The sequence below is a fragment of the Paeniglutamicibacter cryotolerans genome, from assembly GCF_014190875.1.
Lineage (GTDB): Bacteria > Actinomycetota > Actinomycetes > Actinomycetales > Micrococcaceae > Paeniglutamicibacter > Paeniglutamicibacter cryotolerans.
In genome coordinates this window covers 228551-689923 of sequence record NZ_JACHVS010000002.1, presented here as the reverse complement: position 1 = coordinate 689923, position 461373 = coordinate 228551, and the positions used below count along the sequence as shown (strand labels likewise).

Here is a 461373-nt window from a genome sequence, read left to right as displayed (position 1 = left end):
CGTCACGGTACATGGTGACGTCGAGCTGGCCTGTCATGGCGACCGGATCGATGCCCGGTTCGGCGGCAGCGATGCGCTCGGCCAGGCGTTGTGCCAGCGGAAAGCCGCGGCTGGGGATGCCCATCAGGACCAGGTCCGTGGTTCCCTTGTTCGCCTCGATGATCTCGTGGGCGATCCGGGTCAAAACCCGGTCTATATCCGCGCCGGACAGGACGGTTCGGACGTCCTTCGGTGCAGAGTCGCCGGCTACAGTGGCTTCGATGCCCATGCGCCGCCTCCCTTCCCCGCCTCACTGGACGGAATTTAAAGGTTGATTGCTCTCTTCAAAATTAGCACAGGCCACACAGGGCCTACGCTTTAGCGCATGAGCTTTACCTCACAGCCACCGCCGCCGCCGTCCACGCACGGCCCCGTTTCGCCCTGGGCTCCCCCGCCGCATCCCGACGGCCCCTCCGGTCATCTCCCCGCGTACCCGGCACATCCTCGGTGGGCAGCGCTGAGCGAGGGCGCCGGAGGGCTCGTGGCGATCCTCTGTGCGGGTTCCCTCGCCCTAGCGCTGGTGGCGTTGTTCCTGATCTGGAACCTGGGGCCCGGCACCGTGCTGCTGGTCAGCGTGCTGGCGCTGGTGCCGCTGGGCTTGTGCGTGGCCGGCCTGCTCTGGGTGGACCGCTGGGACCCGGAACCGCGGCTGATGCTGGTGGCGGCGCTGTTTTGGGGTGCCGGTGCCTCGGTAGCGGGAACGCTGCTCTTCGGCGACGCGTTCTCCGCGGCCTTCTTCAATCCTTCCGGCCTGCTGGACGCCGAACTGTTCGGCACCGTGGTGCAGGCCCCGATCGTGGAGGAACTGGCCAAGGGCCTCGGGGTGTTGCTGATTTTCCTGGTGGGCAGGTCGCAGTTCGACGAGCCGGTGGACGGCATCGTCTACGGGGGAATGGTCGGTGCCGAATTCGCCTTCACCGAGAACATCCTCTACTTCGGCACCAGTTATCTCGAGGCGGGCAACTCCCCCGGCGCACTGGCCGGCATCTTCGTGCTGCGCGGCCTGTTTTCCCCGTTCGCGCATGTCATGTTCACCGCCTGGACCGGCTACGCGCTGGGAAAGGCCGCACAACGCGGCGCCCGATCACGCTGGCCGCTGTATTTCACCGCGGGACTGCTTCCTGCGATGCTCGGACACTTCCTGTGGAACGGCGGCACGATGCTGTTCTTCGACACGTTCTTCGGCTTCTACTTCCTGCTCCAGGTCCCGCTGTTCATCGCCTCGGTGGCGGCGGTGTTCATGCTGCGCCGCGGCGAACGGATGCTGGCCGCCAGGAACCTTGGTGCCTACCAGCGGGACGGCTGGTTCACCGAGGCCGAGGTGGCGATGTTCTCCACCCGTGCCGGGCGCAGGGCGGCGAGGGCGTGGGCACAGCAACGCGGGCGTGCCGCTCAGATGCAGGACTTCACCCGGGCCGCCATGCGCCTCGCGGCGGTGCGCCAGCGCATTGCAGCGGGCCACGCCGATCCTCGTGACCTGCAGATCGAGGCAGCACTGCTGGCATCCTCGGCGCGGCAGCGACAGCTGATGCTCGCCGGAGGCTGCGCCGGTTAGCCTGCCGATCCCCGGGGCGGCAGTGCAGCGTCATCACGGCATGGGTCGAGCCGCCTCCGGCCCGTCTCGATTCGGGCTCCGGACGGACGGCCTGCGCCACAGAGGCCATGGCTGGCGGCTTCGAATGCACGACACGAACGGGCATCCCGCAAACGCGTCAGTTCTACCCGGCCCGCAGCACCGATGACCTTGCGGGCTCGATGGCACGCGCCCGCGAGGAGGCGTGGAGGGACATGACCCCCTTGTCTGGCTTTACCGCTCGAGAAGGTGACGTGGCGAACTCGGCGGGCTGGCCCTCCGCTGCGTCTCACGTGCCGGATAACCCTCATGGAAGTGCCTGAGCGTTTCCATGATCAGCAGGTCCAGGCTCAACTCAAGCGGTTCCGGCAGGTTCATGAGCCTGGTCCTCATCAGCAGGCAACCACAACGATCCATCCGCTCGGATTCTCCGTGGCTTGCCCCCTGCGGGTTCCCCACCGGGAGGTTGGTAGTGGACCGCCCGGTGCGCATGCTCATCGGGAGGCCACCTGAGCACCCCGCCGCGGACCCCGGCTCATGCCGCTTTCGCGGTCGGCATGTCAGAATGGCCGCATGAGTGATTCGGGCGAGATCTCACATCGCATCGTCGGGGCACTGCAGGACCGCTATCTGGTGGATCTCCGGCTCCAAGGACCCCGGGAGGTCTGCCTCTGCGGCTATGTGCTCGGGGCCGGGAACAAGTGGGTGTTGTTGGCCCAAACCCCCACAGGGGGCGTGCCCGATGGCTTCGTGGCCATCCGGCGTCGGGAGATTGCCATCCTGCGCCGCAGCGAGAGGGCCGATGCAGCCACGATGGAAAGCACCGGGCACCTGCTTCCCTCGTATGGCACTGCACTGCCTGATCTCGATGGGACCGCTGCGTTGATGCGGGCGCTGGCATCGCGCTTCCCCCTCGTTGGCATCGGAAGGGACGTGCTGCGGCCCAAGGGTTATGCCGTTGGCGCTTTCCTGGCCAACGATGGCGGCCGGTTCTGGTATCTGCCGGTCAGCGCCAACGCCGTCTGGGGAAGGAAGATGCGCGGAATCAGGCCACGGGAGATCTCCCGCATCGTGGTCGGCGACACCTACCTTACCGAACTCGCGCTGGCTGCCGGGCCTGTGCCGCCAGCCAGCCGCCATCACCCGTGGACCGAGCCCGGTGGCATCCAGTAACGACAAGGGGGCCGCATCCCGGTCATGATCCGACCGGATGCGCCCCCCTTGGGATGGCTACTAGTTGGTGCTACTGGAAAAGCTGTCCCACCCTTGAGAGGGTGGTGATGATGCCGTAGACCAACGGCGCGCCGACCAACAGCCAGCCGAAGGCCAGCCGGAGCGGCGCCCTGTCAACCGGGACATCGTAGGGATCGCTAGTGCCACCGGACGCGGCGGGCTCGAATGCCTCTTGTTCCTGCGTTGACATGCTAGGCCCCCTTCATTGCCGTGGCGGCCGGTTCCAATTCCGGCTCGTGGAATTTCGCGTCGACCGGTTTCACCAGCGTGGAGGCAACGAAACCGATGACCAGCAGTGCGACCATGGTCAGCAGCACCGGCGTGTAGTTCGCGGCGGACATCGTGCCCGGCTTGCCCTGCGCGTCCAGCAGTCCGTTGACGATCAACGGGCCGGCGATTCCCGCGGCGGACCAGGCGGTGAGCAACCGGCCATGGATCGCTCCGACCTGGAACGTGCCGAAGAGGTCCTTCAGGTAGGCGGGTGCCGTGGCGAAGCCGCCACCGTAGAAGCTGATGATCAGTACGGCCATCGCGACGAAGAGCAGCATCGAGCCGCCGCCGAAGAAGGCGAGCACCACATAGAACACCGCGCCGGCGCCCAGGTAGAGCATGTAGATGCGCTTGCGCCCGATGACGTCCGAGGCGCTGGACCAGGCGAAGCGCCCGGCCATGTTGCCGATGGAGAGCAGGCCCACGAAACCGGCAGCGACGGCGGCACTGACCGTGGAGACGCCGTTCTCGGCGCGGAAGAAGTCCTGGATCATCGGCGAGGCCTGCTCCAGGATGCCGATGCCTGCGGTCACGTTCAAGAACAGCACGGTCCAAAGCAGCCAGAACTGGCGGGTCTTGATCGCGTTTGCCGCAGACACGTGGCTGCGGGTGACCATGGCCGTGGACCTGATGCGGGTGTCGTCCCAGCCGCGGGGCTTCCATCCCGGGGCCGGGACACGGATGTTAGCAACGCCGTAGAGCATGACGAGGAAGTAGATGATGCCCAGCGTGAGGAACAGCTTGCCCACCGCGTCACCGGAGGCGATCCAATTGGCTCCGTCCACGGCCGGGTCGAAGCCGTCGAAGGTCTTAAGCAGTGCCGTGGACAGCGGGGAGGCTATGAGTGCACCGCCGCCAAAGCCCATGATCGCCATGCCGGTGGCCATGCCCGGACGGTCAGGGAACCATTTCATCAGCGTGGAAACCGGTGAAATGTAACCGATGCCCAGCCCGATGCCGCCGATGAAGCCGTAGCCCAGGTAAACCAGCCACAGCTGGCCGGTGAAGATGCCAGCGGCACCGACCAGGAACCCGGAGCCCCAGAAGCAGGCGGCGACGAACATCGACTTGCGCGGGCCGCTGCGTTCGACCCAGGTGCCCATGAAGGCGGCCGAGAGGCCGAGCATCACGATGGCAATGGAGAAAATGACACCGATCGCCGTCTGCGAGACATCGAAGTGTCCGATGAGCGCCGATTTGTACACGCTGGTTGCGTAGGCCTGGCCGATGCACAGGTGTACGGCGAGGGCAGCTGGCGGGATCAGCCAGCGGTTGAATCCCGGGGGTGCCAGGGAACGGGAACGGTCAAGCCAATTCATAGGCTTCTCCTCTTTGATCTGCGACATTGCGGTTCATGCCGGGCCAAGGGCGCGGCAGTGGAGCGGTTTTCCGGTCCATCGAGCCAGTGTGCCACGCCATGCTTCGGCACGGGGCCGCGACGCGCTTACTACATGGCAAAGTTTGAAATAGACGCTTCATGCAGTGGCGGGGCAACCCCCCGGTTAAACGCCACCGGCCGGCAGGAGCCCGGGATGCGGGGTCCCGCCGGCCGGCGGTGGTGAAGCGGGGGCGTGCACGCTAGGCGAGCAGCGTCTTCTTCAGCGTCTGGATGCGTCCAAGCAGCCCGTTGACGAATTCCGGGGAATCATCGGTGGACAGCTCGCGAACCAAGGCAACGGCCTCGGATACGGCGACGCCATCGGGCACATCGTCGTTGTACAACACTTCCCAGGCGCCGATGCGCAGGGCGGTGCGGTCAACGGTCGGCATGCGCTCCAGGGTCCAGCCCTTGGAATACTGCTCCAGGATCTCGTCGATCCGCTCCAGCTGCGACATGACGCCCTCGATCAACGTGACGGTGTACTCGTTGATGGTGATGTCGGTGGCCTCGCGGCGCAACCGCATGGCCTCCAACGGCGAAACATCGCGTTGTTCGGCTTCAAAAAGGATGTCAAGCGCCCTGCGACGGGCCTTGGCGCGTGCGCTCACTAGGAGACACGTCCGAGGTACTCGCCGGTGCGGGTGTCGACCTTCACCTTGGTGTTCTGGTTGACGAACAGCGGAACCTGGATTTCCTTGCCGGTCTCCAGCGTGGCCGGCTTGGTGCCGGCCGATGAGCGGTCGCCCTGCAGGCCCGGCTCGGTGTAAGTGATTTCCAGGGTCACGGACGAGGGCAGCTCCACGTACAGCGGCGAGCCTTCGTGCATGGCGATGGTGACGTTCTGGTTCTCCAGCATGTAGCCGGCAGTGTCGGCAACGATGGTTTCCGAAACGTGGATCTGGTCGTAGTCGCTCAGGTCCATGAAGACGTAGTCGGTACCGTCCTGGTACAGGTACTGGTAGTCGCGGCGGTCAACGGTGGCGGTCTCGATCTTCGCGCCGGCGTTGTAGGTGCGGTCCAAGACGCGGCCGGTCATGACGTTGCGCATCTTGGTGCGGACAAAGGCGCCGCCCTTGCCCGGCTTCACATGCTGGAAGTCAACGATGGTCCACAGCTGGCCCTCGATCTTGAGGACCTGTCCGTTTTTAATGTCGGTGGTTGATGCCACGATCTACTCTTCCTGTATTTGCCCGGGGTCGGCATCCCCGCGGACGGGAATGCTGGTGCCGTGAGCGGCCAGGAGGCCTCGGGCATGATTGTCAAAAAAACCAAGCTCAAGCTTATCGCACTAATCGGGCCGTGCCTCCACAGTGTGGCCAAAAACGCATGCCCGCGGCACGGGGCATCGCAGGGCATGCGCATCGACGCCGGTCACCGGGCCACCAGCGCCCGGCTGGTGGCCCGGTGGGCTCAGGCCCCGGGCAGGCGCGCGTCGGCGGCCGCGAGCGAGCTCCGGCTGGAGGCGATCAGGAATTCCGGCGCTCCCGCCGCCTCGCGCAGCTCGAGCGCCAGGGTGAAACGGGTGTGGGCCGCATGGAAGTCTCCGGTGCCGAAGTAGGCCAGGCCCAGGTGATGCTGGAGCACCGCCTCCTCGGGGGTGCCAGCGTATTCGGTCAGCAGCGTGCGCAACCGGTTGATCGCGCGCTGTGGATCGCCGGCGGCGCGGGTGACGTCGGCATCGAGCACCCGCATGCGGAAATTGCGTGGTTCGTGCAGCCGGGTCTCGGCAACCAGCTCGCTTGCCGCCAGCACGTCGCCGCGCGCCAGCAACACCACTGTGCGGTCCCCCGCGCTGCCGGTGGCCAGTGTCCGCGCGGCAAGCTGCTCGTCGACGATGACCGGCAGCAGGCTCCGCCCGTCGATGCGCACCCCTGGGATGCCGGTGTCGATGCCCCGGACCCCGCTCATTACTCGGCGATTTCCTGGTAGGCAGCGAACAGCAACGAGGTGTCCGGCACCTCGAGCATGCCCGGGCGCCCGATGCCATCGAGCACGACGAAACGCAGCAGGTCGCCCCGGGACTTCTTATCCCTGCGCATGCCGTCCAGCAGCGCGCTCCAGCGGTCGGCGCGGTAGCTGGTGGGCAGTCCGAGCGAGGTCAGGATGCTCAGGTGGCGGTCGAAGTCGGCATCCGAGAGCCGGCCGACGGAGCGCGAAAGCTCGGCGGCGAACATCATCCCGATGGAGACCGCCGCTCCGTGGCGCATGTTGTAGCGCTCGGCCAGTTCGATCGAGTGGCCCAGCGTGTGGCCGTAGTTCAGGAACTCCCGGCGGCCCGATTCCTTCAGGTCCTCCGAGACGACCTCGGCCTTGACCCTGATGGTGCGTTCGATGATCTCACGCAACCGGGCAGTGCCGGCGGTGGTCGCCTCTTCGGGGTTTTCCTCAATCAGGTCCAGGATCACCGGGTCGGCGATGAAGCCGCACTTGACGGCCTCTGCCAGGCCCGTCACCAGTTCGTTCTTCGGCAGCGTGGCCAGCGTGTCGAGGTCCACCAGAACGCCCGCGGGCGGATGGAAGACCCCGACCAGGTTCTTGCCCTCGGCCGTGTTGATCCCGGTTTTGCCGCCCACGGCCGCATCGACCATGGCCAGCAGGCTGGTCGGGATGTGAATGACCTTGACCCCGCGCAGCCAGGTCGCCGCAACGAAGCCGGCCAGGTCGGTCACGGCACCGCCACCGACCGACACGATGGCATCGGAGCGGGTGAAGTCGTTCTTCCCAAGCACCTCCCAGCAGAAGGAAGCCACGCGAATGTGCTTGCCCTCTTCGGCGTCGGGGATCTCGGCGGTCAGCGTGGTGTAGCCGGAGGTCTCCAGGTCCGCCTTGACGGTGTCGCCGGTGGTGCGCAAGGCGCGCGGGTGGATGATCAGCACCTTGCGCACGCGTTCGCCGAGCAATTCGGGCAGTCGGCGCAGCAGCCGGTTGCCGACCACCACGTCATAGTTTTCCGAGGGCGCCGATCCGGTGACGGAAATCGTTGTGGCCTGGGGATTCATCTGCGGGTCCTCCGTGAACTTGCGTTTGCTTGGGTCATGCTCTGGTGGTGCGTGCTGAGGCTGCGGTGCGTGGTGTCAGGCTAGGGGTTTCCGGGGACCGGAAGCTCGCCGGTGGGCTTCGGCAATTTCGGCTGCCACGCGCTTGGGACGCCCGGAACGGGCATCGACGCACAGGGTGGCAGCTTCCACGTAGAAGTCCTGGCGCGCGGCGAAGATGGTGGCCCAGCGGTCAAGCGGGTCCCCGTCCAGCAGTGGGCGGTGACGGGCATTTTCGATGCGCGGGCGCACGGTGGCCAGATCGGTTTCCAGGTACACGGTGTATTCGCCGCGCAGGATTTCCCGATTCGCTTCGCAGAGCACGATGCCGCCCCCGGTGGCGACGACGGTGGTCCGATCCCGGGCCGCCTCGACGGCCCGGGCCAGCGCCCGCGATTCGTAGTCACGGAACAGGGACTCCCCGCCGGCTTCGAAAATGGCCGGGATCGATCCGTGCTCGGCCACGATGGCGTGGTCCGTGTCGATCAGGCCCGCTCCAAGCAGTGCCGCAAGTTCGCGCGCCACCACCGATTTGCCGCTGGCCATCGGGCCGATCAGGAAGATCCCCCAGGAGCTCATTACGGCTGGACCGAACCCAGGTTTTCCGGGATGGAGGCCAGGTAGGAGGCGATGTTGCGGCGGACCTCGGTGACCGAGTCCCCGCCGAACTTCTCGAGCATGGCCTGGGCCAGCACGAGGGCGACCATCGCCTCGGCGACGACGCCGGCAGCCGGGACGGCACAGACATCCGAACGCTGGTGGTGCGCGGTGGCTTCCTCGCCGGTGGCCGTGTCAATGGTGCGCAAGGCACGCGGGACGGTGGCGATCGGCTTCATCGCCGCGCGTACGCGCAGCACGTCGCCGATGCTCATCCCGCCCTCGATGCCGCCGGCGCGGTTGCCGGAGCGCTCGATCAGGCCGTCCTGCCCGCGCACGATCTCATCGTGGGCGGCCGAACCTCGGCGTGAAGCGGTGAGGAAGCCGTCTCCGACCTCCACGCCCTTGATCGCCTGGATGCCCATCAACGCAGCGGCCAGGCGCGCGTCAAGGCGGCGGTCCCAATGCACATAGGAGCCCAGGCCCGGGGGCAGGTTGTAGGCCAGGACCTCGACGATGCCGCCGAGGGTCTCGCCCTCCTTGTGGGCGGCGTCGACCTCCACGATCATGGCATCGGAGGTGGTCTTGTCAAAGCAGCGCAGCGGGTCGTTATCCAGCGCCAGGACATCGGCCGGGGCGGGCAGCGGTGCGCCCTCCGGGCTGGAAACGGTGCCGACCGAGACGGTGTGCGAGACCAGTTGCACGCCGAGGTCAGCCAGGAAGCGCGACGCGACGGCGCCCAGTGCGACGCGGGCTGCGGTTTCCCGGGCGCTGGCGCGCTCCAGAACCGGACGGGCATCGCCGAAACCGTATTTCTGCATGCCGGTGAAGTCGGCATGCCCGGGGCGAGGACGGGTCAGCGGGGCGTTGCGGGCCATCGAGGCAAGGGCCTCGGGGTCCACCTCGTCGGCGCTCATGACCTTTTCCCACTTGGGCCACTCGGTGTTCCCGACCTCGATGGCCACCGGGCCGCCCTGGGTGAGTCCGTGTCGGACGCCGCCGGTGAAGGTCACCTGGTCCTTTTCGAACTTCATGCGCGCACCGCGCCCGTAGCCGAGACGGCGTCGGGCCAGTGCATCACGCACGTCCTGGGAGGAGACGGCGATACCCGCCGGGAGCCCCTCGATGATTCCTACCAATGCGGGGCCGTGTGATTCGCCCGCCGTCAACCAACGCAACATGTCCACTATCCTGCCACGTGTGGGTGGGTGGGAGTGGTCCGAGGCAGGCCCACTGCGTCGCACATCACATCGGCGACATGGCCCCAGTCGGCCTCGGTGATGCCGGTGAAGAGCTTCACCTGCTCGATGGCCTGGTGCAAAAGCATCGATAATCCGTTGGCCACGGATCCTCCGGCGTCCTGCCAGGCCCGCGCAATGGCGCTGGGCCAAGGATCGTAGGCCACATCGAGCAGCGCGGCTCCGGGCACGATGGCGCCGGGAGCCATGCCCAAGGCATCGACGAGGCCATCTGCGGCGTGCGGGGGAAGCGTCGAAATAATGGCGTCATATTCGCGCAGCCGCGTGGCGCCGGCGGCGGCATCGATGGCCTCGGCCTCCAATCCGAGCACTGCGGCAAGGGCCAGCGTATCGGCGGCACGGCCCGCCGAGCGCACGATGTAGTCCACCCGGGTGGCGCCCATCAACAGGAGTGCCTCGGTGGCCGCCGTTGCCGTGTTGCCGGCTCCGAGCACGGCGACGCGGTCCGCCCGGGCCAGCCCGGCGTCGGCAAGCGCACGTATTATGCCCTCCACGTCGGTATTTTCACCGCGCAGCACGGCAGGGGTTCCGGGCCCGCCTGGATGCGACACCACGATGGTGTTCAACGCGCCCAGTCGAGCCACTCGCTCGGAGACCGAGTCCACGTGCGCCACCAGGGCATCCTTCAGCGGCATCGTCACCGAGGCCCCGCGCCAGGCCTCGCCGGTGCGCAGCATGGCAGCCAGGGCCCGGGCGTCGGCCGCACCGCCCTCGATCGCCGAATACTCCAACGGGACACCGAGCGCCGCATAGGCGGCCCGGTGCAGCTGCGGGGAACGGGAATGGGCTATGGGCTGGCCGAAGACCGCCGCGCGGCCCTGCGCAGTCCCCCGACTCACTTGCACACGTCCGTGTTGGCTGCGCACCAGGTACGGAATTGGTTCTGGTAGACCTGGTGCTCGGCGTAGGTCTTGGCGAACTTCGTCTCTCCGGTGTTGGTGTTCACGGTGACCCAGTAGTAGAAGCCGTTCGGCTTCGGGTTTACCGCGGCGGCGATCGCCGAGTTGCCCGGCGAGCCGATCGGCGTCGGGGGCAGTCCCTTGTGCACGTAGCTGTTGAACGGGTTGGAGGCGTCGGCCTTCTCCTTCGCCGTCATCTGCAACGTGTAGCGGCCCAGCCCGTAGATCACCGTCGAGTCGACCTGCAGCAGGCCGTTCGTTTCGACGTTGTTGGGGTGCAGGCGGTTCTCCAACGCACCGGCGACGATAGCGTACTCGTCCGGGCGGGCCTCGGCCTGCAGGATCGAGGCGATCTTCAGCACCCGGTACTGCTCATCAGGGTCGGTGATGCCCTCGGACTTGAGTTCCTTCTTCGTTGCGTCGACCATCAACGCCAACACGGTCTTGGCATCGGCCTCCAGCGGGAAGCGGTATTCCCCCGGGTGCAGGAAGCCCTCGAGGTTCGTCAAATTGGCGGGCAGGCCGAAAGCTGCCGGGTCGGTGGAGAGCTTCTCCAGTTCCGGAAGCGTGATGCCGGTCGCCGAATTTATCTCCTTCAGGACACTTCCGATGCGGGTGTTCTGCTTGATGGCAACGTATCCGACCTTCTCGTTGCCCTGCGTCACCAGGATCGTCGCGGCAGCGACGGCGGGCATTTCCTCACGCAGTTCGTACTTGCCCGGGTGGATGGTCTTGGAGTCGGCATCCACCAGGTTCAGCGCTTCCACGAAGAGCTTCTTGGACGCGACAATGTGCTGGTCCTGCAGCGAGGCGCCGATTTGCAGCGGGCCCCAGCCCTGTTTGACCTCGAAGGCGATGGGCGCGCCACCGGGGCCCTCGAAGTCCTGTGGGTTGAGCCGGTCGATGACCGACTGCAGGAACAGCACCGCTACCAGCACCAAGACGATGAAGCCGCCCAGCACACCGAGCATGATGACGTTGCGGCGGGTCCGGCGCTTCTTGCGCGCGACGGCGGCCGTCCCCGGATCGCCGGGCAGGAAGACGTTTTCGCGTTCCCCCTCCACGAAGTCCAGCGCCGGGTGGCTGGCGTAGTCATCCGCTTCCCAATCCTGCGTGTCGTAGTGCTCGTGCTGCGGCTCGATATCCTCATCCGCGAGGTCGCCGTCGACTGCCTGCGTCCACGGCCCGCCGATTTCGGCATCGGCGGTCTCCGTCTCCGGCGGCTCAAGCTGGCGGGGCTCCTCGAGCCAGGGGTCCGCCTCGTCGTGCTCTTCGTGCTCCGGAACGGGGGGCACGACGGACGGCGTGGCAACGGGGGGTGCAGGGGTAGGAGTCTGCTCGGGGGCATCGAACGGCTGCCGGGAGTCCGCAGGTTCGGTGTTAAGTGGATCGGACGGGCTGTGCGCGTAGGCGTACTGGCGCTGACGCTGTGCGGCCAGGGTCCGGCGGATGCGTTCCGTCGCTTCGCTTTGCGCCGATGCCGCCTCATCGCGGGCGCGTTGCGCCGCGGCTGCTGCAATGGACTTCTTTTCGGCTGCCTGGCGGGCACGCAGGGCCTCGTATTCGCGGCGACCACGTTCTTCCGCCTCGGCGCGCCTTGTCTCGGCTTCGGCACGGTTTCGCGCCCGCTCCTCGCGTGCCTGCATCGCCTCGTATTCGCGACGGCCCTTTTCCTCGGCCTCGGCAGCCGCCTTGCGCCGGGTCTCGGCGACGGCTGACGACCTCGCCTTGGCTTGTTCGGCCGCCGCGGCCTTGGCCTGCATCGCCTCGTATTCCCGGCGGCCCTTTTCCTCTGCGGCCAGGCGGCGGGCGGCGGCTTGCTCGATGGCGACCTTGGCTTCGGCCTGTTTGCGCACTCCCTCAGCGGCGCGTTCGGTCGCCGCCGTCAGGAGTGCCGCTTCAGCGGCTCGCAGGGTGGATGTCGCGGGAATCGCGTCTTCATCGGATGCCGGCTGGTTCCCCGGGATGTGAGTCCCCCAGCCATCGGACTCGGCGCGGGCCCGCGCCGCGCGCGCTGCACGCCTCGGCGAGTAGGACTGCTCCGCCTCCGGCGAGTTGTTCGTCGGATCGTTGCTCATGTGGGAGTCTCCCCTACCCTCGGGCGGCACGGCGACAGCGGCGAGATCTGGGGCTCGCCGCTCCGCCGGCTGGATGGCAGTGCCGCAAACGGACGTGGCGATACGAGGGGCGCGCGCTTATCCGGCGCGTCCATCCGGCTCTGGTCCTTAGCTGGCACTGGTGAATGTCCTTTTGTCGTGATCCGTGGCTGTGCGGACCGGCGCTAGGCCGGGTCCCCCACGTTCCTCTGTAGCGATTTCTGCATGTCAAGGGCTTGTTGAAGAATATCCGCTGCAGCAACCTGGTCAACCACCTGACGGTGTTTTCTTCCGGCGAGTCCTGCTTCATGCAACGATCGGTGGGCCGAAACCGTGGTCAGGCGTTCGTCGATCAGCCGCACGTCAACCGGGTTTCCGGCCGCTCCCAAGGCAGCAACCAATAATTCAGTGTACTCGCGTGCCATCGAAGTGGATGCGGTGTCTCGTCCGGACAGGGCCCGGGGCAGGCCCAGGAAAATCTGGACTGCACCGAGCTCTGATGCCAGTTTGACCAGCACGTTTATGTCGCTGTTCTTTTTTTCATCGCGCTTGAGCGTGCGTAATGGCGTCGCCAGGATGCCTTCCGGATCACACATCGCGACGCCGACGCGGGCCAGCCCCACGTCGACGCCGAGCTTGACGCCGTACGGGACGGCGTCGGCCGATGCTATGACAGCTCCGAGATGGTGCGGATGATGCCGGCCAACGCGTCGGGGATCTTCGCCGCATCGGTGCCGCCACCCTGGGCGAGGTCGTCTTTGCCACCGCCACCGCCACCGAGGATGCCGGCCGCGGTGCGCACCAGGGCGCCGGCCTTCACCCCCGCGGCGCGGGCAGCTTCGTTGGTCGCCACCAGGACCAGCGGTCGGTCGTTGACGACCCCGGCCAGTGCCACTGCCACCGGATCGGAACCCAGGCGCGAGCGTAGGTCCATGGCCAGGGCGCGCAGATCGTCCGCCGAACCCAGGGTTCCCGCCTCGTGGGCGAGTACGCGGATGCCGGAGATCTCGACGGCCTTGGCCGTGAGCGTCGCGGCCTCCGCTGCGAGCTGTTCGCGGCGCATGCGCTCGATTTCCTTCTCCGCGGCCTTCAGCCGGGCGACGGTATCGCTGATGCGCTCGGTGAGCAGGTTCGACGGGACGCGGAACATCGAGGAGAGCTCGTTGACCAGCGCGCGCTCGGCGGCTCCGTGGCGGAAGGCCTCCATGCCGACCAGCGCCTCGACACGGCGGTTGCCCGAGCCGACAGACGCCTCGCCCAGCAGGGTGAGCTGTCCGATCTGTGCCGTGGAGCTGACATGGGTTCCGCCACAGAGTTCACGGGACCAGGACCCGTCGATTTCCACCACGCGCACCGTGTTGCCGTACTTCTCACCGAACAGGCTCATGGCACCGAGGGTCTTCGCCTCGGCTAGCGGCATGACCGTGGTGTCGACGGTGAAGTTGTTACGGATGGCGATGTTGACGGCCTCCTCGACCTCCGCACGGGCGGCCGCGGAAAGAGCCTCGGTCCAGCTGAAGTCAAAGCGCAGGTAACCGGCCTTGTTGAAGGAACCGGACTGCAGCGCCTCCGGGCCGAGGATCTCGTGCAGGGCCGCGTGGACCAGGTGGGTGGCGGAGTGCGCCTGTTCGCCGGAAGCGCGGCGCACGCGGTCGACCTCGGCAAGTACGGAGGCATCCGCGGGCAGTTCCCCCTCGCGCACGATGGCCTTGTGCACGCTCAGGCCCTTGATCGGGGACTGCACATCGAGCACCTCGACGACGAAGCCGTCACCGGTGATGAGTCCGACGTCGGCCGCCTGGCCGCCAGCCTCGGCGTAGAACGGTGTGGCATCTAGCACGAGCTCGATTTCCTGGCCCTGCTCGGCGAACGGCACCAACACGCCGTTGGACACGATGCCGCGGACCGAGGACTCGGTGCTCAGCTCGTCGTAGCCGGTGAAGACCACGTCGCCGGTGGAGTGCAGCCCGGAGAACACGCTCAGGTCGGCGTGGCCGGCCTTCTTGGACTTGGCGTCCTTCTGGGCACGTTCGCGCTGTTCGGTCATGAGCGTGCGGAACTTCTTCTCGTCCACCGCCAGACCGGCCTCGCCAGCCATTTCCAGGGTCAGGTCGATCGGGAAGCCGTAGGTATCGTGCAAGGCGAAGGCCTCTTCACCGGACAGCGGGGTACCAGCGGACTTGGAGGCGGTGACAGCCTCGTCCAGGCGGGCGGTGCCGGAGGCGATGGTGCGAAGGAAGGCGCGTTCCTCGGCGTAGGCGATACGCGAGATGCGGGCGAAGTCGGACTCCACCACCGGGTAGACGCCCTTCATCGCGTCGCGCGAGGCCGGCAGCAGATCTGGCAGCACGGCCGTTTCCACGCCGAGCAGGCGCATGGCGCGCACCGCACGGCGGATCAGCCGGCGCAGCACGTAGCCGCGGCCCTCGTTGGACGGCGAGACGCCATCGGAGATCAGCATGAGCGAGGAGCGGATGTGGTCAGCGACGACGCGCATGCGCACATCGTTGGTGTGGTTCGGATCGGCCGGATCCTCGGTGGAGGTGTAGGTCTTGCCGGAAATCTCGGCGGCCTTGTCCAGCACGGGACGGACCTGGTCCGTCTCGTACATGTTCTCGACGCCCTGCAGGATCATGGCCAGGCGTTCCAGGCCCAGGCCCGTATCGATGTTCTTCTTGGGCAGTTCACCCAGGATCTCGAAGTTGTCCTTGCCGGTGCCCTCGCCACGCTGGTACTGCATGAAGACCAGGTTCCAGATCTCGATGTAGCGGGTGTCGTCGGCTGCCGGGCCGCCCTCGATGCCGTACTCGGGGCCGCGGTCGTAGAAGATCTCGGAGCAGGGTCCGGCGGGGCCCGGCTGGCCGGTGGACCAGTAATTGTCCGCCTTGCCCATCTTCTGGATGCGATCGGCGGGAATGCCGACCTTGTCGCGCCAGATCTCCAGTGCCTCGGTGTCTTCGTGGTAGACCGTGATCCACAGCTTTTCGGCGGGCAGGCCAAAGCCGCCGTCTGCGACCGGAGTGGTCAGCAGCTCCCACGCGTAGGAGATGGCGCCTTCCTTGAAGTAATCGCCGAAGGAGAAGTTGCCGCACATCTGGAAGAAGGTGCCGTGGCGAACCGTCTTGCCGACCTCATCGATGTCGCCGGTGCGGATGCACTTCTGTACCGAGGTCGCCCGGGCGTAGGGAGCTTTCTCGAGGGCGGTGAAGTACGGGATGAACGGGACCATTCCGGCCACGGTGAACAGCAGGGACGGGTCGCTGGAGACCAGCGAAGCGCTGGGCACGGCGGTGTGGCCCTTGGCCTCGAAGTATTCAACCCAGCGGCTGGCAATTTCCTGCGATTTCATCGTGATTCCTTCGTGCAATGCGGGTGTGGCTTGGGGCAGGGGAAATCCGGCGCGCTTCGGCACCGGCCCCGGGGTGTGGCTAGTGGCGGGGCGCGTGTGCCCCGGGGGCGTCGGCAACGCCCAGTGCGGTCTTGAGCTCGGTCTCCCGCTCGTTCATTCCCGCACGGAACGCATCAGCGACATCGTGCAGGGAATCGGCGAAACGCCCGACGGCACGGTTAAGCCCGTCGGGGCCCACCATGTCCTTGGCGGCGGCCAGGCGGCGGGCGGCAAGGACTCCGATGCCGATGCCGATGCTGACCCAAAAGATCTTTTTCATGCGTGTGTTTCCTTCGCGTTAGCGGCTGCGGCGGCCCTTGCCCGATGAGGTGGCGGCAAGCGCGGCGCGGACGCCATGGCTGAATGCGGCTGCCTTGATCAGCGGGCGTCCGATGGTGGCTGCCACCAAGGAGGAAAGCGCGGTGATGTTGGCCGAGGCGTCCGAGACGTTGGTGGTGATGGTGTCGACCTTGAGTAGTTGCCCGTTCGTGGTGGCCACCGTCGTGGTCACTTCTTCGAGCAGCGGCGTGGTTCCCTCGGAGACTTCACGCACCGCGTGGCGCAATTCGTCGAACACCCGGCCGAGTTTCCAGATGGGGATGGCCAACAGGGCCACCAGCACGGCGAAGACCCCGGCCGCAATCAGTCCCGCGATATCGGACCCTGTCATGTGTTCTGCTCCTTGAGTGCGCTGTCATGTCCGCAACAACCTTATCGAATCATTCCGGATAACACTGAGCCCGCGGCCGGGGCCGCGGGCTCAGTGTTTACGCAATGCGTATTCTGTGGGTCAGGAACCCGCGGAATTTAGCGTGCGTAGTATTCGACGACGAGGTTCTCTTCGCAGGTTACGGGAACCTCGGAGCGCTTCGGGCGGCGAACCAGCTTGGCCTGGAGGGCTTCAAGCTTGACGTCCAGGTAGGCCGGAACCGTCGGGAGCACGTCGCGGTGGGCGCCGGCTGCAGCGATCTGGAACGGGCCCATCTTTTCGCTACGCTCGTGAACGTGGATCAGCTGACCCTCGGACACGCGGAACGAGGGCCGGTCCACGCGCTGGCCGTTGACCAGGATGTGGCGGTGCACAACCAGCTGGCGAGCCTGGGCGATGGTGCGGGCGAAGCCTGCACGCAGAACCAGGGCGTCCAGACGCATTTCCAGGAGCTCGACCAGGTTTTCACCGGTCTGGCCCTTGGTGCGCTTGGCTTCTTCGAAGGCACGGGTCATCTGTGCTTCACGGATGCCGTACTGGGCGCGCAGACGCTGCTTTTCGCGCAGACGCACTGCGTAGTCGCTGTCCTGCTTCTTGCGGGCACGGCCGTGCTGGCCCGGGCCGTACGGACGACGCTCCATGTACTTTTCAGCCTTAGGAGTCAGAGCAATGCCGAGGGCTCGCGAGAGACGAACCTTGCGGCGGGCACGAGTGTTGTTAGCCACGAGTGTCCTTATCTGTTTAGAGCGGCTGTAGTCGCACTGGCCTCCATGATGGAGAGTTGAGGGAAGCCGCTTCCCGTTTCACTTCAACCGTTCCAACCCATGTCCACACACCCGCAAGCGGGTGACGTGCATGGAGGACGGCTTGCCAGCCAAGGTTCAATCCTAGCACCGCGCCGTGTCGCGTGGAGGCGAACCCCCGGTGACGGATCCCACAGCAGGGTCCTGCCCCTACTCCGGGAGGGGAAGATGCGCGCTGGTCAGTGGCGGTGCGGCAGCGGAACAAGCCGGGTTCCACCGGGTTCGCCGACGCTTGCCGGAGCGTCAGCGGCCACGGATGATGCCGCGGATCCGCTCGATCCGCTCGGAAATTGAACGTTCGACGCCGTTTGCCGTCGGGCGGTAGTAGTCCTTGCCGAGCAGGTCGTCCGGTGCGTACTGCTGCTTGGCAATTGAATGCGGGGCATCGTGGGAGTAGATGTAGCCCTTCCCGTGGCCCAGTGCGCCGGCGCCGGGGTAGTGGGCATCGCGTAGATGGTCCGGCACGCTGGATCCGTGGCCCGCCCTGACATCGGCCAACGCCTGATTAATGGCATTGTAGGCGGCATTTGACTTCGGTGCCGTCGCCAGATGGACCACCGCGTGGCCCAGGATGATCCGGGCCTCGGGCATGCCGATGAGAGCGACGGCTTGGGCGGCGGCAACGGCGACAGGAAGCGCGGAGGGGTCCGCCATGCCGATGTCCTCGGAAGCGCTGATCATAATGCGGCGGGCGATGAAGCGCGGGTCCTCCCCCGCTTCAAGCATCCGGGCGAGGTAGTGCAGGGCTGCATCCACGTCCGAACCGCGCACCGACTTGATGAACGCGCTGATGATGTCGTAGTGCTGGTCCCCGGCGCGGTCATAGCGCTGCACAGCGGCGTCCATGGCGCGTTCGGCGTGGTCGGCTGTCAGGCGCAGGACCACGGGAGTCGGGCCGGCTGGACCCAGGCCGTCAGCATCGGCTTCCCCGTCAGCGCCGCCGGTTGCATCGGCACCGACATCGGCGCCTGTGCCCGCAGGCTCACCGGCAAGGTCCTCGCATTCAGCGAAGGCCACCCCGGCAGCGGCCTCAAGCGTGGTCAGCGCCCGGCGCGCGTCTCCCCCGGCCAGCCGGACCAGATGCTCCATGGCATCGTCATCGATCTGCAGTTCGCCACCGAATCCGCGGGCGTCGACCAAGGCACGTTCAAGCAGCATCTTGATGTCGTCATCCGCCAGCGGGCGCAGGGTCAGCATGATGGAGCGCGAAAGCAACGGGGAAACCACGGAGAACGAGGGGTTTTCGGTCGTTGCCGCAATGAGCACGACCCACCGGTTTTCGACACCGTTGAGCAGTGCGTCTTGCTGCGCCTTGTTGAAACGATGGATCTCGTCGAGGAAGAGGACGGTGGTGATACCGTTCAGGTCCCTGTCGGTCAGCGCCTGATCCATGACCCGGCGGACATCCTTCACGCCGGCAGTCAGGGCGCTGAGCTCAACGAAGTGATGCCCGGGTACTCGGGCAATCACGTGCGCGATGGTGGTCTTACCGGTGCCCGGAGGCCCCCAGAGGACGATGCTCGAGGGTCCAGACGGTCCGGAACCGCCCTGGTTGGCCAGCTGGCGCAGCGGCGAACCGGGTTTCAGCAGGTGTTGCTGGCCGACCAGTTCATCGATGCTGCGGGGCCGCATGCGCACGGCAAGCGGCGGACGCGGACGGATGGTTTCTTCGTCGCGATCATCGTCATCCAGCGCGCTGAGCAGGTCGTTCACCCACCCAGCCTAGACCAGTTACCGGCGTGCACCGGGACTCGACGGCACGGGCGCGCGCGGCTCATCAGCCCAGGCCCGCCGGCGGGGATCCTGAAGACCGGACCGTATTGGACGCATGGAGGTCCGGAGCGCGTCGGGCTACTTCATCCTCCGGATGCCAATAAATGTGGTTCTCCTGACGTGAATGTGGGTCCCGTTATCTCTGGTACGGGAGCCTGACTTCCACCGGTCCGCAGGCGAGCATGATCAACGCCAACGCGGCCTCGGGACTGTGGAATCCGTAGGAGCGGCGGGTCATGGTGCGGATCTTATTGTTCAGGCCCTCGTGCTTCCCATTGGACAGCCCGCGGGTCACCGCGGCATGGACCCCGTCGATGTGCCCGCGCAGGGTTGCCCCGGCCTTCATGAACGGCCCCAACCCGCTGGTGGTGGCCGCATCGCACCAGGACTGGATCATCGCCATCACCACCTCAGGTTCCAGGTCCCCGGCAAAGACCTCGCGCAGGGACTCCTTGAGCAGATATCCCTCCCAGAGTGTCCCGCCGTCCTCACGCAGCTGTTCCAAGGTTTCTTGTTGCGTGGGGGTGAGAGTTCCGGGGTTTTTCAGCAGGGCGTAGCGGTTGCCCTGATACTTCTTCGCAAACGCCTGATCCGGCAGGGACCGGGCACGCTGCCAGTGGGCCCGGCGTACGGTTTCCAGGGCCTTGGTGCCAAGCTGGACCACATGGAACGGGTCGATGCAGATGGCAGCGTTCGGTGCGTTGGCCTTCACCGACTTGATGAACGCGGCCCCCATGTCCATGCTCACCGCCTGAATGTTCGCGGTATTTTCGGGGCCGATCTCGGAGAAGAACTGATCCAACGTCGCGGCGTTCTTCCCGGCTGATCCCCAGAGGATGGTGGAGGTTTCATGGTCCGAAACCAGGGTGAGGTAGTTGTGGTGCTTACGCCAGGAGATTTCATCCACGCCCAGGTTCACCAGGTTCCCGAAGCGGGAGGCATCGAGCTGGTCCGCGACCACGCGTTCGCAGATCGCCCCCACGGTGCGCCAGGCAATCCGGGTGAAAGCGGAGACGCTGGACTTGTCCATACGGGTCACCAGCCAAGCGACCAGGTCCTCGAAGTCACGGGTGAACCGGGAGCCATGGCGAGCGAAGGGCACGGCCTGAACCACGACTCCGTGGGCGGGGCAGCGTAGGCGCCGGCGCAGCATCTTCAGGATCATTGGTGTTCCGGCGGTGTCCAGGTGCCGCCAAGAGGATGCGTTCCAGCGGGTGTCATAGCTGGCGGTGGTGCTGAAGGGGCAGTGCGGACAGGAAAGTTTCGTGCGGGCGGTGAGTTTGACGGTGGCGGTGACCGGTCCGTGGCCGGGGTAATCCACGGCGGTGACCGTGGCGCCGGTGAATGTGAAGACGCGGTTCAGTAGAGTGGAAGCTCGCATGGGTGACTCCGTGTAGGTCTGTTGGTGTGAGAACTTCCAAACCTACCGGGGTTGCCCATGCTTTTTCGTACCATGCTTTCCCCGACCCACATCTCAGTCAGGAGAACCATAAATGTTGGGTCGGAGCATCGCGGGCGGGTCCGCGGAGGCCAGCTGCGGCACCCCATTGCTCACAGCGGCCACTAGTGCACCGGTGTGCAGCAGGTGGTGGTCATGGTCGCAGACGGCCAGCGCGTTGGCCACGCTGGTCTCCCCTCCCCGTGACCAGGGTTTGACGTGGTGCAGTTGCAAGGTGTGCGCCGGCATGGTGCATCCTGGCCGGAAACAGCCACCACCCTCACGGGCCAATACCGCGTCCCGCTGGGCACGGGTGAAGTAGCGTGATTGACGCCCGATGTTCAGCACCTCGTTGTCGCCCCCGAACACGATGGGCAGGATTTTCGCGTGGCAGGCCAGTTGGCGGATACTTTCGGCATCAATGCTGACCCCGTGGTTGGTGGTGCCGCTGCGGTTGAGCTGGCCCAGCAGGGTTTGGAAGTCGATATGGACTACGATCTGGGCGTTCAGCGCAGCCCCGGTGGTTCCTGCGCGATGAAACGTGTTGGCGCATCCGGTGGCGAGGTACTGAAGGCGGCGCTGGGCACGGGTCAGTCCGAGTGCTTCATCATTCTGCGTGGTCACCGTCTCGTTGGTCGGGAAATCCCCCAGCGGACGCTGGTCCTCGGGCAGATCGGGATCGCAGGCCCACGCCGGGGCCCGGTCCGCACCGGGTTGCAACGGTACAGCGGCATCGTACGCAGGCTCGGTGTTCGTTCCGTTTCCCGCATCGTCCGGGGGAAAAAGTCGGGGCTGTTCCGCCGCTCCCCCATCACTGGATCGGAAAGCAGCGGCCTTGGTCGAACATTGATTATCTGCCGCATCGAAGAAGGTCTCCATCGCCTCGAATTGCAAGGGCGTGCACCGCAGCATCAATTCATGCAGGCCGCGGCGTACACCCAGATAGAAGATGCCTTGCCTAGAACGCAGTTCGGCGTCCGATGGCGGCGTGTCCCCGGCATCCAAATATTCTTCCCAGGCCCTGATGATCTTCTTTCCACCTTTTGCTTCCTGAGTCCGGGCGGCTTCGGCAAGAGAGGAATCCACGGCGTCAGTGAGGGCGGCGGCGGCGTGGCGTCCATAGATGGCCGGCTGCAGGGCCTCCAGCCGTTTGGCGTATTCTACGAGCTGGCCGACGTCGGCAGAACCGTCGCGCGCGGCCTCTGCCATCCGAGGATAACGGGCCGTAGCGGGTGTATCGGACGCCGGAGCAGGGCGCGGAGTCAGCAGCCGGGCCCCGGTCAGCCGACGCGCGGTCTCTGCCCCGCCAATGTGCAGGCGTTCGCGGTAGTAGTCGGCCGTGTCTCGAAAAAGCGGCTTGCCCGGGATCTTTCCCGTCGCCAAGTCCGGCAGATCGACTGTACCGGCGAAAAAGGAGCGTGGTTCCGCAGTGATGGCCTCAACCGCCTTCACGGTCTCGGCGTCAAGCACCTTTACCCGGCTCGCGTCGGCTGTGGAGGCCGCCACCAGCTGTCCTCGAGCCACGAGCCGGGCGGCACGTTCCGTCAGCAGGACCGCCAGGGCCGCGCGTGGCGCATCAAGGTCCATCCCGGTGAGGGAATCGTAGACCCGTTCAAGGTCTATGCAGATCCCGGCCAAGGCGCGCAACAACGTGTCGACAGCGACCGGACGGCCGATGTCGTTTTTGGTGGGGACCGGGGTTTGGGGCATGGTTCAAGTCTGTGCTGCAGGGCGAAACACGCTATTCGAAACGCGTCGCGGTGTGGACAACTTAAGGATGAGCGGGGCGGGAGGCGCGGGAAAGTCGGCCGGTATTGTGATGGGGAGCAATTTTCAAATCGAGGCAAAGGGTTAGGTGCATGAAAGCGGTAGTACAGCGGGTCAGCCGGGCATCGGTGGAGGTAGAAGGGACTGTTGTCGGGAAGATTGAGGGCCCTGGCCTCATGGTGCTGCTCGGGGTGACCACCACCGATACGTCGGCAGAGGCATCGAAGTTGGCCGAGAAGATCTGGCGGCTGCGCATGATGGATGAGGAGAAGTCATGTGCCGACCTGAGCGCGCCGCTGCTGGTGATCAGCCAGTTCACGCTCTACGGCGATGTGCGCAAGGGTCGGCGGCCGGGCTGGACCGCAGCGGCTCCGCGCGAGGTCAGCGAACCGCTGTACCAGGAGTTCATGGAGCAGCTGAGGGTGCGCGGGGCACACGTGGAGTCTGGCGTTTTCGGGGCGACGATGGAGGTTTCGCTGGTGAATTCCGGACCGTTCACACTGGTTATCGACACCGACCAGTTGCCGGGAGCCTAGGGGTCGGGGCCGCCTTCAGGATCAGCTGCAGGCAGCCGCTCAACCAGGACCGCCTTCAAGGATCTTCGGGCTCACGGTCGTTCCGCCGTAGCAGAGCAGAACCGCCACCAGCCGAGGTGGCGAAGCCGGCCTCCACGGCAACGGTCGTGGCGCGCGTAACAGCGCCGGGCGTTGTCGAGCAGTGGTGCCTCGGGATTCAGTCACGCAGTACGGCGCCCTGGAAGAAGAACCATAATTCGCGTTGGGCCGCGAGATGTCCGCGACCGGTACCGGTCAGCGTGTAGACCTTGCGTCCCGGGGCCCCGCGCCCCTCCTCCCAGGTACTGTCAAGCAGGTTTGCCGCCTCGAGCTTGACCAGTGCCGGGTAGAGCGTGGCGCCCTTGATGGGCGTGAAGCCCCGCGATTCCAGAATCTGCGCCAGCGCGTACCCGTGGTTCGGGCCGGCTTCCAGCGCATCGAGAAGGCTCAGGGGAAGCAGGGCGCGCTGCCAAGAGCCCGGGAAATGCTTGTCGCTGCTCAGCATGCCCGCTCGCTCACGGGCTTCGGAGTAGGCCGGTGGGCCGGCATGGCCGTGCCGGAGTGTAAAACTGCCACCGGGTGCCGGAATTCGGAGGACATGTCGTGGCCTTTCCGTGGGGGTGAGTATGTTTGCCGGACGGACGCCGCCAAAATTCTGCACTAACTCAAAATTTTACCTAGGTAATAAATAATATCAGAGTTATCCACATTTTAGTCGCTGTCCACCGGAGGCATTCCACCCGGACGCCTTTGCGGCGCAGCAATGGGTCCGAATTCGCTCCGCCTGAGGGCATTCGGAATACCTCACCTCATGTAATTGTCGGCAACGCGGTGGGTGCAGGCCCGACCTCGCGCCGCTGCCGGATCAAGCCGCCACGCTCCACCCCCCGCTCCCCCGTCGGCGCAGACAGCTCGCGTCGGGGCATATGACAAAGGGGGCGCCCACCGCATGGTGGACGCCCCCCAGGTCTCCGGCGCTGCACGCCGGAGTGGACTACTTGGCTTCGGCCTCTGCCGATTCCTTCTTGTCCTTGTCGGACTTCTTGGCCTCGGGGCGGGCATCAACGCCTGCCTCCTTGCGCTGCTGCGCGGTGATCGGCGCCGGCGCGGCCGTCAGCGGGTCGAATCCACCGCCGGTCTTCGGGAACGCGATGACGTCGCGGATCGAATCGGATCCGGTCAGCAACTGCAGCACGCGGTCCCAGCCCAACGCGATGCCGCCATGCGGCGGGGCACCGAACTTGAAGCCCTCAAGCAGGAAGCCAAACTTCTCCTGCGCCGCTTCCTCGTCGATGCCCATCATCTTGAACACGCGCTGCTGCAGGTCCGCCTGGTGGATGCGGATCGAGCCGCCACCGATTTCGTTGCCGTTGCACACGATGTCGTAGGCGTAGGCAAGCGCCGATTCCGGGTCGGTGTCGAAGGTATCGACGAATTCGGGCTTCGGCGAGGTGAACGCATGGTGGACAGCGGTCCAGGCGCCGGTGCCCACGGCCACGTCGCCCGAGGCAACGGCAGCGGCAGCAGGCTCGAACATCGGTGCGTCAACGACCCACACGAAGGCCCAGTCGCCGTCCTTGATCAGGCCGGTGCGGTGGCCGATCTCGACGCGTGCGGCACCGAGCAGCGCGCGGGCTTCCGACTTAGAACCCGCGGCGAAGAAGATGCAGTCGCCGGGCTTCGCACCGGTTGCCTCGGCCAGGCCTGCGCGCTCGAGCTCGGTGAGGTTCTTGGCCACCGGGCCGGCGAGCTCGCCGTCCTCCTTGTACAGGACATAGGCCAGGCCCTTAGCCCCGCGCTGCTTGGCGAATTCCTGCCAGCCGTCAAGGGTGCGGCGGGGCTGGGTGGCGCCACCGGGCATGACTACGGCACCAACGTGCGCGGCCTTGAAGACCCCGAACCCGGTGTCCTTGAAGAACTCGGTCATGTCGGTCAGCTCGAGGCCGAAGCGCAGGTCCGGCTTGTCCGAACCGTACTTGGCCATGGCCTCGTGGTAGGTGATGCGGGCGATCGGGGTCGGGATCTCGACGTCGATCAGCTTCCACAGCTCCTTGACCAGTGCCTCGCCGAGCTCGATGATGTCATCCTGTTCGACGAACGACGCCTCGATGTCCAGCTGGGTGAATTCCGGCTGGCGGTCCGCACGGAAGTCCTCGTCGCGGTAGCAGCGGGCGATCTGGTAGTACTTTTCGAAGCCGCCGACCTGCAGCAACTGCTTGAACAGCTGCGGGGACTGCGGAAGCGCATACCAGGAACCCGGGGCCAGGCGGGCCGGCACCAGGAAGTCGCGGGCGCCCTCGGGTGTGGAGCGGGTCAGCGTCGGGGTTTCAATCTCGCAGTAGCCCTGCTCGTGCAGCAGGTTCCGGGCGATGCGGTTGGCCTCGGAGCGCAGCCGGATGTTGCGGTTCGGAGTCGGGCGGCGCAGGTCCAGGTAGCGGTGGCGCAGGCGCGCCTCCTCGCCGACCTCGACATGCTCGTCGATCTGGAACGGCAGCGGTGCGGCGGTGTTCAGCACAGTGACGATGTCGGCGATGACCTCGATCTCGCCGGTGCCCAGCGCCGGGTTCTCGTTGCCCTCGGGGCGTCGTTCGACCTTGCCGGTGATCTGCAGCACGAACTCGTTGCGCAGCGGGTGGAAGTCGGCCTCGTCGCGCACGACGACTTGGGCGAACCCGGAGGCATCGCGCAGGTCAAGGAAGGCGACACCGCCGTGGTCGCGGCGGCGTGCCACCCAACCGGTCAGGGTGACGGTTTCTCCGATGTGCTCGGCGCGGAGCGTGCCCAGCTGATGAGTGCGTAGCACTGCTGTCCTTTCGACAGGATGGCCTCGTCCGGGGCCGGAGGGCGCCGTGGGGCGCCGAATCCGCACCCCGGTGGGGCACTGAAGGATGGGTGAATGATCTGTTGTGAGTTTACCGCCCATACCCGGCGGGCCAGAAGCCGCCACCGCGCCTGTGTCCAGCGACACAGGCGCGGTGGCGGAAACCGACGGCGTGGTGCCTAGGCGGAAACGATGCCCACGTGCAGGTCCTGCGCCGGCGGCATCCAGCTGGCCGGGTCGGCGCTGGACTGCTCGCCGGAGCGGATGTCCTTGACCTCGTGGGAGCCGTCCTCGCCGATGAACCAGACGAATGGGATGCCGCGGCGGTCGGCGAACTTGATCTGCTTACCGAATTTCTCCGCCGCGGCCGCCACCTCCACGCAGATTCCGCGTGAGCGCAGGGCCGCTGCCACGTCCTGGGCATCGTGCCAGCCCTCGTCGTTGGCCAGTGCCACCAGAACCGCGGAGGGCACTGAGCGCGAGGCGGTGACCGAGGCCTCGGCAAGCATGCGCGAGACCAGCCGGGTCACACCGATGGAGAGCCCCACGCCCGGGTAGTTCTTGTTGCCCTTTGAGGCCAGGGATTCGTAGCGGCCACCAGAGCAGATCGAGCCCAGGGACTCGTGGCCCACCAACACAGTTTCGTAGACGGTGCCGGTGTAGTAATCCAGGCCGCGGGCGATGGAAAGGTCGGCGATGACCTTGCCCGGTGCGCGGCGCACTGCGGTGCGCACCACCTCGGCGAGCTCTTCCAGCCCCTCCTCGAGCAGCGGGTGCGACACGCCTAGCGCGCGCACTTGCCCGACGAACGAGTCGTCCAGGGTGCGGATCGATGCCAGCGCGAGCGCGGCCTCGGCCTGGGCGTCCGTGGCACCGAGCTCGGTACGCAGCAGTTCGGCGACCTTCTCCGCCCCAATCTTCTCCAACTTGTCGATCGAGCGCAGCACGCCCGCGGGGTCCTCCAGGCCCAGTCCCAAGTAGAAGCCCTCGGCGAGCTTGCGGTTGTTCACCCGCAGCATGAAATCGCCGATCGGCAGCGCCGAGAGGGCCTCGACGATCACCAGCGCCAGTTCCACGTCGTAGCGGAAGGGCAGCGTTCCCTCCCCGACCACGTCGATGTCTGCCTGCATGAACTCGCGGAAACGGCCGTCCTGCGGGCGCTCGCCCCGCCATACCTTCTGCATCTGGTAGCGGCGGAACGGGAAGGCCAGGTGCCCGGCGTTCTCCACCACGTAGCGGGCGAACGGGACAGTCAGGTCGAAGTGCAGGGCCAGCGCATTCGGGTCCGACTTAGCCGTTTCCTCGGCCGCCAGCCGGGAGAGTCCGTAGACCTCCTTGTCAATCTCGCCCTTGCGCAGCAGGTGCCCGACGGTTTCGACCGCTCGGGTTTCGATGTTTCCGAACCCATGGAGTTCGAAGGTCTTGCGCAGCGTATCCAACACGTGCTGCTCGATGGCACGCTCCTGGGGAAGCCATTCGGGGAAGCCGGACAGGGAGGCCTTGCGTGCCATGGGTGGGGTACTCCTCGTAGGTATTGAAAAATCGTTCGGACGGGGCCGGATACCCGGCAACAGCGGGTGCTACACGGGCCCGTCTCACCGCACAAGTCTAGTGCGCGGTGCGCGAAACCATGCGAATGAGTGCGGCTCGGGGTCCGAAACTACCGGCCGGGGCCCCGGACTGGGTAAAGTGGCCCTGATACCTGTTCCGGCGATACGCCCGGAACCGTTCCGAGTGAAAGAGTTTCAGCGGTGACCACCAGTCAGCAATCCGACGACAACGTCCAGCCGAGCACCGAAGCGGAAGGCCAGCCCGTAATGGAGCAGGCCGCCGCGGCGGAGGCACCCACCCCGGCAGCCCCGGCCCCGAAGCCGGCTGCGGTTCCCTCCCCGGCAGCCATGCCGCGCCCCGCGGCAGCCACCGCGGCAGCCACCGGCGTTGTCGCTCCTCCTGCCTTCAGCACTCCGCTGGAAGAAGCAGCGAAGCACAGCCGCGTGTCCGAGGATGGACACGTCTTCGTCATCATCGACGGCACCGAGCACCCCGTGGGCCAGTACCCGGATGCCGGCCCGGAGGAGGCCCTGGCCTACTTCGTGCGCAAGCACGACGATGTCGTTTCCCAGCTGATGCTGCTCGAGCAGCGCGTCGAAGCCAAGGCACCGAGCTCGGACATGGCCAAGACCCTTGACCACCTCGCCGCCACCGTTGCCGAGCGCACCATGGTCGGTGACCTGCCGGCACTGGAGGCCCGCATCGAAGCGGCCCGCGCCGCCGTATCGGCCCTGTCCGCCGCCGAGCGCCAGGCCCTGGAGGCGCTGCGCGCCACCGAGCTGGCGGCTCGCGAGGCCATCGTCGTGGAGGCGGAGGCACTTGCCGCACAGGACACCTCGGTGATCCAGTGGAAGCAGGGCTCGGCCCGCATGAACGAGCTGTTCGAAGCCTGGAAGGCCGCGCAGAAGCACGGCGTCCGCCTGGGCCGTTCCAACGAGGACAACCTCTGGAAGCGCTTCCGCGGTGCCCGCACCACGTTCGACCGCCACCGCCGCGCGTACTTCTCGCAGCTCGATGCCGCCAACGCCGAGGCAAAGTCCTCCAAGGAAGCGCTCATCGCGCGGGCCGAGGAACTTTCGCATTCCACCGACTGGGGAGCAACGGCCGGTGAATACCGCCGCCTGATGGAGGAGTGGAAGCTGTCCAAGCGCGCGTCACGCAAGGATGACGACGCCCTGTGGGCACGCTTCCGCGCCGCCCAGGATGTCTTCTTCGCTGCCCGCACCGCCGAGAACGACGCCATCGACGAGGAGTTCGGCGCGAACCTGATCGTCAAGGACGCCCTGCTGCTCGAGGCTAAGGCCCTGCTGCCGATCACCAACCTGGCCGCCGCCAAGAAGGCCCTGGATTCGATCCGCGACCGCTGGGAGTCCGCTGGCAAGGTACCGCGTGGCGACATGCAGCGCGTCGAGGCCGGCCTGCGCCAGGTCGAAGAGGCAGTGCGTTCGGCGGAGGACGAGGCCTGGCAGCGCTCCAACCCGGAGACCAAAGCCCGCACGAACTCGATGCTCACCCAGCTCGAGGACGCCATCGCCGAGCTTGAAGCCGACCTGGACAAGGCCCGCGCCAAGGGCGTGGAGTCCAAGATCCGCTCCGCAGAAGAGGCGCTGGAGGCGCGCCGCGCCTGGCTCGAGACGTTGCGCAAGTCCGCGGCGGACTTCCAGTAGCAGCAATACCGGGTCGCTGACCCGGCGGACAGGGGGCGGGTGCGCTCCCGACGGCCGACATGGCCGTGCGGCGGCGCACCTGCCCTTTTGCCTGCCCGACGCCCTGCCCTGGCTCCCGGCTGGTTATCCACAATGGCGCCCGGGTACTGTGCCGCGGCATCGACGCCTGCCACCGTGGAGGGATGAACACTACGCTTCCCGAGCTCCGCTCGATGATCATGCTCGCCGGGCACCCGTTTTCCCATGGTGAACTCCGGGCGATGGAACATCAGGGGATCATCCGCGAGGTGCTCCCGGGAACCTTCGTCGGCGCCGCGCAACCCGACACCGCTGCCATCCGCGCCGGCGCTGCCGCGGTCATTGCCGGGCCGAGGATGGGTCCGCACGGCATCATCGGGCGGCGCAGCGCCGCCTGGGTCTACGGCTGTTGGCCGATGCCCACGGAACTGGAAGTGCTCGTGGCCCGCTACCACCGGCCCAACGCCCAGGTACCGCTGCTGAAGATCAAACTATCGGAGTCAGCCGTCGATGACACGGAATTGTGCATGCTGGGCGGCGTCGCCGTGACATCGCCCCTGCGCACCGCAACCGATGTCGCCTTCAATTCACCGCCCGACGCGGCCCGATCCATCCTGGCCGCCATGGACGGCATCCCGCGTCTGGGCTGTCGGCTGGAAACTGTTCGCGATGCCGTGGCACTCTTCCACCGCCGGCCCGGCAGGATCCGCGCGCTGGCCCTGGTGGACAAGCTCATCGACGCCACGCCGGAACGCACCGCAGCGTAGGCGCCACGACCAACCCCGGCGACACCATGCGTGTTTGGCCCAGCGGCCGCTGCGCTGGCATCCCCCGCAATCATCGGTCGAAGCACGCGGTGTCCCGGCGACCCGGGAGTGCCCCAGGGAACCGGTACTGAACAACAGCCGCGGGCCATCGGGGAGATGCATGCCCCAGCTGCGGCCCGTCCGGCTTTTCCGCCCCCGTGGACGGATGGCCGCGGTGCGGACCTGGCTCAGGCGGGCTCGCCGGGCGATCCGTCCGCCGTGGTGTCCGGACAGGTCGGCGCCCGGCTCACCGAATACGAGCAGGCCCATGACCGAAGCGGTGCCCACACAGCCCAGCTGAGTAGTTGGCACACGTAGACCGGGCACGGAGCAGTCATCAACAAATCGGACTACCGGCCGTGGCCGCGGCCAGGGTGTCGACTGCGTACCAAAATGCCGGCCGGGACCTCGCCGACGGCGCCGGACGCGAATCGACCGGACCGGGTGGATTTCACCCGGTCCGGTCGATAGCCCGCTCGAACATTCAGCGCGCCATCGCTCCGGATGCCACCGGGCATCGGCTCAGGAGCGGCGGTTGCCCGCCGTGGTCCGGTAGACGTCATAGACCCCATCGATCCGACGCACCGCGTTGAGCACGTGGTTCAGGTATTTCGGGTCGCCCATCTCGAAGGAGAAGCGCGAGATGGCCACCCGGTCCCGCGAGGTATTCACGGAGGCCGAGAGGATGTTCACATGGTTGTCCGAGAGCACCTTGGTGACATCGGAGAGCAGCGACTTGCGGTCCAGTGCCTCGACCTGGATTTCTACCAGGAACACGCTGGACTTCGTCGGGGCCCATTCGACCTCCACCAGGCGATCCGGTTCGCTGCGCAGCTGCTCGAGGTTCACGCAATCGTTTCGGTGCACCGAGACGCCGGAACCGCGGGTGACGAAGCCCGTGATCTGGTCCGGGGGCACCGGAGTGCAGCAACGGGCCAACTTGATCAGGACCTCGCCGACGCCCTTGATGATGACACCCGAATCGGAGTTCTGCTGGCGCTGCGACGCGGCGAAGATCGGGGTGTCGTCGAGCCGCGCCTCCTCCACATCCGGCGCGCCGACCAGGGCGGTGAGGTGTTCGATCACGTTCTGCGCGGAGGTGTGCCCGTCGCCGACGGCCGCGTAGAGCGCGGAGATGTCATGGTGGCGCAGCTCCTGGGCCACGGCGGAAAGCGTGTCGTGGGTCATCAGCTTCTGCAGCGGCAGGTTGTTCTTCCTCAGCGCCTTGGTCAGCTGCTCCTTGCCCTTTTCGATCGCCTCTTCCCGGCGCTCCTTGGTGAACCACTGCCTGATCTTGTTCCGGGCCCGCGCGCTCTTGACGAAGCCCTGCCAGTCCTGGCTGGGACCGGCACCCTCGGCCTTGGAGGTGAAGACCTCGACCAAATCGCCGTGGTTCAGCTCGGAGTTCAGCGGCACCAGCTTGCCATTGACCCGGGCACCGATGGTGCGGTGCCCGACATCGGTGTGCACGGCGTAGGCGAAGTCCACCGGGGTGGATCCCGCCGGCAGCGCAAGCACCTCGCCCTTGGGCGTGAACACGAAAACCTCCGCCGCGTTGATCTCGAAGCGCAACGAATCGAGGAACTCGTCCGGATCCCTGGTTTCCTTCTGCCAGTCCAGCAGCGAGCGCAGCCAGTCCATGTCCTGCTCGGCACCGGCATCCTCGGACTTCGGGGAGCCGTGCTTGTACTTGAAATGTGCGGCGACGCCGTACTCGGCGCGCTGGTGCATCTCGTGGGTGCGGATCTGGATCTCTACCGGGCGGCCGCCGGGGCCGATCACGGTGGTGTGCAGCGACTGGTAGAGGTTGAACTTGGGCATCGCGATGTAGTCCTTGAACCGCCCCGGAAGCGGCGTCCACCGCGCGTGCAGCGTTCCGAGCGTCGCATAGCAGTCGCGCAGGGTATCGACCAGCACGCGCACGCCCATCAGGTCGTGGATGTCATCGAAGTCCTTGCCGCGCACGATCATCTTCTGGTAGATCGAGTAGTAGTGCTTGGGCCGGCCGGTGATGGTGGCCTTGATCCGGGCGTCGCGCAGATCGGACTCGATGGTGCCGCGCACCAGGCTCAGGTATTTCTCCCGTTCGGGGGTCCGCTCCCCCACCATCCGCACGATCTCCTCGTACACCTTGGGGTGCAACGCAGCGAAGGAGAGGTCCTCCAGCTCCCATTTGACCGTGTTCATACCCAGGCGATGCGCCAGCGGGGCAAAGATCTCCAGGGTCTCGCGGGCCTTCTTGGCACTGGATTCCGGGGAGACATAACGCCAGGTGCGGGCATTGTGCAGGCGGTCGGCCAGTTTGATCAGCAGCACGCGGATGTCGCGCGACATCGCGATGACCATCTTACGCACGGTTTCGGCCTGCGCCGCCTCCCCGAACTGGACCTTGTCGAGCTTGGTGACGCCGTCCACCAGCATCGCCACTTCGGGACCGAACTCGGCGGTGAGGTCCTCCAACGAGTAGTCGGTATCCTCGACCGTATCGTGCAGCAGGGCTGCGGCGAGGATCGTACCGGACATGCCCATTTCGGCGAGGATCGTGGCGACGGCGACGGGGTGGGTGATGTAGGGGTCGCCGCTCTTGCGTTTCTGGCCCTCGTGGTGGCGTTCGGCCACCGCGTAGGCGCGCACCAACAAGTCCAGGTCGGCCTTGGGGCTGTTCGCGCGGACGGTGCGCAGCAGCGGCTCGAGCGTGGGCGGCTGGGCCGTCGCGCTGCGTCCTGCCAAGCGCACGAGGCGCGAAATGGTGCCTTCCCTGCGTCCGCCGTTGTTCGGGGCGGGAACCGGTGCACCTGGAACCGTGGCCCGGGGATTCTCTGCCATGGTTGATCCTCTCTCAAAGGCGCCGATGCGACCCACCGGGTCCGCGCCCGGCGTCGCAGCGGGCCCCTTTCCCCCGCCGACGGATTCCGGCGGAAACAGGCCCTCATGCAAGGTTATAGCACGCTGGCATGAAGAACGGCGGGGCGCGGGTCCGAAGACCCGCGCCCCGCCGTCGGGGGTGTTCCTGACAGTGCGGGGCAGGGGTTAGGCCGAGACTTCGCGCTGCTCGAGCACCTGTGCGTCGTGCTTGCGGATCGCCGGTTCGTTCATGCGCATCGCCGCGTACAGCGGGGCCTGAACGAACACGGTGCACAGGGTGCCGACGATGATGCCGACGAATAGTGCCAGCGAGAGGTCCTGCAACGTGCCGGCGCCAAGCATGAAGGTGCCGATGAACAGGATCGAGCCCACGGGCAGCACGGCGACGACCGACGTGTTGATCGAGCGGACAAGGGTCTGGTTGATGGCCAGATTCACCAGTTCGGCAAAGGTGCGCTTCTTCTGCTCGAACACGTGGTGCGTGTTCTCGCGAATCTTATCGAACACCACGACCGTGTCGTACAGCGAGTAGCTCAGGATCGTCAGGAAGCCGATGATCGTCGAGGGGGTGACCTCGAAGTTCGACAGCGAGTAGATCCCGATGGTGATCACGACCACCGCGAACAGGCCGATGATCGCTGCAATGGACATTTTCCAGGTGCGGAAGTATGCCGCCATCAGCAGCGTCACCAGCACCACGAACACGACCAGGCCCCAAAGCGCCTGCCGTGACACGTCTGCACCCCAGGACGGGCCGATGAACGTGGAGGTGACTTCGGACTTGTTCACGCCGTAGGCGTCGGCAAGGGCCTGCGCAACCTGGACCGTCTGCTCATCGGAGAGCTTGTCGGTCTGGATGCGCATGGTGTTGGCGGCGATGTTCGTCACGCTCGGGTGGCTGTCCGGGGCGATCTGTGACACGGCCTGCTCGCCGGGCGCGATGTCCTGGTGGGCGACGCCGGAGATGGTGAACTCCGAACCGCCGCGGAACTCGATGCCCAGGTTGAAACCGCCCTTGGCGATGGGCAGGATGATCGACGCGAGGACCAGGATGCCAGCGATTAGGAACCAGATCTTGCGTTTGCCGATGAACGGGTAGGAGCGCTTTCCGGTGTAGAGCTCATTGCCCCAAGTTGCGAGATTAGCCACGGTCGGATTCCTTCGTGTCGGCGTTTCCGGTCGAACCGGTCTTGGCGGCGGCCTGCCGGCGCTCGGCAATGGTCTGTCGGCGTTCGGCCTCGGCCGCGGCAGCTGTATTCTTCTTGCCGCGTGCCTCCGGGGCCTCTTGGTTGAAGCGGCGGATCTGGCCGGCCCCGCGGTACAGCGGAACGGCACCGAGCAGCGAAGGATCCAGGCCCGAAAGCCGGTGTCCCTGGCCGAAGAACTTCGTCTGTGCCAGAATCTGCAGCATCGGGTGAGTGAACAGGAAGACCACGACGAGGTCGGCGATGGCCGTCAGTCCCAGCGTGAACGCAAAGCCCTTCACATTGCCCACTGCCACCATGTACAGCACGAAGGCCGCGAGCAGGTTGACCGCCTTGGAGGCGATGATGGTGCGCTTGGCACGCTTCCAGCCGGTTTCGACCGCCGAGATCAGCGCACGGCCCTCACGCAGCTCATCACGCACGCGTTCGAAGTACACGATGAACGAGTCGGCGGTGAGGCCGATGGCGACGATGATGCCGGCGATGCCAGCCAGCGACAGCCGGTAGTTCTGCGCCCAGCCCAGCAGGATGATCGCCTGATAGGTCAGGACGCCGGCCACGATCAGCGAGGCCATCGTGACCAAGCCGAGCAGACGGTATTGGAAGAAGGAATAGATGGCAACCAGAACCAGGCCGATGATGCCGGAAATCAGGCCCATGCGCAGTTGATCGGTGCCCAGCGTGGCGGAGATCTGCTGCTCGCTCTGAATGGTGAAGCTGATCGGCAGTGCGCCGTACTTCAGCTGTTCGGCCAAATCCTTCGCGGAGGCCTCGGTAAAGCCGCCGGTGATGGAGGCCCGTCCGTCGGCGATGATTGCCTGCGAACGCGGTGCTGAGATGACCGTGCCGTCCAGCAGGATCGCGAATTGGTTACGCGGCGGAGCAAGCGGAGTGATGCGCTCGGTGACGGTGCGGAACGCGGCCTGGCCCGGACCGGTGAACTCGAGGTTCACGGACCAGCCACCGGTGGGAGCACCCTGGCTGTTGCGCTCGGGGCCTGAGCTGGCATCCTTGATGTCAGTGCCGGGAACCTCGACGGGACCCAGGATGTAGGTCGTCGCCGTCGACGGTTCACAGGCGACCATCGGCTTGGTCGGATCGTGTACGACCGATGCGCCCTTGCCGATCTCGGCGACGCAGTCAAAGGCCTCGAATTCCTTCTGCAGCTTGGCGTCGACCCAGTTCGGATCCGAACCGTTTTCCGGCTTGGCCGTCGGCTTGGGGAGGTCCTTCGCAGGGGTCCGCTGGTCCTCGGGGACGGCGGTGACCCGCTGATCGGCCTCGATGACGGCACGGAATTCCATGTTCGCCGAGGCTTTGATCAGCTCCCGGGTCTTCGCATCGGGCACGCCCGGCATGGAAACCACGACGTTCTTCCCGGACTGGGTGGTGATCTCGGCTTCGGAGACACCGGAACCGTCAACGCGATCACGGATAATCTGCACTGCCTGGTCAAGCTGTTCCTGCGTGGCCGGGGCCCCGCCGGATACCTGGGGCGCGAGGATCATCTGGGTTCCGCCCTCGAGGTCGAGCGCGAGTTTCGGTGCAAACGAGGCGTTATTGGTCATGATCCCAACACCCATCAGGATGCTGAGCATGATGAAGATTACGCCGAGCCACAGCAGCGCCTTGCGCGCGTGCCTGATCGGGCCTGTTTTAGACATCGAGAGACTTTCTTCTTGTCACGCCGCATGCATGGCGCTGATTCGGCTGAGCCCGGGAGGCTCCCGTCAGGGTGCCTCCCGGGCCGCTGTCTTTCCACTGCAACAGCGCCCGGCGATGTGGCGGGGCGCTATGGCAGTGGTATGAAATTCGTGGGTTAGGCCTTGGGGCCGTTGTCACCGTCGAGGCGGCGAAGCGTCTCTTCCGGCGTTTCGCCGGCGGTCAGATCGCGGGTTTCGGATGCCTTGTCCATGGTCAGCGAGGAAACGTCGTCGGGGGCCGTGATGCTCGGTTCCTGGACGGTGACCTTGGCGACTGCCTGTGAGTGGACCGTCACCGTGTTGCCCGGGGAGACCTCAAGGACGACCTTGTTGTTCTCGGTGTCGATCTCACGGACCGTGCCGAAGAGCCCGAACTGCGTCATGACCTCAGTGCCGACGGCCAGGGAAGAGCGCAGTGTCTCCTGGGCCTTTGCTGCCTTTTTGCGACCACGGAACATGGTGAAGATCAGGAAGCCGAATGCAAGCAGCATGATCAGAAGCATCGGATCAAACGGCTTGGCTGCGGCGGGGGTGGCTGTGGCTAGGATGTTGATAAGCACGGGTTGACTACCTGTTCTTGTATCTATTGGGACGGCCGGGCGCAGTACGGATTGGCCGGTCGGGCGACTTCCATTGTAGCCGCCGCAGCTGAACGGCGATGTGACCTCCGCCATCGTGTTCACTCTGGGCGCGAATGCAATTGCACACAGCACCCCGGGTCCCGGCCCCGCTATTCCGCTTCGGCGGGGCTTTCAATGTCCTCGGGCAGCTGCCCGGCAAACACTGCATCGGCGGGCATCCGCAGTCCGAGGTGGTCCCAGGCGGCCGCCGTGGCGATCCGGCCGCGAGGGGTGCGTCCGAGCAGGCCCTCGCGGACCAGGAACGGTTCGGCGACGCTTTCCACCGTCTCGGTTTCCTCCCCCACGGCAATCGCCAGGGTGGACAGCCCCACCGGTCCCCCGCCGAACTTCGTGCACAGAGCGTGCAGCACCGAACGGTCCAGCCGGTCCAGGCCACGGGCATCGACCTCATACATGTCCAATGCGGCCGAGGCGGCCCGGGCATCGATCTGCTCCAGCCCGTTGACCAGGGCCCAGTCGCGCACGCGTCGCAGCAGCCGGTTGGCAATGCGGGGGGTTCCGCGCGATCGTCCGGCAATTTCGGAGAAACCGGCCGAATTCACTGCGAGATCCATCAGCATGGCCGAGCGGCGCAGCACCAGCTCGAGCTCCTGCGTGGAGTAGAACTCCAGGTGCCCGGTGAAGCCGAATCGGTCGCGCAGCGGACCCGGCAACAACCCGGCTCGGGTGGTGGCCCCGACCAGGGTGAAGGGCGGCAGCTCAAGTGGTATCGCGGTGGCGCCGGCGCCCTTGCCCACGATGATGTCGACGCGGAAGTCCTCCATCGCCATGTAGAGCATTTCCTCCGCGGGACGGCTCATCCGGTGGATTTCGTCCAGGAAAAGCACCTCGCCCTCGGAGAGCGAGGAAAGGATGGCGGCCAGGTCCCCGGCGTGCTGGATGGCGGGGCCGGAGCTGATCCGCAGCGGAGCGTTCATTTCCGCCGCGACGATCATCGCCAGCGTCGTCTTGCCCAGCCCGGGAGGACCCGACAACAGCACGTGGTCGGCCGTGCGTTCGCGGATGCGCGAGGCCTGCAGGACCAGGTCCAGCTGTTGGCGCACGCGTACCTGTCCGACGAAGTCATCGAGGTTCTTGGGGCGCAGCGCGGACTCCATGGCCCGCTCCTCGGGTCCGGAACCCGTCGTGGTCAGCGATTCGTCGTTGCTCATGGTTTCCCGGGGTTCCTAACGGGTGCGGCCAAGGGAGCGCAGCACGGTGCGCAGGATCTCCGGGACGTTGCCGGTGGCAACTGCATCCGGATCGGACTTCTCCAGCGCGTCAAGCGCCTTGCCGGCATCCTTTTCGGTCCAGCCGAGCCCGGTGAGCGCCTCGAGCACCTGGCCCCGCCAGGCGTCTGCGACCGGCGTGCCGGGCGCCGTGGCGCCGCTTCCGGTGGGGGCGAGCTTGCCCGCGAGTTCCAGCACGATGCGCTGGGCTCCCTTGGGGCCGATGCCCGAAACCTTGGTGAAGGCCTTGGTGTCCTTGGTGTGGGTGGCGACGCGCACGTCCTCGGGCGTATGGACGGCCAGGATGGCCAACGCCGTGCGGGGGCCGACGCCGGCTACGCCGAGTAGCACCTCGAAGACGTCGCGCTCCTCGGTGTCGGCGAAACCGAACAGGGTCATCGATTCCTCGCGCACCACCATCGAGGTGTGGACCATGGCGTCGCGTCCGACGTGCAGGTTCGAAAGCGTCTGCGGGGTGGCGTTGACCAGCATTCCGAATCCACCGACGTTGATGACTGCGGTATTCAGGCCGACGTGCTGAACCGCACCGTTGAGAGAACTGATCATGCCTTGGGGTCGCCTCCGGCGTCGAATCCCGGGCAGCGCGCCCGGGGATGCGAATACATTTACGAATAGCCTACAGCTTTGTACCTCAGGCTGCGAACAGCGGCACTGGCTTATTTCCTCTCGGACTCAGCGTGAGCGGACCGTCCGCGCCTTGGCCGACGCCTCGGCAGCGGCCCAGGCCAGCTGGGCGGGGGTCAGCCCCGAGCTTCGGGCCGCCACTGCAGCGACGGTGGGCGCCGATGCGGTGGCGTGGGAGCCGGGTGCGGCGCCTCGCCAACCGTGCGTGATGGCCAGCGCTGCGGCATCGGCGGCATCGGCCGGCTTCGGTGGTTCATCGAGGCGCAGGATCTTGGCCACCATCTTGCCCACTGCCGCCTTGTTCGAGCTGCCACTGCCGGTAACCGCGGCCTTCACCTCGGTGGGCGTATGCAGCGCCACGGGGATGCCGCGGCGGGCGGCGGCGACGATCACCACGCCCGTGACCTGGGCGACGCCCATCACCGTGGAGACGTTCATCTGGCTGAACACGCGTTCGAGCGCGACCACGTCGGGCCGGTGCTTGTCCAGCCAGGCGTCGATGCCGTCGGCGATCACCAGCAGCCGCGCGTCAAGCGCCACCCCCGGGTCGGTGCCGATGACCGTGACATCAACAAGCGTGGCCCTGCGGTTGGGTTCGACGTCGACCACGGCCAACCCGCAACGGGTCAGTCCGGGGTCGACGCCTACCACCCGCAAGGCCATCTGGGTGCTACTCCGCGTCCAGCTGGGCGTGGATCTCGGCCGAGATTTCGGCATTCGAGTACACGTTCTGCACGTCGTCAAGTTCCTCGAGCGCGTCGAAGAGCTTGATGAACTTCGCCGCGCCATCGACGTCCAGTTCGACCTGCATCGAGGGGACGAACTCGACCTCGTCGGTCTCGTACTCGATGCCGGCCTCCTCGAGGGCTGCGACAATGGCGCGCAGGTCTCCGGGCTCGGCATGGATTTCGAAATTGTCGCCCGATTCCTTGACCTCGTCGGCTCCGGCATCGAGCACGACCATCAGCAGGTCATCCTCGGTCAGGTCCTTCTTCGGCAGCGTAATGACGGCCTTGCGGGCGAAGAGGTAGGCAACGGATCCCGGGTCGGCGACGGTGCCGCCGTTGCGGGTGATGCCCAGGCGCACCTCGGAAGCCGCGCGGTTCTTGTTGTCGGTGAGGCACTCGATCAGCAGCGCCGAGCCCTGCGGGCCGCGTGCTTCATAGATGATCTCGGTGTAGTCGATGACCTCGCCGGTCAGGCCGGCGCCGCGCTTGATGGCGCGGTCGATGTTGTCATTGGGGACCGAAGTCTTCTTTGCCTTGGCAACGGCAACTTCGAGGCCGGGGTTGCCGGCCATGTCAGCGCCGCCCGCGCGGGCAGCGACCTCGATGTTCTTGATCAGCTTGGCGAACGCCTTGGCGCGCCTGCTGTCGAGGATTGCCTTCTTGTGTTTCGTGGTTGCCCATTTGGAGTGGCCGGACATGCTTACGCGTCTCCTCTGATCATCTTAATGAATAATTCGTGAATTCGACTTTCCCCATTCACCTCGGGGTGAAAGGAGGTCGCCAAGAGATTTCCCGAACGAACTGCGACAATTCTACCGACCGAGTCCACACCGGGCCGCATTTGCCCTTCCGGGTCCGGGACCCGCGCCAATACCCGGACGCCGGCGCCGGCGGTTTCAACCCAGGGAGCACGGATGAAGACGGCTCGCACCGGGTCGGTGAAACCCTCGAAATCGATGTCGGATTCAAATGAATCGACCTGCCGGCCAAACGCGTTGCGGCGAACCACCATATCGATGCCGCCGAAACTCTGCTGCGGATTTCCCGCACTATCGGTGCTCGCATCGGCGATGGTATCCGCCAACAGGATCATCCCGGCGCAGGATCCGTAGACCGGCAGGCCCTCGGCAATCCGCTGCTTCAGCACCGGTGCCACGCCGTAGGTCCTGGCCAGCTTGTCGATGACCGTCGACTCCCCTCCGGGGAGCACCAGGCCCTCCAGTCCGTCCAGTTCCTCGGGGCGGCGCACGGGGACCGGGTCGGCTCCCAACCTGCGTAGCATCTGAACATGTTCCCTGACATCACCCTGCAGGGCGAGCACACCTATACGGTTCACGCTTGATCGCTTCCTCCCGGGCACATGCCCGGAAACGGTTTGTGTGCCCGACAGCGGCCGGGCGCACTAAAGCGTACTCCGGCCACGCCCCTCCGGCGCCCGTCATGACGCGCCGCATCCGGCCAACCGCGCCCGGGAACCAAGTTGGCTACCTACCGGCCGGAATCCATGGCGTGGCACCGTCCTTGGCGGCACCCATCGCGTTGACCGTCCCGGCGGTGCGTTTCAGCGAGGCTGCATCCACCGCGGCATTGGTACAGGGCTTTCGCGCCGGGGCGGGCAGCGCACACCAGCGCGAGGGGTTTTCGGCCATGATGTGCCCGGCCCATTGCGGGGCGGCGGGCTTCCAGCTCTTGCCGCTGCGTTCGAAGCGCATCTTCACGCTCAGTCCCTCGCGGTTCAGCGGGTTGTTCGTCGCGTGCTTGGCCACCGAATTGCCCAGACCGTATACGATCCAGGTCCCCGCGTGCTTTTCAAGCGGCAGCACCGAGTGCGTGTGGTGGGAGTAGATGAAGTCAAAGGCCCCGGATTCAGCCAGGGCCCGATTCAGGGCGATCTGGTCGGCGGAGGCCCGGTCCGTGTATTCCACCCCGGCATGCAGCCCGGCGACGACCAGGTCGGCACCCGCGGCCCGCGCTGCCTTGGCCCGGGCAATGAGCCCGGCCTTCCCGATGCCGTCCACGCGCCAGGGCATGTCGGCCACCTGCCCGTTCAGCCCATAGGCGCCCGCAATGAGGGCGATCTCCGCCCCGCGGGATTCAATCAGCAGCGGTTTGAGGGATTCGGCACGGGTCCGGTAGGAGCCGGTATGGACCAAACCGGCATCATCGAGCGCGTCGAGGGTCCGCACCACGCCGGCGGTTCCCGCGTCGATGGTGTGGTTGCTGGCTGTGGTGCAACCGTCGTAGCCGACCTGCTTCAGCGCGGGCAGGATCTGCGGGGGGACGTTGAAGCCCGGGTAACCGGAATAGGGTCCCGGCGATGCGGCGACGGGGGTTTCGAGGTTGCAGATCGCCACCTCCGCCTCGTCCAGCAGGGGTTTGATTCCGGAGACCAGCGGGAAGTAGTCGGGCGCGGCTGTGGATCCATCGGCGATGGCCTGTTCCCAGAGCGCGGGGTGCAGCAGCACATCGCCGGTGACCACCAGGTCCAGGCAGTCATCGGCCCCGCAGTCATCGAGCGATCCCAGCGGCGGCGCGGCGGTGGTCGTAGCCTTGGGGGCCTTGGCTGCGGTCGGCTTGCCCGGAGCGGTGCTTGCGTCCGGTGCGGCCGGCGCCCCACCGGCACTGGCCGGGGTCTCGGAAACCCGCATGCCCGACGGCGTTGCCGTCGGTTCGCTCCCTTGCCCCGAGCAGGCGCCAAGGGCCAACGTGGACGCCAGCAAGAAGGCGGCCGGGAGCGCGCGGCGGGAAGCGGAGTTCGGTGCTGGCATGCCCCCGAGCCTATCGCGCATGGCGAAACAACGGCGCGGGAACGTGCCTGCGCGGGGCCGGTATGACAGGCTTGGGCCATGCCTAATCCGTTGCTCGAACGTAGCCCCCTGCCGTACGAACTTCCCGATTTTCCGCTCATCGGCCCGGCCGATTACCTTCAGGCCGCGACGCTTGGAGCGCGGGAACAGCTGACCGAGCTGGCCCTGCTCGCCACCGACGCCTCCCCCGCCACCTTCGAGACGACGTTCGTCGCGCTGGAACGCAGCGGCCAGTTGCTGCGCCGCACGCTGATGGCCTATTCGAACGTGCTTCCCTCGCACGGGACTGCCGAACTGCTGGACATCGACGCCCGCATGCAGGCGCTGTCCAACGCACACCACGACGCCATCCATCTGGACGGGGACCTGTATGCGCGCCTGCTGCAGGTTGACGCCTCCGCCCTGCGCGGGGAGGATGCCCGACTGGTCGAACAGACGCTGCGCGACTTCCGCCAGGCCGGGGCCGAACTCCAACCCGCCGCCAAGGAAGCCCTGCGCTCACTGAACGCCAGCATCACCGAGCTTTCCTCCACCTACTCGCGCCGCCTGCTGGCCGGACTCAACGACGCCGCCGTGCACTTCGACTCGGCCGCCGATCTCGCCGGACTCGACGCCGCCGCGTTGGAGAACGCGGCAGCAGCAGCGCTGGCCGCGGGCTATGAGGGCGGCTACCTGATCACAATGATCCTGCCCACGGCACAGCCGGTGCTCGAACAGCTCGAACTGTCCGCCACGCGGCGTCGGATCTTCGAGGCCTCGCTGAACCGCGGCACCGCCGGGGAGCACAAGACCATCGATATCGGCGCCCGAATGGCCGAACTGCGTGCCGACCGCGCGGCGCTGCTGGGCTACGCCACCCACGCCGACTACGCCTTGGCCGCCCAGACGGCCCCGTCGCTGGCGGCGGTCCGCGAACGCCTCGCCGCCCTGGTCCCCGCGGCCCTGGCCAATGCCCGCACTGAGGCGGACATCCTCTCCGCTGCCACCGGCTCACCCATCCGCCCCTGGGACTGGGCATTCCGCTCGGCCGCCGTGGCCCGGGATCGCTATGCTGTGGATCGTGCCGCCCTGCGCCCCTGGTTCGAGCTGGACAAGGTCATCACGGACGGCGTGTTCGCCGCTGCCACGGGCCTGTACGGGATCACGTTCACCGAGCGCCCCGACCTGCCGGTCATGCACCCGGACGTGCGCACCTGGGAGGTCGCCAACGTCGACGGTTCGGCCCTCGGCCTGTTCACCGGCGACTACTTCGCCCGGCCCACCAAGGCCGGAGGCGCGTGGATGAACTCGATCCGCGACGGCGCCTCGCTGCTGGGTGAGCTGCCGGTGGTCACCAACAACCTGAACATCCCCGCGCCTGCACCCGGTGCCCCCGCCCTGCTGAGCCTGGACGAGTTGACCACTGTTTTCCACGAGTTCGGGCATGCGCTGCATGGGCTCTTTTCCGCTGCCACCTACCCCTCGCTCGCGGGTACCAACGTGCCGCGGGACTTCGTTGAGTATCCCTCCCAGGTCAACGAGATGTGGGCGACTTGGCCCGAGCTGGCTCACCGTTACGCGGTGCACCATGAGACCGGCGAAGCACTGCCCGAGGGCATCCTGGAGAAACTCGACGCCGCGTCACTATGGGGCGAGGGCTTCGCCACCACCGAATACCTCGGCGCCGCCGTGCTCGATCTGGCCTGGCATTCGCTCACCACCGGACAGCGGGTGGAAGACCCGCTGTCCTTTGAACGCGATGCGTTGCTGGAAGCCGGACTGGATCCCGAACTTGTCCCGCCGCGTTACCGGACCGGGTATTTCAAGCATGTCTTCGACGGCGGCTACGCTGCAGGGTACTACTCTTACATCTGGTCCGAAGTGCTAGATGCCGACACCGTTGAATGGTTCAAGGAAAACGGCGGCCTTTCCCGCTCCGCCGGTGAGGTGTTCCGCAACGAACTGCTCGCCCGCGGCAACACGCGCGATCCGTTGGAGTCCTACCGGGCCTTCAGGGGCCGTGACGCACGCATCGAACCGCTGCTCGAACGACGTGGATTGAAGGGGTAACAAAGCACATGCCGACCATTGGTTCCGCCCAGAAGTCGCTGTCCGCATGGCATCAGGCCATGGCTGTGGCCACCGGCGGCAAGGTGTTCACCACCCATGAATGTTCCTGGGCCTGGCAGCCCGCCCGCCGCCGACTGGTTCTGCTCTTCCCCGAGAACGCCAACGAAGCCGGGCTGCGCCCCGGTCTGGCCGAAGGAACCCGCCTCGGTGCCCGCCGGATCGAGGCCTGGATCAATTCCGGCGCCGGGGGCACCGGACTGCATCAGGCCGGCTTCCGCGACGCCTCCCAGATCAGCTGGCATGCCGGTAATCCCTCACCGCAGTGGGAGCGCTGGAATGGACGAGTACGTCTGGGCATCGACGTGCCCGAGGCCCAGGGTGCAGATGCCCTGGAACTCAAGGTCGCCAACCTGTGGCGCGACCCGAAGGCCGCCGGGCTGACAGCCGGCCACGCCGCCCTGCGCCGGGTGGAGCATGCCAGCGCCCGGACACTTGACGGGGATCTGGTCGGGCGGGCATTCGCCCAGCAGAGCATTGGCGGGGAGGTGGCACTCTACGGTCTTGCCGTCGCCAGTGACCACCGCCGTCAGGGTGCCGGTACCGCACTGCTCCACGCCCTGGCCCACGGCATGACGAATCCGCTGGCTTTGGCTGAGGGAGCAGCTCCGGAACTCATCGCCGCCGGATCCCCCGGTTCCGCCGAGTTCTTCGAGGCCTCCGGGATGCGTCTGCTGGGCCGCGGCCGGCATATGGTGCTGCGCTAAATCCCGGAACGACGAACACCACGGGCGTTTCGGGTGTGTAAACACTGAGCGGTTACCCATGGGCACCCTGCGCGTCCGAATGAAGCTCAGCTCAGTCGCAGCAGTGCCAACAGCTGTTCCAGCATCAGGTCCGGACGGGTGATGAACGGATGGTGTCCGGTCGGTAGTTCGATGGACCGCGTCGCCCTGGACGCGTGGAATCGTTGCAGCTTCAGCGAGGTGCTGCGGTCCCGGCTGCAGACGATGTACGTCGAATCCACGCCCTGCCACCCGGCAGTACTTGTCGGTGTGGTAAATGCGCCAGGGCCTGTGGCGTCACCCGATCCCACGCCTGCTTCCGGGTCAAGCCATCGGCATCTTGAAGGAATCGATCTCCAAACGAGGTCGCGTCGTAGCCCACCACGCCCACTGTTCCGTCCCCGTTCTCTCCAATGGAAACCGGGTCCTCATCACCGCTCATGATCACCGCCTGGGACTGGCCGACCTCCGGCAGGTACGAAGACACGAAGAGCAGGTGTTCAACCGCACGGTGTCCTCCGGCTTCGGCGATCACCGTACCCCCATACGAGTGGCCAACGACGATCGCGGAATCCGTCTCGTCGAGTTCAGCCCGAAGGGCTTCAGCGTCTGCCACCAGAGCACCGCAGGGCTGCTCCGGCGCAGCTTCCCCGCAGGAAGGCAAGGCAACGGCTCGGCTACTGATGCCAGTTGCTTCGCTCAGCAACTCGGCCGTCCGCTGCCACCACCAGCGCCCGTCACGAACCAAGGCTCCGTGTACGAAGATCAGCTCCATGGTCGGCTCCTCCACGATTGATTCAGTGCCCGGCATTCGAAGGCGATAACGCGCGCAAGGCCCGCACGCCGGGCTATCCACGCCTCGGGCCAAGACTTCTCCAGCAAAGACCCTAGTCGGGAAGACTGGAAGAGACGTTGGAGAATCCGATGGCGGGTTGCGGGCAGGTCGAGACCGGAGGGACGCAAACGTGCTCCCGGCTTCAATGCTGAAGCCGGGAGCACGTTTGCGTTCATTGCGAGGAGGCGCTGTTTACCAGCCGCGCTCGGAGAGGCGGTGCGGTGCCGGCAGGTCGGCCACGTTGATGCCGACCATGGCCTCGCCCAGCCCGCGTGATACCTGCGCGATGACCGAGGGATCGTCGTAGAAGGTGGTGGCCTTCACGACGGCGGCGGCACGCTGCGCCGGATTGCCGGACTTGAAGATGCCCGAGCCGACGAAGACGCCGTCTGCGCCCAGCTGCATCATCATCGCGGCGTCGGCCGGGGTGGCGATGCCGCCGGCGGTGAAGAGCACTACCGGGAGCTTGCCGGTGGAGGCAATCTCCTTGACCAGTTCGTACGGTGCCTGCAGTTCCTTGGCGGCCACGTAGAGCTCGTCCTCGGGCAATGCCGCCAGCTGGGCGATCTGGGCGCGGATCTTGCGCATGTGCCCGGTGGCGTTTGACACGTCGCCGGTGCCGGCCTCGCCCTTGGAGCGGATCATCGCTGCGCCCTCGTTGATGCGGCGCAGCGCCTCACCCAGGTTGGTGGCCCCGCAAACGAACGGCACCTTGAAGTTCCACTTGTCGATGTGGTGCTCATAATCGGCCGGGGAGAGGACCTCTGACTCATCGACGTAATCGACACCGAGGGATTCCAGGACCTGGGCCTCGACGAAGTGGCCGATGCGTGCCTTGGCCATCACCGGGATGGACACGGCGGCAATGATGGCGTCGATCATGTCCGGGTCGCTGGCGCGGGACACGCCGCCCTGGGCGCGGATGTCGGCCGGGACGCGCTCCAAGGCCATCACGGCGACGGCTCCGGCGTCTTCGGCGATCTTGGCCTGCTCGACATTGATGACGTCCATGATGACGCCTCCCTTGAGCATGTCGGCCATGCCGCGCTTCACCCGGTCACTGCCTTTGAGGGCGGGGGCGGATGAAGTGTTTTCTGTGCTGGACAAGTCGATGTCCTTTCAAAGGTTGGGGAAGTACGCTTCATCGTAGGACCGTGGTTCGGGCCGAAGCGGGGTTTGTGACGTCACAATCGGGGGCTTCCGGCCCGGATCTTTGACCGGGATCCCTTCGGGGGCGTACAGGACGCCCTGAAATGATGCACCCGTAGCGGATCCGGTTCTCGAGATTCCCCCGGTCCTCACCCCTTCCCGCCGGTTCAGGCTGCCCCACGGGTCCGAACGACTCCCCTGGCTCACGGCATGCACCTGCGCGGAGGCGGATCCCCGACGGCGGGCGACGCTGCTGGGTTGAGCGCCATCGCTGGTTTCGGCGGAGCGCCCGTGCCCTGCTCCACTGCCCTGCCGTAGCGACAGCTAGACTCATCCTCAGCTAAGAGGCCAGGAGGACCCATGAGCGCACTTGACGTTTCGGACCCCCCGAAAACCGCTCGACTGAACAGGCTCGCTGTTGCAGCCCTGGCCTTGGCCCTCGTCGCGGTTTCGGGACTCTGGATGCTGGGCATGCCGGTGCTTGCCGTTTTCGCCGTCGGCGCCGGGCACGTTTCGTTGAACCAGATCGCAGTCGCCGGCGAAAGGGGCCGTTGGCTGGCGCTTTGTGCACTGGGTCTCGGCTATGGCATCGGCGCCTTTGCGGTGGTCGCCTCGCTGGCTTCGCTACCGGCCGTGTTCCACCAACTCTCGAGCTAGCCGCCCGAAGCCAGGGCTGCGGAGGACGGCATTCACCATCTGCCCTTTCGCGGCGGCCAGTGCCCGAGGATGCAGCACTGTGGAACTGCCCGCAGGACAAATCCCCGTCCCGGCGGTCGGAACCCTCCCCTTTCACCGGGGCCCCGATCACGTGCCCGCCCCCGGATCGGGGGACACGGCGGGGCGATGGCCAATATGGGCCACCTTGGCGTTGGTCATGGGGCAGCTGAACCGCATGCAGTCATACCGTGGGCACGACTCCAGCCCGTGCAGGGCCAGGATCGCGCGAAGGGGGCAGCCAGCCACCGGAATGGAACGCATCACCGGCGACGGTGTCCCGGCGAACGGGGAAGGATCAGCGACTCTTAAGCAGCGGTTAAGTGCCGCGGAGGAGAGTTCATGTTGTCAGAACACGAACAGTCCACAAGGAGTCATCATGAAAACGATGAAGGATTCGAAGACCGGGTCCGCCGCCAGCGGCAATGACCTGGGAGACCGCCCCCTGAGGGCTAGGCGCGTGGTGGGGATCAAGCGCACGTTGACCATTTGGCTCCTCGCCATGGGGCTCGTCTTTGCCGGCGGTTTCGCGATCGCACCTCCTGCGTCCGCTGCCACTGGCTATACAAGCGCTCGCATCTGTTTCCAACATGTCGAGGGCGGTCCGTACACCTACGAATTCAAGACACAAGTTTATTCGTCAGACGGACGGTGGTACAACGTCATCCAAACCCTTGGCACAAGGAATGGCTGTCATACGGTGGCCCTGCTCCCCGGATACTACTGGCGCTTTATCGTTTCCAAGCGCGTGGGTAACGCACTTTTCACGGGCTACTCGCAATATGTATACGCACAACCCAACCGTGCATACAACTTCGGCACCGTTTGGGTGAGGCAGGACCGCTGGTGATCCGTAGTTCAACTGCCGGGCGCCCTCAAGGGAGGGTGCCCGGCATACTTTTGTGCTGGGTAGGATGCGGACTCAACCGACCAAATACTTCCAGAAACTACAGAAAATACCACCTTTTGCGGGTCACTCCGTCCTCCAATTCCAAGGGTAGAGATCAAGGCATTTCCCAATCGCTGGGAGAGTGCGTCATACTCCCGAGAGCAGTGGCCAGCCATACGCGATTCCAAATCCAATCCGCAATCTGCCAAGAATGACCGGGCAGCTTCAAAGAGTCGCGCTGCGATCAGATCCCGCATTTCACGAGCCGCACCAGCAGCCAAAATATACAGTGCGTCTGCTGTTCCCAAGGGATCCGGGTGCGAATCAATCGAGATCCGCAATACTTCGGTCAGGTACCCGCGCGCCTCGTGAATCTGTCCGTCGGCAGTAAGTGCATCTGCACGCAGGAGTAAAACTGTTGAGACCAACGGACCAGATTCAAAGGAAGATGCATGCTCGAGGGCTTCCCGCGACAAGGCAAGTGCCTCTGGGATCCTGTCCAGCCTCACTAGGTTGTCCACCGCAGCAGTAAGCAGATTAAGCATGTCGTAGGCGTCACCACTCTGGCGCGCTGCATCGATGCCTTCCAAGGCCAGCGCCAACGCCCGATCATGGTCACCGCGATAGGCGGCCACATGACCAGCAAGGTCGCGGGCTAGTGCGATTAACGACGGATCTTCACTGGCTTCGGCCAATATTGCAGCCTTGTTTGCATGGAGGTCGGCATTGGCCTGAAGGTTTTGGTGGGCTTCCATGGCGGCCAGAGCGCACCACCCGTTTACAATGATCCGGTCAATAACCACTCCCATCGTTGATGCTTGTTCAAGTAGTTCATTCAGTTGCACTTCGCAGCCAACCTCATTGATGTAACTACCAAAAGTTGCCCCCAGAATCGAGAGCCTAATGCGATCCGAATCTGATGCAAGGGACAGCGAACCAACACGCTCGATCCATTGCCTGCCCTCCTTCAATTGCCCTGCCAAGAGCCAGTACCTGCCCAAGGAAAAAGCCAGGGCCACCGCTGATTCGTGCTGGCCATCCCGTATGGCGGCTGCAAGCGCACCAATAATCGGTTCATGATCCAGCGAAAGCCGTTGCAGGGCAGCAGCAGCCTTCGGTCCGAAAAGCCCCGGGACGATGGCTGCAACATGCGCCAAGATAATTTCAGTTATAAATGGATCAGGACGGTTTTCTTGCCTAGCAGCCAGAACATATTCCCTAGCCACCCTGCGAAGCCGGTATGTGTCATATGGGCCAGCTTCAAGCAGACCCGAATCACAGAGTTCTTCCAACCCGTCAATCAGTACCGAGCTATTGGGACCGAATGCAGAATCTAAGAGGCCATATGTCGTCCACCCCATGATGTCTGCACAGCGCTCTAGGACGGACAGGCTTCCCGATTCCAATGCCGCTACAGTGGCCCCAACTATAGCGTCCAGTGAACCGAACGGCTCCGTGTTGCTCCTGGCCTTGGATCCAAAGACTGAAGCAAATCCCGATGCTCCAACGGATGACGCCAACCGGTCAAGCGACATGAAGCGGGTCCTCCGGGCAGCAAATAGCAAAGCAAGGGGAAGCCCCTCAAGCGACATACAAATCGCCTCCACCGCATGGATTTCAGGATCGATGCCCGGGGCAAGCCCCTCCATGAAAAGTGTCGCAGCCGGGGACGGCCCCGTAGGCATCGGCCCGTAGGGCAGCGGATCAATCCGAATAACACGTTCGTCCTTCCAACCTAGCGGCCGACGACGGGTCACGAGTAGGAGCAGATGGCGGAATTGGGTCAGTACCTTAAGTCTGGTCTCCAATGCCCCATCGATTCCATCGGCATTGTCCAAGACGCATACGGGGACCGCCGACAGTATCTCCTCCGATAATCGAACCGCCTTCGGCGCTTCAACGATCGATTCCAGCTGCGCGAGTGCACTCGACATTCCATGCGCCGTCGATAGGTCAAGGTAGGTGACCGGCCGCCCGTTGACTTGCAAGCCGGTCGCTGCAGTTGCTGCGATTGCCGTCTTCCCGACTCCACCAAGGCCCGTAAGCGTGATGACTCCCGGGTTTTGGAGCATGGGTTCAAGGCGCAAGAGCAATTCGTCTCTACCTACCAAAGTCACCGATGGTACCGGGAACGCACTCAAAGGTGGATCTAAGACGACGGCAATGGGCTGTTCCTGTATGGGAGGGACCGAATGGGACAGGATCTGGCCTTCCAATTCCTGAAGTTCAGGGCCTGGGTCAAGTCCAAGTTCGCTGGCGAGTAGCCGTTTGGCCCGTTGGATAGTTGCCAGTGATTCAGACTGGCGACCGGCGCGATAACGTCCAAGTGCCAGCAGCCCCCATGCATGTTCGTCGTAGGGTGAAAAACGGCTGGCCTCCTCAGCGACCTCAATACTTCGTTCGAAATGTCCCTCGTTCATGAGACATCTAGCCCATTCGCAAAGAGCAGACGCTTTGGCGGCGACCAGATCCATACTGAATTGCAGGTGAAAGGGAAGATGCTCCAGTCCTTGACAAGGCATGCCCCGCCACAGATTCATGGCCTGACTAAATAGTCCGGATGCATGTGCCAGGCTCCCGGTCATTGTGGCAGCATGCGCCTCAGCCACTGATCTTCGGAATTCCATGGCATCCACGTACAACGCCGGGGTAGCCAACCGGTACCCCGCGGTCGTCCAGTCAACGGACACGCCGTTCGGGACCATGAGTTTCCGAAGACCGGATACATGAAGCTGCAGGGAATTCTTCGCACTGGTGGGTGGAAAAGCTCCCCACAGTGCATCGGTTAGCGATTCAGGGGTCACCCAGCGGGGAGCCTCCATCGCCAACATGGCCACGATAGCCTTCCCCATGGACCCCAACGGCTCCAATGGGACATCGTCAAGGGTAATTCCGAGCGGCCCGAGAACCCTCACTTCCAACATGGATCCTATTGTGACCCGGCCCTTGTACTAAGTCACGGTCGCGACCAGGTTCATGGCCTCGGCATCACTTCATTACTCGGCATCCAGTACGTGAAAGCCGCTCCCCCAGCCAGTCCCAATCTGTCCCGAAGACTAACTGGGCGTCTCGTGACGGAGAATCTTCAGGTCCTGATCCTGCGTTCCCCTACGCGTCAGGATGGAGCGGTACCACGGTGACAGAGCAAGTCAGCTCGATCGCGTAGGGGTTGTCGAACAGCACACCGCAGAAAACCTGGGATACCGCCTGCGGAGTGTATGTCAGCGACCCGAGTGCGGAGGCGTAGCCGGGTGCGTAACCCGGGAGCGCGTGTGGCCACCCGGTTTCCACCGGGCGGCCACACGTTTCATTCTTTTATCTGTTCAGGACCCCTGGTCCTGCCCCCAAGCCTCGGCCACGTCCCTGCGGATCGCGTCGAGCGTTGCCGGAATCGCCTTGGTTTCGGCGATGATCGGGAAGAAGTTCCCGTCACCTGCCCAGCGCGGCACCACATGCTGGTGCAGGTGCGCGGCGATGCCCGCTCCCCCGGTGACACCCTGGTTCATGCCCAGGTTGAAACCGGTGGGCCGGGAAACCTCGCGCAACACCCGCATCGCCTTCTGCGACAGCGCCGCCATCTCCGCTGTTTCCTCCTCGGTGATGTCGGTGTAGTCCGGCACATGGCGGTACGGGCAGATCAGCACGTGGCCAGGGTTGTACGGGAAGAGGTTGAGCACCACGAACGCGGTCTTGCCGCGGTGGACGATCAAGGCCTCCTCGTCACTGCGCTTGGGCCCCTCGCAGAACGGGCAGTCGTCCTTGCCCTTGACCTGGTTCTGCCCGCCCTTGATGTATGCCATGCGGTACGGGGTCCAGAGCCGTTGGAAGGAGTCGGGGACGCCGGCAAGTTCGAAGTCGTCGGTCACCGCCTGGTCGCCGGCCGCATCCGGGGTCGCCCCCGAGGCGGCCGCACTCATCATCTGGTCCATGTCCCTCTCTTCGTTGCTGGTTCCCCGCATGCGTCCTACGCCTCGCGGTTCTTCACGGCTGCGACGATGCGGGCCACCGCGTCGTCCACCGGCACGCCGTTATCCGTGCTGCCGTCGCGGAAGCGGAAGGAGACAGCGCCCGCCTCGGCATCCTCGCCGCCGGCGATGAGCACGTAGGGGACCTTGTCCTTGGACGCCGTGCGGATCTTCTTCGGGAAGCGGTCCGAAGAGATGTCCGCCTCGGCACGAATGCCCGCGGCCTTGAGCTTGTCGATGACATCGAACATGTACTCGTTGAAGGCCTCGGCGACGGGGATGCCCACGACCTGGACCGGGGCGAGCCAGGCCGGGAAGGCACCGGCGTAGTGCTCGGTCAGCACGCCCATGAAGCGCTCGACGGAGCCGAACAGGGCGCGGTGGATCATCACCGGGCGCTGGCGGGTGCCGTCGGCTGCCTGGTATTCGAGCTCGAACCGCTCGGGCAGGTTGAAGTCAAGCTGAATAGTGGACATCTGCCAGGTGCGGCCCAGCGCGTCTTTGGCCTGGACCGAGATTTTCGGGCCGTAGAACGCGGCTCCACCCGGATCCGGGACCAGCGCGAGGCCGGAGGCCTCGGCGACCTCGGCCAGGGTGCGGGTGGCTTCCTCCCAGATGGCATCGTCACCGACGGACTTCTCCGGGTTCTTGGTGGAAAGCTCCAGGTAGAAGTCATCGAGCCCGTAGTCCTTGAGCAGCCCGAGCACGAAGTTCAGGGTGGTGGTCAGCTCGTCCTTCATCTGCTCCTTGGTGCAGTAGATGTGGGCGTCGTCCTGGGTCATGCCGCGCACGCGCGTCAGGCCGTGGACCACACCGGACTTCTCGTAGCGGTAGACCGAACCGAATTCGAACAGGCGCAGCGGCAGTTCGCGGTAGGAGCGTCCACGCGAGCGGAAGATCAAGTTGTGCATCGGGCAGTTCATCGGCTTCAGGTAGTAATCCTGGCCGGGCTTGCGCACGGTGCCGTCCTCGTTGAGCTCGGCATCGACGTGCATCGGCGGGAACATGCCATCGCGGTACCAGTCCAGGTGACCGGAGACCTCGTAGAGGTGGCCCTTGGTGATGTGCGGGGTGTAGACGAACTCGTACCCGGCTTCGACGTGGCGGGCACGCGAGTAGTCTTCCATTTCCTTGCGGATGATGCCGCCGCGCGGGTGGAACACCGGCAGGCCCGAGCCCAGTTCGTCCGGGAAGGAGAACAGGTCCAGCTCGACGCCGAGCTTGCGGTGGTCGCGGCGTTCAGCCTCGGCGATGCGCTCCTGGTAGGCCTTGAGCGCGTCCTTGGTCGGCCAGGCTGTGCCGTAGATGCGCTGCAGCTGCTGGTTGCCCTGGTTGCCCAGCCAGTAGGCCGCCGAGGTGCGGGTCAGCGCAAAGGCGTTGGAGATCAGCTTCGTGTTGGGCAGGTGCGGGCCGCGGCAAAGGTCGCACCAGATGGTGTCGCCGGACTTGCGGTCGACGTTGTCATAGATCGTGATCTCACCGGCACCGACCTCGATGTTCACGCCCTCGCCGGAGGAATCGGCCTCGTTTGCCTTGTTCAGCAGTTCAAGCTTGTACGGCTCGTTGGCCATGGCCACGCGGGCCTCGTCCTCGGTGACGACGCGGCGGGCGAACTTCTGGTTCTGGTTGACGATCTTGAGCATCATCTTCTCGAGGGACTTCAGGTCCTCGGGAGTGAACGGCTCGGCCACGTCGAAGTCGAAGTAGAAGCCGTCGGTGATGTACGGGCCGATGCCGAGCTTGGCATCGGGGCGCAGCTGCTGCACGGCCTGGGCCATCACGTGGGCGGTGGAGTGGCGCAGGACCTCGAGTCCGGCCGGGGAGTCGATGCTGACGCGTTCGACGGTGGTTCCGGCCTCGAGCGGGCGGGCCAGGTCTCGCAGCACGCCATCGACGTGCATGACGACGACTTCACGGTCGTCGAAGTACAGCTCGGCCCCGGTAGTGCCGGCATTCACCTCGCGTGGTTCGCCATCGACGGTCAGTGTGATTTGCTCAAGCACTTCGGTTCCTCGTTTCGTTATGGGGCTTCAGGGCTTGCGGCATACGATGGCCACAGCCAGCCGGTACCCAGCTTAACCGAGAGACCGCAGGCCCAGGCAATCGGCGCGCACATCGCCTCGCCTCGCCGTGCCATCAACCCGGCGACATCCGGGCGCTGCGGGTCTACCATCGGGAGAATGGACAAGCGTGTGAACCTCAGCAAGCAGACTCCCGATGCCTACCAGGGCCTGCTGGCCATGAGCAAGGCTGCCGGCGATGCGGCTGCGGAGGCCGGGCTCGATGCCCGGCTCTGCGAATTGGTGAAGATCAGGGCGTCCCAGATCAACGGGTGCGCTTTCTGCCTGCGCCTGCACGTGCGCGACGCACTGCGGCACGGGGAAACCGGCGACCGGCTCGCCGTGCTTCCGGCCTGGCGCGAGACCGGCTACTTCACCGACCAGGAATGCGCGGCCCTGGAACTGGCCGAGGCGATCACTCTGGTGTCCGACGGGCCTCTCAGCGACGAAGTGTACGGTCGGGTCTCGGCCGTGCTGGACGCGGCGCAGCTGTCGGCCGTGGGATGGATGACCGCATCGATCAACGCCTTCAACCGGATCGCCGTGGCTAGCCGATACGACGTCAAGGGTTAACCTGCTTCCAGTTCGTATCATCGCGACCACCGCTCCCGTGGGGCTCCCCACTGCGGTGACCCATCAAACGGAAGAGCATCATGCCTGATCGACGCGGCCGCAACCATCACCAGCCGATTGGCCGCCGCCGTGGACCTTTGCAAAATCCCTCAGGATAGCGGTCAGAATACTGGTACGTTCGGAATTTCACGCTAAGGAAATCTCACGGCTTTGGGCGTCCCGGTTAGCGCCACCGCCCCGAGTCCTCATCGAAGAGCGCCTGCGGGTAGTGGATCGTTTCCCACCCATCATCCTCAATCGTGGCGATCGCCTTCTTGATGGAGGGGGGTCCATGCCCACCGTCACCGAGATGTCCGCGCCCCTCGCTTGGGCCGCAGCGACCACCGAGCGGCTGTAGTAGGCCGAGTCAGCACGCACCAAAAGCTTGATTCCCTTGGTCTGGAGCTTTGAGCTGCTGACCAGGGACCGGGCCACGAAAGACGCGGCCCCGCGGGCCGAAGAGGTGGAGCCCTTGCGCAGGCGTTGGGCCACAACCACTGGAGCGCAGTCGGGGACCGATACAAGGCCGATCAGCACATTCAGTCCATGCACGCCCGAGTAGCCGAATCTGGCCCCCTGCTTCTTCTACCCGTGGACCTCGATGATCGTGTATTCAAGGTCCACGGACACTTACTGGTCTTCGGCTGGGGCGCCCAGGAACGGGACGAGGGCGCTTCCAGCTGTTTGGCATGGCCGAAGGTGAAGGAACGCAGGAACGCAGGAACGCAGGAACGATCCCAGGGTGGAGGGCGCGCAGATGGCCTTGAAAACCTTGTTCATGGCTCCGTGCCGCAGCAAGGCCATATCGTCAATGCTGTCGGCGCCGGCGATCATTCCGGCGACCAGGGAGGAGATTTTTATGCCCGCGTTTGCTCCCTTGTCGGTAGGGATTTTCACCCACTGGTCCACGGGGTCTTGCAGTCCGGTGTCCCGGGCCAGGGTCATGACCGGCAGTAGTCCGGCTGAGGCGACCAAGGTTCGTCTCGTCGAAGGAAACTGACACCGAGGAAAGGCTGTGAGAAACCTGCCTCTGCGAAGCACCCGTTAGTTCTGAGAAAAATTGCTCTGTGGTAAGTTCAATTTTCCCTGGAACTTGAGTTCTAGTGATCGTTGCAACACCCCCGAATCCCTCGGGAGATGCAACAACGATGAACACCGCACCCTCACCATCAAATAATGCTTCCTTAAGGGGAAAAACAGCCTCCACACCCCCGGCCCCGGCTAAGCGCTCCAACCGGCGCCACACACCCCAAGATAAGACCGCGTTCTTCGAGGCGCTGGACCGTCTGGGCACCATCGCGGCCGCAGCCCGGGAACTGGGCTTCAACCGTGCCACTTGCACCATGTGGTCCCGCACCACTGCCCAGCCCCCGGGACAGGAATACACCCCCGCGCAGCGCGAGGAGTTCTTCGTCCTGCACGACCGCCTGAACAACGTCGCCGATGCTGCACGGCAGCTGGGGATCAACGTCCAAACTGCATTCAACTGGGCCTATTCCATCAAGGCGGTCACCCGCAGGCCCCAGCGCGCCCTGAGCGCCAGAGAACAGGAACTCAAACCCTTGCGCGAGGGGTTCCTCACCGCACTGGCGCGCGTGGGAAGCGTCACCGTCGCCGCCCGGGAGGTGGGCGTGGAACCCAGCCAAGGCGCCAGTTGGGCCAGGGCCGCCGGGATCCGCAACATCCCCCGGCTCTCGGGTCAACGCGATCAATACTTGGCACTACGCCGTGAGGGCATGCCCCAGAAGACAGCCGTAGCCGCCACGGGCGCAAAGCGGAAGAATGCAGCCCGCTGGGAACAGGCACTGATGCCGGTCATAGATCGTCTTGATACCCCAAACCTTTCATCAGACGCGTATAAACAGGAGGTGACCACACTCGTCTGCGAAACACCTGCGCTCGAAACCTGCTTGCCCGTTTTAGGGGTTCGGGTGCCCGATTCACCGGCCAGCCTCGACCCCGGGAACCTGGAACCTGCGCTGATCCCCGAGATTCCATTGGAGGTCCTCGAAGCCACGAACAGCACCCGCTACCTGTCGCTGCCCGAGCGCGAAACGATTCGGGACATGCTCCAAGCCGGTGCCTCGCAGCGGGCCATCGCCCGGGAGCTGGGGCGTAGCCCCAGCTCGATTGGCCGGGAGATCAAGCGCAACTCCCACCCTGTGTTGGGATACCGCCCCTACACCGCCCAGCGAACCTCCACCGCCCAGCGCCAGCGGCCCAAGCCCAGTAAGCTGGCAGCGCCGGGAGAACTGCGTGATTACGTGCTTGCCAAGCTACGTAAGCACTGGTCCCCGGAGCAGATTTCGAACTTGTTGATCAAGGAGTTCCCCGATGACCCCTCTATGCGCGTGAGCCACGAAACGATCTATCAGGCCCTCTATCTTCAGGCCCGTGGTGGGCTAAGCCTGGAGGTGAAATCGGCCCTGCGTACCGGGCGCACCCGACGCAAAAAGCACAAGAATCCCCGGGAGCGTACGGAGCGTTTCCGGGATCCAATGGTCAATATTTCTGAGCGCCCGGCAGAGGTTGAGGACCGTGCCGTGCCCGGGCATTGGGAAGGGGACCTGATCATCGGGGCGCACAGTGGCTCGGCGATCGGGACCCTGGTGGAACGCACCACCCGCTACGTGATGCTGATACATCTACCGGTGGATCACACGGCCGCATCGGTGCGTGACGGGCTCATCGAAGCAATGCTCACCCTGCCCGAACACTTGCGTGGTTCGCTGACGTGGGATCAGGGGTCGGAGATGGCCAAACACCTGGCTTTCAGCGACGCGACCGACATGGATGTCTACTTCTGCGATCCACATAGCCCCTGGCAGCGCGGGTCCAATGAGAACACCAACGGGCTGCTGCGTCAGTACTTCCCCAAGAGCACCGATTTAGGTGTTTATGGGCTGGAGGATCTGGAGCATGTCGCCCAGGAGCTCAACAGCCGGCCACGTAAAACGTTGGATTGGGACACCCCGGCCGAGCGTCTACGTGATTTACTGGTCACGACATAACCACGGGTGTTGCATCGACCCCTAGAATTCGCCGAAATGGGGCATTTCTTGGTTAAAACGCCGGTCGCTCACGGGCTTTCGTCAATGGATCGAGGCAAAGACGCGCACCCCCGCTGAGCCTCATTTACTCGGGCGGCCGGTCTTGGTTCGATGTAGGCCGAGCACCAAAAGGATGATGCCGACGCTCGTGACGATCAGCCCGATGGAGAGCCACATTCGGTTACCGGTCATGAAACTTCCCGGGATCAGGTTCATTCCCTGCCCGGCGAATACTCCACCGATGATCACAGCGATCAAACCGATGGCGATGAGGGCGATGCGCCCGACATTGCGGTTCACGTTACCTAGTTTACATTTGACCACTTTGCACTCATCGGAGACTGCCATCAAATCAGGGGCGCAGCAGAGCGCCTGTTGCAACCAAGACGCTTCACCCGACGGGATCATCTGTGCATCTCCCGGAACATCGACACCGGCAGCGAGCAACAGGGTTAGCTAGTCGTCGAAACTGGTTTTTTGTCGCTTACTTCAAGACGGTGAGCCGGTGACCTTCCGGTAGCAATTCGGCGAAAGTGTTGGCACGCACCACCGCGGGCTTCCATCCTCGACGCGGACAGTGGGATCGAAAAGGACACCGGGGTTCCCACCGCGCAAACTCTCCGCCGCATACGAGTAGGGCACACCCCTCGACTGTCCGCGACAGTCGAGGGGTCAACATGCCGACCTTATACATGTCGGCTTCGCCGATGGGCTTCAATCCCGGCAAGTTTAAGTTCATCTGGTCACCCTCAACTTCAGACCAAGGATATTGGCACCGGCCGCCACAGACTCGAGGGAGAAAATTCCCGGATCCGTTTCGATATCTCGGATCGTCCGCTCCGAAGTTTCGGCCAAGAGCGCCACATCTCCTTGGGTGAGTCCGGCCTTTCCGGGCAGAACAAATGCCGGAGGCCAACTGCGAAATGTCATCCACTACACACCCCTCAACGGCAAGACGGGAGGAGGCGTGAAGCACCCGCCAGCTCTGGCGGAGCGGGGATTGATCGATGGATTCACGTTCAGGCGACAGCCGAAGCTGGTCGGCTACGGGCCGACGTTGTTACCGGGCTATCCATGCGTGTAGCTGAGACTGGTGGGCAGCCCGTCGTTCGGGTGCGGGTCCGCTGCGATAGGAGCCCAAAGGATGGCGCTTGTGGGTACCCGGTATGGAAGGAATTCACGTTTCTCGTGCGCATCCACCTAGATACCGGTCACCGCTTGAATCCGCCCCGAGGTGACGGCAGAGACAAAGGCTTCGTAGTCACGCTCATTTTGCTCGGCGTAGGCAGAGGAGAACGTGGCGATCGCCTCATCGAAGCGACTGCCCTTGCCCAGGTAGGCTGCAATCGCCATCCGGTCACCGGCACGGGCATGGGCTCGGGCCAGCGCCTGGCCGCACATCGATGCGTAGAATTTCGCACCTCGGGGGCGGATGTCGTCAACGTCCACGGAACCCTTCCAATCATGGAGTTGTCGTATGTAAAAGTCCCGGGCGACCCCGTCGATTCCCTCCACGGACTGCCACCCGAGGAAGATGTCCCCTGATGCCTGGAGCAGACGCTGGCCCTCCACCACCCGTTGCCCATGGCTGGGGTACAGGCTTGGGCCAAGATACCGCTCAAGCACTGATTCCTGGGCCTCCTTGGCCTGAAGGACCAGCGGGTCGCCGTCATCCCTTCCCCTCAGGAGCAGAATCCAGGCCCGGGTCCCGACGCTTCCAACACCCACCACCTTGCGGGCCATGTGCACAAAGGAGAACTCCTTGACCGGATGGTTCTCGAAAGCCAGAGTGGTCGCATACTCCTGAAGGAGCATCCGCATCGAATCCTCGAGCCGGCTGCGTGCTGCGACATCGCCAATCAGGTCCTCAAGGGGTTCAACGAGTGGGGGATCTGCCTGAATCCGCAGCTCACCGTCGACCTCCCGCACGAGTTTCGCAAAAACGGCCACACTGTCCTTCGTGCGAGCCTTGGCCATGATGGCTTGGGCCTTTTTTACCTGGCGCTTACCAGCCCGCTTGGCTTCTGTCTCTGCCCGGACCCAAGAAAGAATGCGATCCGCGTCCAGCCGGTCGTACCACGCATCGAGCACGCGCGCCTTGGCAGCCCCGCGCATTTGCTTGCGATAGCCTTCCGCCACTGCCAGTGTTGTCTCATGCCGCTGTTGTGCTGTGAACCCGGCATTCCGTGTGCCGACTTCAAAGCTTGCCGCCAGACGTTTAACGTCCCACTCCCATGGGCCCGGCAGGGTTTCGTCGAAATCGTTGATATCAAACACCAGCTTGCGCTCCGCGGTTCCGAAAACGCCGAAATTCGACAGGTGTGCGTCGCCACAGAGTTGTGTCATGATCCCGGAGTTTGGGGTGGTCGACAAATCCGAAGCCATGAGAAGCGCCGCCCCCCGAAAAAAGGTAAACGGCGAGGCCATCATCCGCCCGTAACGAATGGGTACTAGTTCGGGGACGCGCAGGACCGCTTGTCCTTCAAGAAGCATGACGGGATCCGGCCGGTCAGGTGCCGGAACCCACTGTGCATGGCTTGCCCGGGGGCAGCCTTTTCTCGCCATGCGACCGTGTCTACGCCGTTCCTCAGAGGTCGCTTGAGGCATGACATTGCTCCAAATCCTCGCAGGTGATACCTCTGCCTGCCTAGGCAAGTAGGGGAACTTGATGCTTGATCTGGCGTGCGGGATGCGAGCCCACTTGCCTTCGCATTCAGTATGCCAGCAGCTCGAGGCGGGAGCTAGTGTTGGTTGCTGAGAAACGATTGGCGCCCATAAACGGCTCGTGTGGGATTTGGCGTGCCGGAGGCCATGTCTTCGGCGCCCTCCCGATGACTCCCCGGAGATGGGCCGCTGTGGATGCGACGATGTCTGAACCGCGGCCGGGGGGGGGGCGTCGGCTGCATGGATTGAACAGCTTGCCGGGGATGTTTTGTATGCGGACATTACAGGGCAAGGGTGGTGGCATGGCTAAGCTTCGCGTTGACTCATAAAAAACCTCCGCGTAGCCAGATACGTTGCCTCAGAAGGAAACCTCCGTTTCCCGCATTCTTTATTTTCCGACTGCTCCGGGTTTCCGTCTTCACCATGGGACTGACGATGAGTGCACGCAAGGCAGTGACCAAACAGATCGCCCTGCGTTACCAGCGCGCCGGGCGCAAGACCAAGACCGCCCTGCTCACCGAGCTGGTGAACCTGACCGGCTGGCACCGCGACTACGCGAGGACGGCCCTGCGCCGGGCCCTGGACCCCCCGTCGCCCCGCAAGGCTCCCGTCGGCCGGAAGCCGACCTATCCGGCGGATCTGCAGCCCGGGCTGGTGCTGTGCTGGGCGGTGTTGCGGGCCCCGGCCTCCAAGCTGCTGGCCGCCTCCATGGGCTACCTGGTGCCCATGCTCCGCGCCGAGAAGGCCCTGGACGTCACCGAGGCCCCGGCCGCACTGCTGATGCGCATGAGCGCCTCGACGATCGACCGCCGACTGGCCGGTGAACGGGCCAGGATGCGCCTGCGTGGCCGCTCGCCTACGAAGCCCGGCTCCCTGCTCAAGTCCCAGATCCCGGTGCGGACCTAGGCCGCATGGGACGATGCGGTCCCCGGATTCGTCGAGATCGACCTGGTCGGGCACGAGGGCGGGAACAGCAGCGGGGAGTTCTGCTTCACCCTCACCGTCACCGACATCGCCACCGGCTGGACGGTGAACCAGGCGGTGAAGAACAAGGCCCAGAAATGGGTGTTCGAGGCCCTGATGCACGTCACCAGCGTCTTCCCGTTTCCCATCATCGGGATCGACTCGGACAACGGCAGCGAGTTCATCAACCACGAGCTCAAACGCTACTGCGAGGAGCAGCAGATCACGTTCACCCGGTCCCGGTCCGGGAACAAGAACGACGGAGCCCCTGTGGAGTGCGAAGAACTGGTCCCGGGTCCGCGAGCTGGTCGGATACCTGCGCTACGACACCCCCGCCGAACTGGAACTGCTCAACGAGATCCGGGAACTGGACCGCGTCTTCACCAACTACCTGCTGCCCCAGCAGAAGCTGGTGAAAAAGACCGGGGTGGGTGCCAAGGCCACCAAGGTCCACGACAAGCCGGCCACCCCGCACCAGCGGGCCATCGCCCACCCGGCCATGAGGAAGATGCCGGTCATCCGCATGAATTCCGCGTTCAAGAAAATCAGGGTCATGGCGCTCTCACGGCAGATCATGGCCCTGACCGGCCGCCTCGAGACCCTCGCCAAGGCCAAGGGCGGCACCGCCACCGATCACCTCAAGAAGTCCGAGTCATGAGCCAGCCATTTCCCGGAGGTTTCCGGATGACGCAACGTAGTGGCCTTCCCGGAGGTATTGACTTGACGCAACGGGAGCTTGACTCTCGGCCTTACGATTCCGGTGAGTTGGAGGGCCCGGATTTTCATCCGTAACGGGCTGCCGGAATAGCTGGGCCACCGTGGCCTTGTGGCTATCTCCAACTTTCGTCCCGTCACCGTTGGAGCCTGGATCGCGGATCTGCCGGTAGCAGCGGTCTGGCCCTTCTGGTATTCGTTTAGGTAGGTACAGGCGGCGGCTTTGTTCTCGGCTAGGAGCAGGTTGATCTGAACCTTCGCATGCAGCGAATCGAGCCTGTTCCACGAGCATCTCACCGAAATCGTAAGGCCATTGACTTTCCGTGGGAAAATACACCGTTCGGCAAGGACATCCCGGGTCTTGATGACCATGAACCCGTCCAGCAACCCGACCGAATAGTGCTCGAACACCGAATACCCGCTCAGCATCGCTGGCAGACAACATCAAACCGGTGATGCCCGCTCCAACCACCAATCACTTCTGCATGACAATAGATCTTTCCTATTCCTGGCAGTGGATTCCGCCAGGGCAAGCTACCGCCCTAGACGATATGAGGTGAAGGAGACGTCGGGACCCGCGTGCATCAATGTTTCACGGGTTGCCAGCACCAAGACCCCTTCCCGGCCGCCCGGGCACGGGTATTGACTGGTAGAGCCATATTTGAGACTTGGGAGGTCCCGACATGTTCGAGCGTACCCACATTGGGCTCGATGTCCATGCCCAAAGCATCGTTGCCTGCGCCCTGAACCCCGCCACCGGGGAGATTGCTCGCGCCAAGATGAATGCCGATCCGGTAGCAGTGCTGGACTGGATCCAAAAACAGGAAACAGGGTCCAAGGTTGTCTACGAAGCCGGCCCCACCGGGTTCGGCCTGGCCCGGTTCCTGCGCGAACACGACATCGACTGCGTGATCGCTGCACCCTCAAAACTGCTGAAGGCACCCGGAGAGCACGTCAAGACCGACAAGCGGGACGCACTCACCCTGGCCAGAATCCTCTCCCTGGGACAGATCACCGAGGTGCGGGTCCCGACCCCGGAACAGGAAGCCCTGCGCGACTTGTCCCGGGCCCGGCAGCAGGCGTCCAAGGAACTGGCCCACTCCCGGCAACGGATCAATGCCTTCACCCTGCGCCACGGGCTCTACTACCCCGAGAAGTCCCGCTGGACCCAGGACCACCTCGACTGGCTACGCAAGCAGCACTTCGAGGAGGCCGCGGCCCGCCAGGCCCTGGAAGCGGACCTCGAACTCGAAGTGACGCTGCTGGCACACCTCAAACGCCTCGAAGCCCTCATCGCAGAGCACGCCCAGGATTGTGAATACGCGGGCGTGATCGATGCGCTGAAGTGCTTCCGCGGGATCGACACCACGACCGCCTACGGCCTGGCCGTGGAGATCGGGGACTGGACCCGCTTCAGCGGGTCCAGCATCGGTTCCTATTTGGGGTTGGTGCCCTCCGAGCATTCCTCCGGGACCACCCGGTCCCAGGGCTCGATCACCCGGGCCGGGAACACCTACGCGAGACGCCTGCTGGTGGAGGCGGCCTGGCAACACGACCGCCCCTATACCCGGCCCGGGGCTCGGTTGATGAAGCAATTTGAGCTGGTCGACTCGGCTACCCGGTTGCGGGCGATGGAAGGGAACCACCGGTTGCACCGCGTCTGGGAGAACTTCACCCAGCGGGGCAAGAAACGCACCAAGGCCAACACTGCCGTGGCCCGTGAGCTGGCCGGCTGGTGCTGGTCCGTCGCTGCACCGCTGCAGGAACAAGCCGCCCGGACACCGATCTTCTCGGGGGCAGCCATCGACGCGGCCTGACCCCCACGGTCGTACCCTGTGGTGTCTGCGGAGGTGATGAGGCAGCACGAGGAACGAACCCGGGAAAGCGCTATGGGTAGCCGACACGCAAGTGAAGGCCACGCCCGCTTCCAGACCCCGGTATGTTCCAGCCGAATAATCGTCTTGTGGTATCCAATCCACGTATATCAGCCTTGACCTTGTCGTCGACATGACGCGCCTGCGCCCCCGCCGCCGCAGCGGTACACGAAGAACGACCCCGAGCTATTGCTGTGCTCGGAGTCGTTCTTCTCTGCCGCTTGACGCGGCTACATATCAGCGCTGGGGCGTCTTGGATGCTGCGCTTACCAAGCGCGCCCGAAGAATCCCCGTTCCGGGGCCCCGGAGCTCCTCCAGATAGGGAACGCGCCCGGCCATCGCCATCACCAAGGCCAGCGTCGATCCGGTCACCAGTGCTCCCGTTCCGGCGGCGAAGGGCCCATCGTCTGCCTGAAGCCGGAGGCCTTCGGAATGCGTACGGCTGGCAACGGTGAAGTTGCGGCTCGCATAGAACTCCGCGATGACTGTCAACGCATCAACGCTCGGACTGTGGACAAGCCCCAGCGTGTGGCGGATATCCTGGGCGTGCACGAATACCTCACCCACGTAGGCCGGGGCATGGGAGGACGGTGCGATGCTGCTGTTGATGACTGAACGGAACCGGTCAAGGGTTTCGGCCGGGGTGCTACCCAGCTGTTCCCGCAGCCGGCGCTGGTTGTGCACATCAGGCCGGAAGCGTGCGCCGATCATGCTGCGCATCCATCTCCATTGGTTCAGGCTCGCTGCGGCAGTGAGGTGCGCTAGGACCTGCTCAACGTCCCACTGAACGCAAAGTGTCTCGTGCTGCCATTGCGCCGGGCTGATCCCCGCCAGGTCATTGGCAAGTGCGGCGCGCTCGGCATGTGCGAGGGCCCAAAGATTAGCTTCCGACGTTTTATTCATAGGTTTGATCCTAGGGGTTGGCACCCCTTCTGGGCGCTGACGCACGCTCACTCCGTCCTTGGCTGGAGGACAACGGACGTATCGTCACTATATGGGCACAGTCAGCGAATATCTCGGCACGATTGACGGACCCGATCGTGCGGCCTTGGAACTCGTTTATTCAATAGCACGCGAAACGGTCCCCGAGGCCGAAGAAGGTACAAGCTACGCGATGGCAGCGCTCATCTACCGCGGCAAGGGACTTTTGGCGGCGGTTCAGGGTAAGAAGTTCCTATCGATCTATCCTTACAGCGGCTCCGTGGTGGCATCCAACCTCAACCTGCTGGATGAGTTTGTAACGACGAGCGGGAGCATCCACTTTTCGGCAGCGAACCAGCTACCGGAGGCCACGGTGCGTCGCATCGTTCAGGCACGGCGGGTCGAAATCGACGCAAAGGCCGGTTAGGTTGTCGTAGCCGCAGGGTTCCGCCGCGAGACCGGGCCCGCCACCAAGCTGGAAATCCGCCGGGGCATCAGGCCCCGAAAGGCCCGGCATATCGGAAGCTCCCTGCAGGAAGTGGTCTCCCGCCCAGCGCCAGCGCCATGAAGCTCTCTCCCCAGGAACGATCCGAGGCAATGATGCCGACCGGGATTGCCGGCACGTAGCCGAACCGGGGGTAGAAGCCGGCATGGCCCAGCAGGACTATCGCGCGCTCACCGGCTGCCGTGGCGCGGTCACGGATCCCATCGAGCAGCGCGCCACCGACACCCTGCACCTGGCATGCCGGAGAAACGCAGATGGGCCCGAGACCCAGTAGCGGAATGTCGCCGTCGATGCACCCCTAGCGGCTATGGCATGGCCGACGATTTCGCCGTCCTGTTCCGCGACGACGCAGAACTCCTGCAGGTACTCATCACAGGCGTACAGCTTGTCCCACAGCGCCGCTTCGCCAGATTCCGGGGTGGCCCCTCAGATCGGCAAAAGCCGAAACCACTAGGACGCGGATGGCCGGGCGGTCGGCCACTGATTCGGTGCTGACCAGCATGCTTCCACACTACCCATGCCTAGTTTGGGGCCCAAGGCTTGGCACCCACGACATCGGTCGCCGCAACCCGTGGGTTTCGGCGGCCGATGGTGTGCGTCGATTAGACGGATCCCACCGGGTGGTGCTCCCGGTAGCTCTTCATCGCCGGCTGGATTGCCATGGCCGATGCCACAAGGGCGACCACGCCTGGGATCCAGGTATTCCATGCCACACCGTGCATGCCGGAGGCGAAGCTGCCCATCCATGGCGAGGCGACAACCAGCGCTGCCACTGCCACCTGAATCCACTCGGCTACCGGCATTCCCGGTGCCGCGAGGTTAACCGCACCAATCACGATCAACGCGATGCCGCCGGTCATCATGTAACCGTTCGAGTATCCCAGCGCGTTGGTCCACGTCATGGCCAGCAGCGTATATGCGCCAGCAGCCACTACTACCCAGTTCTGCCATCCAGTCCACCGCTTCATGGTCCAGATCTCCTTTGCCTTCCCTTGGTCCCGTGATCCATGGGATTCTCCCGAATCACCGGGAATGCACCTAATTATTCGCCGAACGCCGCATCAGAAGCTGGCCCGAGGCCCCGCACTGGTGTTTCCATCGGCTGTGACTTCATCCTGCTCCCGTCACGTCGGCACGGGTAGGGCCGAAAGTCACTGTCTACGCGAGGGGCGGTGATCAAGACCGGCGTGCTTGGCCGGGCGTTTGCCCGGGATGAAGGACCTTGCCTACTTAAGGACGGGATGGTGGGATGGAATCCATGAGCGAAGCAGCCAAGGGACCCCGATCGTATTTTCCCTCCATCGAGGCCACCTATGGCCAACCCATTGACCATTGGATGAACCTGTTGGATCAGGTTGCCGGCCAGAAGCACCTCGAACAGGTCAAGTGGTTGAAGGCCCAGCACGGTATCGGGCATGGACACGCCAACGCGCTGGTCCGTGTTTACCGGGAGGAACACGGGGAGTAGCACGCTGGCAGATTCCATCCGGGGCGATCGGTGCCTGGCACCTACCCGTTGGGCCGGCCCGGAATGTATTGCACCGCCCACTTGTTACCGTCCGGATCGGCGAAGTTGACGAAGCTTCCCCAGTCTTGGACGTCGACCTCGCTGACCTGCACACCATTGGCCTTGAGCTGGTCATGCGCGGCCTGGATGTCGGAGACGACCATCTGCATGCTCGGCGCCGATCCCGGAGGTGCATCGGTCAGTCCATCGCCGATGCAGATCGAGCAGGCAGATCCCGGCGGGGTCAGCTGGACGAAGCGGATGCCCTCGCTGGGCCGCTCATCGAAGTCGGCGTTGAAGCCGGCCTTGTTGACGTAGAAGTCCTTCACGCGGTCGACGTCTGAGACGGGCACAAAACAAGCTCGAGTTTCCAATCCATGCGGCTCACGATAGCGCTGGCGCCCGTGCCGCGATAGTGCTTTGCCCGCCGGGCATGGATGCATCCACCCCGGCGCCGGACGCATCCTTCCGCCGTCCGCCATTTGCTGTCAGTTTGCATTGACACAACGGACGTGTCAGTTCAAACTGACGTTATGGAACGCGAAGAACCGGCCCCCTTGTTCACCGCCACCGACCCGGCCACGGGGCTCCGCTCGGTGGGGGCGTTGCACCGGCTGGCGGAACAAGTCGAGGCAACCCACGTGCAGCTGGCCAGGGAACAGGGCTGGTCCTGGGAGCAGATCGGGGACGCGCTGGGCGTCTCACGCCAATCAATCCATGCCAAGTACGGAAAGCCAGGCATTTCCCATGTTTGAACGACTCACCGACGCCGCACGCGATGCGGTTTCAGCCAGCGCCGCCGAGGCAAACCTGCGCGGTGACCGGCGCGTCGGCACCGACGCACTGCTGCTGGGCCTGCTGCACGATCCGGCGGTCGCCAGCGCCCTGGGGCTCAACCTGGCCACCGCCCGCGCCGAGTCGGCCGCCCTGGATACCCGGGCACTGGCCGCCATCGGCGTGGATACCGGGGGCTTTGCCCCCACCGCTCCCCCGGCCGGGAGTTGGCGCACCCCCTTCACCTCCGGCGCCCGCGCCGTCATCTCACGCGCACTGGCCCTGGCCGGGCAGCAGAAAGCACGCGCCATCGGGTCCAAGCACCTGCTGTTGGCGTTGCTGGAGGCCGAACCGCCCGATCCCGCAGCGGCACTGCTGACCGGCGCCGGGATTCAGCGCGAGAGTGCACGTTCGGCGGCCAACGCGCTCTAACGCCCCGACCTCCCCCTGTCGGCTGCACGAGGACGGGCCCGGCTCAGGCCCCGAGGTGGCCGCGGGTATCCAGCCCCTCGGCGGCCATCTGCTTCGCCAGAGAGTCCCGGCGTAGCAGCGCGGCCGACTTCCCGGGTGCTTCCGCCGGCTTCCAACTCGCCGCTGCCCGGTCCGGATCGAACAGGTAGCCGGGACCGGGAAGCGACCGCTGTTCGGACAGGTCCCAGGCCGCCAGTGCCTGCAGGCTGATCCCCCGCGGCCCGGTACGTCGGGTCAACCCGTGGACTAGCAGCAACCGGGTGGAGAAGAGTAGCGGACCGGAATTCTGCTGGGCCTCGTGGAAGAAGGTGCAGTCCACGCAGCCGGTCCCGTCGTCCAGTGAAATGAACACCACCCGGCGTCCACCGCGCATCGGCGGGGTCTGGGTGGCCACGCGGACCCCGGCGACCAGCACCTCGGTTCCGTTGCGCAGCCGCATCAGGTCGGCCGAGCGGGTGACGCCGAGCCGATCCAACAACGGGGCATGGGAGTCCATCAGGTGCCCGGTGACATCGAGCGCCAGCAGGTCAAGCTCGGTGCGTACCACCTCATCGGGCGTTGGTGCCCGATGTCCGACGGCGAGCGCCGCGAGTTCCACGTCGCCGATGGGTAGCGGGAGTTGGCCGGGGATGGGCCGGTGGCGTTGCGGGATGGGTTTCGCCGGGGGTTTGTTGAGGTGGGCGATGAGGTCTGCACGGTTTCCGCGTCCGGCGTTGGTTTGGAGCGTGTCGAAGGCGCCGAGTGCGGCGAGGTTGCGCAGCGAGGTGCGGGTGAGTCCGGAGCGGTCGCGGACGTCGGTGAGCGAGTCGTAGGGTTGGCCGGCGATGGTGCGTTTGGTTTCGGTGGCGGAGAGTCCGTGGATGCCGGTGAGCGGGAGGCGGATGCCGAGGCGTCCGGGCTTGCCGGTCGAGGGGGCGCGGTAGACGGCGGGCAGTGTCGCCGGGGGCAGGAGGCCCGGCACCGGCTCTACCGTGTAGCCCCTCCCCGAGCGGTTGATGTCCAGGGGGAGGATGGGGATGCCCATGCGGCGTGCCTCGGCGACGAGGAGTCGTTTGGGGTACATGCCGGGGTCGTGTTCCCAGATGCCGGCGAGGAAGGCTTCGGGGTGGTGGGCCTTGAGCCAGGCCGAGTGGTAGGTGGGGACGGCGAAGGCCGCTCCGTGGGCCTTGCAGAAGCCGAAGGAGCCGAAGGCGCTCAGGATCCTCCAGACCTCGTCGATGGTGTCCAGGGTGTAGCTGCGGTTCAGGGCGTTGGTTCGGAAGGCGGTTTCGACGCGTTGTTCTGCGTGGGGGTTTCCGAGCAGGCGCCGGTAGACGTCCGCTTGGGCGAGGGTGCATCCGGTCATGGTGTGCATGATCCGCAGTATCTGTTCGTGGAAGACGGTGACCCCGTGCGTTTCGGCGAGCGCCTCCCTCAGGTCGGGGTGCGGGTAGTGTGCCGGGGCGAAGCCGTGGCGGTTCTCCAGGTAGGGGGCGACCATGTTGGATTTCATGGGTCCGGGGCGGAAGAGGGAGATGTCGATGATGAGGTCGTTGAAGTCGCGGGGGGCGAGCTTGCCGATGAGTTCGCGTTGTCCGGGTGATTCGATCTGGAAGCAGCCCAGGGTGTCTGTGCTGCGGATGAGTTCGAAGGTGGGTGCGTCGTCCAGGGGGACGCGGGAGAGGTCGATGGTTCCGTTGTCCGCTATATAGGGCGGGAGGCCACCTGCGGGGTCGGTGGAGTGTCCCCCTGCTGCGGCTACGTTGTGTCCGCTTCCGTGGATGCGGGCGATTTCGCCCAGTGTGTAGGCGATGGATGATTGCATGCGTACCCCCAGGACGTCGAGCTTGAGCATGCCCATGGGGTCCATGTCGTGTTTGTCGTATTGGCTCATGGGCAGTCCCATGCCGCTGGGTTCCACGGGGGTGCGGTCGCGCAGGGTGCTGTCGGAGAGGATGACGCCGCAGGGGTGCATGGAGATGTGTCGGGGCAGGCGGTCGAGGCGTTCGGTGATGTCCACGAGCAGGTCCAGTTGGCGTTCGGCGCCCAGGCGTGCGGCGAAGGGTCCGAGTTCGGGTTTTTCGGCGAGCGCCTCGCGGAAGCCGGAGGCGGAGAAGCGCCAGAGTTGTTTGGCGATGGTGTCGATGTCGCTCTCCTCCATGCCCAGTGCTGCGCCGGCGTCGCGGACGGCTCCGCGGGCGCGGTAGCCGTTTTGCATGCTCATGAGGCTGACGCGGGTGGGGCCGAAGCGTTTGAAGATGTTGTGGTAGATCTCGTGGCGGGCTGCGGATTCGACGTCGATGTCGATGTCGGGCAGGGTGGTGCGGTCTCGGGAGAGGAAGCGTTCAAAGAGCAGGTCGTGGGCCAAGGGGTTTACCTGGCTGATGCCGGTGAGGTAGTTGACCAGGGATGAGGCGCCGGAGCCGCGGGCGGCGTGGCGTACCCCCATGCGGGTGATCATGTCGCTGACCTCGGCGACGGTGAGGAAGTAGGGGGCGAACCCGAGGGCGGCGATGGTGTCCAGCTCGGTGTTCAGGCGGTGTCGCAGTGCCCGGTCGCGTGCCTGGCCGGGCAGCAGTGCGGTGATGCCGGCCTCGCAGCGGGTGGCCAGTCCGCGGTTGGGGTCCCCGGTGATGCCGATGACGTGGGCCTCGGGGACGGTGGGCTTTCCCCAGCCGATGTCGGTGGCCGGGTCCAGGCGACAGCTATCGGCGAGCGTCTCGGTGTTGGACAGGAGTTTGCTGGCGATGCCTCCGTCCCCTGCCTGGCGGGCTATCTCGCGGGCGAGGGAGTGCATGGCCGCCGGGGGTTTGAGCCAGCCTTGGCCGTTGGGCTGCGGGTCGGTGAGGGTTTCGAGGGAGGTCAGGGCGCGGGCGGAGTCCAAGACGTCGGCGGTGGCGGCGCCGTCGGGTTCGGCGTAGCGTACTGCGTTGGTGAGGATGGGTTCGATTCCCGTTTCGGTGGCGCAGCGCAGCATGCGTACTGCGTGGGCGGTGCTGAGGCGTTCCCCAGGCCGGTTCAGGTGGGTGGTGATCTCGACCCGCAGGGCTTGGCTTCCCAGTATGGTGCGCCAAATGCGCAGCAGGGTGCGGGCGCCGGTGTAGTCGCGGCGGGCGGCGGCGGTCCCGACGTCGGAGCAGGCTCCGATCAGGACGGTGAGGATGGGGTCCCCGTTGTCGTCGTAGGCGTGGGCTGCCAGCTCCGCGTGGGTGACTCCCACCGGCTTGGCCCGGGTTCCCGCCGCACGGCCCGCCCCGGTGCCCTGGTGCGCCGCCGTGACCAGGTGGCAGAGTGCACGGTAGCCGGCGCCGGCGCGGTGTCCACGGGCGAGCACCACGACGCGCCCTTCGGTGCGCATGGGTCCGGGGACGGTGCGCCGGGTGTCCGCCGGGTGGGGGCCCAGGATGGCGAGGTCGACTCCGAGGATCGGGTCGATGCCGGCGTTACGGCAAGCTGCCAGGTGTTTGATGGCTCCGTAGAGTCCGTCCCGGTCGGTGGCAGCCAGGGCGTCGGATCCGTCGGCGAGCGCCTTGGCCGCGAGGGTCTTGGGCCAGGAGACGCCGTAGTGTGCGCTGTAGGCGGTGGCTACGTGGAGGTGGGTAAATATCATGCACCCTCCCGCAGTGCTTCATGGGCCATGATGATGCGCCAGCGCCCGGTGTCGACTTGGCGGGAGATGTCCAGCGTGCGTAGTGGTCCCCTGCCGGCGAGGCGGACCTGGAGCCGCCAGATCTCATGGTCGACCAGTCCGGGGCCGCGTCCGGCTTCGGCGCGCAGTTCCTCTGCCCACCAGCGTCGTCGTTCGAACCAGCGGATGGGTTCGGCGGCGACCTTGTAGTCGCGCCCGCCCCAGCGCAGGCGCAGGGGTGTCCCCGCAGTGGTGCATTCGACCTCGACCGACTGAGTGAACATGCCCATGTATGCCTTCCCATGCCCGCGGCTTCCATCCGTTGCCCGGGCGCGTGCTGTCCGGGGGCGCCGCACCAGACGGTGACCATGGAACCCCTTCATTCTATTCGAACCTGTGTTCTATACAAGACAAAACTAGAACATCAGTACGACAGAATGCCACTCGGGTCTCTCATTCGCACTCCGCTCAGGGATGAAACTGCTTCATGAATTCGAACACGTATCCGAGTATCACCGTCATTCCCCTGGGTTTCAGGGATATGGAGGCACCCCGGGCCTTCTACGTCGAGGGACTCGGTTTCCCGCTGTTGTGGAGCTCAGCGGGGCAGATCGCCTTCGTGCGGGCAGGGCCGGGGCAGATGCCTTCCCTCTGGGGCACTTCCTCGATGCCCGAGGAGTACGGGGATGTGGGACACGGGGGCGCAGGCTCCCCCGGTCTCGCTCGGACACAACACCACATCGGATCGCGAGGTCCGGCGGCTCTTTGAGCGTGCCGTGGCTGCAGGTGCCACGGTGATCGGAGAACCGACGCAACGCCACTGGGGCGGGACAAGTGCCTGCGTGGCGGATCCCGACGGGTTCCGCTGGGACTTCGTCCACAACCCCGGCTTCGGAGTCAACGGGGACGGTACCATCACCATGGAATGACACCGGTCGGTGATCCGCGAATTAGCCGGTGGCGTTCTTCCGCAGGACGAATCTGGCACCGCCGCCGATGGAGATCGTCACATCGCCCTCGTTTCCCACCGGGGTAAAACGAAAGAGGATCCCGCTGATCGACTGACCCCTGTCATATAGCTTGCGGAGTCGGACGTGGTCCTCCTCGGAGAGCGTGAATTCATGGCCGTCGTATTGGAGCAGGTACGTATCGGGGTGCATGCGTGCACGATAGCATTCGGGTAAACCCCCCCGGCCAGAACGCGGGTGCCGTGGGGCATCGACGTTATTGCTGGTCGCACCGGCCGACGTCCACTTCATGGAAGCACACGCGGCTAGCCGGCCTGGAACCTCCCGCTCTGCAGGTACTCCCTGGGCATGCGGAGCACCTCCAGAGTGGGTCCACATGTTGACTGCGGAAGGCGCTCGCTATCGAAGAACACGATCCCGGTGACTGCCGCCTCCTCGGGAGTCGCCACCCCCCTCCCAGCACTGCAAGAACAAACGCCTGGCAAACGTGACTCATGCCTGATTACACCACGCCGGCATCCTCGCCTCGAACGGGCATCGACAGGGCGCTACGGGCATCAGCTGCTGGATCTTTTCGAGCTGCCAGTTCCTCGCGGAGCCCAACGACTTCCAGCCGCAGTGCTTCGATATGGTCCACGGTCGCTACTTGCTGCGCTTGATCTTGCTCGGAAACCTTCTCCACCAGCCAGCTGGCTAGTGTCGCTGTGACGATACCCAGAAGAGTGATCCCACCGATCATCAAGCCAACAGCAATGATCCGCCCGGTGGCCGTGACCGGGGAGAGATCTCCATACCCCACCGTCGTGATGGTCGTGAATGCCCACCAGATAGCGTCCCCGAAGGAAAGGATCGTGGCTCCTACGGCGCTGCGCTCCGCGTCGTACATGGCCAGGGCCGCCATATAGATCAACAGAGCCGACGCTGACACGACATACGTCACAACACGGCCACGAAGGGCGTTGCCCGCGACCTTTTGGAGCACCGCCAAGAGCGTGACCAAGCGTAGAAGCCGCAGCGGCCGGAGCGCCGGCAAGGCAACTATGGCGAGGTCTGGAAGGTGCCGGACAAACCAAGAGACTCGCTTGGGTGCCATCGCCAACGAAACCAAGTAGTCAACGGCGAAGATCGCCCACGTGATGATAACGATCGCCTGCGAGATGGCGCTGACCTCCGGACCCGCGGCCAAGACCTGCAAGGAATAGGAAAAGAGGAAAAGGATCGAAGCTATCATCAGCGGCCATTCGGACACTTTTTCCCAGCGCTCAAGAGTCATCAGGCCATGGTATCCGTGTCCCCAAAGATGGCCGCCGCCTCGCACCTTACGGGGGTTTGAGACGCGCGCCGCCTTTTGTTAATAGGGTCGACTCAGAGCTTGGCGAACGCCGCCAGGTAGCCCTCGGTGTAGCTCGGGAACTGCGGCACCGAGTCGCGCAGCACCTCCAGCGGAATCCGGGCCCGGATCGCCAATGCGGCGAAGTGGATCCATTCACCAGCCAGCGGGGACACGGCCCAGGCGCCGATCAGCACCTGGTTCTCCTCGTCCAGAAGCAGTCCCATTTCCCCGCGCGGGTTCCGCTCGTAGGTCCAGGGCCGGGCAATGGCGGCCGCCAGATCCACCACCACCTCCGATACCAGCAGCCCGGCGGCTTCCGCCTGGGCCCGGGTGAGCCCGACGGCGGCGATTTCCGGGTCGGCGAACACCACTCGCGGGATCCCCTCGTAGTTGGCCGCATGCTCCCGGCCCAGGATCGCATCGGCGGCAATCCGCCCCTGATACTTGGCCACGTGGGTAAAGGACAGGGTCCCGGTGACATCCCCGATGGCATACAGCCCCTGGGCGGCTCGGCACTGCCCGTCCACGACGATGTTCCCGCGGCCATCGAGCCGGGCACCGGCTTCTTCCAGGCCCAGGCCCCGGGTGCGTGCAGTGCGGCCCGTGGCGAAGATGACCACGGCGGCCCGCGCCTGGGTCCCGTCATCCAGTTCCAGCACGCTCTCGCCGCCCTCTTTCCGGGCCCGCACAGCCGATGCGCTAAACCGCAGGTCCACTCCCGCGGCGCGCAGGTGCTCCCCGGCCAGCTCACCCACCCTCGGTTCCTCGCGGCCCAGCAGCGTCGGCCCACGATGGAGCAGAGTGACCGGGATGCCGAAGCCGGCCAGAAATACAGCGGTCTCGACGCCGACGGCGCTGCCCCCGACGATGATCGCCGATGCCGGAAGAACCGGCGTGGTATAGGTTTCCCGGTTGGTCCAGGCGGTGATGTCGCCGATTCCCTCCAGCGCCGGGAGCAGTGCTTCGGTCCCGGTGGCAATGATGACCTGACCGGCCCCATAGCGAGACCCGCCAGCCTCGATCACCCCCGGACCCAGCAGCCGGGCGGACTCCTTAACGACAATCGCACCGCGCCCGGCATAGCCGGCCACCTGGTTTCCGTCATCCAGGTGCCGGGCCATGAAGTCACGATGGTCACGGGCCTGCTCCCAATCCAGGCCGGTGTCCCCGGGGCCCGCGGCGCGGTTCGCCTCCCCACGCACCTCCGGCCCGCGCAGCACGGTCTTGGAAGGGATGCACGCCCAATAGGCGCACTCGCCACCGATCAGTCCGGATTCGAACAGAACCACCCGCAGCCCGGCGTTGATCAACCGGTCGGCAGCCACCTCGCCACCGGGGCCCATGCCTATCACTGCCACATCGAATGCCCCGCCCATGATTACCGCCTCGTCAAGGAGTGCCGCCGACCCGGATCGGGCCGTCCCGGACCCTGGGGTCCGACTCCAGAATGGCACCGGAGGCCCCCGAAATCATCGGCAGGAACCCCCCGAACCTCCCCGAACCTCTGCCCCACGTGCCGAAACAACCGAATTCTTATGCACGAAAGCGTGTACACACACACGCGAATAAGGATATGTTGGACGGGAACGGTGACGGATGCTGCCCCGCACAAGCTGGGAAAGCGCCCGTCCCGTTTCCTTGTGCAACCGCCCGCCGAACAATGGAGTCCTCGCATCGTGCAGCGTAAAAAACTCGGGAGCAGCCTAGCCCTCATCGTCGCCCTGGCCCTGGGAACCGGGCTAGGAAGCACCCCAGCCACGGCACACCAGCTCCCGGCCACCGTGTCGATCCCGATGGCCACCGTCAAGCTCGCTAAGGTCACCACGGTGAACTTGAACCTGCGCAAGTCCACGACGACGGCATCAAAACTGTTGGTGACGATCCCAAAGAACACATCGCTCACGATCACCCGGACCAGCGGCTCATGGTCCTACACCACGTACAAGGGCATGAGCGGCTGGGCTCACGGCAGCTACCTCAAGAACGCCCCAACCAAGGCGAAGGCCACATACCTCTACGCCACCGCCACCGCCACGCTTAGGTCCACGGCCTCGGACAAGGGCAAGTCCCTCGGAACCGTCGCGCGCCGCACCAAGGTCGCACGGTTGGGAACCAGCGGCGCCTGGACGAAGGTGAAGTCAGGGTCCAGCACCGGGTATATCAAGACCACCGGGCTCTCCACGAAGCTGCCCGCCAAGGCCTACCGCTGGGCCACGGCCGACACGACTGTTCGCTCGAGCCCGAATGCCTCTGCCAAGAAACTCTACGTACTCAAGCGGGGCCAGCAGGTCGAATGGCTACAGAACACCGGCAGCTGGCAGCTGATCACCACGACACAGGGAAGGGCCTGGGCACCGGGTTCGACCCTGGCCACGAAGAAACCTGACCCCCTGCCCCCGGTGGTAACCAAGCCCAAGCCGCCAGTCACTGCCAAGCCCCCGGTGGCAACCCCATCCAAGCCGCCAGTCACTGCCAAGCCCCCGGTGGCAACCCCATCCAAGCCGCCAGTCACTGCCAAGCCAAATCACCGCTGGACCACGGCAAACGTGAACCTGCGTCCCACCAGCTCCACCAAGGGCGCCCCGCTGGGCCTGGTTCCGCGCGGGGAAAAAGTCACCGTCGTGAAATCCACCGACGGCTGGTCAAACGCCAAGACCTCCCAGGGCACCGGGTGGATGAGTTCCGACTACCTTGCCACGGCGGCCGTGCCCGCCGATCCAAAGCCAGAGGACCCGCAGGAGGCGAAGGAAACCTACCGGTGGACGACATCGGACGTGAACCTGCGCTCCGATGGTTCCACCGACAATCCGTCGCTCGGCGTCGTACCAGAGGGCGAGAAGGTCGGCTTCCTAGGCTCCGAGAACGGCTGGGCCAACGTGAAGACCTCCGAGGCCACCGGCTGGATCAGCGAGGCCTACCTCTCGGCCAAGGAGATCGTACCTAAACCGGCGACCCCGCCACCGGCTTCCGATGCCCAGTACCGTTGGGCGACTGCCGACGTGAACCTGCGCCCCGACGGCTCTACCGGGAAACCCCCGCTCGGCGTCGTGCAGACCGGAGAGAAGGTCACGTTCATCATGTCGGTCAACGGCTGGGTGAATGTGAAGACCTCCGCGGGCACCGGCTGGATCAGCGAGGCCTACCTCTCCAAAACCCTCTTCACCGCTTCCCCGGGGCTCAAGCCGAACGCGGTGAAGGTCAAGAACCTGATCGTGCAGCTCTACCCCTACGAGGTCTACAGCATCGGCGGTGTGCGCCAGGGATCGGTCGGCCACTCGGCCGGTGTCGCCCTTGACCTGATGATCCGCGACTACAAGAAACCCTCCGGGATCAAGGCCGGCGACGCGATCGCCGCATACCTGCTCGAAAACCGCACCGAACTGGGCATCGACTACCTGATCTGGCGTGATCAGATCTGGCTCTCGCGCAAGGGCTGGGTCCCCTACTCCAAAGGCGGCTACGGCCAGCACCTGGGTACCTGGAACGACACCACGTTGCATTACGACCACATCCACGTCGAAACACTGGGGCGGTAGGCCCGGCTGCCCAACCGAAACCACAGACGCCCTCCGGCCCCGTATGGGCCGGAGGGCGTCTGCCATGGTGGAATCGGGGGAAATCAGGCCCTTGCCTGGGAAATGCGGACGGTGTTGCCCGACGGGTCGCGGAATGCGCAGTCGCGCGGACCCCACGGCTGCTCGATCGGTTCCTGCAAGACCTCGGCCCCGGCCGCGCGCACCTTTTCGAAGAGCCCGTCCAGGTCATCGGTGGCCAGGTTGATCAGCGGCAGCACTCCCTTGGTCAGCAGCACCTGCAGGGCGTCCCCGTCAGACTGCGAGCGCCCGGCATACGGTTCGGAAAGCACGATTTCCAGGCCGGGCTGGACATCGGATCCCAGGGTGACCCAGCGCTGCCCGCCGGATCCCACGTCGTTGTGCACGTCGAAGCCCAGGGCATCGCGGTAGAAGGCCAGGGAGGCATCGGTGTCGTTGACCGTGATGTGTGAGTACTGCACTGAAATGTTCATGTAGCAAACGCTAGTCGCGGCGTACCCAGCGAGCTTCTCCAATTCTGCTCGATCCGCCCACTGCCACGGAAGGTCGCACCCACGAAGCGGATGGCCCGGCCCCGGGTTCCGGAGGAGGAGGGGCATGGAGAACAACCAACCGGACCGGAAAACGCTGCGTACCCTCTCCGTAATGGACCTGCATGGGGCCGCCTACTGAAAATGGAAAAAATCGTACGATAAGGATGCGTACAGCCAGGTAGCCGCTGCCCTGCAGCTTGGCGGTTGGATCTCGTCAAAGCCTGTCCGTACGCCGAACCCTGAGTGGGGACGATCAGCTGGGCAGGTCCGCTACCACCGGTTCCGTCGCGTTCGTTCGCTTGAGACGCCATCAGAACGGATCTTGATTTTGGTAGAGCAGGCCCGGTACGAGAGGTTCGTCCAACGTCGTACGCCATGAAGGCGGAACGACCTTCCCAAGCCGTGGTCCCGGTGGGCCTGTAACATCGCTAATTACCGCTGTCATGCAGCGTGGCTACACCCCCGCCAACCAGGAAAGCCAGTCATGGCGACAGCAACGGAGTCATAGCCGGGCACGATCCTGCGCGGTATCGCTTCAGGCCTCTTCCCCATGGCTGGGTTCACGCCCATTTACGCAATTTGGGCAATCTTTGCATGGCCGTTGCCCGGTTCCGTTTTCTTCGCGGCGGCACTCGCCTGGTTGATCTACCTCCTTGCCACAGCCATGCGGCTCATCTCCGTAAGCACTGCGATGCCTCGAGTCAAAGCTGCATTCGATGCGCGCATTGACAAAGGGATGAGCATTCTCAGCAGCGTCCAAGGTGGACTGATCGTCACCGCAATCGTCTTGCCATCGGTCTTTGGCCTAGCACAATGGATTTTGCCGATCGTCGCCCGCATCGTCGCCCTGCACTTCTCCTTCATGCCGTGGCTCTTCGGGCGCACCATCGATTATTATCTCGGATCAGTCATGCTCGCGATCGCAGTAGCCAGCCTTCTTTTGACTTCAGCACAAACAGAATGGACCACAATCTGGGGCGTTGTCGGCGTCGGCAGCGCCTGCATCACCAGCGCATTCGGGTACTACATGGTCACAGCAGCGCGACTCACTCTCACCGACGCCAGAGGCGAATAGGCACGCTCAAAACGTCGCATCGGCACCCGCAAACCCGTCTGCCACCGAACAAATCAGCTATTGACCAGCTGTTTTGCAAATACTAGGCCATGAAGTGTACATAGAGGATGTTCGGTGAGTTATCCGGCGATGGGGCACCCATGTTACACAGTACTCGAGACCGATTTCGACTGGTGGATATGTAGCCATCTGGGGTGGATCAAATACCTCACTCCATTCCGAATGTCTTGCCGTAAGATGCATTCCGCTTTCAGAAGCGGCCCCTGCTTGAGCTTCAGCGGATCTGCGCCGCTGTCTGCACCGAGGCGGGCACCGAACTGAACTGACTGCAAGGGGCTGACTGAGCCCGACCGGCCCCCGCACGCCCTACCTGCTGCGGATCGGCCGCGTGGTGATCCGCGCGATGCAGGCGGGCATGGCCTCCACGGCACTGTGCTTGCGCGTACGGTATGAACTCGGCGTTTCACCGACGATCTCGGTGAAACTGCTACTGAAGGACCCCAGCGAGGTACAGCCTACCGCCATGCACGCGTCGGTGACGCTTAGCCCGGTGCGCAGCAGTGCCATGGCGCGTTCGATCCGCCGGGTCATGAGGTACGCGTAGGGCGACTCGCCGTAGGCTGCCCGGAAGCTGCGTGAGAAATGCGCCGGAGACATCAGCGCCTGCGTCGCCATCGCGGGTACATCCAGCGGGCTGGCGTACTCCCGGTCAATCAGGTCCCTGGCCCGGCGCAGCTGCACCAGGGCTTGGAGTTCATGCGCTTGCATGGATTCGAGGTTAGCACCGGGACGATGGCGTTGCGGAGCGCCGTCCCGGTGCTAGCCGCTGCACCGGGTCATGCCACTTAGCCCCAGGTAACCGGGAGGCTGGTGATGCCGCGGAAGATCCAACCGTCCCAGCTTTCGACCCGGCGGGTATCGACGCGCAACCCCGGAAGGCGGTCGTATGCCTTGGGCACCGCGATCTGGCCGATGGCCGACTTCGCCGCCCAGTGTCCGGCACACAGGTGCACGCCGCTGCCGAAAGCCAGGTGAGGGCGCTTGGGTCGGTTAATGTCGAAGTCGGCGGCGGTGTCGCCGAACTGCGCCGCGTCGTGGTTGGCGGCTGCCACCATGACGCCGATACCGGAACCCGCCGGGATCCGGACTCCGTCCAACACCGTGTCGACCGTCGTTTCGCGGGGGTACATGCCGATCGGCGAGCGCCAACGCACCGCCTCATCAAAGACAGCTGGCCACCACGAGGGATCTGCCAGGACCTGAGCACGCTGTTCCGGGTGGTTGGATAACGCCCAGACCATGTTGGTGACCATGTGCTGCGGCTCGTTCATGCCGCCAGAGATGGTGAGCTTGACGTTCGCCGCGACATTGGAGGCCGGCAGGCCACTGTTCGCCCAGGCGGAAATCATGGAAGAGTCCGGATGCTCGCGGTAGAACGGGATCAGCTCGGCCAACACCGCATCGGCCTCGCCCTGCGATGAGTCGCAGCGGGCCCAGATCGCTGGGTCATCGAGTACGTTGCCGGTGCCGGCGATGAAATCGTGGGACCATCGGCGGATCGCCTCCACCGGCACGTCCCGCAGTCCGAGCAGGTCACGAAGATTCTTTGAGGCCAGCGGGGCGGCGTAGTCGCTGTTCAGGTCGGCGGCATCCGGGCCCTTGTCCTCCAACACGTCCAGGAACATCTCGGCGTTCGCAGCGAAAGCCGGAGCCCATGACTCCTTGATGGACTTGGGCCGCAGCACCGGATTCACCGGGAGCCGGTCCGGCGCGTGCTCGGGATCGTCCTTACGCAGCATCGGCTGGGCGCCGAGGGCACGGGTCATCGTGGCGCCGGAGACGTTGGCGCTGAAGGTCTCCTGGTCCTGTTCGACCTGGTGGCAGCCGGAGTAGCTGGTGACCAGGTATCGCTTCAAGTTTGGGACCCAGGCGATGGGAGCCTCGGTGCGCAGCCGGGCGTATACAGCGTAGGGATCGGCGATGAGCTCAGCGGGATCCACCCAGTCGATGGCCGGGGCTTGAGCACCGACAGGGAGAACTCCCGGTGCGGCGGGCACGGACGGGACAGCCGCCTCCGATTCCTCGGTTGTATGGGGGAAGGGGCACCCGGGGGCGTACATGCTCATCAAAGTCTCCAATTTCACTTGTTCTGGTAATCAGTGTCACACTCAAGCAACTATCAGTAAACTGCAGATATTTGCCAAACATCTTCGAAAATATAGGACATACGCCATGAGCAGGTTCACCCTCCGCCAGCTGGAACTCTTCTGCGTACTGCCCGATCATCCGACGCTCAGCTCGGCGGCCAAGGCACTGCACGTATCGGAATCTGCACTTTCCCATGCCATCTCCGGACTGGAGGCGGCCGTGGGCGAACAACTGTGCATTAGGCGCAAGGCCCGAGGCATGCACCTCACCACAGCCGGCCGGCACTTCGCCGAGCGGGCCCGCGGGATCCTCAGGGACCTTGAAGTCCTAGCCAACGAACTGGCCGAGGTCAGCGGGGAACTGCGCGGCCCGGTGGCACTGGGTTGCTACACGGGCCTAGCCAGCAACGTGCTTCCCGCTGTCTTGGAGGGCATCGGGCGGCTGCATCCCGGGGTGGACATCAGCATCACCGTCGGCGACCACGCCGATCTACTCCCCGCTCTCGAGAACGGGACCCTGGACACCGCCATCGTGTACGACATCGGGATGCCCCCGGAGCTGGAACGAACCACCATCTATGAAACGGAGGTGATGGCTGTGCTCGCCGAATCCGATCCGCTGGCCGCCCAGCCGGATGTCGATTTGGCGGATCTCGTTCCAGAGCCCCTGATCCTGCTCGATACGGCACCGAGCACCGGCTACACCCAGCTGATGTTCGATCAGCGCGGACTGGTCCCGCGCCTCGGCGCCAAGGTCCCACAGATCGATCTGGCCCGGGCCATGGTCGGCCGCGGCCTGGGCTATAGCCTGATCATGTCCCGGCCCAACCAGATCCCCGTTTCCAGTGAGGGACTGCCGCTGGCCAGCCGACGCCTGCGCCCGCGCAGCGGCCAGACCAACGTGGTGGCAATCTGGCCCGCGGACACCCGGCCCACGGCACGGGCCCGCGCCGTCATCGACTACGCTATTCAGACGCTGGAGGCGGTGGATCCGGGCTAAGCCCCCGGCTTCGGGTGCGCACCACTACGGCTACGGGGTAACGATGTTGAAAGCCCTGTCACCCGCGTCCAGCACACCCATCAGGGCGTCGAGCACCGTGGAGTCACCTGCCACCTCGATCCCCGGGCTCGAATCATCTCCCCCCAGCAGCCGCAGCAGCCGGCCCCGACTCAGCCGGACACTGGCTGCCGCGTCGCTCGTGGCAGGCCGCTTGGCATAGACCAGTACCCCGTTGCGCAGTGTCACCCGGTAGTTGGTATCCAGGTCGGTGAATGTCACGTCCAGGACCAGCTCCAGCTCCCAGGCCCGCGGCCCGTTCACGGAGATGGACAATACATCGAGCAACTGCTCGGCGCTCAGTTGCGCGAGGATGGCCGGGGCATCGGGTATCGTCGGTGTGCCGAAGTTGCCGTCGCGCAATTCGCTAGCACCGCTGAGGAAGAAGTTGCGCCAGGTGCCGTTCTCGGCACCGTAACCGAGCTGCTCGAGCTTGTCGGCCTGCAGTTCACGGGCCCCCGCGTGGCTGTCCTCGGCGAACACGGCATGATCCAGCAGCGTGGCCGCCCAGCGGAAGTCACCTGAATCGAACGCGCCCTGGGCCAGTTCGACGACGTTCTCGATGCCACCCATGGCCCGCACGTAGCGCATCGCCGCCTCGGTCGGAGTGTGCTGCCACAGCCGGGCCGGGTTGCCGTCGAACCAACCCATGTAGCGCTGGTAGATGGCCTTGACGTTGTGGCTGACCGAACCGTAGTAGCCGCGGGCATTCCACGCTTCCTCCAGGGCCGAGGGCAACTGGATCATCTCGGCGATCTCCGCGCCGCTGAACCCCTGGTTCAGCAGCCGCAGGGTCTGGCCATGCAGGTAGCTGTAGAGATCGCGCTGGGTGGCCAAGAACCCGGCGATGCGCTCGATACCCCAGGCCGGCCAATGGTGGGAGGCGAAGGCCACGTCGGCCCGCTGCCCAAAGGCCTCGATCGCCTCGGTCAGGTAACCCGACCAGATCCGGGGATCCCGCACCAATGCACCTCGCAGGGTGAGCAAGTTGTGCTGAGTGTGTGTCGCGTTTTCCGCCATGCATAGCGCCCTGAACCCGGGAAAGTAGAAGTGCATCTCGGCCGGGGCCTCCGAGCCGGGCGCCATCTGGAACTCGATCTCAACTCCGTCGATGATGTGCACCTCGCCCATGGTGCTGATGTCCAGCGTGGGGACGATCAGCCCCACCTCGCCGGTCGACGTCGCCTGTCCCAGGCCTGCACCAACAGTTCCCTGCGGACCACGTTCGAGCGCGGCTCCGTACATATAGCCGGCGCGCCTGCCCATCGCTGTGCCCGCGTATACGTTTTCTGCCACGGCATGCTCGACGAATCCCTCCGGGGCGATGACCTGGATGCGTCCGGAATCGACGTCCGCATGCGAGGCGACGCCAAATACCCCTCCAAAATGGTCGACGTGGCTATGGGTATAGATGACGGCCACTACAGGCCGGTTGCCGCGGTGACTGCGGTAGAGGCCTAGTGCCGCTGCTGCCGTCTCGGTGGAGATCAGCGGGTCAATCACGATGACCCCCTCCTGCCCCTCGATGAAGGAGATGTTCGACAGGTCCATACCCCGCACCTGGTAGATACCCTCGACCACCTCATAGAGCCCCTGCCGGGCAACCAGGCTAGACTGCCGCCACAAGCTGGGATTCACGGTCGCTGGTGCCTCGCCGGAAATGAACCCATAGGTGCCGCTATCCCACACTACGGATCCATCGGCGGAGTGGACGATCCCGGGATCAAGGGCACCTAGGAAACCGCGATCCGCGTCCCGAAAATCGTCGGCGTCGGAGAATGGCAGCGTTTCCCGCAATGCCGCATTCGCCTTGATCACCGATTCACTGGCCGGCTTCTTAGCGCCCATGACTGATCCCCTTGCCCGTCGCCACAAATATGGTACTGGGCTACAACAGGTTTCGGGGCCGCACAAGGTGGTTTCCGGGCCGTCAGGGATCTCCGTGCCCGATTCCGGAATCTTCATGTCACGCTGGAATGCAGCACCTGGCCTCGATGGACACATACCCGCGGCATGACGAATATGGACAAGCACACGGGATCGCGAACGCTCGGCATGCGTCCGAGAACATCCCGAGCACGCAGGGGTGCACAAAATGTAGCGAGATGGGCTATAGGATCGTCGGCGTAGACCCCCGGACATCAAGGAGTCCCTGCACACTTATCCCGACTTCATTCAGCTTTTCACCCTCGACCGATCTCCCCTCCGGCCGGATACACCTGCTTGGCTGCCCCGAATCAACGAAACGGGAACTGGGGACACCGCAGCCGGCATCAGCCTGGCCAACCACCTAGCGAATCAAGACGGTCGCGGGAAACCATTCGCTCACTTGATCGCTCGCCGCATCAAGCATGGCCACCGCCTCAGTAGGGTTAAGACGAGCCATCAGCAACGCACCCATGGTCAACCCGGCGATGGTTCGAGCCCGGCCAAGCACCAGCGTCTCAGTTTGCCCAGGGTCGCTCGCACGCAGGGCACCGGCGACACCGTCCCGTAGTTCGTTCTGGTACCCCTCAATCAGGATCCTCATTGCCTCATCCCGTCCGGCCATGCCCGCGGTGGTGTTCAGCAACAGGCACCCTCGATTCGAGCCCGCGTCCGAGGCCTTCTGCAAAGCGGCGGACAACGAATCCAAGTAGGTCGAAATCCCGCTTGAAGGTACCCCGGGGTTGCGCAACAGCTCCAGACGAGGCCGCAGAACAGTGTCCATGTAATCCTGGATCACCGCGTCAAAAAGTCCACGCTTGGAACCAAAGCCATGGTAAATGCTTGAACGCCCCAATCCCGTGGCCGTCTCCAGGTCCGCTATCGAGGTGGCATCAAATCCCTTGTCCCAAAAGACGTTACGCGCATCGCTGAGCGCCTTGCCGGTGTCAAACTCTTGCGTTCTGGCCATGCTTTCCCCTATTTTGTGTAACGTCCGTTCCAGTATATATTGGAACGGACGTTACACAATCGCTTTCGACCACTTGGGAATATCGGATGCTGCTGACAAGCATTTTTTTCGCCAGCCTAGCCGCGGCAATCCACGTGAATACTTTCGCGTTCGATTTCCCTTGCAGGGAGCCCCCTTCCAACCGTGCGGCATTCGGAACCAGCGCGGATGCCAAGGCCAAGCCAAACACTCCGGCGGTCTAGAACGGGGGCTTCCACGCCCCGCTCCTCGCCGTCATCACTGGTGCGGGCATGATGATATTCAACGTCATCCCCACGACCACCGGAGCGACATTGATCATTGCCGGCACCGGCTCGAGGCTAGCCTCCGGGCTGGCAGGCGTTCCTTTTCCTCGCCCCCAGCTTGAGCGCGCCGGGCTCCTTCGGCCAAGCGACCTGCCCTGTCCGCTACTTTCGACCTCATTGCGATTGCCCGATAACTCCCCACAGATTCCAACCGAAACGGAGCATGAAAACATGTCCACTTCCACAAGCACCCAGATCCACTTGGTCAGCCGCCCCACGGGCTGGCCGGAGCACTCGAATTTCTCCACCGTTGCTGTGGAACTGGCAGATCTTGCCGATGGCGAAATCCGCGTCGCCAACGAGTTCACCTCCGTTGACCCCTACATGCGTGGACGCATGAATGAGGCCAAGTCCTATGCTGCCCCCTATGCCCTGAACGAAGTCATGACCGCGGGCGCAGTGGGACGCGTGATCGAATCTCGCGCCGAGGGCTTCAATGTTGGCGACCCGGTGCTTCATCAGCTCGGCTGGCGCGATATTGCCCAGGCCCCAGCAAGCAACTTCCGCGTGGTCCGTGAAATTGAAGGCCTGCCATTGTCGGTCCACCTGGGCATACTGGGCATGACCGGCTTCACCGCTTACGTGGGATTGCTCGAAATCGCTGGACTCAAGAGCGGAGAAACTGTCTTCATTTCCGGCGCAGCCGGTGCGGTGGGAAGCGCCGCCGGACAGATTGCGCGACTCAAGGGAGCCAAACGCGTCATCGGTTCCGCGGGCAGCGCGGAAAAGGTCGACCGGCTGACCCAAAAGTACGGCTACGACGCCGCGTTCAACTACAAGGATGGGCCAGTCCGCGGGCAACTGCACGACGCGGCGCCGAGTGGCATTGACGTGTACTTCGACAACGTCGGCGGCGAACATCTTGAAGCAGCCCTCGATGCCTTCAACCCCGGCGGCCGTGGCGCATTGTGTGGGGCGATCTCGGTCTACAACTTGACTGAGGCTGCGCTCGGACCGCGCAACATGAGCAACATGGTCACCCGGGGGCTGAACTTGAAGGGGTTCACCGTCGGGAACTACGCCGAACACTACCCGGCATTCATAGCCGACATGACCGCATGGGTCGCCCAGGGGAAGATCGTCTTCGACGAAACCGTTGTCGAAGGCCTGAAGAACTCTGTTCAGGCGCTCCTTGACCTGATGCGCGGAGCAAACACCGGAAAGATGGTCGTCAAACTGTAGGCAGCTGCTTCATCCAAAAAGTGGGAGGCCTCCTCCATACCCGTCTGCACTCAGTCGAGTGTGGAAACGGCCTCCCGCTTTTCTTAGCCCCTGCTATGCAGTTCCGTTTCTCACGAGACCGGGAAGCCCAGCGACCGGGTACTCATGAATGCCAGGGAACCGTCGTCGCCATCTCCGTGTCGGGCCGCCGGAACACCAGCAATGCCGGCGCCGCTTCCTGGGCAAGGAGGCATCAAGCATGAGTGGGGCCAAGATCCTTCCACCTCAGTTCCTTGCAACCTGCGACAGGGTTTTCGACGGCGGTTCTCCGAATCGCTTGCAGTAGGCCTGTGCAAACCTGCCGAGATCCGAGAACCCGTAACTGAAGGCAACGTGGGCCACTGACCGCCGGATTGTCGAGAGTTCTTGATAGGTGCCATCGAGAAGTATTTTTGAAAGGAATACTGCAGTCTGAGAGCACCGACTCCCGCTACTTCGGCGAACGAGCCCAATGTGTACGCATCCATCGGCCTAGAGTCGACCCTGGAAGCGACTTCGTCGAAGGCAGAAGAAGACGTTGCATGTATCTTTGATTCACGAAACCCCTCGGAATACGTGTACAGGTGACATAGGAGAAGCCCTGAGCTCAGGCCGAATTGCAGATGCTCGAAGTCCCTACGGACTTGGGCAGAGGCAGCACCTGGATTTGAACCACCTGCCGCGTAGAGTTTTGATGGGGATCAATCCAGATAACCCTCACATCATTTGCCATCAGTTGGGAGCACCATGACAGGCCCATCATCCCTTCCCCGCGAGGGCCGTGAGCACAGCCGCGATTCGTCCGTCACCCGCATCGACGTGGTTTTCTTCTGGGCAACTCGCATCGTGTCTTCACTGGGTGTTCTTGCCTGCGCCTGGGCGGCCATTGCCACGGGAAGCATGCTCCTACATGGGCATCCTGCCTATGCGATTCTGCTCGGTTCCGTTTTCGTCATCTGCGCCGTGATTGGGCTTCGTTCCTGGCTCCACCCCACTGCCGTCCACCGTAAATTCAAAATTCTCAGGGGCATCGGCGTGGTGGCCTCGACCGTCGTATTTGCCGCAGTCGTGTGGCTTATACCCTACGGTGCTGTTGAGCCGGCCTTGGCTGCCATGAACTCGGATGGCTCCGTCAGCGTCACGGAGACTGCGGATCAAATCGTCATGACACCACTGGGCACGCAAAGCGAGGTTGGACTATTCTTCCAGCCCGGCGCCCTCGTCGACGCGCGGGCCTACGCCGCGGTACTGAGGCCACTGGCCGAAAATGGACATACGGTCATCATTCCGAAGCAGCCCTTCGGCATTGCCTTTCTGGCCACCGGCGCATTTGCCTCGGCACGCGCCGGACATCCACCGGTGGATAGCTGGGTGGTCGGCGGCCATTCCCTCGGTGGCGTGGTTTCCGCCATAGATGCTCAAACTTTCTCAACGGCATCAAGTGATGCCGCAGTCGGTATCCTGTTCTTTGCTTCCTATCCCGCATCCAACATGAGTGAGCTGACCATCCCGGCACTCTCGATCTCCGGTTCAAATGATCTCTTGGCAACACCGGAGAAAATCAACGCTTCAAGACCCAATCTGCCACCGAGCGCCATCTTCACGGTGATTGATGGCGCATCGCACGCAAACTTCGGCGATTACGGCCCTCAGGCTGGTGACGGCACACCGACAATCAGTCCCGATGCCGCCCGAACCGCGATCTCGCGAGCAAGCCTTGCCTTTGTGGACTCGATCGGCAAATAGGGACGTGCCCCGGGCAGTGCGGCCATCAGGACAGCCGCCCGCCGACTTCCATCAAACGAGTCGACCATTCCCGATGCGAAGATGCGGGAACCAGTCCAATCTGACTGATTCCCGCATCGGGGTTACCTGTCTATTCGACGAGCTTTCCCACGGTTGAAACTTCCTGGATGAGTTTCTGGATTTCCGCTGGAACGGCAGGGATCAGCTCGCGAACGATTCCTGTTACCGGCGACCACACGAGGTTGACCTGCAGGGCCGGATCCAGCTCCGGATAGTCGCTGCGGTTGTGGCAACCACGGGTTTCTCGGCGTTCAATGGCTGCTTCCAGCGTGGCCCGAGCGGCCAAAGCGGAACCCATCAAATCGAAAGCGTGGGCCAGGTCCTGGTACCCGGCGATATCCGGGTGGATACCGATGGATGCCATGCGCTCTTCGATATCATGCAGCTTGGCCAGGCCCATTTTCAGCCCTGCCTCATCGCGCACCACTCCGGCGTGTTCGGTCATCATGTCGCGGATCGCCCGTTGCAGTGCGCGCACGTTCTCTTGACCATCGGCAGCCAGCAACCCATCGATTTCAGAACGGGCCTGCGCAATGGCCTCGACCGAGCGTGGCTGGGCACACAAGGAAGCCGAGTAGTCAGCGGCTGCCCGGCCAACGATACGCCCAAAGACCAGGAGCTCGATCAAAGAGTTTCCACCCAAGCGGTTGGCTCCGTGCAGGCCGCTGGATGCCTCGCCGATTGCATAGAGGCCGTCCACATCGGTGCTGTGATCCTCTGGTTTCACCCAAACTCCACCCATCGAATAGTGGGCAGTTGGAGCGATCTCGATTGGGTCGCGGGTGATGTCCAGCATCTGCACTTCCAACATGGTCTGGTAGACCCTCGGAAGACGATCCATGATCGTTTCACGCGGCAGGTGTGAGACGTCCAGCCACACCCCACCATTGGTGGTGCCGCGGCCTTCTTTGATTTCGGTGTAGGCGGCCAAGGCCACCCTGTCACGGGTGGATAGCTCCTTACGGATCGGGTCGTAGCGTTCCATGAAGCGTTCCCCCAACGCGTTGCGCAGCACTCCGCCTTCCCCGCGGGCAGCCTCCGAAATCAGGGTACCCGCAGCGCTTTCCGGCTCGATGATGCCTGATGGGTGGAATTGCACGAGTTCAGGATCGCGCAGGCGGGCTCCGGCATCAACGGCCAGCCGGAACGAATCGCCGGTATTTTCGTCTCGGCGCGAAGAGGTCCGGCGCCAGATGCGATTGTGGCCGCCCGCCGCAAGGATCACGGCGTCGGCGTGAATGAGGTAACGGGTGCCGGTATTGATGTCGAAGCCATAGGCGCCGAAAACCTGATTGTCCCTGACCAGCAGGCGAGTGATGTACACGGAATCCATGATGGGGATATCAAGCTGTTCGCTGCGGCGGACCAGAGTTCGCTGGATTTCCAGGCCTGTGTAATCACCGGCGAACGCTGTGCGGCGGAATTTGTGGGCGCCGAAGAAGCGTTGGGAAATCCGTCCGTCTTCTTCGCGGGCGAAACCCATGCCATAGCGTTCCAGGTCTTCGATGCCACGGGCGGCGCCACGGGCCACGATTTCCACGGTGTTCGGGTTGGCGAGGTAGTAGCTTTCCTTGATGGTGTCCGCCGCGTGTTGTTGCCAGCTGTCTTCCTCATCCATAGTGCCGAGAGCGGCATTAATGCCGCCGGCGGCCAGGGAGGTGTGGGCATCGTTACGCGGACGCTTGCCCACTGCCAAAACGTCGACACCCTGCTCAGCGAGTTCGATAGCTGCACGCAACCCAGAACCGCCGGTTCCGATCACGAGGACCGAGGTGGAGATTTTCTGTTCTTTGACCATGTTCGTTGCCATACTTTCCACGCTAGAAAGATGTGCATGATTAGTCCAATGAATAATATGCGTCACTTCAATACGGATACGCTATGACGTATGAATCTCGAACAGCTGCGGAGTTTCGTAGAAGTAGCCCGGATTGGCCATTTCACGCGCGCCGCCTCACATCTCCACTTGGCACAGCCCTCATTGAGTCGTCAAATATCCACGCTGGAACACGACCTCGGCGCCGAGCTCTTCCACCGCGCCCGGGGCAACATCACACTCACCGCAGCAGGAGAATCACTGCTTCCGCTGGCCAAGAGAATGCTGGCGGACGCTGAAACCGTGAGGCACGAGATGCAGGAACTGGCCGGACTGGGCAAAGGACGAGTTCGGCTTGGCGCGCCGCCAACACTTTGCATCAGCATGGTTCCAGAAGTCCTTGGCAGCTTTCACCAAAAGCATCCGGGAATCGACCTTCATCTGAGCGAGTCGGGGTCTCGAGATCTCTTGGACCAGCTGGCAGGCGGCGACCTGGATCTGGCACTCGTGGTGACATCCGATCACGACACTGCCAAAATGAGCAGCTTGGAGACCACACCGCTGCTGCTCGAGGACCTGGTGGTGATTGGAGCCGCTTCCGATCTGGTCTTGGCTAAAAAACAGACCCTCACGCTCACGGAACTAGCTCAAATACCACAAATAGTTTTCGATAAAAGCTATGACTTGCGTTCCACGACCATGAATGCATACCGAGCACTGGGGCTCACGCCGCAAGTGGTGCTTGAAGGCGCAGAAATGGATGCCGTGCTGCGGCTGGTCGAACGGGGGTTGGGCGTTGCAGTTGTTCCAGCCATGGTGCTTTTTGACAGGCCCGGGCTCCGCTCGATTCCATTGTCCGACCCGCACCTGACCCGTACACTCGGTCTGGCTCACCGCAAGGACGTCCGCCTGACCAAAGCGGCGACCGCCATGCAGGAACTCATTGTCAGCACGTCGACGGTCTTTGCCTCGCACGGGCTGGGCATCGCATCCCTCGGGTAACCGGGTAACCGATGTCCAAACTTCCTCGCCTCGCCGCAACCAATCCTTCCGATCGCGGGCAGAATCACCATATCGTGGGCTGGGGTCACTCCTAGTAATTACTGCCTCCAGCCGCCTCCCAGTCGCTTCCGCACCTAGCCCGTCACCGATGGTGACTGGAGTTCGCTGCCACATGCGCACACCGATTCCATTCCATCAGGGCTAACGAACCGGGCAACAGCCCTCCTTCCCGTCTTGGCCTATTCTTTCTTACCGATGACTATCGACCACCTTGGGCATTGCCGCATCAGACTCGTCTCCAAACACCCGCCAGCAAGTCGACCGTGTTGGGGGGATGGATAAACACGAGCACACGACCGAAGCCGAAATCGGGAAGTGACACCGGGGCGTTGGAGCGCTCAGGGACCTTGGCACGTAGAGATAGCGCAGCCACGGTTCGATCCCCTTGGCCCCTTGGCCCCTTGACGCCAATTCTCTGGCAAGAAAGTTGGTCTGTGTGCGGTCGGTGCCGCGGCTCCTTCGGAATATTCCGCCGAGAGCTCCGGGCTCAAGTAGCTCGATGTCCTTGGCCGCGGCGAGCATGGCCCGCCCCACGCTGCAATCTCTCAAGCCAAGCAAAGACCGTTACAGACTTCATTCAGACCGCTGGCTAGGCGTATTACCCACGGAAGTTGGAAAGCGGAATTCGAATCCCTGCGCATCAAGGGCTCATACAACGTACCCATGCCGTTGCTGACCGAACACACCGAGGAACTCGCCTCGAAACCCGAAACCAAAGTGGCGCTGGCTTACCAATCCGATGTCCGCGCCGCCGTCCCAACCTGAACCGCGTTGGCTTCTCCCGTTCACTGGCGCTCACCGGAGACGTCCCGGCATATCAGCAGGTTGGCGGCCAAACAGTTGAGGTTTCCAAGCGCTCGGCCCTGGAACGCCAGATGCGCATGGCGGCCGGTTCCCTGGTCCTTGCGGGCCTGGCCGTAGGCAGGTTGTTTTTACCGCAGGTCCGCATCGTCACCGGTGTGCTCAACGCGGCGCTGCCCTTCTCGGCGACCACCAACATCCGTGCCACGGGCAAGGCCCAGTCGGTAATGCCCTGAAACAAGATCGGCAACGAACCGACCCACGTATTGGTCATCTCCCGGCTTTCGTCCAAGAAGTTCTAGCGCCCAAACGTTTTCCCTCCCGGGTTCCCGGCCCTGACGCCTGTATCGGGGCCGGGAACCCTCCTCCACGAATACACATACTAATGAATACCCGTTCCAGAAATTACCATCACCGATGCCACTCAATGCCGCACCCATGAGCAGTTCCCCATTGCCCCGAAGACTTCGAAGACGCCGAGGGCCTGATCACCCACTCCATCCATATCCCCACTGGCGATCTGGACGCCCGCATCGACGAGACGGATCGCGCCCGCAATGCCCGCGTTAGGGACGCACTCACCGCTTCTGGCCTCGCCGCAGACACCATGGCAAGCTGCATATGCCCTGGCAGCGCACCGCATTGGCACTCACATAGCGAAAACGCCGCCAGCGGCCCGATTCGCCCGCCGACCGCCTTTCTGGCACGACAAGGACCTCACCGCCATGGCCCCCCCGACGGAGACGTGCAACTTGTCAAAGTCCTTATCCAAGGTCTCATAGTCGGTCTCGTGAAGGGTCTAGCCGACGCCGGCTTCCTCCGCGCTCCGCACTTATCTTGCTCGCCCGACTGTCCATGTCCCTCGCTGGTCATCATCGCCATGAAATCCTTCCCCAGGCATGGCTGCTACCTCAGCGCAGTAACCCTCGACTGGGTGCTGGGCGTCGCGGTTGCCGTCGTCGCCATCCTTTATTCCTCGATCGGTTCCCACCTCGCCGGACGTATTCCAGGAGCGGCCTTGCGCAAGGGCTGCGGCCGCTTGGTGCTCGCCTTGGTCGTCTTCGTGCTTTTCCAGGAACTCCACCCCCTGCGAGCCTCATTTTCTATCCTCAGGCTTTCGGCCACGGTCTTCGCCGCGGCCGTCGTACTGCGCTGGTTCGTTGTCCCCTGATGCGCAGTGCGGCGCAAATCCCCTGTTTTCCCCTACTGCCATCATTCAACCCGACGTCCGCTAGAGGTCCAGGATCATGCGCAGGCCCTTGCACCGGGACACGCAGATCATCATGGTCTCCCCCGCCTCGCGCTCCTCCTCCGAGAGCAGCGAATCACGGTGGTCGATCTCCCCGGAGACCACCGTGGTCTCACAGGTACCGCAGATGCCCTCGCGGCAGGAGTTCAGCACCGGCACCCCGGCACCGGCCAGCGCGTCCAGGATGCTGGTGCCCACCGGCACCTGGACCTCGATGCCCTCGGTGGTCTCGACGGTGAACTCATGGTCCCCGGCAGCCGGTGCCGTGGCGGCGGGATCGGCGACGAAACGCTCGAAGTGGAAACGCTTCTGGTCGTCCCACGCACTGGTCAGCGCGGAAATGAAGTCCAGCAGCGGGAATTGCCCCGCCACCTCATGGGGGGCTTCCACTCAAAGGCTGCCAGAAGATGACCTGATGACCAGGTGTGAGCTCATTGAAAGGGGCTGGCAGGCGCATCGACACTCGCCTAGGGTGGGTTTTGGACGAAAGGAGCATTTCATGAAGAAAATCCTCATGGTACTAACCAGCGTTTCAACGATCGGTGACACCGAAGAAAAGACAGGCTACAACGTGGCCGAGGCAGCACATCCTTGGAAGGTCTTCAAGGATTCTGGTCATTTCGTCGACTTCGCATCCATTAAAGGCGGTCAGCCTCCAAGTGACGGGACCGACCCGGACGATCCCATTCAGGTTGCATTTACCCATGATGAGACAACGCGCGCCGGACTCTATAACACGGCCCGGGTCGACGTGGTTGATCCCGGTCAGTACGACGCGGTCTTCCTTGTGGGGGGTCACGGAACCATGTGGGATTTCCCCGATAGCGAAGGGCTTCAGAACCTAGTCTCGAGCGTATATGACGCCGGAGGTGTAGTCGGCGCGGTCTGCCATGGACCGGCGGGCCTGGTGAACGTGGAATTGGCAAATGGGTTCCGACTCGTCGAAGGCCGGAGGGTGGCTGCCTTCACCAACGACGAGGAGGTTGCAGCGGGAAAGGAAAAGGCCATCCCGTTCTTCCTGGCGGATCGGCTCGAGAAACAGGGCGCAACACATGTGGCGGCCGCCGTCTTCGAGGAGAACGTCGTTGTCGACGACCGTCTGGTGACGGGTCAAAACCCGGCGTCAGCGGCCGGTGTAGCCAAGGAAATGGAAAAGCTCTTGGCTGAGATCATCCACCACGAAAAGGCTGAAGAACAACACGATGCCGAAGTCCTGCGTGCGGAAAAGGACGCAGAGAAAGTGGCCAAGAAGGCGGCTGCCGCAGACGCGGGGCACTGACACCCAACAGAGGGAAAGCGATGGCCACTCCGACTCCGGGGCGGCCATCGCCAGGGATCAGGCCGGAGGGACTTCGCGAGCATACTTTTCCAGAATTTCCTCCGGCGGTTCGCCGTACGACCTAAGAGATGCTGGTGGGGTCGTAGACCAGTCGGGATCGGGCGATCGCATAAAGGGCCCAGATCCAAGGTCCGTAGCAGCGAGGTAAACATCAACCGGTCGGCAGTGTCTTGCCGCACCATGGCGTTCCTGGCGTTGGGCAGGATTCGCAGGGCCTTCCTGGCCTCCGCGTATCGTGCTTGCTGCCGCCAAGGCGTCAATGTCGGATCTTCCGCTGGCGGCACGCGGGGCCCGGCTCGGGGGCCCGCCTCGGGGGCCCGCCTCGCATAGGTCCAGTTCGGTGGCACGCAGGACACGGCTGAGCCCGGAGCCTAGGAATTGGTGCCTTCGATGGCCACCAGGGTCTTGCCGGTTTCGCTGCGCCGGTCGATCTAGGCGATGGACCGTTGGAGACCCGGCGGGCTGGTGGGAAACCTTGCGGTATCCGCGATCTGGCCGCTGGCCGCCACCGCCGATGGCGTAGGTGCTGGCGCGGGCGGGGGTGTCCACCCCGGCGATGCTCGTAAGGTACTCCCGGACTTCGGTCATGGCCGCAGTTTTCCTTCCTTTCCAAAATAGGGTTCTGGTTGGCCAGCCAGAGGGCGAGCCGAGGCATATCTCTGATATGTAGTCACATCCGCAGGAATCCTCCAGATGGACAACCTTTCATCAGGCCGCCGTGCGAGCCAGCGCTGGCCCCACTAGGCCGGGTGGACAAGTCCGCGGCAAGACAGGACTGTCCCGCCTTCACGACCAACTTCATATGAAGGGCGCGAAAAGGAAGGACGAGGACCATGGCGATCATCCATGAACGCGCCACAAGGATGGACGTTTCCGGTCACGACATGAAGGTGGCAGTCAGGCACCCCGGGAAACGCAAAGGATCCTTCACCACGGACGTGAGAACGTTCTGGACGACCATCAGTCAAATCCTTAAATTGATCGACTACCTGAAAGCGGAGCGGGTGACCAAGGTGGTCCTGGAAGCGGGCCGTAACTACTCGCAGCCCGTCTACTACCTGATGAAATACCTTCCAGGCGTCGCATGGACCATTCCGAGGCAATCGCGTTCTTCAGGGTCGTCCCGTCGATATCCTGGGTGCGAGCGAAGATCACCAAATCCACGAGGTCGCGGGTGGATCTGCCGCCCATGGATCCGCATCGTGCCTGGGTGACGCGCAGCGTATCGGCTACATGGTCGACCTTGATTTGGTGGACCTTCTTCGAACCGCAATACGCGTCGAAGAGCACCCTCTTTCCCTCGACGGTCGGTCGATCCGTTCCCAGCCCGGCGGAAACCCTTTTCACGGGCTCCAAACTGACACGATCCGATAGGTCGGCCCTCGAGAGGCGAACGAGTTCGTTGTAGGCGACGTAATCCCACCCCGGCAGGTGCAGGGTGGGATAACGGTGAGAACAAAGTGCTACTGCTCCTGAAGCTACACTTTGTTGTGCACTCGTCGCATGACGCCCATGACGGCGCCCACAACCAAGAGGATGATGCCGATCCACAGGAGGAACACCGCAGCCTTCACTGCAATGCCGAGCACGAGAAGTACGATTCCGACCACGATAAGTGCTATGACGATTCCCATTGTTTTAATCTACTGGCCGGTACCGTTGAGAGCAAGAAGTGCCTGGAATCGGCGCCATGGACCCCCCAAAAACGGCTCTGACCTTGTGTGCACCCCTAGGCATACAGTGCTGCGATAAGGACGAATCCACGTCCGGGGCCGCTGTGCGTACCGCATGGATCATGTGCGGCACGGCGGCAATGACGTTGAAGTGCCGACCTTCATGCCCGCGTGTTTTCCCTTCGTCCCGGCCAAGAAATGAGAGCCACCCAAGAAACCGATGGCACGCTAGGCTCGGCTGGGTCCGCCGCGTGGAAGATGGGGGCGGGGCGGCAAACTGCGCAGGGGACGGACAGCTCCGACTTTCCCGCTGAAGCGAAAGCCGTCCGTCGTTGGCGCGAGATGCCCCCTCGGAAGAGGCCCCTCGGCGGAGGGGCTGGTCTTGTTGGCTCTGGTCGTAGGGGCGGCCAAGGGGAGGCTCTGGCGCTGGTTTGTGCGGGTATTCCTCTCGGGCACAGTAGCGCGAGGCGGGCGCGGGTGAAACTGTATAGCCTGTAGGCGATGAGGCCGATCCCGTCTACGATCAGGACTGCCACGCCCGGACCATCGCTACCAGTACATGAGCCCGGACTTGCCAGATGCCCCGGCCCAGTAAAGCCTCACGCGCACGAGGTACTTCCTTCCCTCGAGCAGTTTGTAATCCAGCATCGCGTTGCGGGTATCCCCGCTGTCGTCGTCCCCGGCCAGATAGCGCAGCTCTCCAGCAACGTCCTCGAAAAGCACCATGACCGTGTCGGTGGCGCCGAAGGTGGAGATGCGGTATTGCCGCGAGGCCGCAGGCTCGATGCGGAAGTCGGCTTGCTCCCCCGGTGCCAGCTTGAGTTTGGCCGAGGCGAATTCTCCCAGCAACGGGACCTTGGGTCCGGTCGGGGCGTCGCCCGGATAGAACTGTTTCATGTACTGCTTGTCCAGGTCCGAGAGTCCTCCGGCGGGCCTGAGCCCGGCGGCGTACTGCGCCGGCTGCACAATCAGCCCCGGCCCGAACCAGTACTCCATGACCGAGTTCGGGTCCCACGTCGAACCGACGACCTCGCTCGGGCTGATCTTCTTGAGCACGTTATTGAAGACTTGGTCCCGGCTCCAGTTGTTCGGCGGTGCGCCCAGGGACGCGTAGACGGCCTCCTCGTTCCAGAGAATGCCGGCGAACGGGTTCTGGTGTTCGTGCGGCATGCCCAGCGTGTGGCCGATCTCGTGCAGGGCCGTGGTGCGACCATAGTCATCGGTCAGGTCCCAGCCGAAGTTCATGGTCATTTCGGTGGTGGGGATGCCCAGTACGTCACGGCCCACGTAGGACCAGGATCCGTCGGCCTGGTCGAAGGCGATCCGGACCTCGGCCGCCGCGGCCGAGGAGACCTCGGTGAAGACCAGGCCGATCGGCAGCGCCTTCCATTCGGCGAAGGCGTCGCGCACTGCCTGCTTCTGTGCTGCCGGACCGCTCGCGAACCAGTAGTGCAGTTCGGTCCCGTTGACCCATTTGGTTCGCAACAGCTGGATGAGGCGTTGACGGGTATCAGGCAGTCCCGGCGGCAGTGGCTCGATGATGCGCGGCTTGACGTCGCAATACCGTGGGGTGTCGTTGGCTGCCATGATTTTCCTCCCGGGCTGTTTGTGACCAATCTTTACCTCAGTAGAACAGCAGAGCCGTTACCCGGGCATTATCAGCAGCGCGCCACCAGCCGGGTGCCGGGCAAGTTCCACGTCATGACTTACTGAAAGAACTCATACTCAGGAGTACTTTCGATACCTCCGTGGAACCCATGGCCAGCACCGGCTCCCCGGACATGTGCACTGGCCCACCCTCTGCATCCCTCTGCTCGAGGCCGGATAAAAACATCAGTGCCAGCTGAACCACTCTCGGACATGCGATCGGTCACATTGACCTTGCTCAGTCGGGGACCTCTTCCGGCGGGAGGGTCCGGATGCAGGAGCGGGGCCATGCCCTTCTCTCACGGTGCATTTTCGGCCGTCGCACTGCTTCCAGCATCGATTCCACAGTAGAAGGCCGCACCTGGCTTGGACCACTGCTCCGGTCAAAAAGGCGAGCCATGTCAGGAAATAAAACCGTTACCTATGACACCGGGCGTTTATGCTGATCAAGCATAAAAAATGCGAACCGGCACAGTGCGATAGGAGCAGACGTGACATCACGCGCTTCCCGCATTGCCCGGGGCTGGACCGGGGCGGCCTTTGCCACGATCGTTGCAGCACTTTCGCATGCGCTTGGCGGCGGCCACCTCCCGAACCCGATGATCATGATGCTGTCTCTGACGGTATCCGGTGCGGTCTGCTGCCTGCTGGCTGGTCGGGTCCTTGCCCTTGGGCGGATGGTTATGGGGGTTCTCGCAAGCCAAGCCTGCTTCCATATGGCTTTTGGGCTCTCATCGGACTCAACACCGTCGCTGACTTCACCGGCCATGCATGGCATGCACCATGCTTCTGCCGTCATCACTGCTCTACCACTGGCTTCGGGTCCGGTAACGGCCGGCCACGGAGGACAGATGTGGCTTAGCCATGCCGTAGCCGCCGCACTCACGATTCTGTACCTTCGGCATGGCGAAGCAAGTGCCGTGCGCCTGCTAGAGGTCATGGGGCTCAGGATTATCACTGTCCCGAAGATGTCCGCCGTGATTCCCCCTGCACCGTGCCGACTCCGCACCGGGGAGACAACCATTCTTCTTCCACTCGCCGAGCTCGGTCTTCCCCTTCCGGTGATGCGCCATCGGGGGCCCCCGATCGGCACCGGGACGCGCTAGGGATCCATTGTTGCCCCTACGCGGGCAGCGTCGCCGAGGCCCAGTGAGCCCGCCGGTTGCGGTTCAGCCCGGTAAATCGATGGTGCGAAGACGCAATGCCAGGTCCACGCATGAATACCTGGCAAGATCTCGAGGGTTTTAGGCCACTGGTTTTCCCGCGCTGAACGCCAAGTCATACCATCGCGGGTCATAACCTCGACAACACATCGACTCATCTCGTGCGGACACATCACCTACATCAACAGTGCTCCGATGCGATGTGGCGCTTCGAATACCGTATCCGGGACCGCCCTAGTTGGATGCCCCCACAGAAGTTTCCTCGCGCGGCCGGGCAAATCCGCACCAAATGAACGAGCCTGGACCCTCTGCCGGGCCTCCGCAGTCGGCATGACTGGGCGGCAACCACGGTCCCGGACCACCGGCCCTTCCCGGGTTCACTGTGTCATGCCAGTTAAACGACCCACCGTCTTCTCACTCCTTTTGGGGATTCGGCCACTACGGACGAACCCACTAATGAACGGAAAAACCATGAAAAAGGTCTCCCGACGCACTCTGAAGTCCATCTCCACCGGAACCCTCGCCCTCGCTATGCTCGCGCTGGGCGCCGCCTCCGCGTCCGCCCACGTCCATGTCGATTCGGACAACACGACTGCCAGCGGCTACACGCACCTGACCTTCAACGTGCCCAACGAGTCCCCCACGGCAAAGACCAACAAACTCGTGGTCAGCCTCCCCACGGATACGCCCTTCACCTATGTTGGGGTGAAGCCGGTCGAAGGATGGACGGCCGAAGTACTCACCACCAAGCTTCCCAAGCCAGTTCTCGTGTCGGGAAGTACAGTCACCAAGGCCGCTACGTCAGTGGTCTGGACGGCAGATGCCACCCACGCAATCGGTCAAAACGAGTACCAGTCCTTCTCCTTGTCCGTTGGCATGCTTCCCGAGGCCGGAACCACCGTCACCCTGCCGGCGACACAGACATACACCGACGGCAGCATCGTCAAGTGGGATCAGCCGAGCACGGACGGCCAGGTGGAACCGGAGCACCCAGCCCCGGCTTTCGTCACTACCTCTGAAGACAGCAGTACACCAGGCCATGCCATGTCCTCACCGGAACCCACTGCGGCAGCTGAATCCCCCGCCACCGGCAATGCTGCCTCCATCCTGGCCCTCGTGTTGGGTGCGGCCGGACTGGTTCTGGGTGGCACGGCACTGGGTCTGATCCTGACCGGGCGGCGACGCACCAGCGCCAGCTAAGCGAACACCCCCCCCGTGAAATGCGCCGGGCATGGTCCTTCCCACGGGGTCGCCCATGCCCGGCAGCTAGGTTTACAGCAAGAAATCAATCCAGAAGGGATGCCTTCAATGGCTCCACCAGCTTTGGCCCACCGTCCACTTCGCTTCGTGCTCCGGACACTTCTGGCAGTGACTGTGCTGGCTGCCGTGTTCGTGCCCGCATCCGCGGCGCAAGCCCATGATGTACTCGAAGGCACCAGCCCGGCCTACGGTTCAACAGTCGCAACGGTCCCCGCTGCCATCGGCCTGACGTTCAGCCATACGCCCATGGCCATCGGTGCCGTGATTCTGGTCAATGACGCCACGGGAACCAACTGGGCAGCAGGTCCGGTCGCTATCGTCGATAACCAGGCCTCACAACGCCTTAACCCGGGAGCCCCCGCTGGTACTTACACGGTCAAATGGCGAGTCGTGTCCTCGGACTCGCACCCCATCCAGGGAACGTTCACCTTCACTGCCCTAAGCCCGTCCAAGGCATCAGGGCAAGCATCCAATGCCCCGTTACCGTCACCGGAAGCAAATGCACCACTGGCCACCACACAGGTGGCCCCCATTCCGTGGGTTTTCATCGGCGCCGGGGTCGGCCTCCTGACGCTGGTCGTTGTCGTCGGCATCGGCACCAAACGCATGCAGGGCCGATCCGACAACGTCGAGCGCACGGATGAGTCACAAGAGCCAAAAAATAGGTGAATTCAAGGGCCCGAAGCCACCTTCACACTGTGGGCCGGGAGGACCCACCTCGATGTGGCCTACCTCCCGGTTTCGCCACACCAAGGCCCAAGCCGAGTTGCCGGACAGCTGCTTGCTGGCTGGTGCGGTAACGGGTCCCGACAACGCAGCGGGAAAGCCATTCAGGATGCGTTTCCTCTGAACGGTCCAAGCAACGTTGCCCCGCACCAACGACCGAGGCTCTCTCGAACGCGCCCGGGACCACGCTCGGACTGTATAGTCCAGCCCATGGACATGCCTCCACAGCAAAGCGGCTCAGCCGATGCCGACCCCCCGCTGATTCTGCATTTGGGGCGCGAAGAACTGGTGATCCGCCAGCGCTATGAGACCATCAGCATCATCAATGACCTGCTGATCGGGTCCTGGTTCCTCATCGGGAGCTTCATGTTCTTCTCGCCGACGCTGTCCTACGCGGGTACCTGGCTCTTCGTCATCGGCAGCATCGAGATGCTGATCCGCCCAGCCATACGCTTCATCCGACGGGTGCATCTGCGCCGCTATCACCCTGGCATGCCGGGAGTCGGCGACGGTGGGCACGACTTCTAGCCGCCCGTGCCTGAAGTCCTGATGCACATGCGGCCGCCAGCATCCAGCGTGTTCGGCGACGCTTGGGGGTTCCTGGACGTGCCGAAGGAACAGTCCACGAAGTGGGGTGCCGGACCACCGGATCAACGTAGGGCTTCATCCTGGTACTGGCCGGTGGTCCATCTGCTCGCTCGCATCATAGGGACCTCTAACTTGCCGAACCGCACCCGGTTCTCTTTCGGCAGGCTCCGTTCCCTTTGGGCGGCAGCGGGGACCGGCCGCCCAATGGTCCCTCCCGTTCGGTGGCCTACCGGCCAGTCAGGCCGAGAGCACGCCGATCAGGCCCGGCTCGTTTGCGTCGTTGGCGAAGACCACACGGCGGGTGGCGATCTTGTCAGTGAAGAAGCGGTCGTGGCTGACCACTATGACGGCGCCCGGGAAGTGCACTAGGGCGCGCTCCATCACCTGGGTGCTGGAGAGGTCAAGGTGGTTGGTGGGCTCATCGAGCAGCAGCACCGAGGCGCCCGAGAGCAAGCACTGGGCCATCGCTACACGGGCGCGCTGGCCGCCGGAGAGGTTGCCGATCTTCTGCTTCAGGTCCGCCTCGGAGAACTGGAACATGGCCAGGAAGCGATTTACCGATTTCTTCGTGGCGGAGAATGCAAGCGAGTCCGGCATCGAGTTCACCGAGTGGCTGACCGTGTCCTGCGGGTCCAGCTCCTCAAGCACTTGGTTATAGGAGACCGTTGCCGTGCCCTTGGCCCAGGTCACCGATCCGGCATCGGGCTGTTCCTCGCCGGTGAGCACGCGCAGCAGCGTGGACTTGCCGCTGCCGTTGGAGCCCAGCACCACGATCCTGTTGCCGCGGCGGACCTCGAGCGACAGGTCGGAGAAGAGCCGCTTGTCCCCGTATGCCTTGCCGATGCCCTCGACGCGGCAAAGCACGTCCTTCACGTGCAGGCCCGCGTAGATCTCGGTGATGATCTGGTCCACCGGGCGCGGGGCACGGGACTTCTTGATCTTCGAGAGCTTGTTGCCCAGCCCCTTGCCTTCGGCCTTGGCCGCCTCGCGCCGATCCGAGATGCCCTCGGCCTCGAAGGCCAGTAGCTCGGACTCGTGCACGAACTGCGATACCAGGCTTTTGAGCCGAAACTGCTTCTCCACGACGTACTGGGCGAAGTTGCCCGGGTACTCGTGCAGGTGGAAGTTCTCCAGCTCGATGATGCGGGTAACCACGGCATCCAGGAAGCTGCGGTCGTGCGATACCACGATGGCGGCGCCCTTGAAGTCGCGGAACCATCCCTCGAGCCACTCCACGCCGGCCACGTCCAGGAAGTTGGTCGGCTCGTCGAGCAGCAGCACGTCCGGGGCCTGGAGCAGGATCTTGGCCAGCGCGGCGCGGTTGCGCCAACCTCCGGAGAGGTCATCGATCGGGCAGATGCGGTGTGCCGCGTCGAAGCCCAGCGTGGTCAGCACGGTGTCGATGCGGCGAGGATAGTCCCAGCCGTCGAGCCGGTCCATGTCCTCGAACAGGGCCGCCTGGCGGTGGATCAGCACATCGAGCTCATCGGGGGTGGCGCTATCGGCACCGATAGTCGAATCGATCTGCGCCAGCTCGGCCTCGATCGCCTTGATCTCGCCGAACATGGCATCGAGCACCTCGGTGATGGTCGCCGAACCGTCCAGTTCGGAGAACTGGGAGAAGTAGCCGATCTTCGTTCCCAGCTCCACGGCCACTGTGCCCGAATCCGGTTCGATCTGCTCCAGGATCAACTTGAGCAGCGTGGACTTGCCCGAGCCGTTCTTGCCGATCAGACCCACCCGGTCCCCGGCTTCCAGCTTGAAGAACGCCTCGCGCAGGATCTGGGTGTTCTCGAAGCGGACGTTGACATCGTTCAGCCGGATCAGGCTCATGCGGGTGGGGTCCTATCAGTGGTAATCGGGGCGGGCGGCAGCTGCTCCCCCGATGGCGCATCGCCCAGGGACGGGAATCCATGCAAGGAACTGGTACTGCCGTACCCTCTCCATGGTACCGGCGCACACCGGGCCTCCCGGCACGCGGCCTCCCTGCCATACCGCCACCAATCCCGGGCAGCACCGTGGGCTGCGGGTAGCATTTTGCCCAGCGGCGCCATATGGCCACTGCATCGGATCACATCAGGAGCAAGACGTGTTTTCACCTTCAATCACCGCGTTCTGGCAAACCCCGTTCGACAATGGCGAGATCATCCAGGGTGCCGACGGCCTGTCCATCACCATCAACCCCGAGCTTGCGCATGACCGCCGGGTGACGGTGCTCGATGACCTGGACGGCAGAGTCAGGGTGGCGCTGACCCCGGCGCTCGCCGAACGCATTGGGCTCCGCGCGGAAACGACCTGGAGCGCCGAATCGTTCAGGGAGGCACTGGCCGGTGCAGGAATCACCCTGCACGATGCCGACTTCATCTTCTACTTCGACCGGGACGCGAAAGACCGACTGCTGGGCGAGGCCGATGCCGACGGCGTCCGGATGCTCGGCGAACGGGACGCCGACGCCTTCGCCGCGTTTGAAGCCGCAAACACGGAGCAGGACCTCGACGATGCCTACGTGGAGCTCGACCACTGGGCCGTCATCGGCGCGCATCAGGACGGCAAGCTGGTCAGCGCCACCAGCGCCTACCCCTGGGGCGAATCATTGCTGGCGGACCTGGGCGTGCTGACCCTGCCGGCAGCCCGTGGAAAGGGTCACGCCCGCAACGTGGTGCGGGCGATCGCCCGGCACGTGTACTCCCGAGGATACGAGCCGCAATACCGCTGCCAGCTGGACAACGAAACTTCGAGGGCGCTCGCCGATAAGGCCGGACTGAGCCTGTTCGGGACGTGGGAAGTGGTATCAGCCGAAACCGAGGACTAAATACTCGGAGTCGGCGCGGGCTGGCCAGTCGGCCTGGTCGTGGTGCGCACCTTCCTGGTTTCAGGGCTCAGCTGACTCGCATCAGCGGCGCACCACCGGACCGCAATCATGCTTAGAAAATGCGCCAATAGGCGTGCCCCACAACCCCGCCAAAACGCACGCCAGCGTCATTAAGCTGCCAACCGACGTCATTAAGAAGCAAGGCAGGCACGACTCCTGTTAAAACTGTTTTCGACCAAGAAAACGTTTAACCAGGAGAATCGTGCCTGCCCTTCCATCATTCCTCATCGAACCCCTCTGGACCCAATTCCAGGCCCTGATCCCACCCGTTGAAGACCACCACCCCCTGGGCTGCCATCGCCCCCGCATCCCGGACAGGCTCGTCTTCGACAAGCTCATCCAGGTCCTCGTCCTCGGGGCCTCCTACGAGAAAATCTCCGACACCACCTGCTCCGCCACCACCATCCGACGGCGCCGGGACCTCTGGATCGATGCCGGAATCTTCACCGCCCTCGAGCAGATCTGCCTCGAATCCTACGACCGCATCCTCGGGCTGGAACTGGAGAACCTCACCGTGGACGGCTGCATCGTCAAGGCCCCATGCGGCGGGGAAATGGCCGGAAAATCGCCGGTAGACCGCGGCAAACTCGGCACCAAACGCTCGGTCCTCACCGACGGCAAGGGCATCCCCCTGGGATGCGTGGCCGCACCAGCGAACCGGCACGACTCCCCGCTGCTGCGCCCCACCCTGGAGAAACTCTCCCGCTTCGGATTCCACCTGCCACCAAAGATCACCGTGCACCTGGACGCCGGCTACGACAGCTCCAAGACCCGCACCCTGCTCACCGAACTCGGCTGCGAATCGGTGATCAGCACCAACGGCGAGCCGCTACAAGCAGGTGCGCGCTGGGTCGTTGAGCGAACCAACGCCTGGCATACCCGCGGCTTCAAGAAACTATTGATCTGCACCGAACGCCGCACCCTGGTCATCGACGCGATGATCAGCCTCGCCAACAGCATCATCGTCCTGCGGCGCCTGATCCGAGAGGCCTGGCACACCCACCGCTGGGACGCAAGACCCCAACGAAAGCCCTAACGATCAGGGCCTATTGGCGCATTTTCTTATCTTGCTATTTAACCTTGTAGTGGGCCAACCCCATTGGCTGGATCACTGGTTTGACCCGATTCAGGCTGCCCTTGGGGCGCCCAGGACCAGCAGTGGAGCCTATCGGCGGTTTTGCCGGATGCACCGCATTCTGGCAGACCCGCCGATAGGTCCTCCGCACCCTGCCTGGCGTGAGACGTGACAGCGGCATTGACTGCTGCCAGGGCAACCGGCACTCAACGACTAATGGTCGCACCAGACGCAGCAACGTATGCGCGACCAACACGATCCAGGTCCACCGATCAGCAGCGGCTGGTTCCCGCAGGTGGGGCCGGGCCCAGCCCAGGTTCTGTTTCAGGAAGCGGAACGTGTGCTCGATATCGAAGCGACGCAGGTACATGGACCACCAGTGATCCACCTCCCGGACATCGCCGGGGACGGGTTTGGACGCCCACAGCCACATCGGCTTTGGTGGCTGCCCACCGGGCAGGTGTTCGACGTTCAGTCCGATCACCGTGCCTTCGATGAGGGGTGGGGAACCGTGGGAATCCTTGCACCCAGCCCTGGTGTCGATCTTTTGGTGCATCCGCTCGAACGCGACCGTGCTCACGGCTCCGTACCGCTCCAGTTCCTGGACCGAACGGTGCACAGGGTCCGGGTGTGTGGCCGGATCGCGCAGAGCCAGCTTGGCTCCGTGGCGCGGCGGCCGGCCCTTGGTCGGTCCGCGGCGTGCCCCGGCCGGGGCGTAGAACACCCGGTCCGAACGCAACCGGGCCACCAGCACCACCGGCAGGTCTTGGAGCAGCCAAGCCAGACGGGTCACGTCGTAGCCGGCATCCATGACCACCAAGACCTCGGGATCTGTGCTCTGTTGCTGCCCGGTGGCGCTCAACCGGTCAACGACGCCGCGGAGCTGATCTGCGGTGATCGCGGTCGCGTCATCGCCAGGGCGCAGCCGCACCACGTCCAGAAGCGCGGTCCAGGAGGTGGCACCGGATTCCAGTGCGGCCACGAAAGAATAAGGCCACCCCGGAACCATTTGCGCTTGCCCGTTGCGGGCGTAGGTGTGGCAGAACGCGCGCCCGGGGCTGCATCCGGCGTCCGGGCGCAGCCAGTTCGACACGTCCACCGCCAGCACGATTCCTTCCCGGCCATCGGGGCCCGGGATCTTGGGCACGGGCAGCGCCCCGAGTTGGGATTTGAGTGCGTCGAGGTCGATCCGTCCGTGGTTGACCGCGTCATACAGGGCACCGTAACCGCGGTGGTGCTCGGGTTCCAGGGACAGGTGGGCCAGGTCGGTGACTTTCCCCTGGGTACACAGCAATGCATCAGTGAGTTCGAAGAGCGCATCGGCCCTACGGGTGAGGCAGCGGTAGTAGCTTTGCCGGAACGCATCGAATTGCTGCTCGGGGCAGGAGGCTTGCGATTCACCGGAACATTCATGCATACTCATCGCCACGGCCCTCGGTCCTTTTGCTGTCTTGTTGGTACCAAACAGCATGAGAAACGAGGGCCGCTTATCGTGTCATGACACGCCGATTGAGGCGCGGAAAGTCAACAGACTTTCCGCCAGAGGTTAAATAGCAAGCTTATGCCTGTTGTCATTTCCCGAGCCACGGAATCATCTAGAAGCAAAGTGGCATCCGCCCCGGCTCATCGCCCGGGTGGCCCCGCAGATGAAACCAAGAGCCGATGCTAAACTGCTTCGGCCCTAAGGCTCCAACTCACCGCCGATTTGACACATGATCCTGTGAATCTCGGACTCCTTGGGCTCATCACTTACTCTCACCCTTGAACAGGATATATCTGTGACTTCCGCATCCGTTCCGCCGGTTCCACCCTTAACGCCCGCCGAGATTCCTCAACCATTCATTGACATGATGCTCCAGAGGAAGGCTCCCGGGAAGTCGGTCAAGGAAACCTCGCCAAAGGTGTTCAATGCCGATATCTACCGCGCAGTGGTTTGGATGTTGGTGGTGTCATCAGCCCTGGTGGTCTGGTTCAGCGCACCCTCCGACGGCAGCGCGGCCGAATGGAAGACCCAGATGACGGTCGCCGAAGCCATCAAAACAAGCAACGATTCCCGGACCGAAGGCGCCCCACAACAGCAGGTGACCAACGGCTGGTTCACCGCCGATGCCCTGCCGATTATCTCCAAACAGCTCTCCGGTCTGCACACGGCCCAAACCACGGGACGAGTTCCACTGCTCCTGCTGGTATTCGGGCTGGGATATGGCCTCGACGTTGTCGGCCGTTCTTTGGGATCCATCTACAATAGCCGCGCAGCCAAGCCGGCTACCAATGCTCCGAAGTCGATGGCCGCTGAAGCCTCCTGATGAATTCGGGCTGGACGCCAGTCATCGATTGAGGCTCGGCGCCGGGACATATGGTGTCCAGGCGCCGGCCTTTTGGGCTTTTCTGACGTATCCGTGGGTCCATGCATCGAGCCTGAACGACCACATGCCGCTGTCTGTCTAGGATTTTTGACTGGTCATCTGCATCAAAGCTCATATGGTGTCTAAATTACTTCTGTCCTTGTGGCCGTGTGAGGAACCGGATTCCTAATTCTGGTTCTCCTGACTGAGATGTGGGCCAGGAAAAGCATGATACGAAAACGTATGGGCAACCCCGGTAGGTTTGGAAGTTCTCACACCAACAAGCCACACTGGAGTTACCCATGCGAGCTACCACTCTACTGAACCGCGTCTTCAAATTCACCGGCGCCACGGTCACCGCCGTCCACCACGTCGGACACGGCCCCATCACCGCCACGGTGAAACTCACTGCCCGGCGGAAACTCTCCTGCCCGCACTGCCCCTTCACCACCACCGCCGGCTACGACACCCGCTGGACCGAATCCTCCTGGCGGCACCTGGACGCCGCCGGAACGCCTGTCATCCTCAAGATGCTGCGCCGCCGGCTACGCTGCCCCGCCCACGGCGTCCTGGTCCAGGCCGTGCCCTTCGCCCGGCCTGCCTCGCGCTTCACCCGAGACTTCGAGGACATGGTCGCCTGGCTGGTGACCCGCACCGACAAGACCAGTGTCTCCACATTCATCCGCATCGCCTGGCGCACCGTCGGGGCGATCTGCGCCCGCGTCGTGGGAGACCAGCTCGATGAAACCCGCTTTGAGGGACTGGTGAACCTGGGCGTGGATGGGATCTCCTGGCGCAAACACCACAACTACCTCACCCTGGTCTCGGACCACGAGACCTCCACCATCCTGTGGGGCGGGGCAGGGAAGAACGCCGCCACCCTGGATCGCTTCTTCATCGAAATCGGTCCCGAAAACACGGCCTCGATCGAGGCCGTGAGCATGGACATGGGAGCAGCGTTCAGCAAATCGGTGCGGACCAACGCACCGGACGCGGTGATCTGCATCGACCCGTTCCACGTCGTCCAGCTCGGTACCAACGCGCTCGAAGTGGTGCGCCGGGACCAGTGGCAACGGGCCAGGGCACTGCCGGACCAGTCCTTCGCCAAGAAATACAAGGGCCACCGGTACGCCCTGTTGAAAAACCCCGGAACCCTCACCGAAAAACAGTCAGCCACCCTGGATCACCTGCGCGAGGACGGCGGGACACTTTGGCAGGGGTACCTGCTCAAGGAATCCCTGCGTGAGATCTTTGCCGGGGACCTGAGCTCCGCTGAGGTCATGGCGATGATCCAGGACTGGTGCGACGCGGCCACCACCAGCGGGCTGGGTCCGTTCATGAAGGCCGGGGCAACCCTGCGCGGGCACATCAACGGGATCCATGCCGCGGTGAGCCGGGGACTATCCAATGGCAAGCACGAGGGGCTGAACAACAAGATCCGCACCATGACCCGCCGCTCCTATGGATTCCATAGCCCGGAGGCGGCACTGGCCTTGATCATGCTCGCCTGCGGGCCGGTGGAGGTCAGGATCCCGTATCAGAAATAGCGGGACCCACATTCACGTCAGGAGAACCTTAATTCTATTGAGGATAGATCCATGTTCCCGTGGCCGACGGCCCCGGCAAGAACCGGGTTAAGGATCCGAGGTGACTGCCAGCTGATAGGTGGTTCGAACAGCTGCACCACGCCTGGTGTCGAATTCTTCGGGGGCTGATCGCCTCGATGGCACCAACGATCCGGGACAGCACGGCCTCGGGATCCTCGGCACCGGCATCCGTTACCGCGCCGTTCCTCAGAGGGGATGCCCGGCCCGCAATCCGCTGATATCGGATGGCCGCAGCGGGTCGGCATCCGCGGGACCATGGATCTCGACGGGCGCCAGAACGAATCCGACGTGGTCCCCGAAATCGACCCGGTCCAGCACCTCGGCGATCCGCTCTGAAGCTGTCCCGGCGGCATCCCGGCCAAGCAACGCCGGCAGCACCTGTCAACTACCGGTCTTCGTGCTTTGACCCTACGACTCCCCCGACACGGCAGTCCATCCATGCGAGCAGCAAACCTTCGGACATGACCGGCAGCAACAGGCCACCACGATCAATCTCGCCGTCGTCCAACCGATTTGCTGCCGCTTCCACGGGTCCCGACAGGAAAACCACGTCACCCCCACCACCAACCGCTTGCCCAGGTTGGACCTACACTCACTTCATGGGATCCCCGACCGTTCCACGGCAGCAGGCCGAACACCGGTGGCCCGCCGTCATTGGACTGCTGGTTGCCCTGGCACTTTATGCAAGCCTGCCCAGCACCTTCTTGACGACGCTTCGCTATTCGGTCGTCGGCATTGGCCTGTTGATGCTGATACCTCTGGTGGTGCTCAATCCCCGGCGCCTGCGTCGCGAGACCCGGTGGTCGAAGTACGTGGCAACGGGGCAGGGCCTGCTCTTGGTCGCGGCGAACGAAGTCGCCTTGGTGCAGTTGGTCATCCTGCTGACCACCTCCGGCGACAGCGACGGGCGGACCCTGCTTTTGGCTGCGCTGCAGGTCTGGGTCACCAACGTCATCGCCTTTGCCCTGGTCTTTTGGGAGCTCGATCGCGGCGGTCCGGTTTCTCGGCGCAATTCGCCCCGCAAGGACCTGCCGAAGGCCGACTTCCGCTTTCCGCAGGACGAAGACCATGATGCCGTCGAGGAGGTCGCGGCACGCTCCTCCGTCAAAACGGGCTGGGTTGCATCGTTCTTTGACTACGTCTACTTCTCCCTGTCGAACTCCATGGCCTTCAGCCCCACCGACACCATGCCGTTGTCACTGCGGGCCAAGGCCCTGATGGCTTTGGAATCCACCGGTGGATTCATCCTGCTGGCATTGGTCATCGCCCGCGCCGTCTCACTACTCAATTGAGAATCAGCCGGCGCCCCAAAGGACGAACGGCCCCGGCAGCCTTACCCGATGGCCCTCCACGGTGACAAGATGTGAGTGTTATCCGGCGCGTGCCTGCGCTGGCGCGATCAGCAAAGGACGTGACCACCATCATGGGCTCAACAGGTGCCGCAGCCGCGGCCGAAGAAGCATCAAATTCGCGCCCCTTTATCGTGGCGGCCAGGACGGGCTTTGCCGTCAGCGGCGTCCTTCATATCCTGATCGGAGTCATCGCCGTCGGGCTGGCGTTCGGGAAGAATCAGGAGGCCGACCAGGGCGGCGCCATGGCCCAGCTCGCCACCCAACCAGCAGGTTTCATCCTGTTGTGGTTCGGGGCCGCGGCGTGCGCGGCATTGGCCCTATGGCAATTGAGCGAAGTGGTCTTCGGCTACCGGCATGCCGCCAAGAAAACCAAGGCGATGAAGAAGCTCTCCGCTGCCGGCCAGGGAATCGTGTTCTTGGCGTTGGCCCTTGCCTTCGCCTCGTTTGCTGTCGGCAACGGCAGGGATAGCGGAAAATCAACGAGCAATACGACAGCCGAAATCTACAAGGTGCCTTTCGGACCGGGATTGCTCGTCGTCATCGGCCTCGTCATCGGGATCGTCGGTGTCGTCTTCGTGGTCAGGGGAGCCATGGCGTCATTCAAGAGACAGCTGAACCTGCCCGCGTCCGCGGCCCTTCGGAAAATCTCCATGGTCCTGGGCGTCGTGGGTTACGTGGCCAAGGGCGTTGCCCTTTTTCTCGTGGGGCTGTTGTTCGTCATTTCAACGCTTGAGTCGCGGCCGCGGGAGTCCACGGGCCTGGACGGAGCTCTCAAGGCGGTTCGCGATCAGCCATACGGGCCCTACCTGCTCACCCTCATCGGAGTGGGGCTCGCCTGCTACGGCCTCTACCTGATGCTGAAGGCCAGGTTCGTCAGGATGTGATTGACGGTGGACATACCTCGGTCACGCACCACCCGCGGCGGAAACGGCCCGCTTTCAATCTCTGCCACCCGGCTATTTGGCTGCGGAGCGGCGCCTAAGCCACGGAAGGCCGGAGCCGTTTCGGCTTTGTCGTCAGTCAGGAGCGGGCCGGATCCGGTCTAGAAAAGCCCGCTGATCGGCTCGATGAGCTCGGGACCGTTGTTGCGCACGTTGCCGACGGCAGAGCCCACCTCGCGCAACTGCCAGCCCGTTGCCACAGCGTAGGCCTCGGACCGGACAAGATCCACCAGCGTCGGCGCGTCCTTGTTTTCCGGGTCGAGCCACTCGGCCATCGAATCGCTCGACAGCGGAATCGGCAGCCGGTCATGCAGCCGGTGCAGTTCGTCCAGCACCCCCACCCCGGAGCCCTCCGACGGGGCATCGGTGGTCAGGATCGTGGTGCTCAACAGCCACCGGTCCGGATCATCCTCGGCCTTCTCCGGGTCCTTCCACCACTCGTACAGCCCGGCGAAGAAGATCACCGAGTCGTCCTTCGGGTGCACGTAGAAGGGCCGTTTGGTCCCCTTGGCGGTGCCGGCCGATAACCATTCGTAGTATCCCTCCGCCGGAACGGCGCAGCGCTTGGACTTCACCGCCGAACGGAACGTGGGTTTCTCCAGCACGGTTTCACTGCGCGCATTGAAGGCCCGCACTCCCACGGCCGGATCCTTGGCCCAGCCGGGCACCAGCCCCCATTTGGCGATGTGGGCCTGGCGCACCGCGCGCCCGTCGACGATCCGCTCCAGGATGATCGGCACCTCGGTGGTCGGGGCAATGTTCCAGGATTGGCGCAGCTCGAGGTTCGCATCGGCCTCGGCTTCCGCCTCGGCCACCAGGTCACCTATGGCTCGTGCCATCACATATCTTCCGCACATGCCTCAACAATCCCACAAGGAGGACCCCGATTCGATAACCGCACGGCCTCCGGAATAAGAATCATGGCAGCCCGGTTATGCATTTCATGACAGAAAACGCGCTCCTTGCCCCGTATATCCCCGCCGAAGGCGGCATCACCATGTTCACCACCTCGTGGTGCGGGTACTGCCGTAACCTCAAGCGCATGCTCGATGCCGACGGCATCACCTACACCGAGGTGAACATCGAGGAGGTTGCTGGCACCGCCGAGATCGTGGAGGCCTTCAACGATGGCAACCAGACGGTTCCCACGGTCGTCTTCCCCGACGGCACTGCCGCAACAAACCCGCGGATTGAGATGGTCCGTGAGCGCCTGAACTAACTATGTGCTTTGATGAAAGGTGTCGCACGCCGCATGGCGCGTCCGGCACCTTTCACCGTTAAGCAAAACCGCCCAGGCGGTACACAGTTTTGAGGAGTCTCATGTCTCACAAGGTCAAGGCCGTTGTCGTCATGGCAAAGGATGCGCCGGTCGAATTGGTGACCATCGTGGTCCCCGACCCCGGACCGGGCGAGGCCCTGGTTGACATCCTGACCTGCGGCGTCTGCCACACGGACCTGCACTACAAGCACGGCGGCATCGGGGACGAGTTCCCGTACCTGCTGGGCCACGAGGCCACCGGCGTGGTCTCTGCCATCGGCGATGGCGTCTCCGAGGTTGCCGTCGGCGACCGCGTCATCCTGAACTGGCGCGCCGTCTGCGGACAGTGCCGCGCCTGTGCCAAGGGGCAGCCGCAGTACTGCTTCAACACCGCTAACGCCACCCAGAAGATGACGTTGGAGGACGGCACCGAGCTGTCCCCCGCGCTGGGTATCGGTGCGTTCGCCGAAAAGACGCTGGTTGCAGCGGGCCAGTGCACGAAGGTCGACGACGACGTCGATCCGGCTGCCGTGGGCCTGCTCGGCTGCGGCGTCATGGCCGGCATCGGTGCCGCCATGAACACCGGTGAGATCAAGCGCGGCGAGTCCGTTGCCGTCATCGGCTGCGGCGGCGTCGGCATTGCCGCCATCGCCGGCGCCAAGCTGGCCGGTGCCACCACCATCGTCGCCGTCGACATCGACGACGAGAAGCTGGAAATGGCCAAGAAGATCGGTGCCACCCACACGGTGAACTCCCGCAAGGAAGACGCAGTCGCGGGCATCCAGTCGCACACCAAGGGCTTCGGCGCCGATGTGGTCATCGAGGCCGTTGGCCGCCCGGAGACCTACAAGCAGGCGTTCTACGGCCGCGACCTGGCCGGCCGTGTCGTCCTGGTCGGCGTTCCGTCCCCGGAGATGCAGCTGGAACTCCCGCTGCTCGACGTGTTCGGCCGCGGCGGCTCGCTGAAGTCCTCCTGGTACGGCGACTGCCTTCCCTCACGCGACTTCCCGATGCTGGTCGAGCAGTACAAGCTCGGCCGCCTGGACCTGGATGCGTTCGTTACCGAGCGCATCGGCCTGGGCGACATCGAGGCTGCATTCACCAAGATGGGCGAGGGCAAGGTCCTGCGTTCGGTGGTCGAGCTCTAATGCCGGCTCAGATCCAGAACCTGGTCACCTCGGGCACCTTCAGCCTGGACGGCGGCACCTGGGACGTCGATAACAACGTGTGGATCATCGGCGACGACGCCGAGGTCTACGTGATCGACCCCGCCCACAACCCGGCGGCCATCGCCGAGGCGGTGGGAGAGCGCACCGTCAAGGCGGTGCTGCTGACCCACGGCCACGATGACCACATCCGCTACGCCCGCGAGTTCGCCGACCTGGTCAAGGCACCGGTCTTCATGAACCCCGCGGACCAGATGCTCTGGGAAGACGTCTTCCCGGGCACCACGCCGGATGCCGAAATCGCCGATGGCGACGTGTTCGAGGTTGCCGGGACGCAGCTGCGTGCCCTGCATACCCCCGGCCACTCCCCCGGTTCCACGTGCTTCTACGTGCAGGACCTGGGCACCGTATTCTCCGGTGACACGCTTTTCAACGGCGGCCCCGGCGCCACCGGGCGCAGCTACTCGAGCTTCGAGACGATCATCGAGTCGATATCCGAGCGCCTGTTCTCGCTTCCGCAGGAGACAGTGGTGAATACCGGCCACGGTGATTCCACCAGCATCGGTGCCGAGTCGCCGCAGCTGCAGGAATGGATTGACCGCGGGAACTAGCACCCCACGGTAGGACATGACAACAGGCTGGGACGGATTCCATGGAATCCGTCCCAGCCTGCGTTAACCTTCGATAGCTTCAAGGCGGCGGCGGAGCAGCAGCTCGAGCCCGGGGCGCTGGAGGTCTCCGATGCAGGCATTCCGGCCGGTCATGGTCATCACGAGGGCGAGGGCCGCTCCTTCAACCAGGGCCCGGTGCCGGCGGCGAACGGCCCGTCGGTGGCACTCAAGCGCAGACCCTTGGCCCGGGTGCGGCCGGGAACGGCGAAGTCCCTGCCAGCGAAGAATTCGGCCACGGGAGTCAATGCCTCGACGCCGGGCGTCCGGGGTAGGCCCAGTGGCCTGCGGATGTCCTGGGCATGGACCAGGGCCTCGCCCAGGTAGGCCGGGGTATGCGAAGAGGGCGCCGTGGTGCTGTTGATGATGGCGCGGAACCGCGCCAGGGTCTCGGCGGGAGTGTCGCCCCGATGCTCGGTGAGCCTGCGCAGGTTATGCACATCGGATCGGAAACCGGCGCCAAGCATGCTTCGCATTCACTGCCACTGGTTCAGGCTGGCCGCCGCCGTCAGGTGGGCCACGACGTCTTGGACACTCCAGCGCCCACACAGGGTGCCGTGGTTCCATTGACCGGCCGTGAGGCCGGAAAGATCCCGGGCCAAGGCCTCGCGCTCGGCGTGCGCGAGTGCCCACAAACGTTCTTGTCCTGAAAATGCCATCGAGTACTCCTCACCGATCGGTCCGACTCACCAGCATAAGAGATCCGGGGCCCAGGCCGGATGCCCGGCCCGACCCGAACTCGGGATGGGCCGGGGCCAGGCTCTTCACATTCGAGGGCCTGCGGGTGTGACCTGCAAGGATGGGACCATGACCAATGACTTTTCGAACGCCGGGGCTTCGCCACGGCGCACCCGACCCCTGGCTGCCCCGGTCGGGTGCGGCATTGCCGCGATCCTGGTGGTGGCAGGGGTGATCACGTTGGCCTTGGTGCAACCCGCAGAGGACTTTGGCTGGTTCGGGTATGCTCCCCTCGGCGAATCCGGGCTGGACCAGCTGGTGGGATCCACGTTTGTCACCGGCCCACAGATCACGGGCTATCTGATCATCGGCGCCGGGCTGCTCGCCTTGGCGTTCACCCTCGGACTCGTACTCGGCCGCCGCGCCCGCCGCTGACCGGGGAAGTTCGGTCCCGCTGGCCTACCCGTTCCGCCAAGCGGGGTCCGCCGGAACACCAGCAAGGCGTCGGCCACCAGATCGTGGGGGTAACGGTCCCACACGATCTCGGTGAGCCCCACGGGGGTGAGGTATTGGGCGAGCACGCGCGTGCAATCGCGGATCAAGTGGGTGGTGCTGCCCATGTGGTGGATATCTGCCAGGTTCCACACCACGAAGCCGCCGGGCACGATCGCCCGGGCGCACTGGGCGGCAACAAGTCCGAGCTCCTCCAGATAGCGGGCGTAGTCTCCGTTGTCTTCCTCGTAGGCGGTGAGGGGGTCGGCCTCGTGATGCTCGGCGGTCATGTAGGGCGGAGAGGTCAGGATGAGGTCGATGCTGGCATCGGGTTGGGGCGGTTCGATATTGCGGATGATCCTGAGCAGCTCCCTGGCATCGCCCTCGATCACGCGTGCGCCGGGCACCCGCTTGCTCAGGTAGTCCACGCGTTCGGGCAGCAGTTCAATGCAGAGCGCTTCGCGCCCCAGGGCCAGGGCCCGCACGACGGTGGTGCCAAAACCTGCGAAGGGATCGAATACCAGGTCCCCCCGGTTGCTGCATCGTTCAATGACGTGGTCGACAATGTCCGGGAGCATGTGCACGTCCTCATCGGCGTCCAGCGGGCGCCCGGCCACAAACGCGTCGTGCGATGCGCTCAGCTGCGATTCCAGTGGGGAGGTCCTCGTTGTGATCCCGATCAATTCTTTTCCAAATCCTTCATCATGCGAAGTTTACCCGCCGGGCCGGATCCAGGATGCGCAGCGCGTCAGCTCACGCAATGCCGTGGCCTGTTGTAGCGCCCACTGCCCCCTGTTCGATGCGGGGTGCAGCAAGCCAGGAAACAGGGACCGGATTCATATCCCGGGACCGCATCCTCCACGCGGTCGGCGACCTTAAGGTCCCAGGGCGTCATGGCATGGCCAATTGATTTCCGGGTCTGCAGGGAGCCAAGGATTCCAAAATACGGAACAACGCCACGGAATACTTGGCTTCGGAACACAACGCTTGCGGTGCCCGCCGGGTTTTTCATCCGGCGGACCCCGGCGCCGAAACCCTGCTTCCCCCTGGGATGGATCTACCGGCCGGTTTTGCCGGAATGCGCCGAGGTTTGCGACACGCACCTGGCCCCGGTCCCCTGACCGATGGTTTCCACCCCGGCGCGGTTCAGCTCCGGGCCATTTCCAGCTGCAGGTCGCCTTCGGGTTCCGGGCTCAAGCCCCGTCAAAACAATGCTTCAAAAACCTCTGGTTTCCGGGGTTTTTCGGCCACCTACGGGCGGCAAGGCGACGGGAGCCAGGCCTGTGCAGATGCGAGCGCAGGGCGCGTCATCGGGCATCGGCTGCGTGGATCACATTAGCTCACATAATCGCAACTCATTTCTGAGTCACGATAAAAATGCTTGCCAAAATCGCAAACATGCCCGTAGCGTGGCCTCATGCTGCAAAGTGATGCGGGACACAATGAATTGGCGGGGCGGGTCCGCGAGGCAATCCGCACCTCGGGCCTGGCCCAGCGCGAGATCTCGCGCCGGATCGGCGTCGAGGAAACGAAGCTGTCCAAATCGCTGACCGGAACCCGGAAGATCACCGCCGAGGAAATCGTCCTGCTGGCGACGGTGACCGGGGTGACTGCCAACTGGCTCATCACCGGTTCCGATTCGGCGCCGGGCCCCTCGAGCATTCCGCCGCAGGGCATCCTCCCGCAACACCACAGCGAGGATGACAAGCATGCCCAGCGCCGCAGAAGCATCACCGAACATGCCTGGTGGCTCTTCTCCGAGCGCGGCTTCACCGCGGTCAGGATGGCCGACATCGCCGCATCGATCGGCATCAGTACGCCCACCGTCCATTACTACTTCCCGAACAAGCAGGCGCTCTTCACAGAGACGCTGCGTTACTCGGTGAAACTTGCCTACGACCGCCAGATCGCCGAACTACAGCCGATCACCGACCCTGCGGCCAAGCTCAAGCGGCTCATTGAACTACAGCTGCCCACAGGCTCCGAGGGTCGCGCCGAATGGTCGATCTGGCTGCAGACCTGGACCAAGCTCGCCGTGAACGAGACCGGCCTGGATACCCACTCCCCCGGATACGGGCGCTGGACCTCCACCGTCCACGACGTCATCGAGGCCGGGCAGGCCAGTGGCCACTTCGTGGCGGTGGATGCAGCCACACTCACCGCAGAACTCACTGCCATGGTCGATGGCATGGGCATCAAGGTGCTCACCGGAATCCTGACTTCAACTCAAATGTTCGCAAACATTAGTGCCTTCATCGACAGAACGATCATCACTCACAAAGGAGCAACAGCATGAGTCGTAAGGTCATTGTCACCTGCGCCCTGACCGGCGCCGGGGACACCACCGGCAAGAGCGGCAACGTCCCGGTCACCCCCGACCAGATTGCAGCCGATGCCATCGCCGCGGCCCGCGCCGGCGCATCGGTGGTCCACATCCACGTCCGCGACGTGGCCACCGGGCAGGGCTCCCGCGACGTTGCGCTGTACCGCGAGGTGGTTCGCCAGATCAAGGCATCCGACGTGGATCCGGTCATCAACCTGACCGCCGGGATGGGCGGTGACCTGTTCATCGACCCTTCGAACCCCACAGTCCAGCTGCCCGGCACGGACCTTGTCTCCGGGCTGGAGCGCCTGGCCCACGTGGAGGAACTGCGCCCGGAAATCTGCACCATCGACTGCGGCTCGCTGAACTTCGGCGAGGGCTCGCAGCTCTACGTCAGCACCCCCGACATGCTGCGCGAGGGCGCCGCCCGGATCCGGGAACTGGGCGTGAAACCCGAAATGGAAGTCTTCGACACCGGTAACCTCTGGTTCGCCAACGTCATGGTCGCCGAGGGCCTGCTGGCACCCCCGCCGCTCTACCAGATCTGCATGGGCATCCCCTACGGCGCACCGGCAAATCCGGGCCTCCTCCAGGCCATGGTGAACATGCTGCCCGATGGCGCGCAGTGGACCTCGTTCGCCATCGGACGCAACCAGATGCCGTGGGTAGCCCAGTCGGTGGCGCTCGGCGGGCACGTGCGCGTCGGGCTCGAGGACAACCTCTACTTGTCAAAGGGTGTCTTGGCCACCAACGTCCAGCTGACCGAACGCGCCATCACGATCGTCGAGTCGATGGGCTCATCAGTTGCAACACCGGACGAAGCCCGCGAAATCCTGAACCTCGGACAGGGGAACTGAACCATGGGGAACTTCCCTGAATACCAGGACATCACCACCGTCGCCTGCATCGGCGCCGGCACCATCGGTGGCGGCTGGGCCGCCTACTTCCTCTCCCGTGGCCTGAGTGTCCGGGTCTGGGACCCGTCCCCGGACGCCGGTCAGAAGCTGCGCCGGCTCATCGACGCGGCATGGCCGGCGCTGACCGAACTGGGACTGTCCGACGGCGCCTCACCTGATGACTTCACCGTCCACACCGACCTGGCCGAAGCGCTCAGGGGTGCCGGGTTCATCCAGGAAAGCGCGCCAGAAGTCCTCGAACTGAAGCAGGACCTGCTCGCCCGGCTCGCCGGCGCCACCGGCCCCGATGTGGTCATCGGCTCCTCGACCTCAGGCTATGCGATGAGCGACATGGCGACCACCGCCGTCGACGCCTCCCGACTGGTCGTCGGGCACCCCTTCAACCCGCCGTACCTGATCCCGCTGGTGGAGGTCGTGGGCGGCGAAGCCACCGAACCGGACGCCACGGCATGGGCCGCCGGCTGGTATGAATACATCGGCAAGTCGGTCATCTCCATGGACCGCGAGATCCCCGGATTCATCGCCAACCGGCTGCAGGAGGCACTGTGGCGCGAGGCGCTGCACATGGTGGACAACGGCGAGGCGACAGTCGAGCAGATCGACCTCGCCATTACCGAAGGTCCGGGTCTGCGCTGGCCGGTCCAAGGCCCGATGCTGACCTTCCACTTGGCCGGCGGCGAGGGCGGCATGGCCCACATGCTCGATCATTTCGGCCCCTCGCTCAAATCCCCCTGGACCCGCCTCACCGCACCGGAGCTGACCCCCGAACTGCGCCAGCGGGTCATCGACGGCTGCGACGACGAGGCCGACGGCCGGTTGTTCAGCGAGCTGATCGCCGAACGCGACGCCGGCATCATCGCCATCCGCCGGGCCCTGGCACCGAGCATGTCCCCCGTCGCGGTACCCGGGACATGAGCCTTCCCGCCTACACCGCCCGGGTGCTGCCCGAGTGGATCGATTACAACGGGCACATGTCGGAGGCCTTCTACGTGCTCGCCTTCGGCTTCGCCACCACCTCGGCCATGGACCACCTCGGCATGGACGAGGCATACCGGGACAACCAGGCCGCTTCGCTCTACACGGTCGAGGCCCATGTGCGCTACCTGCTCGAGGCCGGGCTGGACGACGACCTGGAAATCACCACCACCATCGCGTCCTCCGGGGCCAAGAAGCTGCATCTGGCACACGAAATGCGTACCGGTGGGACATTGATCGCCACCGAGGAGATCCTGGGCCTGCACGTGGATACGGCATCGGGGTCCACCTCGCCCTTCCCCGAACCCGTGTTGGCTGCCATCGCGGCCATCGGGCAGCAGATCCCCGAATGGAGCGGCCGATCCATCACGGCGTGAGACCCATCTGACGGACATCCGGTTCCACCGACGAAACGAGCAGACCTTGACCTCCGATCGATCACCATGGCACTTCCCGCCGGGCGCAGGCCCAGCACCGTCCCGCCGCGCCATCCTGGGCGGCTCCCTGGCCCTGGGCATGGGCCTGTTGCTCAGCGCCTGCGGTTCCACCGCAGCAGCGGTGCTGGCCGCACCCACCGGAACACCGGCACGCGGCGGGACGCTGCGGGTCGGGCTGGCCGGCGGCGGGTCCGCCGACTCGCTTGACCCGCACAGCCCGGTCAGCACCACCGACATCGCCCGGGTGGTGAACCTCTACGAGTCCCTGCTCTACCGCAACGAGGACTTCGTGCTCACCCCGCTGCTGGCCCTGAGTGCCACACCGGATGCGAAGGCCTTGAACTGGAAGGTCGAGCTGCGGCCGGGGGTGAAGTTCCACGACGGGCGACCGGTCACGGCCCAGGACGTGGTTGCCACGTTCGCCCGGGTCACCAATCCGGATGACCCCAAGAGCGGTGCCGCGGCGCTGAGCATCCTCGAGGAAGTGGCGATCATCAGCGACTCGGTGGTGGAGTTCCGCCTGAATACGCCGACCGCCACGTTCGACGACTCGCTGGGCCAGTACGCGCTGGGGATCGTGCCGGCCGACTTCGATGTCAGCAAGCCCATCGGCACCGGTCCGTTCAAGGCCTCCGGCTTCGACCCCGGGCGCCAGTCGGTGTTCACCCGCAACGAGGAGTACTGGCGCGAGAACGAACCGCACCTGGATGAGCTGGTGATCCTGAACTTCTCCGATGACGACGCGTTGATCAACGCGCTGCTTTCCACCCAGGTCGATGCCATCGGGCAGATCCCGCTGGCGCTGCTCGAGGTGATTTCAGCCGACCCGCGCATCGACATCCTCAACTCGGAAACCGGTGCCTGGCTGCCGTTCACCATGCGGCTGGACCAGAAGCCGTTCGACGACGTGCGGGTCCGCCAGGCGTTCCGGCTGGCGGTTGACCGGGAACAGATGATCGAACAGGTGCTCAGCGGCAACGGCACCATCGGCAACGACCTCTATGCCCCGTTCGATCCCGGCTTTGCCAGGAACCTGCCCCAGCGCACCCAGGACATCGCCCAGGCCAAGGCGCTGCTTGCCGAGGCCGGCTACCCGAAGGGGCTGGACATCGAACTGGTCACCGCACCGATCCAGGCCGGTGCGGTGGAAGCCGCCCAGGTCTTCGCCCAGCAGGCGGCGGCGGCCGGGATCCGGGTCAAGATCCGCCGGGTCGACACCACCACGTTCTTCGGCGACGACTACCTGTCTTGGACCTTTGCCCAGGACTTCTGGTACACCCGCAACTTCCTCCCCCAGGTCAACAGCTCCTCGCTGCCGACCTCCCCGTTCAACGAGACGCACTGGGACGACCCCGAGTTCACCGCGCTGGTCAAGGAGGCCGCCACCACGGTGGACGAGGCCAAGCGCAATGCACTGATCACCAGGGCCCAGGAAATCGAATACGAACGCGGTGGCTACATCATCTGGGGCCATCCCAACCAGGCGGACGCCTACCAGCGCTATGTCGCGGGGCTGATCCCAAACAAGACCGGGCTTGCACTTTCCGGCTTCGAGTTCCGCCGCGCATGGATCGGAGTTTCATCATGATTCTCAAGCTGCTGGTCCGACGGCTGCTGGTCAGCCTCGTGATCCTCTTCGCCGTCTCGCTACTGGTGTTCGTTGCCACGCTGCTGCTTCCCGGGGACCCGGCCCAGGCCATCCTGGGCCAGCAGGCCACCCCCGAGCGGCTGGCCGCGCTGCGCGAACAGATGAACCTCAACGACCCGGTCTGGCAGCGCTACCTGAGCTGGCTCGGGGGCCTGCTCACCGGGAACCTCGGCTTCTCGGCGGCATCCGGCGGCCCGGTGTCCGAGCTGCTCGGCGATCGCATCCAGGCCTCGCTGGTGCTCATGGGCCTGGCGGCACTGATCACCATCCCGGCGGGAATCCTCATCGGCACGTTCTCGGCGCTCAAGCGCGGAAAGGCCTTCGACCACGCCGCCACCGGATTCTCGCTGGTGCTCGCCTCGCTGCCGGAGTTCGTGATCGGCCTGGGACTGATCACGCTGCTTTCCACCTCGGTCTTCAAGATCCTGCCGTCGGTGACCATGGCCCCTCCCGGAGAGGCCGTTTGGAACTACCCGATCCAGCTGATCCTGCCAACACTCACCCTGGCCCTGGTGGTCACCCCGTACATCGCCCGGATGATGCGCGCCACGATGATCGAGGTGCTCGATTCCGGGTTCGTTGAAATGGCCCGGCTCAAGGGCGTTCCCGAACGCGACGTGATCATGCGGCATGCCGTGCCGCACGCGCTGGCCCCCGTCGCCCAGGTGATCGCGATGCAGCTGGCCTGGATGGCCGGCGGCGTCGTGGTCATCGAGTTCCTCTTCCGCTACCCGGGCGTGGGGCAGGCACTGGTCGACGCGGTGACCAACCGCGACGTGCAGGTGGTCCAGGCGCTGTCGATCCTTATTGCCGCGGCCTACATCGTGGTGAACCTGCTCGCCGACCTGGTGGGCATCATGACCAATCCGAAACTACGCACGGAGGCAGTGAGATGAGCGTCCTTCAAGCAGATCGTGAAACCACCGGTCAGCTCAAGCGCCCGCCGAGGCTCTTCGCCCGGATGATGCGCCAGCGCCAGGCCAAGATCGGCATGGTGCTCACGCTGATCGTGCTGGCCATCGCGCTGCTCGGCCCACTGACCCTGCCCTGGCTCACCGGGCACAGCAGTACCGAGTTCACCGGCCGCCCGTTCAAGCCGGTAGGCCTGTTCGGCACCGACAACCTGGGCCGCGACGTGCTCTCCCGCTTCCTGGACGGCGGGCTGCGGCTGATCGCCTACTCCGCCCTGGCAACGCTGCTGGGCATGACCGTGGGAGTCGCCGTGGGAATGGTCGCCGCCTATTCAAAAGGCCGGGCCGACGCACTGATCATGCGTGGCAACGACGTGCTGCTGGCGCTGCCACAGCTGGTCTTCGCACTGCTGGCCATCACCGTGCTTGGCCCGCAGGGCTGGGTGCTGGTCGTGGTCATCGGCATCACCCACGCACCGCGCATCGCCCGGGTGACCCGCTCGGCCACGGCCGCGGTGATCACCGAGGACTACATCAGGGCCAGCGAGATGTATGCGGTACCCAAGTGGAGGGTACTGCTCACCGAGGTGCTGCCGAACATCACCGGCCCGCTCATGGTCGAGCTCGGCCTGCGCATGACCTACTCCATCGGCTTCGTCGCCTCGCTGTCCTTCCTGGGACTGGGCATGCAACCGCCCACTGCCGACTGGGGCCTGATGATCAACGAGAACCGGATCGCCTTGTCCATCCAGCCTTGGGGCGTGCTCCTGCCGGTGCTTGCCATTGCGGTGCTGACCGTGGGAACCAACCTGTTGACCGACTCGCTCGCGCGGGCCTCGGCGAACCTGAATGCGGGGAACTGATGATGAACACCGATGTCCTGGACAAGGAACTGGTCGCCAGCACGCTGGCCACCGCCGACCTGAGGGTCGAGACGACGGCCGGGGTCGAGATCCTGCACGGGATCGGATTCACGTTGCGCCCGGGCCGGATCCTGGCCTTGGTCGGCGAGTCCGGTTCGGGCAAGACCACCGCCGGTCTTGCCTGCCTGGGCCATTTCAGGCAGGGCCTGCGCCTGGCCTCGGGGTCCGTCACGCTAAACGGCGGCGGGGGCGCGAACATCCTGGCGCTGCCCGAGCACAAGCTGCGGCTGCTGCGCGGCGGAGACATCGCCTACGTCCCGCAGGACCCCTCGCTCTCGCTGAACCCGGCCATGCGGATCGGTGAGCAGATCGCCGAGACACTGCGCGTCCACCACTTCGGCTCCTCCGAGGCCGAACGCCTCCAACGCGTCGCCGAGGTCATGGCGGAGGTGGGCCTGGCCAATGACGCCGCCTACCTGCGCCGCTACCCGCACCACCTCTCCGGAGGGCAGCAGCAGCGCGTGGGAATCGCGATGGCCTTCGCCTGCCGCCCCGCCGTCATCGTGCTCGACGAGCCGACCACCGGACTCGATGTCACCACCCAGGCACTGGTGTTGAAGACCATCAACGAGCTGGCCGAACGCCACCAGACGGCCGGGCTCTACATCACCCACGACCTGGCGGTCGTCGCTGTCGTCGCGGACGAGGTGGCGGTGATGCTCGAGGGCGACATCGTGGAACAGGGACCCACCAAACAGGTACTTTACTCCCCCCGCCACGAGTACACGCGCAAGCTGTTGCGTGCCGTCCCCGACCTGGCCGGCAAGCGCCGGGTCGGCGAGGTGGAGGCGATCACCGGGGAACATCCGTTGATCATCCCGGGCCCGCACGGAAACCCCGACACCACCTCCACCACGGTCCGGATTGATGACGCGAAGTTGCTTGAGCCAACTCCGCCACACACAGGCGAACCAGCCGGCACCGCCGTGCCGCTGCTGCGGTTGGAGGATCTGGCCCTGGCCTACGGCCGGCACCGGGTGCTTGACGGGATCGGCTTCGAACTGCTCGAGGGCGAATCGATGATGCTGCTGGGCGAATCGGGATCGGGCAAGACCACGCTCTCGCGCTGCGTCGCCGGGCTCAACGACGCCTACACCGGGTCGGTCAGGCTCTTCGGCGAGGAACTGGCACCTGGCACCCGGGAGCGCTCATCCGAGGACCGGCGCCGGGTACAGTACATCTTCCAGTCCCCCTTCTCCTCGCTGAATCCGCGCCGGAGCATCGCCGACTCGGTGGGGGTTCCGCTACAGATGTCGGGCATCCACGACAAACGCAAGCGCCGCGCGCTGGTCGTTGAGGCACTTGACCAGGTCCGGCTCGGCGAACGCTACATGGACCGCCGCCCCGGCGACCTCTCCGGCGGCGAACGCCAACGCGCCGCCATCGCCCGGGCCTTGGTCAATGCGCCATCGCTGCTGGTCTGCGACGAGATCACCAGCGCGCTTGACGTCTCGGTGCAGGCATCGATCCTCGACCTGCTGCGTACGCTGCAGGTCGAGCACGGCATGTCGATGTTGTTCGTCACCCACAACATCGCCCTGGCCCGGCATATCTCCCAGCGCTTGGCAGTGCTGCAAAAGGGCAAGATCGTCGACATCGGCGCCACCGACGAGGTACTGAACAACCCGCGGCACAGCTACACCCAGGAACTCCTGGCCAACGTCCCGACCTTCTAAGGAGCCAGCAATGACAGCATCACGTGAATCACTTGCCACAGCCCACAACGACGGACTACCGCAGGCCGGCTTCGATGCCCTGGCCGAGGTGTTTTCCCGGCACCTCGCGGCTATCGAGGGAGGAATGTCCTTCTGTGTCTACCGCGAGGGCAGGCCGCTGGCCCGCTTCCACGGCGGCAGCACCGTCCGGCCCGGAGGTTCCCCGGCCGAGGGAGCGGCCGAACCCGGACCCTGGACCCAGGAGACGATGGCGGTGCTGTTCTCCGGCACCAAAGGCGTTGTCGCAACGGTTGCCGCGATCCTGATCGACCGCGGGTTGCTTGATCCGGCGGCGAGCGTCGCCTCCTACTGGCCGGAATTCGCCGCGGCGGGCAAGGAACGGGTCACCGTCGCCCAGGTACTCAGCCATACCGTGGGCCTGGCCTATGTGGATCAGGCGCCCGAAGACCGCTATGACAACCATGCGCAGGCCGCGGCCCTTGCTGCCCAGGAAACCCTGTGGGAACCCGGCACGAAGGTCGCCTACCATGCGTTGACCTACGGTTACCTGACCGCCGAGCTCTTCTTCCGGGTCACCGGCAAGGGTCCCGGGCAGCTATTCCGGGAGCTGGTCGCCGAACCGCTCTCGCTGGAGCTGCATCTGGGCCTGCCCGCGGCCCTTGACGGGCGCCTGGCCACGGTCTTCCGCTCCTCCGACTATGCCATCAGCACCTTCCTGCAAGACCCGGAACGCCGCAAGATCGTTGAACGGATGTACGGGAACTCGCTGACCGGGCCAGGCGATCCGGTCAATTCGGTCGACATGCGCCGCGCCGAGCTGGCGGCCGGCGGGTGCATTGCCACCGCCGATGCCATGGCGGCCCTGTATTCGCATCTTGCCTCGCCCACCCCTGCCCTGGTCTCGCCCGCGACGCTGCGGACCTCGACGGCGACCTGGTCCGAGGGTGTGGACGCCATCAACGACCGGCCGCTGCGCTTCGGACTCGGCTATGAGCTCGCCGACCCGCTGGGCAGCTACGGCCCGGTCACCCCGGCGTTCGGGCACTCGGGGGCCGGCGGCGGGCTCCATGGCGCCTGGCCGGGAAAGAACGTGGGCTTCTCGTTCCTGACCAACGAGATGCAGCCCGAGGACCGGGACCGCCGGGCCAAGGACCTGCTCGCGGCGCTGGCCCGGACCGTCTGATCCATCAGCCCTCGCTTCGCCGGTCCGATGCCGTCGCCGGGCATCGGCCCGTCGAGGGTGATCAGGTCAGTTCCGTTTCCCGGCCGTAGGCGGCCAGCAGCGCATCGCGTACCTGGCCGACATCGACACCGGGCACCAGGTCATCCACTGCACCGGCGGTCGACGGATCCATGGCCAGGCCCAGGTCCTGGTAGACGCCGTCGAGCACCGAGCGGATCGGTGCCGAGTCGTTGACCACGAACACGCTGGAAAAAAGCCAGGCCCCGGCCACTACCCGCTGGGCGGTGCCCACCAGCTTCACCGGCGAACCAAGCCCGGACCCCGGTCCGGGGTTCCCATGCACGCTGAACTCACCGGGGCAGTATTCACCGGCCAGTTCGCCCACGGCGGCGTCCACGCCGAGCGAACGCAGCGCCGAGGCGTAGAGCCCGCCAAGCACCCGGAAACGTTCCTGGTGCCCGAGCATCGCCTCGGAGTGCGGTTCAACATGGTCCACGATCAGCGTCCCGCGGTGGTACGCCGCCGCCCGGCCCCCGGCCTTGCGCACCAGCGGAGCGAAGCCCAGGCGGCCGGCCGTTTCCACGGCGGCGGCGTAGCCGGTAAGGCGCACGTCGCGTTGCCCGAAGGCCAGTGTCGGGTCGGGCCGGTAGAAGCGCAGTGTCGCCCCACGGACACCGGAACGCACCTCGCCCAGCAGCTCGACCCCGGTGTGCAGGTCCGCCGCAGGATCGCCGGAGGCTTCCGCCTCGATGATCCGCAGGGCCAGGCCGGGTTCGGAATTCCACGCACTCATGGCTACGATTCTAGGTCTGCGCGCCCGACACGGAATAATGGGCGGGTGCCTGATACCCAAATGCCCGTCATCCTGCTCGGTGGAGCCTCCGGATCCGGCAAGTCCTACCTCGCCGGAAGCCACGGGCGACCCCACGTGGAACTCGATAACTTCTACCGCGAAATCCACGAGGACACTTCTTCGACGCCGTTGCCCAGGACGCAGTACGCGGAGATCGACTGGGACCATCCGGGAACCTGGAACTGCGCGGCGGCCGTGGATGCGCTGATGGAGCTGTTGCAGGAGGGAACCACCCAGGTCCCCAACTATTCGATTACCACCTCCAGCTACGATGGATTCAGCCGGGTGGACCTCGATGGCGGGCCGGTCATCGCCGAGGGCATCTTCGCCGAGCTCACGCTGGCCCCGCTGCGCGTTCATGGCGTGGAGGTCCGGGCCCTGTACATCGATGTTTCCCCCGTCGCCACGGCGCTGCGGCGCTTCGTGCGCGATGTGCGCGAACGCCGCAAGCCCATCGGGTTCCTGATCAAACGCGGCATCTCGCTGTTCCATGCCGAGAAGTCGCTTCGAGAGCGTTACCTTGCAGCGGGCTTCGAGCCGATGCCCAAGCGCAGGATCAGGGAGTACCTCGAGTCGATGGCCGCCGCTGCGGGACGCTGAAGGCCGGCCGGCCGGGGGTTGACACACGATGGTCTCTGGTCAACGCTTCAACTCATCGACGGGGTCGCTGTCACCAAGACCTTTTTCGTGTTGGAGGCCCACAAGCAGGCCTAAGGCTGGGGCATTGGTTCGATGCCCGGCATCGGTCGGACAGTCAGGATCTGTTCGCTGCGTCCGAAGGGCCCCTCGATATCGTGCAGGACGGCCGATGTCAGGCCAATTCCGTCGTCCCCGTAACTCTGCTGCGCCTCGATGCCCAGCCATTGGCCGACGGGCCCCCGGTACATGTGAATCTGCAGGTCGACGTTTGGGAACATCCACGCCCCCAGCCCGGGCTCCACACGCGGCGCCACACCGTTGGCCGTGTCCACCATGCCCAGCAGCCTGACCATGGCACTGGTTTCAGTTCCCCCGATCATCTCGAAGGGGTTACGCATCCAGACGACACCCTTCCCGAGGCGGTGCGCGTCGGCAACGCGGAGGTCCAGCCCCGCAATATAGCCGCCGGGCCACATCGACTTGCCGGCCCAGGACGGCTGGCCTTCTGGTCGCGCAACGGGTGCATCTTCCAACGCCGCCACGGCCCCGCTGTCCAAGGTCTTGAGCCGCCACGCCCGCGCCAGGATGCAGGTACGTCCCTGTGAGACCATTTCGGCCTCGATCAGTTCAATGGTGCGTCCGGGACGGATCATTCGGGTGACGACCTCGAACTCGCCTCCGTGAATGGTCCCGTGGATATCCAGGCTCACCCGCGCCATGCGCATGTCCGGACGCGGCTGGAACTTCTCCAGTACGGCAACCAGGAGTCCAGTGGCCGGAGCCATGTGCTGTTCATGGGGATTCCAGGCCCCCTGGGCATGCACGGTGGATCGGTATCGACCCTTGCCGAGGTCTTGATAGTAGAAGTTTCCGACAGCCAATTCAGGCAGGTCGTCCTCGGTCATGGTTTTGCTCATCGTGTTGTCCTTTCACACCCGGCGCCCATACCGCACGGCGCTTAGCCGGCCCCGCGTAGACTTTCACTGCCCTCCGCTAGGCTACCCGAAGGTAACCGAGCTCATATTCACTCGCCGAGGGGCCAGGACCATCCGCCGTTTTCCTCCGGGTCGAATACGACCCTCCCGTCGTCGAACGGGACATCGAGCACCACCTTGCCACGGAGCTTCTCCCCCGGGCTGATCAGCGGTGGGGCAAGTTCCTTCTCCGTCAGGCAGCCGAAAGCAGCGGCCGAGGCTACCTCGCGCTGGATCTTCCCGGTCGGTGAGAGCACCGAAAACGCTTCGGCAATCACCGGCATGAAGATGTCGACTGACGATCCTCCCACTTGCTGGGAGATGCTGGCAGCCATGCTCGCTTTCACATCGACGACCAGGAAGTAGCCGTTCTCCGGCTTGAGCATTCCGACGCCGACCCGTGGCGTGCAGCTCGACACCGTCTTGGCCGACAGTACCTCGAACGTGAAGTACGTCTTCCCGTCGTGCTCATCGACAAGCCCGGCCGTCTCACCCCGCTTCTTCGCCACATTGTCGTGCTTGTCGGTCACGACCTTCTTTCCACTGATCGGATCCTGAACAGCAGTATCAGACCCGGCCTGTAATTCAGCCGGAAGCTGGAACATGGTTCCCTTGGCAGCCGGAATGCCGAATCCAAGCCCCACTGCCACGACGCACACCACTGAGAGCAGGGTGATGCGGGCCTTTTCGTGCATGGACCTAGAACCTCTTCAGGTAGTCGCCGGTTGGAACCTTGATACCACTGGTGCGCAGATACTTGCTCATCTTTGCTCCGCCGACGTACGCCCAGACGGTGTTGCCCTCGGTGTCGGTTACCCGTTTGCGCACATAGAGCTGGTTATCAGGCAATTTCGAGGGATCATAGCGTTCATAGGCGTCCAGCCTGGCCACCGTGGAGTTATAACTTCCCCTTTTCAGGGTCATCCGGTAGGAGACGACACCCGTGGCTTGGGATGCTTCGGGAAGAATGTAGGAAAGTCCGTTCTTGTTGTCGATATAGAGGTTGTGATCGACGATCCTGGTCCGTTCTTCACCTGTTGTTTTGCCATGGAGCATGGCGCGGTAGGGACCCTGGCCCGGCCGGAGCGTCCCGTAGACGGCCACCGGAAGCGGCCCGCTCTTGGATAGCCCGGTATTTGCGACCCAGCCATGGCCCTTGGATGTAGTGACTTCCGACCAGGCCCCGGATATGCGATGGTGGATGACCTTTTCCCATGACGGAAGCGTGCCGAGGCTGGCCTTCGCGACGGAGGGTCCCTTGCGCAGGTTCACGGATCCGGTGGTCCATCTATATGATTTGGCGGCCGGGTCCGTGTCGCTCAACTGGGCGGCCAGTACCCAGCCTGTTCCCGCATCGGTCTTGACCTGTCGCCACGAGCCCTTCTTCTTGAGGTACTCGACCCGGGTCTTCGCATTGATCAAATCCAGCAGCTTCGCGTCCGCATCAGGCTCGGTGCGGACGGAGGCCTTTGCCGTCGTCCAGTTGTAGATTTTCGGTTTTGACTTGGGTGCGGATTCACCGAGATCATTGGAATCCATCCAACCGAAACGCGATCCAATCCCCACCCGGGACCAGCTGCCGACCGTTTTCAACAGCTCGACCCTCGAACCCTTGGACACCTTGAACAGCACGTCGGAGCTGGCCTCGGCCTTGGCGAGAACGCTGCCTGCCACCTGGGCGTAACGGTAGAGCTTCGGCGCCAGGTTCGCCACGGTCTTCAGGTAGTCGGCGGAGACCCATCCGGTCTTCAACTGGTAGCTGACCTTGATCCATGTGCCGGTGGACGCCAGCACGGTCAGCTTGGTGCCCTTGGGAATCAACACCATGGCCTTCGCTGAGACATCGGCTTTGGCCCGTAAATTGACGTTGGCAGTGGCCTGCTTAGTGGTCTTCGGCCTAGGGCGTGTCTCCTAATCTCCGGTAGCCGGTTTTGAGAGGATGAACGGGTGAAATCCCGATACGCCGTTTTCTCCGATGACCAGTGGGAACTGATTGCCCCGATGATGCCCAGCTCCACGGGCAAGGCCGGACGACCGTTCAAGGACCACCGGTTGATCACCGAGGGCATCATCTACCGCTACCGGGCAGGCATCCCTTGGCGTGACCTGCCCGAACATTTCGGCTCGTGGAAAACTGTCTGGAAGCGCCACCGCCGCTACAGCAACGACGGCACCTGGGACACCGTCCTGGGTGCCCTGCTCAGCCGTGCCGACACGCAGGGCCTGATCAATTGGGAGGTGTCGGTGGATTCCACGGTGAACCGTGCCCACCAGCACGGCACCAACCTCACCCGTGACACAGGGGGAACTATCGAATTACAAGAATCTTCTCGTTGAGCCGGCCGATCATGCGATTGGCCGGTCCCGCGGCGGACTGACCACCAAGATCCACGCCCTGGTCGACGGAAACCGTAGGCCACTGGTGCTGATACTCGGCCCTGGGCAGGGCGGGGATTCGCCGATGTTCGCAAACCTCATGGACGCGCTGAAGGTCGAGAAGACCGGGCCCGGCGCGGCCAGACGGCGACCGGAGCGGGCCATGGCCGACAAGGCGTACTCCTCACGGGCCATCCGTAAATACCTGCGGGAACACGGAATCCAATGCGTGATCCCTGAAAAGGAAGACCAAAAGGAGAACCGCAAGCGCAGGGGTTCGGCCGGCGGGAGGCCGGTGACCTACGACAAGGAAGCGTACAAACGCCGCAATGTCGTGGAATGCAGCTTCAACACGCTGAAGCAGTGGAGGTCACTAGCCACCCGCTATGACAAACTCGCACTGACCTACCGCTCGGCGGTGATGTTGCAGGCGGTGGTCATCTGGAGCGCGGCCATTACGACATTAGGAGACACGCCCTAGGGGCAGGCACGGTCTTCATGAAATCCCCCGAGGCCCATCCGGTCTTTGATTTGTAGGTGACTTTGATCCACTTGCCAGAAGTCCCCAATACCTTCAGTTTGGTCCCCCGGGGAATAGTCAACAGGACCTTTGAGCCGGCGCTGGCCTTCGCCCTCAGGTTCAGGTTGACGTTGGCCTGCTTGGTGATCGGCGACGCCGCCGCAGGCAGAGCCAGCTGAAGCCGGCCGGCGGACGCCGGGAGGACGACCGGGGCCGCGGTTGCCGGGTCGCCGGACGCCGCCGCAACGAGAAGGAATGACAATGCCATGACGGATGCCGCCACCTGGTTGAAACGGGCAAACGGAGAGGCTTTCCTCCTCAACGTGCACTGATTTCGTGGTACTTCGTTCATGCGTGGCACTTCTCCCCTTGGTCCCGATGGACCGCTTTCAATTGACATAGCGATGGTCCAAAAAGCCTCAAACAAAAAAGTACCGAATCCGCGGAGACGGGAAATCCTCCTCTGTATCCTTACCATGTCGGCGGTTCATTTCAACTTGCCACGCTGGACACACCAAGGGCAGCTACCGTCGCGCTTGGATTTCCAGGGGGATCGCCGGTGCCGTGAGTGCTGACGGGCACCATCTCGCAGATGGCGTTGGCCGCTGCGCATTCCGGGAAGGCCCGTGGGACGAATTTCCGGCTCATCGCCTTCGGCTAGGCGGCCAAAGAGTGGACCGAATGCAGCATCGTATCAGGGCAGGAACCAGTGAATCAGGCGCCTGCACCCCGCGTGACGGGCACCAAGAAGCCCATTCGCCGTGGAACACTTCCCACAGCAGCAACACCTTGCTGCCCGGAACGACTACCGCTTCAACTTACACGGGGCCCGGAGTAGCAACCGTGTCCCCGAGGACATCGACCGCTGCGTACCCGTCGATGGGGAAGTGGCATGCCGTCAGGTGCGGAACCGTTCCCCTGGCTGCAGCAAGGTCCGTGGCATCGGCCACTGCCTGGGCGGAGATGGGCTCTGATCCCCCTCCGGGCTGCAGCAGGGGCACCACCCTCGCGCAAATGTCCTGTGCCATCGGGCAACGTGTGCGGAACCGGCAACCGCTAGGCGGGTTTATGGCCGAGGGCAGTTCTCCGCGCACGCCCAATTTGGCCTTCTGCCGTTCCACGATGGGATCCGGGATGGGGATCGTGTCGATGAGCCCGCGCGTGTAGTGGTGCTGCGGCCGGGAGTAGACCTCTGCCGCGGGTCCCACTTCAACCATCCGGCCCAGGTACATGACGGCGATGACATCGGAGAGGTACCGCACCACGGACAGGTCGTGGCTGATGAATAGATAGGTCAACTCGCGGTCCCGCTGCAGATCCTTCATCAGGTTCAACACCTGTGCCTGGATGGACACATCCAGCGCGGACACCGGTTCGTCCGCCACGATCAGGCCCGGCTGCAATGCCAGGGCCCGAGCCAGTCCGATCCGCTGACGTTGACCGCCTGAGAATTCATGCGGGTACCTTTCGGCTGCACGCGCAGGCAGTCCGACGGCGGCCAGCAGCTCGTCAACCCTTTCGTTGCGGTCGGATGGAGTGCCGACATGCTGAATATCCAGGGGTTCACGCAGGATCTGCCGCACGCGCATCCGCGGATCCAGCGACGCATAGGAATCTTGGAACATGAACTGGACGTTCCGTCGGCCCTCCTTGGCCTCCTTGCCGCGCAGCTTGCTGATCTTCCGACCACGGAACAGGATATGGCCGTCGGTGGGTTCCTCGAGCCCGACCACCAGGCGCCCGAGGGTCGTTTTGCCGCATCCAGACTCCCCCACCAGCCCCAGCGTGCTGCCGCGCGGTATAGCCAGCGTCACGTCGGCCACGGCGCTGACATCGCCCACATGCCGGCGCAGGATGGCCCCTGCCGTCACCGGGAAGTCCTTCACGACCGACTGGATCTGCAGCAACGGCGTCCCGTCGGCCGGAATGAATGTCCGCGGTGCGACCCAGGATCCCAGATCGGCCTCGGCTGCCCCCTGCGCCGCAGGTTGCTGGCCCTTATCAGGTCCGGTGCCTTGTACGGCGTCGGAGAGATCCGTTCCGGCCTCAAGCTCGGCGGCCTCCACCCGGGCCAGCTCCGGAACGACAGTGCGCAGGTCCACCTGCTCGGGTACGGCCAACGGCGTGGTGCGCGGCACGAAGCAGGCATACTCCTGCGGGCCTGCTGCTGTCTGGAAGGTGGTCACCGGTGGCACCATGGTGCGGCAGAGGTCTACGGCAAAGCGGCAGCGAGGTGCGAAGCGGCACGCTGGCGGTGGTTCGGTCAGATCCGGCGGCAGGCCCGGAATCGAATACAGCCGCTCCCCGGTCCCGGCGGCACGCTCTGGCAGCGCCTCGAAGAGGGCGTCCGTATAGCGGTGCTTCGGAGCCAGGAACAGCGTATGAACGTCGGCCATCTCAGCTATCTTGCCGGCGTACATGACCACAACCCGGTCGGCATTTCCCGCGATGACGCCGAGATCGTGCGTCACCAGGATCATGGCCATGTTCAGTTCGACGCGAAGCCTGGAAACGAGCTCCAGGATCTGCTTCTGCACGGTGACGTCCAGGGCTGTCGTGGGCTCGTCGGCGATGAGCAGCTTGGGCTGGCAAATCAGCGCCATCGCTATCATGACGCGTTGACGCTGACCACCGGAGAGCTGGTGTGGGAACTGCTTGATCCGCTCGGCCGGGCTGGGGATGCCGACCAGCCCGAACATCTCCACCACTTCCTTCAGGGCGGCCGCCTTGCCCATGTTGCGGTGCAGCATCAACGGCTCGGCGACCTGTTCCCCGATCGTCTGCACGGGGTTCAGGGAGGTCATCGGGTCTTGGAAGATCATGCCGATGTCACCGCCGCGGATCTCGCGCAGCCTCGGCTCCCCCAGCTGGACCAGGTCCTCGCCGTCAAAGATGATTTGGCCGTTAGTGATTTGTCCGCCCGGTGGCAGCAGCCGTTCGATGGACATGGCGGTCATGGTTTTGCCGCTGCCAGACTCCCCCACCAGGCCTAGGCATTCCCCGGAATCGACGTGCATGGTCACATGGTCCAGCGCATGCACCACCGATTTGCTGAGCCGGATATCAGTGCTGAGATCGCGAATCTCCAAGAGCGGCATGTGTGGCCCTCCAACCAGGGATGGTGTGTTTGACGACGCCGATCAGCGCCGCTGTAGCCGAACTTCGACGGAGTCCCTGAGCCCGTCGCCGACCAGGTTGACCGCCACCACCACGATGATGATGGCGAACCCCGGCGGGTAGATCAGCCACCAGTAGTTGGTGAAGACGAATGCCGTACCGTTGCTCAGCATCCCGCCCCAGTCGGTGGCCGGCGGCGAGATGCCCAGCCCAAGGTATCCGAGGTAGGCGATCAGGAGAATTGCGTCGGCCACTTGGAAGGTGGCGTTGACGATGACGGTGCCGATGACATTGGGCATGATGTGCCGCAACACCGAATGCCAGGACGAGCCGCCCATGACCCTGACCGCTTGGACGTATTCCCGCACCCGCAGCGTCAGTGATTCACCGCGTACCAGGCGGGCCGGAACCAGCCAGGCAGTCAGCCCGAGCACGAAGATCATGACGGGAATACTTGGCCTGACGATGGTGACCAGGAAGAGCAGCAGGAACAGGATGGGGATGGACAACAGAGCATCGACGAGGCGCATCATGATCGAATCCACCCAGCCGCCGAAGAATCCGGCAATGGCCCCCCAGACGGTGCCGACCACGGTGGCGATGACGGCCGCGGAAAACCCGATCGTCAGCGATGCTTGACCTCCGGCCATGAGCCGGCCCAGCTGGTCGTAGCCCGTTTCATCGGTGCCCAACGGGTGCCCGGGTCCGGGTGGCAGGTTCACGTTGAGCAGGTTTACCGTGACCTGGTCGGTTGGGTAGATCACCGGGCCCAGGAAGCAGAACAGAATGGCAAGCACGAGCACGACGAGCCCAACAATGGCCAGTTTGTTCTGGATGAAAACCTCGAAACCGAGGCTGAACATGCTCTTGGCCTTACCGACGGGCAGTCCCGTGGCAGCTAGCGGCACAACGGCCCCGTGCCTGTCTTCAAGATTTGCCGGAACCGATTCTTCGGCTCCGGGACGGATTCTTGTCATAGTTTCACCCTCGGATCAAGCACTGCAAGGGAAATGTCGGCCAGGAGATTTCCAGTCACTGTGGCGAAGGCTGTGATCATGACGACACCGAGTTCCACCGGATAGTCGGAGGCCTGAGCTGCCTGCCAGAATAGCAAGCCCATCCCCGGAAAGTTGAAGATCGATTCGGTAATGAGTGCCCCGGCAAAGACCGCCGGAATGGAAAGTCCCAGAAGCGTGATGATCGGGATCAGCGCGTTGCGCAATACATGATGATAGAGCACCCGGGTAGGCCCGGCTCCTTTGGCTTTCGCGGTGCGCACGTAGTCCTGATCCACGTTGTCAAGGACAGAGGAGCGCATGTAGCGGGAGAACCCGGCAATGCTCAGCAGGGCCAAGGTAACGATAGGCAGAACCATGGCATCGAATTGGGCAAAGATTGGCACCACGCCATTGGCTTGCGGCGCCTCAGGCGGAAACCAACCCAGCTGCTGGGAGAAGATTTCGATCATGATCAGACCAATGAAAAACGTTGGTGCAGCGTAGAAAACGAAGGCCAAGCCGGTGGCGATATAGTCGAAAGGCTTGTTCCGGCGCACCGCTTGAAGGATGCCCAGCGGCACCGCCACAACCACTGTCAGGACCAGCGAGAGCAGGCCTAAAATAATCGTCTTTGGCATGCGCTGGACCAGCAGCGAACTCACCGACTGGTTCAGCTTGATCGAGAAGCCGAAGTTGCCTGTCAGCCACTGTCCCAGTTGATGGAAATACTGCACGATCAGTGGCTTGTCATATCCGTTCTGAAGGTTGAACTCGGTAATCTGCAGATCGGTTGCGCGCGGTCCTAGAATCGCCCGGGCCGCCCCACCTGGAAGCTGGTGCAGCAAAATGAATACGATGACAGTCACCACCAGGACGACCACGATGGCCTGCAGAAGGCGGCGGAGAATATAGCCGATCATGTGACCCGCCCCACGGACGGGGTGTCGTGCGACTTCATACTTTCCGCCACCTTCACTAGCATTTCACTGCGGCCGGAGCCTCAGTAGTGCCATTCCTCGGGGGAAATTGAGCCGTACGGGTTCTGCGGCGTGGCGCCCTTCAGGGCATTAGCGATCAATGTCAGGCTGTAGGTGTAGTTCGGTTGCCACACCACGGGGACGTCCTTGGCAAGTGCGTCCTCATACGCCTGCATCACTGCGGTACCACTTTTCGTGGTTGTTGCCGCGATCAGCTTGTCGACCGCGTGGTTCGAGTATCCGCCACTGTTCGAGCCGGCGCCCGTCTGGAAAAGCGTTTCACCGGTCGGGTAGAAGTCGGGTGCGTATACCCAGCCGCCACCCCAGTTGCCCATTTCCCAGGTGCAGGTCGCCCCGCTGCAGGGAACGGCCGTGCCGGTGACAGTATTGAACGGTGCCGAGGTGATATTCAAGATGATGCCGGCCTGGGCTGCATTGGACTTCATGGATTCCATGGCAGTGGTGATTGTTTGTTGGCCGCTGGCATAAAGCAGGTTGAACTCCAGCGCCTGTCCTGAGGCGATTCCAGCACCGCATTCACCCGCCGCCGTTCCCGGTTTCGTACACGTGGCTGCAGAGCCTGCTGTGACACTCCAGCCGTTATCGGTCAGGTACTTTGTTGCGGTAGCGATGTCGAACGGATACGGATTATTCTTCTCAATCGCGGAGATCAACGGGCTGTCGGGGAACAGTGGCACTGGCCCCGTCGTCTCGAAGCCGTAGTTCTTCGCCGCAGTAGTGAGAATGCCCTGCTGATCCACTACCGATTGCATGGCCTGACGGAAGTACAACTGCTTGAAAATCGGACCAACTTTGGGGTTATTGTAGTTGATCGGGAAGTAGTTGATCCCGTAGAGATTCCACGGCGCCAAGGTGTAGTTTTCACTCAACGGGTTGGGCCCGGCCTGGTCTGGCGTGGTGTTCGTCGGCCTTGGATCGGTCAAGTCTTGGGTAGGAATGTACCCGACATCAATAGTCGACGCTCCGCGCAGTACATTGAACTCCGCTGAATCCGTGGTGAACGGCACCTCGATGAATTCCTTCAGCGACGGCTTGATCGGTCCGGAGTACTTCTCGTTCGGTACGAAGGTGATGTTTCCATCGGAACTGAAGCTCTTGAGCATCCAGGGGCCGCTGACCGTCTGCCACAGCGGGTTAGTTGCATAAGTGGGCAAGTCCTCGGATTGGCTCACCATGTACTTGTACACGGCCGCACAACCGGACTCGTTCGTCGCACAATCGCCCTTGGTGTCTGTGGCCGTCATGTCCCAGGCCGGGGGCATCGGCGTAATTTGTGAAATCTGGTTGTACAGGAACCACTGCTCGCTGTAGGCCTTGTCAGTGTTGAAGACAATAGTCTTGGCATCGGGAGCGGTGGCCGAGACGATGTTGTCGGGGAACTGTCCCGGCACGTAAGCAGCAAAGTTAGTCTTTTCGGCCTTCGCCATGTTGTACCAGAACATCACGTCGGTGGATGTGATGGGATTGCCGTCGGACCAGTTGTAGTCCTTGAGTTTGATAGTGACCGTCTTACCACCGTTGCTATAGACGGGCTGATCAGCCAAGCTCAGGGAGTCGTTGACCTCGGCCTTCCCCTCGTTGCCGAACCAATACAGCGGACGGAACATCAGCTGCTGGAGATTCGAGATGTTCGTCAACGAGAAATCGGCAATGGGCGTAAAGGGCCAAATCCAGTTGGGAACCGTATTGGGTGGCAGCGCAAAGGTGGCGGTATTCGCTGCTTTGCCCGGCGCGGTGTCCGATGTTCCGTTCGACGTATTATTTCCCGAGGTGCACCCCGTCAATGCCAAAAATGCTATCGCTATAATTCCAATCAACCGGGGCTTGGGCTTCCAAGCCCCTCCATGAGTTCGCAGATCCTTCATCACGTGCCTCCTGCCAGAGCCCACGGCGGAGATCAATCTGGTCGGCGCGGGACTCCTAGGCAGAAGTGTAGGCCGAATTCTGTCAATTCACACGATGGTTCCTGCCCTTGTTTTCAGCTGACCGATCCGGTTTTCCGGTACGCACCATGCACCATCGTCGATCCGGGCCCTTCGTCCTATCCGGTCAGGCACTGCCGAGAACAGTCCCGCGTAGAGCTCGCCACTGACTGCTGACCTGCCTCACCTGCTGATTCGGCCGAGTTTGGCTCCAGAACCCCAGCGGAATACGGGATGAGACAGACGCCCCGGATGTCCACCGAGAACTTGCGGAAACGTTGCTTTTCGACGGCTCGATTACCTACCGGATAACGATGACCCACGCCAGATCGGGCACCACCAGCAGCCACGCCACCGCCCCAGTGACGGCCATAATGGCAGTGAAACCCGCACCGAGCCCTCGGCAGTGGCCTGCCCCGGATGCCGTGATCCGGGACTTGAGTAAGGTTCCGCAGGCGTGGAAGACCCTGGCAAGCGTGATCAGAATAATGGCTGGTACAAACATTGTTGATCCCACCCACGTGACTCCGGCGCCGCATCTCCCACAGCACGGATGCGCGACCGGCCCGCCGCTTGCCCCGCAGTTCGTCAGCAGGAAAAGGACTCGGGCCCGGAAAGCCAAATGGCCGCAGGTCCGCCACGAGGGCGGGCCGACGGCCAACTGGTTTGTTGCTGACGAAGCGTGGGAGGAGCTTAGAATTCCCAGTCTTCGTCTTCAGTGTTCACGGCTTTGCCGATCACGTAAGAGGAGCCTGAGCCGGAGAAGAAGTCGTGGTTCTCGTCGGCATTCGGGCTGAGCGCCGAGAGGATCGCCGGATTCACATCAGTGACGGAGGCCGGGAACATGGCCTCGTATCCGAGGTTCATCAGCGCCTTGTTGGCGTTGTAGTGGAGGAACTTCTTGACGTCCTCGGCCAGGCCGACGGAGTCGTAAAGATCGTGGGTGTACTGTACTTCATTCTCGTACAGCTCGAAGAGCAGCTCGAAGGTGTAGTCCTTCAGTTCCTGCTTGCGTTCCTCGGAGAGGCCTTCCAGACCCTTCTGGAACTTGTAGCCGATGTAGTAGCCGTGGACTGCCTCATCGCGGATGATCAGGCGGATCAGGTCTGCCGTGTTTGTCAGCTTCGCCCGCGAGGACCAGTACATCGGAAGGTAGAAGCCCGAGTAGAACAGGAAGGACTCGAGCAGCGTCGAGGCGATCTTGCGCTTGAGCGGGTCGTCACCGTAGTAGAAATCGGTGATGATCTTCGCTTTTTTCTGCAGGTTCTGGTTCTCGACGGACCAGCGGAAGGCCTCGTCGATTTCCTTTGTAGAGCAGAGCGTGGAGAAGATCGAGGAGTACGACTTCGCATGGACGGATTCCATGAACGCGATGTTCGTGTAGACGGCTTCCTCGTGCGGGGTGATCGCATCCGGGATAAGCGACACGGCGCCGACCGTGCCCTGGATGGTATCCAGCAAGGTCAGGCCGGTGAACACGCGCATGGTCAGCGTCTGCTCGTCGGGGGTCAGCGTCGCCCAGGACTGGATGTCGTTGGACAGCGGGATCTTCTCCGGCAGCCAGAAGTTATTGACCAGGCGGTTCCAGACTTCAACGTCCTTGTCGTCCTGGATGCGGTTCCAGTTGATGGCCTCGACGTGGCTGACAAGCTTGAGCTTCTCCGTCATTCCGTCTCCTTCATGTGAATCTCATTGAGTGTGTGGGTGCGGGGCACGCCGGTGGATTTCAGTCCCATCGGCGCCCCCGGGGTTGGCGGGCATCGCTGCCCGCCAACAGATACTGCAGGGTGATTCTGCTTACAGCATGCAGCTGACGCAGCCGTCGACCTCGGTACCTTCAAGGGCCAGCTGGCGCAGACGGATGTAGTACAGGGTCTTGATGCCCTTCTTCCACGCGTAGATCTGCGCCTTGTTGATGTCACGCGTGGTGGCGGTGTCCTTGAAGAACAAGGTCAGCGACAGGCCCTGATCGACGTGCTGGGTGGCAACGGCGTAGGTGTCGATGATCTTCTCGTAGCCGATTTCGTAGGCATCCGCGTAGTACTCGAGGTTGTCGTTGGTCAGGTACGGGGCCGGGTAGTAAACCCGTCCGATCTTGCCTTCCTTGCGGATCTCGATCTTTGCCGCCACCGGGTGGATGGAAGAGGTCGAGTTGTTGATGTAGGAGATCGAACCGGTCGGCGGGACCGCCTGCAGGTTCTGGTTGTAGATGCCGTGCTCCATGACCGAGGCCTTCAGCGCGCGCCAGTCGTCCTGGGTCGGGATCTGAATCTTGGCGAACAGCTCGGCGACGCGTTCGGTCGCCGGAAGCCATTCCTGCTCGGTGTACTTGTCGAAGAACTCGCCCGAGGCGTACTTCGAATCTTCGAAACCGCCGAACGTTTCCTTCTTTTCGATGGCGAGCAGGTTCGAGGCCCGGATCGCGTGGAAAAGCACCGAGTAGAAGTAGATGTTCGTGAAGTCCAGGCCCACCTCGGAACCGTAGTGGACGCGTTCACGAGCCAGGTAGCCGTGCAGGTTCATCTGGCCCAGGCCGATGGCGTGCGACTGCAGGTTGCCTTGGGCGATGGACGGCACCGAGTTGATGTAGGACATGTCCGAGACGGCGGACAGCGCACGGATCGAGGTCTCGATGGAGCCCCCGAAGTCCGGTCCGTCCATGGTCTTGGCGATGTTCATCGAGCCCAGGTTGCAAGAGATGTCCTTGCCGATGGTCTCGTAGCCCAGGTCCTCGGTGTATTCCGAGGCGGTGGAAACCTGCAGGATCTCGGAGCAGAGGTTGCTCATGGAGATCTTGCCCTTGATCGGGTTGGCGCGGTTTACCGTGTCCTCGAACATGATGTACGGGTAGCCGGACTCGAACTGGATCTCGGCCAGGGTCTGGAAGAACTCACGGGCGTTGATCTTGGTCTTCTTGATGCGGGCATCATCGACCATCTCGTAGTACTTCTCCGACACGGAGATGTCCGAGAACGGCACGCCGTAGACGCGCTGCACGTCGTACGGGGAGAAGAGGTACATGTCCTCGTTCTTGCGGGCCAGCTCAAAGGTGATGTCCGGGACCACGACGCCCAGTGACAGGGTCTTGATGCGGATCTTCTCGTCGGCGTTCTCGCGCTTGGTGTCCAGGAAGCGGTTGATGTCCGGGTGGTGGGCATGCAAGTACACCGCACCGGCACCCTGGCGGGCACCGAGCTGGTTGGCGTAGGAGAAGCTGTCTTCGAGGAGCTTCATCACCGGGATGACGCCAGAGGACTGGTTCTCGATCTGCTTGATCGGTGCACCGTGCTCGCGGATGTTGGTCAGCGAGAGGGCTACGCCGCCGCCGCGCTTGGAGAGCTGCAGCGAGGAGTTGATGCCGCGGGAGATCGACTCCATGTTGTCTTCAACGCGGAGCAGGAAGCAGGAGACGAGCTCGCCGCGCTGGGCCTTGCCGGCATTCAGGAACGTCGGGGTGGCTGGCTGGAAGCGGCCGCCGATGATCTCGTCGACCAGGTTCATCGCCATGGCCTCGTCGCCGCGGGCCAGGTGCAGGGCAACCATGCACACGCGGTCCTCGTAGCGTTCCAGGTAGCGCTTGCCGTCGAAGGTCTTCAGCGTGTACGAGGTATAGAACTTGAAGGCGCCAAGGAAAGTCTCGAAGCGGAACTTCTTGGAGTATGCGCTGCGGTACAGGTCGCGGATGAAGTTCATCGTGTACTGGTCGAGGGTTTCCCGCTCGTAGTACTCGTGCTTCACCAGGTATTCGAGCTTCTCGTCCAGGTCGTGGAAGAAGACGGTGTTGTTGTTGACGTGCTCCAAGAAGTACTGGCGCGCGGCAGCACGGTCGGCATCGAACTGGATCTCGCCGTTGGGCCCATAAAGGTTCAACATGGCGTTCAGCTCGTGGTAACCCAGGCCCTGGAATGCGGCTGGCATTTCCTTCGAATCCTGTTTCACAGTTGATTCTGCGACTTTCGTGTCCAAAAGACTTCCAATCCTTCGCTTACGCGGGCAACATCCTCGGGCGTGCCCATGAGTTCAAATCTATATAGCAGCGGAACCTCACACTTGGCGGCGATCTTAATGGCCGCCAAGCAGTACGTTGTTCCAAAATTTGTGTTTCCGGCGCCAATGACACCGCGCAGGAGCCGCCGGTTCCGCTCCTCGTTGAGGAAACGGACGACCTGCGGGGGAATCGATCGTTCCCCTGCCTCCCCACCATACGTGGGGAGGACCAAGACGAACGGTTCGGTGGCCACCAGCGGCGGTTCGCTTGCGTACAAGGGGATCCGCGAGCAGTCCTGCCCAAGCTTTTCCATGAACCGCTTGGTATAGCCGGACACCGAGGAGAAATAGATCAACCGGTCGCTCGTCGTCGCCTCCGGTGTCGATTCGGCCTCCCGCCGCGGCGGAGCCAACGAAGGACTAGACATCGCGACCGCCTCGATTTCCTTTGGCTGGTTGGTGCTGGGGTGGCTTGGTTAGGCCACGGAGGAGGTAACGGCCAAGGCCAGTTCCTCGATCTTATCCGGGCGGAAGCCGGACCAGTGATCGGCGTCGGTGATGACTACCGGGGCCTGCATGTAGCCCAGAGCGCGAACGCGCTCCAGGGCATCGGGATCCTGGGAGATATCGACGCTCTGGTACGTGATCCCCTTCTTATCCAGTGCTCTGTACGTTGCGTTGCACTGAACGCATGCTGGTTTGGTGTAAACCGTGACGGTCATGACCCTGATCCCCTCGTGCAAAAAGTTTAAGTATTTAGGTGTTGCCGGCCGCCTACTTCCACCTGCTCAGAACAGTGTGGGCTTGGGGCACCGCTTCTAGACGAACTATCTATGTCCGCGCATGGTTGGGATTCCTGCGAATCCCATCATTTTCATGGTTTCCACGTATGGCCTCGCCAGCGGTTTCAATACTACATCTAGTGCATGACTCCATCTTGAACCCCAAGATGATGTATTACAAGAGGGTGATTCCCCCGCAAGGGGATCCACATGGACTGTGGATAATTCGTCCGGTTTAAACCGCGAGAACACGGCCTTTTCAACTCGCCATCCACAGGCTGTGGAGCAAGTCCGCCCGACTTTAAGTTCTTTCGTGTCGCGTTTTTGCTGGCGTGTCGGAAGGTGTCGGCACTCACCACCCGGCCGGCCACAGGCTTGACCCCCCACCGCCCATGCCCCTGCACTGCCCGGGCGCAACATAAGCCACAGCACATCCCGGCGGCGAAGGAGAACCGCCATGACCACGATTGCGCATCACCTGACCTCCATGCTCAAGGCCAACAACGTCAAACGGGTCTACGGCGTTGCCGGGGACTTCCTGAACGGGCAGACCGACGCCATACGCATCGACGGTTCAATGCGTTGGGCGCCGCTACTGCACGGGGAAGGGGACGCTTTCACCGCCTGCGCCGAAGCCGAGCTGACCGGGAAGCCCGCCGTCTGAGCCGGAAGCTGCGGATCGGGAAATCTGCACCTGGCCAAGGGGATCCATGAGGCGCAGCGCAGCCAGGTTCCGGCCCCGCGCTGCATGCCCGGGCCGTGCTGGAGATTCCCGGTGATCGGGGCTTGGCCGTGGCTGCTTCCATCCGCACCTTGGTGGTAAAGGCGCCCCGACCTGTCATCGTTGCCCACCCCGGCGAGCTGGCCCGGGCCGCCGATCTGCTGAACGAAGCCAAGAAGGTCACAATCTTGGCCCGCACCATCGGCAGGACCACTAGCGCGGGTGACGCGTTCCTGCCCGATGTCAGCTCGCCCGCAGTCTGGTCAGCAGGGTTATTTGACCATGAACGGGCGGCACTGGCCGACAGGTTCCTTATCCCGCGGGAGCGTGGCCAATTCCATCCCGCAAGCCATCGGCGTCCAGTCCGCGGCGGTGGGCCGGAAGGCCACCAAGCGATCAGGCGACCGCGGCCGGGCCCCAACACCTGGGCCTGAATCGTCCGCTTCTCCCCATTCGTGGAACCGCTGCAGGGTCAGTCCAGTTCAGGGTGTGCCGTGGCGCTGGACAGGGCCGCTACCACCGCCGCGCCGGATGCCTCGACGGCTGCCATCAGCCCGAGCGGTTCCAAGTCGTCAAACAGCCCGCAGAGCAGGTGCCCGACGAATAGGTCGCCCGCGCCCTTGGCAGTGGATGGCTCGAATTCTGTGCCCCGGACCTCGGTGGCCTCATCGGTCAGGACCACGTTGAGCACTATGCCGTTGTCTTCGCGGGGATCTTGGGCGCTGGTCACCACAACCCATTCGGTGGTGGCGGAGAGCAGCTTCTCCGCCTGGGAGCAGACCTCGTCCAGGTCCTCCGGCACCTTGCCCGCAATCACGCCCAGCTCGAAGCGGTTGGGCGTGATTGCATTGGCCAGCGGCAGCAAGTGTTCTGCGAAGGACGCGGCGACTTCCGGTGCGACATAGAGGCCCACGTCATCGTCTCCCATGATCGGGTCCACTAGGATCAGCGCGTTTTCATTCACCTCCCGGAACCGCACGAGCCACCTTGCGATGATCGCGGCCTGGCCCGGGGACGAGAGATAGCCGATGGCGATCACCCGTACCGGGTCCAGGACCTCGAGCCTGAGCAGGTCATCGAGGATGCCGCTGAGCCATTCGTCGGGGATCGAGCCACCGCTGACGCCCTCATAGTGGGGCAGGTTGCTCAATAGCGTGGTGGGCACCATGACACAGCGGTGCCCGGCCTCGGATAGCAGCCGGCCGATCGCATTGTTCCCCACCGATCCGTAGGCCAGCTGAGAGCCGATCACCACGGCCTCCACCGGACGGCGGTCCATTTCATGGGGCAGGCGAGTCATGGGGTGCGACCCATCGTCTCGACGGCAGAGGGCTTGGGCCAGGTCTCGCACGCTACGCCCGACGAATTCACCCGGACGGGCACCTCCGGCCAGCAGTTCTCGAGTTCGCAAGGACGGCTCGCAACATCCAGGAAGCGCTGGTTACCCGGCACGGGCAAGTCCCTGGCGAAACGAGCTGCGTCTTTGACTGCGGCAGTTTTCAGGTGTCCAAAATCGGCCCTTTCCGGACCCACGCTGTCCCACCGTTTCCCGGATGTGCGCGCGGCTTTGCGAACGTTGTGCTGACCCGGAAAACCTACCGGGTCCGCATCGAACGTCGCGGCGAAATACCCGCCCGGATGAGCTTCGGAATGCCGGTTCCGGTCCGGGCCCCGTCCGTTGTTCGCTGCCACCGTGACCCACCGTTTCTTCCATACCCGTAAAAATACTGACGGGCAGACGGACCGAGATCCGCAGCCTTAGGGCAAACGTAGCACGTAGTGGATCGGCAGCGACATCATCATCCCGGTGGCTTTCGCACCCCGTTTGGCCCTCGCCTCAACGACGCCGGGATACCACCCTTGCATCCATGGCAAAATCCCCCATAGCCGAGGAACCCCCTGGGAACTCGAGCCAGGCATGCGGCGAAAGTGCCGCCGGCCAAGCGGACCCCGGCGATCCGTTTCAGTATCCTGATCGTCCCGGCCGCACATCCATCCACAGCCACCAAGGCCACGATGTGCCGGTGCAGCGGGAGTGCTGCACCGTGGAAGGACTCCTGCCTCTGCACACCCGGGAGCAACCCATGCCTTCCTCCGGGGAATAGGCACCGCCGCCACGCTGTTGGCTGCTGGTGTGAAGAACATCGGATTCCTGTCATTCGGCCATTGGACCGACCATCCCCAGTCCGCCACGCGTAGCGCGGCGGACTCGCTGCTGCAGGCGATCGACCTCGCTGTCGCGGCCGAGGAGCTCGGAGCGGACGGCGCGTATTTCCGCGTCCACCACTTCGCTCAACAACATGCCTCACCGTTTCCGCTGCTCGCCGCGATCGGCGCCCGCACCAACCGCATCGAGATCGGTACCGGAGTGATCGACATGCGCTACGAGAACCCCCTCTACATGGCAGAGGATGCCGGTGCAACCGACCTGATCTCCGGCGGACGGCTGCAACTGGGCATTAGCCGTGGTTCACCCGAGCAGGTCATCGACGGGTGGCGCCACTTCGGATTCTCCCCCACCGCCAGCGAGTCAGACGCCGACATGGGCCGCAGGCACACCGAGCGCCTGCTGGAGGTACTCACCGGCAAAGGCTTCGCGGAGCCGAACCCGCGCCCGATGTTCCCGAATCCCCCGGGGTTGCTGCGCGTGGAGCCATATTCGGCCGGCCTGCGCGAGCGCATCTGGTGGGGATCCGGATCCAACGCCACCGCAGTCTGGGCGGCGAAACTCGGCATGAACCTCCAGAGTTCCACCCTCAAGGACGACGAGAGCGGCAAACCCTTCCACGTGCAGCAAGCCGAGCAGATCGAACTCTACCGACAGGCCTGGAAGGAGGCCGGGCATCAGCACGAGCCTCGTGTCTCGGTCAGCCGCAGCATCTTCGCACTGACGGACGAGCGCGATTGGCAATACTTCGGCCGCGACCGAAACAGCTCCGACCAGATCGGCAACCTCGATGAGAAGACCCGTGCGGTCTTCGGAAAGTCCTATGCCGGAGCCCCGGACGAGCTGGCCGCGAAGCTGGCCGAGGACGAGGCCATCGCCGCGGCCGACACACTGCTGCTCACCGTCCCGAACCAGCTCGGGGTCGATTACAACAGCCATGTCATTGAGTCGATCCTGAAGCACGTGGCGCCGCTGCTCGGCTGGCGCTGATCCCTGGTGCCCTTCCGGTCGCGTTCCCCCGCGAGGCAGGCCGCCCCGCTGCCGCGGGGGAACGATTTGCGGCGCCGTGCCCCTCGAAACCATGCCGCGGGGCTGCTAGGGCATCAACGACACCTTGTTCAATACCCGGCCTGGTCGCCCAAACGCCCGTATCCCACCCCATGATGTCATTGTTGGCATGACGCACTACGGAACCGGCCACGCATGCCGCAGGTGGCTGGGCAGGCGGGCGGCATCGCGCCCAGCACCCTCTATCAACCCCGGGATCAGACGGTATTGGAACCGCAGTTCGAGGAACCCCCCACCCGGAACCTGCGTGCCGCTCCTCCGCCGGTGCCCGGACAGGCCGTGGCCGTTCACCTGCAATCCCCGGATCCAGTACTAGTCGCAGTGGCACCCGCAGACCCATGGATTCCTGACTGGGGAACGCAGCGGGGACGCCGACCACTACCGGGCTGCTGGCCGTCTTCGCCTGAGCGCCGGTCAGCGCGCGGGCCGGTTCACAGCGCGGTAGCGGACCACGTCCGCTTCGAGTTCCTGGTTGGTTAAATCCATGTTGATCGCGGCTCCCACCAGCAGTCCGCGGGCAGCCGAGGCCATGACCTGGGCCGAGATCTCGGCGATGTTACCGGCCACCCGGACCCCGGGGACGGCTGTCGCGCCCATCTGATCCGAGTCGATCCAGGTGCCGAAGCCGCTGGGATGCTCGGTGGGGATCAGGCCCAGGGATTCCACGGCCCGTGCACGGGCGGTTCCCCGCGGCATCAGCACCAGGGCTTCGACCCGGTGGGCGCTGCCATCCTCCAGCACGACGCCGGTGATCCCGTCCTGGTCGGATTCGACCTGCGCCACGGCGGAATCGACCACCGTGATGCCGCGGACCGCCAGGTGCTCGGCCTCCTCGCCCGTCAGTTCGTGGGCCGGGGCGCGGAACAAGGTGATCTCGGCGCTCCATTGGCGGAACATCAGCGCCTGGTGGACGACGAAGGGGCCATCGATGATGCCCAGGGCCCGGCTGTGGAGTTCCTGAGCCTGTTTGGTCCACAAGGCGAACGAATGCACGTCCGGGCCCGGCCAGCGAAGAAATAAGCAACAAGCGCCCTCCGTCGACCACGGAACGGCGCGTGTGCTTGAACTGGGCCGCGCAGGTCACTGCGCCAAGACCCGCACGCTGGACGCCGCCGCACATATCCGGTCAGAGACAGATGATGCCGATGTTGTCGTGGCAACATCGGCATCATCTGTGCTGTGGGCGGGTGCGGTTTACCGGGACAGGAGGGGCAATTCGGTCTGGCCACCATCTCCCGCCTCCACCACCTCATCCGCCGGATCCTGCACCTGGGCACCGAGGCGGCCGCGGGTGAGCTTATTCACGATCATCGCGATGGCGCCATCGCCGGTCACGTTGGTTGCCGTGCCGAAGCTGTCAAGTGCGATGTACGCGGCGAACATGAGACCCACTTCCACCTCGCCGAAACCGAGCATCTGGGCCAACAGGCCGGCGGCCGCGGCAATTGCACCGCCGGGAACTCCCGGGGCCGCAATCATCATGACGCCGAGCATCAGGATGAATGGCAGGTATGCGCCGAAGGAGACGTCGCCGCCGGTGAGCAGCAGTACCGCGATCGAGAAGCAGGTGATCTTCACCATCGAACCGGAGAGGTGAATGGTGGCGCACAGCGGCACCACGAATCCGGCCACCGAGTCGGAAACGTCGTTCTTCTTGGTGGAGGCCAGCGTGACGGGAATGGTAGCTGCCGAGGATGATGTGCCCAGTGCCGTGAAGTAGGCGTCGCGCATGTTCCACAATGCCTTGAACGGGTTTCGCCCGGTCATGGCGCCCGCAGCCGAGTACTGCGCCAACAGCACGACGAAGGTCAGGGCAAGGGAGACAACCGCCACGAGCAGGAACTTCGTGACCACTGTCATCGCCGCGCCGCTGGCGGAGAGGTCCATGAAGATGCCGAAGATGAACAGCGGCAGTGCCGGCACGATGATGCGGCGGATCACTGATTCGATGATCGTACGGAACTCGACGGCACCGCGGAAGATCACCTTGCTGTGGAAGGCCGTCAGACCCACACCGATCACGAAGGCGAGCACCAGTGCGCTCATCACGCCGATGACCGGCGGCAACACGATCTCGGTTGCCGAGTCCCCCGCGCTGGCCACCACCGTCAGGTACGGGGTGAAGCCCGAACCGGATTCGTCACCCAACGCGTCAAGCCCGCCGCCGGAAAGGTGCGAGGTGAAAAGCCACCGGCTCACGAAGTAGGCGAGCAGCCCGGCCAGGATCGTGGAGCCGTACGCGATCACAGCCGTGACCCCGAGCCACTTTCCGGCACCCTTGCCCAGTTCTGCGATGGCGGGTGCCACGAGGCCCAGGATGATGAGCGGCACAATGAATCCGAGGAACCCCGAGAAGATCGAGTTGTAGGTCAGGAACACCCCGCCGAGCCAAGCGGGCATCGCCGGTCCGGTCAGGATGCCAAGGACGATGGCCAGGATGATCCACCCCAGCAGGGGGATCGATTTAAATAGCTTCATGGGGTGGGGGGTCCTCAAGTCGACGGGATCGGGGCGATCGGGGGGGGGTACGGACTGTAGTGTGGCGCAGCCCACGCCTCAGCCATAGTAGGGCCGAGCATGGCATTCCCCGAAATCCGGTGGCTGCGCCACGACCCTTGGCGAAGGGAACGAACCACGCGCCCCATGCCCCTACCCTCAGCTCCAAGGACGACTGCCGCCGGCACGCACCGGGCTGCCCCGGGCTGGAGAAGTTAGGCCATCACCGCCAGTATCCCGGCCACGGCGGCCCAAAAAAGGGCGTCCTCCGTCAGCCGGGAGGCTAAGGGAGGACGCCGGGGACTGCGGGCAGGTGGCTAGACCTTCTTCACCAGGCTCGACTTCAGGTGCATGGGGCCAAAGCCATCGACCTTGCATGAGATATCGTGCCCGTCGAGCGGGTCCACCAGGCGGATGTTGCGCACCTTGGTGCCGACCTTGATCGACAGGGCCTGGCCCTTGACCTTCAGGTCCTTGACGATGGTGACAGTGTCGCCGTCGGCGAGTACGTTGCCCACGGAGTCCTTGACGACGCGTTCGGTCGGCTCCTCGGCCTCCTCGGCCGCCGGCGACCACTCGTGGGCGCACTCGGGGCACACCAGCAGCTCACCCATCTCGTAGGTGTACTCGCTGGAACAGTGGGGGCACGGAGGCAGGGTCTCATTCACAGGCCAATGCTAGCCCAGTTCCCCCGGCTCCGGGATTCACGCGGCCCTGCCTCAGCGTCCGGGACGTGGCGGCCGGGGGCCCGCAGGGGCGTCCGGTACGGCGGGATCGAGCCCGGCACCAGCAGGAGTACCCCGGCCAGGATGGCAACCAGGCCCACCGTCAGGATCCCCAGCATGTCCTGAATGAAATCGTCGGCATTCCCTCCCCCGCCCAGAACGAACAGGCCGAGGGGAAGCGTCTGGATCAGGATGCAGATCAGGCAAAGGAGCAGTCCCACCCGGGTACCGTGCCACGCCAGCGTCTTTTCCCCGGCCGGGCCCATACCCACGGGATATCCCGCCGCACCCAACCGGGATTCGGGCTTGAACCGGGAACCGGGAGGCCCGGGGCGGTGCACCTGCCCCGGCCAACCGGGGTGTTGGACCCCGGTCGCGACCGGCGGCGCGGGCGGATATGGCAGCATGCGCGGAGGCGGCGGCGCAGGGAAAGATCCGGGGTCTTCGTCACTCATGCCTGCGACTCTCCGTGCGCACCGGAATGCGGATCATCGATTCGGGACCGCTTTCGCGTTTTGGGGCGATCTCCCCCATCCCCGCGGCACCGCTTTCGACGAGACCGACCGTCACGGGGGGCTCCTTCCCGGTTCAGGGTGCCGTTGTGGGGATGAGTTTTCCGGGATTCATGATCCCGCACGGGTCCAGGGCCTCCTTGATGCCGCGCAGGACCTTCACGCCGAGATCGCCGATTTCCATACCCAGGTACGGTGAATGCTCGCTGCCCACGCCATGGTGGTGGGTGATGGTCGCGCCCGCAGCGACGATCGCCGCACACGCCGCGTCCTTGATCCGGGAATTCTGGGCCAGTCCGTCAGCCTCCAGCCCGCCTAGATGATTGATTCCAAGGGTTCATGGTCATAGGCGGTCAGCGACCGCAGTGGATGGGAACCGGTGTTCAGGTTGTGCCAGATGGCCACGGTCAGCGCGAGGATGCGTTGCAGGACCCGCACGGTGACCCCGGCGATGGTCCTCCCGCCATGGGCCTCCAGGTCCAGCTGGCCCTTGAGGGTGTCGTTGATTGACTCGATGACCTGACGCAGTGGCTTGAGCAGACTCTTTCCGGGACGGGGTTTCTCACCTTGACGGGTCGGACGGACCAGGGTGATCCCGGCCTCGGAGAGGTCCTGCTCGAAGGCCTTCCCGTAGTAGTTCTTGTCCGCGATGATGATCTGTCCCGGCTCCACCGGGGTGGGCAGGTTTTCCAGGATGCCCAGCAGGGTCTCACGCTCATCGGCCTTCGCCCCGGTCAGCGCGTAGCCGACCGGCAGTCCGGTCGGGGTGCACAGCAGGTGCAGGCGCAGCCCCCAGAACCACCGTGAATGCGAGGCGCAGTACCCGTATTCGGCCCAGCCGGCCAGTTCGGAGCGGTGGGCCGTGGTGTGGGAGCGCCCGCATTCCACAGGGGTGGAATCGGCGAGCCACAGCTCATCGGACCAGAGCCCGGTGGTGTGGGCCAGGTGTTCGTTGAGAGCCTGCAGGGTCCCGCCCAGCTTCCGCAGCCGTTTGTTGTATCCGGGTTGTTGGGGCAGGTCCGGGAACCATCGGCGCAGGTCGTTATGGGATTGGCGGAGCCAGCGGCGTTCGGAGGTGAAGCCGAGCAGGGCCTGGAGGACCGCGATGGTGACCAGTTCGGCGTCGCTGATCCGGGGCCCGAAGCCGATGGCCGGACGCCACGGGAGCAGGTGCGGATTGGCCTTCAGAAAGTCGTCCGCGCAGGCGTACAGTGCTGTTGCAAGGGTGTCCAGATCGGGAGCCATCGGAACTCTCCAGGTTCGAATGTTGGGTATTACATCTCGATTCTGGACACCCTTGCCCGCGCTGTCACCCCTTGGAATCAATCATCTAGGCACGTGTAGTAGAGCGAGGCGCCATCCGGGTAGACGTGCGAGATGTGCGCTTGGACGTATCCGGCCTTGCCATGGGCCTCCAGTGCCCCGAGGATCGCGCCGCGGACGCGGGCGTAGGTTGCTGCCAGCTCGGTCCAGGTCGCCGCGGTTTCGAGCGTTTCGACGTAGACGCCCCGAGTGAGCAGCTCATCGCGCATATACGGTCCGTTGAAGCGCCCGTGTTCCCACGCGGTGGCCGGCAGGGGGCCCAATGCCACCCCTCCGGCACGGCGCATGATGCGTGCGCTGCGGCGCTTCCGGGCCTTGGCCTCACGCTCCCCACCCTCCCAGACGAAGAGGGCAAGGGCCTGGGTCCTTTGGCCGCGCAGCACCAGGTAGCGGGCCAGCGCCCCGGCCTTCCAGCCGCCGAGCTTGAAAGTGGCAGCGGTTTCATCGGTATCGCTGAGCCGGCACACGTGCGGCATATCGCCGCGGACCCCCTCATGCCGGAGCCGGCGCAAGGCGTCGGCTCCGGCCTCGAACGACGGGAAGGACCAGGCCCCGTAGGACTTGTGCTTCGGCAGCGGAGAAATCATCAGCGTCGCTGAGGTGATCACGCCCAGAGTGCCCTCACTACCAACGATGGCGTCGAGCAGCTTCGGTCCGGCTGCCGTGCCCGGGGCCGAAGAGCCGACATCGAAGGGCCCCGACGGGGTTTCCAGGTGGACCGCCTTGACCAGGTTTTCCATCCGGCCGTAGCCGGTGGAAGCCTGACCTGCAGAGCGCGTTGCCACGTAGCCGCCGAGTGTCGCTTCCTGGTGGCTTTGCGGGAAGTGGCCCAGGGTGAACCCGTGGGCCTGCAGTGCCGCCTCGATCGCCGGACCCCGCATGCCAGCCTCGAGCGTCGCGGTGCGGGAGACCGGGTCGATGTGCAGGAGCCGGTCCAGGCGGCGCATGTCCAGGGTGATGACCCCGGAGAAGTTTGCGCGGACCGGGTCGACTCCGCCGACCACTGAGGTGCCTCCGCCGAAGGCGACGACAGCCAGCCCCCTTTCCACGCATACCGCCAGGATCGCCCGAACCTCCTCGGCGCTGCCGGGGAACACCACGGCATCCGGCGCTTCCGGGACCTCTCCGGCGCGCATCCGCATCAGGTCGGGCGTGCTCTTGCCGCCCGCGTGCAAGATGCGTTCGGAGTCCCGCGTGGAGACGTGCCGATCCCCGGTGACGGCGCGCAAGGCAGCCAAGGCTTGGGCATCGATGCCGCTGGGGGCCACGGTGATGGAGGAGAAATCCACCGGCGGGCATGTCGCCTCCACACTGTCCAGCCGCAGTGTCGAGAGCAGGTATTGGAGGGCGCCGGCGCGCAATGGCCGTGCCCGCTCCGGGTCACCCCAGCCATACCAAACCGAGCGGGGAATCTCTTCCGTAACATGCGTCACCATGGGTTACAGTGTGACACATGTCACCACAACGTATCGTCACGCCGAATGATACGAAGGTGCTCACAGCCACCAGGGACTCGGTGATCCTGCACGGCGTCCGCCGCACTACGGCCAACGACATTGCCGAGCGCGCCGGCATTTCCCGCATGACGTTCTACCGCCGCATGGGTTCGGTGGAGAACGCCGTGCTGCAGACCCTCACCCGGGAATTCCGCTCCTACGCCACGGCGGTGCGCACCGGAATTCCAGCCGGAAACGGGCGGGAAAACCTGGTGCACTTCGCCGTGGAAAGCGTGCGGGTCTTCGTCACCTCGCCACTGCTAGCCTCCATCGGCGAGCGCGATCCCGAATTCCTGATTCCCTACGTCACCGACAGGTTCGGTTCCAGCCAGCAGCTCCTGCTCAAGGAGATCACCTCGCTGATCGGGCTGGGTCTGGAGGACGGCAGCAGCGAGGCCTCCGACGCCACGGCAACCACCCTGCTGCTGGCCGTCCAGGGCGTTGCCCTTTCCTCGAAGGTCCTGCTGAAACTGGACTCCTTCGAATCATCCCTGGCAGAACTGCGAAAGATGCTCGAACGCTACCTCACTCCCGGGAGCCGGCCATGAACAAGACCTGGCTCAACGATGCCACCCGACGGCGGTCCCTGGACCACGTCGCCGAAAACCCGGTCGACGTGGCAGTGGTGGGAGGGGGAATCACCGGGGCCGGCGTCGCGCTCGATGCCGTGAGCCGCGGGTTCAGCGTTGCCCTGATCGAGAGCGCCGACTTCGGCTCCGGAACCAGTGGGTACAGCTCCAAGCTCGTCCATGGCGGGCTCCGCTACCTGGCCAAGGCCGACTTTTCCGTTGCCTGGGAATCGGCCAGGGAGCGTCGCTGGCTGATGCAGGACATTGCCCCGCATCTTGTCCACCCGTTGGGTTTCATCATCCCCGACTTGCGCAAGGCCCCACGTCATGAAGCGGCCCTCTCCGGCCTGGGCCTTGTGGTCTACGACCTGCTGCGCCGGGCATCGGGGATGCGCAGCGCCACGCTCCCGCGCCCTCAGATCCTGTCGGGGCAGGCCGTCTCCGCCATGGTGCCGGCGCTTGATGCCGGATCGCTGCGCCGCGGCCTGCTCTACTGGGACGGTCAGGTCTTCGACGACGCCCGGCTGGTGCTCGGGGTCCTGCGCACGGCCGCGGGGTTCGGGGCCCACGTGATGCGCGACGTCGAGGCAACGGCCCTCACGGACACCTCGGTGACGGCACACGACACGCGCACCGGGGCCCCGGTGCGGATCACTGCCCGGGCCGTCGTGAACGCTACCGGGGTATGGGCCGCCGGCTTCGAGGACCGGCTCTCCTTGTCCCCCAGCCGCGGAACCCATCTGGTGGTGCGATCCGAACGGCTGGGCAATCCGCATGCAGCTCACACCGTCCAGGTTCCGGGGCACTTCGGCAGATACGTATTCGTCCTTCCACAGCCTACGGGGGTGTCCTACATCGGACTCACCGATGAGGAGGACCGGGATGCCGACGGCCACCGTCCCGCCGTTCCGGAGCGCGACATCGACTTCCTGCTCGAGGTCATCAACACAGCATTCTCCGTGCCGCTGACGCGTGCCGACATCGTTGGCTCCTTTGCCGGGCTGCGCCCCCTAGTGCGGGCCAACCATCTGGGAAAGAAGGAAGGCACCGCCGATGTTTCGCGCAGGCACCTGGTCACCGACACCCCCGGGCACCCGGTCACCGTGGTGGGTGGAAAGCTGACCACCTACCGCGCGATGGCGCAGGATGCAGTCGATGCCGTGGCCGCACGGCTCGGCTCCCCCGCCGCGTGCGTCACCAGAAGACTGCCGCTGGTGGGAGCCGGCCGCCGCGGGGTCCTCGATACCGTCAACGCACCGGCCCGGCTCATCCAGAAGTATGGGACCGAGGCCTCCACCGTGCAGGCGTTCTCCCGCGAGGACCCGCTCCTGGCTCGGCCGCTGTTCGACGGTACGGAGATCACCGGCGCCGAACTCCTTTTCGCCGTGCGCGCCGAGGGCGCCACGAGCATCGACGACCTGTTGGACCGGCGCACCAGGCTCGCGCTGGTTCCCGGGGACGCGGTCCGGGCGCGCGAGCCTGCCGGGCTCGTCCTGGACCTGGCCCGGAACGGTTCGCGCAACACCGTCCCCGGCGCATTCCCCGACGGGACATCCGGGTGAACGTCTTTTCCGGCGGGCCCTCCCTGCTCCTCGTCAATCCGACGGCCGGCCGCGGCCGGGGAGTGCGCTTGCTGCCCCGCGTCCTAGGCGCCCTGGAGGCGGAGGGAATCACCCCCATCGTTTCGATCACCGAGAGTCTCGGACAGGCGACCTCGCAGGCCCGCACGGCAGCCCCGGGGTCGCTGGTTGCCGTGCTCGGCGGGGACGGGTTTCTCGGGGCCGCAGCCGGCGGAGCAGCAGAGTCCGGCGCCATCTTGCTCCCGCTGGCCGGCGGCCGCGGCAACGACACGGTCCGGCGACTGGGCCTGGGCCTTGACCCGGTCAAGTCCATCCGGAGCATCGAGGAGCTTCGGGTGCATCACCTCGACCTCGGCGTGGTGAATGGGCGTCCGTACTTGGGCGTGGCCAACGTTGGTTTTGACGGGCTCGCCAACGAGAACGGCAACCGCGCCGCCATGAACCTCGGCCCGTTCACCTACCTCTATGGGGGACTCAAGGCCCTGGCCCATTGGAAGAACGTGACCTTCACACTCACTGTGGACGGGAAACCGTGCACCTTCCCGGGCTGGTTCATCGCCGTGGGCAATGTCGGCCAATATGGTGGCGGGTTGCGGATCGCTCCGGACGCCCTGGTCGACGACGGGCTGCTTGATGTCGTCTCGCTGGGTCGGGCTGGCATCCTAGGCGTGGCGGCGACGTTCCTGCGCTCCTACCGGGGCCACCACACCGGCCAGTCAAACATCTCCCTGGTGCGTGGGCACACTGTGGAGATCAGCGCCAGCATGCCGCTGAACATCTATGCCGACGGCGAGCTGGTTGCCGCACTTTCGGCGTCCATCGGCATCCACCCCCGGGCGCTGAGCATGCTGGCACCGGCCGGTTCCCCGGCGTTCTCCGACATCGGGGGAACCGGCGATGCCCGTCCCCGGCGCTAGCCAACGGTCACGGGTGGCCGTCGATCCACGGCTCCCCGCCAGCTCCTAGCGGGTCTTTCGCACCCCGAAGATGATCCCGACGATGCCAAACCCCAGCAGCCCGAACCCGATGACGACGGTCGTGGTGCCCAGCGCGATGAACCCGGCGGCTAACTCGTTGAACGGGGAGGCGTGTGATCCGCCATCCAGCAGGAAGAGGGCCATGGGCATCAGTAGGATCATCAACCCCACGGCTCCCAGGAGAAGCCCCATGAAGACTCCGGCGATTCCCCACCAGAGAATCGGCTTGGACCTGGCGTAGACCCGCTGATGCGCATACCCCTGATTGAACGGGGGCCCAGTGCTAGAGTCCCGGGCCTGGGAAGGCGGAGGCTGTGGAGGAACACGATCGGATGCGCTCATAGGCGAACCGTACACCCGCGGCACGGCACCGGAGGCCGTCGCATCATGGTTCGACGGTGGCGTACCGCCCTCCCCCGCTCCGGCGCCCCGTGTCCATGTGCACGGTCATGGATACACCTAGCGGACAATCGACATCGAGACGCAGCTGGCGAAATAGCCGGCGGAAACCAGCAGCACCATACAGGAATCCTTCGCACCCTTCAGCGCGGAGACCAGGATGAGCACGAGCCCCACGGCAAGGGCTAGGGCTAGACCGCGTTGTAGGACCAGCGGTTCCGTCATCTGCCCAACGCGTTCGCCCTCCAGCCTGCAACGCGCCGCGGTTCGACGGCAGGGACTTTTGTCACCGACGTGGGTGCCGTTCGGCGGTTCCCCCGGATACGTCAGCCACTACACTGGATGTCGGTCACGATAGAGGAGAACAAGATGGCTGAAAAGATTCGCATTGGCATCGTCGGATACGGAAATCTGGGACGCGGAGTGGAAATCTCCGTTTCCAAAAACCCGGACATGGAGCTGGTGGGCATCTTCACCCGCCGCGCCCCCGAGGCCTTGTCGGCGTACTTCGACGACACAGCCGTCTTTGCCATGAACGACTTAGACCAGTTCCGGCACGAGGTGGACGTGCTGATCCTGTGTGGCGGCTCCAAGTCCGATCTACCCGAGCAGGGTCCGGAATTGGCGGCCCGCTTCAACACGGTGGACAGCTTCGATACCCATGCCCGCATCCCCAAGTACTTCGAGACGGTCGACATCCCGGCCCGTGCAGGGAAGAAGACCGCATTGATCTCCGCCGGCTGGGACCCGGGCATGTTCTCCATCAACCGTCTCTACGGCGAGGCGCTGCTTCCCGATGGCGAAACCTACACCTTCTGGGGCCGCGGCCTGAGCCAGGGCCACTCCGATGCCATCCGCCGCATCCCCGGCGTCGCCGGCGGAGTGCAGTACACGCTGCCCTCGGAGACCGCCATCGCGCAGGTGCGCAGCGGTTCCCGCCCGGAGCTGTCCACCCGCGAAAAGCACGTGCGCGAGTGCTTCGTGGTGCTGGCCGACGGCGCCGACGCCGAGAAGATCCGCCGGACCATCGTGTCCATGCCGCACTACTTCGACGAGTACGACACTACGGTCAACTTCATCTCTGCCGAGGAACTGGCGCACGACCACCAGGCCATGCCGCACGGTGGCTTCGTGATCCGCAGCGGCAACACCAGCGACGAGAATGCCCAGGTTATCGAGTACCGTCTGGCACTGGAAAGCAACCCGGAGTTCACCGCCAGCGTGCTGGTGGCCTATGCGCGTGCCACGCATCGGATCAACCAGGCCGGGCAGTACGGCGCCGTCACGGTGCTGGACGTTGCCCCGGGCCTACTCTCGATCAAGACCCCGGAGCAGCTGCGCGCCGAACTGCTCTAAGCCGGGCAGCACGCCGCGGGCACCGCATCGGGACCGCTAACGAATATTCGCTACCATTTCTCCCCGCAGATATCTGATGCCCGGCGCCCACCACTGGCCACCGGGTTGTCGGGGGACCGAGTTCCTGCGCTGGAGCTGGCTCAAAGAGAAACTCGCCGGGTCCACGCGCACGCGGGGGCTGCCGACCCCCTGCAGCAAGGAACTGCGGACCCGATGCATTGCCGTTCCACTGGACTGGCAGGAATTCATCGCGCCACCGGTGCCCAACCGGGTACTGTCGCCCAGCTGGCCGAGCCGCTATCCGAGAAGACGGTGATCGCGCCAGGCCAGCGTTGCATCCAGGTTGTCGTTTGCCGAAGTCGCCTTCACTGCGATTACGTGTCCTTAAGCGGACCCTTGAGTGGGACACGATCCATCAAGCGAATCATCCCGCCCAGCGCTGAAGATCCAGGGCTAATGCATAGTCGCTGAGAAGCCCCTAAAGCCAATGGTTTTCAGCGACTATGCATTAGCCCTGGCACTGCCCCACCCACGGTGTGGTGGTCCAGGCCGTGCCCTTCGCCCACCACGGCTCCCGGTTTACCGGAGACTTCGAAGACCTGGTCGTCTGGCTGGTCACCCGCACCGACAAGACCAGCGTCTGCGCCTTCATCCGAATCACCTGGTGAACCTGGGCGTGGATAAGATCTCCTGGCGCAAGCACCATGACTATCTCACCCTGGTCTCGGACCATGAAACCTCCACCATCCTCTGGGGTGCGCCCGGGAAGAACGCCACCACTCTGGATAAGTTCTTCACCGAAATCGGCCCCAAAAACTGTCGAAGCCGCGCTGGCATTGATCATGCTGGCTTGCGGGCCGGTGGAGACCAGTCCTCCCTATCAGAAATAGTGGCACCCACACTCACATCAGGTGAGCCAGCGAAGCTACCCAACCATCCCGACTCCTTGACACAGCTCAACCCTCGGCGCCCTGCAACTAGCGCCGCCTGCGCACCTGAGCCTGGCTGGAAAAGGAAGCGACAGCCGCAGGTTCCTCAGGGAGATGGAACCGTCGACCAGTTGCCGGTGCGCCTTGAGGATTTCCATGCCCACCGGACCAACGCGCCCGCACTGCGCCCATTCTTCAACACCAGCTATCTCGTTGGACCGAGCAGGCTATCGGAAGACGGTAGTTCGGCGATGCCCAAGAAGGCCGTAGACCTCGCCAAGGAAACCTGTCCATCGATCCCCATCAAACTGCATGCCGTGCACTCTTCCTGCGATGGGCCCCGGTGTATATGCTGGGCACAAAATGTGGGAGGGGAGTCGCTTGACCCAAAGACTTTTCGGGTTGGTGATTCCCCCGCCCCTTATTGGCGGAGGTGAGAGTGAAAATGCATTTACTCGAAACTTTTTGGTCAATTGGTTCGTTTTTTTACTCTTGTCCTATTTGATACTGGTGACAGGATCATCCAGATTGTGGCCGAAAGACGCAAATACGGACTGTACCTGCTGCTCCCAACGCATCGGCGGTCAGATCTACTCCCGAGCTTCCTTGCGCAGTGCGGCGACCTCGCACTGCTGAAAATGAGCCCGGCACAGGACTTTGCGGAGCTGGGTGCCATTTTCAGCTTCACGCCTCCCTCAATGCTCGAGCGCTCCCCAAAGTTCAGGCAGGGCGATGCGCGGTTCGCCGGAGGGTTCGCCTCCGTCACTTTGTTTGTCCGACTCTGCCGACGAATCACACATGAGATGGCTCCGATGTGGCGGTGCCTCTTCGGTCGGTCGTCGCTGATGAATCCCCCGGCAAGGTGGATCCGCGCCTCACATCCTGCCCCTGGCCTGGTTGCTAGGTGCTCTAGATGATTGATTCCAAGGGGTGACAGCGCGGGCAAGGGTGTCCAGAATCGAGATGTAATACCCAACATTCGAACCTGGAGAGTTCCGATGGCTCCCGATCTGGACACCCTTGCAACAGCACTGTACGCCTGCGCGGACGACTTTCTGAAGGCCAATCCGCACCTGCTCCCGTGGCGTCCGGCCATCGGCTTCGGGCCCCGGATCAGCGACGCCGAACTGGTCACCATCGCGGTCCTCCAGGCCCTGCTCGGCTTCACCTCCGAACGCCGCTGGCTCCGCCAATCCCATAACGACCTGCGCCGATGGTTCCCGGACCTGCCCCAACAACCCGGATACAACAAACGGCTGCGGAAGCTGGGCGGGACCCTGCAGGCTCTCAACGAACACCTGGCCCACACCACCGGGCTCTGGTCCGATGAGCTGTGGCTCGCCGATTCCACCCCTGTGGAATGCGGGCGCTCCCACACCACGGCCCACCGCTCCGAACTGGCCGGCTGGGCCGAATACGGGTACTGCGCCTCGCATTCACGGTGGTTCTGGGGGCTGCGCCTGCACCTGCTGTGCACCCCGACCGGACTGCCGGTCGGCTACGCGCTGACCGGGGCGAAGGCCGATGAGCGTGAGACCCTGCTGGGCATCCTGGAAAACCTGCCCACCCCGGTGGAGCCGGGACAGATCATCATCGCGGACAAGAACTACTACGGGAAGGCCTTCGAGCAGGACCTCTCCGAGGCCGGGATCACCCTGGTCCGTCCGACCCGTCAAGGTGAGAAACCCCGTCCCGGAAAGAGTCTGCTCAAGCCACTGCGTCAGGTCATCGAGTCAATCAACGACACCCTCAAGGGCCAGCTGGACCTGGAGGCCCATGGCGGGAGGACCATCGCCGGGGTCACCGTGCGGGTCCTGCAACGCATCCTCGCGCTGACCGTGGCCATCTGGCACAACCTGAACACCGGTTCCCATCCACTGCGGTCGCTGACCGCCTATGACCATGAACCCTTGGAATCAATCATCTAGGCAGTCCTTTCTGACGGCATCCCGGAAAGCCCCCGGGCGCCCAGGAGGGCGGCCTGCCGCAAAGTGCGCGACAAGGCACGCCTCCACGCCATTAATCGCCAAGCGACGAAGCCCCGGACCCCACAAAACCTCCGGTGTACCCGGGATGCCATCCGCCTCCATGGATGTCTCTCCACGGGACCGGAATTGGAACAGTCAGCCGCCGACAGCGCCGGCGAAGACAGCAGATGGCCAAGTACGAAAGGACGATAAAATGCAATCAGCCAAGAAAGTACCATCCGAGGGCGGGAATGAACCTGGGGGGCCGGCCGTGATGCGCAGCGGTCCGATGCTAGCCAGCTATGTGATGGCGTTGGGTGCCCTCGGTGGGATCGCAACAGGGTTGGCGCTATACGGGATGCGCGGGATCATCTACTCGGTCTTCCTCGCCTTGTTCGCGGCTGTCGGCTTCGATCCGCTGGTGCGCTGGTTTCAACGCCACCGAATGTCGCGTCCACTTGCTATTCTCACCGTTATCCTGATCATCGTCGCCATCCTTGTCACCATCTTGTGGGTGGTGCTTCCGTTGGTCTTCCGGCAGATCCAGACGCTTGCCACCGCCATTCCGGGTGAGATCGAACACCTGAAGGCGCAAGGGTGGTTTGACCCGGCGAATGCCACGAGCAATGGGGCTCTGGGCGGTCTGGCCAACTGGGTGGCGACTGAGATTAAGGACCCGGCCGTATGGGCGTCGTTGGGCTCCGGGATTGCCGGTTTTGGCGTTTCAGTGGTCAACGGGGTTGCGAGCGGCTTTTTCATGGCGATTCTCACGATCTATTTCATCGCCACCTACGATGCAACCAAGCAGGCAGCCTACAACCTAATTTCAGCATCCCACCGGCCTGCCTTCATCGGATACTCCGAGCGCATCTTAAAGAATTTCGGCAGATACCTCAGCGGCATGGTGATCCTCGCGTTCTTCAACGCTGTATTTTCTGTGGTCCTGCTGGTGCTGACCGGCGTGCCGGGGGCGTTCCTGATTGGGGTCCTGGCATTTTTCATCACCTTGATACCGCTGATCGGAACAATTCTGACCACGGTGGCCATGACCATCCTCGCCTTCTTCCACGCACCCGTCTCGGGGCTGGTGGTCTTGATTTTCATGCTCATCTACATGCAGGTCGAAGCCTATGTCCTCACGCCCAAGGTGATGGGCAAGGCCGTTCAGGTGCCCGGTTCAGTGGTATTGATCTCAGCGCTTGCAGGATCCACGTTATTCGGCCTTCCGGGCGCTTTGGTGGCTATCCCGATCTCTGCTGGCATCATTTTGATCATCAAGGAGGTGGTGATGCCGCGCAAGCAGCTGACCTGAATCATCCAGCTATAGCCGGGTCATGCCGTATCCGATGATGAATATTCCGATCATGATGGCGATGAGGAGCGAGATGACCTTATTATTCTTTTCCATCCAGTTCCGCACGGCTAACAGTTTCTTCTCCATCTCGTTGGGCGCGATCAGTGTTGCAATGATCGGGGCACCCACGGTACTGGCGGCGACCACGGAGTAAATGACGAGGACCGCTACGGAGGATGCGCGGCTGAGTGACGGGTTAGCCAAGAAGATTCCGCCTGCGGCACCAAGCAGGATGGATTTCGGGCGAAGGTTCAGCCCAAGGGCGAGCGCCAAAGATGACCATGGGCCGAGGCGGCCCACGGCTTGGAGCCACTTTGGGCCTGTGCCGATGGGTTTGCCGGCTGAGCGGCGCCAATTGACAATCCCTAGGATGACAAGACCCGCGCCGACGATGATGAGTGCGATCCCGGCCAGGTACTCCGGCTTTTTTGTTGTAGGTGCGGGGAGTGCATAGGCCGCCACGGCAAAGAAAGTGATGACGATGGCTATGCCGGCCAACCATCCGAGTAGGAAGGGTAGGGCCGATCGGTTTCTATTCGGGGACAACAAGATGAGGACCGTGGCCATGATCGGGACGGAACTGATCGCAACCGCCACCGCGATGGGCAGGAGATGGCCCAATGTCTCTAACATGCCAACCGCCTCGCTAACTGATGAACAACGGGAACATCGATCCGGGACGGTCCCCGTCGCCCAGGAGGGGCATCCCCGGATATCGCCGCAACTCCGTGGCAATATTGCTCGCTCCCGACCAACGATTCCTTACTTACGTCAAGGAAGTGCGGCCGACTTCTCGCACCAACTTAACGCACAGAATGCCTTGTGCGCTACCAACGCTGGTGGCTGCTTGCGAGGAGAAAAACGGAAACCCAGGGCCTACCCGAAAATTACCGGTGTCACGTGACACCATCAGGCCACCTTTGACCACTTGATGATTGCTGTCCGACGGAGCACCTAGCGCAGGCGTGGATCGGTCGGGAGATGGTTGCCCCAGATGATGTATCGACGGATCCTGCTCGACTACTCACCATGGCTCGGATGCCCCGTTGCGTTAAGTGCGAAGTAGCGCAGAGCGGTGAACCTGGCTTCGCTCCGGTGCAGATGCGAGCCGTAGAAGGGCACCTAGGCGAGCTCGACATGGTTCGCCGCCGCCCAGTCACCAACCCGCGCAGCCACCTCCATGGCTCGGTGCTGGTCGTCGTGGTCCAGGAGGATCGCGATGCGTTCAGTGAGCGGATGCAGCGAATTCAGGTAACGGACGAAGGCCAGGACAATGAACAAAACCTCATCACGCAACGCGATGCGTTGGAGTTTATGGAAATCCATGCGAAACCCATCTCTTTTGACCATGGACTCACCCAAACCAACAAGAACCGCCCTAGCTAAAGCAAATTCATGACTGAATGTCGGGAGGGCGATACTTTCGAGGTGACAAAATTCGATCGACTGGAACGCTACTTGCGGGAAGCACACTCCGCTACCGACGGCTTGGCCAGCCGCGGGGTCAACCGCATCATCGACGGGTCGGTGTATGACCCGAACGATTCCATGGAGAAACTGCTGTTGACCGTGCTGTCCATGATTGCTGAGTTTGGGGATGACCCGATTCAGACTCGCCCCCATGAAGGGATGAAAGCTGGCAAGGCCAACTGTAGGTTGCCAGGGAGAAGTCCAACCTATCCAAAATCCAGGAAGCTCACCTCGTGAAGCTTCACGGTGAGGGTGAACACATACTGATTGAACTGACGGAGCTTTTCTCAGTCGGACGCTCAACCGTAGATCATTCCCCGGAACGGGTAGAAGGACTCACCGGGAAAGCGTAAGCGGGTCGGGCCCAAAATCGGGTTGTGATTTTTAGCGTTGAAAACCCCACACACAAAAAAGCATTGGCACCGAACACGGGGTGGACCAAATTGCACGATGGCGCAGATGAATCCTGACAATTCAGGTATTCACACACGGCTGCATGAGCACGAAAATCCGGGAATCCCAATGCAAGCGACTTTGGAAAACGACGCAGGTCTTGCGCCGCCGGTTTGCCGTTCTGCTCGGGACGGACTTGCATTTCGATGCGCGAATTCATTTCCGGCGCCGAGGAAGCATCAAGTTGGCCGACGCCCCGGCCCCCTGGCCCGGAACCGGGTCGGAGGAGACCTTGGCCAACAGTTCGAATACAACCAGTTCATGCACCAATGGCACGAGGACAATCCAACGGGAAAGAAATCTGCACTCTTGGCCGGCTGAGCAGTCTGCCGCTGCAGGCCTGTCGACGAGCGCGGACTGGCCCAACCGGACTGATCTCGGGCCCGGATAGGCTGGCATCATGCCTGCCACCGAGACGAAGCCCCCCTCCCCGAAGCGACGGCTTATCCTGACCGGGGTCGGCGTCCTGGTCGTCCCACTGGGCCTGGCCTCGCGTTTGATCCCCGGAGGCATCCTCGGCGACATGGCAGGAGGCGTACTTTATGCGGTGCTGATCTATCTGCTGGTTGCCTTCTTCGCCCCGAGATGGCCCCCATTGAGGGCAGCGGCACTCGCACTGGGGGTCTGCGTGGCCATTGAACTCTTCCAGCTCACCCCGGTACCGGGAGAGCTGGGCGCCGCCTTCGCGCCGCTGCGCCTAGTGCTGGGTTCGACTTTTGTCGCCACCGACCTGGTCGCCTACGCCATCGGGGCGGCACTGGCGGCACTGGGTGATGGGATCACCGGGCGACTGCAGGGAAGGCGGGGCGGTCCACCCGGTTGAGCTGCGCATCACCGCCTCCCCGTCTCGCATCAACGCGAGAGAAAAGATTCCCTGTGGCGCAGGACCGGCAGGAGCTTGTCCGGCACCGGGACCAGTCCCTGCAGGGCCTGGTCCAATAGCACCATAATTTCCCGCCCGCTGGTTGCCACCTCGACGGCGAGCGTGGCGATGCCGGGGCTCACCTGGCCGGCGAGTTCCACGTCCTCGCAGCAGATCAGCATCAGGTCCCGTGGAATCGACAGCCCCCCGTCCCCCGCGGCGCGCAGGGCCCCCAAAGCCATCGGGGTGTTGGCCACGACCAGCGCATCGAGCGGGGTTCCAGCATCCAATAACCCAGCGACTGCGGCACGGGCCCGCTCGAACGAGTAGCCGCCGGTGAGCACCAGCTCGCGGTCCGCCGCAGCGAGGCCTACCTCGGCCAGGGCGGCCCGGTAGCCGGCACCGAGCTGCCGCGAGTAGGAATCATCGGGGTTGCCGAGCAACAGCCCGATGGACCGCGCGCCGGCCCGTGACAGCGCCACGGTGGCGGCATGGGACGAATCAGCATGGTCCAGGCCCAGGGTGAGCATGCCCGGTACGGCCGCACCGCCCAGGGAATTGATGGCGGGGATGCCCTGGGCGGTCAGGATGGCCATGGCCTCGGTTGACCGGTCCGAATCCAGCGCATCGGCCGTGCAGATCACCACCGCATCGATGCCCTGCGTCGCGAGTTTGTCCAACACCGCCACCAGCCGCTCCTCGCGGTGGGCCAGGTCGTGGAAGACGACGCTCATGTTCCTGCGGTCGGCCTCCCCCGCCACGGCCTGAGCCAGTGCGCCGTGGAAGGGCTGGGAGATGTCGCCGACGACCAGGGCAATAGTGCCGGTGCGTCCGCTGCGCAGGGTGCGCGCTGCGGCGCTGGGGTGGTAATTCAGGGATGCGGCGGCGGCCCGGACCCGTTCCAGGGTCCGGACCGTGACGCGCTCGGGTTCATTCATGACCCGGGACACGGTGGTGCGCGATACGCCGGCGAGCGCCGCGACATCCAGGATCGTGGCAGTTACCTGCTGGTCCCGGCGGGTGTCGAGCCTCAAGGCCGCCGTGCCCAGTCCTGCGCATTGGGGCGCAGGCACGCATCGGAGGCCGCAGCAACAGCATCGGCGAGCAACTGCCGTCGATCGGTTCCGGCGGCAATCCCGGCGGCCAGCGTGCCGGTGAACGCGTCGCCGGCCCCCGTGGTGTCCACCGGGGTGATCCGCGGGGCCGGGACCCCGACGGCGCCCCAGCGGGCCCCGCCTGCTCCCAAAGTCAGGCACACGCCCTCCCCGTCGAGGACCAGCTGCTCGGCCTCGAGCTCGTTGACGACCACCAGGTCGGCGAGCGCTATGAGTTCAGGCCGGTCCTGCCACGGGGAGGGATTCAGGATCGAGTAGGCCCCGGCGGCCCGGGCGGCCACCAGTGCGGCCTCCACGATGGGGGCCTGCAGCTCGTATTGGGTGGAGAGCACGTCGCCGGCCCGCAGCAGCGGAGCCATGGCGGCGATGTCGGCCAGCGTGACGCTTCCGTTCGCGCCCTCGAGCACGATGATCGAGTTCTCCCCCGCGTCGTCGACCATGACAGTGGCCTGGCCGGTGGCCGTCTCGGCCACCTGAACCAGCGAGCAGTCCACGCCGAGCGCGCTCAGGTGCTCCACGTAGGTGCCGCCCGGGACATCGGAGCCGACGCGGCCGACCATCAAGGTGCTCGCACCAGCGCGGGCCGCGGCCGCGGCCTGGTTCCCGCCCTTGCCCCCGGGCGCGGTGACCTGACCGCTGGCATGGACCGTTTCACCCGGGCGCGGATGGGTCTTGACCCGGATGACCGTATCGACGTTGATGGAGCCGACGACGAAAACCCGTCCTCCGGTCGGCGCCGCTGCGTCCATGCTCATTCCCCCGGGCTCGTGGCCGGGGCGGCACTGGACACGGCATCGATCGCCTCCAGGAAGAGCCGGGCGTAGCGCGGCCCGTCGACGTCCAGCACCACCTTGATGTGGCTCTCCTGTTCGTGAGTTTCGGCGCCACCGGCACCCAGTCCGGTGCGCAGGTCGACCACCGTCTGCCCGCGGGTCGGCCCTGGGGCCAGGGACACCTCGACCGGTGCGGTTCTCAGGACCAGCCCGTCGGGATCGATGACGGCGCACACGGTGCCGGCGTCCCCGATCGCTGCCCAGCCCGCTCCCACGATCCGCGACTCGTCGACACTGATCGAGGCCAGGTGGGACAGCAGCCCGCCCAGCACGGCCTGCACCGGCTGGGTGGAGGACGCCAGCTCGCCGATGGTTTCGGCATCGATGGTGACCTGGTAAAAGGCCTCGAGCCCGTACATCGTGGTCGGGACCCCGGAGCGAAGCACCATTTCGGCCGCTTCGGGGTCGTGCCAGATATTGAACTCGGCGCTTGCCGTGGCATTTCCGGCACCCACGGCGCCGCCCATGAACACGATGCGTTCGATCTTCGCGTGGACCTCGGGGTACAACCGCAGCAGCAGTGCGATGTTTCCCAGCGGAGCCAGCGCAATGATGGTGATGGGCTCGGTCGACTCAGCCAGGGTGCGGCGCAGCAGCTCCACGGCATGGACGTCCTCGACGGAGCGGGTCGGGGTGGGCAGTTCGATGTCCGCCACCCCGTTGGAGCCGTGGACATAGCTGGCATCCTGTGCCGGTTCGATCAGCGGCTCGGCCAACCCGGCGGCGACCGGAATGTGCCCGGCGCCCATGAGCTCGAGGATGCCAAGGGTGTTGGCTACCACCTGCTCCAGCGACACGTTGCCGCCTACGCAGGTCACGGCCCGCACGTCCAGGGCCGGGTGGGCCACGGCCAACATCAGCGCCATGGCATCGTCGGTACCTGTATCGACGTCAAGAATAACGGATTTCATCTGGGCCTCTCCCTACTCGCTTGCCAGGATCGCGTCGGCGTATTCCCGGTTGTCGTCGGCCGCCGGATGGACATCTATGACGATCTTCTCCAGCAGGCCAGCCTCTAGATTACCCAGTTCGGCGGCACTGAACGTGCTCACCGGGACGTGCGCCACATCCAGGCCCCAGAACGAGAGGTGCGCCGAGGTGCGGGCCAGCCGCGCCGAGGCCACCACCAAGACGCCGTCGACGAGCTCCACCTCCCCGCTACCATCCGGGTGCGCGCGCAGCCGGAACCCGGCACGGCGTGCCGTGGCCTCCAGCGGGGAGGGCGCCACGAGCACCAGGTGATCCCGGAGCATCGAGTGCTCGAAGACCAGGTGCCCGGCCTCCAGCCGCAGCAGATAGCCGCCCTGCGCGTTGCCCGAGTGCAACAGCACGCCGGTGACCCGGGAGGAATCCGCGCCCAGGTGGGCCGTGAGGTCGATGTCGCGGTTCGAGCCGGTCACGGAGCTGGAGAGCGGTACGTGCCCCTGACCCGGGCGCAGCACTATTTGCCTGTCGGCATAGAGCCCGACCGGGCCACGGACGCCGATGGCCTCGTGCAGCGGACGGTCATCGAGTGGGAAGATAGCGTTTTCCCGCGCCGCTTCCCACCACAGGTCCCGCATCGCCGCGAGGCGTTCGGGGTGTTCGGCCGACAGGTCGGTTGCCTCGGCGAAGTCAGCAGCCGTGTCGTAGAGGCGCCATTCGTCCGATGCGTAGGGTTCCCCGGGCAGGTGGCGGGTGACGGCGCGCCAGCCCTCGTGCCACAGGGCCCGATGCCCCATCATTTCCCAGTACTGCGTGGGCCGCCCGGTGCCCTCGGCATGCAGCGTCCCGGCGGCGCTTGCCCCGTCCATGGGCTCCGGTGCCGTGATTCCGGCCAGCTCCAGCAGCGTGGGGGCGACGTCGATGGCGTGGATGAAGTCCCGGCTCACCGAACCGGCCGCCACGTTGCCGGCCGGCCAGGACACGACCAGCGGCGAGCGCACCCCGCCCAGGTCCACGAACTGCTTGTAACGGCGGAACGGCGTGTTCCCGGCCATGGCCCAGCCGGTCGGGTAGTGCGCACCGCCGGTGAGGGTTCCCAAGTCTCCCAGCAGCGGGATCAGCTCGGCAGCCGTGCGCCGCACCCCCGAGTAGGGGGCGTTGGTGTCGACGTCGCCGCCGGGACCGCCCTCGGGGCTCGCCCCGTTGTCGGACATCACCATGACGATGGTGTTCTCGTATGCGCCCAGCTCGCGCAGGGTCCCCAGCAGGCGGCCCAACTGCGTGTCGGTGTGCTCCAGGAAGCCGGCAAAGGCGGCCTGCAGCGCGCTGAAGACGGTCCGCTGGTCATCGTCCAGCTCATCCCAGGCGGCAACGCCCTCCACCCGTTCGGTCAGCACGGTGCCTACCGGCGAGACGCCGAGTTCGATCTGGCGCTCAAGGCGCTCGCGCCGCGTGGCATCCCAGCCCTTGGTGAAGGTGTCGAGGTATTTGTCAATGAACTCCCTCGGGGCCTGGAACGGCGCGTGCGTGGCACCCATGGCCAGCTGCAGGTAGAACGGATCGCCGGAACGGAAGGCCACATGGTCGCGCAGGTAGGCGCCGGCCTTGTCCACCAGGTCCTCGCTGAGGTGGTAGCCGGGGGTATCCGGGATCGGGACCTGGTGGTTGTCCTCGTAGAGTTCGGGTTCGTACTGGTCGGTACAGCCGTCCATGAAGCCGTAGTAGCGGTCGAACCCGCGGGCCAGCGGCCAGTTCCGGAACGGGCCCGCCGGGGTGACCTCGTGGAGCGGGGCCAAGTGCCATTTGCCGACCAGGTAGGTTCCATAACCCTCCGAGCGCAGGATCCCGGGCAGCATCGGCACGTCGGCGCGGATGGCTCCGCGGGAGTTCGGGAAACCGGTATCCGTATCGGCTAGGAAGCGCATGCCCACCGAGTGGTGGTTGCGTCCGGTCAGCAAAGAGGCCCGGGTCGGAGAGCACAGGGGCGTGACGTGGAAGTTGGAATAGCGCACGCCCTCAGCGGCCAGCGAGTCGATTACGGGGGTGGAGATCTCGGATCCGAAGCAGCCGAAATCGGACCATCCGGTGTCATCGAGGATCACCATGACCACGTTCGGCCGCGGGCAGCCGGCGGCGGGAGGCGTCTCCCACCAGGGGGTGGATTCTGCGGCGGTGGTGCCGATGACGCCGGGAAAGGAGGTATGGGGGTTATTCATGGTGTGTCCTTGTGCTCTAATCAGCGGGTTCGGGCCGGTACCGGGACGGAGAGGCCGTGCGCATGGGATCCGAAACGCGGTTTGACCAGAAGCGTGGCGACCAGGGCGAGCATCGCAACGAAGAGGATGTAGGTGGAGACCGACCAGGTGGCGCCCCCGGTGGCCGTGGTCAGCCCCTGGGCAATCAGCGGGCCGAAGCCGCCGCCGATCACGGTGCCGACTTGGAACCCCATGGACATCCCCGAGTAGCGCACCGAAGGGTGGAACATGTCGGCGAACAGCGTGGCCTGCTGGCTGAACAGCAGGCCGACAAGCATGCCGCAGACGCCCGTGGCGGTGAACAGGCCCCAGACGGTGGCCGTGCCGATCAGCCAGAACATCGGGAAGGCCCAGAGTCCCATGAGCACCAGGCCCACGGTGAGGATGCGCTTTTGGCCCAGGCGGTCGCCCAGGTGCCCGGCGATGGGAGTGATGATGAGGTTGCAGACGGAGGAGAACATGTTCGCCAGCAATACCAGGGTCGGGTCCATGCCCAGCACGCCGGAGGCGTACCCGAGCACGAAAACACCCTGGACCAGTCCCAGCGTGGTGTCGGACATGTGGATGAAGATGGCCGAGACGATTTCCTTCGGGTAGCGCCGCAGCGCCTCGATGACGGGGAGCTTGGCCTCCTGCTTCTTGTCCTTGACGGCATTGAATTCGGGGGTCTCATCGACCTTGAAGCGCAGGAAGAGGCCCACGATGAGCAGGACGGCGGAGCCGAGGAAGGGGATGCGCCAGCCCCCGGCGATGATGGCATCCAACCCGATGGTCGCGGTCAGCAGTGCGACGACGCCGGAGGCAAGCAGTACGCCCACGGGGGCGCCCGCCTGGACGATCGACCCATAGAGTCCACGCCGGTTGGCCGGCGCGTGTTCGACGGCCAGCAATGCGGCACCGCCCCATTCGCCACCGATGCCCACGCCCTGCAGGACGCGCAGCAGCACGAGCAAGGCGGGAGCCGCCATGCCGACCTGGGCGTACGTCGGCAGGAAGCCGATCAGAACCGTGACGATCCCGGTAAGCATGAAGGTGAACAGCAGGACGCGTTTGCGCCCGATCTTGTCGCCGAAGTGTCCGAGGATGATCCCGCCCAGCGGGCGCGCAACGAAGCCCACGGCGAACGTCGCCATAGCCAGCATGGCGCCCACTCCTGGGCTCCCCTGGGGGAAGAACACATGGCTGAAGACCAGCGCCGAGAGCGTGCCAAAGACGAAGAAGTCGTAGTACTCAAGCACCGAACCGATGGTGCTGGCCGACACCGCCCGGATGGACGATCGGTGCTGCTCCCGCAATGACACCCCGGGTGTCTGTTGGTGGTTGCTGGGGATGTCCATGGCTCTCCTCATTGAGTGTGTCTGAACGCATTGTCCTGGCTTCAGTGCCGGCATGCAGGGTGTTTCACATAATGGGATCGATTCTGGAATCGATCCCATTTCGCTGGTGAACATTACCTCATCGCGTCCCGCGGCTACAAAATACCCCCGGACGCGCCCTCCGCTTCCCCGCGTCCGGCGGCACTATGGCGCGTCCGCACATGCCGTGATCGCCGAGCTCCAGATGACTGCAGCTTGCAACACCACCGCCGAGCCGCAGGTCAGGGCAAGCAAAGGTGCACCGAGTGGCCAGCGTCCGCTACTGTTGCAAGGTGTTGAAGCTGCATTTCACGAGATTACGGGGCGTGAACGCTTCCCTGTCATAGGTCACCGGCCGCCCACCGACGGACCCTTGCGCTTGCGCTCGCGGTGAGCCCTCTGGTCTTCCTTCGCGGGAATCACGCACTGGGTGATATGGTCCCGCAGGTATTACCGGATGACCCGTGCGGAATACGCCTTGTCCACCATCGCCCGGTCCGCTCACCCTCTGTCCACACCGGGTCCAGTTTGCTCGACCTTCAGCGCCTGCCTGAGGGTCTCAAATTCGATGAATCCCCGCCCCGCCAGGGACCGGGCATGAGCGCCAGCGGCCTGCGGTATCCGTCAACCACGGCGTGGATCTTGGTGGTCAGCCCGCCGCGGGAACGCGCCATCGGATGGCCAGCTGGCTCTTCGAGCAGGTTCGTGTCAGCCGATAGTATCCACTGTGTCGCAGGGTGGGGGGGTTGGTGCCGTGCTGGTTGGCACGGTTCACCGTGGAATCGGGCATCATCGGGGCAATCAGTTTCCACTGATCATCAGAGAAAACCGTACAACGGGATTTCACCCGTCAATCATCCCAAAAACCGGCTACCGGCGATGAGGAGACGCACACGCAGCCGACATTGTCTGACCCCATCCGATCGCCTACTATCAGCCCATGAGTGGAAACCCATGATTTCACGCCATGACCGGGTAGCCCCGCCCCTGAAGCGGGATGCTCCATGAGCGCTCAGCGGGACATTCGCACCGACGGGATCCGGCTGCACTGCACCATCAACGCCGGACCAGGACCCGAAATCCTGTTCTTGAATGGTGCGTTCACCACCGGACGCGATTGGAAGAAGGTGGTCCGGCAGCTGCCCCCCGATGCCCACACGGTGAGATTCGACGCGCGCGGCAGGGGCCGCTCGGCCGATTCCGCCGACTATTCGTTTTCCGGGGCGCTCCAGGACGTCGAACGGGTCATAGAGGCTACCGGGCTGCGCAACCCGGTCCTGGTCGGCTGGTCCCACGGTGCAACTCTGGCCGTCCGCCATGCAGCCACCCACCCGGGCCGGGTCGCCGGGCTGGTGCTGATCGACGGCGCCTTGCCCGTAAGGATCTTCCGGGGGAAGGCGCCGGGTCGGATCCACCGGCAATACAGGATGCTGGGGCTACCCCTGCGGGTACTGGGCATCATGCGCCTGGCGAGCCGGATGAACCACCGTCAGGCTGCCGAGGTGGTATTGGAACTGGATCGGGTCGATGCCGGACTGTTGCCCGACTACAGGGCGCTTGACTGCCCGACGCTGCTCGTTCTCGGATCCGGTCCGCACTTCGGATCCCCGGCCAGTGAAATGAGCGCCATGCGCGCCGCCGCCGACCCGGCGGTGGCGCAGAACCCGCGCGTGCACCTCTACACGACGGTCCCCTCGAACCACTTGTGGATGCTCCGTCGGGACGCCGCGACGATCGCCGATGCCATCAGGGCGGTGACCGGATAGCTTCGAGGCTCGCTTCCTGCCGTGCCGTCCTATGCCGGGGCCCTGACGTGAGGCGGTAGCGCCAACGACCAGGGGCCGGGTCCATCGCGCTGGAAGGCTGCGCCAGGCCTGTTACCGTCGGTCACCGCATCACGCGGCCACCACAGGTTCTACTTGATCCGCACCGCATGGGCCGTTGGCGTCGTTCCACTGCCCATGACGGCGGCGCTCTTGTACTGGATCTTGTCCGCAACGAGCATGCAGGTGAACTTCTGCCCCTTCTTCACGGTGGCGGTGCCCTTCAGGTCGCTGAACGAATTCCGCCCACCCAGATCCAGGTACCGGATGAAGGCCCCGATGAAGCCCCTGGATTCGTCCAATCGGCTTTTCGCGTGCAGCAGCCCCTCGACGATGGTCTTGCCGTCGAGGTTCCCGGTGCAGTCCCCGGCGATATACCGGGCCTCACCCCGCAACGTGCCCGGGCCGTCACTGAGCTGAAGCAACTTGCCGAGATCGGTCACGACGCAGGATGCGTTCATGACCGGATCCCTGTACCCGTAGGCCACTTCCTTATTGGTGTATGTGAAGCCGTCCTTTGCCTTGGTGGCCACCGTGTAGGTTCCCTTGGCCAACAAAACACCGGGCGTGACCATCCCGAGCTTCGCCCCTGGGGCCTTGAGCACCACAGCCGTACGCACGGTGAGCTTCGGCATATCCTTGATGACTCCGGCGCACCCCTCCCAGCTGATTTTGACCTGATGCATCATGGTCAACGTGTACGAGCGGGCCTTCACCGGGACTTTGGCGGAGTTTGCCTTGCCGATCACCTTCGTACCGCCCTTCACCGTCACCGCCGAGGCAATCCACCGGCCCGAGCCAATCGGAATGACGGACTTCACCGGCTTGATGGCGAAGGAGCCGCCGGTCTTGACGATGGGGCTGGAGATGGTGCCGACGACCCCGTTCAGATCGGCCACCGTGAGGGCGCCCGGGCCTTGGCCAGCACCCGGGCAACACCGTGTTGCAACCCAACGGCCGGATCGTGCTGCTGAACTTCGGCTCAGTGGGCCGACTCGATCCCGAACTTCGCCAGCTGATCTCCGAGGTCCTACTCGTGTTCTATCGAGGCGATTCCCGGGCCATAGCCGACGCCCTGCTGGAGATGGCCCCGCTGCCCGGGGACTTCGAAGAGACTCGGCTGCGACGGGAACTGAGCCGCTTCATGTCATTGCACATTGGCCACGGTCAAGGCCGAGGTCTTCACGCAGATACTCGCCCTCCTCTCCCGACACAGGATTGCGCTACCCTCCGAACTGGCAGGGGCCCCTTCGGGGCGGTTGCCGTCCTGCAGGGGACCCTGCGGCTGTTGGATCCCGACCTCGACCTGCTCACCGAGGCGCGCCTACGGAGAGGAGGCCTACATGCGCCATGCCTTCCATCCCTCCTCGGTCACCGAAGCGCTCAACGCGAAGATGATGGCCGCGCTCCCGATACTCAGGCGACTGCCGCGGCGTCTGGATGCGATCACCGGGGATCTGGAGGCCGGCCTGCTGGGGGTTGAAGATGCGGCTGCTGGCCCATCCGGAAGACCAGGGCATGATCCGTTCCCTGGTGCACGAGGCGGTGCTGAGATTCATGGCCGGGGTCACCGGCATCATGGCCACGATGCTGCTGGTCAGCACGGGCGGCCCGGCAGTCGCCTCGTCGTTGCCTCCGGCTCCGTCGCCGCACGAGGCTCCGGCTCACCGGCCTCGCCGGTGGCAGTTTCGGGAACGGCAATGCGCCCACCCGCGACGCAATCGCGTTCAGTGACGCGCCGGCCGGCCGGGTCACGATTCCGGGTGTCAATGCGGCGACCTGGCTGTTTTGCTGGACTGGTCAAGATATCCCCGCACCTGGGGACCTGAATCCCCCATGCACGCTGAAGGGGGCGCACTAGCGGTTGGTTTGCCCACCTCGTGTACCGGAAGGGTCACCATGTCTGAAACACCAGCGTTTAGCGTCGGTGGCCTCCGTTCGCGCATCAGCGGAAACGTCCTGCTACCGGGTCAGAAGGTATTCGATGAAGCACGCCGCGGACTCAATCTCGCCCGGGAACACAACCCCGAACTGATCGTTGCGGCCCACACCGCGCAAGACGTTGCCGCCGCGGAGTCCCATGCCGCGTCCCACGGATTACCCCTCCAGGTGCACTCCACCGGACACGGCATCGGCACCCCGCCAGCAACGGCGTGTTCGTGAGCACCTCGGTCCTGGATTCGGTCTCCATCGACCCGCAGCACCGCACCGCCACCGTGGGCGTCATCGGCTATACCCTCGGCGGAGGCATGGGCTCGATGGGCGAACGTTCGACTTCGCTGCCGACCGCGTCCGCAGCGCCCAAATGGTCACCCCCACCGGCGAGCTGCTCGAGGTCGACGCCATCTCCGATCCGGAACCCTTCTGGTCCCTGTGCGGCGGCAAGAGCTCGGTCGACATCGTCACCCAGCTTGAATTCGACCTCATGGAGGTGGCCGATGTCCACGGTGGCGGCATATCCTTCCCGGGCGATGGCCCCGCGGCCCTGTTGCATGCCTTCCGCATATGGGTCCCGACGCGGCCCGGCGCGTCCACCACCTCGGTCTCCAGCTTCCGGCTCCCGGCTCCCGGCTCCCGGAGGATGGAATGCGTTCCCCGCCACTGCGCAGCCAGATGATCATCCACCTGCGGTTCGTGCACATCGGCAGCGTACAAGGCGCGCCCAATGCCGTGGGAGGCCGGGATGCAGCGTTCTCCTTCTACATCGTCGGCCCCTGCATGCCGCCGATCCAGGCCAACGTGGAAGCGTCGGGGTCCGGATCATGGCCGCCATGGTCACGTGGGACGCCGGTACCACCCCCGGCGAATTCCACCGGCGGGCATTCCGTGGAGACGCACAACGGCCGCTTCTGGCCGAAACCGATCCGGGACCGGTTGCTGGCCCTGAGGCGGGACCGGGATCCGGCTGGCCGGTTCAGCTTCGGTGTCGGCCCCACCTGAGCCACCCCGCAGGGGCGGGCAGCCTCCCTGCAGGCCCCGGTGCTAAGACGACCACCGGCAGCCGGGGACCTGCCTAAAACGCGGGTCTTAAATGAGTGAAGAACCGGTCGTGGCGGCACAAGGAGGTTAATTCTCCGCCGCAACCGGTTCTTCTGATCACTCGCACCTTGAGGAAGGTAGCATCAGCCTATTTCGAAAAGCTGGGAACAACCTGAGCACAAGCCGACAAATACCACGGAACTGAAAGCGGGGCGATGATTCCCGCACTATCGGGCGGGCGCCCGCGAGCGTATCCTGTTTCCCGTCACGGGGTTGACCGTTCGCAGACCAGGAGGCGTCATGTCATCGGGGATCTTCCGCACGAAATCGATCGAGCAGACGCTGCGCGACACCGAGGAGCCCGAACACCGGCTCAAGAAGAACCTCGGCGCGATGGACCTCATCGTCTTCGGCGTCGGGGTCTGCATCGGCGCCGGCATCTTCGTCCTCACCGGTCACGCCGCGGCAACAAACGCCGGACCAGCCATCGCGCTCTCCTTCCTCATCGCCGGCATCGGCTGCGGGCTGGCGGCGCTCTGCTACGCCGAAATGGCCTCGACCGTCCCTGCCGCGGGCAGCGCCTACACCTACACCTACGCGACCATGGGCGAGCTGCTCGCGTGGATCATCGGGTGGGATCTGATCCTCGAATTCACCGTCGGTGCGGCGGCCCTGGCCACCTCCTTCAGCCAGTACCTGGGCATCGTCCTGTCGGGAACGCCCTTCGCGATCCCCCCGGCCATCGCCACCGCCGAGGGAGGCTACATCAACCTGCCGGCGGGCCTGTTGGTCATCGGGCTGGGCATCGTCCTCGTTTCGGGCGTGAAACTCTCCAGCCGCATCAACCAGGCCGTCACCGGCCTCAAGGTCCTGGTGGTGCTCACGGTCATCATCGTCGGGGCCTTCTTCATCAACCTCGCCAACTGGAACCCGTTCATCCCCCCGGCCCAGGCCGCTCCCGCCTCCAGCGGCGGAGCACTGCACCTGCCATTGATCCAGGTGCTCTCCGGGGTGGAACCAAGCGTGTTCGGCATCGGCGGCGTCTTTGCCGCCGCCGCCACGGTGTTCTTCGCCTTCCTCGGATTCGATGTGGTGGCCACCACCGCCGAGGAGACCCGCAACCCACAGCGCAACCTGCCGATCGGCATCTTCGGCTCGCTGGCCGTCGTCACGGCGCTCTATATCGCCGTCTCGTTGGTAATCACCGGCATGGAGAACTACAAGGGCATCGACCCCAACGACGGGGCGCCGCTGGCCACGGCATTCGTTAAGGTGGGACTGCCGATCATGGCCAACCTGATCGCCATCGGAGCGTGCATCGGTCTGGTCGTGGTGTGCATGATCCTCTACCTCGGCCAGACCCGCGTGGGGTTTGCGATGGCCCGGGACCACCTGCTCCCCGCGTCCCTGGCCAAGACCCACCCGCGCTTCGGCACCCCCTACCGGTTCACGGTCCTTTCAGGAATCCCCATCGCCCTCCTGGCGGCGTTCATCCCGCTCTCGACGCTGGCGGAACTGGTCAACATTGGCACGCTCGCGGCGTTCATCCTGGTCTCCATCGGCGTGGTGATCCTACGCCGGAGCCGGCCCGACCTGAAGCGCTCCTTCAGGGTTCCCTGGGTGCCGGTCGTCCCGTTTGCTTCTGTCCTCGTCTGCTTCTATCTGATGCTGAACCTGTCGGTCGAGACGTGGATCCGGTTCGTCATCTGGCTGGTCTTGGGCGTCATCATCTATTTCGCCTACTCGCGCAAACACAGCCGGCTCAACACCGTGGAGCAGCCGAAGTAGGGGCGTCCGATGCCCTCAGAGTTAACGCAAGAGGTCCCGGACGCAATGTCCAGGACCTCTTGTTTTCGTGGAGGTAAGGGGATTCGAACCCCTGACCTTCTGCATGCCATGCAGACGCGCTACCAACTGCGCCATACCCCCGAATGGATGTCATCGCCAGCGGTAATCCGCTGGACAACTCATCGATCATAGACCATTTGAAAACCATGTTGCAAATCGGATCCCCTGCCGGCCATGCGCCCGATACCATCATGCCCTCGACACCACCAAGTGCCGGCCACCCACGGGGGGCCGGCCCCGGACGGGGCACACGCTTTAGTGCGCCGTGGTGTGAGACTTGCCCGAACGGCCCCTGAGCGCCCCGTAGATTCCCGCAACCACCAGTCCTCCGACAATGGCCAGGATCCAGGTGCGCAGGTTGAAGAACCCGCCCAGGCCGGTATTGAAGACGATGGTTCCGATCCATCCGCCCACGACGGCCCCGACGACGCCGAGGATCAGGGAGGTGGCCCACCCGCCTTCGACCTTGCCGGGCATGAAGTTCTTGATGAGCGCGCCCACGATGAGCCCGAGGATGATCCAACTGAAGATGCCCATGTCCACTCCTTGAACGTGGTTCCGGCCGCCGCCGAAACGGCGGGTCGCGGGGGTTTTCCCTCGGCCGAACCAACGTACGCCCATTGCCCGTCGAAGACAATGGTCCGGGAATACCCGGGACGGTTAACGCAGAAACCCCGCCATCGGACGGGGTCTCTGCAGGTACTGACGCTTCGGAAGCCCCGGTATCGGGACGACCGAGGTGGCCGGAATTACTCTGGAAGGCCGGAACCGAAGTCGGCAGGCATTTCGGTGGCCGGTTCGCCGGTCGTCGGCAGATCGATGACCGGGCTGTCGCCGTAGAGGCGCTCGATTGCGTAGAACACGCGGTCTTCGTTGTGCTGGACGTGGATGACGACGTCCGAGTAGTCGAGCAGGACCCAGCGTCCGGCGCCGCGGCCTTCGCGGCGGACCGGGCGGATGCCGAATTCCTCGTCAAGTGCATCTTCGATGCCGTCGACGATCGAGTTGACCTGGCGCTCGTTGGAGGCCGAGGCGATCAGGAAGGCGTCGGTCACGCCGAGGCGTTCGCTGACGTCCAGTGCGACGAGGTTCTCTGCCAGCTTGTCGGCTGCCGCTACGGCGGCCGACCTGACCATGTTGATTGAATGTTCGTGGGCGGTCATGGTGCTCCTTGGTAATCTGTTCCGACGCCAGAGGTCTCTAGCGTGAAGTAGTAATCATGATGATGCCGGTGATCAACGCGGCGCCACCGATGGCCAGCGCCGCAATCACCATCAGATACATGTTGTTGGCCCGGCGCATGCCCGCGGTGAGGGCATCGAGGGGATCCAGGCCTTGGGCATCATCGGCGCGTACCGGGACGATGTCCTCGGCGCTTTCGACCGCTTCGGCACCCGAACGGGTTCGGGCCCGCTTCACCGGGGCGATGGGACGCCCCGACTTGGGCTTTGACTGACCGGGTTCAAACCCGGCAGTTGGTTTAACGGCCTGCTTCGCAACCGGTTCCGGCTTGGGCTTGGCAACCGCTTGTGGAGTGGCGGAAGCCGGCTCCACGAGCTGGGGCTTGACCGGGGCCTGGACCCCGGGCTTCGCCTTCCTATCGGAGGGTTTCCCCGCCGCGGGCGCGGCCGTTGCTGACTCCGTCGCCTCGGCGGGTGTCTTCACCGAGGGCACCTGGCCCGTGAGGTCGAGCCGGATACCACGGGTTTCCGGCCCGGAGACACCGGTGTTGGCCAACTGCTTTTCGGCCTCCGGATCGCGCAGGTGGTGCAGGGCACCGGTGAACGGATCCGAGCGCTTCTGCTCCAAGCGCGCGGAGTTCTCGTTCTCCAGGCGCTGTCGTTCGGCGGCCCGACGGCTGATGATCGCCGCACGTGCCGCCAGTTCGCGCTGCTGGGCCAGCACTTCCAGGTCGATGGTGGAGAAGTCTTCCAATGGCTGCAGGAGCACCGGGGCGACCTCCTGCTTGCCGACCAAGCGACGCCGGGCAGCAAGTGCCGCCTCGACGCTCATGGCCGCAGCAATGGCAGCCTGCTCCCCCGTATCGGGCGACCCCGCACTCCGCCCGGACTCGTCCGCGGCCGCAGCCTCCGGCACGATGGCGACATTCTTGTCCACCGAGTCCATGGCGACTCCGGGGGCGGCCGACTTCGCCGCATTCAGTGCCTGCAGGCGCAGTTGCCTGCGGGTCAGTGGGGAAGGGTCGTCTCCCGGCGAAACACTGGGGATGTTGGTGGTCTCGGTGGAGACGGCGGCGCCTTCCAGGCGCCGGCGCTCGCGCAGGTTCTCACGGTCGCGGGCGCGCTGCAACGAGGAACGCTCCGTTCGCGGCGCGGCAGGGGTATCTACCGGCCCGGGAGCCGAGCGCCTGTTACGGGCGGCCGCTGCCGGGGCTTCCGGGGTGGGATCCTGAGTGGCTGCCGGGCCCTGCGGAGCCGGGGGCTTGGACACCGGGGCCACGGCCTTGAGTGCTACCGGCACCGGCTTCCCGACGTCGGGAGCCTCGGTACCAGGCGCCTTGGCCACCGGGTTGACGGGCGCCGCCTTCTTGGCTTCGGGCTGCGCGGGGGCCGCCTTCTTGGCTTCGGGCTGCGCGGGGGCCGCCTTCTTGGCTTCGGGCTGCGCGGGGGCGGCGGGCTTCTTGGCTGCGGGCTTGGGCTGCTTGCGGGCAGGGGCTATCGCCGATGGTTCCGGCACGGTCTCCGCTTCATTGCCATTGCCCTGGGCGACGGCTGCCGCCGGATTTTGGGCAAGTTGCGCTTCGGCCTCGGCCCGCCGCAGTTCACGCAGGGCGCGCCTGCTGAGGGCGGGCCCCTGGTCGTCGCTCATCTGATCCATCCCCGGCTAGTTCTCGTTGCCGTCGTCGTTGTAAAGCTCGTATTTCGCGATGTATTGGACCACGCCGTCGGGCACCAGGTACCAGACCGGCTGGTGGCTCTTCACCCTGTCGCGGCAGGCCGTGGAGGAAATCGCCATGGCGGGTACCTCCAACAGGCTCACATCACTGCGGCCCAGGTCCGGAAGCACGTGTCCGGGCCGGGTCACGCCCACGAAGTGGGCGAGCGACCACAGCTCGTCGATGTCCTTCCAAGACATGATCTGCTCCATGGCGTCGGCGCCGGTGATGAAGAACAGTTCGGCATCCGGACGCATCCGGCGCAGGTCCCTCAGCGTGTCAATCGTATAGGTCGGACCCGGGCGGTCGATGTCAACCCTGCTGACGGTGAACCTCGGGTTTGACGCCGTGGCAACCACCGTCATCAGGTAGCGGTGCTCACTGTCGGTGACTTCCCTGTCGGATTTCTGCCAGGGCCGCCCGGTAGGCACAAAAACCACCTCGTCCAGCTCGAAGACGGCAGCTACCTCGCTGGCCGCCACGAGGTGCCCGTGGTGGATGGGGTCGAACGTGCCGCCCATGACGCCGAGGCGTATAGGGCGGCCCGATCGTTCGGCCTCTGCTCGGCTAGTGATGGCCGTGCTTGTTGGTGTGCTGGCGGTGCGAGTCAGAAACCTCTTCCTCGGCCGTGTGGCGCAGTCCAACGTTGGAGAAGGAGACGGTGACCAGCAGCATGAGCATGAACAGCAGGAAGACGCCGCCGCCGATGATCAGGGCCCAGGTGCCCGTTTCCAGGCCTCCGGTGGTTTCGGAAGTGGCAGTCGCCGCACTCATGAGCGTGTTAAGCATGATTCTCCTGAAGTTCTATCCCTCGGCCGGCCCGCGTTTCCACGAGTGGCCGCTCTAACGTGTGGTGTCGTTACCCTCTATCGTACCCACCCAAGGGCCGGGGCTACGAACGAACATGCCCATCGCCCTGGACGATCCACTTGGTGGTGGTCAGTTCGCGCAACCCCATCGGCCCGCGGGCATGCATTTTCTGCGTCGAAATTCCGATCTCCGCGCCCAGGCCCAGCTGACCTCCGTCGGTGAATCGGGTGGAGGCATTAACGATGACGGCCGCCGAATCCACCTCGGCGATGAACCGTTCGGAGTGGGCCAGGTCATTGGTGAGGATCGCCTCAGTGTGCCCGGTGGTATAGCGGCGGATGTGCTTGATGGCAGCATCCAGGTCATCCACGACAGCGACGGCGAGATCCAGATCCATGTATTCGGTCTCCCAGTCCGCCTCCGTGGCGGGGATCGTGGGAGTGGTTCCGGCCAGCGCCGTGGCCCGGGAATCCGCGTGCAGACGCACGCCAGCCTTGTGCAGCGCGGCAAGCACCGCCGGGGCGGCGACGGCATCGGGATGGACCAGCAGCGTCTCGACCGCGTTGCAGACCGAGGGGCGCTGGGTCTTCGCATTGAGCAGGATCGGCACGGCCATCTCGATGCTGGCCGAGGCATCGAGGTAGATGTGCACGTTGCCCTCGCCGGTTTCGATGACCGGGACGCTGGCGCTGGTGACCACTGCCTGGATCAGCGAACGGCCCCCGCGCGGGATCAGCACATCGACCTTGCCGCGGGCCTGCATCAGCGCTGTGGCACCCTCGCGGCCATAGGCGTCGATGCTCTGCACCGCGTCCTCGGGCAGGCCAACTGATCCAAGTGCGTCACGAATCACACTGAGCAGGGCCTTGTTCGACTCCGCGGCAGCAGATCCACCGCGTAGCAGCACGGCGTTTCCGCTCTTCAAGGCCAGGCCAGCAATGTCGACGGTGACGTTGGGGCGGGCCTCGTAGATGGCACCGACAACGCCCATGGGGACGTGGATCTGGCGCAGGCGCAGGCCGTTGGGCAGGGTTTGCCCGCGCAGCACCGTTCCCACCGGGTCGGGAAGGCCGCCCAGTTCGCGCAGCGCGGCGATCAGGCCGTCGATGCGGGCATCGTCGAGGCGCAGCCGGTCCAGCAGCGGTGCGGCGGTGCCGGCCTCGCGTTCGCGGCGCAGATCCTTGGCGTTGGCTGAGATGATGAACTTGCGCCCGGCATCAAGGCCGCGGACGATGGCGTCCAGCCCGCGGTCCTTCCAATTGCGGTCGGCACGGGCCAGCACGCGGGATGCCGCGCGGGCGCGGTCAGCCATCCGGTGCACGGCCGTCTCGGCATCAAGCGGCATCGGGATGATGGCAGCTGCGTCGGAGGTGGACTCGGGTTCGGTAACGGCGTTCTGGCTCATGCCGTCAGTTTACGTGGCCTGTCCACAAGCCGCCCAATGCATGAAGTCGGGGATCACACCGCTCGCCGTTCAGACAACCACGAGGTCATCGACGTGAACCACTGCGCGCTCAAAATGCTCGCCCAGATCCTGGGCCAGCTCCCGGGTGCCGCGACCAAGCATCTGCGGCAGCTCCTCGGAGGAGTAGTTGACCAGGCCGCGGGCAATCACCGTGCCTTGTGCATCGGTAATCTCCACGGCGTCGCCGGCCTCGAAGCTGCCATAGATGCCCGTGATGCCGGCGGGCAGCAGTGAACGCAGCCCGGAGGCCACGGCGCTGACGGCACCGTCATCAAGCCGTAGGCGGCCCTGCGTGGTGGCCAGGTGCGCGAGCCAGAGCATGCGCGTGGAGCGCCGTCCTCCGCGCGCCTTGAACCAGGTGCCGACGTCGGCACCGGACAGGGCCAGCTCGGCGTTGTCGGTACAGGTGACGAGCGTCGGGATGCCCGACTCGGCGCTCATGGTCGCAGCCTCCACCTTGGTGACCATGCCGCCGGTACCCAACCCCGCCTTGCCGACCGAACCGATGCGGACTCCCCGGAGGTCCGCAGCGGATTCCACAAGCGGGATGCGCGAGGCACCCTCCGACGGTGGCCCGTCGTAGAGCGCGTCGACGTCGGAGAGCAGCACCAGCGCGTCGGCCTTGACCAGGTGCGCCACCAGCGCGGCCAGCCTGTCGTTGTCGCCGAAGCGGATCTCGTGGGTGGCCACCGTGTCGTTTTCATTCACGATCGGCACCACCCCCAGCGCCAGCAGCCGATTCAGCGCGCGGAAGGCGTTGGCGTATTGCTGGCGGCGGATCAGGTCATCCGCCGTGAGCAGCACCTGTCCGGTGGCTACCCCATGGGCGGCAAATGCCTGCGTGTAGCGGGCCATGAGCAGGCCCTGGCCCACACTGGCAGCTGCCTGCTGGGTGGCCAAGTCGCGCGGACGGCGACTCAGGCCCAGCGGCGCCAAGCCAGCGGCGATGGCGCCGGAGGAGACCAGGATCAACTCGGTTCCCGCATTGCGGACAGCGGAAAGACGCTGCACCAGCGTGGACAGTGCGGACTCGGAGATCCCTCCCCCGACGGTGGTCAGGGACGAGGAACCAACCTTGACCACGATGCGGCTGGCCTGGGGCAGCTGGGACCGCTCCACAATGGCCGAGGGTTGGCTGTTTGCGCGCAAGTGGCTACTCGCCTGTCTTCGGCAGGTGGTGCTTGTAGTTCACCGACTCGGTCCAGATGCCGGCTTTGCGCTCGGCTTCCAGCTCGTCCCGCGATGCGGCGCGCGCCTGCTTGCGGGCAAGCTGGTCGGCTTTCTTCTCTTCACGGGTCGGGCGCATGATTTCGTCGAGGCGGTCGTCTTGGCCACGGCGCGAGCCGAGCAGTTCGGCACCGGCAGCCATGGTCGGCTCCCAGTCGAAGATCACGCTGTTCGCATCGTCGCCGATGACCACGGCATCGCCGGGCTTGGCACCGATCTTAAACAGTTTGGTTTCGACGCCGAGCTTTGCCAGGCGGTCGGCCAGGTAGCCTACGGCCTCGTCATTGGTGAAGTCGGTCTGCTTGACCCAGCGCACCGGCTTTTCGCCGAGCACGCGGTAAAGCGGCTCAAGGTTGCGCTCTTCCCTGCGGATCTCGAACCCGGCCCTGTTGACCGTGCGCGGGCGCAGCACGGGGACTTGGATGACCTCGGGGGCCGCCTCGATCTTTGCGCGGGCCTCGACGACCAGTTCGGACATGGCGAAGGACAGCTCGCGCAGGCCTTCCTTGGTCATCGCGGAGACCTCGAAGACGCGGTATCCGCGCCTCTCCAGTTCCGGACGCATCATTTCGGCCATGTCCTTGGCGTCGGGCATGTCGACCTTGTTCAGGGCGATCAGGCGCGGGCGCTCGTTCAGCGGGATGATCTGGCCATCGGCACCGGCGAAAGAGGAATCAACCTCGTAAGCGTCGAGTTCGGCCTGGATGGTGTCCAGATCAGAGATCGGATCGCGATCGGTTTCCAGGGCACCGCAGTCGAGGACGTGTACCAGCGCGGCACAGCGTTCGACGTGGCGCAGGAATTCCAAGCCCAGGCCCTTGCCCTGGCTGGCTCCGGGGATCAGTCCGGGAACGTCGGCCACGGTGTAGCGGACATCGCCGGCCTGGACGACGCCCAGGTTCGGGACAAGCGTGGTGAACGGGTAGTCGGCGATCTTCGGGCGGGCCGCCGACAGCGCGGCAATCAGCGAGGACTTGCCGGCCGACGGGTAGCCGACCAGGGCGACGTCGGCGACTGTCTTGAGCTCGAGGACGATCTCTCTCTCGTCGCCGGCGATGCCCAGCAGGGCAAATCCCGGGGCCTTGCGGCGCTGCGAGGAGAGCCCGGCGTTGCCCAGGCCACCCATTCCGCCCTTGGCGGCGATGTATTCGGATCCCTCGCCGACCAGGTCGGCGAGGATGTTTCCTGCGCGGTCCTTGACGATGGTGCCCTCGGGCACGGGCAGGACGAGGGTTTCGCCGTGCTTGCCCGGGCGCAGGTCACCCTTGCCGCCTTCGCCGTTGCCGGCGTGGCGGTGGGGAAGGTGATGGTAGTCAAGCAGGGTGGTCGCCTGCTGCTCGACGCGCAGGATAACGTCGCCGCCGTTGCCTCCGGTGGCGCCGTCGGGTCCACCGAGTGGCTTGAACTTCTCCCGCTTGATGGAGACGCAACCATGGCCGCCGGTGCCACCCGAGACGTGAAGGACGACTCGGTCAATAAACGCTGCCATGGTGTGGGACTCCTCTAGGAAAGTGCGCACCACCCGGAACGGGGGCCACGCGGGTCATGCTTGAAAATCTGCTGTTGCCGTAAAAGCAACAAGAGGGCGGGCCTGACGGCCCACCCTCCAGTGTAATGAATGCGGTTAAGCCGTAATTATGCGGCTGTAACGATGTTCACGACGCGACGGCCGCGACGGGTACCGAATTCAACGGCCCCTGCTTCCAAAGCGAACAGGGTGTCATCCTTGCCGCGTCCAACGCCCGCACCCGGGTGGAAGTGGGTTCCACGCTGGCGAACGATGATTTCGCCGGCGGAAACTACCTGACCACCAAAGCGCTTAACGCCAAGGTACTGCGCGTTTGAATCGCGACCGTTGCGAGAGGAGCTCGCGCCCTTCTTATGTGCCATTGAATATGCCTACCTTCAGGTAATGAGAATTCTTTGACTCCAAGCCTTATTAGGCGATGGAGGTGACCTTGACCTTGGTCAGTGAGGCACGGAAACCCATGCGCTTCTTGTAACCGGTCTTGTTCTTGTACTTCTGGATGACAATCTTCGGGCCACGAAGATTCTCGACGACCTCGGCGGTCACCTTAACCTTGGCCAGTTCATCGGCTGCGGAGGTTACCGTCTCGCCATCAACCAGGAGCAGGGCCGGAAGCTCAATGGTGCTTCCTGCTGCGACCTGAATGCGGTCTAGGGTAACGAGGTCTCCAACAGAAACCTTTTCCTGGCGGCCGCCAGCACGGACAATCGCGTACACCACGTGGGTACTCACTTCTCTCGACGTTCATTTTGTCTTGCTGCGCATCACTACCCGGACCGGAGTCCAGGATTGCACTGTGCTGTCACGCCGAGCGGAAGATTTCCGTAAGCTGGCGTTCGCACCGAGGATCAAGACTACGCTAATGCGCCCCGCAGGAGCAAATACAACTTGCTCCCGCGTGCCGCCAAGATCCCTTACTGCTTTTTACTACAACTCGGATGCGGGCACGCCCACACCGAGAATCATTGGCTCTTCCGCACCGTTACGGGCCTGTGGGGCCCTCACGACGCTTGGGAGGGTTGCCGCGTGGGCCGAACCACCGGAGGAATTCGTCGATTCAGTGACGAACACCTCACTGGTGGAGGGGCCCTGCGGGCTTGATGCCGCACGGCGGCGACGCGGCTTGCGGGCCGCTTCAACCGGTGCACTGGCGCGCACCGAAACCTTGGCGCCGGCCGGTTCGGCCTGCGTTTCCTTGGAGGCCTGCCCAGCCACGCCACTCACCTGTGGCGTCTCCACGGCGGCGACGTCCGGTGCTTGGAGCGCAGCCGAGGCATGCTGCTGGCGCTTAGCCCTGCGCGAGGTGCGCACGACCGGCTCCAGATGCGGTACCTGTTCGGCTTCCACCGAGTGGTCAGGCAGCGCCGCCGCCAGACCCTCCAGCGTCAGCTCCGGGGACTGCGCCGGGGAACCGGCACGCCGACGACGCCGCGAACGCGGAGGCAACGCCACCGGTTCACCGCCGACAGTCAGGGATTCGGAGTCGGATTCCGGCTGTGCGGCTTCCTGGTCGTGTTCGTGGGCCGCATGGGCAGCAGCTGCAATAGTAGCAAACGCGGCGCGGGTTGCGGTCGCCTTGGCTTCGAGCTCGGCACCACCGACCGGACCTGCCGACTCCGGCACCTCCACCGGGGCATGGGTGCTGGCCGCATCGGCAGCTATTTCCTCCTGCGTCCGGTTACGGCGGCGGCGTTCGCTACGTGAGGACTTCTCCACCGCGGTACGCGGTGCCGCGGTGGAGATCTGCTCACCATGCGAGTTGAACGCACGGCGGTGCTCGACCGGCTCGTCGTGGGTGATCACGCCGCGGCCATTACAGGCCTCGCAGTTTTCGCCGAAGACCTCGAGCAAGCCGGTACCCATGCGCTTGCGTGTCATCTGCACCAGGCCCAGGCTGGTCACCTCGGCCACCTGGTGCTTGGTCCGGTCACGGCCCAAGCACTCGACCATGCGGCGGAGCACCAAATCGCGGTTCGATTCAAGGACCATGTCGATGAAGTCGATGACAATGATGCCGCCGATGTCGCGCAGGCGCAGCTGGCGCACCACCTCTTCGGCCGCTTCCAGGTTGTTCTTGGTGACGGTTTCCTCGAGGTTGCCACCGGATCCGGTGAACTTGCCCGTGTTGACGTCAACCACCGTCATCGCCTCGGTGCGGTCGATGACCAGCGAACCGCCAGAGGGCAGGAAGACCTTACGCTCCAGCGCCTTGTGGATCTGCTCGTCGATGCGGTGCACGGTGAAGATGTCTTCGGCCGATTCCCACTTCTCGAGCCGGCCCACCAGATCGGGGGCCACATAGGTCACGTAGGCCTCGATGGTGTCCCACGCCTCCTCGCCGGAGACGATGAGCTTGGAGAAGTCCTCGTTGAAGACATCGCGGACGACCTTGATGGTCAGGTCCGGTTCGCCGTACAGCAGCTCCGGGGGAAGCGTCTTGGTAGACGTCGAGGCCGCCTCGATGCCTTCCCACTGGGCGCGCAGGCGGTTGATGTCGTTCATCAATTCCTCCTCGGAGGCCCCCTCGGCCGCGGTGCGCACGATGACGCCCGCGTTCTCCGGGAGGTGGTCCTTGAGGATCTTCTTCAGGCGGTTGCGTTCCACATCGGGAAGCTTGCGCGAGATGCCGGTCATGGAGCCGCCGGGCACGTAGACCAGGTAGCGTCCGGGCAGCGAAATCTGGCTGGTCAGGCGGGCGCCCTTATGGCCGACCGGATCCTTGGTGACCTGCACCAGGACCGAGTCGCCCGACTTCAGGGCGTGCTCGATGCGGCGCGGCTGGCCGTCGAGGCCCGCCACGTCCCAGTTGACCTCACCGGCGTAGAGCACTGCATTGCGTCCGCGCCCGATGTCGACGAAGGCCGCCTCCATCGAGGGCAGCACGTTCTGCACCTTGCCGACGTAGACGTTGCCGATCAGCGAATCCTGCTGGGTCTTGGACACGAAGTGCTCGGCGAGCACGCCGTCCTCGAGGACACCGATCTGGATCCTGTCCTCGCGCTGGCGCACGATCATCTGCCGATCGACCGACTCGCGGCGGGCCAGGAACTCCGCCTCGGTGATCACCTGGCGGCGGCGGCCGGACTCGCGGGATTCGCGGCGGCGCTGGCGCTTGGCTTCCAGACGGGTGGATCCCTTGACGCCGGTCACGCGGTTCGAGGGAACCACCTCGACGGCTGTGGTGCCGGCGGTGCGCGGTGCGCGCACGCGGGTGACCGTGTTGGGCGGATCGTCGTCCTGTCCCCCGGTCAGTTCCAGATCCTGATCACCACGGCGGCGACGGCGACGGCGACGCGAAACGACGCCGTCCTCTTCGGCCGACAGCTCTTCGGTACCGGCTGCCGCATCGTCGCTGACCTCGGCATCCGTCGAACGGCCGCGCGAGCGGGTTCGGCGGCTGCGGCGTGAGCCGGAAGCAGCCTCGGCCGAATCCTCGTCGTCCTCCTCGAGCTCGGCGCCATCGGCCGAGCGGGCCGGGATGGTCGTCAAATCCGGTGCATGGAACAGCATGGACAGCGATGATTCGGGGATGGCGAACGGGTTGGTGATACCCGTCGACGGGTCCTCGTCCGCGGCATCGGCGGTGGACTCGGCCTCAACGTCCACAGCGGCCTCGACCACGGGAGCAACCTCGGCTGCTGGAGCCTCGGCCTCCTCGGTCGCCGGTTCCTGCACGGCGGCCTTCGCCGAACGCGAACGGCCGCCACGGCCGCGGGCCGGGCGCTTGGCCGGGACCTCCTCGGCTGCGGGCATTTCTTCCACCACTACGTCTTCTACTGCCACGGCGTCCTCGGCAACAGGCGCGGCTTCCGGTGCCGCCTCAACGACGGGAGCTTCCACGCGGATCTTGGCGGTGGCCGTGCCGGGTGCCTGTGCGGGCGCCGAGGCGCGGCGGCTACGGGTGGCTCGCTTGACCGGGGCCTTGACGGTTTCCGGTTCCGCAGGGACCTCGGGAGCAGCTATCACGGGGGCCTCTACGACGACGGGAGCCTCGACGGCTACAGGCGCCTCCTCGAGCACCGCGACGGGCTCGACTGCTGGCTTGCGGGTGGCGCGCTTGACCGGGGCCTTGCGGGTGGAGGGCTTCTTCTCCGCCGGCGCTACGAGGACGGCTTCGGCCACGGGCTCTGCCGCGGGTGCCTCAACCGGGGTCTCGGTGGTCTGCGCCGCCGTGGCAACGCGACGACTACGGGTGGCGCGCTTGACCGGGGCCTTGACGGCTTCCTCGGCGACGGACGCGGCTTCAACCGTCTTTGTTGCGGCTGCCTTGGTTGCGGTACTGCGGCTGCGGGTAGAGCGAGTACGGGTCGGCGCCGTTGTCTCGGCCACCTGCTCCTCGTTATTACGTTCCATAGTGGAAATTTTCTCCTCACCCCGGGTACCCCCCACAGCGGGGCCCTTGGGCGGTTAGCCGAAATGACCGGGCCTGTTGGCCGCGCATCCTCCGGAAGCACATTGGATTGTCCCCCGGGGTGCGCCATCATCTTGGGGCGCGGACCTCCCGGAAAACCAACGGCGCTCTGTCCTGACATGCCGCGTTCTGTTGCGGCGGCCGTCGGCGGTATTCGCACGGAAGCCTCAATGGCTGATTCCGTCAGATGCATCGCCCGCGGGTCTGGAAGCGTGTCGTTGGGCCGTTCAAGGACTGTGGATCCAAGTTCAACCACGCCAATTGTCTCATACGGATGACACAGATGACGGTTTTTCGACACGCCTGCCAGCTGTGGTCCGTCCCACTAGGGCCTTCGCACCCCCTCCGGAGCTGTGCCGCGTAGCCTATCCCGGGTAAACGATCCACGACGGTCTAGAATTCTAGAACAGGCAACCGGGCGCATCGGGCCCGGGCCGAAGGAGGAATTCAAACGTGAGCACCCCCAGCAAGGAATCATCACGTGGCCCGCACGCGGGACTGCCGCAACCCACGGGGCTCGCCCGCGACACGGCCTTCGGCCTGTTCCTCGTGGTACTGGGCGCCGTCGCCTGGATCGCCTCCGGGATCCTCGTGCTCGAGCGGCTGGCGCTCTACAAGGACGCCAACCACACCACCAGCTGCGATTTCAACCCGTGGGTTTCCTGCGGCACCGTCATGAAGTCGGGACAAGCCGCCCTGCTCGGCTTCCCCAACCCGTTCCTGGGCATCGTGGGCTTCGGCGTCGTGATCACCATTGGCATGGCGCTCCTGGCCGGGGCCAAGTTCAAGCGCTGGTACTGGCTCGGCTTCCAAGGCGGTGTCACGCTGGCCTTCATCTTCATCGTCTGGCTCTGGTCCCAGGCGCTGTACGAGATCAACGCCCTATGCCTTTACTGCATGGTCGTCTGGGCGATGATGATCCCGCTCTTCATCCACACCACGAGCCGCAATATCGTGACCGGCGTGATTCCCGCCGGCGCCGGGTTGAGGAAATTCGCTGCCGAGTGGGCCTGGGTCATCACCGTGCTCCTGCTGGTTCTCACCGCCGCGAGCGTCTTCGTGCGCTTCCCGCAGGCATTTATCGGTGCGGGGAACTGATTCGGCAACTCCGCCGACCCGCTTGACCCGAACCGCCCTGCGTCGCACCGGGCGGTTCGCTCGCATCCGGGGTGTTCAGGCGGGCGCCCGGGCCGGGAGGCCGAGGTCCTGTTTCGCCGGGCCATCGGGCACCGGGGCAGTATCCCGGCCCGCGGGGTTCGTCCGCGGAGAGCACCGTCACGGGCGCCGTCCAGCTATAGGTCCCGCCGGGCTCCCGGTAGTCGCCGGAGCCCAGCTCCGCCATGGCAGCAGCGGTCAGCTTCGACCCGCCCACGTGGATGTGCGCCCCGCCCGCGCGCATCGGGTCGCGTTCTGGCTCCGAGCAGGCCATCGATGAGGCAGCCCTCGACATTTTCCGGGAAGTACCTCCGGGTCCTGACCTTACCGGCAACGCGGGGTGCCGCTCCCAGGCTTGCGGCCGGGCCCGGGATGCGCTTTCCAAACCGCCGGCGGAGGGCCCTACGCTCCTGAAATGGAATTCAGCCAGGAGATCACCGTCACCGTTCCCCGTGACCACTTCATCGAGCTCTTCGACGCCCCGGAGAACCTGCCGCTCTGGCAAAAGGGCCTGCTCTCCTTCGACGCCGTCTCGGGCACCCCCGGAGAGCCGGGTTCCACCTCTCGGCTGACCTTCAAGCGCGGCAACGGAACCCTGGAAATGATCGAGACCATCATCCGGCGCAACCTGCCCGATTCCTTCGACGGCAGCTACGAGGCCAAGGACCTGCGCATCGTCTATGGGAACGACTTCCAAGACATCGACGGCACCTCCACGCGCTGGGTCGCCCGCAATTCCCATGAGTTCACCGGGTTCATGAAGGTCCGCGCGCTACTCTTTGGCAAGTCCTTCCCGAAACAGGGCCTGAAGATGATGGAAGCCTTCAAGGAGTTTGCGGAGGCGCACCGGTAGCCCTGCCGGACAACGACAAAGGCTTCCCGCGGCAAGCCTCTTGGATTCCAGGGGCGTGCGGCGGAAAGCCTTTGTCGTACCGGGTGGGGCGGGCCGGTTAGGAGAACCAGATCCCGATCTCGCGGGCTGCCGATTCGGTGGAGTCCGAGCCGTGGACCAGGTTCTGCTGGACCTTCAGGCCCCAGTCGCGGCCCAAGTCTCCACGGATGGTGCCCGGGGCGGCAGTCGTCGGATCGGTGGTGCCGGCCAGTGAGCGGAAGCCCTCGATGACGCGGTGGCCCTCGGCGATGATCGCCACGACCGGGCCGGAGAGCATGAACTCGACCAATGGCTCGTAAAACGGCTTGCCCACGTGCTCCTCGTAGTGCTCCTCGAGCAGTTCGCGGGTAGCGGAGACCTGCTTGAGTTCTGCCAGGCGATAGCCCTTGGCCTCGATGCGGGACAAGATGGTTCCGGTGAGCTGGCGTTCGACGCCGTCCGGCTTGATCAGGATGAGGGTGCGTTCGATGGACACTGATGTGCTCCTTCGTTGAAGTGGTGTTCTGGAGATAATTCTAGGGTGCGGAGCGGCCCGCCGGCGTACCGGAGGCTATCCGGCCGCCTGCTCGGGGCCCTGCGGGTGCTCGCGCTCCCAGGCTTCCTGCGCCTCGGCCCGGGCCTTGGTTTCCCTGTCCATGGACCCTCCCTTGACCACGGCGTACCACCAGGTCAGGGCAAAGAGCAGGCCGATGATGAACATCGAGGGTTCCAGGAAGCCCAGCAGGATCATCACCAGCTGGATGCCCCAGCCGATCCAATAGCCCAGCGGTTCGCGCAGCAGCGCACAGGTGAGGATGCAGAGGACGGCAAGCCCGATGCCGCCGCCCAGGATCATCACCGGGTTCAGGTCGTCGCGGCGCAACCCGAAGACCGTCAGCGCGAAGAAGAGCATCACGAACGCCTCGAGGCTCAGCACCGTGGAGGCGAAGAGGGTCCGCGCTGAGCGGGCCTTCTTCTTCTGCCCCGGGCGCCATTCGCGTTGTGCCTTGGTCATGCGTGCCATGGAAACTACTTTCCTCCCAGCAGGGTGCGGGCCTCGCCCACGAGGGTAATCGAACCGGTCACCAGGACCCCGCCACCGAAGTCGTCGGTGGCCTCGGCGCGGCCGATGGCCCATTCCAGGGCGTCGTCGAGCTTCTCGGTCATGAACAGGTCCTCTTCCCGGAAGCCCGCATCGATGGCCATGTCGGCCAGTTCACCGGCGGGGATGGCCCGTGGCGAGTTGGACTGGGTCAGGGCGATGTCCTCGACCAGGTCCCCGTACTGCTCGCGCAGCTGGTAGAGCATCGCCGCTGCATCCTTTTCGCGCAGAATGCCCACGACAAGCACCAGCTTGCTGAAGCCGAATGACTCCTTGATCGCCTCGGCACTGACCCTGATGCCATCGGGGTTGTGTCCCGCGTCGAGCAGTACCGTCGGGGCCGTCCTGATCGCCTCCAGCCGGCCCGGGGAGGTGGCGTTGGCAAAGCCGTCGCGGACGAGTTCGACCGACAGCGGGCGTTCTCCCCCGCCCAGGAACGCCTCGAGCGCGGCCAGTGCGAGTGCCGCATTCTGCGCCTGGTGGGCGCCGTGCAGCGGCAGGAAGATGTCCGTGTAGCGGTCGGCCAGCCCCTGCAGGGTCAGCTGCTGGCCGCCAACGGCGACGGTCCGTGATTCAACACCGAATTCGACTCCTTCGAAGCGGAAGGGGACGTCAAGTTCCCGGGCCTTCTCCAGCAGCACCTGAGCCGCATCGGCTGGCTGCATCGCGGAAATCAGGAAGCCTCCGGGCTTGATGATCCCCGCTTTCTCCTGGGCGATCAGCTCGGTGGTGTCACCCAGCAGGTCGGTGTGGTCAAGCGAGATCGGGGTGATCACGGAGACCGCCCCGTCGCCCACGTTCGTGGCGTCGGTGATCCCACCGAGTCCCACCTCGATGATGGCGACGTCCACCGGGGCATCGGCGAACACGGCGAAGGCCAGGATCGTCACCGCCTCGAAGTAGGTGAGCCGGTTTTCGCCGTTGGCGCTCAGCTCGTCGTCAACGATCTGCAGGTACGGGCGGATCTCGTCCCAGATCCGCACGAACGTCGCGTCGTCGACCGGTTCCCCGTCGATGGCGATGCGTTCGGTGACCTTGGACAGGTGCGGGCTGGAGTAGCGGCCGGTGCGCAGGTCGTGCACGCCGAGCAGCGACTCGATCATGCGCGCCGTGGAGGTCTTGCCGTTGGTTCCGGTCACATGGATGATCGGGTAGGCCTTGTTCGGCTCGCCCAGGATGTCCATGGCCCGGCGCATGGGCTCCATGCGCGGTTCGATCTTGTTTTCCGGGGCGCGGCCCAGGAGTTCGGCGTAGACGCTCTCGACGGAGAAGGCGTCGTCTGTGGGATTGCTCAAGAGGTGGGCTCCGATTCGATGGTGGCGCCTTCGGCCTGGGCGAGCGTTTCGACGAAGACCCGCGGGGCCTTGCCTTCTTCTCCCGCTTCCAGGACCAGTCCGGTGGTCAGGGTTTCGTTCTTGATCAGCGCAGCGTTGGCGTGCAGTGCCTCGAGCGTTGCCGCGTCGGCCTGGATGACGGTGCGGATTCGGTCGCCGACGGCCAGGTCGGCGTCCTTGCGGGCCTGCTGGATGGTGCGGACCATGTCGCGCGCCGTGCCTTCGGCCGCCAGCTCCGCTGTAACCTCGGTGTCGAGCACCAGGAATCCACCGCCGGGCAGGACGGCGGCGGCGATGACAGCCTCCCCCTCACCGGCCTCGACGACCGTTTCGAGCGTGTATTCGTGTTCTTCCAGGGACAGGCCGCCGGCGGTGACGACACCCGTCTCGTCGATGGACCAGTCACCGGACTTGGAACCCTTGATGGCCAGCTGCATGTTCTTACCCAGGCGCGGTCCGGCAGCACGGGCGTTCACGACCAGCTTCTGGCTGATGCCGAACTCACCGGCGTCGGCCTGCGAGGCGTCGAGCAGCGTGACCGAACGCAGGTTCAGTTCCTCGGCGATGATCGAGGCGAAGGTGCCCTCCAGCGCGGCCGCGCCCTCGACGACGACTGTCATGCCCTTCAGCGGCAGGCGCACGCGCAGGTTGGCGCCCTTGCGCAGCGAGGAGCCGACCGAGCAGATGCGGCGGGTGGCTTCCATGGACTCGACCAGTTCGACGTTCGTGCCGAACAGTTCGGCTTCGGGCCAGTCGGCCAAGTGCACCGAGCGCCCGCCGGTGAGTCCGCGCCAGATTTCCTCGCTGGCCAGCGGCAGCAGCGAGGCCGAGACGCGGGTCAGGGTTTCCAGGCAGGTGTAGAGCGTGTCGAACGCCTGGGTGTCCTCGTCGAAGAAGCGCTGGCGGGAACGGCGCACGTACCAGTTGGTGAGCGTGTCCATGTACTGGCGGATGGTTTCCGCCGTGTCGGAGATGTCGTAGCCATCGAGCTTGGCCGTCGCCTCGCGGACCAGCTCGCCGGTGGCGGCGAGCATGTACGCATCCAGTGGGTCGGTGGAGCTGTAGGAGAGCTTCGCCTCGTAGCCGGCGCCGTTGTTGGCGGCGTTCGTGTAGAGCGAGAAGAAGTGCCAGACGTTCCACATCGGCAGCAGGACCTGGCGGACCCCTTCGCGGATGCCCTGTTCGGTGACGACCAGGTTGCCGCCGCGCAGGATCGGGGAGGCCATCAGGAACCAGCGCATGGCATCCGAGCCGTCGCGGTCCAGGACCTCGTTGACATCCGGGTAGTTGCGCAGCGATTTGGACATCTTCTGTCCGTCGGAGCCCAGCACGATGCCGTGGCTGATCACGTTCTTGAACGCCGGGCGGTCGAAGAGCGCAGTGGAGAGGATGTGCAGCATGTAGAACCAACCGCGGGTCTGGCCGATGTACTCCACGATGAAGTCGGCCGGGTTGTGCGTGTTGAACCAGTCCTCGTTCTCGAACGGGTAATGCACCTGGGCGTACGGCATCGATCCGGAGTCGAACCAGACGTCAAGCACGTCCTCTACGCGGCGCATGGTCGACTTGCCGGTGGGGTCATCCGGGTTGGGCCGGGTGAGCTCGTCGATGAACGGGCGGTGCAGGTCGACCTGGCCCGTGTTGTCCACCGGCAGGCGTCCGAAGTCGGCCTTCATCTCGGCCAGCGAACCGTACACGTCGGTGCGCGGGTAGTCCGGGTCGTCCGACTGCCACACCGGGATGGGCGAACCCCAGTACCGGTTGCGGCTGATGGACCAGTCGCGGGCATTGGCCAGCCACTTGCCGAACTGGCCGTCCTTGACGTTGCCCGGGATCCAGTTGATGTCCTGGTTCAGCTCGGTCATGCGGTCCTTGATCTTGGTGACCTCGACATACCAGGAGGAGATCGCGCGGTAGATCAGGGGCGTCCGGCAGCGCCAGCAGTGCGGGTAGGAGTGCACATAGGAGGCCTGCTTCACCAGCCGCGCATTGTCGCGCAGGATGTTGGTGATGGTCTTGTTCGCCTCGAAGACCTGGACGCCGACGACGGCATCCAGCGGTCCGCCGGCGAAGACCGACAGGAACTTCGCTCCCTCGTCGATGGACAGGACCACCGGGATCCCGGAGGCCTCGCAGATTTTCTGATCCTCCTCGCCGTAGGCGGGGGCCTGGTGGACGATGCCGGTGCCGTCGGTGGTGGTGACGTAGTCTGCGAGCAGGATCTGGAAGGCGTTGGCAGTGCCGTAGGTTTCGTCATCGACGAAGGTGTCCCAAAGCGGTGCGTACTTGATGCCGGCCAGCTCGATGCCGGCGTAGGTGGCCTCTACTGCCTCGGCGGCCGCTGCAGCGTCTTCGAAGCCCAGGTCCTTGGCGTAGGAGCCGAGCAGGTCGGAAGCGATCAGGAAGCTGCCTGTGGCACCGGAGGCCTTGACCCCGTTCGGGCCGGCGGGGACGACAACGTAGGACACCTCCGGGCCAACTGCCAGGGCCAGGTTGGTGGGCAGGGTCCAGGGTGTGGTCGTCCAGGCCAGGGCCTGGACGCCGGCGAGCGCCTGGGATGCAGCTGATTCACCGGCGAGCAGCGGGAAGGCGACGGTGACCGTCTGGTCCTGGCGGTCCTTGTAGACGTCGTCGTCCATGCGCAGCTCGTGGTTGGACAGCGGGGTCTCGTCCTTCCAGCAGTACGGAAGCACGCGGAAGCCCTGATAGGTCAGCTCCTTGTCGTGCAGCTGCTTGAAGGCCCAGAGCACGGACTCCATGTATTCGACGTTGAGCGTCTTGTAGTCGTTCTCGAAGTCGACCCAGCGGGCCTGGCGGGTGACGTAGTCCTGCCATTCCCCGGCGTACTTCATCACCGAGGAGCGGCAGGCATCGTTGAACTTATCGATGCCCATGGCTTCGATCTGCTTCTTGTCGGTCATGCCCAGCTGCTTCATGGCTTCCAGCTCGGCCGGAAGCCCGTGGGTATCCCAGCCGAAGCGGCGTTCTACGCGGTGTCCGCGCTGGGTCTTGTAGCGGGCGACCAGGTCCTTGGCGTAGCCGGTCAGCAGGTGCCCGTAGTGCGGCAGGCCATTGGCGAAGGGAGGGCCGTCGTAAAAGACGAACTCGTTGGAGCCGTTTTCGCCGGCCGGGCGGGCGTCGATGGAGGCCTGAAAAGTTCCGTCTCCGTCCCAGTATTTGAGCACGCGTTCCTCGATCTCCGGGAAACGGGGAGAGGCGGGCGTGGTGCCGTGGGGGTCGGTCGAGGCCTTGGGGTACGTGGTCATCAGCGGCAGTCCTGGGATCGGTGGCGTCGTACGGACGCCGGGCGTTCTCCGTACGGGGACGAGGCACGGGGCATTCGGTTGCCCCACCTCGCGGTACCACCCCGCTTGCGCTGCGGTCCCACCCGAGGGGGTTCCGCATGCCGCTCATTGACTGCTGTGACGGGCTTACCCGTTCGGTTCTACCGGGCGGTTCCCCGATCGGGTTCCGCTTTTCTTCCGAAGGCTCACCGGTGATGGCCGGTTCAACGCCGTAATGCCATTCAGTCTAGCGCGATCGGGCGAGAGGTGCCCAACCCGGCGCCATTTGGACCGGCATTGCGGCATTTCCCCGCGGAAACATCTATCCTGACCTGATGCACAGTGTTCCAGCGGAAACCGGAGCGCCGTCCCCGCGAAGACTGGCGTGGCGGCGATGGGTTGCCGTGGCGGCCTGGCTGATGCTGGCTCCGGCATTGCTCGTGCTGGGGTTGCGCCTGAGCGGCACGGCAGTGGGAACCCCTTGGGTGCAGCTGTTGGCGCTGACTCCGCTGTTCGGTTTTCCGGCGGCGCTCGCGGCCGCCTGCTTCCTGGCGAGCCGGCGCGCCGCCGGCGCATGGATCGCCGCGGCGACCGCTGCCGCGTTCGTTGCCCTCGTGGCCGCCCCGTTTGCACCGGCGCCCGCACCACGTCCCGAGGTGCTGCCCGCATCCGAGGGCCTGAGCCTGCGCATGATGAGCCTGAATGCGCGCCTGGGCCGGGCCGATCCGCGGGCCATCGTGGATCTGATCCGGCGCGAACACGTCCAGTTGCTCGTGCTGCAGGAGTACACGCCGCGGCTGGAAGCGGGGTTGGCGGATGCCGGGATCGGCGAGCTGCTCCCCCACGTCCTCTCGTCGCCCGCGGGCGGGGCCGCCGGAGCGGGCATCTACGCATTGTTCCCGTTGGACGAGGTATCCGTCCCGGAGCTGGATTCCATGTCGTTCGAAAACCTGACGGCATCGTTCACCGCCATCGGCCCGATCGGCCAGGAAACGCGCATCAGCATCACCAACGTGCATACCTATCCGCCCCTGCCCCAGGCAGTGCCGTCCTGGAGGCGGGATATCGCCACCCTGGGGCGGGTGAACGCCGGTGGCGGGACCCGGATCCTAGCTGGCGACTTCAACGCGACTTACGACCACCGTGAATTCCGTGACCTACTGGGCTCCACGCCGTCGGCGCCGCTGGTTGACGCATCAGCGCGGAACTGGGCCAGGCTCTCCCCCACTTGGCCGCGCGAGGCTCCCTTCTCCCCCGGCGTGGTGATCGACCACGTGGTGACCTCCGCGGACGTGAGCACGTGTTGCCAGCTCACCGCACGGGTTCCTGGTACTGATCATGCGGCGGTGCTAGCTACCCTGCATTTCGACTAGTCCGAATGGACATTCGACGTTAATCCGGCCCATCGGCGTGCGGGAGCGCGGTGGCACGTGCGAGACAGGCTCCGGCTACTCCCAGACGGGGTCCTCGTGGGCCATCGTTTCGATGCGTTCCCGGGTGCGCCCGATGGCGGCATCACCCAGCCCGTGTCCCGGCAGCACGTTGGCCCAGGCGTCGGCCATTACGTCCCCGCAGTTGTGCCCGTGCCCGGCGGGCACCGATTCGCTGAGCAGCATGTCGGCAACCAGGTGCATGTAGGTGACACCGGGGATCCAGCGCATCGAATCACTCACGTCAGCTGCCCGGCCGCCCTCGGCACGGGTTCCTTCCCGCCATTCGGGGCGCTGGTAGATGGTGCGTGCATCGAGCCAGATGATGGCGTCGGTCGCGTGCTGCAGGTGGCCCATGCACGGTTCGCGCCAGGTACCACCGGGCGTATCGAAGTCCCCGGGCTTGGACATCCAGCGAACCTCCGCCCCCCTGGTAGATCGGCTGCCAGACTGGGCTTCCCGCATCCCGGTGATCCTGCAGCCCGCCCCAGGGTTGGGAGTTGTTCGGCGGTCCGGTGAACAGCGCCGCATCCGTCATCGCGCGGATCCGTTCCAGGTCCCCGAGTACTCCCTGCAGGCCGAAGGCCCCCAGGCTCAGCCCATAGACCGCCAACCGCGGGTGCTTGCCTTCCGGCATGGATGCCCATTCGGCGTGGACCGCATTGAACAGCTCACTGCTGGCGTCCACCGGAAGCTGCTCGTTGAAGAGGAATGAAACCCAGCTGGGCAGGTAGGAGTACTGCGTGGCGACGATGGCGGTGCCCCCACCGGGGAGGTACTCGATCGAGTCGAGGCCCTGGGCCTCGAGCCAGCCGGAGCCGGTGGTGGTGGCGACCATCAACACCTTGCGCTCGAATGCCCCGGTGCGCTTGAGCTCGGCCACGGCGAGCGCGGCACGTTCGGCCGGGGTGGCGGCATTGCCGAGCCCCGCTTAGATCCGCACCGGTGTCTTGGCCGCGCGTCCGGTGACCTCTTCGATCTCGGCGGCATCGGGGCCGCCGCCCACGAAGCCGCGCCCGTGGACTCCCAGCCCCTCCCAGGCGATGGCCGAGTCCGGACCCGCGGAGCGGAAGGCAGATCCCGGCTCGGTGATGCCCACAGCAGTCTGCGCATCGCGCGCACCGTAGATCCGATCCACTCCGATGACGGCGAGCAGCACCAGCACAGCCAGCTGGCCCGCGACGGCCGATGTGCCGATGGCCCAGCCACGCGAGGCGGCGCGGGCCGGGGACGCGCCGGCGGCCAGAGCGCGGCGGGCGGCCGAGCGGCGCAGGAAGCCGATGCCGTGGCCGATGGCCGATGGCCAGGCAGAGTACGGCGACCAGGGCCATCGTCACCAAAAGCTCGGCATGCTGTGCGGCCGAGACAGGTTCCATCTCCACCAGGGAACGCACATCGTTCTGCCAGGCCACCACGAGCGCGCCATAGATGCCCAGGTAGGCCAGGACGGCGGCTGCCATGACCAGCCACCAGCTCTTCGCGCGGCGGGCCTTGAGCCCCAGGCCCCGGTGCTTGAGCCGGCGCAGTGCTTGGCGCAGCGGTTCCAGGGCGCCCCAGCTGCGCGAGCCGAGCACGTGCAGCAGGGTTCCCAGACCGTAGCCGATGGCGAACCAGAGGCCGGCCAGTGCGCCCTGGAAGGAGGTGGGCCGCGGGACCAATGACGGGGTCAGTGCCAGCGAGGCAAAGACCAGGCCCAGGAGGACACCCAGCGGGCGCACCCCGCGCAGGAAGCGTTTCATCGAAAGGGGAGGGCCTTTCACGCGGCGGGAGGTACACGGCCCGGAGCGGACCTGGCAGTTGCGCCCAGCTTATCGGCAGCCGGTCCGCCTCCGGCCCCACGACAGGCGGCCGGACGGTTTCCGGGACCAGGCAAATCCTTTTCCCCACGGCTCCCGCCGGCGCCGGCACCGGTAGAATCCACCCCATCTGTAACTATCACTGACGGGAGCACAGCATGTATCGCAGGGGCTGGCCCGCACTCATCCTGATGCTGGCGATCTGTTCGTTGGCGCTGGCCGCCGGATTCACCTTCGGCGACGGCTCGATCCATTGGTTCTGGGCCGGGGCTCCCCTGGTGGCGGCGGGGCTGGTTGCCGTGTCGCTGACCTGTTGGGGCACGTTGCTGCTCCTGCGCCGCACACGCGCTTGATCCGCGCCCGGACCAGGCGCCCCGAAGAAATCCGGTTCAGCCGCGGCGGATCAGCTTGAAGTTGGAGGCCTGGGCCACCGGGCGCATCACTATCTCATCGAGGTTCACGTGGTGCGGGGCGTTCAGCGCGTAGGACACCACATCGGCGACGTCGTCGGCTGTCAGCGGCTTGGCCACCCCGGCGTATACTTTTGCCGCGGCTTCGGCGTCACCGAGCCGGTTCAAGGCGAACTCTTCGGTCATCACCAGCCCCGGAAGCACCTCGATTACCCGCACATTGTGCTCGGCCTCTTCAAGGCGCAGCGCCTGGGTCATGCCGCGCTGGGCGAACTTGGCGGCGTTGTAGCCGCCGCCGCCCTCGTAGCCGTGCAGCGCGGCAGTCGAGGTCAGGTTCAGCACGGTTCCCTCGCCGTGGGCACGCAGCATCGGCAGGAAGGCACGGGTCATCTTCATGGTGCCCACCACGTTGACGGCGAGCATCCATTCCCAGTCCCCGGTCCCGGCGGTGGCTACCGGATCGGCACCACGGGCGCCGCCGGCGATATTGGCCAGGGTGTCGATCCCCCCGTCGGCGCCCACGTGTTCCAGCAGGCGGGCCACGTCGTCGTCGTTGGTGATGTCGGCTGACAGCGCGATGGCTCCGGTCTCCGCGGCCAGCGCCTGAAGCCGTTCGACGCGGCGGGCCACGGCGTAGACTTTCCAGCCGCGTCCGCGCAAGGCGCGCACTGTGGCCGCCCCGATTCCGGTCGAGGCGCCGGTGACCAGCGCAGCCTTGGTGGTGGTCGGGGCAGTTGCAGTGGACATCGCTTCGCTCATGGCCCCAGCATATGCCGCTGGCATTGGCCGGCACACGGAAGATGACAGACTTGTTCAACACCCTGCCTACCCCGCCCCGAAGGGAACCCATGGGCAGCCTGTCGGCATTTTCCTCCTTCCTGTCGTCCCTGGCGGCCGGTCCTTCCCCGGCATCCGGAGCAGACGACGCGACGCGGCGCCTGCAAATCGGACACTCGCTGATGCGCCTTCTCGACGCCGACGTCTATGTCTCCTGCCGGCTCGATGCCAATGACGCCTATTCCTCCCCGGTCTGGGTGAACATGTCGGATGCGAACATGCGCCGATACCAAGAACACTTCCAGTTCCACGATCCGCTCACCCCGAGGATGCGGGCCGCTGGCCGGGCCGCCCGGGTGGCCGATGTGGTTGACCCCCGGGCCCTGCGGGCCACCGAGTTCCACAGCGACTTCCTGGCAGCCGACGCCCTGGCGGAGGGAACGAACTACTTCCCGGCTTCACCGGGACGCTGGACCTGCGCCTGTGGCGGACCACCGGCCGGGCATCCTTCAACGCCGAGGAGGTGGCGCTGCTACAGGCCGGCGGCGCCCTGATCGCGCAGCTTCTGCCCGCACGGGCCCCGGTTGCAGCTCCACGCATCGCCGGGTTGACCACCAGGGAATCGGAGGTTGCCGCCGCCGTGGCCTGCGGGCTGACCGACCGCCAGGCCTGCCGGGAGCTGGGCATCTCAATGGGAACGCTGCGCACCCACCTCTCCCGCGTTTTTGCGAAGCTTCAGGTGCGTAGCCGCACCGGGGTGGCAACTTTGCTGGCATCGGAGGGTCGGCATTAATGCCGATGCCGACGTGAGCTGATTCACCGCTAGGCTCGGGGTAAGAGCAAACACCCGGCAGCAAAGGAAACATCCCCGTGTCCCAGGAAACAGCAGCAGGCATCTGGACCTACTTGGCCGATGGCCGCATACCGGAAGCCAATCCGGGGGCGACCCTCGCCGGCGGGTTCGACTTTGCCGTCAAGGCAAATATCGAGGTTGCCGGCATGCCGGCCACGGCCGCCAGCCCGGTCTTCGCCGGATACCTGCCCGAGGCCGACTCGGCGGTGGTCACGGCGCTGAAACTGCATGGCGGACGCGTGGCCGGGCTGACCAACATGCACGAGCTTGCCTTCGGCATCACCAGCAACAACGCCACCTACGGCCCGGTGCGCAACCCCTTCGATCCGCAGCGCAGCGCTGGCGGTTCCAGCGGCGGCAGCGGCGCTGCCGTCGCCGCCGGACTGGTTCCCGTCTCCCTGGGCACCGACACCGGAGGGTCGATCTCGATCCCCGCCGCTTCCTGCGGAGTCGTCGGTTTCCGCCCCAGCACCGGACGCTGGCCGTCGGCCGGAACCATCGGCCTGTCCTGGTCCCGCGACACGGTCGGGGTTCACGCGCGCAGCGTCGAACACGCCGCAACCATCGACGCCTGGATCACCAACGCCCCGGCCGGCGCACCCGTCTCGGAACGTCTGCTGCTTGCCGTGCCGACCGCCTTCATCCAGGACCTGGATCCGCGCATCGCCACGCGCTTCGCCGAGGTCGTGGCGGCCCTCGCCGACACGGCGACGATCATCGAGGTCGATCTGGACGCCGTCATCGAACAGACCGAGGCCAGCCAGTGGGACCTGGTCGGGTGGGAGGCCCCGCGCCTGCTCAGCAGCCACCTGGCCGCCGCGGAGAACATCAGCCCCGAGGACGCGTGGGAGCTGGTCATCGAGCGCGCCGCCTCGCCCGATGTCTGCGGGATCCTGGAGGGCTACGACGCTGTGCCGGTCAGCCCCGCCGCCTACGCCGAGGCCTGCGCCACCATGGCCAACGCCCGCGCCGACTACGCCCGACTCGTCGCGGCCGCCGGCTTCGACGCGCTGCTCTTCCCGACGCTACCCACGGTTCCGCAGCGGATCGGCAACGATCTGAGCACCGAGCACAATGGCGAAGAGGTCCCGCTTTTCCCGCTGATGACCCGGAATCTGGGCCCCGGCACCGTGCTGGGCGCCCCGATGCTCACCCTGCCGGCCGGGCTGACCGGCGACGGCCTGCCGGTGGGCATCACGCTGCAGGGCCCTGCACACCGCGACCGCGGCCTGCTGGCCGTGGCCGCGGTGATCGAAGCCGCGCTGGCGCGTTAGGGACGCTCAGCCGGCACCGGACATGGCCTCGTTGAGGTGCTCGAGCAGCACCACAGCTTGGTTGTGTTCGGTGTCCTTGGCGCCGAAGAGCAGGACGATGTCCTCCTTGCTCTTTGCCAGGCCAAGCAGCCGGTCGACCTCGGCCGCTGCCGGGCCGTTTTCCAGCTCGGCGAGGTAGAGGTTCTTGAACTCCTCGAACCGTTCTTCACGGTGCCCGAAGGCAGAGCGCAACTCGGTCGAGGGGGCCACGTCCTTGGCCCATTCGTCGAGCTGCGCCAACTCCCGCGACATGCCCCGGGGCCACAACCTGTCCACCAGCACCCGGTAGCCTCCGTCAGCCTGGTCGTACACCCGCATCATCCTGAATTTTCCCATGGCCGCATCGTAACCCCGCCCCCCCGCCGCCGACCAGTGTCGTTGGGCCCCTCGGCCTCTTGTCCGAGCAGTCTGTCCCAAATGGGGCAAACGGTGCGTTCATGGAAGAATGGGACCCATGGCTGAAGACAACTTGGGCACAGACACGCCCACCACCGTTTCCGTTCCCGACAAACCGGCATTGGAGGGACTCGAAGAGTCCCTGTCCAAGCGCTGGCGTGCCGAGGGAACCTACAAGTTCAACCCCGAGACCACCCGCGCTCAGGTCTACTCGATCGACACTCCGCCACCGACCGCGTCGGGCTCGCTGCACGTGGGGCACATGTTCTCCTACACGCAGACCGACGTCCTGGCCCGGTACCAGCGCATGCGCGGCATGAATGTGTTCTATCCGATGGGCTGGGACGACAACGGCCTGCCCACCGAACGCCGCGTGCAGAACTACTACGGCGTGCGTTGCGACCCGAGCTACTCCTACGTCGAGGGCTACCGTCCGCCGGCGGCCCCGGCGAAGAACCAGCGCGACTGGGACGTGGTCTCACGCAAGAACTTCATCGAGCTGTGCGAAGAGCTGGCCGTGCAGGACGAAGAGGTCTTCGAACACCTGTTCACCACGCTCGGCCTCTCGGTCGACTGGGACCTGACCTACCGCACCATCGACGACGTGTCCCGTGCTGTCTCCCAGCGCGGCTTCCTGGCCAACCTGGCCGCAGGCGACGCCTACATGGCCGAGGCCCCGACCCTGTGGGACGTCTCCTTCCGCACGGCCGTCGCCCAAGCCGAGCTGGAGGACCGCGAGGTCGCCGGCGCTTACTACCGCTACCCGTTCTTCGCCGAGGACGGCACGAAGATCTACATCGAGACCACCCGCCCCGAACTGCTCGCCGCGTGCGCCGGGCTGGTCGCCAACCCGGATGACGAGCGCTACCAGCCGCTGTTCGGCAAGACGGTCAAGTCCCCGCTGTTCGACGTCGAGGTCAAGGTCTACCCGCACGCATTGGCCAAGGCCGACAAGGGCTCCGGCATCGCCATGGTCTGCACCTTCGGCGACCTGACCGACGTCACCTGGTGGCGTGAGCTGCAGCTGCCGACCCGCGCCATCGTGGGCCGCGACGGGCGCATCTCCGCCGAGGCACCCGAGTGGATCACCACCGAGGCCGGCCGCGCCGCGTTTGCGCAGATTGCCGGCAAGACGGTGTTCTCCGCCAAGGAGTCCGTCGTCAAGCTGCTGCTTGATGCGGATCTGCTCGATGGCGAACCGAAAAAGATCATGCACCCGGTGAACTTCTTCGAAAAGGGCGACAAGCCCCTGGAAATCGTCTCCTCCCGCCAGTGGTACATCAGCAACGGCGGCCGCGACGAGGCCCGCCGCGAGGCGCTGATCAAGCGCGGTGCGGAAATCGAATTCCACCCGGCCTTCATGCGCTCCCGCTACGAAAACTGGATCTCGGGCTTGAATGGCGACTGGCTGGTCTCCCGCCAGCGCTTCTTCGGCGTGCCCGTCCCGGTCTGGTACCCACTGGATGCCGAAGGCGAGCCGGACTACGCGAACCCCGTCCTGCCCACCGATCAAATGCTTCCCGTGGACCCGGCAGCCGATACGGCACCGGGCTACGAGGCCGCACAGCGCAACGTGCCCGGAGGCTTCATCGGCGATGCCGATGTGCTTGACACCTGGGCCACCAGCTCGTTGACCCCGCAGATCGTCGGCCGTTGGAGCCGCGACGGGGACTTCTTCAGCAAGGTCTTCCCGTTCGACCTGCGCCCGCAGGGCCACGACATCATCCGCACCTGGCTGTTCTCCTCGGCCGTGCGCGCCGATGCGCTGCACGCTGCGGCTCCGTGGAAGCATGCGGCGATCTCCGGCTGGATCCTGGATCCGGACCGCAAGAAGATGTCCAAGTCCAAGGGCAACGTGGTGGTCCCCACCGACGTGCTCGAGGACTTCGGTGCCGACGCTGTGCGCTACTGGGCGGCCTCGGCCAAGCTCGGTGCCGATACAGCGTACGAGATCGCACAGATGAAGATCGGCCGCCGCCTGGCGATCAAGCTGCTCAACGCCTCCAAGTTCGTGCTGAACCTGGGCGCCACCGAGGCCAACGTGCTCACCGGCGATGCCTCGGTGATCACTAACGGGCTGGACAAGTCGGTGCTCGTGCGGCTGTCGCAGGTCATCGAGGACGCCACCCGCGCCTTCGAAGGCTACGACTACGCCCGCGCGCTGGACATCACCGAGTCGTTCTTCTGGTCGTTCACCGACGACTACGTCGAACTGATCAAGGACCGCGCCTACGGCGTGCGCGGCGCGGAGGAACAGGCCTCCGTGCTGGCCGCCCTGGCCACCACGCTCGATGCCCTGCTTCGCCTGCTCGCACCGTTCCTTCCCTTCGCCACCGAAGAGGTCTGGGGCTGGTGGCGCGCCGGCTCGGTGCACCGCGCCGAATGGCCGACCGCCAACCACCTGGCCTCGGCCATCGAAGGTGCGGACGCGGCGGTCCTGCCGGTCGTCGGACAGGCGCTGAGCGGTATCCGCAAGGCCAAGTCCGAGGCCAAGGTCAAGCAGCGCACTGAAGTCCTCACCGGTCTGGTGACCGGCCCGGAATCCGTGCTGACACAGCTGCGCCAGGGCCTGGGCGATTTGCTGGCCGCCGGCAACGCACGCGACCTGCGCCTTGAGGCGGGCGGTGAGGAGATGCTGGTTTCCGGCATCGAACTCGTCCCGGCAGAGGAGCCGGTCCAGGGCTAACTCCCCCGGCACCTGCCACATGGCAAAGATGGCGAGCCACGAACCAGACACGGTTCGTGGCTCGCCATCGGCGCTTCTGCGTAAATGTCCCGGACAGAGGGGAAGCCCTCTCGGCTGATCAAACCGTCGGAAGGGCTTCGACTCGATCGGCTCCCGCTAGCGTCGACTGGGAGCCGGACGAACTCCGCGTCCAACAGGTCTTGCCGCCTCGCCGGGGCGACCTTCAATCGGAAGATTCCCGATATCCGTCACTGTGGATCTGGTGTTCGTTCTCGCACCTTTTCGGTGTGGTGCGTATCTATGATTATGCGCGGCAACTTCCCAGGCATGCAACAGACGGGCCTCAACGTTGTTCCCAACGCCGAGGCCCGTCCATGATTTTTGGTTATCTACGCACTAGACGCTGTTTAGGCGTTTACTTTTTCAAGGTTGAAGGCGGGGTATTCGCTGCGGCTACGCTTGAGTTCGAAGAAGTGCGGGTAGGATGCCAGGGTCACCGAGGCGTCAAAGATCTTCCCGGCTTCCTCGCCGGTCGGAACGCGTGTGATCACCGGTCCGAAGAACGCCGTTCCGTTGATGGCCACGACCGGGGTTCCAACATCCTGGCCGACCTGGGAGATGCCCTCCTGGTGGCTGGCACGAAGTGCCTCATCGAAGGAGTCGGTTGTTGCGGCTGCGGCAAGCTCGGCCGGCAGACCCATCGTCTCCAGTGCGCGCTCGATGACCTCGTTGTAGTCCTCCACACCCTCGTAGTGGATGAGGGAGCCCATGGCGGTGTACAGCTCGCCGATGACCTTTTCGCCGTGTGCTTGAGCGGCGGCGATGATGACACGGACCGGACCCCAGGCGCGGTCGTTGAACGCGCGGTATTCCTCGGGCAGATCGCGGCCCTCGTTGAGGACGGAAAGGCTCATGACGTGCCAGACCGGGGTGATGTCCCTGACCTTTTCCACTTCTAGGATCCAACGCGAGGTCGCCCAGGCGAAGGGGCAGGCAGGATCAAACCAAAAGTCGACGCGGGTCTTTTCGGACACTGGAACTCCTTGAATTAGTTACTAGAATCTTCATCGAACACAACATAGGGACGTTGCCTTTTGTTCCCTGCTGGAAGAAGTCAGGCGGTTTTCTTTCCACGCTTGGAAGCCAGCTGCGCGGAGATCAAGGTGGGTTCGGCACCGTCGCGGACCACATCGGCGTTGATGATGACCTCGGCGATGTCATCACGGCTGGGCATATCGAACATGGTGGCGCTGAGCGTCTCCTCCAGGATCGCACGCAGGCCACGGGCACCGGTTCCCCGGTCCAGGGCCAGGTCAGCGATGGCCTCCAGCGCGTCCTGCTCGAAGCTCAGCTCCACCCCGTCGATGAGGAACATCTTCTGGTACTGCTTAGTCAGTGCATTCTTCGGTTCGGTGAGGATCCGAATCAATGCTTCGCGGTCCAGCTTCTCCACCGTGGTGATCACGGGGAGCCTGCCGATGAATTCCGGGATCAGTCCGAACTTCAGCAGGTCCTCGGGACGCACATCCGAGTAGGAGGCCTCCTCGGACTTCAGCGCCGAGAGCGGGGCCCCGAAGCCAATGCCCTTGCGCCCGGCCCGCGAGCCGATGATTTCCTCGAGCCCGGCAAATGCCCCGGCAACGATGAACAGCACGTTGGTCGTGTCTATCTGAATGAATTCCTGGTGCGGGTGCTTGCGTCCGCCCTGCGGCGGCACGGCGGCAACGGTACCCTCGAGGATCTTCAGCAGGGCCTGCTGGACTCCCTCTCCCGATACGTCTCGGGTGATGGAGGGGTTTTCGCTCTTACGCGAGATCTTGTCGATCTCATCGATGTAGATGATGCCCTGTTCGGCCTTCTTGACGTCGTAGTCGGCAGCCTGGATGAGCTTGAGCAGGATGTTCTCGACATCCTCGCCCACGTATCCGGCCTCGGTCAGCGCCGTGGCATCGGCGACGGCGAACGGGACGTTCAGCCGACGGGCCAGCGTCTGTGCGAGGTAGGTCTTGCCACAGCCGGTGGGGCCGATCAGCAGGATGTTGGACTTCGAGACCTCGACCTCGTCGAGCGAACTCCCCGGGGTAGCGGCCAGCGAGGCAGCCGGCTTGGAGGCGGAACCGGACTGGATCCGCTTGTAGTGGTTGTAGACTGCCACGGCCAGCGAACGCTTGGCGGCTTCCTGACCGATCACGTATTCCTGCAGCGAGTCGAAGATCTCGCGTGGCTTGGGCAGCTCGAAGTCGGTACCTTCCTCGACCTCGGCAAGCTCCTCTTCGATAATCTCGTTACAGAGCTCGATGCATTCGGTGCAGATGTACACACCATGCCCGGCGATCAGCTTGCGGACCTGCTTTTGGCTCTTCCCACAGAAGGAGCACTTGAGCAGATCCGAGTTTTCACCGATACGTGCCATGGTGTGTGGTCCCCTTTGTCCGGTCCCGGTAGAGCCACACCCGGGCGGGCTGGCGATCTTTGAGCTACCTCAACTGTAAGTCAGTACACCGTTGAAACGGTGAAGGGTGGCCCGTGGTGCGAAATATATCACCTACGGGCCACCCGTCGTACACCTGTGCCAGGCTACTTGGAAATTGCCTGGGGCTTGATTTTGCGCGGGGTCAGGACCTCGTCGATCAGGCCGTAGGCCTTGGCCTCGGTTGCCGTCATGTACAGGTCGCGCTCGATGTCGTTGCCGACTTCCTCTGCCGTCCTGTTGCTGTGGCCGGCAAGGGTCTGCTCGAGCCAGGCACGCATGCGCATGACTTCCTCTGCCTGGATCTGCAGGTCGGAGGCGGTGCCCCGTTCCCCGCCACCCATGGCCGGCTGATGGATCAGGATGCGGGCGTTGGGAAGCGCCAGGCGCTTGCCCGGTGCTCCGCCGGCCAAGAGCACAGCAGCGGCACTTGCCGCCTGGCCGAGGCATACGGTCTGCACCTCTGGACGCACGAACTGCATCGTGTCGTAGATCGCCGTCATGGCAGTGAAGGAGCCGCCCGGCGAGTTGATGTACAGGGTGATGTCGCGTTCCGGGTCCATCGATTCGAGGACCAGCAGCTGCGCCATGACGTCGTCGGCTGAAGCATCGTCGACCTGCGCGCCAAGGAAGATGATGCGGTCCTCGAAGAGCTTCGCGTAGGGGTCCTGGCGCTTGAAGCCGTACGGGGTACGCTCCTCGAACTGGGGCAGGATGTACCGTGCCGAAGGCATTTCGCCGGCAGTGGCATGCGGTGTGTGGTTCATGGTTTCTCCTGGGAAATCAGTGGTATCGGTTCGGACCGTCACGATTACTTCGCGACCCCGCCGCCGCCGGATACCGCGCCGGAATTCTGGGCAATGTGGTCGAAGAAGCCGTAGGCCAGGCCTTCGGTGGCGGTGAACCACTTGTCGCGCTCGTTGTCCTTGAGGATGGTGTCAACGGTCTGACCGGTCTGCTCGGCGGTCAGTTCGCTCATGACCTTCTTCATGTGCAGGATCAGCTCGGCCTGGATACGGATGTCCGAGGCGGTGCCGCCGATGCCGCCGGAAGGCTGGTGCATCAGGATGCGGGCGTTCGGGGTGGCGTAGCGCTTGCCCGGCGTGCCCGAGGAGAGCAGGAACTGGCCCATCGAGGCGGCCAAGCCGGTGGCGACGGTGACGACGTCATTCGGGATGAACTTCATCGTGTCGTAGATCGCCATGCCCGCGGTGATCGAGCCACCGGGAGAGTTGATGTACAGCCAGATGTCCTTTTCCGGATCCTCGGCCGAGAGCAGCAGCAGCTGGGAGCAGATGGCGTTCGCGTTAGCGTCGCTCACCTCGGTGCCCAACCAAATGATCCGCTCCTTGAGGAGGCGGTTGTAGATGTAATCCTCACGGGCTACCGGATCTACCGAAGCCATGGTGGGGTTCAGGGCGTCACTTGACATGTTCGAATACCTCTCCGTAATGCCACGACCATCAACCCAGCGGTCGGGGCCATGAGCGCTTTACTTCCTTGAACATTACTGCCTGGGAGGCCCTGTTTGGGGGCTCCGCACCGACTGTTCGCTGTGGGCGCATGGTACCTGCGGCGCACATCACCGAGGGCTTAAAAAGGCCGGCGGCCCCGCTCGAAAGCGGGCCCGCCGGCCTGGGTAAAGCGTGTGAGAGCGGCTGCTACTCGGCCGACTCCGCGGAAGCGGAGGACGCCGACGAGGCGGAGGAAGCAGAAGCTGCCACTGCTTCTTCGTCAGCCGGCTTCACGAAGCTGCTCAGGTCAACGACGTTGCCTGCGGTGTCGGTGACGATGGCAAGCTCAAGGACCTTGGCCAGTGCCTTGCGACGGCGGACTTCGCCGACCATCATCGGAACCTGGCCGGCACCGTCGAGCATCTGCGCGAACTGGTTCGGCTCCATGCCGTACTGGCTGGCGGTCTGGACGATGTAGTCGATCAGCTCGCCCTGGGCAACGCCGATTTCTTCCTTCTCGGCAACTGCATCGAGGATGATCTCATTGCGGAAGGCCTTCTCGGTATTTCCCTTGACCTCGGTGCGGTGCTCCTCGGTGTCGTGCTCTTCACCTTCGGTGTGTGCACCCTGCTCGAAGTGCTGCTCAACCTGCTCGGTGATCACGGATTCCGGAACCGGAACCTCGATGAGTTCGATCAGCTTGTCCATGACCAGGTCGCGGGCGGCAATGCCCTGCTCGACGATCTTGGATTCGGCGGCCTGCTTGGCCAGGTCTTCCTTCAGTTCGTCGATGGTGTCGAACTCGGAGGCCAGCTGTGCGAAGTCGTCGTTGGCTTCCGGAAGCTCGCGCTCCTTCACGGCAGTGACAACGACCTTGACCTGTGCAGGCTTGCCGGCGTACTCGCCGCCGGCGAGGCTGGTCTCGAAGGTGGCGTCTTCGCCGGCGGACAGGCCGGTGACGGCCTCATCCATGCCCTCGAGCATGGTGCCCGAGCCAACCTGGTAGGACAGGCCGGTAGCTGCATCGATTTCTTCGCCATCAACGCTGGCGGTGAGGTCGAGGGTGATGAAGTCCTGGTCGGCGGCGGGGCGCTCAACGGTCTTCAGCGTGCCGAAACGACCGCGGAGGTCTTCAAGGGCCTTGGTGATGTCTTCTTCGCCGGCTTCGGCGGCTTCAACGGTGACTTCGAGGCCCTTGTACTCCGGCAGCTCGATCGAGGGACGGATGTCGATCTCGACCTGGAAGACCAGCTGGCCTTCGTTGGCAACCGCGGAAGGAACCTCGGTAATCTCAACCTCGGGACGCGAAAGCGGGATGATCGAAGCCTCGGTGACGGCTGCCTGGTAGAAACCGTTCAGGGAGTCGTTGACTGCCGTCTCCAGGACGTAGCCACGGCCAACGCGCTGGTCGACGAGGCGGTTCGGGACCTTACCCTTACGGAAACCGGGAACCTGGATCTGCTTTGCGATGGTCTTGTAAGCCTCATCGATGCTCGGCTTCAATTCCTCCAAGGGAACTTCGACGTTGAGCTTGACCCGGGTGGGGCTGAGGTTTTCGACGGCGCTCTTCACAGCGTGGCTCTCCTGGTGTCTGATGTGGTCTGACTGGACTGCTAACCCCGCAAAGCGAACCTTGCGGGGTTTTGTACAGTGTCGGGGTGACAGGATTCGAACCTGCGACCTCACGCTCCCAAAGCGCGCGCTCTAGCCAAGCTGAGCTACACCCCGATTAGTGCAGAATTAGTTTATGCAGAATCTACTCTCAACTACTAATCCCCGCGTCACGTAACTTCTAGAATCCACGATGGCGCCCCACAAAGATACTCGACTTTCGGGGAAAGCCAAATTCGTGCGCCACGGCCCCGCCGGATCCCCGAACCCAACGCTAAGCACCTCCCCGCCGGGGCCCATGCGCGGACCGCGGCCGACCGCATCGTCCGCCCTGGACCGGCCCTTTCATTTCGGCCAGCGCATGGAATGCATCCGCACGCCGGTGAAAAGGGAAAGCCCGCGGCGCATCCTCAGCCGCCATCTCGGACGCATCGAACCCTCTCCCGGCCCCACTCCCCCAAGCACGGCTAATGCAAAGTCGTTGATAGGCCCGTAATCCCAATGGTTTTCATTGGACGGGCCGGGTTGAAGGACATCTTGCGGTTGCCCTGGGCGACATTCTTGGTGCCGGCCAGCAGTAGGACGCTGATCGCCAGGCTCCGCATGGAGGCCATCACCCGGGGTGCTGATCCGGTCCGGACCTGTGATTTGTCCTCCAAATAAATTGAGTCCCTCCGCCAATGGAGACCGTTTTCTATGCCCCAGTGCCCCCGGACCCAGGTGTTCAGTTGCTTTGGGCTGCCCCGATGCACGGGCACGGAGGTGATGATGTAGACCGTTTCGATGGACCAGGTGTTCGTGCCTCGTTTCTTGGTTTTGCGGATCAGTTGGGCCACTTGGGCGACGTGGGGGAAGCCCAGGCCTTTCGGGACGCTGGAGACCTTGATCCTCCGGATGGCCCGGCGTCCATGGCCCGTATCGCGCTGGTCATTGCCCACCGGTGCAAGCTCCCACGGCAGGGCAGTCAAGTGCTTGAGCAGCTTGGGCTGGTTGGCTTTCACGGTGAGCACGAAATGCGCCCCCTGCTGGTGGAGGAACTCGGCGTGAGCCCGCTGGGTATGCAGGGCGTCGGCGGTAAAGATCCTGCCCTGCAGGTCACCCAGGGTTTCCAGGAGCGTCTCGAATTGCGTGATCTCATTGGTTTTCCCACCAACCTCGACTTGTCCCAGGACGGCGCCGGTGTTGTGGTCGACCGCGGCCATCAGGTGCACCCGGGTTCCGCCTGCGTGCTTGGCGCCACGGACCTCCTTGCCATCGATGGCAATGACCTGGGCATCGATGCGGGTGCGTACCCAGGTTCCCACGGCCTGGTCGAACGCGTCGGCGTCAAGGGAACCCAGGACGCGTTGGTAGGTGGTCACGTGCGGGGCTCGGAAGCCGGTGCCGTGCAGGGAGGTGTCGGCGGCGTGAAGCGCCCAGTCAGCGATGGCGGCAAAGGATTTCGAGCCGGCGAGCACGGCGCACAGGGTGGTGGCCAGGATCCAGGCCAGGGCATGGCGGACGCCGCGGGGCTTGCGGGGATCGGGAAACAAGGCCAAGACCTCGGCGATGGATTGCGCCTCGATGTGCTGGGCGAGGTCCCGGGGCAGGTCCTCCAGCTGGCGGCGGATGCGGGTGATGGGGGAAGATGGCATGGAAGGACTCCTGTTGCACTGATGATCTCGACAATCACCAGTTCTAACAGGGGTCTTTCGTCATCAGAAGCACCGTTGGGCGCGTGTTGCGCCGGGGTTGGATTCCACCGCTACCGACTTTGCATTAGCCGTGCTCCCCCAAGTGACTCGTGCCGGTACACGACGTTCACCGCCGGTAGAAGCGACGCACACCCTCCTATCCAGCTAATGACCCCGCACCGTCAATCGAGCCAAGCCGCCTGCGCTACGTCATTCCGCAGATCGCCCCGGGTGGAGCCGGGACTCCACCCATGCCCCCACCGCTCACCAGCCGATACCGACTGCCGGGGCACCCTCCGTCGGAACGCGGGCACAGCGCTCCCGCGAACGCGGACGGCCACGGGCACCTCCGCTACCGGCGCTGTCGGAGGACTTCCGTTGCCCCGCGCTCGAAGCCTTTGCGTGCACGGCAGGATATTGGCTGGTCGCTTTCTCCGATGCCGTCTCGCCGAGTCCAGCAACAACGGGAAGCGGGTCGCGCCCCTTCACCGGTCCGGGGCTGCTGGACCAAAAAGGCCATGTGGAACTCGATTTGCACGACGAGTTCAGGCACTGCTAAGGTCTTCTTGTTGCAACGCACCGCGGGGCAAATTCCGGGGATGTAGCTTAATGGTAAAGCCTCAGTCTTCCAAACTGATTACGCGGGTTCGATTCCCGTCATCCCCTCCAAAGGGGGAAAGGTTCCGATCTGAAAAGATCGGGACCTTTCTTGTTTCACCGGATTAACCCGCCGATAGCACCGCGGGGCCCTACTGCGCTTTGCGAACGAAAAGGGTCAGCAGGATGAGGCGCAGCCTCTCCTTCCGTTCGTCATGGTAGCGCTCGCGCACCTGTCCGCGCTCCTGCTCGGCAACGTGGCCCTTTCCGCCGAACCGAAGAATTAGCTGATCCCAACGCTGCTTCTAGGGTCTTTTTGGCAACCTTGCCCAAGCCACTTTCGCCGGCCAGCCTAATCGGCACCCCCACGTGGACCTGCTCGACGATCGGCGACGCCTCGGACCTGAGCAGGCAGGGATTCCGGATCGGGCTCGTCGGCTTCGCGGTCGCTTACATCGCCCATGCGTTGCTATTTCACTTCACCCCGGGCATGGTTTGCACGATATCCGCCCGTACTTGGTGACCTATCCGTTGCTGTGCGGGACGGTACTCGCCCCCGCCCTGCCGCATGCCGGATCCATGGCACCGGCGGTGCTCCTCTACTCGATGACGGTCCTGTCGATGATGTCGTTGGCCAGCTCCGGTTTACTCTGGCTGCGGGTCCGGCACACGTTGTTCGTGCTCTCGGATTCAATTCTGGCAATGCAGCCCTTCATTCCGGGATTCGAATTCCCGCAGTTCGATTTCGCCATTACGTCCGCTTACGCCGGCGGCCACGCGCTGATGACCTGGGGCGCGATTCTCACCCAGCGGCCCCTCCGGCAACTTGTCGCTCAGCCCGCCTGACCTCTCGAATCGGCAGCTAGGCGCGCGTCCGCGGCCAGGACGTTCCCTCCAGTTGCTCAACGCCCTCGTTGAATTCCCGCAACAGGGCGGCAAATAGCTCTCCCTTTTCCTCGGGCCACCGCCCCACCACCTTTTCGATGCCCTCCCTCAGCGCGCCCCGCGTCGAGTCCAGCATGGCCAGCCCCTCCGCCGTGGGAGCCATCCTGCGGGCCACTTCACCGGGCTGATGCTGCGCATATTCAAGGTAGCCCTGCCGCAGCAGGGCAGCCGTTTGACGGTGGATGGTGGAGGCATCCAGGCGCAAGGCCCGGGAGAGCTCCTTGAGCGTCATCGGTTCAACGTGCTCCATTCGACTGAGCAGCACCTGAGCGGAACGCTCGAGCAGCGGTTCGTCGTTGTGGTGCGGGCGCAGGTGGTAGCGCGAGAAGAGCATGAGCTCGTATTGCAACTGCGCCAATGTTTTAAACCCTGCCATGTGACGTCCCGTCTCTCTGAATCGAACACCATTCGTATGCATCATACATATTTTATGTATGATGCATACTTCCCCGTTTTTCAGTCCACACAGGAGCCCCATGCCGAAAAGTCCAGCAGAAACGCCCCCTACACCGGTCAGGCCCGGCCTGATCATTGCGGTTCTGGCGTTTGTCGGCATTGCCGTTTCGCTGATGCAAACCATCATGATCCCACTGATCCCGCAATTGCCCACGCTGCTGGACACATCGCGCGCCAACTCGGCCTGGGTGATAACCGCCACGCTTCTAGCCGGCGCCATCGTCACCCCGATCTCGGGCCGCCTCGGTGACATCTTCGGCAAACGGCTCATGCTGATGATCTCCTTGGGCGCGCTGGTCATCGGTTCCATCCTCTGCGCCGTGACGGTGGGCCTGCTGCCGATGCTGATCGGACGCGCCCTGCAGGGTCTGGCCATGGGCGCCATCCCGCTGGGCATCAGCCTGCTGCGAGACGTGCTTCCCCGTGAGCGGATGGGTTCGGCAGTCGCCACCATGAGCGCCACCATGGGTGTCGGCGGCGCCGTCGGACTCCCCCTTGCCGCCCTCATTGCCCAGCACGCCGACTGGCACATGCTCTTCTGGGCCTCGGCGGCATTGGGCATCATCTGCCTTGCGCTGGTCGCAGCGGTCCTGCGAGAATCCGCACCCGGCTCACGTGCCTCCTTCGACGGGTGGGGCGCCTTCGGACTCTCGCTCGGCCTGGTGGCGTTCCTGCTGCCGATCACCAAGGGCGCGGACTGGGGCTGGACCAGCCCGTTGACCCTGGGGCTCTTTGCCGCCGCGGTGCTCATCCTGGCCTGCTGGGGCATCTTCGAATGGCGCACCACCGCTCCGCTGGTCAACCTGCGGGTCTCGATCCGTCCGAGCGTCCTGTTCACCAACATGGCTTCCATCGCCGTGGGGTTCGCCATGTACGGCATGAACCTTGCGTTCCCACAGCTGCTCATGGCACCCGATTCCACCGGATACGGGATGGGGCTGGGCATGGTGCAAGCCGGACTCGTACTAGCCCCGGGCGGAGTGGTCATGATGCTGCTCTCCCCGGTTTCGGCGAAGATCACAGCCGCCCGCGGCCCGAAGACGACGCTGCTGACAGGTTCGGCCGTCGTAGCCCTGGGCTACGTGCTGGCCCTAATCTGGAACCAGGAAATCTGGCACATCACGCTGGCCTCCATGGTGATCTGCGGCGGGATCGGCTTGGCCTACGCAGCGATGCCGGCACTGATCATGGGCTCGGTCCCGCTTTCGGACACCGCGGCTGCCAACGGCCTCAATGCGCTGATGCGCTCAGTGGGAACCTCAGTCTCCGCCGCAGTCATGGGCGTGGTGCTGGCGCAGATGACGCTCAACCTGGGCCCGGTGACCGTACCGAGCCTGGCCGGTTTCCAGATGACCTTCATGATCTCGATCTCGGCCGCGGCACTGGCCATGGTCTTGACGGCGTTCATCCCCCGGCACGGACACCTCGAACGCGTCAACGCCCCGGCCCCGACCAAGGTCAGCGTCAGCGCATGACCTACCCGATGAACAAGCGCTAAACAGGCCGAGGCGGCTTTCGGAACAATGTTCCGGGAGCCGCCTTTTCCTTGCCCTGCCGTCTCACTGCCCACCAGGGAACGGGACATCGGCACACTCGATTCACGGCGCCTAGGCGACGGTGTTCCATGGCGAGATCGGCATGCCGGGCCGAACCCAACGACATTGATGCCCCGATTGAAGACAGGTTTGCCCCACGTTCCGAATTTTCCGCTCCGTTGGCAGGACGGCAAGGCATCCATCCGGTGCGGCGCCATCAGCTGGCGTTGCCCTTGTTTGCGAGGATTTCAAGCCAGTCGACCGGGAGCCGGTCAGCGGGTCCCGGCGCTGTTTGGTCCTACGGTGGCTGCGTAGCGGAGCCAGAACGGAGCCCCCGGTGATTTGCTCCCCCGCATCGTCCCAGAACCACTCCCCCGGCTCAAAGCCCTGCATGACCAGGTGTCCGGTGGACAGGAAGTGTTCCGTGGCGTGGTGGCCCAGCGAATCGTCACAGCGGCCGGCGCGACCGCCAGCCACCGCTCTCGCCGACACTCCAGGGAGCCGGCTCCACTTGGAGTGGCCGCTGAGTTGATCGATGGCGATGCCATGTCGTTCCTCTTCGGGTTGCAAGGATGCGTATGAAGGTCAGGCGAGGCCGCTCGAGGGCGCGGCCTCAAGGACACCCGGGGAGAGCCTCCTTCCCGGGATTCCGTTGAGCGGCGGTACAACTCGTGCGTTGTGTCGTGCTGCGCGGCCGTGAAGCCGACAACCGCACCATGCTGCTCCAGGGCTCACCCACGGGAAATACGCGGCCAGAACGTTCACACGCGATGCCAGCGGCATCGACCTCGCCAGTGCCGCCAAATACCAGGGCATCCGCGTGGAAGGCACGCGCCTTGACCAAATCGACCACGCTAAGGTATCCGTGGTCGAGCTTGGGCCGCGAGGCTGTGCTCGAGTCGAGGTGTTTGTCGAGCAGGACGCCGGAGTCCAGAGCGGCACTACTGTGGCGACTTGGCCGTCCTTTCCACTGCCACTGATCGGCTGGTCGGTCGACAGTGAGCTCCACTCCGCTGCCACCCGGAACCCCGACGTAGAAAGCCTGGCCGACCCGGTGCCCGGTGCCCCTCTGGAAGCTGCTTGCGCTTTGGCGGCGACCTGGGCGATGGCAGCGGCCAGCGATGCATCATCCGGGTACAGGACGGCCGGGTTGTAGAGGCCAGCATGGGCCGGACCATCGGGCTTCCCGCTCTGGTCCATGCCCCAGGGACGGCGTGTCCACCGTTTCGTTCATGAACTTGGCGGCCAAACACCTCGGGGTAGTGTGCGTGCACCGGCGCGGCATCGGCCGTGCTGGGCTCCACCGCGCCCATGCTCGTGGCCTGGTGCAGCTCCCAGTCGGGCCGAACGCCCCACCACACCAGCAGCGCGAGCATGACGGCGGCAACGGCAACAGTCAGGGAGACGGCAGTGATCCGCCGGCTCGAAGCTGGAGACTGGGGACCACCGTGGGCGGATGCAGGGCTGAACAACGACCTCCACCGGGTCCATTGCCAGTGCCCGGCCACTGCCATGGGCGCAGGTCACGGTTCCGAGGACCGGCTAGCGGCTGATCCGCTTGCGGGCCTTACGCTGGCAACCGGGGCACCAGTAGAGCTTTCGGCCCGCAACCTCCATCAGCGCTATGCGGGCATCGCAGCACCTGCATTGCTGATGCTGGCGCTGATAGGTGTAATACGCGTTATCCGGCCACAGTGGGCCCACATCGGAGCGGTCCTCGACCCTGGTGGTGATGATCTTGCCCTCACGCACCCCGTCATTCATGATCTCCACGATGTCTTCCCAGAGTGCTGCGGCCCGGAGAGTGGACAGGTCGCGACAGGTCATGAACGGGTCGATGCGGCCGCGGAAGAGCGCCTCGGCGCGGTAGATGTTGCCGACGCCGGCCAACAGCGCCTGGTCCATCAACGCCGTGCCGATCGGTGTCTTCTTCCGGCCCAGCCGGGCCACGAACTCCCGCTTGGCTTCCGCGGCATCGGAGGCGATCCGCTCAAGTGAGCCTCGGCCCTTGGCCAGGTTGAATTCGCCTGCCGCCCCGAGAAGCGGGTCGGGTCCGAGCTTGGCCCGGGCCGTAGCGGCCTGGTCCTCCGTGAGGACCTCGCAGGCGGTGGGACCACGCAGGTCGGCCCAGCCGTGTTCGGATACCAGCCGGGCCCGGACCTGTCCGACCGGTTCCGGCGGGCCGGCATACGCTCCGGACTCCGCCGTGCCGGCCTGCTCCGACTCGCCCACGCGGCGCGGTGCTCCGATCGAGGACGCCCCGGAAAAGTGTCCGTCTCCGCCGAAGCTCCAGGCCCCGTAGAGGCCAAGGTGCACGCGCAGCACCAACTCGTTGCCGAAGCCCAGGAACAGCTGCTTGCCGTGGGCCTGGGCAGAGATGAGTTGCTGCCCATTGATCAGCTTCGCAGCCGGTGCGAAGCGTCCCTGCGGCGAAGAGACGGCAAGGACCTGCCCGCCAAAGACGTCGTCAAATTGGCGGGCAAGTCGATGTACCGAATGGCCTTCAGGCATGATGGTGCGGCCTACCTAGGCCACGACCTCGCCGGTGGTCTCGTAGATGGCGATCTTGGAAATGCGGCGGATGTGGCGCTCGACGTTGCTGAACGGCTCGGCCAGGAAGGCCTCGATGATTTCGGTGGCCTCCTCCAACGGGTGCTGGCGGCCACCGACGGCGACGATGTTGGCGTTGTTGTGCTCGCGGGCCAGGCGGGCGGTGTCCAGGTTCCAGGCCAGTGCGGCACGAGCACCCTGGACCTTGTTGGCGGCGATCTGTTCGCCGTTGCCCGAACCGCCGAGCACGATGCCCAACGAGTCCACGCCCGCACGCTGATCGGCCACGACGGCGAGGGCCGCGTTGATGCAGAACGAGGGGTAGTCGTCCTCGGCGTCGTACGCGCTCGGCCCGTGGTCGATCATTTCAAAGCCCTTGGCCGTCAGGTGGCTGATCAGGTGGGCACTGAGCTCCAGGCCGGCGTGGTCGGTGGCAATGTGAACGCGCATGGGAATTGGTCCTAGCTTCTGGGGACGGGAGTCCGAACCAGCTTATCGCCGGGAGCCCCATGGCACGAAGTTCGTGTAGCTATTTCGCCGATGGGGCGCTGCGCGCTGCCAGCGCGTTCAGCCGTGCCGCCATCAGCTCGGCGTCGGAGGTGCTTGCCACGCTGTAGATCCGTGGCGCGCCCTTGGTGCGGTTCACCACCAGGCCCGGACCCCGCTTGAGGATGAAGGCGGTACCGGCCCCGGAGATCCGCAGCCCCCAACCGCCGTATTCCAGCGGGGAGATCTCTTTGGCCTCGGCCGAAGCGATATCCGCGGTCTTGACCTCCAGCATCTTCAGCACGCCGCCCCCATAGACCCGCACCCCGGCCTCGTCGACGACGATGCGGCCCGAGCCGAACCACCAGCCGGCGAGGACCATGATCGCCGTGGTCGGCAACAGCGACCATAGGGCGAACGGATCCTTGGCTAACAGGGCCACGACCAGCACGAACACGACAATCCCACCGAGCAGCAGCTGGAACCAGAGCCCGGCGCGCGCGATCGAGCAAAGCGATGCATCCGTCGGGCTTGCGGGGGTCCGGGGGCGGCCGTTCATGGTGCTCATGGAAACTCCAGTGCAGTGCGGCCGCATCGGCCACGGGTACTTGGTGAATTTGTTTTCCATTTTAGCGTTCGGCTGGTTCGAAGTCCCGCTCCCGATACTCCACGGCGGGCCGTCTTACCCGATGCCGACGGCCGAATACACGTTCTTCGCTACTCTGAGGCGACGAACTTGTCCTCGAGCTCCTCGAAGAAAGCGGAGGCGAGCCTGATGAAATCCTCGCGGTTCAGCCGGATCGAATCACCCTCGGCCAGGCCCAGCACCGATTTCTCCGGCGTCAGCTGGATCGCGGGATCCGAACCCATCAGCTCGTCGTTTTCCAGCAGCGAGGCGCAGATGACCCGGACCTCGTTCAGCGGGTTCCCGTCCTTCTTCTCGACACCCCGCAGCCGGTGGACGAAGTGCGCGTCGAGCACGACGAGCAGGTTGTTGAAGTACGCCGCCTCGAACTCGGGGTTGGCCTCGAGCCCGACGCCGGAAACGAACATGGCGATCTGGCGGGCGATCCGGGCACGGGACGCATCGACGTATTCCTGCGTGTAGTTCTTCATTCCAAGCATGCGACCCAGCATAGGCGCGTGAACCGCCTCGGGAACACACCCGTCTAAATGAAGTGGAACGAACCTCGCCGCCCGGACAGCCGGTGCACGCCGGCAACGATGGAGCGGGCGGTCAGCGCACTGGTTGCCGGATTTAACGGATCCGGGGCATTGGCTACGTCGAAGGCGTACTTCCCCGCCGAACCCTCGGCCTCGATCCGATGGAGGGTCAGCGCCGCCACGGGATCGGCCAGGATCCTCACCCGGACCATGGCGAAGTCGCCGACGGCGAGCGCCAGGGCCGCCGCCACGTTGATGTTCCGGGGGAAGCGCAGCACCGCCTCGGCCACCGTTCCGGCGAAGATCTCGGTGGGGCCGGCCGCCGCCTCGATGCGGGACCGGGTGGCCGGGTCCATGCCGGGATTGATCAGCGCGGCGGGCGCCTTGGTGGTGCTCAGGGTGACGCGTTCCAGTCCCCCGTCCAAGGCCGCGGCACGCAGCAGGTCAAGGCCGCCAATGGCCCCGGTGCTCAGGTGCGCCCGCCCCGGACCGGCAGTGAGCGCGCGGCGAAGCGGTGGGTTGGCGAGCGCACCGATCGATGCGATGAGCAGGTCGGTTCCGGAGGCGATGATGCGCGGGCCGTGTTCGCGTACGGCTGTGGCGGAGGCGCACTCGATGACCAGGTCCGCGCGTTCGAGCGCTTCCTCGAGCCCCAGGCCGGGCAACCCGTCACGGGCCTCCCCCGGCTCGCCCCCGGCCAGCGGTCCCCGGGCGATGACCCCGGTCATCGAGATCGAGCCTCCATCGGCTAACAGCATCCGCCGCACCTCGCGCCCGATGGCACCGTATCCGAGTAACGCGACCTTTAGTACCATGCCCTCCATCTAATACGAGTGGCCCACACCTACCCAAATACGGGTGTGGGGTGGAACAATATAAGCAATGTTCAAGGCTTGTTTCAGAACTGCGGGGTTGGTTCCCCGCCTCGGAACAGCCGGCAACATCCAACTCGTACCGCCCCTGGAGGAAGCCACCATGCCCGGATTGAACCTGACCCGCGAGGAAGCACGCACCCGCGCCGAACTCATTGCAGTGCAGTCCTACGGGATTGCGCTGGACCTGACCCGCGGGGAGAAGGTCTTCGGTTCGCACACCACTGTGGCCTTCACCGCCGTCCCGGGATCCTCCACCTTCATAGACGCCATCACAGACACCGTCCACTCGATCACGCTCAACGGGTCCGCACTGGATCCGTCGCTGATATCCGACGGTGTCCGCATCGAGCTGGCCGACCTCGCCGCCGAAAACGTCCTGGTCATCGACGCCGACGCGCCCTACATGAACACCGGCGAGGGCCTGCACCGCTTCGTCGACCCGGTGGACAACGAGGTCTACCTCTACTCGCAGTTCGAGGTCCCAGACTCCCGGCGCATGTTCGCAGTGTTCGAACAGCCTGACTTGAAGGCCCAGTTCTCCTTCACCGTCACAGCCCCGGCACACTGGGACGTCATCTCCAACTCCCCCACCCCGGAACCGGTCCCCGCGGCAGAGGGCACGGCCATCTGGGCCTTCACACCCACCGCCCGGATCTCCTCCTACATCACCGCGCTGATCGCCGGACCATACGAGTCCGTGCGCAGCGAACTGACCAGTTCCAACGGCAACGTGGTCCCACTGGGCGTCTTCGCACGCAAGTCGCTGATCGAACACCTGGATGCCGAGAACATTTTCACGCTCACTCGTCAGGGCTTCGAATTCTTCGAGGAGCAGTTCGGCACCCCGTACCCGTTCGAGAAGTACGACCAGCTCTTCGTACCCGAGTTCAACGCCGGTGCCATGGAAAACGCCGGGGCCGTGACGTTCCTGGAAACCTATGTCTTCCGCTCGCGGCCCACCAACGCCGCGGTGGAGCGACGCGCCATCACCATCCTGCACGAGCTGGCCCACATGTGGTTCGGGGACCTGGTGACCATGCGCTGGTGGAACGACCTGTGGCTGAACGAGTCGTTCGCCGAATTCATGTCCACGCTCGCCGCGGCGGAGAACACCGAATTCACGCAGTCCTGGACCACGTTCAACATCATGGAAAAGAACTGGGCCTACCGCCAGGACCAGCTCCCCTCCACCCACCCGATCAAGGCGGAGATCAACGACCTCGAAGACGTGCAGGTCAACTTCGACGGCATCACCTACGCCAAGGGCGCCTCGGTGCTGCGCCAACTGGTCGCCTGGGTCGGCCAGGAGGAGTTCATGGCCGGGGTGCGGGGCTACTTTGCCAAGCACGCGTGGTCCAACACCGAGCTGCCGGATCTGATGCGTGAGCTGGAGGCGTCTTCCGGCCGCGACCTGACCGATTGGACGGCCCTCTGGCTGGAAACCGCAGGGGTGAACAAGCTCACGCCGATCATCGAGATGAACGAAGACGGGACCATCGCCTCCTTCGTCATCGCCCAGTCGGCCCCGTCCGACTACCCCACCATCCGCCCGCACCGCCTGGCGGTGGGCTGCTATGACCTGGACGACGCCGGCAAGCTGGTACGCGTGCACCGCGAGGAACTCGACGTTGCGGGAACCGCCACGGCCGTCGAATCGCTCACCGGGCGCAAGCGCCCCGCGCTGATCCTGATCAACGACGACGACCTGGCCTACGCCAAGATCCGCCTCGATGACGTCTCCCTGGCCACGGCCCAAGCCCACCTGAAGGACTTCGACGCATCGCTGCCGCGCACCCTGGTCTGGGGTGCCGCCTGGGATGCCGTACGCGATGCCGAGACAGCGGGGCGCAACTACGTCGAACTGGTGCTCAACAATATCGCCCACGAGTCCGACTCCTCAGTGGTGATGGTCCTGCTGCGCCAGCTGCACACCACACTGGATTACTACATCGCCGCCGAGGACACACGCGCTGCCTCGCTGGCGGCCGCGGATTCGCTCTGGCAGCTGAGCATCGCTGCGCAGGCGGGATCGGACTCGCAGCTGCAATTCGTCAAGGCCTTCGCCGTGCGCGCCGAGTCGGCCGCGCAGCTGGATGCCATTTCGGCGCTGTTCGACGGATCGGTGCCGCTCGAGGGCCTGGCGGTGGACACCGACCTGCGCTGGGAGCTGCTCACCTCTCTGGTGGCCGGCGGACGCCTCGGGCGCGAAGCGATCGATGCCGAGCTGGCGGGCGACAATACCGGCAACGGGCAGCTCGCCGCCGAGCTGGCCAAGGCCGCGATCCCCACACCGGAGGCCAAGCGTGCGACCTGGGAAGCGGTGATGGTCCAGGGATCACTGTCCAACCTGCAGCAGCGCGCCGCCATCGCCGGATTCTCCCGTGTCCACGATGCCGCGCTGATTGCACCGTACGTGTCCGAGTACTTCGCCTCGGCGCAGAGCATCTGGGATGCCAAGAGCCACGAGATCGCCCAGCAGATCATCGTGGGGCTCTACCCCGCCGAACAAATCAGCCCGGCAACGCTCGAGGCGACGGACGCCTTCCTTGACTCGCTCGGAACGGACAGCCCGGCGCTGCGCCGCCTGGTTGTCGAAAGCCGTGATGCGGTCCTGCGCGCCCTGGCAGCGCAGGAGGCCGACCGCGCCTGATCCGCTGCAGTCAGTGACCCGGTGGCCCCACGGACCGCCGGGTCGCTTGCATTTTGGGAGCCGCCCGGGACGGTGCGCCCCCGGCCCGCGTGGGACCCGGGGAGGCAGAATGGTTCCATGAACCTGGATATCCACTCCTATTCCATCAGCATGCACTGGACCGGAAACCGCGGTGAAGGAACCGCCGGCTATCGCAGCTACGGCCGCGACCATGTGGTTTCGGCTCCAGGGCTCCCGGACCTGCCCGGCACGGCCGATCCCACCTTTCACGGGGACCAGGACCGCTGGAACCCCGAACAGCTGCTGCTGGCCGCCCTCACCCAGTGCCATATGCTCTCCTATCTGCATGTGGCGGTGAAGAACGGCCTAGTGGTTACGGGATACCGAGATGATTCAGAGGGCAGCATGCGCCTGAACCGGGACGGTAGCGGCCAATTCATCTCGGTCACACTGCACCCGCGTGTGGAACTGGCCGACGAGTCCCAGCGAGCGCTGGCCGATTCCCTGCACAGCGACGCGAACGCCGTCTGCTTCATCGCCCGCAGCGTGAACTTCCCGGTGCACCACGCCCCGGTGCGCCCCACGGCATGAGCAGCTCCGGCTTCCGCGTGGCGCTGGATGCGCGGCTCGAACCGGTACGCGATCCCGCGCGTGCCGAATCCATGGCCGCCTACATGAAATCGGCGATGCCCGTCCTCGGCATTCCGATGCCCGTCCTGCGCAAGATCGTCATCGAGGTGGCCGCCGGACAGGAGCTTCTCACGGCCGCCGCACGGCTCGAGGCGGCCACCGATCTCTGGGCAACGTCCATACACCGCGAACACTGGTATGCGGCACAACAACTCACCGGCGTCGCGGCCTGCCGTGGCCGGCTTGAATTCCTGCCGCTCTATGAGCGGATGATCCTCGAGGGCGCCTGGTGGGACGTGGTCGACGGCTGCTCACGCCGCTACGGCGAACTGCTCGACGCCCACCCGGAACAGCTCACCGAGCTCATGGATTATTGGCGCACCGACCCGTTCCTCTGGAAGCGGCGCATGTCGATGATCTGCCAGCTGCACCGTGGAGACAGGACCGACACCGCGTTGTTGGAGCGGGCCATCACCTCCAATCTCGGCGACGCTGAGTTCTTCATCCGCAAGGCTATCGGCTGGTCCTTGCGCCAATACGCCAGGACGGCCCCGGAATGGGTTCGCTCTTTCGTCCTCAGCCACAGCGAACAGCTCAGCCCGCTCTCGATCCGCGAGGCACTCAAGCACCTAGGCCCACTGCCGGACGCCTGAGAAACGTCCGGGCCACGCCCTGCGCGAAAGCGGCCACCGGATGGTGCCCAGGCTCGGCATAATGGAAGGAAATGGCGCCGGTCGGTCCGGCCACCGAGAGGAATCCCCCGTGAACGACAACCAGCCGGAATCCGGAATGCAACCCGAAGGCGTTAACCTCCCCAAGCCGGTGCTTCTTCCCAGCAGCAGCCGATTCGACGAGCCGGTGGGTCAGATCAACCCGCTGGGTGAGTTGCGCCCGGTCGGCGCGAGCTTGTCCGCCAACCTGCCCGAGGGCAAGCTGACCCCCAACGACGGGGCCAACCCCGATGACTACGCCGGCACGTTCTACGCGAAGGTCGGCGGCCGGGAGACGTTCGCCAAGCTGGCCGAGCGCTTCTACGCGGGCGTTGCCGAGGATGTTGAGTTCCGGGCGATGTACCCGGAACAGGACCTGCGCCCGGCGACCATGCGCCTGCAGCTATTCCTCGAACAGTACTGGGGCGGACCGAGCACCTACAGCGAGCGCCGCGGACACCCGAGCCTGCGCATGCGCCACATGCCCTACACGGTGAACCCGCACAACCGCGACGTCTGGCTCAAGCACATGAGGGCAGCCGTCGAATCCCTGGAACTGCCGCCGCTGCAGGAGGAAACCCTCTGGGACTACTTCGACCGTGCGGCACACTCGTTGCAGAACGCGGCCGACTAAAACCAACGGCATGCACCGAGGGCCCTGCCGGAAACATCAATCGTGCCCGCGGTGCTTGCCGAAAAGAGACTAAAAAGTTGAAGCTCGACGGGCGATTACGTGGCCACCACTACAGCTGATGCGAAGCCAGCGCCCCGATTCGAACACCGCGCTCTCGCCGCCCTCCCCGAGGAAGCCCAGTGCCTGGGCCGCGAACGCCATCCCGGTCGGGATCTCCAAGGCGCTTCCTTCCAACGGCGAGGACCAGATGCGCGAGCGCACAGTACGCAGCACCGGCTTCCCCGCGTTCTCCGGCAGCGCCTTGGAGACGGCCTCCATGCCGGCATCCGCTGCCGCCTTGAGCTGCTCGCCGGAGAGGCTGCCAACCGGGGTCCAGCCGCCGCGCGGAACCCGCTGCCCGGCCCAGGATGCGGCAACCTCAGCCGGCGGAACCTCCAGCCGGATGTCGCTGGCCGTGGCCATCCGCGCCAGCCGGTCGGTCAACGCACCCAGGGCGAACAGGCCTCCGACATTGGACGGTTCGGCCAGGGCCATCGCGCGCATGCCGATGATCGTGGGTACCGCTTCGCCGATGTTCTCGGGGTAGAGAACCGGCACGTACACGGCCAAGGTGTTTCCCGCGGCCTCGATCAGGGCAGCACCGTCCTCCACTGCCCGGGCTCGGGTGAGGAAGACGCTCAGGTCTGCAACGGTTTCGGTATCTTCAAGCAAGAGTGATTCGGTGGACATGGCTCCATCGTTTCATGTTCCGGAGCCGGAATCGCGCACCCCCATGATGCGCCACGGCCCGATGCAGGGAACTAAAGTTACCTCGCCCCACGGCGGTCCTGATTGAGCTGGGCGCCCAGGCCGGATAACCTCGTTTCAGAGACACTACCGAGGAGTAACCGTGACCGATCACGCAACAACCAAGATCCTGCTGGATTTGCTGGACATGGACGGGGCTCCCGATATGCGAACCGACGAAGACATCTTCGTCGGCCGGTCCCCCCAGCAGCCGCGTGAACGCGTCTTCGGCGGACAGGTGCTGGGCCAGTCGGTCATGGCTGCCAGCCGCACCATCGAGGGCGAGCGGCCCATCCACTCGATGCACGCGTATTTCCTGCGCGCCGGTGACGCAAAGACTCCGATCACCTTCGGGGTGCAGCGGTTGCGCGACGGCCGCTCCTTCTCCGCGCGCCGCGTCCACGCCTACCAGAACGGCGTGCCGATCCTCTCGATGATTGCCTCGTTCCAGGAACCCGCGGAGGGCATCGAGCACCAGACCCCGATGCCAGAGGGCATTCCCGACCCCGAATCGCTGCCGACCACGGCGGATGAGATCGGCGACATCGACCACCCTGTGGCACGGGACTGGGCCTTCAACCGCCCCTTCGACATCCGCTACGTCGACGCCCCGCTGTACTTCAAGCCTCCCACCGAGCACAAGGCCGTCAATGCGGTGTGGATGAAGACCACCGGGCCCATGCCCGATGATGATGCGCTGCACCGCGCCGCGTTGGCCTACGCGAGCGACTACACGCTACTGGAGCCGGTGTTGCGCCGGCACGGCCTGGCCTGGGCCACCCCCGGCATGAACGTCGCCTCGCTTGACCACGCCATGTGGTGGCACCGCCCCTTCCGGGTTGATGAGTGGCTGCTCTACGTCCAGGAGAGCCCCTCGGCATCGGGTGCCCGCGGGCTGGGTACCGGCAGGATCTACAACCGTGCCGGCACTCTGGTTGCCAGCACCGCCCAAGAGGGGATGATCCGGCTCCCTCAGGGCATGATCGACAACTAGCCGGGACACCCGATGGTGTCCAGCAGAACGGAGAGGCCGGGTCATGATGAGCGACGATGAACTCAATAGGCATCCTCGCCGATGATGGGTACCTCACGCTGGCATCGGCGCGGGAAAATCTTCTCGTGTACCCCGCAGGGCCGGGCTGGTGATTCGAACCGGCAGTGCGAGTTCGAGATTGAGTCCACCTTCGATGCATTTTTGCAAAGGGCATCCTCCGTCATTCCGGCACCCCGCCGATGGACTACGTGGATTCATTCACCTCCTAACTGCCGGTTCACCATTGTTGGTGCGTCCCGCGCCGAGGACAAGGCCATCCGCGCCTATCAGGAGTGCTCCCGGCGAAGGATCGATCCCGTCGTTGAGTCCATTGACCCGAACGTCACGCCGTGCACTGAATCCCTCGACACAGACGTGGAAGTTGCCGATCTGGGGGCCGCGCTACGATGCTTCCGGAACTTGACCATCGCACCTAGGTCCCTGAACCAGCGCGAGGCTCTGGCAGGGGATTCAAGAGCGCCTGCTGACGGCCAATCTGTCTTCGACACACAGAACACCCGAGGCAGTTTTCCCCTTATCACCATGCTGTGATCATGGTGGTAGGCCATCAGACGGCGTGACCCCTCACCATACGGCCCGTGATGATCAACGTGGATTTTGAAGACATAAACTTTGAGGTCACGAGTTTCGCGGCAATTGGTAAGCGAATGCAACTTCCCCAATGGCTCGCCGAACACATCGATCCTGCGGCCGTAGTTACGTCTGTCGGCGCGTGGTGCAGCATCGGACCGCATCGTCAAATGAGACCTGAACGGAAATACTTCCCGGTCCGCATTGATGAGTTTGTTGACATGTCCAACGGGGAGCGTGTTTCAGTTCGGTGGGATCGTGGAGTTACCGTGTCTTGGGATGCCATAGTCGACGAAGACGCTGGACGCTCGGAGGCCGAACTACTCTTCCACCCCGAAAGGGGCCTACTCCCGGATGAGGGCAAAACCTAAGACGTTGGAGAGTTACGTTCGTGGCGCGAGTGCGCCTCGATGCTTCATGCTTTCGGTTCTCGCGTCACTGCGGAACAACTTCGACGCCTTCCCTACCTCACAGAGTTCGCTCCAGAATTGTCGGAGCCCTTGATCTCCACCTAATCTCCCCAGCGTTGGAATAACCTTGACGGTCGGGGCCGACACAGCCGGTGATTCTGGTGAGATCTCTGAACAGCAGGATAGCCCGGGCACACCGCATGCTCCCTAGCTTCTCGGGCTTCACTTCATCCAAGCCATCACCGGCTGGTCGCACAACAAGCAACTCGGTGGCACCCGTACCAATACCCTCGAGCGATCCTGGATATTAAGCGCTAAGGGCACATGCTCCGATTCCCCGTGGGGAATCGGAGCATGTGCCCTTAGTTTGTCCGACAGGCGTTGCCTGTCGCGACGCGCTCTAGCCGCGGGTTAGGCGGCGGTGGGTGACGCGGTGCGGCTTGGCCGCTTCCGGACCCAGTCGCTCGACCTTGTTCGCCTCGTAGGAATCGAAGTTGCCCTCGAACCAGTGCCACTTCGTCGGATCTTCATTCGTGCCCTCGTAAGCCAGAATGTGGGTAGCCACGCGGTCCAAGAACCAGCGGTCGTGCGAGACGACCACGGCGCAGCCCGGGAATTCAAGCAGCGCGTTTTCCAGCGACGAAAGGGTTTCCACGTCGAGGTCGTTAGTCGGCTCATCGAGGAGCAGCAGGTTGCCGCCCTGTTTGAGGGTCAGCGCCAGGTTCAGGCGGTTACGCTCACCACCGGAGAGTACACCTGCCTTCTTCTGCTGGTCCGGTCCCTTGAACCCGAACGCCGCAACATAGGCGCGCGAGGGAACCTCGGTCTGGCCGACCTGGATGTAGTCATTCCCGTCCGAGACGACTTCCCAGAGGCTCTTCTCCGGGTCGATGCCGCCACGGTTCTGGTCGACGTAGGAAACCTTGACCGTATCACCGATCTTAAGTTCTCCGCCGTCGAGCTCTTCCATGCCGACGATCGTCTTGAACAGGGTCGACTTGCCAACGCCGTTGGGGCCGATGACGCCAACGATGCCATTTCTCGGCAGAGTGAAGGACAGGTTGTCGATCAACACACGATCGTCAAAGCCCTTCTTCAAGTCCTTGGCCTCGATAACCAAGGAGCCCAGGCGCGGGCCGGCAGGAATCTGAATTTCTTCGAAGTCCAGCTTGCGCGTGCTCTCTGCCTCGGCAGCCATTTCTTCGTACCGGCTCAAACGGGCCTTCGACTTGGTCTGACGACCCTTTGCGTTCGAGCGGACCCACGCGAGCTCCTCGGACAGACGCTTGGCCAGCTTCTGATCCTTCTTGCCCTGGACCTCGAGACGCGCGGCCTTCTTCTCCAAGTAAGTGGAGTAGTTGCCCTCGTAGGGGTGCAGCTGACCGCGGTCAACTTCGGCGATCCATTCGGCCACATGGTCCAGGAAGTACCGGTCGTGGGTGACGGCCAAGACGGCGCCCGCGTATGCCTGCAGGTGCTGTTCTAGCCACAGCACCGACTCGGCATCGAGGTGGTTAGTGGGCTCATCGAGGAGCAGCAGGTCGGGCTTCTGCAGCAGAAGCTTGCACAATGCCACGCGACGACGCTCACCACCGGAAAGCATGGTGACTGCCGAATCGGCCGGCGGGCACTGCAGCGCATCCATTGCCTGTTCGAGCTGGGAATCGATATCCCAGGCATCGGCAGCGTCAATGGCTTCCTGCAGGTGGCCCATTTCCTCGAGTAGCGCATCGAAATCCGCGTCAGGCTGGGCCATTTCCTCGGAAATCTGGTTGTAGCGGGTGATCTTTTCGTAGATCTCACCCACACCCTCCTGGACGTTGCCCAGGACGGTCTTTTCTTCGTTCAGCGGCGGTTCCTGCAGCAGGATGCCGACGGTATATCCGGGGCTGAGCCGGGCTTCACCGTTAGAGGGGGTGTCGAGTCCGGCCATGATCTTGAGGATCGTGGACTTACCGGCACCGTTAGGGCCAACAACGCCAATCTTCGCACCTGGGAAGAAGGACATGCTGACATCGTTGAGGATGACCTTGTCGCCAACGGCCTTGCGGGCCTTGGTCATGGTGTAAATGAATTCCGCCATGTGACTAAGGCTAGTCGTTGCACCCCGATTCCCCACATTTCTGTGTACCTTCTAACTCCGCAATCAATGCGTCGGTGCCGATACTCACCCCTGGCGCGTTCCTCAAGTGCTTCGCCTAGGCCACACCGCGGTCTTGGGAGACTGCATCGGCATCTTGATCCCGACCTTCGGTTGCGGGGCATTTCTCTCCGGATTCCCCGTCCGCATCAATCACGCGCACCATCGCGGAGTGCGCTTCGACGGGCCATCCGACCGGGGACAAACCGCCCTTCGTTGAGTTCTCGGGTTCACCATCGGCCAAGTAGGGCCCGGCCGCGAATTCATCACGTTCACCGCGCTTGGGCGTGCGGCTGAACATGGAGGTGCCCCACGCGAGGTCGTGTCCCACGGAATCGGCCTCGATGTCAGCGGACTGGCCCATGGTGCCGTCAGCACGCTGGAACTCATTGATCTTCAATCGCCCCGTGACCACGATGCGATCGCCTTTGTTCAGACTTGCCACGATGTTCCTACCCAGTTCGCGGAACCCGGTCACGGAAAACCAGTTGGTGTGGAAGTCCTCCCACTTTCCACTCTCCTTGTTGAGTCGGCGCTCGTTGGCTGCCAGCCGAAACTTCCCCATTCCCTGACCCGACGTGGTAACCACGTGCTGCGGATCGGTTCCCACTGAACCGCGGACGGTGATGAACTCGGTCATTGTCTTCTTCTCTCCTGTACTGAACCAGCGGGCCCTTCCCGCCTTTCCGACCAGTGTGAAACACCCGGATGGTGCAGCGCCGACGACCGTGCACTCCTGTGGATAAAGGATCTTCCCCCTGCCCCGGGCCCGCCCATCCAGGAGCGGCGCTGCGACATGCCCGAGCCTGATGGTCAAGATCGACGGGCTTTTTTGGGCTATGCTTTTTTGCGTTGCCCCCATAGCTCAGCTGGATAGAGCACCAGACTTCTAATCTGACGGTCGCGCGTTCGAATCGCGCTGGGGGCACCAAGAAAAGCGGTGTTGACTAGTTATTTTTAGTCAACACCGCTTTGTTTAAATCGCCGCACTCTTCTCCGACCGACACACTGGTACGCGCCGACGCCCTGGCAGTCGGTACAGCAAGGGGAATCGCAGAGGCCGTTCCGGTGCCCGCGGGCCACCAATAGCCTTCACCGGCCACAGGCGCACTCCCCGTTTCGAAGTGAACCGCGACCACGGCAAACACCGAACTACGGTCGGCATTGACAGCCCTGCCTCGGTGCCAGAAGCTAGACAGAATCAACGCCCCGTCCCACGAACTCTCAGCAATGGAGTTTCATGAAATCGGTTCGCCGTCCCGTTGTTGCCCTGCTGACCTCACTGGTCCTGACCCTCATCCAGGCGGCCGCCGACCCCACGGGACTACTCGCCCTCGTCGGATGGTCGGGGGCGCGGCCCTCGTTCTCCGTCGGGGCGTGGCAGCTCGCACCGTACTTGGCCTTTATCCCGGTGATGCTCGTCCTTACCTGGTGGGCGACACTACGGGCGGGCGACAGGTTCTGGACACTCACGGTGGGGATCATTCTGGCCGTGTTGCTGGCGCAGGCAGCCACCGCCCTGGTGATGACATGGAACCCCGCGGCTGCGGCATGGGCAGCTGGATTCGTTGTGGCAAAAGCCGTCCCCGCTGCCCTCATCATCTCAGGCATCACCCGATGGCTCGGCGGCCCAACGATTCGGCTGACGCTCTCCCCCGGATCAGCTTGGCCACCCGCCGTGTTGTTCGCGGCAGCGGCGCCACTCATGGCCGGACTCTGGTGGACCGGAGCCGCGTATGCCCCCGGCATTCCCACAGCACGACCCGCTAACGGCATCGCTTCCGTCTTGATCACCATGGTCCTGATCGTGGCTGCCACGATGGTGAGCCTGCAATGGATGCGCCAGCGCGTTCCGGGTGTGCTGGGCGGATGGCTTGCCGCCATGATCGCCGGCGGCAGCGTCGGCCTGGCCCAGGCAGTGGTCGGATTCTTCTTCGATAACGGCGTCTCCGGTGACCTCTGGCCGCTGATGGCCGCGTACATCACCGTCGCCGATGGACTCGCCTTCGGTGCCTGCGTCGGATGGATCGTCGGTATTGGAGCCGTACTCACCGACCAGTTAACTACCGGCAGCGGCAAACGTACACCCCGACTCCTCGTGGCATCGACCGCCCTTTTTTCACTCTTGACGGCTTCCCTCGTTTCGGGCGCCGGCGCCGGTGTGGCTCCGGCGGTGGCGGATGAGGCTCCGGCTCCGGCTGCGTTCCTCCGGACCAAAAACGGCTTCATCGCCGATGGAAACGGGAACCAGGTGCTGCTGCGCGGGGTCAACGTGAACCAGCTCGTGGACTTTTATCAGCCACGCCCCGAGATCCCGCCAACGCGGCCACTGACCAAAAATGACTTTGCCGGCATGGCCAAAAAAGGCTTCAACATGGTGCGACTGAACATCTCCTGGTCGGCCCTCGAGCCCGAACGCGGAACACTCGACCCCGGCTACTTGGCACGGATCAGCGATGCCGTCCGATGGGCCAAGGAATACGGCATCTACACCGTGCTCGACATGCACCAGGACGGCTGGTGGAAGGGCGCCACTAGCGAAGGAACCACTTGCCGGCCCGGTACCGAACCGATGCTGGGCTACGACGGAGCACCCGCGTGGGCGACCATCACCGACGATGCCCCTCGTTGCCAGTTCACTGGCCGCGATATCTCCGCCGCCGGGAACCGGGCGTTCCAGAACTTCTACTTCAACACCGACGGAGTGCGGACCGCCCTGGCACAAACCTGGGGAAAGCTCGCCGCCGAATACCGCAATGAACCGATGGTCGCCGGCTTCGACCTGCTCAACGAACCCGGTTTCGGGGAGACGGCACCGGTGACCACATCCCACCTGCTGGGCCAGTTCTATGACGAGGCGATCACCGAGATCCGCAACTCCGGCGCACGGCAGATCGTGTTCTTCGAGCCGAGCATCTTCTGGTCGGGGCTGGGATTCGATACCGGCCCCGCTGCCGACTTCACCAAGGACAAGAACATCGTCTTCTCCCCGCATCTTTATGCCGAATCGATCACCATGGACCGTGACCTCGGCATCCCGCCCATCGTCAGTCTGGAACGCCAGTTCAGGCTCGCCCAGCGTGTAGCGGCCGCATATGATGCACCGTTGTGGTCCGGAGAATACGGCTACTGGGGAGAGGAAAAGGATACGCTCTCCCGGTTGACCCGCTATGCCAAAGCCGAGGATGAAAACCTGCTCGGCAGCGCCTACTGGGTGTGGAAGCAGGCCTGCAGTAATCCACAGAACGGCATCGGACCCGTCGGCGATGCGCTGATGATGCAAGACTGCGTGACCGGTGGAGACCTGCCGCCGAAGTCCGGGCCCCTGGAGATCCTCAGTCGCGCCTACCCGCAATCGGCACCTGGCAGGCTCATCTCGCTCGAGGCCGAAGGTCCGGCACTCACTCTGACCGGCATCGCCGACGTTCACGGCTGCGGGCTGAGGATCTGGATTCCGGGCAAGGCCAAACCAAACGTCATGGCCGCGGGCCTCACCTCGCTTAAACGGGTCCAGGTACCGGGCGGCTGGACCGTGACCGGCTGCGCCGACGGCGAATACACGCTCTCGAGCGGCAGCTGAGCCGGGCCGTCCGCACTGCCGTGCACTCGGGTACCCGGACCACGACCGCCATGTGCGACGCTTGAAGCATGGATCTACAGGTCTCGCCCCAGCTCACGATTCCGGCGTCGGAACTCGGCTGGCGGTTCTCACGCTCGTCAGGTCCCGGTGGGCAGCACGTCAACACCTCCGATAGCCGTGTCCAACTCTCGTGGAACGTCACCGCTTCGGCCGTACTCTCAGATGCCCAGCGGCAGCGGTTGCTGGGACGCCTCGACAATCGGCTCATAGCTGGCGTGCTCACCGTGACCGCGTCGGAGCAACGCTCGCAGCTGCGCAACCGGGAGCTCGCCTCCGGGCGGCTCGCGGACCTCGTCGATGCCGCGTTGGCTCCCGATGCGGCTCGGCGTCGGGCAACGAAACCCACCCGCGGCTCGGATCGACGTCGCCTCGCCGCGAAGGGCCAGCGCTCGGAAACCAAACGACAACGCCAGCGCCCGTCGGCCGATTCGTAGGTCCCGGTGAGCACACGGCGTCGAGAGTGACGCCACCGAAGTCGTTGACGATCACTGCGGAGGGGCTCGGAAGTGCCTGGAAAGCATCGAGTTGATCGGCGGCTGCTCCCCGGGCCAGGGTACCGGGGAGCAGCCGCCCGCAGTGCCTCGAAGTGCGTATGCGGCTGTCGGCTCCGCGACGTTGCTAGCATGATGCCGCCCGCCGACCATGTGCCGTAGACGTGGACATCCCCGATCAGCGCCTCGCTGACCTCCTGTGGATTCTGGGCCAAAACCGCCAGATCGGCGAACCCTCCCGCCTCGAAGGAGCCGACCTCTTGATACTTCTTCAGCATGTAGGCGCCGCCCGGGGTGGTGGCCTCCAGAGCCTCGTGAGCGCTGATTCCTTTGTTCTCACCCAGTACACGTCCGGAGCAGGTCAGCCGGATGATCGCAAGCTTCATGGCCTGCAGCAGTCCCAACGGCGTCACCGGGGTGTCGGAGTGCAGGGAAATCGGTACCTCGAGTCGCAGCGCCGTCGCGGCCGCGTTCATTCTGACCGCCTTGTCCGGGCCCAACGTGATATCGACATGCTGTTCACCCCAGGGCCAGATGTAGTTGGAGAAGACGTTCGCGCAGGCCCCCAACGCGGACATGCGCCGGTACTGGGCACTGGTGCTCAACTTCGAATGGGTGCAGATGTGCCGGCGGCCGGGCCGCCGGTGCCGGGAGGGGATCGCCGCCAAGGTCTCCAGGAACAGCTGCGTCGCCTGGTCGCGGTTGCAGTGGACATGGACCAGGAGGCCGGCCCGGTGGAATTCCTCAGGATCGACCACCCAGATCCCGTTTGGCTGGTCCCCGTAGCAGCCGGGAACCAGCAGGCACGCGGTGAACCCCTGGATTGATCCGTCCAACTGGAATTTCGCGTTGGCGAAACGCAACTTGTCGGTGGCGAGCCCCCGCAGGCGCACCAGCCGGTCGGTTGATACCTCCACTGAAAGCGACACCTTGCCCACTCACTCGGCAAGGTGGAAGACGGTGAGCCGCGCAGGGTAGTCCTCGCCCACGAACGACCGGTAGACGGCGATTGGGTCAGGACCTCGCTGAGCTGGTTCCCGTTGTTTCACCGGGTGCTGAGGTGGCACCTCGAAGGACAATGGCCGCGAGGGAGCTCTGCTTCCTGCTTCGGTGTGGCACACACCCCGGAACGGGTTATCCAGCTCGAGGCCTCCGACCCATTACGGCACGTTCCGTTGTCCAGCCCCCATCATTTGGAGTGAGCTGGATACTGCCTTGGGGCGGGAACAACCGGGGGCTCGCCGCGGCCATACCCGGTTCACGAATCGTCGGCTACGAAGGCACGGAGCACCTGGAGCTCTGGGATCGGCACGGCTGCATCGCAGCCGATCTCCTCGCCTTCATGGCGCCTGTGGCCTAGCACACAGTTCCTCCGCGCATTGCACATTCAGGAGTGATTTTCCAGCCAGCTGAGCACGAAGGCGGAGATGTCCTCGCGGTTAGTCTCGTTGAAGATCTCATGCCGGGCATCGGGATAGATCTGCAGCGTGACATCGCGGATCCCCGCCGCGCCATAGCGGTCGGCCAGCGCCGTGACGAGCTGCCCTCCCCCGGCCAGCGGATCGGCCATGCCGGAGACCACGAGGATCGGCAGTCCGGAGCGGATCCCGGCCAGCATCCGGGGGTCCGCCGTGCGGGTATTTCCGGCCATGACACCGACCAGGTCGGTCTTCAAGTCGAAACCACACAGCGGATCCGCGACGTACTTATCTACCTCGGCCTCGTCTCGGCTGAGCCATTCGAAACCGGTCCGCTGTTCGAAACCGGCGTTGAAGGCACTCAGGTCGGTGCCCCCGGCCCCGGCCCCCGGCGGGGCAGCCGCCAAGACGGCCCCGGCCAACAGGTCCATCGCCGTGCTTCCGGAGAGCAAAAGCCCGGCGTAGAGCTCCGAATTGTCCAGGATGAGCTCCTGCGCCGCCATCGATCCCATGGAATGGCCCAGCAGGAACAACGGAACCCCAGGGTTCCGCCGAGCAATGTCACGGGAGAACGCCACCGCATCCCCGACCAGACCGTCCCAGCCCGGTGCCCCGAATTCACCCTCCGGCACCCGGGCGGTAATGGATCGCCCGTGGCCGCGGTGGTCATGGGCGTACACCAGGTAGCCCCCTGCGTTCAGCAAGGCCGCCAGCCGTTCGTAGCGCGCCGAGTGTTCAGCGGCACCGTGGACGATCTGCACGATGCCGCGTACCGCTCCAGGTACGTCTTCCCAAGCGTAACTGGCCAGGGACAGCGCGTCGGCGGGTGATGAAAAGACAGATGTTTCTTGCTTCACTTCTACTCCTGTGAGGGCGTTCGGGCACGGACAAAGGGGCTGGCGGGGTTGCTTGGCAGCCATTCAAACACGCGTCCGATGCGGGCACAATGGGCAAGGGCTCCGTGCAGCCTGCCGGGCCAGTGGCCGGACATCGCACCGGCGCCGGACTCCGGGGTGCGCTGGTCACGCGCCATGGCCACTGGAGTCAATTCGTACATAGAATGGAAAAGGTATTTTCCCCGTCCCCATCCAGCCTCGCGCAGGACATCCCTGGGCCCGCCGAACCCCGCATCGAAAGGACACCCGTGCAGCAGAACCGCCAGCGGCCAACCCGGCCTCGGATCGATCCCGCGGTGGCTGCCTGGCGTAATGCCATCTTCGGCGTCTTCATGCTGTGCGGGGTGGGATTCGCCACGTGGGTGGCCCGGCTCCCTGCCGTCCGCGAGGGCATGGCCTTGTCCACCGCCGATGTCGGCATCCTGCTGCTGGGCTTGGCGGCCGGTTCGATCATCGGCTTGGCTTTTGCCCCGGGGATCATGGTCCGGCTCGGGAACCGCGGCGGGCTGCGCGCCTCGCTGTCCGGCATCGGAGCCTCGGCCGTGCTGCTGGGCATCACCACCGATATGTTCGAGCAGCACGGCGCCAGCATCATCGCCCTGGCACTCTTCGGCTTCTGCTTCAGCGTCACCGACGTGCTCATGAACGTGGAGGGCGCCGCCGTGGAAAAAGCTTGCGGGCGCACACTGCTGCCGTTGATGCACGCCTTCTTCTCATTCGGTACGATCTTGGGCGCCCTGGCCGGCGCCGGCGCGGCAGCGCTGCGCATCCCAGTGGTGCTGAACTTCTCCTTCATGGGAGTTGCTGTGGCAGCCACCGGGCTCTATATCGTCAGGTTCCTTCCTCCCTCCGGTCCGGTCCCCGCGCCAACTGCCGAACGCGAACCCTGGGGCGCCCGGATGCGTTCCTCGTTGGCGGTTGCCAGGGATCCGAGCCTGGCGCTGGTCGGACTCATGGTTGCCGGCATGGCCTTTGCCGAGGGTTCCGCCAACGACTGGCTGCCCATAGCCGCCGTGGACGGCCACGGCTTTGACGAGGTTGGCGGCGCACTGGTCTACGGCGTGTTCGTCGCGGCGATGACCGTCGGACGCGTGGCGGGCGGGCCGCTGATCGATGCCCTAGGACGACGCCGGGTACTACTGCTGTTCGGCTCCCTGGGCCTGATCGGGGTCTGCCAGTTCATTTTCACCACCGGCCCCACGACTGCCATCATCGGTGCCGCACTGTGGGGCTTGGGCTGCTCGCTAGGATTCCCGGTGGGCATCTCGGTGGCTGCCGACCACCCCACCGACGCGGCACGCCGGGTCAGCGTGGTGGCCATGTTCGGCTATAGCGCGTTCCTTGCCGGGCCACCCATCATCGGATTCCTCGGCGAACACTTCGGCATCCTGAACGCGTTTCTCTTTGTCGCTGCGATGCTCACCCTGACCCTGCTGCTCACGCCCAGGGCCACCCGGATCGCCGAACCCGAGGCCGAATTCCAGCCCCGGGCCCGCTCGTAGCGCCCGGAACCGTCAGTGCCCGAAACCGAACGGATCCACCGGATCCTCGGCCGTGCCGTTGAGCCCGTCGATCCCGGCCATCTCGCCGGCATCGAGTTCGAAGCCGAACACGTCGAGGTTCTCGCTCATGCGCTGCGGGTCAACGGTCTTGGCCACGGGCACCACGCCATGCTGGACATGCCAACGCAGCACCGCCTGGGCCGGGGTGACCCCGTGCGCGGCAGCCGCCTCAACCACCGGGGCGGCTGCCAGCAGCCCGGAGCGTCCACGACCAAGCGAACCCCAGGCTTGGGTGGCGATCCCGGCCTCCGCATGGAAGTCCAGGCGTTCCTTGTCGAACCACTGCGGGGAGAACTGGATCTGGTTCACGTCCGGAACCACGCCGGTGGCGTCAATGAGCTCGCTCAGCTGGGCCGGGGCGAAGTTCGAGGTGCCGATCGCGCGCACCTTGCCGGATTTGAGCAGCTTGACCAGCCCCTCCCAGGCCTGCACGTAGGTGCCCTGCTCCGGGTTCGGCCAGTGGATCAGCATCAGGTCGATGTAGTCCACGCCCAGCCGGGTCGCACTGTGGTCCCAGGCGTCGCGCACGCCCTGGAACGAATGCCATTCCTTGTTGAACTTCGTGGTCACGAACAGCTCGGCGCGGGCCAGGTCATGGCGGGCCAGTGCCAGCCCGATGCCCTCTTCGTTGTGGTAGTTTTCCGCTGTATCGATCATCCGGTAGCCGGCGTCGATGGCGTGCACGACGGCCGCTCCGGCCTCCGCGTCGCTCAGCGGCCAGGTGCCGAATCCGAGCAGGGGCATCGATGCACCGTTGGCGAGGCGTATCAGGGGCGAGGTGATCAGGTCTGTTGTCATGGGCCCACCCTAAGCGCGTTGTGCCCACCACCACAATGAAATTTTTCGCCTGCCGCTATAGCGGTAGGCGCACCCCGGCCTTCAGGTTCTTCATCACGATGGTGCTAGTCAACTTTTCGACCCCCGGGCAGCCCCACGAGCACGTCGTCGTAGAAGCGCTGGTAAGCGGGCAGGTCCTCAGCCATCACCCGCAGCAGGAAGTCTGGTTCACCGAAGAGCCGCTGCGCCTCGATCACCTGCCCGATCCCCGCCACCCCGGCCTCGAAGGCCTTCATGTTCTGCCGATCCCGCAATGTGACGAATACCAGCGCCTCGAAGCCCAGCCCGACCCTCGCCGGGTCCACGTCGGCGCTGTAACCGCGGATCACCCCGCTGGATTCCAGTTCCTTCAATCGGCGGTGGCAGGGGGCCACTGTCAAGCCGACTTCCCCCGCCAGTGCTGTGGCGGTCATCCGCCCGTCCTCCTGGAGCCGGCGCAGGATGGCCCGGTCGATTGCGTCTATCACGCATCACATTCTACGCAGCTCCGGGAAGGTCCGCCTCGAGGTGCGTGGCCCGCTCAAGCAGGTCAAACAGCCAGGTCATGCTGAACCTGGCCATGCTGGTCACCGGGTTCTTCGTCGTCAGTGAGCAGGTGCTCAGCTATGACTTCCGCGATTTCCAATACCCGGCCAAGCTCGCGGGTATCGGCAAGGGTTTGGCCTCCAGCGTGGGACTCCTTGGCGTCGCCTCCAGCCCCTCGGCGACCGGCCTTCTGGTCAGCCGGGGCATCGCCTACCCCGAGCGGCTTCTGTTTCTTCGCCGTCATGGCGATCTTCGGGGCCGTTGCCATGGCCCTCCGCCCTCAGGTCGCCAAGCGCCAATGCACCGCCGTCGCCAAGCCCAAGGCCCCCGAGAAGATTGACGCCTGCCCCCGTCCTCCGGTTCCACCACGAACCCCTCTGCACACCATCGTGGAGGCGCCCGGTTCACTCCTGTCCGTCAGAGGACCACCAAGGCCGCCGAAAGCACCGCTAAGGAGAGATCTCTTCACAGCACCTCGACAGCCGACAAGAAAGGATTTTGCGCACTATCGGCTATTACGCCGCTTCTATCGCTTTATGGAGCTGTTCCGGGGGAATACCAGCGAGCACCTTCCAGCGCTTTTTCCCTAGGCTTGAGCGGTACCAGCAACAATCAGAGGAATTCGTGGATACGCAACTCTTTCTCGGCTTCACCGTCGTGTCGTTCGCCCTAGCCATGACCCCCGGAGCCGACTGGGCCTACGCCATCGCAGCCGGCCTGGGCCGGCACCGAATCTCTTCCGTGGTCGCCGGGCTCTGCACCGGATACGTCTTCCACACCCTCCTCATCGTCGCAGGCATGGCAGCACTCATCGCCTCCCTTCCCCAGCTACTGGGATGGCTGACACTGATCGGGGCCGGTTACCTGCTCTGGTTGGGCATCAGCACCGCCCGATCCTGGCGCGACGCCGGCTTCAAGGCCGAACCAGAGACGATGGCCGCCGCCACCCTGGCCCACCGCGGCACGGCAACCGGCACCTCCGGAACCGAGGCGAACGGCGAGATCCTGCTCCTTGTCGCCACGCCGACCCCGGTCGAAACAACCCCGCAGCGCTTCTTCGGCGCCTCCTACCTGCGCGGACTGGGCACCAGCGGCACCAACCCCAAGGCCCTGCTGCTCTACCTGGCGCTGATCCCCCAGTTCCTGAGCACCGACTCGGCCCTACCGATCCCGGTCCAAACAGCCGTTTTAGGCACCAGCCACATGCTGCTCTCCGCCGTCATCTACACCGGCGTTGCCCTTGGCGCCCGAGTGCTGCTGCGCTCGCGTCCCGCCGGGGCCCGGCTGGTCACCCTGGCCAGCGGCGTCATCATGATCATCCTGGGCCTGCTCCTGTTGGCCGAGCAGCTCCCGCTGATCACCCGGACGGCTCGGATGCTGTTCACGATCCTCTAGCCGCCGCGCGAAGCTGTAATCCCCCGAAACCCATCGATCGAGGCCGCAGGAACGTGCGGAAGCTACTCTCGGCACTCTTCGCTTTCCGGTTGACCGTACTCGGCGGCAGCGTCTCGGGCTCGGGCCCCTCCGCGAATTTCCCACCCCGCATGACGGGCCACCCGGGCCCAGGTGCGGCTCAACGGCGTAGGCTTTGTTCCCACGGCACGCGGGACCGGGTCCCGGCGACATCAACCACCTCAAGAACAAACGGAGCGGGGCCATGGGCAGGCATTCAGAAGCACAACCGGAACAACGACCGGCAGAAACGTGGGACCAGTTCTATAGCGAGAGCACCCGCATCTGGTCGGGAAACCCGAATAGCGCCCTGGTCTCACAGGTCGCCGAGCTGTCTCCCGGCACGGCACTGGAGCTGGGCTGCGGCGAGGGCGCAGACGCCATCTGGCTGGCAGAACGCGGATGGCAGGTCACCGGAATCGATGTCTCGGGCGTAGCCCTGGAACGAGCGGCGGAGCATGCCCTGTCCGCCGGCGTGGCCGAGAGCACCGACTGGGAACGCCACGATCTGGCCCTCTGGCAGCCCTCGCGCAGCTACGACCTGGTCACCGCGTTGTTCCTGCACTCCATGATCGATTTCCCACGCGAGCCGATACTGCGCGCGGCGGCGGCCGCCGTCGCCCCCGGCGGTTCCCTGCTGGTGGTCGGGCACGAGTCCTTCCCGCCCTGGAGCGAGCACCGGCCCGACGCCTCGGATTTCCCTCCGGCCGAAAACGTTGCCGAGGCGCTGGGACTGGCCGGTGCCGGCTGGCGGGTCCATACGGCATCGGTTCCCGGCCGCGTGGCCACCGGCCCCGAGGGACAAGCCGCTCAGCTGACCGATAGCGTGCTGCTGGCGCGCCGCCCGGCCTAAACGGCTCGGCATGGGCAGCCCTGCACCGCCCAACGCACGGCAAAGGCAGGACCCGGATCCGGGTCCTGCCTTTGTTGATCAGCTGGTGTTACCTACCCGGAACAACCAACGACCGCGCACCGGCACGCGCCGCCTCGAAACGAGCCGACACATCAGCCCAATTCACGATGTTCCAAAAAGCCTTCACGTAATCGGCCTTCACATTCACATAGTCCAAATAGAACGCATGCTCCCACATGTCCAACATCAACAACGGGGTACTCGCCACCGGCACATTGCCCTGCTGGTCATACAGCTGCTCAATGACCAACTGGCCACCCAACCCCTCAAACGCCAACAACGCCCACCCCGAACCCTGCAGGCTCATCGCCGCGGCCGTGAAATGCGCACGGAACGCATCAAACGAACCAAACGCATCATCAATCGCCGCAGCCAACTCACCCACCGGCTTATCCCCACCCTCAGGCGACAAATTCGACCAGAAAATCGAGTGGTTAGTATGACCACCCAGATGGAACGCCAAATCCTTGGACAACTTCGGAACATTCCCGAACTCACCCTTGGCCCGCGCCTCAGCCAACTGCTCCAGAGCAGCATTCGCCCCGGCCACATACGCCGCATGGTGCTTGGAATGGTGCAGCTCCATGATCCGCGCCGAAATATTCGGTTCCAGGGCCGCGTAATCGTACTGCAGCTCCGGAAGGGTATAAACAGCCATTATTTTCTCCTTGGTAGTGGTTTCCAGTGGGGATTGCATCCGACCCCGTCGGTGCCGGTACATCGGTGGTTCAGGCCAGCAGCGAATGCGCGCCCAGTGAGTGGTAGCCGCGGCGGTGGTAAAGCAGCGGCTCGGCCGGCGATCCGCCGTCGAGGATCTCGCGCACCTGCGCGACGACGAGGGTGGCGGGGCCAGCCGGGGTTCGACTGAGGATGTCGCAGCGCAATACCGTGCCGACGCCGTGCAGCAGAGGTCCGCCGTCCGCCAGTGCCGACCAGGGCATGTCCACGCCGAACCGCTCGGCCGTGGGCGAGGCGAAGGCAGCGGCCAGGGCGGCGTTCTGTGTAGTGAGCAGGTGCACCAGCAGCGAGTCGGCGGCGAGGATCTCTGCGGCCGAACCGCGGGCCGCCGAGACGTTGAAGGCCAGCAGGGCCGGATCGGCCGAGACGGAGATGACCGAGGAGGCAGTGATGCCCACGGGGCCGCGGGCTCCGGCTGCCGTCACGACGGCGACGGCGGCGGGATGGTTCCCGAACGCGGCGCGGAAGGCATCGGAGAGTCCTTGCTGTAGCTCGGGAGCTTGCACTGCCATGGGGTGTCGTCCTTCCCGTCCACCGCGTCTCGATGGCCCACACCCCACGCTAGAACCTCAACAATGGTTGAGGTCAAATCGGCTCGTCATCGCGGAACATACTCGCCCCGCGTCCACCGGCGGCCAACTGGTCGCCGGGGTTCACGAACGAGCATTCGGTCAACGACAGGCAACCACAGCCGATGCACCCACCGAGCCCGTCGCGCAGCTTCTCCAGCGCGTGGATGCGCGAGGAGATCTCCGTGCGCCAGGAGGTGGAAAGCGCCTGCCAGTCCTCCTGGGTCGGCGCCGATTCGGCCGGCAGCTGGGCGAAGACCTCGCCGATCACCGACAGTGGGATCCCGGCCTTGTGCGCCGCACGGATCACGGCTACTCGGCGCAGTACCGAACGGTCGTAACGGCGCTGGTTGCCCGGGGTGCGCCGGGAAGAGATCAGCCCCTCGCGCTCATAGAAGTGCAGGGCGGAAACGGCCACGCCCGAGCGCTCGGAGACCTGACCGACGCTGAGTTCACGCTCTCGTTCGGTGATTGCATCCATACCCGCAATTTTCCGCCCGGCGCCACCCTTTGGCCAATCCGGTCCGAACCGCGTGGGCTGTAATCCATCTCACGCTGATTTCGGAAATGCGCGGTCGGCCCACTCCGTTGTACCCAGTGGAACAGATCACCAAACACCAAGGAGTCCCATGAGCACCGAAGCCCAGCTGAACGTCGACGTCGATGCCGAGTCGATCCTGGACCCCACCACCCTGGATACACTGTTCCGCGAGGCGCGCACGGCCAACACGTTCTCCGATGAGCCGGTCGACGACTCGACCCTCGAGGCCATCTACGAGCTGACCAAAATGGGTCCGACGATGATGAACAACCAGCCGCTGCGCATCACCTGGGTCCGCACCGCCGAGGCCCGCGAACGCCTTGCAGCGCACATGCTCGAGGGCAACCGCGCCAAGACCATCACCGCGCCCATGGTCGCGCTGCTCAGTGCCGATGCCAACTGGCACGAGCACTTCGAGACCTTTTTCCCGCACGCCCCGGAGCGCAAGGCCCAGTTCGACGCCATCGAGGGACTCCGCACCCAGATGGCCCTGAACAACGCCCACCTCCAGGCCGGCTACATGATCATGGCGATCCGTGCCATGGGCCTGCATGCAGGGCCGATGGGCGGATTCGACGCCGCCGGCATCGATGCCGAATTCAACGCCGGCACCGCCAACAAGTCATTCCTGATCATGAACATCGGCAAGCCCGGAACCAACCCATGGTTCGACCGCCTGCCGCGCCTTGACTTCGACGTGGCAACCAGCTCTATCTAACACACCCCCACCGGCCAACGGCCGGAGCCACTGAACCACCGGTTCGGGGCTCCAGCCGTTGGCGCATCCGTCCCAACCCCGCCGGCAACCGGTCGACCAGGGGTGGCGCGGTCTCTCCGCGGCCGGGCCAGCCATGCCCTAGGGTGAAACCAAGTCCCGCGGACGTGGGGCATCACACACCATAGGGGGGGGTAGTTCCAAGAGTTTCCTTGAAACATTCTGGTCCATCGCCATCTTTTTCCTGTACCTGTCGTACCTGATCGTGCTCTTCCAGATCGTCGCCGACCTGTTCCGCGACCGCGAACTCACCGGCTGGCTCAAGACCCTGTGGTTCCTGCTGCTGGCCTTCATTCCGGTACTGACCGCGCTGGTCTATCTGATCACCCGAGGCAAGGGCATGGCCATCCGCCAGGAGGTCCGCGCCCAGCAGGCAGTCGCCGGGGCCGAGACCTACATCAGCGAGGTCGCCGGGGCCAGCCCCGCCCAACAGATCAGCGAGGCCAAGGAACTGCTTGATTCCGGCACCATCACCGGGTCCGAGTTCGATGCGCTGAAGGCCAAAGCGCTCGCATGAAACCGGGCTTCCGCGGGGCGTTCTTCGCCACGCTCGGGGTGCTGCTGGCACTGGCCCTGGGCGCGGCGGTCGCTTCGCTGACGTACGCGCTGACATTGGTCTTCATCGCCTTCTTCATCAGCCTCGTGCTCGACCCGCTGGTCAGCTGGTTCGAAACCACGGGCATGAGCCGGGGCAAGGCAGTCGCAACGGTCCTGATCGGCTTCCTGGTCCTGATCCTCGGAATCCGCGCCCTGGTCATCCCGCTGCTGGTCACCGAGGGCCTGTCCCTACTGCGCTCGCTTCCTTCGCTACTGGATGGCATATCCCACCAGGAATGGTTCATCTCCCTTGACATGCGTTTCAACGGCGCGCTGGAACCGGGCATCGAATGGCCTGAACGCACCATCGCCGATCCGGCCACCTGGGTGGTCGTAGGCAATGGAGCGCTGCACGTGGGCATCGGCGTGGCAAACGCCGTCTTCGGAGTGGTATTCGTCGCGATCTTGACGATCTATTTCGTTTCCTCACTGAAGACGATCAAATCCGCGTTCTACGACCTGGTCCCGGCATCCAAGCGTCCGGGGGTCGAAGAGATCTCGGAGGAGATCGCCGCCTCCGTCGGAGGATACCTCTCCGGAATGGCGATCCTGGCATCCATCAACGCCAGCTTCCCGTTCATCCTGTTCACCATCATGCACGTGCCCTACGCACCGGTGCACGCGATCCTCGCGCTGCCGATCACGATGATTCCACTCGTGGGATCAGTGATCAGCGCGAGCATCATGACGGTGGTCTCCTTCTTCGACTCACCGGGGACTGCGCTGATCGTCCTGCTGGTGATGCTTGTCTACATGCAGGTGGAGGCCTATCTGCTCACACCGCGCATCGTAGGCAAGGCCATCAAGATCCCGGCCTCGCTGGTACTCATCGGGGCCATGATCGGAGGAACGCTGGCCGGGCTACTCGGCGCCATGGTCGCGTGCCCGGTGACGGCATCGATCCTGCTGATCATGAACAAGGTTGTCATTCCGGCCCAGGCAAAGCGTTAGCGCGGCAAACGATCCCCTGCGGATCTCACGGGCGGTCGCCCAGCTGCCCCCAGGGGACGGTGGGCGACCGCTTTTTCCTGCCCGGAAAACCGGAATCCGACACTACCGGAGAGATCAGGCCTCGACCGGGGCACTCTCGGTGTCGGAATCGATGCCGGAGCGGGTATCCGCCCAACCGTTCAGCTTTCCGATCAACCAGCCCAGAACGATCGAGAGCAGCACCGCCACCACCACTGCAGTGGTGGTGGAGATGTTCGGCCAGAAGCACGTGGCCACACCGATACCCACCGTGAAGATAGTCCAGGGAAGCGCTGCTAAGACCGAGAGCCCCACCAGAGTGCCGTACGTCCGCGGGCCCAAGCCCAGCACCACATTGGTCGAGATCCTGCCCAGCGGGATGAACCGGGAGACCATCAGCACCGAAACGCCCTGTTTGGTCATCCGGTCCTGGGCTCCGTCTATGGCCCGCTGCCAGCGCATTCCGGCCAGATTCAACAGCCCACCGATGCGGTCTCCCCTGACCAGCATGAAGGTCAAGACGTCCCCGAGCAGTGCGCCGGCCACCATGGCCACCATCAGCCACAGGATGCTCGGTCCCCCAGCCACTCCCGCCAGTGCGCCGAGCGCCACGAAGACGGCAGCGCTGGGAACCGGCGGGATCAAACCGGAGGCGGCAATGAACAGCGCAGCAACCGGATAAACCCACCATTGGTCGGCCTGAAGCAGTATTCCGTCAAGCGCATTCATGGTTCCATCCTATGCCCGCCGCCAGCCGGCAAAGTGGCCAACGAGCCCCCGAGGAGGTGTTCGATTCACCACTCCACGGTGCAGGGCGACACGACGAATTGAACACCGATCAAGAAAATTGAACAGTGATCAAGTACGCTTATTCCACCGGACCGGCAGACACCGCCCGGTCCCCCGAGAAACCCATCACCAACCCGCAACGAGGACCACCACCATGCGCACCATACCGGCAGACGCCACCAGCACCAGCACCTCCACACCCCGGCTCCGCGTTGGAGCCAGGGACCTGACCCTGATCTCGGTCTTCGCCGCACTCATCGCGGTACTCACGCTGATCCCGGCCATCCCCGTCGGGGCGCTCGGCGTCCCCATCACGCTCCAGACCCTGGCCGTCAGCCTCACGGCGCTGGTCCTCGGCGCCTGGCGCGGGGCGGGTGCCGCAGCACTCTACGTGGTCGTGGGACTGGCCGGAGTCCCGGTCCTCGCCAAGTTCAGCGGCGGGCTCGGCGTCCTGGCAGGGCCCAGCGCGGGCTATCTGCTGGCCTTCCCGATCGCGGCGCTAATCACCGGCGCCCTAGCCACGCTGGTGTTGCGCCGGGTCCGGCGCCTCCGCCTGCTCTGGCTCTTCCTCGCGGCCATGGGCGGCTCCATCCTCGCCACCCACCCGCTGGGCATCCTGGGCATGAGCCTGAACGCACAGATCCCGCTGGCCCAGGCCGCCGCCTACGACATGCTCTATTGGCCAGGAGACCTGCTCAAGAACCTGCTTGCCGCCGCAGTGGCCCTGCGCGTCTTCAAGGCCTTCCCGGACCTGGCCCGCCGCAACTTCGGCCGCTAGGCCGATTCCGGCACCCGGACCCCGGACGGTTATCGTTGAACGTGATCTGCCTTGAATCCGCATCCGTGGCGGCCCCCCCGACCACCCCTGGCGACCCGGAAACCACCTTGCTGCACCCCACCACCCTTGACCTCGGCGAGCACCGGATCGCCGTCATCGGCTCCAACGGCTCGGGCAAGTCGACGCTGCTGCGCCTGCTCAACGGGCTGCACGCCCCCAGCGCCGGCACGGTGAGCGTGCGCGGCAACGACACGGTCCGCGCCTTGCGCCAGGTCCGCCGGGATGTCGGCTTCCTATTCACCGACCCGCTCTCGCAGCTGGTCATGCCCGTGGTCGTCGAGGACGTCGAACTCTCCTTCAAAGCGACGATCAAGGACAGGACGGCCCGCCGCTCCGCCGCATTGGACGCCCTGGACCGGCTGGGGCTGGGCCACCTGGCCGAACACAGCATCTACGACCTCTCGGGAGGCGAACGCCAGCTGGTGGCCCTGTGTAGCGTACTGGCTGCCGGCCAGCGGATCCTGGTCGCCGACGAACCCACCACACTGCTTGACCTGCGCAACAACGCGCTGCTTCAAGACACCATCGCCTCCCTGGACCAGCAGGTGATCTACGCCACCCACGACCTTGGATTCGCCGCCGCCGCCGAGCGCCTGCTGGTGCTCGACGACGCCCGCATCATCTACGACGGGAACCCGGCGGCCGGGATCGCCGCGTACCGCTCGCTGGCCCTCCACGGACGGATACGCTGAGCATGCGCCGTTCGCTGATGCTATTGGGCCAGCGGGTCCAGGGCACCTCCGTGGTGCACCGGGCACCACTCTGGCTCAAGTACCTGGTGCTGGTCGCGGCCGGACTCGCCGTGCTGCTGTTCCGCGAACTGGCGGTGGCCCTGGGCGCGCTGGCGTTCAGCGTCGTGGCCTATGCCTTGGCCGGAGCGCGGGTGTTGCGGCTGTGGGCGGCCCCGCTGCGGATGCTCTGGTGGGTGTTCGCCATCATCGGACTCCATCAGAGCCTGATCAATTCGCCGCTGTTCGCGCTGACCATCCTCTCGGGCATGTTCGCCGCCCTGCAACTGGGCCGGCTGGTGCTGCTGACCACCGAGCAGTCGGCGTTGATCGACGGGCTCGCCCAGGCCGCGGCGCCCTTGCGCCTCGTGGGTGGCGATCCAGATGCGCTGGCCCTGTCCGTGGCGCTGATGCTACGCAGCATTCCCGCCATCGCCGGAGCCGTGGCCGATGTCAGCGACGCTGCGTCGGCCCGCGGCCTGGGCCGCAATCCCCTGGCCCTGGCTTCCCCCGTGGTCATCGGGGCGGTGGCCTATGCACGGCGCACCGGCGACGCGTTGGCGGCGCGCGGCATCATGGACCGGCCTCCGTCCGAAGGCTGAATCCACGAGCTGGCATCGGGCAGGGCGGCCGGCACCGGAGCCCGATACGAGAAAACGGCGGTTCCTGCTCCCCCGGCGAGGGGAAACGGGAACCGCCGTTTCTGGTGTTGCGCGGACTAGATATTGAAGCCCAGCGCGCGCATCTGGTCGCGGCCGTCATCGGTGATGCGCTCCGGACCCCACGGCGGCATCCAAACCCAGTTCAACCGGTACTCGTCGACAACCGTCCCCATGGCCACGGCCACCTGCTCCTCGATCACGTCGGTGAGCGGGCAGGCCGCGGTGGTCAGGGTCATGTCGATCAGCAGCGCACCATCGGTGGCGTACTTCAGCCCGTAGAGCAGGCCCAGATCCACGATGTTGACCCCGAGCTCGGGATCGATCACGTCCTTGAGCGCCTCTTCGACGTCCTCCAGATCGGCCTGGGTGTTGCCCTGGAGGGCCTCGTTCGTCGTCTCGCCCATGAGCCTAGGCCTTGGCGTCGATGTTGACGAAGCGGTCGTAGCCCTCGTCTTCGAGGCGGTCCGCAAGCTCCGCTCCACCCTGCTCGGCGATCTGCCCGTCGACGAAGACGTGCACGAAATCCGGCTTGATGTAGCGCAGAATGCGGGTGTAGTGGGTGATCAGCAGCGTGCCCATGTTGTTGTTTTCCTTGGCGCGGTTGACGCCCTCGGAAACCACCTTCAGCGCGTCGACGTCCAGGCCGGAGTCGGTCTCGTCGAGCACCGCGAACTTCGGCTTGAAGAGTTCCAGCTGCAGGATCTCCACGCGCTTCTTCTCGCCGCCGGAGAAGCCCTCGTTGACGTTGCGGGCAGCGAATTCCGGGTCGATCTTCAGCTCGGACATGGCCGCCTTGACGTCCTTGGTCCAGTGCCGCAGCGAGGGTGCGACACCATCGATGGCAGTCTTGGCGGTACGCAGGAAGTTCGTCATGGAGACGCCCGGGATCTCGACCGGGTACTGCATGGCCAGGAACAAGCCGGCGCGGGCCCGCTCGTCGACGCTCATTTCGAGCACGTCGTCGCCATCGAGCGTGATGGAGCCCGAGGTGACATTGTAACGCGGGTGTCCGGCGATGGTCGCCGCCAGCGTCGACTTGCCCGAGCCGTTGGGGCCCATGATCGCGTGGGTCTCACCGGTCTTGATGGTCAGGGAAACACCCTTGAGGATTTCCTTTTCGCCCTGTTCGGTCTCGATCGAGACGTGGAGGTCCTTGATTTCCAGAGTAGACATGAGTGTCCGTTCTCTCCTTGCGCCGAATGACCGGCGCGTATTCGTCGGTTGGTCTTAGGATTCCGTTGCAGCGAGCTCGAGCTCGATGGTCTCGGTGAGGCGCTCTTCGAGCTCCGGGATGCGGATCTGCTGCACGATCTCGTTGAGGAAGCCGCGCACGACCAGACGGCGGGCCGTCTTCTCGTCGATGCCGCGGGCCATCAGGTAGAACAGGTGCTCGTCGTCGAAGCGTCCGGTGGTGCTGGCGTGGCCGGCACCGTTGATGAGCCCGGTTTCGATCTCCAGGTTCGGGATCGAGTCGCAGCGGGTGCCGTCGGACAGTACCAGGTTGCGGTTCGCCTCGTAGGAGTCGGTGCCCATGGCCTCCTTGCGGATCAGCACGTCGCCGACCCACACGGTGTGTGCGTCCTTGCCCTGCAGCGCGCCCTTGTAGAGCACGTTGGATTTGCAGTTCGGGGTGCCGTGGTCGACGAAGAGACGGTGCTCCAGGTGCTGGCCGGCGTCGGCAAAGTACAGGCCGAAGAGTTCGACCTCGCCGCCCTGGCCGCTAAAGCGGGCCGAGGGGGTCAGGCGCACGGTTTCGCCACCGAAGGTGACGGCAATGTGCTTGAACTTCGCGTCCTTGGCGATCTTTGCCTGCTGCGAGGAGGCGTGGACCGTCTTTTCGTCCCAGGCCTGCAGCGAGATGACCGTCAGTTCGGCACCGTCCTTGACCAGGAATTCGACGTTCTGGCTCACGACGGCCGTACCGACGTGATCCAGCACGATGACGCCGCGGGAATTCGGCTCGGCGACCAGCACGATGTGCTGGGCCGCTGCCTCGGTCCCGGCGCCGGTGATGCGCAACGTCGAGAGCACGTTCTCCGCGTTGGCCGGAATGGTCACGATGGTGGCATCAGCGGCGTAGCGCCAGGCGTTGGCCGAGAGGCGGTCCTCGGGGATGCCGGCCGAACCGACGCGAGCGTCGGTCATCGCAACGGTTTCCACGGATACGACATCGGAGCCGGTGACCTCGATACTCGGCGCGGCACCGGTCAGGGCGTCCTTGTGCAGTCCACCCAGGCGCTTGAGCGGCGTGAAGCGGAAGTCCTCTTCGCGCCCGGTGAGCGCTGCGAAGTCCTCCAGCTGGTAGCTGGTCAGGCGGCCGGCGCGCGATGAATCAGGCACCGGGGCGCCCTTGCCGTGGCTGTGGCCCTCGGGTGCGTTCAACGGGGAGAGGTTCTCGCCCTCTTCGGTGAAGCCCGCGATGGCCGGGGCGCCGAGGCGCGCCTTTTCGCCGGGGATGTGTGTAGCTGTATCAGTCATGATTAACCGACGGACCCTTCCATCTGCAGTTCAATGAGGCGGTTCAGTTCCATGGCGTATTCCATCGGAAGTTCGCGTGCGATCGGCTCGATGAAGCCGCGCACGATCATGCCCATGGCTTCCTCCTCGGTCAGGCCGCGGCTCATCAGGTAGAAGAGCTGCTCCTCGGACACGCGGGAAACCGTTGCCTCGTGGCCCATGGTCACGTCGTCCTCGCGGACGTCGATGTACGGGTAGGTGTCCGAACGCGAGATCTGGTCGACCAGCAGCGCGTCGCACTCGACCGAGTTCTTCGAGCCCTTGGCTCCCTCGCGGACCTGGACCAGGCCGCGGTAGGCCGAACGGCCGCCGTTGCGGGCCACCGACTTCGCGACGATCTTCGAGTTCGTGTTCGGTGCGATGTGCACCATTTTGGAACCGGTGTCCTGGTGCTGTCCGGCACCGGCGAACGCGATCGAGAGGGTTTCGCCGGTGGCTCCCTCGCCGACCAGGTACACGGCCGGGTACTTCATGGTGACCTTGGAGCCGATGTTGCCATCGACCCACTCCATGGTCGCGCCAGCTTCGCAGATGGCGCGCTTGGTGACCAGGTTGTACACGTTGTTCGACCAGTTCTGGATCGTCGTGTAGCGCACGCGGGCGCCCTTCTTCACGATGATCTCCACGACTGCCGAGTGCAGCGAGTCGGAGGAGTAGATCGGGGCGGTGCAGCCCTCGATGTAGTGGACGTAGGAATCCTCATCGGCGATGATCAGGGTGCGCTCGAACTGCCCCATGTTCTCCGTGTTGATGCGGAAGTACGCCTGCAGCGGGATTTCGACGTGGACGCCCTTGGGGACGTACACGAAGGAACCGCCGGACCAGGTGGCCGTGTTCAGCGAGGCGAACTTGTTGTCCCCCACCGGGATGACCGAACCGAAGTACTCCTTGAAGACGTCCTCGTGTTCCTTCAACGCCGTGTCGGTGTCCAGGAAGATGACGCCCTGGGCCTCGAGGTCCTCGCGCAGCTGGTGGTACACCACCTCGGACTCGTACTGGGCGGCGACGCCGGAGACCAGGCGCTCGCGCTCCGCCTCCGGGATGCCCAGCTTCTCGTACGTGTTGCGGATTTCCTCCGGGAGGTCCTCCCAGGTCTTCGCCTGCTGCTCGGTGGAGCGCACGAAGTACTTGATGTTGTCGAAGTCGATGCCCGAGAGGTCTGCGCCCCAGGTCGGCATCGGCTTGCGGTCGAAGTACTTCAGCCCCTTGAGGCGCAGGTCCAGCATCCATTCGGGCTCGGACTTCTTGGCGGAGATGTCGCGCACGACCTCTTCGTTGACGCCGCGGCGCGCATTGGCGCCCGCGTCGTTTCCGTCCGACCATCCATATTCGTAAGTGCCGATACCTTCGAGTTCCGGGTTTTTCTCCAGGATCTCGGCAATCACGCCGGGGTCGGCGGACTCCTGTGCAATCTGATCCGTCATCGCGGCCTCTCCTGCTTAGTGATCTTGATTCGAGTTCTCTTCTCAGCACGCTGAGGAGCTTGGTCCCGACCCACGGGAACGTGGGTCGTACAAACGTGCCCGCCCCCGGCCAGCGTGGACAGCCGTCGCACGTCGACACCGAGGAGCCGGGAAAATGACTGGGTTTCCATTTCGCAAAAAACGGGAAACTCACGGGCCAAATCTTGGATGGGGCAGTGCCCCTGGCACAGCTGGACGCTGAGCATGGTGGCCGAGGCATGGTTGGTGCCCATATCCCGGGTGGAGGCGACGAAACCGTCGTCGCTCAGCGCGTCGGAGAGCAGTTCGGCGCGTTCGCGCAAGGATGTCGCCTGTGCCAGTCGCGGGCGGTAGCGCTGTTCCATCGCGGCGAAGCGGCGGGCTGCGAAGGCCTCGACCGCCTTCTCCCCGGCGGCACGGCCCAGTTCGCTCAGCGCCTCGGTGGCGATGTCCAGATAGTCGTTGCCCATCTTGGACTGGCCACGGTGGCTGAGCACGTAGCGGCGAGCCGGACGACCCGCGCCGGTGGCTTGGTTCGCGACGAGCTTGACCTCGACCAGGCCCTCGCGGCTAAGCGCGTCAAGGTGGCGGCGGACGGCGGCGGGGGTGAATCCCAGCCGGTCGCCGAGCTCGGCAGCGCTGACCGGACCGTCCTCGAGCACCGCGAAGAGGACACGATCGCGCGTGCGCTCCTCGCCCTCCGGGCCTGCCGGAGCGGTCTGCGCCGGCGTGACGACAGCCGGATCGGGTTCATGTGATGAATACACTACATAATCATGCGCTAATAGGATGGGAAATTCCAGTAAGGTGCCACTTACTTTCCACGCTCCCCGTGTGGCAATGCCCACCCCGTGAGCCGCCCGGCCCCGCCCCCATGGTCCAGCCCGTGTTCGACCGCCGGTAGAATGGCCGGGTGTCCACTGTGCCTCCGAGCCTCCTCATCGAGGACCTGCTCAAAGACTTCGGCCCCGTCCCCGCCCTGGACGGACGCATGCTGCGCGTACTGAACGGCGTCAGCCTGCGTGCCCATGCGGGTTCCATCACCACGCTGCTCGGCTCCAACGGCGCCGGCAAGTCGACCACGCTGGCCTGCGCCCAGGGCCTGCTCAAGCCCGATGGCGGCACCGTCAGACTGCTCGGTGAGAACCCGCTCAACGCCTCCGCGGTCCTGCGCTCCCGGGTCGGGGTGATGCTCCAGGACGGCGGACTGCCGCCCTCGATCCGCCCAATCCAGCTGTTGCGCCACGTCGCTTCGATGTTCGCCGCCCCGGCCGACATCGATGCACTGATCGAGCGTCTGGGCATCAACGAATTCTCCACCACCAACATCCGGCGGCTCTCCGGTGGCCAGAAGCAGCGCGTGGCACTGGCAGCGGCCCTGGCCGGAAACCCCGAGGTGGTGTTCCTGGACGAGCCAAGCGCGGGGCTTGACCCGCAATCACGCTCCGCGGTCTTCGACCTGATCCTCGAGCTGCGCACCGCCGGGCTGTGCATTGTGCTGACCACGCACCTGATGGAGGACGCGCAGAAGCTCTCCGACTATGTCTACATCATCGACAAGGGAAGAAACGTCGCCGAGGGCTCCGTCGCCGAGCTGACGGCCCGCGCCGCCGAGGGCGCCGAGGTCCGCGCGCTGGAATTCACCGCCTCGGCAGGACTATGCTCCCCCGGATTGCCCGCGCACCTTTCACTGGGCGAACCGAGCCCCGGCAACTACCGCGTGGACGGGGTATCGGGCCCCGAGGACCTGGCGGCGCTCACCGAGTGGTGGCGCGCCGACGGGGTCTTCCCCACCGCCCTGTCCATGCAGCCGCGCTCCCTGGAAGACGTCTTCCTGGAAATCGCCTCCGGAGGCCAGAAATGACCCAGCCGTCCACCCAGCGCCCCGGCAACGCGGCGTCCCAGGCCCAGCGCATCCTGTGCCAGGGCCGCTACGAGACCCGGGCCATGCTCTCCAACGGCGAGCAGCTAGTCATTGCCATCGTGCTGCCGCTGATGGCGCTGTTCGGCCTGACGTTCACCAACCTGCTCGACGGGGTGGAAACCACGGCGATCAACGCGGCAACCCCCGGCGTGCTCACCCTGTGCGTGGTTTCCACCGCGTTCACCGGCCAGGGCATCGCCACCGGGTTCGACCGCCGCTACGGCGTGCTGCGCTTCCTGTCCACCACGCCGCTGGGCCGGGCCGGACTGATCTACGGCAAGGTCATCGCCGTGCTGAGCGTACTTGCCATCCAGGTCGTCGTGATTTGTTCGACGGCGCTTCTGCTGGGCTGGACCCCGGCGCCGGGCGGGCTGCCTTTGGCGGCCGTGCTGCTGGTCCTCGGCGCCGCGGCGTTCACCGCGCTGGGCCTGCTGATCGCCGGCACCGTGCGCCCCGAGGCCACGCTGGCCATCACCAACCTCGCCTGGGTACTGCTCGCCGGCATCGGCGGCGTCCTCTTCCCCGCGGCAAGCTCCCCGGCCTTCATCCGCCCGGTCATCGAACTGCTGCCGTCGGCTGCACTCGGCGACGGCCTGCGCTCCGCGCTGATCGACGGCTCCGCCTCCGGCCCGTCCCTCCTCATCCTCGCTGTCTGGACGGTTCTCGCCGGCCTGGCCGCCACCCGCTACTTCAAGTGGAACTGAAACAACTGGAGCTGAACACATGAGCACCACTACCTCCCGGATCGCCACCTGGGCCGAAAAACTGCCCACCAGCGTGACACCGACAGTGCACCGCCTTGCCATCGCCTCGCTGGCATCGCAGATCGGCATCATCGTCACCGGCGGCGCCGTCCGCCTGACCAAGTCCGGCCTCGGCTGTTCGCAGTGGCCCAATTGCGTGCCCGGGTCGATGACCCCGGTCCCGGCCAGCGGCATCCACGGCCTGATCGAGTTCGGAAACCGCATGCTGACCTTCGTGCTGGTGGTCATCGCCATCGCCATGATCGCTTCGCTGTGGAACATGCGCCGCAAGCACCCGGTCCCGTTCCGGCTCTCCATCGTGCTGCTCGGCGTGATCCCTATCCAGGCGATCATCGGTGGCATCACCGTCTGGACCCGGCTGAACCCATGGGTGGTCTCGCTGCACTTCCTGGCCTCCGCCGCCCTGGTGGCGGCCGCCGCACTGCTGGTCAACCGCACCGGAATGCTGCTGCGCGGGGGCACCACACCCGCTGCCCTGCCGGTCACCCCGACGCAGTCCGCGCTCGGCTGGCTGATCATGGCCACCGCATCTGCATCCGTCATCCTGGGCACTATCGTCACCGGCACCGGCCCGCACGCCGGCGCCAACAGCAACGACGGCCTACCGGCCCCGCGCCATGATTTCGATGCCTACCTCGTCACCCGGGTCCACGTCGTCCCGGTGTACCTGCTGGTCGCCGCCACCGTGTTCGCCCTCGCCTATGCGATAACGAAAGGTGCGCCGAAGGAACTGCGGACCGGACTCTGGCTGCTGGCCGGCGTGGTGCTGCTGCAGGGGGCCATCGGCTACACCCAGCACTTCACCGGGCTTCCCATCGGGCTGGTTCTGGCCCACATGCTCTGCTCCGCGCTTCTCGTCGCGGCGGCATTCAACGTCTGGGACCGCTCCACCGGTAGGTTCCCGGCCTAGCAAACACCGCGAAAGCCGCGCCCGTCGGGCGCGGCTTTTCCACATCCCTGCGCCGTACCCCACCACGGCACCGGAGGTCCGCTCATGCTGGGTTCCATGAACACGGATCCGAATGTCACCACACTGATGCTGGCCCTTTCGGCCACATCAGACCCGCTACGGCAGCTTGCCGCAGCCGATGACTTCCGTGCGTCCCTGTTCCACGGCTTCATCGGGTCCGAAACCACCCCGGTCCGGGCAGCCGCGCTGGTAGCACTCGTCGAGCGAGGCCATCGCATCACCGGACACGGCCAGGTCTTGGCCGCCCACGCCGCACAACGCACGCTGGTCCATGAGCTCGACGACGCCCGCCTCACCTCCATCGATGCGGCACTGGAACCATCCGGCGCCTTCGCCTCCGGCGCAACGGACCTGCCCTCCGAGGACTATTCCCCGCGCGCCGGCAAACCACTCTTCCGCGACGCCACCGAATTCCTACACCGGCGTCTGTGCATCACCCGCACCGAGGCAGGCAACCGGATTGCCTCCGCCGCGCTGCTGCTGCCCGGCACGGACGACTACGGCCTGCCGCGCCCGGCCCGCTTCCCGTTGCTCGGCGGCCTGCTGGGCACCGCCGAGGCCGATCCCGGGAATCTCACCTCAGCTGCCCGGAAACTCGCAGAGCTCCGCCTGAGCAGCGACCGGCTGCCCGATGGCCCCGTCATCGCCACCGACCTCGAACGCGCCGTTGCCGAATCAGTGCGCACTCAGGATTCCCGCGGGACCCGCGCCGTGCTGCAACAATTGGAGGCCGGACTCGAGGCAGCGGCCCTGGATCCGTCCCCCGAGGAGCTGCATGCCCGCCAGGGCATGTTCTTCGTCAGCTCCAGGCGCGGGCTGGACGAATGGAAGGTGCTGTGCACCGCCGACCAATCCGAAGTGCTCCTCACATGCTTCGACACGATCAACAACCCCCGGCTGAAAACCAACCGGGTGCCGGCAACCTGGAGCGGTGGCGCTTCCGCATCCGTCGTTGGCAGCCGGTCCGACGCCGCGGCCCCTGCGCCCCCGTCCTGGTTCGGCATCGAGGCCACGGACCCCCGCGCCGCAACCGGACCCGGTGGCATCGGGGACGGAAGCCAGACAACCGGCGGCTGGGATTCGACGACGGCCCAGCGCCGCCTGGAACTGCTGATCACGGCCTGCCGCGGCGAACTCTCCGGCACCGGAGCCTCCGGGCCCAAACGGCCCCGAACCCAGCTCGTCGTCAGCATCGACTACCGCAGCCTGCTGGGGCAGCTCGAAGCCGCAGGAAGCACCGCCCACGGGGCACAGCTCGCTCCGGCCACGATCCGGCGTCTGGCCTGCGATGCCGAAGTCATCCCCTTGTTGCTGGACACCAACGGACGCGTACTTGACCTGGGTCGCTCCACGCGGAAATTCCCCACCCACCAACGGGTCGCCATCGCCCACAGGGACCGTGGCTGCGTGTTCCCGGGATGCACAGAGCCGCCGGAACACTGCGAGATCCACCATGTGGAGTTCTGGCGCGACGGTGGTGTGACATCGGTGGATAACGGCGCCATGCTCTGCGTTTCGCACCACCACGTGGCCCATCTGGGCGCCTTCGGCATTAAAGTGGTCAACGGCGTGCCATATGTACTGCCGCCGACCTCCCTCGACCCGCTGCGCCGCCCGATCCGGAACACCTATTGGCACCCCGAGCTGATCGGCAACCCGCAGCCCCCGGGCAGCATCCCCGGCGTCGCCTGACACAACAGAGCACTGTTCACCCCCCTGCCGCACCCTCGCGCGGCCGCACCTGCCGGCAGCCCTCCCATTACGACAAAACGGCCCGCTCCATGCCCCCTGACAGCAGGGAACGGAGCGGGCCGTTTCGGACCTGTGGCGGATCAGCCGAAGAGCGGGCCACCGACGAACGGATCCACGGCCAGGGCCAGGAACACGATCGTGAGGTAAGTGATGGAGATGTGGAAGACCTTCATGGCCTTCTTGTTCATGTCCGCCGGCTCATGCTCGTGCTGGGCCTCGCGGTACAAGACATGGCACTCGTAGACGAACCAGGCGCCGCTGGCGCCCGCCAGCACCGTGTAGACGATGCCCGCGTAGCCCATCGGGGCCAGCAGCAGCGAGCAGACCACCGTCGCCCAGGCGTAGAGCACCACCTGTACCGAGACCCGCTTGGCGCTGGCGATGGCGCCGAGCATCGGCACCTTTGCCGCGTTGTAGTCGTCCGCATACTTCATCGACAGCGGCCAGTAGTGCGGTGGGGTCCAGAGGAAGATGATCAGGAACAGGATGATGGCGGGCCATTCGACCTTGTTGGTCACCGCGGCCCAGGCGATCAGTACCGGCATGCAGCCGGCAATGCCGCCCCAGACGATATTCTGCGCTGTACGGCGCTTGAGGATCAGCGTGTAGAGCACGACATAGAACAGGATCGCCGCCAGGCCCAGGGCAGTGGTCAGCGGGTTGGTTCCGAACCAGAGCACCACCAGCGAGGCGATCGCCAGGGTCCAGGAGAAGATCAGCGCCTCGCGCGGAGTCACGTCGCCGGTAACCAGCGGGCGGCCCTTGGTGCGCTTCATGAGCTTGTCCATGTCGCGGTCGATGTAGCAGTTGAAGGAGCCCGACGCGCCGGCCGCCATTGCTCCGCCGACCAAGGTCGCCAACACCAGCAGCAGCGGCGGGAACCCGCGCTGCGCGAAAATCATGGTCGGCAGCGTCGTGACCAGCAGGAGCTCGACCACCCGCGGCTTGGTCAGCGCCAAATAGGCCTTGGCCTTGCGCGAGACGAAGTCGCCAACGGACTCGTCGTGCTGGCGCGACGCACGATTCGCCACGGAGGAATCAACGGGAACGGTCTTCACGGACATGCCACTCAGTTCTTCGGGGTTAAGACAGACAGGCCCATCATACCCTTTTACGGGACGTAGAACTGGGGTGGCGCCGCGCACACCAGAGCGCGTTCCCCGATTGTTGCCTCATGTCCAGTGTTTTGTCGCCATAAACGGGCTTTCTGGTGGCCGTCCGCGCTAGGCTGGAAGGGTGCGCCGCCGCCCTGCCACCCAGCACGTGCTTGGGTCGGGTGAGCGGCGTCTTCCATCCGGCGTGGAAATCTCCGGATGTGCATAGCTGTCCAGACCACAGAGAGGGACCACAACGTGGCGCCAGTATCAGAAGTTCAGGAATTGACGTGGACCGAGTTGGACCGCCGGGCGGTCGACACCGCCCGCGTCCTGGCCGCAGATGCGGTCGAGAAGGTCGGTAGCGGACACCCCGGTACCGCCATGTCCCTGGCACCGGCCGCGTATCTGCTCTTCCAACAGCATATCCGCCACGACCCGGCACATCCCGAGTGGATCGGCCGGGACCGCTTCGTCCTGTCCCCCGGACACACCTCACTGACCCTGTACCTACAGCTCTTCCTGTGCGGCTACGGCCTGGAACTCGATGACCTGAAGGAGCTGCGCACCTGGGGCGCCAAGACCCCGGGCCACCCCGAACACGGCCACACCGCCGGCGTGGAGATCACCACCGGCCCGCTGGGCCAGGGCCTGGCCTCGGCCGTCGGCTTCGCCTACGCCCAACGCCGCATGCGCGGGCTCATGGATCCCGACGCCCCGGCCGGCACCTCGCCGTTCGACCACACCATCTGGGTCATCGCCTCCGACGGGGACCTGCAGGAAGGCGTCACCTCCGAGGCCTCCTCGCTGGCCGGACACCAGCAGCTGGGCAACCTCGTCGTGGTGTACGACGAGAACCACATCTCCATCGAGGACGACACCGACGTGGCGTTCACCGAGGACGTCCTGGGGCGCTACGCCGCCTACGGCTGGCACACGGCCCGCGTGGACTGGACCAAGACCGGTTCCTACGTCGAGGACATGGCCGAACTGAACGACGCGCTGATCGCGGCCAAGGCCGAGACCAACCGCCCCTCGATCATCTCGCTGCGCACCATCATCGGCTTCCCGTCCCCGAAGAAGCAGAACACCGGCGGCATCCACGGCTCCAAGCTCGGCACCGAAGAGGTCGCGGCGCTCAAGGAGGTGCTCGGCTTCGACCCGGCACAGGACTTCGTGATCCAGGACGAGGTGCTGGCCCATGCCCGGCAGGTCGCCGCCCGCGGCGCCGCCACTCACGCCGCTTGGCAGACCGGCTTCGACGCCTGGACCGCTGCCCACCCGGATAACGCCGCACTGTTGGAGCGCATCGAGGCCGGCACCCTGCCGGCGCGCTGGGAGGAGAACCTGCCGGTCTTCGCACCGGGCAAGGACCTGGCCACCCGTGCGGCTTCCGGCAAGGTCATCAACGCCATCGCCGGCGTACTGCCCGAGCTCTGGGGCGGATCCGCGGACCTGGCCGGCTCGAACAACACCACGATCGAGGGCGCACCGTCCTTCATTCCTTCCTCCGCCCAGACCACCACCTGGTCCGGGAACCCGTACGGTCGGGTGCTGCACTTCGGCATCCGCGAGCACGCGGCGGCCTCAATCGTCAACGGCATCGTACTCGCCTCCAAGACCCGCGCCTACTCCGGCACGTTCCTGATCTTCTCCGACTACCAGCGCCCGGCCATCCGCCTCTCCGCGCTGATGGGCGTGCCCTCGATCTACATCTGGACGCACGACTCGATCGGCCTGGGCGAGGACGGCCCGACGCACCAGCCGGTGGAACAGCTCGCCTCGCTGCGCGCCATCCCGAACTTCGACGTGGTCCGCCCGGCGGACGCGAACGAGGTTGCCTGGAGCTGGAAGACCATCTTGGAGAACACCTCCACCCCGGCCGGACTCGTGCTCTCGCGGCAGAACCTGCCGGTCTACGACCGGCAGGAGCTCGGCTTCGGCGATGCCTCGGGTGTGGCCCGCGGCGCGTACGTCCTGGCCGACGCCGTCATCGACGGGGCCCTCGTCGCCCCGCAGGTGCTGCTGCTGGCCACCGGCTCCGAGGTCCAGCTGGCGATCGGCGCCCGCGCGGCGCTGGCGGCCGAGAGCATCGGCGCCCGCGTGGTGTCCATCCCGTGCCTCGAGTGGTTCAACGCCCAGGATGCCGCCTACCGCGAATCGGTGCTGCCGGCCGCGGTCAAGGCACGCGTTTCGGTGGAAGCCGGCGTGGCCCAGGGCTGGCGCGAACTGGTCGGCGACGCCGGCCGGATCATCTCGCTGGACCACTTCGGCGCCTCGGCGGACTACCAGCGCCTGTACACCGAGTTCGGGATCACCACGGAAGCTGTCACCGCGGCCGCCCGCACCTCGCTCGCCGCCACAGGCAGCTAGCCGGGGTACCTGCCCGGTATCCGGCGGCGGTCCGCCGCCGGATACCGGGCAGCAGCCCGCCCATGGTTTCAGCACACCGATTTCAGCACCCCCCTCACTCCAGCACCCTGACGTACCACGGAAGGACTCACCTCATGAGCAACCCCAACACCCAGGCACTTTCCACTGCCGGTGTTTCCATCTGGCTCGATGACCTCTCGCGCGAACGCCTGACCTCCGGGTCACTGGCGGCGCTCATCGCGGAAAAGAATGTCGTCGGGGTGACGACCAACCCCTCGATCTTCGCCGCCGCCCTGCAGGATGGTGCCTCCTACGCCGAACAGGTCGCCGAGCTGGCAGCCGCCGGAGCCGACGCCGAAGCGGCGATCTTCGAGATCACCACCACCGACGTCGCCAACGCGTGCGACCTCTTCGCACCGGTGCACGCCGCCTCCGACGGTATCGACGGCCGCGTGTCCATCGAGGTCGACCCGCGCCTGGCCCGCGACACCGCAGGCACCATCGCCGAGGCGGCGAAGCTGCACGCCAAGGTGGACCGAGCCAACGTCCTGATCAAGATCCCCGCCACCGTGGAGGGCCTGGAAGCGATCTCGGCCACCCTGGCCGCCGGCATCGGCGTAAACGTCACCCTGATCTTCTCCCTGGCCCGCTACCGCGCCGTCATCAATGCCTGGCTCACCGGCATGGAGGGGGCCCTGGCCAACGGACACGACTTGTCCACCATCTCCTCGGTCGCCTCGTTCTTCGTCTCGCGCGTGGACAGCGAAATCGATGGCAGGCTCAACGCCCTGGGCTCCGATGCGGCGCTGGGACTGCGCGGCAAGGCCGGACTGGCCAACGCCCGCCTGGCCTACCAGATCTTCGAGGAAACCACCGGATCGGAGCGCTTCAAGCTGCTGGCGGCCGCCGGCGCGCAGGTCCAACGCCCACTGTGGGCCTCCACCGGGGTGAAGGACCCGGCCTACCCGGACACCCTGTATGTGACCGGCTTGGTCGCCGCGCACGTGGTGAACACCATGCCGGAGAAGACCCTGGATGCCCTGGCGGACCACGGGCAGGTCACCGGGGACACCGTCAGCGGCAGTTACGCCGAATCCAATGCGGTGCTCGATGACCTGGCCGGGTTGGGCATCGATTACCACCAGGTAGTGGAGCAGTTGGAGGTCGAGGGCCTGGCGAAGTTCGATGCGTCCTGGATCGAAGTCATCGACGACGTGAAGGCAGCCCTGGCCGAAAGCACCTCCAAGTGAGCTCGCTCGGTTTCATCGCCACCGGCGCGGCACAGCTGGCCGTTGAAACGCATGTCGGCGCCCTGGCGGCCGCCCGCGTGGCATCCCGAATCGCCGCCAAGGACCTCACGCTGTGGGGTCCGGACGCCGAGGCAGAGGCCTCCGTCCGGCTGGACTGGGTCGACCTGGCGGAAACCTCCCGCGCGCTGCTCGCGCCGATCGCAGCACTGCGTGCCGAACTGCGTGCCGAGGGCATCAACCGGATTGTGCTCGCCGGCATGGGCGGCTCTTCCCTTGCCCCCGAGGTCATCACCGCCACCTACGACGTCGAACTCGTCGTCCTGGATTCCACCGACCCGGACATGGTGGCCAACGCGCTGACCGACCGGCTGGCCACCAGCGTGCTGGTCGTTGCCTCCAAGTCCGGTTCGACCGTGGAAACCGATTCGCAGCGCCGGGTCTTCGAGCAGGCCTTCGGCGATGCCGGGGTCGACGCGAAGCAACGCATCATCGTGATCACCGACCCGGACTCCCCCCTGGACCTTGCCTCGCAAGCCGCCGGATACCGTGCGATTTTCCATGCGAATCCGAAGGTCGGCGGGCGCTATTCCGCGCTGACCGCGTTCGGTCTGGTTCCCTCGGGCCTGGCGGGCGTGGACATCGAGTCCCTGCTTGAGGAGGCCGAGGAGGCTGCCGAATTCCTCGCCGACGACGACACGGACAACATCGGACTGGCCCTGGGCGCCGCCTTGGCCGGCACCGTGCCGCTGCGCGACAAGATCGTGTTCAGCGACGAGGGCTCCGGCATCGTCGGGTTCGCCGACTGGGCTGAACAGCTCATCGCCGAATCCACCGGCAAGTCCGGCACCGGCCTGTTGCCCGTCGTGGTGGAAAACAACGACCCGGAACTCGCGGCCTGCTCCGGGCAGAACGACTGGGACGCCTCGGACATGCTGCTGGTGCGCCTGGTCGCCGACACGGCCGACCTGGACGACGAGCAGGTCTTCGAAAACCGCGATCAGGTCATCGTTTCCGGTTCCCTGGGCAGCCAGATGCTGCTCTGGGAATATGCCACCGTCGTCGCCAGCCGGCTGCTGGGCATCAACCCGTTCGACCAGCCCGACGTGGAGTCGGCCAAGACCGCCACCCGCGGCCTGCTCGATGCCACACCCGCGGCGGTTCCTGCCATGCTGACCGATGGCGCCGTCGAAATCCGGGCCACCGACGGCCTGCTCGATGGCGTCGGAGACCTGGAGGGTGCCCTGGCTGCACTGCTGGAAACGCTGGAACCGCGCGGCTACCTCAGCGTGCAGGCGTATCTGGACCGGATGGCCGAAAGCCCGCTGGGCTCGGTCCGGGCGCTGCTGGCAGAAGCGGCACGGCGCCCCGCGACCTTCGGCTGGGGACCACGCTTCTTGCACTCCACCGGCCAGTTCCACAAGGGCGGGCCGAAGGTCGGCGCGTTCCTGCAGATCACGGCGGAGTCAGCGCTTGACCTCTCGATCCCCGGGATTCCATTCACCTTCGGTGAGCTGATTTCGGCCCAGGCCACCGGCGACGCACAGGTGCTGGCAGACCTCGGCCGCCCCGTGCTGCGCCTGCACCTCACTGACCGCGATGCCGGAATGGCACAATTGGCCGTGGTGGCCGCCCGCCTGACGAGCAACCGGAAATAGCAAGCAGGCGCTCGAGGCCGGCCCCGGAACGCGCCGTTGCACGTTCCGGGGCCGGCCGGCCCACCTGCGTCGCCCCGATACCACCCCAGCAGCAAAGATCTCCACCCAAACCGGCACCGAAGGAACCCTGAAGGCTTTCATGGTCGACACCAACCATTTCCCCCAGCGCGGCAAAACCACGCCCCGCAATCCCCTGCGAGACCGCCGCGACCGCAGGCTGAACCGCATCGCCGGGCCATCGGCCCTGGTGTTCTTCGGCATCACCGGCGACCTGGCCCGCAAGAAGCTCATGCCGGCCGTCTACGACCTGGCCAACCGCGGCCTGCTTCCACCGAACTTCGCCGTGGTCGGGTTCGGCCGCCGCGGCTGGTCCAATGAGGACTTCGCCGCCGAGGCACGCGGCTGGGTCGAGGCAAATGCCCGCACGCCGTTCAACGAGACGGTCTGGGAACAGCTGGCCAGCGGCTTCCGCTTCATCACCGGCGGGTTCGACGACGACGACGCCTTCATCCAGCTCCGCGACACCCTCGCCGAGCTGGAAACCACCCGCGGCACCCGCGGGAACCATGCGTTCTACCTCTCCATCCCGCCGAACTCGTTCGAGCAGGTCTGCGAGCAGCTCTCCAAGCACGGGCTGGCCCGCGACGAGCGCGAGGAGGCCGGCTGGGCCCGCGTCGTCATCGAAAAGCCCTTCGGCCACGACCTGACCAGCGCGCGTGAGCTGAACGCCATCGTCGAATCGGTCTTCCCGCCCGACGCCGTCTTCCGCATCGACCACTATCTGGGCAAGGAGACGGTGCAGAACCTGCTGGCGCTGCGCTTCGCCAACCAGCTCTTCGAACCGCTGTGGAACTCCAACCACGTCGACCACGTGCAAATCACCATGGCCGAGGACATCGGCATCGGTGGCCGGGCCGGCTACTACGACGGCGTGGGAGCCGCCCGCGACGTCATCCAGAACCACTTGCTGCAGCTGCTCGCGCTCACCGCCATGGAGGAGCCGATCAGCTTCGACGCCGAGCACCTGCGCGCCGAGAAGGAGAAGGTCCTGGCGGCGGTGAAGCTCCCGGCGGACCTGTCCCGGCACTCGGCCCGCGGCCAGTACGCCTCGGGGTGGCAGGGCGGTGAGCAGGTCACCGGCTTCCTCGACGAGGAGGGGTTCAACCCCGCTTCCAAGACCGAGACCTACGCGGCGATCCGCGTCGACATCAACACCCGGCGCTGGGCCGGTGTCCCGTTCTACCTGCGCGCCGGCAAGCGCCTGGGCCGCCGCGTCACCGAGATCGCCGTGGTGTTCAAGCGCGCGCCCAACCTGCTCTTCCGCGACCACGAGGACGACGAATTCGGCCAGAACGCCATCGTGATCCGGGTGCAGCCCGACGAGGGCGCGACCATCCGCTTCGGGTCCAAGGTCCCCGGCACGCAGATGGAGGTGCGCGACGTGACCATGGACTTCGGCTACGGCCACGCGTTCACCGAGTCGAGCCCCGAGGCATACGAGCGGTTGATCCTCGACGTGCTGCTGGGCGAGCCGCCGCTCTTCCCGCGACACGAGGAGGTCGAGCTCTCATGGAAGATCCTCGATCCCTTCGAGGAGTACTGGGCCTCGCTGCCCGAACAGCCCGAACCCTATGCCCCGGGCAGCTGGGGCCCTGCCTCGGCGGACGAACTGCTCGAGCGCGACGGAAGGACGTGGCGTCGGCCATGATCGTTGACCTGAAGGACACCACCACCTCCAAGATCTCCAAGGAGCTGCTGCGCATCCGCCAATCCGGCGGCGTCGTAGCGCTCTCGCGGGTGCTCACACTGGTGGTCATCACCCGCGCCGGCTTCGAGGAAGACGCCATCGCGGCGGCCAACCTGGCCAGCCGCGAGCACCCCTGCCGGATCCTGGTCGTCGTCGAGGGTCGGCGCACCGGGCCCACGAAGCTGAACGCGCAGATCCGCGTCGGCGGCGACGCCGGGGCCTCCGAGGTCATCGTGATGCATCTCTCCGGACCCGGGAACGTGGCCGACGAATCGATGATCGCCGCCCTGCTGCTGCCCGACGCGCCGATCGTCGCCTGGTGGCCGCACGGGGTGCCCAAGAGCCCCTCGACGACGCCGCTGGGCCGGATCGCGCACCGCCGGATCACCGATTCGGCCGCCGAGGCGGACCCGCGCAAGGCGCTGTTCCGCATCGCGGCACACCACGCACCTGGCGATACCGACCTGGCCTGGACCCGGCTGACGCTGTGGCGCGGGCAGCTGGCATCGGTCTTCGACCAGCTGGACCCCGCGGAGGTCACCGCGGTCACCGTCACCGGTGCCCCGGACTCCCCCAGCACGGTGCTTCTGGCGGCCTGGCTGACCCTGTGCCTGGACCAGCCGGTCACTATCGCCTCGGCCCCCGACGGGAGCGGGCTGCGCTCGGTGCGCTTCACGCGCGCCGATGGCGACGTGGAGCTCTCGCGCCCGCCCGGAGAGGTGGCCGAGCTCTACCAGCCCGGGCAGGCGGTGCAGCGGATCTCGCTGCCGCAGCGCGCCGTCGCCGACTGCCTCGCCGAGGAGATGCGCCGGCTGGATCCGGACGAGGTCTTCGGCGAGGTCATGCGCGAGGGCCTCAAGCACACCAACCTAAGGAGCATCCGCCCCAGTGAACGCTAATCGACGGGTGCTGGTGCACCGCGACGCAGCCACCGTGGCGGCGGCCGCCGCTGCCCGGATCATCACCACGCTGCAGGATGCGCAGGCAGAACGCGGGGAAGGCACCCTGGTGCTCACGGGCGGCACCTTGGGCATCGGCACGCTGGCCGCCCTGGCCGCGGCACCTGCACTGGGCGCCGTGGACTGGTCGCGGGTCAATATCTGGTGGGGCGACGAGCGCTTCGTGCAGGACGGCAGCACCGACCGCAACGCTGTGCAGGCCGAGGTGCTGCTCACGGCGCTCGACACCATGGGCCTGGACCGCGGCCGGGTGCATCCCATGGGCAGCTCAGACGCCTTCGCGACCCCGGAACTCGCAGCGGCCGACTACGTCGCACAGCTGGCAGCCGAGGCCGCTACCTCCGGCAGCACTGTTTCCGTGCCCACGGCGGCCGGCCCCGCCGCGCTCCCGGTGATCGACGTGCTACTGCTGGGCATGGGCCCGGATTCGCACATCGCCTCGCTATTCCCGGACCATGCCGGCGCGAGCGTGCACGACGCCGCGGTGATTGGGGTGCGCGATTCGCCCAAACCGCCGCCGCTGCGCGTCTCACTGACGTTCCCCACCATCAATACGGCCCGGCAGGTCTGGTTGCTGGTATCCGGCCCGGAAAAGGCCCCCGCCGTCGGTGTGGCGCTGGGTTCCGGGGCCGCACCGGAACGCGTCCCCGCGGCCGGTGCCCGGGGCACCCGTGCCACGCTGTGGCTGGTGGCACGGGATGCCGCGGCACTGATCTAAGGTTCGCGGCGACGTGCACCGCAGCCTGTCCGATTTTCCCACCAAGGGGAATCGGGCTGGCCTTTGTCTTTGTGCCCCCTGCCCCGCGGGTTCGCCCGGCAGGAAACCGGACCGAGGCGCATCCGGTCCCGGCTAACTGCCCGGGATAGGTTTCCGCCAGGAGGGTCTCATGCGAAGAGGGACGGCACCGGGTGCCGTCCCTCTTCCACTTCTATCTGCGGGTCGCTTGACCCGGACGTCCGGAGGCTAGGCCTCGGCTCCGAAACGCATGACCAGACCCAGTCCGATGATCACCGCGGCCCAGACCAGGCCCAAAATGATGGTGATCCGGTTCAGGTTGCGCTCGGCAACGCCCGAGGAGCCCAAACTGGAGGACATGCCGCCGCCGAACATGTCGGACATGCCACCGCCGCGACCCTTGTGCAAAAGGATGAGAAGCGTCAGCAACAAGCTGGTCAGCCCCAGGAGGATCTGCAAAACGATCTTGATGGTTTCCACAACGGCCCTTCAATCAGCTGGCGTGCCTTACGCCGGAGTATCCGTCACCAGATGGTGCTCGAACCTTACAATATTAGCAAATTCGGCAACGTCCAAGCTCGCGCCACCGACCAACACGCCGTCGACGTCGCGTTCCCGCAGGATTTGCGCGGCATTTGACGCTTTAACGGAACCGCCATAAAGCAGCCGGGTCCTCGCAGCGGTGGCAGTATCGTAGAGTTCGGAGAGCTCGTTGCGGATCGCCGCACACATTTCCTGCGCGTCGGCGGGCCCGGCAACCTCGCCCGTGCCGATGGCCCAGACCGGTTCGTACGCGATGACCAGCGAAGCCGCCTGCTCGGCCGTGACACCGGCCAGCGAACCACGCAGCTGCTCCAGCGTGTGCTCGACGTGGCTGCCCGCCTGGCGAATCTCCAGCGCCTCGCCCACGCACAACACCGGCACCAGGCAGTGGCGCAGCGCAGCTGCGACCTTGGTGGCCAGCAGCGCGTCGCTCTCGCCGTGGATGGCGCGGCGTTCACTGTGGCCGACCAGCACGTAGCGGCAGCCGAGCCGGGAAAGGAACTGTCCCGAGATGTCGCCGGTGTAGGCGCCCGAGTCGTGCGGGGACAGGTCCTGTGCCCCGTAGACGACGGGCAAGTCGTCTCCGGCCACCAGCGTCTGCACGCCGCGCAGGTCGGTGAACGGCGGGAAGACCGCAACTTCGACCCGGTCGAAGTCGTGGTTGGCGTCGGCCAGCGTCCACGCGAGCTTCTGCAGCAGCGTGATGCCCTGGACGTGGTCCATGTTCATCTTCCAGTTGCCCGCGATCAGCGGCGTCCGGTCGAACTTGCCGTTGGTGGAGGTGGTCACTTGGCTACTCCTTCAAGTGCTGTGAGGCCGGGCAGTTCCTTGCCCTCGAGGTATTCGAGGCTGGCACCGCCGCCGGTGGAGATATGGCCGAAATCGTCGTCATGGAAGCCCAGCGTGCGGACGGCCGCGGCCGAATCGCCGCCGCCGACCACCGAGAATGCCTCGGATTCAGCCAGCGCGCCAGCCACGGCACGGGTGCCGCCGGAGAACGCCTCCATTTCAAAGACACCCATCGGGCCATTCCAGAACACCGTGTTGGCGCTGCGGATGTAGCTGGCAAAATTGTCACCGGAGACCGGGCCGATGTCCAGGCCGAGCCCGGTCGCGCCGAAGCTCCCGCCCTCGAGGTTCTCGGCGGCCAGCACCTCGTGCGCGGCATCCGCACCGAAGCGCTCGGCGACGACGAAGTCGGTGGGCAGCACGATGTCGCAGCCCTCTTCCTTGGCACGGGTAAGGTACCCGCGGCAGGTTTCCAGCTGGTCTTCCTCGAGCAGGCTCGCACCGACCCCGTGGCCCTGGGCCTTGAGGAAGGTGAAGGCCATGCCGCCGCCAATCAGCAGGTGGTCGGCGCGGCCGAGCAGGTTCTCGATCACGGCGAGCTTGTCCGAGACCTTGGAACCACCCAGCACCACCACATAGGGGCGCTTGGGCGCGTCGGTGAGCGTCTTGAGCACGCGCACCTCAGTGGCTACCAGGTCGCCCTGGTAGGCCGGCAGCAGGGCCGCGATGTCATAGACCGAGGCATGGCGGCGGTGAACCGCACCGAAGGCATCGTTCACGTAGGCGCCGTTGTCCCCGGTCAGGGACTTCAGCTCGGCGGCCAGTTCGGCGCGCTCGGTGGCGGCCTTGGAGGTTTCGCGGGCGTCAAAGCGCACGTTCTCCAGGATGAGCACCTCGCCGTCGCCCAGAGCGGCCGCCAACGCGTGGGCCGATTCGCCCACCACGTCCCCTGCAACCACCACGGGCAGCCCGCTGAGGGTGCGCAGCACGTCCGCGGCGGGGCGGATCGAGTACTTGGCCTCGGGGGCGCCGTTGGGACGGCCGAGATGGGCCATTACGATGACGCGGGCACCGGCCTCGACCAGCTTCTGCACCACCGGAAGGGAGGCACGCACGCGTCCATCGTCGGTGACGACAGTGCCGTCCAGCGGCACGTTCAGGTCGCTGCGGACCAGAACGTGCCGCCCGCGGACACCGTCGGCGATCAAATCGTCAAGAGTCTGGGAAGTCATAGTCTCTAGGCTATCGGATGCGCCGTTATGAACCGAGTTGCGAACCGACGTATTCGGTCAGGTCAACGAGCCGAGAGGAGTAGCCCCACTCGTTGTCATACCAGGCGACGACCTTGGCCGTGGTACCGATGACGGTGGTGAGCCCGGCGTCGAAGATCGCCGAGTGCGGGTCGGTGACGATGTCGGTGGACACCAGCGGATCCTCGGAGTACTTCAGGTACGGTGCCAGCGGCCCCTCCGCGGCGGCCTTGGCGAAGGCTGCGTTGATTTCCTCGACGCTGGCTTCTCGGGCCAGATTCACGGTGAGGTCGGTGGCGGAACCCGTGGGAACCGGCACGCGCATCGCGTAGCCGTTGAGTTTGCCCTTGAGCTCGGGCAGCACCAGTCCGATGGCCTTCGCGGCTCCGGTGGAGGTGGGGATCATGTTCAGCGCGGCCGCGCGGGCACGGCGCGGATCTTTTTTGTGCGGGGAATCCTGCAGATGCTGGTCCGCGGTGTAGGCGTGGATGGTGGTCATCAGCCCGTCGACGATGCCGAACTGGTCGTTCAGGACCTTGGCAACCGGGCCGAGGCAATTGGTAGTGCAGGAGGCATTGGAAATAATGTGGTGCTTGGCGGCATCGTACTTCTCGTGGTTCACGCCCATCACGATGGTGATGTCCTCCTTGGAGGCAGGGGCTGAGATGATGACCTTCTTGGCGCCGGCCTGGAGGTGCTTCTCAGCCTCGGCTGCCTTCGTGAACAGGCCGGTGGATTCGATGACGATGTCGACTTTCAGCTCGCCCCAGCCCAGCATGGCCGGGTCCTTCTGTGAGAGCACCTTGATGCGCTGGTCGCCCACGACGATGTACGCGCCGTCGACGCTCACCTCCGACTCCAGGCGTCCGAGCACCGAATCGTACTTGACCAGCATGGCGAGGTCATTGATGGAGCCGAGGTCATTGACGGCGACGATCTGGATGTCTGCCTTGTGTGCCAGGGCTGCGCGTAGGTAGTTGCGTCCGATGCGTCCGAAGCCGTTGATGCCAACACGGGTAGTCACTTGAATTTTCTCCTTGACGGGGATTTGTTACCACCCGAAGGGAGCCCCGCGGTGAGGCAGGTGCTGAACGGAGTGGCGAGGAAAATTGGACACTCCGTTGTGTCGTCGGCATTAAGCCGACGGGGTTAAGCGGTCTCCCATCACGGAAAAACCCGGACCGGATCTGCGAAACACCTTGTTGTCATACTACTTCATTCACCGCCCAAACGTGAGAAAACTTACCCTGACGGCCGCCTGCGGGCAGATGGCAAAGGGGCGCGACCCCGGATCCGCCATGGATCCGGGGTCGCGCCCCTTTGTCGTCGGGCTGGTGTTACCTACCCGGAACAACCAACGACCGCGCACCGGCACGCGCCGCCTCGAAACGAGCCGACACATCAGCCCAATTCACGATGTTCCAAAAAGCCTTCACGTAATCGGCCTTCACATTCACATAGTCCAAATAGAACGCATGCTCCCACATGTCCAACATCAACAACGGGGTACTCGCCACCGGCACATTGCCCTGCTGGTCATACAGCTGCTCAATGACCAACTGGCCACCCAACCCCTCAAACGCCAACAACGCCCACCCCGAACCCTGCAGGCTCATCGCCGCGGCCGTGAAATGCGCACGGAACGCATCAAACGAACCAAACGCATCATCAATCGCCGCAGCCAACTCACCCACCGGCTTATCCCCACCCTCAGGCGACAAATTCGACCAGAAAATCGAGTGGTTAGTATGACCACCCAGATGGAACGCCAAATCCTTGGACAACTTCGGAACATTCCCGAACTCACCCTTGGCCCGCGCCTCAGCCAACTGCTCCAGAGCAGCATTCGCCCCGGCCACATACGCCGCATGGTGCTTGGAATGGTGCAGCTCCATGATCCGCGCCGAAATATTCGGTTCCAGGGCCGCGTAATCGTACTGCAGCTCCGGAAGGGTATAAACAGCCATCGTTATCCTCTTTCGTCATGCGCCGTTGGGGGCGCTTCTACTGGTGTACTACAGATCCGCGCCAACAGCACGGAAGCCTGTTCGATGCCGGACGTGGATCAGTTATCCAGCATATCCGCGGTAACGCTCGCCTCGGTGCCTGGGATGCCAAGTTCACCAGCGCGTTTATCGGCCATGGCGAGCAAACGACGGATCCGGCCGGCAATCGCATCCTTGGTCATGGCCGGGTCGGCGATGCGACCGAGCTCGTCCAGCGAGGCCTGCTTGTGGGCCACGCGCAACGCCCCGGCGTATTTCAGGTGCTCGGGAACATCGTCGCCGAGGATTTCCAGGGCACGCTCCACCCGGGCTCCGGCGGCAACGGCCGCCTGGGCCGAGCGGCGCAGGTTGGCGTCGTCGAAGTTGGCCAGGCGGTTCGCCGTGGCCCGGACTTCCTTGCGCATCCGCCGCTCCTCCCAGACCATGAGCGCGTCGTGGGCGCCCATGCGGGTGAGCAGTACGGCAATCGAATCGCCATCGCGGATCACCACCCGGTCCACACCACGCACGTCGCGTGCCTTGGCGACCAGGCCCAGGCGGCGCGCCGCGCCGACCAGCGCGAGCGCCGACTCCGGTCCGGGACAGGTGATTTCCAGCGCCGAGGAGCGCCCGGGCTCGGTGAGCGAACCGTGGGCGAGGAAGGCCCCGCGCCAGACGGCTTCGGCATCTGCCGTGGAGCCGTTGACGATGACCGAGGGCAACCCCCGGACCGGGCGGCCGCGCCCGTCCAGCAGGCCCGTCTGCCGGGCCAGGGCCTCGCCCTCGCGCACGACGCGGACCACGTAGCGGTTGCCGCGGCGCAGTCCCCCGCCGGAGACGACAATGATTTCGGCCGTGTGTCCGTAGACCTCGGCGATGGCGGCCCGCAGGCGCCGGGCGGTGGAGGCCAGGTCAACCTCGGCCTCGATGACGATGCGCCCGGAGATGATGTGCAGGCCTCCAGCGAAGCGAAGCATCGTCGAGACTTCGGCCTTGCGCTCCGAGGATTTCCGGATTTCGAGCCGGGACAGCTCATCCTTGACGGAAGCCGTCAGTGCCATGGAATGTTTCCTAACTGCTGGGCTCGTCTGAATCGTACGTCGTGAAGACGTCGTGATAGGCAGCGGCGAGGCGCAACGGATCATGCACTGCGCGGCCGGTACCAACCCCTACTCTACCGAAAAAGCACCGGGCGCCGAGCCGGGCGGCTGCCGCCTCGAAACGCCGGAGGTCTCCGACGGTGTCCGGATCGGCCAGAATCGCATCGAGGCGCAGGTCCGGGGCGTAGCGTGCGATCACCTCGAGGTGAGCTGCCGCATCGAGCCCCGCCGTCTCGTTCGTCTCGGTGGCCAAGTTCATGGTCAGCAGGCGGCGGGCAGGGGTGGTTTCCAGGGCGTGGCGCATTTCGGGCAGCAGCAGGTGCGGCAGCACCGAGGTGTACCAGGAGCCCGGTCCCAGCACTACCCAATCGGCCAGCTCGATGGCCTCCAGGGCCTCGGCGCACGCCGGCGCGTTTCTCGGCTCCAAGGAGACATTTGCCACCAGGGCGCTGGAACCGGCACTAGCCAGGGACGCCTGGCCGCGGATCCTGCGCCTGACCAGTTCACCGTTGGCCCCCTCCTCCAGCACGTCCCCCGAGATGGTCAGCGGAACGGTGGACATCGGCAGTACCTGGCCGCGGGCCCCCAGCAGCGCCCCGGCCCAACGCAGCCCGGCCACGGGATCCTGGAGCAGTTCCCAGAGCGCGACGATCAGTAGGTTGCCCACGGCGTGTTGGTCAAGCGAACCGGCCGACTCGGGCTTCGAGGAGAACCGATGCTGCATGACATCGCGCCAGGTCCTCCCCCAGTCGGTGTCGTCGCACAGGGCGGCCAAGGCCATCCGCAGGTCACCCGGCGGCAGCACGTCGAGCTCATCGCGCAGCTTGCCGGAGGAACCGCCGTCATCAGCGACGGTCACGACAGCCGTGATCTCGGAGGTGAGCCGGCGCAGGGCCGAGAGCGAGGCCGAGAGGCCGTGTCCGCCGCCCAGCGCGACCACGCGGACGGGTGCATCGTCCCGGCCGGAGAGCGGAGGAAGGATCGGCATCGGGCCGGTGAGGTACACCGCGCCGCCCCTTACTCGCGGCCCAGGTCGCGGTGCGTGACAGACACCGTGACATTGGGCAGCTGACTCAGCCGGTGCCCGATTTCCACTGCAGTGGCCACCGAGCGGTGTTTGCCCCCGGTGCAGCCCACGGCGATGGTGGCGTAGTGCTTGTTTTCGCGGCGGTAGCCCTCGAAGACCGGTTCCAGGGCACTGATATAGCGGGAGATGAACTCCTGGGCCCCGGTTGCCCCGAGCACGTAGTCGCTGACCTCACGCTCGAGGCCGGTGTGCGGGCGCAGTTCCGGGACCCAGTGCGGGTTCGGGATGAAGCGCACGTCGGCCACGTAGTTGGCATCGGTCGGCAGCCCGTATTTGAATCCGAAGCTCATCACGTTCAGGCGCAGCACTATCGGCCCGGATTCGGAGAATAGCTCGGTGATCGCGCGGTTCAGGTCGTGGACCGACATGTCGGTGGTGTCCACGACGATTTCGGCTGCTTCCTTCAGCTCGTGCAGCACCTCGCGTTCGGTGCTGATGCCGTCCAGGATCCGCCCAGAGCCCTGCAGCGGGTGCGGGCGGCGACCCTGTTCGAAGCGGCGGACCAGCAGGTCATCGCCGGCCTCCAGGAACAACACCCGGAAAAGCACGCCGGCGGCCGTGAGTGCGGCGAGCGATTCGCGCAGCTGCGGGAAGAAGGACTTGGAGCGCACGTCCATGACCACGGCGAGCTTCGGGATGGAACCCGCCGTGCGCGAAACCAGCTCGGTGAGCATGCCCAGCAGCGCCGGGGGCAGATTCTCCACGACGTACCACCCGTGGTCCTCGAGCGCATGCGCCGCAGTGGTACGTCCGGCGCCGGACATTCCGGTGATGATCAGCAGTTCGGTCTCGGGCGGTTTCACGGGTGACAAGTCGGTACTCATGACCACTACCCTAGTCTGCCGGGGCGATCCGGCGGTCCGCACCGATCGCACCCGCAGTGGTCACCGGGGAACCTGGGGTTCAGTCCAGGACCTCACCGGTGGTCATGTTAATGGCCGGTGCCCGATCAGTGTCCGCCGCATCGGCGGCGAAGGCATCGAGCAGGACGGCGGCCATGGCCGTCCCGATGCCCGGCACCTGCACCAGGTCTTCCGCACCGGCGGCCTTGAGCTTCTTCAGCGAGCCGAAGTGCTTGAGCAGCGCGGTGCGCTTGGCCGGGCCGAGGCCCGCTATGTCGTCGAGCACCGAGGAGATCATCGAGGCGGAGCGCTTCTTGCGGTGGAAGGTGATGGCGAAGCGGTGCGCCTCGTCGCGGATGCGCTGCATCAGGTAGAGCGCGTCGGAGGCACGGGGCAGGATCACCGGGAACTCGTCGTCCGGCAGCCAGACCTCCTCGAGTCGCTTGGCCAGCCCGACCACGTACACGTCGTCGATGCCCAAGTCCCCCAGCGCGCGCATGGCGGCGGCGACCTGCGGCGGTCCGCCGTCGACCACGACCAGCGCCGGCGGGTAGGCGAAGCGGCGGGTCGCCTTCGTTTCCTCGCCGATCTCCCCGCTGATCGCCGGGGCGGTGTGTTCCTGGTCCTCCAGGTAGCGGCGGAAGCGCCGGGTGATCACGTCGTACATCGAAGCGGTGTCATCGCGCGCAGCGTCGCCGGTGATGGAGAACTTGCGGTAGTCGGACTTCTTGGGCAGCCCGTCCTCCACGACCACCATGGAGGCGACCACGTTGGTGCCCTGCACGTGGGAGACGTCGTAGCACTCGATGCGCAGCAGCGGCACCGGGATACCCAGCGCCTCCTGCAGTTCCTGCAGCGCCGCCGAGCGCACGCTCAGGTCCCCGGCGCGGCGGGACTTGTGCAGCCGCAGTGCCTGTTCGGCGTTCTCCCGCACGGTGTCCATCAGCGCTGCCTTTTCCCCGCGCACCGGCACGCGCACGTCCACCGCCGAGCCGCGCAACCCCGACAGCCAGGAGGCGAGGTGCTCGTGGTTTTCGGGCAGCGTCGGGATCAGGACCTCGCGCGGAACCTTGTCATCCCCCTGCGCCTCGCCGTAGACCTGCAACAGCATGTGTTCGATGAACTCGGCCTGCGTGAAGTCCTCGACCTTCTCCACCACCCAGCCGCGCTGGCCGCGGATGCGTCCGCCGCGCACGTAGAAGACCTGCACCGCGGCCTCCAGCTCGTCCTCGTGGACGGCAAACACGTCGGCGTCGGTGTTTTCGGCCAACACCACCGCGTTGCGTTCGAAGACCCGGCGCAGCGCGGCGATGTCGTCGCGCAGGCGGGCGGCCTGCTCGTATTCCATCTCGGCGGCAGCGGCGGCCATCTGCTTCTCCAGCTCCCTGATGAAGCGGGTGCCCTCCCCGCCCATGAAGCGGCAGAGCTCGGCGGCTAGCTCGCGGTGGTCCTCGGGGCTGATCCGGCCCACGCAGGGCGCCGAGCACTTGTCGATGTAGCCGAGCAGGCATGGCCGCCCGGAGGCCTCGGCGCGCCGGAACACGCCTGCGGAGCAGGTCCGCACCGGGAAGACGCGCAGCAGCGTGTCGAGTGTTTCGCGGATCGCCTTGGCCGGATAAAACGGGCCGAAGTACTTGGTGTCCTTGCGCCGCTCCCCGCGCATGACCTGCGCCCGCGGGTATTTCTCCCCCATGGTCACGGCCAGGTACGGGTAGGACTTGTCGTCGCGGAAGACGATGTTGAAGCGCGGGTTGTATTCCTTGATCCAGGTGAACTCCAGCTGCAGCGCCTCCAGCTCGGAGCCCACCACCGTCCATTCGACGGAGGCGGCGGTGTGCACCATCGCGTGGGTCTTGGGCGTGAGCCCGGCCGGGTTCGCGAAGTAGGAGCTGAGCCGCGAACGCAGGTTCTTGGCCTTGCCGACGTAGATGACGCGCCCGTGCTGATCACGGAAGCGGTAGACCCCGGGCCGGGTCGGGATCTCCCCGGGTGCCGGGCGGTAGCTGTTCGGATCGGCCATGGGGTCAGCCTATTCCGCCACGGGTGCCTGGTTGTACGCGCCGGTGTATTCCTGGCCGGTCAGCTTGGCTATCTCATCGACGATGGCATCGGTGGCACGGCGGCGTTCGGGCAGCGGATGCTTGCGTCCGATGTGCTCGAACTGCAGCGGTTTGCCGAAGGAGAGGGTGAAGTGGTGCGGCCGGATCCGTTTCGCCCCGGCGGGCTGCAGGTTCTCGGTGCCGATCAGGCCCACCGGGACCACCGGGGCGCCGGTGGTCAGTGCGAGCCACCCCACGCCGGTGCGGCCTCGGTAGAGCTTGCCGTCGCGCGAACGGGTGCCCTCGGGGTAGATGCCCACGCCGCCGCCGGCCTCCAGGATCTCCACCAGCGAGTCGAGCGCCGCCACCGAGGCGGCCTGCTCACCGCGCTGGACCGGGATCGAGCCCACGGATTCGAAGAAGGACTTCATCAGCGTGCCCTTGAGCCCGGGCGTGGTGAAGTACTCGGCCTTCGCGAAGAACGCGACATCGCGCGGGGTCAGCGCCTGGATGATGATCGAGTCCAGGAAGGAGAGGTGGTTGGAGGCGATGATGACCGGCCCGGTGCGCGGGACGTTCTCCAGCCCGTTGATGGTGGGCCGGCACAGGCCGGCCAGCAGTGCGCGGATGGAGCCGCGGGTCATGTCGTACACACCCATTTAGCGTGCAGCTCCCGTCGTGGTCCCGGTCTGGGTTTCAGTCGTCAATGTCCCGGCCTTCGTTCTCGTGGTGGCGGGCAGCAGCAGCGCCGCCAGTTCGTGTGCGTCGTGCACGATGGCGTCGGCTCCCGCCGCCTCCAGCTCGCCGGGAGGGGCGAATCCCCAGCGGACGCCTATCGAGCGCAGCCCGTTGGCGGATGCCCCGGTCAGGTCGAAGCGCCGGTCCCCCACCATCACGGTGGTCGCCGGGTCCATGCCCTCGCCGGCCAGCGCCGCCGCGACGATGGCCTCCTTGCCCTCGGTGGCCGCCGCGGATTCCGCCTCCGGTGCGCCGTAGACGCCGCCCAGCAGAGGAGCGAGCCCCTGCTGGTCGATCAGCAGCCGGGCCAGCGACGTCGGCTTGGACGTCGCGACGGCCACCGGCACCCCGGCCGCGGCCAGCGCGGTGAGCAGCTCCGTGATGCCCGGGTAGACCCGGGCCAGCGCCATGCCGCGCTCGAGGTAGTGGGTGCGGTAGGTGTCGATGAGCGCGGGAATGAGCTCGGGCTCGACGCCGGGGATGCTCGCCAAACCGTGGGCCAGGCCGGGGCCGACCAGCGCGTTCAGGGATGCCGGTCCGGGGTCCTCGATGCCGTGGACCTCCAGCGCATGGCCGATGCCGCCGGTGATGGCCCCTGCCGGGTCGATCAGGGTTCCATCGAGGTCGAAAAGCACTTGGGCCGCGGAAATCATCACTCCGGTATTCTCGCATGAACCCGGGGCAACTCCCGCCCCGGCATTCCGTTTCGGGTATATGCCGGCCCTGGAGCACACCCGTCCCGGCACCCCGGAACGGATCCCGGGGTACCGGCGAATCCCGCGGGCACCGGGCCGGAGGTCAGGCGAACAGCGGGGCCAGGAAGCGCCCGGTGTGGCTTTCGGCGACCTTCGCGACCTGCTCCGGGGTGCCCTGGGCAATCACCATGCCGCCGCCGGAGCCGCCCTCCGGCCCCAGGTCGATGACCCAGTCGGCCGACTTGACCACGTCGAGGTTGTGCTCGATGGTGATCACCGTGTTGCCCTTCTCGACCAGTCCCTGCAGCACCAGCAGCAGCTTGCGGATGTCCTCGAAGTGCAGTCCGGTGGTGGGCTCGTCGAGCACGTAGATGGAGCGGCCGTTGGAGCGCTTCTGCAGTTCGGCGGCGAGCTTCACGCGCTGCGCCTCGCCGCCCGAAAGCGTGGTGGAGGCCTGCCCCAGGCGCACGTAGCCCAGCCCGACCTCGACCAGCGTGCGCAGGTGCCGGGCGATCGGGGTGAACGCGGCGAAGAACTCCGCGCCCTCCTCGATGGGCATGTTCAGCACGTCGGCGATGGACTTGCCCTTGTAGTGCACCTCGAGCGTCTCGCGGTTGTAGCGGGCCCCGTGGCAGACCTCGCAGGGCACGTAGACATCGGGCAGGAAGTTCATTTCGATCTTCAGCGTGCCGTCGCCGGAGCAGGACTCGCAGCGCCCGCCCTTGACGTTGAAGGAGAAGCGGCCCTGCAGGTAGCCGCGGACCTTCGCCTCGTTGGTTTCGGCGAAGAGCTTGCGGATGTGGTCGAAGACACCGGTGTAGGTGGCCGGGTTGGAGCGCGGCGTGCGCCCGATCGGGGACTGGTCCACGTGGATGACCTTGTCCAGCTGCTCCAGCCCGTCGATCCGGGTGTGCCGGCCGGCCACCTGCTTGGCGCCATTGAGCTTGTTCGCCATCACCTTGTACAAAATGTCGTTGACCAGCGTCGACTTGCCCGAACCCGAGACGCCGGTGACGGCGGTGAAGACGCCCAGGGGGAACTTCACCGAGACGTCGCGCAGGTTGTTCGCGCGCGCGCCGACGACGGCGACCTGGCGTTTCTTGTCGATCTTGCGGCGCTTGGCCGGGATCTCGATCTTCTTGCGGCCCGAGAGGTAGTCGCCGGTCAGCGACTCGGTGTTGGCCAGCAGGCCCTGAAGCGATCCCGAGTGCACCACCATGCCGCCGTGTTCGCCGGCGCCGGGGCCGATGTCGACGATCCAGTCGGCCTCGGCAATGGTGTCCTCGTCGTGTTCGACGACGATCAGCGTGTTGCCCAGGTTCCGCAGCCGCGCCAGGGTCTCGATGAGCCGGCGGTTATCACGCTGATGAAGCCCGATGGAGGGCTCGTCGAGCACATAAAGCACCCCGACCAGCCCGGAGCCGATCTGCGTGGCCAGGCGGATGCGCTGGGCCTCGCCGCCGGAGAGCGTGCCGGCGGCGCGTTCCAGGTTCAGGTACTCCAGCCCGACATCGAGCAGGAAGGTGAGCCGGGCCTGGATTTCCTTGAGCACCTGGTGGGCGATCTGCGCCTCGCGTCCGGTGAGCACCAGCGAGTTCAGGAAGTCGGAGCATTCGCGCATCGGCATCGCGGCGACGGCGGCGATGGATTTGCCGTTGATCAGCACCGAGAGCGAGGCGGGGTTCAGCCGGGCGCCGTTGCATTCGGGGCACGGGATCTGCCGCATGTATTCTTCGTAGCGGTCCCGGGCCTGGTCGGATTCGGTCTCCTGGTGCTTGCGGTGGATGTACTGCACCACGCCCTCGAAGCCGGTGGAGTACTTGCGCTCGCGGCCGAACCGGTTCTTGTACTGCACCACGACCTTGTGGTCCTTGCCGTGCAGGATGTTCTGCTTGGCCACGGCCGAGAGCTTGGCCCAGGGCGTGTCCATGTCGAAGCCGAGCTCGGCCGCCAGGCCCTCGAGCAGCCGGTTCCAGTACTCGGTGGTTGCCGTGCCCAGCGCCCAGGGCGCGATGGCTCCGGCGGAGAGCGGCATCGAGGGGTCCGGGACGATCAGCTCCTCATCGACCTCCAACCGGGTGCCGATGCCGGTGCAGGCCGGGCAGGCGCCGAACGGGTTGTTGAAGGAGAAGGAGCGCGGTTCGATCTCGTCGATGGCCAGCGGGTGCTCGTTGGGGCAGGCCAGGTTCTCGGAAAACGCGCGTACGCGCCCCGGATCGTCCTCGTCCAGGTCGACGAAGTCCGCGAGCACGCGGCCATCGGCCAGGTTCAATGCGGTTTCAATGGAGTCGGTCAGGCGCTGGCGCACCTCGGCGTTGATGGCCAGGCGGTCCACCACGACCTCAATGGTGTGCTTGTACTGCTTGCCCAGCTTCGGCGGGTCGGTGAGCGCGATGGTCTTGCCGTCGACCCGGGCACGCGAGTAGCCCTTGGAACTGAGCTCCTTGAACAGGTCGACGAATTCGCCCTTGCGGCCGCGGACCACCGGTGCCAGGACCTGGAAGCGGGTCTTCTCCGGCAGTTCCAGCAGCTGGTCGACGATCTGCTGCGCGGTCTGCTTGCTGACCGGTTCGCCACAGGTGGGGCAGTGCGGGCGGCCCACGCGGGCCCAGAGCAGGCGCATGTAGTCGTAGATCTCGGTGATCGTGCCGACGGTGGAGCGCGGGTTCTTCGAGGTGGACTTCTGGTCGATGGAGACGGCCGGGGAGAGTCCCTCGATGAAGTCGACATCGGGCTTGTCCACCTGGCCCAGGAACTGGCGCGCATACGCGGAGAGCGACTCGACGTAGCGGCGCTGGCCCTCGGCGAAGATCGTGTCGAACGCCAGCGAGGACTTGCCCGAGCCGGACAGGCCGGTGAACACGATCATCGCATCGCGCGGCAGGTCCAGGTCGACGTTCTTCAGGTTGTGTTCTCGGGCACCCTTGACGACCAGACGGGTCAGGTCGTGGGGCCGGGGGGTCTCGGTGTGCTCCAGGGAGCGGGAAGTAGCCACATCTTTCATGCTAAACCACAAACCATTCGAACGCTTATTCGATGTGACCAATGAGACGCCCGCGCCCGCGCATCGATGCCGTCCAGCTCCGGAGCCGCCCGCGTTTCGGCACCGGCCGCGACCGGTTTGCCGGCCTTCAGCGGGAGGCCAGCGCGGCCCGGACGTAGTCCAGTGCCGCTTCCCCCTCGATGCCCCAGGCCTGCGCGGCCTGCGCGAACACCTGCGCAGCGGCCTGCAGGTGCGCGGCCGAGGCATCCCCGGCCGCCAGCACCCGGGTCCCGTGCCGGCCCTGCGTGGCCACAACCCCGGCGGCCTCAAGCTCCTTGTATGAGCGGGCAACGGTATTCACAGCGACGCCCAGGGCTCCGGCGAGCGCACGCACGCTCGGCAGCCGGGTCCCTGCCACCAGCCGCCCGTCGCCGATGGCCTGAAGGATGCCCTGCCGGATCTGGTCATACGGCGCATGGGCCGAGCCCGACTCGATGGACAGGAAACCCAGCACGTTTTCTTCGGTCATCCGCTCCCCCGCAGGTTGCATCTCATTCACCGCTCCCGTTCCCTCTGGAAGGACAGGTGCCCGGAAGGACAGGTGGGGCGGCGGTTCAGGTCGTCGGCCCAGCCTACAGCCGGGTGGGCGCCCGGGCCGCGTATGCTGGGCGCATGAGCGAGAATTCGACACTGCTGCATGACCTGTCCGATGTCACCATCCGCCGCGCCGTCGTCTCGGAGATGGCGAACAACGTGTACCTGATCACCGCGAAGGCCACCGGCGCGCAGGTGCTGATCGATGCCGCCGCCGACCCGGAGGCGATCAAGTCGCTCTTCGCCGACGCCGAGGCCGACTCGGAGAAGGCCATCCGGCCCGCGCTCATCGCCACCACCCACCAGCACTGGGACCACGTCCGCGCGCTGGCCGACATGGTCGCCCATACCGGCGCGCAGACCGCGGCCGGCGTGGAGGATGTCGCATCCATCAAGGAACAGACCGGCGTGGGCACCGACGTGCTGCTGGGCCACGGGGACGTGGGCAACTTCGAGGGCTTCGACCTGACCTCCGTGCACCTGCGCGGGCATACGCCCGGCTCCATCGCGCTAGTACTGCGCGACTCCGACGGCACCACAGTGATCTTCAGCGGCGACTCGCTCTTCCCCGGCGGCGTGGGCAACACGCAGCAGGACCCGGCGCGCTTCACCTCGCTGTTGAACGACGTGGAGTCCCGGATTTTCGGCGTCTACCCCGACGATGCCATCGTGCTCCCCGGCCACGGCAAAACCACCACGCTGGGTGCCGAACGCCCGCACCTGGCCGAATGGCGGCTGCGCGGCTGGTAGCCCGCGGCACCGACGGCCCGGCACCGCCCGCCTGGCCGCCGGTGCCTTCGAGGTCCGGGAGCGGTTCACCGCTCCCGGGAGGGAGCTGAACCTGGGCGGCTTGAATCAGCGGCCGGCCGGCAGCCCGGAGGTCTTGGCCCTGTTGCAGGAGCAACAGAGCACCTGGAGATTATCGGCGTTTCGACTTCCACCCTTGGCTAGCGGGATGATGTGGTCCAGTTGCAGGTCGGCTGTCGCACCGCACTTTCTGCACCGCCCATCGTCCCGGGCCCAGATGTACTGCTTGGCGTCGTCGGAAACGGCAGTCAAAACGGCGGCGTTCGGCGGCGTCACCGACAGATCGGCGGTGGCCGGAGTAGTGCCGTGCTGCCGTTGGCGGCCCGTCTGGCGGGGCGTGAGCAAGGCATGGACCTGAACTGCGCTGAGCCCTTCATCGTCCCAGTAGTACTGGTTTTGGAATTGCCAGTACTTCCTGCCCTCGATGGTGGTCACTGACATGGGGTACTGCATCTGGCGATGCTGGATGCCGCTAAATTCGGCGCTAGTCAGCCTGCCGACCTGGTACGTGTTTGCGCCGATGCTCAGCCTTGCCGGCGCTGCCTTCTTCCAGAAACGTACCTGGTGCGTCATCGTGACGTTATCTGCCTTACGCAGCATTTCCGATTTTCCCCCTCTGATCCCGCCCGTCCAAGGGCCACGGGATCAACTTAATTCCAACCAACATGGTGCAAGTAATAACCTCAGCGGTGCAGATGCAACCGCGAAGCCTCGTTAGTAGTTATGGCCTGCTTCTTCGCAGGCCAGGCGGAAGGCATGCGCGTCGTTGATGACCGGGTTGCCTTTGGCATCGGCCTCCACCAGGGCCCGGAGGGCTTCGGTGCTCGCCTTCGATGCGTGTTCCGCTGCCTTCTCGCGATTCAGCGCGGTGACCGAACTGCTGCCGTCGGCGCCCTCGGGACCGAAATGGATGCAGGCCGTTTCGCCATTGAGGTCTGCCTTGCGGAAATCGACCTGGCTGGGACCGCAGGCGGTCAGCATCAGGGCAAGGGCAGCCAGGGCGGGCAGTAACTTTCGCATGCTTCCAGTCTAGGCGGAGCTACTTCTTACGCCCGACCATGAAGATCCTCCGGAACGGGAAGAGCGTCAGCTGCTTTCCATCGGGACCCGGGAACGGCGGGTAGGCCTCCACCGCCAGCCTGGAGTACTCGGCTTCGAACTCGGCGGCAGCGGACGGGCCGAGCCTTTCCAGCACCGGGCGCAGCGCCGTGCCACGCACCCAATCCAGCACTGGATCCGGACCGGCGAGCACCTGCGAGTACGTGGTTTCCCAGACGTCCGACTCGAAGCCGGCATCGAGCAGCAGGCCCAGGTACTCCGCCGGTCCACCCACGGCGTCCCCGTGGGGCAGCACTCCGGCCAGCAGCGGGGCCCAGCGCGGGGAATCAGCCAGGGTGCGCATAATCGTGTGTGAGGCGGAGCCGAAATTTCCCGGAACCTGCGCGGCGAACCAGGCACCCGGCGCAAGCGCGCCGAGCCAGCGCCCTATCAGCTCGCGATGCCCCGGGATCCACTGCAGCATCGCGTTGGAGACGACGACGTCGGTACCCGGTTCCGGCATCCAGGTGGTGGCATCGCCCTGGCCGAATTCCAGATTCGGCGCCTGCTGCCGCTCACCGGCGGCGGCTACCATCTCCACGGAGGCATCAAGGCCGCGCACGTGCGCGCCGGGCCAGCGCCCGGCCAGCGAACGGGTCAGGTTCCCGGGTCCGCAGCCCAGATCCACCACCAGGTGCGGCGCCTCGGCGGTGATGCGCCCGGTCAAATCAAAGAACGGACGGTTGCGGTGGTCGGCGAACTGGACGTACCGGGCGGGATCCCATTTCATGGCCCCAGCCTAATCCCGCGCTGTGCCCTGTGTCCTTCGGCGGGGCGGAGCTCCGGCGGCTAGGCTTGAAGCATCATGAAACTTACCGAGCTGCTGCCCGATACTCCCCCACGGGGAGCCACCGCCGAATCCACCTACGCTTCCTTCATCCAGTGGGTGGAGGACCGCGGCATCGGACTCTATCCCGCACAGGACGAGGCGGTGATGGAAATCGTCGCCGGGAACAACGTCATCCTGGCCACGCCGACCGGGTCGGGCAAGTCGCTGGTGGCCGTCGCGGCACACTTCCACGCGCTGGCCCGCGGCGAACGCAGCTACTACACCGCGCCGATCAAGGCGCTGGTCTCGGAGAAGTTCTTCGCGCTGTGCGAGATCTTCGGCGCCGAGAACGTCGGCATGGTCACCGGTGATTCATCGGTGAACCAGGATGCCCCGATCATCTGCTGTACAGCCGAGATCCTGGCCAACGTCGCGCTGCGCGAGGGCAAGGACGCCGACCTGGGCCCCGTGGTGATGGACGAGTTCCACTTCTACTCGGACCCGCAGCGCGGCTGGGCGTGGCAGGTGCCGCTGCTCGAGCTCCCGCAGGCCCAGTTCCTGCTGATGTCTGCCACGCTGGGCGACGTGAGCAGGTTCGAGGACGAGCTGCGCCTGCGCACCGGCCGCCCAACGGTGACCGTCGCCAACGCCGAGCGTCCCATCCCGTTGCACTACTACTACTCGCAGGATCCCGTGCAGGAGGCCATCGAGGAGCTGCTGAGCACCAAGCAGGTGCCGATCTACGTGGTGCATTTCAGCCAGCTCGAGGCCATCGACCGCGCGCAGAACCTGATGAGCGTCAACGTCTGCACGCGCGAGGAAAAAGACAGGATCTCCGAGCTGATCGCCGGGTTCCGCTTCTCCTCCGGCTTCGGCAAGACGCTGAACAGGCTGGTGCGCCACGGCATCGGCGTGCACCACGCAGGCATGCTGCCCAAGTACCGCCGGCTGGTTGAACAGCTTGCACAAGCCGGGCTGCTGAAGGTCATTTGCGGCACCGATACCCTGGGTGTGGGCATCAACGTACCCATCCGCACCGTGCTGCTCACGGCGTTGTCCAAGTATGACGGCGTGCGTACCCGGCTGTTGAATGCCCGCGAATTCCACCAGATCGCCGGGCGTGCCGGACGGGCCGGGTTCGATACGGCCGGGACAGTGGTGGTGCAGGCACCCGAGCACGCGGTGGAGAACAAGAAGGCGATGGAGAAGGCCCACGCCAAATTCGGCGACGATTCAAAGAAGCTGCGCCAGGTGGTCAAGAAGAAGCCACCGCAGGGATTCGTCACCTGGGGCGAGGCAACCTACGACCGCATGGTCGTCTCCGTTCCGGAGCCGCTGACGTCTTCGTTCAACGTCACCCACTCAATGCTGCTGAACCTGCTGGACCGGCCCGGCGACTCGTTCGCAGCCGCGCGCCGGCTGCTGACGGAGAACCACGAGCCCCCTGCCCGCAAGCGCGAGCTGATGCGCAAGGCCTTGGGCATCCTTCGTGAACTATTGGCCACCGGCGTCGTCGAACGGCTGGAGAAGCCCGACGAACATGGCAACATGTTGGCCCTGACCGTGCACCTGCAGCAGAACTTCGCCCTGAACCAGCCACTGTCCCCGTTTGCAATGGCCTCGCTGGAGCTCTTCGACGCCGAATCGCCCTCGTACGCACTTGATGTTGTCTCGGTGATCGAGGCGACGCTGGAAAAGCCACGCCAGGTGCTCTCCGCCCAGCAGAAGAAGGCCCGCGGCGAGGCAATTGGCGCGATGAAGGCCGAGGGCATGGAGTACGACGCGCGCATGGAGGCACTGGAAACAGTCACCTACCCGATGCCGTTGGCCGAGCTGCTCGGGCAGGCCTTCGAGACCTACCGGCAGGGCGCCCCCTGGCTGGGCGACTTTGAACTGGCCCCGAAGTCAGTGGTCCGGGACATGTACGAGCGAGCGATGAGCTTCGGCGAATACGTCGCGTTCTATTCGCTCACCCGTTCCGAGGGCATCCTGTTGCGCTACCTCACCGATGCATATAAGGCGCTGAACCAGACGGTGCCCCAGGACCTGCTGCGTGAGGACCTCGAGGACCTGATCGAGTGGCTCGGCGAGCTGGTCCGCCAGGTCGACTCCTCCCTGCTTGATGAGTGGGAGAAACTGGCAGCCGGTGGCACGCTGGAGGAGATGGACGACATCGTCCCCCCGCAGCCCGCGCGCCTCACCTCGAACGAACGCGCCTTCCGAGTGATGGTGCGCAACGAAATGTTCAAGCGCGTGCAGCTCTTCGCCGACGAGCAGGACCGTGCGTTGGGCGACTTGGACGGGCACAACGGCTTCGACGCCGATACCTGGGCCGAGGCCATGGACGCGTACTTCGACGAGCACGATGACATCGACGACGGCCCTGGCGGGCGCGGCCCGGATCTGTTGGTCATCACCCGCACCCCGACCATTTGGAAGGTGCGCCAGATCTTCAAGGACCCGGCGGACCACAACGACTGGGGCATCGACGCGACGGTAAACCTGGCCGATTCCGACGAGGCCGGTACCGCGATCATCACTGTCACCGGTGTGGGCCGCCTGGGCTAATCCGCCTCGGTTCATCGCGCGACAGGCGTGGAGCGTTTCCCCGTTCCGTACATTCGGTCCGGGGAAACGCTCCACGCCTGTTTCATGCGGAAAACCCTCCATCCGCACGGATCAATTACCCGTTGATCCGCCGGCTGAGACTGGCTGCGCGCTACTCCGGCACCCAATCCAGGTGTTCGACGCGGTTTTCCGTGTCTTGCAACCAGATTAAGACCAGGTGCAACTGTCATCTTCAACCCTTCGGGACAAATTACTCGTCAAAGGGTGAATTACAACCCGGCCCCCTCGGATTGGAAATGCAATTGGTGCTCACCAAGAGCTTCTTGGTCCTCCACACACTCATCACCATTGATTCGCTGGGCACAGTCGCCACACCCGGGATCGGCGTCCAAGGGCCACCCTCGGTCGAATACTCACCCCGGAACCGCGTCGACATTCCAACAGTGAAATCCCCGGTTTCTTGATAGACGTGGCTGCTCGGTGTTTCATCTTCGAAACTGTGGTTAGGTCGCGGCTCTCCCGGGAAGTCGAGAGTCCGCGACGTACCGTCACCATAGGCCCAGACATAGCTCATCGGGATGGCCTTCACCCGTACATCCTGGTCAAACAGCGTGATGTTGAAATCTTGGATCTCGGAACTCGCATACATATGGGCATGACCGTTCCGCAGAGAGAAACCGTCGGGCTGGCTCGCGATTGCAGAGGCCGCGATGGGCAGGCGCCGAAAGTCATCCGATGAAACTTTTGCAATGTCGTTTTCAACCCCAGGTATCTCAAAGCCGGGCTCGGAGGAACAATACAAGCGTGTGGATATGAGCTGGCCGCTTCGTGGTCCGTTCAATGCAAATATTTGCCTTGGGATCGGGGTGGAGCCATCCGCACAACTAATAGGATCCAAAATGGAGCAAGAGCTTGTAGGAGAATCAGCCAACATACAAGGATTCCCATATTCCACTCGGTATCTAAGCTTAGGGCCAGCACCTACTTCCAAACTTCTACCCGTTCCGGAGTCAGGGCCTTGCTGCTGGCTCCCTCCAGCGTTTGGGCAATGAGTTGCACCCTCAATAGCACGGGGACCCGTGGCAAAGATGGTGCCGCAAGCGATCTCAGACCCCCAAGCAGCTGAGGGGGCACCGACAGCGATTACAGACAAGAAGAGCGTAACTGAAACCCCCGCAAGATTCCTTAGAGATTTATTCATCGTCTTCTACATATGTCATTGAAGAGGCTTTCCATTGCCCATCGAATTCTGCGCTTAGAGCTCCCAGAACTGGTTTTTCTGTCGCTCTGAGAAACGGGCCGCTCTTGTTCGGCGCAGTGAAGTACGTCATTTCTTCCTGCGTATAGGAAAAAATAACAATCCCGCTTGTGTTACCGGCAAGTCGAACATCGCCTAGAGTCAGGTCCATTTCTCCACCCGTCACCCATGTGCCAGCCGCCTTGTTCACATCGGCAGGGTTGATATAGCCACTGAAACACTCCACACAAAATTTTAACGTGAGCGCTCTAAGCGGAGCTGCGTCCCGCGACTGCACAGTGTGGTTCAGCATGTCAAAATAGTGGCGCGAGAATGCTTCTAGCCCCGCCAGATCATGTTTTTTGATTGCTGCTGGCCTCACGGGCGCACGTAAATTCTGCGCAGGGCCATTCGAGCTCGCCGGAATGGGCATCGGCGTTGGTTTCGCCGTGGGTGTTGGAGATGGCGGCAGGCTGGTTGATACCGGCGCAGTGCTTTGCGGCGTTTGCGCGGCATCCGGAACCGGCGCCGGCGAAGACGGCCCGGTGCAGCCGGCCACAAGGCCAAGTACTGACACGGCCGTCATGGAGAGCAAGGCCGTACGGTTACGCTTCCAACTTTTTCTCTGATGCAGTTCCATGGATCCCCCACGGGCAAAGGCGATAGAGCGAATGCGGACAGCATAGCCTGAACCCCCGAACTTGGGCAGGGTTTTCCACAGGCCGCTCTAACGACGTGACGCTGGCACCGCAGCGGGCGAATCCGAGGACGGGAGTCAGCGGAACCGCGCATCAGCTGGAAGCAGCTCTTCGAAGCCGAGGGTAGGGCCCCGGTCTTGATCGGCGATACCCCCGAAGGAAATGGTGCCGCCGTCGGACCCTGCCGGGTCGGCGGTGCCGCCGAGCAAGTTGCGGGTCAACACGGCGGCATCGGGCATCAGCTCCCCGGCGGCCCGCAGCAAGTGCTCATCCGCCGGCGTCTGGTCGGCAATCACTGCAAGCAGTGCGGACCGGCGGGTCAGCTACTTCATGAACGAAGCGGTGGTCCCGGCGGTCTGGGTGGCGACCCGATCCAACGTCTCCGGGCGGATTGCGAGCCCGGAACCATAGAGTTCAAGCACGGCCCGGCGGGCAGCGGCATCCGGCCGGGGAATCTCCACTGCCAGGTCCACGCGTCCGGGGCGTTGCACCAGAGCCCGCTCCAGTAGTTCGACCCGGTTGGTGGTGAGCAGGAAGACGTCATCGGCGTCGGCATCGAGACCATCCAAGGCATCGAGCACCTCGAAGAGCAGCGACTGCGGGCCGTTGCCAAAGCCGCGGTCCTCGGCAATCAGGTCGCAGTCTTCCAGCACGACGATCGATGGCTGCAGCGCCCGGGCCATGCGGGTGGCCTCCGAGACCAATGCCAGCGTGTTGCCGCTGAGCAGGATCACTGTGCTGTCGGCTGCCTGGCAGACAAGCTAGCGTACCGTGTGGGTCTTTCCCGTGCCGGGAGGTCCATGGAGCAGCACGCCACGTGGTCAAGTCCCGTGGAGTGGTGTAACCGTTTTGGTGCTTCGAGGTTGGTGAGGGCTAGAAGCTGTGGTTATCTGACTCGGTGAAGGGTACCTCCTCGTGGGTGATGCCGGCGTGCTGCCAAGCGGGGTTGATCGTGCCGTCGGGCTGCCAGAAGTCCGCGGGCCAGGGCGCCGGGCAGCCGTGCTCGTCCCACCAGCCGGTGTCGTGGCCGGCAGCAAGAAGCGCGGGGTCGTCCCCGCGTTCCGGGGCAGCGGTCCGGGTGTGGCTCATGCGGCGGCTTCCAGGGTTTCCAGTCCGGGCAGGTCGCTGCGTGTTTCGGGGCCGGAGTCCACGATGGTGAGGCGGCAGCGGGCCAGGACTTCAAGGCCGAAGTAGCGGCGCCCCTCGGCCCATTCATCACTTTGCTCCGCCAGGACGGCCCCGACCAGGCGGATGATCGCGTCGCGGTTGGGGAAGATCCCGACCACGTCGGTCCGGCGGCGGATCTCCTTGTTCAAACGCTCATTGGGATTATTGGACCAGACTTGCTGCCAGACATCCTTCGGGAACGCAGTGAACGCGAGGATGTCGGCACGGGCTGCGTCCAGGTGCTCGAACACCTTCGGGAGCTTTTCCTCGACGTAGTCCAGGAGCCGGTCGAACTGGGCGTTCACGCTGGCTGCATCCGGCTGGTCATAGACCGAGTGCAGCATGGCTTTCACCGCCGGCCAGAGGTTTTTCGGGGTCGCTGACATCAGGTTCGCCGCATAGTGGGTGCGGCAGCGTTGCCAGGACGTCCCGGGAAGGTTCGCCGCGATGGCCTCGACCAGGCCGGCATGCGCGTCGGAAGTGACCATCAGGACCCCGGTCAGGCCGCGGGCCACCAGGTCGGCGAAGAACATGTTCCAGGCGGCCTTGGTCTCGCTGGTGGCCACGCGGACCCCGAGGACCTCGCGGTGACCGTCCGCGTTGACGCCGGTGGCGACCATGACCACCGCATTGATCACCCTCCCGGCCTCGCGGACCTTCATCGTCAGTGCGTCGGCGGCGACGAACGTGAACGGGCCCGCATCGCCCAGCGGCCGGGTGCGGAACGCGTGGACCTGCTCGTCGAGGTCCGTGGCCATGCGGGAGACCTGTGATTTGGACAGGGAGTGGATGCCCAGGGTTTTCACGAGCTTGTCCATGCGCCGGGTGGAGACCCCGGCAAGGTAGCAGTCAGCGACGACGGTGATCATGGCCGCTTCGGCGCGCTTGCGGCGCTCCAGGAGCCAGTCGGGGAAGTAGGTGCCCTGGCGCAGTTTCGGGATGGCGACATCGATGGTGCCGGCGCGGGTGTCGAGCTCGCGGTGGCGGTAGCCGTTGCGTTGGGCCAGGCGCTCGGATGAGGGCTTGCCCCATTCGGCGCCGGCCACGGCGTCCGCGTCGGCTGAAAGCAGGGCATTGATCATGGTTTGCAGCAAGTGACGCATCAGATCGGGCGACGCGTCGCCTAATGCTTCGGAAAGTACGGTGGCAGGGTCGACAATATGAGGAGCGGTCATCGTGAGATGTCCTTTCGAGTGGGATGTGAGAGTTTCCTCGAAGGACCCACGGTGACCGCGCCCGTTTCACGAACGTACAGGTCACTGGTGGGTGTTACACCACTCTACGGGGCACTACTCGCCACGTTTCAGGTGCGCCCCATGCTCCAGCAACTGCGCGCTGTACCGGCCCACCTCCAGCACCTGTGCTTCAATCCGGTCAAGTGTCCCGTCGGGCAGGACTACGTCGTGGGCGGACACCGGACGGCGCCGGTGGAAGGTGATGCCAGCGGCGGAGTCCGAGTCGTCGCTGGCAGTGAACGAGATGACGTGACCACGGAAGATACTGTGCTCGCGCAGCCCGGACCGGAACTCCTCAATGAAGGCATCCATCGTTTGTGCTGCGACGCCCAGCACCTCGAGCGTGGCTTGGGTGCGGCCGTATTGCGGATGTGCTTGGCGCAGCAGCACCACGAGCGCTGAACCGACGAAGTTGAACCGTTAAAGCCCGCAGCTGACGACGCGCGTTTCCTCATCCGGGCCGATCGACACGGTTTCATAGTCCGGCTCCCCGATCCTCCCGGCGGGCATCCCGGTACCGCCCAGGAGATCGGAGAACTCCATATGATGGCGTTCCTGCCCGGCCAAGCCCAGCAACCGGGCCCCCCGATCCGCAGCCATCAAGTGGTCAAGTAGTTGCCCGGCGTCAGCCAGCCGGTGCTGGGCAATCGACTCGGTCACCACCGGGAGGGTCGCGGGCGCGACACCCAGGTGAGCCGTCAGGACGGGGACTGTTAGCTCCCCGTCGGCCGGCTCGAGCGACTCGTGCGCCAGCCGGGAAAGAACAGTGAAGTCATTGAGGAAGGCCCGCATCCGTTCATCCATGTGCGGAGCCTATCAGGGGCTTCCCCGGGGACGATCGAATGCGGGCCGGAAGCTCGCCGAACCGGTTGCTAGGTGCGTGGGTCGGTAGTCGTTTGACCAACGGCACCACACACGAAGGAATACCGGCCCGGCCCGGCCGCCGCAGGGTCACACCACGGAGAAAAAGGCCTTCGGGCGCATCCGCCCTTCCCCGGGGCCCTCAAACCGGACCAGTGGGTTCTGGCGCGCAGCGCCAGGGCCCACCTCCGACCCTGGCTATCCGGCACCCTGGGCCCGGAACGCATGCAACTTGAGCAGGTTATGCCCTGCCGCCAACAACTTCCACTCCGCCTGCGCGTTCTGAAGTCCGCGCAACAACAAGTGCTTACCCTGACGGGTTTTGATCTGCCCGAACACCGGTTCCACGATGACCTTCCGGCGCGAGTAGATCTTCTTGCCGGGCTTGGTCTTCAGCTTCCGGGCCATCCGCTCACCCAAGGTGGCGTTGGCCGGGATCCGGCCCCGCGGGGACTCCGGGATCGGGGTGGAGTGCTTCACCCGGGCGGTGGAGATGAAGAACCCGGTCCCATGCTCCGCCTCCATCCGCCCCGCCTCCACCAGGTTCGCCTTCGAGCAGTACCCGGTATCGGCGCTCAACGTTTTGGGCATCATGCCCAGGTTTTCCTGGACCCGCTCGACCATGGGGACCAGCTGTCCGTAATCGTTGGCCCCTTGGCCCAACTCGGCGGCAACAATGACCTGATGCCCGGCGTCCACCACCGCCTGCGCGTTATAGCAATAGTGATAGGACCCGTCGGCGGTCTTCATGATCCGCGCTTGGGGATCCGTGAAATTCCGTTGCGCCGTGGGCCTCGGTTCCGATTCCCGGGCCGCGGTGTCACCGGCACCGGTGATCTCATCATCGTCATCCCCGCGCTTGGCGGCCTTCTCTTCGGCTTCTACCCGTGCCTTGTCCGCGGCCTCCTGCTCCAAGGAAGCCCGTGCGGCGGCCATGGCCTTGGACCGGGCCTGCCGGTTGGCCAGTTCCACCGGCAGCTCGTCCCCGCGCTTACCGGGACCGAACTTCGCGTCCTCGGACTCGTCCACGGTCTTGGCCTCCGCCATCAGATCGCTGATCTCCTGGGCCAGGACCTTCTGCTTTTCGGTCAGCCGCGCGTAGGACATCGCCTTGTGCCGAGAGGCGTTGGCCCGCAGCTTCGTTCCGTCCAGCGCGACCATCCCGAGTTTGACCATGCCCGCGGCCCGGCAGAGTTCTAGCGCCTGCAGGAACACGTTGGCCAAGGCGGCCAGGTGGCGTTGGCGGAAGCGGCCGATGGATCGGAAATCCGGGGCCTGTTGGGCGGCCAGCCAGCGCAACGCCACCACGTCCGTGCATGCGCGCTCCAGCTGGCGGGAGGAGCGGACCCCGGTGCAGTAGCCGTAGAGCACGATGCGCAGCATCAGCCGTGGGTCGTACGGCGGCTGGCCCTTGGCCTTTTTGTGGGAGGCGTAGAACCGGGTCAGGTCCAGCTCGTTCTCGACCAGTTCGGCGATGAACCGGGCCAGGTGCCCCTCGGGCAGCCACTCCTCCAGGGAGGGTGGCACCAGCATCACCGCATCGGGTTCAAAGGCCCTGAACCGCTTCCGCTCCCCGCCGTTGGCATCCATCAGCCCGTCATCAACGGGCTCGAGGCGCTCCACCAGGGATGCGTCGAACAAGCCGTCCTGCGGGATGGAAGAAGAAGGGGAGTTCATACCCCTCATTCTTCCAGCGACCCCTTTGCGGCCCTGGTTAATTCCTCGGCGTTTTAAGAATCATTTGAGCCCGGCACCCGACTACCGACCCACACACCTAGAGCCCGAAAAGAGCTATCAAGGGTTCGGAACGGGTCTTGATGATGCCCAGGATCGGCAGCGTGATGCCCAGGAACGCGTATATCGAGATGGGCACGCACATCGCCCATTCACGGCCCGATCCGGCCTTGCCCAGGATCGGGAACGCCACCCGGCCGCTGGGCTTCCAGACGTCCTTGAGCAGCGGGATCCTACGCAGGATTTTGGGGGACTTGATCTTGATCGGCCAAAGCAAGTTGCAGCCGCCGACGGTGAGCATGTCCCCGGCAATATGGACCGCGGTGCCCAGCGCCATCGCCAATACGAACCAGTACTGTTCCTCGGGCGAGAACAGCGCAACGAACGCGCCGGCGGGTATGGCCACCAGCCAGGGGAACTTGCGCATCCGATCGGGCACGAACTTCAGGGCCTTCAGCGCGAAGGCGACCAGCAGTATTGCCAGGATCCCGGCACCCGGGAAGATGACGCCGAAGCGTTCGGTGTCCACCGTCCACATCCCGGCGAGCCAGGCAATCAACGTGAACACCCCCATGCCCAGCAGCGAGTGGGTGCCGTTGCGGTGGCCACCGGAGATCTCGCCGATTCCGGCACAGACCGCGTTCGATACCGGCGGCAGCGAATGCGCTATGGTCGCGTGGCGGTGGTCGGCATCGGGCACCAGCGCGGCACCGGCACACACCAGCGCGCCGGCTGCAATGCCGGCCGGGGAGACGTCGAAGAGCCCGAATCCGAGGGGAATGGATTCCGGGAGGAAGGAGATGCGCTCGGCCAACGAGCCGAGCGGAAGGTGGAAATTCGTGGTCACGGCAATCCAAGCGGCGGCGCCGCTGGCTGCGTGGTGTCCGCCCATCATTCGGGTGGACCCCCTTTGCTGCTGGAGATGGAACATCGGTGGATCGGCCCGTCCGGCATACTCCCGCGCGGGCGTCATCAACCCTATGTCGCGGCTCCGTCATTTAGCGTCCACCACACGGCGGGGTGCCGATAGGCTGGATCACATGAGTACCCCGCGCATAGCTCGCCCCGACGATGTCCCCGTGATCCTCGAACTCATCCACGAGCTCGCCGTCTACGAACGCGAACCCGACGCGGTGAAAAACACCCCCGAGCTACTGCACTCGCACCTGTTCGGGGACAATCCGCGGGTCTTCGCCCACGTTTCCGAGGGGATCCTGCCCGGCGGCGAGGAACCGGTGGTCCTCGGGTTCGCGCTCTGGTACCTGACCTACTCCACATGGGAGGGCACGCACGGCATCCATCTGGAGGACCTCTATGTGCGCCCCGAGGCCCGCGGTGGTGGACACGGCAAGGCACTGCTGGGCGAGCTGGCCCGGATAACCGTGGAGCGCGGCTACAAGCGCTTGGAGTGGAGCGTGCTGGACTGGAATGCACCGGCCATCGGCTTCTACGATTCCCTCGGCGCCGGTTCGATGGACGGGTGGACCGTCCGCCGGCTCGATTCCGACGCGTTGGCCAGAGTCGCAGCTGCGGCTTCAGCCACCAGGTCCGGCGCGTGAGCGCCCTCGGCCCAAACGCTCACCTGCCCGCCGGCATCGCACCTTTTGGCCATGTGGTGACCGGTGAACACGAGTTCCGCGGCATGCGCACCGTCGAACACCACTTCACGCTCCCGCTTGACCACGCACGGCCCGAGGTCGGGGTCATCAACTTGTTCGCGCGTGAGCTGAGCTCCACCGAGCACGCGGATCCGGCCGCGTTGCCCTGGCTGTTGTACCTGCAGGGCGGGCCCGGCGGTGCGTCCCCACGCCCCGGATCGCTCTCCGGGTGGATGGCCGAGGCGGCCAAGACCTTCAGGATCCTGCTGCTTGACCAGCGCGGCACCGGGCTCAGCACTCCCGCCAACCGGCAGACGCTTCCTTTGTGCGGGGATGCCGCGGCGCAGTCCGCTTACCTGACCCATTTCCGCGCCGACTCGATCGTCCACGACGCCGAGGCCATCCGCGCCCTGCTGGGCGCCGACAAGTGGAGCACGTTCGGGCAGAGCTACGGCGGCTTCTGCACGCTGACCTACCTCTCCATCGCTCCCGAGGCGCTTGAGCGTTGTCTGGTCACCGGAGGGCTGGCCTCGCTCACGGCCACGGTCGACGATGTCTACCGGGCCACCTATGCACGCATGGCCGAGCGTAATGCCGAGTACTTCGGTTGGTACCCGAGCGACCGCGTGGTGCTGGACCGGGCGATCGGGCACCTGCGCACCACAGCCGAGCACCTGCCCGACGGGCGCCTCCTCACCGTGGGGCTGGTGCAGATGCTCGGGCAGTTCCTGGGCGGGAACGCACGCATCCACCAGCTGCACCACGTCTTCGAGCAGGCGTTCGTGCCCACGCCCGGCGGCGAGCGGCTCTCCGACGCGTTCCTGGCAGCCGTCCAGGCCCAGGCCGAGCGGGCCACCCACCCGCTCTACGCGCTGATGCACGAGTCGATCTATGCGCAGGGGACCGCCACCGATTGGTCCGCCGAGCGGGTGCTTGAGGATTTCCCGGCCTTCTCCCCCGATGCCGCCGCGCCGTTGCTGACCGGTGAAATGGTCTACCGCTGGTACTTCGAGAACGATCCTGCGCTGCGCCCCCTGGAGGCCGTCGCCAGCCTGGTGGCCGAGCGCGACGACTGGGGTCGGCTCTATGACCTCGCGGCGCTGGCGGCGAATACCGTGCCGGTGGCAGCGGTCGTCTACACCCACGACGTGTATGTCGATAAGGACTTGTCGCTGGCCACGGCGGATGCGGTTGGGAACTTGAGGGTCTGGGAGACGGCCGATTTCCACCACGACGGGATCGCCGATGAGGGGTCCGAGATCTTTAAGCGGTTACTGGGCCTGACCAATGAACGGGCCCTCCCCTAGCCGACCATCCCCCCGCAAAGAGTGGTGGAAATATGGTGGAGCAATTCCTGTTCGGTGGAGGCGGTCAAGGGTGACGGGGCCCCGTTGAGCGCAAGTGCGATGAGGATTCGTAGCACTCAGCTGCCTCTGGCACTGATCGATACCGCACACATTGTTAGGGACGACGTAGCGGGAGCCTCGCATATTTCTGGAATGAAATCCGAGCCTCCCCTACCCACTGAGAAAATCCACGAAGGCCAAGGTGAATGCTGTGATTTCGGCCCGGGCAGCATGCGCCACCAGCCAAGGCTGGCCTCTGCTGGCTGGGGAGCCGGCATCACCCATGCTTGCAGACAAGGTGCCCGCCATCGCCTTGAAGGCACCTTCTTCCAACAACGTGGGCCATGACGCGTCAAATCTTCTTTCACGGAACCATTCCGTCATTAGAAGCCGACATCGAGAGCACCCTGGCGCGGAGCATTGTCGGCTCAGTACCGGCACAGCAGCAGAAAACAGCACTCGGTTCACCGCATCAAATGGTGCTGCGGAAAGGGACCGCGCGTCCGTCAACGAAACCATCCCTACGGGTAGGGTCGTTCATCACCGGCGATTCACCATCCCGTGATGGCTTGCTCCCCGGCAAAGCACGGGTAGAAAGAAGGACGCATCCCAAGGGTTGCGTCGGGCTGGCCACGCTATGGCCTTCACCCCGGCATCAGCGCCGAACCGTATCTAAATATCACCAGCGAAGTTGGAATTTTCCACCCTGCATCACCGAGTGCATCACCCGTTCCGTATTCTCGGGCATTCGAAGAAGACATACGCTGAACCCATGGATTCTCACGAAGTACAGCTTGCTCGCTACCCGGATGGCGCCATCGGGGCCCGTGATTTCACGATCGCACCAGCGCAAGTCCCCGCGCTTGGCCCCGGTCAGGTCTTGGTGCGCCTGCGTCGGCTGGGCTTGAACGCCGGGCTGGCCAACCGGATTGGTGGTCCGGATACGGCCTATGGACCGGGCATCCGCATTGGTGACGTGCCGGCGAGCGACGGCGTGGTGGAGGTTCTTGAATCACATAGCAGTGAATTCCAAGTTGGTGACCTCGCAGTCCGAAAATCACCATGGCGGATTACGGATGTTTCGGCTGCCGGTGAGCTGCGGCGCATCCCCCAGCAAGAGGCTGATGTTCCCCTAGAGGCTCATCTGACGGTGCTTGGCCATGTCGGCTTTACCGCATACACCGGCATGATGCGGTTTGGCGGTGTCCGGGCGGAGGACACCGTGTATGTCTCGGGTGCCGCCGGCGGGGTAGGAAGTTGCGCCGTGCAGTTTGCCAAAGCCATAGGCGCCACCGTGATTGGCAGCGCCGGTTCACCGGAAAAGGTTCAGCTACTGAGGGAGCTGGGCGCCGATACGGCCTTTAACCATCACGACGGCACAGCGCTAGAACTGCTTCGCCATGCCGCCCCGGACGGACTCGATCTGTTCTACGACAACGTCGGCGGCGAACAGCTGGAAGCTGCCCTGGAGATGCTCCGCTTTAGCGGGCGCGTTGTCATCTGCGGTGCCGCCTCACAGTATGGGAAGGGTACACAGCGCCGTGGTCCCGCGAACTACGCGCAGATGATTTACCGGCAACTAACCATGCGTGGCTTTGATGTGACATCGAATGAGGACCTGCGACCTGATTTCGAGGCCGATGCCACCCGATGGTTACGTGCCGGGAAAATTCGCAGCGTCCACACCGTCATCGACGGCTTTGACCGCACCCCCGAGGCTTTCGCATCGCTTCTCTCCGGTGGTAACAGTGGCCGCATGATTGTCTCCTGCGACGACTGACCTCGAATCGATAGGCCAGGGCGCAGTGACAGCGCAAGAAAGGCAGAATTTCTCCTCAAGCACCCTGCGCTGCGCGGTGGTCTTGACCGCTCTGAAGCGTGGAGACGACGCGCACCTTCCTCCACGCAATACTGCCAAGGCGTTGCGTCCCGAGCACGGGGACCCGAAGGCGGCGATGGGCAGAACCGCCAGATGGATTCCGAAACCGCTGCCGTGCGGCATCAATCCAGCGGGGTCCGCTGCCCCTCAAATGACCTTCGGAGCCGACATGCCGCTTTTGGGTCAACTTCAAGCGCATCGGAAACCATTTGTCCCAGCAAAGATCCTCTCGCAGCCCAGCTGTCCTGGGCCGTCATCTGCGTGGGTTTCGACCCTGGTACGTCCTTACAGTCCTGCGCCAATGGCTGCATTGATCTTTTGGGTAAATGCTCGTAGAGCAAGTCCCAGAACGATCGCAATGACGGCGATCATGCCCAAATACGCTTCGTGGTTCATTGCCGCGTAGATCTGGCCCAGCAGGCCCGACAGGGAGGACCCTGCAGCCAGTGCGAAGAAGATGAGGGCTACCAGCTGCGACTTGTACATGCTCGGGGCGATTCGGGTGGCCAGCGACAGACCGATCGGCCCGACCAGAACTTCCGAAACACCGACGATGACCATGAACACCAGCATGAGAATCAGCGGAATGGATTCTCCCGACAACATGGAGACAATGAGCAGGAAAACGTAGCCGAGCCCAATCTGAATCATGCCAAACGAGATCTTTGCTGCCGCATTAGGCTGTCGGTTTCCCTTTCGGCTCCAGGATTTGGCAAGCAGCGGGGTTGCCAAGACCGCGGCCAGAGGTCCCATGGTAGTCACCCACGCCGCGGGGAATTCCCACGAGCCCAAATGAAGATCGACCCGTTCGGTGATGATGATCGCTATGGTCGTGAAGTTCTGGAACAGAAACCCGAAGTACAGGGCGCTGACAATGAACAGCGGGATGAAGCCCCTCAGCCGCGTCTTCTCCACGGGGGTGACTACCTTGGAGCTCAACATGATGGCCAGATAAGCCACCGATGCGCCAACGATCACCAAGGTGGTCGCATTTGCCATGTTGCCACTATTGAGGATCCGGGTCGACCACGCCATGATGATGACGCCGGCGAGCACGGCAACAACCAGAAGAGGCACCCAGGCCTTGCTGCGGAGCAAGGGGTTCCTTACGATCGAGGCCTGTTCGGGCAGGTTCCGCATTCCCACCGCGTATTGGATGAGCGCGGCCATCATACCGACCGCTGCCAGCCCGAAGCCCAAATGGAAGCCGACCATGCTCTGAGCAATGCCGGTAGCCAAGGGGCCCGCCACCGCACCGATGTTGATGGCCATGTAGAAATAGGAGAAGCCGGCATCGCGCTTGGACTGGTTGGAGTCAAGCAAGAAACCGACAATGGAGGTGATGTTGGTCTTCAGGGCTCCCGTACCCACGACGATGAGCCCCAGGCCCAGACCCAGGCCTGCGGCACCCGGAATGAAGGCCAGGGCCAGATGCCCGAGGGTGATTACCACGCCGCCCCAGAAAACCAACCGTTTCGGCGCCAGCACCCTGTCGCCCATCCAGGCACCGAAGATCTGGGCCAGATAAACAGCTCCTCCATAAGCCCCGACGATGCTCGCGGCAGCCGCGGCTCCCAGCCCCAAACCTCCTTCTTGGAGTGTGTATAGAAGATAGAAGGCCAGGATTCCCTGCAGCCCGTAGAAACTAAACCGTTCCCACAATTCGGTCATGGCAAGGCTTCCGATGCCCCGCGTTGGCTTGGGGAGCGGCATTGCGCTTAAATTTGGATTTTCGTCCGGCCCGACGGGCATGGTGCGTTCGTGGATCGTTGTCATGCAATTTCACCTTGGAGTTGTGGAAGCAGTCGGAGGGCGGCCATTATCCGCGTCGCCGCGCCCTCTGCGGGTCGAGAAAGCGAGGGAATGTAATTCAGCCCACACATAGGGAACCATCTACTCTGGCCATAGTCAACACCTTGGACTACAGTTATGACTAAATTTGGATCGCGAAATTGAGAGGAAGCTCATATGACCGACAGTGGCTTGGGTCGCAAGAGGCTCTCTCGTGGCGCCCTCACGGGGAGCTCCATCGCTCTGGCAACCTTGCGTCTCCTTGACGAAAAGGGCACCGCGGGGTTCACTCTTCCAGCACTGGGACGGGCTCTGGGCGCAGACCAGACCGCCGTCTACAGGCATTACGCGCACAAGGACGACATCGTGCTCGCTGTAGCAGACCTGTTGCTGGAAGAAGTCCTCGATGGCTACCACCCGGCCCCTTGCTGGCGAGCGGCCATCGCCGACCTCAGCCGCAGAATTCGCGAAGTCTACAAACGGCATCCCGCCGCTGGCTCGCTCTCGGGCTCCAGGACCACCGGGCGGACAGGCGAAAAGCAACTGGTGGAAGCCTTCCTCGCTGCCATCATCGACGCAGGATTCGAGGGGCAAGAGGCCGCACTCTATTATCGGGTCGCCGCCGACTTTTCCCTCTTCTGGGCCGGCGGACATGCTGGCTACCTCGCCCTCGACCCAGACCGCCAGTTTACCGACGAGTCGTCGTGGACACGCGAATATTTCAACGCCGATCCCCAGCTCCACCCCCGGACCGCACAAACGAAGCAGCACCTGGCAGAGGTAGGTTTCGATGAAATATTTGAAACCGCCTTGGCCCTGATGCTGGATGGAATAGAGGTCAGGGCTCCGAAGCCATGTACCTGCACGTCAACAGACCATCCGACGATACGGCCTCGGCACTCGCGGGCTTAGCCCCCCTCTCATCACCCCTGTAGGAGACAGCCCATGGATCAGACAAACGAGAACCACTTCGACGTCATCGTCATTGGTGCGGGGGCCGCCGGACTCGGCGCAGCCAGAACCCTGCATGACAGCGGCCTGAACGTCATCACACTGGAAGCCAGAGACCGCATCGGCGGACGGATCTACACATCCCGAGACAATACTGGACGTCCTGTGGAACTAGGGGCGGAGATGCTCCATACCGCCCAGAACCCGCTCTTGCAGGTCCTCGCAGACGCAGGGGTGGCGACCGTCGACGTCGGCGGAACCCGGACCCTCTCGCCGAATTTCGCAGTCAAGCTGACGCATCTGCTGGACACTCTTGACGAGCCTGTCCACTCCCAGTCTGCCAGCGACTTTGTGCGCCAGGTCCCCGGAAGTGCTGAACGAGAACTTTTGGCTGAAGCCTTCGACGCCCAATTGGGACGCGAGGCATTACGACGCACAAGCGCCATCGACGCCATCCAAGAGCTGAGGCTGGAACTTGAACACGGCGAATTCATGAGTACATTCAACTCGCGTGTTCCCGAAGGACTCGATCAAATCGCGACGGTCCTGGCCGCCGGCCTCCAGGTGCACACGTCCACGCGGGTTGAACGGGTTGAACACCACGAAAAGGGAGTTTCCATTCTGGCCACCGTGAACGGACAGAGCCAAGGTTTCCACGCTTCCAGGGTCGTCGTTGCGCTGCCACTGGGTGTTTTAAAGAACAACGATGTCCAGTTCGAGCCCCGGCTTCCGGTCGGTACGGTACAGGCCATGCACGACATCATCAATCTGGACATCGTCAAGATCCTCTTTACCTTCAGCGGCGACGTCTGGAATTTGCCCGAAGACATCGAATACCGTGCGGAGGGACCACTCTCGGCCATCTGGAATTCCACTTTCGCGGGGGCCTCAACGAAGGAAACCGTCGTCGTTGCCTGGGCGGTCGGAGACAAGGCACGCAGCCTGCTCGAGACGAATATCGAAACGGCAATGCGCCAAGCCCTTGAGCAGGTCCGCATCCAACTCGGAGACTCCGGGCTGGATCCCGTCTTCGCCGGCTTCCATTCGTGGGCCACTGACCCATATGCCCGGGGCGCCTATAGCCATCTACCTCCGGGCGCTGCACCCGATGCCCGGCAACGGCTCGCTGCTCCCATTGCGGACCGGATCTTCTGGGCCGGCGAGGCGACCGCCACCTGGCGGTCCCGAACCGTTCATGGGGCCTACCTTTCAGGCCTGCGCGCCGCGGCCGAGATCTCAGCATCGCTCACGTCCGCAGAGCGCAAAGCCTTCCAACTGTCCGTCTGATCCGAAAGCCTCACCCGACCTGGCCGGCGGCCTCAACACCCGACTCTCTTCTGTTCTCTACCCGTTACTTGCTTCATCGTCGGTAGGAAGGTTGGCTATTTCCGATTAGGCCACCACCCCACCAACCTCCTAGGATGATCGCTGGGATCCGCAATTCGCCGGCAAGGTCGCGATCTACAACATCAGCGGTACTGCGCGCTACCAGTTCCTTGCCACCATAGCCAAGCTGAACGGCGGCAGTGAGTCCAATATCGATCCCAGATTTGAGAGGTTGAAATCTCTCAAACCCAACCTTGCGGCTATTTGGAGCACGCCCGATGAGATGAGCAAACTGCTCACTAGCGGCGAAGCCGTCATCGGCGTCTCGTACGCGGACCGGCGCACTCAAGAACAGCGGGGCGTCCTTTGCGTTTGCACAGCCGAAGGAAGGAACCATCGCCGTGCTCAGTGCAATGACCATCCCGAAGGGCACGTCAAAGACCGACGCGGCGCACGACTATATTGACTTCCAGATTTCTTCCTAGGTCAGCTCTAAGTTCGTTCAGATGATCGGCAAGGGGGCAACCAACCGGACCGTCACGCTCTCACCTTCCTTCCTTCCTCGAAAATAACTACGTCCACTACGGCGAGCAGCAGATCAAGTCCCTCACCAACGTAGACGCCGAAGCGATAGCCGGGCACCGCTCCGATTGGAGGACGCGTTGGCAGCCTGAGCTTGCCGGTTAATACGTTCCGCTTGGATCGGTGAGGGCGAGATGCCCTCACCGATCCAAGCGGAAACGCTCAACCGGCTCCGCACCCACGACGCCATTCTCTTCGGCGCCAGGGGCGACCCTCGGGTATCCCTGCGGTATTGGAACATGGAGTCATCTTCTGCATCAGGCGGGAGTTCACCAGCAGGCCAATCTTCGTCCGGCATGCCTCGATCCCGGGGTTCCTACGCCCATCAAGGACTTCGACCCCGCGCAGTGCGACATCGTCGTCGTACGGTAGAACACCAAGGGTCTGTAAGTGAGCGAGGGATCAAGCATCCATCAAGGATCGATCAGTGCCGCGGCCATCCAGAAATCGGTCAACACAGCACGAACCATTGCCGATGTCGTGGACTGTTCTTTCCGGCTTGCCCAAAAACTCCGCGGGGAGCTCACCCTATGCCATAAGAAGAACGTCCTGGTCCATGCGGGACAGCTATGGCAGCGGGGCGTCGACGAGCATGCGCCGAGGTATCCAGATGTCGATGCACCCGGGCAGATTCGATGTGATCGTCACCGACAACCACTTCGGGGACATCATTTCCGACCTCGGCGCCACGATCCAAGGTGAGCTCGGTGTGGCCTCCAGTGCCAACCTGAACCTCGATGGCCATTCACCGAGTATGTTAGGGCCTATCCATGGCCCCGCACGCGATATCGCCGGACGCGCGGTTGGGCGAATCCCGCCGCAGCCGTCCTCTCGGCAGCTCTCTGCCTTGCCGCCCGTGGAGAAGGGAGAGGCCGCACTGTCCCTGGAACGGGCTGCAGCTTCCGTGCTGGCCGAACTGCCCGCCTTGTCCGGTTCTGCCATGGACACCATCACCGATGCTCTCGACGATCAGATGGCCCGGCAACTTGCAGAGGTGGGGTCTTTCGTCAATGATGCGCGGGGATCCTCCATCATGACGGCAACGGCAGCGGAATGAGCACTCCCTGATCGTGGCGTGAACGACTTTGAAGGCAGCGCATCGGAAGCCATTCCCCCAGGGGTGAGTGCCCCTGCCAGAGCTTGTTGCGGCAGGGGCACCGCAGGGAGCATCGGTCCTCGTCGGCCTGTCAGTGCGGGGCTCCCAGCTCCACGAGCAGCACCCCGCCCATGATCAGCACGATGCCGGCGATCATCAGCAGGGTCAATGGTTCCCCGAAGACCCACTTGCTCAGCACCGCGGTGATGGCAACGCCGGCCGCTGCCCAAATCCCGTAAGCCACCCCGATGCCCATGCCGGCGGACAGGGACATCGACAGCAGGAAAAACGCGAGCATGTAGCCGGCTACGACCGGAATGTACCACCGGCGCGAGCCGGTGACGCCGGCCCGCAGCGACATCGTCGCACCGACCTCGGCGATGATCGCCAGACAGAGGAAGAACCACATCATGCAATCGTGTCCGCTTCGGCCCCAGAGGCCGTTTTCGCCGCATGCTGGGATCCGAGTTCGACCAGCACGACGCCGACGATGATGATGCCCAGTCCGAGCATCATCGCCGGGGTCAACGGCTCGGCGAAGATGAACAGGGCCAGGACGGCCGTCAGGGCGACGCCGAGCGCACCCCAGATCCCGTAGGCGACGCCCAGCGGCAGGCCCCGGCGCATTGCCAGTGCGAGGCAGCTGAAGGCGGCGATGTAGCCAAAGACGACCGGCATGTACCACCAGGGCTGCTCCAGTGCCGCCTTCAGCGACAGGGTGGCCGTAACCTCGGTGAGGATCGCGACGGCCAGCAGGAGCCATTTCGTCAAGGGGCATTCTCTTTCACGTCCCTCGGGTGGCCGGGACGGTTCGGTTCGATTGGACGGCGATGGCCGCGGGGCCATCGTGCGGGAAGGATATCAGGCTGCCCGGCGCTCTTTCAGCAGGGTGCGCAGGCAGGCGATGGCGATGGCCCCGACCAGGACCAGCGCCGCGTAGCCGAGCCCGGCATACCCCAGGGCGGCCAGCAGCGGGCCGGCGCCGGCGGCACCGATCGCACCGGCGGAACCCATCAGCGTGTCGGAGACGCCTTGCACCTGGACACGTTTTTCTCGCACCACGCGCCCGGCGAGGTAAGCCGAACCGGCGATGGTGCCCATGGACCAGCCGATCCCCAGCAGCACCAGGCCGATGGTGACGGCGGTGCGGCTGTCGGCCCCGAGTCCAGCGACGAGCACCGCGATCGCCAGGACCACCTGGCCGGTGAGCATCATGCTGATCTTGCCGAATTTATCGGCCAGTGCGCCGATGAACGGGGAGAACGCATACATGCCGGCGATGTGCAGGGAGATCACGAAGCCGACGATGACCAGGATGTCCCCGGAATCGGCGTGCATCGCGTGGCCGGGCGTGGCCGCCATGTCCTTCAGGTGCACCGGTGTCATCGACATGATACCGACCATGACCAGGTGCGAGACGGCGATGGTGGCGATGCCCAGCGAGGCTCCCGGCGATTCGCGTACGGCCTGGAGCCCGGTGAGAAGCGATCCGCGCGGTCGCGGGGATCCGGCAGGCCTGGCCGGGGTGGTGGTCCCGGAAGCGTCCCCGGCCAGTACGGCGAAGCGCTGGGAAACGGCGATCGGGTCCGGGCGCAGCCCGATGTTCAGCACCAGCACCGCCAGCAACATGCCGATGAGAGAGAAGATGAACGGTCCGCTCATGGCCGGCAGCCCGAACAGTTCACCGAGTTTGGCGCCGGGGCCGATCAGGTTCGGACCGGCAACGGCGCCGATGGTGATGGCCCAGACCACCAGGCCCAGATCCCGTCCGCGGGTGGCCTCGTCGGCCAGGTCGGTGGCGGCGAAGCGGGCCTGCAGATTCGCCGCGTTGCCCACGCCCAGCAGTCCAGCACCGAGTAGCAGCAGCGCAAAGGACTGCGCGACCGGAGCGAACATCATCAGCACGGCACCCAAGGCCGCGAGCAGGATGCCGGTAGACAGTGCGATCCGACGACCGCGGCGCACCGCCGACCCGGCCAGCGGCAACGCGCTGAGGGCACCGGCGACGGAGATGGCAAACGTCGCGGCGCCGGCAAAGGCATTTGAACCGGTCAGTTCCACGGCCATCAGCGAACCGATGGCCAGGCCGGCGCCGTTGCCGATCCCGGAGAGCAGTTGCGCGCTGGAGAGGGTTAAGACAATGCGACGCTGGAACGCCACCTTGTTGGGCAGCATCTCCAGCGTCGCATTCGAGTAGTTATTCACCGCCCCAGCCTAGCAAGGCGGGGGTCTGGTGATTATTTGGTGTCGGCGTCTCCCGGCTTGGCGTCGGAACATTCGTGGGCCACCGCTGCCTCTGCTGCCATCTTCTTGCCCCACGGGCTCCACAGGCTCAGCACCGTAGTCAGCACGATGGTGCCCAGGATGACCACGAGCGAGAGGTTCGTGGAGATTTCCGGGGCCCACTCGATCGGCTTGCCACCGTTGAGGAACGGCAACTCGTTGACGTGCATCGCGTGGAAGACCAGCTTCACGCCGATGAAGGCGAGGATGATCGAGAGGCCGTGCTTGAGGAAGACCAGGCGGTCCATGAGCCCACCGAGCAGGAAGTAAAGCTGGCGCAGGCCCATCAACGCGAAGATGTTGGCAGTGAACACGATGAACGCGCTCTGGGTCAGGCCGAAGATCGCCGGAATGGAGTCGACGGCGAAGAGCAGGTCGGTCATGCCGATGGTGATGAAGACCATGACCATCGGGGTGAAGACGCGGCGGCCGTCGATCGTGGTGCGCAGCTTGTTGCCGTCGAATTCCTTGCTGACCGGCAGGCGGCGGGTCAGCCGGGACACCAGACCGGTGTCTTCTTCATCCTCCTCATCGCTTTCCTTCTCGAACGCCTGCTTCCAGGCGGTGAAGAGCAGGAAGGCACCGAAGATGTAGAAGACCCAGGAGAAATTCTCGATGACGGCGGCGCCGGCCATGATGAAGATGCCGCGCAGGATCAGCGCGATGATGATGCCGAACATCAGCACTTCCTGCTGATATTTCCGCGGTACCGAGAAGCGGGCCATGATGATGATGAACACGAACAGGTTGTCCACGGACAGCGAGTATTCGGTGATCCAGCCGGCCATGAACTGCTGGCCGTATTCGGGACCGGCCTGCCAGAAGAGCAGGCCGCCGAAGATGATGGCGAGGGACACGTAGAAACCGACCCAGAGGCCGGATTCCTTCATCGAGGGTTCGTGCGGGCGCTTGACCACGTAGAGCAGGTCGAAGAGCAGGATGAGCCCCAGGACGATGAAGGAAATGACTTCAAACTGGAGCGACAGGGTCGGTTCCCCGGTTTGCATGGGCATTAAAAGGGGTGACAAAAGATGCCTTTCGGGTACGACAAATAGTCGCAAGTCTCTCCGCCAACCAGCTCAGATGTGGTCGGCCGCTGCGTCCGGCCGGGCAACGGTGCCCGACGTGTTGACGATCACAGCACTTTGGGATACTCCCCTACGCTGACTCCAGCTTAGCGCATCAGTCAGCGCGGACCGCCCGAACCGCCGCTGATCAGGCGTGTCCGGCCGCCTTCATCTGGCGCAGTTCCTTCTTCAGCTCCCCGACCTCGTCGCGCAAACGGGCCGCCAGCTCGAACTGCAGCTCGGCCGCCGCTCCATGCATCTGTTCGGTCAGCTGAGTGATCAAATCCACCAGGTCCTCGGCCGGTACGGCGGCCAGCCCGTCGCGACGGAGAATCTCCTCGCCCTTGGCCTTGCCTGCGGAATTGCGCTTTGCCCCCTTGGCCAAACGCTGGTTGTTCAGCAGCTCCTGCGTGTCTGCATCCTCACGGGCCAGCTGGTCGGTGATGTCGGCGATCTTCTTGCGCAGCGGTTGCGGGTCCACCCCGTGGTCCGCGTTGTACTTCTGCTGGATCACGCGGCGGCGGTTGGTCTCGTCGATGGCGTGGGCCATCGCATCGGTGATCTTGTCCGCATACATGTGCACCTGGCCCGAGACGTTACGTGCGGCGCGGCCGATGGTCTGGATCAGCGAGGTGGCCGAGCGCAGGAAGCCCTGCTTGTCCGCATCGAGGATCGCCACCAGCGAGACCTCCGGCAGGTCAAGGCCCTCACGCAGCAAGTTGATGCCCACGAGCACGTCGAACACGCCCAGACGCAGTTCACGCAGTAGTTCCACCCGGCGCAGAGTGTCCACGTCCGAGTGCAGGTATTCGACCTTCACGCCGTGCTCGGTGAGGTATCCGGTCAGGTCCTCGCTCATGCGCTTGGTCAGCGTGGTGACCAGCACCCGCTCGTTCTTCTCGACGCGGATGCGGATCTCGTCGAGCAGGTCATCGATCTGGCCCTGGGTGGGCTTGACGATGATCTCCGGGTCGATCAGGCCGGTGGGGCGGATGATCTGCTGCACGACGCCGTCCGCCTTGCCCAGCTCGTACTTGCCCGGCGTGGCGGAGAGGTAGACCGTCTGGCCGATGCGCTCGAGGAACTCGTCCCACTTCAGCGGCCGGTTGTCCATCGCCGAGGGCAGTCGGAAGCCGTGCTCCACCAGTGTGCGCTTACGCGACATGTCACCCTCGTACATCGCCCCGATCTGCGGGACGGTGACGTGCGATTCGTCGATGACCAGCAGGAAGTCGTCGGGGAAGTAGTCGATCAGGCAGTGCGGGGCGGTGCCTGCCTCGCGGTAGTCGATGTGCCGGGAGTAGTTCTCGATGCCGTTGCAGAAGCCCATCTGCTGCATCATTTCCAGGTCGTAGGTGGTGCGCATGCGCAACCGCTGCGCCTCCACCAGCTTGTTCTGGGCCTCCAGCGCCGTCAGCCGTTCGGCCAGTTCGTCCTCGATGGCGATGACGGCGCGGTTCATCCGTTCGGGGCCGGCGACGTAGTGGCTCGCCGGGAACACGTACATCTCGTTTTCCTCGCGGATCATCTCGCCGGTGACCGGGTGCAGCGTGTGGATCGACTCGATCTCGTCGCCGAAGAACTCGATGCGCAGCGCCTGCTCTTCATACATCGGGATGATCTCGACGGTATCCCCACGGACCCGGAAGGTGCCGCGGTGGAAGTCCATGTCGTTGCGGGCGTACTGCATGGAGACGAACTTGCGCAGCAGGACGTCGCGGTTCATCTCCATTCCCTTCTTCAGGGTGACCATGCCGGCGACGTATTCCTCGGGGGTACCCAAGCCGTAGATGCAGGAGACCGTGGCGACGACGATGACATCGCGGCGGGTCAGCAGCGCGTTGGTGGCCGAGTGGCGCAGCCGCTCGACCTCCTCGTTGACCGAGGAGTCCTTTTCGATGAACGTATCGGTCTGCGGTACGTAGGCCTCGGGCTGGTAGTAGTCGTAGTAGGAGACGAAGTACTCGACGGCGTTGTTGGGCAGCAGCTCGCGGAACTCGTTGGCCAACTGGGCCGCCAGCGTCTTGTTCTGCACCAGCACCAGGGTGGGGCGCTGGACCTTTTCGATCAGCCAGGCAGTCGTTGCCGACTTGCCGGTACCCGTGGCACCGAGCAGCACCACGTCCTTCTCGCCTGCCGTGATGCGTTCGGCAAGCTCCTTGATGGCCGCCGGCTGGTCGCCGGCGGGCTGGAACTCGCTGATGACTTCGAAGGGGGCTACGACGCGGTTGATCTGCTGCGCAAGACTCATGCTCCAAGGCTACGCCCCGGCACCGGCGCCGGGAGCCGCTGCTCGCGCAAGGCTGAACGGCCGCTGCCCGAAAAGTGCCGAGGCTCTTCCCGGCGCCACGGCCGGGGCCGGGAGGGAGCGGGCACCGGTAAAGTCCAGGCAGCGGGTGTCCCGCGGCTTTTCCTGGACCAGTTCGCGCCGTGGGCCTTCAGCATCGCCTGCGTTGGCTGCGTTGCCTTCGCCGGCTTTGCGTGGTGGCATGCGCACGCCGAACTGGGGCTCGTGCTGGCCGGGCTCTTCACCCTGGCGCACCTGGACCGGGTGTGGGTGCGGGGGAACCTGCCGCCGGGAACCGGGCACTGCTAGTCGGCAGCGGACGACAGGTTCTGGCCCTGGACCTTGGCGACGGAGCGCCGGGCGCGCAAGTCCTGGAGATCAAGGGCATGGTCGCCCGGGATCGGACCGCCGCGGGAATCGGGGCCGTGCGCAGCGACCCGTTCGCGCAGCTTCTCACCGGTGGTGGCGCCCGGGCGGGAACGCACCGACCCGGCCAGGGCAAGCGCGGCCAACGGCTCCAGTTCGGCCAGGCGTGCGAAAACCTGGTGCTGCCCCTCACCGATGATGTCGTTGACCCAGCTGAAGTAGCGGTGCGCCTCGGCCAGGATTCCCGGGACGACGGCGTCGGGATCCACCACGTGGCGGATGCCGTTGGCGGTGAACCGGGCGCTGCGTCCGAGCCGCTGCAGTTCCAGCTCAACGGGCTGCTCGGGCAGTGGCCCGCTGCCGTGGCCGGTGCGCAGGTAGCCCTCGACAGCATCGAGCAATGCAAGCCAAATGCCAGTGACATCGTCCCAGAGGTCCACCGGGATCAGATCCAGGCTATGGTAGCGCAGCCTGACCAGACCCTCGCTGCCGTAGGGGTGGCGTTCCCGGCGGGCGAACCAGAGTGCCGCCGCAGCAGCGGGGTCGGCATCGATGCCGACCAGGTAGTGCGCGGGACGTGCGGTGAAGTCGGCCAGGTCGGTGATCGTGTCCGGGATCAGCAGGAAGGACTCGGCGACGAGGGCCCGCCGCACGGTGGGGGTGGTGTTCATGGCCGGTGGCCTTTCGGGTTCTGGGCGGATTGCCGCGCGACGATGGATTCCAGCGAGGAGTTCATCGCACGCAGCATGAAGAGGCTCGCCGCAGCCACTGCGCTCACCAGGCCCGCGACCGCGAGCCAGGCCGGAACGGCGATGGCGGCAGCGGACGCAGCGGCTCCGGCGGCGAAGGCGGCGCGGCCGCCACCGGGCAGCCAGAGCAGCAGGGCGCTCCCCCAGCACAACGTGGCCACGACGAGCAGGACGCGGATCCAACGAAGCTGGCGTGCGGCGCGGTTCCGGACATCAAGCAGCTCCCGGGCCAACGCCACCGCGCGTGGCGAGGGTTCGCGGGGTTCCGGCGCGGGCGCGCCGGGTATTTCGGGACGTTCCGGTGTTTCGGGAATCACCGGGGCAGGTCCCCGTCCGGTGTTTCAGCGGACCCCGGGTCGCCGGTTGCCTGCGCTGCGCGGCGGGGTTCGACCAGCTCCGCCCAGATCCGGTCGACGGTGGCGGCGAGGTCGGTGCGGGTGCCGTGATTGGCGATCACCGCGTCGGCGACGGCCGCGCGCTGTTCGTCGGTGGCCTGGGCTGCGATCCGCGCGCGGGCGCCGGCCTCGGACATGCCGCGGTCCCGGGCCATGCGGTGCAGGCGCTCATGCAGCGGTGCGGAGACAACCAGAACGAGGTCGAAGTCCCGCCCTTGGCCGGTTTCCACCAGCAGCGGGATATCCTGCACGATGACGGCGGCGGGGTCCGCTTCCAGCGCCTCGGTCCGCAGCCGGGCGGCCTCGGCGCGCACCAGCGGGTGGACGATGGAGTTCAGTTTCGCGCGGGCCTGCTCGTCGGCGAAGACCAGGGCGCCGAGCGCGGGCCGGTCCAGCGCACCGTCATCGGCCAGGATCCCGGCGCCGAAGGCCTCGACGACCGAGGCCAGGCCGGGGGTTCCGGGTTCCAGCACCGCCCGCGCTATCGCGTCGGCGTCGATGAGCACAGCGCCGAGTTCCACCAGCCGCTTCGCCACAGCTGATTTTCCGGCGGCGATCCCGCCGGTCAGTCCCACATTAAGCATGAAACAACCCTACCGCCGCCTGCTGTCCCCTAGGACGGTGGAAGCAGCGCCCGGCGCAGCGTGTCCAGACCCACCGACCCAATGCCCAACGCCCGGGTGTGGAAGGCCTTCAGGTCGAAGGCCGGCCCCTCGGCGGCACGGCAGGCGTCGCGGATCTGTTCCCATTGGCGCTGACCGATCTTGTAGGACGGTGCCTGCCCCGGCCAGCCGAGGTACCGCACGAACTCGAACTCGAGCAGGCCGGGGGTGGTGTCCAGGTGCGAGGCCAGGAAATCCCGTCCCCTTTCCGGCTCCCATGCCCCGCCGCCCCACCCGGCGGGCATCGGCAGTTCCAGGTGCATGCCGATGTCGAAGACCACGCGTGCGGCGCGCATCCTCTGCATGTCCAGCATGCCCAGGTGGTCCCCGGGGTCATCGAGGTAGCCCAGCTCCAGCATCAGCCGTTCGGCGTAGAGCGCCCAGCCCTCCCCATGGCCCGACACCCAGCAGGCGTGGCGCCTCCAGCCGTTCAGCGAACCCCTCAGGTGGGTTGCCGTACCGTATTGCAGGTGGTGGCCGGGGACTCCCTCGTGGTAGACGGTACTTGTTTCCGCCCAGGTGGTGAACTCGTCCTCGCCGGCGGGCACCGACCACCACATGCGCCCGGGTCGGCTGAAGTCATCCGAGGGTACCGAGTAGTAGACGACGCCTTCCCTGGTGGGGGCGATCATGCATTCGAGCCGCCGCATGGGTTCGGGGATCTCGAAGTGTGTATCGGCCAGGTCCGCGATGGCCCGGTCTGATTTTTCCTGCATCCAGTCCCGCAACGCGTCGGTGCCCTTGAGCCGACGGGCTGGATCCGCATTCAGGAGGGCCTTCGCCTCGGCGATCGAGGCCCCGGGCAGGATGCGTCCGGCCACGAGTTCCTGTTCCGCGATGATCCGCTCCAGTTCGCCCACGCCCCAGGCATAGGCCTCGTCCAGGTCCACCCCCGCGCCGAGGAACCGGCGCGAGCACAGCTCGTAGTATTCGCGGCCGACGGCGTCCTTCGACGGCGCCACGGGTAGCAGCTCGACGTCGAGGAAGCGGGCGAGCCCGCGGTAGGACCGCGCCGCCGCCGCGGCACCGGTGGCGAGCCGTTCGCGCAACGGAGCGGTCGGCGCGGCACCGTCGATGCGGGCCCCGGCCGCGAGCGCGTCAAAGAAACCGCCGTCTCTGGCGTAGTCAAGGGATTGTCCGATGGCGGAGCGCACCTGGCGCGCGGCAGCGACGTGGCCCAGGCCGCGACTGGTCCGCAGCGACTGGATGTAGCCGCCAATTGCCATGTCGACATTGGCCAGCCGGTCCGCGATGTGTTCCCAGTCCTCGGCGGTTTCCGTTGGCATCAGGTCGAAGATACCGCGGATTCCCTGCAGCGGGCACTCGATGTTGTTCAGCTCGGTGATGCCCGTGGCCAGGAATTCCAGCTCCATCCCGAGCCGTTCGCCCATGGCATCGAGCGTGATGGCATCGACGGCGTCCACGGGTTCCAGCCCGTCGAGGGCCGCCAACGCAGTGCGCATGGCGGTGGCGCGCTCCAAAGTACCGGCGGGCGAATGGTCCGAGTAGCGGCTCTCGTGTCCCGGAACGCCCAGCGAGGTGGCCAGTTCGGGAGTCAGTTCAAGCACGCACCGGAAGTACGCTTCGGCGACGGCATCGATGGCGGTGGGCGTGCGGGCGGGCGGGCTTTGTCGTGGGTTCATGCATCCATCCTCGGTGCGCTGTCAGGGGACATGTGATGGCCGTTGCACCGGCCGTCACATGTCCCTTTTGGTTTTTTTGCCGCGGTGCGGGGGCACCGTGCCGCCTTTACTTTCCGGACAGCGACCAATCCCAGAAGTTCCACCACACGCCGGTCTGGTTGGACATGTATTGCACGCCATCGACATCCGCGGCCGAGGCTTGGACCCCGACCAGCTGGAACAGCGGCAGGCCATAGGCCGCGCCCCAGATCTGCCGGTCGATCTTGGCCTTGAGCTCATCCTGTTTTGCCGGATCGGTCTCCAGGATCAGCTGACCCATCAGCTCATCGGCTTCCTTGTTGGAGAAGTTGTTGAAGTTCGAGGCGTTGCCGCTGCCGAAGATCTGGGTCACGCCCGAGACACCCACACCGGTGGAGGTCCAGCCGAAGAGTGCAGCATCGTAGGTCCCGGTGCCGAGCGCGCCGGCCCAGCTCGAGGCACCGAGTCCCCCGTCCACCACTTTGAATCCGGCTTCTTGGGCCGACTGTGCAATCAGGGCGTAGGCATCGGAGCGGTTCGGGTTGTCCTTGTTGTACATCAGACGCACTGTGGGCGTTTTGCCGCCCAGGAGCGTGCGTGCCCCCGCGATGTCCACGTCCTGGAAGTTGGCCGACCCGTTGGCCGCCACGGAAGCAGCGTAGCCGGCATTCGCCGGAACGAAGACCTGCGAGTCCAGCGGCGTCGCCGCCGGATCGAGCTTCTTGATGATCGAGTCCATGATCTGCGCCCGCGGAACCGTCTTCATGAAGGCCTCACGGACACTTTGATCCTTGAAGACGCCGTTGAAGTTCAGGTCGACGTGGTCGTAGGACAACTCCTCTCCCTTTTCGATCTTGGCCTGCTCGCCCAAGGCCTCGAGCTGCTGCATGGTGTCGGCGGAGGCCTGCGGGGCGATGATGTCCACTTCGCCGTTGCGCAATGCCTGAATCTGGGCCGGGGCTTCGCTGATGTACCGCACCACGATCGAATCGACCTGGGGCATCGGGCCCCAGTCATAGTCCGGGTTGCGCACCAGCGTCATCGATTTGTCCGGCACCATGGAGTCCACCATGAACGGGCCGCTGGAGAGGTAGAGGGACTTATCCGTCGGCAGGGTTTTGGTGTCGTAGCCGCTATTCCAGAAGTTGGCGACCTTCTTGAGCTGCGCATTGGGAGCGACGGGTTTGGCGGGGTTTCCCTTGGGCGTGTCCTGGATCAGCTTGGTCAGTTCTTCCTGGCTCATGCCGACCTTTTTTGCCACGACATGGGCGGGGGTGAAGCTGTCGGCATTGGTGTTGCCGACAGCCAGCTCCCAGTCGGCAAACGGCTTGGAGTACTTCAGCGTGATGGACCGGTGATCCGCGCCGATCTCGGGGAGGCCGGTCAGCGCCAGGCCCGAGGTGTCTCCGGCATAGTCGAAGTAGCTGGTCCCGCTACTCACCGCACCCTCAGCATCCACCGTCGCGTCATTGAAGCGAGCACTGCGGATGGCCCAATAGAGCATCAGGTCATCAGCGTCCAGCTGTTCGCCATCGGACCATTTGACTCCCTCGTTAATCGTGTACTTAACGGTGAGTGGATCCTGCGAAATGACCTCGTACGTCCCGAACTTCTCGTTCTTGACGATGTTGAGGTCATTGTCGATGTAGTTGAAGCCCGACTGCGTGGCATAGCTGATCTTGCCGTTGACATCGACGCTGCCGGTGGCGGTATTCGCGTTGAAGGAGCTGAAGGCGTTCACCTCCACGACGCGTACCTCGCCGCCTCCGGCGGACGCATCAGCTGGGGCCGTGGAAGGGCTGGTGCCGGTGTTGGCTGCGCAGCCGCTCAGCGCGAGGGTGGCTGCGGCGCCCAGGGCGACGGCTTGGGACAAACGTATTGACTTCATGATTCTCCTGGTGGTCGTGCGGGTCTGGAAGGGATGCAGCAAGCGGTGCCGCTCCACGGATTTCGGCCATTGGACTCCGGGTTATTCCCGGCTGGAAATACGAGGGGACTCAGCTCCTTTCAAAGGCGGCTCCGAGTTCGGCCTGGAGGAACCCGCGCATCCAGCCCCTGGCCACCGTGTGGTCCAGGGCGGGTGCGCCGAGGCTGATCTGGGTGTAGATGCCGTCCATGAAGGCGGCGGTCTTCACCGCCACGGCCAGCGGATCGACATCGGCTTTGAAGGTCCCCGTAGCGATGCCCCGGCGGATGGTTCTCTCGCAACAGGAGCTCCACAGGCGCAGCCGGCCGTAGTCCTCCTGCCGGGTGTCCGGGTCCCTGGCCCATTCGCTCCAGTAGTCGGACCAGAACCGCCAGTGCCGCAGGGTGTCCTCCGTCCCGTCGAACAGCGGATCGATCAGTAGCAACAGGGCCCGGCCCACGTCCGCTTCGGCATCGACGGCGGTGATCACCGGTGCGTAGAACCTCTCCGCCTCTATCACAGCGGCCTCGAGGATGATCTCGCGGATGGACCCGAAGTGGTAGGTCACCGTGCCCACCGAGGTCTGCGCTTGCCGGGCAATCTCCCGCAGCCCGGTAGTGCGCAGCCCGTCGCGCAGGATCGCTTCACGCGCGGCCTCGGCGATCTGGGCGCGCCGCAGCGCGGGCGCCAACCTCCGCTGGATCATGTCGACGTCCTGGGGATGGCTTCGATCCATTCGCGCTCCGCGACCAGCTGCTCATCCCCGTCGCCCACCGTTGCCCAGGCGGTCACGCTGTTGCTCAGCAGGAAGCTGCCGGAGCCGGAGCCCAGCACCGATTCGGTTTCCAACCGCGCCGACCAGCCCTCGTTCGCCAGGGCGATCGACCAGGCGGACCGGGCGCTGCCGCTGAGCGGATCTCCCTCGGTGATCGTGTAGGTCTCCCGGCTGTATTCGGTGAACACCAGGCCGTCGGGGTAGCGGCGTGATCCGCCGTAACCCGGGTCCGCGTCAAGCACCCATTGCCCCGTTTCCACGTCGTGGGTGACGCGGCGTTGGGAGGGAGCCACGAATGTCGGGTCGACGCGTCCCCCGTCGTTTTCCAGGTATTCCACCGGAAGCGGTGGCGCCTGTTCGGGTTCACCGAATCCGATGCCCCGGATGAGCCCAGAGCTGGTGCCCAGCGTGACCGGGTCCCCGGCCAGGACGGGAAGTTCCAGGGAGCTGGCGCCGAGTGCCACCTCCAGCGCCGGTTCAATGGCCGGGGGCCAGATCCATGGCCAGTAAGTGGAGGAGAGCGCGAGCCGGATCGCGTGCCCGGGAGCGATAACGTAGCCGATGCCGACCAGGTCGAATTCGACATCCACGAATTGACCGACGGGCATCGGCACCGCCTTCTCCCTTCCCTCGCGCTTGTTCAGGTTAAGCACGCCCCGGCTCACCAGGGTCGATGAGCCGTCGGGAGCGACGTCGCACAACCGGGCCACGATGTTTGCCTCGGGCTGGTCGGTACTGATGCGCAGCCGGACCAGGGCGTTGCCCAGGATCCGCGTCGCAGTGGAGGCTGCGGTGAAGTCGATGCACACGCTGCGTCCGTCCTCTGCCCGCTGGTCCGGTGGCAGGTCCGTGGCATTACCGAACGGGAAGTACCGCCCGGCATCGGCCCCGGTTTGCTGCGCGGTGCGCACCAGCACCACGCCGTTGCCGACCGGGACGTTGCAGGAACCTTCGGAGAGCGCCTGCCGGCGCCCGGTCACGGCTGCCGTCGGCCAGCCCTCGAGTCCCAACCAGCTTCCGCGGCGCTGCTCGTAATGGGTCGCCGGGGGCTCCCCTTCGGGCAGGAACGCGAGCAGTTTCGGGCCCTGGTCGGCACCGTTATCGATGTCCTTGAGCCAGTGGTCCCACCAGGCCAGGGTTTCGCGCAGGAAGTTGATGCCCGGTCCCGGGGCGTAGCCCCGGTCGGGATACTGGTGCGACCAGGGCCCGATGATGCCGCGGACCGGTGCGTCGAGGTTTTCCACCAGGCGCAGCACGGCATCTCGGTAGGGGTCGTGCCAGCCGCCGACGGCCAGCACCGCGGCAGTGATCGAGGAGTAGTCCTCGCAAACGCTTCCGAACCGCCAGTAGTCGTCGCGCTCCTGGTGGCCCAGCCATGTCCCGGTCATGGGCCGGGTGTTTTCCAGTCGCTCGCGCCACTGCTCCACCCACCCCTCGCCCACTACCTCGGGCCGTGGTGGGCGCGAGTTGAACGCGAACATCGTCCCGCCCCAGGAGGCCATGTCGATGCCCAGCAGGGCGCCGCCCATGTAGTGCACGTCGTTGTCGTAGCGGTCATCGGTGGAACAGACGGTGACGATGGCCTTGAGCGCCGCCGGGGCATGCCCTGCCAGTTGCAGCGCGTTGAAACCGCCCCAGGAGATGCCGAACATTCCCAGGGACCCGGTGCACCAGGGCTGCGCGGCGATCCAGGCGATCACCTCGAGGCCATCGGCTTGTTCCTGCGCGGAGTATTCGTCGACGAAGATGCCATCGGAGCTTCCGGTGCCCCTGATGTCAACGCGTACCGAGGCGTAGCCGTGCCCGGCATAGTAGGGGTGGCGCTCGTTGTCGCGCGGTGAGGTCCAGTCGTCCAACCGGTAGGGCAGGTATTCCAGCAGCCCGGGAACCGGGTGGGCCTCCGCATCGCGTGGACGCCAGATTCTGGCGTGCAGTCGGGTGCCGTCGCCGAGCGGAATCCAGGCGTCCTCGACCAGGGTCTGGTGCGGCAGCGCGTCGATGTACTTCATGGGGCCGTAGTTCCTTTGCAATGGCTTTCGGGTGGCCGGGGCCGGCAGCGTGCCACCCACGTCTTATCGTTCAGATGAACGATAGAGCATATCCCCCTTCGCGGCTAGTGCGTTACGTCACCTACTTCCACCCCGGAGCCCCGCTCAGGGCCGGGCTAGACTTGTACCGGTGAGCGAAAACCAGGGCCCCGCGACGGCGTATACGACGGTGGACGGGGACCACGTGCACGAGTTGGAGATCAAGCGTTCGCGTTTCATCACCTATCTGCGCCGGGTCGAGACCGAGGAGGCCGCGCGCGGGCTGATCGCCGAACTGCGCAAATCCCATTTCGACGCCCGACACCACTGCAGCGCCTTCATCCTGGGTCCGGACCGGACCGCCCAACGCAGCAACGACGACGGAGAGCCCTCGGGCACAGCCGGCATCCCGATGCTCGACGCGCTGGCCAAGCGCGAAACATCACCGGGAACCAGCGACCTCAGCGACATCGCCGCGGTGACGGTGCGCTACTTCGGCGGCATCCTGCTCGGCGCCGGCGGGCTGGTGCGCGCCTATTCCGCATCGGTGTCGGCCGCCCTGGATTCGGCCACGCTGGTACGGCGCCGGCGCATGCGCCTGTACGGAATCGACGCCGGCTACGCCGCTTCGGGCCGGCTGGAAAACGACCTGCGGGCGGCCGGCACGCAGGTGCTGGGCACCGATTACGGGCCGTCGGCGGCGACGCTGCGCATCGCCCTGCCCGATGACCCGGCCGGCATCGCCGCCTTCGCCGAGCACCTGGCCACGCTCACCTCCGGCGCCGGCGTGCCGCAGGACCGGGGCACTGCCTGGGTGGATCTGCGATGACCAAGAAGATTTCCAACACCAAGGACCACCCGATGGACAGCATGCCCCTGGATTTCACCGCCCTGCGCCGCCGCCCCGACGTGGAGGCCCCGAACCTGCAGGCACACGATGCGGCGGATCTGCTGCTCTTGGATACCGCCCGGGAATCCGGGGCACTTGCTGCTGCAGCGGACGGGAAGCTGGTGGTGCTGGGCGACCATTACGGCGCACTGGTGCTCGGCGCCGTGGCCCGTGGCGCCACCGGCGTGCGTGTGCACCAGGACGGGCTCTCCGGACAGCGGGCCATCGACGCGAACGCGGCCGGCCTGCTGCCGCAATCCGCCGGTGCGTATCGCCACCTGCCGCTGGATGCGGCGCTGGTCGAGGGTGCCACGCTGGTGCTCATGGCGCTGCCGCGTTCCCTCGATGCGCTTGAGGAAATGGCGGCGCTTCTCGCCAAGCACGCCGATCCGTCGGTCACGCTGCTGGCGACGGGACGGGTCAAGCACATGTCCCTGGCCATGAACGAGGTGCTGGGCCGCTACTTCGGCGAGGTCAGTGCCGGGCTGGCCCGGCAAAAGTCACGGGTCTTGACGGCTTCGGCCCCGTTGGCCCCCGACGCGCTGCCGGCATCGCGCTTCCCGCTGGCCTGCGCCCACGCGGTGGGGCTGGCGTCGGATCTGGAGTTGCGTGCCTTCGGCGCGACGTTCGGCGGCGCCAAGCTCGACCCGGGCACCCGGTTCCTGCTCCTGCATCTGGCCGGGGCCCGGGAAGCGGCCACGGCAATCGATCTGGGCTGCGGCAACGGCACCATCACCGCCTACTTGGCACTGATCCGCCCGTCGATGCACGTGCTGGGCTGCGACCAGTCTGCTTCCGCCGTCGCCTCGACGCTGGCCACCGCCGCGGCCAACGGCGTGACGGCCCGGGTCACCGCCTTGCGCGATGATGCGCTGTCGGCACAGCCCGATGCCTCGGCCCGGCTGATAGTGCTCAATCCCCCGTTCCACATGGGAAACACGGTTCATGCCGGTATCGCACTGAAGCTGATAGCCGATGCCGGGCGCGCACTGGAGCCCGGCGGTGAGCTGTGGTGCGTGTGGAACTCGCACCTGGGCTACCGCGGGGCGCTGGAGAAGCTGGTGGGTCCGACCCGGCAGGTGGACCGGAACCCGAAGTTCACCGTGACGGTGTCCACCAGGAAGTAGGCGCACCCGGTCCGGTACTGCTCAGGCGCCGGGATCGGGCTCGAACCGCGGCCGTCCGCCGCGGGCCCGCACCGCCGTACCGCGCAGCCGGATGGCATCAAGGCGCAGCCGGTCGATCGGTGCGGCGCCGGCCGCCGGTTCCTTGGGGTCCGGCATCACCAGGTCGACTTCGTCGCGCCAGCGAATGCCGCGCGTGCCGCGATGGTTGAATTCGACGGTCCGCCACGGACGGTAGCCATCGTGCGTGGCATGCTCCGGATCCTTGGCCGAGACCGGAACCCCGGGCATGCTCGGCCGGCTGCCCCATCCATGCAGGCCCACGCTGAGCAGCCGCGCGCGTCCAGTTCGTTCACCGCCGTGATGCCGTGGACGGTACACGCCTCGTCCACGGGAACCAGCACCGGGTCCGCGGCCTCCTCCCGTTTATCCTCGGTGCCGCAATCGCATCCGGTGACCAGCGCTTCGGCATGCGGGATGACAAGGCCCGACCTGGCGTAGCTCAGCGGTCCGATGGTTGGATCCAGCGGGACATCGAGCACCACGTCCCCGGCGATCCTGGTATTGGCCCAGGCAGCTGCGGAAACCGTCGACCAGAAGACGATGCCGATCAGCGGCATGATCACGCTCTCCACCACACCGGGGTCCCATGCTTCCCCGATCCGGGAGAGATGCCGCCGGCAATGGTGAAGAACCGGATGCCGGCCTTGATCAGCGCGTAGATGGCAATGACCAGGACAAAGACCCCCGTATGCCGCAGCCACTTCGCCTGGAGGCGATAGGCGCGGGTTCCGTGCAGCAGCTCAGCAGCGACGTGCACCGCTCCCCCGGCTGCCAGCCTCCAGCGCCGCACCCTCAGGGTCAGTTGCAGCCCGCTGAACGTTCCGGCCAGGCCCAGGGCCAGCAGCAGCACGGCGCAGTCCCGGGCAGCCGTGGTTGTCCGCGGGCCCCCCATCCCCAGCGCGAGCAGCAGCCCGGTGCAGCCGAAGCTCAGCCACGGGGTCATCCGACCTGCTCCCGGGGCGATGACGGCCAGCACCAGGATGAAGAAATAGCCGAAGGACATGGAATCGGAATTGTTCGGGAGCTCCAACCGCCAGGTTCCGTCGTCCCGGTTTCCGCTCCAGGAGACAACACACCAGGCCATCAACCCCAAGTACGGCAGGTACGGCCCCAGCGCAGGATCCAGTCCGGAACAGTGCGCGGCACAGCGGCCCATTCGGCACCGGAAACCCGATACACCGGCAGTGCCACCTGCCCTCCGGGAGTGTTCCGCTGCCCCAAGGTGTTGCTTCCCCCTGTTGGGCGAACACCCAGAATATGTCCGGGCACCGATCCGAAGGCTCATCATTGCGGGCGGTCTTCGGCTCATCCCCGCGGCCGTTCGGTCAGCACCCACGGGTCGGGGTTGCCGCTTCCCTGCGGCGGGACCCCCGACGGCATTGAGTCCGGATACGGCAGAAGGGTCCCTTTCCACCCGGGGGTGGAAAGGGACCCTTCGTTCAAGCTACCTCACACGGATACGGGATCCGCAGACGGTGGTAGCTTAGGCGCCGGTGAGCTTCTCGCGCAGTGCGGCGAGGGCCTCGTCGGATGCCAGGGTGCCTGCTTCGGCGGCCGGGGCCTCCGAGGAGTAGCTGGTCGAAGCGGACTCGGCCGGGCCATCGGCGGCAACGGCGTCATCGCTCATGTGCTGAGCAACCTGCTTCTTGTGGGACTCCCAGCGAGCCTGGGCGTCAGCGTACTGCTGCTCCCATGCTGCACGCTGGGTGTCGAAGCCCTCAAGCCACTCGTTGGTCTCCGAATCGAAGCCCTCCGGGTACTTGTAGTTGCCGGCTTCGTCGTACTCTGCGGCCATGCCGTACAGCGCCGGATCGAACTCGGTGCCTTCGGGATCGACGCCCTCGTTGGCCTGCTTCAGCGAGAGGCTGATGCGGCGGCGCTCGAGATCGATGTCGATGACCTTGACGAACAGCTCGTCGCCAACGGAGACAACCTGCTCTGCAAGCTCCACGTGGCGCACGGCCAGCTCGGAGATGTGCACGAGGCCTTCGATTCCGTCTTCGACGCGAACGAACGCACCGAACGGAACCAGCTTGGTGACCTTACCCGGAACAACCTGCCCGAGGGCGTGGGTGCGGGCGAAGGTCTGCCACGGATCTTCCTGGGTGGCCTTGAGCGAGAGTGAAACGCGCTCGCGGTCCAGGTCGACCTCGAGAACCTCGACGGTGACTTCCTGGCCGACTTCGACAACCTCGGACGGGTGGTCGATGTGCTTCCAGGACAGCTCGGAAACGTGAACCAGGCCGTCTACGCCGCCAAGGTCCACGAAGGCACCGAAGTTGACGATGGAGGAAACGACGCCCGGACGAACCTGGCCCTTTTCCAGCTTGTTGAGGAACGTGGAGCGAACCTCGGACTGGGTCTGCTCGAGCCAGGCACGGCGGGAAAGAACAACGTTGTTGCGGTTCTTGTCCAGCTCGATGATCTTGGCTTCGATTTCCTGGCCGATGTACGGAGCCAGATCGCGCACGCGGCGCATTTCGACAAGCGATGCCGGCAGGAAGCCGCGCAGGCCGATATCCAGGATGAGGCCGCCCTTGACCACCTCGATGACGGTGCCGGTAACGACGCCGTCTTCTTCCTTGATCTTTTCGATGTCGCCCCAGGCACGCTCGTACTGAGCGCGCTTCTTGGACAGGATCAGGCGACCTTCCTTGTCCTCTTTGGTGAGGACGAGGGCCTCGACGTTGTCGCCGACGGAGACGACGTCTCCCGGGTCAACATCGTGCTTGATGGAAAGTTCGCGGGAAGGGATGACACCTTCGGTCTTGTAACCGATGTCGAGCAGGACTTCGTCGCGGTCGACCTTGACGACGATGCCCTCAACGAGGTCTCCATCGTTGAAGTACTTGATGGTCGCGTCGACGGCAGCGAGGAAGTCTTCAGCAGAGCCGATGTCGTTAATGGCAACGACGGGGGCGCTGTGCTTCTCGTTGGAGGTGATGGTCATGTAGTAGGGGCTCCGATGTGGATAGATTTGATCAGTCGGGCAGCCGGAAGTCCCGGCATATTCCGAACGTATGTAACTTAGGGGGTGCGTTTCCCTGAGCACGCGAATGCCGGGACACGCCTGCCAAGTCTAATCCCGCAGGCCCACGGGGTCAAAACCCCGGCGTGGCGTCGTGCCGGCCGCGCTCAGGCGGCGCGGCCCTGCCGCCGCCGACGCACCACGAGGTAGAGCGCGAGCAGCACGCACAGCAGGTACACTCCGGCCGTTACGGACCAGCCCAGGGTGAATCCCCCGGGCGAGCCGATCAGCGCACCCATGGCCAGCGGGCCGATGGTGAATCCGCCGAATTGGCCGGCCGACACCAGGCCGGTGGCCCGGGCCATCGAGGAGGCCGGAACGCTGCGCACCACGGCGGCCATGAGCACCACCGATACCCCCAGCGCCGATGCGCCGTGCAGCGCCACGGCCAGCCACAGCAGGGCGGCCGAGCCCGTGGCCCCGGCCGCGGTAAACACGAGGGCGCCGGCGAAGGCCATGGAGGCCAGGAGCAGCAACAGCGGGGGCGCGGCGATGCCGCGGGACATCATCCGCCCCCAGCCCACGCGCGCCGTGACGCCAATGGCGCCGGCCATGGCGGCGGCCATGCCACCCAGGACCAGGGTGAAGCCCATTTCACGTACGGCAAAGAGTGAAAGGTAGACGTTGGTGGCTTGGACTCCCATGCCGTTGACGAAGCCGAAGGCAGCCAGCGCCCCGATCAGGAAGCCGATGTTCGTTGGTGCCGGTGCGGCGGCGTCCGGTGCGGAAGCAGCGGGTGTCACCGGAACCAGGGGGGCCGGCAGCAGCGGGACGGAGGAAAGCACGCGTACCGCCACGATGCCCAGCAGCCCGGCAAGCACTGCACCGACGGCGCTGGCGCCGTGCCATCCGATCCAGGCTGCCAGTGCGGGGAATCCCAGGCTCGCCACCAACTGGCTGACCTGGACGCCGGATTGCTTGATGCCGATCCACCCGATGCGCTTGTCCGCGGGAACGCGTTCGGTCAGGATCCTGTTGGTCACCCCATTGGGGAAGGACTGGGCCAGCCCGGCCATGCCGGAGGCCACCAGCAGCAGCACGTATCCCCCGGGGATGGCGGCTAGTACCAGCGCGAGGGTTGCCATGGCGAAGACCAACACCATCAGGCGGCTGTCCGGTTGCCGGTCGGCGAACCTGCCGAAGGCCGCATTGCCGAGGGCCGCGCACGCAAAGCATGCGGTGGCCAGCAGGCCGAATTGCGCCTCACTGAGGCCCAGTTCGGAGATCACCAGGTCGCTGGCGGCGTTGAGCCCGTAACTCAGCAGCGGGCCGATGCCCGTTGCTACCAGCAAGATGGCCAGCAGTGACTTTCCGGGCCGCCCGGTTCGAGCCTGCATCTAGGCGCCTCCAGCTACATCAGGTGGGAATTCCGGGCCAAGCCCGGGTCGGGCTCAATCTTGCCATACCGCAACCCACGTCGAGGGGGGCTTTACGCCGCCCGGCGGCGGTGTTGCGGCGTCGGCAACCCTGCCGGACTAGAGCACCTTGTCCAGCCTGACGAAGCGGATCCCGGAGTCCAACATCCTCGGCAGTGCGCCGGCGATTCCCTCCGCGGTGTCACCACCGGGGCGGTTGAAGTGCCCGATGCCGACATCACCCCGGCGCATGCCCAGGGCGGCACGCCGCACGGCCGAGGCCGGAAGCGTCGCGCCACCGTCCAGGTTCACCGTGAAGTTCATCGGGATCAGGCCCAGCTTGCGGGTCAGCGAGGCACTTGCCACATCGAAGTGGGCGGTACCGGACCGGAAGAAGCGCGAGGTGGCGCCGAACTCGGATTGCAGGTACTTCTGGTTGCGCATGACCTCGTCATACGCGGCACCGACTGATGTGGTCCCCGGGATTTTGTACGCGGCGCGCCCGTTGACCGACAGCGGCCGGTGAACCGTGCCGTGGTTGGCGATCTCGAAGAGCGGGTCCGCCACCAGTTCGGCGGTCAGCTTCCGGTTGGCTTGGGCCCAGCGGCTGTTGATGAACAACGTGGCCGGCACCTGGTGCCGGCGCAGTGCCTTGATCAAGGCCGCGTCATAGCCAGTGCCATGCTCTCCCCCACAGGCGTCGAACGTCAGCGCGAGGTACTTCGAGCCCTTCGGCAGGCCCAGCTGGACACCGCGGACCTCCAGCCCGAAGTCCCCGGCCGGGACCTTGGCGAATTCCCTGACCGCCTGTGCGCGGGAGGTGATGCGCCGCGGCAGCGGGGCCGGGCCTGCAGGCTTCCATGTCGCAGCTGGTGCCTTCACCGCTGGGGTCATCTGCGGTGGTGCCGCCAGCCGCGTGGCAGGCGGCATACCGCCAGCTGTATCCAGGGGCGATGCGGGCGCCTCGGGCATGCAGCCGGACAGGGCCAGCGCGGCGGTGCCGAAGATTCCCGCGAGCATGGAGCGGCGGGCGGGGAGCTGGTGCGTGTGGTTCATTCGTTCCTAGAATCCGGTTTCGCAGTAGGGGAGCACGTCGACGGCGAAGAGTTCGGCCATGCCGGCCAGCACCTCGGAGCCGCCGGCGATCCGACCGGCCTCGGCCAACCGGCGCACCGGAACCCCGCCGAGGAAGAGCGAGGACAGCGCGGTGACGTCCAGTTCGATGTCGGCGTCCGACTCCTCGGCGAGCAATTCGACCGTGGCACTGCCGGATGCAGCACGCAGTCCGAACGTGCCGGACGCATGGCCAAGACTATCTCTAACGCGCAGGACGAGAGTGCCGTCGTGGGCGTAGGGCCGGGAGGCGAGCGCTGCGGGGACATCGAGGATGCGCAGCCACAGGTGGTCGTGGGAGGCGGTGATCTCGTAGGCCCGCGCATCGGTCAGCGTCCAGGGCAGCGCATCATCGATCGGCGCGGGACCGGTGACGCATTCGATCAGGTCGTGGGCGCCGAGGTACTCCCACAGTCCGTGCCGGGCCGCCGCGTTGGCAGCCACCAGCGATTTGATCTTCAGCTGAGCCGGCTTCTTGTCCCATCCGGCGAACACGTAGGTCACGTAGCCGTCGGGTTCGCCCCCGGGTCCGAGGTGGATGGCCGCACGCAGCCCCGCCAGGGGCTTGACCTGCTCCTCGTCGGCCCATTCGCCGGTGGTGAAGCGGGTATAGAAGTAGGGGTGGTCGATCGACCCGGCGGTGGCGGCGTGCTGGGCGGCGAAGATGCGCGGACCCAGTTCCAGCAGCGAGGCGGGATCCGCCGCGATGACCGAACCGGCGGCGGGCGCGAGCAGGCCGATCCCGTCGCGCACGGAGAGCTGGACCCGGTTGATGGCGGTGGCCCGGCCGAATCCGTAGCGCCCGTAGATGGTCGCCTCGGAGGCGGTCAATGCGGCGATGGCCAGCCCGTTGGCCTTGGCCAAGGCCAGGTCCTCGGTGATCATCCGGCGCAGGATGCCGCGTCGGCGGTGGCTGGGGCGCACCGTGACGGCGGTGATCAGGTGGGCCCGAAGCAGGTTCCCGCCCCCGGTGTTCAGGCTCTTCACCAGCGAACCGTAGGTGCCGACCGGATACTGCGGATTCAGTGAGAGCCCCGGCACGTGCTCGTCGTAGACGCCGGTGAGCGTGCGCCCGTCGATGGTGAACGCCCCGGTCATGGCCAGGAGCCCGGCCTCGGGCATCGGTTCCTCGTGGAAGCCGAGGTTCATCGCCTGCATCCAGGCGGCGGTGCGGGCATCGGGCTTGCCGTCCCGCAGGGCAGCGGTGAAGCGTTCCAGGCGCAGGTGCTTCATCTCGGTCACGGGACTGTCCTTTCGGGTCGTGGGCCTCCGGGCGGAAGCTGGTGCCTTTCGGCTCAGAACCCGGTGATGCAGTAAGGCGCACCGGGTCCGTCGAACAGCGCGACGGCCCGGGCGGCCGCGGCCGGGCTCCCGGCCAGGCGCCCTGCAGCCAGCAGGTCGGCGACCCGGACGCTCCCCAGGTAGAGCGAGGAAAGGTCGGCGATGTCCAGCTCGATGCCGTCCGCCGCTTCGGCGGACGGGGGCCCGGCGGAGGTCAGCGTGGTGATCGTGCCGACTCCCCCGCTTGCCTGCAGCCGGTAGCTGCCGGTGGTCAGGGACAGCCGGTCTCGCACGGTGAGCACCAACGTGCCGTCGCGGACATAGGACCGGGCTCCCAGCGCCCCCGGGACGTCGAGGATCCGCAGCCACAGCCTGTCGCCGCGGCCGGAGGCGGAGACCCGGCGGGCGTCGGAAAGGAACCAGGGCAGCGGGTCGGCGACGGACGCCTGGTGGTAGTTCACCGTCTCGATGAGGTCGTGGTCGCCCAGGAAGCGCCAGAGCTCGCGGTAAGCCTGCGCGGTCGCCGCCACCAGGTCGCGCACGCTCAGCGCCGGGACCTTGGCGTCCCAGCCATCGAACACGTAGGTCACGTAGCCCTGGGCGGTCCCGGCGGCGTCGTGGAACACCGCCGCACGCAGGGCGGTGTCCGGTTCGAAGCCGTCGTCCGACCAGGCGCCGGTCCCGCGCATCAGGTAGCCGCGCTGGCGGTCGACCGAGCCGCGGGTCGCGGCGTGGAAACGGGAGAACACCTCGGGGATCAGCTCCCCCAACCGTGCAGGCTGGACCTGGACGACGCTGCCGGCGACCGGGGCGTGCATCGGCAGGCCGCCGCGCACATCCACCGCGTAGTCCTGCGCCTCGGTGGCCCGGCCGAAGCCGAAGCGCCCGTAGATGCCGCCCTCGCTGGCGTGCAGCGCGGCCACGAACAGGCCCCGCTCCTTGGCTTGGGCCAGGTCCGCGGTGATCATCCGGCTCAGGATGCCCCGCCGGCGGTGGGTGGGGCGCACCGTGACCATGGTGACCAGGTGCGCGTCGATCAGCCGGGCGCCGGTGTTCAGGCTGCGGGTGAAGCTCGCGTAGGTGGCCACCGGGATCTCTGCACCCAGCCCCGGGGCCACCGCCGCGTCGTCGTACACCGCGGTGAGCTCGCGCCCGTCCGCCTGGTAGGAACCGGCGATGGCAGCCGCTTCCTTCTCGGTCAGCGGCTTGTCGTAGAAGCCGCGGCGTGCCGCGTTGAGCCAGTCCAGCGTGCGCGCCGGATGACCGGAGGCGGCATCGCCTTCCGGGGTGGACGGTGTGAATCGTTCCAAACGCATTCCCGCGGTTCCCTTCACTAGTGTGCGGCGTCCTGCCAGCTTCTACCCAGCCCGACCTGCACGTCCAGGGGCACCAGCAGGTCGGCTGCCGAACCCATGTGCTTGCGCACCAGGGCCTCGACGGTTTCCACCTCGCCCGCGGCGACCTCGAGCACGAGTTCATCGTGCACCTGCAGCAGCATGCGCGACTTCAGGCCCTGCTCCCGCAGGGCCTCGTGCACACCAAGCATCGCGCGCTTGATGATGTCGGCCGCCGAGCCCTGGATCGGGGCGTTGAGCGCGGCACGTTCGGCGATGTCGCGCAGCTGGCGGTTGTCGCTGGCCAGTTCCGGCAGGTAGCGCCGGCGCCCGAAGATGGTCTCGGTGTACCCGTCGATGCGGGCCTTGTCGACCACCGCGCGAAGGTAGTCGCGCACGGCTCCGAAGCGGGCGAAGTACTCCTTCATCAGCGTGCGGGCCTCGTCGACCGAGATCTTCAGCTGCTTGGAGAGCCCGAAGGAACTCAACCCGTACGCCAGGCCGTAGCTCATCGCCTTGACCTTTGAGCGCATCTCGTTGGTGACCTCCTGCGGTGCCACGCCGAACACGTGCGAACCGACGAAGCGGTGCAGGTCCTCGCCCTCGGCATAGGCCTGGATCAGGCCCTCGTCCTTCGACAGGTGCGCCATGATGCGCATTTCGATCTGCGAGTAGTCGGCCGTGAGCAGGGTTTCGTAGCCCTCCCCGACAATGAAGACTTCGCGGATGCGCCGGCCCTCCTCGGAACGGACCGGGATGTTCTGCAGGTTCGGGTTCAGCGAGGAGAGCCTGCCGGTTGCAGCGACGGTCTGCGCGTAGGTGGTGTGGATCCGCCCGTCCTCGGCGACCGCCTTGCGCAGCCCCTCGACGGTCTGGCGCAGCTTGGTCGCATCGCGGTAGGCCATCAGCGCCACCAGGAACGGGTGCCCGGTCTTGGCCAACAGGTCAGCCAGCGACTCGGCATCGGTGGTGAATCCGGTCTTGATCTTCTTGGTCTTGGGCAGGTCCAGCTTCTCGAACAGGACCACTTGGAGCTGCTTGGGGCTGGAGAGGTTCACTTCCTCGCCGTCGATGGCGGCGTAGGCCTCGGCGGTTGCCGCATCGATGGTCTTGGTGAAGTCGTCGTAGAGCTCGTCGAGCTTGGCGGTGTCGATGGCGATGCCGGCCATCTCCATCTCGGCGAGCACCAGCGAGAGCGGCATTTCCATCTCGGTGAGCAGCTTGTCCCCGCCGCGTTCGGCCAGCATCGGGGCCAGGTGCAGTGAGAGCTCGCGCACGGCATGGGCGGCCCGCACCGCGGGGGTTGCCGTATCCGGGCCCTCGAGGTCCAGCGCCAACTGACCGTTGCCTGCCGGCGCGTCCACCTCCAGCGAGAGCTTCAGATGGACCTGGGCGATGTCCGCCAGCTCGTGGCTGCGCCGATCCGGCTGGATCAGGTAGGCGGTGATCATGGTGTCATCCTGAACCCCGGCCAGTTCCAGGCCGCGTGCTGCGAGCAGCTTGTAGGTGCCCTTGAAGTCATGCACCGCCTTGGCGTAACCGGGGGCGGCCAGCACCTGCGCCAGGGCCGCCTCGGTGTCGGCATCGATCCGCTCCAGCGAAACGTAGGCGTTGGCATCGGACGCGGCGAAGGCCAGCCCGATGACGTCGGCGCCTCCACCGGCCGGCACGGTTGCCGCATGGAGGCCCACCAGCGCGGCACCGTGGGACGCGAACCAGGTGCGGATCGCGGCCGCATCGGCCAGGTCCTGGTGCTCGGCGATCTCGGCTGCTTCCGGTGCGTCGTCGGGCTCGTCGCCGAACAGGTCGAAGAGGCGCTTGCGCAGCGTGTTGAACTGCAGCGCGTCGAAGAGTTCCTCGATGGCCTCGCGGTTCGGGCGCTCGAGCACCATGGCATCGATGCCCACTGGCAGTTCCAGGTCGCGGAGCAGGTGGTTCAGGTGCCGGTTGCGGGACACATTGTCCACGTGTTCGCGCAGCGAGTCCCCGACCTTGCCCTTGATCTGATTGATGTTCTCCAGGATGCCGGCCAGCCCGCCGTAAAGGTTGATCCATTTCGCGGCGGTCTTCGGACCCACTCCCGGGACCCCGGGCAGGTTATCGGCGGTTTCGCCGACCAGGGCAGCCAGGTCCGAATACTGGTCGGGGCGCACGAAGTACTTGGCCTCGACGGCAGCCGCATCCATCGGCGGAATATCGGAGATGCCCTTCTTCGGGTAGAGCACCAGAGTCTTCTCGGTGATCAGCTGGAACGCATCGCGGTCGCCGGAGACAACCAGCACGTCCAGTCCGGCAGCCTCGCCCTGTGCGGCGAGGGTGGCGATGATGTCGTCCGCCTCGAAGCCGTCCATCGTGATGGTGGGGATGTTCATGGCTTCCATGACCTTCTGGATCAGGTCGATCTGCCCGTAGAACTCCTCGGGCGTCTTGTTGCGCCCGCCCTTGTACTCGGTGTACTCCAGCGAGCGGAACGTCGGGGTGTCCAGATCGAAGGCCACTGCCACGTGGGTGGGCTTCTGCTGCCTGATCATCGTCAGCAGCATCGAGACGAAACCGTGCACCGCGTTGGTGTGCTGTCCGGTGTCTGTCGCAAAGTTCTCTGCCGGCAGCGCGTAGAACGCCCGGAAGGCCATGGAATGCCCGTCGATGACGAGTAGGCGCTGGGGTTCGGTTGGCACAAGTTTGGTTGATTCGCTCACAGGTGTCAGCCTAGTTGGCATGAGCGACAATTTCACGCGGGCCACGGCCGGCGACTCCGAGACCTCCGGCACCCCAACAGGTCAGACCGGCAATCCCTTTGCCGAACAGCTTGCCGCCCATGGCGTTCCCGAGGCAATGTGGCCGATGCTCGCCTCCCACGGCATCGGCACCCTGGCCGAGAAGATGGGCATCGTCTTCAGCGAACTCACCCGCGACCGGGTCTGCGCGACGATGCCGGTCCAGGGAAACCAGCAGGTCGCCGGCATCCTGCACGGCGGCGCCTCGGTGGTGCTTGCCGAAACTCTGGGCTCCTTTGCCGCGGCCGTCCACGCCCAGGGGAAGAAGCGCCCGGTGGGTGTCGACATTTCGGCCACCCACCACCGCGCTGGCGTATCCGGACTAGTCACCGGGGTCTGCACCCCGATTCATCTGGGCCGCACCCTGACCACCCATGAAATCGTGATCTCCGATGACCAGGGCCGTCGGATCTGCACGTCGCGGATCACCAACATGCTGCTCGAAGGTTAAAAGACGGGCCTCCGTTGCCGCACGGCACCGGGGGCTCATGGGGCGATCCCGATTCGAACAATCGACGATCAGGACCCGGCCTCGGCAGTCGAACCCCTGCGTCCGGCCGGACCCACCGCCACGTCATAGGATCCCTCCGCGGGTGCCACCTCAATAATCATTCCGATTTGACTGGCCCTGCAGCGCTGGTCGGTCACGATGAAACTGAAGGTACCGTTGGCTGGCTCGGAACCCCTGCGCTCCGAATACAGGAGCCCGGCAAGGGCCTTGATATCGGCGGCCTTCTCACCTTGGCATGAACTCAGCGATTTCCATGGACCCGAATCAGCCTTCAGGTCAACGACTATCGAAGTGTTCGGAGGTTGAATGGTCGCCGGATTGGCGATGCCGAAGGCATAGGTAATTCCACCGATCAAGGTCAGGAGACCTCCGATCAGCAGCCAACCACGGACCGAACGAAACGTCCCACGTAACTGCGCAACAGCTGATTCCTGCAATATCAGCGAACGATGCCTCAGATAGGTTTTCAACGCCGCGTCCATTGCATCTTGGGCTGCAATCATAGGGGCGAGCGTCTCGGCGGGATTCGCCGCGATCAGCTTTTCATATTGAGCCTGCCAGTACGACGTGGCAAATGTCCACGACGACGCGTCCTGAGTTGCGTGCGCGGCAGCGCCTTCCTCAGCGCGTTTGAGTGCCGCTGCCAGATCTGGTGCCAGCTTTTCCCAGGCAGCTTGGCGCCCAACCAACGAACCGGACCATGATTCGGCGTTCCAAGCCGGCATCGGATCGTCGAGATTCCATCCAACATCCGACCGCAAAAGTGCCGATTCCAGCTCTCCTATCCGGTCAATCAGCATTTCGACGGAAGTCACTCCCGGACCTAAATGGGCCTCCCGCTCATCCCCGTTGAGAATGTGGTAGAGCTCCAGCGTTGAGTTCCAGCTGGCATGCCACCAGGCGGGCCGTTTGGGAGCCAATGCCCGATGGCCATGATCCTTCTGGGCGTTTTTAATCTCCTCAAATGCCCGCTTGATCTCTCCGAGGCTCGCGTCGACCGGTTCCATGCCCTTCGTCACCGCCCAGACGACGAGACAGATGCCTAACCCGGCCAAGAAAAGGCCAACGACCACGATGATCGGGGAAACATCCTTGAGATCCACAAATGGCAAGGACCCGAAAATGAGTACTCCAATGGCCGCCAGCACCGAGAAAATCCAGCGCACCAATATGTCATATTTGGCCCGTGCCCGCTCGGCGACTGATTTTGCCACCGGCTTCTCGGGCGTTGGACCCTCGGCCGGCGAAGCGAGTACTTTGGCCAGCAATTGCTGAAGCCTGCTCAGAATATCTGTTTCAGTCGGCGCCACGGTCTTTCCCCGTTCCCGCTCAAGCTCGATTCCCGTTCCGCAGACCATATGCCAAGGAAAACTCATCGATAAGCACGGAGGCGCAACAATTCTCGCGGATCACGACAACGTCACCTGAACCCCGTAACTTCCCAGCGCTGCTCCCGGCGGGAAGCGGAACCCTCCCAGCAGGGGTCCGGTGGCCTCATGGCCCGGCCGAAAACAAGTTGGCAGGGCCCGCTACCGCCTAACGCCGGTGCTGGCGGACCAGGTCGTAGCGGGTCTCGCGGATACCGCCCGGGTGTTCGAGGCTGAGCGTCGGGTGCAGCTTGGACTGCCCGCGCATGGCGAAGAGCGGGCGTCCGCCGCCCAGTATCACCGGCATGGTGAAGAGCAGCAGCTCATCGAGCAGCCCGGCATCGGCAAACTGGCCGGCCAGCGATCCGCCGCCAACCACCCACACATCCTTGCCGTTCGCGCTGCGGGCGATGTCGTCGGACCATTCGGTGAGCTCCCCCCGCACGAAGCTGACGTCGGCGCCGGGGAAGGCAGCCAGTTCACGGTGTGCGAAGACCCACACGGGAATGCCGGGATACGGCCATTCGGTGCCGAGCTCGGCCTGCATCCAGGCGTACGTATCGGCGCCCATGGCAATGGCCCCGATATCAACCAGGAAGCTCGAGTAGCTTTCGGCCTGGCCGTCGAATCCGTCATATTCCATCAGCCAATCGATGCGGTTGTGCTCATCGGCGATGTAGCCGTCGGTCGATGCTGCCACGTAGTAGCGAAAACGAGTCATGCACCCATCCTAGGCATCTGCACCAGGTTTCGGGTACGGCGGGAACGACAAAACGGACCGGTCTTGGAAGACCCGTCCGTCCTTGTCAATCGGGGTTGTGCCGCCTAGGCTCCCAGGATTTTCGCACTCAGTGACGGGACGATCAAGATGATCCCGAAGACGACGACGATTCCGCACAGGCCGAAGCAGGCGAAGGCGGCGGCGCGGGCACCGGCGCGTGAACGCCCCTCGTCCTCCGCGACGGCCAGCATGCGGACACCCAGCGAGTAGGCGCCGACGATGAACAGGGCCGAAACCAGCGTCGTGGCCGCAACGATCAGGAAGTCAATCCACTGGATGTTCATCGCTTCTTCTCCTGCTTTGCCTTGTTGCGCGCCGTCTTGCGACGCTCCTTCTTGGTCGGTATGTTGACCGCGGCACCGGAAACGTCGACGTCGCTGATGGCGTTGTTGCTGCCGACCATTTCACGACGGGAAAGCACCCAGATCACCAGCAGGGAGCAGACGCCCAGTACGGTGACGGTAACCAGTCCGCCGGTGCCCAGGTGGGCCAAAGCCGCTGCTGCTGCACCCATGGCGCCGGCTGCGGGGAGGGTGAAAAGCCAGCCGACGGCGATCTTGCCTGCCGTGCCCCAGCGGACCTCGGCGCCCTTGCGGCCCAGGCCCGAACCGATGACCGAGCCGGAGGCCACCTGCGTGGTCGACAGGGCGAAGCCCAAGTGCGAGGAGGCGAGGATGGCCGCGGCGGTGGAAGTTTCCGCTGCGAATCCCTGGGCCGGCTTGACGTCCGTCAGGCCCGAACCCATGGTGCGGATGATGCGCCAGCCGCCGGTGTAGGTACCCAGCGCAATGGCCAGGGCACAGGAGGCCACGACCCAGAAGTGCGGTCCGGTTCCGGCGGTCTGCAAGCCCGAGGCGATCAGCGTCAGGGTGATGATGCCCATCGTCTTCTGCGCGTCGTTGGTGCCGTGCGCCAGCGCGACCAGCGAGGATGAGAAGATCTGTCCGTAGCGGAAGCCGCCACGCTTGGGCGAGGCGACGCCGCTCTGGCGCTTGGTGACCGCGTAGGCCAGCTTCGTGGCCAGGAAGGCGGTGCCACCGGCAATCACGGGCGCGACAAGGGCGGGAAGCAGGACCTTGGACAACAGCACGCCGTAATCGATGACGCCGAAGCCGGCGCCGACGATCGCTGCGCCGATCAGGCCGCCGAAGAGGGCGTGGGAGGAACTGGACGGAAGGCCGAGCAACCAGGTCAGCATGTTCCAGATAACGGCACCCATCAGACCCGCGAAGATCATGGCGGGCATGATTTGCACGCCGCCGTCTCCGCCTTCCTTGATGATTCCACCGGAAATGGTCTTGGCGACTTCCGTGGAGAGGAAGGCACCCACCAAGTTCAGCACGGCGGCCAGCATCACCGCGGTCTTGGGCTTGATGGCACCGGTGGCAATGGGAGTGGCCATCGCGTTGGCAGTGTCATGGAAACCATTGGTGAAATCGAAAAAGAGTGCCAGGGCAATGACCAGGACGACTATGGGCGTCACAAGTTCCATTAAAGAAACCAATCTAGGGAAAGGGCGATGGCCTAAACGCGTTGGTTACCTAGAACTACCGAGCTGTTTGCTCAGCGTTTCATCGTTGGTCAATCGCGGCGCACGATTCATCTTATTGCCTCCTGTGCACGAGTCAATTCACGGTCGGCCCGAGCCTCCGGCAATGACTAGGCTGTATCGATCCACGCCCCGGCGAATCCGTGACACTCAACACCTCCACGGCCCGGCACCCGCCGCCCCGGGTGCGGGATCATGCGAGCGGCGGCCCCGCCTGAGCCCCGCTCCCACACTTGGATCAGGCCCTGGTTCAACCGTTTCAGGCGGACCGCAGGTGATCTATATCATCCCCCTCGGGATCCGAGTGCCTGAAACGGTTCCCGCAGCGCAGCGGACCGCCCGACAGCTGGAGAGGCTGGCAGTCCAGATGGATGGCGGCACCATCCACCTCGGTGGCGGACTCCCGAATCGGTAGTCCTCGGAAGCCGGCCCGGCATCATCCGGGCCCGCCGAACAGATCACAGCCACCCTGGTACCAGGACCGTCCATTGGATCCACGGTTCATTTCTATCCGGGCTTCATCCGTCCCTTCGTATCGCCACATCGGCAAAGACCGCTACGGAGCAGGCGCCATTTCGGGGGCGCTGCAGCACAATGGGGACATGACTGATACTTCGCAGAGCCCCTCGCCCGTTCCATCCGCACGGAGCGGGCCAGCCAGCGTCAGCGCGACGCGCACGGGGGCACGGACCTACATCGGCCGCAACGCACGCGGCAGCCAGGTGCTGATCGGCCCCACGGATGCACCCGGTCACTTTACCCCCGGCGAACTCCTCAAATTGGCCCTTGCCGGATGCGCGGGAATGAGTTCGGATCGCGTGACAGCACGGCGCCTGGGCGAAGACTTCGCTTCGACGATTTGGGCGCACGGCGAATCGGACCCCGCCGAGGATCGCTACTTCGCGATCGACGAGGAGGTTCTGCTCGAGCTGAACGAGTTGAGCGAAGCGGACAAACAGAAACTGCTGGTGGTCATCGGCAAGGCCATTGCCGCGAGCTGCACCATCGCCCGAAGCGTCGGAGGCAGCATCGAACTGAACAAGAGCATCAACGCAGTGCCCCTTCACGACTAACCACGTCCAAACGGCCGGAGGCGGGAAACACCGACGGGTTGCAGGAAAAACCCCGGCTCGTGCCGCCATCGATGTTCCGGGGTTCAATATCGACGAAATCGCTTGACCAGCACCGTCCATGAAATAACGTGAGGATTTTCAAGCTCCGCGCCTGCCTGGCAGGGCTGGTTCGCTGGCATCAATTGGGTCGGCTATTCATCCCGCCGACGTCAATGGGTGGTCTTCGGGGCACCCTCGTGCCAGTGTTGGAAATATGGCAACGCAGATTTCCCACGAACTTGACCGGCTTCTTCCCGAGACGAGGTTCGAGCCCACCCCCAAGCGCATTCGGGCCTTCCTGGGATCCGAAACAGTTTTGGATTCGGTGCGGGCGGTGTTGTTCTGGGAGCCGCGCCGAGTCGTCCCCTGCTATGCGGTGCCGATAGACGACGTGCTGGCGGTCCTGGAGCCAACCCCCCGGGCGCCGGAGCACGAGACCGCTCCCCCGGCGATGCGCGTGCTTCACCCCGGAATCCCGTTCGCTGCCCACAGCTGCCCCGGCCTCGAACTGGATGTGCAGGCCGGTTCCGCACGCCGGGAAGCTGCCGCCTTCCGTCCCCGGGACCCGGAGTTGAACAGCTACGTCGCGTTTTCCTTCAACGAGCTTTCCTGGATGGAGGAGGACGAACCGGTGGCTTCACACCCGCGCGATCCCTTCCACCGCGTGGATGTACGAGCCTCGGCTGCCCGGGTGCTGGTGACCAGCGGTTCACTAGTGCTGGCCGATTCGATCCACCCCAAGGTCGTCTTCGAGACCCATATGGGCCCGCGCTACTATCTGCCGCCGGAGGACGTGCATTGGCAGGCCCTGCTGCCGACGAGCAGCAGCACCGGGTGCGCGTACAAGGGCATCGCCAGTTACTGGGCCCTGGCAGACGGGGAGGTCGACGTGGCCTGGAGCTACCTGTCCCCCTTACCCGACGCGGCAGGGATCGCCGACATGGTCTGCTTCTACGACGACCGGGTCCAGGTGACGGTGAGCCGCGGCGACGTCCCCGCAAGCGGCTGACGCTCCACCTGTGCGGCTACACGGATTCCGGCAGTGGTTCGACGAGCCGTGCCAACAGCTCGGTGAGCAGCCAGTTGGCGACCGGGCCCGAGAGCGCCTCGACCAGGGCCAGAACCGGGGCCATCGCCTGCGGCAGCGCGCCGCCGCTTAGGCCCAGCGCCGAGAGGATCAGCAGTGCGGCATCGGGGTCTCCGCTCCGACCGGCGGCATCGTGCAGCAGGGTGGAGGTCCGGACATCAAGTGATTGAAGCAGGGCGCCAGGATCAATGCCGGGTACGCCGCGGACCTCCTGGGCTGCACGGCCCATGGCTCCGGTCAGCTCATCGAGCCGGGATTCGGTGACCGGGGTGATGGTCAGGTGGGTGGTGCGGGCAAGCACCGGGCCGTCGGGCTGGGTGAAGGCCGGCTGGAGTTGCGCGATGAATCCGTGCCGCCGCAGCGCATCGGCCCAATGATGCGGGTCCACGCGCCGTCCGGCCGGTGCACCCGGGTCGACGGCCACGGCGAAGAGCGGCCCGGTGGGTGTGCCCACGGTGCGCAGCCCCTCGATGCCGTCCACCGCGTGCAACAGGGCCGTGGTGGATCCATGGCAGGAAGCCGCCAGCGAGGCGAAGCCGTCGTGGCCGAGCAGGTTGATGATGGCCCAGGCGGCGGCGAGCGGCCCGGCCGACGTGGAACCGAGCAGGCCGGGGTTGACCACCGGGCAGCCGGGCCAGGAGGTGGTGGCGAAGTACTGGCCGCGTTGCCGCTGCCGGCCTCGGGTCAGCAGCACCGAGGTGGCCTTGGGTGCGTACCCGTACTTGTGCAGGTCGGCCGAGATGCTGGTGACGCCGGGGACGCGCAGGTCCCCGTCCGGCAGCCCGGGCCAGAACGGAAGCACGAGCCCGCCGATGCACGCATCGACGTGGCAGTCGAAGCCGGCGGCGGCCGCTGCCGCAGCCACCTCGGCCACGGGGTCAAGCACGGCATGCGGGTAGGAGGGAGCCGAGATGACGGCCAATGCCGTGTCCGGGCCCATGGCCGCGGCCATCGCCTGACCACCGGCACGCCCGTGCGCATCGACCGGGACCAGGTCGAGCTCCAGCCCGAAGTAGGCGGCCGCCTTGTGGAAGGCGGCTTGGACCGCGGCGGGGGCCAGCGGACGCGGGATCCCGGCACCGGCAAAGTTCTCCCGGGCCGTCTTCACCGCCAGCATGCAGCTTTCAGTACCCCCGCTGATCACCGTGCCTGTGACCTCGCCATCCCCGCCGAGCAGGATCCCCCTTGAAGCCGATGACCTCGCGTTCCATCGCTGCGACCGAGCCGAAGGTCGTCGGATCCAGCCCGTTCACCGGCTGGACCATCGCCATTGCCTTCGCAGCGAGGTCGTCAATCGCGGCGAGGCCCGGGTCATACACGTAGGAGAGCACCGCACCGCCGTGGGTGGGTGCGTCCGCGGCCCGCAGCTCCGCGAGCCGGGCCAGGATCTCTGTGGGTTCGGTGGCGAAACGGGTCATCGTGTTCCTTCCGCATGGGGTGCGTTGCTATGCGCCGACCCCGTGTCGATGTCCCCGCGGCGCAGCGGGTAGCGGGCGAAGACCAGCAGGCTGATGGCGATGAACAGCGCAGGGACCAGTGAGAAGCTGGGGATGATGCCGTTCGCCGCTGCGATCCCCTGCCTGGCGGCATGCCCGGCGACCGACTGGACATAGCCGCTGGCGGCCAGAACCAGCGTCAGCGCCGTGCCGCCCAGGGCCATGCCGGTGGTCTCCCCCGCGGTCCAGACGCCGCCGAAGATCCCGGCTTGCCCCTGCCCGTGGGTTGCCGCATCGTGGGAGATGACATCGGGCAGCATGGACATCGGCAGCGACTGCATGCCGGCATATCCGGCATCGGCGAGCGCGACGGGCAGGTAGATCCATGCTCCGGGGGCGATCAGCATGCCGGCCAGGGCGAGCGCTGCGACACCGTAGAGCGCGCTGGCGCGGATGAAGGCCCGTTCCTTGCCGATGCGCGCGGCGATGATGCGACAGATCGGGGCAATGAGCACCGCCGGTCCGATCAGCGCGATGAACAGGAACGTGACGGCTCCCTCGGAGCGCAGCACCCAGGTGGCGACGTATTGGGCGCCGGCGAGCATGACTCCGGTGCCCAGTCCCTGCAGGGCAAAGCAGGCCAACAGCAGCCGGAAGGGCCGGCTGCGTTTGAGCACCGCGTAGCCCTGCCGGTAGTTCAGGGCGATGTTCGATGGTTCCACGGGTCGGATCGGGCCGGTGGGGGCGACGCGGGAGGCCAGCAGCATGGCCGCGCCGATGAGCACCCCGGCGACCAGTGCCATCAGCAGGTAGCCGAGCGCCTCGTCCTCCCCGCCCAGGGAGCGAAGTGCCGGGCCGCAGGCGCCGAAGAGCAGGATGGCCAGCGAGAGGACCAGAACCCGGACCGAGAGCAGCGCCGTGCGCTGGTCGTAGCCGGGGGTGAGTTCGGCGGGAAGCGCTATGTAGGGGACTTGGAAGAGGCTGAACGCCGTGGCGGTGGCCATGAAGGCGAGCAGCACCCAGCTGCCCGAGGCCGTGGGGCCGAGCCCTCCGGGGACGGCGAAGGTGAGGATGAAGAAGAGCGGCAACAGCAGTCCGCCGAGCACCATGAAGCGTCGGCGCGAACCAGTGCGGGCCAGCGAGGCATCCGAGCAGGCCCCGATCACCGGATCGATGATGACGTCCCAGACCTTGGCCGCCGTGACCAAGGCCCCGGCGGCCAGCGCCGCGATGCCCAGGGTGTCGCTCAGGTAGTAGATCAGGACCAGTCCCGGCAACGTGTCGAATCCCCAGTGCCCAGCGACCCGACCGAATAGAGGGCCAGCGTGCGCCGGGACAACTGTGGCTCGATGGGGGGTCAGGGGAAGGAGCCTACGCAGAAAATACCAGGTGGAACACGGTGAGTTTGACATGGCGCATTTGCCCCCTGTGCGGCGGCACCGTGTTGCCTGCGCCCGGGACAAGGACATGGATGTGGAAAGCGGCCACGCGGAAACCGCAGCAAGGGAAGCGCGCCATGGACAAGGCAGCGATCAGCCTGACCGCCGGGCTGCGGGGGCTGCCCGGTCTACCTGGACGCACGGCACGTGGACCGTTCGGCGAACCTCCCCCCTGGCGGGACTGGCGGCACCTTGCAGCTCTGGGAGTGGATCGGCAAGGACTGCTTCAGCTACTGGGAGCCACCGCCGCGAAAATCCTCCCACCGTTGTCCGCAAGCGGCGCCGGCGGGCAACCCTCTGCACGTAGCGGGAGGCAGGGAGCAGTCGTCCGGATGCACGGGTCCCGGAACCGCGCCGGGCCGAGATCCGCGGTTCACTCTCCTTGAGGATCGGCCTGGGGCTCGGGCAGCCGCTGGAACTCCTGCTGCGTTCCTGCACGCTGGACCTGCCCCAGCGCCTGCTCGCCGCGGCCGGCTAGCTGCAGGAATCCCGCGGCCCCCGGGCCCAGCGCCGGTCCTTGGCATAGGCCGTTGGCATTGGACGAGGCGGCGCGCCTGTGCGTGGCCGTGCCGCTGCCGGGCTGCTTGACCGCAAGACGGCGGCGGCGGTACTCGAGGCCCCCGGGTTGCTGCGGGAAAAATCCCCCGGGCCTCCGGCTGGACCGGACGGGCGGAAGTTGCAGGTGCTGCGGCTGATCCGCCGCGGGTACACCGGTCGCGACATCGCTTCCTCGCTGGCCCTACTCCCCCAAGCCGGCACAAAACCACATCGGGCCCATCCAGACCAAGACCGGTGCGGCACACCGGGTCGGCACCACCCTTTTTGCCCTGGAAAAGGGGCTCTGGGACAGGACCGGGGACGATCTCGGCCAACCGCCGCATCGGACTGCCACCTCACCGGCAGGCGTGCAACATCGCCACACTGGACGTAAGCTCGTGCAATGGCAAGATATTTCGACGTACACCCGCAGGACCCCCAACCGCGTGCGATCGGGCAGGCCGTCGCCATGCTGCGCGAGGGCGGGCTGGTCGCCTACCCGACCGATTCCTGCTACGCCCTGGGCGCGCAGATCGGCAACCGCGAGGCGCTGGACCGGATCAAGTCCATCCGCCAGCTCGACGACAAGCACCACTTCACGCTGGTCTGCAAGGACTTCGCCCAGCTGGGCCAGTATGTCGAGGTCAACAACGTGGTGTTCCGCAACATCAAGGCCGTCACCCCAGGCAGCTACACCTTCATCCTTCCGGCGACCAAGGAAGTCCCGCGCCGACTGATGCACTCCAAGAAGAAGACCATCGGCGTGCGCATTCCCGACAATCCGGTGGTGCAGGCGCTGCTCGAGGAACTCGGCGAACCGCTGCTCTCCAGCACCTTGCTGCTGCCGGGAGAAGAGGAGCCGATGACGCAGGGCTGGGAAATCAAGGAGGCACTGGACAACGTGGTGGAGGCGGTCATCGATTCCGGTGAATGTGGCACCCAGCCCACCACCGTCATCGACTACTCCAGCGGCGAGGCGGTCATCACCCGCATCGGCCTGGGCGACCCTTCCCGCTTCGAGTAACCGGAGCCGACCGCCCGCGGGCAGCTAATCCAGGTTGCAGACCAGCTGCCACAGGTGCCCGTCGGGTTCGGCGAATGTACCGACGTAGTGGCGCCGTCCGCTCAGGTGCAGGGTCTCGCGCGGTCAAAGGCCGGGCGCAGCAGCGCTTTCTCACGGCGGGTCCGTCCCGGCGGCACTGCCGGGTGGCGGCGCTGAGGAAGGAGTCTGCTGACGGCGACAGCGGTGTGCGTTTGGCCTCGCGGTGCCAGACACCGCCAAGCCCCACACGACTCCAGCGCTCCTCGCTGTAGCGCTCCCTCCAATTCGCCGGCCTTGCGCCACAACGTACGCCGAGGACCCCGGCAGGCCGGACGGCTGCACCCCGCGCATCCCGGACCGAACCGTTTTCCCCGCGGTCCGGCAGCCCTAGACTGGGGGCAGAAAAGCGGTACCCGGGATCACCGGGGCCACCCGCCGCTTGCGAACCCACGTCCGAGGGAGCCGCCCCGCCATGGCCACCTTCCTGATCTTCCACCACGCACAGGGCCGCACAACGGGGATGGATTCGTTCGCCGAGCTGCTGCGCGACGCCGGACACGATGTCCACGCACCCGACTACTATTCCGGTCACACCTTCACCGATCTGGCCAGCGGACTCGAGTTCGCCGACCGGATGGGTTTCGACACCGTCATCGACCACGGGACGCGTGCGGCCATGGGGCTACCCGCGCACACCATCTACATCCGATTCTCACTGGGCGTGCTGCCCGCCCAGAAGCTGGCCCAGATCCGCCCCGGTGCGGCCGGTGCCATCCTGGTCGGCAGCTGCCTGCCGCTCGGCGAGTTCGCCGGTACTTGGCCACGGGGCGTTCCGGCCCAGATCCATGCCATGGACGCCGACCCGGTCTTCGTGGACGAAGGCGACCTCGATGCAGCACGGGATCTGGTTCGGCACTCGCTCGACGCAGAACTCTTCCTGTATCGCGGTGCATCCCATCTGTTCACCGATTCCAGCCTGCCCTCCTACGACCACGCTGCTGCCCAGTCGTTCACCACGCGCGTTCTGGGGTTCCTGGACGCCCTGCAGTGACGGGTCCGAACGCACCGAACCGAAAACAGGTCCCGGCAAGGCCGCCTGAAGCTGCCAACAGCCGCATCATGGACATGGTTGTGTTATGACGGTTCAGGAGGCAGACATCATGAGCGGCGAACTGGTTCTGGTGACGGGCGGTACCGGGTTCCTCGGTGCCCATTGTGTGGCGCAGCTGATCCAACAGGGATACCGGGTGCGGACCACAGTGCGCTCCCGGGGCCGCGAGGCGGAGGTCCGCGGGCTGTTGGCCACGGCCGAAGTCGATCCGGGCGACCGGTTGGCCTTTGCCGTCGCCCATCTGCTCGCCGACGATGGCTGGGCCGAGGCGACGGCGGGATGCGACTACGTCCTGCACGTTGCCTCGCCGTTTCCGGCCGGGGTACCGAAGGACGAGAACGAATTGATCGTCCCGGCCAAGGAGGGGGCCCTGCGGGTCCTGCGTGCAGCGCGCGATGCCGGGGTCAAGCGGGTGGTGATGACCTCGTCGTTCGCTGCTGTCGGGTATGGAGTGCGGGAGTCGGGGCCGCCGTTCACCGAGGCGGACTGGACGAACCCGGGCGCAGATGTCGGAGCATACACCAAGTCCAAGACGCTGGCCGAGCGGGCCGCCTGGAATTTCATGGCAACCGAGGGCGGGGACATGGAACTTGCAGCGGTGAACCCCGTCGGCATCATCGGCCCCGTCCTGGGGCCGAAGCTGTCAACCTCCATCCAGCTGGTGCGCCAGCTGCTCTCCGGCAAGCTTCCCGGGCTGCCCCGAATATCCACGTCGTTGGTCGATGTGCGGGACGTGGCGGATCTGCATCTGCGGGCCATGACGAACCCGGCCGCCCGGGGCGAGCGCTTCATTGCGGTAGAGGGTCCGGCGCTGGGAATGCGGGAGATCGCTCGGCTCCTGCGCGAACGGCTCGGTGGAGACGGGAACCGGATTCCCACCCGGATGCTGCCCGATTGGCTGGTGCGGGCCGGGGCGGTCTTCGTCCCGGTGCTGCGAGAGGTCGCCCCCCGATTGGGTGTGGTGAAGCAGGCCTCCAACGAAAAGGCCGTTTCGATGTTGGGCTGGGAACCACGGCCCACCGGGGATTCGCTCGTGGACACAGCCCAGAGCCTGATCCGGCTGGGGCTCATCTGAACCGCGGTCGGGCCCGGCTGCTGGCATCGTGAAACAGCGTCTCGTGACCGGCGTTTCTCCGTCTGGCCGTGATATCCCTACTGGTCAGAAGTCGATTCATCGGGAAAATTTGTCTTTTTCCTTGACCTTGCCTGCCTCGTGACAAAAACTGGGACGAACCGGCAATGCGCCCGTGCCTTCCAGGAACGGGCCCTCAGACATAGGAGACCACCGAATGAGCACCGTGACGGCTGGATCGACGACCGCCCACACCAAACGGCATGGCTGGTGGTGGAAGACCCTGGTGGTGGGGTTCGTTCTGTGGGGGTTGACCGTATGGGTGACGGCAGTGACGCTCAACAGCAATCTGATCCCCACCCTGATCCTGCTGGGCAGCTTCCTGGTTCCCTTCTGCGTGGTCATGTTCGTGTTGGAGCGGGTCTCGGGAAACCTGTCCACGATCCAGGTCATCAGAGCCTTTGTCATCGGCGGAATCTGCGGTGTCCTCGGCGCTTCGCTGCTGGAATCGGACCTCAAGTCCTCGGTCTTCACGTACGTGGGGGTCGGGTTCATCGAGGAGTTCGTCAAGGGGGCCATCCTCTTGGTGGTCGGGTGGAGGATACTCCCGAAAACCGCCGGGCAGGGGGCACTGCTCGGTGCCGCGGTCGGCGCCGGATTCGCCGCCTTCGAATCGGCGGGGTACGCCTTCAACTCGGTCATCACCGCACAGGGCCTCGACCTCGTGACGATGCTTCAGACCGAGGCATTGCGCGCCATCCTCACACCGGTGGGCCACGTGTTGTGGACCGCCATTCTCGGTGCCGCGTTGTTTGGTGCGGCCCGCGGCCGGAAACACTACCGCTTTGCCTTCTCCATCATCGGCGCCTATGTGGGAGTGGCATTGCTTCACGGGCTCTGGGACTCATTAGGCGGGCTGACCACGCTGCTTGCCCTGTTGATCACGGGCACCACCATTGCCGACCTCAAATTCGGATTCATCACCGCCGGGTCCCAAGCCCATGCGGCAAGTCTCGCCTCGATCCTCTACGTCGTGGGAATCGTCATCACCGCCGTGATCGGCATCCTGGTGCTCTGGCTCATCCTGCGCCACCACCACAAGGCCGATAGGGCCCATGCCGTGACGACCGCTTCCGGCTACCCGGATCCGACACCCGTTCCATCCAGCCAGCCGGTCGGACCGGAAGAAGCCTGAGCAGGGACCCTTCGGACGCCGCGAAGTGCAGCCGTCGGCGGGGTTCGGGCAGAAAGCGGGGGCCTTCCGTTCCCCTTGAAGGACGTCTCCCACGCGTCTGGCAACCAGCGTGCTCACCACCATCATCCCGGTCAGGCACTGCTTCGCTTCATGCCCGTCCTCAAACGACAAACTCGGGCTCGTCTTCCCGGGGCAGACCCCGACGGAAACCTGCAGTTCACACTGGCTGGCTCCGACTCACTGGCACTGCACCGTACTGGCCGAGAAGTCCTCTGCGAGGACCAGCGCACGGATCGGACCGGAAATCGCGGCCGCTTCGGGCTTCGCCGGACTCGGGCGCATCGTTCAGGGACTTCTCGTCGACTGCGCTGCCACCCCGGACCTCGCACTCCTGATCGAGGGTCCGGGCGGACCGGTGCATGCCTTCGGCCGGGGCCCATGCTTCGATCCATTCGACGCCGATCAGTCTCGCCATCCAACGAGCAGAAGACAGGTCGGAGTCGGTAGTCGGCTACGCCGCGCCGCATGCGGCAGAGCACACCATCGGGAAGAACGACCCGGCAGCAGCGGTCTGGGTCATGGAGCGGTCGAAGGATTAGGCCGGCCCCGGCATCACCGCTGGGGGGGGCCTTTGGGCGGCGGTTCCCGGCGTCGGCGGCCGCTGGATGCTGGTGGTCTCGGATATGACCGAGACCCTGGCGCTGATGGAGGGCCACCCGCACCTGCGGCTGCCCGGCGCCTCTCTCTTGGCCTACGCGGAATTTGCCATTTCCGGGCCTGCAGCCCGGCTTCGCCGTTCCCGGGTGAGGGGCGGAGCCGATTCTCCACGCCGCGCCGCGCCGTTGACACCACTCGCGCAGGCCTTCTACCGTCTAGGCATCCGCCGGTGAGCCGCGGGGAACGGGAAGGCTGGTGCCAAGGGCATGGACAGACATGGTCGAGTGGTCTTGTGGGTGGCCGTCCTTGCCTCCTTCGTCGCGTTCCTGGATGGTTCGATAGTGAACGTGGCGCTGCCGGCCATCGCCCGAGGCCTCGGCGGCGGCATAGTCATCCAGCAATGGGTGCTCGACGGCTACCTGCTGAGTCTGGGTTCGCTGATCCTTGTCGCCGGCTCGCTCTCGGATGCATTCGGTCGGGTGCGGATCCTGCGCATCGGGCTGCTGCTCTTCGGCGTCGCCTCGTTGCTCTGTGCCGCCGCTCCGACCGGTCTGTTCCTGGTCTTGGCGCGCATGCTGCAAGGAGCGGCCGCCGCGCTGCTGGTCCCCAGCTCGCTGGCGCTGATCACCTCGGCATTCAACGACCAGGCCAGGTCCAAGGCCATCGGGCTCTGGACCGCTTGGACGGGCACCGCATTCGTCGCCGGCCCGCTGCTTGGCGGACTGCTGGTCGATACGGCATCATGGCGGCTGGTGTTCGCCGTCAACGTGCTGCCGATCGCCACGACGCTGTTCCTGCTGGCGCGCCTGAACGATCCACGGCCACCGACCACGCGTCCCCGGGTCGACTTGGCCGGTGCCCTGCTTGCCGCCGTCGGCCTGGCCGGCCCGGTCTTCGCACTGATCATGCAGGGAAGCGCCGGGTGGGGCAGCCAGCTGGTGTTGGCACCGCTGGCCGGGGGGCTCGCCTGTTTCGCGGCATTCATCTGGTGGGAGTCGCGGGCGCCGGAACCGATGATGCCGCTAGGGCTGTTCCGTTCCAGGAACTTCGCCATCGGCAACCTGTCCACTGCAGCCATCTACGCCGGCATCTCGCTGGGCCTTTTCATCATTCCGGTCTTCCTGCAGGAGGCTGGTGGGCTCAGCGCCATCGCCGCCGGGCTGGCCACCCTCCCGATGACCATCATGTCACTTGCCCTGTCCGCGTACTTCGGCACCTTGTCGGGACGTTTCGGTCCGCGCCTGTTCATGGCGGCGGGGCCGATGATCGGGGCCGTCGGCTTCCTGCTGATGCTATCCACCAGCACGCCGGTGGACTACTGGTGGCAGCTGTTGCCGGGCGTGGTGGTGTTCGGGCTGGGCCTGTCGATCACCGTTGCCCCGCTGACCTCAGCCGTGTTGGGCTCGATCACGCCGGCGCAGGCGGGCATCGGTTCGGCCATCAACAACGCGGTGGCCCGGGTCGCCGGGCTGCTGTCCATCGCCTCGGCGGGGCTGATCGTCGGTTCGGTGCTCGATGACGGCGCCTTCCACCGGGTTCTCGTGGCCACAGCGGCCCTCCTGATTGCCGGGGGCGTCATTTCGGCGCTGGGCATCAGAAACAACCGGCCACCGGATGCTCCTCCGGTTCCGCCCGAGGCAAGCGCCGCCTGCCTCGACCGCATCGTGCCGGGCGAGGCCTCCGGCTGAGCTTGTCCCCCTGCCCTTAGCCCGATGTCCGGCGTACCGTGGGCAGCAGAGGGAGAAACCCCACCGGGAAGCGTGCCGCCCGCCGCCACGACAAAGGACCGAAAATGCACATCCTGCCCCGCGCCACCACAGTCAAGGGTCCGGCGGACCAGTTCACCGCGGACGTCCACTACGACGTCCTATCCGCTGGTGAGCCACCGTCGCGGGTCCGGGTCAACATCGTCCGCTTTGCCCCGGCGGCGCATACGGCATGGCACCGTCACGCCAACGGGCAGACGCTGCACGTCACCGAGGGACTGGGGCTGGTCCAGTCGCGCGGCGGTGAGGTGCTCGAAATCCGCCCGGGCGACACCATTTACACTCCCCCGGGAGAATGGCACTGGCACGGTGCGGCACCGGGGCATTTCATGTCGCACATGGCCATCTGGGAGGCCCTGTCAGAGGGCCAGGAGGGGCCCGAAACCGAATGGGGCCTCCACGTCACCAACGAGGAATACGGGTCCGGGCATTAAACGCCAACTGGACACCGAACGGGGCCGGCCGGTGCCACCGGGTCGCCCTGGTCAACGGCGGAGCAACATCACAACCCGGACGCGGGCCTTGGCCTGGCGGCGTTGGCCGGGTCCCCGCCGTGGGTCTGGGCGAGGATGGCGTCGCGGTCGAACGCCGTCAGCGTCTGCTCGAAGTCCAAGGGCCGGCCGGTTCGGCCGGCCCCTGCCCGCCATCCCTGTTCCACAGGGCACGCACTATCCGCTGGGCCGCATCGCCCCTCTCGGTACTGCCGTCATCACGCCGCACTCCCAGCCGGGTGCGCTACAGCTCGACCCGGTCCACCGGGCCCATCGGCGTGTTGCTGTGGGTGAAGGATCCCAAACCGCTGGACGAAACGACGAACCGGTAGGGCGCCTCGATCGCGGTTTCGAGCCCGGTCGGCTGGTCCGGGCCACCGCCACCCACCTCTCCGGCCGGGCTCGCACCCGCCGCGACCCGAAGCACCAACCCCGGCAAGGCGGCCAGCAGCTGCTCGAGTCCGTAACCGATGCAAGTGCCCTCGGGCAGTGCGTAGACGAGCCGGGCGGGCCCCGCCGCCACATGCCTGGAGGCCCTCCCGGGCACCGGTGGCGGGTCGGGACTTACCTGCCAGACCTCCTCACCCAGGTGTTGTGGTGGGAAGTGGATGATGAGGCTGGCAGCTGGACCCACGACGAGTTCCGTGCCTGCGGCTCCCGGTTCGAGCGTGCAGCCGGGGGCTTCGAGGCGGAGGCCGATGAGGTCGCTGGTGCGCAGCAGCCGGGCATCGACCTGCGGTGGCCGGTCCCCCTGGGACGGTCCTGGTTGCCCCATGGGGCATCTTCTTCGATCATGCCGTGCCCCGGATGGGCCGGCTCGGTGGCGAGAGTGATGATGCTAGTGCCTATGATCCGACGGCACGCGGTCGCTGGCAGTGCCGGGAGCATTCTTCAGTAACCGGGGTCGGGCTTCGGCGGGCAGCCTTGGCCATCGGTGCCAGCGCGCACAGGCAATCTTTCGCACCCCTATGGGCGCTTCCCGCTAGGATGATTGCGGCAAGGAACCGGACGCGAGGAAGCCCGGTATCGACGCTCCAGCAGGAAAGCACAGCATTGAATTCATCACGTCCGCACTTAGAATCCCTCGCCACCCGAACACCGGCAGGCCAGCGCATGAGCACCGTTGAGGTCATCGTCATTGCAGCGATGGAGAAGGAAATCACACCCTTCCTTCAGCGGGCCACCTCCGTCGGCGAGCCGGTGCGGATCGGCAACGCGGTCCACCGCAGCGCAGTCATCAACGGCCGCCATGCCCTGTTCGTCCAGGCCGGCATCGGCCTGGTCAATGCGGCGGGAGCCGCCACCTCGGCACTGCTGCTGGCGAACGCTGGCGGTCCGGACGCTCCTGCTCCCCTGGTGATCAGCGCCGGCAGCGCCGGAGGGTTGGGCGCATCGGTTCGGGTCGGTGATGTGGTGATCGGCATGGACACCATCAATGCCGACGCGGACGTGCGGGTCTTCGGCTACGAGCTCGGGCAGGTGCCGGGCATGCCGGCTTCCTACCCGGTGCCACAGCTGCTGGCCGACGCCAGTACCGTCGGAACGCCCGGGCATTCCATGGTGGAAACGGTGCATCACGGGCTGATCGTTTCCAGTTACGCGTTCATCGGCCACGAGCGCGCAACGGTGATCAGGGAACAGTTCACCCAGGTCCTGGCGACAGACATGGAATCCTCGGCCATCGCACAGACCTGCCACGCCCATGGGGCACCCTTCCTGGCCATCCGCGGAATCTCCGACCTCTGCGACCCGGATCCGGATTCTGGTTTCCCGGCGCATGTAGATGATGCTGCCGAACGCTCGGCCGAAATTGCCACCGCAGTCATCGGCTCGTGGTTTGCTGCAGGTGCACCCCGGCAAGATTCCAGGCCGCACTCCATGTAGCAGGCGGCCCATTGCCCCGAGTCCCCCGGAGCTGAACGGCATCAGCACCAGGATTCGCGGTCAGGTTTTCGGTTCGAGAAGCCGGGGCCTTGGAACCAGCCGGATCCTGAAAGCTCCAGAAGCCTGTTGGCAGACAGACCGCTTCATTTATCACGCGCAGGCCAATCCGGCCCCCACCGGTGGCCACGGCTTCACTGCTCCAGCTATTATGCTTGATCAATGCTTTCAAGCATGAGAAAGACAACCCTGCCCACGGGCCACTACTACATGGTCACCCTGCAGATTTCCGATTCCTTCGGCGGCCTGACCTCTGCCCTCTTGGAACGAGCCCGGGTATTTGCCGACGTTGCGGGGGTACCCACAACGATCCTGACCGTTGAGGCACGGCCCAGCTACCAGCAGGTCAAGGCCCGTCTGATTGAGGAGGGGCACATCACCGAGTCGGTGCGGATGTTGAACTTCCATGAAGACATCCGCTCACGGGGCATCGCGCCCGAGGCCCCCGGCTGGACCCGACTGCGGCAACCGCCGGCACGTGGGAGTTTGATGAGGACGGCCGCCCGTTCAGCCTGACCCTGATGAACCCGGAATTCGGCATGGCCGAACAGATCTTCTTCACTAGGGCCGACGGAACGGTGTACCTGATTGAGCATCGGGACCACGACCGGGAAGGTACTCGCACCGGACGGCGTTTCACCCGTTTTGCCGAGTCCGGCAGCTCCGACTACCCAAATGCCGGATCCATGTACCGGACTTGGTTCGACGAAGTGCGCACCCAAGGCCCCTCCTACCTGATACTCGACTCAAAATTCTCGGCCATTCATTTCACCGACTACCAGAACGATGACGTCCTCAAGTTCCATGTCGTCCACGTCGAGCATGTCGGAAACCCGGTGACCGGAACACTGATCAAGTCCCGCGGGCTTTTCCTGCTCCGACAAGACCGGTGGGACGGCGTCATCTGCCTGACTGATCGCAACCGGGCCGATCTCTCCGCCCGTTTCGGGCCAGCCAACAACCGCTTTGTCATCTCCAACATCGTCCCACGGCAACGGTCCCTTCCCGCCTGGTCTCGGCGTTCCCGAACCCGCGGGGTCATGGTTGCGCGCATGAGCGAGGTCAAGGACATCCCGATGGTCCTGCGGATCATCAAGCAGGCTCATGAACATTTCCCCTCGGTGACACTTGATATCTACGGCGGGGGGCACGGAGCAGGAGGCGATGGAAGCCCTCAAGGACGAGCTGGGGCTGAACGGCATCGTCACTCTGCACGGGGTAACACCCGGGGCAGCAGCCCATTTCAATGAGGCTGCGTTCACTCTGCTCACCAGCAAAAGCGAAATGCAGCCGTTGGTCCTGATGGAGGCCATGGGCAGGGGCTGCCCGGCTGTGGCGCTGGATATCCGCTATGGTCCCCGGGACCTGCTCCAGGATGGGGTAACGGGCTTTGTCGTCCCGGCAGGCCAACCGATGCTCGCCGCCGACCAGGTCCTGGAAATACTGCGCAATCCAGCAAAGACGCGCCTGATGTCGAAGCTGGCCTGGAAGGCCAGCTCACGCTTCGGCACCCAAGCCGCCGTGTCCCACTGGGACGCCACCATCCGGGCAGCACGGAAGAATGTTCCCGACCGGATTTCTGTTCTCAGGTCCCGTCTCGGTCCGGCTTCCCCCCACCTCGGGCGATGGAGAACCCGGCCTTCGCATCCCCCTGGAACTGGAGCTCTCCCAAGGCGAGGAAGGCAAGCTTGGCTGCCGCCTGATATGGCAGGAGCGCACTAGCGGAGTGCAGCATACAGCCGATGTGACAAGGAGCGAAGGGATCGTCTTCGTTCCTGGACTCCTCCCGGCGACCCTGATCGACGCCGAAGGCGAAGGCCCGTTCGACGCCTATCTGGAGGTGTCGGGCCAGAACTATTCCAAGCGCCTGCGCATTTCGGTGGCCGATTCCATGACACAGATATCCCACGAGGGATTCGAGTCCTATCGGACGAATCGCGGTAACTTGAGCCTGTGCCGCTCCGAAGACAGCGAGTTGTGAAGTCTACTTTCGGCTGATGACGGGACAGATGCGGCTGTTGTTGCGTGCTCGGTGTTTTGGCCGAGCATGGAGCTACGGGAATCCGCATTGGTCCCGGGATGATTCCGATGTCATTGGGCGGGACATTCACCGTTATGGAACTGGCCAGCTGTCGCAGATCCAGCTGTGGGCTTCGGGCCAAGTGTGACCCGGCAGTGGGCTCAGCTGGAGATGCCCTCAGCCCAAGGCATGGATGTGGCCTTGATCGGGAGGCCAGGGCCGGCGGTAGAAATTCTCGTCTTGACAGCCGATGACCCCCGGTTCATCGAGTAGCTTGGGGAAGAACACATCAACGGCCTGTTGTTTCATCACGCGAAGGGACACCGAGCACATGGTTTTGCTGACTATCGGTATCAATGCATCGGAACCCTCGGAAACGGTTCAGTTGCGGGCCGAGAAATTCAACCGGCATACCTTCTGGTGCGGGCAGAGCGGTTCGGGCAAGACTTATGCCCTGGGCGTGGTCCTGGAACAACTGCTGCTGCATACCGAGCTTCCCCTGCTGGTGTTGGACCCCAACGCTGATTTCACGCACCTGAACCGGGCACGCCCAGGGGCCAACCACGGCGAAGCCACCGCGATGTCCACGATACCGATGCGCATCTTACACACGACAAATCCCGATGGTGACCAAGTCCGCACCCGGTTCATCGACCTGTCGGTGGCTGCCAAGGCCGCCGTCCTGCGCCTGGACCCCCTTGCGGATGCCGAAGAATACAATGTCCTCCTACACACCGATATCGCCCCGCAAGACTTTAATGAACCGGACTACGTCGCCTCGTTACGCGCTTCAGGGGAGCCCGGCGAGATGCAACTGGCCAACCGAATCGAGAACCTCCAGATCCTCGAATGGGATCTGTGGTCCCGTGGCGGAGAATCGATCACGGACATCATCGATACCCGGCCACGCGCCACGGTGCTCGACCTGGGCGGGTTCACGCACCCAGCCGAACCAAAGGTCGCCGCGCTGGGGATGCTCGAACACCTATGGTCCACGCGCACCCAACGCAAACCCCTGCTGATCGTGATCGACGAGGCGCACAACCTGTGCTCCCCTAACCCCGTCACCCCGGTGGAACGAGCCCTGACCGAGCAACTGATACAGATCGCCGCCGAGGGGCGCAAGTTCGGCCTGTGGCTCTTCCTCTCCACCCAACGGCCTACCAAAATCCACCCCAACGTGATTTCGCAGTGCGACAACCTTGGACTGATGCGCCTGAATTCCCCGCGGGATCTCGCCGAAATCGGCGAAGTCTTTGGTTTTGTTCCCGCCGAGATGCTTGATGACGTCACGCATTTCGCCCAGGGCCAGAACCTGTTCGCCGGCGGCTTCATCAAGGACCCGACCATCGCCCAGATGCGGGACAGGGTCAGCTTCGAAGGCGGCGGCGATGTCAAGGTCCCCTTTGCAAAGGACACGGTTTCAGGATCCTAAACACTGCGGTCGCGCATGCTTCTCGGTAGTCAGGCAGCCCCTTCGGACAGGCTCCCGGTACAACATTCGCCCAGGCCGGAAGGAGTGCCCTACCGGGGTACCTCGATGACTTCGAAGCGGTTCCCGTCGGGATCCTGCGCCTGAAACATCGGCAGAACACCCGGCCATCGCAGCAGTTCTCCCACGGGAACGTGGTGCCGATTCAGCCACAGATACGTCGCCTCGACGTCGCCGGTAGAGAACCGGATGCCTGTCTGGACACCGACGGCCATCCCAGTGTCTGCAAGCACGAGGGAAATGCTGACCTCAGACCCATGGGGTGCGAGCATGATCCACCGGCCCAGGGTGCCCGGCATTGGTGCGTCAACCAGGACATCGAACCCCAGGATGTCCCGGTAAAAGCCGAGTGCGGCCACCTGGTCGGTGACCGGAATCCCGATGGTGCTGATGCCTTGGATCCACGAGCCGCCTTGATCTTTCATTGCCTGTTTCCTCCGTCCCTTTCCCTGTGGCTCGACAGCATCAACCGTGGCTTTGCGCATCGCAACCGGCGCTCGTCAGGGGGTCGGAAACGGACCTGTTGGGCAATGCGCGCTGCGAGATCGGGGTACGGCTCCTAGGGCATCCCGAACCCGTCGCGGACTACTATCGCCTCAATGACCCCGCAAGTAAAGACAGCGCCGAGAGACGACCATTTCGGCTCACACCCCAGATCCGGCACCATGCCCAGCTGCGGGACGCTCCAGCCTACAACGGACGAACGCCCGGCAGCCGGAACAGTCACCCCATGGACCTGGAACTCTGGATCCTGCGAAGTGCCGCGCGATGATCGCGACGGGATCACGGTCGGCCCAGCTCAGGCGGTACCGTCCGGCAAGCTGTGGAATGCTCAGGCTCACAAGGGCCTCCATGCTTTGAAAAGCCTGATCATCATCATTGGCCCACTTCGGCGGCCGGGGCGGTCCCCTCGAAAACCATCGGCCCCGGCTCCTGCACCATCTGGCCGCACCTGCCGGGCTATGCTGAATCCAGCTTTTCAATTGCTCCGGGAGGGGAAAGACCATGGCCATGTTTCGGGATCTTCACTACGGTGAAGTGCCGCTGCTCCTGCCCAACGCCTGGGATCTGGGCTCGGCCCTAGCTTTTGTCACGGCGGGGTTCCCCGCCGTCGGCACCACCAGCTTCGGCATTGCCGCCAGTTCGGGTCAGCCCGACGGCGACCGGGCCAGCAAGGCGGCAACCGCCGCGCTAGCGGCTCAATTGGGCCGCCTCCCCGTCCACGTCACCATAGACATCGAGGACGGCTACTCCGATGATCCCGATATGGTTGCCGACTTCGTGGCGTCGCTGGCTGCCCTCGGCGTAGCCGGGGTAAACATTGAGGACAGCCGCGCCGGGCACCTCATGGAACGGGGCGCCGTTGCTGCCAAGGTCGCGGCCGTCAAACGACTCACCCCGGAGATGTTCGTCAATGCCCGGGTGGACAACATGTGGTTCGCCGAACAGGCAACGGTTGATGCCGTCCTGCAGCGCGCCAAGGTGTATGCCGATGCCGGGGCCGACGGGATCTTCGTCCCCGGGGCCCTCTCCGCGGAGGACATCAGGGGAATCACCGCAGGGATCGGGCTGCCGGTCAATGTGTTGGCACAACCCACGCTCACCGTCGCCGAGTTGGGTTCATTGGGGGTCCGTCGAGTGAGTTCAGGCTCGCTTCCGTACCGCTGCGCAGTAGACGCCGCGGTGAACGCGGTCAACGACCTGCGCGAGGGCCGTATGGCCCCGGCTGCCACCTCATACTGGGATATGCAGTCCCGCCTTGAGGCGTTCAACACCGGCGCATCAGCCTGATGGTCGGGACCGGGGACCTGAGGACCTGGCGCGGGCCCACCTATCCTACGAAGAATTTCCCAGGCGGTGGTCCAATGCGCCACATCCCCTATCTGGACGCTCTCGGATGGCATGCACGGGCCTTGACCATCCGGATACGGGCGGACTGCGTCAGCCCCGGCCGCTCGAGTCCGCACCGGTCCCGGTACGGAGCGCACCAAGGGCACTCACGACGTCGGCAATCGGGGCTCCGAGAGCTGAACCGACGGTGTGCAGCATGCCGTTGACTCGCCTGGCAGCAGCCTTTTCCTCACGTGGGGCAAGGTTCGCAACAAGTGGCGTAGACGGAGAAGCCAAACCCTGGCCTAGTCCGACGATGGAAAAGATCATCACCATGCTGTCGGGTTCGACCGATGCACCGATGCTGCCGGCCACCATCAGGGCAAGTGCCAAACATGCAGTGGGTTTGGCACCAATACGCCTGGCTAGCACGGGTGCTAATCACACCGCCAAGGGAACACCATGATGGCTGCGCGCAGAAGGGCGAGTCCGGTTTGGATCGCAGTGAAACCAAGGTCGATTCCTTATTCAGGCGGAGCCTGCAGGAGCACCGGCAAGCTGATGCAGAAGAGGTAGGGGAAAAATCCCATGAAAAGCGAATCCCGTTGGTCACGGCAGCGTTGGGTGGGACAGCCACCGCAAGCTCAACACGTTCATCCGCTTCCCAGCCGCTTCGGGTACTTCGTCGCGGGCTCCTCAGCGATTCGGGACTTCCACCAAGCAGCATAAAACCGCCCGAGCGCGGGACGTTTCCGAGCGTTCGGGCGGCAATCACAGGCATCGGTCCACTGGAACCAGCTCCGGGAGCTTGGACAGCGGTAGTTACACCGTCACGACCGGTTTTTCATCGGCGGCATCCGGGTCCGCTTCGGCTGCGGGGCGCTGAAGCAACTCCAGAATCACGACAGCAACCACCGAGAGCACCAGCGTCCAGATGATCACACCGGCCGTGAGTGGGCGCACAAAGAGGATCATCAGGGACGCCACGACGACAACTACGGCACGGAGCAACACACGCTGGCTATAGAGCCACTGCCCGGTCCGTCCGGTGGTTATTCCATGGCGTTCAGCAGCGCGTTGACTCATAAAAAACCTCCGCGTAGCCGGCTACGTTGCCTCAGAAAGAAACCTCCGTTTCCCTCGTTCTTGATTTTCCTGGCGAGCACGGCCTGATGGTACGGTCAGTCCGGGCACCCGGTACCGTTCATTTCGGCTAGGTGGTACCGCTCCGGAATGAAACATGGTCCGCTGAAGAAGCCGACGGCACATCGGGTGCTGCCGGCTTCGACGGAGAGGTCCTTTCATGGCTGATTACGGCGCGATCATGGCGTTGGTGCTCGAACACAGAAGTTACAGTGAAATTGTCGAGACGGTGGGATGTTCACGCCGGGAGATTTCCCTGGTGAAGAAGACCGTCCACGCCCACTCGATCACCGCAGCCCAGGCTGCGGGAATGAACCGGGAGCAGCTGGAGCGGCTGTTTCCCGATGGCAGGAAGAACGTCTCGGCCGGGTTCGCTCAACCAGATTTCCCCGGGATCGTCAGATCGATGAAATCCAACCGGCACTACACGTTGCAGCAGGCCTGGCACCGCTACCTCCAGCTCATCGGTGTTCCGGGGAAGAAATACGGATACACGCAGTTCTGCCAATTGTTCAACGACTACGCGGCAACCCACGAGGTGGTCGCGACGCTGCACCACGAACCGGGACGGGCGATGCTGGTGGACTGGGCCGGAGACACCTTGGCGCTGCAGGATGCGCTGACCGGGCAAGTCACCAAAGCGTACCTATTCGTGGCGGTGCTGCCGTATTCGGGCATGGTGTTCTGCCGTGGGTTCACCGATATGAAGCAGCCAGCGTGGAACAGTGCGCACGTAAAGGCGTTCGAGGCCTTTGGCGGGTCCAGCCAAATCGTGGTGCCTGATAACGCTGCCACGGCAACGAACCGACACAGCCAGGGCGATGGCACCAGAATCGTCAACGCCAGTTACCGGCGACTGGCGGACCACTATGGCACCGCGGTCGTCCCGGCCAGATCGAATCACCCTAGAGATAAGGCTGCAGCGGAATCGGCGGTCAACGTGGTCAACAAGCGGGTCATCGGCTACCTGGCCGAAGAACTCTGGTTGACCCTGGACGAGCTGAATGCCGCCATCGAGGAACGGGTGGTGGAGATCAACGAGAAGATCCGGCGGGTGGATGGATCGACCCGTTACGAACGGTTCACCCAGGAGGAAGCTGACTTGCTCCAGCCGTTGCCGGCGGAACAGTTCGACTCGGTGGAATGGAAGCAGCTGAAGGTCGGACGCAACTACCACGTGAGCGCCGATTACCAGCATTATTCGGCACCCTACACCTTGGCCGGTCGGATCCTGAAGGTCCGGCTCACCAGCCTGAAGGTCACCATCTTCGATGGGGAATCGGTGCTTTGCGAGCATCCGCGCAAGCACGGACGCAAAGGCCAGTATTCGACCCTGCCCGAGCATGTTCCGGCGCAGCACCGTGACGTGGCGGGGTTATGGTCCAGAAACTGGTTCCTAGAGAGGGCACGTGGTTTCGGGCCGGCAACGGTGGAGGTGATTGAGATGCTTCTTGATCGTGCCGCCATCGAGGCCCAGGCATATCTGGATTGCCAGAACATCCTGATGGGTTTGGGCAAGCGGAACCGAACCCGGTTGGAGGCAGCCTGCCAGCAGGTGGTGAATCAGCACGGCTATCCCACCTACACCACGCTCAAGCGGGTGATGGCCGGGCTCAATAGCGACAGTCAGCAGGCTGCGGCCCCCTCCCCGGTGCCCTCGGACATGAAGAAGAAGACAGCACCTCCGAGCCCGGAGGATGAACCGCTCCAGGTGTTTGTTCGAGGTGCCGATTACTACGGTGAAGGGCGGTGAGGGCCATGTTCAGCAGCGTGGACCACGACAAGTTCCGAGCGTTGCGCATGACCCAGGTGGCGCTGGCGTTTGAGGAACTGATCAGCGATGAGGGCAATGAGCAGCGCACCCCGGAGGACCTCTTCCTCAGTGCGGTGGATGATGCGTTGGAGCTGCGGCGCTCGAACCGGATCGATAAGCTCATCCGCCAGGCGGGGTTTCCTTTTCCACATGCTTCGATAGCCGAGATCGATTATTTGCCCGAACGCAAGCTCACGCAGGTGCGGATGCAACGATATGCGACCCATGATTGGCGGGCTGATCCGACGAATCTGCTGCTGATTTCCCCGACTGGTGGCGGCAAGACCTATATTGCCTGCGCGATCGGAATCGCTGCCTGCCATACGGAACACAGCGTGCATTACGCCCGGATGGATGACCTGGCCCGGGAGCTGATTGTTGCCCGTGGAGACGTGATTGCCCACCAGAATCTCTTGAACAGGCTCAGCGATGTTGAGGTGCTGATCATCGATGACTTCCTCACGGTAGGCATCAACGAGGTCATAGCCAATGACCTGTTCACCGTGTTGGTGAATCGGGATCAGCGGTTGCCGACGGTGATCGCCAGTCAGTCAGGTCCGAAGTATTGGGTGGAGACCCTGCCGGAGAAGGTAGCTGCCGATTCGATCGTGAACCGGCTCTCCAGTCGAGCCCGCCAGATTACCTTGGGCGATCTGGATATGCGCCGGTTACGTGCCGATCAGGAAAGGGCAGTTGCCGATTATTGGGAATAGCGGCGGCGCGATCCGGTAAGCCACTACCGGAGTTGGGGCTCTGGGTGCCGGTCGGGAATCGGAGGTGACGGTTCCTGGCCGGTACCCGGTCGCTGAAACAAACGGTACCGGGTGCCCGGACTGACCGTACCATCACGCCGAATTTGCCATTTCCGGCTGCTGCGGGTTTCCGTCTTCACCATGGGACTGACGATGAGTGCACGCAAGGCAGTGACCAAACAGATGGCCCTGCGTTACCAGCACGCCGGGCGCAAGGCCAAGGGAAGCCTCCTGGACGAGCTGGTCAACCTCACCGGCTGGCACCGCGACTACGCGAGGACGGCCCTGCGTGAATCTTTGGCCCAGCCCCGCCCCCGCAAGGCGCCGGTTGGGCGCAAACCCACCTATCCGGCGGATCTGCAGCCCGGGCTGGTGCTGTGCTGGGCGGTGTTGCGGGCCCCGGCCTCCAAGCTGCTGGCCGCCTCCATGTCCTACCTGGTGCCCATGCTCCGCGCCGAGAAGGCCCTGGATGTCACACGGGACCCGGCCGCACTGCTGATGCGCATGAGCGCCTCGACGATCGACCGCCGACTGGCCGGTGAACGGGCCAGGATGCGCCTGCGTGGCCGCTCGCCTACGAAGCCCGGATCCCTGCTCAAATCCCAGATCCCGGTGCGGACCTGGGCCGAATGGGACGATACGGTCCCCGGGTTCGTGGAGATCGACCTGGTCGGGCACGAGGGCGGGAACAGCAGCGGGGAGTTCTGCTTCACCCTCACCGTCACCGACATCGCCACCGGCTGGACGGTGAACCGGGCGGTGAAGAACAAGGCCCAGAAATGGGTGTTCCAGGCCCTGATGCACGTCACCGGCGTCTTCCCGTTCCCCATCATTGGCATAGATTCCGATAACGGCAGCGAGTTCATCAACCACGAGCTCAAACGCTACTGCGAGGAGCAGCGGATCACCTTCACCCGGTCCCGGTCCGGGAACAAGAACGACGGCGCCCACGTGGAGCAGAAGAACTGGTCCAGGGTCAGGGAACTGGTCGGTTACCTGCGCTATGACACCCCGGCCGAGCTGGAGCTGCTCAACGAGATCTGGGAGCTGGACCAGGTCTTCACCAACTACCTGCTGCCCCAGCAGAAACTGGTGAAAAAGACCCGGGTGGGGGCCAAGGTCACCAAGGTCCACGACAAGCCAGCCACCCCGCACCAACGCGCCCTGGCCCACCCGGACCTGAAGAAGATGCCGGCCATCCGGATGAACGCCGCGTTCAAGAAGATCCGGGTCATGGCGCTCTCCCGGCAGATCATGGCCCTGACCGGCCGGCTCGAAACACTATCCAAGGCCAAGGCCGGCACCGCCCCCGATCACCTCAAGGAGTCCGAGTCATGAGCCAGCCTTTTCCCGGAGGTTTCCGGATGACGCAACGTAGTGGCCTTCCCGGAGGTATTGACATGACGCAACAGGTTCACTGCACTGAAGAGAGTGTCCCCCGAACGAACGTCACCACGGCCATGTTGCACCCCATCAGTCTGACCGACTGAGCAGGTCGACGGTGTACGAAGGGGTGAATCTCAAGTGGGTTGCGTCCCCTGGAGTGGTGTACTTTCCCTAGTCAGCGAGTTGCCCGCTTAAAGTAGCGAGCCACCGTGCGAAAGTCAGTGAGTACCGATCAAAGCAACTCACAGAAAGACATAAACACACGATGGCTCTAGACCAGTCTGCCCTGCTTGACCTGCTGGGACAACTCAAACAAACCGATGTCCCGGACCGGATCCGCACCGCGACCGAAACCCTCTACCAACAACTCATCGAGGCCGAAGCCACCGCCTTCATCGGTTCCGCCCCGTTCGAGCGCTCCAGCGACCGCACCACCCAGCGCAACGGCTCCCGGCCCCGGACCCTGTCCACCACCGCCGGGGACCTGAATCTGAAGATCCCCAAGCTGCGCCACGGCTCCTTCTTCCCCGCCCTGCTTGAACGGCGCCGGCGCGTGGACCAGGCCCTTTACGCGGTGGTCATGGAAGCGTACCTGCATGGGGTCTCCACCCGTAAGGTCGAGATCAAAGTCAAGGCCCTGGGTGCCGATACCGGAATTTCCAAGTCCGAGGTCTCGCGGATCTGCATGGACCTGGACCACGAGGTCGGCGCGTTCCGGGACCGGGACCTCTCGGCCCTGGATTTCCCGTACGTGTTCCTGGATGCCACCTACTGCAAGGCCAGGGTCAACCACCGGGTGGTCTCCCAGGCGGTCGTGGTGGCCTTCGGTGTGGCCGCCGACGGGCGCCGTGAGGTGCTGGGCTTCGACGTCGGTGACAGTGAGAGCACGCAAGTCCTGGGCCGCGTTCCTGCGCTCGCTCAAGACCCGCGGACTGGGCGGGGTGAAGCTGGTGATCTCCGACGCGCACGCGGGGCTCAAGACGGCCATCGCCACCGTTTTCCAGGGCGCCTCATGGCAGCGGTGTCGGGTGCATTATGCCGATGTCCGGATTATGCCGATATCACCGGTGGTGCCCTTATTCCGTGCGGGTTCCGGCGAATTGATGTCGGCATAATCCGGGCTTAAGCGGGACGCTTGACTCTCATCTATTTGAGAGGAAAGCACGATGATCAAAGTTCTCAGCTCTTTAGTGGTCGGGCCGCTCGAAGATTATGCTGCCGCGGTCGCAGCGGAACTGGCGCTGGCCGGTTACACAGCGTCTTCGGCCGGCCAGCACATGGCGTTCGTCGCTCATCTGAGCCGGTGGATGGACGGTGAAGATCTCACCGTCGGGGATCTCACCGTCGAATTGCTGGAGAAGTACTTCACCACCCGCCGAACGGCAGGGTATGTGAATTATTGGACAATGAAATCAGCGGGGCCCCTATGTCGGGTTTTGGCCGCCAACGGCGTCGCAGTCAGCTTGACGGCCGCGCCGACGGCGTCACAACTTCTCCTGGACCGTTTCGCCGAATATCTGACACGGGTGCGGGGCCTCGCCGCGGGGACAGCCACCAGTTACAGCGGCCGGGTACGCCCATTAGTCCTGGCCCGGCTAGAGAGGACCAGTGTCGGGTTTGACGGCCTGAAGACCAGCGACATTCACCGTTTCCTCGCGGAGAGATGCCCCGGTGAGGCGGCATCGTCGGTGCAGTTGTGCGTGTCGGCGGTGCGCTCGTTCTTGGGGTTCCTGCACCGGGAAGGCACTGCCTTGTCTGTGTCGGCGGCGGCAGCGCCCCAGGCGGCGCGATGGTCACAGGCTGCGCTGCCCAAAGATTTGGACCCGGTGGCGCTTGCGGCGCTGCTGGCCGGCTGCGACCGTGACACGGCGAGTGGGCGCCGCGATTATGCGGTCATGTTGTTCTTATCCCGGATCGGTCTGCGCGCGGGCGAAGTTGCTGGCCTTCAGCTGGCTGATTTGCGTTGGAGTGCCGGTGAGTTCGTGGTGCGCGGCAAAGGAAACCATGTGGCCTGCCTGCCGCTTCCCGCGGACATCGGTGAGGCGCTGGTGGATTATCTGCGCTACGCCCGCCCTACCGGGAATACCCATCGGGCAGTGTTTTTGGGGCACAAGGCACCCCATGGACCGTTGAGCTCTTCCGGGCTCAGCGCTGCTGTCGCCCGGGCGGGACGGCGGGCCGGGTTGGGCATGATTCACGCCCACCGCTTGCGGCATACGGCGGCAACACAGATGCTGCGTGGTGGGTCATCGTTGATGGAGGTCGGGTTGGTCCTTCGCCATCGACGCCAGCTGACGACGGCGATTTACGCCAAAGTCGACCGTGAAGCACTCCGGGGCATCACCCGCGCCTGGCCGGGGGCATTGTGATGGACACGAGGACAGGTGCTGGTCTGCGCGTCACGTTGGCAGAGTACTTGAAGACCCGGCGTGCGCTCGGATACACGTTAGTGCGCACCGAGAAACTGCTGAACCAGTACATCGACTATCTGCTCGCCTCTGATGCGGATGGGATCAGTACGGCAACAGCGTTGTCGTGGGCGAACCTGCCCCAGAAGTCGGACGGAAGCTGGCGCAACTACCGGTTGTCCGTTGTTCGCACCTTCGCCCGCTATCTGAGCATCTCGGACGCGGCGGTCGAAGTTCCTCCGATGGGTTTGCTGCCCTACTGCCCGCCGCGGGCCACACCGTATCTGTATTCGGCCTCCGAGATCACGGCGTTGATGGGCGCCGCCTCGATCCTGTCCTGCCCGCAACGGCAGGTAACGATGGCTACCCTGGTTGGGCTATTGGCTGCCACGGGTATGCGGGTCGGCGAGGCCATCCGGCTGGATATGACCGATATTGATCAGAGTCGGCAGTTACTGCGGGTCCGGGATACCAAATTCGGTAAGTCCCGTGAGGTGCTGCTGCATCCGACCGCCGTCACCGCGCTGGAAAAGTATCGCGCCGACCGTGCCCGGTGGCAGCCCAGAAGTGACTGCCCGGCACTGTTTCTGTCACTGGCCGGCACCCGGCTGTTGTATTGCAATGTTCACCACGCCTTCCGGCGGATGGTCACCGAGGCGGGGCTGTCGGCACGGTCACACAAGTGCCAGCCCCGAATTCATGATCTGAGACACTCGTTCACTGTTGCTTCGATGCTTGATGCCTACGCCGCCGGTGGTGACGGTCAGGCTCAGCTGGCGTTGATCTCAACCTACCTCGGGCATACCGATCCGGCCGCAACGTATTGGTACCTGTCCGCCGCCCCCGAACTCATGGCCGCGGCCGCTCAGCGCCTGACCGCATACGAGGAGCGATCATGACTGTTATCAATGCCACGTTGCAGTCCTTCTTCACGGACCGGTTGACTCGCCAGAAAGATGCCAGCAGCCACACGATCGCCGCCTACCGGGACACCCTGAGGTTGCTTCTCGTGTTCGCCGCCGCAACCCATAAAGTCCCGGCGTCGTCGCTGCAGTGGGACCAGCTCGATGCCACCGAGATCACCGCGTTTCTGGAACACCTGCAACACGATCGCGGTAACAGCGCCCGAACCCGCAACGCCAGGCTCAGCGCGATCCATAGCCTTTTCCGTTACGCGGCCCTGCACCATCCCGAACATGCTGCCAGCATCGCCCGGGTGTTAGCGATCCCACCCCAACGCGTTGATCGTCACCTCGTCGACTACCTCACGGACAGTGAGTGCGAAGCACTGTTGGCAGCGCCGGATCGCAGCACGTGGACCGGGCGGCGCGATTACACGTTCCTGGTCGTTGCCGTGCAGACCGGACTGCGTGTCTCGGAACTGATCGGCCTCACTGTCAGTGATATTCATCTGGGGGCTGGTGCGCACGTGTCTTGCCGCGGCAAGGGACGCAAAGACCGCATCACCCCGCTGACCAGGAAAACAGTCACCACGCTGCGCGACTGGGCGAAGGAAAAGACACCGACAGGCAGCGCCGTGTTATTTCCCACCCGCGCAGGCCGGCACCTCAGCCGCGATGCGATCGAACACCGCATCAAGCTCCATACCCGAGTAGCCACCGGGAGTTGTCCGAGCCTGGCCGACAAACACGTTTCGGCCCATGTGCTGCGTCACACGGCCGCGATGCGACTCCTCCACGCTGGCATCGACACCAGCGTCATCGCATTATGGCTCGGCCATAAGCAGGTCGACACCACACAGATCTACATCACCGCGGACCTGAAAGTGAAAGAAGACGCCATCGACCGCACTCGGCCGCTGAACAGCGTCCGGGGCAGATATCGTCGCCCGGATAACATTCTTGCCTGGCTCGGCACGCTCTGATTATGCCGACATCAATTCGCCGGAACCCGCACGGAATAAGGGCACCACCGGTGATATCGGCATAATCCGGACATCGGCATAATGCACCCGACACCGCTGCCATGAGGCGCCCTGGAAAACGGTGGCGATGGCCGTCTTGAGCCCCGCGTGCGCATCGGAGATCACCAGCTTCACCCCGCCCAGTCCGCGGGTCTTGAGCGAGCGCAGGAACGCGGTCCAGGACTTGCGTGCTCTCACTGTCACCGACGTCGAAGCCCAGCACCTCCCGCCGCCCGTCCGCGGCGACGCCGAAGGCCACCACGACCGCCTGGGACACCACCCGGTGATTCACCCTGGCCTTGCAGTAGGTGGCATCCAGGAACACATACGGGAAATCCAGGGCCGAGAGGTCCCGGTCCCGGAACGCGCCGACCTCGTGGTCCAGGTCCACGCAGATCCGCGAGACCTCGGACTTGGAAATTCCGGTATCGGCACCCAGGGCCTTGACTTTGATCTCGACCTTACGGGTGGAAACCCCATGCAGGTACGCCTCCATCACCACCGCGTAAAGGGCCTGGTCCACGCGCCGGTGCCGTTCAAGCAGGCCGGGGAAGAAGGAGCCGTGGCGCAGCTTGGGGATCTTCAGATTCAGGTCCCCGGCAGTGGTGGTCAGGGTGCGGGGGCGGGTGCCGTTGCGTTGGGTGGTGCGGTCGCTGGAGCGCTCGAACGGGGCGGCACCGATGAAGGCGGTGGCTTCGGCCTCGATGAGTTGTTGGTAGAGGGTTTCGGTCGCGGTGCGGATCCGGTCCGGGACATCGGTTTGTTTGAGTTGTCCCAGCAGGTCAAGCAGGGCAGACCGGTCTAGAGCCATCGTGTGTTTATGTCTTTCTGTGAGTTGCTTTGATCGGTACTCACTGACTTTCGCACGGTGGCTCGCTACTTTAAGCGGGCAACTCGCTGACTAGGGAAAATACACCACTCCAGGGGACGCAACCCACACCGCACCAAGACGATTGAGCTAACACGCAGGATTGCTTGCAGGTTTGGGAACTTCCAAAACCATGGATTGCGCAATCTGTTCGGTGCCAGCGGCTGTCCGCCCGTATCGGATCAAACCCTCCGTCCATGCCTGATGACGAAGAGCCGGTCAGCCGACCGGTGTTGTGTTCGGTCAAATACTGACTGGTAGTCCGCGTAGCAACACATATCGAAGTCGATGCAACGCAGTCACATCAGTCTCAAGATCACCGGCGACGACAAGAAGATCGGCGTCGCAGCCGGCGGCGAGCCGTCCCTTGCCTGCGCCGACCCCACATGCATCCGCCGCACCCGAAGTCGCCGTAGCCAAGGCCTCGGCGACGCTTAGGCCAGCGGTGACAAGCTCGCATACTGCGTACGGGAGTACTCCGTGGCGTTTTGCCGGCCCGATGCCGGAGTCGGCCCCGGACACCAGGCGCACTCCGCTACGGTACAGCCGGCCGACAAAGTCGGACCTGACCTGCAGGATCTCCTCAGCCGTCATTCCGATCCTCGCCAGCATAGCCCGTACCTCCGGCGGCGAGTTTTTCATCAGATGTGTGTCCAAGCCGAGGGTGGGACACACCGCGATGCGGCTCCGCGCAAGAGCCGCGAGCGTCTCTTCGCTGACCTGTCCGAAACCGCGGGCGGTGACGCAAGAGCAATGCTCTATCCCATCGACCCCGGCCGAGAGTGCCTGCTCCACCGCGGGAGTTCCATGCGCATGCGCCGTTACCGGCACACCGGCCGCGTGGGCACTGTCAACGATCAGCTGCAGCTCATCGGCGGTGAACTGGGTAAGCATCGCATCGGTGCCCGGAGTGTTGACACCGCCCGAGGCCATCACCTTGATGATGTCGGCCCCCCGTTCCGCCCGTTCTGCTACCGCCCTGATGATCTCCTCGGTCCCGGAAACCTCGCCCCCTAGGAAGTGACAGTGCCCGTTCGTACTTGTCAACGGCGGCCCGGAAGCAACGATCTGAGGCTCGATCACGGGGGCCGACAGCTGCCGATCCCGGCGCTCGAGGACGCAAAATCTCCGATCCCCCAGATCGCGTACCGTCGTCACACCCGCCATGAGTTGATCGTGCAACGCGGTGGAGATAACCTGCTCGATCTCCTCGTCGGAGAAGCCTGCGACCCGGCCCAAGGCTGAGACCCCGCTGTCTGTGACGAGATGGGTATGGGCGTCAATCAGACCCGGCAACAACGTCCCTTCGTGGTGCGTCACCTCGCAAAACCCGGGGATCGGAAACTCGTAGGACTCAACGCCGATGATCAATCCGCCTTCGATCAAGACTGTTGCGCCGGCAGCCATAAACGACTCACCGTCGTAGGCATGGCGAACCCGAATAGCATGCATGCACCCATTTTCCCCACCGACCCTCAGCCCTGCAAGACCGCGACGAGACTCATGAAAAGTGCTCGCGAAATGGGGTGCGTGCGCCGATACCCATGGAAAGTGCTCGTGAAATGGGGCCCACAAGAAGTTCCAGATCTCGGCCTTCACCTTGGATTCTCCCGATGCCGGTTTCCCGGGCTGCGGCACAGATGCTATCCCCCGGTTCAAGATCCGGAGGAACACCTCGCACAGGGGTTCGGGTTCCCGTTGGCGCACGGCCAGGAAGCACCGGCACTTTCAAGGAACGAAGTTGATGGAATGGGCCCGGCTGAACGCGGTCATTTCCTGGGGTGTACGGCGCCGGCTGGAGGGCTTGTCCGGGGCTGCCGAAACAGAAGCCGCTTTTCCCCTAATAAGGCGGAACCCTGTGATGGTGCGGCCGAGGTGTCCAGGGGTGCTGCCAAACACAGACCCTGCCGCTTAAACGAAAGCAGGTCCCGACCCCTTATCAAATAAGGGATCGGGACCGGTTGTGCCCAAGGTGGGACTCGAACCCACACACCTTTCGATACTGCATTTTGAGTGCAGCGCGTCTACCATTCCGCCACTTGGGCGGGCACAACGTCCGCTAGGCCGAGGCCTGACGGAAGTCGGCACCATGACGAATATTCTTCGTCCCGGTGCGGTACATAACTTTACATGTCACGGGTCGATATTGAGAAATCACCACCATGGAGCCGCGCGGCGCGGTCTCCTGCTTATTGTCACCACGGCAATCCACGGCTCTTCACCCGAGGTCAGGAAGGCTTTCCAGCCAGTGCGCACAACTGAATCAGCCGGTATACGACGCCCACCACCAACACCACGATGCCGGCGGCAATGGAGGGCCGTGGCAACGTGGCCACCAGCGTGAGACACCCAATGGCACCAAGCACCGCCACGATCCGGGGATAAATCCGCTCCCCCACCGGCTGCGTCAATGCCGAGACATTGGCAATGACGCAGTAGACCAGAACCCCGAACGAGGAGAAGCCGATGGCCCCACGCAGATCAACGGCCGACACCAGAAAACACACCACCACTGCCACCAGGATCTCGGCGTTGCGGGGCACCCGGTATTTCGGGTCCACCCGCGCCAGGAACCGGGGAAGGTCATCGTGGCGGCCCATGGCCAGGGCGGTGCGTCCGATACCGGCAAACAGGGCAAGCAACGCACCCAAAACGGCGGCCGCGGCACCGATCCGCACGATCGGGCCTGCCCAGCCCCATCCCCCGGCAACCACCAGCCGGACCAGCGGCTCGGTGGAAGATGCCAACACCGCGGGCCCCAGCACAGTCAGCAGCACGACGGCCACCAGCGCGTACAGCAACAAGGTGACGCCCAGCGCGATCATGATCGCCCGCGGGATGGTCCGGCGAGGATTCCTGACTTCCTCTCCCAGGGTCGCGATGCGCGCATATCCAGCAAAGGCGAAGAAGAGCAACCCCGCCGACTGCAGGATTCCATGGACCCCGGGGCCCGGCGATTCAAGCTGAGGTACTGCTCCCCTACCGGAGTTCACCGCCACCAACCCGGCCGCCAGGACCAACCCGAGCACCAGCAAGACGAACACCACAATGACCCGGTTCATTGCCGCGGTCCGGGTCACACCGAAGCAGTTCACCCCCGCGAGGACCACCACGGCGGCCAGAGCCACGGGCTTATCCCAGCCCGGCGGCGCTACATAGGCGGAGAAGACCAGGGCCATCGCGGCGCAACTTGCCGTCTTGCCAATCAGGAAACCCCAGCCGGCCAGGAAACCGGGCCACGGCCCCAGCCTTTTACGCCCGTAGAGGTAGGTCCCACCGGAGCTCGGGTAGCGGGCAGCGAGCTGGGCCGAGCATGCTGCATTGCAGAACGCGACGATGCCGGTAATGCACAGGCCCAGCAACAGCCCGGTCCCCGCAGCGGCGGCAGCCGGGGCGAAAGCGGCAAAGATGCCCGCACCGATCATCGATCCGAGGCCGATCAGCACCGCATCCCCGGTGCCGAGGGAACGCCGCAGCGCCGGTTCGGGGGTGGCTGTGCTCAACGGCCCGAACGTTTCAGGGACGGGGAGGAACTCATGGATGACATCGTCGCATCCGCCGGTGAACGCACGGTGAACGAGCAGAGCCGGACCCGATGCGCGAACCATCCGGAGCGATCCCGGCAACTGAGTCGAAAATCCCTTCAGCGCTGGGCGGATCACTCCCCGTTTACGGGGACGGACATACTAGGCTTGGCTGAGAACCACCCTTTGTCGACCCGGGCACCACCGGGATTCCAGGAGCAGCCCCCATGACTGAACTTCCCCAGATCACTCCGGTTCCAGCGCCGGCACCCGGCCCGGTCCCCCGCCGCGTCGTCGTCGCGGAGGACGAGACACTGATCCGCCTGGATATCGTCGAAATCCTGCGCGGTGAGGGCTATGACGTGGTCGGCGAGGCGGACAACGGGGAGAAGGCGCTGGCGCTGGCCCGCGAGCTGAAGCCGGACCTGGTCCTGATGGACGTGAAGATGCCGGTCATGGACGGGATCACGGCAGCGGAGACCATTACCAAGGAACGCATCGCCCCGGTGGTGCTGTTGACCGCCTTCAGCCAGAAGGAACTGGTCGACCGCGCCCGCGAGGCCGGCGCCATGGCCTATGTGGTCAAGCCGTTCACCCCGGCCGACCTGGTCCCGGCCATCGAGATCGCCATGTCCCGCCACGACCAGCTCGTCGCCCTGGAAAAGGAGGTCGGGGACCTGCAGGAGCAGTTTGCGACCCGCAAGCTGGTGGAGCGCGCCAAGTCGCTGCTGACCACCAAGATGGGCCTGACCGAGCCCGAGGCCTTCCGCTGGATCCAGAAGACCTCGATGGACCGCCGGCTCTCGATGCGCGAGGTGGCCGAGACGGTCATCGACCAGGTCAAATAGCCACATCCAGCCAAACCCCGAAGGGCGGCACCCCCCATACTGGGAGTGCCGCCCTTCGGCGTATCCCGGGTCCCCCCGGGTTCGGTGCTAGTTTCCGTTGGCCTTCGCGGCTGCCTCGGTGGCCTCCTGGTCGGTGGTGCGCCACGGGCCGACCTTTTCGCGGGCGGGCACAGACTTGCCCTCGACCAGCTGACCGGCATCGGCCAGGTCGCCGACCCGGTGGATGCGCAGCGTGTTCGTCGAACCGGACTGTCCCGGAGGGGAACCGACGGCGATCGCGACCAGGTCATTGACCTCGGCCAGGCCCTCCTGCAGCAGCGCCCGGTCCACCTGGGCGGTCATCTTGTCCGTATGGTCGGCGAATTCGACCAGACGGGGCTGGATCCCCCACATCAGCGTCATGATGTTGTAGGTCTGCTTCAACGGGGTGAAGGCCAGCACCGGCAGCTTCGGGCGCAGGCGCGAGAGGCGCCGGGCCGAATCGCCGGACTGCGTGAACGCCACGATGTATTTGGCGTTGAGCTGGTTCGCCACGGTCACCGCCGCACGGGTGATGGCACCGCCGCGGGTCTTGGGCTGGGTGCCCAGTTCCGGGATCCGGTCCAGGCCGTGGCGTTCGGTGGATTCGATGATCCGGGCCATCGTTTCCACGGTCTCGATCGGGTAGGCTCCGACCGACGTCTCGCCCGAGAGCATGACGGCGTCGGCTCCGTCGAGCACCGCGTTGGCGCAGTCCGAGGCCTCGGCGCGAGTCGGGGTCGGGGACTCGATCATCGACTCGAGCACCTGGGTGGCGACGATGACCGGCTTGGCCCAGCGCCGGGCCAGTTCGATGGCGCGCTTCTGCACCAGCGGGACCTCTTCGAGCGGCAGTTCAACGCCCAGGTCGCCACGGGCAACCATGATCGCGTCGAACGCGTCGATGATCTCATCCAACGCGTCCACCGCCTGCGGCTTCTCGATCTTGGCGATCACCGGCAGCCGGCGGCCCTCCTCGTCCATGATCTCGTGGACCCGGGAGATGTCGCTCGCGTTGCGCACGAAGGACAGGGCGATCATGTCGACGCCCGCGCGGATGGCCCAGCGCAGGTCATCCTCGTCCTTCTCGCTCAGCGCCGGGACGTTGACTGCAACGCCGGGCAGGTTGATGCCCTTGTTGTTGGACACCTCTCCGCCCACCACGACCTCGGTAATGACCGAAGTCGTGGTGACCTCGGTGGCCCGCAGCGCCACCTTGCCGTCATTGATCAGCAGGATGTCACCGCGATTCACGTCGGCCGGCAGGCCCTTGAACGTGGTCGAGCACAACGCGCCGGTGCCCAGCACGTCGTCGATGGTGATGGTGAAGGTGTCACCGACGGCAAGCATGTGCTTGTTGTCGTCGATGAAGCGGCCCAGCCGGATCTTGGGCCCCTGCAGGTCGGCGAAGATGCCCACGGGGCGACCGAGTTCAACGGAAGCCTGGCGCACATTGGCCAGGTTCTCCGCATGCATCGAGTGGTCGCCGTGGCTCATGTTCAGGCGTGCTACATCCACGCCGGCGGCAAGCACTGCCAGGGTCTTATCGTAAGTTCCGATCGCAGGGCCGAAAGTGGCCACGATTTTTGCGCGTCTCATAGGCTTCAGCCTATCCGCCTTTCCGTTCTAGAGTCCCGATGCCGCCAGCGTGGCGTACCGGTCACAGCATGCTGATGGCCCGGTCGCCGGGTGCGACGGGGGCCGGAAGGCGAGTTTCGCCCATCAGGTATTTGTCCACTGCCGCGGCGCAGGAACGCCCCTCGGCGATGGCCCACACGATCAGGGACTGCCCGCGGCCGGCATCCCCGACGGCGAACACCCCCGGTGTGTTGGTCATGTAATAACCATCGCGGGCGACGTTGCCCCGGTCATCAAACTCGATGTCGACCTGCTCGGTGAGGCCAGCCGGCTCCGGGCCGGTGAAGCCCAGGGCCAACAGCACCAGGTCGGCTTCGATGATCCGCTCGGTTCCCGGCAGCGGGACACGCGCCCCGTCCACGAACCCGGTCCGCGCCACCTTCAGCCCGGTGAGCACGCCGTCCTGCCCGGTGAATTCGATCGTGGAGGCCAGATAGGTGCGCTCACCGCCTTCCTCGTGGGCGCTGGCAACCTCGAACAGGTTCGGGAACATCGGCCACGGCTGGTGTTCCGGTCGTTCCTGGCCCGGCTGGTGTCCGATGGCCAGCGTGGTGACTGAGGCGGCGCGTTGGCGATGGGCGGTGCCGATGCAATCGGCGCCGGTATCTCCGCCGCCCAGGATCACCACGTGCTTGCCGGCGGCGTCGATCGGATCGGCGACATCGAGCCCGGCGACCAGGCGGTTGGAAGCCACCAGGTAGTCCATCGCGTGGTGCACCCCGGCCAGGTCCCGGCCCGGGATCGGCAGTTCACGCGGCACGGTGGCGCCGGTGGCCACCACCACCGCGTCGAAGCGGCGGCGCAGCTGGTCCCAGGAGATGTCCTTGCCCAGCTCCACGTTGGTCCTAAAGCGCGTGCCCTCGGCCCGCATCTGCTCCACGCGCCGGTCAACCAGGTCCTTCTCCAGCTTGAAGTCCGGGATGCCGTAGCGCAGCAGCCCGCCGATCTTGTCATCGCGCTCGTAGACGGCAACCGTATGCCCGGCGCGGGTCAGCTGCTGGGCCACAGCCAGTCCGGCGGGACCGGAACCGACTACGGCGATCGTCTGGTCGGTGTGCCGCTGCGGCAGCACCGGGTGCACCGATCCCTGCGCAAAAGCCGTGTCGGCGATGGACACCTCGATCTGCTTGATCGTCACCGCGGGCTGGTTGATGCCCAGCACGCAGGAAGACTCGCAGGGGGCCGGGCAGAGCCGCCCGGTGAACTCCGGGAAGTTGTTCGTCGCATGCAGGCGTTCGGCGGCATCAATCATGCGGCCCTTGTAGGCCAGGTCGTTCCATTCCGGGATCAGGTTGCCCAACGGGCAGCCCTGGTGGCAGAACGGGATGCCGCAGTCCATGCAGCGCGAGGCTTGCGCCTTGAGCACATCGGGGGTCTGCGCCTCGTAGACCTCCTTGTAGTCCATGATGCGCACGGGCACGGGGCGCCGGACCTGGGTCTGGCGTTCGGTGATGTTCAGGAATCCGCGTGGATCAGCCACGGGTCACCTCCAGAATGCGGGACCAGACGGTTTCGCCGTCGAGGTCCAGGCCTTCGGCTTGCGCCCGGGCCCTGGTGGATTGCACTGCCGCGTAGTCGCGCGGCAGCACCTTGGTCAGCCGGGCTGCCGTATCAGGGAAGTCGGCAAGCAGGCACGCGCCGAGCGCCGATCCTGTTTCCTCCACGTGCCGGGCCAACAGCCCCTGCACGTGCGCCGATTCGGCGGCGTCCGGGTGCTGCAGCAGCAGTTCGCCGTCGGCGAGCGCGTGGGAGTTCAGCAGCTCCGGGTCCAGGTCCAGCACATAGGCCGTGCCGCCGGACATGCCGGCACCGAAATTGCGTCCGATGGGACCCAGGATCAGCGCCATGCCGCCGGTCATGTATTCGCAGCCGTGGTCGCCGATGCCCTCGACGACGGCCGTTGCACCGGAGTTGCGGACCAGGAAGCGTTCCCCGACCATGCCGGAGAGGAACATCTCGCCGCTGGTCGCGCCGTAGCCGATCACGTTGCCGGCAATGACGTTGTGCGCCGCGGCAATGGGCGCCGCCCGGTCCTGGCGCACGATGATGCGACCGCCGGAGAGGCCCTTGCCGACGTAGTCGTTTGCATCGCCGAACAGGCGCAGCGTAATGCCCTCGGGCAGGAAGGCACCGAGCGACTGCCCGGCCTGCCCGTGCAGGCTCACGTCGATGGTGTCGGTGGCCAGCGTGTCGATGCCGAAGGCGCTGGTGACCTCGTAGCCGAGCATGGTGCCCACCGAACGGTCGGTGTTCGCCACCTCCAGCACGATCCGCACCGGGGCGCGTTGCTCCAGCGCATCGGAGGCCAGCTCTATGAGCCGGTTGTCGAAGTGCTCATCGAGCCCGTGCTCCTGGCCGGTGACCCGGCGCACCGGGGAATCCGGGCCGGGGCCCTCCCCGGCGAATACCGGGGCCAGGTCCAGTCCGGCGCTCTTCCAGTGGTCGATGGCCGAACGCCGATCCAGCAGCTCGGCGTGGCCGATGGCCGCCTCGATGCTGGCGAACCCGAGGGAAGCGAGGATCTCTCGCACCTCCTGGGCCAGGAACTCGAAGAAGTTCACCACGTGCTCGGCCTGTCCGGTGAAGCGCGAACGCAACGCCGGGTTCTGCGTCGCTACACCCACCGGGCAGGTGTCCAGGTGGCAGACGCGCATCATGATGCAGCCGGTAACCACCAGCGGGGCCGTGGCGAAGCCGAATTCCTCGGCGCCGAGCAGCGCCGCGATGACCACGTCGCGCCCGGTCTTCAGCTGCCCGTCGACCTGCACCGTCACGCGGCCGCGCAGCCCGTTGAGCATCAGCGTCTGCTGGGTCTCGGCCAGGCCGAGCTCCCAGGGAATGCCGGCGTGCTTCAGCGAATTCAGCGGGGAGGCTCCGGTGCCGCCGTCGTGGCCGGAGACCAGCACCACGTCGGCCTTGGCCTTCACGACCCCGGAGGCCACCGTGCCGATGCCGACCTCGGAGACCAGCTTCACGTGGACGCGGGCTTTCGGGTTGGCGCGCTTGGCGTCGTGGATCAGCTGGGCCAGGTCCTCGATCGAGTAGATGTCGTGATGCGGCGGCGGGGAAATCAGCCCGACCCCGGGTGTGGAGTGCCGGGTCGCGGCGATCCAGGGGTAGACCTTGTTGGCAGCCAACTGACCGCCCTCCCCGGGCTTGGCTCCCTGGGCCATCTTGATCTGGATGTCGTCCGCGTTCGCCAGATACAAGCTGGTGACGCCAAAGCGACCCGAGGCGATCTGTTTGACTGCCGAGCGGCGTGCCGGATCCAGCAGACGCTCCACGTCCTCGCCGCCCTCGCCGGTGTTCGATTTGGCACCGAGCCGGTTCATCGCGATGGCCAGCGTTTCGTGGGCTTCCTTCGAGATAGAGCCGTAGCTCATCGCACCGGTGGAGAACCGCTTGACTATGGCGGAGACCGGTTCGACCTCATCAATGTCCAGGGGCGTACGCCCGGCCTTGAATTCCATCAGCCCACGCAGCGTCATCAGCCCCTTGGCCTGCTCGTCGACCCCGGTCGTGTAGGCCTTGAAGATGTCGTAGCGGCGTTCGCGGGTGGCATGCTGGAGCCTGAACACCGTTTCTGGGTTGAACAGGTGCGGCGGGCCCTCTCGGCGCCACTGGTATTCGCCGCCGGTCTCCAGCATGCGGTGCGGTTCGGGATTGCCGTCGGCGGGGTAGGCGCCGGCATGGCGCAGCGCGGTTTCCGCCGCTATGGCATCGAGCCCGACGCCGCCTAGCTGCGAACGGGTGCCGGTGAAGTACTGGTCGACCACGCGCACGGAGATGCCCAGCGCCTCGAATGTCTGCGCCCCGCAGTAGGAGGAGACGGTGGAGATGCCCATCTTCGACATGATCTTCAAAACGCCCTTGCCCAGCGCCTTGATCAGGTTCGCGTGGGCGCCGGCGGCGTCCACGTCCCCGAGTTCGCCGCGCGAAGCCATGTCCTCGACGGTTTCCAAGGCCAGGTACGGGTTCACCGCCGAGGCACCGTAGCCGATGAGCACAGCCACGTGGTGCACCTCGCGCACATCGCCAGCCTCGACCAGCAGCGAGGCCTTGGTGCGGTTGGCGCTCTTAAGCAGGTGGTGGTGCACGGCGGAGGTGAGCAGCAGCGACGGGATCGGCGCCCAGGCGGCGGTGGAGTCGCGGTCCGAGAGCACGATGAAGCGGATGCCGCGGTTGATCGCCGCCGAAACCTTCTCACAGATTTCCTGCAGCCGGGCACGCAGTTCTGCTTCCCCGCCCTCGGGCCGGTAGAGCCCACGGACCTTCAACGCCACCTTGTTGCCGTCTTCGCCGCGCAGGTTGGCGATCTTGGCCAGTTCGTCGTTGGTCACTACCGGGTAGTCCAGCGCGACGTGGCGGGAGGAGACCTTCTCCAGGCTCAACAGGTTCCCGTCCGGTCCGATCGAGGTGGAAAGCGAGGTGACCAGTTCCTCGCGGATGGCATCCAGCGGCGGGTTGGTCACCTGGGCGAAGGACTGGGTGAAGTAGTCGAAGAGCAACCGCGGCTTTTCCGAGAGCACGGCGATCGGCGTATCGGTGCCCATGGCACCGAGCGGTTCGGCACCCTTCGCTGCCATCGGGGCGAGCAGCATGCTCAGTTCCTCGTTGGTGTAGCCGAAGGTGCGCTGGCGTAGGGCGATGGAGGCCGGGTTGTGGACCACGTGCTCACGCTCGGGCAGCGATGAGAGTGGGATCAGGTTTTCCTTGACCCAGTCTGCCCACGGGTTGGCGGCTGCGACCTCCGCCTTGACCTCGTCATCGGGGATGATCCGTCCGGCTGCCGTATCGATGAGGAGCATCTTGCCCGGTGCCACACGGCCCTTGGCGACGATGCTTGCCGGGTCCACCGGCAGCACGCCGACCTCGGAGGCCAGGATGACCAGTCCCCCATCGGTGACCCAGTACCGGGCCGGGCGCAGTCCGTTGCGGTCCAGCACCGCCCCGACCAGCGTTCCGTCGGTAAACGAAACGGCCGCCGGGCCGTCCCACGGTTCCATGAGCATCGAGTGGTACTGGTAGAACGCGCGCCGGTCGGCATCCATGGTGGCATGGTTTTCCCAGGCCTCGGGGATCATCATCATGATCGCCTGGGTGATCGGGCGACCGGAGAGCATCAGCAGTTCGGCGACCTCGTCGAACGACGCCGAGTCCGAGGCTCCGGGGGTGCAGATCGGGAACAGCTCCTCCGGATCCTCGCCCAGCACTGCCCCGGAGAGCTGGGCCTGGCGGGCGCGCATCCAGTTGCGGTTGCCCTTGACCGTGTTGATTTCGCCGTTGTGCGCGATGGTGCGGAACGGCTGGGCCAGCGGCCAGGACGGGAAGGTATTGGTGGAAAAGCGCGAGTGCACGACTCCCAGCAGGGTGGTGTAGCGCGGGTCGGTAAGGTCCGGGTAAAACGATCCGAGCTGCGCCGTGGTCAGCATGCCCTTGTAGACGATGGTCCGCGAGGAGAAAGACGGGAAGTAGACACCGTACTTGTTCTGGGCGCGCTTGCGCAGGCGGAAGGCGCGCGCGTCGAGGTCATTGGCCGCGTCCTCGGCGACGACGAAGAGCTGTTCGAACGCGGGCATGCAGGCAAGTGCCATGTCTCCGATGGTCGAGGAATCGATGGGCACCTCACGCCAGCCCAAGACCTCCAGGCCCTCGGTGGCTGCCAGTGCCTCGATACCCGAGCGGGCTTCGCTTCGGTTTGCCGCATCGGCGGGCAGGAAGGCGTTGCCCACGGCGTAGCTGCCGGCCCCGGGTAGTTCGAATCCGGTGACGTCGCGCAGGAACGCGTCCGGGATCTGGGTGAGGATGCCGGCGCCGTCGCCGGTTCCCTCGTCGGCGCCCACTGCGCCACGGTGTTCGAGGTTGCGCAGCGCGGTCAGTGCCGACACGACGATGTCGTGGCCGGGCACCCCGCGCAGGGTCGCGATGACGGCCAGGCCACACGCGTCCTTCTCGTTGTCCGGATGGTAGAGGCCATGGGCTCCGGGCAGGTTCGAAAACAGGGCGTTGGGCGGGGATGGGTCCCCGCCGGAAACCGGCGAGGCGTTCAGTTGGACTCCGGTGATGCTCATGAGTCGTCCTTTCTCCAAGTGTTGTGCCGTGAAGGGCGGGGACGACATCGGCCCCAGGCAGGCGGCCAGGTACAGGTCCCGGCCATCTTCGTACAAGGGTTTTCGAGGGGTCGCGAACGCGGGTCGGCGAGGTGGTGGGACCGTCGGACTCAATCGACCCGTTGGCGTCGGGCCCCGATGTGGGGGCCGGGCGCTGAACGGGGATTCCACGTCCTTGTGGTGTGTGCGGGCGGAACGGGTTTACCGTGCCGGGCCTGCTGCAACGTGGCTGATCGGGGCCCGTGGGGATCAATCAAACCAGTTATCGAGGTATTCAGAAGATTAGCACCCACACCGCCGGATGTGGCCGGAAGCACCTCCTTGTTACATGGATTTAACCTGGCTCGGAGCGTCGGCAGCCTTCCCGCGCGCAATTCGTACCCCGAATGCGTCAGCGGGCCCGGTCGCTGCGCCCGCCGCTCGCGTGCACCGCGGGCTCTCACAATCTACCTATTGACACAAACTAGTTTGTGGTACAAACTTATTTGCATAGAAGCAGATTGTCCATCAGTAAGGACTACGCAGACCATGAACTCCATTCCAGCCCCCGACCAGCCCCTCGACCCTCGGGCCGCCCTCGCCTCCATCACCGCGGCCGAGACGAGCACACGCAAGTCCATCGGCCCGAACGTCGCGGTCCTGTACTTTGTCTGGGCCGCCGCCTACCTGCTGGGTTACGGCCTGCTGCAGGGTTCCACCGCCGGATGGCTTCCACTGCCCTTCGCCTCGGCACTCCTCATCGGGGCGGTGATCCTGCTGGCCGCCATTGTCTTCTCCGCCTGGGCAGGCATCCGCTCGGGCCGACAGATCCGCGGCGATTCCCGGTTTGCCGGCATGGCCTACGGCATGAGCTGGATGGCCGGATTCACCACCTTGGCTGTTTTCTCCATCGCGCTCTTCACGCTCCTGCCGGACGCCGAGCCGGAAACCACCGGCTGGCTCATCAACGCGGTGGCCATCATGATCGTCGCCATCATGTACATGGCAGGGGCCGCGATCTTCCATGACAAGCCCATGTTCGTCCTCGGCGCCTGCTTCGCCGTCGTGAACATCGCCGGACTACTCGCCGGCCCCACGCTGTTCATGGCCATCTTTGCCCTAGCAGGACCCGTTCTCCTCGGCGCCGCCGGTATCCTCGCACTCATCATGGCCCGCCTCCCGGCGATCCCGGAAGCGGAGTAGGTCATGGCCGAACTTGATCCGCTCATCCATGCCGATGCCAGGCTCCGCGTCATGTCGGTGCTGAACACCCTGGGACCCCGGAACTCGGTGAGTTTCCCCAAGCTCCGGGAGATCCTCAGCATGACGGCTGGAAACCTCTCCACCCATCTACGCAAGCTGGAAGATGCCGGTTACATCAGCCAGACAAAGGTCATCGAGGGACGCAGCCCCGCCACTTACCTGGGCATCACGGCCACGGGCATGGCGGCATTCGATACCTATAAGAAGCAGCTCATGGAACTCCTCTAGACCCCATGCCGACGCCTGCATTAACCTGGCAGGCCCGTCACGGCATGCTCCGCTGCATTCCACCCGGGCTGCCCCACCCCAGAGATACGCTCCGGGGGCCGTCCCCCGAGGACGGGCCGCAAGGGCCCCGGGCCAAGGATGGATCAGGAGACTACGGACGTCGATGTCCCCGGAATGGAAGCCAGCCATCATGGACGCGGCAAGCTGGGGCTACATCGGCAGGGGACTTTTCGTCCTCGCCGGCGTCAACACGCTCGGGCGCTGGTCGCGGACAAGGCCGAACCGAAACCCGAAGGCCCTGGGGGCGATCCGCCAGCCGAAGATCATCCCGGTGGTCCGCTGGATCGTGTTGCCCCTCGGGACCCTGCCCCTGCTGATCTGCGGCATCGTGCCCATGCTTGCTGCTGCGCTGCTGCTGACCATCTACGTCAACTGGTACGTCGTCTTCCGGCATGCCGATATGGTGCTGCGCACCCGGTGCCGCAGGATCAAACGGATCCGCTACAAGGACCTCGATAAGGTACAGCCGTCTCCGCCAGGGCATGGCTCCCCTGTTGACGTTGCGAAGCACCGCCGGGACCAGGATCGAACTGAATTCGATGGCCTTCGACGTGACCCCGGCCCTGGACGCCATCGGGTAACGCGAAGACTTCGTTCGGCGGAGGGAGGAACCCCACGTGCTGCCGGGGAACCGCTAGCCCGCGGATCCGTCGGACTCGACGAGGTAGAACCGGGCGGCAGCGTCCCGGGGAAAGGCGAAGGCCGCAGCGTGATCGCTGCGGCCTTCGCCTTTCCCCCGGAGGGGACATAGCCCGGGGGTGCTATTTCGCGTCGGGTTCCGGCACGTCGGGTCCGTCGTCCGGAGTGTCCTTCGGGTCCGGGGCCCCGCCCGTGGAGTCCGCGTCGGCCTCGGTGGCCGTCTTCACGGAACCGGCCTCGACCTTTTCCTCGACCGGCGCGCGGCCGGGCAGGTAGATGCCCGGGTCCGGCTGCGGCCGCAGGCGGATGAGTACGTAGAGCAGTCCGATCAGGCCCATGATGACCAGCCCGATGGCCAACCACATGTGCACGCGCAGGCCGATGCCCAGGATGTTGATGATCTCGGCCGGGTCGATGCGCATGGTCTCCATGAGGGTGCGCCCGATGCCGTACCAGATCACATAGGACCAGAACATGGAGCCGCGGTGCAGCTTGAACTTGCGGTCAAGCAGCAGCAGCAGCCCCACACCGGCCAGGTTCCACAGCGATTCATAGAGGAACGTGGGCTGGAACAGCGTTCCCGGGGGCAGGCCAGGCGGGAAGTTGTGGCTGGTGTAGTCGATCTGCAGACCCCACGGCAGGGTGGTCGGGGTGCCGAAAAGCTCCTGGTTGAACCAGTTCCCCCAGCGCCCGAAGGCCTGTGCCAGCAGCACCCCGGGGGCCGCGGCATCGGCGAAGGCCGAGAGCCGTACCCCGGCGCGGCGGCAGCCGATCCAGGCGCCCAGCGCGCCGAGCGACACGGCTCCCATGATGCCTAGGCCGCCGGCCCAGATCTGCGGGATCTCGGACCAATGCGCCTGCATGCCGTTGAGCCCGAAGTAGTACTCCGGGTCGGTGATCAGCACGTGGTAGAGCCGCCCGCCGACGATGCCGAACGGGATCGCCCAGATGCAGATGTCCCAGACGGCTTCGGCCGGGGCCCCGCGCCTGTTCCAGCGCCGGCTGGTCATCCACATGGCAACGACGATGCCGGCCAGGATGCACAGCGCATAGGCGTGGATCGTCAGCGGTCCGATATGGAACTGGGCGAACTGCGGCGGCGGGCTCGGGATCGAGGCGGGAAGCAGGCCGGGCATCATGCCCCGGCCCTGCCGCTGAGCGCAGCTGTCAATTCACCGACGGCGGGCACCCCGCCCGCGCCGAGCGCCGCGACCAGTGCCGTGCCGACGATGACGCCGTCCGCGTAGGCACCGATCTCTTCGACATGGGAGCGGTTGGAGACGCCGAGGCCAACGCAGGCGTATTGCGCGCCGGCTGCCTTGGCCGCTGCGACGACGGACTGCGCGGCGTCCGAGACGTTGCTCCGGGCCCCGGTGACACCCATGATCGACACGCAGTAGACAAAGCCGCGGCTGGCCTCGACCGTGGCCGACATGCGCTCGGGGGTGGAGGACGGGGCGACCAGGAAGACCCGGTCCAGCCCGTACTTATCCGATGCGACTAACCATTCGGCCGCCTCGTCGGGGATCAGGTCGGGGGTGATGAGCCCGGCTCCCCCGGCCTCGGCCAGGCGGCGGGAGAACTCGTCCACGCCCATGCGCAGCACCGGGTTCCAGTACGTCATCACCAACACTGCCGCATCGGTGCGCTCGGTGATGCCCTTGACGATGTCGAAGACCTGGGCGACCTTGAAGCCGTCGGCCAGCGCCTGGACGGTCGCCGCCTGGATCACGGCGCCATCCATGACCGGATCCGAGTACGGGATGCCGACCTCGATGATGTCCGCGCCGTTCTCGACCATGGCCACCGCCGCGTCGATGGTCCCCTGCACGTCGGGAAAACCGCCGGGCAGGTAGCAGATCAGTGCCGCGCGGCCCTGTTCCTTGGCGCGGGCGATGGCGGCTGCCGATTTGGAAGCGCTCATTTGTTTTCCTCCCCGGAGGACTCGATGATGTTGAACCATTCGGCTGCCGTGCCCACGTCCTTGTCGCCGCGGCCCGAGAGGTTCGCGATGATGATCAGTTCCCCCGGTACGGCGCCGGCGGCGATCTTGCGCTTGGCCACGCGCAGCACGCCGGCCAGGGCGTGCGCCGACTCGATCGCCGGGATGATGCCCTCGGTGCGGCAAAGCAGCGAGAACGCGTCCATGGCCTCGGTGTCGGTGACCGGCTCGTAGCTCACGCGTCCGATGTCGGACAGGTAGGCGTGCTCCGGGCCGACGCCCGGATAGTCCAGGCCCGCGGAGATCGAGTGCGACTCGATGGTCTGGCCGTCATCGTCCTGCATCAGGTAGCTCTTGGCGCCGTGCAGCACGCCCGGGCGGCCCAGGGTGATGGTGGCTGCGTGGCGTGGCGTGTCAACGCCGTCTCCGCCGGCCTCGAAGCCGTAAAGCTCCACCGACGGGTCATCCAGGAAGCCGTGGAAGATGCCGATGGCGTTGGATCCGCCGCCGATGCAGGCGCCGACGGCGTCGGGCAGGCGGCCGGCCTGCTCCAGGATCTGGGCCCGGGCCTCCTCGCCGATGACCTCGTGGAAGTAGCGGACCATGGCGGGGAACGGGTGCGCCCCGGCTGCCGTACCCAGCAGGTAGTGGGTGGTGTCGACGTTGGCCACCCAATCGCGCAGCGCCTCGTTGATGGCATCCTTCAGGGTCTGCGAACCGGCCGTCACCGGGATCACCGTGGCCCCGAGCAGATTCATCCTCGCGACGTTCAGCGACTGCCGGCGGGTATCCTCGGCGCCCATGTAGACCACGCATTCCAGGCCCATCAGGGCCGCGGCCGTCGCCGCGGCGACACCGTGCTGCCCGGCTCCGGTTTCGGCGATGATGCGGGTCTTGCCCATCCGCTTGGCCAGCAGTGCCTGGCCGAGCACGTTGTTGATCTTGTGGCTGCCGGTGTGGTTCAGGTCCTCGCGCTTGAGGAAGATGCGCGCGCCGCCGGCCTCCTGCGAGAAGCGCTTGGCCTCGGTCAGCAGCGAGGGCCGGCCCGAGTAGTTGCGGTTCAGCTCCAGCACCTCCGCGGCGAACTCCGGATCGGCCTTGGCCTTCTCGAAGGTGTCGGTGAGTTCGTCGAGGGCCGCGATCAGCGACTCCGGCATCCAGCGTCCCCCGTACTCCCCGAAGTAGGGTCCAGGGGCGTGGCGCAGGGAGGCACCGGCCAGGAACGCATCGGCCGTGTCCTTCCCCTGCTCTGCTGGTTCGCTGGGTATGGAATTCATGATCGCGTCCTGTTCTTCATCAGTGGTCAGGGTCTGTGGGGTAACGGTGATCGCATGCGGCCCGGATGGTCCATTGCCGGGCCGCATGCGCTCGCCCGCTTAGGCGGAAGCGGCGCTCCGGGCCGGCTTGGCCGCCGTTCCGGCGGCGATGAATGCCGCGATGGCCGCCTCGGGGTCGTTGTCCTTCACCAGCGCCTCGCCGACCAGGATCGCGTCGGCGCCGAAGGCGGCATAGCGCGCCACGTCGGCCGCATCGCGGACCCCGGATTCGGCGATGATCACTGCCTCGGAGGGAATCAGGGAGGCGAGCCGCGAGAAGGTCTCGCGGTCCACGTCCAGTGTCTTGAGGTTGCGCACGTTGACCCCGATAATCCGGGCCCCGGCCGCCACGGCGCGGGCGACCTCCTCCTCGGTGTGGGTCTCGATGAGCGCATTCATGCCCAGTTCGTGGGTCAGCGCCAGCATCCGGTTCAGCTCCCCGTCATCGAGTGCGGCGACGATCAGCAGGACCAGGTCCGCCCCGTGGGCACGGGCCTCGAAGATCTGGTAGTCCTCGACGGTGAAGTCCTTGCGCAGCAGCGGGGTGTCCACTGTCGCCCGGACGGCGTCGAAGTCCGCGAGCGAGCCGCCGAAACGGCGTTCCTCGGTCAGCACCGAGATCACGGCGGCGCCACCGGCCGCATAGCGCGCCGCGAGCACCGCCGGTTCGGGGATGTCGGCCAGGGCGCCCTTGGAGGGACTGCGCCGCTTGACTTCGGAGATGACCTTCAGCGTCGCATCACGCACCGCCGCATCGACTCCGCCGCCGAGCGCCGCCAGCGCGTCGCGGGCCGGCGGGGCCGCAGCCGCGGCGGCACGGATTTCGGTTTCACCAATGATGGCACGACGGGCGTCCAGGTCAACCCGAACGCCCGCAATGATGTCCTGAAGAACGCTCACGCCTAGTGGCCGCTACCGGACTTGGGGCCGCCGACGCCGTAGCCGAGCTTCTTCATGACCCAGCCGGCCACGAAGCCGGCAATGACGACTACGATGCCGACCAGAACGACCGGGGTGTTGGCCAGGGTGAAGCCGATGGTGCCGACCAGAAAGCCGAGGAGGCTGATCCCGACGAGCGTCCAGGCTGCCACCGAGTTGCCGTGGCCGATGGGCTCGGCATGCATCGGATCGATTACCTGTGCGGACTGGGCTACGTTGTTAGCCATGGTGGGATACTCCTCTTCACCGTTTGCTGACCGGGGACGTTGCCCCGGGCGGAACTTCTAACCATTCTGCCATTGTTTGGCACCTGCGTACGCCAAGCGGGACTCCATGTTGCGACCACTCAGTCGGTCGGGTCCTCTCCGCGCGAGAGCGAATCCCAGCCGTTGATCTGATCCATCTCCACTTCGTCGCCGGTCGCGGCTTCGGCCCCCGAGGCGGCCTCGGCGCGGGCATACTTCTTACTCGAGGCCCAACCGCGCCCGGCCACTGCCAGCAACACGGCCGATGCCACCAGCCAGACCCCGGCCACCACGGCGACCCAGGGCCACAAGGTCACCGAATAGTCGGCGGTGATGGTCTTCAACCCGGTGGCGTCGCCGACCTTGGATGCGGCGGCGCCGACCGGGTTCAGGGCCGCGACCAGGGCGGAACCGGCGATGCCGATCCCGGCGCCGAGGATGACCACGGCGATGATCCATCGCGCGACCTTGCCGGCTATGGCAGCGGCCACCGATCCGGCCAAGGCCACGACGGCGAGCGCCGCGACGGCCGTGGCGGCATCGGACCCTGCGACGACGATGTTGGGAATCTTGACCGAGCTCGTCTCGGGGAAAACGGTGATCCAGGTCCGGGTGCTGGTGGCGAGCGTGAGCACGGCACCGATCACGGAGGCGAGGATGACGTTGCGCTTGCCCAACAGCGCCTTGCGCGGTGCTGGCTGTGTTTCGGCGGTGCTCATTTGTCTTCCAGTCCGGCCGGGGCCATTGTTCCTGCTGCCCAGACGGCGCGCAGGGGTGCCGCCGTCTTGTTCACCGTTTCCAGTGCTTCCGCGTCAAGCTGCGAATCAGCGACGATGCCGCCGCCGGCCTGCACGTACGCGCGCCCGTCCTTGATCAGCGCCGAGCGGATGGCGATGGCCATGTCCATGTCCCCGGCGAAGTCCAGGTAGCCCACGACGCCGCCGTAGACCCCGCGCCGGTGCGGTTCGAGCTCATCGAGCAGGCGCAACGCCCGCGGCTTGGGGGCCCCGGACAGCGTGCCCGCGGGGAAGGTCGCGGCGAGCACGTCGTACCCGTCCTTGCCCTTTTCCAGGCGGCCGACGACGTTGGAAACCAGGTGCATGATGTGGCTAAAGCGTTCGACCTCCATGAACTGGGTGACCTCGACGCTTCCCGGGACGCAGACCTTGGAGAGGTCGTTGCGCGAGAGGTCCACCAGCATCAGGTGCTCGGCACGTTCCTTTTCGTCGGCCAGCAGGTCCTTCTCGAAGAGCGCGTCGTCCTCGTAGGTGGCCCCGCGCGGCCGCGATCCGGCGATCGGGTGCGTGACCACGTGCGCGTCGTTGACGGTGACCAGCGCCTCCGGGGAGGAGCCGACGATCGAGTAGGTGCCGCCCCGCGCGTCCTCGAGCGAGTACAGGTACATGTAGGGGCTCGGGTTGGTGGCGCGCAGGATCCGGTAGATGTCCAGCGGGTCGGCTGCCGTCTCCAGCTCGAAGCGGCGCGAAACGACCACCTGGAACACCTCGCCCTCCACGATGGCCTCTTTGCCGCACAGGATCGCCTGCCGGTAGGAGTCCTCGTCCCAGGAGTGGGTGACGGCTGCCATCAGCTCATCAGCCGGAATGTCGGTGCCCGAGAGCACCGACACGCTGGCTGGAGCCGGTTCGGTGAGCTTTTCCAGCATCTCGCGCACGCGCCCGACGGCCGAATCGTAGGCGGCGTCGACGCCGGATTCCAGCCCGTTGAAGTTGATCGCGTTGGCGATCAGGGTCAGCGTACCGTCGGTGTTGTCGTGCGCTGCCATGTCGCCGACCAGGTTCATGGCGATTTCGGGCAGGTGCAGGTCGTCGACGGGCGGGTTGGGCAGCTTCTCCCAATGCCGGACCGCTTCCCAGCCGACGAAACCGACCATGCCGCTGGTCAGCGGCGGCAGCCCGGTCAGCGGTTCGGTGCGCAGCGCACGCACCGTATCGCGCAGCACCTCGACCGGGTTTCCCTGCGTGGGCACCCCGGCCGGGGGCGTACCGATCCAGTGTGCCGCACCGTCGAGGGTGGTCAGCGTCGCCGGGGAACGCGTGCCGATGAACGAGTAACGGCTCCAGACCCCTCCGGCCGCCGCCGATTCCATCAGGAAGGTGCCGGGTCGGCCGTTGGCCAGGCGCTGGTAGATCGCGATCGGGGTCAGCGCGTCGGCCAGCACGGTCATCGTCACGGGAACGACGCGACGCTCTGCTGCCAGGTGCCGGAACTGCTCGCGGCTGGGGGTAATCACACCGAGTACATGCATGGGGGTTCCGGGAATCCTTGGTCTAGTGGTGCTGGGGAAAAACGGTCGTCAGGAGACGCGGCGGCCGACGACGGCCGGCAACTCGCGCCCGTCGAAACAGGTCCGGGTGCCGGTGTGGCAGGCGGCGCCGACCTGGTCGACCTTGATCAGTACGGCGTCCCCATCGCAGTCGATGGCGGCCGAGTGCACGAGCTGGATGTGCCCGGAGGTATCGCCCTTGCGCCAGTATTCGTTGCGGGAGCGCGACCAGAAGGTCACCCGGCCGGTGCTCAGGGTCCGGCGCAGTGCCTCCTCGTCCATCCACCCGAGCATGAGGACCTCGCCCGTGTCGGCCTGCTGGATGATCGCGGCGATGAGGCCAGATCCGTCCTTCTTGAGCAGGGAGGCAATCTCGGGGGCAAGCATGCCGGCGACAGAGGCGCCGGTAGCGGGAGCTGGGTTGTGCGGCATTACCGCAAGTCTAATCGGTTCCCCGGCCCCCGGTGTCGACGATGACGCGCAATCGGCCACCGCGCCGCTCCCGACGCGGCATAAAAAGCAGGGTTTCGGTCTCCTCCATGCCCCGGTCTTCATGCTAGTTTCAAGGGGATGCGATTCGTCCCAGCTTCCCGACAAGTTCTGGCCGAGGTCCTGCTTGCCGCGGGTCCGACGGCCGCCACGTTGTGCGCCGGGTGGGAAACCCGGCATCTGGCCGCACACCTGGTCTTGCGCGAACATTCGCCGCTGGCAGCCGGTATCCTCGTGCGCCAGCTTGCACAGCGGATGGAACGCGAACTGGAAAACCTGGCCGCTGAGGCCCTGACTCCCGCCGGCTTCGCCACCCTGGTCCGCCGCTTCGAGGCCGGCCCCGGCAGATTCTCCCCCCTGGCCATCCCCCCGTTGGATCAGGCCACGAACCTCATGGAGTACTTCATCCACACAGAGGACGTCCGCCGGGCCTCTGACCGCTGGGTGCCGCGCGCGCTGGATGCCCGGTATTCGGAACTGCTGTGGCGCAACCTGATCGGCCGCGCGGCGCTGATGTACCGGGGGTCCGACGTGGGGATCATCCTGGTCCGACCCGACGGAATCCGCCATGTGGTGCGCAAGGCGGGAACATCGGTGGCCATCAGCGGCGCCCCTTCCGAATTGGTGCTGCATGCCTCGGGCCGCGGCGCCCAGGCGCTGGTGACCTTCGAGGGATCCCCTGAAGCAATAGCGCTGCTGGCCACCGCACACCTCTCCCTCTGACGCGCCAGCCGGAGCAGCCGCACTTGGGCAATTCACCCATTGTGGGCGGATGCGCCCGGGGCCTATCGTAGGCCTATGGCAGTCCCCTCAAGCGGCACCTCGACGCAGCAACCCCCCGGGTCGACCGTGGCGGTTCCATCGTCCCGTCCGCGGGGAAACATGTTGTGGTGGATCCTGCGTCGATATATGCGCCCGTACGCGAAACTGCTCATCGCCGTCGGCCTGTTCCAGGCGGCACAGTCGATCGCTTCGCTCTACCTGCCCAGCCTGGTCGCCAACATCATCGACAACGGTGTGGCCAAGGGCGATGTCCACTACATCATGGTCACGGGCGGGGTCATGCTGATCATCACTCTGGTGCAGGTCGCGTGTGCCATTACTGCCGTGTACTTCGGAGCCAAGGCCTCCATGTCACTAGGCCGGGACCTGCGCGGAGCCATCTTCCACCGGGTCAGTGAATTCTCCGAGCGGGAGGTCTCAAGCTTCGGTGCGCCCTCGCTGATTACGCGCACGACCAATGACGTGCAGCAGGTGCAGATGGTCGTGCTGATGACCTGCACGCTCTTCGTCGCCGCCCCCATCCTGGCCATCGGCGGCGTGGTCATGGCGATGAAGCAGGACCTCGGACTCTCCTGGCTGATGGCCGTCAGCGTGCCGGTGCTACTGGTGTCCATCGGGCTCATCATCACGCGCATGGTGCCCTTGTTCCGACGGATGCAGAAGCGCATCGACGCGGTGAACCTGGTGCTGCGCGAGCAACTCACGGGCATCCGAGTCATCCGCGCTTTCGTTCGCGAGGACCTCGAAACGGCCCGTTTCGCCAAGGCCAACACGGAACTCACCGAAACGGCTCTGGGAGCAGGCCGACTCTTCGCCTTGATGTTTCCGATCGTCATGATGGTGCTGAACGTTTCGAGTGTCGCGGTGATCTGGTTTGGTGGGCTGCGGGTCGCGGACGGGACCATGGAGGTCGGTGCGCTGGTTGCCTACCTGAGCTACTTGCTGCAGATCCTGATGGCCGTCATGATGGCAACCTTCATGGGGGTGATGCTGCCACGGGCCGCGGTCAGCGGGGACCGCATCGGCGAGGTGCTCACCACGGAATCCTCGGTGGTGATGCCCGAACACGGCGTGACCTTACTCAAAGGGAAGGGCACCATCGAATTCGACGGCGTTTCCTTCTCCTACCCCGGAGCCGAACAGCCGGTCCTGCGCGATCTGGACTTCACCGTACTGAGCGGACAGACGACGGCGATCATCGGCAGCACCGGCGCCGGGAAAACCACCCTGGTGAACCTATTGCCGCGGCTCTTCGACGCGACGGCAGGAACGGTCAAGGTCGACGGAGTTGATGTCAAGGAACTCGATCCCGACCTGCTCTGGAGCCGGATCGGCCTGATCCCGCAAAAGCCCTACCTGTTCGCCGGGTCGGTGGCCAGCAACCTGCGCTATGGCAAACCCGATGCCACGGACGATGAGTTGTGGGCGGCGTTGCGGATCGCACAGGCAGCCGACTTCGTCTCAGAGATGGCAGGCGGACTCGCCGCCGAGATAGCCCAGGGCGGCAGCAACGTCTCCGGAGGCCAACGCCAGCGCCTGGCCATCGCCCGGGCGCTGGTCAAGGAGCCGGAAATCTATGTTTTCGACGATTCATTCTCGGCCCTCGACAGCGCAACGGATGCCCGGCTGCGGTTGGCGCTGAAAAAGCACCGGAGCGGATCGACCATGATCATCATCGCCCAGCGGGTTGCCACGATCCGTGATGCCGATCTGATTATCGTGCTGGAGGGCGGGGCCATCGTGGGCCACGGTACGCATGAGGAGCTGTCGCAGGCCTCGGCCACCTACGCCGAGATCGTGGCTTCCCAACTCACTGCGGAGGAAGCGGCATGAGCACGACGGGGAGCAGGAGCGCCGCGCCGGCACGCCCGCCCATGGGTCCGCGGCGCGGGCCGGCCATGGGTGCCTCGCTGCCGGCCGAAAAGGCGCTGGACTTCCTTCCGTCGGCCAAGAAGCTACTGGGTCGGCTGCGCCCCCACCGACTTGGCCTGATCGCCACGCTGGTCCTCACGGCGATCAGCGTGGGCTTCAGCGTGCTCGGACCAAAGTTTCTGGGCCAGGCAACCAACCTGATCTTCGAGGGCGTGATCTCCAAGGGCCTTCCCGCCGGGCTGACCCAGGAGCAGGTGATCGCCGGGCTCCGGGCCCAGGGCGAGAACTCGGAGGCCGATTTACTTTCCGGAATGCACCTGACTCCGGGCGTGGGAATGGATGTGCACGCCCTGGGTACCATCCTGCTCGGCGTCCTGACCCTCTATGTGCTCTCCTCGATTTTCAGCTGGCTTCAGGCCTATGTGCTCAATGAGGTGGTGCAGCGCACCATGTACCGGCTGCGTCAGGATGTCGAGGAGAAGATCAACCGGCTGCCGCTGGGCTACTACGACAAGATGCAGCGCGGTGAGCTGCTCAGCCGCGTCACCAATGACATCGACAATATCTCGCAGTCCCTGCAACAAACCTTCAGCCAGATGGTCACCTCGATCTTGACCGTCGTCGGTGTGCTGGTGATGATGTTCGTCGTCTCGCCGCTGCTGGCTGTCATCGCCCTGATCACGATCCCGATCACCGTGCTGATCACCACGCTTGTCGCCAAGCGGTCACAAAAGCTGTTCGTCGGACAGTGGAAGCACACCGGTGAACTCAACGCAGGCATCGAGGAAAACTACACCGGGCACTCGCTGGTGAAGGTCTTCGGCCGCCAGCGCGAGGTCCGGGCCGTTTTCGATGCCAAGAACGAAGAACTGTTCAAGGCCAGCTTCGGCGCCCAGTTCGTCTCGGGGATCATCCAGCCGGCAATGATGTTCGTCGGCAACCTCACCTATGTGGCAATTGCCGTGGCCGGCGGCACGCTTGTTGCCAACGGTTCGATGCGTCTGGGCGATGTCCAGGCCTTCCTGCAGTACTCGCGCCAGTTCACCCAGCCGCTGGCCCAGCTCGGCTCCATGGCCAACCTGATCCAATCCGGAGTCGCCTCAGCCGAGCGCGTCTTCGAACTTCTGGAGGCCGAAGAACAGGTCCCGGACGCCGCTCCTGCACAGAGTCCCACCGCCTCGAAGGGCCTGTTGGTCTTCGATGACGTGTCATTCAGCTATTCCCCCGATACCCCGTTGATCGAGCATGTGTCCCTGACCGCCGAACCCGGGCACACCATCGCCATCGTCGGGCCCACGGGCGCCGGCAAGACGACGCTGGTGAACCTGATGATGCGCTTCTACGAACTCGATTCCGGGCGGATCACCTTGGACGGAGTGGACATCGCCGCTATGGCACGCGATGATCTGCGCGGCCGGATGGGCATGGTCCTGCAGGACACGTGGCTGTTCGGCGGCACGATCAGGGATAACATCGCCTACGGGCGTCCCGGTGCCACCGCGCAGGAAATCATCGATGCGGCGACCGCAACCTATGTCGACCGGTTCGTCCGCTCGTTGCCGGAGGGGTATGACACCGTCTTGACCGACTCGGCGGAGAACGTCAGCGCCGGTGAGAAGCAGCTGATCACCATCGCGCGCGCCTTCCTGGCCCAACCGAGCGTGCTGATCCTGGATGAGGCAACCAGCTCGGTCGATACGCGCACCGAGGTGCTGGTACAGCAGGCGATGGCCGCCCTGCGTGCCAACCGCACCAGTTTCGTGATTGCGCACCGGCTCTCGACCATCCGGGATGCCGACCTGATCCTGGTGATGCAGGCCGGCCGGATCGTCGAGCAGGGATCGCACACCGAACTGCTGGAGGCAAGAGGTGCCTACTTCGAACTTTACAATGCACAGTTCGCGATGCCCGCGGCCGAGGACGTCTAAGAAATCGCGCCAATAGGCGTCGAGTCCTTGACCTCCAACCGACCCCCGCCACGTCATTAACCAACCCCGCGACGTCATTAACGAAAAGCAGGCACGGCTCCGTGTTAAACATGTTTTCGACCAAGAAAATATGCGATCCAGGAGAACCGTGCCTGCCCTTCCATCATTCCTCATCAAACCCCTCTGGACACAATTCAAGGCACTGATCCCACCCCGGGTTGATGAGCACCCACTGGGCTGCCACAAACCCCGCATCCCAGACCGGCTCGTCTTCGACAAGCTCATCCAGGTCCTCGTCCTCGGTGCCGCCTACGAAAAAATCTCCGACACCACCTGCTCGGCCACCACCATCCGGCGACGCCGCGACGAATGGATCCACGCCGGGATCTTTGAACAACTCGAACAGATCGCCCTGGAATCCTACGACCGGATCGTGGGCATCGACTTCGAAGACCTCGCCGTGGACGGGTGCATCGTCAAGGCCCCCTGCGGCGGCGAGGCAGCCGGCCGATCCCCGGTAGACCGCGGCAAACAAGGAACCAAACGCTCCCTCCTGGTCGATGGCAAAGGCATCCCGCTGGGCACCGTGGTGGCACCGGCGAACCGACACGACTCCCCGCTACTACGCCCCACCCTGGAGAAACTCGCCCGCTTCGGATTCCACCTGCCACCAAAGATCACCGTGCACCTGGATGCCGGCTACGACTCCACCACGACCCGGGACCTGCTCGAGGAACTCGGCTGCGCGGGCGAGGTCGCCACCCAGGGCATCCCCTCACCGATCCAGGTCGGCAAACGGTGGGTGGTGGAACGCACCAACTCCTGGCACAACCGCGGATTCCGCAAACTGGCGATCTGCACCGAACGACGCACCACCGTCATCAACGCGTTCATCGCTTTGGCGAACAGTGTCATCGTGATCCGCCGACTCATCCGCGAAGCCTGGCTGACCCACCGCTGGGATGCCCGACCCCTCCGCCGCCCCTGAGCCTATTGGCGCAATTTCTAAGCTTGCTATTTAACCTCTGGCGGAAAGTCTGTTGACTTTCCGCGCCTCAATCGGCGTGTCATGACACGATAAGCGGCCCTCGTTTCTCATGCTGTTTGGTACCAACAAGACAGCAAAAGGACCGAGGGCCGTGGCGATGAGTATGCATGAATGTTCCGGTGAATCGCAAGCCTCCTGCCCCGAGCAGCAATTCGATGCGTTCCGGCAAAGCTACTACCGCTGCCTCACCCGTAGGGCCGATGCGCTCTTCGAACTCACTGATGCATTGCTGTGTACCCAGGGGAAAGTCACCGACCTGGCCCACCTGTCCCTGGAACCCGAGCACCACCGCGGCCACGGGGCCCTGTATGACGCGGTGAACTCCGGGAACATCAACCACGCGGCACTGAAAACCCTCATCGGGGCGCTGCCCGTGCCCAAGATCCCGGGCCCGGACGGCCGGAAGAGGATCGTGCTCGCGGTGGACGTGTCGAACTGGCTGCGCCCGGACGCCGGATGCAGCCCCGGGCGCGCGTTCTGCCACACCTACGCCCGCAACGGGCAAGCGCACATGGTTCCGGGGTGGCCTTATTCTTTCGTGGCCGCACTGGAATCCGGCGCCACCTCCTGGACCGCACTGCTGGACGTGGTGCGGCTGCGCCCGGCCGATGACGCGACCGCGATCACCGCAGATCAGCTCCGGAGCGTCGTTGACCGGTTGAGCGCCACCGGGCAGCAACAGAGCACAGATCCCGAGGTCTTGGTGGTCATGGATGCCGGCTACGACGTGACCCGTCTGGCTTGGCTGCTCCAAGACCTGCCGGTGGTGCTGGTGGCCCGGTTGCGTTCGGACCGGGTGTTCTACGCCCCGGCCGGGGCACGCCGCGGACCGACCAAGGGCCGGCCGCCGCGCCACGGAGCCAAGCTGGCTCTGCGCGATCCGGCCACACACCCGGACCCTGTGCACCGTTCGGTCCAGGAACTGGAGCGGTACGGAGCCGTGAGCACGGTCGCGTTCGAGCGGATGCACCAAAAGATCGACACCAGGGCTGGGTGCAAGGATTCCCACGGTTCCCCACCCCTCATCGAAGGCACGGTGATCGGACTGAACGTCGAACACCTGCCCGGTGGGCAGCCACCAAAGCCGATGTGGCTGTGGGCGTCCAAACCCGTCCCCGGCGATGTCCGGGAGGTGGATCATTGGTGGTCCATGTACCTGCGTCGTTTCGATATCGAGCACACGTTCCGCTTCCTGAAACAGAACCTGGGCTGGGCCCGGCCCCACCTGCGGGAGCCGAATGCGGCAGACCGCTGGACCTGGATCGTGATCGCGGCGCACACCTCGCTGCGGCTGGTGCGGCCAATGGCCATTGAGTGCCGCTTGCCGTGGCAACAGCCCATTCCAGAGTCCAAGTTGACCCCGGGAAGAGTCCGGGCGACCTATCGGCGTGCCTGCCGGGACGCGGTCCACCCGGCGAACCCGCCGATAGCTTCCACGGCCGGTCCGGGACGTCCCCGAGGCGGCGTGAATCGGGTCAAACCCGTGACCCAGCCCGTCGGGCTGGCCCACTACAAAGGTTAAATGCCAAGCTAAGCGGTTCCGGCACTACCGGGAGATTGAAATGACACCATTCCATGGTGTCGGGGATGCGGTGGCGCCATAAAATACGAAAGACTGGGAGCCACACCATTTCAAAGGACGGCACATGATCAAGCTCCAGCAGGACCCCGACGGATTCGTCCGCATGCCCACCATCGTTCCCAACAGCGCACGCATCACCGTCGTCTTCGCCGACGGAACGCAGGAGGAATTCACCGGACAACGCCTCAATGACCTGCGCGCCGAGGCGCTTGCCGGGTTCCGCAAGGGAAACAACATGGACGCAAAGGGTTTCAACCGCAACAAGGGCCAGGTGAAGCACGGCAAGAACTCCGTCCAGTTCGTCCCGGTGGCACCGGGCATGTCCCAAAAACCCCGCTGATCCCACCGGGGCATCCCTTGGAACCGCACCACTCAGCCGTGTAGTTCCCGGTAGGCCGCAGCCGCGTCCGGGTGCAGCGGGACATCGGCCGTGTTGATCAGCGATTCCGGGCTCAGGAACTGGACTCCGACGCTCGATTGCGGAATCAGTTCCCCGGCGTTGCCGACCAGCAGTTCGACGGTCCGCCGCACCGTCGAAGCGTCCAGGTCACCACGGCACAGCAACAAGTTGGCCACCCCGACGGTCCAGACGGCGGGCATGCCCGCATAGCTGTCCTCGGGCACCAGCACCTTGTCGTAGAAGGATCCATAGCGCTGACGCAGCGCGGGGAGCGTTGCGGAGAGATCCAACAGGGCCAGCCCGGCCTTCCGGTGGGCCGCGGCGATGGCCGCGGTGGGCACGCCTCCGGACCAGAACAGTGCATCGATGCCGCCGCCAATGAGTGCGCGCAGCCCGTCATTGAGTCCGAGGTCCACCATCGTGGCCGACTTGCCCGAACCGTCCCCCGAGCTCGATTCCCCCAACTCCGCCACCTCCAGGATCCGCGGGGCTATCTGCGAGGTCCCCGATCCCTGGCGACCCACCCCCGCGGTACGTCCTGCCAGGTCGTTGATGGATCGGATACCGCTGTCCTTGCGCACCAGCGCATGGACGTAGTTCTCATAGACCTTCCCCAGCGCGACGATGTTTCCGGCTGCGGCTCCCCCGCCTTTGACCTGCCCGGATGCCGCATCGGCGAGCGCAACGGCCAGCGTGGCCCGGCCGCTGAGCAGGTGTCCGATATTATCCAGGCTGCCGCCCGTCGCCTTCACCACGGAAGATTCGGCGACGCCATGGAGCTGCAGTGATGCGGCGAGCAGCTCGGCGAATTCCAGATAGAAGCCCCCCGGCTCCCCACCGGCGACGGTGATCACTCCGGACCTGGCCACAGGAGCGCATCCGGCAAGGACCGGCCCCAGCAGCCCGGAAAATCCGGCGGCAAGCCCGGCCCCGAGTATCGTCCTGCGCGCGGCAAGGCGCCTAACCGACTCCTGCCCGCTCACCGCTTCTCCCCGGCTCCCGAGGCTTCCTGCCCGAACTCGATGCGTGCCAGCAGTCCGTGCGGATGGTTTTCTGACAGCGCGAGGCGGGCCCCGTTAGCCTCGGCCAACCGCTCAACGATGGTCAGCCCCATGCCCGTCCCGCGGATCCCCTGATGTTCGGGTGCCCGCCAAAACCTCGTGGTTGCAGCTGCCCGTTGCTCCGATGGAAGCCCCGTGCCATGATCCGCTATCTCGATAGCCGTTCGACCGTTGCTGAGCTGGATGGCTGCAGTGATATCGCTTCCAGCCGCGTACTTGATCGCGTTGTTCAGCAGCTCACCGACCATCTGGGCCAGCTCGGTAGCGCTGCAGGGCACCAGCAGTCCGGGTTCTGGAACATTCCCAAGAAGGATCGCCGTTCCGGCCCTCCCTGCCGCCGGCCGCGCCCGCTCGACCTCTTCCCACAGCACCAGCTGCGGATCAATGAGGGGCCCAGCCCCCACGGTGCGCCCGGCTGCATCTTCGAAGGCCCGGTGCTCGGCCACCGCAAGTTTCAGCACTCCGTCGAGGATCTCCTCCACCCGTTCCAATTCGGCCAGCACACCGGTTCCCGCAACCCGCTCCCGGTCCTCCTGCAGTTCAAGCATCAGCAGGTCGACCCGCAACCGCAGCGCCCCGATGGGATTGCGCAGTTCATGGGAGGTGTCGGCGATCAGGCGGCGTTGTGACTCGATGCCGTTGCTGACAGTCTCGGCCATGGTCGTGAAGGATCGGCTCAGGTCCCGCAGCTCGGGCGGTCCGTCCTCCGGCAGCCTTCCGGTGCGCCCGGTCTCCTTCAACTCGGTGACCGCTGCGGACAGCCGCTGGACCGGACGCAGTACCCATCCGGTAACGCGTGTGGCGGCATAGAGCAGCAGTCCAGCAAGGGCGGCCGCGACAAGTCCGACCGATAGCCCTTGCTGTCGCAGTATCGAGCGCGCCGCCTCGAGGTTGACTTCAAGCAGGACCTCACCCAGCACCTGATTGGCGCTGCCGAACGAGCGCGCCATCACCTCCGTGCCACGACCGAACGGCTGGATGCGCGTCAGCGTGGTGTCACTGAGGTTCAGGCTCGCCCGGGAAAGCGCGTCACGGACGTCGGTCCGTCCCACCTCGAGCGCCCCCGAACCCAGGGTGCCGCGCTGCAGCCGGATCAGCACCGCTTCGTCGTACAGCCCCGAATACGTGTCCATCTCCCGTTGCAGCACCGAGGTGTCCCCGTCCACGGAGGCATCGTAAGCCAACTGGGCGAAGCGGTTCAGTGATGTGATCCGGTTCAACTGCAGTTCCTGGGTGAGGGCACGGCTGCCGGATTCCAGGATCACCGTGGAAAACAGCGCGACAAGCAACAGGGACAGGAGGCTCAAAACGCCCAGGACCCGCAGTTTCACCGGCCGTCGGTTTCTATGCGGTAGCCAACGCCACGGACGTTGACGATGAATCCCGGCAGTTGGAGTTTGGATCGAAGCCCGGTCAGGTGGACGTCGAGCGACCGGGACGTCGCGACGAATGCATCGCCCCAGAGCGTGTCAAGGATCTGCTCCCGGGTGACGACCGAACCGGCATTGCTGGCCAACAGCACCAGCAGATCGAACTCAGTGGCCGTCAGTGCGAGCGCGCGACCGGCGAGGTCCGCGACCCGGCGGTCCAGGTCGATTTCCAGTTCCCCCAGCACGACACGTGGATTCCGCTCGGTTTCCGACCGGGCGGTGCGCCTGGCGACCGCCTCCATGCGCGCCAGTAGTTCCACGAGCTTGACCGGTTTGAGCAGGTAGTCATCGGCGCCCGTGCGCAGGCCCAGCACGACGCTTCGCTCGTCATCGCGAGCGGTGAGAATGAGGATGGGACATTGGGTGACCCGGCGGAGCTTACGCAGCACATCCAAGCCGTCTATGTCGGGAAGCCCGAGGTCAAGCAGGATCAGCTCGTGTTCCCGATGGATCAGCAGGGCATCCTCGCCCCGGGAAACCCGGGTGGCGACGTGGCCGGCCGATGACACGGAGGCGATCAGGGCAGCTGCCATCGAGTCGTTGTCTTCGACGATGAGCACGTCCATTGCGCTGCCTCTTCCAGTGATCAGGACCCCATGCCGCGGCCCGCCTAGGAGATTATCACTACTCCCTGCCTCCCAAACGGCCCCACGGGCCCCTGCAGGACCGTCCGCTGCGCAAGAGCCCAAGTCCTAAGGAAGTGTTAGGACTTGGTCCTCACGTTGGATGTGCGATGAATCACGCATAGCTTTGTTGAGGTCCCCGGCCTTTTGGTGGACTGCCAACTTTGAGGAGGAACCATGAGCAACGCCGCCATGGACAAGAAAAAGAGATCACCGGGCCCGGATGCCCGCAAACCGGCCAAAGGCAAGAACGCCGCGGACCAGGCCGAGGCGGCGCAGACGCGCAGGGCCGTCAGCAACATCCTCAAGGGTTCATCCGGAAACCTCGTCGAGTGGTTCGACCTCTACGTCTACACGGTGTTCGCTGCCTACTTCCAGTCGCACTTCTTCAACTCCACCAATGAGCTGCAAGCTGGCCTCGAAGCGATGGCGGTCTTCGCCACCTCGTTCCTGATGCGTCCTGTCGGCGCCTGGTTCTTCGGCCGTTATGCAGACCGCCATGGACGCAAGGCGGCGTTGACGCTGAGTGTGACGATGATGTCCGCCGGGTCGTTCGCCATTGCCATCCTGCCGACCCAGGACCGCATCGGTTCGTGGGCCATGATCCTCTTGGTCCTCGTCCGGCTGCTGCAGGGCTTCTCCGTGGGTGGCGAATACGGCACCAGCGCCACCTACATGTCGGAGGCCGCGACCACCAAGCGCCGCGGATTCTTCTCGAGCTTCCAGTACGTGACACTGATCGGCGGGCAGATGATGGCCCTGCTGGTCCTGGTCATTCTGCAGAACACCATGGCCGATGAGACGCTCCGAGCATGGGGCTGGCGCATCCCGTTCGCCATCGGCGGCGTTGCCGCGTTGGTCGTCCTGTGGCTGCGGCGCAGCATGGAGGAAACCATCTCCGCGGATCAGGTCGCGGCGACCAAGAACGCCGTAGTTGCCGGCGAGGCGCAGCCGGGCACGATGAAGCTGCTGCTCACCCAGTACTGGAAGCCGCTGCTGATCTGCATCGGCGTCACCCTGGGCGGCACCGTTGCCTTCTATACCTACACCAACTTCATCTTGAAGTTCATGAACGATACCTCGGGCATCCCCAAGACCCAGACCTCGCTCATCAACTTCTGGGCGCTGTTCATCTTCATGTTGCTGCAGCCGGTCTACGGCATGATCTCCGACAAGGTCGGCCGCAAGCCGCTGCTGCTGTGGTTCGGCATCACCGGCGTCATGTTCACCTGGCCGCTGCTTTCCCTGCTCGCCGGAACCCAGAACCCGGTCTTCGCCTTCCTGCTCATGATGGGCGGCCTGGTCATCGTCGGTGGCTACACCTCGATCAACGCCCTGGTGAAGGCCGCGCTGTTCCCGGCCTCGATCCGCGCGCTGGGCGTCGGCCTGGGCTATGCCATTGCGAACTCGCTCTTTGGCGGCACGGTACCCCTGATCGGTGCAGCACTGCAGAAGGCAGGACGTGTCGACCTGTTCTTCACCTACGTGACCGTGGCTATCGCCATCTCCCTGGTGGTCTACATCTTCGCCCTGAAGAACAAGGAGACCACGCACCTGGACAATGAACAGGGCAATGCCTGGACCGGAGGGGACAAGCCCAACGATTCCGACAAGGACCTCATCGACGCCTAGTGTCAATCACGGGGATCGTTGCCGCACCGAGCGATGACTGTCCCCCGGGCATGGCACGGGGCCGGGACAAGCGTCCCGGCCCCGTGCCATGCCCGGCGCAGCTCCGATCAGCAGCCCCTGCCGCGGCTAGCAGGCACTGGCTTCGGCCATGGTCATGGTCATGGTCATGGTCATGGTCATCTTGATCATTTCCTGGATCTGTTCGGCACGCCGGGATTCCTCCCCCTTGTGTCCTGTCGTGAAGTACAGGGATTCGCCGCCCCACCACGACCTCGTGGCGCGCGAAGACCGCCAGCCAGGCGGGTGCGCTCCCCATGAACGCTCGGGCAGGCATGGGTCGGCCCCTACGCGCCAGCTCCCTTCGATCGGTGCTGTGAATTCCGCAACGAGCGTCAGCCTGCGCTCGGCGGGATTCCTGTCGCTACTGGTGACTCTCCCGGCTCCATTTCCGCTGGGTTTGCTCGGAGGGGATGCCCCGATGCGGTCAATACGCTGCCGGCAGATGGCCTCATAGGTCTCCAACGGCCGTACGGCACGGCACAGCACCGGGCTTGCCGAATCACGTGCACCATCCGCTCCCTTCCGGGCTTTTCCATAACGAACGATAAGGACTGCTCGTGAACGGACGCCCTGCTTCTGCACCGCGGCAAGGGACACGTGACAGGGAAAAATCGGTCGAGGCCAGGAAGGCAGGGGGATTCCTACGTGTCGAACCGTACTTGCCGGTGCAGGCTACGCTGGTGCCCGTCGGAATTCGACCCGATATGGCAAAGGACCGCCGAACCGTGATGGTCGGATGTCCTTTGCCATAGCTTGCAGGGTTGTTTCTAGAGCTCCCGCGTGCGGTAGTGGTAGCTGGAGACCGTGTTGAATCCCAGCGAATCGTAGAGCACGATGGCTCCGATATTGGACTCGCGGACCTGCAGCCACAGGCCGTTCAGTTCCCGGGTCCAGGCCTCGCCCAACAGTGATTCCATGACTTGGCGGGAGTATCCGTGGCCACGTGATTCGGGTCGGGTCAGCACGCAGTAGATGCCTCCGAAGCCATCGACCAGCGCCATCCGGCCGATCGACTCGATTCGTCCGTCAACACGCAGTTCTCCATAGACCGAGGGGGTTCCACGCAGGATCTGCGCGGAGATCGCACGGTCCCCCGGATCGTGCGGGCCCTCGATGGACCAGAAGAACTCCAACCATTCAGCCGAAGGCTTTTCGCTGAGCTCGATACGGTCATCGGCCGGGATGTCGGCGAAGCGCTGCAGCTCCCCCGCACCCATCATCTGCACGAGAGTCGGCGAACCCACGCTGTAGCCCTTGGCAGCCAGTCTCTCATCCAGATCCGACGGCTGTGCTCCGGGACCAATCTGGAACACGGAGTTCAGCCAGCGTTCGGCGCAACGGCGTTCGACTTCGGCGATCGCCTTGTCCACATCGGCCGGCGCGGCCAGCGGCAGCACCGAGTTGGCGCGCTGGGTGACACCGGCGGCAAAGCGCAGTTCCCAGCCATCGACGTGGCCGTGTTCCAATGCGTTCCAGCCGCGGCCCATCAGGACCTCAAGCGGCATCTCGTCAGCGAACAGGGTACCCAGCCTCCTTGATTGCCGTCTTGACCTGGGCGATCATGTCGTCCGGACCGAAGTGGAAGATCGAGGCGGCAAGCACGGCGTTGGCTCCTGCCTCGATGGCCGGCGGGAAGTGATCCGGCGAACCGGCGCCACCCGAGGCGATCAGCGGGACCTTCACCGCGGCCCGTACGGCGCGGATCATTTCCAGGTCGAAGCCGTCCTTGGTGCCATCGGCGTCGATCGAGTTCAGCAGGATTTCACCGACGCCGCGTTCTGCTGCCTCCTTCGCCCAGGACACGGCGCACCGTCCGGTTCCGTTGCGTCCACCGTGGGTGGTCACCTCGAAACCGGATTCCACGTTCGGGTCATCGGTGCGGCGCGCATCGAGCGAGAGCACGAGCACCTGTGAACCGAAACGCTGGGTGATTTCGTTAATGACCTCGGGACGGTTCACCGCCGCCGTGTTGATCGACGCCTTGTCGGCACCGGCGCGCAACAGCCGGTCCACGTCCTCGACGGCTCGGACACCGCCACCGACGGTCAGCGGGATGAAGACCTGTTCGGCCGTCTTGGTGACGACATCGAACGTGGTCTCGCGGTTGGAGGAGGACGCCGTGACATCCAGGAACGTCAACTCATCGGCACCGGCGGCGTTGTAGCGCTTGGCCAGTTCCACCGGGTCGCCGGCATCACGCAACCCCTCGAAGTTCACGCCCTTCACGACGCGACCTGCATCGACGTCGAGACAGGGAATCACTCGGATAGCAACACTCATGCGGCTGGCTCCTCAGGTGCGGTCAAACGAAAGGGTGTGGGAAGGAAAGACGCCTAGATGCGGCAGGCGTGGATGGTCGAGACCAGGATGGCGCGCGCACCCAGGTCGTAGAGCTCATCCATGATCGAGTTCGTGGAGCTCTTCTTCACCATCGAACGCACGGCGAACCAGTCGGTATCCTGTAGCGGGGATACGGTCGGGGATTCAAGGCCCGGGGTGAGCTTGCAGGCCTGGTCGACCAGCTCGCGGCGCACGTCGTAGTCGAGCATGACGTACTGGCGGGCGACGAGCACGCCCTGCAGGCGGCGCATCAGCACGTCGAGTCCGTGGGGGTTCGAGCCGGTACGGCCGATGACCACGGCCTCGGAACGCAGGATCGGATCCCCGAAGACCTCCATGCCGGCGGCCTTGAGCGTATTTCCGGTTTCGACGACGTCGGCGATGGCGTCGGCCACACCAAGGCGGACCGAGGATTCCACGGCACCGTCCAGCCGGACGACCGTCGCATCGATGCCCTGGTCCTGCAGGTAGGTGCGCAGCAGTCCGTCGTAGCTGGTGGCGATGCGCTTGCCGTTCAGCTGCCCGGCGGAGGTGAAGTCACCGACCGGCCCGGCGAAGCGGAAATTGGAGGCGCCGATGCCCAGCGGCAGCAGTTCCTCCGCGTCGCCGTTGACCTCGGCGTCGAGGAACAGGTCGCGTCCGGTGACTCCGACGTCCAGGATGCCGCGGCCGACGTAGACGGCGATGTCCCGGGGGCGCAGGTAGAAGAACTCGACGTCGTTGTCCGGGTCGGTGATGACCAGTTCGCGGGAATCGCGGCGCTGGATGTATCCGGCCTCGGTCAGCATGGAGGTGGCTGCTTCGGACAGGGCACCTTTATTGGGTACGGCTACGCGCAACATGTGAATCTCGATTCTGGGGCTGTTTCAGGGTATGACAAATACAGGGGCAATACAGGGGCAAGTGCCACCGGGTGCCGGCATGAACCGGTACGGCGGCTAGAGATGCTTGTAAACGTCCTGCAGGGTCAGGCCCTTGGCCAGCATCATCACCTGGAGGTGGTAGAGCAGCTGGGAGATTTCCTCGGCGGCGGCTTCATTACTTTCGTATTCGGCAGCCATCCACACTTCGGCGGCTTCCTCCACGACCTTCTTACCGATGCCGTGCACGCCGGAGTCCAGTTCGGCGATGGTACGCGAACCTTCGGGGCGGGTTTCGGCCTTTTCGGTGAGTTCAGCGAAGAGGGTGTCAAAAGTTTTCACCCCCTCAGACTAGCGGCGATACCCGAACGGGCAAGCAACCCGGCTCACATTGTGACCAAGCACTCACGCCGGGGGCCAGCATGACACCATCACCACCAAACAGCGCCCCGCCCCCGGGTGTGTCGTTGCCTTTTCAAAGGCTTGCCCCCCTCCTCCCGCCCCGTCGTGGATGACGTGAAAAGCTGACCCGACCTGCCTGGAAGCTGAACGGCACCCGTCGGGCCCGCCCTGGCAGGGGCCAAAATTGACCGGCATGAGAGCAAGCCCGGTCCGCTGCCACCGCCACTCGTTCCACAATCTGGTTGCCTCACGAAACAATTCAACGGCTAGTTTTTCCTGACCTGGAGCTGCTGTAATGTCGCAAACGCATGCCCCTCAGCACACCCGAAAATCCCTATTTGGAGGAACCATGGAACAGGCAGTCACTGTTTTCAAAAATGCCCACGTCTTCGACGGTGTCGACTTCCTGGACACGCCCACCGACGTGGTCTTCGCCAACAATAAAGTCGCTGCCGTCGGCCAGAACGCGGGATCGGCGGAGGCCTACCGCGGTGCGACTGTCATCGACTGCACCGGCAAGACCCTTCTGCCGGGCATGATCGACCTGCACATCCACGCCACCAGCTCCAACCCCGGATCCCTGGCTAACTTCGCAGAGCCATTCTCCTTGCAGTTCTACGAATCCGTCGGAAACCTCGAGGCAACCCTCCGGGCCGGCATCACCTCGGCCCGCGATGCCGGCGGCGCCGACCTGGGCGCCAAGGTCGCCCTCGAATCCGGATTGATCAAGGGCCCACGCCTGCGCCTGGCCGTCAGCATCATGTCCCAGACCGGTGGCCACGGCGACTTCATGCAGCCCTCGGGGCTCTGCAATCCCGGCCTGGGCCCGCATCCGGGCCGTCCGTCCGGGCTGGCCGACGGCGTCGAGGAAATCCGCAAGGTGACCCGCACGCTGCTGCGCGCCGGAGCCGACCAGATCAAGATCTGTTCCACCGGCGGGGTCCTGTCCCCCGGCGACGATCCCCGCCACTCGCAGTTCACCAAGGACGAAATCGCCGTGGTTGTCGAGGAAGCAGGCCTCCAGGGCAAGTACGTGATGTCCCACGCCCAGGGCACCGCCGGCATACTGACAGCGCTGGAATGCGGCGTGCGGACCATCGAGCACGGCATCTACCTCACAGACGAGGCCATCCAGTCGTTCCTGGACCACGATGCCTACCTGGTCCCCACTCTCGCCGCACCGCGTGCCGTCATTCGCAAGGCCGAATCCGGCAATAGCGGGCTGCCCCCGCAGGTCATTGAAAAGGCCTACCGCGTCTTCGAGATCCACCAGAACTCCGTCGCCATGGCCGTGGCCGCCGGAGTCAAGATCGGCATGGGCACCGACTCAGGTGTCGGCGTCCACGGGGAGAACCTCGAGGAGCTGGAGCTCTTGGCCGGAGTTGGCATGACCCTGAAGCAGGTCCTGGCCTCGACCACGTCCATCGCCGGCGAACTGATCACCCCCGAGGAGTCGGTAGGCAGGCTCGCCGAGGGCTACCTGGCCGACGCCGTCCTGCTGAACACGAAGCTGGAATCCACCGACCAGCTGAAGGACCTGCAGTCCATGATCGAAGCCGTCTACCAAAACGGAAACCGACAGTTCGCCAACTAGGCTTCGACTTCGCTTTACCGCATCAGAAGGGAACCCATTGATGCTTGAAGTACCCATTTACGTCGCCACGATCATCGTTGCGATCATCGCGCTCGGTGAACTGGTATCCATCCTCACCAAGGCCTGGATCCCCTCGTTGATGATCATTTTGGCCGGATACCTGGTCCTGCTGTGGACCGGGGTCATTCCCCCGGACCTCATCCCGAAGTCCACCATGGCGGCCGTCGGCGGCGTCCTCATCGGCGTGGTCATCACCCATATGGGCACGCTGATCCCGATCTCCCAGATCAAGTCCCAGTACAAGGCCATTCTGATCGCCCTCATCGGCATGGTCCTCGGTTCGGGCCTGATCCTGCTCGTGGTGACACCGATCCTGGGATACGCCTCGGCCGTTGCCGGCACCGGCCCGGTCACCGGCGGCATCATCGCCTACCTGATCACGGCCGAGAAGCTTACCGCTCTGGGCCTGGACAACCTGGTGGCCATTTCCGCCATCGTCCTGGGCATCCAGTCCCTGGTCGGGCTCCCCCTGGCCAACGTGCTGCTGCGCAAGTATGCCACCAAGAAGCGCGACCGCGGGGACTTCCTGCTCGCCGTTGAGGCCCCGGCCGGCACCCCCGAACCGAAGGTCCGCCGCCAGCTCATTCCGGAAAAGTTCCAGCAGCCGCCGATCCTGCTGCTGCTGCTGTTCCTCGCGGCCAGCCTGGCCAAGTGGCTCGACACCCTGACCGGCCTCAATTACGGCGTGTGGGCCCTGCTGATCGGCGTCGGAGCGCACCTGATCGGGCTCTTCCCGGCCAAGACCATGGAAAAGGCGAACTCCTTCGGCTTTGGACTGGTGGCCATCATCGTGGTGATCATGGGCAGCGTCAGCGGCGTGACCTTCGAGGTCCTGCTGAAGACCATTGGCCCGGCGCTCCTGATCCTAGGCATCGGCGCCATCGGCATCATGGCCGGCGGCTGGTTCGGTTCGAAGCTCTTTAAGTGGGATCCGCTCAAGGGCATGCCGATCGCCCTGACGGCGCTCTTCGGCTTCCCTGGTGACTTCATGCTGTGCCGGGAAGTCAGCCGTTCCGTCGGCCGGACCCCCGAGGAGCAGAAGAACATCTTCGATGAGCTGGTCACCCCGATGCTGGTTGCTGGTTTCACCAACGTGACAACCACATCGATTCTTGTCGCTTCGATCCTGGTGCAGACGCTCTAGCCTAGATGATTGATTCCAAGGGTTCATGGTCATAGGCGGTCAGCGACCGCAGTGGATGGGAACCGGTGTTCAGGTTGTGCCAGATGGCCACGGTCAGCGCGAGGATGCGTTGCAGGACCCGCACGGTGACCCCGGCGATGGTCCTCCCGCCATGGGCCTCCAGGTCCAGCTGGCCCTTGAGGGTGTCGTTGATTGACTCGATGACCTGACGCAGTGGCTTGAGCAGACTCTTTCCGGGACGGGGTTTCTCACCTTGACGGGTCGGACGGACCAGGGTGATCCCGGCCTCGGAGAGGTCCTGCTCGAAGGCCTTCCCGTAGTAGTTCTTGTCCGCGATGATGATCTGTCCCGGCTCCACCGGGGTGGGCAGGTTTTCCAGGATGCCCAGCAGGGTCTCACGCTCATCGGCCTTCGCCCCGGTCAGCGCGTAGCCGACCGGCAGTCCGGTCGGGGTGCACAGCAGGTGCAGGCGCAGCCCCCAGAACCACCGTGAATGCGAGGCGCAGTACCCGTATTCGGCCCAGCCGGCCAGTTCGGAGCGGTGGGCCGTGGTGTGGGAGCGCCCGCATTCCACAGGGGTGGAATCGGCGAGCCACAGCTCATCGGACCAGAGCCCGGTGGTGTGGGCCAGGTGTTCGTTGAGAGCCTGCAGGGTCCCGCCCAGCTTCCGCAGCCGTTTGTTGTATCCGGGTTGTTGGGGCAGGTCCGGGAACCATCGGCGCAGGTCGTTATGGGATTGGCGGAGCCAGCGGCGTTCGGAGGTGAAGCCGAGCAGGGCCTGGAGGACCGCGATGGTGACCAGTTCGGCGTCGCTGATCCGGGGCCCGAAGCCGATGGCCGGACGCCACGGGAGCAGGTGCGGATTGGCCTTCAGAAAGTCGTCCGCGCAGGCGTACAGTGCTGTTGCAAGGGTGTCCAGATCGGGAGCCATCGGAACTCTCCAGGTTCGAATGTTGGGTATTACATCTCGATTCTGGACACCCTTGCCCGCGCTGTCACCCCTTGGAATCAATCATCTAGGCGGGGATACGAGGGGCGGATGGCAGTTTTCAAACTGCTAGCCGCCCCTCTTTCCTATCTGGCTTTCACCCTCCGCCCGACACTGCGAACAAGGGTCCGCCGGCACCCCTGTCTCGACTTGGGGAAATCCGGCGGCGGCGCTGTCCGGCCAGGGGCGGGGGCTAGACCAACAGGGGCATGGCTGGCGGTGGCGGAAAATCCCCGTAGTCGGACACCGGAGCCGACAACATGCCGGCCCCTGCATCGATGAGGAAATAACCGACACTCATCCAGTTGGGCTCTTCCAGTCCATCGAACAGGCGGGACTCGTATTCGGAACAGATGCCCAGCAGCATGTGCCCCAGGATGCCCGTACGCGCCTCCAGGATCCGCGGTGGAATATGAGCCAGGGTTTCCTGCAGGCGGGTCGTCAAGGTTTCGAAGTCTCCACTCGAGATGACGGAGTCGGCAATCGCCGCCGTCACCGAGGGATTCATCCGGGCTTGGAAAATAAATCGTGCGCGCCAGCTCGGTTGTGTCGAAGCGGCTAGGATCTCGATCCACGGCAGTATCCGACAGGCAAGCACGTCCCTCAGTCCGGCATCATCTGCCAGTCCCGCCACCAGCGACTCACGGCGCCTGTTCATTTCTTCGAGGTGGCGTCCGACCAGGGCACGCAGCAATTCGTCGCGGCTACCGAAGTGGTAGGCAATGGCCGAATGATTTGCCGTGCCCGCATGTTCGGTGATCCGCCGGTTCGACACGGCATCGATGCCGTACTTGGCGAAGAGCTCCTCCGCCGAATCCAAGAGCGTCTGACGTGCCTGATCGCTGTGTCGTCCCATGAGCGCCCACCTTCCTTCTCGACCCTCAACGCTACCCTGCACGCGGTGGTGGGAAGGGCATTGCCTCATAGTCAATTTACGCCACGTGGCGTAAATATGCTAAGTTATTCACACCACCACCCGAGCGGAGCGCTCCTTTGGTGACCCCACATCCAGTTTCCGTTCGCCGCCAGCATCAACAGGAGCACGCCTTTGAGCACCGCAACCACCACGCCCCCGGGACACCGCCCGGAAAAAACTGCCCTGGAGGCCCAGGCTGCGGCCATGAAACGCGCCAAGGCCGAAACCATCGGACGCTATGTCGCGATGTTCTTCATGCCCCTGGTCATGGTCGGAATGATGGTCGGCGGCTACTTGGCCGCGATGCACTCACCCACACCGCACCAGATGCCGATTGTCATCGCCGGCGCCCCCGCGCAGGCCGGCCTCTTCGCCGAAACACTCGAGGCCTCCGACCCGGATGCCGTTGATGTCCAGGTCATCGGCAACGCCGAAGCAGCCCGCCGGCTGGTACTGGACCGCAAGGCCTCCGGCGCCGTGTACCTGGAAACCGGCAGCGCCACCCTGTATACCGCAAGCGCCGCCGGCGCCTCCCAGTCCTCCGTGGTCACCGCGCTGATTGCTCCGCAGGTATTGGCCCAGGGCCTGACTCTGCAGACCGAGGACCTGGCCCCGCTGCCGGAGAACGACAGCTCCGGGCTCGGTGCCATGTTCATGACCACCGCCCTGGTCATGGCCGGCTACCTCCCCTTCAGCCTGACCCTGTCCAACTCCCCCGAGCTACTCAGGTTCCGCCGTGCCGTCCCCCTGCTGGCCGGTTGGGCCGCCCTGATCGCGGGCCTGGTCTGGGCCGTTACCGGCCCGCTGCTCGGAGTCGTCCAGGGCCACGCGTGGGCCGTGCTGGGCGTCAGCTGGCTGGCCGTCTTCGCCATCGGCAGCGTCCAATTGCTGTTCACCCGCCTCATGGGACCCATGGCGATCCTGGTCGGCATGTTCCTGCTCATGGTGCTCGGCGTTCCGGCGTCGAACATGAGCATGTCGGTCTTCACCATGCCCGGGCTCTACTCGCATCTGCATTCGTTCCTGCCAACCCCAGCCCTCGGCGAGGCCCTGCGCTCGGTCATGTACTTCGACGGCGCCGGGGCGGCACCCCACCTGGTTGTCCTGGCCATCGGCGCGCTGCTGGGCCTGCTACTTGTCCGGCTCATCGACGCCGCCCGGCTGCGCAAGAACCCGGAACCCGCCGAGCCCGTGGTGAACGTCGCCTCGCTGCATGGCGGACCACGTCCGAAGACCCGGCGCTGGCGCTACGCCGCCCTGCTCTTCTTCCCGCTGGCGATGGTCACCATGATGGTTTCCTCCATGCTCGGTGCGATGTCCGAACCGGCACCCCGGGACATGCCCGTCGCCATCGTCGGAGCCACCACCGAACAGGCCCAGCAGGCGGCTGACGCGCTGGATGGGAAGATGAGTGGACTCTTCGAGATACGCGCCCTGGATTCGGAACCGGAGGCCCGCGACCTGGTCCGGGACCGCACGGTCACGGCGGCCCTGATCCTGCCCGACCGCGATAATTCCGCGGCCCTGCTGCTGACCAACGAAGCCTCCAGTTCGAGCGCCGCGCAGTTGGTCACAACGGTCTTCGGCCAGGTTGCCGCGGCGCAGCAGCTGGAATTCAGCACGGAGGACATCGCCCCGCTGCCCGAGAGCGACAGCATCGGTACGGTGAGCATGTACCTCGCCATGGGCTGGATCATGGCCGGATTCATGATCATCATCGTTGGCGCCAGCGCCGCACCGGCGAGTCGCCCGCTGCGCAAGCTGCTGCCCATCGTCGCTGCCTGGTCCGTGTTCATGTCTGCCGTCCTCTGGCTGATCGCCGGCCCCATGACCGGGAGCATCAGCGGGCACTTCTGGGCCCTGTTCGGCACCGGCATCATGGCCATCTTCGCCATGGCCATGTTCACCGCCGTGTTTGAACGGCTCATCGGCATGCTGGCCATCCTTCCCGTCGTCGGGATCCTGATGTTCCTCGGAATCCCGTCCTCGGGCGGAGCCTTGTCGATCTTCATGGAACCCGAGGCCTTCAGGATCATGCACGGCTTCCTGCCGATGCCCGCGGCGGTGGAATCCATCAAATCAATCCTCTACTTCGGCGGCGACACGGTAGGCCAGCATCTGCTGACCTTCGGGATCTGGGGCGCCGCTTCACTGGCAGTGGTTGCCGTCATCGACCGGATCAAGCCACTTCGCGGGGCCACCCCGGGTTCCACCACGGGCGCGGACCTCGAACCGGTACCGGACAGGGAACTGCTCGAGGCCTAGCCCGGGCACGGCGAAGGCGGCGTCCACGACACCCGGAGGGTGTTGCGGACGCCGCCTTCGTGCTTTGCGCCATCGGTCCCGTCGCGGCTCAGCGGCCCTTCAGCACCAGCGCCGTCTCCAGCGCAGCGCTCATCGCCTCGTGGCCCTTGTCCTCCACCGACCCGGGCAGACCGGCCCGGGCAATCGCCTGCTCGTCGGTATCGCAGGTCAGCACGCCGAAACCGACGGGAACCCCGGTGCGCACCGAGACGTCCGTCAGCCCCATCGTCGCTCCCTGACAGACGAAATCGAAGTGCGGTGTCCCACCGCGGATGACCACTCCCAATGCCACGACAGCGTCGTAGGACGGCGCCAGGCGGGCCGCGGCGACCGTGAGCTCGAAGGTGCCCGGCACACGCAGCAGCTCGGGTGTTTCGATCCCGGCTTCCGCCGCGGCGCGCAGCGCGCCATCGATCAGCCCGTCCATCACCGTGGTGTGCCAGCTGGCGGCGATGATGATCGTGCGCAGCCCGGCGGCTCCCGCCGCTGCCAGTGAATCGGGGGTGGCCTGTGGTGCTCCGTGTCCTGCCATGGGGGTTCTTCTCCTGTGTGTCTTCGTCGAAAAGGGGCGGTGCCGCGTCGGCAGCTAGTCGTTTACCACGGGGTCCAGATGGTCCGGGTCGATGCTGTGGTGCATCTTCTCCCGCTTGGTCCGCAAATAGCGGAGGTTCTCCGGCCGCGCGGCGATCCGGGTGGGAACGCGTTCGAGCACTGTGATCCCGGCGGCGGCCAGCCACTCCTCCTTCAGCGGGTTGTTGGTCAGCAGACGGACCTTTTCGGCACCCAGAGCATGCAGGATCGCTGCCGCCGCGTCGTAGCGCCGGGCATCGACGGGCAGCCCGAGCTGCTCGTTCGCCTCGATGGTGTCGGCACCGCCATCCTGCAGCGCGTAGGCACGGATTTTGTTGGCCAGGCCGATGCCGCGACCCTCCTGCCCGCGCAGGTAGACGACGGTGCCGCCGACCTCGCTGATCGCTGCCAGCGCCGCATCCAGTTGCTCCCCGCAGTCGCAGCGGAAGGAGCCGAACACGTCGCCGGTCAGGCATTCCGAATGCACGCGCACCAGCGGGGCAAGAGGGGTGCGTCCGTCCGGGCCGGGAACGCTCAGTGAGAGGTGCTCGATCCCGGTAGCGCGCTCGGTCCAGGCCCTCACCAGCATTTCACCGTATTTGCCGGGCATCCGCACCTCGGGTCCGGAAAGCACCGCGGCGGCGCTCGGCGCGGCGGGCGCCGGGGCGGCCCCGCGCAGGTGCGCTGCCATCTCCTCGATGCTGACCAGCGGGATGTTCCACAGGTCGGCGAAGTCGCGCAGCGCGGGAAGGCGCATCATCGATCCGTCATCGTGCACCAGCTCGGCAATGACGCCGACCGGCTGCACGCCGGCCAGGCGGCACAGGTCCACCGATGCCTCGGTGTGTCCGCGCCGGGCCAGCACGCCCCCGGGTACCGCACGCAGCGGGAACATGTGTCCCGGGCGGGTGATCGAGGCCGGAGTGGATTCGGCATCGGCCAGCAACCGTGCGGTCAGTGCCCGGTCGGCCGCGCTGATGCCGGTGCTCACGCCGTGGGCGGCATCGCACGAGACGGTGTAGGCAGTGCCCTTGGCGTCCTGGTTGTGCTCGACCATCGGCGGCAGGCCCAGCGCATCGGCCCGGTCCCCGGCCATCGGCACACAGATCACGCCGGAGGAGTGCCTGATGGTCCAGCCCATCAGTTCGGGGGTGGCGAATTCGGCGGCGAAAATGATGTCACCCTCGTTTTCGCGGTCCTCGTCGTCGACGACCACCACTGCCTTGCCGGCGGCGATGGCGGCGATGGCCGCCTCGATCGGGTCGAGGGTGATCGGCTGTTCGTTGCTGCTCATCGTGTTTCCTCCACCGTGGTGCCCGCACCGAGGTGGGCAGCGGGCTTATGGTTGGCGAACGCGGCGAGGCGTTCGGTGTATTTGGCGAGGACATCGACCTCGAGGTTGACCTTCGAGCCGATGCCGCGCCGCCCCAGTGTGGTGTCGCGCAGGGTGGTCGGGATCAGCCCGACCTCGAACCACTGCGCCTGCGCGGCGGCGTCGGATACCTCGGTGACGGTCAGCGAGACGCCGTCGATGGCAATCGATCCCTTGCGGGCGATGTAGCGCGCCAGCTCGAGCGGGACAGCGAACCGCAGCCTGTCCCAGTTGCCCTCATTCTCGCGCTCGAGCAATTCGCCGACGCCGTCGACATGGCCCTGGACGACATGTCCGTCGAGCCGGGCGCCCGCGGGCACGCAGCGCTCGAGGTTCACCGCCGCGCCGGGGAGCAGTTCCCCGGTGGTGGTCCAGTCCAGGGTTTCACCCATGACGTCGATGGTGACATTGTCCCCGTCGATGGCGGTGGCCGTCAGGCAGACCCCGTTGATGGCGATGGATCCGCCGAGTCCGAGATCGGCCGTGTGCCCGGGGGCAGCAAGCCGCAGCACGACGCCGTTGCCGGTATCTGCCGGGACGATTGATTCAATGCGGCCGAGGCCGGTGATGATTCCAGTGAACATGGTGTTTCCTTTCACGCGCCCTGTGGCGCGGAGGCGGGCATCCGCCCGGTGACTGTGGTTTGCGCTGCGGGCAGCGGTTCAAGATGCAGCGCCATGTCCGGCCCGAGGCGGATCAGGCCATCGCCGCCGCTTTCATCGAGCCGGTAGCGGCGGGCGGCGGCGAGCGTCGAAATGCCCAGCTCCCCCACGGCCTTGCGTCCGCCGCCGAGCAGCATCGGCGCCTGGTAGAGCCAGATCTCATCGACCAGGTCTGCCGCGAGGAACGCCGTGGCGATCGATGCGCCACCCTCGATCATGGCATGGTCGATCCCGGTGGAGGCGAGCTCGGCGAGCACCTCGTGCGGGTCGTGCGTGGGCAGGTGGGCGAAGTTCCCGTCCCCGCGCAGCGCGGCGCCGGCGGGGATCGACCGGTACCCCATCACGACGCGTCGCGGCTGGCGCGGGGCGTCCACCCCCTCTGGTGTCCGGGCCGTGAGCTTCGGATCATCGGCCAGCAGGGTGCCGGTACCGATGATGATCGCCTCGGCCCGGGCCCGGGTCAGGTGCGAATGGTTGCGGGACTCGACCCCGGTGATCCACTGGCTGGTACCATCGGCCGCGGCAATGCGCCCGTCCAGCGTCTGGGCGATGTGCAACGTGGTAAACGGCCGGCCCGCAGCACGGGCGGCGAACCAGCGGTGGTTCATTTCCCGTGCCTCGGCGCCCAGCAGTCCCTCCTCGACGAGGATTCCAGCGGCTACCAGGGCCGCCGCACCGCCCGCAGCGCGGTCGGTTTCATCCGGGACGGCGTAGGAGACCCGCCCGATGCCCGCTTCCTGGATCGCCAGGGCACAGGCGCCGGTGCGTCCGACGTGGTTACACGGTTCGAGGGTGACGAACATGCTCAGCTCACGGGCCTCGGCCCGGGTGAGCGGGCCGAGCCGGTTTAGCGCGTCGGCCTCGGCATGCGGTGTTCCGGCTCCCTGGTGGTAGCCGGTGGCAAGCACCGTTCCGTCGGGGGCCATGATCACGGCACCGACCAGCGGGTTGGCCCCGCGCGGACCACGCCTGGCCAGCTGCAGGGCCAGGTTCATGCCAGCCCGTTCGCGTCCCGCCGGGGGCATCACTATGCCCTCGCTGCGCGGGCTCATCGGCTTTTCGCCCGCACAAGCGGGTCGGGCATCTGCGTTTGCACCTGGGGTTTGGCGTTGTTTTGCGCCCGCCACCAGATGAAGAAGCCGAAGAGCGTGAAGCAGCCGTAGAACAGGTACATGAAGGCGCTCGCGTAGTATCCGGCGCTGAAGAGCAGCGGCACGCCGACGACATCGACCAGCACCCAGATCAGCCAGAACTCGACCAGCCCCCGGGCCATGCCGTAGGTGGCCAGCAGCGATCCGACAAACGTCCAGGCATCGGCCCAGACCGGTTCGTAGGAGCCGAGCATCCGGAACAGCGGGGTGATCGCCACGGTGCCGATGACCAGGATCAATGCCAGCGTGGTGCGTTCGCGCCCGGTTGCCCAGCGCGGTGTCACGGCGGCGCCGCCATCCTTCTTGCTGTTGCGCCAGCGCTGCCAGCCGTAGACGGACACGGCGATGAACATGATCTGGCGTCCGGCCTGGCCGAGCAGGTTCGAGGCGTGTTCGGTGCCGAACAGGCTGCCCATGAAGACCGTCAGCAGCAGTACGTTGCCGACGATGCCCACGGGCCAAGCCCACACCTTGCGGCGGATGCCGCCCAGGGCACTGGCCAAGCCGAAGAGGTTTCCGACGACCTCGCGGACCAGTAGCGCGCTGCCACCAATCACGATATTTGAATTGAAAGCTTCAATGAGCCACCGCAGAAAATCCATCGTCCTCCGTTCAAGCCGCGGCGGCTCCGGGGGGTATACGACGGTTCGGCCAAGGGACACCGCCCCGTTGAGGGAAGGGTGCCCCAAAAGGGCCTACTGCGTACGTGCTTCTCCCATCCAGACTTTAACTGTCGGTACCGGAATTTCACCAGTTCAACCGCAATGTCCCCCAGGGGAGGCGTTGCGGGTCGCGGACTATAACCGCCGGTTCGGAATTACACCGACCCCGGAGCACGTTGTGTAGTTAGTGGTTCAAGTATTACACGGATGCGGCAGTGGCCTGGGCCACATGTCGCAATGTTTCCACGGCGGCAGCCGGATCCGCCGTTCCAAAGACGCTGGAACCGGCAACGAACACATCCGCCCCGGCCTCCGCGGCCCGGATGATCGTCTCAGCCGTGATCCCGCCGTCGACCTGCAGCGCGATCGGCAGCCCCGTCCCCTCGATGGCCGCACGTGCCCGGCGGATCTTGGGCAGCACCAGGTCCAGGAACGCCTGCCCGCCGAAGCCCGGCTCGACGGTCATCAGCAGCAGCATGTCCAGCTCGGGGAGCATGTCAAGGTACGGTTCCAGCGCTGTGGCCGGGCGCAGCGCCATGGAGGCCTTCGCTCCCGCCGCACGCAGGTCCCGCGCCAGCTTCACCGGCGCGGCGGAGGCCTCGGCGTGGAAGGTCACCGATGCGGCACCCGCCTGCGCGTAGCCCGGACCCCAACGGTCCACGTCGCTGATCATCAGGTGAACGTCCAGCGGCAGGTTGCTGACCTTTGCCAGCGACTGCACCACCGGTAGGCCGATGGTCAGGTTCGGCACGAAATGGTTGTCCATCACATCCACGTGCACCGCGTCGGCGGTGTGGATGCGATGCAGTTCGCGTTCAAGGTTGGTGAAGTCGGCGGAGAGGATGCTGGGATTGATACGGCACTGGCGCATGGAAGGAGCTTCCCTGCCTTTCGCTGCTAGGTTCCTGCCGGAGTCTCTGTGCGGGTGAAGAGGGCCATGAACATGGCGTCGGTGCTGTGCACGTGCGGCCACAGCTGAATGGTCGAGCCGCCGCCTTCCATCGGGTTCGCCGCACCGGCGGCACCGGTGATGGTCACGGCGTCCAGCGCCGCAGCGGTATCAAGGAGCCTGGCGTCCTTGTTGCGGGCCAGCGCGTCCTGCACCACGGCGACCGTTTCGCCGGGGTGCGGCGAGCAGGTCACGTAGGCGACGACGCCGCCGGGTCGTACGGCCCTCAGCGCCGCGTCGAGCAGTTCGCCTTGCAGCACCGTCAGCTCAGCCACGTCGCGGGCCGTCTTGCGCCAACGCGATTCGGGGCGCCGGCGCAGGGCGCCTAGGCCGGAGCAGGGCGCATCGACCATGACGCGGTCGAAGCGGCCCTGGTTCAGTTCATCGCCGAAGTCCCGGCCGTCCTCCACCGTGACCATCCAGGTTTCTTCCGGGACGGCGTCCAGCGCGCGGCGTACCAGTTCGGCGCGGTGCGGGGTGGGTTCGTTGGCGGTCAGCGTGGCGTCGCGTTCGGCTGCCAGTGCTGCGAGCAGAGAGGCCTTGCCGCCCGGACCCGCGCACAGGTCAAGCCAGACCGTGTCGCGACCGCCATCGGGCAGCTGGATTCCGGCCAGGGCACGGGCCACCAGCTGCGAGCCGGCGTCCTGCACGCGGGTGGTTCCGGCGCGGACGCTGCTCAGGCGCGAGACGTCACCCCCGGAGTAGTAGGCCGAATCGGGTGCCAGCGTGCCGGGTTCGGCGCCGTTCTCGAAGGCCTCGTCCAGGCTGCCCAGCGAGGGAAGCGCCACCAGGTTCACCACCGGGGCCAGGTTGTCGGCCTCCAGCAGATCGTTGATTTCGGTGACCTCGCGGCCGTGCGCGACCAGCGACTGGCGCAGGGCACGCACAATCCACTCCGGGTGGCTGTAGCGCAGGGCGGCTGCCGACACGTCGTCTGCGACGTCCTCGAGCAGCAGGTCGATCCAGGCTTCCAGCTCCCGTGCGGCGACCTTGCGCAGCACGGCGTTGATCAGCCCGGAGGCTCCGGCACCGACGACCATGCGGGCCAGCGATACCGTCTCATCCAGTGCCGCATGGCTCGGTACGCGCATGCTCAGCAGCTGGTGCGCGCCCAGGCGCAGGGTATCGAGCACGGCCGGATCCAACTGATCCAGCGGGCGGTCCACGCAGCGCGCGAGCACAGCGTCATAGAGTCCCTGTCCACGCAGGGCGCCGTAGGCAAGTTCGGTGGCGAAGCCGGCATCGCGCTTGTCCAGGTGGTTGGCGCGGATACGGCCGGGCAGCACGAGGTTGGCGTAGGCATCATCGGCCGTGACCGCACGCAGCACCTCCCACGCGGTCAGGCGCGCCGGGTCGGCCTTGCGCTTGCGCGCCGAGGGGGCAGTGGTGCTGAAGCCGCGCTCGCCCGAGCCGCCGCGGTTGCGTTCGCGTCCGGCTTCGTTGCGGCGTTCCCCGCCGTTGTCGGCCTTGTTACCGCGGTATTCCGAACGACCACTCATGAGAAGGCCACCTCTTTCGCATTCTCGTTCCCGGCACTGCCGAGTCCCCGCGCCCAATCTGAGGCGGGCATGGGTTTCTTGCCGGCCGGTTGGACCCGGCCCAATTCAACTGCGTGGGTGCCGGTACCGACGAAGGCACGCGGACGCTTGCCCGACTCGATGCGCACGGCCCCCGGGGCCAGCTCGGTGACATCGGGCACCTCGGTGACGGGTCCGAGCTTGAAGCGCTGCTCCTCGAGCATGGTCCAGGCTCCCGGATCCGGGGTCACTCCATTGATTCGGGAGCGGATTTCCGCCGCGGGACGGCTCCAGTCGACGTGTCCGTCGGCCAGTCCCAACTTGTGGGCGTAGCTTCCGCCACCGACCTGCGCGACCGATTCCAGGGTGCCGTCGTCGATACCGGACAGGGTGCTGGAGAGCAGCTCCGAGCCGGTGCGGGCCAACCGGCCCAGCAGCTCGCCCGCCGTATCGGCGTCATCGATGACGGTGGTAAGCGTCTCGAAGACCGGGCCGGTGTCCAGGCCCGCCTCCAGCTGGAACGTCACGGCTCCGGTGACCGTATTGCCGGCAATGATCGAGTGCTGGACCGGGGCGGCTCCACGCCAATCCGGAAGCAGCGAGAAGTGCAGGTTGATCCATCCGTGCCGGGGAATACCCAGTGCCGCAGGTGGCACCAGTCCCCCATAGGCGACGATGGCTGCGATGTCGGGGGCGGCGGCAGTGATGGCCGCCTGCGCCTCGGCATCAATCTTGTTGGCGTAGATCAGCGGCAGGCCCAGTTCCAGCGCGCGGGCCGCGACGGGCGAGGGGGTCAGGACGCGCTTGCGCCCCACCGGTGCATCCTCGCGGGTCAGCACGGCCACGACGTCGAACCCGTCCTCGACCAGTCTGTCCAGCGACGCCACGGCAACTGCCGGGGTGCCAGCGAACAGGACCCTCACAGGCCGGCTCCGAAGCTGGATCCCGCACCGAAACTGGAGCCCACGGTGGAGGAGCGCTGGGAAACCGTGCGCCCGGCAAGCTTGTTGTAGTCGGCCGCGCGGATCTTGCGCAGGGCATCCTTCTTGGCGTCGCCCTCGAGCCTGTCGATGTACAGGATCCCGTCAAGGTGATCCGTCTCGTGCTGCAGGCACCGGGCCAGGAAGCCATCGCCCTCGACAACGATGGGGTTGCCCTCGACGTCGACTCCGGTGGCGCGGGTGTGGTTGCGGCGGCGCACCGGGTAGCTGAGCTCCGGGATCGACAGGCAACCCTCGGAGATGTCCTGCTGGAAGTCCTCGCCCAGTTCCAGTACGGGATTGACGATGTGCCCCCGGACTCCGGCGATCTGATAGGTGAAGACCCGCAGGGAGACACCGACCTGCGGTGCAGCAAGGCCCGCGCCCTCGACATCCTCCATGGTTTCGTCCATGTCGGCGACGAGCTTGCGCAGCTCGGGTCCGAAATCGGTAACTTCGTCGGCCCGGGTGCGCAGGACCGGGTCCCCGACGATGCGAATGCTCAAGACGGCCATGGGCTCGCCTCCCTTCCACCGGCAAGGGCCGGCAATGTGCTGTGGATGCTCGGCACGCCCGGTTTCGCTGGACGCACCGCCTCCAGTTTACGTGGTGTGCACGCGAAGCCACCGGACTGCGGGGTGTGACTAGTCACGTAGGGCCGGGGGCGGTCCAACCGGCTGCAACGCGATCCCTGCATCGGCGACCTTCAGCCCGGAACCCCAGACCTGGCGCAGCGACCAGAACCGGCTCCAATAGGCCGGAAGCACGGCCGGGTTGGCCATGACGGACTGCACCTCGGTTTCGCCGATGGCCACACCCAGCAGCATCGGTTCGGCCCCGTACTTCCAGGGCTCCCAGGTGCCAGCCTCGGCGTCGACAATCATTTCCTGGGCCTTGGCGCCAGCCGCCAATTGCATCACGACCTTGGGATCCAATGGCTTGACCTTGCCATCGCGGCCGGTCCCCCGTGTCTTGTAGTCGATCAGGCATAGCCTGCCGCCGATCTCGGCAACCAGATCAAGGGTCCCGGCGTAGCCGACCTCCTCGTTCCAGACGGTGACCTCGGCGGCCAACGGGACAACCTGATATTCCTCCCACCATTCATCGAAACGGCCGGCGAAGGCCCCCTCGCCATGCTCCTCGAGTTCGGCGCGCGCCTCTGCCGCAGTATGCGGGCACCCCAGGCCGCGCAGGGCGATCTGTTCGCAGTAGCCATGGACGCGATCCCCGCGGGCGGCTGCGGCATCACGGTATTGGGCAGCGGCGTCGGATGCCTGGCGTGCGATGGCCTTGAGCTTTGCCACATTGCCGATGGCTTCGGGCAGCCTCTTGTCCTGGATCACGGCCGTCGCGGCCATGTGCCCGATCCATCCATCCAGGCTCATGCCGGCCTGCGAAATGACCGTGGTGATCGAGGGAACCTCGGGCAGCCCGCCGATGCGGCGGGAGTACATGCGCCCGAAATCTGTCTGCTGAGCCAACGCTGGAGAAGTCATGGCTCGATTTTCGCATGTCCTCCCGACAGCCTCGCCCGAATCGCCAGCTGACCTGTTCGGAAGAAACCACCGACATTCCGGTGATTTCAGTTCCCGGACGGTCCGAGGGAACCGCCGATTTGTAAGTTGGGCAATCGGTCGTATAGAGTTCTTACTCGTTGGAGCGCAGCCGATCGGTTCGGAAACGAAACGGGAAATTGCGGCCCTACATTGCGGACATAGCTCAGTTGGCTAGAGCGCCACCTTGCCAAGGTGGAGGTCGCGAGTTCGAATCTCGTTGTCCGCTCGCAAGTCATCTGGTTGGTTCGCCAACCACGCCGATAAACGGGCAACCGTTTTGAGGTAATGGTGGGGTGGCCGAGAGGCTAGGCAACGGCCTGCAAAGCCGTGTACGCGGGTTCGAATCCCGTCCCCACCTCGAAGGTGTTGTAAGCTTGCAAAGCATTGGGCGATTGGCGCAGCGGTAGCGCGCTTCCCTGACACGGAAGAGGTCACTGGTTCGATCCCAGTATCGCCCACTGGAATGCCTCCACAGTCACGTGGAGATTTTTTCATGCGGACATAGCTCAGTTGGCTAGAGCGCCACCTTGCCAAGGTGGAGGTCGCGAGTTCGAATCTCGTTGTCCGCTCCATTGAAGGATTCAAACCCGTTCGGTTTGCTTCTTTTGATCGCTTGAAACCGTTTATTCGGTGGATGGCAATTTGGGCGATTGGCGCAGCGGTAGCGCGCTTCCCTGACACGGAAGAGGTCACTGGTTCGATCCCAGTATCGCCCACGGATGCATCCATCAATAATGGACGTGCAGCCATGCGGACATAGCTCAGTTGGCTAGAGCGCCACCTTGCCAAGGTGGAGGTCGCGAGTTCGAATCTCGTTGTCCGCTCCAAAGCAAGTGTGGGCCCCGGTTATCCGGGGCCCACACTTGCTTTAACGCCCTGAACCGAACCCGACACGTTGGACACGCTCCTAGCCTCTACGGACGGCCAATCCGCTCATGCACGGTTCGCAAACACCCTGAACACTTGATCTGCTGATCTGCGCTGAATGGTCGAAGGTGAGGTGGCTCACCAGCAAAGCGCTCATCCCCCTACCGCAAGCCCACGAAATCAACTCCTCATCACGCTCCATGGTCGCCACGCCCTCCGCTGCGGTTTCGATGCGGGATCCCCGGGCCTTGGGCCACGTCAGCGCGCAACGCCGGCAGGTAGATCGTCGAACAGCCCAGGCGCAGGCCGTCCCTTCGCCCGGAACGTGAAGCAAGACGTGCGGCGGTCGGCGTATTGGTTCACCCATGTGACGCATGGAAGTCGCCAGGGGTCCATGCTCCACCTCGACATGTCTTGCAGGGCATGACTCACTGGCTCCAGAAGCAGGCATTCACCACGGGTCGAGCTTCAACCCACCGGATCCCAGGAGCGATCCACCATATACGGCGAGACAATCAGAACAATCGCACTCGTCACAGCGGCAAGCACCTTGGTGATCTGGCTGGCCACCACCTTGCTCCGCAGCGTCACCTGGAAAGCAGCAAACCCGCCCCATTTGCCGTCGGAATTGAGGATGGCATCTTGGACTCGACGTTGCCGAGCGCACTCTACCGGGCTGAGGCCGGGTGCGGAGAGCCGAGCGGCTTTCGCGCGGATCCGATGACCGTAGGGCCAGCCAGGTCACACGGCATCCTCGAGTGCAAGGGGAACCAGATCCCGACACGCCGATATCGGGACGAGGATCGGCCATGGTGCGGCTTCAAGTCCCAGCAACCCGATCCTGGATTCTCAGAAAATACAGGTCAGCCATGCTTTAGGTAGGTCCATTCGCCGCACCCTCCCGCAATCATGGATTACGCTCTTGGCTCACCGAAATTCACCTGTGCCCCCTGTCGCGGCACTTGCCATATTGGCTACGATGTTTACAGGTGGAAGCAACCAAGGCTTCCCACGTCGAGAGGAGGTGCCTTTTGTCAGTATTTGACGAGCTCAAGGGCAAGGCCGAAGAACTCAAGGGCAAGGCCACCGAACTGGTTCACGAGAACGCCGACAAGCTGCATGACGCAGTCGAAAACGTCGGTAACTTCGTCGACGAGAAGACCGGCGGAAAGTTCGCCGAACACGTTGACAAGGTTCAGGACACGGCAAAGGGCCTCATCGACAAGGTCGATGGCGGCGAGACACCTCCCGCCTAAGCCACAGAAGTTCTCAAGCCAGCCCTCCCGGGCGCGGCAAAACGGGTGCCGGTACCGCCGTGAGGCGTCACCGGCACTTGTTGCGTGTCCGGCTTTTGATCCATAGGAACCACATGCCCGAGGTCACCCTCGATTCTCCCGCCCGCCGAAATCCGACACTTCAGCCGGTCATCGCCGGCTTGGTCACCGCGCTGGTCGGATACACATCCTCCTTCGCGGTCGTCCTGACCGGACTGCAAGCCGTGGGAGCAAGCCCCAGCCAGGCCGCCTCGGGCCTCTTGGCGCTGACCCTGACCTTCGCCGTGGTTGCGATCGGCCTGGCCTGGTTCACGAAGCGACCCATCACCACGGCATGGTCAACTCCCGGAGCAGCGCTCCTAGCCGGGGCCGGCGGCATGAACTTCGGTTGGAACGAGGCGGTCGGGGCCTTCCTCTTGACCGGCGTGCTCATCGCAGCCACCGGGGCCATACCGTGGCTGGGCCGGCTGGTTGCGGCGATTCCCGTCCATCTGGCCCAAGCCATGCTTGCCGGCGTCCTACTTCAGCTGTGCCTGGCCCCCTTCATGGCGCTATCCACCATTCCGCTTTATGTAACTCCAGTCATCGTCGTCTGGTTGCTCTTCCTGAAGCTGAACCCCCGATGGGCGGTTCCCGTGGCCATGGCAGTGGCCCTGGGCATCGCCGGCTTTACGTTGGCCACCAGCCCGGGCGACAGCGTCCACGGGGTCAGCCTGCTCCCCCATCTCGAGTTCGCCATCCCGGCCTTCACCCTCCGAGCCTTCACCGGCATCGCATTGCCACTCTTCGTCGTGACCATGGCGTCACAGAACGTTCCGGGCGTGGCTGTCCTCAAAGGCTTCGGCTACGACGTACCGTGGCGTTCCTCGATGCTTGCCACCGGCATCGGCACCTCGGTGGGGGCGCTCTTCGGTGGGCATGCCATCAACCTTGCAGCGATTTCAGCCGCATTGGCGGCCGGCGACGAGGCTGGTCCCGACCGTTCCCGGCGTTGGATAGCCGCGGTTTCATCCGGTGGGTTCTACATCATTCTCGGCCTTGCATCGGCGGCCATTACCGCGCTGGCCGCGGCCAGCCCGGCAGGACTTTTAGAGGCCGCGGCCGGCCTGGCACTGCTTGCCACGTTGGGTTCCGCAGCATCCTCGGCACTGGCTGAGCCTCGAACCAGGCTCAGTGCCCTGATCACGTTCCTCGTTGCCGCCTCGGGACTGAGCATCGCCGGCATTGGAGGTGCTTTCTGGGCACTGGTTGCCGGACTGACCATCGGTGCGCTGCTAGAGCGGGGACGCCGGCGATGACGAAGCGCAGGCATCGTCGAGAGATGCTTCAGCCTCCGGCGTGAAGCCTGCACTAGCGGACGAGGAACGGAACCTCCACGCGGAAACCGACCGCCAGGTGGAGCCTCCGGCTTCCGCCACGCCATGCATTGCCGAAATACAGCCGATTCCCAACACCGCGCCTCGCAAACCACGCGCGACGCCGCGTGCCTTGGAATGCGACTCGTCTATTCCCGTCGGTCCACTTCCTTGCCCGTGGCTTCTTCCCGCGCCAATGCCGCGGCCAGCTCCCGGGACAGGTGCAGCGACGGCATCCAGAACGCGGCTACCAGCGCCACAAGCAGCGCCGCAGCGCCTACCCAGACGGCGGGGATGGCCGCGTCAACGTAACCTGTTGGCGTGAGCTGCCCGCCCGCCCCGGGTGAACACTGCCGTCAGCACGGCGATGCCCAGGGCCACTCCGACCTCGCGCATGACCGAATTGGTGCCGGAGGCCTTCGCGTGGTCATTGGCGTGCATGTTGGCCAGCACCGCCGTCGACAGCGGAGCAAACACGAGCCCCATGCCGATCCCGGCCGCCAGGCAACCGGGGACCATGACGCCGTACGCAACGTCGGACGACAGATGCGCCGCCAACCAGGCCAAAGCCCCCGCTTGTAGGGTCATGCCCGTGATGACGAGTGTGCGCGTTCCCAGCCTCGGCGCCACGAATCCAGCCATCGGGGCCACGAACATCGGCGCCAATGTCCACGGCATGGTCATCACGCCGGCCTCTAAGGGGGAATACGCCTGAACCACCTGCAGAAACTGGATCAAGCTGAACACCGCGCCGAAGACGCCGAAGCTGAACGTCAAGCCGACGATGTTTGCGGCGGTAAAACTGCGGTCCCGAAACAGTCGTAACGGCAGCAGCGGATCCCGGGTCCGCGCCTCCCACAGCACGAAAGCCACGAGCAAGATGCAGCCACCCACCAGAGGGGCCAGGACCTCGGCACTTGACCAGCCGGCATCGTTCCCGTGCACGATGCCGAAGACGAGTCCCAACAGGCCGACACCGGAGAGCACCAGCCCCAGGATGTCGGCCCGGACACGGGCTCCAAAGCTGTTGGGCAACACCAGAAGCACCAGTGCAATGGCGACGATCCCGATCGGGACGTTGATCCAAAAGATCGACTGCCAGTTCAAGCCCTCCACGACCACACCGCCGATCAGCGGCCCCAGGGCTACTCCCAACCCGGAGACGCCTCCCCAGATGCCGATGGCCAGGGGACGCAACTTGGTGCTCACGGAGCCGGCGAGCAGGGTCAGCGACAGCGGCATCACCGCGGCCGCACCGACGCCCTGGAACGCCCGGGCCGTGATGAGCTGCGTCGGTTCGGAGCTCAGTGCGGCCGCCGCGGAGGCGAGCGTGAAGACGGCAATGCCGGCAACGAAGATGCGGCGACGGCCGAACCGGTCGCCGAGTCCGACAGCGAGCATCATGAACGTGGCGAAGGCCAGGGCGTAGGCATTGACGATCCATTGCAGTTCCTCGACGCCGGCGCCGAGCTTCTCATGGATGACGGGCAGTGCCTTGGTGACCACGAGGTTATCCAGAGTGGCCATGAACAGCGGAAGTGAGGCGGCCGTGATGGCGAGCCATACGGGGATGCGACGGTTCATCGGAGGTCCAAAACCATTGAAATTTCATGTAATCAACTGATTACCTGATCCGAAAATATAGTTATCAGCTGATAACATGTCAAGCATGGGGACCACAGGAATTCAGACGCCCACGCCAACCCGGATGCCTTCCGTGGAGCGCCGCGAGTTGATCCTCGCGGCTGCCACCGCGGTCTTTGGCGAGCGTGGCTATGCCGGTGCCACGACCGCCCAGGTGGCCAAGGCCGCCGACATCAGCCAGCCCTACGTGGTGCGCATGTTCGGCACCAAGGAAAACCTGTTCCTCGAGGCCATGGACCGGGCGTTGGGCAAGCTGCTCAACGCGTTTCGCACCCTGATTTCCGAATACGACGCCGGCCGAATGGACAGCCAGGTCGCCGCGCTTGACCCGTCCCTCGGCGAAACCCGCGCTGGGCACCTCAGGGGCTTGATGGGACGCGCCTACGCCGACCTGATCCGGGACCGCGGCATCCTGTTGCTTTTGATGCAGTCGTTTGTCTCCGGCCATGAGCCGATCATTGGCCCGCGCGCCCGCGATGCCTTCCTGGCTTTGTTCCGGCTGGTGAGGGACGAAGCCGGGCTTGGCCCTCAGGGCGCTTCCGACTTCCTGGCCCAGGGCATGCTCATGAACACACTCATCAGCCTGCGCATGCCGGAAGTTTTCGAGACCAACCCGCTGGCTGGCGAACTCCTGGCCTGCACCATGAAGACCAAGCTGGACACCGTGCTCGCCGCCAGCCAAGCCCACCCCCGCATCGACTGACGCCCACCGTCAGCCCCTTGGATGCGGGCTTACCGGGCGACGCTTCGGGCCTGGACCGTCGAAATCAAACTGGCCCCCTCGTGGCTGCTGTCGAGCGTGATGGGACCAGCAGGTAGGGCGCGCCCGCGAGAAAGGCAAACAGTCAGGGCCGAGGACTCCTTGGCTTTCCGTAGGCGCGAGTTGACAGGGTGGAAAACCCCAGCAGAGAGCAGGCTTGGGCCGCGGCATCGCGGACCAGCGACGCGGTGTCCACGCTGAGCGCTGCGAGGGTGGCAGGGCCCCTGGCAATGGAGAATGCCGCGGTGATGCCTTCGGCGCGACAGCGGGCACTATCGAGTTCCACCGTGCCGGCGATGACGATGACGGGGGTGTCGGCCGGGGACAGCCGACGCACGGCGTCGACGACCTTGCCGCCGAGCGACTGTGAATCCAGCCGCCCCTCCCCGGTGAGCACGAGGTCGGCATCGGCCAAGAGCCCTTCGAGGTCCAGCGCCTCCGAGACCAGCGTTGACCCCGGAACCGTCCGCGCACCCAGCAGGGCGACGAGGCAGGCGGGCAGGCCTCCGGCCGCGCCAAGGCCTTCGCGCTCGAGGAATTCCGCGGCGTCGATTCCCGCCTGCGCCGCCAGGATGCGTGCCAGGTGTTCTAGGCCCGCGTCAAGGGCTGAAACGTCATCGGCTCCTGCACCCTTCTGTGGTCCGAAGACCGCTGCGGCGCCCCGCGGACCGCAGATAGGGTTGCTCACATCGACCGCCAGCTCCCAGCAGGCCGCGCTTGCCGCCGGGTGCAGCCCGGACGGATCGATGCGGGCAATATCGGCCAGCCCACCGCCGCCGGGGGCCACAGGAAAGCCGGCGGCGTCGAGGAAGCGAACACCCAGCGCGTTGAGGAAACCCGTGCCGCCGTCCGTGCTGGCCGACCCTCCGATGAACAGCATGATTTCGGTGATGCCCGCGTTGAGCAGGTGGACGGCTATTTCTCCGACACCGCGGCTATCGGCACGCAGCGGCTGCAAGGGAACGTCGCTGACCTGGGGTAGCCCGTTGGCTTCGGCGGCCTCGATCATACCCGTGCGCCCGTCGGCCGAGACACCGAAGCGCGCGGTGGCCGGACGTCCGATGGCGTCATGGACGGAAAGCGTTTGCTGATTGCTGCCCCAGGCCGCAAGCAGGGCGTCGAGCGAGCCCTCACCGCCATCGGCGAGGGGAAGCTCAATGATGTTCGCGCCAGGTCCGAAAACCGACCGGGCACCAAGCGCAAGTGCCGTTGCCGCTTCGGCGGCGCCCAGGGATCCCTTGAATGAATCCGGGCACGCCACGATTGTCATCGAATTCTCGGGGATCATAAGTCACTACGATAGTGCCCAGCACAACGCTCGATGGTGGTTGAAGCAACCTCAATCAGTGGCTCTTGAACTTTGGCTGCGCACGAGCGTTCAGCCCGACCAAAGTTCGAGAGCCATCATGATCGCGTCGCTTCTACGCTGCAGTGCCAGCGTCCGATGGAATATCAGGCTCAGGCGATGACTGCATGGAATCCCCTTTACCGAGCCGAGCGTGAGCGGCTCAAGATAGATGACTTGAACACCAGTGGCAGATTCGCCCCGGGAGTTCCCCGGCACGGGCCTTGTCCCGGCAGGTGCTGCAGGGCTCCCCCGTCGCCACCGCACCTCCCACCACAAGAGGGAAAACCCGCCGGGCCCAGAGCGGCCCGGCGGGTTGCGAGATGGTATTTTCAGCTGCCCGCACGGACTTGGCCGCAACGGAGCATGCGGAACGCCTAGACGGCCGCTTCCGCCTGCTGTCCCTCGCGGGCCAGTGCGGTCAGGCGCGAGACGGCTCGGAAGTACTTCTTCTGGTAGCCGCCGGACATCATTTCGTCGGTGAACAGTTCGCTGAACGGCATGCCCGAGGCAACTATCGGCACGTCCTTGTCGTACAGGCGGTCGGCTAGCACGACGAAGCGCAATGCAACCGACTGTTCGGTGATGGTGTGCACGTTGTGCAGGACCAGGGTGTCGATTCCGTCGATCAGCTGGCGGTAGCGGCTCGGGTGCACGCTGGCCAAGTGCGACACGAGCTCGGCGAAGTCGTCGACGGCGAGCGTCTTGTCCGGGTAGCGCTCCTGGGCGAAGGTCACGACGTTGTCCTCGGCGATCGGCCGCGGGGCCTCGGGCAGGCCGCGGTGGCGGAAGTCCTCGCCGTCGATGCGGTGCACGTCGAACTGATCGGCCAGCACCTTGATCTCGCGCTGGAAGTCGACAGCGGCGAAGCGGCCGTCACCGAGCGAGCCGGGCAGCGTGTTCGAGGTGGCGGCCAGTTTGACGCCGGCATCGGCGAGTTCGCGCATGAGCCGGGACATCAACACCGTGTCCCCCGGGTCATCGAGCTCGAATTCGTCGATGCATACGAGCTTGTAGTGGCTCAGCACCTCAACGGTCTGGCGGAAGGACAGCGCGCCGACCAGGTTGGTGTATTCGACGAAGGTACCGAAGGCCTTGGGGCCAGGCGCGGCATGCCACAGCGACGCCAGCAGGTGGGTCTTGCCCACCCCGAAGCCGCCGTCGAGGTACATCCCGGACTTGGTCTTGGTCTTCTTGCCGAACAGCTTGCCCAGGAACCCTCCGGTCCCGGTATCGATCGAGGCGGCGAACTCCTGCAGCTTGGTCACTGCCCCGGCCTGCGAGGGCTGGTTCGGGTCCGGACGGTAGGTATCGAAGGAGACCTCGCCGAAGCGGTGGGAGGGGTGGAAGCCTGCAAGGAGTTCCTCCACCGACACCTTGGGCGTGCGTTGGGTCAGGTGCTGAATCGTGGCCATGCGGCGGGTGGTTCCTTCGCGTCGGTGGAGGGGGAGGGTTCGCAAGTGCACCAAGGCGCACGAGGCCAATTTTACGCTCCGGGCAACGCCCCACGCACATGAGCTTGATCACTCCCGCGTTCCCGAGCGGGCGCTGGTAGCGAAATATGGCCCCCGATGACCCCGCGAAGCCCAGATCCGGCCCGATGATCGCTAGGCTAGAGGGGTACTATCCCCACACCCCCATCCCTTTGCAGCGAGGTCATTTCCCATGAGTCTTCCCACCGAGGCCAACACCCAGTTCGCCGAGTATGCGCACCCGGAGCGCCTGGTCTCCACGGCCTGGCTGGCCGAGAACCTCGGTGCCGAGGGCCTGGTCGTGGTCGAGTCCAACGAGGACATCCTGCTCTATAACACCGGACACATTCCCGGCGCCGTGAAGATCGATTGGCACACCGACCTGAACGACGAGTACACCCGCGACTACGTCGACGGCGCCGCCTTCGCCGCATTGATGGCCGCCAAGGGCATCTCGCGCGAATCGACCGTCGTGATCTACGGAGACAAGTCCAACTGGTGGGCCGCGTACGCCATGTGGGTCTTCACGCTGTTCGGCCACGAGGACGTCCGCCTGCTCAACGGCGGGCGCGACAAGTGGATCGCCGAGGGCCGCGAACTGACCCGCGACAAGGTCTCCCCCGCACCCGCGCAGTACCCGGTGATCGAGCGCGACGACACGGTCATCCGCGCCTTCCTTCCCGAGGTCCTGGCCCACCTGGGCCAGCCGATGATCGATGTCCGTTCCACCGAGGAGTACACCGGGGAGCGCACGCACATGGCGAACTACCCGGAGGAGGGCACGCTGCGCGGCGGGCACATCCCCGGCGCCGCGTCGGTGCCATGGTCCCGTTCCGCCGCCGAGGACGGCACGTTCCGTTCACGCGCCGAACTGGAGGCGCTCTACCTCGACGAGGCGGGGCTGAAGGCCGGCGACGACATCGTCACCTACTGCCGCATCGGCGAGCGTTCCAGCCACACCTGGTTCGTGCTGGCGCACCTGCTGGGCCTGGAAAAGGTCCGCAACTACGACGGCTCGTGGACCGAGTGGGGCAACGCCGTACGCGTGCCGATCGTCAAGGGCATCGAGCCCGGCGTCGCACCGGTGGGACGGGGTGCCTAAATGAGCGGCACACTGCCCGGCCCCCTGGCCGAAATAGTCAACGACTTCATCGAGGTTCCGGAAAACGAACGGCTTGAACTGCTGCTCGAATTCTCCGAGGAGCTGCCCGCCCTGCCCGAGCGCTTCACGCAACACCCGGAGCTGCTCGAGCAGGTCGTCGAATGCCAGACCCCGCTGTTCCTGGCCCTCGAACTGGCCGACACCGAGGCCCGCGAGGTCTCGCTGTTCTTCTCGGCACCGCCCGAGGCTCCGACCACCCGTGGTTTCGCCTCGGTGCTGGCCCAGGGCCTGGACGGCCTGCCGGCCGCCGAGGTGCTGCGGGTGCCCGATGACATGCCGAACCAGCTGGGCCTGACCCGTGCGCTGACCCCGCTGCGGATGCGTGGAATGACCTCTATGCTGGGACGCATCAAGCGCCAGATCCGTGAACGCCTGCCCGAGGCCGCCGCGTAACCAGCAAAGGAACCGACACCATGGTCAAGAAGAAGGCGGCCGCACACTCCGGAACTCCGGCAACTGCATTGCTCGATGCCCGCGGCATCTCCTATTCGGTCCATGGCTACACGCACGACCCGGCGGCCGTTTCCTTCGGCCTGGAGGCTGCGGAGGCACTGGGCGTTGCCCCGGCGCTGGTCTTCAAGACGCTGCTGGTGAATACCGGAGTCCCCGGGGCCCACGCCCTGGCCGTCGGCGTGGTACCGGTGAACCGGACCCTCGACCTGAAGGCCATGGCCCACGCGCTGGGAGTGAAGAAGGTGGAGATGGCGGACCCTGCCGTCGCCGAACGCCGCACCGGCTACGTGGTCGGAGGCATCTCCCCGCTGGGCCAGCGCAATCCCTCGCGCACTGTGGTGGATTCCAGCGCCCTCATGCATGAGACCGTGTTCATTTCCGGCGGGCGGCGGGGGCTGGACCTCGGGCTGGCCCCGGCCGACCTCATGGCGCTCACCGGGGCCGAAAGCGCACCGATCGCCGGACACTGAGTGCCGCGGCGTGGTTTGATCCGCGGGCTTCCGCAGACACCACGCCGGCTATGCAGAGGGTGCTTCACCCACGACTTCCAAACCGGGCTCCTGCTCCCGCTTCGCCCGGGCCCCGATCACGATCACGAAAAGGTCCTCCATGGCCATACGCCATGGAACAACCCGTGACGACGGGGCCCAGCGACCATGCCACCGAGCATCCCGAGCTCGACGGATCGGACGGCAACGGTTGCCTTCTCCAGGCTTCGCCTGCCGCGTGGAGCGAGCGGCGTGGGAAGAACCTTCCCGACAAAGGCCGTGGCCGGCCCCGATTTCATCTCCCTCCAGACTCGCGATCTCGATGCATCCCAGGCGTTCTACGAGCAGTACCTCGGCCTCGTCCGTTCCCAGGCGGGCCCTGCCCATGCCGTCGTCTTGGATACCACGCCGATCGCGTTCGCGCTGCGAGGCATCGTCCCCGGGACCGATCTTGCATCAGTTGCCCAGCCCGGCATCGACGCCGCAATCTGGCTCCACGCCACCGATGTCCAGGCCATTGACGACGTGCTCGAGGCCGACGGCCACACGATCGCCTCGGCTCCGATCGACGGCCCGTTCGGACGCACATTCACCTTTGCGGACCCTGACGGCTACCACGTCACCCTCCATGACCGCGCCCGGGTCACCGGACACCGGCCGGCCGCTTCTCCCCCGGTGACGGGTTGGCCGCCACCGGGGAAACCGCTGTTCACCACCGTGCCCAGGGTCGATGACCGGAAAAAGACCCGGGCTTTGCCCCGTCCAGGACGCCCAGCTCCTCCATCGACCTGGAGCGGGCGGTTCTTCCCTGAACGATCCCACCAAAACGCCTCACACTTGGAACCCTCCGGAAATGGTGAGCCAAATCAATGCGGCGTTCAGCGCCACGATCAATGCCGCGCAGATCCATGCCGCAACCCGTAGTGGCGGTGAATCGACGTGGATGCCCATCACCGCCTTCGAACCCGTGAGCCGGATCAGCGGAATCAAGGCGAACGGCAGCCCGAAACTGAGCAGCACCTGGCTGAGCACCAGCGCGAGCGTCGGTTCGATGCCGCCGGCCAGGATCAATAGCGCGGGGATCAGCGTCAATACCCGGCGCAGCATAAGCGGTACCTTCACCTTCAGCAGCCCCTGCATGATCACCGCCCCGGCATAACAGCCCACCGAGGTCGAAGCCAGGCCCGACGCCAGCAGCCCGACGCCGAACCCGATCCCGATCACCGGACCCAGCGCGGCCGTGATGGCGGCGTGCGCACCCTCGATGGTCTCAGTGCCCGGGACCCCACGCAGGCTGGTGGCGGCCAGCAGCAGCATGGCAATATTGACCGCGCCGGCCACGGCGAGCGCCCCGATCACGTCCCAGCGGGTAATCCTGATCAGCCGCGTCCGCGCCGCCGCACTCTCGGCATGGCCATGGCGGTCCCGGGCCAACGCCGAGTGCAGGTAGATGGCGTGCGGCATGACCGTCGCGCCGATCATCGAGGCGGCCAGCAGCAACGAGTCGCCACCATCGAAGCGCGGCACCAGGCCGGAGAGCACCGCGCCGGGCGGCGGCGGGTGCACCAGCAGCCCAGCCATGAAGCCTACGGCGATGATGGCGAGCAGGATGATGACAGCGTTTTCGAAGGCCCGCTGACCGCGATGGGTCTGGAGCACCAGCAGCACCATGGAGGCGACCCCGATGATCCCTCCACCGGTCAGCAGCGGCAGGCCGAAGAGCAGGTGCAACGCCACGGCGCCTCCGATGACCTCGGCCATGTCGGTGGCTGCGGCAATGAGCTCCGCCTGCGCCCAGTACAGGCGCCGCGGTCCCGCCGAGAGCCGGGAGCCCATCAGCTCGGGCAGGCTGTGGCCGGTGGCCAGGCCGAGTTTGGCCGACTGGTATTGCAGGATCACCGCCATCAGGTTGGCCACCACCAGCACCCAGACCAGCAGGAAGCCGTAGCGCGAGCCCGCCGACACGTTGGCCGCTACGTTTCCAGGGTCCACATACGCTATGGCCGCCACGAATGCGGGTCCCAGCAGGAAGAGCCGTGCCGAGAGCCGGCGCCTCCGCGGCCGCACCCGCGGCTCAGTGGCCACCGTGCCACCGCCGGGAGTCCCGGTCCATCGGGGTCGAAAGAATTTTAGCCACCCCTAAATATTAGGTCCGTCAGGCATCCTCATCAAGCTCAGGCCAGGGACCTGGCCAGCCGGATCAGCCGGACTGCACCGGCTGTTCGCTTCCGCCGGGCCGCGGGGCATTCAACACCCCGGTGAGCCAGCGGGATACGGTGCGTTCCCAGCGCTGCGGATCGACGTTCCACTCCCGGGTATGCCCGGCACGGGTAAAGCGTTCGAACGTGACGACGTCGGGATTCAGCTCCGCCAGCTGGGCCGAGGGGCCAATCGGCACGAAGTCGTCGTCGGCGCTATGCAGGATCAGGGTGGGCACGCGCAAGCGGTCGTGCTTTGCCACCCAGTTCATTTCCCGCAGGTCAAGCGGTGAGGCCATGCCGGTGAGCCAGCGTCCGGCCCGGTTGGAGATCATCCACTGCCCGAAGCGGCCCACGGCCTCCGGTATCCGGTTCACCCGTGCCTGATGGGCGAGCACGTCGATCCAGTTCACCACCGGCCCGTCGAGCACCAGGGCACGCAACAGCGGCGCATGACGCGATTTGTCCGCTACCTGCAGGCTGATCGCCCCGCCCATGGACCACCCCACCAGCACGATGTCGATGGCCCCGTGCTCCAGCGCGAAGTCGATCGCGGCCTCCACGTCGGGCCATTCGGTGGCGCCGAGCCCGTAGCGGCCGTCGATGGCGGCCGGGGCCTCCCCGTCGTTCCGGTAGGAGATCAGCAGCGAGGTCAGCCCCAGCTCATGGAGCACGGGCAGGCCGCGCAGGGTTTCGAGCCGGTTGGCCCCGCGCCCGTGCACGGCGATCGCCCAGGTCGAGGCGCGCTCGCCCCCGGGAACCAGCCAGGCCGGCGCGGATCCCCCGGGCTGCAGGATCTCCACGTCGCGGGCTTCGAAGCCCAGGTCGCGCGGGTGGTGGAAGACCACCCCGGACAGGCGTCCGCGTACGGCGGAGTTCAGGTCGCCCGAATAGACCTCCTCCACGCTGCGGGTCACCGTGCGATCCACCGGGTCAAAGGAGGTGATGTCCCCGAGCCGCGCATGTCCCCGGTCGGCGTCGAAGAAGAGCGAGTAGCGGCCCTCGACCGTGGTGGATTCGTTGGCCGGGAGGATGATTTCAGTGCCCTCGCCCGTCGTGATCACGGCAAGGATGTCCAGGTCGGCGCCCGGGACCACGTCCGGGGTGACGATGCGCCGGGCAAAGTATCCGGCGAGTCCCGAGGCTCCGACGGCGACGATGGATCCGGCCACGGCACCGGCACCTAGCCCCAGCAGGCCCCAGCGCCATTGCGCGGCGCGTGCCGGATTGGGTGCGGAAGGGAGATCGGGAACGGTGCTCATGTATCCATCATCGCAAATCCGCGGCCATCCGGAGGCCCCCGGCGGGAATGTTGAGCCGATGCCGCGTGTTGTGCACAGCATGAGTGAAAACCAGCCCCAGCGCCCCGCCGCCCCCACCATCGTGAAGTCCGAGCAGCAGTGGAAGGAGGAGCTCTCCGCAAAGGAGTACGATGTCCTGCGCCGGTCCGGCACCGAGCGCCCCTTCAGCGGAGAGTATTGGGACACCATGACGACCGGCGTCTACAGCTGCCGTGCCTGCGGGCACGAGCTGTTCACCAGCAACGAGAAGTTCTCCTCGAACTGCGGCTGGCCCTCCTTCTTCGCGCCGCTGGCCGAGGACCGGGTCCGCTACATCAAGGACGGAACGCTGGGCATGGAGCGGGTCGAGGTGCGCTGCGCTGCCTGCGATTCGCACCTGGGCCACGTCTTCGCGGGCGAGGGCTACCCCACGCCGACCGACCAGCGCTATTGCATCAACTCGGTCAGCCTGAGCCTGAAAACCACCGAGTAGCCTCCAGCACCCGGGAAGTCCCCGTGCTGACCACGGCGAATGGCTGCACGGGCGAGCATTCCCCGGGCTGTGCCTGAGCGGCGCACACACACCCTCAAGCAACAGACCTCCTAATTCAAAGACCGATTTTACAACAGCTTTGCTTTCCTCTCCCTACGCTGGTCAGTAGGAAGCCGTCGCTGCGTCGACGGATCCACCACGAGACGAAAGAGGTGTCGAGATGACCCACGCAACACTCCCCCAGCCCATCACCGAGGCCGAACTGCTGACCGGCGACGCGTGGAGCGGCCTGAAGAAGTCAACCACCGCGTTCCAGCTGCTGCAGGTCAAGGACGGGTCCGTCCCGGAGGCCGGGGACCTGCCGCTGGCCGGCGAGCTGATCGATACCGTCGTCTCCTGCGTGCGTGAGCTGGCGCCGCAGTTCGAGCACGATGCCCAGTACCTCTCCCGGCTCGTCACCGACCTCGAACACTGGAAGGATTCCGGCTTCGGCGTCCCCGACTTCCTCGACTCGCTGCTGGCCTTCCAGCCGCAGAACCAGCGCGTCGACGGCCTGCGCCATCTGGTCATCTTCCCGATGTACACGCAGAACGGCTCCACCAGCCGACTGCTCGAGGCCGTGCTGGTCGAGGTCATCTGGCCCGAGTTCATCGCCGGACTGGAGGGCGGGGACTACTCCAACAAGCTCTTCGTGCCACTGCGCTTCCTGGACTTCACCCCGGGCTACGACACCAACTCCGCCGTGCTCTTCCCCGAATCAGTGGCCATCCGCGAAACCCCGTCCTTCACGTGGGGCGCCATCTTCCAGGACCGCGAGGCAGCACGCTACCGCCGGGTGCTGAAGGCCGCGACGGCCATCACCAACCTGGAGCTGCCCGCCGACGCGGCCGCGATGATCGAGGACCAGGAGTTGACCGAGGAAACCTTCGTCATGTGGGATCTGATCCACGACCGCACGCACATGCGCGGGGACCTGCCCTTCGACCCGTTCATGATCAAGCAGCGGATGCCCTTCTTCCTGTACTCGCTCGAGGAACTGCGCTGCGACTTGACGGCATTCCGCGAATGCGTGAAGATCCAGCACGACGAGGCCATGGACGAGACCACCCGGCGCCACGCCAAGCTGGTGCAGTACGCGGTGATCTTCGATCGGATCTTCCGCTTCGCCATCACCGGGACCCGCACCCGGAACTACGACGGGCTCGGCGGGCAGCTGCTCTTTGCCTGGATGCACCAGCACCACGTGCTGCACTGGACCGACACCAAGCTGGCCATCGACTGGGACGAGGTCCCGGCAGTGGTCTCCGCGCTGGGCGAGGCCATCGACGAACTGTACTGGCGCTCCATCGACCGCCCGAAGCTCGCCCACTGGCTGGCTGCCTATGAGCTGGTCTCCGCCACCCTCACCCCGCACCCCGCCTCGGTGTGGGCCAAGGGCCCGGACGCGCTGCCGCTGACCTCACCGCTGCGTGAAATGACCGACCAGGTGCTGGACGACGAGTTCCCGCTCTCGATGTTCTACGAGGCGCTGTCCAAGAAGATGGCACCGGTCATCGAGTCCACCGCCGGCCTCACCGGCGCGCACCGTGCCTGAACCGCAGGCGCCTAGCCCGGCACTGGAGCGGGGGAATACACTCGGAACCATGGACAGCCTCTCCGAACTCACCATCCTGATCGCCGGCGCCACCTCGGCTGCGGGGGTGGCAACGGCCCGCGCGCTGCACGGGGCAGGCGCCACCGTGCTGGTCGCCGGTTCCAATGCGGCACGGCTCAACGAGCACCTCGGTTTCGCCCACGGGCGCTATGAGGTTGATCTGGCGGACCACGCGGCGGTGCACGCACTGGCCAAGGTCATCGAGCTGGAACGCGGTCCCCTGGACGGGCTCATCCACCTGGTCGGCGGGTGGCGCGGCGGCAAGGGCCTGGCCGGGCAGTCCGACGCGGACTGGGACTTCCTGCACCGCAACGTCATCACCACGCTGCGCAACACCACCCGGGTGTTCAACGACGCGCTGCTGGCCTCGCCGGCAGGGCGCGTGGCCATCGTCTCGGCCACCGCTGTCGGCTCCCCCAGCGCGGCCTCGGCGAACTACGTCACCGCCAAGGCCGCGGCCGAGGCTTGGATGTCCTGCGTCGCCGCCGGCTTCAACACCGCCCAGTCGGCCCACAAGGCGAATCCGGTGCCCCAGCGCGCCGCGGCAGTGACCTGGGTCATCAAGGCCTTCGTCGACGACGCGACGCGCGCGGCGAACCCGGAGAAGGCCTACGCCGGATTCACCGACGTGGCCGACCTGGGCGCCGCCGCCATCGACCTGTTCACCGCCGACGCGGCACAGCTCAATGGAACCCGGCGCTCGCTGGTGCCCTCCGGCTGACCCCGGCGCCCACCACGGGCATCCACCGGAGACGCGCGTCACCTATGCTGGAGGCGCAGCCGCCAACAGATCCAACTTTGAGGAATTCGTGAGCACACCCATCCACGATGCCGCAGTGCGCGGCTTCGCATCAGATAACTATTCCGGCGTCCATCCCGAGGTCCTTGCCGCCCTCGCGGCGGCCAACGGCGGCCACCAGGTCGCCTACGGCGAGGACGACTATACGGCCCAACTGGCCCAGGTGGTCAAGGAGCACTTCGGGCCCACCGCCGAGGTCTTCCCGGTCTTCAACGGCACCGGGGCGAACGTCACGGCCCTGCAGTCGATGCTGCCGCGCTGGGGCGCCGTCATCTGTGCCTCCACCGCCCACATCAACGTCGACGAGAACGGCGCGCCCGAACGCGTCGGCGGGATGAAACTGCTCTCGGTGGACACCCCCGACGGCAAGCTGACTCCCGAGCTGATCGACAAGGAGGCCTGGGGCTGGGGCGACGAACACCGCGCACAGCCGCTGGTGGTCTCGATTACCCAATGCACCGAGCTCGGCACGCTCTACTCGCTCGACGAGCTGCGCGCCATCACCTCCCACGCGCACGAGCGCGGCATGTTCGTGCACCTGGACGGGGCCCGGATCTCCAATGCGGCGGCCGCCTTGGGCGTCGGCTTCAAGGAGATGACCACCGACACCGGCATCGACGTGATGTCCCTGGGCGGGACGAAGAACGGGCTGATGTTCGGCGAGGGAATCGTGGTGCTGAACCCGGCCGCCTCCACCGGGCTGAAGTTCCTGCGCAAGATGAACATGCAGCTGGCCTCCAAGATGCGCTTCATCTCCGCGCAGATGGTGGCGCTCTTCGGCACCTCGCTCTGGCTCGAATCCGCGTCCCATGCCAACGCGATGGCGGCGCGCCTGCGGAGCGCGGTCGATGCGATCGACGGCGTCGAGGCGGTCTACCCGACGCAGGCCAACGCGGTCTTCGCCCAGCTGCCCAACGTGGTGGCCGACAGGCTCCGGGAACGCTTCCGCTTCTACGACTGGGACCGCACCGCCGGCCAGGTCCGCTGGATGTGCTCGTTCGACACCACCGAAGCCGACGTCGACGCGTTCGTCGCCGCACTGCGCGAGGAACTGGCGGCAGCCGAAGCCACCGTCTAGCGGCACTTGCGCCCATGCTCCCCGGCGTGCCGCGCCCGGGTGGGCCCACCCCCCGACCTAGACTCGGGAAGGTGAGCTCACCCGGATCCATTTCGCAGGTTCCGCCCGAATTCCTGGCGGCCCTTTCGGCGGTACGCCGCGCCCACTGCCGGACCGAGGTCCGGTTGGAGGAAATCCCGGCTCCGGCCCGGCTGGCCCCCTACGCGCTGGCCCTCTCCGCCGACGTGTTCGAACGCGTCCACCGTGCCGGCGGCCCGCTGCGCGACGAGGAGGAACTGGCCACCGGCCGCTTCGTCCTGCTGCACGACCCGGCCGGCTCGGACCTCTGGGACGGCACCTTCAGGATCGTCACCTACATCAGGGCCCGCATGGACGCGGAAATGGGCAACGACGCTTTGCTCGGCTCCGTCGCCTGGACCTGGTTGGTCGACGCGCTCGATGACCACCGGGCCCCTCGCCGCGAGGCCGGCGGCACCGCCACCCGGGTGCTCTCGGAAAGCTTCGGCACGCTGAACGCCCGCCAGGACACCATCGACATCGAGCTGCGCGCCTCCTGGACCCCGGAGGGCACGGACATCGGCGCCCACCTCGCCGCCTGGGTCGACATGGTTGCCACCTTCGCCGGAATCCCGCCGCTTCCAGCCGGCGTAACGGCGCTGCCGCACCGCCGCCGCAGCTAAAAGGACTAGAATTGGTCTCATCATGACCAGTATCCATACCGCATCGACCCAGCCATCCACCGAGTCCCCCGACGGGACGGCCGGAGAAGCGGTCGTCGAGCTCGTCCCGCTGGACATGCCCCGCGACGGGGTACCGGCGGTCATCAATACCGACGCCGACCTGGCCCGCGCGGCACGCGCCCTGGCAGCCGGCACCGGCCCCGCAGCGGTGGACGCCGAGCGCGCGTCGGGCTACCGCTACGGCCAGCGCGCCTTCCTGGTCCAGATCCGCCGCGAGGGCTCCGGCACCTGGCTGATCGACCCCGAACCCTTTGCCGACCTGTCCATCATCAACGACGCGCTCGATGGCGCCGAGTGGATCCTGCATGCGGCCAACCAGGACCTGACCTGCCTGGCCGAGGTCGGGCTGCACCCGGAGCGGCTCTTCGACACCGAGCTGGCAGCCCGGCTCGCCGGCCTGCCGCGCGTGGGCCTGGGCCCGGTCGTGGAGAACCTGCTGGGCATGCATCTGGCCAAGGAGCACTCCGCCGCCGACTGGTCCACCCGCCCGCTGCCCGAACCCTGGCTGCGCTATGCCGCGTTGGACGTCGAGGTGCTCGACGTGCTGCGCGAGAAGCTGACCGAGATCCTGGTGGCCGGCGACAAGCTGGCCTTCGCCCGGGAGGAGTTCGAGGCCGTGCGCACCGCTGGCCCGTCCGCCCCGCGCACCGACCCGTGGCGCCGCACCTCCGGCGTGCACCAGCTGCGCGACCGCCGCCAGCTCGCCGCCGTGAAGCTGCTCTGGGAGGAACGCGAATCGCTGGCGCAGAACCGCGACGTGGCGCCGGGCCGGCTGATCCCGGACTCCGCTCTGGTCGCCGCCGCGCGCGCCATGCCCACCACTGTCCCGCAGATGCTCAAGACCCCCGGCTTCCACGGCCGCGCAGCCGCCAAGGAAGGCCCGCGCTGGCTGCGCTGCATCTCGGCGGCCCGTTCGGCCGCCGACCTGCCCCCGCTCCAGGTCCCCACCAACGCCCCGCCGCCGCCGCGCGTCTGGGCAGACAAGGACCCGCTGGCCGCCGCGCGCCTGAATACGGCCAAGGAGCGGATCACCCGCACGGCCGAGGCTTGGGACCTGCCGCTGGAAAACCTGCTCACCCCGGACTACCTGCGCCGCATCTGCTGGACCCCGCCGGCGCAGATCGACTTGGATACCGTCTCGGCCGCGCTGCGCGATCTCGGCGCGCGCGAATGGCAGATCCAGCTGACCGCCCCGGTGATCACCGTGGCGTTGCTGGATCCGGAACCGCTGCCGGAAAAGCAGCAAAAGTAGGTCATTGCCGGGCGTTCCTGCTTGCACTAGAAGTTACTCACCAGTAGCGTATGGGGTGGATCACATTCCATACCAGCAAGAGGAGCACCCGGTGACCCCAGAGCCAACCAGCCCTTTACGCCGCACCCGCCAGGTCCGCGACGTGGTTTTCGTCGACGGGGTCCGCACCCCCTTCGGTCGCGCCGGCGAAAAGGGCATCTACCACGGCACCCGCGCCGATGACCTGGTGGTCAAGTGCATCCGCGAGCTCATGCGCCGCAACCCGGCGCTGCCTGCCGCGCGCATCGACGAGGTGGCCATCGCGGCCACCACCCAGAGTGGAGACCAGGGCCTGACCATCGGACGCACCGCCGCACTGCTGGCCGGGCTCCCGCAGTCCGTCCCCGGCTTCGCGATCGACCGCATGTGTGCCGGTGCGATGACGGCGGTGACCACCACGGCGGCTTCCATCGCCTTCGGCGCGTATGACGTCGTGGTCGCCGGCGGCGTCGAGCACATGGGCCACCACCCCATGGGCGAGGGCGCAGACCCGAACCCGCGCTTCCTCGCCGAACGCCTCGTCGACCCGGCGGCGCTGAACATGGGCAACACCGCGGAGAACCTGCATGACCGCTTCCCCTCCATCACCAAGGCGCGCACCGACGCCTACGCCGTAGCCTCCCAGCGCAAGCTCGCTGCCGCCGTTGCGGCCGGGGACATCGCGCCCGATCTGGTTCCGGTCGCCACCACCGCCCCGGGTGCGGGCTGGGAACTGCACACCGCCGACGAACCTCCGCGCCCCGGCACCACATTGGAGGACCTGGCCGCCCTGCGCACACCCTTCCGCGCCCACGGACGGGTCACCGCCGGGAACTCGGCGGGCCTGAACGACGGCGCCACCGCCGCGCTGCTCGCCTCCGCCGACACGGCGGCCGAGCTGGGCCTGAGCGTGAAAATGCGCCTGGTGGCCTTCGCCTTCGCCGGGGTCGACCCCTCGGTCATGGGCATCGGCCCGATCCCCGCCACGGACAAGGCACTGACCCGGGCCGGACTCGAGATCTGCGACATCGGCCTGTTTGAAATCAACGAGGCCTTCGCGGTGCAGGTGCTCTCGTTCCTGGAACACTACGGGCTTGACGACCAGGACCCGCGGGTGAACCGCTATGGCGGGGCCATCGCCGTGGGCCACCCGCTGGCCGCCTCCGGCGTGCGGTTGATGAACCAGCTGGCCCGCCAGTTCGAGCAGGACCCCTCGGTGCGCTACGGGCTGACCACGATGTGCGTGGGCCTGGGCATGGGCGGCACCGTCATCTGGGAAAACCCCCACCACCTGGACTTCGGAAAGGACGCCTGAACCATGGCACCGACGAACTTCGAGCGCTTCGAGCAGCTCGCCGCCCTGGTCCCTAACGAGGTCATCACGCACGCCATCGTGCACGATGTCACCCTGGCCTCCGGCAGGGTGCTGGCTTTGCTGACGCTGGACAACGGGCTGGACCACTCCAAGCCCACCACGCTGGGCCCGGGCTCCATGATCGGGATCGGCCGCACGCTGGCCGCCCAGGCGGCCCGTGCGGCAGCCGGGGAGATCCACGCGCTGGCTCTCACGGGCAAGCCGTACTACCTGGTCGCCGGGGCTGACCTGAACGGGGTCAAGGGCCTGCGCAAGGAGTCCGAGGGCCGCGCCATGGCCGAGCTCGGGCATGCCGCCTACGACCTGCTGGCCGATCTGGGTGTTCCCACGTTCGCGTTCATCAACGGCGTGGCGCTGGGCGGCGGGCTGGAAATCGCCCTGGCCGCCACCTACCGCACCGTGTCCAGCGGCGCCAACGGCATCGGGCTGCCCGAGGCGTTCATCGGCCTGGTCCCCGGCTGGGGCGGGGTATACCGGCTGCCGCGGCTGATTGGCCCCGAGGCCGCCATGACGGTCATGATCGAAAACCCGCTGAACAACAACCGCTCGCTCAACGGCGCCGCGGCCCACGCGATGGGCATCGCCGACGCCCTGTTCGAACCGGCTGACTTCCTCGAGCAGTCATTGGCCTGGGCCGATGCCGTGCTGGGCGGCAAGGTCACCGTGGAGCGCCCGCGGGCGGTGGATCCGGCCACAGACCCGGAAGCGGCTGACCGCTGGGATGCGGCGGCTGCCAAGGCGCGCGCCTTCGTGGAGGCCAAGACCTCAAACGCCGCACCCGCCCCGGCCAGGGTGATCGATGTCTTCGAGGCGGGCAAGACCGCCACGCAGAAGGAATCGGCCGCACTCGAATGCGCGGCACTGACCTCGCTGATGGGCTCCACCGCCTTCCACAACACGGTCTACGCGTTCCTCGAGCTGGTCCAGAAGCGTTCCAAGCGGCCGGCAGGGGCCCCGGAGCGGAAACTGGCCCGTGCGGTGACCAAGGTCGGCGTCGTCGGCGCCGGGCTCATGGCGGCCCAGCTGGCGCTGCTCTTCGCGACCCGGCTCAAGGTCCCCGTTATCATCACCGACATCGACCAGGACCGCGTGGACGCCGGCCTCGCCCACATCAACGCGGAGATCGACAAGCTGCTGGCCAAGAAGCGCCTGGGCCGCGACGCGGCAAACCGCACCCGAGCGCTGATCACCGGTTCGGTCACCAAGGAGGCGTTTGCCGATGCCGACTTCGTCATCGAGGCGGTCTTCGAGGAGCTCTCGGTCAAGAAGCAGGTGTTCGCCGAGGTGGAGGCCGTGGTATCCGCCGAATGCATCCTGGCCACCAACACCTCATCGCTCTCGGTCACGGCGATGGCAGCCGAGCTTCGGCACCCGGAGCGGGTCGTGGGCTTCCACTTCTTCAACCCGGTCGCGCAGATGCCGTTGCTGGAGATCGTCCGCGCACCGGAGACCGACGACGCGGTGCTGGCCACGGCCTTCGCCCTGGGCAAGGAGCTGCGCAAGACCTGCGTGCTGGTCAAGGACTCTCCGGCGTTCGTGGTCAACCGGGTGCTGCTGTGCCTGATGGGCGAGATAGCCAACGCCTTCGACGACGGCACCGACCCCCATGTGGCAGATGGAGCGCTGCGTCCCATGGGCCTGCCGATGAGCCCGTTCACGCTGCTGGCCATGGTCGGGATACCGGTGGCCCAGCACGTGACCGAATCCCTGCACGCCGCCTTCGGCGAGCGCTTCCGCGTCTCGGCGAACCAGCAGGCACTGATCGATCACGGGATCCGCGGCCTCTGGGCACCGGCGTCCGATGGCGCAGTGGAGGTCCCGGCCTCCACCCTGGCGGTGCTGGAATTCGGCAATGCGCCGCTCACCGGAGAGGAGCTGCTGACCCGGACCCAGGACGCGCTGGCGCGCGAGATCGGGATGATGCTCGAGGAGGGAGTCGTCGCCGGGCCCGAGGACATCGACCTGTGCATGATCATGGGCGCCGGCTGGCCCATGCATCTGGGCGGCATCACCCCCTACCTCGACCAGGTCGGCGCCTCCGAGCGGGTCAACGGCCGCAGGTTCCACCGGGCCTGATCCGCTCCGGTTCACCGCCTTCCCTGTGTGCCCCCGCTCCCCGGCTTTCCGGGGAGCGGGGGCACACCCCTTTCCGGTCGGGCTCCGACCTGTCGGAACGGTCTGCGCGGTGCAACACTGGGGGTATGAATGAGATGACAGTCGGCCCCCCGACACGGCGCGTTCTGCTGGGCACCACCCTTGCCGTCGGCTCCGTCGCCACCCTGGCCGCCTGCGGCGGGGGCTCGAAGACCGATCCACTGCCCTCGGCCACCGGAACGCCCAACGACGCCGGGCCCGTCTCTGCGCTGCCCGTGGGCGGAAGTGCATCGCTGTCCGTGGGCGGGCACGACTACCTTTTCTACCGTCCGGATGAGGCAACGGTGCTCGCCTACACGTCGATCTGCACCCATCAGGGTTGCACCGTGGGCGTGACCAAGGCGCTCTTCAAGTGCCCCTGCCACGGTTCGGAATACTCCCACAGCGACGGATCGGTGATCCAGGGCCCCGCGCCCAAGCCGCTGACCCGCTATGCGGCGGAGATCAAGGACGGCAAGATCGTCCTGTACCTGTAGCCGGTGCCCTCCGGCGGGCACCGGGGCGGTTCGCAGATGCCCGCCGGTCCATGAAACGATGGACCCATGAGCATCTCCCTTTCCCCCTGCCGTCGCGCCGTCCTGGGATCGGCAGTCGCTGCCGGTGCCACCTTGGCCCTTGCCGCCTGCGGCGACGGGTCATCGGCCGCCCCGAACAACAACCCCGGGCCGGTTCCCGAACCCTCCGGCGCAGGAGTAAAGGTCGCCGCTGTGGCGGACCTCGCCATCGGCGGCACCCTGTCCGTCACGGCCGAGGCAAAGAACTACCTGCTCTACCGCGAGGACGAGAAGACCGTGCTGGCCTATACGGCGGTCTGCACGCACGCAGGCTGCCAGGTGCAGGGCGAGGAAAAGGACTTCGCCTGCCCGTGCCACGGCTCGCGCTTCGACTTCACCGACGGCCATGCCACCGGCGGACCGGCCCGCGACGCGCTGGCGCGCTTTGCCGCTGCCATCGTCGGCAAGGACGTCGTGCTCTACGTGTAGCGGACGCGTCCCGGCCGGCGGTAACGAGAAGATACTGCGCGGCGGCATGCCCTCGCCCCCTGCTCGAGACCATCGGGCGCCGGCTTTGATTCGGTGTTCCCGGGCACACCCGAGTTCCGCTGCGAACCGGGGCCCCGCCATACTGAAGCAACACCACCCCGCAGATGGACGGGTTCAACCAGGTCAAGCAGAACGGCCTCTGGGGACTGCAGGAGAAGGCCCTCTTCGAAGACGCCGAAGTCCAGGACCCCAGATCAGCGTCCTCGGCGGGCCGGTCTCCACCGCGAAGGACGCGAAGGAACAGCTCTACCGCAACACGGCCAGACCGACCGGGTCCTGACCGCGCCTGGTCAGTCAGGACCACGGAGCACTCAGGGCACGGGCCTTCCTGCTGGCCAGGACCAGGACCAGCTCACGTTGCCCGAATTCGAGGAACTCCGCCACCTCCGCTTCCCCTTTAAGGGCATCGCGGACATCGCCTGGTGAGGGCCCCTAGCCGTCGAACCCCTGGGTCAGGAACTCGATCGACCCCTCGTCCAGACCCTCCAACGAAATCCAACCGGCATCCGCCGGCCCGCCGGGGACCCGGTATGACATGGCGGCACCCCAGTCACTGGCAACCACTCGGTCCGCATGCACCCAATGCCTGACCAGCACCTTGCCCCCGCTGTGGACATCGACCCGCAGGCATTCGACCTCGGCCCGGTGGGGAACCTCGAGCATTTCGGTTTCAGGGGCCAACTCCAGCCTGACCAGATCCGCCTCGCCGACACCCGGCCCGCGGCCTGACCGGCCCACGCCCTCATCGCCTAGGCGCGTGAATTCGAGCGACGAGGCCCCGGACTCCAGCAGCCGGCGCAGCATGAGGAACTCGCCGTAGCCGGGCATCGAACCCTCCGGCGTTCCTGGTTTGCGCAGCATCAGCCGGGGTTCGTCCATCTCCGAGCTGCGGAACCAGCTCAGTTCCCACGCCGAATGGTCCCCGGTCAGCCTGATCCGGGATTCTGCCCGGTACAAGGAAGGGCTCTCGCCCAGGGTGACCCGGGTGAGCAGCACGTTGTCGGAAAAGCGCCGATAGAGCACGCCGGTGCGTTGGTTCTCCTCGATGAACAGCTCCCAGCGCTCGAATTCTTCCATCCGCCCCACCATGTTCCCGATCCAGTCAATCCGAGCCAAGGCTACTCCCGAGATCAGAACAGGGCGACCTTTTGCACCCGCGGGAAGATGGCATCCAGCTCCACCAAGTCCGCTGCCGTGGGCTTCCACCCGGCCGATGCTGCGTTCTCGATGACCTGCTCCGGGCGCGTGGCCCCGGCAATCACGCTGGATACGCTGCGCTGTGCGGCCAGCCAGGAGAAGGCGACTTGCAGCTCGGTCAGGTCCCGGGCCCTGGCGAAGGCTCCGAAGGCCGCCAGCTGGGTGAAGTCGGCCTCGGCGAACAGGTTCTGCCGGGAGTGGGTGAGCCGGCTTCCCTGCGGTGCGGTGCCGCCGCTGTATTTGCCGGTCAGCAGCCCGTTGGCCAGCGGGAAGTAGGGCAGCAGCCCCAACCCGTAGGCCTCCGCCGCCGGGGTGACCTCCAACTCTGCGCGGCGGTCCAGCAGGTTGTAGTGGTTCTGGCTGGATACGAACCGGGCGGAGCCGGTGGCGCGGGCGGTGAATTCTGCTTCGGCGATTTGCCAGCCTGCCCGGTTGGAATGCCCGATGTAGCGGACCTTGCCCGCTGACACCAGGTCATCGAGGGCCGCCAGCGTCTCCTCGATCGGTGTTGCCGGATCAGGGGTGTGGAACTGGTACAGGTCGATGTAGTCGGTGTTCAGGCGGCGTAGCGACGCCTCCACGGCGGTGACGATGTAGCGCCGGGAACCACGGGCACCGAAGTCGTTGCCGTTGGCCCCGTTCATGTCCATGCCGAACTTGGTGGCCAGCACCACGTCGTCGCGGCGGTTGCCCAGCGCCGCACCCAGCCGCTCCTCGGAGAGGCCCGGAGTGCTCCCATAGACGTCTGCGACATCGAACAACGTCACCCCCGCATCCATCGCCGCATGCACGATGGCGTCGGTACCCTCCTGCGACTCGGTGACGGTGCCCGGACGGCCGAGGTTGTTGCAGCCGAGACCCACCAGCGAAACGGTGAGTCCGGAGTTGCCCAGGCGGCGGTATTCCATGGTGCCCATGAGTATGGTGGTACCTTTCATTCACTGTGGTTTACCGCGGCACCTTCCGGTACCGGAGCCGCCGCGGGCAGGGAATCCCCCCTCGCATTCAAACATGCCAGTGCCCTGGGCCACACTATGTCGGGAGAGTTGCGTTCCGGGTTCTCCCAAAACCACGCGAACCCCTTAAGATTCGTAGTATGTCTAAAGTCCTCACCTCACTGCCCGTCGGCGAACGCGTCGGCATTGCCTTCTCCGGTGGCCTCGATACCTCGGTCGCCGTAGCTTGGATGCGCGAAAAGGGCGCCATCCCCTACACCTACACCGGCGACCTCGGCCAGTATGACGAGCCGAACATCGACGCCGTGCCCAGCCGCGCACTGGAATACGGTGCCGAAGCGGCCCGCCTGGTTGACTGCAAGCCCGCCTTGGTCGAAGAGGGGCTGGTGGCCCTGGCCTGCGGCGCCTTCCACATCCGCTCCGGTGGCAAGGCGTACTTCAACACCACCCCCCTGGGCCGTGCCGTAACCGGCACCCTGTTGGTGCGTGCCATGCGCGAAGACGGCGTTGACGTGTGGGGCGACGGCTCCACCTACAAGGGCAACGACATCGAGCGCTTCTACCGCTACGGGCTGCTCTCCAATCCGAAGCTGCGCATCTACAAGCCGTGGCTGGACCCGGCATTCGTGCAGGAGCTCGGCGGACGCCAGGAGATGAGCGAATGGCTCGTCGCCCGCGACTTCCCGTACCGTGACTCGGCCGAAAAGGCCTACTCCACCGATGCCAACATCTGGGGCGCCACCCACGAGGCCAAGACCCTCGAACTGCTGAGCACCTCGCTGGAATCGGTTGAACCGATCATGGGCGTGCGCTACTGGGACGAATCAGTTGAAGTGAAGGCCGAAGACGTGTCCATCACCTTCGAGGCCGGCCGCCCGGTCGCCATCAACGGCCAGGAATTCGCCGACGCCGTTGCCCTGGTTGACATGGCCAACAAGATCGGTGGCCGCCACGGCCTGGGCATGAGCGACCAGATCGAGAACCGCATCATCGAGGCCAAGAGCCGCGGTATCTACGAGGCCCCGGCCATGGCGCTGCTGCACATCGCCTACGAACGCCTGCTCAACGCCATCCACAACGAAGACACCGTGGCCAACTACCACGCGGAGGGCCGCCGCCTGGGCCGCCTGATGTACGAAGGCCGCTGGCTGGACCCGCAGGCCCTGATGCTGCGCGAATCGCTGCAGCGCTGGGTTGGCTCGGCCGTCACCGGCACCGTCACCGTTCGCCTGCGCCGCGGCGACGATTACACGGTCTTGGACACCGTGGGCCCGAACCTGAGCTACCACCCGGACAAGCTGTCGATGGAGCGCGTCGGCGACTCCGCCTTCGGTCCACTGGACCGCATCGGCCAGCTGACCATGCGCAACCTGGACATCGCCGATTCCCGCTCGCGCCTGGAGCAGTACGCCGCCCAGGGCCTGCTCGGCGACAAGACGGTCAAGCTGGTCGGCTCGCTCGAGGCCGGCGGCGCCAGCGCCATCGTTGATGCCGAGGCCGTCGACGCCAACGAACTCGCCACCGATCGCGCACTGGAGCGCGCGGCGTTCGATTCCGGCACCGACTAAGGTCCCAGGAACCACAGGCCGTGGCCGGCATCCCTACCCCGCTGGGGCAGGGATACCGGCCACGGCCTTTTGCATCACCCTCCCCCGAATGAGCCATCCCCGAGGGGGTCTACCCGGTCCACTCATCGTCCACCAATGTTCCATTCGAACATGCAGACCCGAACCATCTCGTCACCTCATCCCACACAGTGATGTGGATAACCCAAAAATCCAACTTGACCTGACTTTTCACAGAATTTCATGTGGAGATCATACGTTCCAAAAACATTCCAATTGTCGGCACCCAGTCGTACACTAGTCGGCCTTACGATTCCAGTGAGATGGACCCGTCGATTTCGGTTGCGGATGGACCGTCGGCGATGCGCCGCCGGGCTGCCGCTTTCACCTCGGCCCGGGCCTGCAATCTCAGCTGGGCCGCCGCGGACCACAGACTGTTTTCGGCTTTCCTTCCGTCCGGGGTGACCCGCCGATCGCAGATGTCGCGATACCTGCGCTGCGGGTGTCCCTGGTTGGCTAGCAAGTGCGCACGGATCGCCATGGCGTAATCACCGGCGTTGTCGGCCCGCAGCTCCCGCAACCTCATCAACTCCAGCAACAGGTTCAACCGGGCACGATTGCGGAAGGACAAGGCCCGGTCTCCGATGCATTTCTTCACCCGGACGAAAACGCTTTCCAACGCACCGTTGGTATAGATCGGCGCGATCGCCTCCCGGCGTCCGGCTTGTCGGCGGATCTGCTGGCCGTGGCCACCGACCCAGGTCTGGATGGCCAGCAGGCCCGACTCCTGAACCGCGGTTTCGAACGCATCCCACCGATGGATATCGTTCAGTGCACCGTGGAACAGCTCCCGTAAAACACCGGACCCGACGGTCCGTTCCAACGTTGCCCTCCCGCTGGCATACAGGTGGTGTTCGCACGCGTGGTAGCGCTCCAGCCAGAACAAGGCGCCCCAGCGCTTGATGATCGCGGCCCGAATACCGGGATCCTCGTCGGCAACGATGGACAGCGGGGTCCCCGGAAAGCGATCGAGGAACTCACCCCAGGCGGCGGTCGTGCGCGCGGGGTGGGCCTCCAACCGCCACAGCTGCCCGTTTTTGCCGTTCCGGTCATAGCCGTAGGCCGCCAGGACCGTATAGAGGGCGGTCCGGTCCGTGAATTCCCCGGCGGCATGCCACCAGAACGTCTTCGAGTCCAGAACGAGGATTGTCGGCCACCGCACGGGGGCCTGGGCCGCGGCCACCACGGGGACAAAATCAGCCACCCAATCAGCCACGGTTTGGCCGTTATGCAGAAGCTTTTGCCCCTGGGCGGGAGTATTGCCGGAGGCCTGCATCCGTACGCGCCGTGCGGCATCGATATAGGTGCTTCCGCGGCCGATATCAACAAGGGCCGCAGCGATTTCACGGATCAGGTATTCAAACTGTGCGGGAGCTGCGGGTCCTTCATGGGGTGCCAGATGGCTCTCACATTCGACGCACGTTTCGTGGTCTGCACGCGTCCGGCTGACCACGCCGAGGAAGCGGTGGTAGGAACCTCCCGGGAGGTTACACCGCCAGCGTTGCCGGGGCCGGCCTCCGTCTTTTTGCAGACCGTCACGCACGACCCGGCCATCGAGATGCCCACGGGGACAAGCCGGGATTTCTCCAGCCATGGCTTGATTTTACGCCGAAACCATCTCACTGGAATCGTAAGGCCGACACTAGTTCCATGTTCAAGGCACGGAAAACCACCGCCGCGAACCCGACGGACCCACCGGCCCCCGGGACTCCCCTCCCCGCCACCGCCCTGCTCACCGAGATCATGACACTCACCAGCACCGCCCGTACCCTGATCCCGGGCCTGGGTCACACCCCGGCCGCCGAAGCCGAAATCGTGGAACTGATCGCCGGCATCGAAGAAACCAAGGCCGCCCTCGCCGCCCTGGAAACCCACGCCACCCTCGCCCTGGACGTCGCCGCCCGCACCACCCAGGCCCTCCACGGCAGCACCCCCGACGCCCTGGGCCGCGGCGTCGGAACCCAAATCGCCCTCGCCCGCCACGAAGCCCCCATCGAGGGCCTGCGCCACCTACGCTGCTCGCGCATCCTCATCGAAGACCTACCCCTGACCCTGGCCCACCTCACCCGCGGAGGCTTCACCGAAGACCAGGCCCTGACCCTCGCCCACGAGGTCCGCCACCTCGACCACGACACCCGCGCCGAGATCGACGCCCGGCTCCACGCCCACCCCGAGGACTTCACCGGACAGGGAGCCAAGGCCCTGTCCAACTGCGTGCGCACCCTTGCCCAGGAACTGGACCCCCGCGACCTGCTCGCCAAGGCCGAAACGGCCCGCCAAAAACGCTACGTCACCCTCTACCCCGCACCCCACGCCATGATGCACCTCACCGGCATGCTCCCCGTTGAACAGGGCCTGCTTATCGAGGCCGTCCTGAACGACCTTACCGACTCCGCCCTGGCCACCGGCCAAGGCGCCGGGCGCACCCGGGAACAGATCCGCACCGACCACTTCTACGAACTACTCACCGGCACCGGCACCCAGGCGCCGGCCCTGGAGATCGCACTGGTGATGACCGATCGCTCCCTCTTCGAAGGAGACACCGAACCGGCCTACCTCCAAGGCTACGGGTCTGTCCCCTCCCCCTGGGCCCGGGACCTGATCCGCGGCGATGACCACGACGCCAAAGCCACCCGCTGGATCCGCCGCCTCTACACCGCACCGGGCACCGGAGACCTCCTGAACATGGACTCCACCCGCCGCACCTACCCCCGCGGACTCGCCCAGTTCATCAGAGTCCGCGACCAGATCTGCGCCACCCCCGGATGCAACCACCCCATCGGCCACTACGACCACATCCACCAAGCAGCCCTCGGCGGCAAGACCACCGCCGCCAACGGCGCCGGCCGCTGCGCCTGGTGCAACCAGACCAAGGAAACCACCGGTTTCACTGAACGCGTGATCCCCGGCATCCGCCACGGCTTCGAAATCACTACTCCCGCCGGGAAGACCTACCGCTCCATCGCCCCGCCCCTGCCCGGAACACACACCCGGAACTGAAAACCCACCCCGCTCCACGGAAAAACCCCCGGTTCCTTCCGGAACCGGGGGCCCAACCATGCCCATGCCGATACTCCTGCTGCATGTCGTCACACCGCCTACCACCAGTCGATCGGGGCATCGAGTCGACTGTCAGCTCCATCGGAGCCAGAATCGCACCACTAGGCGGAGAAACCCACCCACGAGCTAATCAATGCGAAAAGCATGAAAAGTACAGCAATGGCACCCAGCACCAGGGGAAGCAGTTACCACTTGTTGCCTCGAACCCTCAAGGCTGAAATCACGGTTACCAGCATGGGCGGAACGAGCAGGAAGCTGTTGTCGTTGATATACATCAGCGAAATGGAGATGCCGAGCACTGCTAGGGCAATGAACGGCCAGGCCTTCGAATCTGCCGCAGTAGTTGATCGGACCGGAATCTGGGTGGTCATGGAATGTCTCCTTGCTTGTGGGGGCAATACCATATCGGCCGCCAGCTGGGGTTCTTCCCCTGCCGGCGGCCGGTCTACTACGCGAACGATTTAGAGGAGGCTGAAGGTGCCCTTGGCCGGCATCGGGTGCTTCTGCTTGAAGGCTTCCGGGTCACCATACGGCGCTGCGGCGATGGTCAGCTTCGTGAAGTCGAACTTGCCTTCACGCAGGCAGGTCTTGATCGCCGATACGCACTTGTTCACCTCGGGGCTGAGGATGCGGATGTTCAGCTTGCGCGGGGCAAAGTCACTGGACTCGACAGTACCCAGGCCCCGCCAGGCCAGATGACCGGTCAGTGCCTCGATGGCGGTGTCGCGCAGGCGACGGTCGCGCTCGGTTCCGTCATCCGACTTCAGCGCATATTGGATGACCACCCAATGCTGCTCTTCAGGGGTCAGTGCGGCAAAGCCGTCCTCGGTGCACTGTTCGCCAAACGCCGCCAGCAGCGTTGCCGCGGTCTCGTCATCGACGTCCTTGGCTTCCTCGGTCTTGGACATGTGCCCGACGACTCCGTGGTTGACCACGAACTGTCCCAGTTCCTCATCTTCGAAGGTCTCGTACCAGGCCTCGCGGAAATGCAGCACTGATTCTTCGTCACGCATGTAGGTGCGGATAATCGCCATGCCTAGTTCTCCTTGGATTGTTGATGGTTTCGGGGGTAGTTCAGGGATCTCGCGAACCAGGAATCGACTGTCTCATTGAACGGCGCCCGACATCCGCGAACGGATTCGAGCAATCTCTCGGCTTCATGCCTGATCGTGGACACCAACTCACCGGGGTAGCCGTATGCAGCAGCGTGTTCTTCGAACTCGTCCTCGTCGTCGATGAACAGGCCCTTGTCGGTGGAGCGCACCACATCCAGGTCCATGTCCACGGAGTTGACCTCCCAGCCGCCGTGGGACATGCGGCGCCAGCCGATCTCGGTGGAAAGGTCGAGATAGGTGCGCAGATTCCCGGGGTGCCGGTGGTCGTAGAACGTGCCCAGCCACTGCCCGGAGGCAGGGATCAGGCAGATCGCGTCCGAGGCTGCATAGAAGCCGTATCCCGGACGGGAGACCAGTGCGCCTTCCGATTGCAGGAACCAGTGTCCGTGTTCGTCGGCACCCAGATAGCTGCCGGGAACGACCCAATGGGCCGAACCGTCGTACTTCCAAGCGCGGGCAATCACCAGCTCCCCCGGGACCGCGTCCTGGGGTTCACGGGGCAGTCCCGTGGGGACGGACGGTGGCAGGCTCACAGCTGCGGGATCTGTCCGGTGGGCAAGTCGTGTCCCGGCAACGGACGAGCGAAGGGGACCTTGGTGCCCAGCACCTGGGCCAGCGTGTCGCCGGCGACCTGGGCGGCGGTGAGCCCGACGCGTTCGAGCACTTGCGAGCGGGAACCGTGGGCCAGGAACTCGGTGGGAAGACCCACCTCGTTCAGCGCCGTATCAACGCCCGCACTACGCATTTCCTGGCGGATGCGCGAGCCGACTCCGCCGGCCTTCACCCCGTCCTCGATGCAGACGACGATTCGGTGGCGGGCGGCAAGCCCGATGATCGAGCGCGGCACAGGAAGTACCCAGCGTGGATCCACTACAGTGACGGTAATGCCATGGGCGTGCAGCCTGGATGCAACATCCAGCGAGAGCTCGGCCATGCCGCCGACGGAAACGATCAACACATCGCGTTCGGCCGATTCACCAAAGCGGGCCAGTACCTCGACCCCATCGTGCAGGCGCTCCAGCGCTTTGACCTCTGGCCCGACGGAGCCCTTGGAGAAGCGCACGACCGATGGCGCGTCGGAGATGGCAACCGCCTCGCGCAGTTCTTCACGCAGCCGTTGCGCATCGCGCGGCGCGGCAAGGTGGAGCCCGGGGATGATCTGCACCAGCGACATGTCCCACATGCCGTGGTGGCTGGGCCCGTCGGGTCCGGTGACGCCGGCACGATCCAGCACGATGGTGACGCCGGCCTTGTGCAGTGCCACGTCCATCAACAGCTGGTCGAACGCGCGGTTCAGGAACGTCGCATAGACGGCAACCACCGGGTGCAGGCCGCCAAAGGCCATGCCGGCGGCGGAGGTCATTGCGTGTTGTTCGGCGATGCCGACGTCGAAGACGCGCTCCGGGTGGCGTTCGGCCATCTTCTTGAGCCCGACCGGCTGCAGCATCGCACCGGTAATGGCGACGATCTCGGCACGCTCGTCGGCGATCGCGGCAATTTCATCGCCAAAGACGCTGGTCCAGGACTGCGCCGAGGCCGTCGCCACGGGTTCGCCGGTTTCGGGGTCGATGACACCGACGGCGTGGAACTGGTCGGCCTCGTTGGCACGCGCCGGGGCGTAGCCACGGCCCTTCTCCGTCATAGCATGCACGATCACGGGTCCGGCGTAGTTCTTGGCCTGCTGCAGCGCCTCTTCCACCGCCGCCTGGTTATGCCCATCGATCGGGCCGATGTACTTCATGCCCAGGTCCTCGAAAAGTCCCTGCGGCGCCCACCAGTCCTTGATGCCCTTCTTGGTGGCATGCAGCGACTTGTAGGCGAACTTGCCCACGGCGCCACCGTCCTTCAGGCGGCCCTTCCACCAGTCCATCGTGTCTTCGTAGGCGCGGTTGGTGCGCACCTTGTCCAGGTTCCGGCGAAGTCCGGCCAGCTGGTCGGCCAGCCCCCCGATGGTCGGGGCGTAGGAACGGCCGTTGTCGTTGACCACGATGACCACCCGGCGGTCCTTGTCGGCCGCGATATTGTTCA

The 461373-nt window shown here is 65.2% G+C and carries 416 protein-coding genes, 11 tRNA genes, 13 pseudogenes and 1 riboswitch (2 of these 441 only partly in view); of the genes and pseudogenes, 185 read left to right on the top strand and 255 right to left on the bottom strand.

The features are described 5' to 3' along the window. On the bottom strand, positions 1-268 hold the start of the coding sequence (pyrR, locus tag E9229_RS16335) for a bifunctional pyr operon transcriptional regulator/uracil phosphoribosyltransferase PyrR (RefSeq protein WP_183512699.1). 323 nt of this gene lie to the left of the window's left edge; only the first 268 of its 591 coding nucleotides appear in the window; the start codon lies at positions 266-268; its stop codon lies beyond the left edge, outside the window. A 252-nt stretch (positions 269-520) separates the two neighbouring features. Here pyrR and E9229_RS16330 point away from each other — a divergent pair, with 252 nt between their 5' ends. Together E9229_RS16330 and E9229_RS16325 are read left to right on the top strand one after the other, a co-directional pair. Continuing rightward, the gene (locus E9229_RS16330) at positions 521-1594 is read left to right on the top strand and encodes a PrsW family intramembrane metalloprotease (RefSeq protein WP_221184686.1); all 1074 of its coding nucleotides are present in this window, start codon (positions 521-523) and stop codon (positions 1592-1594) included. Positions 1595-2185: 591 nt separating this feature from the next. Next, the gene (locus E9229_RS16325) at positions 2186-2785 is read left to right on the top strand and encodes a hypothetical protein (protein WP_183512697.1); all 600 of its coding nucleotides are present in this window, start codon (positions 2186-2188) and stop codon (positions 2783-2785) included. A gap of 70 nt (positions 2786-2855) precedes the next feature. Here E9229_RS16325 and E9229_RS16320 read toward each other — a convergent pair whose 3' ends face one another. The 18 genes from E9229_RS16320 to E9229_RS16235 form a co-directional block, all read right to left on the bottom strand. Continuing rightward, the gene (locus tag E9229_RS16320) at positions 2856-3035 is read right to left on the bottom strand and encodes an MFS transporter small subunit (RefSeq protein WP_183513154.1); all 180 of its coding nucleotides are present in this window, start codon (positions 3033-3035) and stop codon (positions 2856-2858) included. A gap of 1 nt (position 3036) precedes the next feature. Beyond that, positions 3037-4434, bottom strand: a complete 1398-nt coding sequence (locus E9229_RS16315; RefSeq protein WP_183512695.1) for an OFA family MFS transporter — start codon at positions 4432-4434, stop codon at positions 3037-3039. A 259-nt stretch (positions 4435-4693) separates the two neighbouring features. Further along, complete coding sequence (gene nusB / locus E9229_RS16310; RefSeq protein ID WP_183512694.1) at positions 4694-5104, bottom strand: transcription antitermination factor NusB; 411 nt, start codon at positions 5102-5104, stop codon at positions 4694-4696. Further along, positions 5104-5664 (bottom strand): elongation factor P, encoded by a 561-nt coding sequence (gene efp / locus E9229_RS16305; RefSeq protein ID WP_183512693.1) that lies wholly within the window; start codon positions 5662-5664, stop codon positions 5104-5106. Before efp ends, nusB begins: the two co-directional genes overlap by 1 nt. Before the next feature lie 242 nt (positions 5665-5906). Next, positions 5907-6404 carry a tetratricopeptide repeat protein gene (locus tag E9229_RS16300; RefSeq protein ID WP_183512692.1) on the bottom strand — a complete coding sequence of 166 codons (498 nt, stop codon included), beginning with the start codon at positions 6402-6404 and terminating at the stop codon, positions 5907-5909. Beyond that, positions 6404-7495: a 3-dehydroquinate synthase gene (aroB, locus tag E9229_RS16295; RefSeq protein WP_183512690.1), complete on the bottom strand. Its 1092-nt coding sequence runs from the start codon at positions 7493-7495 to the stop codon at positions 6404-6406. The genes E9229_RS16300 and aroB overlap by 1 nt, the downstream gene beginning before the upstream one ends. A gap of 75 nt (positions 7496-7570) precedes the next feature. Continuing rightward, entirely contained in the window at positions 7571-8110 is a 540-nt protein-coding gene (locus E9229_RS16290; protein ID WP_183512689.1) for a shikimate kinase, read from the bottom strand. After that, positions 8110-9309 (bottom strand): chorismate synthase, encoded by a 1200-nt coding sequence (gene aroC, locus E9229_RS16285; RefSeq protein WP_183512688.1) that lies wholly within the window; start codon positions 9307-9309, stop codon positions 8110-8112. Before aroC ends, E9229_RS16290 begins: the two co-directional genes overlap by 1 nt. 5 nt (positions 9310-9314) lie before the next feature. After that, positions 9315-10226: a shikimate dehydrogenase family protein gene (locus E9229_RS16280; protein ID WP_183512687.1), complete on the bottom strand. Its 912-nt coding sequence runs from the start codon at positions 10224-10226 to the stop codon at positions 9315-9317. Further along, positions 10223-12364: an endolytic transglycosylase MltG gene (gene mltG, locus E9229_RS16275; RefSeq protein ID WP_183512685.1), complete on the bottom strand. Its 2142-nt coding sequence runs from the start codon at positions 12362-12364 to the stop codon at positions 10223-10225. Before mltG ends, E9229_RS16280 begins: the two co-directional genes overlap by 4 nt. 203 nt (positions 12365-12567) lie before the next feature. After that, positions 12568-13053, bottom strand: a complete 486-nt coding sequence (gene ruvX / locus E9229_RS16270) for a Holliday junction resolvase RuvX (protein ID WP_183513118.1) — start codon at positions 13051-13053, stop codon at positions 12568-12570. Next, positions 13050-15731: an alanine--tRNA ligase gene (gene alaS, locus E9229_RS16265; RefSeq protein ID WP_183512684.1), complete on the bottom strand. Its 2682-nt coding sequence runs from the start codon at positions 15729-15731 to the stop codon at positions 13050-13052. Before alaS ends, ruvX begins: the two co-directional genes overlap by 4 nt. 79 nt (positions 15732-15810) lie before the next feature. Beyond that, positions 15811-16050 (bottom strand): hypothetical protein, encoded by a 240-nt coding sequence (locus tag E9229_RS16260; RefSeq protein ID WP_183512683.1) that lies wholly within the window; start codon positions 16048-16050, stop codon positions 15811-15813. An 18-nt stretch (positions 16051-16068) separates the two neighbouring features. Further along, positions 16069-16440, bottom strand: a complete 372-nt coding sequence (locus tag E9229_RS16255) for a DUF948 domain-containing protein (protein ID WP_183512682.1) — start codon at positions 16438-16440, stop codon at positions 16069-16071. 137 nt (positions 16441-16577) lie between these two features. After that, on the bottom strand, positions 16578-17204 hold the full coding sequence (gene rpsD, locus E9229_RS16250) for a 30S ribosomal protein S4 (RefSeq protein WP_183512680.1): 627 nt from the start codon (positions 17202-17204) through the stop codon (positions 16578-16580). A gap of 321 nt (positions 17205-17525) precedes the next feature. After that, positions 17526-18914, bottom strand: coding sequence for a replication-associated recombination protein A (locus E9229_RS16245; protein ID WP_183513116.1), 1389 nt, complete (start codon positions 18912-18914; stop codon positions 17526-17528). Positions 18915-19191: 277 nt separating this feature from the next. Continuing rightward, entirely contained in the window at positions 19192-20436 is a 1245-nt protein-coding gene (locus E9229_RS16240; RefSeq protein ID WP_183510896.1) for an ISL3 family transposase, read from the bottom strand. Between the two features lie 93 nt (positions 20437-20529). Then, positions 20530-22203: an HNH endonuclease signature motif containing protein gene (locus E9229_RS16235; RefSeq protein WP_183512678.1), complete on the bottom strand. Its 1674-nt coding sequence runs from the start codon at positions 22201-22203 to the stop codon at positions 20530-20532. A gap of 149 nt (positions 22204-22352) precedes the next feature. Between E9229_RS16235 and dtd the strand changes: the two genes are divergently transcribed. Next, the gene (gene dtd, locus E9229_RS16230; RefSeq protein ID WP_183512677.1) at positions 22353-22796 is read left to right on the top strand and encodes a D-aminoacyl-tRNA deacylase; all 444 of its coding nucleotides are present in this window, start codon (positions 22353-22355) and stop codon (positions 22794-22796) included. A gap of 196 nt (positions 22797-22992) precedes the next feature. On the opposite strand, the gene E9229_RS16225 is transcribed toward dtd, so the two are convergent. The 3 genes from E9229_RS16225 to hisS all read right to left on the bottom strand — a co-directional run bounded on the left by E9229_RS16225 (position 22993) and on the right by hisS (position 27146). After that, a complete protein-coding gene (locus E9229_RS16225) occupies positions 22993-23319 on the bottom strand; it encodes a PadR family transcriptional regulator (RefSeq protein ID WP_183512675.1) in 327 nt (108 codons plus the stop codon). Between the two features lie 489 nt (positions 23320-23808). Then, complete coding sequence (aspS, locus tag E9229_RS16220) at positions 23809-25617, bottom strand: aspartate--tRNA ligase (protein ID WP_183512673.1); 1809 nt, start codon at positions 25615-25617, stop codon at positions 23809-23811. A gap of 197 nt (positions 25618-25814) precedes the next feature. Then, on the bottom strand, positions 25815-27146 hold the full coding sequence (hisS, locus tag E9229_RS16215; RefSeq protein WP_183512672.1) for a histidine--tRNA ligase: 1332 nt from the start codon (positions 27144-27146) through the stop codon (positions 25815-25817). 240 nt (positions 27147-27386) lie between these two features. Between hisS and E9229_RS16210 the strand changes: the two genes are divergently transcribed. Together E9229_RS16210 and E9229_RS16205 are read left to right on the top strand one after the other, a co-directional pair. Then, positions 27387-28853 (top strand): DUF349 domain-containing protein, encoded by a 1467-nt coding sequence (locus E9229_RS16210; protein ID WP_407671380.1) that lies wholly within the window; start codon positions 27387-27389, stop codon positions 28851-28853. Between the two features lie 182 nt (positions 28854-29035). Then, positions 29036-29638 (top strand): type IV toxin-antitoxin system AbiEi family antitoxin, encoded by a 603-nt coding sequence (locus tag E9229_RS16205; RefSeq protein ID WP_183512671.1) that lies wholly within the window; start codon positions 29036-29038, stop codon positions 29636-29638. Between the two features lie 561 nt (positions 29639-30199). Here the strand turns inward: E9229_RS16205 and E9229_RS16200 are convergent. The 10 genes from E9229_RS16200 to E9229_RS16155 all read right to left on the bottom strand — a co-directional run bounded on the left by E9229_RS16200 (position 30200) and on the right by E9229_RS16155 (position 41440). Beyond that, the gene (locus E9229_RS16200) at positions 30200-32503 is read right to left on the bottom strand and encodes a RelA/SpoT family protein (RefSeq protein ID WP_183512670.1); all 2304 of its coding nucleotides are present in this window, start codon (positions 32501-32503) and stop codon (positions 30200-30202) included. A 204-nt stretch (positions 32504-32707) separates the two neighbouring features. Then, a complete protein-coding gene (secF, locus tag E9229_RS16195; RefSeq protein WP_183512669.1) occupies positions 32708-33691 on the bottom strand; it encodes a protein translocase subunit SecF in 984 nt (327 codons plus the stop codon). Next, positions 33684-35411: a protein translocase subunit SecD gene (secD, locus tag E9229_RS16190; RefSeq protein ID WP_183512668.1), complete on the bottom strand. Its 1728-nt coding sequence runs from the start codon at positions 35409-35411 to the stop codon at positions 33684-33686. The genes secF and secD overlap by 8 nt, the downstream gene beginning before the upstream one ends. 155 nt (positions 35412-35566) lie before the next feature. Beyond that, positions 35567-36010, bottom strand: a complete 444-nt coding sequence (gene yajC / locus E9229_RS16185) for a preprotein translocase subunit YajC (protein ID WP_312855733.1) — start codon at positions 36008-36010, stop codon at positions 35567-35569. 170 nt (positions 36011-36180) lie between these two features. Beyond that, on the bottom strand, positions 36181-37242 hold the full coding sequence (gene ruvB, locus E9229_RS16180) for a Holliday junction branch migration DNA helicase RuvB (RefSeq protein WP_183512667.1): 1062 nt from the start codon (positions 37240-37242) through the stop codon (positions 36181-36183). 15 nt (positions 37243-37257) lie between these two features. Continuing rightward, positions 37258-37866: a Holliday junction branch migration protein RuvA gene (ruvA, locus tag E9229_RS16175; protein ID WP_183512666.1), complete on the bottom strand. Its 609-nt coding sequence runs from the start codon at positions 37864-37866 to the stop codon at positions 37258-37260. A 126-nt stretch (positions 37867-37992) separates the two neighbouring features. Further along, the gene (gene ruvC, locus E9229_RS16170; protein WP_183512665.1) at positions 37993-38607 is read right to left on the bottom strand and encodes a crossover junction endodeoxyribonuclease RuvC; all 615 of its coding nucleotides are present in this window, start codon (positions 38605-38607) and stop codon (positions 37993-37995) included. Positions 38608-38614: 7 nt separating this feature from the next. After that, complete coding sequence (locus E9229_RS16165; RefSeq protein ID WP_183512664.1) at positions 38615-39370, bottom strand: YebC/PmpR family DNA-binding transcriptional regulator; 756 nt, start codon at positions 39368-39370, stop codon at positions 38615-38617. Between the two features lie 2 nt (positions 39371-39372). Further along, positions 39373-40062, bottom strand: a complete 690-nt coding sequence (gene pdxT, locus E9229_RS16160) for a pyridoxal 5'-phosphate synthase glutaminase subunit PdxT (protein ID WP_221184745.1) — start codon at positions 40060-40062, stop codon at positions 39373-39375. A gap of 94 nt (positions 40063-40156) precedes the next feature. Continuing rightward, the gene (locus E9229_RS16155) at positions 40157-41440 is read right to left on the bottom strand and encodes a CapA family protein (protein ID WP_246380829.1); all 1284 of its coding nucleotides are present in this window, start codon (positions 41438-41440) and stop codon (positions 40157-40159) included. Between the two features lie 78 nt (positions 41441-41518). Between E9229_RS16155 and E9229_RS16150 the strand changes: the two genes are divergently transcribed. Both E9229_RS16150 and E9229_RS16145 read left to right on the top strand, forming a co-directional pair. Then, positions 41519-43528 (top strand): M3 family metallopeptidase, encoded by a 2010-nt coding sequence (locus E9229_RS16150; protein ID WP_183512661.1) that lies wholly within the window; start codon positions 41519-41521, stop codon positions 43526-43528. 8 nt (positions 43529-43536) lie between these two features. After that, entirely contained in the window at positions 43537-44292 is a 756-nt protein-coding gene (locus tag E9229_RS16145) for a GNAT family N-acetyltransferase (protein WP_183512660.1), read from the top strand. Between the two features lie 86 nt (positions 44293-44378). On the opposite strand, the gene E9229_RS19550 is transcribed toward E9229_RS16145, so the two are convergent. The 3 genes from E9229_RS19550 to pdxS all read right to left on the bottom strand — a co-directional run bounded on the left by E9229_RS19550 (position 44379) and on the right by pdxS (position 46252). After that, complete coding sequence (locus E9229_RS19550; RefSeq protein WP_246380828.1) at positions 44379-44552, bottom strand: hypothetical protein; 174 nt, start codon at positions 44550-44552, stop codon at positions 44379-44381. Further along, positions 44504-45085 carry an alpha/beta hydrolase gene (locus E9229_RS16140; protein WP_246380826.1) on the bottom strand — a complete coding sequence of 194 codons (582 nt, stop codon included), beginning with the start codon at positions 45083-45085 and terminating at the stop codon, positions 44504-44506. Before E9229_RS16140 ends, E9229_RS19550 begins: the two co-directional genes overlap by 49 nt. Before the next feature lie 252 nt (positions 45086-45337). Next, a complete protein-coding gene (pdxS, locus tag E9229_RS16135) occupies positions 45338-46252 on the bottom strand; it encodes a pyridoxal 5'-phosphate synthase lyase subunit PdxS (protein WP_183512659.1) in 915 nt (304 codons plus the stop codon). A gap of 402 nt (positions 46253-46654) precedes the next feature. Between pdxS and E9229_RS16130 the strand changes: the two genes are divergently transcribed. After that, positions 46655-46951, top strand: a complete 297-nt coding sequence (locus tag E9229_RS16130) for a DUF4190 domain-containing protein (protein ID WP_183512658.1) — start codon at positions 46655-46657, stop codon at positions 46949-46951. A 436-nt stretch (positions 46952-47387) separates the two neighbouring features. Next, positions 47388-47858, top strand: a complete 471-nt coding sequence (locus E9229_RS16125) for a hypothetical protein (protein ID WP_183512657.1) — start codon at positions 47388-47390, stop codon at positions 47856-47858. Positions 47859-47866: 8 nt separating this feature from the next. On the opposite strand, the gene E9229_RS16120 is transcribed toward E9229_RS16125, so the two are convergent. From E9229_RS16120 to thrS, 3 genes are all read right to left on the bottom strand, one after another. Next, a complete protein-coding gene (locus tag E9229_RS16120; RefSeq protein ID WP_183512656.1) occupies positions 47867-50701 on the bottom strand; it encodes an AfsR/SARP family transcriptional regulator in 2835 nt (944 codons plus the stop codon). Positions 50702-51220: 519 nt separating this feature from the next. Continuing rightward, on the bottom strand, positions 51221-51814 hold the full coding sequence (locus E9229_RS16115) for an HIT family protein (protein ID WP_183513112.1): 594 nt from the start codon (positions 51812-51814) through the stop codon (positions 51221-51223). Positions 51815-51861: 47 nt separating this feature from the next. Further along, complete coding sequence (thrS, locus tag E9229_RS16110) at positions 51862-53865, bottom strand: threonine--tRNA ligase (RefSeq protein ID WP_183512655.1); 2004 nt, start codon at positions 53863-53865, stop codon at positions 51862-51864. A 189-nt stretch (positions 53866-54054) separates the two neighbouring features. On the opposite strand from thrS, the gene E9229_RS16105 reads away from it, so the two are divergent. Beyond that, positions 54055-54495, top strand: coding sequence for a carboxymuconolactone decarboxylase family protein (locus tag E9229_RS16105; RefSeq protein ID WP_312855731.1), 441 nt, complete (start codon positions 54055-54057; stop codon positions 54493-54495). Positions 54496-55164: 669 nt separating this feature from the next. On the opposite strand, the gene E9229_RS16095 is transcribed toward E9229_RS16105, so the two are convergent. After that, the gene (locus tag E9229_RS16095; RefSeq protein WP_183512651.1) at positions 55165-55509 is read right to left on the bottom strand and encodes a hypothetical protein; all 345 of its coding nucleotides are present in this window, start codon (positions 55507-55509) and stop codon (positions 55165-55167) included. 761 nt (positions 55510-56270) lie between these two features. Here E9229_RS16095 and E9229_RS16090 point away from each other — a divergent pair. Then, positions 56271-57545, top strand: coding sequence for an IS30 family transposase (locus E9229_RS16090; protein ID WP_456152392.1), 1275 nt, complete (start codon positions 56271-56273; stop codon positions 57543-57545). A gap of 120 nt (positions 57546-57665) precedes the next feature. Here the strand turns inward: E9229_RS16090 and E9229_RS16085 are convergent, their stop codons facing one another. Both E9229_RS16085 and E9229_RS16080 read right to left on the bottom strand, forming a co-directional pair. After that, positions 57666-57992: a hypothetical protein gene (locus E9229_RS16085; RefSeq protein WP_183512650.1), complete on the bottom strand. Its 327-nt coding sequence runs from the start codon at positions 57990-57992 to the stop codon at positions 57666-57668. Between the two features lie 792 nt (positions 57993-58784). Continuing rightward, positions 58785-60077 (bottom strand): DUF2252 domain-containing protein, encoded by a 1293-nt coding sequence (locus tag E9229_RS16080; RefSeq protein ID WP_221184684.1) that lies wholly within the window; start codon positions 60075-60077, stop codon positions 58785-58787. A 606-nt stretch (positions 60078-60683) separates the two neighbouring features. On the opposite strand from E9229_RS16080, the gene E9229_RS19545 reads away from it, so the two are divergent. The 4 genes and pseudogenes from E9229_RS19545 to E9229_RS16070 all read left to right on the top strand — a co-directional run bounded on the left by E9229_RS19545 (position 60684) and on the right by E9229_RS16070 (position 63742). Continuing rightward, positions 60684-61154 carry a hypothetical protein gene (locus E9229_RS19545; protein WP_246380824.1) on the top strand — a complete coding sequence of 157 codons (471 nt, stop codon included), beginning with the start codon at positions 60684-60686 and terminating at the stop codon, positions 61152-61154. A gap of 36 nt (positions 61155-61190) precedes the next feature. Then, a pseudogene (locus tag E9229_RS19900) lies at positions 61191-61403 on the top strand (integrase); the annotation flags it as partial. A 220-nt stretch (positions 61404-61623) separates the two neighbouring features. After that, positions 61624-61869, top strand: coding sequence for a hypothetical protein (locus E9229_RS19895; RefSeq protein ID WP_312855730.1), 246 nt, complete (start codon positions 61624-61626; stop codon positions 61867-61869). A 739-nt stretch (positions 61870-62608) separates the two neighbouring features. Continuing rightward, entirely contained in the window at positions 62609-63742 is a 1134-nt protein-coding gene (locus tag E9229_RS16070) for an IS110 family RNA-guided transposase (protein ID WP_183512648.1), read from the top strand. 294 nt (positions 63743-64036) lie between these two features. Here the strand turns inward: E9229_RS16070 and E9229_RS16065 are convergent, their stop codons facing one another. Then, positions 64037-64702 (bottom strand): maleylpyruvate isomerase family mycothiol-dependent enzyme, encoded by a 666-nt coding sequence (locus tag E9229_RS16065; protein ID WP_183512646.1) that lies wholly within the window; start codon positions 64700-64702, stop codon positions 64037-64039. A gap of 91 nt (positions 64703-64793) precedes the next feature. Between E9229_RS16065 and E9229_RS16060 the strand changes: the two genes are divergently transcribed. After that, the gene (locus E9229_RS16060) at positions 64794-65147 is read left to right on the top strand and encodes an iron chaperone (protein ID WP_183512645.1); all 354 of its coding nucleotides are present in this window, start codon (positions 64794-64796) and stop codon (positions 65145-65147) included. Between the two features lie 67 nt (positions 65148-65214). Here the strand turns inward: E9229_RS16060 and E9229_RS16055 are convergent, their stop codons facing one another. Further along, positions 65215-65481 carry a GNAT family N-acetyltransferase gene (locus E9229_RS16055; RefSeq protein ID WP_407671393.1) on the bottom strand — a complete coding sequence of 89 codons (267 nt, stop codon included), beginning with the start codon at positions 65479-65481 and terminating at the stop codon, positions 65215-65217. 346 nt (positions 65482-65827) lie between these two features. Beyond that, the gene (locus tag E9229_RS16050; RefSeq protein WP_183512642.1) at positions 65828-66193 is read right to left on the bottom strand and encodes an SPW repeat domain-containing protein; all 366 of its coding nucleotides are present in this window, start codon (positions 66191-66193) and stop codon (positions 65828-65830) included. 290 nt (positions 66194-66483) lie between these two features. On the opposite strand from E9229_RS16050, the gene E9229_RS16045 reads away from it, so the two are divergent. Beyond that, complete coding sequence (locus E9229_RS16045) at positions 66484-66693, top strand: DUF4287 domain-containing protein (protein ID WP_183512641.1); 210 nt, start codon at positions 66484-66486, stop codon at positions 66691-66693. Between the two features lie 41 nt (positions 66694-66734). On the opposite strand, the pseudogene E9229_RS16040 reads toward E9229_RS16045, so the two are convergent. Beyond that, positions 66735-67111: pseudogene (locus tag E9229_RS16040) on the bottom strand (VOC family protein). Positions 67112-67244: 133 nt separating this feature from the next. On the opposite strand from E9229_RS16040, the gene E9229_RS16035 reads away from it, so the two are divergent. Further along, complete coding sequence (locus tag E9229_RS16035) at positions 67245-67487, top strand: hypothetical protein (protein WP_407671378.1); 243 nt, start codon at positions 67245-67247, stop codon at positions 67485-67487. Then, entirely contained in the window at positions 67480-67938 is a 459-nt protein-coding gene (locus tag E9229_RS16030) for a Clp protease N-terminal domain-containing protein (protein WP_183512638.1), read from the top strand. The genes E9229_RS16035 and E9229_RS16030 overlap by 8 nt, the downstream gene beginning before the upstream one ends. 43 nt (positions 67939-67981) lie before the next feature. Here the strand turns inward: E9229_RS16030 and E9229_RS16025 are convergent, their stop codons facing one another. Both E9229_RS16025 and E9229_RS16020 read right to left on the bottom strand, forming a co-directional pair. Then, a complete protein-coding gene (locus E9229_RS16025; protein WP_183512637.1) occupies positions 67982-71566 on the bottom strand; it encodes a DNA polymerase III subunit alpha in 3585 nt (1194 codons plus the stop codon). Further along, a complete protein-coding gene (locus E9229_RS16020) occupies positions 71563-71874 on the bottom strand; it encodes a hypothetical protein (RefSeq protein ID WP_183512635.1) in 312 nt (103 codons plus the stop codon). Before E9229_RS16020 ends, E9229_RS16025 begins: the two co-directional genes overlap by 4 nt. 396 nt (positions 71875-72270) lie before the next feature. Here E9229_RS16020 and E9229_RS19535 point away from each other — a divergent pair, with 396 nt between their 5' ends. Beyond that, on the top strand, positions 72271-72513 hold the full coding sequence (locus tag E9229_RS19535) for a VOC family protein (RefSeq protein WP_246380823.1): 243 nt from the start codon (positions 72271-72273) through the stop codon (positions 72511-72513). A gap of 21 nt (positions 72514-72534) precedes the next feature. On the opposite strand, the gene E9229_RS16010 is transcribed toward E9229_RS19535, so the two are convergent. The 3 genes from E9229_RS16010 to E9229_RS16000 all read right to left on the bottom strand — a co-directional run bounded on the left by E9229_RS16010 (position 72535) and on the right by E9229_RS16000 (position 75261). Further along, positions 72535-72744 carry a hypothetical protein gene (locus E9229_RS16010; protein WP_183512634.1) on the bottom strand — a complete coding sequence of 70 codons (210 nt, stop codon included), beginning with the start codon at positions 72742-72744 and terminating at the stop codon, positions 72535-72537. A 310-nt stretch (positions 72745-73054) separates the two neighbouring features. Further along, complete coding sequence (locus E9229_RS16005) at positions 73055-73825, bottom strand: potassium channel family protein (RefSeq protein ID WP_183512632.1); 771 nt, start codon at positions 73823-73825, stop codon at positions 73055-73057. A gap of 92 nt (positions 73826-73917) precedes the next feature. Then, complete coding sequence (locus E9229_RS16000) at positions 73918-75261, bottom strand: dihydrolipoyl dehydrogenase family protein (protein ID WP_183512631.1); 1344 nt, start codon at positions 75259-75261, stop codon at positions 73918-73920. Positions 75262-75561: 300 nt separating this feature from the next. Between E9229_RS16000 and E9229_RS15995 the strand changes: the two genes are divergently transcribed. Next, entirely contained in the window at positions 75562-77421 is a 1860-nt protein-coding gene (locus E9229_RS15995) for an SH3 domain-containing protein (protein ID WP_183512629.1), read from the top strand. Positions 77422-77504: 83 nt separating this feature from the next. Here the strand turns inward: E9229_RS15995 and E9229_RS15990 are convergent, their stop codons facing one another. Beyond that, positions 77505-77912: a VOC family protein gene (locus E9229_RS15990; RefSeq protein ID WP_183512628.1), complete on the bottom strand. Its 408-nt coding sequence runs from the start codon at positions 77910-77912 to the stop codon at positions 77505-77507. A 610-nt stretch (positions 77913-78522) separates the two neighbouring features. Between E9229_RS15990 and E9229_RS15985 the strand changes: the two genes are divergently transcribed. After that, positions 78523-79047: a hypothetical protein gene (locus E9229_RS15985; protein ID WP_183512627.1), complete on the top strand. Its 525-nt coding sequence runs from the start codon at positions 78523-78525 to the stop codon at positions 79045-79047. Between the two features lie 366 nt (positions 79048-79413). Here the strand turns inward: E9229_RS15985 and E9229_RS15980 are convergent, their stop codons facing one another. Both E9229_RS15980 and E9229_RS15975 read right to left on the bottom strand, forming a co-directional pair. After that, positions 79414-79815: a helix-turn-helix transcriptional regulator gene (locus E9229_RS15980; RefSeq protein WP_183512626.1), complete on the bottom strand. Its 402-nt coding sequence runs from the start codon at positions 79813-79815 to the stop codon at positions 79414-79416. A gap of 77 nt (positions 79816-79892) precedes the next feature. After that, a complete protein-coding gene (locus E9229_RS15975) occupies positions 79893-81173 on the bottom strand; it encodes a cytochrome P450 (RefSeq protein ID WP_246380822.1) in 1281 nt (426 codons plus the stop codon). A 106-nt stretch (positions 81174-81279) separates the two neighbouring features. Between E9229_RS15975 and E9229_RS15970 the strand changes: the two genes are divergently transcribed. Further along, complete coding sequence (locus E9229_RS15970) at positions 81280-82194, top strand: LysR family transcriptional regulator (RefSeq protein WP_183512624.1); 915 nt, start codon at positions 81280-81282, stop codon at positions 82192-82194. Between the two features lie 30 nt (positions 82195-82224). Here the strand turns inward: E9229_RS15970 and E9229_RS15965 are convergent, their stop codons facing one another. Together E9229_RS15965 and E9229_RS15960 are read right to left on the bottom strand one after the other, a co-directional pair. Beyond that, positions 82225-84099, bottom strand: coding sequence for an alkyl/aryl-sulfatase (locus E9229_RS15965; RefSeq protein WP_183512622.1), 1875 nt, complete (start codon positions 84097-84099; stop codon positions 82225-82227). Positions 84100-84541: 442 nt separating this feature from the next. Beyond that, the gene (locus E9229_RS15960) at positions 84542-85147 is read right to left on the bottom strand and encodes a TetR/AcrR family transcriptional regulator (RefSeq protein WP_183512621.1); all 606 of its coding nucleotides are present in this window, start codon (positions 85145-85147) and stop codon (positions 84542-84544) included. 515 nt (positions 85148-85662) lie between these two features. Here E9229_RS15960 and E9229_RS15955 point away from each other — a divergent pair. Beyond that, positions 85663-86673: an NADP-dependent oxidoreductase gene (locus tag E9229_RS15955; RefSeq protein ID WP_183512620.1), complete on the top strand. Its 1011-nt coding sequence runs from the start codon at positions 85663-85665 to the stop codon at positions 86671-86673. Positions 86674-86937: 264 nt separating this feature from the next. Here E9229_RS15955 and E9229_RS20120 read toward each other — a convergent pair whose 3' ends face one another. Beyond that, a complete protein-coding gene (locus tag E9229_RS20120) occupies positions 86938-87102 on the bottom strand; it encodes a helix-turn-helix domain-containing protein (RefSeq protein ID WP_407671392.1) in 165 nt (54 codons plus the stop codon). Between the two features lie 336 nt (positions 87103-87438). On the opposite strand from E9229_RS20120, the gene E9229_RS15945 reads away from it, so the two are divergent. Next, positions 87439-88437, top strand: a complete 999-nt coding sequence (locus E9229_RS15945; protein WP_183512618.1) for an alpha/beta hydrolase — start codon at positions 87439-87441, stop codon at positions 88435-88437. A gap of 130 nt (positions 88438-88567) precedes the next feature. Here E9229_RS15945 and E9229_RS15940 read toward each other — a convergent pair whose 3' ends face one another. Next, positions 88568-90295 carry an FAD-binding protein gene (locus E9229_RS15940; protein WP_246380821.1) on the bottom strand — a complete coding sequence of 576 codons (1728 nt, stop codon included), beginning with the start codon at positions 90293-90295 and terminating at the stop codon, positions 88568-88570. A gap of 90 nt (positions 90296-90385) precedes the next feature. On the opposite strand from E9229_RS15940, the gene E9229_RS15935 reads away from it, so the two are divergent. From E9229_RS15935 to E9229_RS15925, 3 genes are all read left to right on the top strand, one after another. Then, positions 90386-91315 carry a LysR family transcriptional regulator gene (locus E9229_RS15935; RefSeq protein WP_183512615.1) on the top strand — a complete coding sequence of 310 codons (930 nt, stop codon included), beginning with the start codon at positions 90386-90388 and terminating at the stop codon, positions 91313-91315. A 935-nt stretch (positions 91316-92250) separates the two neighbouring features. Then, positions 92251-92412, top strand: coding sequence for a hypothetical protein (locus E9229_RS15930; protein ID WP_183512614.1), 162 nt, complete (start codon positions 92251-92253; stop codon positions 92410-92412). Between the two features lie 644 nt (positions 92413-93056). Next, a complete protein-coding gene (locus tag E9229_RS15925) occupies positions 93057-93347 on the top strand; it encodes a hypothetical protein (RefSeq protein WP_183512613.1) in 291 nt (96 codons plus the stop codon). 60 nt (positions 93348-93407) lie between these two features. On the opposite strand, the gene E9229_RS19735 is transcribed toward E9229_RS15925, so the two are convergent. Then, positions 93408-93815 (bottom strand): 2Fe-2S iron-sulfur cluster-binding protein, encoded by a 408-nt coding sequence (locus E9229_RS19735; RefSeq protein WP_183512611.1) that lies wholly within the window; start codon positions 93813-93815, stop codon positions 93408-93410. A 109-nt stretch (positions 93816-93924) separates the two neighbouring features. Between E9229_RS19735 and E9229_RS15915 the strand changes: the two genes are divergently transcribed. Beyond that, the gene (locus tag E9229_RS15915; RefSeq protein WP_183512610.1) at positions 93925-94704 is read left to right on the top strand and encodes a type 1 glutamine amidotransferase domain-containing protein; all 780 of its coding nucleotides are present in this window, start codon (positions 93925-93927) and stop codon (positions 94702-94704) included. Between the two features lie 1538 nt (positions 94705-96242). On the opposite strand, the gene E9229_RS15910 is transcribed toward E9229_RS15915, so the two are convergent. Next, entirely contained in the window at positions 96243-96398 is a 156-nt protein-coding gene (locus E9229_RS15910) for a hypothetical protein (RefSeq protein WP_183512609.1), read from the bottom strand. Positions 96399-96986: 588 nt separating this feature from the next. Next, entirely contained in the window at positions 96987-98024 is a 1038-nt protein-coding gene (locus E9229_RS15905) for a M12 family metallopeptidase (RefSeq protein WP_183512608.1), read from the bottom strand. Between the two features lie 1679 nt (positions 98025-99703). Here E9229_RS15905 and E9229_RS15900 point away from each other — a divergent pair. From E9229_RS15900 to E9229_RS15890, 3 genes are all read left to right on the top strand, one after another. Continuing rightward, complete coding sequence (locus tag E9229_RS15900; protein ID WP_246380820.1) at positions 99704-100447, top strand: YcnI family copper-binding membrane protein; 744 nt, start codon at positions 99704-99706, stop codon at positions 100445-100447. 108 nt (positions 100448-100555) lie between these two features. Beyond that, positions 100556-101176, top strand: a complete 621-nt coding sequence (locus tag E9229_RS15895; protein ID WP_183512607.1) for a copper resistance CopC family protein — start codon at positions 100556-100558, stop codon at positions 101174-101176. A 267-nt stretch (positions 101177-101443) separates the two neighbouring features. Continuing rightward, the gene (locus E9229_RS15890) at positions 101444-101761 is read left to right on the top strand and encodes a YrhK family protein (protein WP_312855729.1); all 318 of its coding nucleotides are present in this window, start codon (positions 101444-101446) and stop codon (positions 101759-101761) included. A 297-nt stretch (positions 101762-102058) separates the two neighbouring features. On the opposite strand, the gene E9229_RS15885 is transcribed toward E9229_RS15890, so the two are convergent. Further along, a complete protein-coding gene (locus tag E9229_RS15885) occupies positions 102059-103654 on the bottom strand; it encodes an ABC-F family ATP-binding cassette domain-containing protein (protein ID WP_183512605.1) in 1596 nt (531 codons plus the stop codon). A 256-nt stretch (positions 103655-103910) separates the two neighbouring features. Here E9229_RS15885 and E9229_RS19890 point away from each other — a divergent pair, with 256 nt between their 5' ends. Both E9229_RS19890 and E9229_RS15875 read left to right on the top strand, forming a co-directional pair. Next, positions 103911-104633, top strand: coding sequence for a GNAT family N-acetyltransferase (locus tag E9229_RS19890; RefSeq protein ID WP_312855728.1), 723 nt, complete (start codon positions 103911-103913; stop codon positions 104631-104633). Between the two features lie 262 nt (positions 104634-104895). Further along, a complete protein-coding gene (locus E9229_RS15875) occupies positions 104896-105729 on the top strand; it encodes an IS5 family transposase (protein WP_183512603.1) in 834 nt (277 codons plus the stop codon). 34 nt (positions 105730-105763) lie between these two features. Here E9229_RS15875 and E9229_RS15870 read toward each other — a convergent pair whose 3' ends face one another. Continuing rightward, positions 105764-107191, bottom strand: a complete 1428-nt coding sequence (locus E9229_RS15870) for an NF041680 family putative transposase (RefSeq protein WP_221184683.1) — start codon at positions 107189-107191, stop codon at positions 105764-105766. Positions 107192-107504: 313 nt separating this feature from the next. Between E9229_RS15870 and E9229_RS15865 the strand changes: the two genes are divergently transcribed. The 5 genes from E9229_RS15865 to E9229_RS15845 all read left to right on the top strand — a co-directional run bounded on the left by E9229_RS15865 (position 107505) and on the right by E9229_RS15845 (position 111956). Next, a complete protein-coding gene (locus E9229_RS15865) occupies positions 107505-108074 on the top strand; it encodes a hypothetical protein (protein ID WP_221184682.1) in 570 nt (189 codons plus the stop codon). Positions 108075-108415: 341 nt separating this feature from the next. Then, positions 108416-109660: an ISL3 family transposase gene (locus tag E9229_RS15860; protein ID WP_183512601.1), complete on the top strand. Its 1245-nt coding sequence runs from the start codon at positions 108416-108418 to the stop codon at positions 109658-109660. A 255-nt stretch (positions 109661-109915) separates the two neighbouring features. Further along, positions 109916-110056: a hypothetical protein gene (locus E9229_RS15855; protein WP_183512599.1), complete on the top strand. Its 141-nt coding sequence runs from the start codon at positions 109916-109918 to the stop codon at positions 110054-110056. A gap of 263 nt (positions 110057-110319) precedes the next feature. After that, complete coding sequence (locus tag E9229_RS15850) at positions 110320-111012, top strand: hypothetical protein (RefSeq protein ID WP_183512598.1); 693 nt, start codon at positions 110320-110322, stop codon at positions 111010-111012. 119 nt (positions 111013-111131) lie between these two features. Then, positions 111132-111956 carry a DUF1206 domain-containing protein gene (locus tag E9229_RS15845; protein ID WP_312855727.1) on the top strand — a complete coding sequence of 275 codons (825 nt, stop codon included), beginning with the start codon at positions 111132-111134 and terminating at the stop codon, positions 111954-111956. Between the two features lie 158 nt (positions 111957-112114). Here E9229_RS15845 and E9229_RS15840 read toward each other — a convergent pair whose 3' ends face one another. Further along, positions 112115-112870, bottom strand: coding sequence for an SOS response-associated peptidase (locus E9229_RS15840; RefSeq protein WP_183512597.1), 756 nt, complete (start codon positions 112868-112870; stop codon positions 112115-112117). Positions 112871-112956: 86 nt separating this feature from the next. Between E9229_RS15840 and E9229_RS15835 the strand changes: the two genes are divergently transcribed. From E9229_RS15835 to E9229_RS15825, 3 genes are all read left to right on the top strand, one after another. Further along, a complete protein-coding gene (locus E9229_RS15835) occupies positions 112957-113232 on the top strand; it encodes a mycoredoxin (protein WP_183512596.1) in 276 nt (91 codons plus the stop codon). Positions 113233-113333: 101 nt separating this feature from the next. Further along, positions 113334-114419 carry an S-(hydroxymethyl)mycothiol dehydrogenase gene (locus E9229_RS15830; protein ID WP_183512595.1) on the top strand — a complete coding sequence of 362 codons (1086 nt, stop codon included), beginning with the start codon at positions 113334-113336 and terminating at the stop codon, positions 114417-114419. Beyond that, complete coding sequence (locus E9229_RS15825) at positions 114419-115048, top strand: MBL fold metallo-hydrolase (RefSeq protein ID WP_183512594.1); 630 nt, start codon at positions 114419-114421, stop codon at positions 115046-115048. Before E9229_RS15830 ends, E9229_RS15825 begins: the two co-directional genes overlap by 1 nt. A 158-nt stretch (positions 115049-115206) precedes the next feature. Here E9229_RS15825 and E9229_RS19520 read toward each other — a convergent pair whose 3' ends face one another. Together E9229_RS19520 and E9229_RS19515 are read right to left on the bottom strand one after the other, a co-directional pair. After that, complete coding sequence (locus E9229_RS19520) at positions 115207-115581, bottom strand: maleylpyruvate isomerase mycothiol-dependent enzyme family protein (RefSeq protein ID WP_246380817.1); 375 nt, start codon at positions 115579-115581, stop codon at positions 115207-115209. Then, positions 115582-115764, bottom strand: a complete 183-nt coding sequence (locus tag E9229_RS19515; RefSeq protein WP_246380816.1) for a maleylpyruvate isomerase N-terminal domain-containing protein — start codon at positions 115762-115764, stop codon at positions 115582-115584. It lies immediately after the preceding gene. A gap of 148 nt (positions 115765-115912) precedes the next feature. Between E9229_RS19515 and E9229_RS15815 the strand changes: the two genes are divergently transcribed. Next, positions 115913-116218, top strand: a complete 306-nt coding sequence (locus tag E9229_RS15815; protein ID WP_183512593.1) for a hypothetical protein — start codon at positions 115913-115915, stop codon at positions 116216-116218. On the opposite strand, the gene E9229_RS15810 is transcribed toward E9229_RS15815, so the two are convergent. Further along, entirely contained in the window at positions 116140-116958 is an 819-nt protein-coding gene (locus tag E9229_RS15810) for a TRM11 family SAM-dependent methyltransferase (RefSeq protein ID WP_183512592.1), read from the bottom strand. The genes E9229_RS15815 and E9229_RS15810 overlap by 79 nt on opposite strands. A gap of 734 nt (positions 116959-117692) precedes the next feature. On the opposite strand from E9229_RS15810, the gene E9229_RS15805 reads away from it, so the two are divergent. Genes E9229_RS15805 through E9229_RS15765 form a run of 9 tightly spaced genes read left to right on the top strand, consistent with a single transcriptional unit; the run spans position 117693 to position 127268 of the window. Beyond that, complete coding sequence (locus E9229_RS15805; RefSeq protein WP_183512591.1) at positions 117693-118571, top strand: TetR family transcriptional regulator C-terminal domain-containing protein; 879 nt, start codon at positions 117693-117695, stop codon at positions 118569-118571. After that, positions 118568-119455, top strand: a complete 888-nt coding sequence (locus tag E9229_RS15800) for a BKACE family enzyme (RefSeq protein WP_183512589.1) — start codon at positions 118568-118570, stop codon at positions 119453-119455. Before E9229_RS15805 ends, E9229_RS15800 begins: the two co-directional genes overlap by 4 nt. A 3-nt stretch (positions 119456-119458) precedes the next feature. After that, positions 119459-120430 carry a 3-hydroxyacyl-CoA dehydrogenase NAD-binding domain-containing protein gene (locus E9229_RS15795; RefSeq protein WP_183512588.1) on the top strand — a complete coding sequence of 324 codons (972 nt, stop codon included), beginning with the start codon at positions 119459-119461 and terminating at the stop codon, positions 120428-120430. Then, on the top strand, positions 120427-120867 hold the full coding sequence (locus E9229_RS15790) for a thioesterase family protein (protein ID WP_183512587.1): 441 nt from the start codon (positions 120427-120429) through the stop codon (positions 120865-120867). Before E9229_RS15795 ends, E9229_RS15790 begins: the two co-directional genes overlap by 4 nt. Before the next feature lie 46 nt (positions 120868-120913). After that, on the top strand, positions 120914-122515 hold the full coding sequence (locus E9229_RS15785; RefSeq protein WP_425570097.1) for an ABC transporter substrate-binding protein: 1602 nt from the start codon (positions 120914-120916) through the stop codon (positions 122513-122515). Beyond that, positions 122512-123471, top strand: a complete 960-nt coding sequence (locus E9229_RS15780; RefSeq protein ID WP_183512585.1) for an ABC transporter permease — start codon at positions 122512-122514, stop codon at positions 123469-123471. Before E9229_RS15785 ends, E9229_RS15780 begins: the two co-directional genes overlap by 4 nt. After that, complete coding sequence (locus E9229_RS15775) at positions 123468-124349, top strand: ABC transporter permease (protein ID WP_183512584.1); 882 nt, start codon at positions 123468-123470, stop codon at positions 124347-124349. Before E9229_RS15780 ends, E9229_RS15775 begins: the two co-directional genes overlap by 4 nt. Further along, positions 124349-126085, top strand: coding sequence for an ABC transporter ATP-binding protein (locus tag E9229_RS15770; RefSeq protein WP_246380815.1), 1737 nt, complete (start codon positions 124349-124351; stop codon positions 126083-126085). Before E9229_RS15775 ends, E9229_RS15770 begins: the two co-directional genes overlap by 1 nt. A gap of 10 nt (positions 126086-126095) precedes the next feature. Then, entirely contained in the window at positions 126096-127268 is a 1173-nt protein-coding gene (locus E9229_RS15765; protein WP_183512583.1) for a serine hydrolase domain-containing protein, read from the top strand. A 61-nt stretch (positions 127269-127329) separates the two neighbouring features. Here the strand turns inward: E9229_RS15765 and E9229_RS15760 are convergent, their stop codons facing one another. Beyond that, positions 127330-128061, bottom strand: coding sequence for a lipoate--protein ligase family protein (locus E9229_RS15760; RefSeq protein WP_246380814.1), 732 nt, complete (start codon positions 128059-128061; stop codon positions 127330-127332). Positions 128062-128106: 45 nt separating this feature from the next. On the opposite strand from E9229_RS15760, the gene E9229_RS15755 reads away from it, so the two are divergent. Continuing rightward, positions 128107-128721 (top strand): uridine kinase family protein, encoded by a 615-nt coding sequence (locus tag E9229_RS15755; RefSeq protein ID WP_312855726.1) that lies wholly within the window; start codon positions 128107-128109, stop codon positions 128719-128721. A 110-nt stretch (positions 128722-128831) separates the two neighbouring features. On the opposite strand, the gene E9229_RS15750 is transcribed toward E9229_RS15755, so the two are convergent. The 4 genes and pseudogenes from E9229_RS15750 to E9229_RS19730 form a co-directional block, all read right to left on the bottom strand. Continuing rightward, on the bottom strand, positions 128832-129677 hold the full coding sequence (locus E9229_RS15750) for a thioesterase family protein (RefSeq protein WP_246380813.1): 846 nt from the start codon (positions 129675-129677) through the stop codon (positions 128832-128834). Positions 129678-129784: 107 nt separating this feature from the next. After that, complete coding sequence (locus E9229_RS15745; RefSeq protein ID WP_183512582.1) at positions 129785-130429, bottom strand: hypothetical protein; 645 nt, start codon at positions 130427-130429, stop codon at positions 129785-129787. Between the two features lie 4 nt (positions 130430-130433). Beyond that, the gene (locus E9229_RS15740; RefSeq protein WP_281369632.1) at positions 130434-131273 is read right to left on the bottom strand and encodes an SH3 domain-containing protein; all 840 of its coding nucleotides are present in this window, start codon (positions 131271-131273) and stop codon (positions 130434-130436) included. A gap of 189 nt (positions 131274-131462) precedes the next feature. Beyond that, a pseudogene (locus E9229_RS19730) lies at positions 131463-131591 on the bottom strand (SH3 domain-containing protein); the annotation flags it as partial. Between the two features lie 144 nt (positions 131592-131735). Here E9229_RS19730 and E9229_RS15735 point away from each other — a divergent pair. Continuing rightward, positions 131736-132591, top strand: a protein-coding gene (locus E9229_RS15735; protein WP_246380900.1) for an IS5 family transposase whose coding sequence is annotated in 2 segments (ribosomal slippage) — positions 131736-132044 and positions 132046-132591 — 855 coding nt in all. Because the reading frame shifts where the segments join, the coding sequence is not laid out codon by codon here. Here the strand turns inward: E9229_RS15735 and E9229_RS20115 are convergent. The 9 genes from E9229_RS20115 to nrdH form a co-directional block, all read right to left on the bottom strand. Further along, positions 132566-132898 carry an SH3 domain-containing protein gene (locus E9229_RS20115; protein ID WP_183512580.1) on the bottom strand — a complete coding sequence of 111 codons (333 nt, stop codon included), beginning with the start codon at positions 132896-132898 and terminating at the stop codon, positions 132566-132568. The genes E9229_RS15735 and E9229_RS20115 overlap by 26 nt on opposite strands. A gap of 550 nt (positions 132899-133448) precedes the next feature. Next, positions 133449-135728 carry an ABC transporter ATP-binding protein gene (locus E9229_RS19075; protein WP_221184680.1) on the bottom strand — a complete coding sequence of 760 codons (2280 nt, stop codon included), beginning with the start codon at positions 135726-135728 and terminating at the stop codon, positions 133449-133451. A 42-nt stretch (positions 135729-135770) separates the two neighbouring features. Next, complete coding sequence (locus E9229_RS15715; RefSeq protein ID WP_246380812.1) at positions 135771-136724, bottom strand: ABC transporter permease; 954 nt, start codon at positions 136722-136724, stop codon at positions 135771-135773. Beyond that, positions 136721-137665, bottom strand: coding sequence for an ABC transporter permease (locus tag E9229_RS15710; RefSeq protein WP_183512579.1), 945 nt, complete (start codon positions 137663-137665; stop codon positions 136721-136723). The genes E9229_RS15715 and E9229_RS15710 overlap by 4 nt, the downstream gene beginning before the upstream one ends. Positions 137666-137745: 80 nt before the next feature. Then, positions 137746-139608 carry an ABC transporter substrate-binding protein gene (locus E9229_RS15705; protein WP_246380899.1) on the bottom strand — a complete coding sequence of 621 codons (1863 nt, stop codon included), beginning with the start codon at positions 139606-139608 and terminating at the stop codon, positions 137746-137748. 750 nt (positions 139609-140358) lie between these two features. Beyond that, positions 140359-141333 (bottom strand): class 1b ribonucleoside-diphosphate reductase subunit beta, encoded by a 975-nt coding sequence (nrdF, locus tag E9229_RS15700; protein ID WP_183512577.1) that lies wholly within the window; start codon positions 141331-141333, stop codon positions 140359-140361. A 129-nt stretch (positions 141334-141462) separates the two neighbouring features. Continuing rightward, complete coding sequence (gene nrdE / locus E9229_RS15695) at positions 141463-143583, bottom strand: class 1b ribonucleoside-diphosphate reductase subunit alpha (protein ID WP_183512576.1); 2121 nt, start codon at positions 143581-143583, stop codon at positions 141463-141465. 17 nt (positions 143584-143600) lie between these two features. After that, positions 143601-144080 carry a class Ib ribonucleoside-diphosphate reductase assembly flavoprotein NrdI gene (gene nrdI, locus E9229_RS15690; RefSeq protein ID WP_183512574.1) on the bottom strand — a complete coding sequence of 160 codons (480 nt, stop codon included), beginning with the start codon at positions 144078-144080 and terminating at the stop codon, positions 143601-143603. Between the two features lie 48 nt (positions 144081-144128). Beyond that, entirely contained in the window at positions 144129-144374 is a 246-nt protein-coding gene (gene nrdH / locus E9229_RS15685) for a glutaredoxin-like protein NrdH (RefSeq protein WP_183512573.1), read from the bottom strand. A gap of 517 nt (positions 144375-144891) precedes the next feature. Here nrdH and E9229_RS19070 point away from each other — a divergent pair. Next, positions 144892-145098: a thiamine pyrophosphate-binding protein gene (locus tag E9229_RS19070; protein ID WP_221184679.1), complete on the top strand. Its 207-nt coding sequence runs from the start codon at positions 144892-144894 to the stop codon at positions 145096-145098. Positions 145099-145627: 529 nt separating this feature from the next. Here E9229_RS19070 and E9229_RS15675 read toward each other — a convergent pair. Then, positions 145628-146455 carry a PfkB family carbohydrate kinase gene (locus E9229_RS15675; RefSeq protein WP_183512572.1) on the bottom strand — a complete coding sequence of 276 codons (828 nt, stop codon included), beginning with the start codon at positions 146453-146455 and terminating at the stop codon, positions 145628-145630. A gap of 834 nt (positions 146456-147289) precedes the next feature. Between E9229_RS15675 and E9229_RS15670 the strand changes: the two genes are divergently transcribed. Next, complete coding sequence (locus E9229_RS15670) at positions 147290-148312, top strand: LLM class flavin-dependent oxidoreductase (RefSeq protein ID WP_183512570.1); 1023 nt, start codon at positions 147290-147292, stop codon at positions 148310-148312. 492 nt (positions 148313-148804) lie between these two features. Here E9229_RS15670 and E9229_RS15665 read toward each other — a convergent pair whose 3' ends face one another. From E9229_RS15665 to E9229_RS15635, 7 genes are all read right to left on the bottom strand, one after another. Beyond that, complete coding sequence (locus tag E9229_RS15665; protein ID WP_183512569.1) at positions 148805-149383, bottom strand: hypothetical protein; 579 nt, start codon at positions 149381-149383, stop codon at positions 148805-148807. Positions 149384-149584: 201 nt separating this feature from the next. Next, positions 149585-150868 (bottom strand): dicarboxylate/amino acid:cation symporter, encoded by a 1284-nt coding sequence (locus tag E9229_RS15660; RefSeq protein WP_183512568.1) that lies wholly within the window; start codon positions 150866-150868, stop codon positions 149585-149587. Positions 150869-151203: 335 nt separating this feature from the next. Continuing rightward, positions 151204-151554 (bottom strand): zinc ribbon domain-containing protein YjdM, encoded by a 351-nt coding sequence (locus E9229_RS15655; protein ID WP_183512566.1) that lies wholly within the window; start codon positions 151552-151554, stop codon positions 151204-151206. After that, the gene (locus E9229_RS15650; RefSeq protein ID WP_183512565.1) at positions 151551-151883 is read right to left on the bottom strand and encodes a hypothetical protein; all 333 of its coding nucleotides are present in this window, start codon (positions 151881-151883) and stop codon (positions 151551-151553) included. Before E9229_RS15650 ends, E9229_RS15655 begins: the two co-directional genes overlap by 4 nt. Positions 151884-152199: 316 nt before the next feature. Further along, on the bottom strand, positions 152200-152400 hold the full coding sequence (locus E9229_RS15645; protein ID WP_312855753.1) for an FAD-linked oxidase C-terminal domain-containing protein: 201 nt from the start codon (positions 152398-152400) through the stop codon (positions 152200-152202). A gap of 38 nt (positions 152401-152438) precedes the next feature. After that, a complete protein-coding gene (locus tag E9229_RS15640) occupies positions 152439-153368 on the bottom strand; it encodes an IS982 family transposase (RefSeq protein WP_183509723.1) in 930 nt (309 codons plus the stop codon). A gap of 77 nt (positions 153369-153445) precedes the next feature. Beyond that, positions 153446-154807, bottom strand: a complete 1362-nt coding sequence (locus E9229_RS15635) for an FAD-binding oxidoreductase (protein ID WP_246380811.1) — start codon at positions 154805-154807, stop codon at positions 153446-153448. A 131-nt stretch (positions 154808-154938) separates the two neighbouring features. Here E9229_RS15635 and E9229_RS15630 point away from each other — a divergent pair, with 131 nt between their 5' ends. Genes E9229_RS15630 through E9229_RS15620 form a run of 3 tightly spaced genes read left to right on the top strand, consistent with a single transcriptional unit; the run spans position 154939 to position 158008 of the window. Next, positions 154939-155490, top strand: a complete 552-nt coding sequence (locus E9229_RS15630; RefSeq protein ID WP_183512563.1) for a TetR/AcrR family transcriptional regulator — start codon at positions 154939-154941, stop codon at positions 155488-155490. Then, positions 155487-157073, top strand: a complete 1587-nt coding sequence (locus E9229_RS15625) for a glycerol-3-phosphate dehydrogenase/oxidase (RefSeq protein WP_183512561.1) — start codon at positions 155487-155489, stop codon at positions 157071-157073. Before E9229_RS15630 ends, E9229_RS15625 begins: the two co-directional genes overlap by 4 nt. Beyond that, positions 157070-158008: a diacylglycerol/lipid kinase family protein gene (locus E9229_RS15620; RefSeq protein ID WP_183512560.1), complete on the top strand. Its 939-nt coding sequence runs from the start codon at positions 157070-157072 to the stop codon at positions 158006-158008. The genes E9229_RS15625 and E9229_RS15620 overlap by 4 nt, the downstream gene beginning before the upstream one ends. A gap of 45 nt (positions 158009-158053) precedes the next feature. Here the strand turns inward: E9229_RS15620 and E9229_RS15615 are convergent, their stop codons facing one another. Continuing rightward, on the bottom strand, positions 158054-158260 hold the full coding sequence (locus tag E9229_RS15615; RefSeq protein WP_183512559.1) for a hypothetical protein: 207 nt from the start codon (positions 158258-158260) through the stop codon (positions 158054-158056). 267 nt (positions 158261-158527) lie between these two features. After that, positions 158528-158692, bottom strand: a complete 165-nt coding sequence (locus E9229_RS15610) for a hypothetical protein (RefSeq protein ID WP_183512558.1) — start codon at positions 158690-158692, stop codon at positions 158528-158530. Between the two features lie 144 nt (positions 158693-158836). Between E9229_RS15610 and E9229_RS15605 the strand changes: the two genes are divergently transcribed. The 5 genes from E9229_RS15605 (at position 158837) to E9229_RS15585 (ending at position 164031) form a co-directional block, all read left to right on the top strand. Next, the gene (locus E9229_RS15605; protein WP_183512556.1) at positions 158837-159823 is read left to right on the top strand and encodes a diaminopimelate dehydrogenase; all 987 of its coding nucleotides are present in this window, start codon (positions 158837-158839) and stop codon (positions 159821-159823) included. Positions 159824-160374: 551 nt separating this feature from the next. Continuing rightward, positions 160375-160491: a transposase family protein gene (locus tag E9229_RS19725; protein WP_183512555.1), complete on the top strand. Its 117-nt coding sequence runs from the start codon at positions 160375-160377 to the stop codon at positions 160489-160491. Then, a complete protein-coding gene (locus E9229_RS20110; protein ID WP_407671376.1) occupies positions 160488-161189 on the top strand; it encodes a transposase in 702 nt (233 codons plus the stop codon). Before E9229_RS19725 ends, E9229_RS20110 begins: the two co-directional genes overlap by 4 nt. Positions 161190-161750: 561 nt before the next feature. Continuing rightward, on the top strand, positions 161751-162680 hold the full coding sequence (locus E9229_RS15590; protein ID WP_183509723.1) for an IS982 family transposase: 930 nt from the start codon (positions 161751-161753) through the stop codon (positions 162678-162680). A gap of 253 nt (positions 162681-162933) precedes the next feature. Continuing rightward, on the top strand, positions 162934-164031 hold the full coding sequence (locus E9229_RS15585) for an AI-2E family transporter (protein WP_183512553.1): 1098 nt from the start codon (positions 162934-162936) through the stop codon (positions 164029-164031). Positions 164032-164040: 9 nt separating this feature from the next. Here E9229_RS15585 and E9229_RS15580 read toward each other — a convergent pair whose 3' ends face one another. After that, complete coding sequence (locus tag E9229_RS15580) at positions 164041-164706, bottom strand: GAP family protein (RefSeq protein WP_281369592.1); 666 nt, start codon at positions 164704-164706, stop codon at positions 164041-164043. A 489-nt stretch (positions 164707-165195) separates the two neighbouring features. Next, the gene (locus E9229_RS19065) at positions 165196-165399 is read right to left on the bottom strand and encodes a hypothetical protein (protein WP_221184787.1); all 204 of its coding nucleotides are present in this window, start codon (positions 165397-165399) and stop codon (positions 165196-165198) included. A 69-nt stretch (positions 165400-165468) separates the two neighbouring features. Between E9229_RS19065 and E9229_RS19505 the strand changes: the two genes are divergently transcribed. Next, on the top strand, positions 165469-165780 hold the full coding sequence (locus tag E9229_RS19505) for a recombinase family protein (protein WP_246380810.1): 312 nt from the start codon (positions 165469-165471) through the stop codon (positions 165778-165780). A 616-nt stretch (positions 165781-166396) separates the two neighbouring features. Continuing rightward, positions 166397-166819, top strand: coding sequence for a ribosomal maturation YjgA family protein (locus E9229_RS15565; protein ID WP_183512550.1), 423 nt, complete (start codon positions 166397-166399; stop codon positions 166817-166819). Positions 166820-166848: 29 nt separating this feature from the next. Here E9229_RS15565 and E9229_RS15560 read toward each other — a convergent pair whose 3' ends face one another. The 5 genes from E9229_RS15560 to E9229_RS15540 are packed head-to-tail and all read right to left on the bottom strand — an operon-like array spanning position 166849 to position 173322. Next, positions 166849-167892: a LacI family DNA-binding transcriptional regulator gene (locus tag E9229_RS15560; RefSeq protein ID WP_183512549.1), complete on the bottom strand. Its 1044-nt coding sequence runs from the start codon at positions 167890-167892 to the stop codon at positions 166849-166851. Continuing rightward, complete coding sequence (locus E9229_RS15555; protein WP_221184677.1) at positions 167889-168728, bottom strand: PfkB family carbohydrate kinase; 840 nt, start codon at positions 168726-168728, stop codon at positions 167889-167891. Before E9229_RS15555 ends, E9229_RS15560 begins: the two co-directional genes overlap by 4 nt. Further along, on the bottom strand, positions 168725-169717 hold the full coding sequence (locus E9229_RS15550; RefSeq protein WP_183512547.1) for a nucleoside hydrolase: 993 nt from the start codon (positions 169715-169717) through the stop codon (positions 168725-168727). The genes E9229_RS15555 and E9229_RS15550 overlap by 4 nt, the downstream gene beginning before the upstream one ends. A gap of 12 nt (positions 169718-169729) precedes the next feature. Further along, complete coding sequence (locus E9229_RS15545) at positions 169730-171946, bottom strand: arylsulfatase (RefSeq protein WP_183512546.1); 2217 nt, start codon at positions 171944-171946, stop codon at positions 169730-169732. A gap of 20 nt (positions 171947-171966) precedes the next feature. After that, the gene (locus tag E9229_RS15540; RefSeq protein WP_183512545.1) at positions 171967-173322 is read right to left on the bottom strand and encodes an MFS transporter; all 1356 of its coding nucleotides are present in this window, start codon (positions 173320-173322) and stop codon (positions 171967-171969) included. Between the two features lie 1022 nt (positions 173323-174344). Between E9229_RS15540 and E9229_RS15535 the strand changes: the two genes are divergently transcribed. Next, the gene (locus E9229_RS15535; protein ID WP_183512544.1) at positions 174345-175106 is read left to right on the top strand and encodes an alpha/beta fold hydrolase; all 762 of its coding nucleotides are present in this window, start codon (positions 174345-174347) and stop codon (positions 175104-175106) included. A gap of 149 nt (positions 175107-175255) precedes the next feature. Here E9229_RS15535 and E9229_RS15530 read toward each other — a convergent pair whose 3' ends face one another. Continuing rightward, positions 175256-176062: a hypothetical protein gene (locus E9229_RS15530; protein WP_183512542.1), complete on the bottom strand. Its 807-nt coding sequence runs from the start codon at positions 176060-176062 to the stop codon at positions 175256-175258. Between the two features lie 38 nt (positions 176063-176100). Here E9229_RS15530 and E9229_RS20105 point away from each other — a divergent pair. The 6 genes and pseudogenes from E9229_RS20105 to E9229_RS15505 all read left to right on the top strand — a co-directional run. Then, positions 176101-176646, top strand: a pseudogene (locus tag E9229_RS20105) (hypothetical protein); the annotation flags it as partial. Between the two features lie 35 nt (positions 176647-176681). Then, complete coding sequence (locus E9229_RS15525) at positions 176682-176897, top strand: hypothetical protein (RefSeq protein WP_183512541.1); 216 nt, start codon at positions 176682-176684, stop codon at positions 176895-176897. A 165-nt stretch (positions 176898-177062) separates the two neighbouring features. Beyond that, positions 177063-177326 carry a hypothetical protein gene (locus E9229_RS15520; RefSeq protein WP_183512540.1) on the top strand — a complete coding sequence of 88 codons (264 nt, stop codon included), beginning with the start codon at positions 177063-177065 and terminating at the stop codon, positions 177324-177326. 142 nt (positions 177327-177468) lie between these two features. Continuing rightward, positions 177469-177780 (top strand): hypothetical protein, encoded by a 312-nt coding sequence (locus E9229_RS15515; protein WP_183512539.1) that lies wholly within the window; start codon positions 177469-177471, stop codon positions 177778-177780. Then, a complete protein-coding gene (locus tag E9229_RS15510; RefSeq protein ID WP_183512537.1) occupies positions 177750-178103 on the top strand; it encodes a hypothetical protein in 354 nt (117 codons plus the stop codon). The genes E9229_RS15515 and E9229_RS15510 overlap by 31 nt, the downstream gene beginning before the upstream one ends. A 339-nt stretch (positions 178104-178442) precedes the next feature. Then, a complete protein-coding gene (locus tag E9229_RS15505) occupies positions 178443-179930 on the top strand; it encodes an amino acid permease (protein WP_183512536.1) in 1488 nt (495 codons plus the stop codon). Between the two features lie 68 nt (positions 179931-179998). Here the strand turns inward: E9229_RS15505 and E9229_RS15500 are convergent. From E9229_RS15500 to E9229_RS15445, 12 genes are all read right to left on the bottom strand, one after another. Continuing rightward, positions 179999-180071: transfer RNA gene (locus E9229_RS15500), tRNA-Ala, on the bottom strand. Between the two features lie 174 nt (positions 180072-180245). Further along, a complete protein-coding gene (locus tag E9229_RS15495) occupies positions 180246-180527 on the bottom strand; it encodes a GlsB/YeaQ/YmgE family stress response membrane protein (RefSeq protein WP_183512535.1) in 282 nt (93 codons plus the stop codon). A gap of 212 nt (positions 180528-180739) precedes the next feature. Continuing rightward, complete coding sequence (gene rsfS / locus E9229_RS15490) at positions 180740-181153, bottom strand: ribosome silencing factor (protein WP_183512534.1); 414 nt, start codon at positions 181151-181153, stop codon at positions 180740-180742. Between the two features lie 37 nt (positions 181154-181190). Beyond that, positions 181191-182819 (bottom strand): hypothetical protein, encoded by a 1629-nt coding sequence (locus E9229_RS15485; RefSeq protein ID WP_183512533.1) that lies wholly within the window; start codon positions 182817-182819, stop codon positions 181191-181193. A gap of 15 nt (positions 182820-182834) precedes the next feature. Next, positions 182835-183461 (bottom strand): nicotinate-nucleotide adenylyltransferase, encoded by a 627-nt coding sequence (gene nadD / locus E9229_RS15480; RefSeq protein WP_407671391.1) that lies wholly within the window; start codon positions 183459-183461, stop codon positions 182835-182837. Next, the gene (locus E9229_RS15475) at positions 183454-183675 is read right to left on the bottom strand and encodes a hypothetical protein (protein WP_183512531.1); all 222 of its coding nucleotides are present in this window, start codon (positions 183673-183675) and stop codon (positions 183454-183456) included. The genes nadD and E9229_RS15475 overlap by 8 nt, the downstream gene beginning before the upstream one ends. Before the next feature lie 103 nt (positions 183676-183778). Next, positions 183779-185101 carry a glutamate-5-semialdehyde dehydrogenase gene (locus E9229_RS15470; protein ID WP_183512530.1) on the bottom strand — a complete coding sequence of 441 codons (1323 nt, stop codon included), beginning with the start codon at positions 185099-185101 and terminating at the stop codon, positions 183779-183781. A gap of 69 nt (positions 185102-185170) precedes the next feature. Next, complete coding sequence (gene proB / locus E9229_RS15465) at positions 185171-186310, bottom strand: glutamate 5-kinase (RefSeq protein ID WP_183512529.1); 1140 nt, start codon at positions 186308-186310, stop codon at positions 185171-185173. Positions 186311-186314: 4 nt separating this feature from the next. Next, positions 186315-187877, bottom strand: a complete 1563-nt coding sequence (obgE, locus tag E9229_RS15460; RefSeq protein WP_183512528.1) for a GTPase ObgE — start codon at positions 187875-187877, stop codon at positions 186315-186317. A 146-nt stretch (positions 187878-188023) separates the two neighbouring features. Then, positions 188024-188278, bottom strand: coding sequence for a 50S ribosomal protein L27 (gene rpmA / locus E9229_RS15455; RefSeq protein ID WP_183512527.1), 255 nt, complete (start codon positions 188276-188278; stop codon positions 188024-188026). A 49-nt stretch (positions 188279-188327) separates the two neighbouring features. Next, positions 188328-188636, bottom strand: a complete 309-nt coding sequence (gene rplU / locus E9229_RS15450; protein WP_183513091.1) for a 50S ribosomal protein L21 — start codon at positions 188634-188636, stop codon at positions 188328-188330. 207 nt (positions 188637-188843) lie between these two features. Further along, positions 188844-192269, bottom strand: coding sequence for an Rne/Rng family ribonuclease (locus tag E9229_RS15445; RefSeq protein ID WP_183512526.1), 3426 nt, complete (start codon positions 192267-192269; stop codon positions 188844-188846). Positions 192270-192780: 511 nt separating this feature from the next. Here E9229_RS15445 and E9229_RS15440 point away from each other — a divergent pair. Then, a complete protein-coding gene (locus E9229_RS15440) occupies positions 192781-193425 on the top strand; it encodes a vitamin K epoxide reductase family protein (protein WP_312855725.1) in 645 nt (214 codons plus the stop codon). A 472-nt stretch (positions 193426-193897) separates the two neighbouring features. Further along, on the top strand, positions 193898-194335 hold the full coding sequence (locus E9229_RS15435) for an SRPBCC family protein (RefSeq protein WP_183512525.1): 438 nt from the start codon (positions 193898-193900) through the stop codon (positions 194333-194335). A gap of 97 nt (positions 194336-194432) precedes the next feature. On the opposite strand, the gene ndk is transcribed toward E9229_RS15435, so the two are convergent. The 4 genes from ndk to ileS all read right to left on the bottom strand — a co-directional run bounded on the left by ndk (position 194433) and on the right by ileS (position 200055). After that, the gene (gene ndk / locus E9229_RS15430; protein WP_183512524.1) at positions 194433-194849 is read right to left on the bottom strand and encodes a nucleoside-diphosphate kinase; all 417 of its coding nucleotides are present in this window, start codon (positions 194847-194849) and stop codon (positions 194433-194435) included. Between the two features lie 75 nt (positions 194850-194924). After that, positions 194925-195377 carry a DUF4233 domain-containing protein gene (locus E9229_RS15425; RefSeq protein WP_183512523.1) on the bottom strand — a complete coding sequence of 151 codons (453 nt, stop codon included), beginning with the start codon at positions 195375-195377 and terminating at the stop codon, positions 194925-194927. Positions 195378-195382: 5 nt separating this feature from the next. After that, the gene (locus E9229_RS15420) at positions 195383-196750 is read right to left on the bottom strand and encodes a bifunctional folylpolyglutamate synthase/dihydrofolate synthase (protein ID WP_183512522.1); all 1368 of its coding nucleotides are present in this window, start codon (positions 196748-196750) and stop codon (positions 195383-195385) included. Continuing rightward, positions 196747-200055, bottom strand: coding sequence for an isoleucine--tRNA ligase (gene ileS / locus E9229_RS15415; RefSeq protein WP_183512521.1), 3309 nt, complete (start codon positions 200053-200055; stop codon positions 196747-196749). Before ileS ends, E9229_RS15420 begins: the two co-directional genes overlap by 4 nt. A 422-nt stretch (positions 200056-200477) precedes the next feature. On the opposite strand from ileS, the gene E9229_RS15410 reads away from it, so the two are divergent. Beyond that, entirely contained in the window at positions 200478-201446 is a 969-nt protein-coding gene (locus E9229_RS15410; protein WP_183512520.1) for an endonuclease/exonuclease/phosphatase family protein, read from the top strand. A 75-nt stretch (positions 201447-201521) separates the two neighbouring features. Here the strand turns inward: E9229_RS15410 and E9229_RS15400 are convergent. From E9229_RS15400 to E9229_RS20100, 3 genes and pseudogenes are all read right to left on the bottom strand, one after another. Continuing rightward, positions 201522-202386: pseudogene (locus E9229_RS15400) on the bottom strand (alpha/beta-hydrolase family protein). Positions 202387-202434: 48 nt separating this feature from the next. Further along, positions 202435-202662 (bottom strand): alpha/beta-hydrolase N-terminal domain-containing protein, encoded by a 228-nt coding sequence (locus E9229_RS19720; RefSeq protein WP_183512517.1) that lies wholly within the window; start codon positions 202660-202662, stop codon positions 202435-202437. Positions 202663-202807: 145 nt separating this feature from the next. Then, positions 202808-203242, bottom strand: a pseudogene (locus tag E9229_RS20100) (alpha/beta-hydrolase N-terminal domain-containing protein); the annotation flags it as partial. A 215-nt stretch (positions 203243-203457) separates the two neighbouring features. On the opposite strand from E9229_RS20100, the gene E9229_RS15385 reads away from it, so the two are divergent. Next, positions 203458-203652, top strand: coding sequence for a hypothetical protein (locus E9229_RS15385; RefSeq protein WP_183512516.1), 195 nt, complete (start codon positions 203458-203460; stop codon positions 203650-203652). 36 nt (positions 203653-203688) lie between these two features. Here E9229_RS15385 and E9229_RS15380 read toward each other — a convergent pair whose 3' ends face one another. Further along, positions 203689-204468: an SDR family oxidoreductase gene (locus E9229_RS15380; protein WP_183512514.1), complete on the bottom strand. Its 780-nt coding sequence runs from the start codon at positions 204466-204468 to the stop codon at positions 203689-203691. An 89-nt stretch (positions 204469-204557) separates the two neighbouring features. Here E9229_RS15380 and E9229_RS15375 point away from each other — a divergent pair, with 89 nt between their 5' ends. The 3 genes from E9229_RS15375 (at position 204558) to E9229_RS15365 (ending at position 206613) form a co-directional block, all read left to right on the top strand. Then, positions 204558-205040, top strand: a complete 483-nt coding sequence (locus tag E9229_RS15375) for a hypothetical protein (RefSeq protein ID WP_183512513.1) — start codon at positions 204558-204560, stop codon at positions 205038-205040. Continuing rightward, positions 205010-205279, top strand: a complete 270-nt coding sequence (locus E9229_RS15370; protein ID WP_183512511.1) for a response regulator transcription factor — start codon at positions 205010-205012, stop codon at positions 205277-205279. The genes E9229_RS15375 and E9229_RS15370 overlap by 31 nt, the downstream gene beginning before the upstream one ends. 77 nt (positions 205280-205356) lie before the next feature. Further along, the gene (locus tag E9229_RS15365) at positions 205357-206613 is read left to right on the top strand and encodes an amidase family protein (protein ID WP_183512510.1); all 1257 of its coding nucleotides are present in this window, start codon (positions 205357-205359) and stop codon (positions 206611-206613) included. A 6-nt stretch (positions 206614-206619) separates the two neighbouring features. Here the strand turns inward: E9229_RS15365 and E9229_RS15360 are convergent, their stop codons facing one another. After that, on the bottom strand, positions 206620-206988 hold the full coding sequence (locus tag E9229_RS15360) for a DUF488 domain-containing protein (RefSeq protein ID WP_183512509.1): 369 nt from the start codon (positions 206986-206988) through the stop codon (positions 206620-206622). Between the two features lie 118 nt (positions 206989-207106). Here E9229_RS15360 and valS point away from each other — a divergent pair, with 118 nt between their 5' ends. Further along, positions 207107-209734: a valine--tRNA ligase gene (gene valS, locus E9229_RS15355; protein WP_183512508.1), complete on the top strand. Its 2628-nt coding sequence runs from the start codon at positions 207107-207109 to the stop codon at positions 209732-209734. A gap of 407 nt (positions 209735-210141) precedes the next feature. Here the strand turns inward: valS and E9229_RS15350 are convergent, their stop codons facing one another. From E9229_RS15350 to E9229_RS15320, 7 genes are all read right to left on the bottom strand, one after another. Beyond that, a complete protein-coding gene (locus E9229_RS15350) occupies positions 210142-210768 on the bottom strand; it encodes a mycothiol-dependent nitroreductase Rv2466c family protein (RefSeq protein WP_183512507.1) in 627 nt (208 codons plus the stop codon). Positions 210769-210848: 80 nt separating this feature from the next. Continuing rightward, entirely contained in the window at positions 210849-212147 is a 1299-nt protein-coding gene (gene clpX, locus E9229_RS15345) for an ATP-dependent Clp protease ATP-binding subunit ClpX (RefSeq protein ID WP_183512505.1), read from the bottom strand. A gap of 164 nt (positions 212148-212311) precedes the next feature. Beyond that, positions 212312-212971, bottom strand: coding sequence for an ATP-dependent Clp protease proteolytic subunit (locus E9229_RS15340; protein ID WP_183512504.1), 660 nt, complete (start codon positions 212969-212971; stop codon positions 212312-212314). 44 nt (positions 212972-213015) lie between these two features. After that, positions 213016-213609 (bottom strand): ATP-dependent Clp protease proteolytic subunit, encoded by a 594-nt coding sequence (locus tag E9229_RS15335; protein WP_183513088.1) that lies wholly within the window; start codon positions 213607-213609, stop codon positions 213016-213018. 256 nt (positions 213610-213865) lie between these two features. Next, positions 213866-215230, bottom strand: coding sequence for a trigger factor (gene tig, locus E9229_RS15330; RefSeq protein WP_183512503.1), 1365 nt, complete (start codon positions 215228-215230; stop codon positions 213866-213868). A gap of 81 nt (positions 215231-215311) precedes the next feature. Then, a tRNA-Pro gene (locus E9229_RS15325) sits at positions 215312-215386 on the bottom strand. A gap of 350 nt (positions 215387-215736) precedes the next feature. Then, on the bottom strand, positions 215737-216903 hold the full coding sequence (locus E9229_RS15320) for an ISAs1 family transposase (protein ID WP_221184360.1): 1167 nt from the start codon (positions 216901-216903) through the stop codon (positions 215737-215739). Positions 216904-217537: 634 nt separating this feature from the next. Here E9229_RS15320 and E9229_RS15315 point away from each other — a divergent pair. Next, positions 217538-217611 (top strand) — tRNA-Gly (locus E9229_RS15315). Between the two features lie 423 nt (positions 217612-218034). Continuing rightward, the gene (locus E9229_RS15310; protein WP_183512502.1) at positions 218035-218385 is read left to right on the top strand and encodes a lysoplasmalogenase family protein; all 351 of its coding nucleotides are present in this window, start codon (positions 218035-218037) and stop codon (positions 218383-218385) included. A gap of 16 nt (positions 218386-218401) precedes the next feature. Here the strand turns inward: E9229_RS15310 and E9229_RS15305 are convergent, their stop codons facing one another. Next, complete coding sequence (locus E9229_RS15305; RefSeq protein WP_183512501.1) at positions 218402-218860, bottom strand: MarR family winged helix-turn-helix transcriptional regulator; 459 nt, start codon at positions 218858-218860, stop codon at positions 218402-218404. A 100-nt stretch (positions 218861-218960) separates the two neighbouring features. Here E9229_RS15305 and E9229_RS15300 point away from each other — a divergent pair, with 100 nt between their 5' ends. Further along, a complete protein-coding gene (locus E9229_RS15300; RefSeq protein WP_183512499.1) occupies positions 218961-220415 on the top strand; it encodes an MFS transporter in 1455 nt (484 codons plus the stop codon). Positions 220416-222017: 1602 nt separating this feature from the next. Here the strand turns inward: E9229_RS15300 and E9229_RS15295 are convergent. The 5 genes from E9229_RS15295 to E9229_RS15275 form a co-directional block, all read right to left on the bottom strand. Next, on the bottom strand, positions 222018-222986 hold the full coding sequence (locus E9229_RS15295) for an Fpg/Nei family DNA glycosylase (protein ID WP_183512498.1): 969 nt from the start codon (positions 222984-222986) through the stop codon (positions 222018-222020). A 15-nt stretch (positions 222987-223001) separates the two neighbouring features. Further along, a complete protein-coding gene (locus tag E9229_RS15290; protein ID WP_183512497.1) occupies positions 223002-223475 on the bottom strand; it encodes a ribose-5-phosphate isomerase in 474 nt (157 codons plus the stop codon). 79 nt (positions 223476-223554) lie between these two features. Next, positions 223555-224079, bottom strand: coding sequence for a hypothetical protein (locus tag E9229_RS15285; protein ID WP_183512496.1), 525 nt, complete (start codon positions 224077-224079; stop codon positions 223555-223557). A 149-nt stretch (positions 224080-224228) separates the two neighbouring features. Then, complete coding sequence (locus E9229_RS15280) at positions 224229-224636, bottom strand: hypothetical protein (RefSeq protein ID WP_183512495.1); 408 nt, start codon at positions 224634-224636, stop codon at positions 224229-224231. Positions 224637-224680: 44 nt separating this feature from the next. After that, a complete protein-coding gene (locus tag E9229_RS15275) occupies positions 224681-225490 on the bottom strand; it encodes an aspartate dehydrogenase domain-containing protein (RefSeq protein WP_246380806.1) in 810 nt (269 codons plus the stop codon). A gap of 160 nt (positions 225491-225650) precedes the next feature. On the opposite strand from E9229_RS15275, the gene pepN reads away from it, so the two are divergent. The 4 genes from pepN to E9229_RS15255 all read left to right on the top strand — a co-directional run bounded on the left by pepN (position 225651) and on the right by E9229_RS15255 (position 230174). After that, positions 225651-228200: an aminopeptidase N gene (gene pepN / locus E9229_RS15270; RefSeq protein WP_183512492.1), complete on the top strand. Its 2550-nt coding sequence runs from the start codon at positions 225651-225653 to the stop codon at positions 228198-228200. A gap of 117 nt (positions 228201-228317) precedes the next feature. Beyond that, positions 228318-228791, top strand: a complete 474-nt coding sequence (locus E9229_RS15265) for an OsmC family protein (RefSeq protein ID WP_183512491.1) — start codon at positions 228318-228320, stop codon at positions 228789-228791. Further along, positions 228788-229483 carry a DNA alkylation repair protein gene (locus E9229_RS15260; RefSeq protein WP_183512490.1) on the top strand — a complete coding sequence of 232 codons (696 nt, stop codon included), beginning with the start codon at positions 228788-228790 and terminating at the stop codon, positions 229481-229483. Before E9229_RS15265 ends, E9229_RS15260 begins: the two co-directional genes overlap by 4 nt. Positions 229484-229748: 265 nt before the next feature. Continuing rightward, positions 229749-230174, top strand: coding sequence for a globin (locus E9229_RS15255; protein WP_407671390.1), 426 nt, complete (start codon positions 229749-229751; stop codon positions 230172-230174). A 69-nt stretch (positions 230175-230243) separates the two neighbouring features. Here E9229_RS15255 and E9229_RS15250 read toward each other — a convergent pair whose 3' ends face one another. Then, complete coding sequence (locus tag E9229_RS15250) at positions 230244-230903, bottom strand: hypothetical protein (RefSeq protein ID WP_183512488.1); 660 nt, start codon at positions 230901-230903, stop codon at positions 230244-230246. Between the two features lie 205 nt (positions 230904-231108). On the opposite strand from E9229_RS15250, the gene E9229_RS15245 reads away from it, so the two are divergent. Next, positions 231109-231954 (top strand): acyl-CoA thioesterase, encoded by an 846-nt coding sequence (locus E9229_RS15245; RefSeq protein WP_183513086.1) that lies wholly within the window; start codon positions 231109-231111, stop codon positions 231952-231954. Between the two features lie 1440 nt (positions 231955-233394). Here E9229_RS15245 and ettA read toward each other — a convergent pair. Continuing rightward, a complete protein-coding gene (ettA, locus tag E9229_RS15240; protein ID WP_183512487.1) occupies positions 233395-235077 on the bottom strand; it encodes an energy-dependent translational throttle protein EttA in 1683 nt (560 codons plus the stop codon). Positions 235078-235192: 115 nt separating this feature from the next. Then, positions 235193-235774, bottom strand: a complete 582-nt coding sequence (locus E9229_RS15235; RefSeq protein ID WP_183512486.1) for a single-stranded DNA-binding protein — start codon at positions 235772-235774, stop codon at positions 235193-235195. Between the two features lie 214 nt (positions 235775-235988). On the opposite strand from E9229_RS15235, the gene E9229_RS15230 reads away from it, so the two are divergent. The 3 genes from E9229_RS15230 to arfB all read left to right on the top strand — a co-directional run bounded on the left by E9229_RS15230 (position 235989) and on the right by arfB (position 239208). Continuing rightward, positions 235989-236065, top strand: a tRNA-Arg gene (locus E9229_RS15230). A gap of 309 nt (positions 236066-236374) precedes the next feature. After that, complete coding sequence (locus E9229_RS15225) at positions 236375-238714, top strand: glycoside hydrolase family 5 protein (RefSeq protein ID WP_183512485.1); 2340 nt, start codon at positions 236375-236377, stop codon at positions 238712-238714. 68 nt (positions 238715-238782) lie between these two features. Beyond that, positions 238783-239208, top strand: a complete 426-nt coding sequence (gene arfB / locus E9229_RS15220; protein ID WP_183512484.1) for an alternative ribosome rescue aminoacyl-tRNA hydrolase ArfB — start codon at positions 238783-238785, stop codon at positions 239206-239208. Positions 239209-239462: 254 nt separating this feature from the next. Here arfB and E9229_RS15215 read toward each other — a convergent pair. Together E9229_RS15215 and E9229_RS15210 are read right to left on the bottom strand one after the other, a co-directional pair. Then, positions 239463-240158: pseudogene (locus E9229_RS15215) on the bottom strand (amidohydrolase family protein); the annotation flags it as partial. A gap of 494 nt (positions 240159-240652) precedes the next feature. Further along, positions 240653-241540, bottom strand: a complete 888-nt coding sequence (locus E9229_RS15210; protein ID WP_312855724.1) for an alpha/beta hydrolase — start codon at positions 241538-241540, stop codon at positions 240653-240655. A 287-nt stretch (positions 241541-241827) separates the two neighbouring features. Between E9229_RS15210 and E9229_RS19885 the strand changes: the two genes are divergently transcribed. Further along, a complete protein-coding gene (locus E9229_RS19885; RefSeq protein WP_183512482.1) occupies positions 241828-243081 on the top strand; it encodes an MFS transporter in 1254 nt (417 codons plus the stop codon). A 12-nt stretch (positions 243082-243093) separates the two neighbouring features. On the opposite strand, the gene E9229_RS15200 is transcribed toward E9229_RS19885, so the two are convergent. The 3 genes and pseudogenes from E9229_RS15200 to E9229_RS15190 all read right to left on the bottom strand — a co-directional run bounded on the left by E9229_RS15200 (position 243094) and on the right by E9229_RS15190 (position 244771). After that, positions 243094-243939, bottom strand: coding sequence for an aldo/keto reductase (locus tag E9229_RS15200; protein ID WP_183512481.1), 846 nt, complete (start codon positions 243937-243939; stop codon positions 243094-243096). A 55-nt stretch (positions 243940-243994) separates the two neighbouring features. Beyond that, a pseudogene (locus E9229_RS15195) lies at positions 243995-244445 on the bottom strand (Lrp/AsnC family transcriptional regulator). 62 nt (positions 244446-244507) lie between these two features. Then, a complete protein-coding gene (locus tag E9229_RS15190) occupies positions 244508-244771 on the bottom strand; it encodes a hypothetical protein (RefSeq protein WP_183512480.1) in 264 nt (87 codons plus the stop codon). Positions 244772-245127: 356 nt separating this feature from the next. Between E9229_RS15190 and E9229_RS15185 the strand changes: the two genes are divergently transcribed. Beyond that, positions 245128-245898, top strand: coding sequence for a LysE family translocator (locus E9229_RS15185; RefSeq protein ID WP_183512479.1), 771 nt, complete (start codon positions 245128-245130; stop codon positions 245896-245898). 262 nt (positions 245899-246160) lie between these two features. Further along, complete coding sequence (locus E9229_RS15180) at positions 246161-246808, top strand: class I SAM-dependent methyltransferase (protein WP_183512477.1); 648 nt, start codon at positions 246161-246163, stop codon at positions 246806-246808. Positions 246809-246896: 88 nt separating this feature from the next. Here E9229_RS15180 and E9229_RS15175 read toward each other — a convergent pair whose 3' ends face one another. The 3 genes from E9229_RS15175 to soxR all read right to left on the bottom strand — a co-directional run bounded on the left by E9229_RS15175 (position 246897) and on the right by soxR (position 248656). Continuing rightward, the gene (locus E9229_RS15175; protein WP_183512439.1) at positions 246897-247526 is read right to left on the bottom strand and encodes a superoxide dismutase; all 630 of its coding nucleotides are present in this window, start codon (positions 247524-247526) and stop codon (positions 246897-246899) included. Positions 247527-247596: 70 nt separating this feature from the next. After that, on the bottom strand, positions 247597-248118 hold the full coding sequence (locus E9229_RS15170) for a flavin reductase family protein (protein ID WP_183512476.1): 522 nt from the start codon (positions 248116-248118) through the stop codon (positions 247597-247599). Between the two features lie 73 nt (positions 248119-248191). Then, positions 248192-248656 carry a redox-sensitive transcriptional activator SoxR gene (soxR, locus tag E9229_RS15165; protein ID WP_183512475.1) on the bottom strand — a complete coding sequence of 155 codons (465 nt, stop codon included), beginning with the start codon at positions 248654-248656 and terminating at the stop codon, positions 248192-248194. A gap of 148 nt (positions 248657-248804) precedes the next feature. On the opposite strand from soxR, the gene E9229_RS15160 reads away from it, so the two are divergent. The 3 genes from E9229_RS15160 to E9229_RS15150 all read left to right on the top strand — a co-directional run bounded on the left by E9229_RS15160 (position 248805) and on the right by E9229_RS15150 (position 251039). Next, positions 248805-249434 (top strand): malonic semialdehyde reductase, encoded by a 630-nt coding sequence (locus E9229_RS15160; protein ID WP_183512474.1) that lies wholly within the window; start codon positions 248805-248807, stop codon positions 249432-249434. 262 nt (positions 249435-249696) lie between these two features. Then, on the top strand, positions 249697-250008 hold the full coding sequence (locus tag E9229_RS15155) for a PLDc N-terminal domain-containing protein (RefSeq protein WP_312855723.1): 312 nt from the start codon (positions 249697-249699) through the stop codon (positions 250006-250008). Beyond that, a complete protein-coding gene (locus E9229_RS15150) occupies positions 250005-251039 on the top strand; it encodes an AI-2E family transporter (protein WP_183512472.1) in 1035 nt (344 codons plus the stop codon). The genes E9229_RS15155 and E9229_RS15150 overlap by 4 nt, the downstream gene beginning before the upstream one ends. Positions 251040-251153: 114 nt before the next feature. Here E9229_RS15150 and E9229_RS15145 read toward each other — a convergent pair whose 3' ends face one another. Continuing rightward, a complete protein-coding gene (locus tag E9229_RS15145) occupies positions 251154-251786 on the bottom strand; it encodes a DedA family protein (protein WP_183512471.1) in 633 nt (210 codons plus the stop codon). Between the two features lie 214 nt (positions 251787-252000). On the opposite strand from E9229_RS15145, the gene E9229_RS15140 reads away from it, so the two are divergent. Genes E9229_RS15140 through E9229_RS15130 form a run of 3 tightly spaced genes read left to right on the top strand, consistent with a single transcriptional unit; the run spans position 252001 to position 254014 of the window. Continuing rightward, positions 252001-252624: a biotin transporter BioY gene (locus tag E9229_RS15140; RefSeq protein ID WP_183512470.1), complete on the top strand. Its 624-nt coding sequence runs from the start codon at positions 252001-252003 to the stop codon at positions 252622-252624. Positions 252625-252659: 35 nt separating this feature from the next. Beyond that, positions 252660-253376, top strand: coding sequence for an energy-coupling factor ABC transporter ATP-binding protein (locus E9229_RS15135; protein ID WP_221184675.1), 717 nt, complete (start codon positions 252660-252662; stop codon positions 253374-253376). A 2-nt stretch (positions 253377-253378) separates the two neighbouring features. After that, entirely contained in the window at positions 253379-254014 is a 636-nt protein-coding gene (locus tag E9229_RS15130) for an energy-coupling factor transporter transmembrane component T family protein (RefSeq protein WP_183512468.1), read from the top strand. Positions 254015-254130: 116 nt separating this feature from the next. On the opposite strand, the gene E9229_RS15125 is transcribed toward E9229_RS15130, so the two are convergent. Genes E9229_RS15125 through E9229_RS15105 form a run of 5 tightly spaced genes read right to left on the bottom strand, consistent with a single transcriptional unit; the run spans position 254131 to position 258800 of the window. Next, positions 254131-254478, bottom strand: coding sequence for a metal-sulfur cluster assembly factor (locus tag E9229_RS15125; RefSeq protein WP_183512466.1), 348 nt, complete (start codon positions 254476-254478; stop codon positions 254131-254133). Positions 254479-254482: 4 nt separating this feature from the next. Next, positions 254483-255247 carry a Fe-S cluster assembly ATPase SufC gene (sufC, locus tag E9229_RS15120; RefSeq protein ID WP_183512465.1) on the bottom strand — a complete coding sequence of 255 codons (765 nt, stop codon included), beginning with the start codon at positions 255245-255247 and terminating at the stop codon, positions 254483-254485. 54 nt (positions 255248-255301) lie between these two features. Further along, positions 255302-256552, bottom strand: coding sequence for a Fe-S cluster assembly protein SufD (sufD, locus tag E9229_RS15115; RefSeq protein WP_183512464.1), 1251 nt, complete (start codon positions 256550-256552; stop codon positions 255302-255304). 2 nt (positions 256553-256554) lie between these two features. Further along, positions 256555-258015, bottom strand: a complete 1461-nt coding sequence (gene sufB, locus E9229_RS15110) for a Fe-S cluster assembly protein SufB (RefSeq protein WP_183512463.1) — start codon at positions 258013-258015, stop codon at positions 256555-256557. After that, the gene (locus E9229_RS15105) at positions 258012-258800 is read right to left on the bottom strand and encodes a helix-turn-helix transcriptional regulator (RefSeq protein ID WP_183512462.1); all 789 of its coding nucleotides are present in this window, start codon (positions 258798-258800) and stop codon (positions 258012-258014) included. The genes sufB and E9229_RS15105 overlap by 4 nt, the downstream gene beginning before the upstream one ends. Before the next feature lie 146 nt (positions 258801-258946). On the opposite strand from E9229_RS15105, the gene E9229_RS15100 reads away from it, so the two are divergent. The 4 genes from E9229_RS15100 (at position 258947) to E9229_RS15085 (ending at position 263383) form a co-directional block, all read left to right on the top strand. Continuing rightward, on the top strand, positions 258947-259897 hold the full coding sequence (locus E9229_RS15100; protein WP_312855721.1) for an ABC transporter ATP-binding protein: 951 nt from the start codon (positions 258947-258949) through the stop codon (positions 259895-259897). After that, complete coding sequence (locus E9229_RS15095) at positions 259894-260661, top strand: ABC transporter permease (protein ID WP_183512460.1); 768 nt, start codon at positions 259894-259896, stop codon at positions 260659-260661. Before E9229_RS15100 ends, E9229_RS15095 begins: the two co-directional genes overlap by 4 nt. A 19-nt stretch (positions 260662-260680) precedes the next feature. Next, on the top strand, positions 260681-261631 hold the full coding sequence (locus E9229_RS15090) for a COX15/CtaA family protein (protein ID WP_183512459.1): 951 nt from the start codon (positions 260681-260683) through the stop codon (positions 261629-261631). A gap of 96 nt (positions 261632-261727) precedes the next feature. Next, on the top strand, positions 261728-263383 hold the full coding sequence (locus E9229_RS15085; protein ID WP_183512458.1) for an HNH endonuclease signature motif containing protein: 1656 nt from the start codon (positions 261728-261730) through the stop codon (positions 263381-263383). Between the two features lie 140 nt (positions 263384-263523). On the opposite strand, the gene E9229_RS15080 is transcribed toward E9229_RS15085, so the two are convergent. After that, positions 263524-264507: a heme o synthase gene (locus tag E9229_RS15080; RefSeq protein ID WP_183512457.1), complete on the bottom strand. Its 984-nt coding sequence runs from the start codon at positions 264505-264507 to the stop codon at positions 263524-263526. 288 nt (positions 264508-264795) lie between these two features. Here E9229_RS15080 and tkt point away from each other — a divergent pair, with 288 nt between their 5' ends. The 6 genes from tkt (at position 264796) to pgl (ending at position 273239) form a co-directional block, all read left to right on the top strand. Then, complete coding sequence (tkt, locus tag E9229_RS15075) at positions 264796-266910, top strand: transketolase (protein WP_312855720.1); 2115 nt, start codon at positions 264796-264798, stop codon at positions 266908-266910. 134 nt (positions 266911-267044) lie between these two features. Then, positions 267045-268160: a transaldolase gene (gene tal, locus E9229_RS15070; RefSeq protein ID WP_183512454.1), complete on the top strand. Its 1116-nt coding sequence runs from the start codon at positions 267045-267047 to the stop codon at positions 268158-268160. Beyond that, a complete protein-coding gene (locus E9229_RS15065) occupies positions 268157-269815 on the top strand; it encodes a glucose-6-phosphate isomerase (protein ID WP_183512453.1) in 1659 nt (552 codons plus the stop codon). Before tal ends, E9229_RS15065 begins: the two co-directional genes overlap by 4 nt. Positions 269816-269954: 139 nt before the next feature. Beyond that, positions 269955-271523, top strand: coding sequence for a glucose-6-phosphate dehydrogenase (gene zwf, locus E9229_RS15060; protein ID WP_183512452.1), 1569 nt, complete (start codon positions 269955-269957; stop codon positions 271521-271523). Then, complete coding sequence (locus E9229_RS15055; protein WP_183512450.1) at positions 271520-272461, top strand: glucose-6-phosphate dehydrogenase assembly protein OpcA; 942 nt, start codon at positions 271520-271522, stop codon at positions 272459-272461. The genes zwf and E9229_RS15055 overlap by 4 nt, the downstream gene beginning before the upstream one ends. Further along, the gene (gene pgl, locus E9229_RS15050; RefSeq protein WP_183512445.1) at positions 272451-273239 is read left to right on the top strand and encodes a 6-phosphogluconolactonase; all 789 of its coding nucleotides are present in this window, start codon (positions 272451-272453) and stop codon (positions 273237-273239) included. The genes E9229_RS15055 and pgl overlap by 11 nt, the downstream gene beginning before the upstream one ends. Before the next feature lie 246 nt (positions 273240-273485). Here pgl and secG read toward each other — a convergent pair whose 3' ends face one another. The 13 genes from secG to E9229_RS14985 all read right to left on the bottom strand — a co-directional run bounded on the left by secG (position 273486) and on the right by E9229_RS14985 (position 287837). Further along, positions 273486-273737 (bottom strand): preprotein translocase subunit SecG, encoded by a 252-nt coding sequence (gene secG, locus E9229_RS15045; RefSeq protein WP_183512443.1) that lies wholly within the window; start codon positions 273735-273737, stop codon positions 273486-273488. A 27-nt stretch (positions 273738-273764) separates the two neighbouring features. After that, positions 273765-274589, bottom strand: a complete 825-nt coding sequence (gene tpiA, locus E9229_RS15040; protein ID WP_183512442.1) for a triose-phosphate isomerase — start codon at positions 274587-274589, stop codon at positions 273765-273767. Further along, on the bottom strand, positions 274586-275821 hold the full coding sequence (locus E9229_RS15035; protein ID WP_183512441.1) for a phosphoglycerate kinase: 1236 nt from the start codon (positions 275819-275821) through the stop codon (positions 274586-274588). Before E9229_RS15035 ends, tpiA begins: the two co-directional genes overlap by 4 nt. Positions 275822-275846: 25 nt before the next feature. Continuing rightward, complete coding sequence (gene gap / locus E9229_RS15030; RefSeq protein WP_183512440.1) at positions 275847-276863, bottom strand: type I glyceraldehyde-3-phosphate dehydrogenase; 1017 nt, start codon at positions 276861-276863, stop codon at positions 275847-275849. Positions 276864-277176: 313 nt separating this feature from the next. Beyond that, positions 277177-277806 (bottom strand): superoxide dismutase, encoded by a 630-nt coding sequence (locus E9229_RS15025; protein WP_183512439.1) that lies wholly within the window; start codon positions 277804-277806, stop codon positions 277177-277179. A gap of 98 nt (positions 277807-277904) precedes the next feature. Beyond that, positions 277905-278885: a DNA-binding protein WhiA gene (gene whiA / locus E9229_RS15020; protein ID WP_183512437.1), complete on the bottom strand. Its 981-nt coding sequence runs from the start codon at positions 278883-278885 to the stop codon at positions 277905-277907. 10 nt (positions 278886-278895) lie between these two features. Further along, a complete protein-coding gene (locus E9229_RS15015) occupies positions 278896-279912 on the bottom strand; it encodes a gluconeogenesis factor YvcK family protein (protein ID WP_183513083.1) in 1017 nt (338 codons plus the stop codon). Between the two features lie 29 nt (positions 279913-279941). After that, the gene (rapZ, locus tag E9229_RS15010; RefSeq protein ID WP_183512436.1) at positions 279942-280835 is read right to left on the bottom strand and encodes an RNase adapter RapZ; all 894 of its coding nucleotides are present in this window, start codon (positions 280833-280835) and stop codon (positions 279942-279944) included. Between the two features lie 79 nt (positions 280836-280914). Further along, on the bottom strand, positions 280915-282873 hold the full coding sequence (uvrC, locus tag E9229_RS15005; protein WP_183512435.1) for an excinuclease ABC subunit UvrC: 1959 nt from the start codon (positions 282871-282873) through the stop codon (positions 280915-280917). A gap of 9 nt (positions 282874-282882) precedes the next feature. Beyond that, positions 282883-283551, bottom strand: coding sequence for a lysophospholipid acyltransferase family protein (locus E9229_RS15000; RefSeq protein WP_183512434.1), 669 nt, complete (start codon positions 283549-283551; stop codon positions 282883-282885). Beyond that, positions 283552-284283 carry an HAD hydrolase-like protein gene (locus tag E9229_RS14995; RefSeq protein WP_183513081.1) on the bottom strand — a complete coding sequence of 244 codons (732 nt, stop codon included), beginning with the start codon at positions 284281-284283 and terminating at the stop codon, positions 283552-283554. Between the two features lie 145 nt (positions 284284-284428). Beyond that, the gene (uvrA, locus tag E9229_RS14990) at positions 284429-287329 is read right to left on the bottom strand and encodes an excinuclease ABC subunit UvrA (RefSeq protein WP_183512432.1); all 2901 of its coding nucleotides are present in this window, start codon (positions 287327-287329) and stop codon (positions 284429-284431) included. Positions 287330-287456: 127 nt separating this feature from the next. Next, on the bottom strand, positions 287457-287837 hold the full coding sequence (locus tag E9229_RS14985) for a GntR family transcriptional regulator (RefSeq protein ID WP_183512431.1): 381 nt from the start codon (positions 287835-287837) through the stop codon (positions 287457-287459). Between the two features lie 143 nt (positions 287838-287980). Between E9229_RS14985 and E9229_RS14980 the strand changes: the two genes are divergently transcribed. After that, positions 287981-288652 carry an MBL fold metallo-hydrolase gene (locus E9229_RS14980; protein ID WP_183512430.1) on the top strand — a complete coding sequence of 224 codons (672 nt, stop codon included), beginning with the start codon at positions 287981-287983 and terminating at the stop codon, positions 288650-288652. Between the two features lie 105 nt (positions 288653-288757). Here E9229_RS14980 and E9229_RS14975 read toward each other — a convergent pair whose 3' ends face one another. The 3 genes from E9229_RS14975 to E9229_RS14965 form a co-directional block, all read right to left on the bottom strand. Further along, complete coding sequence (locus tag E9229_RS14975) at positions 288758-289309, bottom strand: HNH endonuclease (protein WP_221184674.1); 552 nt, start codon at positions 289307-289309, stop codon at positions 288758-288760. 114 nt (positions 289310-289423) lie between these two features. After that, positions 289424-289729, bottom strand: coding sequence for a hypothetical protein (locus E9229_RS14970; protein WP_183512429.1), 306 nt, complete (start codon positions 289727-289729; stop codon positions 289424-289426). 19 nt (positions 289730-289748) lie between these two features. Continuing rightward, complete coding sequence (locus tag E9229_RS14965; RefSeq protein WP_183512427.1) at positions 289749-290537, bottom strand: trans-aconitate 2-methyltransferase; 789 nt, start codon at positions 290535-290537, stop codon at positions 289749-289751. 75 nt (positions 290538-290612) lie between these two features. On the opposite strand from E9229_RS14965, the gene E9229_RS14960 reads away from it, so the two are divergent. Then, positions 290613-293144, top strand: a complete 2532-nt coding sequence (locus E9229_RS14960) for a DEAD/DEAH box helicase (protein ID WP_183512426.1) — start codon at positions 290613-290615, stop codon at positions 293142-293144. Between the two features lie 250 nt (positions 293145-293394). On the opposite strand, the gene E9229_RS14955 is transcribed toward E9229_RS14960, so the two are convergent. From E9229_RS14955 to E9229_RS14910, 10 genes and pseudogenes are all read right to left on the bottom strand, one after another. Beyond that, positions 293395-293985 (bottom strand): hypothetical protein, encoded by a 591-nt coding sequence (locus E9229_RS14955; protein WP_183512425.1) that lies wholly within the window; start codon positions 293983-293985, stop codon positions 293395-293397. A gap of 352 nt (positions 293986-294337) precedes the next feature. After that, positions 294338-295021: a DUF6318 family protein gene (locus E9229_RS14950; protein ID WP_183512423.1), complete on the bottom strand. Its 684-nt coding sequence runs from the start codon at positions 295019-295021 to the stop codon at positions 294338-294340. Between the two features lie 135 nt (positions 295022-295156). Then, entirely contained in the window at positions 295157-295375 is a 219-nt protein-coding gene (locus tag E9229_RS19880) for a hypothetical protein (RefSeq protein WP_183512422.1), read from the bottom strand. A 27-nt stretch (positions 295376-295402) separates the two neighbouring features. Beyond that, positions 295403-295891 (bottom strand): annotated as a pseudogene (locus E9229_RS14940) (AAA family ATPase). A gap of 61 nt (positions 295892-295952) precedes the next feature. After that, a complete protein-coding gene (locus E9229_RS14935) occupies positions 295953-296168 on the bottom strand; it encodes a hypothetical protein (protein ID WP_183510243.1) in 216 nt (71 codons plus the stop codon). Beyond that, on the bottom strand, positions 296165-297421 hold the full coding sequence (locus E9229_RS14930; protein ID WP_183510242.1) for an IS256 family transposase: 1257 nt from the start codon (positions 297419-297421) through the stop codon (positions 296165-296167). The genes E9229_RS14935 and E9229_RS14930 overlap by 4 nt, the downstream gene beginning before the upstream one ends. Before the next feature lie 114 nt (positions 297422-297535). Continuing rightward, on the bottom strand, positions 297536-297871 hold the full coding sequence (locus tag E9229_RS14925; RefSeq protein WP_183512421.1) for a hypothetical protein: 336 nt from the start codon (positions 297869-297871) through the stop codon (positions 297536-297538). Between the two features lie 30 nt (positions 297872-297901). Beyond that, a complete protein-coding gene (locus tag E9229_RS14920; RefSeq protein WP_183512419.1) occupies positions 297902-298285 on the bottom strand; it encodes a hypothetical protein in 384 nt (127 codons plus the stop codon). A 255-nt stretch (positions 298286-298540) separates the two neighbouring features. Beyond that, positions 298541-299932 carry an IS1182 family transposase gene (locus E9229_RS14915; RefSeq protein ID WP_246380877.1) on the bottom strand — a complete coding sequence of 464 codons (1392 nt, stop codon included), beginning with the start codon at positions 299930-299932 and terminating at the stop codon, positions 298541-298543. A gap of 184 nt (positions 299933-300116) precedes the next feature. Continuing rightward, positions 300117-300968 (bottom strand): metal-dependent hydrolase, encoded by an 852-nt coding sequence (locus E9229_RS14910; RefSeq protein ID WP_312855752.1) that lies wholly within the window; start codon positions 300966-300968, stop codon positions 300117-300119. Between the two features lie 148 nt (positions 300969-301116). On the opposite strand from E9229_RS14910, the gene E9229_RS14905 reads away from it, so the two are divergent. From E9229_RS14905 to E9229_RS14895, 3 genes are all read left to right on the top strand, one after another. Next, positions 301117-301635: a GNAT family N-acetyltransferase gene (locus tag E9229_RS14905; RefSeq protein ID WP_183512416.1), complete on the top strand. Its 519-nt coding sequence runs from the start codon at positions 301117-301119 to the stop codon at positions 301633-301635. A gap of 83 nt (positions 301636-301718) precedes the next feature. Continuing rightward, entirely contained in the window at positions 301719-302981 is a 1263-nt protein-coding gene (locus E9229_RS14900) for an alpha/beta fold hydrolase (RefSeq protein ID WP_183513079.1), read from the top strand. Between the two features lie 730 nt (positions 302982-303711). Beyond that, complete coding sequence (locus E9229_RS14895; protein ID WP_221184673.1) at positions 303712-304800, top strand: MDR family NADP-dependent oxidoreductase; 1089 nt, start codon at positions 303712-303714, stop codon at positions 304798-304800. Positions 304801-305184: 384 nt separating this feature from the next. Here the strand turns inward: E9229_RS14895 and E9229_RS14890 are convergent, their stop codons facing one another. After that, positions 305185-306612, bottom strand: a complete 1428-nt coding sequence (locus tag E9229_RS14890; protein WP_221184727.1) for a peptide MFS transporter — start codon at positions 306610-306612, stop codon at positions 305185-305187. A gap of 255 nt (positions 306613-306867) precedes the next feature. Between E9229_RS14890 and E9229_RS14885 the strand changes: the two genes are divergently transcribed. From E9229_RS14885 to E9229_RS19055, 3 genes are all read left to right on the top strand, one after another. After that, complete coding sequence (locus tag E9229_RS14885) at positions 306868-307602, top strand: TetR/AcrR family transcriptional regulator (protein ID WP_183512413.1); 735 nt, start codon at positions 306868-306870, stop codon at positions 307600-307602. A gap of 33 nt (positions 307603-307635) precedes the next feature. Then, positions 307636-308928, top strand: a complete 1293-nt coding sequence (locus E9229_RS14880; RefSeq protein ID WP_183512411.1) for a flavin monoamine oxidase family protein — start codon at positions 307636-307638, stop codon at positions 308926-308928. A 1231-nt stretch (positions 308929-310159) separates the two neighbouring features. Next, a complete protein-coding gene (locus E9229_RS19055) occupies positions 310160-310606 on the top strand; it encodes an isocitrate/isopropylmalate family dehydrogenase (RefSeq protein ID WP_221184672.1) in 447 nt (148 codons plus the stop codon). Between the two features lie 130 nt (positions 310607-310736). Here the strand turns inward: E9229_RS19055 and E9229_RS14870 are convergent, their stop codons facing one another. The 13 genes from E9229_RS14870 to E9229_RS14810 form a co-directional block, all read right to left on the bottom strand. Further along, positions 310737-311057, bottom strand: a complete 321-nt coding sequence (locus E9229_RS14870; protein ID WP_183512410.1) for a DMT family transporter — start codon at positions 311055-311057, stop codon at positions 310737-310739. Further along, positions 311054-311416 (bottom strand): DMT family transporter, encoded by a 363-nt coding sequence (locus tag E9229_RS14865; protein ID WP_183512409.1) that lies wholly within the window; start codon positions 311414-311416, stop codon positions 311054-311056. The genes E9229_RS14870 and E9229_RS14865 overlap by 4 nt, the downstream gene beginning before the upstream one ends. Positions 311417-311506: 90 nt before the next feature. Further along, positions 311507-312850 (bottom strand): MFS transporter, encoded by a 1344-nt coding sequence (locus E9229_RS14860; protein WP_312855719.1) that lies wholly within the window; start codon positions 312848-312850, stop codon positions 311507-311509. A gap of 32 nt (positions 312851-312882) precedes the next feature. Next, positions 312883-313941: a TerC family protein gene (locus tag E9229_RS14855; RefSeq protein ID WP_183512408.1), complete on the bottom strand. Its 1059-nt coding sequence runs from the start codon at positions 313939-313941 to the stop codon at positions 312883-312885. 202 nt (positions 313942-314143) lie between these two features. Beyond that, positions 314144-316246, bottom strand: coding sequence for an excinuclease ABC subunit UvrB (uvrB, locus tag E9229_RS14850; RefSeq protein WP_183512406.1), 2103 nt, complete (start codon positions 316244-316246; stop codon positions 314144-314146). Positions 316247-316255: 9 nt separating this feature from the next. Then, on the bottom strand, positions 316256-316486 hold the full coding sequence (locus E9229_RS14845) for a hypothetical protein (protein ID WP_183512405.1): 231 nt from the start codon (positions 316484-316486) through the stop codon (positions 316256-316258). Positions 316487-316587: 101 nt separating this feature from the next. Then, positions 316588-317319: a hypothetical protein gene (locus E9229_RS14840; RefSeq protein WP_183512403.1), complete on the bottom strand. Its 732-nt coding sequence runs from the start codon at positions 317317-317319 to the stop codon at positions 316588-316590. Further along, positions 317316-317714, bottom strand: a complete 399-nt coding sequence (locus E9229_RS14835) for a hypothetical protein (protein ID WP_183512402.1) — start codon at positions 317712-317714, stop codon at positions 317316-317318. The genes E9229_RS14840 and E9229_RS14835 overlap by 4 nt, the downstream gene beginning before the upstream one ends. Beyond that, the gene (gene coaE, locus E9229_RS14830; RefSeq protein WP_183512401.1) at positions 317711-318376 is read right to left on the bottom strand and encodes a dephospho-CoA kinase; all 666 of its coding nucleotides are present in this window, start codon (positions 318374-318376) and stop codon (positions 317711-317713) included. The genes E9229_RS14835 and coaE overlap by 4 nt, the downstream gene beginning before the upstream one ends. 29 nt (positions 318377-318405) lie before the next feature. Then, on the bottom strand, positions 318406-320097 hold the full coding sequence (locus E9229_RS14825; protein ID WP_183512400.1) for a DUF885 domain-containing protein: 1692 nt from the start codon (positions 320095-320097) through the stop codon (positions 318406-318408). A gap of 106 nt (positions 320098-320203) precedes the next feature. Beyond that, on the bottom strand, positions 320204-322003 hold the full coding sequence (locus tag E9229_RS14820) for an ABC transporter family substrate-binding protein (RefSeq protein ID WP_183512398.1): 1800 nt from the start codon (positions 322001-322003) through the stop codon (positions 320204-320206). A gap of 109 nt (positions 322004-322112) precedes the next feature. Then, positions 322113-322727, bottom strand: coding sequence for a TetR/AcrR family transcriptional regulator (locus E9229_RS14815; protein ID WP_246380802.1), 615 nt, complete (start codon positions 322725-322727; stop codon positions 322113-322115). Continuing rightward, positions 322724-324805 (bottom strand): CocE/NonD family hydrolase, encoded by a 2082-nt coding sequence (locus tag E9229_RS14810; protein WP_183512397.1) that lies wholly within the window; start codon positions 324803-324805, stop codon positions 322724-322726. Before E9229_RS14810 ends, E9229_RS14815 begins: the two co-directional genes overlap by 4 nt. A 169-nt stretch (positions 324806-324974) precedes the next feature. Here E9229_RS14810 and E9229_RS14805 point away from each other — a divergent pair, with 169 nt between their 5' ends. Together E9229_RS14805 and E9229_RS14800 are read left to right on the top strand one after the other, a co-directional pair. Beyond that, a complete protein-coding gene (locus E9229_RS14805; protein WP_183512396.1) occupies positions 324975-325652 on the top strand; it encodes a YigZ family protein in 678 nt (225 codons plus the stop codon). Next, positions 325649-326839: a class I SAM-dependent methyltransferase gene (locus E9229_RS14800; protein WP_407671373.1), complete on the top strand. Its 1191-nt coding sequence runs from the start codon at positions 325649-325651 to the stop codon at positions 326837-326839. Before E9229_RS14805 ends, E9229_RS14800 begins: the two co-directional genes overlap by 4 nt. A 21-nt stretch (positions 326840-326860) precedes the next feature. On the opposite strand, the gene E9229_RS19715 is transcribed toward E9229_RS14800, so the two are convergent. The 9 genes from E9229_RS19715 to polA form a co-directional block, all read right to left on the bottom strand. After that, on the bottom strand, positions 326861-326995 hold the full coding sequence (locus tag E9229_RS19715; RefSeq protein WP_281369586.1) for a hypothetical protein: 135 nt from the start codon (positions 326993-326995) through the stop codon (positions 326861-326863). Continuing rightward, positions 326995-327474, bottom strand: coding sequence for a hypothetical protein (locus tag E9229_RS14795; RefSeq protein ID WP_183512395.1), 480 nt, complete (start codon positions 327472-327474; stop codon positions 326995-326997). The genes E9229_RS19715 and E9229_RS14795 overlap by 1 nt, the downstream gene beginning before the upstream one ends. After that, positions 327459-327983, bottom strand: coding sequence for a hypothetical protein (locus E9229_RS14790; protein WP_183512393.1), 525 nt, complete (start codon positions 327981-327983; stop codon positions 327459-327461). Before E9229_RS14790 ends, E9229_RS14795 begins: the two co-directional genes overlap by 16 nt. A gap of 399 nt (positions 327984-328382) precedes the next feature. Further along, positions 328383-329849, bottom strand: a complete 1467-nt coding sequence (rpsA, locus tag E9229_RS14785) for a 30S ribosomal protein S1 (protein ID WP_183512392.1) — start codon at positions 329847-329849, stop codon at positions 328383-328385. Between the two features lie 185 nt (positions 329850-330034). Continuing rightward, a complete protein-coding gene (locus E9229_RS14780; protein ID WP_183512391.1) occupies positions 330035-331264 on the bottom strand; it encodes an MFS transporter in 1230 nt (409 codons plus the stop codon). 138 nt (positions 331265-331402) lie between these two features. Further along, a complete protein-coding gene (locus E9229_RS14775; protein WP_246380799.1) occupies positions 331403-332338 on the bottom strand; it encodes a polysaccharide deacetylase family protein in 936 nt (311 codons plus the stop codon). A 6-nt stretch (positions 332339-332344) separates the two neighbouring features. Then, on the bottom strand, positions 332345-333628 hold the full coding sequence (locus E9229_RS14770) for a GNAT family N-acetyltransferase (protein ID WP_246380876.1): 1284 nt from the start codon (positions 333626-333628) through the stop codon (positions 332345-332347). A 62-nt stretch (positions 333629-333690) separates the two neighbouring features. Further along, a complete protein-coding gene (locus E9229_RS14765) occupies positions 333691-334992 on the bottom strand; it encodes a GNAT family N-acetyltransferase (protein ID WP_183512388.1) in 1302 nt (433 codons plus the stop codon). A gap of 17 nt (positions 334993-335009) precedes the next feature. Further along, positions 335010-337643, bottom strand: a complete 2634-nt coding sequence (polA, locus tag E9229_RS14760; RefSeq protein ID WP_407671389.1) for a DNA polymerase I — start codon at positions 337641-337643, stop codon at positions 335010-335012. Between the two features lie 85 nt (positions 337644-337728). Here polA and E9229_RS14755 point away from each other — a divergent pair, with 85 nt between their 5' ends. Further along, entirely contained in the window at positions 337729-338238 is a 510-nt protein-coding gene (locus tag E9229_RS14755; protein ID WP_246380797.1) for a hotdog fold thioesterase, read from the top strand. 68 nt (positions 338239-338306) lie between these two features. Here E9229_RS14755 and E9229_RS14750 read toward each other — a convergent pair whose 3' ends face one another. The 4 genes from E9229_RS14750 to E9229_RS14735 all read right to left on the bottom strand — a co-directional run bounded on the left by E9229_RS14750 (position 338307) and on the right by E9229_RS14735 (position 341938). After that, entirely contained in the window at positions 338307-339674 is a 1368-nt protein-coding gene (locus tag E9229_RS14750) for a hypothetical protein (RefSeq protein WP_183512385.1), read from the bottom strand. Between the two features lie 160 nt (positions 339675-339834). Continuing rightward, positions 339835-340386 carry a dihydrofolate reductase family protein gene (locus E9229_RS14745; protein ID WP_183512383.1) on the bottom strand — a complete coding sequence of 184 codons (552 nt, stop codon included), beginning with the start codon at positions 340384-340386 and terminating at the stop codon, positions 339835-339837. A gap of 104 nt (positions 340387-340490) precedes the next feature. Next, positions 340491-340730, bottom strand: a complete 240-nt coding sequence (locus E9229_RS14740) for a hypothetical protein (RefSeq protein WP_183512382.1) — start codon at positions 340728-340730, stop codon at positions 340491-340493. Further along, complete coding sequence (locus E9229_RS14735; RefSeq protein WP_183512381.1) at positions 340727-341938, bottom strand: inorganic phosphate transporter; 1212 nt, start codon at positions 341936-341938, stop codon at positions 340727-340729. Before E9229_RS14735 ends, E9229_RS14740 begins: the two co-directional genes overlap by 4 nt. A 659-nt stretch (positions 341939-342597) precedes the next feature. Between E9229_RS14735 and E9229_RS14730 the strand changes: the two genes are divergently transcribed. After that, the gene (locus E9229_RS14730) at positions 342598-343068 is read left to right on the top strand and encodes an OsmC family protein (protein ID WP_183512379.1); all 471 of its coding nucleotides are present in this window, start codon (positions 342598-342600) and stop codon (positions 343066-343068) included. A 253-nt stretch (positions 343069-343321) separates the two neighbouring features. Continuing rightward, positions 343322-344116 (top strand): DUF427 domain-containing protein, encoded by a 795-nt coding sequence (locus E9229_RS14725; RefSeq protein WP_183512378.1) that lies wholly within the window; start codon positions 343322-343324, stop codon positions 344114-344116. A 16-nt stretch (positions 344117-344132) separates the two neighbouring features. On the opposite strand, the gene E9229_RS14720 is transcribed toward E9229_RS14725, so the two are convergent. Genes E9229_RS14720 through E9229_RS14715 form a run of 3 tightly spaced genes read right to left on the bottom strand, consistent with a single transcriptional unit; the run spans position 344133 to position 346907 of the window. Next, positions 344133-345311, bottom strand: a complete 1179-nt coding sequence (locus E9229_RS14720) for a pyridoxal-dependent decarboxylase (protein WP_246380796.1) — start codon at positions 345309-345311, stop codon at positions 344133-344135. 7 nt (positions 345312-345318) lie between these two features. Continuing rightward, entirely contained in the window at positions 345319-345612 is a 294-nt protein-coding gene (locus E9229_RS19490; RefSeq protein WP_246380794.1) for a hypothetical protein, read from the bottom strand. Then, positions 345609-346907 (bottom strand): MFS transporter, encoded by a 1299-nt coding sequence (locus E9229_RS14715; RefSeq protein WP_312855718.1) that lies wholly within the window; start codon positions 346905-346907, stop codon positions 345609-345611. Before E9229_RS14715 ends, E9229_RS19490 begins: the two co-directional genes overlap by 4 nt. A 1102-nt stretch (positions 346908-348009) precedes the next feature. On the opposite strand from E9229_RS14715, the gene E9229_RS14710 reads away from it, so the two are divergent. The 8 genes from E9229_RS14710 (at position 348010) to E9229_RS14675 (ending at position 354883) form a co-directional block, all read left to right on the top strand. Continuing rightward, complete coding sequence (locus tag E9229_RS14710; protein WP_183512377.1) at positions 348010-348630, top strand: L-threonylcarbamoyladenylate synthase; 621 nt, start codon at positions 348010-348012, stop codon at positions 348628-348630. Positions 348631-349120: 490 nt separating this feature from the next. Then, a complete protein-coding gene (locus tag E9229_RS14705; protein WP_183512375.1) occupies positions 349121-349699 on the top strand; it encodes a dienelactone hydrolase family protein in 579 nt (192 codons plus the stop codon). Positions 349700-349808: 109 nt separating this feature from the next. Beyond that, the gene (locus E9229_RS14700; protein WP_183512374.1) at positions 349809-350834 is read left to right on the top strand and encodes an SDR family oxidoreductase; all 1026 of its coding nucleotides are present in this window, start codon (positions 349809-349811) and stop codon (positions 350832-350834) included. A gap of 214 nt (positions 350835-351048) precedes the next feature. Continuing rightward, positions 351049-352026 (top strand): PrsW family glutamic-type intramembrane protease, encoded by a 978-nt coding sequence (locus E9229_RS14695; RefSeq protein WP_183512373.1) that lies wholly within the window; start codon positions 351049-351051, stop codon positions 352024-352026. Positions 352027-352445: 419 nt separating this feature from the next. Continuing rightward, positions 352446-352625 (top strand): hypothetical protein, encoded by a 180-nt coding sequence (locus E9229_RS14690; RefSeq protein WP_183512371.1) that lies wholly within the window; start codon positions 352446-352448, stop codon positions 352623-352625. A gap of 84 nt (positions 352626-352709) precedes the next feature. Then, on the top strand, positions 352710-352916 hold the full coding sequence (locus E9229_RS14685) for a hypothetical protein (protein ID WP_183512370.1): 207 nt from the start codon (positions 352710-352712) through the stop codon (positions 352914-352916). A gap of 33 nt (positions 352917-352949) precedes the next feature. Beyond that, on the top strand, positions 352950-354371 hold the full coding sequence (locus tag E9229_RS14680) for an MFS transporter (RefSeq protein ID WP_183512369.1): 1422 nt from the start codon (positions 352950-352952) through the stop codon (positions 354369-354371). A 104-nt stretch (positions 354372-354475) separates the two neighbouring features. Continuing rightward, a complete protein-coding gene (locus E9229_RS14675; protein WP_183512367.1) occupies positions 354476-354883 on the top strand; it encodes a (R)-mandelonitrile lyase in 408 nt (135 codons plus the stop codon). Positions 354884-355184: 301 nt separating this feature from the next. Here the strand turns inward: E9229_RS14675 and E9229_RS14670 are convergent, their stop codons facing one another. After that, positions 355185-355715, bottom strand: a complete 531-nt coding sequence (locus E9229_RS14670; RefSeq protein WP_183512366.1) for a hypothetical protein — start codon at positions 355713-355715, stop codon at positions 355185-355187. 338 nt (positions 355716-356053) lie between these two features. Between E9229_RS14670 and mtnN the strand changes: the two genes are divergently transcribed. The 6 genes and pseudogenes from mtnN (at position 356054) to E9229_RS14640 (ending at position 360336) form a co-directional block, all read left to right on the top strand. After that, on the top strand, positions 356054-356824 hold the full coding sequence (gene mtnN / locus E9229_RS14665) for a 5'-methylthioadenosine/S-adenosylhomocysteine nucleosidase (protein WP_183512364.1): 771 nt from the start codon (positions 356054-356056) through the stop codon (positions 356822-356824). Positions 356825-357055: 231 nt separating this feature from the next. After that, positions 357056-357397: a hypothetical protein gene (locus E9229_RS14660; RefSeq protein WP_183512363.1), complete on the top strand. Its 342-nt coding sequence runs from the start codon at positions 357056-357058 to the stop codon at positions 357395-357397. A gap of 23 nt (positions 357398-357420) precedes the next feature. Beyond that, the gene (locus E9229_RS14655) at positions 357421-358131 is read left to right on the top strand and encodes a glycosyltransferase family protein (RefSeq protein ID WP_221184786.1); all 711 of its coding nucleotides are present in this window, start codon (positions 357421-357423) and stop codon (positions 358129-358131) included. Continuing rightward, positions 358046-358294: pseudogene (locus E9229_RS20095) on the top strand (glycosyltransferase); the annotation flags it as partial. The gene E9229_RS14655 and the pseudogene E9229_RS20095, both read left to right, overlap by 86 nt. A 148-nt stretch (positions 358295-358442) precedes the next feature. Then, positions 358443-358862, top strand: coding sequence for a hypothetical protein (locus E9229_RS19485; protein ID WP_246380792.1), 420 nt, complete (start codon positions 358443-358445; stop codon positions 358860-358862). A gap of 370 nt (positions 358863-359232) precedes the next feature. Next, positions 359233-360336 carry an ATP-binding protein gene (locus E9229_RS14640; RefSeq protein WP_183512359.1) on the top strand — a complete coding sequence of 368 codons (1104 nt, stop codon included), beginning with the start codon at positions 359233-359235 and terminating at the stop codon, positions 360334-360336. An 89-nt stretch (positions 360337-360425) separates the two neighbouring features. Here the strand turns inward: E9229_RS14640 and E9229_RS14635 are convergent, their stop codons facing one another. Further along, positions 360426-360818 carry a VOC family protein gene (locus tag E9229_RS14635; RefSeq protein ID WP_183512358.1) on the bottom strand — a complete coding sequence of 131 codons (393 nt, stop codon included), beginning with the start codon at positions 360816-360818 and terminating at the stop codon, positions 360426-360428. 586 nt (positions 360819-361404) lie between these two features. Here E9229_RS14635 and E9229_RS14630 point away from each other — a divergent pair. Continuing rightward, a complete protein-coding gene (locus E9229_RS14630) occupies positions 361405-362184 on the top strand; it encodes an isocitrate lyase/PEP mutase family protein (protein WP_183512357.1) in 780 nt (259 codons plus the stop codon). An 861-nt stretch (positions 362185-363045) separates the two neighbouring features. Here the strand turns inward: E9229_RS14630 and E9229_RS14625 are convergent. Continuing rightward, positions 363046-363309 carry a hypothetical protein gene (locus E9229_RS14625; RefSeq protein ID WP_183512356.1) on the bottom strand — a complete coding sequence of 88 codons (264 nt, stop codon included), beginning with the start codon at positions 363307-363309 and terminating at the stop codon, positions 363046-363048. 217 nt (positions 363310-363526) lie between these two features. Between E9229_RS14625 and istA the strand changes: the two genes are divergently transcribed. From istA to E9229_RS14590, 7 genes and pseudogenes are all read left to right on the top strand, one after another. Next, complete coding sequence (gene istA, locus E9229_RS14620; protein ID WP_183510933.1) at positions 363527-365119, top strand: IS21 family transposase; 1593 nt, start codon at positions 363527-363529, stop codon at positions 365117-365119. A 5-nt stretch (positions 365120-365124) separates the two neighbouring features. Further along, on the top strand, positions 365125-365892 hold the full coding sequence (locus tag E9229_RS14615) for an ATP-binding protein (protein WP_183510934.1): 768 nt from the start codon (positions 365125-365127) through the stop codon (positions 365890-365892). 192 nt (positions 365893-366084) lie between these two features. Further along, the gene (locus E9229_RS14610) at positions 366085-367269 is read left to right on the top strand and encodes an integrase catalytic domain-containing protein (RefSeq protein ID WP_183512355.1); all 1185 of its coding nucleotides are present in this window, start codon (positions 366085-366087) and stop codon (positions 367267-367269) included. A 313-nt stretch (positions 367270-367582) separates the two neighbouring features. Next, positions 367583-368354 (top strand): annotated as a pseudogene (locus tag E9229_RS14605) (IS256 family transposase); the annotation flags it as partial. A 129-nt stretch (positions 368355-368483) separates the two neighbouring features. After that, positions 368484-369686: a tyrosine-type recombinase/integrase gene (locus E9229_RS14600; protein WP_183512354.1), complete on the top strand. Its 1203-nt coding sequence runs from the start codon at positions 368484-368486 to the stop codon at positions 369684-369686. An 80-nt stretch (positions 369687-369766) separates the two neighbouring features. Continuing rightward, a complete protein-coding gene (locus tag E9229_RS14595) occupies positions 369767-370624 on the top strand; it encodes a tyrosine-type recombinase/integrase (protein WP_221184670.1) in 858 nt (285 codons plus the stop codon). Then, a complete protein-coding gene (locus E9229_RS14590) occupies positions 370621-371610 on the top strand; it encodes a tyrosine-type recombinase/integrase (RefSeq protein WP_183512352.1) in 990 nt (329 codons plus the stop codon). The genes E9229_RS14595 and E9229_RS14590 overlap by 4 nt, the downstream gene beginning before the upstream one ends. A 78-nt stretch (positions 371611-371688) precedes the next feature. Here the strand turns inward: E9229_RS14590 and E9229_RS14585 are convergent. The 4 genes and pseudogenes from E9229_RS14585 to E9229_RS14570 all read right to left on the bottom strand — a co-directional run. After that, positions 371689-372460, bottom strand: a pseudogene (locus tag E9229_RS14585) (IS256 family transposase); the annotation flags it as partial. Positions 372461-372760: 300 nt separating this feature from the next. After that, a complete protein-coding gene (locus E9229_RS14580; protein ID WP_183512351.1) occupies positions 372761-373969 on the bottom strand; it encodes an amidohydrolase family protein in 1209 nt (402 codons plus the stop codon). Positions 373970-374481: 512 nt separating this feature from the next. Further along, positions 374482-374562 (bottom strand) — tRNA-Leu (locus E9229_RS14575). A 183-nt stretch (positions 374563-374745) separates the two neighbouring features. Further along, positions 374746-376020, bottom strand: a complete 1275-nt coding sequence (locus tag E9229_RS14570) for an APC family permease (RefSeq protein ID WP_246380790.1) — start codon at positions 376018-376020, stop codon at positions 374746-374748. Positions 376021-376268: 248 nt separating this feature from the next. Here E9229_RS14570 and E9229_RS14565 point away from each other — a divergent pair, with 248 nt between their 5' ends. Further along, positions 376269-376889: an ANTAR domain-containing response regulator gene (locus E9229_RS14565; protein ID WP_183512349.1), complete on the top strand. Its 621-nt coding sequence runs from the start codon at positions 376269-376271 to the stop codon at positions 376887-376889. Positions 376890-376976: 87 nt separating this feature from the next. Here E9229_RS14565 and pyk read toward each other — a convergent pair whose 3' ends face one another. The 3 genes from pyk to gltB form a co-directional block, all read right to left on the bottom strand. Further along, complete coding sequence (gene pyk / locus E9229_RS14560; protein ID WP_183512347.1) at positions 376977-378506, bottom strand: pyruvate kinase; 1530 nt, start codon at positions 378504-378506, stop codon at positions 376977-376979. A 61-nt stretch (positions 378507-378567) separates the two neighbouring features. Beyond that, positions 378568-380025, bottom strand: a complete 1458-nt coding sequence (locus tag E9229_RS14555; RefSeq protein WP_183512346.1) for a glutamate synthase subunit beta — start codon at positions 380023-380025, stop codon at positions 378568-378570. Continuing rightward, positions 380018-384616 carry a glutamate synthase large subunit gene (gltB, locus tag E9229_RS14550; RefSeq protein ID WP_183512345.1) on the bottom strand — a complete coding sequence of 1533 codons (4599 nt, stop codon included), beginning with the start codon at positions 384614-384616 and terminating at the stop codon, positions 380018-380020. The genes E9229_RS14555 and gltB overlap by 8 nt, the downstream gene beginning before the upstream one ends. 567 nt (positions 384617-385183) lie before the next feature. On the opposite strand from gltB, the gene E9229_RS14545 reads away from it, so the two are divergent. The 3 genes from E9229_RS14545 (at position 385184) to E9229_RS14535 (ending at position 386936) form a co-directional block, all read left to right on the top strand. Next, the gene (locus E9229_RS14545) at positions 385184-385837 is read left to right on the top strand and encodes a hypothetical protein (RefSeq protein WP_183512344.1); all 654 of its coding nucleotides are present in this window, start codon (positions 385184-385186) and stop codon (positions 385835-385837) included. A gap of 3 nt (positions 385838-385840) precedes the next feature. Next, positions 385841-386125, top strand: a complete 285-nt coding sequence (locus E9229_RS14540; RefSeq protein WP_183512343.1) for a transcriptional regulator — start codon at positions 385841-385843, stop codon at positions 386123-386125. Positions 386126-386315: 190 nt separating this feature from the next. Next, on the top strand, positions 386316-386936 hold the full coding sequence (locus tag E9229_RS14535) for a hypothetical protein (RefSeq protein ID WP_183512342.1): 621 nt from the start codon (positions 386316-386318) through the stop codon (positions 386934-386936). Between the two features lie 10 nt (positions 386937-386946). Here the strand turns inward: E9229_RS14535 and lgt are convergent, their stop codons facing one another. The 8 genes from lgt to hisI form a co-directional block, all read right to left on the bottom strand. Then, complete coding sequence (lgt, locus tag E9229_RS14530; protein ID WP_183512341.1) at positions 386947-387963, bottom strand: prolipoprotein diacylglyceryl transferase; 1017 nt, start codon at positions 387961-387963, stop codon at positions 386947-386949. Next, entirely contained in the window at positions 387960-388748 is a 789-nt protein-coding gene (gene trpA / locus E9229_RS14525; protein ID WP_183512340.1) for a tryptophan synthase subunit alpha, read from the bottom strand. Before trpA ends, lgt begins: the two co-directional genes overlap by 4 nt. After that, on the bottom strand, positions 388745-390043 hold the full coding sequence (gene trpB / locus E9229_RS14520; protein WP_183512339.1) for a tryptophan synthase subunit beta: 1299 nt from the start codon (positions 390041-390043) through the stop codon (positions 388745-388747). The genes trpA and trpB overlap by 4 nt, the downstream gene beginning before the upstream one ends. A 99-nt stretch (positions 390044-390142) precedes the next feature. Further along, positions 390143-390982: an indole-3-glycerol phosphate synthase TrpC gene (gene trpC / locus E9229_RS14515; protein WP_183512338.1), complete on the bottom strand. Its 840-nt coding sequence runs from the start codon at positions 390980-390982 to the stop codon at positions 390143-390145. 2 nt (positions 390983-390984) lie between these two features. Then, the gene (locus tag E9229_RS14510; protein WP_183512336.1) at positions 390985-391248 is read right to left on the bottom strand and encodes an HGxxPAAW family protein; all 264 of its coding nucleotides are present in this window, start codon (positions 391246-391248) and stop codon (positions 390985-390987) included. Positions 391249-391367: 119 nt separating this feature from the next. Continuing rightward, positions 391368-391985: a Trp biosynthesis-associated membrane protein gene (locus E9229_RS14505; RefSeq protein ID WP_183512335.1), complete on the bottom strand. Its 618-nt coding sequence runs from the start codon at positions 391983-391985 to the stop codon at positions 391368-391370. Next, the gene (locus tag E9229_RS14500; RefSeq protein ID WP_183512334.1) at positions 391982-393535 is read right to left on the bottom strand and encodes an anthranilate synthase component I; all 1554 of its coding nucleotides are present in this window, start codon (positions 393533-393535) and stop codon (positions 391982-391984) included. Before E9229_RS14500 ends, E9229_RS14505 begins: the two co-directional genes overlap by 4 nt. A 48-nt stretch (positions 393536-393583) precedes the next feature. Then, the gene (gene hisI / locus E9229_RS14495) at positions 393584-393985 is read right to left on the bottom strand and encodes a phosphoribosyl-AMP cyclohydrolase (RefSeq protein WP_183512332.1); all 402 of its coding nucleotides are present in this window, start codon (positions 393983-393985) and stop codon (positions 393584-393586) included. A gap of 138 nt (positions 393986-394123) precedes the next feature. Between hisI and E9229_RS14490 the strand changes: the two genes are divergently transcribed. The 6 genes from E9229_RS14490 to E9229_RS14465 all read left to right on the top strand — a co-directional run bounded on the left by E9229_RS14490 (position 394124) and on the right by E9229_RS14465 (position 401595). Continuing rightward, complete coding sequence (locus E9229_RS14490; RefSeq protein WP_183512331.1) at positions 394124-394765, top strand: TIGR03085 family metal-binding protein; 642 nt, start codon at positions 394124-394126, stop codon at positions 394763-394765. A gap of 159 nt (positions 394766-394924) precedes the next feature. Further along, complete coding sequence (locus E9229_RS14485; RefSeq protein WP_183512330.1) at positions 394925-396658, top strand: ABC transporter ATP-binding protein; 1734 nt, start codon at positions 394925-394927, stop codon at positions 396656-396658. Further along, positions 396655-398625: an ABC transporter ATP-binding protein gene (locus E9229_RS14480; RefSeq protein ID WP_183512328.1), complete on the top strand. Its 1971-nt coding sequence runs from the start codon at positions 396655-396657 to the stop codon at positions 398623-398625. The genes E9229_RS14485 and E9229_RS14480 overlap by 4 nt, the downstream gene beginning before the upstream one ends. A 148-nt stretch (positions 398626-398773) precedes the next feature. After that, the gene (locus E9229_RS14475; RefSeq protein WP_183512327.1) at positions 398774-399613 is read left to right on the top strand and encodes an IS5 family transposase; all 840 of its coding nucleotides are present in this window, start codon (positions 398774-398776) and stop codon (positions 399611-399613) included. Between the two features lie 157 nt (positions 399614-399770). After that, positions 399771-401195, top strand: coding sequence for an NF041680 family putative transposase (locus E9229_RS14470; protein ID WP_221184668.1), 1425 nt, complete (start codon positions 399771-399773; stop codon positions 401193-401195). Between the two features lie 124 nt (positions 401196-401319). Then, positions 401320-401595 (top strand): hypothetical protein, encoded by a 276-nt coding sequence (locus E9229_RS14465; protein WP_183512326.1) that lies wholly within the window; start codon positions 401320-401322, stop codon positions 401593-401595. Between the two features lie 32 nt (positions 401596-401627). Here E9229_RS14465 and E9229_RS14460 read toward each other — a convergent pair whose 3' ends face one another. Genes E9229_RS14460 through E9229_RS14450 form a run of 3 tightly spaced genes read right to left on the bottom strand, consistent with a single transcriptional unit; the run spans position 401628 to position 404712 of the window. After that, positions 401628-402638 carry a TAXI family TRAP transporter solute-binding subunit gene (locus E9229_RS14460; protein ID WP_183512325.1) on the bottom strand — a complete coding sequence of 337 codons (1011 nt, stop codon included), beginning with the start codon at positions 402636-402638 and terminating at the stop codon, positions 401628-401630. Further along, positions 402635-404047, bottom strand: a complete 1413-nt coding sequence (locus E9229_RS14455) for a sensor histidine kinase (RefSeq protein ID WP_183512323.1) — start codon at positions 404045-404047, stop codon at positions 402635-402637. The genes E9229_RS14460 and E9229_RS14455 overlap by 4 nt, the downstream gene beginning before the upstream one ends. Beyond that, on the bottom strand, positions 404044-404712 hold the full coding sequence (locus E9229_RS14450; RefSeq protein ID WP_183512322.1) for a response regulator transcription factor: 669 nt from the start codon (positions 404710-404712) through the stop codon (positions 404044-404046). Before E9229_RS14450 ends, E9229_RS14455 begins: the two co-directional genes overlap by 4 nt. A gap of 249 nt (positions 404713-404961) precedes the next feature. Between E9229_RS14450 and E9229_RS14445 the strand changes: the two genes are divergently transcribed. Next, positions 404962-406401, top strand: a complete 1440-nt coding sequence (locus tag E9229_RS14445) for an MFS transporter (RefSeq protein ID WP_183513071.1) — start codon at positions 404962-404964, stop codon at positions 406399-406401. 827 nt (positions 406402-407228) lie between these two features. Here the strand turns inward: E9229_RS14445 and E9229_RS14440 are convergent. From E9229_RS14440 to E9229_RS14425, 4 genes are all read right to left on the bottom strand, one after another. Next, entirely contained in the window at positions 407229-407966 is a 738-nt protein-coding gene (locus tag E9229_RS14440) for a GNAT family N-acetyltransferase (protein WP_183512321.1), read from the bottom strand. Positions 407967-407970: 4 nt separating this feature from the next. Beyond that, positions 407971-408741, bottom strand: a complete 771-nt coding sequence (gene hisF / locus E9229_RS14435) for an imidazole glycerol phosphate synthase subunit HisF (protein ID WP_183512320.1) — start codon at positions 408739-408741, stop codon at positions 407971-407973. Positions 408742-408794: 53 nt separating this feature from the next. Further along, positions 408795-409643 (bottom strand): ATP phosphoribosyltransferase, encoded by an 849-nt coding sequence (gene hisG / locus E9229_RS14430; RefSeq protein ID WP_183512319.1) that lies wholly within the window; start codon positions 409641-409643, stop codon positions 408795-408797. 96 nt (positions 409644-409739) lie between these two features. Beyond that, complete coding sequence (locus E9229_RS14425) at positions 409740-410003, bottom strand: phosphoribosyl-ATP diphosphatase (protein WP_183512317.1); 264 nt, start codon at positions 410001-410003, stop codon at positions 409740-409742. Positions 410004-410412: 409 nt separating this feature from the next. Here E9229_RS14425 and E9229_RS14420 point away from each other — a divergent pair, with 409 nt between their 5' ends. Beyond that, positions 410413-411657: a metal-dependent hydrolase family protein gene (locus tag E9229_RS14420; RefSeq protein ID WP_183512316.1), complete on the top strand. Its 1245-nt coding sequence runs from the start codon at positions 410413-410415 to the stop codon at positions 411655-411657. A 40-nt stretch (positions 411658-411697) separates the two neighbouring features. Then, entirely contained in the window at positions 411698-412861 is a 1164-nt protein-coding gene (locus E9229_RS14415) for a hypothetical protein (RefSeq protein WP_183512315.1), read from the top strand. Position 412862: 1 nt separating this feature from the next. Here E9229_RS14415 and E9229_RS14410 read toward each other — a convergent pair whose 3' ends face one another. Continuing rightward, positions 412863-413792 carry an IS982 family transposase gene (locus E9229_RS14410; RefSeq protein ID WP_183509723.1) on the bottom strand — a complete coding sequence of 310 codons (930 nt, stop codon included), beginning with the start codon at positions 413790-413792 and terminating at the stop codon, positions 412863-412865. Between the two features lie 250 nt (positions 413793-414042). After that, positions 414043-414705, bottom strand: a complete 663-nt coding sequence (locus tag E9229_RS14405) for a TetR/AcrR family transcriptional regulator (RefSeq protein WP_183512314.1) — start codon at positions 414703-414705, stop codon at positions 414043-414045. 192 nt (positions 414706-414897) lie between these two features. Between E9229_RS14405 and E9229_RS14400 the strand changes: the two genes are divergently transcribed. Then, positions 414898-417030 (top strand): ABC transporter permease, encoded by a 2133-nt coding sequence (locus E9229_RS14400; RefSeq protein WP_221184667.1) that lies wholly within the window; start codon positions 414898-414900, stop codon positions 417028-417030. Between the two features lie 88 nt (positions 417031-417118). Here E9229_RS14400 and ribH read toward each other — a convergent pair whose 3' ends face one another. The 10 genes from ribH to E9229_RS14350 form a co-directional block, all read right to left on the bottom strand. Then, entirely contained in the window at positions 417119-417601 is a 483-nt protein-coding gene (ribH, locus tag E9229_RS14395; protein ID WP_183512312.1) for a 6,7-dimethyl-8-ribityllumazine synthase, read from the bottom strand. 54 nt (positions 417602-417655) lie between these two features. Next, positions 417656-418933, bottom strand: a complete 1278-nt coding sequence (gene ribB / locus E9229_RS14390; RefSeq protein ID WP_183512311.1) for a 3,4-dihydroxy-2-butanone-4-phosphate synthase — start codon at positions 418931-418933, stop codon at positions 417656-417658. After that, on the bottom strand, positions 418930-419595 hold the full coding sequence (locus E9229_RS14385) for a riboflavin synthase (RefSeq protein ID WP_183512310.1): 666 nt from the start codon (positions 419593-419595) through the stop codon (positions 418930-418932). The genes ribB and E9229_RS14385 overlap by 4 nt, the downstream gene beginning before the upstream one ends. Before the next feature lie 11 nt (positions 419596-419606). Further along, the gene (ribD, locus tag E9229_RS14380) at positions 419607-420725 is read right to left on the bottom strand and encodes a bifunctional diaminohydroxyphosphoribosylaminopyrimidine deaminase/5-amino-6-(5-phosphoribosylamino)uracil reductase RibD (RefSeq protein ID WP_246380785.1); all 1119 of its coding nucleotides are present in this window, start codon (positions 420723-420725) and stop codon (positions 419607-419609) included. Beyond that, positions 420722-421426, bottom strand: coding sequence for a nicotinamide riboside transporter PnuC (gene pnuC, locus E9229_RS14375; protein WP_183512309.1), 705 nt, complete (start codon positions 421424-421426; stop codon positions 420722-420724). Before pnuC ends, ribD begins: the two co-directional genes overlap by 4 nt. A 101-nt stretch (positions 421427-421527) precedes the next feature. Beyond that, positions 421528-421664: riboswitch (FMN riboswitch) on the bottom strand. Between the two features lie 21 nt (positions 421665-421685). After that, on the bottom strand, positions 421686-422357 hold the full coding sequence (gene rpe, locus E9229_RS14370) for a ribulose-phosphate 3-epimerase (protein ID WP_183512307.1): 672 nt from the start codon (positions 422355-422357) through the stop codon (positions 421686-421688). Positions 422358-422383: 26 nt separating this feature from the next. Beyond that, positions 422384-423934: an RsmB/NOP family class I SAM-dependent RNA methyltransferase gene (locus E9229_RS14365; protein WP_183512306.1), complete on the bottom strand. Its 1551-nt coding sequence runs from the start codon at positions 423932-423934 to the stop codon at positions 422384-422386. After that, positions 423931-424875, bottom strand: coding sequence for a methionyl-tRNA formyltransferase (fmt, locus tag E9229_RS14360; protein ID WP_183512305.1), 945 nt, complete (start codon positions 424873-424875; stop codon positions 423931-423933). Before fmt ends, E9229_RS14365 begins: the two co-directional genes overlap by 4 nt. Further along, positions 424872-425447: a peptide deformylase gene (def, locus tag E9229_RS14355; RefSeq protein WP_183512303.1), complete on the bottom strand. Its 576-nt coding sequence runs from the start codon at positions 425445-425447 to the stop codon at positions 424872-424874. Before def ends, fmt begins: the two co-directional genes overlap by 4 nt. 129 nt (positions 425448-425576) lie before the next feature. Further along, positions 425577-426428: a cytochrome gene (locus E9229_RS14350; protein WP_183512302.1), complete on the bottom strand. Its 852-nt coding sequence runs from the start codon at positions 426426-426428 to the stop codon at positions 425577-425579. Positions 426429-426640: 212 nt separating this feature from the next. On the opposite strand from E9229_RS14350, the gene E9229_RS14345 reads away from it, so the two are divergent. From E9229_RS14345 to E9229_RS14310, 8 genes are all read left to right on the top strand, one after another. Continuing rightward, positions 426641-426714 (top strand) — tRNA-Gly (locus E9229_RS14345). A 61-nt stretch (positions 426715-426775) separates the two neighbouring features. After that, a tRNA-Cys gene (locus E9229_RS14340) sits at positions 426776-426846 on the top strand. Between the two features lie 28 nt (positions 426847-426874). Beyond that, positions 426875-426946 (top strand) — tRNA-Val (locus E9229_RS14335). Positions 426947-426983: 37 nt separating this feature from the next. After that, positions 426984-427060: transfer RNA gene (locus E9229_RS14330), tRNA-Gly, on the top strand. A 72-nt stretch (positions 427061-427132) separates the two neighbouring features. Then, positions 427133-427204, top strand: a tRNA-Val gene (locus E9229_RS14325). Between the two features lie 34 nt (positions 427205-427238). Further along, positions 427239-427315 (top strand) — tRNA-Gly (locus E9229_RS14320). Between the two features lie 1071 nt (positions 427316-428386). Then, the gene (locus tag E9229_RS14315) at positions 428387-428611 is read left to right on the top strand and encodes an antitoxin (RefSeq protein ID WP_183512301.1); all 225 of its coding nucleotides are present in this window, start codon (positions 428387-428389) and stop codon (positions 428609-428611) included. A 113-nt stretch (positions 428612-428724) separates the two neighbouring features. Continuing rightward, entirely contained in the window at positions 428725-429927 is a 1203-nt protein-coding gene (locus tag E9229_RS14310; protein ID WP_183512299.1) for a benzoate/H(+) symporter BenE family transporter, read from the top strand. Between the two features lie 360 nt (positions 429928-430287). Here E9229_RS14310 and E9229_RS14305 read toward each other — a convergent pair whose 3' ends face one another. Beyond that, positions 430288-431568, bottom strand: coding sequence for a DHA2 family efflux MFS transporter permease subunit (locus tag E9229_RS14305; RefSeq protein WP_246380783.1), 1281 nt, complete (start codon positions 431566-431568; stop codon positions 430288-430290). Positions 431569-431701: 133 nt separating this feature from the next. Here E9229_RS14305 and E9229_RS14300 point away from each other — a divergent pair, with 133 nt between their 5' ends. Continuing rightward, the gene (locus E9229_RS14300; protein ID WP_183512297.1) at positions 431702-432331 is read left to right on the top strand and encodes a TetR/AcrR family transcriptional regulator; all 630 of its coding nucleotides are present in this window, start codon (positions 431702-431704) and stop codon (positions 432329-432331) included. A 142-nt stretch (positions 432332-432473) separates the two neighbouring features. On the opposite strand, the gene E9229_RS14295 is transcribed toward E9229_RS14300, so the two are convergent. Together E9229_RS14295 and zapE are read right to left on the bottom strand one after the other, a co-directional pair. Beyond that, positions 432474-433658 carry a glycerate kinase gene (locus tag E9229_RS14295; protein WP_246380781.1) on the bottom strand — a complete coding sequence of 395 codons (1185 nt, stop codon included), beginning with the start codon at positions 433656-433658 and terminating at the stop codon, positions 432474-432476. Between the two features lie 452 nt (positions 433659-434110). Continuing rightward, complete coding sequence (zapE, locus tag E9229_RS14290) at positions 434111-435148, bottom strand: cell division protein ZapE (RefSeq protein ID WP_183512295.1); 1038 nt, start codon at positions 435146-435148, stop codon at positions 434111-434113. A gap of 250 nt (positions 435149-435398) precedes the next feature. On the opposite strand from zapE, the gene E9229_RS14285 reads away from it, so the two are divergent. From E9229_RS14285 to E9229_RS14270, 4 genes and pseudogenes are all read left to right on the top strand, one after another. After that, entirely contained in the window at positions 435399-436307 is a 909-nt protein-coding gene (locus E9229_RS14285; protein WP_183512292.1) for a sulfurtransferase, read from the top strand. After that, complete coding sequence (locus E9229_RS14280) at positions 436308-436760, top strand: SufE family protein (RefSeq protein WP_183512291.1); 453 nt, start codon at positions 436308-436310, stop codon at positions 436758-436760. 20 nt (positions 436761-436780) lie between these two features. Further along, positions 436781-437290, top strand: a complete 510-nt coding sequence (gene ybaK / locus E9229_RS14275; RefSeq protein WP_183512289.1) for a Cys-tRNA(Pro) deacylase — start codon at positions 436781-436783, stop codon at positions 437288-437290. A 297-nt stretch (positions 437291-437587) separates the two neighbouring features. Continuing rightward, a pseudogene (locus tag E9229_RS14270) lies at positions 437588-437947 on the top strand (VOC family protein); the annotation flags it as partial. A 192-nt stretch (positions 437948-438139) separates the two neighbouring features. On the opposite strand, the gene E9229_RS14265 reads toward E9229_RS14270, so the two are convergent. Together E9229_RS14265 and E9229_RS14260 are read right to left on the bottom strand one after the other, a co-directional pair. Continuing rightward, on the bottom strand, positions 438140-439393 hold the full coding sequence (locus E9229_RS14265; RefSeq protein WP_183512288.1) for an Nramp family divalent metal transporter: 1254 nt from the start codon (positions 439391-439393) through the stop codon (positions 438140-438142). Positions 439394-439508: 115 nt separating this feature from the next. Next, a complete protein-coding gene (locus E9229_RS14260; RefSeq protein WP_183512287.1) occupies positions 439509-440768 on the bottom strand; it encodes an alpha/beta fold hydrolase in 1260 nt (419 codons plus the stop codon). A gap of 79 nt (positions 440769-440847) precedes the next feature. Here E9229_RS14260 and msrB point away from each other — a divergent pair, with 79 nt between their 5' ends. The 10 genes from msrB (at position 440848) to E9229_RS14210 (ending at position 451332) form a co-directional block, all read left to right on the top strand. After that, positions 440848-441279, top strand: coding sequence for a peptide-methionine (R)-S-oxide reductase MsrB (gene msrB, locus E9229_RS14255; RefSeq protein ID WP_246380780.1), 432 nt, complete (start codon positions 440848-440850; stop codon positions 441277-441279). A gap of 220 nt (positions 441280-441499) precedes the next feature. Continuing rightward, positions 441500-442873 carry a DUF6421 family protein gene (locus tag E9229_RS14250; protein ID WP_183512285.1) on the top strand — a complete coding sequence of 458 codons (1374 nt, stop codon included), beginning with the start codon at positions 441500-441502 and terminating at the stop codon, positions 442871-442873. Between the two features lie 49 nt (positions 442874-442922). After that, positions 442923-443654, top strand: a complete 732-nt coding sequence (locus E9229_RS14245) for an SDR family oxidoreductase (RefSeq protein WP_183512284.1) — start codon at positions 442923-442925, stop codon at positions 443652-443654. A gap of 88 nt (positions 443655-443742) precedes the next feature. Continuing rightward, complete coding sequence (locus E9229_RS14240) at positions 443743-444810, top strand: threonine aldolase family protein (RefSeq protein ID WP_312855717.1); 1068 nt, start codon at positions 443743-443745, stop codon at positions 444808-444810. A 71-nt stretch (positions 444811-444881) separates the two neighbouring features. Then, positions 444882-445490, top strand: coding sequence for a DUF3000 domain-containing protein (locus E9229_RS14235; protein WP_312855716.1), 609 nt, complete (start codon positions 444882-444884; stop codon positions 445488-445490). A gap of 22 nt (positions 445491-445512) precedes the next feature. Continuing rightward, the gene (locus E9229_RS14230; protein WP_183512280.1) at positions 445513-446802 is read left to right on the top strand and encodes an HRDC domain-containing protein; all 1290 of its coding nucleotides are present in this window, start codon (positions 445513-445515) and stop codon (positions 446800-446802) included. A gap of 91 nt (positions 446803-446893) precedes the next feature. After that, complete coding sequence (locus E9229_RS14225; protein ID WP_183512279.1) at positions 446894-448135, top strand: thiolase family protein; 1242 nt, start codon at positions 446894-446896, stop codon at positions 448133-448135. A gap of 3 nt (positions 448136-448138) precedes the next feature. Continuing rightward, the gene (locus tag E9229_RS14220) at positions 448139-450271 is read left to right on the top strand and encodes a 3-hydroxyacyl-CoA dehydrogenase NAD-binding domain-containing protein (protein ID WP_183512278.1); all 2133 of its coding nucleotides are present in this window, start codon (positions 448139-448141) and stop codon (positions 450269-450271) included. Between the two features lie 134 nt (positions 450272-450405). After that, entirely contained in the window at positions 450406-450825 is a 420-nt protein-coding gene (locus tag E9229_RS14215; RefSeq protein WP_183512276.1) for a QcrA and Rieske domain-containing protein, read from the top strand. Positions 450826-450891: 66 nt separating this feature from the next. Beyond that, positions 450892-451332, top strand: a complete 441-nt coding sequence (locus E9229_RS14210; protein WP_183512275.1) for a QcrA and Rieske domain-containing protein — start codon at positions 450892-450894, stop codon at positions 451330-451332. Positions 451333-451824: 492 nt separating this feature from the next. On the opposite strand, the gene E9229_RS14205 is transcribed toward E9229_RS14210, so the two are convergent. Both E9229_RS14205 and E9229_RS14200 read right to left on the bottom strand, forming a co-directional pair. Beyond that, on the bottom strand, positions 451825-452469 hold the full coding sequence (locus E9229_RS14205; protein ID WP_183512274.1) for a hypothetical protein: 645 nt from the start codon (positions 452467-452469) through the stop codon (positions 451825-451827). Between the two features lie 53 nt (positions 452470-452522). Beyond that, positions 452523-453497: an aldo/keto reductase gene (locus E9229_RS14200; protein ID WP_183513068.1), complete on the bottom strand. Its 975-nt coding sequence runs from the start codon at positions 453495-453497 to the stop codon at positions 452523-452525. A 188-nt stretch (positions 453498-453685) separates the two neighbouring features. On the opposite strand from E9229_RS14200, the gene argG reads away from it, so the two are divergent. After that, positions 453686-455113 (top strand): argininosuccinate synthase, encoded by a 1428-nt coding sequence (argG, locus tag E9229_RS14195; RefSeq protein ID WP_183512273.1) that lies wholly within the window; start codon positions 453686-453688, stop codon positions 455111-455113. Between the two features lie 304 nt (positions 455114-455417). Here the strand turns inward: argG and E9229_RS14190 are convergent, their stop codons facing one another. Continuing rightward, positions 455418-456374 (bottom strand): hypothetical protein, encoded by a 957-nt coding sequence (locus E9229_RS14190; protein ID WP_183512271.1) that lies wholly within the window; start codon positions 456372-456374, stop codon positions 455418-455420. Positions 456375-456820: 446 nt separating this feature from the next. Here E9229_RS14190 and E9229_RS14185 point away from each other — a divergent pair, with 446 nt between their 5' ends. Further along, positions 456821-458170, top strand: coding sequence for an HNH endonuclease (locus E9229_RS14185; RefSeq protein WP_183512270.1), 1350 nt, complete (start codon positions 456821-456823; stop codon positions 458168-458170). 245 nt (positions 458171-458415) lie between these two features. Here E9229_RS14185 and E9229_RS14180 read toward each other — a convergent pair whose 3' ends face one another. From E9229_RS14180 to dxs, 4 genes are all read right to left on the bottom strand, one after another. Then, positions 458416-458601, bottom strand: a complete 186-nt coding sequence (locus tag E9229_RS14180; protein WP_183512269.1) for a hypothetical protein — start codon at positions 458599-458601, stop codon at positions 458416-458418. A gap of 90 nt (positions 458602-458691) precedes the next feature. Continuing rightward, entirely contained in the window at positions 458692-459264 is a 573-nt protein-coding gene (locus tag E9229_RS14175; RefSeq protein WP_183512267.1) for a hypothetical protein, read from the bottom strand. A 2-nt stretch (positions 459265-459266) separates the two neighbouring features. Beyond that, on the bottom strand, positions 459267-459878 hold the full coding sequence (locus E9229_RS14170; protein WP_183512266.1) for a DUF402 domain-containing protein: 612 nt from the start codon (positions 459876-459878) through the stop codon (positions 459267-459269). Beyond that, positions 459875-461373: the 3' portion of a 1-deoxy-D-xylulose-5-phosphate synthase gene (dxs, locus tag E9229_RS14165; RefSeq protein ID WP_183512264.1), read on the bottom strand. Its footprint extends 469 nt past the window's final position; only the last 1499 of its 1968 coding nucleotides appear in the window; its start codon lies beyond the right edge, outside the window — the gene reads right to left on this strand; the stop codon is at positions 459875-459877. Before dxs ends, E9229_RS14170 begins: the two co-directional genes overlap by 4 nt.

Coding starts and splice junctions, on each gene's coding strand:
- E9229_RS16325 (WP_183512697.1), top strand. CDS start 2,186: ATGAGTGATTCGGGCGAGATCTCACATCGCATCGTCGGGGCACTGCAG.
- E9229_RS16320 (WP_183513154.1), bottom strand. CDS start 3,035: ATGTCAACGCAGGAACAAGAGGCATTCGAGCCCGCCGCGTCCGGTGGC.
- E9229_RS16315 (WP_183512695.1), bottom strand. CDS start 4,434: ATGAATTGGCTTGACCGTTCCCGTTCCCTGGCACCCCCGGGATTCAAC.
- E9229_RS16300 (WP_183512692.1), bottom strand. CDS start 6,404: ATGAGCGGGGTCCGGGGCATCGACACCGGCATCCCAGGGGTGCGCATC.
- aroB (WP_183512690.1), bottom strand. CDS start 7,495: ATGAATCCCCAGGCCACAACGATTTCCGTCACCGGATCGGCGCCCTCG.
- E9229_RS16290 (WP_183512689.1), bottom strand. CDS start 8,110: ATGAGCTCCTGGGGGATCTTCCTGATCGGCCCGATGGCCAGCGGCAAA.
- aroC (WP_183512688.1), bottom strand. CDS start 9,309: ATGTTGCGTTGGTTGACGGCGGGCGAATCACACGGCCCCGCATTGGTA.
- mltG (WP_183512685.1), bottom strand. CDS start 12,364: ATGAGCAACGATCCGACGAACAACTCGCCGGAGGCGGAGCAGTCCTAC.
- alaS (WP_183512684.1), bottom strand. CDS start 15,731: ATGAAATCGCAGGAAATTGCCAGCCGCTGGGTTGAATACTTCGAGGCC.
- E9229_RS16260 (WP_183512683.1), bottom strand. CDS start 16,050: ATGAAAAAGATCTTTTGGGTCAGCATCGGCATCGGCATCGGAGTCCTT.
- E9229_RS16255 (WP_183512682.1), bottom strand. CDS start 16,440: ATGACAGGGTCCGATATCGCGGGACTGATTGCGGCCGGGGTCTTCGCC.
- E9229_RS16245 (WP_183513116.1), bottom strand. CDS start 18,914: ATGCGGCCCCGCAGCATCGATGAACTGGTCGGCCAGCAACACCTGCTG.
- E9229_RS16240 (WP_183510896.1), bottom strand. CDS start 20,436: ATGCGAGCTTCCACTCTACTGAACCGCGTCTTCACATTCACCGGCGCC.
- E9229_RS16235 (WP_183512678.1), bottom strand. CDS start 22,203: ATGCCCCAAACCCCGGTCCCCACCAAAAACGACATCGGCCGTCCGGTC.
- dtd (WP_183512677.1), top strand. CDS start 22,353: ATGAAAGCGGTAGTACAGCGGGTCAGCCGGGCATCGGTGGAGGTAGAA.
- E9229_RS16225 (WP_183512675.1), bottom strand. CDS start 23,319: ATGCTGAGCAGCGACAAGCATTTCCCGGGCTCTTGGCAGCGCGCCCTG.
- hisS (WP_183512672.1), bottom strand. CDS start 27,146: ATGGCACGCAAGGCCTCCCTGTCCGGCTTCCCCGAATGGCTTCCCCAG.
- E9229_RS16205 (WP_183512671.1), top strand. CDS start 29,036: ATGAACACTACGCTTCCCGAGCTCCGCTCGATGATCATGCTCGCCGGG.
- E9229_RS16200 (WP_183512670.1), bottom strand. CDS start 32,503: ATGGCAGAGAATCCCCGGGCCACGGTTCCAGGTGCACCGGTTCCCGCC.
- secD (WP_183512668.1), bottom strand. CDS start 35,411: ATGTCTAAAACAGGCCCGATCAGGCACGCGCGCAAGGCGCTGCTGTGG.
- ruvB (WP_183512667.1), bottom strand. CDS start 37,242: ATGAGCAACGACGAATCGCTGACCACGACGGGTTCCGGACCCGAGGAG.
- ruvA (WP_183512666.1), bottom strand. CDS start 37,866: ATGATCAGTTCTCTCAACGGTGCGGTTCAGCACGTCGGCCTGAATACC.
- ruvC (WP_183512665.1), bottom strand. CDS start 38,607: ATGGCCTTGCGGGTGGTAGGCGTCGACCCCGGACTGACCCGTTGCGGG.
- E9229_RS16165 (WP_183512664.1), bottom strand. CDS start 39,370: ATGTCCGGCCACTCCAAATGGGCAACCACGAAACACAAGAAGGCAATC.
- E9229_RS16155 (WP_246380829.1), bottom strand. CDS start 41,440: ATGCCAGCACCGAACTCCGCTTCCCGCCGCGCGCTCCCGGCCGCCTTC.
- E9229_RS16150 (WP_183512661.1), top strand. CDS start 41,519: ATGCCTAATCCGTTGCTCGAACGTAGCCCCCTGCCGTACGAACTTCCC.
- E9229_RS16145 (WP_183512660.1), top strand. CDS start 43,537: ATGCCGACCATTGGTTCCGCCCAGAAGTCGCTGTCCGCATGGCATCAG.
- E9229_RS16140 (WP_246380826.1), bottom strand. CDS start 45,085: ATGGAGCTGATCTTCGTACACGGAGCCTTGGTTCGTGACGGGCGCTGG.
- E9229_RS16130 (WP_183512658.1), top strand. CDS start 46,655: ATGAGCGCACTTGACGTTTCGGACCCCCCGAAAACCGCTCGACTGAAC.
- E9229_RS16125 (WP_183512657.1), top strand. CDS start 47,388: ATGAAAACGATGAAGGATTCGAAGACCGGGTCCGCCGCCAGCGGCAAT.
- E9229_RS16115 (WP_183513112.1), bottom strand. CDS start 51,814: ATGAGTGCGGCCGCCTCGGGGGCGACCCCGGATGCGGCCGGCGACCAG.
- E9229_RS16090 (WP_456152392.1), top strand. CDS start 56,271: ATGCCCCAGAAGACAGCCGTAGCCGCCACGGGCGCAAAGCGGAAGAAT.
- E9229_RS16085 (WP_183512650.1), bottom strand. CDS start 57,992: ATGATCCCGTCGGGTGAAGCGTCTTGGTTGCAACAGGCGCTCTGCTGC.
- E9229_RS16080 (WP_221184684.1), bottom strand. CDS start 60,077: ATGCTTCTTGAAGGACAAGCGGTCCTGCGCGTCCCCGAACTAGTACCC.
- E9229_RS19545 (WP_246380824.1), top strand. CDS start 60,684: ATGAGTGCACGCAAGGCAGTGACCAAACAGATCGCCCTGCGTTACCAG.
- E9229_RS16070 (WP_183512648.1), top strand. CDS start 62,609: ATGTTCGAGCGTACCCACATTGGGCTCGATGTCCATGCCCAAAGCATC.
- E9229_RS16065 (WP_183512646.1), bottom strand. CDS start 64,702: ATGAATAAAACGTCGGAAGCTAATCTTTGGGCCCTCGCACATGCCGAG.
- E9229_RS16060 (WP_183512645.1), top strand. CDS start 64,794: ATGGGCACAGTCAGCGAATATCTCGGCACGATTGACGGACCCGATCGT.
- E9229_RS16050 (WP_183512642.1), bottom strand. CDS start 66,193: ATGAAGCGGTGGACTGGATGGCAGAACTGGGTAGTAGTGGCTGCTGGC.
- E9229_RS16045 (WP_183512641.1), top strand. CDS start 66,484: ATGAGCGAAGCAGCCAAGGGACCCCGATCGTATTTTCCCTCCATCGAG.
- E9229_RS16030 (WP_183512638.1), top strand. CDS start 67,480: ATGTTTGAACGACTCACCGACGCCGCACGCGATGCGGTTTCAGCCAGC.
- E9229_RS16025 (WP_183512637.1), bottom strand. CDS start 71,566: ATGATATTTACCCACCTCCACGTAGCCACCGCCTACAGCGCACACTAC.
- E9229_RS16020 (WP_183512635.1), bottom strand. CDS start 71,874: ATGGGCATGTTCACTCAGTCGGTCGAGGTCGAATGCACCACTGCGGGG.
- E9229_RS19535 (WP_246380823.1), top strand. CDS start 72,271: ATGTGGGACACGGGGGCGCAGGCTCCCCCGGTCTCGCTCGGACACAAC.
- E9229_RS16010 (WP_183512634.1), bottom strand. CDS start 72,744: ATGCACCCCGATACGTACCTGCTCCAATACGACGGCCATGAATTCACG.
- E9229_RS16005 (WP_183512632.1), bottom strand. CDS start 73,825: ATGACTCTTGAGCGCTGGGAAAAAGTGTCCGAATGGCCGCTGATGATA.
- E9229_RS16000 (WP_183512631.1), bottom strand. CDS start 75,261: ATGGGCGGGGCATTCGATGTGGCAGTGATAGGCATGGGCCCCGGTGGC.
- E9229_RS15990 (WP_183512628.1), bottom strand. CDS start 77,912: ATGAACATTTCAGTGCAGTACTCACACATCACGGTCAACGACACCGAT.
- E9229_RS15985 (WP_183512627.1), top strand. CDS start 78,523: ATGGCTGGGTTCACGCCCATTTACGCAATTTGGGCAATCTTTGCATGG.
- E9229_RS15980 (WP_183512626.1), bottom strand. CDS start 79,815: ATGCAAGCGCATGAACTCCAAGCCCTGGTGCAGCTGCGCCGGGCCAGG.
- E9229_RS15975 (WP_246380822.1), bottom strand. CDS start 81,173: ATGAGCATGTACGCCCCCGGGTGCCCCTTCCCCCATACAACCGAGGAA.
- E9229_RS15970 (WP_183512624.1), top strand. CDS start 81,280: ATGAGCAGGTTCACCCTCCGCCAGCTGGAACTCTTCTGCGTACTGCCC.
- E9229_RS15965 (WP_183512622.1), bottom strand. CDS start 84,099: ATGGGCGCTAAGAAGCCGGCCAGTGAATCGGTGATCAAGGCGAATGCG.
- E9229_RS15960 (WP_183512621.1), bottom strand. CDS start 85,147: ATGGCCAGAACGCAAGAGTTTGACACCGGCAAGGCGCTCAGCGATGCG.
- E9229_RS15955 (WP_183512620.1), top strand. CDS start 85,663: ATGTCCACTTCCACAAGCACCCAGATCCACTTGGTCAGCCGCCCCACG.
- E9229_RS15945 (WP_183512618.1), top strand. CDS start 87,439: ATGACAGGCCCATCATCCCTTCCCCGCGAGGGCCGTGAGCACAGCCGC.
- E9229_RS15940 (WP_246380821.1), bottom strand. CDS start 90,295: ATGGTCAAAGAACAGAAAATCTCCACCTCGGTCCTCGTGATCGGAACC.
- E9229_RS15935 (WP_183512615.1), top strand. CDS start 90,386: ATGAATCTCGAACAGCTGCGGAGTTTCGTAGAAGTAGCCCGGATTGGC.
- E9229_RS15930 (WP_183512614.1), top strand. CDS start 92,251: ATGCGCATGGCGGCCGGTTCCCTGGTCCTTGCGGGCCTGGCCGTAGGC.
- E9229_RS15925 (WP_183512613.1), top strand. CDS start 93,057: ATGAAATCCTTCCCCAGGCATGGCTGCTACCTCAGCGCAGTAACCCTC.
- E9229_RS15915 (WP_183512610.1), top strand. CDS start 93,925: ATGAAGAAAATCCTCATGGTACTAACCAGCGTTTCAACGATCGGTGAC.
- E9229_RS15910 (WP_183512609.1), bottom strand. CDS start 96,398: ATGGGAATCGTCATAGCACTTATCGTGGTCGGAATCGTACTTCTCGTG.
- E9229_RS15905 (WP_183512608.1), bottom strand. CDS start 98,024: ATGGCAGCCAACGACACCCCACGGTATTGCGACGTCAAGCCGCGCATC.
- E9229_RS15900 (WP_246380820.1), top strand. CDS start 99,704: ATGAACGGAAAAACCATGAAAAAGGTCTCCCGACGCACTCTGAAGTCC.
- E9229_RS15895 (WP_183512607.1), top strand. CDS start 100,556: ATGGCTCCACCAGCTTTGGCCCACCGTCCACTTCGCTTCGTGCTCCGG.
- E9229_RS15890 (WP_312855729.1), top strand. CDS start 101,444: ATGGACATGCCTCCACAGCAAAGCGGCTCAGCCGATGCCGACCCCCCG.
- E9229_RS15885 (WP_183512605.1), bottom strand. CDS start 103,654: ATGAGCCTGATCCGGCTGAACGATGTCAACGTCCGCTTCGAGAACACC.
- E9229_RS15870 (WP_221184683.1), bottom strand. CDS start 107,191: ATGAGTATGCATGAATGTTCCGGTGAATCGCAAGCCTCCTGCCCCGAG.
- E9229_RS15860 (WP_183512601.1), top strand. CDS start 108,416: ATGCGAGCTACCACTCTACTGAACCGCGTCTTCAAATTCACCGGCGCC.
- E9229_RS15855 (WP_183512599.1), top strand. CDS start 109,916: ATGCCCGGCCCGCAATCCGCTGATATCGGATGGCCGCAGCGGGTCGGC.
- E9229_RS15850 (WP_183512598.1), top strand. CDS start 110,320: ATGGGATCCCCGACCGTTCCACGGCAGCAGGCCGAACACCGGTGGCCC.
- E9229_RS15840 (WP_183512597.1), bottom strand. CDS start 112,870: ATGTGCGGAAGATATGTGATGGCACGAGCCATAGGTGACCTGGTGGCC.
- E9229_RS15835 (WP_183512596.1), top strand. CDS start 112,957: ATGACAGAAAACGCGCTCCTTGCCCCGTATATCCCCGCCGAAGGCGGC.
- E9229_RS15830 (WP_183512595.1), top strand. CDS start 113,334: ATGTCTCACAAGGTCAAGGCCGTTGTCGTCATGGCAAAGGATGCGCCG.
- E9229_RS15825 (WP_183512594.1), top strand. CDS start 114,419: ATGCCGGCTCAGATCCAGAACCTGGTCACCTCGGGCACCTTCAGCCTG.
- E9229_RS19520 (WP_246380817.1), bottom strand. CDS start 115,581: ATGCGAAGCATGCTTGGCGCCGGTTTCCGATCCGATGTGCATAACCTG.
- E9229_RS19515 (WP_246380816.1), bottom strand. CDS start 115,764: ATGGCATTTTCAGGACAAGAACGTTTGTGGGCACTCGCGCACGCCGAG.
- E9229_RS15815 (WP_183512593.1), top strand. CDS start 115,913: ATGACCAATGACTTTTCGAACGCCGGGGCTTCGCCACGGCGCACCCGA.
- E9229_RS15805 (WP_183512591.1), top strand. CDS start 117,693: ATGCTGCAAAGTGATGCGGGACACAATGAATTGGCGGGGCGGGTCCGC.
- E9229_RS15800 (WP_183512589.1), top strand. CDS start 118,568: ATGAGTCGTAAGGTCATTGTCACCTGCGCCCTGACCGGCGCCGGGGAC.
- E9229_RS15795 (WP_183512588.1), top strand. CDS start 119,459: ATGGGGAACTTCCCTGAATACCAGGACATCACCACCGTCGCCTGCATC.
- E9229_RS15790 (WP_183512587.1), top strand. CDS start 120,427: ATGAGCCTTCCCGCCTACACCGCCCGGGTGCTGCCCGAGTGGATCGAT.
- E9229_RS15780 (WP_183512585.1), top strand. CDS start 122,512: ATGATTCTCAAGCTGCTGGTCCGACGGCTGCTGGTCAGCCTCGTGATC.
- E9229_RS15775 (WP_183512584.1), top strand. CDS start 123,468: ATGAGCGTCCTTCAAGCAGATCGTGAAACCACCGGTCAGCTCAAGCGC.
- E9229_RS15770 (WP_246380815.1), top strand. CDS start 124,349: ATGATGAACACCGATGTCCTGGACAAGGAACTGGTCGCCAGCACGCTG.
- E9229_RS15765 (WP_183512583.1), top strand. CDS start 126,096: ATGACAGCATCACGTGAATCACTTGCCACAGCCCACAACGACGGACTA.
- E9229_RS15760 (WP_246380814.1), bottom strand. CDS start 128,061: ATGAGTGCGTGGAATTCCGAACCCGGCCTGGCCCTGCGGATCATCGAG.
- E9229_RS15750 (WP_246380813.1), bottom strand. CDS start 129,677: ATGAGCAAAACCATGACCGAGGACGACCTGCCTGAATTGGCTGTCGGA.
- E9229_RS15745 (WP_183512582.1), bottom strand. CDS start 130,429: ATGCACGAAAAGGCCCGCATCACCCTGCTCTCAGTGGTGTGCGTCGTG.
- E9229_RS15740 (WP_281369632.1), bottom strand. CDS start 131,273: ATGGATTCCAATGATCTCGGTGAATCCGCACCCAAGTCAAAACCGAAA.
- E9229_RS20115 (WP_183512580.1), bottom strand. CDS start 132,898: ATGGCATTGTCATTCCTTCTCGTTGCGGCGGCGTCCGGCGACCCGGCA.
- E9229_RS19075 (WP_221184680.1), bottom strand. CDS start 135,728: ATGCCGCTCTTGGAGATTCGCGATCTCAGCACTGATATCCGGCTCAGC.
- E9229_RS15715 (WP_246380812.1), bottom strand. CDS start 136,724: ATGACAAGAATCCGTCCCGGAGCCGAAGAATCGGTTCCGGCAAATCTT.
- E9229_RS15710 (WP_183512579.1), bottom strand. CDS start 137,665: ATGATCGGCTATATTCTCCGCCGCCTTCTGCAGGCCATCGTGGTCGTC.
- E9229_RS15705 (WP_246380899.1), bottom strand. CDS start 139,608: ATGAAGGATCTGCGAACTCATGGAGGGGCTTGGAAGCCCAAGCCCCGG.
- nrdF (WP_183512577.1), bottom strand. CDS start 141,333: ATGACGGAGAAGCTCAAGCTTGTCAGCCACGTCGAGGCCATCAACTGG.
- nrdE (WP_183512576.1), bottom strand. CDS start 143,583: ATGCCAGCCGCATTCCAGGGCCTGGGTTACCACGAGCTGAACGCCATG.
- nrdI (WP_183512574.1), bottom strand. CDS start 144,080: ATGTCTAGTCCTTCGTTGGCTCCGCCGCGGCGGGAGGCCGAATCGACA.
- nrdH (WP_183512573.1), bottom strand. CDS start 144,374: ATGACCGTCACGGTTTACACCAAACCAGCATGCGTTCAGTGCAACGCA.
- E9229_RS19070 (WP_221184679.1), top strand. CDS start 144,892: ATGACCACGATTGCGCATCACCTGACCTCCATGCTCAAGGCCAACAAC.
- E9229_RS15675 (WP_183512572.1), bottom strand. CDS start 146,455: ATGACTCGCCTGCCCCATGAAATGGACCGCCGTCCGGTGGAGGCCGTG.
- E9229_RS15660 (WP_183512568.1), bottom strand. CDS start 150,868: ATGAAGCTATTTAAATCGATCCCCCTGCTGGGGTGGATCATCCTGGCC.
- E9229_RS15640 (WP_183509723.1), bottom strand. CDS start 153,368: ATGGCTCCCGATCTGGACACCCTTGCAACAGCACTGTACGCCTGCGCG.
- E9229_RS15625 (WP_183512561.1), top strand. CDS start 155,487: ATGAACAAGACCTGGCTCAACGATGCCACCCGACGGCGGTCCCTGGAC.
- E9229_RS15615 (WP_183512559.1), bottom strand. CDS start 158,260: ATGGGGCTTCTCCTGGGAGCCGTGGGGTTGATGATCCTACTGATGCCC.
- E9229_RS15610 (WP_183512558.1), bottom strand. CDS start 158,692: ATGACGGAACCGCTGGTCCTACAACGCGGTCTAGCCCTAGCCCTTGCC.
- E9229_RS15605 (WP_183512556.1), top strand. CDS start 158,837: ATGGCTGAAAAGATTCGCATTGGCATCGTCGGATACGGAAATCTGGGA.
- E9229_RS15590 (WP_183509723.1), top strand. CDS start 161,751: ATGGCTCCCGATCTGGACACCCTTGCAACAGCACTGTACGCCTGCGCG.
- E9229_RS15585 (WP_183512553.1), top strand. CDS start 162,934: ATGCAATCAGCCAAGAAAGTACCATCCGAGGGCGGGAATGAACCTGGG.
- E9229_RS15580 (WP_281369592.1), bottom strand. CDS start 164,706: ATGTTAGAGACATTGGGCCATCTCCTGCCCATCGCGGTGGCGGTTGCG.
- E9229_RS19065 (WP_221184787.1), bottom strand. CDS start 165,399: ATGGATTTCCATAAACTCCAACGCATCGCGTTGCGTGATGAGGTTTTG.
- E9229_RS19505 (WP_246380810.1), top strand. CDS start 165,469: ATGACTGAATGTCGGGAGGGCGATACTTTCGAGGTGACAAAATTCGAT.
- E9229_RS15565 (WP_183512550.1), top strand. CDS start 166,397: ATGCCTGCCACCGAGACGAAGCCCCCCTCCCCGAAGCGACGGCTTATC.
- E9229_RS15555 (WP_221184677.1), bottom strand. CDS start 168,728: ATGAGCATGGACGCAGCGGCGCCGACCGGAGGACGGGTTTTCGTCGTC.
- E9229_RS15550 (WP_183512547.1), bottom strand. CDS start 169,717: ATGAAATCCGTTATTCTTGACGTCGATACAGGTACCGACGATGCCATG.
- E9229_RS15545 (WP_183512546.1), bottom strand. CDS start 171,946: ATGAATAACCCCCATACCTCCTTTCCCGGCGTCATCGGCACCACCGCC.
- E9229_RS15540 (WP_183512545.1), bottom strand. CDS start 173,322: ATGGACATCCCCAGCAACCACCAACAGACACCCGGGGTGTCATTGCGG.
- E9229_RS15535 (WP_183512544.1), top strand. CDS start 174,345: ATGAGCGCTCAGCGGGACATTCGCACCGACGGGATCCGGCTGCACTGC.
- E9229_RS15525 (WP_183512541.1), top strand. CDS start 176,682: ATGATCCGTTCCCTGGTGCACGAGGCGGTGCTGAGATTCATGGCCGGG.
- E9229_RS15520 (WP_183512540.1), top strand. CDS start 177,063: ATGTCTGAAACACCAGCGTTTAGCGTCGGTGGCCTCCGTTCGCGCATC.
- E9229_RS15515 (WP_183512539.1), top strand. CDS start 177,469: ATGGTCACCCCCACCGGCGAGCTGCTCGAGGTCGACGCCATCTCCGAT.
- E9229_RS15510 (WP_183512537.1), top strand. CDS start 177,750: ATGCGTTCCCCGCCACTGCGCAGCCAGATGATCATCCACCTGCGGTTC.
- E9229_RS15505 (WP_183512536.1), top strand. CDS start 178,443: ATGTCATCGGGGATCTTCCGCACGAAATCGATCGAGCAGACGCTGCGC.
- E9229_RS15495 (WP_183512535.1), bottom strand. CDS start 180,527: ATGGGCATCTTCAGTTGGATCATCCTCGGGCTCATCGTGGGCGCGCTC.
- rsfS (WP_183512534.1), bottom strand. CDS start 181,153: ATGACCGCCCACGAACATTCAATCAACATGGTCAGGTCGGCCGCCGTA.
- E9229_RS15485 (WP_183512533.1), bottom strand. CDS start 182,819: ATGAGCGACGACCAGGGGCCCGCCCTCAGCAGGCGCGCCCTGCGTGAA.
- E9229_RS15475 (WP_183512531.1), bottom strand. CDS start 183,675: ATGCTTAACACGCTCATGAGTGCGGCGACTGCCACTTCCGAAACCACC.
- E9229_RS15470 (WP_183512530.1), bottom strand. CDS start 185,101: ATGAGCCAGAACGCCGTTACCGAACCCGAGTCCACCTCCGACGCAGCT.
- obgE (WP_183512528.1), bottom strand. CDS start 187,877: ATGGCAGCGTTTATTGACCGAGTCGTCCTTCACGTCTCGGGTGGCACC.
- rpmA (WP_183512527.1), bottom strand. CDS start 188,278: ATGGCACATAAGAAGGGCGCGAGCTCCTCTCGCAACGGTCGCGATTCA.
- E9229_RS15445 (WP_183512526.1), bottom strand. CDS start 192,269: ATGGAACGTAATAACGAGGAGCAGGTGGCCGAGACAACGGCGCCGACC.
- E9229_RS15435 (WP_183512525.1), top strand. CDS start 193,898: ATGGAATTCAGCCAGGAGATCACCGTCACCGTTCCCCGTGACCACTTC.
- E9229_RS15425 (WP_183512523.1), bottom strand. CDS start 195,377: ATGGCACGCATGACCAAGGCACAACGCGAATGGCGCCCGGGGCAGAAG.
- ileS (WP_183512521.1), bottom strand. CDS start 200,055: ATGACCACGTACCCCAAGGCCTCGACCGACCCCCACGGCACCACGCCC.
- E9229_RS15385 (WP_183512516.1), top strand. CDS start 203,458: ATGTATCGCAGGGGCTGGCCCGCACTCATCCTGATGCTGGCGATCTGT.
- E9229_RS15380 (WP_183512514.1), bottom strand. CDS start 204,468: ATGAGCGAAGCGATGTCCACTGCAACTGCCCCGACCACCACCAAGGCT.
- E9229_RS15375 (WP_183512513.1), top strand. CDS start 204,558: ATGGGCAGCCTGTCGGCATTTTCCTCCTTCCTGTCGTCCCTGGCGGCC.
- E9229_RS15360 (WP_183512509.1), bottom strand. CDS start 206,988: ATGGGAAAATTCAGGATGATGCGGGTGTACGACCAGGCTGACGGAGGC.
- valS (WP_183512508.1), top strand. CDS start 207,107: ATGGCTGAAGACAACTTGGGCACAGACACGCCCACCACCGTTTCCGTT.
- clpX (WP_183512505.1), bottom strand. CDS start 212,147: ATGGCACGTATCGGTGAAAACTCGGATCTGCTCAAGTGCTCCTTCTGT.
- E9229_RS15340 (WP_183512504.1), bottom strand. CDS start 212,971: ATGAACCACACACCGCATGCCACTGCCGGCGAAATGCCTTCGGCACGG.
- E9229_RS15335 (WP_183513088.1), bottom strand. CDS start 213,609: ATGGCTTCGGTAGATCCGGTAGCCCGTGAGGATTACATCTACAACCGC.
- E9229_RS15320 (WP_221184360.1), bottom strand. CDS start 216,903: ATGCCATCTTCCCCCATCACCCGCATCCGCCGCCAGCTGGAGGACCTG.
- E9229_RS15305 (WP_183512501.1), bottom strand. CDS start 218,860: ATGGCAGGGTTTAAAACATTGGCGCAGTTGCAATACGAGCTCATGCTC.
- E9229_RS15300 (WP_183512499.1), top strand. CDS start 218,961: ATGCCGAAAAGTCCAGCAGAAACGCCCCCTACACCGGTCAGGCCCGGC.
- E9229_RS15295 (WP_183512498.1), bottom strand. CDS start 222,986: ATGCCTGAAGGCCATTCGGTACATCGACTTGCCCGCCAATTTGACGAC.
- E9229_RS15290 (WP_183512497.1), bottom strand. CDS start 223,475: ATGCGCGTTCACATTGCCACCGACCACGCCGGCCTGGAGCTCAGTGCC.
- E9229_RS15285 (WP_183512496.1), bottom strand. CDS start 224,079: ATGAGCACCATGAACGGCCGCCCCCGGACCCCCGCAAGCCCGACGGAT.
- E9229_RS15280 (WP_183512495.1), bottom strand. CDS start 224,636: ATGCTTGGAATGAAGAACTACACGCAGGAATACGTCGATGCGTCCCGT.
- E9229_RS15275 (WP_246380806.1), bottom strand. CDS start 225,490: ATGGTACTAAAGGTCGCGTTACTCGGATACGGTGCCATCGGGCGCGAG.
- pepN (WP_183512492.1), top strand. CDS start 225,651: ATGCCCGGATTGAACCTGACCCGCGAGGAAGCACGCACCCGCGCCGAA.
- E9229_RS15265 (WP_183512491.1), top strand. CDS start 228,318: ATGAACCTGGATATCCACTCCTATTCCATCAGCATGCACTGGACCGGA.
- E9229_RS15260 (WP_183512490.1), top strand. CDS start 228,788: ATGAGCAGCTCCGGCTTCCGCGTGGCGCTGGATGCGCGGCTCGAACCG.
- E9229_RS15250 (WP_183512488.1), bottom strand. CDS start 230,903: ATGTCCACCGAATCACTCTTGCTTGAAGATACCGAAACCGTTGCAGAC.
- E9229_RS15245 (WP_183513086.1), top strand. CDS start 231,109: ATGGACGGGGCTCCCGATATGCGAACCGACGAAGACATCTTCGTCGGC.
- ettA (WP_183512487.1), bottom strand. CDS start 235,077: ATGGCGGAATTCATTTACACCATGACCAAGGCCCGCAAGGCCGTTGGC.
- E9229_RS15235 (WP_183512486.1), bottom strand. CDS start 235,774: ATGACCGAGTTCATCACCGTCCGCGGTTCAGTGGGAACCGATCCGCAG.
- E9229_RS15225 (WP_183512485.1), top strand. CDS start 236,375: ATGAAATCGGTTCGCCGTCCCGTTGTTGCCCTGCTGACCTCACTGGTC.
- arfB (WP_183512484.1), top strand. CDS start 238,783: ATGGATCTACAGGTCTCGCCCCAGCTCACGATTCCGGCGTCGGAACTC.
- E9229_RS15200 (WP_183512481.1), bottom strand. CDS start 243,939: ATGACAACAGACCTGATCACCTCGCCCCTGATACGCCTCGCCAACGGT.
- E9229_RS15190 (WP_183512480.1), bottom strand. CDS start 244,771: ATGGCAACGGCCCCGAAGATCGCCATGACGGCGAAGAAACAGAAGCCG.
- E9229_RS15180 (WP_183512477.1), top strand. CDS start 246,161: ATGGGCAGGCATTCAGAAGCACAACCGGAACAACGACCGGCAGAAACG.
- E9229_RS15175 (WP_183512439.1), bottom strand. CDS start 247,526: ATGGCTGTTTATACCCTTCCGGAGCTGCAGTACGATTACGCGGCCCTG.
- E9229_RS15170 (WP_183512476.1), bottom strand. CDS start 248,118: ATGGCAGTGCAAGCTCCCGAGCTACAGCAAGGACTCTCCGATGCCTTC.
- soxR (WP_183512475.1), bottom strand. CDS start 248,656: ATGGATGCAATCACCGAACGAGAGCGTGAACTCAGCGTCGGTCAGGTC.
- E9229_RS15160 (WP_183512474.1), top strand. CDS start 248,805: ATGAGCACCGAAGCCCAGCTGAACGTCGACGTCGATGCCGAGTCGATC.
- E9229_RS15150 (WP_183512472.1), top strand. CDS start 250,005: ATGAAACCGGGCTTCCGCGGGGCGTTCTTCGCCACGCTCGGGGTGCTG.
- E9229_RS15145 (WP_183512471.1), bottom strand. CDS start 251,786: ATGAATGCGCTTGACGGAATACTGCTTCAGGCCGACCAATGGTGGGTT.
- E9229_RS15140 (WP_183512470.1), top strand. CDS start 252,001: ATGCGCACCATACCGGCAGACGCCACCAGCACCAGCACCTCCACACCC.
- E9229_RS15130 (WP_183512468.1), top strand. CDS start 253,379: ATGCGCCGTTCGCTGATGCTATTGGGCCAGCGGGTCCAGGGCACCTCC.
- E9229_RS15125 (WP_183512466.1), bottom strand. CDS start 254,478: ATGGGCGAGACGACGAACGAGGCCCTCCAGGGCAACACCCAGGCCGAT.
- sufC (WP_183512465.1), bottom strand. CDS start 255,247: ATGTCTACTCTGGAAATCAAGGACCTCCACGTCTCGATCGAGACCGAA.
- sufD (WP_183512464.1), bottom strand. CDS start 256,552: ATGACTGATACAGCTACACACATCCCCGGCGAAAAGGCGCGCCTCGGC.
- sufB (WP_183512463.1), bottom strand. CDS start 258,015: ATGACGGATCAGATTGCACAGGAGTCCGCCGACCCCGGCGTGATTGCC.
- E9229_RS15095 (WP_183512460.1), top strand. CDS start 259,894: ATGACCCAGCCGTCCACCCAGCGCCCCGGCAACGCGGCGTCCCAGGCC.
- E9229_RS15090 (WP_183512459.1), top strand. CDS start 260,681: ATGAGCACCACTACCTCCCGGATCGCCACCTGGGCCGAAAAACTGCCC.
- E9229_RS15085 (WP_183512458.1), top strand. CDS start 261,728: ATGAACACGGATCCGAATGTCACCACACTGATGCTGGCCCTTTCGGCC.
- E9229_RS15080 (WP_183512457.1), bottom strand. CDS start 264,507: ATGTCCGTGAAGACCGTTCCCGTTGATTCCTCCGTGGCGAATCGTGCG.
- tal (WP_183512454.1), top strand. CDS start 267,045: ATGAGCAACCCCAACACCCAGGCACTTTCCACTGCCGGTGTTTCCATC.
- zwf (WP_183512452.1), top strand. CDS start 269,955: ATGGTCGACACCAACCATTTCCCCCAGCGCGGCAAAACCACGCCCCGC.
- E9229_RS15055 (WP_183512450.1), top strand. CDS start 271,520: ATGATCGTTGACCTGAAGGACACCACCACCTCCAAGATCTCCAAGGAG.
- E9229_RS15035 (WP_183512441.1), bottom strand. CDS start 275,821: ATGACTTCCCAGACTCTTGACGATTTGATCGCCGACGGTGTCCGCGGG.
- E9229_RS15025 (WP_183512439.1), bottom strand. CDS start 277,806: ATGGCTGTTTATACCCTTCCGGAGCTGCAGTACGATTACGCGGCCCTG.
- whiA (WP_183512437.1), bottom strand. CDS start 278,885: ATGGCACTGACGGCTTCCGTCAAGGATGAGCTGTCCCGGCTCGAAATC.
- E9229_RS15015 (WP_183513083.1), bottom strand. CDS start 279,912: ATGCCGATCCTTCCTCCGCTCTCCGGCCGGGACGATGCACCCGTCCGC.
- rapZ (WP_183512436.1), bottom strand. CDS start 280,835: ATGAGTACCGACTTGTCACCCGTGAAACCGCCCGAGACCGAACTGCTG.
- uvrC (WP_183512435.1), bottom strand. CDS start 282,873: ATGGCCGATCCGAACAGCTACCGCCCGGCACCCGGGGAGATCCCGACC.
- E9229_RS15000 (WP_183512434.1), bottom strand. CDS start 283,551: ATGGGTGTGTACGACATGACCCGCGGCTCCATCCGCGCACTGCTGGCC.
- E9229_RS14995 (WP_183513081.1), bottom strand. CDS start 284,283: ATGATTTCCGCGGCCCAAGTGCTTTTCGACCTCGATGGAACCCTGATC.
- uvrA (WP_183512432.1), bottom strand. CDS start 287,329: ATGAAAGATGTGGCTACTTCCCGCTCCCTGGAGCACACCGAGACCCCC.
- E9229_RS14985 (WP_183512431.1), bottom strand. CDS start 287,837: ATGACCGAAGAAAACGTGCTGGGTTTCCTGTCCATCGAGTCGGGCTCG.
- E9229_RS14980 (WP_183512430.1), top strand. CDS start 287,981: ATGAGCGAGAATTCGACACTGCTGCATGACCTGTCCGATGTCACCATC.
- E9229_RS14975 (WP_221184674.1), bottom strand. CDS start 289,309: ATGCTGCGTAAGGCAGATAACGTCACGATGACGCACCAGGTACGTTTC.
- E9229_RS14970 (WP_183512429.1), bottom strand. CDS start 289,729: ATGCGAAAGTTACTGCCCGCCCTGGCTGCCCTTGCCCTGATGCTGACC.
- E9229_RS14965 (WP_183512427.1), bottom strand. CDS start 290,537: ATGAAATGGGATCCCGCCCGGTACGTCCAGTTCGCCGACCACCGCAAC.
- E9229_RS14960 (WP_183512426.1), top strand. CDS start 290,613: ATGAAACTTACCGAGCTGCTGCCCGATACTCCCCCACGGGGAGCCACC.
- E9229_RS14950 (WP_183512423.1), bottom strand. CDS start 295,021: ATGGAACTGCATCAGAGAAAAAGTTGGAAGCGTAACCGTACGGCCTTG.
- E9229_RS14935 (WP_183510243.1), bottom strand. CDS start 296,168: ATGAGCCACACCCGGACCGCTGCCCCGGAACGCGGGGACGACCCCGCG.
- E9229_RS14930 (WP_183510242.1), bottom strand. CDS start 297,421: ATGACCGCTCCTCATATTGTCGACCCTGCCACCGTACTTTCCGAAGCA.
- E9229_RS14920 (WP_183512419.1), bottom strand. CDS start 298,285: ATGGATGAACGGATGCGGGCCTTCCTCAATGACTTCACTGTTCTTTCC.
- E9229_RS14915 (WP_246380877.1), bottom strand. CDS start 299,932: ATGGATGCCAACGGCGGGGAGCGGAAGCGGTTCAGGGCCTTTGAACCC.
- E9229_RS14910 (WP_312855752.1), bottom strand. CDS start 300,968: ATGGGCGGACACCACGCAGCCAGCGGCGCCGCCGCTTGGATTGCCGTG.
- E9229_RS14905 (WP_183512416.1), top strand. CDS start 301,117: ATGAGTACCCCGCGCATAGCTCGCCCCGACGATGTCCCCGTGATCCTC.
- E9229_RS14900 (WP_183513079.1), top strand. CDS start 301,719: ATGCGCACCGTCGAACACCACTTCACGCTCCCGCTTGACCACGCACGG.
- E9229_RS14890 (WP_221184727.1), bottom strand. CDS start 306,612: ATGCCGCTCCCCAAGCCAACGCGGGGCATCGGAAGCCTTGCCATGACC.
- E9229_RS14885 (WP_183512413.1), top strand. CDS start 306,868: ATGACCGACAGTGGCTTGGGTCGCAAGAGGCTCTCTCGTGGCGCCCTC.
- E9229_RS14880 (WP_183512411.1), top strand. CDS start 307,636: ATGGATCAGACAAACGAGAACCACTTCGACGTCATCGTCATTGGTGCG.
- E9229_RS19055 (WP_221184672.1), top strand. CDS start 310,160: ATGTCGATGCACCCGGGCAGATTCGATGTGATCGTCACCGACAACCAC.
- E9229_RS14870 (WP_183512410.1), bottom strand. CDS start 311,057: ATGATGTGGTTCTTCCTCTGTCTGGCGATCATCGCCGAGGTCGGTGCG.
- E9229_RS14855 (WP_183512408.1), bottom strand. CDS start 313,941: ATGCCCATGCAAACCGGGGAACCGACCCTGTCGCTCCAGTTTGAAGTC.
- uvrB (WP_183512406.1), bottom strand. CDS start 316,246: ATGAGTCTTGCGCAGCAGATCAACCGCGTCGTAGCCCCCTTCGAAGTC.
- E9229_RS14845 (WP_183512405.1), bottom strand. CDS start 316,486: ATGCCACCACGCAAAGCCGGCGAAGGCAACGCAGCCAACGCAGGCGAT.
- E9229_RS14840 (WP_183512403.1), bottom strand. CDS start 317,319: ATGAACACCACCCCCACCGTGCGGCGGGCCCTCGTCGCCGAGTCCTTC.
- coaE (WP_183512401.1), bottom strand. CDS start 318,376: ATGCTTAATGTGGGACTGACCGGCGGGATCGCCGCCGGAAAATCAGCT.
- E9229_RS14825 (WP_183512400.1), bottom strand. CDS start 320,097: ATGAACCCACGACAAAGCCCGCCCGCCCGCACGCCCACCGCCATCGAT.
- E9229_RS14820 (WP_183512398.1), bottom strand. CDS start 322,003: ATGAAGTCAATACGTTTGTCCCAAGCCGTCGCCCTGGGCGCCGCAGCC.
- E9229_RS14815 (WP_246380802.1), bottom strand. CDS start 322,727: ATGATCCAGCGGAGGTTGGCGCCCGCGCTGCGGCGCGCCCAGATCGCC.
- E9229_RS14810 (WP_183512397.1), bottom strand. CDS start 324,805: ATGAAGTACATCGACGCGCTGCCGCACCAGACCCTGGTCGAGGACGCC.
- E9229_RS14800 (WP_407671373.1), top strand. CDS start 325,649: ATGACCAAGAAGATTTCCAACACCAAGGACCACCCGATGGACAGCATG.
- E9229_RS19715 (WP_281369586.1), bottom strand. CDS start 326,995: ATGCCGGACCCCAAGGAACCGGCGGCCGGCGCCGCACCGATCGACCGG.
- E9229_RS14790 (WP_183512393.1), bottom strand. CDS start 327,983: ATGGCCTGGTGTGTTGTCTCCTGGAGCGGAAACCGGGACGACGGAACC.
- rpsA (WP_183512392.1), bottom strand. CDS start 329,849: ATGACCATCACCTCCAACGAGAAGCACAGCGCCCCCGTCGTTGCCATT.
- E9229_RS14780 (WP_183512391.1), bottom strand. CDS start 331,264: ATGCAGGCTCGAACCGGGCGGCCCGGAAAGTCACTGCTGGCCATCTTG.
- E9229_RS14775 (WP_246380799.1), bottom strand. CDS start 332,338: ATGAACCACACGCACCAGCTCCCCGCCCGCCGCTCCATGCTCGCGGGA.
- E9229_RS14770 (WP_246380876.1), bottom strand. CDS start 333,628: ATGAAGCACCTGCGCCTGGAACGCTTCACCGCTGCCCTGCGGGACGGC.
- E9229_RS14765 (WP_183512388.1), bottom strand. CDS start 334,992: ATGCGTTTGGAACGATTCACACCGTCCACCCCGGAAGGCGATGCCGCC.
- polA (WP_407671389.1), bottom strand. CDS start 337,643: ATGGCCTTCCGGGCGTTCTACGCGCTGCCGGCAGAGAACTTTGCGACA.
- E9229_RS14755 (WP_246380797.1), top strand. CDS start 337,729: ATGAGCGACAATTTCACGCGGGCCACGGCCGGCGACTCCGAGACCTCC.
- E9229_RS14750 (WP_183512385.1), bottom strand. CDS start 339,674: ATGAGTTTTCCTTGGCATATGGTCTGCGGAACGGGAATCGAGCTTGAG.
- E9229_RS14745 (WP_183512383.1), bottom strand. CDS start 340,386: ATGACTCGTTTTCGCTACTACGTGGCAGCATCGACCGACGGCTACATC.
- E9229_RS14740 (WP_183512382.1), bottom strand. CDS start 340,730: ATGAACATCCAGTGGATTGACTTCCTGATCGTTGCGGCCACGACGCTG.
- E9229_RS14735 (WP_183512381.1), bottom strand. CDS start 341,938: ATGGAACTTGTGACGCCCATAGTCGTCCTGGTCATTGCCCTGGCACTC.
- E9229_RS14730 (WP_183512379.1), top strand. CDS start 342,598: ATGACTGATACTTCGCAGAGCCCCTCGCCCGTTCCATCCGCACGGAGC.
- E9229_RS14725 (WP_183512378.1), top strand. CDS start 343,322: ATGGCAACGCAGATTTCCCACGAACTTGACCGGCTTCTTCCCGAGACG.
- E9229_RS14720 (WP_246380796.1), bottom strand. CDS start 345,311: ATGCTGGCGGTGAAGACGGCCCGGGAGAACTTTGCCGGTGCCGGGATC.
- E9229_RS19490 (WP_246380794.1), bottom strand. CDS start 345,612: ATGACCCGTTTCGCCACCGAACCCACAGAGATCCTGGCCCGGCTCGCG.
- E9229_RS14710 (WP_183512377.1), top strand. CDS start 348,010: ATGGCAAGATATTTCGACGTACACCCGCAGGACCCCCAACCGCGTGCG.
- E9229_RS14705 (WP_183512375.1), top strand. CDS start 349,121: ATGGCCACCTTCCTGATCTTCCACCACGCACAGGGCCGCACAACGGGG.
- E9229_RS14700 (WP_183512374.1), top strand. CDS start 349,809: ATGAGCGGCGAACTGGTTCTGGTGACGGGCGGTACCGGGTTCCTCGGT.
- E9229_RS14695 (WP_183512373.1), top strand. CDS start 351,049: ATGAGCACCGTGACGGCTGGATCGACGACCGCCCACACCAAACGGCAT.
- E9229_RS14690 (WP_183512371.1), top strand. CDS start 352,446: ATGCCTTCGGCCGGGGCCCATGCTTCGATCCATTCGACGCCGATCAGT.
- E9229_RS14685 (WP_183512370.1), top strand. CDS start 352,710: ATGACCGAGACCCTGGCGCTGATGGAGGGCCACCCGCACCTGCGGCTG.
- E9229_RS14680 (WP_183512369.1), top strand. CDS start 352,950: ATGGACAGACATGGTCGAGTGGTCTTGTGGGTGGCCGTCCTTGCCTCC.
- E9229_RS14675 (WP_183512367.1), top strand. CDS start 354,476: ATGCACATCCTGCCCCGCGCCACCACAGTCAAGGGTCCGGCGGACCAG.
- E9229_RS14670 (WP_183512366.1), bottom strand. CDS start 355,715: ATGGGGCAACCAGGACCGTCCCAGGGGGACCGGCCACCGCAGGTCGAT.
- mtnN (WP_183512364.1), top strand. CDS start 356,054: ATGAGCACCGTTGAGGTCATCGTCATTGCAGCGATGGAGAAGGAAATC.
- E9229_RS14660 (WP_183512363.1), top strand. CDS start 357,056: ATGAGAAAGACAACCCTGCCCACGGGCCACTACTACATGGTCACCCTG.
- E9229_RS14655 (WP_221184786.1), top strand. CDS start 357,421: ATGGCCGAACAGATCTTCTTCACTAGGGCCGACGGAACGGTGTACCTG.
- E9229_RS19485 (WP_246380792.1), top strand. CDS start 358,443: ATGTTCCCGACCGGATTTCTGTTCTCAGGTCCCGTCTCGGTCCGGCTT.
- E9229_RS14640 (WP_183512359.1), top strand. CDS start 359,233: ATGGTTTTGCTGACTATCGGTATCAATGCATCGGAACCCTCGGAAACG.
- E9229_RS14635 (WP_183512358.1), bottom strand. CDS start 360,818: ATGAAAGATCAAGGCGGCTCGTGGATCCAAGGCATCAGCACCATCGGG.
- E9229_RS14630 (WP_183512357.1), top strand. CDS start 361,405: ATGTTTCGGGATCTTCACTACGGTGAAGTGCCGCTGCTCCTGCCCAAC.
- E9229_RS14625 (WP_183512356.1), bottom strand. CDS start 363,309: ATGAGTCAACGCGCTGCTGAACGCCATGGAATAACCACCGGACGGACC.
- istA (WP_183510933.1), top strand. CDS start 363,527: ATGGCTGATTACGGCGCGATCATGGCGTTGGTGCTCGAACACAGAAGT.
- E9229_RS14615 (WP_183510934.1), top strand. CDS start 365,125: ATGTTCAGCAGCGTGGACCACGACAAGTTCCGAGCGTTGCGCATGACC.
- E9229_RS14610 (WP_183512355.1), top strand. CDS start 366,085: ATGAGTGCACGCAAGGCAGTGACCAAACAGATGGCCCTGCGTTACCAG.
- E9229_RS14600 (WP_183512354.1), top strand. CDS start 368,484: ATGATCAAAGTTCTCAGCTCTTTAGTGGTCGGGCCGCTCGAAGATTAT.
- E9229_RS14590 (WP_183512352.1), top strand. CDS start 370,621: ATGACTGTTATCAATGCCACGTTGCAGTCCTTCTTCACGGACCGGTTG.
- E9229_RS14580 (WP_183512351.1), bottom strand. CDS start 373,969: ATGCATGCTATTCGGGTTCGCCATGCCTACGACGGTGAGTCGTTTATG.
- E9229_RS14565 (WP_183512349.1), top strand. CDS start 376,269: ATGACTGAACTTCCCCAGATCACTCCGGTTCCAGCGCCGGCACCCGGC.
- pyk (WP_183512347.1), bottom strand. CDS start 378,506: ATGAGACGCGCAAAAATCGTGGCCACTTTCGGCCCTGCGATCGGAACT.
- gltB (WP_183512345.1), bottom strand. CDS start 384,616: ATGAGCATCACCGGAGTCCAACTGAACGCCTCGCCGGTTTCCGGCGGG.
- E9229_RS14545 (WP_183512344.1), top strand. CDS start 385,184: ATGAACTCCATTCCAGCCCCCGACCAGCCCCTCGACCCTCGGGCCGCC.
- E9229_RS14540 (WP_183512343.1), top strand. CDS start 385,841: ATGGCCGAACTTGATCCGCTCATCCATGCCGATGCCAGGCTCCGCGTC.
- E9229_RS14535 (WP_183512342.1), top strand. CDS start 386,316: ATGGACGCGGCAAGCTGGGGCTACATCGGCAGGGGACTTTTCGTCCTC.
- lgt (WP_183512341.1), bottom strand. CDS start 387,963: ATGATGCCCGGCCTGCTTCCCGCCTCGATCCCGAGCCCGCCGCCGCAG.
- trpA (WP_183512340.1), bottom strand. CDS start 388,748: ATGAGCGCTTCCAAATCGGCAGCCGCCATCGCCCGCGCCAAGGAACAG.
- trpB (WP_183512339.1), bottom strand. CDS start 390,043: ATGAATTCCATACCCAGCGAACCAGCAGAGCAGGGGAAGGACACGGCC.
- E9229_RS14510 (WP_183512336.1), bottom strand. CDS start 391,248: ATGGCTAACAACGTAGCCCAGTCCGCACAGGTAATCGATCCGATGCAT.
- E9229_RS14505 (WP_183512335.1), bottom strand. CDS start 391,985: ATGAGCACCGCCGAAACACAGCCAGCACCGCGCAAGGCGCTGTTGGGC.
- E9229_RS14500 (WP_183512334.1), bottom strand. CDS start 393,535: ATGCATGTACTCGGTGTGATTACCCCCAGCCGCGAGCAGTTCCGGCAC.
- hisI (WP_183512332.1), bottom strand. CDS start 393,985: ATGCCGCACAACCCAGCTCCCGCTACCGGCGCCTCTGTCGCCGGCATG.
- E9229_RS14490 (WP_183512331.1), top strand. CDS start 394,124: ATGCGATTCGTCCCAGCTTCCCGACAAGTTCTGGCCGAGGTCCTGCTT.
- E9229_RS14485 (WP_183512330.1), top strand. CDS start 394,925: ATGTTGTGGTGGATCCTGCGTCGATATATGCGCCCGTACGCGAAACTG.
- E9229_RS14480 (WP_183512328.1), top strand. CDS start 396,655: ATGAGCACGACGGGGAGCAGGAGCGCCGCGCCGGCACGCCCGCCCATG.
- E9229_RS14470 (WP_221184668.1), top strand. CDS start 399,771: ATGAGTATGCATGAATGTTCCGGTGAATCGCAAGCCTCCTGCCCCGAG.
- E9229_RS14465 (WP_183512326.1), top strand. CDS start 401,320: ATGATCAAGCTCCAGCAGGACCCCGACGGATTCGTCCGCATGCCCACC.
- E9229_RS14450 (WP_183512322.1), bottom strand. CDS start 404,712: ATGGACGTGCTCATCGTCGAAGACAACGACTCGATGGCAGCTGCCCTG.
- E9229_RS14445 (WP_183513071.1), top strand. CDS start 404,962: ATGGACAAGAAAAAGAGATCACCGGGCCCGGATGCCCGCAAACCGGCC.
- E9229_RS14440 (WP_183512321.1), bottom strand. CDS start 407,966: ATGCCGCTTGAGGTCCTGATGGGCCGCGGCTGGAACGCATTGGAACAC.
- hisF (WP_183512320.1), bottom strand. CDS start 408,741: ATGAGTGTTGCTATCCGAGTGATTCCCTGTCTCGACGTCGATGCAGGT.
- hisG (WP_183512319.1), bottom strand. CDS start 409,643: ATGTTGCGCGTAGCCGTACCCAATAAAGGTGCCCTGTCCGAAGCAGCC.
- E9229_RS14420 (WP_183512316.1), top strand. CDS start 410,413: ATGGAACAGGCAGTCACTGTTTTCAAAAATGCCCACGTCTTCGACGGT.
- E9229_RS14415 (WP_183512315.1), top strand. CDS start 411,698: ATGCTTGAAGTACCCATTTACGTCGCCACGATCATCGTTGCGATCATC.
- E9229_RS14410 (WP_183509723.1), bottom strand. CDS start 413,792: ATGGCTCCCGATCTGGACACCCTTGCAACAGCACTGTACGCCTGCGCG.
- E9229_RS14405 (WP_183512314.1), bottom strand. CDS start 414,705: ATGGGACGACACAGCGATCAGGCACGTCAGACGCTCTTGGATTCGGCG.
- ribH (WP_183512312.1), bottom strand. CDS start 417,601: ATGGCAGGACACGGAGCACCACAGGCCACCCCCGATTCACTGGCAGCG.
- ribB (WP_183512311.1), bottom strand. CDS start 418,933: ATGAGCAGCAACGAACAGCCGATCACCCTCGACCCGATCGAGGCGGCC.
- E9229_RS14385 (WP_183512310.1), bottom strand. CDS start 419,595: ATGTTCACTGGAATCATCACCGGCCTCGGCCGCATTGAATCAATCGTC.
- ribD (WP_246380785.1), bottom strand. CDS start 420,725: ATGAGCCCGCGCAGCGAGGGCATAGTGATGCCCCCGGCGGGACGCGAA.
- pnuC (WP_183512309.1), bottom strand. CDS start 421,426: ATGGATTTTCTGCGGTGGCTCATTGAAGCTTTCAATTCAAATATCGTG.
- rpe (WP_183512307.1), bottom strand. CDS start 422,357: ATGCGCCAGTGCCGTATCAATCCCAGCATCCTCTCCGCCGACTTCACC.
- E9229_RS14365 (WP_183512306.1), bottom strand. CDS start 423,934: ATGAGTGGTCGTTCGGAATACCGCGGTAACAAGGCCGACAACGGCGGG.
- def (WP_183512303.1), bottom strand. CDS start 425,447: ATGGCCGTCTTGAGCATTCGCATCGTCGGGGACCCGGTCCTGCGCACC.
- E9229_RS14350 (WP_183512302.1), bottom strand. CDS start 426,428: ATGACTTCTCCAGCGTTGGCTCAGCAGACAGATTTCGGGCGCATGTAC.
- E9229_RS14310 (WP_183512299.1), top strand. CDS start 428,725: ATGCCCGAGGTCACCCTCGATTCTCCCGCCCGCCGAAATCCGACACTT.
- E9229_RS14305 (WP_246380783.1), bottom strand. CDS start 431,568: ATGAACCGTCGCATCCCCGTATGGCTCGCCATCACGGCCGCCTCACTT.
- E9229_RS14295 (WP_246380781.1), bottom strand. CDS start 433,658: ATGACAATCGTGGCGTGCCCGGATTCATTCAAGGGATCCCTGGGCGCC.
- zapE (WP_183512295.1), bottom strand. CDS start 435,148: ATGGCCACGATTCAGCACCTGACCCAACGCACGCCCAAGGTGTCGGTG.
- E9229_RS14285 (WP_183512292.1), top strand. CDS start 435,399: ATGAGTCTTCCCACCGAGGCCAACACCCAGTTCGCCGAGTATGCGCAC.
- E9229_RS14280 (WP_183512291.1), top strand. CDS start 436,308: ATGAGCGGCACACTGCCCGGCCCCCTGGCCGAAATAGTCAACGACTTC.
- ybaK (WP_183512289.1), top strand. CDS start 436,781: ATGGTCAAGAAGAAGGCGGCCGCACACTCCGGAACTCCGGCAACTGCA.
- E9229_RS14260 (WP_183512287.1), bottom strand. CDS start 440,768: ATGAGCACCGTTCCCGATCTCCCTTCCGCACCCAATCCGGCACGCGCC.
- msrB (WP_246380780.1), top strand. CDS start 440,848: ATGAGTGAAAACCAGCCCCAGCGCCCCGCCGCCCCCACCATCGTGAAG.
- E9229_RS14250 (WP_183512285.1), top strand. CDS start 441,500: ATGACCCACGCAACACTCCCCCAGCCCATCACCGAGGCCGAACTGCTG.
- E9229_RS14245 (WP_183512284.1), top strand. CDS start 442,923: ATGGACAGCCTCTCCGAACTCACCATCCTGATCGCCGGCGCCACCTCG.
- E9229_RS14230 (WP_183512280.1), top strand. CDS start 445,513: ATGACCAGTATCCATACCGCATCGACCCAGCCATCCACCGAGTCCCCC.
- E9229_RS14220 (WP_183512278.1), top strand. CDS start 448,139: ATGGCACCGACGAACTTCGAGCGCTTCGAGCAGCTCGCCGCCCTGGTC.
- E9229_RS14215 (WP_183512276.1), top strand. CDS start 450,406: ATGACAGTCGGCCCCCCGACACGGCGCGTTCTGCTGGGCACCACCCTT.
- E9229_RS14210 (WP_183512275.1), top strand. CDS start 450,892: ATGAGCATCTCCCTTTCCCCCTGCCGTCGCGCCGTCCTGGGATCGGCA.
- E9229_RS14205 (WP_183512274.1), bottom strand. CDS start 452,469: ATGGAAGAATTCGAGCGCTGGGAGCTGTTCATCGAGGAGAACCAACGC.
- E9229_RS14200 (WP_183513068.1), bottom strand. CDS start 453,497: ATGGAATACCGCCGCCTGGGCAACTCCGGACTCACCGTTTCGCTGGTG.
- argG (WP_183512273.1), top strand. CDS start 453,686: ATGTCTAAAGTCCTCACCTCACTGCCCGTCGGCGAACGCGTCGGCATT.
- E9229_RS14185 (WP_183512270.1), top strand. CDS start 456,821: ATGTTCAAGGCACGGAAAACCACCGCCGCGAACCCGACGGACCCACCG.
- E9229_RS14180 (WP_183512269.1), bottom strand. CDS start 458,601: ATGACCACCCAGATTCCGGTCCGATCAACTACTGCGGCAGATTCGAAG.
- E9229_RS14175 (WP_183512267.1), bottom strand. CDS start 459,264: ATGGCGATTATCCGCACCTACATGCGTGACGAAGAATCAGTGCTGCAT.